Below are 447,669 nucleotides of genomic sequence, written 5' to 3'. Positions count from 1 at the left end.
GCCGAGTTCGGCCAGCAGGCGCGGCGCGTGGTCCTCGGCGCCCACGCTGGAGCCGCCGGAGATGAGCACCACGTCGGCGCCAGGTGCGGCCAGTGCCTGCGCGATGATTTGCGGGTCGTCGCCCAGGCGCTGGTGCGACTCGAGCAGGCCGCCGTCGCGCGCCACGAGGCCGCGCAAGGTCACGGAGTTGGCGTCGTAGATCTCGCTCGGGCCCTTGGGCGTGCCGGGCGCGCGCACCTCGTTGCCGGTGACGAGCAGCCGCACGCGCGGCCGGCGCACCACCTGCAACTGCGCCAGGCCCAGCGACGCCGCCAGCCCCGCGTCCTGCGGGCGCAGGCGGCGGCCCGCGGCCAGCGCGGTGCTGCCGCGCGCGATGTCCTCGCCGACGTGGCCCACGTGCTGGCCCGGCGCGACGGCGCGCGTGATGGCCAGGCGCCCGTCCTGCTCGCTCGCGTACTCGGCGGGCACCACGGCGTCCAGCCCGCGCGGCACCGGGGCGCCGGTCATGATGCGGATGGCGGCGCCTGCGGGCACCTCGCCTTCGAAGGGGCGGCCGGGCCAGGCGTGGCCCGCGATCGGAAATTCGAGCGGGTTGTATTCGCCGGCCCCCGTGGTCTCGCCGCCGCGCAGCGCATAGCCGTCCATGGCCGCGCGGTCGAACTCGGGCACCGCGATGGGCGCGATCACCTCCTGCAGCAGCACCCGCCCCGTGGCCTCGTCGACGGCCACGGATTCACCGGGCAGCAGGGGCGTGTGGGCGTCGATCCAGGCGAGGGCGGTGGGCACCTCGGCGCGCTGCGTGAAGCCGCGCATACGCACATCGGTCGAGGCAGTTCGTTCGGGTGTGGGCATCGGGGCCAGTATAGAAGTTGGAGGTCGCCGGCGTGGTCGGGCATGGCACCCGACAGCCATGCACAAGGCGACCGTGCCGGACCTTGCCGGCGGGCCATTTGCGGTCGTTTTTTCTTCAGCCGCGTCCGCGTACGCGCGGTGCGCCGCCGGCTTACTTCTTGGGTGCGGGATTCGTCTGCGCCGAGGTCTGGTTCGAACTCGGCGGCGACGCGGCCGTGGGGGCCGGGGAGTGGGCGCCCGATGCCTCGATGGGCTTGGTTTCAACCTTGGGGGCGGCGGCGTAAGGCCCCGGGTCCACGCAGGGCGGCGTGGCCACCGCGGCCGGTGCCGGCTTGCCGGCGGCCTGTGCGCTCGCGCGGTACTTGGCGGCGACCTGGTCCTGTGACTTGCACAGCAGGTAGCCGTCGGTCTTGGCGCTCCACGCGGTGCGGGCCGCGGCCTCGGCGGCCTTGGCCTGCGCTTCCGGCGTGGGCGGGGGGAGCTTGGCGACAGCGGAGGTCGCAGCGAGTGCGCACAGGAGAAGGGTCAGCGTGTGCTTCATGCGGAGGTTCCTTGCTGCGCCGTCGCCGGCCGTGCGGGCTCGGGTGCGCCGGCCGGTTGCGAGCGCTGCGCGGGGATCTTGCCGGCCTGGATGTCGTCGTACCAGAGCTTGTGGTGCTCGCGCGCCCAGGCCTCGTCGACATAGCCTTCGCGCATCGCCTTGTAGGCGCCGTCCATGCCGAGCGTGCCGATGTAGATGTGGCCCATGATCATCGCCATCATGAGCAGCGTGGCCACCGCGTGCACCATGTGCGCGACCTGCATCTCGCCGCGCGTGTAGACGAAGCCGGGCAGCAGCTTGTCCAGGAACAGGCCCGAGGCGATGACGATGCTGCCCAGGAACAGCACGCCGCCCCAGAACACCGCCTTCTCGCCGGCGTTGAAGCGGTGCGACGCGGGCTCCTTGCCGCCGAACAGGCCGCCGCCGTGCCGCAGCCAGGTGAAGTCGTCCTTGCTCGGCCAGTTGCTGCGGATGAAGGTGAAGATCATGAACAGCGTGGTCACCACGAACAGCGGCCCCACGAAGTTGTGCACGGTCTTGAGCACGTAGGCGAGCCAGCCGAACAGCGTGCTGCCCAGCACCGGCAGCAGGAAGAACTTGCCGAAGGCCATCACGATGCCCGAGATCGCGAGCGTGACGAAGGCCAGCGCGTTCGACCAGTGCGTGGCGCGCTCGAACGGCGTGAAGCGCTCGATCTTGCGGCCGGTTTCGGTGCCGTGCAGGCGGATCGGCCCGCGCGTGAAATAGAAGATGGCCAGCGCCAGCAGCGTGACGAAGAGCAGCGCTGCGCCGTACGGAATGATCCAGTCGTTGCGCACCTGCCGCCAGGCCTCGCCCGCGTTGGTGAAGCGCGAACCCGGGTACTGCACGAAGCGCTGGATCAGGTTGCCGGCCTCGGGCGCCTGGCTCACCGGCAGGCTGCTGTAGCCGGTGACGCCGCCGCTCACCTGGCGCCACATCGGCGCGTTGTTGCCGGGCTGGACCTTGTTGCGCTCGCCGTTGGTCTGGTTGAGGTAGTTGGGGTCGGCGCTGGCCTCGGGCTTGACGTCGAAGATGTTCTGGCTGCGGATGCCACCCTCGGCCTTCGGTGCTGCAGCCGTGGCTGCGGCAGGCGAAGCAGGGGCGGGCGCCGCGGTCACGGCGCCGCTCGCGGCCGGGGTGGCCTCCTGGGCCGGCGCCACCGCCGCCCAGCCCAGGAGCGCGGTCGCCAGCAGCGCGTGGAACGCGTGCCTGGTGCGAATGGTGACGCTCATGCGGCCTCCGGTTCAGTTTTCTCGGGTGTACTCGTTCTGGCCGTTGGAGCGCGTCTTGATCTGCTGCTCCCACGCCGTCTTGTCGCCCACCTTCCAGCCGGGCGCGGTGAAGGCGGTGCCGGTGTTGGCCTGCGTGCCCGTGCCGCTCCAGGGCACCGCGTCGTGCTTGACGCCCTCGGCGTTCGTCTGCGGCTGCTCGCTGCAGGCCGCCAGCAGCATCGCGCCCGAGGCGAGCGCGACGAGCATCACGACCGCGCGCTTCACTTGGTGCCTCCGGTGGGCGGCGTGCCGGCCTGTTGCGAGCCGTAGGCCGTGCCCCAGCCCCAGACCTCGGCGCCCGTGCCGCGGTGCACGACGCGGGTGCGGAAGATGTCGGCCACCACGTCGCCGTCGCCGGCCAGCAGGGCCTTGGTCGAGCACATCTCGGCGCAGGCCGGCAGCTTGCCTTCGGCCAGGCGGTTGCGGCCGTACTTCTCGAACTCGGCTTCGGAGCCGTTGGCTTCGGGGCCGCCGGCGCAGAAGGTGCACTTGTCCATCTTGCCGCGCGCACCGAAGGTGCCTTGCGACGGGAACTGCGGCGCGCCGAACGGGCAGGCGTACGAGCAGTAGCCGCAGCCGATGCACACGTCCTTGTCGTGCAGCACCACGCCTTCGTCGGTGCGGTAGAAGCATTGCACGGGGCACACCGCCATGCAGGGCGCGTCGGAGCAGTGCATGCAGGCCACCGAGATCGATTTCTCGCCCGGCAGGCCGTCATTGAGCGTGACCACGCGGCGGCGGTTCACGCCCCAGGGCACCTCGTTCTCGTTCTTGCAGGCCGTGACGCAGCCGTTGCACTCGATGCAGCGCTCGGAATCGCAGACGAACTTCATTCTTGCCATGGTGATTCCTTATGCTTTCTCGATGTTGCAGACCGTGGTCTTGGTCTCTTGCATCATGGTGACGCTGTCGTAGCCGTAGGTGGTGGCGGTGTTGATGGCCTCGCCGCGCACGATGGGCGCCGCGCCCTTCGGGTAATAGGCCAGCAGGTCTTCGCCCTGCCAGCGGCCCGAGAAGTGGAAGGGCATGAACACCGTGTCGGGCCCCACGCGCTCGGTCACCAGGGCCTGCACGTTGAGCTTGGCGCCCGTGGGCGTGTGGACCCAGGCGCGCTCGCCGTTGCGGATGTTCTTCTCGGCCGCGACCTTCGGGTTGATCTCGATGAACATCTCCTGCTGCAGCTCGGCCAGCCAGGGGTTGGAGCGGGTTTCCTCGCCGCCGCCCTCGTACTCCACGAGCCGGCCCGAGGTCATGATGTAGGGGAACTTCTCGGCGATCTTGTCGGCGATGTTTTTCTGCTGCACCGTCTTGTAGAGCGTGGGCAGGCGCCAGAAGGCCATCTTGTCGTCGTGCGTCGGGTACTTGGCGACCAGGTCGGGGCGCGTGCCGTAGAGCGGCTCGCGGTGCTGCGGGATCGCGTCGGGAAAGTTCCACACCACCGCGCGCGCCTTGGCGTTGCCGAAGGGGTGGCAGCCGTGGTTCTTCATGAACACGCGGATCATGCCGCCCGAGCTGTCGGTCTTCCAGTTCTTGCCTTCGGCCTTGGGCTTCTCGGCCTCGGTGAGTTCGTCCCACCAGCCGAGCTTCTTGAGCAGCAGGTGGTCGAGCTCGGGGTAGCCGGTGGTGATGTCGGCGCCCAGCGAATGGGAGCCGTCCTCGGCCAGCAGGTTCTTGCCGTTGCGCTCCACGCCGAAGTTCGCGCGGAAGTTGCCGCCGCCGTCCATCACGTGCTTGGACGGGTCGTACAGGTTCGGCGAGCCGGGGTGCTTCAGCTCGGGCGTGCCGTAGCAGGGCCAGGGCAGGCCGTAGTAGTCGCCCGAGATGTCGTAGCCGTTGACCTTGTCCTTGACCGAGCCCTTGGCCCGCAGCGTGCGCACGTCGAAGGCGGCCATGTTGCGCATGTGCGCCTGCAGCCGCTCGGGGCTCTGGCCCGAATAGCCGACGGCCCAGCAGCACTTGTTGATCTCGCGCAGGATGTCGTCGGGCACGGGCTCGTCCATGCCCTTGACCTTCTGCATCTTGTAGTTCTTGCTGAGCTCCTTGCCGAAGCCCAGGCGGTCGGCGAACTGCTGCATGATCATGTGGTCGGTGCGGCTTTCCCACAGCGGCTCGATGACCTTCTCGCGCCACTGGATCGAGCGGTTCGACGCCGTCACCGAGCCGCTGGTCTCGAACTGCGTGCACGCGGGCAGCAGGTACACCGCGCGGTTCGCGTTGGCGTCCTCGGGCCGGCCCGGCATCGCGGCCATGGCGGCCGTGGCCGAGGGGTACGGGTCGACCACGACCAGCAGGTCCAGCTTGTCCATGGCCCGCTTCATCTCGAGGCCGCGCGTCTGCGAGTTGGGCGCATGGCCCCAGTAGAAGACGCCGCGCAGGTTCGAGTCCTGGTCGATGAGCTCGTTCTTCTCGAGCACGCCGTCGATCCAGCGCGACACCGTGATGCCGGGCTTGCTCATCATCGCGGGCGAGGCGAAGCGGCCCTTGATCCATTCGAAGTCCACGCCCCAGGTGGCGGCGAAGTGCTTCCATGAGCCTTCGACCAGGCCGTAGTAGCCCGGCAGCGAATCGGGGTTGGGGCCGACGTCGGTCGCGCCCTGCACGTTGTCGTGGCCGCGGAAGATGTTGGTGCCGCCGCCCGAGGTGCCCACGTTGCCCAGCGCCAGCTGCAGGATGCACGAGGCCCGCACGATGGCGTTGCCGATGCTGTGCTGCGTCTGGCCCATGCACCACACCACGGTGCCGGGGCGGTGCTCGTGCAGCATGGTCGCGACCTTCAGCACCTGCGCCTCGCTCACGCCGCAGGCTTCCTCGACCTTGTCGGGCGTCCACTTGCTCATGACTTCCGCGCGCACTTCTTCCATGCCGTAGACGCGGTCGTTGAGGTAGCGCTTGTCTTCCCAGCCGTTCTTGAAGATGTGGTGCAGGATGCCGAACAGGAACGCGATGTCCGAGCCCGAGCGGATGCGCACGTACTCGTGGGCCTTGGCCGCCGTGCGCGTGAAGCGCGGGTCGACCACGATCATCTTGCAGCCGTTTTCCTTGGCATGCAGCATGTGCAGCATGCTCACGGGGTGCGCCTCGGCCGCGTTCGAGCCGATGTACATCGCGATCTTCGCGTTGCGCATGTCGTTGTACGAATTGGTCATGGCGCCGTAGCCCCATGTGTTCGCCACGCCCGCGACCGTGGTCGAGTGGCAGATGCGCGCCTGGTGGTCGCAGTTGTTGCTGCCGAAGAAGCTCACGAACTTGCGCAGCAGGTAGGCCTGTTCGTTGCTGTGCTTGCTCGAGCCGATCCAGTAGATGGCGTCGGGGCCGCTGGCCTTGGTAAGTTCCTTCAGCTTGGCGGTGATCTCGTCGAGCGCGGTGTCCCAGCTGATGCGCTCGTACTTGCCGTTCACGAGCTTCATCGGGTAGCGCAGGCGGTACTCGCCGTGGCCGTGCTCGCGCAGCGCCGCGCCCTTGGCGCAGTGCGCGCCCAGGTTGATGGGCGAGTCGAACACCGGTTCCTGGCGCACCCACACGCCGTTCTCGACCACTGCGTCGGACGCGCAGCCGACCGAGCAGTGCGAGCACACGGTGCGCTTCACTTCGATCTTGCCGGCGCCGATGGCCGTGGGCCGGCCGTCGGCGGCCTTGGCCTTCTGGATCAGCGTGAGCTGGCTGGCCGCCAGGCCCACGCCGACGCCGAGGCCGGAGCGCCGCAGGAAGGCGCGCCGGTCCATGGTCGGCAAGGCGTTCGCGAGGCCGCGCCGCAGACCGTGAACGAAGGGCGACGCGTCGGAGGCCCGCGGGCTCGCGGTGCCTGGGGATTTTCTGGTCAGAAGCACGGGGTCTCCTCAGGCTGACGTGGTGGCGTAGTAACGCTTGACGTGTTCGCTCAGGGAATAGCCGCCGCCGTTTTCGGGTGGGGGCGGCAAAGAGGGGGCGACGGCGGCGACGGGTGTCTCGGCCATGTTTGGCAGCGACGTGACGGCCACCGCAGCGGCGCCGGCGGTGGCGGCACCGATGAAGAATCCGCGGCGGGAGGCCGGCTTGATGCCGGTGTTTTGGCTGTCCTGCATATTGACTCCAGGAGTGGCTGGGCGCGACGAGAGAGGGGAAACCCGGTCGGCCTTGTGGATACTAGACCAGCAACAAGGTGTGAGCAACCTGAATACCCCTCGCATTCGTTCGCCTCAGAAGGTGTGAATGAATCCGGCGTGGCCGAGGGGGCGCGCCTGGGCGGGATGAGCGGACATGGCGGGTTCGTTCACACCTTCTCAGTCCAGCATGTCGAAGGCCTGCGCCTCGACGTCGCCGAACGCGCGCGTGAAGGCGGCGAGCGCCGCGTAGAACCGCGCCTTCGGATGCTGCAACACAGCATCGCACAGGGCGGGCAGCCACGGCTGGATGTGTCTGGAGAACATCGCCTGCTGCTGCGTGAGGTTGGCCACCGCCACGTCCTCGCCGGCGATCAGGTAGCGCATGACCTCGAACAGGCAGGCGATGTGGTCCTCGGTCTCGTAGGTGGTCTCGGTGCGCGCCAGGCCCAGCTTGTCGAGGTCGTGGCGCAGCTGCACGAGCGGCTTGTCGTTGAGGAAGCCGCTCAGGTAGTGCGAGCCGAAGAGAAAGACCTCGGGCTTGCCGATGCCGCCGAAGAGCGCGTCGTATTCCTCGTGCGCGGCGGCGGCGTCGGTGTCGCGCGCGATGCCGACCAGCTGGCGCCACGGCTCCTCCAGGAAGGCGCCCGCGGCCGGCGCTTCGGTGGGCGCGACCTGGAAGGCTGCCAGCAACTCGGCATCGGGCGCGGCGTACCACAGGCGCGCGAGCAGGCCGTAGAGCTCGGCCCGGGCCACCTCCTCGTCGAGCGCGGAAGTGGCGGGAAAGGTCTGGCTCATAGCGGGGCGATCTTCACTTCGTTGGTGGCGCTGTACAGGTCGATGACGCGGCAGTCGCTGCACATCTTGAGGCGCTCCAGCGCCTCGCCCTGGAACATGGCGTGCCCGGCCAGCTTGCCGAGCATGGCCTCGATGGCTTTTTGCGTGCCGAAGGGCTTGCTGCAGCGGATGCAGGCCCAGGGCTTGGCCTCGTTCAGCAGCACCTGCTGCTTGCGCTCGGGCGCGGCCAGCAGGCGCGGCACGAGCGAGACGGCGTCCTCGGGGCAGGTGGTTTCGCACAGGCCGCACTGCACGCAGTTCTTCTCGATGAAGCGCAGCTGCGGCGCGCTCTGGCTGTCCAGCAGCGCGCCCGACGGGCAGGCGCTGACGCAGGCCAGGCACAGCGTGCACTTGTCCTTGTCGACCGCGACGGCGCCCAGCGGCGATCCCGCCGGCAGCGCGAACGCCAGCGGGGTCTCGGCGGGTGACTGCAGGGCAGGGGCCGCGCCCATCAGGTGGTCCAGCGCCATCTCGAGCCGGTCGCGCTTGTCGGCGCCGACGGCGAAGCGGGCGGCCGTGGCCGGCACGCGCTGCGTGGTCGTGCGCAGGCCGGCCAGCGCGGCGTCCAGCGCGGCGGGCGAGTCGGCCTCGATCACGTGGAAGTGCGTGCCGGTGTAGCCCAGGCCGAGCAGCAGCGCCTGCGCGACGTCCCTCTGTTGCTTGAGCGCCGCGAGGTACTGCGGCGCCTCTTCGCCGGTGCACAGCACCGCGACCTGCGAGGCGCCGAAGGCGACGGCGCTCAGCCACAGGTCGATGCCGGTGCTGGCCGCATGAAAGAGGTCGACCGGTATCACGCGCGCCGGCACGCCCTGTGCCTTGCCCAGTTGCGCCTGCCGGCCGAGCTGTTCGAGCAGCGCCTGGCCGCCTTCCTGGCTGTGCAGCAGCAGCGCGGCATCGCGCCCGCCCGCCGCGGCATAGGTGGAGAGCAGCTTGCGCAGCTTCAGGCCCTGGTCGGGCGCGCGCGGGTAGGTGTAGCCCAGCGCGCCCGTCGGGCACACCGTGGTGCAGGCGCCGCAGCCGACGCACAGGTTCGGGTTGACCACGATGCGCTGGCGCTGCGGATCGCTGCTCACGGCATGGGCCGAGCACACCTCGACGCAGGCGTTGCAGCCGACCACCTCGTTGCGGCTGTGCGCGCACAGCTTCTGCTTGTAGTCGAAGAACTTGGGCTTCTCGAATTCACCCACCAGCTCGCGCAGGCGCAGCAGCGTCTGCAGGCCCTCGGCCTGCGCGACGCCGCCGGGCAGGTGGAAGTAGCCCTGCGGCGGCGCGTGCCAGTCGATCTGCGGCGCGACGCCGAGGTCGAGCACGAGGTCGAAGGCCGCGTCGAGCGCCTGCGGCTCGCGGCTGAAATTGATGGCACCGGCCACGCTGCAGGCGCGCTCGCAGTCGCGGTGCGAGGTGCAGCGCGCGTTGTCGATCTGGTAGTCCAGCCCGATGGCCTGCTCGGGGCAGGCGACCACGCAGGCGTTGCAGCGGGTGCACAGGTCGAGGTCGATCGCGTTGTCGCGCGTCCAGCGCAGCGTGAAGGCGCCGAGCCAGCCGGTGAGCGAATCGATGCGCCCGGCGATCACCGGCCAGCGGCGCGCCTGGGCGCCACCGTCTGCACCGGGGCCCTGCGCGAGCAGGGTGACGTCGAGCGTGTCGCCGACCAGCGCCGCGGCGCGTTCGGCCGCGTCGAGCGGGCCGATGATCAGCAGCCGGCCCTGGCTGGTGTAGCTCACGGTCGAGACGGGGTCGGGCTCGGGCAGGCTGGCGGCGGCCAGCAGCGCCGCGATCTTCGGCATCGCGCTTTTCGCGTCGCGGCTCCAGCCGCCCGTCTCGCGGATGTTGATGAAGCGGATCGGCGAGGTGGCGTTGGGTGTCTGCGTGGCGAGCTCGCCGAACAGCCGTTTTTCCTGGGTGCAGGCGACCACGACGTCGTCGCCGGACTGGATGGCGCGCTGGAAGGAGGTCGCCTCGCGGCGGCACAGCGACGAATGCAGCGGGAGGGTTTCAGCCAGTGCCGCGCCGAGCGTCTTCGGCTCGAGCGGCATCGTCTGGTTGCAGTCGCAAATCAGCGTGGTGGTCATCGGTTTCTTGGCTGGCGGGTTGCATCGCGGCAACCGGCGGGCTGGGAAGCGTTTCGGAACCCTGGGACTGTGCCACGTCCGCCGTCTCGGCGTCGTCGGGGGTTTCCGGGGGAATGTCTTCGGGGGCTTCGTCGAAGAGCTTGAGGAACTTGGCGCTGGCCATCTGGCGCAGCACGCTCTCGGGCACGGGGGTGGACTGGGAGTAGTCGTCGACGTAGGTGTCCAGGCCGTCCATCACATTGAAATGCGGATCGGCAAAGAGCTTGCGGAAGGCCGCGTTCTTGACCTCGGGCGCGACCTCCTTCGTGAGGAAAGGCTTGAAGTCGGACCCGATGTCGAGCGCATCCACGTCCGCGAGCGTCAGCGGCGGCGCGGTGTCCTGCTCGCCGTCGGCGACGGGGGGCTCGGCGAGCGCGGCGGGGGCTGGCACCGGCGCCGGCGCCGCAACGGGTTCCACGGCCGGCAGGGTCTTTTCTTCCACGGCGGCCTCGGCCGCGCGCACCTCCTGCTTGCGGCGCGACCAGCGTCCCAGGAAACCCTCAGACATCGCCCGCACCCCGTCCGCGCTTTTTCTCGGTCGTCACGCTCGCGGCGTTGCCAAAGCGGTCGACCAGCGAGCGGAAGCTCTCGGGCCGGCGGCGGCGCTTGGGCTCGACCACGTAATGTTCGTCGACGAAGGCGCGCACCCAGTCGACCACCTCCGCGGGCGCCGGCACCTGTTCCACGGTTTCCTGCGCATCGAGCCAGCGGCCGGCCTCGTAGTAGCTGAGCGTGACCACCACCGGGCGCGGGATGGGCAGCGGCGCGAGCGTGGGCTCTTCGTCCATGCGCCACAGCACGAACCAGCACGGCGTCGGCGTGATCGCGTTGAGGTGGTAGCCCTCGGCCTCGTCGCGGTACAGCTCGACCTGGAAGCCGGGGTGCAGCCAGTGCTGCTCGCCGTCGTCGTCGCGCAGGAGGCGCGGCTCGGTGCCGAAGCCGGGCTCGTCGGGCAGCACGCTGTCGAGCGTCCAGCGCCAGGGCTGCCAGTGGCTCGAGGGGCCGTGCAGGCGTTCGCGGCGCATGACCACCGCGACGTCGAGCGTCGGGCGGCCTGTGAGCGCGGTCGCGGGAGTGTCCGAAGAAGGCATGAACGAACCATAGCCGATGGCGCGCCCGTTCGCGAGCAGTACCCCTTCGAGCTCCGCTCGCAGCGGTGGCGTAGGATTCCGCATGGCCCCACGTGAAGACGACGCAGAAGACGAGACACCGCTGGCTTTCGAGGCGGTCCCGCTGCCCCGGCGCGCCGGCGCGCCGCGCCTGAACCCGGCGCGCGGCCCGCTGCTGCGCCGCATCGAGATCGTCGACCAGCACGGCGAACGCCGCGACATCGACATCCCGGCGGAGCGGCCGTTGACCGTCTTCGTCGACAAGCGCGAACTCGTGACGCTGATGACCCTGGGCGCCGCGCCCGAGCTGCTGGTGCTGGGCTACCTGCTCAACCAGGACCTGGTGCGGCGCGCCGACGAGGTCGAGAGCATCGACGTCGACTGGAGCGTGGAGGCGGCCGCCGTGAAGACCCACCGCGGCATCGCGAACCTCGCCGAGAAAACCGCGCACCGGGTCGTGACCACGGGCTGCGGACAAGGCACTGTCTTCGGCGACGCCATGGCGCAGATCGGCGCCGTGCGGCTGCCGGCGGCACAGTCGGCGCGCATCGCGCAAGGCACGCTGGCGCGCATCCTCGAGCAGATGAAATCGCGCAACAGCGTGCACCGGCACGCCGGGTCGGTGCACGGATGCGCGCTGTTCCGTGGCACCGAGATGCTGGTGTTCGCGGAAGACGTCGGCCGGCACAACGCCATCGACACCATCGCCGGATGGATGGCGGTGCATGGCGTCGACGGCGGCGACAAGGTCTTCTACACCACGGGCCGCCTGACGAGCGAGATGGTGATGAAGTCGGCCCACATGGGCGTGCCGATCGTCGTCTCGCGCAACGGCGTCACCGCGATGGGGCACGAGCTGGCCACCCAGCTCGGCATGACCTTGTTCGGCCGCGCGGCCAACCGCCACTTCCTGTGCTACTGCGGGTTCGAGCGCTTCGACGCCGAGCCGCTGGCGCAGGCGCTCGTCGCCGATTGAGGGCCTGCGCGCCTTACCCGCGCGCCACGTCGATCACCGCCTTCGCGAACGCCTCGGGCGCCTCCTGCGGCAGGTTGTGGCCGATGCCGCCGCTGACCAGCCGGTGCTCGTAGCGGCCCGAGAACTTCCTCGCATATGCGCCGGGTTCCGGATGCGGTGCGCCGTTGGCGTCGCCTTCGAGCGTGATGGTCGGCACGCCGATCACCGGCGCCTGGGCGAGCCGGTTCTCCAGCGCCTGGTACTTCGCCTCGCCCTCGGCCAGGCCGAGGCGCCAGCGGTAGTTGTGCACCGTGATCGCCACGTGGTCGGGGTTCTCGAAGGCGACGGCGCTGCGTTCGAAGGTGGCGGCATCGAAGTTCCACTTCGGCGAGGCGAGCTGCCAGATGAGCCTGGCGAAGTCGTGGCGGTTCTTCTCGTAGCCCGCGCGGCCGCGCTCGGTCGCGAAGTAGTACTGGTACCACCACTGCAGCTCGGCCTGCGGCGGCAGCGGCGCCTTGCCGGCCTCCTGGCTGCCGATGAGGTAGCCGCTGACCGACACCAGCGCCTTCACGCGCTCGGGCCACAGCGCGGCCATGATGCACGCGGTGCGCGCGCCCCAGTCGCAGCCGGCCACGGTGGCGACGGGGATCTTCAGCGCGTCCATCAGCGCAATGATGTCGACGGCCACCGCCGACTGCTGCCCGTTGCGCGGCGTGTCGGCCGACAGGAAGCGGGTGGTGCCGTAGCCGCGCAGGTACGGCGCGATCACGCGAAAGCCCGCGGCGGCCAGCTGCGGTGCGACGTCGACGAACATGTGGATGTCGTAGGGCCAGCCGTGCAGAAGGATCACCGGCGCGCCGTCGGCCGGGCCGGCTTCGTAGTAGCCGATGCGCAGGCTGCCGGCGTCGATGTTCTTGAGGGGTTCGAGGCGACGGGTGCTGCCTGTGGCGGCGGATTGGGCGAAGGCAGGAACGATCGACGTCAGCTGCGTGGCGGCGAGGCCGAGCGCGGCCTTGCCGAGGAAGGTGCGGCGTGGCAGCGAGGGGGAGGCGGTCATGGAAATCTCCTGGGATTCGAAGGGGGACGGCGCGATTGTTCGGGGCGAAACCCACCTGCAGATCGGCTTGTGTATGCCTCTGTATCCGCGCCGGCTCCGGCCACACTAAATTTCAATCGCAGGCGTGCGAAGCTGCCTCAACGAAACGTGGTGTGTCGATGTCGGGCCGGGATACACAGGCATACGCAATGCCCGTTGCGTGGTGAGAAGGCGGCCAACAATCCGCTCGTCATCCACTCATCGCCCGAAGGAAATCCCCATGACGCGCCCTCGCGGATTCAAGAAGCTCTGGTTCGCGCTGCTGTTCTTCGCGGGCGGCCTGGCGCACGAGGTGCGCCACCCGACCCAGTGCCAGAGCGTGGCGTCGGTCAGTCTTTCGCTTCGACCGCCGAAGCGAGCACGTAGCCTTCGCTGCGCACGGTCTTGATGTAGCGCGGCTCGCGCGCATCGTCGCGCAGGCGCTGGCGCAGCCGGCTCACGAGCAGGTCGATGGAGCGCTCGAAAAGCTCGGCCTCGCGGCCCTGCGTCAGGCTCAGCAGCTGGTCGCGGCTGAGCACCTTCTGCGGGTGGTCCAGGAACACGCGCAGCAGCCGATACTCGGCGCCGCTGAGCGCCACCATCACGCCGGCCTCGTCGATCAGGTGGCGCGCCACCGTGTCGACCTGCCATTCGCCGAACCCCAGCTTCTGCGAGGGTTCGACGGTGCCCATGTTGGGCGGCAGCATGCGCGTGCGCCGCATCACGGCGCGGATGCGCGCCAGCAGCTCGCGCGCGGAAAAGGGCTTGGCCAGGTAGTCGTCGGCGCCCATCTCCAGGCCCAGGATGCGGTCGGCTTCCTCGCTGCGCGCGGTCAGCATGAGGATGGGCGTGGCCTTGTACTTGCCGGTGCGCAGGTCGCGGCACAGCGTGAGCCCGTCTTCGCCGGGCAGCATCAGGTCCAGGATGATGAGGTCGAAGGGCCCCGACGCCTCGAGCGCGGCGCGCATGTGGCGCCCCGTGGGCACCGCGACCACGCGCAGGCCGTTCTTCACCAGGTAGGTGGTGAGCAGTTCGCGGATGTCCCGGTCGTCGTCGACGATGAGGATGTGGTCGGAGGTCTTGGGCGTCATGGCAAGGGAGGCATTGGCGGCACGGCGCCGCAGCCGCAATGTAGCGTTCCGGCGGCGCGCGAGCCACGGTCGTGGAAACGTAGTGTGTGGATGTGCGGGCCAGATACACAGGCATACAGAAGGCGATCCGGCAGGCGGCGGGCGGCCCAACAATCCGTGCGTTTTCCAACCACCCTGCATCCAAGGAACCTTCATGACCCGCATCGACAAAGTCCTCTACACCGGCAAGACCCGCACCTCCTCGGGAGGCCGCGACGGCGAGGCGCGCAGCTCCGATGGCCGCCTGGACATCAAGCTTTCGTCGCCCGGCAGCGCCGGCGCCGGCACCAACCCCGAGCAGCTGTTCGCGGCCGGCTGGTCGGCCTGCTTCATCGGCGCGATGGGCAAGGCGGCCGGCAAGATGAAGGTCGCGCTGCCGCCCGACCTGGCCGTCGATGCCGAGGTCGACCTGGGCACCGCCGGCGGCGAATACTTCCTGCAGGCGCGCCTGAACGTGAGCCTGCCGGGCCTGGACCGCGAGGTGGCGCAGGCCCTCACCGAGGCCGCGCACCAGACCTGTCCCTATTCCAAGGCGACCCGAGGCAACATCGACGTTGCCATCCACCTGGTGTGAGCCCGCTGCGCCGATGACGCATCGCCACGCCGCCTGACGAAGAAGCTGTCCATGTCCACTTCCGCGAACCCCGTTGCGAATCCGACCGGTACGGCGCCGCGCTGGCGCCGGCTGCTGCCCGGCTCGCTGTTCTCCCGCGTGACGCTGATCATCGTGGTGGGCCTGGCGATCGCGCAGCTGCTCACCTTCGCGGCGATCCGCTACGAACGGAACATGGCGCTTCGCGAGCTGATGATGATCGGCATCGAGCGCGACATTGCGAGCTCGGTCGCCATCCTCGACCGGCTCCCCGCGGCGGAACGCGCCGGCTGGCTCGACCGGCTGGAACGGCGCAACTACCGCTTCGTGCTGGGCGGCAGCGCGCAGGGCGGCGCGCCCCGCTCGGAGGCTTCGCAGCAGTTTGCCGCGGCCATCGTCGATGCGATGCGCCCGTTCCCGGTCGTCAAGGTCGGCGAGGTGGCCTGGCCGCCCGAGGGCCTGCAGATCGAGGTGCGGCTGGGCGACGGCTCGTCCGTGGTCGTGCACGCCATGCGCGTGGGCATGCCGGTGTCGGGCTGGGTGATGTGGCTGCTGGCGGGCCAACTGCTGGTGCTGGCCGTGTGCGCCTGGGTCGCGGTGCGGCTGGTGACGCGGCCGCTCGCGCAGCTGTCCGCGGCGGCCGACCAGCTCGGGCCCGACCTGAAAGGCCGCACGCTGGTGGAAGAGGGCCCGACCGAAGTGGCGCACGCGGCGCGCGCCTTCAACGCGATGCAGCAGCGCATCGCCGGCTACATGGCGGAGCGCGTCGAAATCCTCGCGGCCATCTCGCACGACCTGCAGACGCCCATCACGCGGATGCGCCTGCGCACCGACCTGATGGACGACACGCACGACCGCGAGAAATTCCGCCAGGACCTGGACGCCATGAACGCACTGGTGCGCGAAGGCGTGACCTATGCGCGCACGCTGCACGGCGCCACCGAGCCGCCGCTGCGCATCGATGCCGACGCGCTGTTCGAGAGCATGGTGGCCGACTACGAAGACGTGGGCCAGCAGGTGCGGCTCGACGGCCGGGCCGGCGCGCCGATCGTGAGCCGCCCCAACGCGCTGCGCCGCATCCTGATGAACCTGATCGACAACGCGCTGAAGTTCGGCAACGACGTGACGCTGCGCGTGCAAACCGAAGGCGAGGGCGAAGGCGAGGGCGGCCGCCTCGTGGTGAGCGTGCTCGACAACGGCCCGGGCATTCCCCCCGACGAGCTCGATGCGGTGCTCAAGCCCTTCTACCGCGTCGAAAGCTCGCGCAACCGCAGCACCGGCGGCACCGGCCTGGGCCTGGCCATTGCGCACCAGCTGGCCATGGCCATGGGCGCCGAGCTCACGCTGCACAACCGCCCCGAAGGCGGGCTCGAGGCGCGGCTGGCGTTGGCCGCTGCGCCGGCCCGCTGAACCCCACCCGACATCTTCCACATCACCATGCTCATCCTCTTCATCGCCTACCTGGGCGGGGTGCTCACGATCCTGAGCCCCTGCATCCTGCCGGTGCTGCCCTTCGTGTTCGCGCGCGCCGACCGGCCTTTCCGCTCGCACGGCCTGCCGATGCTCGTGGGCATGGCGCTGGCCTTCGCCGTGGCCGCCACGCTGGCCGCGGTGGGCGGCGGCTGGATCGTCACGCTCAACGAATACGGGCGCTATGCCGCGATGGCCTTGCTCGCGCTGTTCGGCGCGACGCTGCTGTTCCCGCGCGTGGCCGAGCGCCTGAGCCGGCCGCTGGTGGCGCTGGGCCTGCGCATCTCCGATGCGCCGCAGGCCTCGGTGTTTTCTCCGCTGTGGCTGGGCGTGGGCACGGGCCTGCTCTGGGCGCCGTGCGCGGGGCCGATCCTCGGGCTGATCCTGACGGGCGCGGCGCTCAACGGCGCGAGCGTCGGCACCTCGCTGCTGCTGCTCGCCTATGCGGCCGGCGCATGCACGTCGCTTGCGGTGGCGCTGCTGTCCGGCGGCCGGCTGCTTTCGATGCTGAAGCGCACGCTGCCGACCGGCGACGGGGTGCGGCGCATCGCCGGTGCCGCGGTGCTGGCCGGCGTGGGCGCCATCGCGCTGGGGCTGGACACCGGCTGGCTCGCGCGCCTGTCGCTGGGCACCACGTCGGCGCTGGAGCAGGCGCTGGTGGACACGCTGCGCAAAGACGCGCCGCAGGCACAGCGCGCAGACGCCGGCTTCGTGCGCGTCGCGGACACCCGCCCGGCGCCGGTGCCCGCGCGCGAGCTCCGCGTCGAAGGTCGCCTGCCTTCGCTGGCCGGCGCGACCGAGTGGATCAACTCGGCGCCGCTCACGCCCGAGGCCTTGCGCGGCAAGGTGGTGCTGGTCGACTTCTGGACTTACTCGTGCATCAACTGCCTGCGCACGCTGCCCTATGTTCGTGCCTGGGCCGAGAAGTACAAGGATGCGGGCCTGGTCGTCCTGGGCGTGCATGCGCCGGAGTTCGCGTTCGAGAAGAACCCGGCCAATGTGCGCAAGGCCGTGAAAGACCTGGGAATCGGGTTCCCGGTGGCGCTGGACAACGACTTTTCGATCTGGCGCGGCTTCGACAACCAGGCCTGGCCCGCGTTCTATTTCGTCGACGCGCAGGGGCGCATCCGCCATCACCAGTTCGGCGAGAACCGCTACGACAAAGCCGAGCAGGTGATCCAGCAACTGCTGGCCGAGGCCGGGCAGGCGCAGGTCGCAGACGGGCTGGTGGCGCCGCTGGGGCAGGGCACCCAGGCCGCGCCCGGCGCCGAGCCGGCGCAGTCCGGCGAAACCTATCTGGGCCACGCGCGGGCGCACGGCTTCGCATCGCCCGGCGGCATCGCGCGCGACCGTGCGAAGGCCTACGAACCCATGGCTTCCTCATTGCGCACCAACCAGTGGTCGCTGGGCGGCGACTGGACGGTGGAGGGTGAGCGGGCCGTGCTGAACCAGGCCCACGGCCGCATCGCCTACCGCTTCAAGGCGCGCGACCTGCACCTGGTGCTCGGGCCGATGGCCGACGGCAAGCCGGTGCGTTTCACGGTGCGGGTGGACGGCCAGCCGCCGCTGGCGGACCACGGCGCCGACACCGATGCCCAGGGCCACGGCGTGGTCGATGCGCAGAAGCTGTACCAGCTGGTGCGGCAGTCGGCGGGCAGCGGCAGGGAGCGGCTGTTCGAGATCGAGTTTCTCGACGCCGGCGCGCAGGCCTACGCGTTCACCTTCGGTTGAGCGGCGCCCCCGTCAGGGCGTGAGGCCCGCCGCGTTGACGGCCCGACAGGTGTCGACCTCCTGTCGCGTGGGCAGCACGAAGCAGCGGGCGTCGGCCTCGCGCGCGACGGCTTCGCGCAGCTGGCGTTCCTGCGCGGTTTCCACCTGCAGTTCGACCAGCCACTTCATGAGCAGCGCCATCACGATCAGCAGCACCACGGAGGCTGCCAGCAGGGTCGTGCGCCAGCTGTGGACGCGGAAGACGGAAGCGTTGGAAGTACTCATCGCGTGCGCCCCTCAGCTCGACAGCTGCGGAAAGATCCAGATGCTCATGCCGAGCACCACGCCCGCGCCCAGCGACATGGCCGCCGCGGTCGCGAACAGGCAGGCCACGAGCAGGCTCGGCACGACCACCGACATGCTCAGGAACGCGATGGCGACGAGCACATAGGCCAGCACGGGCAGCAGGGCGATGTAGGCCGGCCGCGCGGTGCCGGTCGGCAGTTCGTCGGGCGTCATGTCACGCAGGAACGGGTTCAGCATGGCGGGCGATCAGCAGTTGCCCTTCTTGGCCTGGCCCGGCGGGCAGAAGTTGCCGCCCTTGTGGGCCGGCCCGGGCTCCGCACGCGGCGGCGGCGCGTGGTGGTGCACGCAGGCGCTCATGAGAACGGATGCCGCCAGCGCGAGCATCACGGTGATCGTGGATTTGGTCATGGGAACTCCCTGCTTCGATTTCTTGTGCACCCGGGGTGCTTCGGGGCAGGACAATAGTTGCCGTATTAACAATCTCACAGGGAAATGCTCACATTTGTGGGCGAATTGAGAAGGGTGCGGTCAATCTCCGTGCGGGATTGCGCAGTACTTCACACCCGTGCGGCCGACCGGCCGCCGCCGCGCAACCGCTACATTGCATGCCCCATGGACCGCCTCGAGAACATAGAGACCTTCGTGCGGGTCGCACAGACCCAGAGCTTTGCCGAGGCCGCGCGCCAGCTGCGGGTGTCGAAATCGGTGGTGACCAGCCGCGTGAAGCAGCTCGAGGACCACGTCGGCGCGCCGCTGTTCCACCGCAGCACGCGCGTGGTCCGGCTCAGCGACGTGGGGCAGGCCTTCCTGCGCGACTGCGTCGAGCTGGTCGGGCGGGCCAACGACATCATGGACCAGATGCGCGACGCCAAGGACGGGCCCACCGGCACGCTGCGCGTGCATGCGCTCACCGGTTTCGTGCTGGGGCATTTCGCCACGCTGCTGCGCGCTTTCCAGGTGAGCTTTCCGGACATCCACCTGGAACTCATCGTGAGCGACGCGGTGGTCGACCCGGTGAAGGCGGGCGTCGATTGCGCGCTGCAGATCTTTCCGGCGGCGTCGACCGAACTGGTGTCGCGCCCGCTGTTCCCGGTGCGCCGCGTGTTCTGCGCCACACCCGAGTACCTGCGCGCGCACGGCCGGCCCGCGAGCCCGCGCGAGCTGCACAAGCACACGCTCGGCCTGTACTCGGGCTACCCCACGCGCGACCGCTGGACCTTCCATCATGCCGGCGAGCAGGTCACGCTGTACATGAGCGCGGCGCTGCTCACCAACAGCGTTCACCTGCTGCGCGAGTACGCCATGGAGCACGCCGGCATCGTCTGCCTGCCGACGCTGGTGGCCGGCGAGGCGATCCTGCGCGGCGACCTGGAGGTGGTGCTGCCGGCGCACCAGCTGTCGTCGTTCTCGCTGAGCGCGGTGTACGCGGGTACCTCGCGCAATGCCTTCAAGCTGCGCCTGTTCATCGAGCACCTGACCCAGGCGTTCTCGAAGGTGCCGCCGTGGGACGCGGCCATGATCGAACGCGGCCTGCTGCCGCCGGGCCTGATCTGGGACGCCTGACCCGAGCGCGGTCCGTTCCGGGGTAAACCCTGTGCATTGAACGGATTTGCCGAACAATGCGGCCCGCGTTTCGGGCCTACCGCTCGCGCCCCCCGTTTCCTACAGTGCACACATCGCAGTCACCACGCTGCATCGTCCGGCACATCAGGAGACACCCATGACCGTCGCATACCAGACCCGCTTCGGGTCCCTCAAGCACTTCGAGAAAGGCCACGTCGAGCCCATCGACGACGACGTGCGCCACTACGCGTTCTCCAACTGCTTCGAGATCGCCAGCATCAGCCAGCCCTACGAGAAGGTCGTGTTCGGCCAGAACCAGATCTACGTGCTGGAAACGCTGCGCGCCGAAGGCACCTCGCCCTGGTTCACCTGCGCCCACGACGAGTTCGCGCTGGTGATGGACGGCGAGGTCGAAGTGCACCTCGTGCAGCTCGACGCGGCCCAGGCCGTGGCCGACACCGAGAAGAACGGCGCGGTGCGCGTGAAGGGCGAGCCGCAGGGCAAGAAGATGGGCTGGATGAAGCTCTCGCGCGGCCACCAGGGCCTGCTGCCCAAGAACACGGCCTACCAGTTCCGCGCGGCCGGCGACCCCGGCGTGATCGTGCTGCAGACCTGCAAGGGCGACCTCTCTGTCGAGAAGTGGGCCGACATCTGCCAGACGCACTGAACCCGCCATCCAGGAGCCACACCATGAACGCACCCGCAGAACTCGCCAAGGTCATCGCATCGCAGCCCGATGCCACGCTCGGCTACAAGGATTTTTCGCTCGGCAGCTTCGGCTTCCGCCGGGACGAGTACTTCGCCCACATCACCTGGAAGACCCGTGACGGCCGACCCATGAGCCACACCATGGACGCCGGAAGCTACCTGCGTGCGCTGATGCGCGACGTGGCCTGGGGCTTCTTCTACGGCTGGGTCAACTTCGACAACGTGTTCGGCACCATCAACCACTACGACTCGGTCGACCTGTACGCCGGCAGCTTCAACGGCACCATGAAGGACGCGGGCATCGACCTGCTCGAGAACTTCCCCACGGCGCAGATCCGCGCCACCTTCGAGGCCATGCTCGACGACTGGACCAACGAGGCCTTCGACCCCTTCGCCGCGCCGCAGGAAACCGGCTCGCCCTACGGCCGCAAGAGCGGTAACAACACGGCCAAGATCACGCGGGCGCGCGAGCTGGCCAAGCGCTGCGTGGGCCTGAAGGGCGACCTCGACCTGCGCAGCGACGCGCGCGGCGCGCCCGTCAACCGCGCCTTCGCCGACGTGCCGCAGGGCCAGCCCGAGCTGCACCCCGAGCCCGGCTTCGAGAACGAGGTGCATGCCTTCAACCTCTTCGGCTTCTTGAGCCGTTCGCAGGTCACGTGGAACCCGAGCTTCACCTCGGTGGTGAAGCACAGCTACATGTGCCCGACGACCGAAGAGCACATCCTGCCGATCATCCATGGCAACGACCGCGTCGAGTGGTTCTTCCAGATGACCGACGAGATCCACTGGGACTGCGGCGACAAGAACACCGGCAAGCCCATGGCCCGCGTGATCATGAAGGCCGGCGACATGGCCGCCATGCCCGCCTACTGCCGCCACCAGGGCTTCAGCCCCAAGCGCTCGATGCTGCTGGTGTGGGAGAACGGCTCGCCCAGCCTGGTCTACGAGATCCAGAAGGGCGAGTCGCCCGAGATCCCGGTCGAGTTCTGACCGGCCGGCGCGCCGCCGCTTCTTTCTTCCCGCCATTCATCCATCCAGCCCTCCCCGCGCGGGGAGGGCGAGGAGAACCCATGCCTGCTCTTTCCATCCGCCACCAGCTTTTCATCGACGGCCGTTTCGTCGACGCCGAATCCGGCGAGACGCTCGCCACGCTGAACCCGCACGACAACACGCCCATCGCCCAGGTCGCGCTGGCCGGCAAGGCCGACGTCGACAAGGCCGTGGCCGCCGCGAAGCGCGCGTTCCCCAAGTGGAGCCGCATGGCCGCCGCCGATCGCGGGCGCATCCTGCTGAAGCTGGCCGACCTCATCGAGGCCAACGGCGAAGAGCTCGCGCGGCTCGAATCGCTGGACACCGGCCACCCGATCCGCGACTCGCGCCGGCTCGACGTGCCGCGCACCGCCGCGTGCTTTCGCTACTTCGGTGGCATGGCCGACAAGTTCCAGGGCGAGACCATTCCGGTGGAAGAGGGCTTTCTCAACTACACGCTGCGCGAGCCGGTCGGCATCGTCGGCCAGGTGGTGCCGTGGAACTTCCCGCTCATGTTCACGAGCTGGAAGATGGCGCCCGCGCTGGCGGCCGGCAACTGCATTGTGATGAAGCCGGCCGAGATCACGCCGCTCACCTCGCTGCGCATCGCCGAGCTGATGGCCGAGGCCGGCGTGCCGCCCGGCGTGGTCAACATGCTGCCGGGCCTGGGCAGCGTGGCGGGCCAGTACATCGCCGAGCATCCCGAGATCGCCAAGATCGCCTTCACCGGCAGCACCGCCACCGGCCGGCGCATCGTGCAGGCCAGCGCGGGCAACCTGAAGAAGGTGCAGCTCGAGCTCGGCGGGAAGGGCCCCAACATCGTGTTCGAGGACGCCAACCTGCAGGCCGCCGTGAACGGCAGCGCCTGGGCCATCTTCCACAACCAGGGCCAGGCCTGCATCGCGGGCTCGCGGCTGATGCTGCACGAGAAGATCGCCGACGCCTTCCTCGACCAGTTCATTCCGCTGGCCCAATCCATCCGCCTGGGCAACCCGCTCGACGAGGCCACCGAGATGGGCCCGCTCACCAGCGCCCAGCACCGCGACCGCGTGCTGAGCTATGTCGAGGTGGCGCAGGCGCAGGGCGGCGAAGTGCTGGCGGGCGGCGGCGCGCCCGGCGGCGACCTGGCGCAAGGCTGCTATGTGCAGCCGACCGTGGTGCGCGCCCGGTCGTACCAGGACCGCGTGGCGCAGGAAGAGGTGTTCGGCCCCTTCGTCACCGTGCTCACCTTCAAGAGCGACGAAGAGGCGATGCAGATCGCCAACGGCACCGACTACGGCCTGGGCAGCGGCCTGTGGACCCGCGACCTGCAGCGCGCCCACAAGGCGGCGCGCGACCTGCACGCCGGCATGGTCTGGATCAACAGCTACAAGCGCGTGAACCCCGGCTCGCCCTTCGGCGGCGTGGGCCAGAGCGGCTACGGCCGCGAGATGGGCTTCGATGCGATGCGCGAGTACACGCAGGTGAAAAGCGTGTGGGTCAACGTCGACGCGCAGATTCCGCCGCACTTCGTGCGCTGACGTTTTCCTTTTTCTTTCCAACCCGACGGATGCACACGATGTCTTTCTCGATCCTCTCCCGGGCCCTGGTCGCCTGCACGCTGCTGTGGGGCATGGCCGCGCAGGCCCAGGCACCGGCCTGGCCGACCAAGCCGGTGCGGCTGGTCGTCGGCTTTCCGCCGGGCGGCATCGTCGACACCGTCGCGCGCCAGCTGCAGCCGCGCCTGCAGGCCGCGCTCGGCCAGACCGTGATCGTGGACAACCGCAGCGGCGCCGGCGGCACGCTGGCGGGGGCCGAAGTTGCGCGCGCGGCGCCCGACGGCCACACGCTGCTGATGGTGTTCGACAGCTACGCGACCTACCCGCTGGTCTATCCGAAGCTGAGCTTCGACATCGCGAAAGACCTGCAGCCCGTGACACAGGTGGCGAGCAACCCGCTGGTGCTGGTGGTCAACCCGAAGGTCGAGGCCAAGGACTTCGTGCGCTTCGTCGGCCTGCTCAAGGCGCAGCCGGGGCGCCTGAACTACGCCAGCGTCGGGCCGGGCTCGAGCAACCACCTCACGGCCGAGTACTTCAAGGCCGTGAGCGGCACCTTCGTCACGCACATCCCTTATCGCGGTGGTGGTCCCGCCCAGCAGGACCTGCTGGGCGGGCAGGTCGAGATGATGTTCCTCTCGGCCGTGCTGGCCCAGCCGCACGTCAACGCGGGCCGGCTGCGCGCCCTGGCCCAGACCGGCGCGCAGCGCGTGGCCGCCTATGCCGACGTGCCGACCGTGGCCGAGAGCGGCTACCCCGGCTTCGAGGTGAACTCCTGGGTCGGCCTGCTGGCCCCGGCCGGCACGCCGCGCGCCGTGATCGACCGGCTGCAGGCCGAGGTGCGCAAGGTCGTGACCGAGCCCGCGTTCCAGCAGCGGCTGCGCGAACAGGGCCTGACGGGCATCGCCAACACGCCCGAGCAGTTCGCCGCCGTGCTGCGCACCGAGCAGGACAAGTGGGCCCGGCTGGTGCGCGAGCGCCGCCTGAGCCTCGAATAGCCAGACAGAAAGGAGCGCGCCATGCACGACTTCATCCACACCACCCATCCGCAGCGCGTGGTGTTCGGCGCCGGTTCGCTGCGCCACCTGGCGCGCGAGATCGATGCGCTGGGCGCGAAGAAGGCGCTGGTGCTCTGCACGCCCGAGCAGCGCCCGCAGGCCGAGCGCGTGGCGGCCTTGCTCGGTGCGCAGGCGGCCGGCCTGTTCGACCGCGCCGTGATGCACGTGCCCGTGGAAACGGCGCGCGAGGCGCGCGACCTGGCGCGCCGGCTCGGCGCCGACTGCGCCGTGGCGCTGGGCGGCGGTTCCACCACGGGGCTGGGCAAGGCCATCGCGCTGGAGTCGGGGTTGCCGATCGTCGCCATTCCCACCACCTACGCGGGCAGCGAGATGACGCCGATCTACGGCCTCACCGAGAACGGCCTGAAGAAGACCGGCAAGGACCCGCGCGTGCTGCCGCGCACCGTGATCTACGACCCCGAGCTGTCGCGCACGCTGCCCGTGGGCCTGAGCGTGACGAGCGGCATCAACGCCATCGCGCACGCGGCCGAAGGCCTGTACGCGCAGGACAGCAACCCGGTGATGGACCTGATGGCCGAGGAGGGCATCGCGGCGCTCGCCCGCGCGCTGCCGGCGATCCGCCTGCAGCCCGACGACCTGGCCGCGCGCTCCGACGCGCTCTACGGCGCCTGGCTCTGCGGCGGCGTGCTCGGCGCGGTGGGCATGGCCCTGCACCACAAGCTGTGCCACACGCTGGGCGGCAGCTTCAACCTGCCGCACGCCGAGGTGCACACGGTGGTGCTGCCGCATGCGCTCGCGTTCAACGCGCAGGCCGCGCCGCGTGCCATGGCGCGCATCGCGCGCGCGCTCGGCGGCGTGTCGGCGCCGGCGGCGGTCTTTGCGCTGGCGCGCGACAACGGCGCGCCGGTGGCGCTGAAGGACATCGGCATGCGCGCCGCCGACCTCGACCGCGCGGCCGACATCGCGGTCGCCAACCCGTACTGGAACCCGCGGCCCTTCGGCCCGGCCGAGCGCGACGCGATCCGTGCGCTGCTGCAACGCGCCTTCGACGGCGAGCCGCCGGGCTAGGCGCAGCGCGGGTATCGAAGACACACACGAACAACGAAGGAGACAGCCATGACATTCAACCGCAGACAGTTCACGCAGGCCGCCGCCGCGCTCGCCGCCACCGGCGCCGCGCCGCTGGTGTTCGCCGCCGACACGCTCAAGATCGGCTATGTGTCGCCGCAGACCGGGCCGCTCGCGCCCTTCGGCGAGGCCGACAAGTGGGTGATCGAGCAGATGAAGGCCGCCTTCAAGGACGGCCTCAGCGTGGGCGGCAAGAAGTACGCCGTGCAGATCGTGCTCAAGGACAGCCAGTCGAACCCCAACCGTGCGGGCGAGGTGGCCAACGACCTGATCCTGAAGGACAAGGTCGCGCTGGTGCTCACGGCCGGCACGCCCGAGACCGCCAACCCGGTGAGCGACGCCTGCGAGCTCAACGAGGTGCCCTGCATCTCCAGCGTGGTGCCGTGGCAGCCCTGGTTCTTCGGCCGCAAGGGCGACCCGGCCAAGGGCTTCAACTGGACCTACCACCTGTTCTGGGGGCTCGAAGACGTCATCGCCACCTTCACCAACGGATGGAAGACCGTGGCCACCAACAAGAAGGTCGGTGGCCTGTTTCCCAACGACGGCGACGGCAACGCCTGGGGCGACAAGGAACTGGGCTTTCCCAAGCCGCTCGCGCAGATGGGCTTCACGCTCACCGACCCCGGCCGCTTCCAGAACGGCACGCAGGACTTCAGCGCGCAGATCGCGGCCTTCAAGCGCGACAACGTCGAGATCGTCACCGGCGTGGTGATCCCGCCCGACGCCAAGACCTTTCTCACGCAGGCGCGCCAGCAGGGCTTCAAGCCGAAGGTGATCACGCTCGGCAAGGCGCTGCTGTTCCCCGGTGCCATCGAGGCCCTGGGCGACCTGGGCGAGGGCCTGTCGACCGAGGTGTGGTGGAGCCCGTCGCACCCGTTCAGTTCCAGCCTCACGCAGCAAAGCGCCAAGGCGCTGGCCGAGGCCTACGAGGCCGGCACGAAGAAGCAGTGGACGCAGCCCATCGGCTTTGCGCATGCGCTGTTCGAGGTGGCGGCGAACGCGCTGTCGCGATCGAAGTCGCTCAAGGCCGGCGACGTGCGCGACGCCGTGGCCGCGACCTCGATCAACTCCGTGGTCGGCCCCGTGAAGTGGGGCGGGCAGGGCCCGTTCAAGAACGTCAGCAAGACGCCGCTGGTGCTCGGCCAGTGGGGCAAGGGCAAGCAGCGCAAGGTGGAGCTGACGCTGGTGAACAACGAGGCCGCGAAGGCGATCCCCACCGGCGGCGCGCTGCGCCTGCTCTGAGTGACGGCTGTCATGACGCTGCTGGCCTTGCACGGCGTGAGCAAGTCCTACGGGGCGCTCAAGGTCACCGACGGCATCACGCTGGCGGTGGCCGAGGGCGAGACGCTGGGCATCCTCGGGCCCAACGGCGCGGGCAAGACCACGCTGTTCAACCTGATCTCGGGCGACGCGCGCGTCGACGCCGGCCGCGTGGAATACGCGGGCCGCGACGTGACGCGGCTGCGCCCGCACCAGCGCTGCCGCGCCGGCATCGGCCGCAGCTACCAGGTGCCGCAGCCCTTTGGCCACATGAGCGTGTTCGAGAACCTCGTCACTGCCGCCTGCTTCGGCGGCCAGCAGGCCGAGCGCGAGGCCTGGGAGACGGCGCACGAGGTGCTGGCCCAGACCGGCCTGGCGCCGCACGCCAACAAGCCGGCCGGCGGGCTCACGCTGCTCGACCGCAAGCGGCTGGAGCTGGCGCGCGCGCTCGCGACCAAGCCGCGCCTGCTGCTGCTCGACGAGATCGCGGGCGGGCTCACCGAGCCCGAGGCGGCGGTGCTGGTGGCGGAGCTGAAGCGCATCAAGGCGCGCGGCGTGACCATGATCTGGATCGAGCACGTGGTGCATGCGCTGCTGTCGCTGGCCGACCGGCTGTTCGTCATCAACTTCGGGCAGCAGCTGGCGGAAGGCGCGCCGCGTGCGGTGATGAACGACCCGGAGGTGCGGCGCGTGTACATGGGGATCGAGGCATGAGCGCGCTGCTCGACACCCACGGCCTGCAGGCCTTCTACGGCGATGCGCAGGCGCTGTTCGGCATCGACTTCACGCTGTCGGCGGGCGAGCTGGTGGCGGTCATCGGCGCCAACGGCGCGGGCAAGTCGACCTTTCTGAAAAGCCTCACGGGGCTGCTGCGCGCGCCCTCCGACGCGATTCGCTTCAAGGGCGAACCCATCGGCGGCCTGCCGCCCGGCGAGATCGTGCGGCGTGGCCTGGCGATGGTGCCGGAAGGTCGGCGCTTGTTCCCGAGCCTCAGCGTGGAAGAGAACCTGCTGATGGGCGCCACGCCGCGCCGCGCGGGGCCGTGGAACCTGCAGCGCCTGTACGGCCTGTTCCCGATCCTGGCCGAGAAGCGGCGCCAGCCCGCCACTTCGCTGTCGGGCGGGCAGCAGCAGATGGTGGCGCTGGGCCGCGCGCTCATGAGCAACCCCGAGCTGCTGCTGTGCGACGAGCTCTCGCTCGGCCTGGCGCCGGTCGTCATCCGCGAGATCTATGCGGCCATGCCGGCCATCACGGGGGAGGGCATGACGGTCGTGATCGTGGAGCAGGACGTGCGCATGGCGCGGCAGGTGTCGCAACGCGTGTACTGCTTCCAGGACGGGCGGGTATCGCTCACGGGGCGCTCGGACGAACTCACGCCGGAGCAGATCTCGCAAGCCTACTTCGGCATCGAGGAGCACCATGCTTGAAACCCTGCTCCAGGGCGTGCTGCTCGGCGGCCTCTACACGCTGTTCGCGCTCGGCCAGTCGCTGATGTTCGGCGTCATGCGGCTGACCAACACCGCGCAGGGCGACTTCATCATCCTGGGCGCCTTCGCGGTGATCGCCGGCGTCTCGATGACCGGCGCATCTGTGCCATGGGGGGTGGTGCTCGCGGTGCTGCCACTGGCCTTCGGCTTCGGCTACCTGCTGCAGCGCCATGTGCTCAACGGCACGCTGGGCAAGGACCCGCTGCCTTCGCTGGTCGTGACCTTCGGCCTGTCGATCGTGATCCAGAACCTGCTGCTGGAGCTGTTCTCGGCCGACCCGCGCGCCATCGAGGTCGGCGCGCTGGCCACCGCGTCGGTGCCGCTGGGCGACACGCTGGCGCTGGGGGCGTTGCCGCTGGTGATCCTGGCGGTCGCGGTGGCGGCCACGGGCGCGATGCAGTGGATGTTCACGCGCACGCCGCTGGGCCGCACCTTCCGCGCGGTGTCCGACGACCGCGAGATCGCCGAGCTGATGGGCCTGAAGGCCAAGCAGGTGTATGCGCTGGCCACGGGCATCGCCTTCGTGCTGATCGCCATCGCCGGCGCGCTGCAGGGCATGCGCACCACGGTGTCGCCGTCGGACGGCCCGCTGCTGCTGCTGTTCGCCTTCGAGGCCGTGATCATCGGCGGCATGGGCTCGTTCTGGGGCACGCTGGCCGGCGCCATGATCCTGGGCATCGCGCAGCAGATCGGCTTTCGCATCGATCCGGGCTGGGGCATCTGGTTCGGCCATCTCGTGTTCCTCGCGGTGCTGGTGCTGCGGCCGCAGGGACTGTTCCCCAAGACACGCTGACCTGCTGACATGACCGACAAGACCTCCCCCGCGCCGCTCAGGCACGTGCTGTTCATCATGTGCGACCAGCTGCGCGCCGACCACCTCTCGTGCTACGGTCATCCGCGCCTGCAGACCCCGCACATCGATGCGCTGGCCGCGCGCGGCGTGCGCTTCAGCCATGCCTATGCGCAGGGCGCGGTCTGCGGCGCCTCGCGCATGTCGACCTACACCGGCCGCTATGTCAGCAGCCACGGGACGATGTGGAACTTCGTGCCGCTGTCGGTGGGGCAGAAGACGCTGGGCGACCACCTGCGCCCGCATGGTGTGCGCTGCGCGCTGGTCGGCAAGACGCACGTCGAGGCCGACACCGAGGGCGCCCACCGCCTGGGCATCGACCCGACGCAGGGCGCGGGCCGGCTCGCGATGGAAGGCGGCTTCGAGCCCTATGCGCGCGACGACGGCATCTGGCCGCCGGGCTTCAAGGTCACGGGCAATGCGTACTGCGACTGGCTGCGCGCGCAGGGCTACGACTCCGACAACCCCTGGCACGACTTCGCCAACTCGGGGCGCGGCCCCGACGGCGAGATCCTCAGCGGCTGGCAGATGCGCTGGGCCGACCGGCCCGCGCACATCGCCGGCGCGCACAGCGAGACGCCCTACACGACCGAGCGCGCCATCGACTTCATGCGCGAGGCCGGCGACGCGCCCTGGGTGCTGCACCTGTCGTACATCAAGCCGCACTGGCCCTACGTGGCGCCCGCGCCGTACCACGCGATGTACGGGCCCGACGACATGTTGCCCGTGGTGCGCAGCGAGGCCGAACGCGTCGACGCCCACCCCGTGGTCGAGGGCTTCCGGCGCGAAACCGTGAGCCGCAACTTCAGCCGCGACGAGGTGCGCAATACCGTGGTGCCGACCTACATGGGGCTCGTGAAGCAGGTCGACGACGAGCTCGGCCGGCTCTTCGCCTTCATGGCCGAACAGGGGCTGGACCGCGACACGCTGGTGGTCTTCACCAGCGACCACGGCGACTACCTGGGCGACCACTGGCTGGGCGAGAAGGAGCTGTTCCACGACCCGATCGTGAAGGTGCCGCTGATCGTGGTCGATCCGCGCGCCGAGGCCGATGCGCGCCGCGGCACGGTGAGCGACGCGCTGGTCGAATGCATCGACCTCGTGCCGACGATGCTTGATGCGCTGGGCCTGCCGCAGCCGGCCGAATGGCTCGAAGGCCAGTCGCTGCGCCCGCTGCTGCACGGCCACGCCGGCGCGACCGGCAAGGACCTGGTGGTGTGCGAGAACAGCTTTGCCTTTCGCGACGAGGTGCGCCTGCCGCTGGCCCAACCCGTCGAGCGCTGCCACATGACGATGCTGCGCACGCGCCGCTGGAAGTTCGTGCACTTCGAAGACCTGCCGCCGCAGCTGTTCGACATGCAGGCCGACCCGGACGAGCTGGTCGACCTGGGCCGCGACCCGGCCTTGGCCGCGGTGCGCGAGCAGATGCTGGGCCTGCTGTTCGACTGGCTGCGCCAGCGACGGCGCTTTCCCACGGTGGCGCCCGAGGACATCGCGCGCTGGAACGAGCGCGAGCTGGCGGCCGGCATCCTCATCGGCGCCTGGTAGGCGAGCGCGCACCCCATTTCAAAAAAAGGAGACATCCCATGAACGCTTTTCGCCGACCTCTCGCGGCCTGCATGGGGGCAGCCGCCGTGCTCGCCACCATCGCCGCGCCCGGCCACGCCGCCGACACCTGGCCCACCAAGCCCGTGCGGCTGGTGGTGGCCTTTCCGGCGGGTGCGCCGGGCGACATCGTGTCGCGGCTGATGCAGCCCGCCCTGCAGAAAGCGCTGGGCCAGCCCGTGGTGGTCGACAACAAGCCGGGGGCGGGCGGCAACATCGGCATGCAGGAGGTGGCGCGCGCCACCGACGGCCACACGGTGCTGGTCGGCCCCGACACCATGCTGACCATCAACCCGCACCTGTACCGCAAGCTCGCCATCCGCCCGATGGAAGACCTGGTGCCCGTGACCCAGCTCGCGGCGTTCAGCCAGGAGCTGGTGTGCTTTCCCGGCGCCGGCATCAAGACCCTGCCCGAGCTGCTGGCCGCGGCCAAAGCCAAGCCCATGAGCTACGCCTCGGGCGGCCCCGGCGTGCCCGGCCACATGGCCATGGAGATGCTGCTGGCCGACGCCGGCGTGCAGATGCAGCACGTGCCCTACCGCGGCCCGAGCCCGGCCATGCAGGACGTGATGGGCGGCATGGTGCCCTGCGGCTTCCTGGCCTCGCCGACGGTCGGCCCGATCATCCGCGACGGCAAGCTGGTGGCCATCGCCGTGTCGGGCAGCAAGCGCCTGGGCAGCCAGCCCACGGTGCCGACCGTGGCGCAGGCGGGCGTGAAGGGCTACGACGCCAGCTTCGCCGAGATGATGGCCATGCCGCGCGCCACGCCGCCGGCCGTGGTGGCGCGCCTGCAGGCCGAGGTGGCGAAGGCGCTGGCCGCGCCCGAGCTGCGCGAGCGCCTGGCCTCCATGGACCTCGAGGTGGTGGCCAACACGCCCGAAGAAGCGGCGCGCCGCCTGCGCGCCGAGCACCAGCGCTGGGGCCAGGTGGCCGCGCGCGTGCAGCTGCAGCTGGACTGAGCGCCATGGCCTCCGTCGTCGTCACCATCGACACCGGCAGCAGCCGCCGCGCGGGCTGGACCGCCGCCGCGCTGGTGGCGGTGGCCGCCACGCTGCCCTTCTGGGGCGAGCCCAGCTGGATGCGCGAGTTCGTCGAGATCGCCTGCTACTTCATCTTCGCGATGATGTGGAACCTGCTGGCCGGCTACGGCGGCATGGTCAGCATCGGGCAGCAGGCCTTCTTCGGCTTCGGCGGCTACGTGATGCTGATGCTGGGCAACTTCGCGGGCGTGAATCCGTTCGTGGCGATTCCGCTCGGGGCACTGGCCGCCGCGCTGATCGCGGTGCCGGTGTCCTTCGTGGCGTTCCGGCTGTCGGGCGGCTACTTCGCCATCGGCACCTGGGTGATCGCCGAGGTGTTCCGGCTCAGCTTCGCCAACGTGTCGGCGGTGGGCGGCGGCTCGGGCACCACGCTCACGGCGCTGCGCGGCATCGAGCGCGCCACGCGCGAGAGCGTCACCTACTGGATGGCGCTGGGCTGCGTGGTGGCGGCGGTGTCGCTGGTCTACCTGTTCTTGCGCAGCCGCTTCGGGCTGGCGCTGCTGGCGATCCGCGACAACGAGATGGCCGCCGAATCGCAGGGCATCCCGGTGGCGCGCATGAAGCTCGCGGTGTACGTGGTGGCGGCCTTCGGCGCCGGGCTGGCGGGCGCGCTGTACTTCGTGGGCAACCTGCGTATCAGCCCCGACGCGGCCTTCGCGCCGAACTGGACCGCCTTCGCGATCTTCATGGTCGTGATCGGCGGCATCGGCCGCATCGAGGGGCCGCTGGTGGGCGCGCTGGTGTTCTGGGCGCTGAACAAGTTCCTGAGCGACTACGGCACCTGGTACCTGCTCGGGCTCGGGCTGCTGGCCATCGTGGCCACGATCTTCTTCAAGCAGGGGCTGTGGGGCTGGGCGCAGCAGCGCTGGGCCTGGTCCCTGTTCCCGACGCAGCGGCGCCTGGCGGCGGCGCACGCGCCTTCTTCCCCCCTGGAGCCCGACGCCCATGCGCAACATCGATGAACACACCATCACCGCCGCCGTGCTCGAGCGCATGGCCGGCTGCGAGGACGCGCGGCTGAAGGAAGTGCTGTCGGCGCTGGTGCGCCACCTGCACGACTTCGCGCGCGAGGTGCGGCTCACCGAGGCCGAATGGGCCGCGGGCATCGACTTCCTCACCGCCACGGGCCAGAAGTGCGACGCGCAGCGCCAGGAATTCATCCTGCTGTCGGACACCCTGGGCCTGTCGATGCTCACCGTGGCCATGAACCACGCCAAGAGCCCGCAGGCCACCGAGGCCACCGTGTTCGGCCCCTTCCACGTGGCCGGCGCGCCGCAGCTGCCGCTGGGCAGCGACATCGCGGCCGGCGCCGTGGGCGAGCCGCTGTTCGTGCAGGCCACCGTGCGCGGGCGCGACGGCGAGCCCGTGGCCGGTGCGGTGGTCGATGTGTGGGAGGCCGATGCCGAAGGCTTCTACGACGTGCAGCGGCCCGGCGGCCCCATGCTGGGGCGGGCGGTGCTGCGCACCGACGCGCAAGGGCGGTTGTGGTTTCGCGGCGTGGCGCCGGTGGCCTATCCGATTCCCACCGACGGGCCGGTGGGCGCCATGCTGCGCGCGACCCGGCGCCATCCGTGGCGGCCCGCGCATGTGCACTTCATGGTGCAGGCGCCGGGCTACGAAACGCTGATCACGCACGTCTTTCGCGAGGGCGATCCGTACCTCGACAGTGACGCGGTGTTCGGCGTGCGCAGCTCGCTCATCGGCGACTTCGCGGCGCATGCGCCGGGCCGCGCGCCCGACGGCAGCGTGCAGGCCGGGCCGTTCCACACGCTGGACTTCGCGTTCGTGCTCGAGCCGGCCGGGGGGTGAGGAGGGGGGCCGCGAACCGTTTCGGCGTTTCGCCGCCTCTCTTGCAGGTGTCCCTCTTCAAGGAGCCCTGCATATGTGTCCCGTTTCCATCACCTGGCATCTGCTTCGCGGCGCGGGTGCCCTGGCGCTCATCGTTCTGGCGGTGCTGCTGTCGTCCGCCCATCCCTGGATCGCGCCGCCCGCCGTCATCGGCGCCTTGCTGCTGCTGCGCGGCTGCCCGATGTGCTGGCTCGTCGGGCTGCTCGAAAGGCTGTCCGCGCGCAAGGCGGCCCCTGCGTCCGAGGCCACTTCCCAGAGGGGTTCATGAGCGATCGGCCTTCGCGGAATGGAAGGCTGATCCGGGATTCCATCCGCCCGTGTCGAGGGGGTGACGCCCCATTAGTGTGAGTTTGTTTGCACACGATGACAAAAGAACAGGGCTACCTGTTTCCGTTGGTCAATATCGGCACTTTTCCCTATCGACTGTACATAAACGTTAATACATTCCACTCCATTGTGAGAGGCATGCGGGGAGCGATGAAAAGGGAAGCGATGGTGGACAGGGTGGAACAGAAAAACGGTCGTGTGGTGGTGCTGACGGACTCCGGCGAAGAGATCGACTGGCTGCGAGGCCGGTTGAAGGACGCCGGCTTCAGCCCCTTGTGCGTGGTCAACGAGGAAGACCTGCTGGAGGCCGCCTCGATGCCCGGCGTCGGGCTCTTCCTGCTGATGGGCGAGACGATGGAGGGCGCGCTGCCGGAAATCCTGTTCGGCATCGGCGCCAGCCGTGCGGCCACGGCGCCGGTGGTCGTGCTGACCCGGTCGCGCGGCGTGCTGGAAACGCCCCGCGTGTCGGTGTTCGACGTCGATGATTTCCTGGTGAGCCCCTGGAACGCGGAAGAGGTCGTGGCGCGCGTGTCGACGCTGTGCGGCAGGAAATCGCTGCGCCGGAACGCGAAGCCGCACGGCCTGTACGGTTTCCAGCTCGTGCGCAGCCGCCTCGCGGTCGAGTACGCGAGCCGCGAAGCCATCATGACGCCGAGCGAGTTCGAGATCGCCCGGGTGCTGGTGCGCCACCTCGACACGCCCGTGTCGCGGCAGCAACTGCCCCAGGGGCCCCGTTGCAATGGCGAGATGGGCGCCAGCCGCTCGCTCGATGCGCTGGTGTCGCGCGTGCGCAAGAAGCTGGCATCGATCGTGGCGGGCGAGTTCCGCGTGCGCTCGCTCTACGGCGTGGGGTACACGCTGGAGCGCGCGCACAACCGGCACGGCAAGTGAGTTTTCGCGGGCAGCGCCCGCGGCGTCCGAAGGGGTGACGCAAGGTCGCCTTGAAAAAAGACGCCCGCCCATTCGCCTCCGAATTGAGGCCGGGCGTCGACAGATCAATGAATGAATTCCGGTGAAGTGAGCCGGCCGGGATTGGCTTGAATTGAATTCATGCCAATGGCGCAGCCGTGCCTGTTTGAATGGAATTGGATTTTGAAAAATCTATCAAGCCGTATTTCACGAAGCCCGTGATTGAAACCATTGGGGGACAGGTCGCGCATGCAGGATCTGAAATTCACGGCGCCTGATTACACAGTCTGTGAATTTGTAAATTTAGTTTCGAAGTGGCCCCGAGGGCCAGTCCGAAGCCGCTCGAAGGGCCTCGTTTCTCCCTTGAAACACTGGGTGATCGTGAGGCGGCGGGCTGATGTGGAAGTGAAATTATTCAAACACATCAACAACTTGGAGGCGATCCGCTTGTGAAATTGATCACACTCCAATTGCAGGTTTATTCACAATCTAAGCAGACGTCCAGATTACATCTGTATTCACAGTTGTTAACTTTGGAGGGCCTCTCGTGACATTTTCACGGAACCCTCGGCCATTGCAGGTGGCGGATCGCGGACGTTCGATTGTTTTTGTAAACATTCAGAAAATAATATGAACGTGGTAAATGGCTCATGGAAGCGGCTCGAAAAGGGTGTGCTGGCGTGAGGCCGAGAGTGGGCATCGGAGGCGGTCGCCGCCGATGCCGGTGTGTCAGTGGTGTGCTGCAAGTGGCTGGGAAATGGCTTCGACGCCAATTCGCGAGGCCACAGGTCAAGTCGGTTTGATCTTCGTGTTGCCTCGGTCTGGCTTTGAAGTTGTTTTTTAGGAGTTGTCTATGTCTATCGGAAGTTCGTCTCAAGTGAATTCATTCATGTCGCCGGTGGTCCGGCTGACCGTTCGCCTCGGCCTGGGGCTCGGCGTGGCCATGACCCTGGGGCTGGGCGGCATGGCCGCCGCGCAGGGCACGAAGGCCGCGCCCGCGCCCACCGAGGCCGCGCAGAAGAAGGCCGTCGCGGTCGTGCTGACGCAGGCCAAGGTGGTCAAGGACGCGCAGGGCAAGGAGCAGTTGGTGGCGGCCGATTCGGTCAAGCCGGGCGACGTGCTCGAGTACACGGCCACCTACACCAACCACACGGGCAAGGCCGTCACCGGCCTGGTGGCCAACCTGCCGATCCCCGAAGGCCTGGAGTACCTGCCCAAGACCGCCAAGCCCGGCGCGACGCTGGTCAAGGCCGCGACCAAGGACGGCGCCTTTGCCGCCGAGCCGCTGGCGCGCGTCGTCAACGGCAAGTCGGAGCCGGTTCCCTACAACGAGTACCGCTCGCTGCGCTGGACGCTGGGCCAGCTGCCCGCCAACGGCTCGGCCGCGGTGACCGCGCGCGCCAAGGTCGAAGTGGTGGTGCCGCCCGCGCCGGTGGCCGCCGGTGCCGACGCGCAGAAGGTTGCGCGCAGCACGCCCTGAGCTTCCCGCGCTGACGACGACCGTCGGCGGTGCTGAGTCGCCCTGACGGTCGGTTCTCTCTTTTTCAAAACCCCGCTGGTTTTTCCATTGCCGGTTTCCGTTCGCGGAAATCCCCGGCCGGGGTGAGTTCGTCCTTTTTTTGACCTTTTTTGACCCCAACCCCCGAGGAGAAACCCAAGTGATCCCTACCTTGTCTGCCCGTCGCACCGGCCCCGCGCCGCGCGCGCTCTGGGCGGGCGCAGCAGCCCTGACGCTGAGCTTCCTTTTTGGAAGTTCCGGCGCACTCGCTGCGGCTCCACCCGCCAACACCATCATCGGTAACCAGGCTTCGGCCACCTACCTGGACCCGAACGGCGCCAGCCAACTGGCCACCTCCAACCTCGTGCAGACGACGGTGCAGCAGGTCGGCTCGTTCAACCTGGACACCTACACCACCGTGACGACCAACGTGGTCAACACGAAGACCGGCGCCGCGGGCACGACCGTGTACGCGCCTCACGTGCTGACCAACACGGGTAACGGCTCCGACACCTTCACGTTCACCGTGACCGCGCCGGCCAGCCCGAACGGCTTCACCAAGGTCGAAGTGTTCGCCGATGCGAATGCCGACGGCGTGCCCGACAGCACGACCGCGCTGTGCTCGGTGGTTCCGGGTGCTGTCTGTAATGTCCCGGCCCAGACCGTGGCAGGCAACAACGGCACGTTCCCGTTCGTCGTCGCGTACTCGATCCCGAGCACCGCTTCATCGGGCACGTTCACCTCGCCGGTGGCCGCGACCATCACGGCCACCGCAGGTACGCCGGCGCTGTACGCGCCTGCCAACCTGACGGCAGCCGACGTCGACAACGTGAACCTCACGGACAAGGCGGCCTTCAACGCCACCAAGAGCCTGAGCGTTCCGTCGGTCGCCTGGTCCGCCAACGGCGGCACCTGGCCCGCGGCATCGACCAGCGGTCCGCGCTCGGTCGCCGGTTGCGCTGCCACCGTGGCGGGCGCGACCACGCCGGCCACAGGCTGCGTCTACACCACCTACACGTTGAAGTTCAACAACACGGGTGGTGCGGCTGGCCGGTTCGCCTTGACGGACACGCTGCCTGCTGGCTTCACGTACGTCCCCGGTTCCGCGGTCTGGAGCAACGCCCCTGGCGTCGCGCTCACGGATGCGGCAGCGGGCGACGCGGCCGGGATCGATTTCAGCGCCGCTGGAAACGACCTGACCGTCGTCGTGAACACGCTGCAGCCGAACGTCACGCAGACGGTGAGCTTCGTGGTGATGGTCAACGATACGGCGGCCATCGGCACGTCGACCACGACCAACACGGCCAAGTACAACCCTGTCGACGCACCGGGTGCGACCTCCACGACCCCTGGCACGACGGGTTCGCCGACCAACCCGGCGAGCTACAACGTCATCGGCACCTTCAGCATCATCCTGGGTTCGGCTGACGCCATCGCCAGCCCGACGGCCTCGAAGGACACCGGTGCGGGCAACCCCAACACGAGCGTGGCCGACACCACGACCGTCGCCAGTGCAGGGGCCGGCACCACGGTGAAGTTCAAGCAGACCGCGTTCAACACCGGCAATGCCACGGACGTCGTGAACCTCACGGTGGCTGCGGGCAGCACGTTCCCGGCCGGCACGACCTTCAAGTTCTTTGCCGCCGACGGCGTCACGCCGTTGATCGACAACAACAGCGACGGCGTGCCCGACACCGGTCCGATCGCGGCCAATGGCAGCGTTCAGTTCGTGCTGGCGGCCACGCTGCCGGCCTCGGCAGCGCCGGGCACGGGCGGCACGGCGATCGTCACCGGTACCTCGACGGGCGACAACACGAAGACGGAATCGACGCGCGACACGCTGACGAACGTGACGGGTGTGCTGGTCGACCTGACCAACACCACCGGCGGTAGCAACGACGCGCTCAAGGGTGACCTGGGCACCGGTCCGAGCGCACAGCCGACGACCGTGAACTCGACGCCTGCGGGCACGGGTACGATCTTCACGCTGTTCGTGAAGAACAACGACTCGACGGCCAACACCTACAGCCTGGCGGCCAGCCAGAGCAACAGCTTCCCGGGCAGCCTGCCTGCGGGCTGGACCGTCAAGTTCGTGGCGGCAGGTACGACCTGCACGGGCGCAGCGGTCACCACCTTGGCTGTCGCCGGCAACGCGCAAGCGCCGGTCGATGCCTGCGTGACGCCGCCTGCCTCGCAGACGCCGGTCACCGGCCAGGCGATCTACTTCCAGGTGCGTTCCACCATCGCGACCTCCACGGGCGTGGTGGCGATCGACACCAAGATGGACGCAGTGACCGTGACCACGGCCAACACCTTCGGCGCGACCCTCACGCCGAACAACAACGGCCAGGTCGCTCCCGGCGGCTCGGTGGTGTATGCCCACACGGTGACCATCACCGGCGCGCAAAGCTGCGGTACCAAGTACAACGTCACGGCCACGCTGCCCGCAGCCGACGTGACGGCGGGCTGGACCACGGCGCTGTACGTCGACGTGAACGGCGACGGCCAGATCGACGGCGGCGACACGCTGGTGACGAACGGCACGGTCACGCCGACCGCACCGGCCACCGGCACCGCGCTGGACAGCGGAAAGACCCAGAAGCTGCTCGTCAAGGTGTTCGCACCTGGCGGCGCCACGGCAGGCGCCACCGACACCGCCACGGTGACGGTGACCTTCCCTGACGTCGCAGCCTGCGGCTCGCCGACGGCCACCGACATCACCACGGTCATCACGGGCCAGATGCGCCTCGTGAAGACGCAGGCGCTGGACGTGAACTGCGATGGCACCGAGGTCCCGTCCTCGTCGGCCCCGCTGGTCGCCAAGCCGGGTGAGTGCCTCGTGTACCGCGTCGTCGCGACCAATGAAGGCTCCGCTCCGGTGACCAACATGTCGATCAACGACGCCGTGCCGGCCTACACCACCTTCACGGGTGCGACGCAGCCGCCGGTGCTCACGCGGTGCACGTCGACCGGTGTGACGCCCGCCTTCGTGGCAGCGAACTACACCTCGACCGCGACGACGGTGGCTTGCGGCAGCGCAGCCAACACCGTGGCACCTGGCGGCACCGCCACGTTGCTGTTCTCCGTGAAGGTCAACAACTGAGCTTCACCTGAGTGAAGCGGAGCCGACGAGCGCAAGCCCGTCGGCTCCCTCGCACAGGGCATGCGAAAGCCTGTGCGTTTTTCCTTTGCGCCTTCTCTTCCTCTGTCGAGGCGAGGGCGCAAACGAAAAAGTTCTTTCGTTTCTTCTGATCCCCACGCGGTGATCGATCAAGGGTTCGCGGCATGCTGTTCACTTTCAATCCCAGGAGCACACACCGGCCATCGTGGCGCGGATGGGCTGCCGCGCTCGCCGCTGGCGCGGCGCTGCTGCTGGGTGGTGCCGTGCAGGAAGCGAACGCCGCACCGGCCCCGGCCGGCATCGTGATCCGCAGCATCGCCACGGGCACCTACGTGCCCAACGGCCTGGCGCAGACCGAGACCATCTCGTCCAACGAAGTGATCGCCACGGTGCTGCCCGTGGAAGCGCTGGTGCTCACGCAGGACCAGTCGCTGTCGCGCCCGCCCGCGAGCATCGTCACGCTGAGCCACCTGCTCACCAACACCGGCAACGTCGCCTCCACCTACACGCTGGCACTGGCCAACAACGCCGGCGGCTGCGCGGCCGACACGCTCGATCTGTCCGCCTTGCGCGTGGTGCGCGATACCAACAACAACGGCGTGGTCGATGCGGCCGACCCGGTGGTGCAACTCAACGCGGCGGGTGCCATTGCTTTGAAGCCCGGCGAGACCGCTGCACTGCTGGTGCAGGGCACGATCCCCACGGCCGCGACGGGCGTGGCCTGCGTGGGCCTGACGGCCACCACCGCGCTGCAAGGCCTCACCGCGATCAACCGCGACACCGTCACCGTCGGCAACGCCGCCGCGCTGCAGCTGGTCAAGTCGGCCAGCTACCCCGGCAACGTCATCCCCGGCCAGACGCGCATCGACTTCTCGGTCTCGGGCACCAACATCGGCGCGCAGGACGCGCAGCCGTCCAACGTCATCGCGCCCACCAACACGCCGCTGCTCGTGAACGGCGCGCCCTCCGCATTGGTCCTCGTGCGCGACCCCGTGCCCGCCGGCACCCAGTACGTGCCCGGCACCTTGCGCACCACCGCCGCCAACGCCGTCAAGCTGTACCGCCTGGCCAACGATCCGGCGTTCAGCTACCGCACCGCCGAAGACGCCTCGGCCGTCGAAGTGGCCATCGGCATCTCCACGCCCGTGGCGCGCAACGTGTCCATCGCGATGCAGTTCGCCGTCAAGGTCAACGCCGACCAGGTGGGCGAGATCCGCAACACCGCGCACAGCCAGTACAACGACGGCACGGGCCCGGCCACCGTGCCCTCGAACACCATCGTCATCAGTTCCACCCAGGCGCGCATCGGCGTGGCCAAGGCCGCGTCCACCCCGCGTGTGAACCGCGGCACCGACGGCAAGACCGACGGCACCGCCACCGTGCGCTTCAGCGTCAACGTGCGCAACTACGGCACGTCATGGCTGTATGGCGTGCAGGCCGCCGACGTGATGGAAGGCGCGGGCGCCACGCAGTTCGGCAGCTACACGGCAGCCGCCGTGCCCGGCGCGAACCAGTACACCATCGTGCCCGGCTCGATCGTGATCGCGCCCGCACCCAGCGGCGGTACCGTCGCCGCGCCGAACCCCGCCTTCAAGGGCACCGCCGCCGCCTCGAACCTGCTGGCCGACGGCGCCGTGCTGCCCGTGGGCGCACAACTGACGGTGCAGTTCGATGCCCGCATCAACTTCACCGGTCGCACCGGCACCTTGTTCAACACCGTCAAGGCTTCGGGTGCCCTCAATGCCGGCGGCCCCGCGGTGGCCCTGGACGACTCCGTCAACGGCGACAACCCCGACGCCGACGGCGACGGCAACCCCAACAACGACACCTCGCCCACGCCGGTGTCGACCCAGCTGCCCACGCTCACGCTGACCAAGCAGGCCTCCATGGCGCGGCGCGTGTCGCCCGGCGTCTACGAGCTGGACTACACCTTCAAGGTCACCAACACCGGCGCCGTCGCCGCGCCCAACGTGCGCGTGATCGACAACCTGAACTGCACCTTCGACATGGACAAGTCGAGCGGTCAGGTCGCCTCGTGGGAACTGCTGGGCCCGCCCAAGGCCGCCAACGGCAACCTCAACGCCGCCACCGGCTTCACCGGCCGCGCCACCTGCAACCGCAGCACGCAAGACAGCGCCGACCCCTTCCAGCTGCCCACCGAAGTGGCGCTGAGCCTGACCGATGGCGCCCGCGCGCTGGCCCCGGGCCAGAGCGAGCAGATCCGCCTGAGCGTGCGCATCACCGAGAAGGCATCGGCCATCGGCGGGCGCGTGTCGCTCACCAACAAGGCCTGGGCCGCCGCCTTCGAGCAGAACACCGTCAACGTCACGCCCACCATGCTGCTGGCGGCCACCGCCACCTCGGTGCAGGCACTGCTGGTCGATCCGCAGGGCACGGTCTACAACGCATTGACCCGTCAACCTGTGGCCGGCGCGCTGGTCACCTACACGCGCCAGTCGTGCAGCAGCGGCACGGCCGGCCCGATCACCGCGGCCGAGATCTACGGCGCCGACTCGGGCACCTACACGCTCAACCCCAACGGCAGCATCTCGATGACCACGGGCGCCGACGGCGCCTACCAGTTCTACCTGCAGACGCCGCCGGTGACGGGCCTGTGCACGTACGCGCTGTCCGTGACCCCGCCGGCCGGCAGCGGCTACGTGTATCCCTCGCAGCTCATCCCCGTCACCGGTGGCTCCTTCACCAGCTGCGGCGCCGTCGTGCCCAGCGCCGTGCCCCCGAAGGACGCGGACCCGACCAGCTATTACTTCCAGGTGCAGGCCGGAGCCAAGCCCGATGGCACGCCGTGCGACGCCGTGCACAACCACATCCCGCTCGATCCGGGCAACATCCTGGGCCTGGTGCTGCGCAAGGACGGCAGCAAGCGCCAGGTCGAGTTCGGCGACTTCATCGACTACGCGCTCACCGTCACCAACAAGACCGGCTTCCCCGTCACCGGCGTCACCTTCAACGACACGCTGCCCCCGGGCTTCGCGTACGTGGCCAACAGCGTGCGCCTGAACGGGCAAGTGGTGCCCAACCCCGCCGGCGGCGCCGGCCCGGGATTGATCTTCAACTACCCCACGCTGGTGGTGGCCCCCGACCAGTCGGCCATGGTGCGCTACCGCGTGCGCATCGGCGTGGGCGCGCCCACCAACGGCGACGCCATCAACCGCGCGCGCGCCACCTCGGGCCCGATCCAGTCGAACCTGGCCAACTGGACCGTGCGCGTGACAGGCGGCGTGTTCTCCGACGACGCCTTCGCCTTCGGCAAGGTGTACCTCGATTGCAAGCGCGATGGTCAACGCGACGGCAGGCAAGAGGGCGCCGACGAGATCGGCGTGCCCGGCGTGCGGCTGTACATGGAAGACGGAACCCACGTCGTCACCGACATCGAAGGCAAGTGGAGCCTGTACGGCCTCAAGCCCGTGACCCACGTGCTGCGCCTGGACCAGACCACGCTGCCGCTGGGCGCCAAGCTCGAGGTGCTCGACAACCGCAACTCGGGCACCCCCGAGAGCCGCTTCGTCGATCTGAAGAAGGGCGAGTTCCACAAGGCCAACTTCATCATCACCAACTGCGACGAGAAGAGTGTCATTGCCGACGTGGCCGCACGCCGCGCCGCCATTGCCGCGCGCCCCGACACCGAGGCCGAAGCGCAGGTGCGCCTGCGCCTGGACCCCGAAGGCAAGGTCGTTCCCGTGGGCGACGTGCGCGGCCTGCCGGCCACCGGCCAGGCGCTGGCCAGCGGCAGCACCGGCGCCGTGCAGCCCACCTCGGCGCCGCTGATCGCGCTGCCCGTGGCACCGGCCAACGCCAGCAGCTTCGTCGGCGGCGGTGGCGGCAGCATGGGCGGCACGCTGGGCGTGCAGCCCGCGATCCCGACCGGCAGCCTGTTCTCGCCGCTGAACGGCGTGCCCACCTCGGGCCTGCCGTCGTCGCCCACCAGCGGCTCGGCCACCGGCGTCGGCGCGCAGGCCATGCGCCCCATCGGCACCGGCGGCGCGATGCTCGAGCCGCGCGCCAACCCGCTGCTGCCCCAGGCAGTTCCGAGTCCCATCGAACTCGAGACCCTGCTGCCCCAGCTGGAGAACAACACCCTGGCCTTCATCGGCTTGAAGGACCGCGACACCGTCGCCGGCCAGTCGATCAACGTGCGCGTCAAGGGCACGGCCGGCACCTCGTTGCGCCTGAGCGTGAACGGCGCCGCGCTGGAAGAACGCCGCGTCGGCAAGAAGACGCAGCTGGCATCGAAGAACATCGCCGCCTGGGAATACATCGGCGTGGCCCTGCGCCCCGGCACCAACACCCTCAAGCTCGAAGCCGTCGACGGCTTCGGCAACGTGCGCGGCAGCGCCGACGAGATCACCGTCGTCGCCCCCGACAAGCTCGGCGCCATCGAGGTCGACCTGCCCGAAGTGGCCCGCGCCGACCTGCGCACGCCCGTGGTCGTCAAGGTGCGCCTGATCGACGCGGCCGGCGTGCCCGTGACCGCCCGCACGCAGCTCACGCTGGAGACCGACCGCGGCCGCTGGCCGACCGAAGACCTGAACCCGACCGAACCCGGTACGCAGGTCTTCATGGACGGCGGCGCCGCCGAGTTCCAGTTGATGCCCCGGGCGAACCGGGCGATGCGCGCCTGCGCGTGAGCGCCGGCACCTTCGTCAAGGAAGTGCGCCTGGCGCTGTTGCCCGAGATGCGCCCCATGATCGGCGTGGGCATCGTCGAAGGCGTGCTCGACTTCACCAAGCGCGGCAAGCTGCCTCTGGGCGCCATGCCCGCCGGCGCCGCCTTCGAAGCGGAACTCTCGGGCCTGAAGGACGAAGGCACCCACAGCCGCGCCAGCGGGCGCGCCGCCTTCTTCTTCAAGGGCACCGTCAAGGGCGAGTACCTGCTCACGGCCGCCTACGACTCCGACAAGACGCGCAAGGACCGCCTGTTCCGCGACATCCGTCCCGACGAGTTCTATCCCATCTACGGCGACTCCGCGGTCAAGGGCTTCGACGCCCAGAGCACGCAAAAACTCTACGTGCGCATCGACAAGAACCGCTCCTACCTGCTGTACGGCGACTTCACCACCGCCAGCAGCACCGAGGTGCGCAACCTCAGCCAGAGCAACCGTTCGCTCACGGGCCTGAAGCACGTGTACGAGGACGAGAACGTGCGCGCCACCAGCTATGTCTCGCGCACCGCGCAGACGCAGCAAGTGGAGGAGTTCCGCGCGCTGGGCACCTCGGGCCCGTACTACCTGAGCGCCAGCAACGGCGAGTTCGTGGACAACAGCGAGCAGATCGAGATCGTGGTGCGCGACCGCAACCAGCCCAACATCGTGCTGCAGCGCACGGCCGTGGCGCGCTTCGTGGACTACACGGTGGAGCCGCTCACGCGCCGCATCCTGTTCACGCATGCCATCGCCTCCATCGACGCGAACCTGAACCCGCAGTCGATCCGCGTCACCTACGAAGTGGACAGCGGCGGCCCCAAGTTCACCGTGGCCGGCACCGACGTGCAGGTGAAGGTCAGCGAGAACCTGCAGTTGGGCGTGGTGGCCTCCACCGACCAGAACCCGCAGAACAAGCGCAACCTGCAGGCGCTCACGGGCGTGGCACGCATCGGCCAGAACACCAGCGTGGCGGCCGAGCTGGTCAAGACCGACTCCGACGACAAGGGCAACGGCCACGGCGCGCGCGTGGAAGCGCGCTACCAGGACGAGAAGCTGGCCGTGGTGGCCCTGGCGGCCAAGACCAGCAAGGGCTTCGACAACCCCGGCGCGAGCTTCTCGGCCGGCCACACCGAAGCCTCGGCGCGCGCCGAGTACCGCGTCGACCCGACCCTGGCCGTGCGCGGCGAGGTGCTCTACAGCAAGGACGCAGCGCAGGTCGACGAGCGCAAGGGCGCCACGGTGAGCGTGCAGAAGAAGCTCAGCGACAAGACCGTCGCCGAGGTGGGCCTGCGCCACGGCCAGAGCAACAACGCATTGGGTTCGAGCTCGGGCTTCGACTACGGCCAGATCTCCACCTACAACGGCCAGATGGGCAGCAGCATCGGCGCCAACAGCGTGACCACGCTGGGCGCGGCCGCCGCCGCAGCCGGCGTGGACACGCAGAGCCAGACGACCGTGCGCGGGCGCCTGTCGACCGAGGTGCCCGGCGTGGCCGGTGCGCAGGTGTTCGTGGAAGGCGAGCAGGACCTGAAGGACGGCAAGCGCCACGTGCTGGCCGTCGGCGGCAACTACGCCATCACCGACAAGACGCGCGTGTACGGCCGCTACGAGCTGATCTCCACGCTCAACGGCCCCTACGAGCTGGACAGCACGCAGCGCAACAACACCGGCATCGTCGGCATCGAGAGCAACTACATGGAAGGCGGTCGCGTGTACAACGAGTACCGCATCGCCGACGGCGCCGAAGGGCGCGGCGTGCAGGCGGCCATTGGGGTGCGCAACACCTTCAAGGTCAACGAGCAGATCCGCGTGACCGGGGGCATCGAGCACACGCGCGACATGAGCGGCTACAGCAACAGCAAGAACACCGGCACGGGTTATGCCGGTGGGCTGGGCGAATCGACCGCCATCACCAGCGGCATCGAATACATCACCGACCGGATCAAGGCCAGCGGCGTGTATGAAGCGCGCCGCGGCGACGACGCGAACACGCGCCTGTTCAGTGCCGGCTTCGGCTTCAAGCTCGATCCGTCCTGGAGCCTGCTGGCGCGCAGCATCGTGAGCGACAGCGAAGGCCAGGGCGCCAACGCGGGCAACGAGCGCCACTTGCAGCGCCACCAGATCGGCATCGCCTACCGGCCGGTGGACGACGACACCTGGAACGCGCTGGCGCGCTATGAGCGCCGCTCCGAGCGCGTGGTGGGCGCGGGCAATGCGGCCGGCGCGCTGCAGGGCAGCAGCGTCTTCGGCGCCGACAACGGCGCCAGCCTGCCGGGCAAGACCAGCGCGGACATCGTCTCGGCGCACGTCAACTACAACCCCGAGCCGGGCAAGGCGGTGATGGCGCGCTACGCCTTCAAGCTCAGCCGCGCTGACGACGGCACGCTGGCCAGCAAGTACTGGGCGCACCTGGTGCAGGCGCGCTACACGCAGGACATCAATCAGGACTGGGACTTCGGCGTGCAGGCCGGCCTGCTGTACGGCAAGGGCGGCGCGCTGCAGAAGACCTTCGGCGTCGAGGTGGGCTACCAGGTGCAGAAGAACATGTGGGTGTCGGCGGGCTACAACTTCGTGGGCCTGAACGACCGCGACCTGACGGCCAACGAGTACACGAGCAAGGGCGCTTATGTGCGGCTGCGCTTCAAGTTCGATGAGACGCATCTGGGCTTCGCTTCGACGGGGGAGACGAACACGGCCAAGGCTGCCAAGGCAGAGAAGGTGGCTGCGGATGCGCCGGAAGTGGCGCCGCTGCCGATGCGCACCGTGCTGCAGGCCGAGGCGCTGTTCGAGCCCGCCAAGTCCTTCATCAAGCCGCAGGCACACGACACGCTGAACACGCTGGCCGCGCAGATCAAGGCGACCGAGGCGCAGGTGGTGATCCACATCAGCCACTCGGACGCGCAAGGCAGCGCTGACGACCGCATGCAGCTGGTCGCGCAGCGGACCAACGCGGTGCGCAGCTACCTGATCGGGCGCGGCGTGGATGTGCTGCGCCTGCGCACCGACACCAAAGAAGACACGCAGCCTGTCGCAGGCGATGACAGCAGCGCCAAGAACCGCTGGGTCGTGATCGCCGCGGCCGCGCAAGAAACCCGCTGAACGAGACCATGATGCAAAGCAGAACGAGAAACGAAGCGGGCGGGATGGCGCGGCTCGGCGGGGTGTTGAAGGGCGTGCTTGCCGCGACGGCCTTGTGGCTCATTGCCATGCCGGGTGCGCAGGCTGCAGTCGCTACGTGCACGCCGCAGTCGGGCTACAACAGCTGCGTGACCTTCACCCATTCGGGCTCGGCGCAGACCTTCACGGTGCCTGCGGGCGTGTCGTCGGTGCGCGTCACGATGTGGGGCGCCGGCGGCGGCGGCTCCACGGCGGCCGGCGGCAACTCGGCCAACGGTGGCGCCGGCGGCTTCGCCGACGGCACCGTGTCGGTCACGCCCGGCACCGCCATGGCGGTGACGGTGGGGCAGGGCGGGCAGAACGGGGGCACCGGCGCGACCTACGGCCGCGGGGGCGGCGGCGGCAATGGCGCGAACGCGGGCGTTGCCGGTTCGTCGGGCGGCGGCATGAGTGCGCTGTGGAACGGCGGCACGGAGTTTTCGGCGGCCGCCGCACGACTGATCGCAGGCGGTGGCGGCGGCAGCGCCTTCTGGACCGACGTCGGCAGCCCGGTGCCGGGCGGCGGCGGTGGCCCCAACGGCGGCTCGTCCACCGGCACGGGCGGACGAGGCGGTACCCAGGCCGCCGGCGGCGCGCGCGGCACCCCGAGCGCGGGGACCGTCGCGGCCACCTGCCCGGCTGGCACTGACGGCAGCGCCTTGCAGGGCGGCACCGGGTGCTCGGCGGTCGGTGGCACCCCCGTCCAGTACGAGGGCGGCGGCGGTGGTGGCGGCGGCTGGTTCGGCGGCGGCGGCGGCATGGCCCAGTGCAGCAACACGCCCAATCCCGTCTCGGTCAACTGTTCCTACAACGGACCGGGCGGCGGCGGCTCGGGCTTCATCGGCACGGGCGTGACCGGCGGCGTGATCACCGCGGGAGCGGACGGCAGCTACTCGGCGGCTTCCAACCCGGCCAACCAGGGCAACACGCTCTACCAGGGCGGCGTCGGCGTGGGCGGCGCGCGCGCTTCACTGACCGGCTCCACCGGCGGCAACGGCCTCGTCGTCATCCAGTTCAACGTGGTCAGGCTGCAGCTCGCGAAGGCCTGGTCGGCCGGCAGCAACACCGGCGACGTGGCGAGCATTGGCGCCTCCACGGGCGGGACCAACTTCTTCGGCGCCAGCAACACCTCGGCCTTCACCTCGACGGCGTCCACGGCCGCCTCCAGCTCCGTCGTGGGCGTGAACATCGGCAACGTCATCACGCTGCCCGCTGAAACACTGACCACCGGCACGCTGGCGAACTACAACACCGTGCTGTCATGCACCGTGAACAGCGGCACGATGGCCAGCACGTTGAGCGGCACCAACGGACAGGTATCGAACACGCTGACGATCGCCCTCGGCGACATCGGCAAGGACATCGTCTGTACCTACACCAACACGCGCAAGACCGCGACCCTGCAACTGGCCAAGTCGTGGAACCCCATCAGCGTGACGGGCAACGTGGCGAACATCGGCGCCACCACGGGCGGCGCGGCCAACACCGCGGCGTTCTCGTCGACGGCACCGACGGCCAACACCAGCGCGACCGTGACCGTCGCGGCCGGCAACACGATCACCTTCCCCGCGGAAACCATGAACGGCGGCGTGCTGCCGAACTACACGACCGTGCTGTCGTGTACCGCCGGTGGCGGCGCGACGGCCAACAGCCTGAGCGGTACCAACGGCCAGGCGACCAACACGCTGCAGATCGGCGCGGGCGACGCGGGCAAGGCCATCGTCTGTACCTACACCAACACGCCGAAGACCTCCACGCTGCAGCTGGTCAAGTCGTGGGGCGCCAACAGCCTCACGGGCAACGTGGCGAGCATTCCAGCCTCCACGGGCGGCACCAACAACACCACGGCCTTCACGGCCACGGCCCCCACGGGCGCGAACAGCGGCACCGCCGTGACCGTGGCCACGGGCAACACGATCACGCTGCCGGCCGAGACGATGTCGCCGGGCACGCTGGCGAACTACAACACGGTGCTGGCGTGTACGGCCGGCGGCGGTGCCACGGCCAACGCACTCAGTGGCACCAACGGACAGAACAGCAACACGCTGCTGGTCGGCGCGGGCGACGCGGGCAAGGCCATCGTCTGTACCTATACCAATACGCCGAAGACGGCGACGCTGCAGATCGCCAAGGCCTGGGGCGCGAACAGCATCGCCGGCAACGTGGCGAGCCTGGGCGCGAGCACGGGTGGCGCGAACAACACCACGGCCTTCACGGCGACGGCGCCCACGGGCGCCAACAGCGGCACGGCCGTGACCGTGGTCGCCGGCAACACCATCACCCTCCCCGCGGAAACGATGCCGACGGGGACGCTGGCGAACTACAACACCGTGCTGGCCTGTACGGCCGGCGGCGGCGCCACGGCCAATGCGCTCAGCGGCACCAACGGGCAGGTCACCAACACCTTGCTGATCGGCCCGGCCGATGCGGGCAAGGCGATCCTGTGTACCTACACCAACACGCCGAAGACGGCCACGCTGCAGATCACCAAGTCCTGGGGCGCCGGCACCATCAGCGGCAACGTGGCGAGCATCGGCGCGAGCACGGGCGGCGCGAGCAACACCACGGCGTTCACGGCGACCGCACCCACGGCGGGCAACAGCAGCACGGTGAACGTGGTGGCGGGCAACACCATCACGCTGCCGGCCGAGACGATGCCCACGGGCTCGCTCGCGAGCTACAACACGGTGCTGTCGTGTACGGCAGGGGGCGGCGCCACGGCCAACGCGCTGAGTGGCACCAACGGGCAGAACAGCAACACGCTGCTGATCGGCGCGACCGACGCGGGCAAGGCCATCGTCTGTACCTACACCAACACCGGCAAACCTGCGACCCTGACCCTCGCCAAGCGTTCACTCGGCGGCGTGGCCGGCTTCGACTTCACGGGCACCAACGGCGTGGCGGCGCACACCATCACCACCACCGTGGCCGGCACGGCCGTCAACGGGCCGGTGCAGACGCTGACCGCGACGGGCACGGCGACCACCTTCACCGAAACCTACACGCCGGCCGCGGGCGTGCCCGACTACGTGATCACCGACGTCAGCTGCACGGGCATGGGCAGCGGCGGCACGGTGACGCGCGGCACCGCGCAGAACACGAACCAGTTCACGCTGAATGCAGCGGCGACGGTGGCGGGCTCGAACATCGTCTGTACCGTCACCAACGCCAAGGCGCCGACGGTGCAGCTGCGCAAGAAGTGGGTCAACGCGCTGGTCAACGACGCCTTCACGCTGACCGCCTCGGGCACGGTGCACCCGAACCACAACATCGGCTACGCCTTCAACCTGCAGGCCACGGCCAACACGCCCAACGAGACCGACACCGGCGGCGCGCAGCGCGTGGCGGTGGGCGACACCGTGACCCTGTCGGAGACACCGTTCGGCACCAACGCCGGCTCGTACACCGCCAGCGCCTGGAGCTGCACCGGCGGCGGCTCGCTCAGCGGCAACCTGCTGACCCTGGGCAACGCCGATGCGGGCCTGCCGATCATTTGCGAGATCACCAACACCGCGAAGACGGCGACCGTCACGCTGGCCAAGACCTGGTCGGGCGCGATCGTCAATGACGCCGTGAGCGTCACAGGCACGGGCCTCACCACGCTGGCCTCGGTGGCCAACACGGCCGCCGAGACCGACACCGGCGCCGCGCAGGCCGTGCCCGTGGGCAGCGTCATCACGCTGGCCGAGAGCTTCACCACCGGCAGCGCCGCCAACTACACCAGCGCGCTGAGCTGCACCGGCACCAGCGGGCTGTCGGGCAACACGCTGACGGTGGGCGCGGCCGACACGGCCATCGTCTGTACCTACGCCAACACGCGCAAGACGGCGGCGGTGACCTTGTCCAAGAGCTGGAGCGGCGCCATCGCCGGCGACAAGGTCAACCTGACGGTCAGCGGCAGCGCCGCCGAAGTGACGGGCGCGACCGCCGGCACGTCGACCGCGCCGGCCACCACCACCAACGCCACGGCCACCGCGGCCAGCGGCGCCACGGTGACGCTGGCCGAGGCCTTCACCACCGGCAACGCCGCCAACTACACCACGACGCTGGCCTGTACCAAGGTGTCGGACGGCAGCACGGTGACGGTGAGCGGCAGCGGCCTGAGCCGCAGCTTCACCATGCCGTCGGACAGCGCGGTGAACTGCGCCTACACCAACACGCGCAGGACCGCGACGCTGCAACTGTCCAAGGCCTGGAGCGCCGGCAGCACCACGGGCAACGTGGCGAGCATCGGCGCGACCACGGGCGGCGCGAACAACACCGCCGCGTTCACGGCGACGGCGCCGACGGCGGGCACCAGCGGCACCGCGGTGTCGGTGGCCGCGGGCGACACGCTCACCTTCCCGGCCGAGACGATGACCACGGGCACGCTGGCGAACTACACCACCGTGCTGTCGTGTACCGCCGATGCCGGCGCCACGGCCAACACGCTCAGCGGCACCAACGGCCAGGCCAGCAACACGCTGGTGGTCGGCGCGGGCGACGCGGGCAAGGCCATCGTCTGTACCTACACCAACACGCCGAAGACGGCCACGCTGCAGATCGCCAAGGCCTGGGGTGCGAACAGCATCGCCGGCAACGTGGCGAGCATCGGCGCGAGCGCGGGCGGATCGAGCAACACCACGGCCTTCACCGCGACGGCGCCCACGGGCGCCAACAGCGGCACGGCCGTGACCGTGCAGGCCGGCAACACGATCACGCTGCCGGCCGAGACGATGTCGCCGGGCACGTTGGCGAACTACACCACGGTGCTGGCCTGTACGGCCGGCGGCGGTGCCACGGCCAACGCGCTCAGCGGCACCAACGGGCAGAACAGCAACACGCTGCTGGTCGGCGCGGGCGACGCCGGCAAGGCCATCGTCTGTACCTACACCAACACGCCCAAGACCGTCACCGTGCAGCTGCGCAAGGCCTGGAGCGCGGACAGCACGAACGGCGACGTGGCCAGCATCGGCGCCACCTCGGGCGGCAGCAGCAACACGTCGGCGTTCACCGCGACCGCACCCACCGCCGGCAACAGCGGCGCGGCGGTGTCGATGGTCGTCGGCGGCACGCTCACGCTGCCGGCCGAGACGATGACCACCGGCTCGCTCGCGAACTACAGCACCGTGCTCGCGTGTACCGCCGACGGCGGTGCGACGACCAACCCGCTGAGCGGCACCAACGGCCAGGCGAGCAACACGCTGGCGATTGCCGCGGCCGACGCTGGCAAGGCCATCGTCTGTACCTACACCAACGCGAAGAAGACCGTCACCCTGCAGGTGCGCAAGGCCTGGGGCGCGAACAGCGAAGCGGGCAACGTCGCCAGCATCGGCGCGACCACGGGTGCGACCAACAACACGGCCGCGTTCACCGCGACCGCACCCACGGCCGGCAACAGCGGTGCGGCGGTGGTGGCGGCCGTGGGCAACACCATCACCTTCCCTGCGGAAACGATGACGACGGGCACGCTGGCCAACTACACGACCGTGCTGTCGTGTACCGCCGACGGCGGCGCCACGGCCAACGCCTTGAGCGGCACCAACGGCCAGGCCAGCAACACGCTGGTGATCGGCGCGGGCGACGCCGGCAAAGCCATCGTCTGTACCTACAGCAACAACCGCCTGCCGACCGTGCAGATCCGCAAGCAGGCGCTGGGCGGCACGGGCACCTTCGCATTCAGCGGCACCAACGGCTTCGGCTCGGACAGCATCAACGTCTCGGTGGCGGGCTCGACGGTGGTGGGCACGATCAAGACGCTCACCACGGCCAACACGCAGACGGTGCTGACCGAAGTCGCGGCCTCGATGCCCGGCGGCTTCGCGTTCTCGGGCGCGACCTGCACGGGCCTGGCGGGCGGAGCGACGGCGGCCGTCGACCTGGTGGCGGGCACGGTCACGCTGCCCGCGGCCGGGCTGACGAACGGCACGGCGGTGGTCTGTACCTTCACCAACACGCTCGCGGCGATCGTGAGCGGCCGCGTGTTCCTGGACAACGGCGTGGGCGGCGGCACGGCCAACGACGGCATCGTCAATGGCGGCGAAGGCCCGCTGTCGGGCGTGAGCGTGCGGCTGACCAACTGCGGCGCCGCCGTGTACGCGAGCGTGCTCACGGACGCGTCGGGTGCCTACAGCCTCAGCGTGCCGGCCGGCACGGCCACGGGCTCGGCGATGTGCGTGGAAGAAACCAACCCGGGCACGCGCGTGTCGACCGGTGCCTCGGTGGGCAACGTTGCGCTGCCCTCGGGCTCCGCGGTGGCCGCGGCCGGTGGCACCTACACCTACACGCGCACCGGCACGCCCGACCGCATCGCCTTCAGCTGGAACGGCACGGGCCACGCCAACCTGAACTTCGGCGACGTCGACAACAGCGCCTTCGCGACCGACGGCGCCAAGACCGGCCTGCCGGGCAGCACCGTGACCTACGCCCACACCTTCACGGCGGGCACGGCAGGGCAGGTGCGCTTCAGCGTGGCGAGCGAGACGGCCACGCCCGCCATCACCGGCTGGACGACGAAGGTCTTCGCGGATGTGGGTTGCACCGGCAGCCTGCAGCCCGGCGCGGCGCAGCTGTACCCGCCGAGCGCGGCGGCCACGCCCGTGGCCTTCGCGGGCAAGGTCTGCGTGATCGTGCAGGAGTTCATTCCCGCCACGGCGCCGCTGGGCTCGAACAACAGGGCGACGATCCGCGCCGACTTCACCTACACCAACGCGAGCCCGTCGCTCAGCGGCAGCTTCACGCTGGACGACCTCACGACGGTGTCGGGCGTGGCGCTCGAGCTGAAGAAGGAAGTGCGCAACATCACGCAAAGCGGCACCTTCGGCGTGAACAACCAGGCCAAGTCGGGCGAGACGCTCGAGTACCGCATCACCTACACGAACAACGGCGACGCGCCGATCCGCAGCATGGTCGTGAACGACATGACGCCGGGTTACACGACCTTCGTGAGCGCGACGACGGGCACCACGCCGGCGTCGCTCACGGGCTGCGTCAAGACCACACCGGCGAACGCGCCGCCGGCGGGCGCGGTGGCCTGCACCACCGTTCAACCCGCTGGGGGCACGGGCGCGATCGACTGGCGCTTCACGGGCACGGTCGAGCCGGGCGGCACGGGCTTCGTGCTGTTCCAGGTGAAGGTCGACTAAGGACCTGGCAGGGCCTTCAGGCCCGGCGCTTGAACAGTGCGGACGCGCCGCTGGCCCGCGCCACGTCGTCCGCCGCGGCCAGCAGCTGCGGGCCCAGCGCGAGCATGCGTTCTTCCGTGAGCCGCACCAGCGGCCCCGCGATGGTGATGACGCCGATCACGCCGCCGTGCGCACCGCGCACCGGCGCGGCCATGGCGGTCATCGCGGGGGCGAACACCTCGTTGATCATCGAGAAACCGCGCTTGCGTGTGGCGCGCAGGAAAACGAGCAGCGCCTTCACGGTGGTCGGCGCCTTGGGGCCGAAGTCTTCCGGCTGGCCGAAGCCCTGCTTCGCGACGAGCTGCAGCGCCTGTTCGTCCGTCATGGTCGAGAGCCATGCGTGGCCCGCGGAGCTGCATGAGAGGTTCACCGACAGGCCCATGTCCGGGTCGTAACGCAGCCCGCGCGTGGCGCCTTGCGCCTTCGCGACGAAGGTGAGCTCGTCGCCGTCGACCACCGCCAGCCGCACCAGTTCGCCCGATGCGACCGCGAGCCGGTCGAGCAGCGGCTGTGCCACGTCGACGATGCCGCTGTTGCTCAAGAAGCTCAGGCCCAGCGACACCAGCTTGATGGTCAGCATGTAGTCGCCATGGCTCTGGTCTTGCCGCACATAGCCGTAGCGCACCAGCTCGCTCAGCAGGCGGTGGGTGGCGCTCAACGGCATTTCCAGCTCGGCAGAAAGCGCGGAAAGCGCACGGCCCTCGGGGTGGCCGGAGAGGTGTTCGAGCACCTTGAAGCTGCGTTCGAGTATGGCTGTCATGAGACGACTCTAGCATTTTGCCAAGTGTTTTCACTAGTAGAAAGATTTTCCACTAAATCGATAAGATCGCGCCGCCAGGAGTCGGAGCGCGTGTGAAGCGCCCCGGCATGGACCGCTCACATCGCACGCTGGAGAACAACTTTGAGAACGCTTTACCGCTCGCTGGCCACCGCCGGCCTTGCCCTCGCCCTGGTCGTTCCTGCTGTTGCGCAAGCGCAGCAGGAGCGCGTGATCCGCTTCGGCCACCTGAACAACGCCGACCACCCCGTGAGCTTCGGCGTCAAGCGCTTTGCCGAACTCCTGTCGGCCAAGAGCGGCGGCAAGATGAAGGTCCAGGAGTTCCCCGCCTCGCAACTGGGCAACGAGATGCAGCAGCAGTCGGCCCTGCAGGGCGGCGTGCAGCAGATGTCGGCGCCGGCCACCACGTCGCTCGCAGGCATCGTCAAGGAGTTCGGCCTGGTCGACTTCCCCTTCTCGGTGAACAACTTCGCACAGGCCGATGCGCTGCTCGATGGGCCTCTGGGACAAGCCCTCATCGCCAAGCTCCCCGAGAAGGGCCTCGTCGCCCTGGGCTACTGGGACCTCGGGTTTCGCAACGTCACCAACAGCAAGCGCCCGATCACCAAGCCCGAAGACCTCGAGGGCTTGAAGATCCGTGTGATCCCCAACCCCGTGTTCCTCGAAACCTTCAAGGCCTTCAAGGCCAACCCGGTGCCGATGCCTTTCGCCGAGCTGTACGGTGCGCTGGAAGCCAAGGCTGTCGATGGCCAGGAGAACCCCTATGCGGTGATCCTGTCGAACAAGTTCTACGAAGTGCAGAAGTTCGTCAGCGCCACCAACCACGTGTACGCCGCCAACATCGTGCTGGTGAGCAAGAAGTTCTGGGACTCGCTCACGCCCGCCGAGCAGAAGATGATGAACGACGCGGCCAACGAGGCGCGCGGCTACCAGCGCCAGGTCAGCCGCGCCGCCGCGCAGAAGGCCGTGGGCGACCTGCAGGCCAAGGGCGCGCAGTTCAACGAACTCAGTGCGCCCGAGCAGAAGCGCATGCGCGACATCGCCAAGCCCGTCGTCGACAAGTTCGCCGCCCAGTACGACCCCGCCATCGTCAAGCTCTACAACGACGAGCTCGTGCGCATCCGCAAGTAGCGCGCCCTCACGGCTGGCGACGAATTCCTTCTTCGTTCCCGCCGGCAATTTCCGTCACTCCCACGTCTGCGCCTGCCGCCACCCGCGGCGCAGCGATACGTGCTGGGCGCGTGCGCCCGTCCGATTCCGCCATTGACCACCAAGAGGAGACTCCGTTGACACATCCCAGATCCATTCCCTTCGGACTTGCATCGGCCGCCGCGCTCGCGCTGGCATTGACTGCCTGCGGTGGAGGCGACGGCGGCGGCGGCGCGGCCTTGCCGTTCCTGCCCGTGGCGCCTGCGCCCGCTGCATCGGCGCCGCCGCCCGCGCCGACCGACGAAGTGCCGGCAACGCCCACCGAGCCGGTGGCCGAGGTCGACGACAGCTTCGACGAGTACTACAACGTCTGCCGCGGCACCAACCCCAAGTGCTACAACGACTGGGGCGCCTTCGCCACCACGCCCGACCGCGTGCTGATCTACTCGCGCACTGCCGGCCCGCGCCATGCCGTGCTGGGCACGCCGATGGCGGCCGGCCTGAACCCGACGATGAACACCGACAACGTGATGCAGGCAGGCCTCGTGCGCATGCTGTCGGCCGAGGGCATCACGGTCGACTGGACCGAGGACGTGGCCGTGCTGGGCAGCCGCATCAACAACTACAAGGCGATCATCTTCGCGAGCTCGAACCGCGACACCTTGTGGAACGGCGCCGTGAGCACCAGCCAGGATGCCGCGCGCACCGCGCTGCGCAACTACATGCGCCGCGGCGGCGGCTTCGTCGGCCTGCACAACGCCTTCGGCGCGGAATACAACTGGCCCTACTACGAAGGCCTGCTGGGCAACGCGAACTTCTACAACCACGGACCGAACCGCGCGGGCGATGTCGAGATCGTCTCGGACGACCCTTCGACGAAGGACGTGCCCAAGCGCTTCTCCTTCCAGGACGAGTGGTACAACCTGATGCCCTTCCCGACGAAGGTGAAGTTCCTGGCCAAGGTCGACACCTCGACGCTGAAGCCGCTCACCTCCGCGCCGCATCCCGGCCACGCCGACTTCCATCCGGTCGCCTGGTGCCAGTACTACGACGGCGGTCGCGCATGGCTCACGACCCTCGGGCACAACGCGCACTCGTTCACCGCCGACCTGTCGGGCGTGGGCGCGATCGAGTTCCAGAAGCTCGTCGTGCAAGGCGTGAAGTCGGCGATGGGGCTGACACCTTTCTGCACCACTGAGTAACCACGACCTCCCGGGGCCGGTGCGGCGCCGTGTGCGCGCCACCGGTCGTTTCGAACATCCCTGTTCCAACGTTCACCGAGTAGAGACATCCATGAAGAAAAAATCATTGGTCACGCTGCTGATCTCGTGCGGCGTGCTTGCATCGCCGTTGCTGATCACCGCCTGCGGCGGCTCCAGCGGCGGTGGCGGCACGCCCGTGCTGCCCGTGGTGCCGGCCCCCCCGCCGCCGCCGTCTGCCGGCACACCGCCGCCCGCATCGCCACCGGCCGCCGCCGCACCCGCGGCCGACCTGTCGGACTGCTGCACCGCCGGCGACAAGGACTTTCCGAAGGTCGGCGGCAACCTGGGCAACCAGAACTATTCGAGCCTGCGCAAGATCAACAAGGGCCTGGTCACGCAACTGGGCGGCGCCTGGGTCAACCAGATCGAAGGCGGCATGACCACCGGCAACAACCAGAGCACCACCGTCGTCGTCGACGGCGTGCTCTACATCGAATCCGCACTCGGCAACGTGGTCGCGGTGGACGGCAAGACCGGCGTGACGAAGTGGAAGTGGACCACGCCCTACGGCAGCATCACCCGCCGCGGCGTGGCCGTCGCCAAGGACCTGGGCCTGGTGTTCACCGTGGCCACCGGCAACCGCCTCGTGGCGCTGCGCACCGACACCGGCGCTGTCGAGTGGATCAAGCAGTACCCGACCAGCAGCACCGATCCCGACTACAAGGGCGCGCTGCAGAAGGTCGCGCTGGTCTACCACGACAAGCGCCTGTACCTGGGCACCAACGATGGCAACCGCGGCGCCGCGTTCTCGGCCGACGCACTCACCGGCAAGGTGCTGACCACCTTCTGGGGCGTGCCCCGCGCGGGCGAACTCGGCTACGACACCTGGGGCGGCGCCCCCGACACGGCACGCACCGGCGCCACGCCGTGGATTCATCCCGCGGTCGATCCCGAGCTGGGCCTGGTGTACTGGACCTTCGGCAACGTGCGCGGCGGCTCGTCGCAGGACGGTTCCTCGCGCCCGGGCCAGAACCTGTTCGCCAATTCCATCGTCGCGCTCGACCTGAAGAGCGGCGAATACAAGTGGCACTTCCAGTCGGTGCACCACGACATCTGGGACATGGACAACGTGATGTCGCCCGTGCTCGCCGATGTGAAGATCGACGGCAAGGACCGCAAGGTCGTCATCTACGGCAGCAAGACGGGCATGTACTACATCCTCGATCGCAAGGACGGCAGCGCGCCGCTGGGCATCGACGAAGTGCCCGTGAAGCAGGACGCCCGCCAGGCCAGCTGGCCCACGCAGCCCCTGCCGCGCCAGGGCGCCTGGACCGAGACCTGCATCGTCGACCAGCCGCTGGGCACGGCCATTCCGGGCGACCCGAACCGCGCGGTGCCCAACTACACGAAGGGCTGCCTGTACGACGCGCACTGGGACGTGCCGATTCTTTCCATTCCAGGCCATGGCGGCGGTGCCAACTGGAACCACCAGTCCTTCAGCCAGCGCACGGGCCTGGTCTACACGGGCATGGGCTACGTGTCGGCAGCGCACTCGCTCAGCGAGTCGAGCAACGGCCTGCGCCCGCCGGGCACCTACATGACCGGCGCGGTCGTGGCGGTCGACCCGAGCACCAACCTCGTCAAGTGGAAGAAGCCGCTGCCGTACTCGGTGGCGCACGGCAACGGCATCCTGAGCACGGCCTCCGACCTGCTGTTCATCGGGCAGCCCGACGGCAACCTGCTGGCGCTCGATGCGCAGGACGGCACCGAGCTGTGGCGCTTCCAGACCGGCGCGGCGATCAGCGCGAGCCCGGTCTCCTACGAGATCGACGGCGAGCAGTACATCGCGGTGTTCTCGGGCGGCACCAGCATTCCGTACGGCGACTCGGCCCCGCGCGGCGACCGGCTGTGGGCCTTCAAGGTCGGCGGCGCGGTGACCGCGGCCGCCACGCCGACACCGCCCGTGGTGCGTCGGCCCGTGTCGGGCGCGGCGGTGGAGGGCGCGGCACTGCCGACGCCGAACACCGTGTTCCTGGCGCGCGTGCAGACGCCGACGAACGAACCGGGCGCGACCGAATCGACGGCCGTCAACGCCATGACGCCGACCTTCATGCGCGTGCCCGTCAACACCGCCGTGACCTTCACCAACCCCGCAGCCAACGCCAACACCCACTGCGCCACGCAGTTCTTCGAAGGGCGGTTCAATTTCAGGCTGAACCCGGGCCAGTCGCAGACCCACACCTTTGACACGCCGGGCGAATACTTTTACAACGACTGCCATAGCCCGCGTCCGACGGGAAAGATCGTCGTCTATTGAAATGTCCCTCAACCCCAACCCTGAAGGAGCAATGCGATGAAGTGGTGCAAGCCTGAGTTTGAAGAAATGCGTTTCGGTTTCGAAATCACGATGTACATCTCCGCTCGTTGAGCGCGCAGACCCACGGCACCGGCCTTGCGCCGGTGCCGTGTTTTTTTGTTGGGCCCCCATGAAGATTCTGGTGCTGGGTTCGGGAGCGGGCGGTGGCTTCCCTCAATGGAATTGCAATTGCCGCCTGTGCGCCGGCCAGCGAAGCGGGCAGGTGCGGGCCACGCCCCGCACGCAGAGTTCGATCGCCGTGTCGGCCGATGGCGAACGCTGGATTCTGCTGAATGCCTCCCCCGACCTCGGCGCGCAACTGCGCGCCTCGCCGGCCCTGTGGCCGCGCCACGGACTGCGCCATTCGCCGATCGAGGCGGTGGTGCTGATGGACTCTCAAATCGACCACGTCGCAGGCCTGCTGAGCCTGCGCGAAGGGCAGCGGCTGCAGCTGTACTGCACGCCCGAGGCCCATGACGACCTCACCGGCAGCCTGCCGCTGCTGCGCACGCTCGACAGCTACTGCGGCGTGACCTGGCACCCGTTGTCGCTCGAGCCCGGCGGCGGCGCCTGGCACGACATCGCCGGGCTGCGGCTGCAGGCCGTGCCGGTGCCCGGCAAGGCGCCGCCGTATTCGCCGCGCCGCCAGACCGAGGCGCGCAGCGAGAACGCCGCGGTGCTCATCGAAGACCCCGCCAGCGGCAAGCGCGTGCTCTACGCGCCGGGCCTGGCGCAGGTCGGCGAGGCCGAGCGCCGCAGCCTCGATGCCTGCGATTGCGTGCTCGTCGACGGCACCTTCTGGACCGAGGACGAGATGGTCGCGGCCGGGCTCGGCAAGAAGCACGCGGCCGACATGGGCCACCTGCCGCAGTGCGACGGGCCGCACGGCCCCGGCATGCTGAAAGCACTCGACGCCTGCGCTGCAAAACGCAAGGTGCTCATCCACATCAACAACAGCAACCCCATCCTGGACGAAGACGGGCCACAGCGTGCGCAGCTCGTGCGCCGCGGCATCGAGGTCGCGTTCGACGGCATGGCCCTGGAGATCTGAACACGTGACACAAGAGACACAAGGCCCATGGTCCCCGCAGGCGTTCGAAGCGAGGTTGCGCGCCATGGAGTCGCGCTACCACAGCCATCATCCGTTCAATCGCCGGCTCAACGCGGGCGAACTGCAGCCCTTCCAGGTGCGCGGCTGGGTGGCGAACCGCTTCTACTACCAGTGCCGCATCCCGGTGAAGGACGCCGCCGTTCTGTCCAACTGCGACGACCGCGCCACGCGCCGGCGCTGGGTGGTGCGCATGCTCGACCACGACGGGCACGGCGACCATGAAGGCGCCAACGCGGGCGGCATCGAGATCTGGACCCGCCTGGGCATCGCCACCGGCCTGGCGCGCGAGGTGCTCGAGTCCCATGCGCTCGTGGTGCCCGGCGTGCGCTTCGCGGTCGATGCGTACGTGAACTTCGCGCGCACGGCGCCGTGGCAGGAGGCGGTGATCTCCTCGCTCACCGAGATGTTCGCGCCGCGCATCCACAAGGACCGGCTCGCGGGCTGGCCCACGCACTACCCGTGGATCGACACCTCGGGCCTGGACTACTTTCGCAGCCGTATTCCGTTGGCCGACCGCGACGTCGAGCACGGCCTCGAGGTGGCGATGCGGTGGTGCACCACGCGCGAGCGGCAGCAGCGCGCGCTGCACATCCTGGGCTTCAAGCTCGACATCCTCTGGGCCATGCTCGACGCGATCGAGAAGGCTTATCCCGACGACCTTCCGAAAGACCAGCAGCCATGACCGCATGGACCGACGATGCCCAGCCGGCGCTCACCTCGATCTACCGCATGCAGTGGGAAGAGGCGCAGCAGTGCCACGTGCTGCTGTTCCCCGAGGGCATGATCAAGCTGAACGGGCCGGCGGCCGAGATCCTCCAGCGCTGCGACGGCAAGACCTCGGTGGCCGCGCTCGTGGCCGACCTGGAGCGCACCTTCGGCGAGAGCGATCTGCATGCCGACGTGCTCGAATTTCTGGAGCAGGCCCGTGGACGCCACTGGATTCGCTGAGGTGCAACCCCGCGCCGTGGCCAAGCCGCCCCTGTGGCTGCTGGCCGAGCTGACCTACCGCTGTCCGCTGCACTGCGCCTTCTGCTCCAACCCGGTCGACTACACGCGCTACCGCGAGGAGCTGGACACGGCCGAATGGATTCGCGTGTTCCGCGAGGCACGCGCGATGGGGGCGGTGCAGCTGGGCTTCTCGGGCGGCGAGCCGCTGCTGCGCGACGACCTGCCCGAGCTGGTCGCGGCGGCGCACGAGCTCGGCTTCTATACCAACCTGATCACCTCGGGCGTGGGCCTCACGCCGCAGCGGGCCGAGACGTTGAAGCGCGCGGGGCTGGACCACATCCAGCTGTCGTTCCAGGATTCGAGCCGCGAGCTCAACGACTTCCTCAGCTCCACGAAGACCTTCGATCTCAAGCAGCGCGTGGCCCGCACCATCAAGGACCTCGGCTACCCGATGGTGCTGAACTGCGTGATGCACCGCTACAACCTGCCGCACGTGGGCCGGATCATCGAGATGGCCGAGGCGATGGAAGCCGACTTTCTCGAACTCGCCAACGTGCAGTACTACGGCTGGGCCTGGCGCAACCGCGAGATGCTGATGCCCTCGCGCGACATGCTGGCAACGGCCGAGGCGGTGGTGGAAACCCATCGCCCGCGCCTGGACGGCCGCATGAAGATCCTCTGGGTGGTGCCCGACTACGCCGAGGGCAAGCCCAAGCCCTGCATGGCGGGGTGGGGCAGCGTGTTCCTCGTGGTCGCGCCCGACGGCGTGGCGCTGCCGTGCCACAGCGCGCGCATGCTGCCCGGGCTCGACTTTCCCAATGTGCGCGAGCACAGCATCCGCAGCATCTGGCAGGAGAACCCGGCCTTCGGCGCGTACCGTGGCACGGGCTGGATGAGCAGCACCTGCCAGAGCTGCGACGAGAAGGAGAAGGATCATGGGGGCTGTCGCTGCCAGGCTTTTCTGCTGACCGGCGACGCGGCGGCCACGGACCCGGTGTGCCCGAAGAGTCCGCGGCATGAGGAGGTGGAGGCGATGGTCAAGGCGGCGGGTGATCCGCGCGACCATGGCACGCCGATCCGCTTCGTGCCGGGCGCGCGGCGTGCGGGCGACCTCGTCTTTCGCACCGACGCGAACGCGCTGAGCTGAGAACACGCGCCGATGACGATCACCCATCGCCTGCCGCTGGATGGCGGGCATGTGATGCACGTCGAGGAGCATGGCAACCCGGCGGGCCTGCCCGTGGTGGTGTTGCACGGCGGGCCGGGCTCGGGCTGCTCGCCGCTGTTGCGCCGGGACTTCGATCCGGCGCACTACCGCATCGTCTGCCCCGATCAGCGCGGTTCGGGCCTCAGCACACCTGCAGGATCGATCGAACACAACACGCTCGCCGATCTGCTGGCCGACCTGCGTCTGCTGCGCGCGCATCTGCGCATCGATCGATGGCTGGTGGTGGGCGGCTCGTGGGGCGCCACGCTGGCGCTGATGCATGCGCTCGACGCCCCGGAGGCCGTCGCGGGCCTGCTGCTGCGCAACGTGTTCCTCGCGCGCCCGGGCGACATCCACGCGCTCTTCGCCGGTGCCCTGCAGCACGACGGCCCCGCATGGCGCGCACTGTGGGACGAGGCCGGGCGCCGGCAATGCCCGGTGACGGTGCCGATCGCCGAGGTCTTCGCACACGGCACCTGGGCGCGGCAATGCGAGCTGACGCGCTGCTGGTTCGATTGGGAGCAGCGCCTCGCCACGGGAGGCACAGCGCCGCCGATCGACGAAGCGATGCTGCCGCGGCTCGTGGCGCGCTACCGCGTGCAGAGCCACTATCTGCGGCACAGCTGCTGGCTCGATGCGCCCTCGTTGTTGCAGCGCTGCGCCGCGTTGCCTGCCGTGCCCACGTTGATCGTGCACGGCACGCAGGACGCGCTGTGTCCGCCCGAGGGCGCGCAGGCACTGGCGCAGGTGTTGGGTGCGCCGCTGCAGTGGGCGCAGGGCGCAGGCCACGACCCGACGCACCCCGCCATTGCCGCGGCCATGCAGCAGGCCTTGCGCGACTACGCGGCCACGCAGGCCTTCGGTGTCAGCGCAGCCGCTCCTTGAGCGGATCGCCGATCAATGTCACCTTGCCGTCCCTGCGGTGCGACCACAGGCGGTCGTTGCCATGGCCGTCGTCGGCCACGAAGAGCACGGCGTCGCCCAGCGTGCGAAAGCCCAGCGGCATGGCGTGACGTTCGCCGGCGGCGAGGTCGGCCACGGCGCGCGTGCCGGCCGGCGTTCCGTCGCTGGTCCACGGCTCGACGCCCCGGCCACCGCCGCCGTTCGCCGCGAACCACAGGCGCGCGCCGATGACGGCGAAGCGCGCTGGCGAGCCATTCTCCGCGCCCGGTGCGATGTCCTTCACGCGCACCGTGCCCGCCGCCGTGCCGTCGCTGCGCCATAGCTCCGCGCCCGACACGCCGTCGGTCGCGGCGAAGTAGAGCTTGCCGCCCATCACGGCGATCGCGCTCGACATGGAGCCGCTCGGGCCGGGGCGGATGTCCTTCACCAGCACTGTGCCCTTCGCGGTGCCGTCAGTCTTCCACAGCTCGATGCCGTGCACGCCGTCGTCGGCCGAGAAGTACAGCGTGCGGCCCAGCACTGCCAGGTGCGTCGGCCGCGAGGGCGCGGCGCCGGGGCGCAGGTCTTTCACCAGCTGCGTGCCATGTTCGGTGCCGTCGCTCTTCCACAGTTCGGCGCCGTGCTCGCCGTCGTGCGCGGTGAAGTAAATGTCATTGCCCACGGCCGTGAGGTTCTGGATGCCCGCGTCCTCGATGCCCGGGCGGATGTCCTTCACCAGGCGCGTGTGCTCGGGCGAGCCGTCGGTCACCCAGAGCTCGTGGCCGTGCGTGCGCGTGGTCGCCGTGAAGAACAGGCGCGGCCCGGCGACGGTGAGCTGGCGGGTGAGGGCGCGCGGCCCGGCATCGACGGCGGACACGCGCGTGGTGCCCTTCGCATCGCCCGTGGTCTTCCACACCTGGAAGCCGGTCTGGCCGTCGTCGGCCACGAAGTAGAGCGCGTCGCGGAACACGGTCAGCTCGTTGGGCATCGCGCCTTCCTCGCCGGGGCGCAGGTCGATCACCTGCGTCGTGCCGGCGGCGGTGCCGTCGGTGCGCCAGAGCTCGAGCCCGCTCGCGCCGTCGGTGGCCGTGGTGTAGACGTGGCCCTTGAACGCGACCTGACCGGCAGGGAACGACCCCCGGAAGCCCGGCCGGATGTCTTTCAACAGGGTGGTGCCGGCATTGCTGCCGTCGGTGATCCACAGCTCCTGGCCCGTCGTGACATGGAAGGCGCTGAAGACCATCTTGCCGCTGCCCAGCGGCGCGAGGCCGGAGGGCGCGATGAAGGCCAGCCGCTGGCGCTGCTCGGGCAGCACTTCGCGTTCGGGGTCTTGTGCAGCGGCGGGCAGGGCGGTGAGCAGGGCGAGCGCGGTGAGGAAAACGGCGCGCATCGGCTCAGCCCCCGAACCACCGCGCCGGCACGATCACCAGCTGCGGAAACGCCACCATCACGAACAGGATCGCGAACTCGGCCAGCATGAACGGCACCACGCCGCGCGTGACGTCGTCCATCGAGATCTTGCCGACGCCGGCCACCACGTTGAGCACCGTGCCCACAGGCGGCGTGACGAGGCCGATCGAGTTGTTGATGATGAACAGCACGCCGAAGTACACGGGGTCGATGCCGGCCGCCTTCACCACGGGCATGAGCACCGGCGTGAGGATGAGGATGGTCGGCGTCATGTCCATCGCCGTGCCCACCACCATCACGAGCACCATGATCGCGATCATGAGAAGCATCTGGTTGCCCATGAACGGCTGCAGCATGCCCACGATCTTGGAGGGCAGGTCGGCCACCGTGATGAGCCAGGCGCTCACCATCGCCGCGGCGATCAGGAACATCACGATGGCGCTGGTCTTGGCCGCGCTCACGAAGATGGCGTACAGGTCCTTCCAGGTGATCTCGCGGTACACCACCGTCGACACGAAGAGCGCATACACGGCGGCCACCACCGCGGCCTCGGTGGGCGTGAACACGCCCATGCGCAGGCCCACGAGGATGATCACCGGCAGCATCAGCGCCCACAGCGCGTTGCGGAAGGCGGCAGCAATCTCGGCCGACGACTTGCGCGGCGGCGGCACGATCTTTTCGCGCCGCACCAGCCAGGCCCAGGTGATCCACAGCGCGCCGCCGATCAGCAGCCCCGGCACGATGGCCGCGAGAAACAGCTTGGAGATCGACACGTTGGCCGCCACGCCGAAGATCACCAGGCCGATGCTCGGCGGAATCACGGGGCCGATCACGCCGGTGGCCGCAATGAGGCCGGCCGCGCGCGGCTTGTCGTGGCCCGCGCGCACCATCATCGGCAGCAGCAGTGCGGTGAGGGCGGCGGCGTCGGCCACGGCCGAGCCCGAGAGCGCCGACAGCAGGCAGCCGGCCATGATGGTCACGTAGCCCAGGCCGCCCTTCACGTGGCCCACGAGCGCGAGTGCGAAGTCGACGATGCGCTTGGACAGCCCGCCCACGTTCATGATCTCGCCCGCGAGCATGAAGAAGGGCACGGCCAGAAGAGGAAAGCTGTCGGCGCCGCCGATCACGTTCTGCGTGAGGATCTGCGCGTCGAACAGGTCGAGGTGCCACATCAGCGCGACGCCGCTGGCCAGCAGCGAGAAGGCGATGGGAATGCCCATCGCCATGGCGAGCAGCAGCGAGCCGACGAAAACAGCGATGGTCATGGCCGTGCTCCCGGTTCCTTGGCGTCTTGCGAACCCAGGATCTGCTGCAGCTGCACCGCTTCTTCCGACTCCTGCACCATCACCAGTTCATGGTCGGCGATGCGGCCCGTGAGCAGGCGCAGCAGGTCGAGCGCCAGGATGAGCCCGGCCAGCACCGAGAACACGATGCCCGCGGCGTAGACGATGGCCATCGAGGCGCCGGTGACGGGCGCCGTCACGTCCCAGTTGATGCGCGCCTGCGCGATGCTGCCCTGCAGCAGCAGCCAGACGATGTAGAGCATGACCACATGGCCGACGGCCAGGCAGATCTTCTTGCCGATGGGGGGCAGCTTCTGCACCACCATGTCCACACCCAGGTGCCCGTGCTCCTTCAGCGCCACCACGGCGCCCAGGAAGGTCATCCAGATGAAGAGCCAGCGCGAGATTTCCTCGGACACCGTGATGCCCGAGTTGAAGCCATAGCGCAGCACCACGTTGCCGAACACGAGCACGACCATGACCGCGAGCGCGGCCGCGATCAGCGCCTCGATGCCGCTGCAGCACCGGTCGAGCCAGCGGGTCATGCGGAGGCCTGTGCTTGCGCTTGCGCCTGGCGCTGCATGTCGACCAGCGCGCGCAACGCCGCCAGGTACGACAGCGGGCCCAGGCCCTGGACCGTGCCCTTCACCGCCGGCGAGATGATCGAATGCGCGCGCCATGCCTCGCGCGCGGCGATGTTGGACATGTGGACCTCGATGGTCGGGAACGGCATGGCCTTGATCGCGTCGTGCAGCGGCACGCCGTGCTGCGTGAGGCCGGCGGGGTTCACCAGCGCGCCCTGCGCATCGTCGATGTGGGTGTGCAGGAAGTCGATCAGGTCGCCTTCGTGGTTCGACTGGATGGTGTCCAGCGTCACGCCGAGTTCGACGGCGAGCGCCTGCAACTGCGCGTTGATTTCGGCGAGCGTGGTCTTGCCGTAGATGTGCGGTTCGCGGCGACCGAACAGGTTGAGGTTGGGGCCGTGGAGAACGAGGATCTTCATGGGGAGCTTCGGTGAGGGACGGGCTGGCTTGCTGACTTACTTGCGGATGCGTGCGAGCTCGTCGTTGTAGAGCTTGACGATGGCGGGGTCGTACTGTGCGGCGAACTTGTCGACGACGGGCTTGGCGATGTCGCGCATGCGCTTTTGTTCGGCGGCGCTGAGTTCGTTGAACTGCGCGCCCTTGGCCTGCAGGTCGCCCACAGCCTTCTGCGCGGCAGCGCGGCTGACCTGGCGCTGGTAGCCGCGTGCCTCGTTGGCCGCGTCGTTCATCATCTTCTGCTCGGCGGGCGTGAGCGAGTCCCAGAACTTCTTGCTCACCAACACGATGTTGGCGGCGTACACATGGTTGGTGGCGCTCACGAACTTCTGCACTTCGTAGAACTTGTTCGACAGGATCACCGCATAGGGGTTCTCCTGGCCATCGACTGCCTTGGCTTCGAGGGCGCCGTACAGCTCGGCGAAGGGCATCGGCACCGGGTTGGCCTTGAAGGCCTTGAAGGTCTCGAGGAACACAGGGTTGGGGATCACACGGATCTTCAGACCTTCGAGATCTTCAGGCTTGGCGATGGGACGCTTGCTGTTGGTGACGTTGCGAAAGCCCAGGTCCCAGTAGCCGAGCGCGACGAGGCCCTTCTCGGGGAGCTTGGCGATGAGGGCTTGTCCCAGAGGCCCGTCGAGCAGTGCATCGGCCTGCGCGAAGTTGTTCACCGAGAAGGGGAAGTCGACGAGGCCGAACTCCTTGACGATGCCTGCGAGCGACGTGGTGGCCGGTGCCGACATCTGCTGCACGCCGCCCTGCAGGGCCGACTGCTGCTGCATCTCGTTGCCCAGTTGGGAGGCGGGGAACTCCTGGACCTTCATCTTGCCGCCGCTCTTGGCCGAGAGCAGTTCGGCAAAGCGCTTGACGCCGAAGCTCACGGGGTGGTCGGCGTTGTTCAGGTGGCCGAAGCGGATCACGCGCTCCTGCTGCGCCCACGACGGGGCGGTGAGGCCGGCGCACAGGCCGGCCACGGCAAGCATACGAAGAAGTTTCACGAAGGGTCCTCAGGCGGGAAGGAAGAAAGGGGGAAGGAAAAAATGCCGGACGGAGGCGATCGTATTTTTGTTGGAAAGAATTTCCATAATGGAAATCCCTTCCCTGAGTTCTGCTACGCTGGCGGACCCTGAGTGGCGGGCCGCATCGCCCGCGTTGACGAGACGACATCTGGAGGACGAAATGAGCGGAATACTGGAACGCAGCTTCAAGGTGCTGGAACATCTGGCGGAGCATCCCGAGGGGTGCGCGCTGTCGGCGTTGGCCAGCGAATTGCAGATTCCATTGAGTGCATCGCACCGATTGCTCGCGGAGCTCATCCGCTGCGGCTACGTGCGACAAGAGGCGCGCGACGGCCACTACGTGCTGACCATCAAGCTGGTCTCGATCAGCCTGTCGTTCCTCAGCCGATCGGGCATCGTCGACATCGCGCAGCCGCTGCTCGACCAGCTGGCCTCGACCTCGGGCGAGCTCGTGCGCCTGGCGGTGGTCGACGGCGAAGACCTGACCTTTGTCGCGAAGGCCCAAGGCGCCACGCACGGCCTTCGCTACGACCCCGACATGGGCCTGTCGGTCGCGCTCTCGTGCAGCGCAGCCGGGCACGCGTGGCTGTCCACCATGGGCGAGGACGACGCGATGGCGCTCGTCGCCAAGAAGGGGCTGGGCAAGCCCGAGGACTACGGCCCCAAGGCCCCCACGTCGCTCAAGGCCGTGATGGCTTTCGTGAAGGCGGCGCGCCAGCGCGGTTTCAGCATGATCAACGAGGTGTTCGCCCCCGCGATGACCGCCATGGCCGCGCCCGTGTTCGGCGCGGACGGCACGGCGATCGGGGTCGTCACCATCGCGGGCCCGTCGGTGCGGCTCACGCCGCAGCGGATGGAGGCGCTGGGACCGGCGCTGTGCCAGGCCGCCGAAGAGGTGGCGCGCGCCAGCGGGGCCTCGGCGTTGTTCAAGAAGAGGGCGTAGGCCCAGCCGTTTGCACCAACCCCAACAAAGAGAAGGAGACATCACCATGAAGACGAAGCATTCGAAGCGCACCCTGCTGCTGGCCGCCATGGCGGCGGCCCTCGCGTTCGCCGCCCCAGGTGCGTTCGCGCAGCTCAAGGAGCGCACGATCAAGTTCGCGTTCCAGAACCAGGCCGGCCATCCGCAGGCGCAGGGCGCGCAGAAGTTCGCCGACCTCGTGGCCGCGAAGTCGGGCGGCAAGATCACCGTGAAGCTGTTCCCGGGCGGCACGCTGGGCGGCGACCTGCAGACGGTGTCGGCACTGCAGGGCGGCACGGTGGAGATGACCGTGCTCAACGCCGGCATCCTGTCGGCGCAGGTGAAGGAGTTCGCGGCCTACGACTTCCCGTTCCTCTTCAACAGCGGCAAGGAAGCCGACGTCGTCACCGACGGCCCCTTCGGCCAGAAGCTGATGGCCAAGCTGGAAGACAAGGCGCTGCACGGCCTGGGCTACTGGGACCTGGGCTTTCGCAACCTGACGAACAGCAAGCGCCCGATCGTCAAGGCCGACGACATCGCGGGGTTGAAGATCCGCGTGATCCAGTCGCCGATCTACATCGACATGTTCAGCGCGCTGGGCGCCAACGCCACGCCGCTGCCGTTCCCCGAGCTGTATCCCGCGCTCGACCAGAAGGCGGTCGACGGCCAGGAGAACCCGAACACGACCATCCTGTCGTCCAAGTTCGCGGAAGTGCAGAAGTACATCACCCAGACCCGCCACATCTACAACCCGCAGGCGCTGCTGATCAGCCGCAAGACCTGGGACGGCATGAGTGCCGACGAAAAGAAGATCATCAACGAGGCCGCCGCGGAGGCGACCACGTTCCAGCGCCAGGCCTCGCGCGGCGCCGCCGACAGCGCGCTCGACGCGCTCAAGAAGGCCGGCATGACGGTTTCGGAGCTGCCACCCGAAGAGATGGCGAAGCTGCGCGCCAAGGTGAAGCCGGTGATCGACAAGTACACGGCCTCGGTCGGCGAGGCCACCGTCAAGGAACTGATGGCCGAGATCGAGAAGGCGCGCAAGTAGCAGGCGGGCGTGCCCTTGATCCGGGGCGCCTTGCCTTCATCGTCCCCGCTTCCCGGTCAGAGCTCGCGATAGTCCCGGATGCGCGCGCGTGCCAGCTGCTGCGCCGCTGCAATGGCCGCCGGATCGGCCGCGGCCGCATCGGGCAACCAGTGGAATGCGTCCGGGCCGTGACACAGCAGCAGGCCGTCCTTGAAGCGGCGGGCCTTGGTGTAGGCCTCCCAGCCGTGGCGCACCTCGCTGTGGCGGCCCCGTGCGTGGGAGCCGCTCTCCGACAGCGAGAAGTCGATTTCGTCGTTGTAGAAGGGGCTCTTCCTGAAGCGATGGAGGGCCAGCCGGGCGATGGCCGGCGCGCTCAGCAGCAGCGCGATGCCGACCGCGAAAACGACCGCCAGGACGGGCAACCCTTCGAAGACGCACACGGCCAGGGCCAGGGCGAACAGGAGTGCCAACGGCCACTTGAACCGGACCCACCAGACCTGCTGCAGGTTGCGCAGGAAGCCGGTGAGCACATGCGCCTGCGAGAACTGGAAGCGGTAGCTGATCTGCATCTTTGAATTCCGAGACGGGCCGTGCGGGAGGGCGCGCGGGGCGGGATTCTGACCGCTTTTCCGGGCGCCGGTGCGCTCCGGCGATGTTCCAAGTTGGGGCCTCTCCACGCCACTCGCCCCAAACAACGCACCTTGTTAGGGCTTTGTGCCTCAATCTGGTTCTCTGATCCGGCAAAATGCAGGATTCGCATAAGGTTATGCACCGTTTTGGAAAACAGAGGATTGATTGGAATGAAGCACGCATCCGTCGGGGGGTTCCTCGCACACGTCGCACAACGCAACCCCGGACAGCCCGAGTACCTGCAGGCCGTGACCGAAGTGATGGAGAGCCTGTGGCCCTACATCGAGAAGCACCCCAAGTACACGAGCCACAGCCTGCTGGAGCGGCTGGTGGAGCCCGAGCGCGTGATCATGTTCCGCGTGTCCTGGGTGGACGATCACGGCGAGGTGCAGGTCAACCGCGGTTTCCGCATCCAGCACAGCCTGGCCATCGGCCCCTACAAGGGCGGCATGCGCTTCCACCCCTCGGTGAACCTGTCGATCCTCAAGTTCCTGGCCTTCGAGCAGACCTTCAAGAACGCGCTGACCACGCTGCCCATGGGCGGCGGCAAGGGCGGTGCCGACTTCGATCCCAAGGGCAAGAGCCAGGGCGAGGTGATGCGCTTCTGCCAGGCCCTGGTGACCGAGCTGTTCCGCCACGTGGGCTCCGACACCGACGTACCGGCCGGCGACGTGGGCGTGGGCGGGCGCGAGGTCGGCTTCATGGCCGGCATGGTCAAGAAGCTCACCAACCGCGCCGACTGCGTGTTCACCGGCAAGGGCCTGAGCTTCGGCGGTTCGCTGATCCGCCCCGAGGCCACGGGCTACGGCAACGTCTACTTCGCGCAGGAAATGCTCAAGCGCAAGGGCCGCAGCTTCGACGGCCTGCGCGTGAGCGTCTCGGGCGCGGGCAACGTGGCGCAGTACACCATCGAGAAGGCCATGGCGCTGGGCGCCAAGGTGGTCACCGTGTCCGACTCGAGCGGCACCGTGGTCGACGAGGAAGGCTTCACGCCCGAGAAGCTGGCCGTGCTGATGGACGTGAAGAACCACCTCTACGGCCGCGTGAGCGACTACGCCGAGCGCACCGGCACCCGCTTCGTGGCCGGCGCCACGCCGTGGCACGTGCCGGTCGACGTGGCATTGCCCAGCGCCACGCAGAACGAGCTCAACGAGGAAGACGCGCGCACGCTGGTGAAGAACGGCGTGGTGTGCGTGGCCGAAGGCGCCAACATGCCCTCGACCATGGAGGCCGTGAAGGTGCTCGAAGGCCACGGTGTGCTGTACGCGCCGGGCAAGGCCAGCAACGCGGGCGGCGTGGCCACGTCGGGCCTGGAGATGAGCCAGAACGCGGCCCGGTTGTCATGGACGCGCGACGAGGTCGATGCGCGCCTGCTGCAGATCATGCAGGGCATCCACGAGTCGTGCCTGCACTACGGTTCGCGCGCCGACGGCAGCGTGAGCTACGTGGATGGCGCGAACATCGCCGGCTTCGTGCGCGTGGCCGATGCGATGCTGGCGCAGGGCGTGGTCTGAACGTTGCCTGAGCGTGCGGGCGCACCTCAGAGTTCGATGAACGAAGAGGTCGCCTTGTTCAGGGCCAGGCGGCCCTTCGCGGTGATCGATTCCACCTGGGCCAGCTGATGGATCGCGCGCTCGTCGGGCGCGTGCTCCGACGGCGGAATGAAGGCAGTCACGAGGTCGGCGGCACGCAGCACGCGCAGCCTGTCGATGTCTGCGGGCGTGTGGAGGACGTATGGCAATTTCTGCTCGGCGAGGGTCCGAAGAAATTCCATGGACATGGGTCGTCTCCTTGTGTTGAGGGGAGGGCGGTCCGGACATTGTGCGCACAAACAATTAGCGCTGTCTAAACCCTGCGCCGCGCATGCCTTTCGAGGCGTGTACCGAAGTTTCCAGTTCTTTCTGCGGGCGCGAGGGACGTGCCACTTTGTTTCTGGTCGTAGCCATGCTTTCGGCCAGCGTGGCGGGGTCCATGCATTCGCCGGCGGCCCAGGTCTGGCGCAAGGTGGCGCGCAGGTCGGTCAGGTCGCGCCGCTGCGCGCGCAGGCCGGCCATGAGCTGGTCGATTTCGCGCACGCGGCCGTCGAGACGTTCGAGCAGGTCGTCGGCCGAGAAGACCTCGCAGCCTGCGAAGGCGCTGCGCAGGCTGTCCAGCGAGAAGCCGAGGTTCTGCGCGATCTGGATCAGCTGCAACCGCTTGAGCGCGGCCTCGTTGTAGACGCGGTACCCATTGGCGCCGCGCTCGGGCGCGGGCAGCAGGCCGCTTTGCTCATAGAAGCGGATGGCCGAGGGCGCCATGCCGGTCTTGTCTGCCAGTTCACCGATCTTCATATCGCTTGACCTTCAAGTTGGCTTGAATCTTAGCATCGGGTTTTTCCACTCCACCACCCGGTCCTCATCGTGAACTCCTCGCCGCTTTTCCTGCCGCTGACCCTGCCCAACGGGAGCGTCCTGCCCAACCGCCTGGCCAAGGCCGCCATGGAGGAAAACATGGCCGATGCCGGACAGTTGCCGGGCGCGGCGTTGCACGACCTGTACCGCGTCTGGGCACAGGGCGGGGCGGGCCTGATCCTCACGGGCAACGTGATGATCGACGGCCGCGCGCTCACCGGCCCGGGCGGCGTCGTGCTCGAAGCCGATACGCCGTTGGAGCGCTTCACCGAATGGGCCACGGCCGCGCGCAGCGGCGGCGCGCAGGTGTGGATGCAGATCAACCATCCGGGCCGGCAGGTGCAGATCAGCATGGGCGGCACGGCCTGGGCGCCGTCGTCGGTGGCGCTCGATCTGGGCAAGCACAGCAAGCTTTTCGTGCAGCCCCGGGCCATGAGCGAGGCGGAGATCGCCGAGACCGTCGACCGCTTCGCCGCCACGGCGCAGGCGGCCGAGCGCGCGGGCTTCACCGGCGTGCAGGTGCATGCCGCGCACGGCTACCTGCTCTCGCAGTTCTTGTCGCCGCTGACCAACCAGCGCACCGACGCCTGGGGCGGCAGCCTGGAGAACCGCGCGCGCTTTCTGCTCGACGTGGTGCGTGCCGTGCGGGCCCGCGTGGCGCGCGGCTTCGCCGTGGCCGTGAAGCTCAACTCCGCCGACTTCCAGCGCGGCGGCTTCTCGGAGAACGATGCCAAGCAGGTCATCCGCTGGCTCAACGACGAGGCGGTGGACCTGGTCGAGCTGTCGGGCGGCAGCTACGAGAGCCCGGCGATGCAGGGACGCACCGCCGACGGCCGCACGCTGGCGCGCGAGGCCTACTTCCTGGAGTTCGCCCGGGAGCTGGCCGCCGAGGCGCGCATGCCGGTCATGACCACGGGTGGCATCGTGCGCCGCGCCGTCGCCGAACGGGTGCTGGGAGAAGGCGTCGCCGTGGTTGGCATGGCCACCGCATTGGCCGTCGCGCCCGACCTGCCCGCACGCTGGCGCGCGGGCGAAGACGCGGCGGCGCAGAGCCCGCAGGTCGACTGGAAGGACCAGGTCATGGCCGCGCTGGCGCGCATGGCGCTGGTGAAGCGCCGGCTGCGCACGCTGCGCCCGGGCCGCAACAGCGCGCCTGCGCATTCGCCGTTCCTGACCTTGGTGCTCGACCAGCTGCGCACGAAGCGGCTGACGAAGCGCTACCGGCGCTGGCTGGGTGCGCGCACGGCGTGAGCCGTCGTCGGTGCCGCTATCGATTGGCCGGTTGAATGGGCCAGGCGGTGGTGTCGGGCCGCAGCAGGTGCCAGACCACGGGCGCGATGCCTTCGAAGGTGGCGCGGTAGCGGTCGGACAGCCGGTTCTCGTCGGTCACGTCGCGGATCACGATGCCGTCGATGCGCTGCGGATGCGCGCGGAACACCTGCGCATAGATCTCGGGATCGGCCTCGCCCGAATCGCCCACGAGCAGGAAGCGGCGCTGCGGAAATTCGGCCAGCAACCGCTCGATCACGCCGAGCTTGTGCGCGCGCGAGTCTTCGGCGCTCGGGATCAGTGTGCGCCAGGTCGTGCTCTCGCGCAGGTGCATGCTGCCGGCGGGAAAGTCGGCGTCGCGAATGAAGTCGGTGAGCGCGGGGTACAGCTGGATCGGGCTGCCCGAGAGGTAGTGAAAGCGCGTGCCGGGCGCCTGCGCCAGCGCGCGGTAGTGCGCCGCCATGCCGGGCGCGGCCTCGAAGCGGCGCGCGAAGGTGTTCAGCAGCATCTCGCGCCGGTCGCGCACCTGCGTGCGCTTGATGGTGTCATCGATGTCCGAGATGACCGACACGCCCTGCGCCGGCACGATCTGCGCACGGCCGCGAAAGCGCGGCAGCAGCTCGCCCGGGCCGGTCACGCCATGGAAGGGCAGCCACTCCTGCGACGCCGGGATGTGCGAGGCCTCGACGACCGCGCGCAGGTTGCTGCGGCCGTCGGCGCCCGTGGGCGGCATCGTGAGGCGCGTGGCCGAGCCGTCGAAGACGACGTCGATCACCTTGTCTTCTTCCGACTCGGCATGGAACAGCGCGGTGCGCTGGCTGAAGCGCAGCCGCGCGGCCGGCGTGAGCTTCTTCAGGTTCATGCCGAGGTAGCGCGCGAGCGCGGCGTCGAGGCCCCAGCGGTGCTCGCGCTCGAACACCCAGGCATGCACGTCGACCTCGAGCCGGCCGTCGGCCGTGGGGCGCGCGGTGCCGGGCATGAAGAGCGCCTCTTCGTCCGACTCCAGCGGCCCGGCGGCCTGCAGGGCCTGCAGCGGCGCGAGGCCGGCGAGCAGGGCGGCACCGGCCAGCACGGTGCGACGCGACAGTTGTGGCGAGGTACCGGGCGCGCGGTGCTTGATCGTCATGCCGCGATGCGTTCGTAGGTCACGAAGCTGAAGGGCAGGCCGTCCTTGGCCGAGACGTGCGACTCGCGCTGCGTCTCGCGCCACACGGCGGCGTCGAGCACGGGGGCGTGCGCGTCGCCTTCGTAGTCGCGTGCGATCTCGGTGACCACGGCGCGTTGGGCCAGTGGTTCGGCTTCGGCGTAGATCTGTGCGCCGCCGATCACCCAGACTTCGGGCGAGTCCGACGGCGTGCACAGCGACAGCGCATCGGGCAGGCTGCCGACCGCTTGCGCGCCTTCGGCTTGCCAGTCGGCTTGTCGCGTGACCACGATGTTCCGGCGGCCCGGCAGCGGGCGAAAGCGCGGGGGCAGCGAGTCCCAGGTCTTGCGGCCCATCACCACGGGCGCGCCCGCGGTCTGCTGCTTGAAGTGCGCCATGTCCTCGGGCAGGTGCCAGGGAATGGTGTTGTTCACGCCGATCACGCCGTTGGCGGCGCGCGCGAAGATCAGGTTGATGCGGGGCGTGGCGGCGCTCATCGCGTTCACACCGCCACCGGCGCCTTGATCGGGTCGCCGTGCTTGTAGTCCAGCACCTCGAAGTCTTCATACTGGTAGTCGAAGATCGAGTCGGGCTTGCGCTTGATGTTCAGCGTGGGGTAGGGGAAGGGCGTGCGGCTGAGCTGCAGCTTCACCTGCTCGGCGTGGTTGCTGTAGATGTGGCAGTCGCCGCCGGTCCAGATGAAATCGCCCACGTCGAGGTCGCACTGCTGCGCCACCATGTGCGTGAGCAGCGCGTAGCTGGCGATGTTGAAGGGCACGCCCAGGAAGATGTCGGCGCTGCGCTGGTAGAGCTGGCAGCTGAGCTTGCCGCGCTCGCCCTCGGCTTGCGGCGGTGCCACGTAGAACTGGAAGAAGGCGTGGCAGGGCATGAGCGCCATCTTCGACAGCTCGGCCACGTTCCAGGCGCTCACGATGATGCGGCGCGAGTCGGGGTTGCTCTTCAGCGTCTTGATGACGTCGGAAATCTGGTCGATGTGGCCGCCGTCGGGCGTGGGCCAGCTGCGCCACTGCACGCCGTACACGGGGCCCAGGTCGCCGTCTTCGCGCGCCCATTCGTCCCAGATGGTGACGCCGCGCTCCTTGAGCCAGTTGTTGTTGCTCGAGCCGGTCAGGAACCACAGCAGTTCCTGGATGATGGACTTCAGGTGCACCTTCTTCGTGGTCACCAGCGGAAAGCCCTCGTTCAGGTCGAAGCGCATCTGGTGGCCGAACACGCTCTTGGTGCCCGTGCCCGTGCGGTCGCTCTTGAACACGCCGTGCGTGTCGACGTGGCGCATGAAATCTTCGTACTGGGAGCGGACGGGGCGGGCAGGGAGGGTCATGTTGGGAATTTTACGGGGCGGCGCTAGCATCGGCCGATGACCGGCCATGACCACTCCCACGACCATTCCCACGACCACAGCAGCGAACTCGGCGAGATGGACCTGCGCGTGCGCGCCCTCGAAAGCGTGCTCACGCAAAAAGGCTACATCGACCCCGCCGCGCTCGACGCGCTGATCGACACCTACCAGACCCGCATCGGCCCGCGCAACGGCGCGCGGGTGGTGGCGCGGTCCTGGGTCGACCGAAAGTTTCATGAGTGGCTGATGGCCGACGCCACGGCGGCCATCGCCTCGCTGGGCTACACCGGCCGCCAGGGCGAACACATGGTCGCGGTGGCCAACACCGACGACCAGCACCACATGGTGGTCTGCACCCTGTGCAGCTGCTACCCCTGGCCCGTGCTCGGCCTGCCGCCCACCTGGTACAAGAGCGCGCCCTACCGCTCGCGCGCCGTGAAAGACCCGCGCGGCGTGCTGGCCGACTTCGGCACCACCTTGCCCGAGACCACGCGCATCCGCGTCTGGGACTCGACCGCCGAGGTGCGCTACCTCGTGATCCCGCAGCGCCCGGCCGGCACCGAGGGCTGGAGCGAAGACGAACTCGCCGCGCTGGTCTCGCGCGATTCGATGATCGGCACGCGCGTGGTCGAGGCGCCGTCGGCAAGGAGCGCCGCATGACCTACACGACCCACGCCGACCTCGGCGGACAACCCGGCTTCGGCCCCGTCACGCCCGAGCCCGAAGGCGAGCTGTTCCACGGCGCCTGGGAGCCGCGCGCACTGGCGCTCACGCTGGCCATGGGCGCCACCGGCTCCTGGAACATCGACACCAGCCGCGCCGCGCGCGAGACGCTGCCCGATTACCGCGACCTGAGCTACTACCAGATCTGGCTGGGCGCGCTGGAGCAGCTGATGCTGCAACGCGGACAGGTCTTCGCGGACGAGATCGCGTCCGGGCAGATGCACCATCCGGCCACGCCGGTCGCCCGCGTGCTGCAGGCCGCGAACGTGCCCGCCGTGCTCGCCAGGGGCTCCGGCACCGAGCGCCCCGCATCGGCGCCCGCGCGCTTTGCGGTCGGGCAGGCCGTGCGCATGCACCTCGGGCGCGTCGACCACCACACGCGCCTGCCGGGCTACGTGCAGGGCAAGCGCGGCACGATCGAACACATCCACGGCGCGCACGTGTTCGCCGATGCGAATGCGCAGGGCCTGGGCGAGCAGCCGCAATGGCTCTACACCGTGGTCTTCGACGAAGCCGAGCTGTGGGGCGACGCCGCGCCGCGCCAGAACCTCGCGGTATCGGTCGATGCGTGGGAAAGCTACCTGGAGCCCGCGGCATGAAGGCGAACGACATGCCGCCGCTCGCCCTCGCCCCGGGCATGCCGCGCGACGCCGACGGGCCGGTGTTCAGGGAACCGTGGGAGGCGCAAGCTTTCGCAATGACGCTGGCGCTGCACGAGCGCGGGCTGTTCAGCTGGGTCGAGTGGGCCGAGGCGCTGGCCACGCAGATCAGCGCCGCGCAGGCCGCGGGCGACCCGGACACGGGCGACACCTACTACCGCCACTGGCTCGCCGCGCTCGAAGGCCTCGTGGCGCGCAAGGGCGCGAGTTCCGGCGACGAGCTGGCCCGCTACCGCCACGCGTGGGACCACGCGGCGGAGCGCACGCCGCACGGGCAGCCTATCGAGCTGCGCGGCGAGGATTTTTCTGGCTAGACGCGGATCACGCGCCCCGGGTTGAGGATGTTCTTCGGATCGAGCCCGCGCTTGATCGCCCGCATCATCTCCAGCGCCACCGGCGACTTGTGCTTCTCGAGCTTGTCGACCTTGAGCGAGCCCACGCCATGCTCGGCCGAGAACGAGCCGCCGAACTGCTCGACCGCGTCGTAGACCAGCGTGTTGATGCGCTCTTCCTCGTTCTTCAGGAAGGCCTTGGTGTCGATGTTCTCGGGCGCCTGCACGTTGTAGTGCAGGTTGCCGTCGCCCAGGTGGCCGAAGTTCACGAGCCGCACGCCGGCGATCTCGCGTTTCAGCAGGGCGTCGGTGGCTTCCACGAAGGCCGGAATGCGCGACACGGGGATCGAGATGTCGTGCTTGATGTTCAGCCCCTCTTCGGCCTGCGCGAGCGGAATGCTCTCGCGGATGTGCCAGAGCTGGTGCGCCTGCGTGAGGTTCTCGGCCACCACCGCGTCGGTCACGCAGCCGTCTTCGAAGGCGGTTTCGAGCAGCGCCTCGAAGCGCGCGCGGGCGTGGTCCTCGGACTCGCTGTCGGAGTTCTCGAGCAGCACGCAGTAGGGCACGGCCTCGTCATTGATGAAGGGCACACGCAGCTGCGGCATGTGCTTGTCGACCAGGCTCAGCGCGAACTTGCCCATCACCTCGAAGCCCGTGAGCCCCGAGCCCAGGTGCTTGTGTGCCAGGCCCAGCAGCGTGACCGCATGGTCGAGCGAAGGCACTGCCGCCCAGGCCGTGAGCTGCGCGGCGGGCAGCGGGTACAGCTTCATGGTGGCGGCGGTGATGACGCCCAGCGTGCCTTCGCTGCCGACGATCAGGTCGCGCAGGTCGTAGCCCGTGTTGTCCTTGCGCAGGCCGCTCGTGCCTTCCCAGATCTCGCCCTGCGGCGTGACCACTTCCAGGCCCAGGCACAGGTCGCGCGTGTTGCCGTAGCGCACGACCTGCGTGCCGCCCGCGTTGGTCGCGAGGTTGCCGCCGATGGTGCAGCTGCCCTCGGCCGCCAGGCTCAGCGGGAACAGGTAGCCGGCTTTCTCGGCCGTCTCCTGCAGGGTCTGCAGGATGCAGCCCGCCTCGACGGTCATCGTGAGGTTGGCGGCGTCGATGTTGCGGATGGCGTTCAGGCGCTGCAGGCTCAGCACCACCTGCGTGCCGCTGTCGTCGGGAATGGAGCCGACCGCCAGGCCAGTGTTGCCGCCCTGCGGAATGACGGCCGTGCCGGCCGCGGCGCAGGCCTTGACCACGTCGGCCACCTGCTGCGCATTGGCCGGGCGCACCACGGCGAGCGACTTGCCGCGCGCGCGCTTGCGCCAGTCCTGTTCGTAGGCCGCGAGGTCGCCCTCGGTCAGCACGTGCGTGGCGCCGACGATGGCGCGCAGTTGATCGAGGAGGGAGGAAGAAGAGGTGGTCATTGGGCGGAAGCCTCCAGGGGACGGGCAGCAGCAGCGGCGGCAGCGGCCTTGGCGTGGCGCAGGCGAAGGCGCACATGCCACGCGCAGGCCGCGAAGAGCACGAGGCACAGCAGCACCTCGACGAGCGCGAGGACCTGCCCCACGCCGTTGGTGTCGCTCCAGGCGCGCACCACGCCTTCGGTGAAGTAGAGCCAGATCATCAGGCTGACCCAGCGGTAGGTGTACATGCGGTTCTTGTAGAGCCCCGCGAGCGGAATGACCAGCGGCAGCACCTTCAGCGCCAGCAGCGAGCCGCCCGGGCGCAGCGGCGCCAGCCACAGCTCCCAGGCCAGGCCCAGCACGATCAGGCCGACGAGGCTGCCCACGGCGGCCCATCGGGTGGCGCGGACGGAAGAGGGCGGGAGTGGGGTGTCGGACACGGTGGCGGCGAAAGAGAGAGGGGGAGACGCACTGGGTGTGGCGCGTCTCGGGAAAGAGCGGATGGCATGATACCGGCCATGAATCGCAGGCAGCTTTGGAGGGATCTTTCGCGCTTTCCTTGGCGCAACACCGCAGCGGTCTTGGGGGAGCGTTTTCGCGAAGACCGCCTCGGCCTCACGGCCAGCAGCCTGACCTTCACCACGACCATCGCCATGGTGCCGTTCTTCACGGTGGCGCTCGCGCTGTTCACCGTGTTCCCGATGTTCGCCACCATGCAGGGCCGCCTGCAGCGCTGGCTGATCGAGAGCCTGATTCCCGACAACATCGCGCGCCAGGTGCTGGGCTACCTGAACCAGTTCGCGAGCAAGGCCAGCGGGCTGGGCATCGCGGGCCTGGTGGTGCTGCTGATCACCGCCATCGCGCTGATCCTCACCATCGACAAGACGCTCAACAACATCTGGCGCGTGCGAACGCCGCGGCCGCTCGCGCAGCGGGTGCTGATCTACTGGGCCACCATCACGCTCGGGCCGCTGATTCTTGCGGTGAGCCTGTCGACCACCTCGTACGTGTTCGCCGCCTCGCGCGACGTGGTGGGCGGAGGCATCGTCAAGCTGGCCTTCGACACCCTGGAATTCCTGCTGCTCGCGGCCGGCATGGCCGGGCTGTACCACTACGTGCCGAACACCACGGTGCGCTGGTCGCACGCCTGGGCCGGCGGCCTCTTCGTGGCGGCCGCCATCGAGATCGCCAAGCGCGTGCTGGGCTACTACCTGAGCCTGGTGCCGACCTATTCGGTGCTGTACGGCGCCTTCGCCACTTTCCCGATCCTGCTGGTGTGGATCTATGTGGCCTGGGTGATCGTGCTGCTGGGCGCCGTCATCGCGGCCTACCTGCCGAGTTTGCTGACGGGCGTGGCGCGTCGCGGCGGCGCGGCGGGCTGGCCGATGCAGCTCGCGATGGAAGTGCTGCAGCACCTGGCGCGCGCGCAGGCCACGCCGGCCAAGGGCATGGGCGCGAGCGAACTGCTGACGCGCATGCGGGTCGACGGGCTGCAACTGGCGCCGGTGCTCGACACGCTGGTGCGGCTCGACTGGATCGCGCCGCTGGCCGAGGAGCCCGCCAACCAGGACCCGCGCTACGTGCTGCTGGCCGACCCGTCGACGCCCATCGAGCCGCTGCTGCGCGAGCTGCTGATGCCGCGCGCCGAGCCGCTCGAAGACCTGTGGCAGAAGGGCCCGCTGCGCACGCTGCGGCTGGGCGACGTGCTATTGATCTAGGAGCGCCCTGGCGTTCGGGTCGTCAGATCTTGACGCGGCCGGCCCAGATGTCCCGGTACATCGTCCAGTCGCCCATGAAGGAGTACAGCGGGCGCTTGAACGAGGCCGGCTTGTTCTTCTCGAAGCCGAAGTGCCCGACCCAGGCGAAGCCGTAGCCCGCCACCAGCCCGGCCAGCAGCCACCACGGATTGAGCGTGACCACCAGGGCCACGAGGCACAGCAGCGAAATCGTCGAGCCCGCGAAATGCAGCCGTCGGCAGGTGACGTTGGCGTGCTCGGTCAGATAGAAGGGATAGAACTCGGCAAAGCTCGTGAAGCGGCGCGGATCGACCGTGGCCGGCGTGTCCGGCGCGGCAGGGGTGGAGGTGTTCATCGTGGGTCTCCTGCGCCCCGCAGGGGCTTTGTTGATAATAGCCACGACCCCGCGGCCGCACCACCCGGGTTCGCCATCCCACCTTCGCCGTATCCACCTTGAGCGCTGTTCCCGTCGTCCCCGTCGATTCTTCCGCCGATGCCAACGCGCTGTGGGTCGTCTGCCTGTGCGCCGAATGGTGCGGCACCTGCCGCGACTACCGGCCGCTGCTGGTCGAGCTGGCAAAGGCGCACCCGCAGTTCCGCTTCGCCTGGGTCGACATCGAGGACCACGCCGAGATCGCCGACGCCTTCGACGTCGAGACCTTCCCGACCCTGCTGGTGGCGGGCGCCGACGGCACGCGCTTTCTCGGTCCGCTGCTGCCGCACATCGAAACGCTGTCGCGCCTGCTCGGCGCGCTGCAGCCGCCGCAGCCTTCCAGCCTCGACGTCGACCTGCTGCTGGCCGTGCTCGAGAAAAAGCCCGCGGCCTTCGCGGTCTGACCGCTTCGGAGCTTCCCTCCCATGAACATCCTGATCTTTGGCGCCACCGGCATGGTGGGGCAAGGCGTGCTGCGCGAGTGCCTGCTGGCGCCCGACGTGGAACGCGTGGTGGCCGTGGGACGCAGTGCCACCGGGCAGCAGCATCCCAAGCTGCAGGACCTGGTGCACAAAGACATGTTCGACTACCGCGCCATCGAGTCGCAGCTGACGGGCTTCGACGCCTGCTTCTTCTGCCTGGGCGTGTCGTCGGTCGGCATGAAGGAGCCGGAGTACAAGCGCATCACCTACGACCTGACGATCGCAGCCGCCACCGTGCTGGCGCGGCTCAACCCGGGCATGACCTTCACCTATGTGACGGGCGCGGGCACCGACAGCAGCGAGCGCGGCGAACGCATGTGGGCGCGCGTGAAGGGCGCGACCGAGAACGCGCTGATGCGCCTGCCGTTTCGCGCGTCCTACATGTTCCGGCCCGGGATGATCCAGCCGCTGCACGGCGTGCGCTCGAAGACGCCGCTGTACGACGCCGCGATCGTGGTGCTCAAGCCCGTGCTCGGGCTGGCCCACCGCTGGTGGCCCGACCGCGTGACCACCACCGAGAAGGTGGGCCGCGCGATGCTCGCGGTGGCGCGCCGGGGCGCACGCAAGGTGCTGCTCGATCCGGCGGACATCAACGCGCTGGGCAGCTAGGCCGCCCGGCGTTCGTCGCAGTTTTCAGCCCGCGACGAAGTCGCGCAGCGCGAACAGCACCTCGTCCGGCGCCTCGCTCATCAGCGCGTGGCCGGCATGCACCGTCACCACCTTGGCGTTGCGCGCCTTGCCCACCAGCGCCTTGGTGGCGCGCGGCGGCGTCATCTGGTCGGCGTCGCCCAAAAGGAACAGCACCGGGCACTGCACCTTCTCCATCGCGGCCTCGCCGTTCGCATAGTCGTTGCAGGCCTTGAAGCCGATGTGGAACACATTGGCTTCGCGGTTGCTTGCGAGCACGCGGCGCATCAGCGCGCGCGAGCTGCCGTACAGCCAGGTGCCCGGGCCGAGCGACGAAGGCGGCGGCGCCAGCAGCGAGTGCGAGAAGGTGTTGACCATCGCGATGGCGCGCTGCGGATCGCTCACCGAGCTTTCGAGCAGCGCGGGCGACACCACCATCGGGTAAGCGGTGCCGACCATCGCGAGCTGCGTGATGCGCGCGGGTGCGCGTGCCGCGGCCTCGAGCGCGATCAGCGAGCCGAAGCTGTGGCCGACCAGCGCGGCCTTCTGTACGCCCGCTGCGTCGAGCAGCGCGATGACGAACTGCGCGGCCTCTTCCACGCTGGCCGGCGGTGCGCCGGCGCTCTTGCAGTGGCCCGGCAGGTCGACCGCCAGCACGTTCCAGCCGTGGTTGGCGAACCAGCGGCTTTGCAAAATCCACACGCTGTGGTCGTTGAGCACGCCGTGGATGAACACCACCGTGGGCTTGGCCGCATCGAAGGGCTTGCCGGCGGTGTAGCAGTAGGTGTCGTGGCCGTTGACTTGAAGGATGCTCATGGCGTCTCTTTCTGGGGTCTTGTGTGTCTTGTGTTCGTGTGAGGTGGCGGATCAGCGCGTCGACGCGGCCCGGGCGTGCGGGGGCAGCGCCCAGTTGCGGACCGCGCTCGGCAGGATCTCGCCCGTCTCGTGCTTGAAATGCATCAGCGTGCCGTCGAGTTCGAGGTCCGAGCCGTCTCGCAGCAGGAAGCCCAGGTAGTCGCCGCCGTCGTCTTGCGCGACGAGCAGCGCACGCGCGGCTTCGGGGTGGCTGGCCACCCAGTCGCCGTCGTCGCCGATGTCGTCCAGCATGCACAGGCGCTCGCGCGGGAACCAGTGCCACTGGCGAGGGTCTTGCGCGCCGGGATCACTGTCGTCGTGGTCTTCGTCGCTTTCGTCTCCGTCGTCGGGCTCCACATACGTCGGCAGGCCGGTGCGCAGCAACTCGGCGTAGGCCGGGGGCAGCACCAGTTGCGCGACGTTGATCGCCTGCCCGGTCAGCGCCTGCTGCCGGACCTGGAGCGCGGCAAAGATCCGCGCGGAGCGAGCGCCGGGTCGGCGTCCGGTGAGGCCGTGATCCGCGACAGCAGCGCGGCGCGCTGCGCACGGAACGCCTGGCTGTGCATCTCGGCGGGCTGGGCGAAGGCCGAGCGCCATTCCTTGCCGAAGCGCATGCCGGTGAAACCGCCGCTCGCCAGCGCCTGCCGCAGGTCGTCGCTGACCAGCGGGGCGCTTTCATCGGGCAGCCAGAGCAGGTCCAGCGGCTGAAGATGCACGGGCCAATGGGCCGATGCCATGTCGAGCACCGCCCGCCCATGGCGGGACACGCCGGTGGGCTGGAACGCTTCGGCCATGACATGCGCCCCGTGTTCGAGCGCGCGCCCCGGCGCGACGTAGCCGGGCGTGCGGGGCAGCTCTTGCTCGAATTCGGTGGCCGCCTGCGCGAACTGGGCCGCCGTCTCGAAGCTGCCTGCCGCGAAGACGCGGTGATGGCGGGGCCGGTCTTTCTGCAGCCGCACGGTGATGCGCAGCGCGGTGCGCGCCAGGTCCAGGCTGTCGAGCCACTGTCCGTCGCCGAGCCAGTGCATCAGCCGGTACTCGGCGCGCTGGTCACCGAAGCGTGCGTGGTGGTACGCGGGAAAGCGGGCCTGGACGTCGTAGGCGCGGTGGGCCGGCAGCTTGAATTGCGTCAACAGCGCGTGCAGCCTGAGGCTCACGAGCAGGCATCTCGCGTGCGGCGAGCCGTCGCCCGACCAGTCGGCCAGGTCGGGAAATCGCGGCGGATGGCCCCAGCCCTGCGACATCTCGATGCGCTGCGGCGCGGCCCAGAAATGCGCGCGGCCGATCGCAGGCGCGTCGCCGTAGCCGCCGTAGGTCTCGCGGTCGCGCGTGCCGTCAGGGTGCGCGGCGAAGAAATGCGGCGCGACGCCGAGCGCGTCCGGGCCCTTCAGCCATTCGAAGAACGGTGTCGGCTCCATCGGCGCGGTCAGGCTTTTTCCGCCGCCTTCAGCGCGCGCTTCAAGTCGTCGATCAGGTCGGCCGGGTCTTCCAGGCCGATCGACAGGCGGATGGTGCCCTGCGAAATGCCCGCGCCCGCCAGTGCCTCGTCGGTCATGCGGAAGTGCGTGGTGCTGGCCGGGTGGATCACCAGGCTGCGGCAATCGCCCACGTTGGCCAGGTGGCTGAACAGCTTGAGCGCCTCGATGAAGGCCTTGCCCTGCGCGCGGCTGCCCTTGATGTCGAAGCTGAACACCGCGCCGGCACCGCGCGCGCCGTGGCGCAGCAGCTTCTGCGCGAGCGCGTGGCTCGGGTGCGACTCGATCAGCGGATGTCCCACACGGGACACGAACGGATGGCTGGCCAGGAACTCGACCACCTTCTGCGTGTTGTCGATGTGGCGCTCCATGCGCAGTGGCAGCGTCTCGATGCCCTGCAGGATCAGCCACGCCGTGTGCGGGCTCATCGAGGCGCCGAAGTCGCGCAGGCCTTCGCGGCGCGCGCGCAGCAGGAAGGCACCGACGGTGCTTTCCTCGCTGAACACCATGTTGTGGAAGCCGTCGTAGGCCTGCGTGAGCTCGGCGAACTTGCCCGACTTCTCCCAGTCGAAGCTGCCGCCGTCGACCACCACGCCGCCGATGACGGTGCCGTGGCCCGACAGGAACTTGGTGGCCGAGTGGTAGACCAGGTCGGCGCCCCAGTCGAAGGGCTTGATGAGGTAGGGCGATGTGAGCGTGGAGTCGACCAGCAGCGGCACGCCGGCTTCGTGGGCGATGTCGCTCACGGCGGGAATGTCGAGCACATCGAGGCCCGGGTTGCCCACGGTCTCGCCGAAGAAGAGCTTGGTCTCGGGGCGTACCGCGGCGCGCCAGCCGTCGAGGTCGCCGGGCTTCACGAAGGTGGTCTCGATGCCGAAGCGGCGCATCGTGTAGTGCAGCAGGTTCTGCGAACCGCCGTACAGCGCCGTGCTGGCCACGATGTGCGAGCCCGCGCCCATCAGCGTGGCCACCGACAGGTGCAGCGCCGCCTGGCCGCTGGCCGTGGCGATGGCGCCGATGCCGCCTTCGAGCGCCGACACGCGCTGCTCCAGCACCGCGTTGGTCGGGTTGCTGATGCGCGAGTAGACGTGGCCCGCGCGTTCCAGGTTGAACAGCGCGGCCGCGTGGTCGCTGGATTCGAAGACGAAGGAGGTCGTCAGGTGGATGGGAACGGCCCGCGCGCCGGTGGTGGGGTCGGGGGCGGCGCCGGCGTGCAGCGCGAGGGTGTCGAAACCGGGGTCGGAATAACCGGGCATGAAGGCCTTTCTGTTGTCTCTTCGCAATGCCCCGTGATGCCGGCAATGCTTGCACAGGCGACAGGGGCGTTCGGGTCGGCGTCGATTGTGGGCTATATTCAAATCGGCACGACGCCGAGAACGACGAATCCCCGAGAGGAGCACCACCATGAAAGTCAGCGACATTCTTCGCGTCAAGGGCAACACGCTCTTCACCATCACGCCGGACGACCCGCTGGCCGAAGCCGCCCAGACCATGGCGGACAAGGACATTGGTTCACTGGTGGTCATGGAGCACGGCGACCTGGTCGGCATGCTCACCTTCCGTGAAGTGATCGTGGCGGTCGTCAACAACGGCGGCCAGGTCGGGACCACGCTGGTGCGCAAGGCCATGGACGACGCGCCCGTCACCTGCACGCTCGAAACCGACCTCGACGAAATCCGCCGCATCATGCTGGAGCGCCACGCGCGCTACATGCCCGTGATGGACAAGCGCATGCTCATGGGCGTGATCAGCTTCTACGACGTGGCCAAGGCCGTGGTCGACGCGCAGAACTTCGAGAACAAGATGCTCAAGGCCTACATCCGCGACTGGCCGGAAGACGAGAGCAACGAAAAGGCCGGCTGAGCCCGGCCGGCCGATGGTCGGACGGACCGCCTACTCTTTGATGTTGGCGGTTTCGACGATCTTCTTGTTGCGTGCGTACTCCGACTGCACGAACTTCCCGAACGCCTCCGGCGTTCCGCTGCCCGGCAACGCGCCTTGCTCCGCCAGCTTGGCGCGCACGCCTTCTTCCTGCAGCACCGCATTCAGTTCCTGGTTGAGCCGCGCCACCACGGCCGGCGGCGTCTTCGCGGGCGCGAAGATGCCGGTCCAGCTCACCATGTCGTAGCCCTTGAGGCCGGGCATCTCGTTGAAGGTGGGCACCTGCGCGAGCGCCGGTAGGCGCTGGCTGCCGGTGATGCCCAATGCCTTCAGGCGCTTGCCGTTCACGTGCGGGATGGCGCTGGTGCTCACCAGCATCGCGAGGTCGACCTGGTCGCCGATCACGTCGGTGGCGATCTGCGCGCCGCCGCGGTAGGGCACGTGGGTCACGAAGATGCCGCTGCGCTCCTTGAGCAGTTCCATCGCCAGCTGCAGCACAGTGCCCACGCCCGAGGTGGCGTAGTTGTAGTGGCCCGGCTGGGCCTTGGCGAGCTTCACGAAGTCGGCGTAGCTGCGCACGTCCAGGCCGGGGCGCGCCACCAGCACCATCGGCGCGGTGTTGAGCAGGCCGACGGGTGCCAGGTCTTTGAGCGGATCGAAGCGGAAGGCCGAGGGGTTGACCAGCCGGCCGATGGCGATGGCGCTGTCGGGGCCGACCACCAGCGTGTAGCCGTCGGGCGCCGCGCTCACGGCCTTGGCCACGCCGATGGCGCCGCCCGCGCCGCTCACGTTCTCGATCACCACCGACTGCTTGAGCCGCTCGCCCAGGCGCTGCGCCACGAGGCGGGCGTTGACGTCCACGCTGCCGCCGGCCGTGTAGGGCACGATCAGCGTGAGGGGCTTGGCGGCGGGCCAGGCTGGCTGGGCGAGGGCGCCCGTGGGCAGGGCGGCACAGAGTGCGGCGGCAGCGAGGATCAGGCGGCGGTTCGTGGTCATGGCGGGGTTCATCCGGGGAAGGGTGTGGCGGAAGGCGTGGGTTCGCAGGGCAGGCGGGCGCGCAGCGCGTCGAAGGCGGCGCTCCATTCGGCGCGCCACTGGCGGCGCTGCGTGTCGTCGATCCAGGCGCCGTCCAGGCCGTTGTGCATGAAGCCGCGCAAATCGTCCAGGCCGAAACCGAAGTCGCGCACCATCATCAGCCAGGCGCCCGTGGGCGTGACCTGGTGCAGCGTCGGGTCGTCGGTGTTCGGGTGGATGCGCAGGCCCAGGCCGGGCATGCGGCGGATCGGGTGGTCCAGGGCCCAGCGCTCGGGCGGCAGCGTGCGCAGGTAATAGGAGTTGGTCGGCACGACGGTGAAGATCACGCCGCGCTCGGCGCACTGGCGCGCGAAGTCGGGCTGGTCGACCACCGTGTAGCCGTGGTCGATGCGGTCGACCTGCAACAGCTCGACCGCGGTGCGCACATTGGTCCAGGGCATGCCGAACTCGCCGGCGTGCGCGGTGGTCTTCAGGCCGGCCTTCTTCGCATCGGCGTACGCACGGGCGAACAGCTCGGGCGGCCGGTCGTTCTCGCGGTAGTCGATGCCGATGCCGATCACCTCGTCGCAGCGGTGGGCCTTGACCCACTCGACCATCTCCACCGCCGCCTCGGCGCTGGCCTCGCGGTCGATGGCGGCGATGAGCCGGCCGGTGATGCCGAACGCCTGCTGCGCATCGTGGATCGCGCGGACGATGGCGCCCTGCGCGAGTGGGTAGGCAATGCCCGAGCCGTGCACCGTGCCGGTCGGGTTCCAGAAGAACTCGGCGTAGCGCACCTGGTGCGAGGCCGCGTCCTGCAGGTATTCGAGGGTGAGCTGGTACAGGTCGTCGGCGCTGCGCACCAGCTGGGCGTCGAGTGCGCGCAGCACGCGCAGCACGCCCACGGGCTTTTCGCCGCGCGTGTAGAAGCCGTCGATTTCCGCGTTGGCCAGCGGCGCGCCGGCGCGCTGGTTGAGCTGGCGGAAGGTCTCGTGGCGCACGGTGCCGAAGAGGTGGCAGTGCAGTTCCACCTTGGGAATGGCGCGCAGCATCGCTTCGAGCGTGAAAGGAGCGGCGGCGGGCGCAGGCGCGGCAAGGGTCATGCGGCGCAGTCTAGGCAGTGCGTGCTCATAAGGAAAATTTTGAATTTCTATAATTTGATTCATTGAATCGATAACCAGGACGCCCATGGCCGCCTTGCCCCTGCGTGCGCTCACGCTGCGCCAGCTGCAGTGTTTCTCGGTGCTGGTCGAGGAAGAGCACTTCGGCCGCGCGGCGCGCCGCCTCGCCATCACGCAGCCCGCGCTGAGCAACGCGATCAAGCAGATGGAAAAGCTGCTCGGCGCCGAGCTGCTGACCCGCTCCACCCACCGGCTCGAACTCACACCGGTCGGCGCCGAAGTGCTGGCGCGCACCGATTTCCTGGTCCACACCTTCGAGGTGGCGCTGCGCGACATCGAAAGCACGGTGCAGCGCGGCCGGGCCTACGTGCGCGTGGGTGTGATCCCCTCGGCCAGTGCGCGTGTCGCGGCGGCGGCGGCCGGCTTCCTGCAGCAGCGCGCCGAGGTGGAGCTGGCCTGGCGCGACGCGCCCTCCACGGTGCTGCTGGCCGAGTTGCGCAGCGGCCAGCTCGACATGGCCGTGGCCGCCATCACCGAGCCGCCCGGCGGGCTGGCATGCATCGACCTGTTCCGCGACCCGCTGGTGCTGGTGGTGCGCAGCGACCACGCGCTGGCGGCGGCCGGCGAGGCGCGCTGGGAGGCCATCGGCAGCGAGCGCCTCGTGCTGTTCGAAAGCGGCAGCATGCCGGCGCTGGGCGACCCGGCGCGCGCGCAGTTCGCGCAGGGCGCGCAGCCGTACCGCGTGAGCTATTCCGAAACGCTCTACGCGCTGGTGCGCAGCGGGCAGGCGCTGGGGCTGATGCCGCGGCTGTACACCTCGTCGCTGCGCGACCCCGAGCTGGTGGTGGTGCCGCTGTCGGCACCGCGCATCGAGCGGCGCGTGGTGCTGGCCTACCTGCCGGGGCCGATGCGCAACGTGGCGGCGCAGGAGCTCATCGGGTTCCTGCGCGAGCGGTTGCCGCAGGCTTAAGCGGTTTCCAACATCGCCATGCGCGTTTCACTACTGAAACGCTCCAGCGTCCAGCCTTCGCCGAGCATGAACATGCGCGTGTGCAGCTGCGACAGCGTGTCGCCGTCCACCTCGTCGCCGAGATAACTCAAGCGCTTCTCGCGCAGGTCGACAAAGCCCGTCGTGTAGTCACGCCCCAGGCGCAGCCACAGCGCATGCGCGCCCGGCGACTGGCGCGCGCCGCTCATCAGGCACATGCCGCTGCCCAGCGCCCAGCGGTACACGGCCGTGGCCAGGCCGCGCCGCTGGTAGGCCGGGTCGTACTGCGAATGCGGCGCGCGGATGTGGCGGTCGGCGCGGCGGTCGAGTTCGATCAGGCGGTTGAACACGGTGTAGCCGACCAGCCGCTGGTGGCGCACGTCCTCGATGTACACGTAGGTCTCGCCGTCGGCCTCGCGAAAGCGCGCGCGCAGGTCGGGGTCGTCCAGGTGCAGCGCGGGCAGGTCCTGCACGCGCTCGCCCATGGCGCGCATGCGCTCGTACACCGGCGTCAGCGGCTCGCTCGGGCGGCCCTTCTTCGGATCGACGTCGATGCGCAGCTCGGCCGGCCGCAGCAGGCGGCGGCGCAGCGCGTCGAACGACAGCCAGGCGGGCCAGGGCGGCAGGGCAGGCAAAGGCGAAAAAGAGACGGAAGGGGAGCAGGCAAGAGCCACCACGGGGAAATCCTCACGACGAAACACGACGGCGAAGCGGGCGAGGTCCTTCCGCGCGGCACGGGGCCGGAGGCGGGAAGAAGGTCGGACGCTGGGGAAGTGGTGCGTCGCCCGGGCCGAGCGATCAATGGACCAGGGCCAGGACGCGCGACCGCGCGGGGCGGGTGCCCGACGGTCGATGTGCGCTGAAGAAAAAAAGGAGGCTGACCGCCGGGCTCAGGGATGTGCGAGGGTCTGCTGCGACCTCGCCGTCATCGCCGCGGGTGCGCGCACGCGCGCGTCGCCCGGGGCCGCAGAGGCCGCCGCGCGATCGAAACCGGGGATGAAAACCATGACGTTCATAGGGTCGATTGTAGGAAGCCGGGGGTGTTCGGGCAACCAAAGCCCCCGCGGTCTCTGCCAGATTGAATGCGGGTTGCGCTCAGTGCAGTTCGTCGGCCGCGTGGATCGTCTCGCGCACGCGCGGGTAGATCTGCGTGTTCCATTTGCTGCCGCTGAACACGCCGTAGTGCCCCACGCCGGCCTGCAGGTGGTGCGTCTTGAGGTACGGGCGGATGCCGCTGCACAGGTCCTGCGCGGCCACGGTCTGGCCGACCGCGCAGATGTCGTCGCGCTCGCCCTCCACCGTGAGCAGCGCGGTGCGCCGGATCGCCGCGGGGTTCACCGTGCGCCCGGCCACGGTGAGCACGCCGCGCGGCAGGTCATAGGTCTGGAACACGCGCTCGACGGTCTCCAGGTAGAACTCGGCCGGCAGGTCGTTCACGGCCAGGTACTCGTCGTAGAACTCGGCGATGGTGCGGGCCTTGTCGAGCTCGCCTTCGACGAGCAGGCGCTCCATGTCCTCGAACTGCTTCTTGTGGCGCTCGGGGTTCATGCTCATGAAGGCCGTGAGCTGCAGGAAGCCCGGGTACACGCGCCGCATCGCGCCCGCATGCGGCCACGGCACGTGGCTGATGAGGTTGCGGCGGAACCAGTCGATGGGCCGGTCGGTCGCGAGCTTGTTCACGGCGGTCGGGTTGATGCGGCAATCGACCGGCCCCGCCATCAGCGTGAGGCTGCGCGGCGTGGCCGGGTGGTCGTCTTCCGCCATGAGCGCGGTCGCAGCCAGCGCGGCCACGCAGGGCTGGCACACGGCGACCATGTGCGCGCCCGGGCCCACGGCCTCGACGAAGCGCATCAGCTGCAGCGTGTAGTCGTCCAGCCCGAAGCGGCCCTGCCACAGCGGCACGTCGCGCGCGTTGTGCCAGTCGGTCAGGTACACGTCGTGGTCGCGCAGCAAGGTGCGCACGGTTTCGCGCAGCAGCGTGGCGAAATGGCCCGACAGTGGTGCGACCAGCAGCACGCGCGGGTGCACCGCTTCGGTGTGTGCCTTGCGAAAGTGCAACAGCGTCCCGAAAGGCGAGACCAGCGCGACCTCTTCGTGCACGGGCACGTCGGTGCCGTCGACCATGACGCTGTCGATGCCGTAGGCCGGCCGCGTGTGGGTGAGCCGCATGCGCGAGAAGACCTCGCAGCGTGCGGCCATGCGCCGCAGCGCGGTGCGCTCGGTGCCGTCCTGCCAGAGGGCTCGGCCCAGGTACTGCGCGGTGAGCCGCCATGGCGAGAGCAGGTCGGCCTGGTTCTGGTAAGCGCGGTACAGCATGCAGGGGCTGCAGGCAAGTTGCGGGCCAGCAAGCACGGCAACTCGTGGCACGGCGCTTGCACACAGCACGCATCGTCCAAGGAGTGTCGCGATGGCCAAACCCGTTCTCACGATCAGCAGCAAGAACTACGGCGCCTGGGCGCTGCGCGGCTGGCTGATGTGCAGGCTCGCGGGGTTGGACTTCAGTGAGAAGGTCATTCCGCCCGACGACCCGGCCATGAAGGCCGAGATGCTGCTGCTGTCGTCGTCGATGCTGGTGCCCTCGCTGCAGCACGGCGGCATCAAGGTGTGGGACACGCTGGCCATCGGCGAGTACCTGAACGAGATCAAGCCCAAGGCCGGCCTGCTGCCCGCCGATGCCGCGGCGCGCGCGCACTGCCGTGCCATCTGCGGCGAGATGCACTCGGGCTTCGCCTCGATGCGCGGCGCGTTGCCGATGAACATCAAGGCCCGCTTCAAGAACTTCAAGGTGTGGTCGCGCGCGCAGGGCGACATCGACCGCATCGTCGCCATCTGGCGCGAGTGCCTCAAGGCCTACGGTGGCCCGTTCCTCTTCGGCAAGCAGCCCGGCATGGCCGACGCGATGTACGCGCCCGTGGTCACGCGCTTCCTGAGCTACGACGTGGCGCTCGACAGCGTGTGCGCCGCGTACTGCAAGCGCGTGATGGAACTGCCCGCCATGAAGGAGTGGGTGGCCGCCGCGCTGCAGGAGCCCGACGAGATCGACGAGCTCGACGCGGAGTTCTGACGCTTGTTCTTCAGGGACCCGCGGGCGGCAGGCCGAGGCCGTCCTGCCGCAGCCGGCGTTCGATGCTCTGCGCGGCCTGCTGCAGGTCGCCCAGGTGCGCCGTCACGATCTCGCGCTCGCTCTTCACCGCCGGCAGCCACGCGCAACTGAGGCAACCCACCACCTGATCGCCCAACCGCACCGGCACCGACACCGCGCCGAAGCGGTCGGGCGAATCGAGGCTGGTGGACGTGGGGTCGCGCGCCGCATAGCCCTGGTCGCGTGCGTGCGCCACCATGCGGCGGATGCTGTCGGGGCGCCGCGCGCCGCGGTCGAAGTCGTTCGGTGAACGCGCCAGCGCGGCGAGGATTTCTCGCCGCTCATCCTCGGGGCAGAACGCGAGGTAGCAGCGCCCGAGCGACGACAGCAGCATCGGCGGGCGAAAGCCCAGTGCGCGGTAGTTCACCGCGAGGCCGTTGCGCGGCCGGTCGGTGTCGAGGATCAGCATGGCGGTGCCGTCGCGCACGCCGAGGTCGATGGGCCACGGCACCAGCCGCTGCAACGTGGCGCGCGGCGATGCGGCCAACGCCGTGAGCCGCGTTCGCCACGCGGCCGCAGCGCCCGACTGGCCGGTGGCCGAGGTGGGCACGTAGCGTTTCTCCAGCTCGTTGCGCTCCACCCATCCGGCCTGCTGCAGCGTCTTCAGGATGCGCAGCAGCGTGGCCTTCGACAGGCCGGTCTGCCGGTGCAGCTCCTGCAGCGTGACGGCCGACGAACGCTGGATGGCCAGCATCACGTCGAGCCCGCGGCGCAGGGCATCGATCGACTTCACGCTGTGCGCGCCGGTGGTGTCCGACATGTCGCCTCCGAAGAAAAAAGGTTCACTCAGTGAAACTATATCTTCTGGCCGCGCGGCGCCATTCCTACAGTCCGACGACACCCCCACGTCGTCTCACCGAGAAGGAAAACGCAAGATGTTCCACCAACGAAACATGGTCCGTGCCGCTGCAGGAGCCATTCTTTTGCTGTGCGCCGCGACAGCGGCGCTGGCGCAATCGTGGCCTGCGAAGCCGATCACGCTGGTCGTCGCCTACCCGGCCGGCGGCGACACCGACGCCATCGCGCGCACCTACGCCGAGAAGCTCGCGCAGCGCCTGGGTCAGCCGGTGCTGGTCGACAACCGCCCCGGCGCGAGCGGCATGATCGGCAACGCCTGGGTCGCCAAGGCGCCGGCCGACGGCTACACGCTGCTCTTCACGCCCAGCACCTTCCCCATCGCGCAGCACGTGCTCAAGGCCGGCCCCGGCGTGGCGCACGACGTGGTGAAAGACTTCACCCCCATCGTCAAGACCGGCAACATCCCGGTGCTGATGGTCACGGCGCCCACGAGCGGCATCCAGACCGTCGCGCAGCTCGTGGCCGGCGCCAAGGCCGGCAAGGCCTTCACCTACGGCACGCCGGGCGCGGGTTCGCCGATGCACATCGCGGGCGAGCTCTTCAACAAGGACGCCGGCGTGGCCATTGCACACGCGCCGTACCGCGGCGTGGCGCCGGTGGTCAACGACACGCTGGGCGGCCACGTGAGCGTGGGCTGGATCACGCCCGGCGCGGTGGCGGGCCACATCGCCGCCGGCAAGCTGGTGCCGCTGGCCGTGGCCGAGCGCCAGCGCACGAAGCTCATGCCCAACGTGCCCACCTTCCTGGAGCTGGGCTACCGCGACATGGACGTGAGCGCCTGGATGGGCCTGCTCGGCCCGAAGGCGATGCCGGCCGAGGTCGTGCAGACGCTCAATCGCCACGTCAACGAGATCCTGAAGATGCCCGACGTGCAGGCCCGCATGGCCGCGCTGGGCATCGAGCCCGTGGGCGGCGAGCCGGCCGTGCTGGCCCGCCAGATCGCCGACGACGACCAGCGCTTCGGCAAGCTGGTGCGCGAGTTCGGCATCCGCGCCGATTGACCCCCGACCCCGAAGGAGACGATGCATGTTGAGCGAAGAAAAGAACCGCCTGCTGACCGAAGTGGGTCCGGGCAAGCCCATGGGCGACTACCTGCGCCGCTACTGGCACCCGATCGCCGGTGCCAGCGAGTTCGACGACAAGGCCGTGAAGCCGCTGCGCATCCTCGGCGAGGACCTCGTGCTCTACAAGGACCTGAGCGGCAACTACGGCCTCGTCGACCGCCGCTGCCCGCACCGCAACGCCGACATGTCGTACGGCTACGTGGAGAAGTGCGGCCTGCGCTGCAGCTACCACGGCTGGCAGTACGACACCAGCGGCCAGTGCATCCACCAGCCCTTCGAAGAAACGCTGGACCCCGACGCGCGCATGCGCAAGAACACGAAGATCAAGGCCTACCCCGTGCAGGAAAAGGCCGGCCTGCTGTGGGCCTACATGGGCCCGCAGCCCGCGCCGCTGCTGCCCGACTGGGAACTCTTCAACTGCAAGAACGGTTTCGCGCAGGCCGTGTTCGCCGAGATTCCCTGCAACTGGTTCCAGTGCCAGGAGAACTCCATCGACCCCGTGCACTTCGAGTGGACGCACAACAACTGGACCACGCGCCTGCAGGGCGACGAAGGCCCCTACGTGCCCACGCACCTCAAGCTCGCCTTCGAGGAGTTCGAGCACGGCTTCGTCTACAAGCGCCTGCGCGGCGGCGAGCGCGAAGACAACGTGATGTGGACCACCGGCCGCGTCACGCTGTGGCCCAACGGCTTCTTCCTGGGCCACCACTTCGAATGGCGCGTGCCCATCGACGACCACCACACGCTGAGCGTGCTGTGGGTGCTCAGCCGCGTGCCCACCGAGCAGGAGCCCTATGTGCAGGAACGCATTCCCTCGTGGTACGGCCCCATCAAGGACCCGGCCACGGGCCGCTGGATCACCAGCCACGTCGCCAACCAGGACTTCGTGGTCTGGGTCGGGCAGGGCACCGTGACCGACCGCACGCGCGAGAAACTGGGCCAGAGCGACAAGGGCATCGTCATGATGCGCCGGCGCTTTTTCGAAGAACTCGAGTCGATGCAGTCCGACCCGTCGCACGAGCCGAAGGGCCTGATCCGCGACCCCGAGAAGAACCGCGATGTTTTACTGCCCTCGGCCTGCCGCGACGAGATGCTGCACGGCCTGCCGCGCGAGGAACTGGCCGCGCATCCGCTGTTGGGCCCGTACCTGAAGGACTTCTTCGGGCAGGCCGGGCAGCCCGACGATGTGCGCGTTGCCTACGAAGCGGCCATCGGCCAGAAGGTGGAAGGTGCGCGCTTCTTCAAGGTGCACGGCGGTGAGGCGGACACCGAGGTGGAGACACAGGAAGCCGCGTAACGCACGCCGCGATCCGGGTCTTTGCGCCGGGGCTCGCCTCGACGCGAACAGCGTGTGAACATCCCATTTCGGGAGAACACGCCGTGAAGTTTCGTGATCGCGCACACGCCGGCCGCCAGCTCGCTGCCTTGCTGCAGCGGCACGGCGGTTTTGCGGACGCCGTGGTGCTGGCACTGCCGCGCGGCGGCGTGCCGGTGGCCTTCGAGGTGGCCCGCGCGCTGCGCTTGCCGCTCGATGTGCTGGTGGTGCGCAAGCTGGGCCTGCCCGAACAACCCGAGTACGCCTTCGGCGCGCTCGCGGGCGATGGCGTGCCCGAGATCGACGAACACCTGGTGCGCACGCTGGACCTGCGTCCTTCGGAGATCGATGCCGTGGTCCGCACTGAACTCGCCGAGTTGGCACGCCGCACGCAGGTCTATCGTGGCGATCGACCGGCGTGCGAGGTGCAAGGCCGCACGGTGCTCGTGATCGACGACGGGCTTGCCACCGGCGCCACCATGCGCGCCGCGGTTCGCGGGCTGCGGCGGCAGGGCGCCGGCAGCGTCATCGCCGCCGTGCCCGTGGCGTCGCCCGAGGCCTGCGAGGCCTTGCAGCGCGAAACCGACGACGTGCTGTGCGTGCGCTGCCCGACGGTGTTCCGGGCGGTCGGCGCTTGGTATGAAGACTTCTCGCAGACGACGGATGAAGAAGTCTGCGCGCTGCTGGCGCAGACCTAGCGCCTGAACATCCGCAGATCGAGCGCGCTCTCTTCACCCAGCCACATCGCATGGGCCGTGTGGTCCGCGAAGTCGTCGCCGGTCACGCCGTGCACGAAGATGTCCAGGCCGTTGCGGTTGGCGTCGAGCCAGCCGATGACCTCGTCGAACTCGGCGGCGTCGAAGGCCAGCTGGCAGCTCCAGTGCGGGTGCGGACCGACGAGGCGTTCGTGCACCCGGCCCACCACCACCATCAGCTCGCGGCCGGCGCGCTCGCTGAGCTCGCGCGCCTGCGCCAGCGTGGCGGGGGCGAAGTAGATGTGGGCGTGGTACTGGGCGTAGAGGTTTTCAGGGCGGCGCGGCATGGTGGGCTCATTGTGAACCGAGGCGGAAGCGTCCGCTGTAGCGAAACACGTCGCCGAACCAGCGGTGGCGCAGCAGCATCTTCATCGTGAAGTGGTCGGGGTCGGACGGATCGGGCCGCTCCTCGACGTAGGCGGTGCCGAGAAAGAGGCCCAGCGGCAGCGGAATGCGCAGCCCCGCGAGGCGCCAGATGTAGCCCCGGTCGCGGAACACGAGCGCGCCGTCTTCCGCGCTCACCGCCAGGCGCATGCCGATGCCGAAGCGCACGTATTCGATCACCTCGCTGCCTTGCGCCCTGTCGTGTTCCATGTGCGAACGGAAATGGAAAGGCGGCCTGCCCGGGAAGTGGAAGACGCGGTCCCAGTAGAGGTGGGCGTTGTCGGGGTGGCAGCGGTAGTGCACCTCGATCGGCACCTGGGTACCCTGGTGCGGAACCAGCGCGCCGAACAGCCGGCCGAAGGGCATCAGCAGCGCGGCCCAGGGGGCGTGCCAGACCTCGCTCATCGCGCCGCGCACGCAGACGTAGTCGTCGGAGAACGGCGCCATCGTGTAGTGGCGGCGGATGACGTCGCCGAGCTGGTCCCATGCGGGGCCGAGCGCCTGCTGGAAGACGGGTGGCGCGCTCATCCCGCCACCGCCCCGGCGGCTTCGCTGCGCGCCTTGTAAAAGCGCAGGATGTTCTCGGAAGCGTCGCCGAGCAGGAACTGCATGACCGGGTCCGCATACCAGTTGAAGCGCGTGCTCAGCCGCCACGACACCGCGACGCGCAGCTCGGTGCCGCCGTCGCGCGGGGTCAGGGTGTAGGTGGCGTCGCGCAGGTCGAAATACTGGCCGCCGATCATCACGTGGTCGTCGAGCGCGCCGGCGGGGAAGGAGTCGGGCGTGAAGCGGAAGCGCCACTTCAGCAGGCGATCGGGCTGCCACTCGGTGACGACCTCTTCGAAATGCACGTTCTTCTGCCACTGCACCTGGCGCACGCGGCCCTCGGGCGTGTCGACGGTCACGCCCGACACCGGCATCGGCACGCCGACGCGGTAGGCCCACGCGTCGCCGACTTCGCTGGGGCGGATGTCGCGCGCGGCGTTGAGCTCGTGCCACACGCGCTCGGCCGGCGCCGCGATGAAGAGCGTGCGCGAGGTGTTCGAGAACTGGTCGGGGTTGGGCCATTGCGGCTCGATGCCGCCGAGCAGCAGCGGCACCAGGGCGACGCTGTACAGCGCGGGCTTGGGCCAGTTGGTGATGCGGCACACGATGCCCATGGCCAGCCCGCCGACGCTGCCCATCACCGCGAACAGCGGCACGATGAAGGCGGCGCAGATGATGCCCTCGATGAACACCATCAGCGTGCCGCCGACGAACAGCGCGGTGGCCACCCACGGCGCCCAGAGGTAGTAGCCCCAGCTGCGCCGCTCGATGCGCTCGGCCATGTACACCGTGACCGCGCCGCACGCCGCGGGCGCGAAATAGACGAAGGAGCCCAGCATCGCCGAGAAGGGCTCGCCCGGGCCGCCGCTGAAGACGAGGCGCAGCACGAGCGCCAGCGCCGCGCCGGCGAACATGGGCCAGAACCAGCCGAAGGGCATGCCGCGCACGGGCTTGGGGGCCGGCACTTCATCGTTGGCAGGCAGGTCGGCGAGTTTGCTGTCTTCGGGCTCGGTGCGCATGGAAATCTCTTCTCCTCTTTTTGTGATGTCTCAGCTGGCGCTGCGCCGGGCCGTCACCATGGCGTAGTCGAAGTCGCGCCAGAACATGCCCAGCGCGAGTGCGCAGTAGCTGGCCACGATGTGCTTGCGGCGCCAGGGGCTGAGCTTGCCGCGCGCCTTCCACAGTTCGGCCAGCGTGAAGCGGGTGGCCAGCACGGGGATGTGCAGCGCGCTCGGTGCCACGCGCCAGCGCAGCGAGGTGAACTCGATGTCCTCGAAGCCGTGCGCGCGCAGCGCGGCCGTGAAGTCGTCGCACTGGGCCAGCGTGGGCACGGCCCAGCTGTCGGCCCACAGGCGGTGCAGCCAGCCCGCGAGCCGGCCCGGCCGGCGGCGCAGCAGGAAGCCGTCGACCACCACCAGCCGCGCGCCGGGCTTGAGCAGTCGCGCGGCCTCGCGCACGAAGTCGGCCTTGGCGGTGCCTTCGGCGTAGCAGGCGCTTTCGAGCGCCCAGGCACCGTCGGCCTGGGCGGCGGGCAGGCCGGTGCGCGTGTAGTCGGCCTCGACGTGCGCGACGCGGTCGGCCACGCCGGCCCGGGCGTCGAGGCGCGCGGCGATGCCGTTCTGCACCGGCACGTTGGTCACCGTGACCGCATGCAGCGCGGGGTCGTCGCCGACCAGCGTGCGCGAGGTGGCGCCGGCGCCGCAGCCCAGGTCGACCACGCAGCGCGGGTCACGGGTGGCGGTGTCGAGCCGCAGCGCGCGGCCGACGGTGCGGTTCATCTCGATCAGCATGCCCTCGCGCCGCAGCGGGTTCAGGCCCAGGCGCCAGAAGCCGAAGTGCATGTTGTAGCTGGGGCTCCAGGCGCGGTAGTCGTCGGCGACCTCGGTGAAATAGTCCTGCGTGTCCTCGCGGCTCACATGGCCTTCGACCGCGGGCGGCGCAGGCCGCGCAGTGCCGGGCAGGCGGAAGTCGGGCTGGAAGACGTCGGGCATCGAAAACTCCTTCGGACGTGAGCGGGTGGGGTGTGACAGCGTGAGTGGTTTTTTAGAGCTTGCAGTGGTCGTCGGCACAGGTGGCTGGCGCGATCGCACCGTGCCCCGCGAGCCGCAGGACCAGCCAGCGCGGCAGCCGGTAGCGGTTGCGCGCCAGCACCGCGTAGGCGCGGTCGGCCAGCCGGCCGACCACCGGCAGGTCGAGCACCGCGCCGCCGGCCGGCAGGCCCACCGCGGCGCGGCAGGCGCGGATGGCGTCGACGCCCACGCGCAGTTGGCCTGCGGCATCGACCGCGTGCAGCGAACGCATCAGCGCCTCGCGCGGTGCCGGGCCGTGCGCGAAATCGATGGGCGAGCAGTCGACCAGGCGCAGCCGCTTCGCGCTGTCGCGCGCCTGCATGGCGCCCATTTCGGCCGTGCACAGCGGGCAGGTGGCGTCGAAATAGACGGTGAGCGGGTAGGTGGCGGGGGCGAAGCGGGTCATGGTGCTTTTAGTTCTCGATATTTCAGTCAAAACAGAAATAGGAAGGCAAAAAAAGACGCGGCCTTTCTCAGATCATGGGCAGGCTGGCGTGGTGCGCGTCGGGGTCGTCGCCCTTGCCCGCGCCAGGAGGGGCGGGGGGCGGTGCGCTGTCGCCGCGCACGAACTTCTGCACGCTGGCGCCGAGCGTGAGCACCTTGTCGAGCGTGCCGGGCGACAGCCGCAGCATCTCGTCGGCCCAGGTGGCGAGCTTGGTCATGAGGTCCATGGTGGAGCGGATGCGGTCTTGCGCATCGGGCGGCTCCTTCTGGAAATCAGGGCTGGAAACGATCTCGCGCAGCACGCGGATGGTGGGGTCGAACTCGCGCTCCTTGCGCTCGCGCACCACGGTGCGGAACAGCTCCCACACGTCGACGCTGGTCTCGAAGTAGTCGCGCCGGTCGCCCAGCGTGTGGGTGACGCGCACGAGATTCCAGGCCTGCAGTTCCTTCAGGCTGTTGCTGACGTTGGAGCGGGCCACGCCCAGCGTTTCCGACAGCTCTTCGGCGTGCATCGGCTTGCCGTGCGCGAAGAGCAGGGCGTGGATCTGCGAGACCGTGCGGTTCACGCCCCACATGGAGCCCATCTCGCCCCAGTGCAGGACGAACTTGCGTTGAATGTCGGTGAGTTCCATGGCGTCGAGTTTAGGAATTCCTGAATTTCTGTCAAGACAGAAATAAAAAACTCTGCATGGCGGCCGCAAAAGTGAAATACTGTATGAATAAACAGTTGTTCGCCTTGTTTCCTGTTTCCTTCCAAGGACTCGCCATGCCCGCCGCCCAGGTTCCCATCCACATCATCAAGGGCCGAGGCGCGGCCACGCGGCTCGCGCACCGGTTCTCCAAGGACGAACGCGACGCCTTCGACGACGGCTGGGGCACGCTGGAAGACGGCGAGGCCGAAGCCGCCGGGCTGTTGCCACTGGCCACCGAGGTGCGCTTCGAGGACGTGAAGTCGGTGCTCAGCAGCAACGAGTCGCCCGACATCCCCTTCGACCGTTCGCTCAACCCGTACCGCGGCTGCGAGCACGGCTGCATCTACTGCTTTGCGCGGCCCACGCACAGCTACCTGAACCTGTCGCCCGGCCTCGACTTCGAGACCAAGCTGATCGCCAAGCGCAACCTCGTCGAGGTGCTGCGCGCCGAGCTCGGGCGCAAGGGCTACCGCCCCAGCAACCTCGCCATCGGCACCGCCACCGACTGCTACCAGCCCATCGAGCGCGAGCTGCGGCTCACGCGCGGCGTGATCGAGCTGCTGAGCGAGGTGCGGCATCCGTTCGCGCTGGTCACCAAGTCGAGCGCGGTCGAGCGCGACCTCGACCTGATCGCGCCCATGGCCGCCGACCGGCTCGCGGCCGTGTACGTCACGATCACCACGCTCGACGGCGAACTGGCGCGCAAGCTCGAGCCGCGCGCCGCCGCGCCGCACCGGCGGCTGCGCACCATCCGCACCCTGGCCGAGGCCGGTGTGCCGGTGGGCGTGAGCGTGGCGCCGCAGATTCCGTTCATCACCGAGGACATGGAGCAGGTGCTCGAAGCCGCCTGGGAGGCCGGCGCGCGCAGCGCCTTCTACACCGTGGTGCGGCTGCCGTGGGAGGTGGCGCCGCTCTTCAAGGAATGGCTCGAGTTGCACTACCCGCAGCGCGCCGAGCGCGTCATGGCGCGCATCCACGAGATGCGCGGCGGCAAGGACTACGACGCCGACTTCGCCACGCGCATGAAGGGCAGCGGCCTGTGGGCCGACCTGATCCACCAGCGCTTCCAGAAGGCGACGCACCGGCTGGGCTTCAACCGCGAGCGGATCGCGCTGGACACCGGGGCCTTTCGCCCGCCCGGCGCCGTGGGGCAGGGCAGCCTGTTCTGAATACCGCGCCGACGCGGTAGATTCGTGGCCGTGCCGGTCTCGGCACGCATTCGGCATCGGCTGCTTCAAACAAGGTCAAGGGCGCGCATGAACAGGGCTGGCTCGTGGTGATGGGGGTTTCGGGCTGCGGCAAGTCCAGCATGGGCGCGGCGCTGGCCACCGCGTTCGGGCTGCCGCTGATCGAGGGCGACGACCACCATCCGCCCGCCAACGTCGACAAGATGAGCCGCGGCATCGCGCTCACCGACGCCGACCGCGCCGGCTGGCTGGCCACGCTGGGCCGCGCCCTGGCCGACGCGCCGCAGGGCGCCGTCATGACCTGCTCCGCGCTCAAGCGCAGCTACCGCGACCAGTTGCGCGCCGCCGCGCCGGGCCTGCGTTGCGTGTTCATGCAGATCGACCGCGCCGAAGCCGAGCGCCGCGTGGCCGCGCGCGCGGGCGCCGGGCTGCACATGTTCCCGGCCAGCCTCGTGGCCAACCAGTTCGCCACGCTCGAATCGCCGGTGGGCGAGGCCGGCGTGCTGGCGGTGGATGCGACGGCGCCGCTGGCGCAGTCGGTCGGCGTGGTGCGCGACTGGCTGGCCGACGCCGGCTGAGTCGCATCACCTGAAGAGGCGGCGAGCGGGCATTCACCAGAAACACCGCGGAACCGGCTTCGCCGGGCCGCTGGTGTTGCCCCCGGTAGGGGGTTGGCGAAGCGACACGAAGTGCGCGAAGCCTGGGGGCGAGCCCAATTTATTTATTCGATGACTTCGGGCCAGTCCGTGTGGAAGAACTGGCCCTCCGGCTTGTCGACACGCTCGTACGTGTGCGCCCCGAAGAAATCGCGCTGCGCCTGCAGCAGGTTCGCGCTCAGGCGCGCCGTGCGGTAGCTGTCGTAGTAGGCCAGCGAGGCGCTGAAGGCCGGCACCGGAATGCCGTTGCTCACCGCCAGCGCCACCACCTCGCGCCAGTTCTGCTGCGTGCGGTTCAGCAGGTCTTGAAAGAACGGGTCGAGCATCAGGTTGCCCAGCGCCGGGTCGCGGCGGAAGGCGTCGGTGATGCGGTTCAAAAAGCGCGCGCGGATGATGCAGCCGCCGCGCCAGATCGAGGCGATGCCGCCCAGGTCGAGCTGCCAGCCTTTCTTTTCGCCCATCGTCTGGATCAGGTCGAAGCCCTGCGTGTAGCTGATGACCTTCGAGGCGTAGAGCGCGTCGTGCACCTTGGCCACCAGCGCCTTTTTCTCCAGCGACAGTTCGATCTTCGGCCCCTGCAGCAGCTGGCTGGCCGCCACGCGCTGCTTCTTCTGCGACGACAGCACGCGCGCCTCGACGGCGGCGTTGATGGTGCTGATGACCACCGCGTTCTCGGCCGCGTTCAGCAGCGTCCACTGGCCCGTGCCTTTCTGGCCGGCCTTGTCCAGGATGAGGTCGACCACCGGCTGGCCCGTTTCCGGGTCTTTCTGCTCGAGCGCCTTGGCGGTGATCTGGATCAGGTAGCTCTGCAGCTCGCCCTCGTTCCATTCGTTGAAGATCGTGGCCATCTCGTCGGTCGTGAAGCCGGCCGCCTTGAACAGGCTGTAGGCCTCGCAGATCAGCTGCATGTCGCCGTACTCGATGCCGTTGTGCACCATCTTCACGTAGTGACCCGCGCCGCCCGGGCCGATGTGGATCACGCAGGGCTCGCCGTCCACCTTGGCCGCGATGCTCTCGAAGATCGGCTTCATCACCTCCCAGGTCGACGCCGGGCCGCCCGGCATGATCGACGGCCCCTTGCGCGCGCCTTCCTCGCCGCCCGACACGCCCGCGCCGATGAAGCGCAGGCCCTTGGCTGCAAGGTAGGCGTCGCGGCGTTCGGTGTCGGTGTACAGGCTGTTGCCGCCGTCGATGACGATGTCGTCCTTGTCGAGCAGCGGAATGAGCTGCTCGATCACCTGGTCGACCGGCGCGCCGGCCTTCACCATGATCTGGATCTTGCGGGGCTTGGCCAGGCTCTGGACGAACTCCTCGAGCGTCTTCGCGCCCACCAGCTGCTTGCCGGGGTTGGCGGCAATGAAGGCCTCGGTGGTGGCTTCGGTGCGGTTGTAGACGCTGACCTGGAAGCCGCGGCTTTCCACGTTCAGCACCAGGTTCTGTCCCATCACGGCCAGGCCGATCAATCCGAAATCGCTTTGCTTGCTCATGTGTGCCGGGCCCTTCGTGCGTGTGCGGTGGATGAAGCGGGCCATTGTGCCGGGCACCCGCGCGCCGCGGCGTCGGAGGGCGTCTATACCCGCTTGGCAAACGGGTCCGGGCTGGCTATGTTGGCGGGATGACTTCCGCAGCCATGCCCGCAGCCCCTGCTGCGATCCACACCTGGTCGACCGACACCGTGCCGCCGCCGCAGCGGCTGGACTACTGGATCGGCGCGGTCTGCGAAGGCTTTCTCGAAATGGACGTGACCAGCCCGCTGGCCGGCCGCTTCGGCGCCTCGCTCGAATCCGCGCCGCTCGGGCCGCTGCACGTGAACCGCGTGCGCGGCAGCGCGCAGGACGTGTACCGCACGCGCCGCGCCATCGCCCACAGCCGCCACAACTTCTACTACCTGCTGTGCAAGGCCGACTCGCCCTGGGTCGCGGTGCAGGAAGAGCGTTCGGCGCGCCTGCTGCCCGGCGACGCGGTGCTGGTCGATTCACGGCGCTGCTACGCCTTCCACCTGCAGCAGTCGGCCGACACGGTGTCGATCGAGCTGCCGACAGCGTGGGTCGAGTCGTGGCTGCCCGATGCCGGCGACCACGTGGCGCGCCGCATCGACGGGCACAGCGGCTGGGGCGCGGCGCTCAGCGGCTTCGCGCAGGCGCTGTCGCCCGAGGTGGCCCTGCGGCCACCGCTGCCGGCGGCGTTGCTGGCCGATCAGCTCGGCGGCCTGCTGGCCCTGGCGCTCGGCCCGGGCGGCGGCGCAGCGCTGCCCGATCCGTGCGGCCGCGCCGCCTTGCGCCAGCGCGTGCTCGACGCCACCCGCGAGCGCCATGCCGAGCCGGGCCTCACGGCCGCGGCCGTGGCGCAGGGGCTCGGCATCTCGGAGCGCAGCCTGCACCGCTGCCTGGCCGAAGGCGGCGGGGCAGGGCACAGCGCCACCACCTTCGCCAACGCGCTGGCCGCCTGCCGCATGCAGGTGGCACAGCGCATGCTGGCCGATGCGCGCTTCGACCGCCTGAGCGTGGCGCAGATCGGCCTGCGCGTCGGGCTGGCCGACGCCTCGCATTTCGTGCGCCTGTGCCGCCGCCACCTGGGCGGCACGCCGGGGGCGCTGCGGCAGTCGCGCGACTGAACGGCGGCTACGCCTCGAACCAGTCGCGCGCCGAGCGTCCCTGGTCGGGCCCCAGCATCGAGAAGCCGCCGTCGACCGGGATGTCCGCACCGGTCACGAAGCGCGCCGCGTCCGAGCACAGGAACAGCACCACCTGCGCCACGTCGTCGCCGTCGCCCACGCGGCCCAGCGGGTGCATCGGCGCGCCGACGCGGTCGGCGCGTGCGCGGTCGCCGTCCGTCATGCGCGACAGCGCGTCCGACCACGTCCAGCCCGGCGACACCGAGTTCACCCGCACGCCTCGCGGCGCCAGCGTGGCGGCCTGGTTGCGCGTGAGCTGCAGGATGGCCGCCTTGGCCGCGGGGTACAGCGCCCGGCCCGCCGCGCCGAACTTGCCGCCGACGCTGCCCATGTTCACGATGGCGCCGCCGTGCGCGGCCAGCGCGTCGGCAGTCTTCTGCACCAGCATCGCGCCGGAGACCAGGTTGACGTTCAGCGCGGCCAGCCAGTCGGCGCGCGCGGCTTCCAAGCCTGCATCGCCGTAGACCACGGCGTTGTTGATGAGAAAGTCGATGCGGCTCTCGGTGCGCAGCGTGCCGGCCACGAGCGCATCGAGCGCGTCGTCCGAGGCGATGTCGCAGGCGACGAAGCGGCAGCCCGCGCCCACATCGGCCGCCAAGGCGGCGCCGCGCGCCGTGTCGATGTCGACCGCCACCACGCGCGCGCCGGCCTGCACGAAGGCGCGCACGATGGCGCTGCCCAGCAGCGCGGCGGCGCCGGTTACTACGGCGACCTTGCCTTGCAGCGTCGTCATGACCGGCCTCCCATCTGCGCGACCGCGTCGTCCACGTGGATCACGTCCGCGAGCATGGCCAGTGTTTCGAGGCTCGCCGCTTGCAGGTGCGCCTGCGCGGTGCTGCAGGCGTCGGCGACCACTGCCACGTCGTAGCCCAGGTCGCTCGCATGGCGCGCGCCGTGCTCGACCACGTGGTTGGTCGCGATGCCGGCCACGTACAGGCGGCTGGCACCGGTGGCGCGCACGGCGTCTTCGAGCCCGCTGGCCCAGAAGGGGTTGTTGCGCTTGTGGGTGACGACGGCTTCGCCCGGCCGCGGCGCGAGTTCGTCGTAGAACCCGGCTCCCCAGCTGCCTTCCTGCACGGCGCCGCTTTCGGCCACGCGGCGGAACAGCGTGCAGTTGCGCAGGCAGTCCGAGTAATCCGGTGCGAAGGCGATGCGCACGAAGATCACCGGCACGCCGTTCGCGCGCGCCCCGGCGATGAGCCGTGCGGCCGAGGCGATGAGGCGCGGGCGCGCGGGGTCGTCGGCGGCCACGCCCACGCGCACCTTGCCGTCGACGTGCAGCACGTCGTTCTGGTAGTGCATCGCCAGCAGCGCGGCCTTCACAGGAACACCTGCAGGGCTTCGTGCGGCGCGTCGCAGTTCACGAGGTCGATGCGCTTGGTCTGGATGCGCCAGCCGTCGTCGGCGCGGCGCAGCGTGTGCAGCACGCTGCCGCCGAAGGTGCGCTGCTCGGTCTTGCGCCACTCCAGCAGCAGGAAGGTCGAGCGCACGGTGCAGCCCGCGTCGTCGCGTGCTTCGAGCGCGATGTTGCCCAGCACGTGCACGGTGCGCGTGGGCGGCTGCTGCGAGTAGGCGCGGGCCTGCTCGAGCCGCCGCGCGCGCATCGAGCGCAGCAGGGCGTCCTCGCAGAACAGCGAGGCATGGTTGAGGTGGTCGGCCTGGCCGTGCGCCAGCGGCACCCAGTACAGGCCGTCGGGCGTGAAGAGCTTCTGCCATTCGTCCCAGCGGTGCTCGTCGAGCAGGCGTGCCTCGTGGTGCAGGAACTGCGTGAGGTCCTGCTGTTCGTTCCAGTCGCGGAAGTTCATTCGGCGCTCCCGGTCTGTGCGCCCGTGTCGACGCCCATGTACCCGGCCCACGCCGCGAACATGTTGCGCGAGGGCATCTCGCTGTTGCCGTTGGACGCGCGCCCGCCCGGCAGCGGCTGGTCGCGCCCGGCGGCGCGGTGCATGCTCACCCAGTCGCCGCCGTCGGAGCCCAGGCCTTCCTGCACGCGGTTGTAGGCCTCCAGGTCGTCGGGCATCACGTTCGACGAGGGCGAGTTCACGATGTTGGTGTACTTGAGCGTGCGCTGGAAGGTGGCCTCCGGCGCGCCCTTGAGCCGGAAGCTGAAGATCTCGACCAGCGTGCGGTCCACCGACAGCGGCCGTATCACGCGGATCTGCTGGAACGAGGTGTGCGGCGAGCAGCTCGGGTACACGATGGTGTTGTGCCGGTTCACGCGCAGGATCGCGTCGGCCTGTTCGGCGCCCTTCGCGGCTTCGAGCGAGGCCACGTAGGCCAGGCTCACCGGGTCGGTGGGCGGCACGAAGATGCCTTCCATGAAGCCGTGGCCGTGGTCGTAGCCCTTGAGCTCCAGCTTCTCCCAGAACTCCAGCGGCTCGCCGTTGCCGTCGACGATCACCACCTCGAAGGGCTTGGGCGTGCCGGCCGGCATGGCCTCGTGCTCTTCCTTGGCCGCGCGCCACGACGACTCGTGCGTGGCCACGGCGTGGATGGTGTCGTGCAGGTTCTCGAAGAAGATCTTCCAGTTGTTGCGCTGGATCACGCGCTGAACGCCGCCGGCCACTTCCACTTCGCCCTCGGGCGCACGGTCGCAGAAGTTGTCGAGCGACGTGGCCACGCCGCCCAGGAACTCCTTCAGCTCGGGCCCGTCTTCCGACAGGCTGGCGAAGACGAAGCCGCGGTGCGTGGCCACGCGCGCTACCTTGCGCACGCCGTACTGCGGGTCTTTCAGGTCGAGCGCGGTGCATTCGTAGCCGCTGCGCAGCGGCACCGACAGCAGGCTGCCGTCGCACTTGAAGGTCCAGCCGTGGTACAGGCAGCGCAGGAACTTGCCGGCGCTGCCGCTGCCGTCGGGCACGAGCTTGGCGCCCTTGTGCGGGCAGCGGTTGAACATCACGTGCACCTGGCCGTCGGTGTGGCGCACCATCACCACGGGCTCGCGGCCCAGGCGGGTGGTGAAGTAGTCGCCGGGCTTGGGCACCTGGCTTTCGTGGCCGATGTAGATCCAGGCCTGGCCGAACACGCGGTCCATTTCCAGCTCGAAGATGGCGGGGTCGGTGTAGACGCGCTTGTGCACGCGGTCGGGCTGCACGAGCGACTGGATGTCGATCGGGCTTGTCGCCGCTATGGGGATGATGGGGATCACGGAATTCATCGGGTGGGTCTCCTGAAACGTCATCAGATGTCGAGCACCAGGTGCGGCGTCTTCGCGCGCGACACGCAGGTGCACAAGGTCTTGCCGTCCGCCTTCTCGCGCGGACTGAGGTTGTGGTCGCGGTGGTCGGGTACGCCCTCGACCACGTCCACCACGCACACGCCGCAGTCGCCCTGGCGGCAGTCGTAGAGCGGGTCCAGGCCGGCGGCGATGAGCACGTCGAGCAGGCTCTGGTCGGGCGCCACGGTCAGCGTCTTGCCCGAGCGCAGCGTGCGCACCTCGAAGGGCGCATCGCCCGCCTGCTCGATGGCGCCGGCGAAGAGTTCGAAGTGCACGTGGTCGTCGGGCCAGCCGAGCGCGCGGGCGGTGTCGACCACGGCCTGCACCATGCCGCGCGGGCCGCACACATGCAGGTGGCGCCCGGGCATGGGCGCCGCCAGCAGCGCGCGCAGGTCGAGGCCGCGTGCGGGGTCGCCGCCGTCGTGCACCACCGTGCCACCGAGCGCGCGCACCTCGTGCAGGTAGGCCGTGGCTTCTTCGCTACGCGTGGCATAGACGAAGTCGAAGGGGCGGGCTTCGGCCGCGAGCGATCGCGCCATGCACAGCAGCGGCGTGATGCCGATGCCGCCCGCGATGAGCAGCGGCGGCGCGCTGCCCGCGTGCAAGGCGAAGTCGTTGCGCGGTGCGTGCGCAGCCAGCGCGGCGCCGGGTTGCAACGCGTGCATCCAGGCCGAGCCGCCCGCGCCCTGCGGTTCGCACAGCACGGCGATCTCGCAGCGGTCCGAGCCGTCGTGCGGCTTGGCGAGCGAGTAGGCGCGCTGGCCCGGGTGGCCGTTGGCCTGCACCACCTGCAAGCCCAGGTGCGCACCCGGCGTGAACGGCGGCAGCGGCTCGCCGTTGGCCGAGCGCAGCACGAAGGCCTTGATGGCCGGCGTGAGCGGCGTGACCGAGTCCACGACCAGCGCCAGCATGTCGGAAGCGCCGCTCATCCCAAGGGCAGCGCCGGATCGGCGATGGTGAGCCCGGTCGATTTTTCCCAGCGCGGCATCAGCGTGTTCGACGGCTGCGTTTCGTCGACCAGCTTGTGCGCGGTCTCGGCGCCGGCCACGGGCAGGCCCTTCGGATCCAGCAGGCCGATCTGCACCAGCACGCTGGCCTGGTCCCAGTAGATGTGCTCGTGGTAGAGCTTGTCGCCGCGGAACTTCACGATGGCCACGAGCGGAATCTCCACCGGCTTGCCGGTGGGCGCGATGCCCGGGAGCAGCCAGTCGATCTCGACCGTGTGGGTGAAGCAGAACAGCATCTCGTCCACGATCTGCGTCGCGCCCACGGTGCGCGAGATGGGCGTGAGCCGCGTGTCGGGCGGCGTGCTCGGAATGAAGTGGTGCTTGTAGAAGCGCGACAGCTCCTTGGCGCCCACGCCGCCGGTCATGGTCGGGATGTGGTTCACGTAGGGCTCGCTCACCATCGTGGCCATGGTGGCGACCACGTCGCGCGTGGCGAATTCGTACTCGCAGTGCTTGTCCCACAGCGCCGAGAGGTCGTACACCGGGCCGATCGCGTCCTTGAACAGCGCCATCGAGCGCTGGTGCGCCATGAGCGTGGAGGGCTTGTCGAAGTGGTCGCCGCCGGTGCGCGCAAACGCATGGTCGACGCCGGGGTAAACGTACATCTGCGCATCGGGCTTGCCGGCGAAGGCTTCGAGCACCTGGGCGCGGGCCTCGGGCGGGCAGAACTGGTCGAGCTCCGCAAAGTGCAGGGCGATCGGGCAGTCGATTTTCGGCACGAGGTCGAGCGCGCCCTCGATGCCCACGCCGTAGTAGCCCACGGCCGCGTCCACGCCCGAGTGCGCGGCGGCCAGGTAGGCCAGCTTGCCGCCGAGGCAAAAGCCCAGCGCGCCGACCTTGCCGGTGCAGGCCGGGTGCGCGCGCAGCGCCTTCACGCTGGCCGTGACGTCGGCCACGCCGGCGTCGATGTCGAACTTCTGGAAGAAGCCGAAGGCGCGCTGCCAGTCTTCGGGCGAGTAGCCCAGATCGACGCCGGGCTCCATGCGCCAGAACAGGTCGGGCGCGAGCACCACGTAGCCCTCTTCGGCGTAGAGGTCGGCCACCTCGCGCACGTAGGCATTGACGCCGAAGATCTCCTGGCACAGCACGATGCCGGGGCCGCGCCCCGAGGCCGGCAGGGCCAGGTAGCCGCGAAAGGTCTGGGTGCCGTCGCCGGCCGGGATGTCGATGGTGTCGCTCATCGGTTCGTCTCTTGAAGTGGTGGGGGCGGCGGCGATTCTGTGGAGCGCGCCGGGGCGTTGTCTGTCCATTTCGTGCAGCGGTTTGCGCCGCACGAAACGGATAGCGGGGCGCCGCCGCGGCACAGAGACTGCGCCCTGTATTTGCTGCCTCCCACGTTCAACGAACTCACCCCGAGGAGACTTTTCATGTCGCAGGCCACGCCCCGATCCGTCTTGTGCGCGCTCACCGTCCTGGTGGGCGCGCTGGCTTTACCCGCGCAGGCGCAGCCCGTGAAAGTCGGCCTGGCGATGGACCTGTCCGGTCCGTTTGCCGTCGGCGGCGCCGAGGCCAAGGCCGGCTTCGCGGTAGCGATGAAGCAGCTGGGCGGCAAGCTCGGCGGCGTGCCGGTGGAGTTCGTCGAGGCCGACACGGCCGGCAACCCCGAGATGGCGCGCCAGGTGGTCGAGCGCATGCTGCTGCGCGATAAGATCGATTTGTTCACCGGGCCCGTCGGCTCGTCGGTCGCGCTGGCCGTCGGCCCGCCGCTCTTCGCCGCCAAGGTGCCCTACCTGTCGAGCAACACCGGCCCGAGCGACTATTCGGGCGCGCGCTGCAACCCGTACTTCTTCGGCGCCTCGTACCCGAACGACGCGTACTACGAGTCGGCCGGCAAGTTCGCGAGCGACAAGGGCTTCAAGAAGGTCGCGATGATCGCGCCCAGCTACCCCGGCGGCAAGGACGCCATCAACGGCTTCAAGCACACCTTCAAGGGCGCCGTGGGCGACGAGCTGTACACCAAGCTCGGGCAGCTCGACTACTCGGCGGAGCTGGCGCAGATCCGCGCGTCGAAGCCCGATGCGCTGTACTTCTTCCTGCCCGGTGCGATGGGCGTGAGCTTCATCAAGCAGTTCGTCGGCGCGGGGCTCTCGAAGGACGTGGCGCTGATCTCCACCGCCTTCTCGGCCGACGAGGACATGATTCCTGCCGTCGGCGAGCCGATGCTGGGCCTCTTCAACACCGCGCACTGGTCCTTCGACCTCGACAACCCGGCCAACCAGCGCTTCGTGGCCGCGTTCCGCCAGCAGAACAACGGGCGCAACCCGTCGTTCTATGCCGGCCAGGCCTACGACGTGCTCATGGCGATGGATGCGGCCGTGCGCGATGTCGGCGGCAAGGTGGCCGACAAGCCCGCGCTGCTCAAGGCGATCAAGGCGGCCAACTACAAGTCGGTGCGCGGCGATTTCCGCTACGGCCCCAACAACTTCCCGATCCAGAACTACTACCTGCGCGTGGTCGCCAAGGACGGCAGCGGGCGCATCGCCAACAAGGTGATCGGCACCGTGCTGGAGCGCTACCAGGACCGCACCGCGGTGCAGTGCGCGATGAAGTCCTGAGGCGCTCTCAATGCCGCGCGGCCGGGAGCCGCGCGGGGTCGCGCGAGGTGTCGCGCGGCAGCTGCCCGAAGCGCTCGCGGTAGCAGGCGGCAAAGCGGCTCAGGTGCGAGAAGCCGCAGTTCAGCGCCACCTCGGTGACGCTGGCGCCGTCGTGCCGCGTCAGCATTGCGTGCGCGGCATCGAGCCGCATGTTGCGCAGCACCTCGCCGGGCGACAGGTCGCGGTGGCGCCGGAAGAGCAGGGCGAGGCCACGGCGCGTGACGCCCGCGGCCTGCGCCACCTCTTCGAGCGAAAGCAGCGAGTCGAGCCGCTCGCGCATGAACTCTTCGGCGCGGCGCAGCTGCCTCAGGCTGGTTTCCTCGGTGCCGCGCTGCGCGTCGGCATGCCGCTGCAGCACCGAATTGGGCCGGTGGCACAGCAGGTAGAGCATGAGGTTGTCTTCGCAGTGCGCGAGCCAGCGCGGGTCGTAGCGCTCGAACTCGTTCGGTGGCAGCAGCGAAGCCAGGCTCGCCACCATGCGGCACCACTGCGTGCCCGCCGCATCGTCGAGCTGAAGGGGCATGTCGAAATCGATCTCGCCCACGGTGTCGCCGCCGCGCAGCGCGAAGGCATGGCGCGCGACCTCCTGCAGGCGGCTGAGCTCGATCTTCAGCATCAGCTGTTCGCAGTCGGCATGCCAGCGCAGGCGCACCGGCTTGTGGGCGGAAATGATGGCGCCCTGGCCGGGGTGGATCTGCAGCGTCTGCCCGCCGGTGTGGATGTCGGCTCGGCCGCGCAGCGGCATCTGCACCAGAACGAAGTTGCCGAGCGCGTCGGGCTCGATGTCGACGTCGCAGCCGTAGCGCAGGATGCACAGCGACAGTGCGCTCATCTCGGCGCGGCAGAAGATCGCGTCGACATCGCCCGAGCGCCACACGCTGCGGTGCGGCTTCAGCTCATGGGCCACGCGCGCGTGCGTCTCTTCGGCCTCGCGCGAGCGGAAGACCTCGCGCCTGTACAGCGGGGACAGTTGCTGACTCGACCATGCGTCCATGGACACTCCTGCGGGGCCAAAGTGGGGAAAGCGACGGAAACGGACGCTTTTTTCTACGCTGGAATCTACGTGGGTGCGCCGCGCGCCGCCATGGGAGTTGCCCGGGCAACGGGCGTCCCCGTTGCAAGAAGCCTGCCCGGCTTGTGTCTAGATGCTGCGGAGATTCACTCGCTTCGACAGCGCCTCCGCACTCTCGCGCCGCTCGCTGTAGCGGTCGACCAGGTGGTCCGCGCAGTCGCGCGTGAGCAGCGTGAACTTGACCAGCTCTTCCATCACGTCGACCACGCGCTCGTAGTAGGGCGAGGGCTTCATGCGGCCCGCGTCGTCGAACTCGAGGAACGCCTTGGCCACCGACGACTGGTTGGGGATGGTGATCATGCGCATCCAGCGGCCCAGCACGCGCAGCTGGTTCACGGCGTTGAACGACTGCGAGCCGCCCGACACTTCCATCACCGCGAGCGTCTTGCCCTGCGTGGGCCGCACCGAGCCGACGGCCAGCGGAATCCAGTCGATCTGCGCCTTCATGATCCCGGTCATGGCGCCGTGGCGTTCGGGCGAGGTCCACACCATGCCCTCGGCCCACTGCGCGAGATCGCGCAGTTCCTGCACCTTCGGATGGTCTTCGGGTTCGCCGTCGGGCAGCGGCAGGCCGCGCGGGTCGTAGGTGCGGGGCTCGGCGCCCATCGCGCGCAGCAGGCGCGCGGCCTCTTCGGTCAGCAGGCGGCTGTAGGAGCGCTCGCGCAGCGAGCCGTACAGCAGCAGGATGCGCGGCGCATGCGTGGCGCGTGCGGTGGGAAGCAGCTCCTGCAGGCGGGGGACACGGAACGCGTCGGCATCGAGCTGCGGGAGATCAGGGCTTGGCGACACGCTGGCCTTTCGCGTCGATCACGGCTTCGCCGTCTTCCTTGGAGAACGCGCCTTGCTGCGGCTTGGGCAGGATGTCGAGCACGGCCTCCGAAGGCCGGCACAGGCGCGTGCCCAATGGCGTGACGACGATGGGGCGGTTGATGAGGATCGGGTGCTGCAGCATGAAGTCGATGAGCTGTTCATCGTTCCACTTGGGATCGCCCAGGCCCAGTTCGTCGTGCGGCGTGCCTTTCTGGCGCAGCACCTCGCGCACGGGCACGCCCATCGCCGCGATCAGCTGCGTGAGCGTGGCGCGGTCGGGTGGGGTCTTCAGGTACTCGATGACGGTGGGCTCGTCGCCCGTGTTGCGGATCAGCGCGAGCACGTTGCGCGACGTGCCGCAGGCGGGGTTGTGATAGATGGTGATGTCGCTCATGGCAAGCTCGTTGAGAGAAGAAAAAATGGGTCAGCCCAGGCTGAGGCGCAGCGCCAGCGCGGCGAGCGTCGCGGCCAGCACGGGCAGGGTCAGCACGATGCCGATGCGGAAGTAGTGGCCCCAGGTGATGGTCATGCCCTTCCTGGCGAGCACGTGCAGCCACAGAAGCGTGGCGAGGCTGCCGATGGGCGTGATCTTCGGGCCGAGGTCGCAGCCGATCACGTTGGCATAGACCATGGCCTCCTTCACGAGGCCCACCGCGCCCGAGGCCTCGATCGACAGTGCGCCGACCAGCACGGTCGGCATGTTGTTCATGACCGAGGAGAGCACCGCCGCGAGAAAGCCGGTGCCCATGGCCGCGCCCCAGACGCCGCCCTGCGCGAACAGGTTCAGCAGCGTGGCGATATGGCCGGTGAGCCCGGCGTTGCGCAGCCCGTAGACCACGAGGTACATGCCCAGCGAGAAGACGACGATCTGCCAGGGCGCACCGCGCAGCACCTGGCGCGTGCCGATCACCGGGCCGCGCGCCGCCACCGCGAGCAGGATCACCGCACCGAAGGCGGCCACGGCGCTCACCGGCACGCCCAGCGGTTCCAGGCCGAAGAAGCCCACGAGCAGCAGCGCGAGCACGACCCAGCCGGCGCGGAAGGTGTCGCGGTCGCGGATCGCATCGGAGGGTTGCTTGAGGCGGGCCATGTCGTAGTGCGCGGGAATGTCGCGCCGGAAGCACCACAGCAGCACGCCCAGGCTCGCGAGCACGGCCGCGACGTTGACGGGCACCATCACCGAGGCGTACGCGTTGAAGCCGATGCCGAAGAAGTCGGCCGACACGATGTTCACGAGGTTCGACACGATCAGCGGCAGACTGGCCGTGTCGGCGATGAAGCCCGCCGCCATGACGAAGGCCAGGGTGGTGGCCGGCGTGAAGCCGAGCGCCACGAGCATGGCCATCACGATGGGCGTGAGGATCAGCGCCGCGCCGTCGTTGGCAAAGAGGGCCGAGACCGCGGCGCCCAGCAGCACGATGAAGGCGAACAACCGGCGGCCGTTGCCGCGACCCCAGCGGGCCACGTGCAGGGCGGCCCATTCGAAGAAGCCGGCTTCGTCGAGCAGCAGGCTGATGAGGATGACGGCGATGAAGGTCGCGGTGGCGTTCCAGACGATGGCCCAGACGACGGGGATGTCGGTGAGCTGCACCACGCCGAAAAGCAGGGCGATGATGGCGCCCAGCGAGGCGCTCCAGCCGATGCCGAGGCCGCGGGGTTGCCAGATGACGAGCAGCAATGTGCCGGCGAAGATGAGGAGGGCGGTGGTCATGTTCTTCTGTTCAGGGCGTGTGCACAGGCCACCGGGTACTTCCCTCCGCGAATGTCCCCCGGCCTGCGGCCTCCTCCTTGATTTCGCTGCGGGAAGCACCCGGTGTCCTGCGCACGGGACGCGGTGCTGGTGTGCAGCGGATCAACGACCGCTCTGAACACGCTCACGTCGATGGGGTGCCTTGCGCAGCGAAATAAAGGAGGAGGGGCGAAGCCCCGGGGGACATTCGCGGAGCAAGGTGCCCCATCGGCGGGAGCACGCCAGAGCACACGCACTCCGCGTGCAACAGCACAAGCTTTCATGGTCAGCAGTCGCAGGTGGTCGCTGGAAGACAGGGCTCGCCTTGGCAGCAGTTCTCGGTGAGATAGCCGAGCAGGCCGTTCATCCGCTCGAACGACGCGCGGTAGATGAGGTTGCGCCCCTGGCGCTCCTGCGAGACCAGGCTCGCGTTCACCAGCTCCTTGAGGTGAAAGGACAGCCCCGTCGCCGGTACTGCCAGCGCTTCGGTCAGCGCACCCGGCGTCAGCCCGTCGGGCCCCGCCACCACCAAGGCACGGAACACCCGCAGGCGCACGGGTTGCGCGAGTGCGCCCAAGGCGCGGACCACATCGTTTTCTTCCATTATTCAAGTATCTTTGAATTATTGAATCGAGGCAACCCGCGGCACAAAAAGACCGGTGGCGCGAATCGGCCATCGCCCTGGCAGGCAACGGCCATCCACGACGTACCGCTTTTTCTACAGTCGCCCTCGGTTCATTCCCCAACGACGCATCCAACGAAGGAGACACCCATGTCCGACACCTATGTTCTGGTTCACGGCGCCTGGCACACCGGCGCCGAAATGGAGGCCGTGGCCGACGGCCTGCGCGCGGCCGGCCACACCGTGCATTGCCCTACCGTGGCAGGCAACAACCCCGGCGACGACCGCGCGGGCACCGGCCTGGCCGACGCCATCGCCTCGGTGGTCCGCTTCATCGAGGCCAAGGACCTCACGCAGGTGCGGCTCGTGGGCCACAGCTACGGCGGCATGGTGATCTCGGGCGTGGCCGACCGCATCGCGGCGCGGCTGCGGCGGCTGGTCTACATCAACGCCTTCGTGCCGCTCGATGGCGAAGCGCTCAACGACATGGTGCCGCCGCACTACGTGACCATGTTCGACGCGGTGGCGGCGGCCAACAACAACGCCGTGATGCTGCCCTTCGAGATCTGGCGCGAGGACTTCATCAACGACGCCGACCTCGCGCTGGCGCAGTCCGCCTACGACAAGCTCAACCCGCACCCGTACCGCACCTTCACCGACAAGATCCAGCTGAAGCAGCCGCTGGCGGCGCTGGCGCTAGGCAAGTCGTACGTCAACTGCCAGCAGGACACGGCGCTGCCGCACAGCCTGCCGTGGCATCCGCGACTGTCGGAGCGGCTGGGGTTGTTCCGGCTCGTGGAGTGCCCGGGCAGCCACGAGATGTTCTTCTCGAACCCGCAGCGGCTGGCGCAGGCGATTCTCGAAGCGGGGCGCGACTGAGGGCGGAGGTTCAGTCGTTCGGAAAGAGCGCGTCGAACACGCGCAGCGACGCATAGGCGTCGTTGGCCGCGTAGCGGATCTGCGACTCGGTGAGCTGCTTGTGCGCCCAGTTCGAGGTGGTCGCCTTGCGCGACTTGGCGAAGCGGCGGTTGAACATCAGCGCCACCGCCGTCTTCACGCCCACCGAGCGGCGGTAGCCGCGCCGGCGGAACTCGTCGTCGATGTCGAACACGGCCTGCGGCGCAATGGCCAGCCGCAGGCGGATCAGCGACAGGTCGCTTGAGAGGCCGAAGCCGACCTTGCGCAGTTCGGTGGACGCGAGCAGGCCCGCGACCACGGGGTTGCATTCGTCGCGGTGCAGCTGGAACAGCCAGGCCGTGTCGCGCGTGGCGAACTGCACGACGTGCGGGCCGGTCGACACTTCGTTCTTTGCGAAGGTGGGGCGCGACTCGGTGTCGAAGCCCGCTACGCCGGCGTCGAGCAATTCGTCGGCGGCGCGCTCGGCTTCGGCGAGCGAGCTGACGACCACGATGTCTTTCAGGTCGAGGCTGTCGAAGGGGTCGAGCAGCGCGATCTGTTCACGTTCGGGAAGGGGCGGGAGCCGGTGGCTGTTGTTGTGGGGTGCGTTCACCGGGTCTTCGCTTTCGCGGCCTTGGGGGTTGTCTTGGGTTTGGGCTTCTTCGGCTTCGGCGGCTGGCCCGAACGCAGCGCGGCTTCGTAGGCCAGGCGGCCCCAGCGCGCGGCTTCCTCGCGGTCTTCGAACAGGTCGGCCGGCGCGAGGCGGTACGACATCGGCATCTCCTTGCCTTCGCGCACGTAGGTGAAGGGCGGCAGGTTCAGCGCGTCGAAGTGCGCGGCGCTGCCGGCGTCGGACTTGAGGTACAGCGTGTCCTTCGCGACGAGCGCGATCATGCGGCCCTCGTGCCACACGCCGTGGCCGCCGAACATGCGGCGGGTCTCGATGCGGCCGAGGCGTTCGAAGGTCTCGTGCAGGCTCTGGACAAAAACGCTCATGACGTGATCTCGATGCGGTTGCCGTCCGGGTCGAGCACCACGCTCTCGTAGTAGCCGTCGCCGGTGCGGCGCGGGCCGTCGAGCAGCGGATAGCCGTCGGCCTTCAGCCGCTGCGTGAGCGCATCGACCTCGGCGTCGGAGCCGACCGAGATCGCCAGGTGCGTCCAGCCCATGCGCTGCGCGCCGGCCTCGGCGACCACGGGCGAGAGGGTGCTCGTGGTCATGGCCTCGATGCGCGCGCCGTCGCCCAGGCTCAGGAAACACGAGGCGAAGCCCTTGGCCGGGTTGACGTAGCCGGCGCCGGCGGTGGCGCCGAAGTAGTCGACGTAGAAGCGCTTGCAGCGTTCGAGGTCGGTGGTCCAGAGGGCGATGTGGTCGATGCGGATGCGCATGGGGCAGGAAGGAAGTGCGGAGGGTGTCAGCCCGTGCGCCAGGGCGCGCGGGTGGGCGACCAATGGTAGGCGATGCGTTCGCGCCCGCTGCCCGGATGCCGGTCGACCACGCCGCGCACGAGGCCGTAGCGTTCGTAGAAGCGCTGCGCCTCGGTATTGGTGACGGCCACGTGCAGCCGCCAGCCGTGCGGCATGCGCACGCAGGCCTCGTCGAGCAGCGCCTTGCCCAGGCCCTGGCTGCGCAGGTGCGGTTCGACGAACAGCTGGGCCACGTACTCGCGCGCCGTGAGCAGCACCATGAAGGCCAGCACCTGGCCGTCGCGCTCGGCCAGCACCACGTCGGCGGGCGGGATGAATTCGGTCTGCACGCGCCGCAGCCAGTGGCCGATGGGCTCGACGTGGAGGGCGCTGCGGTTGGCCGACACCCAGGCGCGGCGCCAGATGCCCGCGAGCACCATGTTCTCTTCGGCGCCGCCATCGCGCGAGCGCAGCTGGAAGGCAGGAATCTGGGCAGCGGACATGCGGACCATGATAGCCACGCCGGGTGCGGACCGCACCCTTTGTGGTCACCCGATCAGCGTCTGCGCGTGGTGCGCGATGTGGTCCGCCATGAAGCTCTGGATGAAGTAGTAGCCGTGGTCGTAGCCCGCATGGCGGCGCAGCGTGAGCGGCTGGCCGGCGGCGAAGCAGGCGGCCTCGAAGGCCTCGGGGTGCAGTTGCTCGGCGAGGAATTTGTCGGCCAGGCCCTGGTCGATGAGGATGCCCTGCGGATAGGGCGCCACGGTCTGCGACTGCATCAGCGCGCTGGCGTCGTGCGCGAGCCATTGGGCGCGGTCGTCGCCGGGCTCGCCCAGGTAGCCGGCGAAGGCCTTCTGGCCCCACGGGCACTGGGTGGGCGCGGAGATCGGCGCGAAGGCCGAGAGCGACTTGAAGCGCCCCGGGTGCCGCAGCGCCAGCGTGAGCGCGCCGTGGCCGCCCATCGAGTGGCCGAAGATGCCGATGCGCTCGCCGTCGATGGGAAAGTGGCGGGCCACCAGCGGCAGCAGCTCGTGCACGATCCAGCTTTCCATGCGCCAGTGCGTGGCCCAGGGCTCGGCGGTGGCGTCGAGGTAGAAGCCGGCGCCGATGCCGAAGTCCCAGCTGTCTTTGGCGCCCGGCAGGCTTTCGGGTTCCGTGCCGCGCGGGCTGGTGTCGGGTGCGATGAGCGCAACGCCCAGGCTCGCGGCCATGCGCTGTGCGCCGGCCTTCACCGCGAAGGTCTCTTCGTTGCAGGTCAGGCCCGCAAGGTAGAGCAGGGCGGGCACGCGCGTGTGCGCGGCCTGCGGCGGCAGGTAGACCGAGAAGCGCATCGGCAGGCCGATTTCGTGCGAGCGGTGCTCGACGAAGCGCTGCACGCCGCCGAAGGCGTGGTGTTCGGAAAGAAGGGTCGGGGTGGTGTCGGTCATGAAGAAGAGGTCGTCTGGCTTCGCAGCGCGGGCACGAGTTCGAGCACGGCGTCGGCGAAGGTGCGCGGCGCTTCCTGCGGCAGGTTGTGGCCCGCGCCGGGCACGAGGCGGTGCGAACGCGGTCCGCTGAAGCGGTGCGCGTGGGCCGAGGCATCGGCGGGCGGTCGCACGCCGTCGTCGATGCCGTCGAAGGTGATGGCGGGCACGGTGATCGTCGGCTGCGCGGCAAGGCGGCGTTCGATGTCGGCATAGGCCGGGTCGCCGGGCACGAGGCCGAAGCGGTGGCGGTACGAATGGATCACCACGTCCACGAAGTCGGGGTGGTCGAAGGCGGCGGCGCTGCGTTCGAAGGTGGCGTCGTCGAAGCGCCAGGTTGGCGACCACAGCTGCCACAGCAGTTTCGTGAGGGCCTTGCGGTCCTTCGCAAGACCGGCGCGACCGCGCTCGCTGTGAAAGTAGTACTGGTACCAGAGGCTGTGCTCATTGGCGGCCGTGTCCGGCTCCATCGCCTTGGCGATGTTCTGGATGTTGTAGCTGTTGAGCGAGACCAGCCCCGCGCAGCGTTCGGGCCACAGCGCCGCCACCACGCAGGCGGCGCGGCCGCCCCAGTCGTAGCCGGCCAGCACGGCGCGGTCGATCTTCAGCGCGTCGAGCAGCGCGAGCAGGTCGGCGCCGAAGGCGGCTTGTTCGCCCGAGCGCGGCGTGGCGTCGGCGAGGAAGCGCGTGGCGCCGTAGCCGCGCATGTACGGCACGATCACGCGGCAGCCTTGAGCGGCCAGCATCGGCGCGACTTCGGCGTAAGTGTGAATGTCGTACGGAAAGCCGTGCATCAGCAGCACGGGCGGGCCATCGGCCGGGCCGGCTTCGTAATAGGCGACTTCGAGGACGCCCGCTTCTATTCTGCGCAGGGGTTCCATGCGGTTCATGGCGGGCGCCTCCTCGGCCTCAGTACAGGACCACGCCGCGAATGGATTCGCCGCGCTTCATCAGATCGAAGCCCTTGTTGATGTCTTCCAGCGGCATGGTGTGCGTGATCAGGTCGTCGATGTTGATCTTGCCTTCCATGTACCAGTCGACGATCTTCGGCACGTCGGTGCGTCCGCGCGCGCCGCCGAAGGCCGAGCCTTCCCACTTGCGGCCGGTGACCAGCTGGAACGGGCGCGTGCTGATCTCCGCACCGGCCTCGGCCACGCCGATGATGATGCTGCGGCCCCAGCCCTTGTGCGTGCATTCGAGCGCCTGGCGCATCACCTGCGTGTTGCCGATGCACTCGAAGCTGTAGTCGGCGCCGCCGTCGGTCAGCTGCACGATGGCGTCGACCACGTTCTCGGTGGTCTTGGGGTTGATGAAGTGCGTCATGCCGAACTGGCGGGCCATGGCCTCGCGCTCGGGGTTCAGGTCGACGCCGATGATCTTGTCGGCGCCCACCATCTTGGCGCCCTGGATCACGTTCAGGCCGATGCCGCCCAGGCCGAACACCACGACGTTCGCGCCGGCTTCGACCTTGGCCGTGAAGATCACCGCGCCGATGCCGGTGGTGACGCCGCAGCCGATGTAGCAGACCTTGTCGAAGGGCGCGTCTTCGCGGATCTTGGCCAGCGAGATCTCGGGCGCGACCGTGTAGTTGCTGAAGGTGCTCGTGCCCATGTAATGGAAGATGGGCTTGCCGTCGAGGCTGAAGCGGCTGGTGGCGTCGGGCATGAGGCCCTTGCCCTGCGTGCCGCGGATCAGCTGGCACAGGTTGGTCTTGCGGCTCAGGCAGAACTTGCACTGGCGGCATTCGGGCGTGTACAGCGGAATGACGTGGTCGCCCTTTTTCAGGGTGGTGACGCCGGGGCCGACGTCGACCACGATGCCCGCGCCTTCATGGCCCAGGATGGCGGGGAAGATGCCTTCGGGGTCGGCGCCCGAGAGCGTGTAGTAGTCGGTGTGGCAGATGCCGGTGGCCTTGATCTCGACCAGCACTTCACCGAACTTGGGGCCCTGGAGGTCCACGGTTTCGATGGTCAGGGGTTGGCCTGCTTGCCAGGCGACGGCGGCTTTGGTTTTCATGGGATTCGGTTCTTCAGAGAGCGGAAGGGGACAAGGATACTCAGGCGAGCCTTCAGGCGGGGCCAGCCGGGAAGATACCCGACATGCCCACAAAGCCCGGCAGGTGACGAAAGTCCCAGACCCAGCGGCGCAGCGCGGGAAACTCGTCGAGCGAGATGCCGCCTTCGCCCGCCAGCGCCACGTACGGAAAGCAGGCGAGGTCGGCAATGGTCGGCTCGGGCGCGGCCACGAGCCAGCGCAGGCCGGTGGCGGCGTGCTGCTCGGCCAGGTGGTCGTCGAGCACACGGAAGGCCGCGCGCGCGCCGCGCCGGCAGGCCTCGATGTCCAGGTGCGTGTAGCCCAGCGCGTCGTGCAGCCGGGCGGCCGAGGCGGTGCGCGTGATCTCGTCGGCCATGGCGAGCCACATCGCGACCTGGCCGCGCAGCTTCGGGTCGGCGGGGTACCAGCGCTGCCGTGCGTCGTCGTAGCGGCTCGCGAGGTAGACCAGGATGGCCTGCGCGTCGCGCAGCACGAAGCCTTCGTCGTCGATCACGGGGAGCTGGCCGAGCGGGTTGATCTGCGCGAGGAATCTTGCGGACTTGTGTTCGCGACCCGGATGGAAGTCGACCGGCACGCTCGCATGGTCCACGCCGAGCCACAGCAGCATCTGCCGCACCTTGAAGCAGTTGCCCGAGAGCGGGTAGTCGTAGAGCCTGACGGTCATGCGGCGGCCCTCGCGGTGCCGAAGCGCATGCCGCGCTCGCGCAGCCAGCGGCGGTAGGTGACGGAGGTGGTGTCGCCGCGCGTGGGCGTTTCGGCGCGGCCTTCGAGGGGCATGCGCTTGAAGGCGTGGTTCTCCAGGATCGGCTTGTCCTGCCCGAAGATCGTGTGCTGGAAGGCGATGAGCTCGGCGTCGCTCGACACGTCGTCGAAGTAGGCCAGCAGCGTGTGGGCGATGACGTGCTCGTCGTCCACCGGCTGCAAGAAGAGGCCGATGGCGTCGAGCTTGTCGGGCCGGTGGCTCGACTTGTAGAGCATGGCCGAGAAGGGCTGCATCACGCGGTACTTGTAGAACACCTCGCTGCCCGTGTCGTGGGCGGCCGAGGCGCGGGGTTGCCAGAAGCGGCAGTCGGTGGCCCAGATCTCGTCGGTGGCGGCGTCGACCTCGACGTTGTACTTGGCCACTTCGGTGTGCGGCACCTTGCCGAGGTAGTCGGGGTGCACGAAGGGAAAGTGCGCCATGTCCAGGAAGTTCTCGATCACGCGCAGGCCCGACACGGCCACGCCGAGCCCGCCGCAATCGACGATGCGGCGGCCGGGTTCGTCGTATTCGGGGAAGGCGAACAGCGGGCGCGCCGGGCGGCCGCTGGGGCAGACCCAGAGGAAGCCGTAGCGCGACTGCACGGTCAGCGTGTCGGCGCCGAGCCGGGCGTGTGGTGTGCCGTCGGCGTCGGTGTGCAGGTGCAGGGTTTCGCCGAGCAGCCGTACCGTGCGTGGCAAGCCGCCGGCGGGGCCGACGACGAGCCAGTCGTCGAGCATGTTGGGATCGTCGGTGACGAAGGGCATGTTGCTTCTTTCTTCCTGTTCAGTGCGATGCAGCGGCTTCGATGTCGCTGCGCAGCTGGCGCGCCGCGCGGTGCACACGGGCCATCGCGTCGGAGCCGGGGGCAGCGTCGGTCCACAGGTGCAGGAAGCTCAGCTGCGGTTGGGCGTCGAGCAGCAGCGCGGCGACGGGCGATTCGTCCAGCGTGCCTTGCCATGCATCGGGCGTTCCTGTTGGTGCGAAGCCATGCGGCGCCAGGGCAGCGCGCACCTCGGACGCGGTCACGCGCAGCGTCAGCGTGCGGGCGAGGTGCCAGCCGGCGGGCACGACGTCGGCCAGTTCGGGCGGCGCATCTGCGCCGTCGGCCGCGAGGCGCACCCACAGCATGCCCGCGGCATCCGCCGTGGCGAACACCTTCGCGCAGACGTTGCGCGGCGCTTGCATGGCCGGGTGCGCCGGGATGCGCACGCACGCGCCACTGCCGGCCTCGTACTGCCAGCCGTGGTACGCGCAGGCCAGGCGGTCGCCGCCGGTCACCTGGCCGAGCGTGAAGCGCACGCTGCGGTGCGGGCAGCGGTTCTCCCAGGCTTGCGGCGAGCCATCGGCTGCGCGCCACAGCGCGAGCTCCTGGCCTTGCGCAAAGCCGGCGACGATGTTGGCGCCGGCGCGCACCTCGGCGGAGGGCGTGACGGGGTGCCAGGTGGCGGAAGGATTCATGGGTCTTGATCGTGGGGGCAGCGGGAAAGGGCGCCACAAATCGGCATAGCATCGGCCATGCCCTTGTCGGCGGTGCCGCCTACCGTAGCGTGTCCGTCGCACCGATGAAAGCCCCATGCCAAGACGCTCCTTTTCATTCCTGCAACGACGACTTCCACAGCGGTGGCATTCATGAGCGCAGGGCGCATCGACCTCGCACTGGTCGAGGCCTTCGTGCTCGTGATGAAGAGCGGCAGCCTCACCAAGGCCGAGAGCCTGTCGGGCGTGTCGAAGGCCACGCTGAGCCGGCAGCTCACGCGGCTGGAGGAACTGCTGGGCGCTCAGTTGTTGTTGCGCAGTTCGCGCCGCATCGCGCCCACGGAGGCCGGGCGTGCGTTCTTCGCACGCTGCGAGGGGTTGCTCGGCGAGGTGAGCGGTCGGTTGGAAACGGCGCGCACCGAGGTGCAGGAGCTCACGGGCGGGGTGTCGGGGCGGCTCACGCTGCTGTCGGACACGCAGTTCAGCACCTCCTTCGTCTGCCATGTGGTGCGGATCTTTCTCGAATCGCACCCGAACGTGCGCTGCCAGCTCGACGTGGCGAACGGCGCCCAGGCCCCGCAGATCGGCGAGGTCGACTGCTATGTGGGCTCGGCGCCGCCCGACCTGCCGGACCTGGTCGCCAAGCTGCTGGGCCGGCTGGCCTACGGCTTGTACGCCAGCCCGCAGTACCTGGCGCGGCACGGCACGCCGCACACGCCCGAGGCGCTGGCGCAGCACCGGATGATCGCGATGCGCGAGCCCTCGGGCCCGCCGTCGCCGCTGCGGCTGGTGTCGCAGCAGGCCTCGGGGCGCCATGTGGTGCGCTCGGAGCCGGCCTTCGAAACCAACGACCACTGGGTGATGAAGACCTTCTGCATCGACGGCCTGGGCATTGCGCCGCTGCCGGTGTTCTTCGCCGGGCCCGAGGTGGCGCAGGGCGTGCTGGTGCCGGTGCTGCCGCAGTGGCCGCCGGAGGCGCGGCGGCTGTACTGCGCCTACCAGCGGCAGCGCTACATGGGGCAGAAGCTGCGGGCCTTCGTCGACCTGATGGCGCGCTGCGTGGCGGACATCGGCTCGTACAACCACTATGTGGGGTCGACTGCGGCGGTGTCACCTGCACGGCGGGCGCGGTCGGCGGCGCGACCATAATCGGCTTTCTTCTTCCTGCATCCGCCAGCTTCCTTCACCGATCCATCATGAAGAAAATCCTCGTCCTCAACGGCCCCAACCTCAATCTGCTCGGCACGCGCGAGCCCGAACAGTACGGCCGCGACACGCTCGCCGACGTCGAACGCCTGTGCAAGGAGACGGGCGCGAAACTCGGTGTCGAGATCGAGTGCCGCCAGTCGAACCACGAAGGCGTGCTGATCGACTGGGTCCAGGAGGCGGGCCGTGAAGTGGCGGCCGGCAACATGCTGGGCGTGGTGATGAACCCGGGCGCCTACACCCACACGTCGATCGCGCTGCACGACGCCATCAAGGGGGCGAGCGTACCGCTGATCGAGCTGCACATCTCGAACGTGCATGCACGCGAAGAGTTTCGCCACCACTCGTACATCTCGCCTGCGGCGCGCGGGATCATCGTGGGGCTGGGGGTGAAGGGGTACACGCTGGCCATCGCCGCGCTGGTTCCCTGAGGCTGCCTTTCGGGGGCGCGTGCGCAGGGCACCGGGTACTTCCCTCCGCGAATGTCCCCCGCCTTCGGCTCCTCCTTGATTTCGCTGCGGGAAGCACCCAGTGCCCTGCGCACGGGGGCACGCTTCGGGTGGACGGCTGATCAACAGCCGCTCTGAGCAGCAGGTTTCTCAGTAGGTTTGCTTCGGCGCTGCGGCCTTCCAGCTGCGGCTGACCCGGCCTGCGCTGTCGACGCTTTCCAGGTGCACGTCGAAGCCCCAGAGCCTTGCGACGTGCTTCAGCACTTCTTCGGCGTTGTCGTTCAGCGGCAGGTTGTTGCGCTGCGTGTGGCGCAGCGTGAGCGAGCGGTCGCCGCGCGTGGCCACGCTCCAGACCTGGATGTCGGGCTCGCGGTTGCCGATGTCGTACTGGCGTGACAGCGATTCGCGCAGCGCCTGGTAGCCGCTGTCGTCGTGGATGGCCGACACCTCGAGCTCCGATTCGCTCTGGTAGTCGCGGATCGAGAACAGGCGGAAATCGCGCATCGTCTTCGGGCTCAGGAACTGGCCGACGAAGCTCTCGTCCTTGAAGTTGCGCATCGCGTAGTCGAGCGTCTTGACCCAGTCGGTGCCCGCGAAGTCGGGGAACCAGCGGCGGTCTTCGTCGGTCGGCTTTTCGCAGACGCGGCGCAGGTCGGTGAACATCTTGAAGCCCAGCGCATACGGGTTGATGCCGCTGTAGGCGCGGTGGCCCACGGGCGGCTGGAACACCACGCTGGTGTGCGAGCTGAGCCATTCCATCATGAAGCCGTCGTCCAGCTGGCCGCGGTCGTACATGGTGTTGAGCAGCGTGTAGTGCCAGAAGGTGGCCCAGCCTTCGTTCATGACCTGGGTCTGGCGCTGCGGGTAGAAGTACTGCGCGATCTTGCGCACGATGCGCACCACCTCGCGCTGCCACGGCTCGAGCAGGGCGGCGTTCTTCTCGACGAAGTAGAGCAGGTTCTCCTGCGGCTCCGACGGAAAGCGGCGCGCGGATTCCGACTCGGCCGTCTGCTCGCTCTTGCGCGGCAGCGTGCGCCAGAGGTCGTTCACCTGCTGCTGCATGTGGCGCTCGCGCTCGGTGCGCTGTGCGCTCTCTTGTGCCAGCGAGCGCTTCTGCGGGCGGCGGTAGCGGTCGACGCCGTAGTTCATGAGCGCGTGGCAGGAGTCGAGCAGGTCTTCCACCGCATCGAGGCCGTGGCGCTCCTCGCACTCGGCGATGTAGTGCCGCGCGTAGACGAGGTAGTCGATGATCGACGACGCATCGGTCCACATGCGGAACAGGTAGTTGCCCTTGAAGAAGCTGTTGTGGCCGTAGGCCGCATGGGCGATCACCAGGGCCTGCATGGCCATGGTGTTTTCTTCCATGAGGTAGGCAATGCACGGATCGGAGTTGATGACGATCTCGTAGGCCAGCCCCATGTGGCCGCGCTTGTAGTTCTTCTCGGTGGCGATGAACTGCTTGCCGTACGACCAGTGCCTGTAGATCATGGGCATGCCCACGCTGGCGTAGGCGTCCATCATCTGCTCGGCCGTGATCACCTCGAGCTGGTTCGGGTAGGTGTCAAGGCCGAAGCTCCTCGCGGTCTTGGCGATCTCGGTGTGGTAGGTCTCGATGAGCTCGAAGGTCCAGTCGGAGGGGCTGGGCAGGCGTTCGAGGCGGGAGGTGGGGAGGTCGGTGCTGCGCGGCAGGACAGGGGCCCCGGGAGGGCGTTCGGTGGTGATCATGTGGGCACCCCTTCCTTCTTGAACAGGTCGCGGAACACCGGGTAGATGTCCTGCGCGTCCGATACCTTGCGCATGGCGAAGTTGGGCGCCACGCCTTCGAGCTGCTGGTATTCCTGCCACAGGTTCTGCTCGGTCTCGGCCACCTGCACGTAGGCGTAGTAGCGCACCACGGGCAGGATGTTGTCGACCAGCAGTTCGCGGCAACGGCCGCTGTCCTGGTGCCAGTTGTCGCCGTCGCTGGCCTGGGCGCCGTACACGTTCCATTCGCCGCTGGCGTAGCGGGCCTTGACGATCTCGTCCATGAGCACCAGCGCGCTCGACACCACGGTGCCGCCGGTCTCGGTGGCGTGGAAGAACTCTTCTTCGGTCACTTCCTGCGCCTGCGTGTGATGGCGCAAAAACACGAGGTCGATGCGCTCGTAGTGCCGCGTGAGGAACAGGTACAGCAGCATGAAGAAGCGCTTGGCCATGTCCTTGCGCGCCTCGTCCATCGAGCCCGACACGTCCATGAGGCAGAACATCACGGCCTTGGCGCTGGGCACGGGCGTCTTCACGCGGTTGCGGTAGCGCAGGTCGATCGGATCGATGTAGGGCACGTGCCGCATGGTGCGGCGCAGCTCGGCGATGAGGTCCTCGGTCTCGCGGATTTCCTTCTGGATCAGCGCGGTCTCGACCTGTGGATGCGCTTTCAGGACCAGGAGGTGCGCCTCCAGGCGCTTCAGCTCCTTGCGCGGTTCGCCGCCCAATGCAATGCGCCGCGCGAGCGCGCCGCGCATCGAGCGCACCACGTGCAGGTTGTTGGGCGAACCGTCGCTGGTGAAGCCGGCGCGGTGGCTCTTCCATTCGGGCACTTCGGCGATCTGGGTGCGCACGAGGTGGGGCAGCGCAAGGTCGTCGAAGAAGACGCGCATGAACTCCTCGCGCGTGAGGCGAAAGACGAAGTCGTCCTCGCCTTCGCCGCTGTCGCTGGCCTCGCCGCTGCCCGAGCCGCCGCCCCCCTGGCCCTCGGGGCGCGCGATGCGGTCGCCCTTGAGGTATTCCTGGTTGCCGGGGTGCACGTATTCGCGGTCGCCGCCGCGCGCATGGCCGAACACCGGCTCGGAGACATCGTGGCGCGGCAGGGTCACGTCTTCGCCTTGCTCCAGCTCGCGGATGTTGCGCCCGCTGACCGCGCGCCGCACCGCCTCCTGGATCTGCCCCTTGTAGCGCCGAAGGAAGCGCTCGCGGTTGCCGATGGACTTGTTCTTGCCCGAGAGCCGGCGATCGATGATCTGCTGCAGGATGGCCACGATGTTTTCAAAGCTCCTTGCAAAACGGTGGACGGTGCGCTGGTTAGGTCCTGCGCACGCGCCCGTTGTTCCCGCTGTCCGCTATGAACTCTTGCGCACCCGCAGGTACCACTCACACAGAAGCCGGACCTGCTTGGCGGTGTAGCCCTTCTCGACCATGCGGGTCACGAAGTCTTCGTGCTTCTTCTGCTCGTCGGCGCTGCTCTTGGTGTTGAAACTGATCACCGGCAGCAGCTCTTCGGTGTTGGAGAACATCTTCTTTTCGATGACTGCGCGCAGCTTCTCGTAGCTGGTCCACGCCGGGTTGCGCCCCGCGTTGCCGGCCCGTGCGCGCAGCACGAAGTTGACGATCTCGTTGCGGAAGTCCTTTGGGTTGCCGATGCCGGCGGGCCGCTCGATCTTCTCGAGTTCGCCGTTGAGCGAAGCCCGGTCGAACACTTCGCCGGTGTCCACGTCGCGGAATTCCTGGTCCTGGATCCAGTAGTCGGCGTAGGTCACGTAGCGGTCGAAGATGTTCTGGCCGTACTCGCTGTAGCTCTCCAGGTAAGCAGTCTGGATTTCCTTGCCGATGAACTCGGCATAGCGCGGCGCCAGCAGCTCCTTGATGTAGCTGATGTACTTCTGCTCGGTTTCCGGCGGAAACTGCTCGCGCTCGATCTGCTGTTCGAGCACGTACATCAGGTGCACCGGGTTGGCGGCCACCTCGGTGCTGTCGAAGTTGAACACCTTGGAGATGATCTTGAAGGCGAAGCGCGTGGAGACGCCGCTCATGCCTTCGTCGACGCCCGCGTAGTCGCGGTACTCCTGGATCGACTTGGCCTTGGGGTCGGTGTCCTTCAGGTTCTCGCCGTCGTACACCTGCATTTTGCTGAAGGTGCTGGAGTTCTCGGGTTCCTTCAGGCGCGTGAGCACCGACAGCTGCGCCATCATGCGCAAGGTGCCGGGCGCGCACGGCGCCTTGGCCAGCGAGGAGTTGCGCACCAGCTTCTCGTAGATCTTGATCTCTTCGGAGGCGCGCAGGCAGTACGGCACCTTCACGATGTAGATCCGGTCGAGGAACGCCTCGTTGTTCTTGTTGTTGCGGAACGCCTTCCACTCGCTCTCGTTGCTGTGGGCCAGCACGATGCCGTCGAAGGGAATGGCGCCGAAGCCTTCGGTGCCCTTGAAGTTGCTTTCCTGCGTGGCCGTGAGCAGCGGGTGCAGCACCTTGATGGGCGCCTTGAACATTTCCACGAACTCGAGCAGGCCCTGGTTCGCGAGGCACAGGCCACCGGAGTAGGCGTACGCGTCGGGGTCGTCCTGGGCGTAGGTCTCGAGCTTGCGGATGTCGACCTTGCCGACGAGCGAAGAGATGTCCTGGTTGTTCTCGTCGCCCGGCTCGGTCTTGGCGACCGCGATCTGGCGCAGCACCGAGGGGTAGCGCTTGACCACCTTGAACTGGCGGATGTCGCCGCCGTACTCCTCGAGCCGCTTCACGGCCCAGGGCGACAGGATGCGGTTCAGGTAGCGCACGGGGATGCCGTACTCTTTTTCGAGGATCTCGCCGTCTTCGAGGGTGTCGAACAGCCCGAGGGGCGATTCGTTCACCGGGGAGCCGTGGATCGCATAGAAGGGCACGTGCTCCATGAGCTGCTTCAGGCGCTCCGCGATCGAGCTCTTGCCGCCGCCGACGGGCCCCAGCAGGTAAAGGATTTGCTTCTTTTCTTCGAGTCCCTGCGCGGCGTGGCGGAAATAGGACACCACCTGCTCGATGGCATCTTCCATGCCATAGAACTCCTTGAACGCCGGATAGATCTTGATGACCTTGTTCGCGAAGATGCGCGAAAGACGGGGGTCATTGCGGGTATCTACCAGTTCCGGCTCGCCAATGGCCTGGAGCATTCGTTCGGAGGCCGTTGCATATGCCGTCGGATCGCGTTTGCAGATATCCAGATATTCCTGCAGCGAGAGAACTTCCTCGCGGGTGCGTTCGTAGCGGGCTGCAAAGTTGCTGATCACGTCCATGGTCGCGCCTCCTTCAGGTCGGCGGGGCTTTTGACCCCGATGCCTACAGCCAGAGACTGCGTCGCTCCTCTTGGAAGAGGGGCCCCGCCCATGGCCGTATGCCGTGGAAAACTCCCTTACACACTATCTACACAATCGGTTCAATCAGCATAAAGCAAAGAATGAACCGGGCAAATGTTTTATTTATTCTGAACCCCTCTGCCGAGTAAAGTTCCTCGGAAAACAAGGAACTTCTATTCGCGTTTCTGTTAAATTGAAAAGCTCGCGCTCGCGTAATTGTCCCCGGATGAAATGACTATGCCGAATGGCTATCGTCCTCATTGAAATTCTGCGGCGAACACCTTTCCTAATTGAACCCGGGTTCAATAAAGCCGATGCCTTTCAGCAATAACGCGCGACCTGTCGTTTGGTTTATTGCATATCCAAAAAAAGATTAAAGCAATCCCCGCGCCACTCCTGTGGCGAGTGGCCGGCGCATGGCAACGTGGGAAGACAACGCGGGCGCCGGTCGGCGGCGTTCCGCAACGGTGCGGGGAGCACCGTTCGCGTGCCTAGCGCGCCGCCACAGGGCGGCAGCGGCCGAAAGAGGGCACGCTTCGGGCCGACAGGGCGTCGGCCCGGCGCTGACGAAGGCCGTCAGCGCGTCAGCATCATCAGCTGAAGAATTCCTTGGCCTTGTCGAACCAGCCCTTGTCGGTCGGGCTGTGCTTCTCGCCACCCTTCTTGAGCGATTCGTCGAGCTCCTTGAGCAGCTTGCGCTGGTGCTCGGTGAGCTTCACGGGCGTTTCCACGCGCACGTGGCAGTACAGGTCGCCCGGGTAGCTCGAACGCACGCCCTTGATGCCCTTGCCACGCAGGCGGAACTGCTTGCCGCTCTGGGTGCCGTCGGGAATGTCGATGGCGGCCGCGCCCTTGAGCGTCGGCACGTTGATCTCGCCGCCCAGCGCCGCGGTGGTGACGCTCACGGGCACCACGCAGTGCAGGTCGTCGCCGTCGCGCTCGAACAGGTCGTGCTTCTTCAGGCGGATCTCGATGTACAGGTCGCCGGGCGGCCCGCCGTTGGTGCCGGGCTCGCCGTTGCCGGTGCTGCGGATGCGCATGCCGTCGTCGATGCCGGCCGGAATCTTCACTTCCAGCGTCTTGTTGTTCTTGATCTTGCCCTGGCCGTGGCACACGGTGCAGGGCTCGGGAACGATCTTGCCGCTGCCGTGGCAGGTCGGGCAGGTCTGCTGCACGCTGAAGAAGCCCTGGCGCATCTGCACGGCGCCCGCGCCGTGGCAGGTGGTACAGGTGATGGGCTTGGTGCCGGGCTTGGCGCCGGAGCCGTGGCAGGTGCCGCAGTCGTCCCAGCTCGGGATGCGGATCTGCGCGTCCTTGCCGTCGGCGGCTTCCTCGAGCGTGACTTCCATCGCGTAGCTCAGGTCGCTGCCGCGGAACACCTGGCGCCCGCCGCTGGTGCGGCCGCGGCCGCCGCCGAACACGTCGCCGAAGATGTCGCCGAAGGCCTCCGCGAAGCCGCCGAAGCCTTCCGCGCCGGGGCCGCCGCGCATGTTGGGGTCGACGCCGGCATGGCCGTACTGGTCGTAGGCCGCGCGTTTCTGGCCGTCCGACAGCATTTCGTACGCTTCCTTCACCTCCTTGAACTTGGCCTCGGCGTCCTTGCTGGTGTCGCCGTGGTTGCGGTCGGGGTGGTGCTTCATCGCAAGCTTGCGATAAGCCTTCTTGATTTCTTCCTCGTTCGCGTTCTTGGGAACGCCGAGGGTTTCGTAGTAGTCGCGTTTGGTGGCCATGGCAGCAGATTCGGTCGGGCGGCGGGAACTCGTCGGGGAACTGGAAGCGAGAAAGGCTGGAGCACCTGTTCAGGTGTTCCAGCCTTGTTAGAAGGGCAGGGGATCAGCCCTTCTTCACTTCCTTGACTTCGGCGTCGACCACGTTGTCGTCAGCCTGGGCATGCGCCGCAGCTTCCGCGCCTGCCGGGCCGCTGGCGGCCGAGGCGTTGGCCGCAGCCTGCGATTCGGCATACATCTTCTCGCCGAGCTTCTGGCTCGCGGTCATCAGCGTGTTGGTCTTTTCCTCGATCACAGCCTTGTCTTCACCCTTGAGGGCTTCTTCCAGGTCCTTGATCGCGGCTTCGATCGCGTCCTTCTCGGCGGCTTCGAGGCTGGCGCCATGCTCGCCGAGCGACTTCTTCACGCTGTGCACCATGGCTTCGCCCTGGTTGCGCGCCTGCACGATCTCGAGCTTCTTCTTGTCTTCGTCGGCGTTGAGCTCGGCGTCCTTGACCATCTTCTGGATCTCGTCTTCGCTCAAGCCCGAGTTCGCCTTGATGGTGATCTTGTTTTCCTTGCCGGTGCCCTTGTCCTTGGCGCCCACGTGCAGGATGCCGTTGGCGTCGATGTCGAAGCTCACCTCGATCTGCGGCGTGCCGCGCGATGCCGGCGGAATGCCTTCCAGGTTGAACTCGCCCAGCAGCTTGTTGCCCGAGGCGATCTCGCGCTCGCCCTGGAACACCTTGATGGTCACGGCCGGCTGGTTGTCCTCGGCGGTCGAGAAGGTCTGCGCGAACTTCGTCGGGATCGTGGTGTTCTTCGTGATCATCTTGGTCATCACGCCACCCATGGTCTCGATGCCCAGCGACAGCGGGGTCACGTCCAGCAGCAGCACGTCCTTGCGGTCGCCCGAGAGCACCTGGCCTTGAATGGCGGCGCCGACAGCCACGGCTTCGTCGGGGTTCACGTCCTTGCGCGGTTCCTTGCCGAAGAAGGCCTTCACCTTTTCCTGCACCTTGGGCATGCGGGTCATGCCGCCGACCAGGATCACGTCGTTGATGTCGCTCACGCTGATGCCGGCGTCCTTGATGGCCAGGCGGCAAGGCGCGATGGTGCGCTCGACCAGCTCGTCGACCAGGCTTTCCAGCTTGGCGCGGGTGAGCTTGATGTTCAGGTGCTTCGGACCGGTGGCATCGGCCGTGATGTACGGCAGGTTGATGTCGGTCTGCGCGCTGTTCGACAGCTCGATCTTGGCCTTTTCAGCGGCTTCCTTCAGGCGCTGCAGGGCCAGCACGTCCTTGCTCAGGTCGACGCCTTGTTCCTTTTTGAACTCGCCGATGATGTAGTCGATGATGCGCTGGTCGAAATCTTCGCCGCCCAGGAAGGTGTCGCCGTTGGTCGACAGCACTTCGAACTGCTTCTCGCCGTCGACGTCGGCGATCTCGATGATCGACACGTCGAAGGTACCGCCGCCCAGGTCATACACGGCGATCTTGCGGTCGGCCTTGTCCTGCTTGTCCAGGCCGAAGGCCAGGGCTGCAGCGGTGGGTTCGTTGATGATGCGCTTGACGTCCAGGCCCGCGATGCGGCCTGCGTCCTTGGTGGCCTGGCGCTGTGCGTCGTTGAAGTACGCCGGCACCGTGATCACGGCTTCGGTCACGGCTTCGCCGAGGTAGTCTTCGGCGGTCTTCTTCATCTTGCGCAGGATGTCGGCGCTGACCTGTTGCGGGGCCATCTTCTTGCCGCGCACTTCCACCCATGCGTCGCCGTTGTCGGCCTTGGCGATGGTGTAGGGCATCAGGTCGATGTCCTTCTGCACTTCCTTTTCCTCGAACTTGCGGCCGATCAGGCGCTTGATCGCGTACAGCGTGTTCTTGGGGTTGGTGACGGCCTGGCGCTTGGCCGAGGCACCGACCAAGACTTCACCGTCTTCCTGGTACGCGACGATCGACGGCGTGGTGCGCGCACCTTCCGAGTTCTCGATCACACGCGTGGTGTTGCCTTCCATGATCGACACGCACGAGTTGGTGGTGCCGAGGTCGATGCCGATGATCTTTGCCATGTTCTTACTCCTGAAATTCGGAAAAATATGTTGTTATGAACTTGTGGATAACCCGGTGCGATTCAAGGGACGACGCGGGGATTTCCTGTGGGAATCTTGTGGGGCAGTGCCGATTTACTTCGGGGCGGCCACGGTGACCAGCGCCGGGCGCAGCACGCGCTCGTTGATGGTGTAGCCCTTTTGCAGCAGGCCGACCACGGTGTTGGCGTCCTGGTCGGCGGGCACCATCGAGATGGCCTGGTGCAGGTGCGGGTCGAACTTGTCGCCGGCAGCGGGGGCCACTTCGATCACCTTGTTGCGTTCGAGCGCGCTCTTGAGCTGGCGCAGCGTGGCTTCGGCGCCTTCACGGATCTGCTCGGGCGTGGCGTCCTTGACGGCCAGGCCGGCTTCGAGGCTGTCGGTCACCGGCAGCAGGCTCTCGGCAAAGGCTTCGACCGCGAATTTGCGGGCCTTGGTGATCTCGTCGTCGGCGCGGCGGCGGGCGTTCTGCACGTCGGCCTGGGCGCGCAGGTACTGGTCGGCCAGCTCGGCATTCTTGGTCTGAAGGGCAGCCAGTTCGCCTTGCGCCACGGCCAGGGCGTCGAGCGCCTCGGCTTCGTTGGCGGCTTGCGCGGCCTCCAGTTCTTCGGGACTGGGCTCGCCTTGCAGCATTTGAGAATTCTGTGCGGATTGTTGCGGGTCAGACATTTTTCAAAGAACCGGCGTGCGCCGGAAAACAAACACAGCCAGCCACTTGGGGCTGGCCTAGGGCTTTTCAAGCGTAAAAATGCGGCCAAAAGGGCCGCAAGAGGGGGCGCGAACTGAATTTCACGTGGGACACCGCGGAACCGGCTTCGCCGGGCCGCAGGTGTCGCCCCCGGTAGGGGGTTGGCGAAGCGACACGAAGTGCGCGTAGCCTGGGGGCGAGCCTCAATGCGCGTCGAGGAGCTCGACGTCGAACTTCAGGGTGGCGTTCGGGGGGATCACGCCGCCGGCGCCGCGGGCACCGTAGCCCAGCGAGGCGGGGATGACCAGCGTGCGCTTGCCGCCGATCTTCATGCCGGCGACGCCTTCGTCCCAGCCCTTGATGACCTGGCCGGCGCCCAGCGAGAACGCGAAGGGGTCGTTGCGGTCGCGGCTGGAGTCGAACTTGGCGCCTTGCACGCCGTCGTTGTAGAGCCAGCCCGTGTAGTGCACGTGCACGTGGTGGCCGGCCTTGGCTTCGGCGCCGGTGCCGACTTCGGTGTCTTCGTATTGCAGGCCGGAGGGGGTGGTGGGCATGGGAAACGCTCCTTGCGTCGATGAAATGGGAGAGGAATCGGAGGCGCGGAGTTTACCGAGGCCCGCGAGGACCCCGCTTCAGCCCTGGCTGTCGGAGCCGGGCGGCGTGGCTGCGGGAGGTGCTGTGTCGGGGGCGGAAGGCGCCGGCGCAGCGGGTGCCGCGGGCGAGGATGCCTCGGCCGATGCGGGCTGCGCGGCGGCCGGCCCCGCGGCCTTCTTGCTCTGCCCGAGCTGCCATTTGGCGGCGAAGGCCTGCAGGTCGGACAGGCGCTTGAGCAGGTCTTGTCCGCTGAGCGTGAGGCAGTAGCCGTCGCTGCCGTGGCTCACGACGCCGGCTTCGCGCAGCTCCTTGATGCGGGTGTTGAGGGTGTTGGGAGTGATGCCGCCGACGCTGTCCTGCAGCAGCCGGAAGGTCTGGGCGTGGCCGTCGCGCAGGGCCCACAGCACACGCAGCGCATAGCGGGCTTCGAGCAGGGCGAGCAACTGGCTGATGGCTGCGTTTTCCTTGGTACTCATCGACATCATCTCCTCGAAGCTGGGCGGACCGTCGGCCGGGGGCAGGCCGGGGCGGCGCACTCTTGTTTGTGATTGGTCGTCATGGACCGTCTGGCTGGCCGACGACTATAGCGCGAAGGATCAGGATGCTACTGGTTTTATAGCTGTACAGGCATGCAGCATGCGGGTTTCGAGACAAAGCTTCACAAATCAGACGTAGTTGGCCATGGCTTCGCCCAGGCGGATCGCGCGGGTGGGCGACCAGTCCGGGTTGAAGGCCAGCGCGGGCGCCGGAAACAGCATGACGACGGTCGAGCCCAGCAAGAACCGGCCCATCTCGTCGCCCTTCTTGATGTCGATCTGCTGGTCGTTGTAGTGCCACTCGCGCAGCTCGCCCACGCGCGGCGGGTTGACCACGCCGTGCCACACGGTGGCCATGCTGCCGACGATGGTGGCGCCCACGAGCACGAGCACGAAGGGGCCGTTGGCCGATTCGAAGACGCACACCACGCGCTCGTTGCGCGCGAACAGGCCGGGCACGCCGCGCGCGGTGGTCGGGTTGACCGAGAAGAGGTCGCCGGGCACATGGATCATGCGCACCAGCCGCCCGTCGCAGGGCATGTGGATGCGGTGGTAGTCCTTGGGGCTCAGGTACAGCGTGGCAAAGCTGCCGTGCGCGAACTTGGCGGCCAGCGCGGCATCGCCGCCGACCAGCGCGGTGGTCGTGTAGTTGTGGCCCTTGGCCTGGAAGATCTGGTCGCCCTCGATGGCGCCGAACTGGCTGATGGCGCCGTCCACGGGGCACACGAGGTCGGCCTGCGCGAGCGGGCGCATGCCGGGCTTGAGGGCGCGCGTGAAGAACTGGTTGAAGCTCTTGTAGTGATGGATGTCGGACTCGAGCGCCTCGCCCATGTCGACGTTGTACTTGGCAACGAAGCGGCGAATGATCCAGGTGGTGACCGCGCCTCGTTCCTTGCCTGCGACCCAGCCGGCGAAATTGGTCAGGGCCTGCTTGGGGAACAGGTATTGGGGCAGAACTGCGGAGCGATCGGACACGTTATGGAAGGCCTGGAATGCGGAATCGGACGGGCATTCTATAAAGCGCTTCTCTCGGGGGACGTAGGAAGCTTCCCTTGGTTCGCGAGGGTGGGCGCTCTTTGCGGGGCACGCGCCCGGTGGGCGGTGCGGCGCGGTCGGCCCCACTGTGCCGGCCGCTTCGCGGCTGCCCTGCGGTGCTCGCGCGTTTCGCGGGGGTCTCGCAGAACTCGCTGCGCTCAAACAGCTGCGAGCCCTGATCCGCGAAACGCTGCGCTCCTCGGCGGCACAGAGGGGCCGCCCGCACCACACCGCCCACCAGGCGCTTGTCGGGGCGTGGAGGCTGTCGGGGGCCGCCGCTGCTGGGGTTGGGTCAGTCGGCCTTGATGCCTGCGGCCTTGATCACCTGCGCCCACTTCTCCACTTCGGTCTTCTGGAAGGCGGCGATCTGCGCGGTCGTGAGGTCGGCGGGCTCCATGCCGAAGCCCTTGAGCTTGTCCTGCATCTCGGGCGTCGCGAGGATCTTGCGGATCTCGGTGTGCAGGCGGTCGACGACGGGCGCCGGCGTGCCCGCGGGCACGAAGATCGCCTGCCATGACACCACCTCGAAGTCCTGCAGGCCGGGCACGCCCGACTCGGCCACCGTGGGCACGTCGGGCATCGAGGCCAGGCGCTTGGCCGAGGTGACGGCAATGGCGCGCAGCTTGCCGCTCTGGATGTGCGGGCCGGCCACCACGGTGGTGTCGAACATCATGTCGACCTGGCCGCCGATCACGTCCTGGATCGCTGGGCCGCTGCCCTTGTACGGGATGTGCGTGAACTTCACGCCCGACTTGTAGCCCAGCAGCTCCAGTGCCAGGTGCTGCGAGGTGCCCGTGCCCGCCGAGGCCGACGAGAGGCCGCCGGCCTTGGCCTTGCTCGCGGCGATCACGTCCTTCAGCGTCTTGTAGGGGCTGGCCTGGTTCACCACCAGCACCACGGGGTTGGTGCCGATGAGCGTCACGGGCGCGAACGACTTCTGCGGGTCGTAGCCGAGCTTGGGGTACAGGCTCACGTTGATGGCGTGCGAGCTGATCGTGCCGCCCACCAGCGTGAAGCCGTCGGGCGCGGCGCGCGCGCCGATCTCGGAGCCCACGCTGCCGCCGGCACCGCCCTTGTTGTCGATGATCACGCTCGTGCCCAGCACGGTGCCGAGCTTCTGGCCGATGAGGCGGCCCAGCACGTCGGTGGTGCCGCCCGCGGGGAAGGGCACGAGGTAGGTGATGGCCTTGCCCGTGGGCCAGGTGTTGCCGCCCTGCGCGAAGGCGGGCAGGGCTGCCGCCAGCGAGGCGGCGAGGGCGGACTGGATGAGTGTGCGACGTTGCATGGCTGTGTCTCCTTGTCGTGTCGCGTTCACGGCTTGATGTTGAGCTTGGTGATCAGCGCCTTGAAGTAGGCGTTGTCCTTGGCCAGCGTTTCCTTGAACACCGCGCCGTCGGTGTAGACGTAGCCCAGGTTCTGCTTGTCCATCACCTCGTGCATGAGCGGCTCGGCGGCGGTCTTGGCGGTGATCTCGCGCAGCTTGGCCATCACCTCGGGCGGTGTGTTCTTCGGCGCGCCCAGGCCGCGCCACGTGCCGATCGACAGGTCGATGCCGCGCTCCTTGGCGGTCGGGATCTTCTCGAAGCCCTTCACGCGCTTGTCGGCCATCACCATCAGCACCTTGAGCTTGCCGCCCTGCACGTGCGTCGTGACTTCGGCGGGGCTCACGGCCACGGCTTCGATGTGGCCGCCCAGCAGCGCCAGCACGGCGGGCGCGGCGCCCTGGAACGGGATGTGGCCGAACTTGGTGCCGGTCTTGTCTTCCAGCGCGGCGGCGGCCAGGTGCCAGATCGAGCCGTTGCCCGAGTTGCCCACGCGGATGCTCTCGGGCGACTTCTTCGCGGCGGCGAGGAATTCTTCGATGGTGTTCCACGGCGCATCGGCCTTCACGGTGATCGCGGCCGGGTCGGCGTTGAGCTGCGCAATGGGCTGGAAGTCGTCGTAGTTGAACTTGGCCAGGCCCAGGTGCGGCAGCGTGAGCAGCTCCACCGTGAGCACCGCGAGCTTGTAGCCGTCGGGCTTGGCGTTGATCACCTCGGTCCAGCCGATGGCGCCGCCCGCGCCGGGACGGTTGACGATCACGATGCTCTGCGAGATGTGCTTGCGACTGGCTTCGGAAAACGCGCGCGCCAGGCCGTCGGTGCCGCCGCCGGGCTGGTAGGGCACGAGCAGCTCGATGGTGCGGTTCGGGAAGTCGTTGGCTTGCGCCGCGGCGGGCGCGGCCAGGCCGAGCGAGAGGGCGGCGGTGGCCGAAAGGGCGGCAAGGCCGCGGACGAACTGGCTTCTTTGCATGGTGTCTCTGTCTCCGTTGTTGATCTGTTGTGCTGAGAAGGCGGGGGAGTGCGTCAGGGCATGTACTGCCCGCCGTTCACTTCGAGCACCTGCCCCGTCACGTAGCCCGAGAGCTGCTCGGAGGCGAGGTAGAGGAACGCGCCTACGCATTCGTCGGCCGTGCCCAGGCGCCCCATCGGGATGGCGGTCCTGAAGGTTTCGAGCATCGCGGGCGTCGAGAAGCGGTCCTGGAACGGCGTCTGGATCACGCCCGGCGCGACCGCGTTCACGCGGATGCGGTCGCCCACGAGTTCCCTTGCCAGGCCGTGCGTGGCGGTGCTCACGAAGCCCTTGGCGCCCGCGTACAGGTAGGCGCCGGGCCCGCCGCCGGTGCGCGCGGCCACCGAGGTCACGTTGATGATGGCGCCGCTGCCTTGCTTGCGCATCTGTGGCACCGTCTCGCGGCAGAAGGCCAGCACCGAGCGCGCGTTGATGTGCATCACCTCGTCGAACAGCGCATCGTCGAACTCGGCGATGGGCATGCGCTTGACCAGGCTGCCGGCGTTGTTCACCAGTACGTCGATGCGGCCGAACTGCGCCGTGGTCTCCTGCACGCAGGCGCGGATCGCGGCGGTGTCGCGCACGTCGGCCTGCAGCGCGAAGGCCGTGCCGCCGGCCGCGCGGATGGTGTCGACCACGCGGGTCGCCGCATCGGCCGAGCTGTTGTAGTGCACCGCCACGCGCATGCCGCGCGCGGCGAACGCGATGGCCACCGCCGCGCCGATGCCGGTGCTGGCGCCGGTGACGAGGGCGGTCTTGTCCTTGAGATCTTCCATGGCTGTGCTCCGTGAGGGTGGTTCGATCAGGTGACCGGTGCCGGGTTGAACAGCACCAGCGCGTTGTGCAGCTTCCAGTGCTCGGCCCAGGTCTTCTTGCGGCCGCTGGCCACGTCGAGCATCAGGCGGAACATCTCCCAGCCGATGTCCTCGATGCTGGCCTCGCCGTCGGCGATGCGGCCCGCGTTCACGTCCATCAGGTCGTGCCAGCGGCGCGCCAGGTCGCTGCGCGTGGCGACCTTGATCACCGGCACCTCGGCCAGCCCGTAGGGCGTGCCGCGGCCGGTGGTGAACACGTGCAGGTTCATGCCGGCCGCCAGCTGCAGCGTGCCGCAGATGAAGTCGCTGGCCGGCGTGGCGGCGTAGATCAGGCCCTTGTGCGTCAGCTTCTCGCCGGGCGCGAGCACGCCGGTGATCGGCGCCGAGCCCGACTTCACGATCGAGCCCATCGCCTTCTCGACGATGTTCGACAGCCCGCCCTTCTTGTTGCCCGGCGTGGTGTTGGCGCTGCGGTCGACGCGTCCCTTGTCGAGGTAGGCGTCGTACCAGGCCATCTCGCGGATCATGGCGTCGGCCACTTCGGGCGTGGACGCGCGCGAGGTGAGCTGGTCGATGCCGTCGCGCACCTCGGTGACTTCCGAGAACATCACGGTGGCGCCCGCGCGCACCAGCAGGTCGGTGCAAAAGCCCACGGCCGGGTTGGCGGTGACGCCCGAGAAAGCGTCGCTGCCGCCGCACTGCACGCCCACGACGAGTTCGCTCGCGGGCACGGTTTCTCGCCGGCGTTTGTTGAGGCGCGTGAGGTGCGTCTCGGCCTGGCGCATCACCGAATCGATCATCGACATGAAGCCGACGTGCGCGTCGTCCTGCAGGCAGACCACGTCGAGGTCGTCGGCGGGCGCACCGCGCTGGTCGGCGATGGGGATGGTGCCGGGCGGCAGCAGCCGCTCGGGCTGCAGCTTCTCGCAACCCAGGCTCACGACCATCACCTCGCCGCCGAAGTTGGGGTTGAGGCTGATGTTGCGCAGGGTGCGGATCGGCACGATGGCATCGGGCGCGTCGATGGCCACGCCGCAGCCGTAGCTGTGCTCGAGCGCCACCACGTCGTCGACATTCGGGTACTTCGGCAGCAGCTCGGCCTTGATGCGCTGCACGGCGAATTCGGTGACGCCCGCCACGCACTGCACGGTCTGCGTGATCGCGAGGATGTTGCGCGTGCCTACCGAGCCGTCGGCGTTGCGGTAGCCCTCGAAGGTGTAGCCCTCGAGCGGCGGCAGGGCAGGGGGCTTGACCGTGGCGATGGGCAGGCCGTCGAGCTCGGGCGCGACCGGCATGCGCATCACGCGCTCGTGCACCCAGCTGCCGCGCGGCAGCGCCTTGAGCGCGTAGCCGATCACCACGTTGTAGCGGCGGATGGCGTCGCCTTCGGCCAGGTCGGCGAGCGCGACCTTGTGGCCCTGGGGCACGGTGTCGACCAGCACCAGGCCGTCGTCGAAGGCCGTGCCGGCCTTCAGGCCGCCATCGTTCGCGACGATGGCGACGTTGTCGGCCGCGTGGATGCGGATGTACAGCGGCGGTCGGGTGTTCGCATCGGCCATCGGGAGGCCCTTTCTCTTTTCTTTACTTCACCACCATGAAGAGGCTCGGCAGCCAGGTGGAAAACGCGGGAACGAAGGTAACTACCCCGAGCGCGAAGATCAACGCGCCGTAGAAGGGCCAGATCGTGCGCATCACCGTGCCCACCGACACCCCGCCGATGGCGCAACCGACGAACTGCGTGGTGCCCACGGGCGGCGTGTTCAGGCCGAGCGCGCAGTTGATGAGCATCACCACGCCGAACTGCACCGAGGTCATGCCGTACTGCTGCGCAATGGGCAGGAAGATCGGCGTGCACAGCAGGATGGTCGCGGCCATGTCCAGGAAGGTGCCCAGCACGAACAGGATGATGTTGATGAGCAGGAAGATCATCCACGGCGTGGTCGTCACCTGCGACAGCATCTGGCCCGTGAGCTCGGCCACGCCGTACAGGCTGATGAGGTAGCCGAAGGTGCTCGAGATGCCGATGAGCAGCAGGATCACGCCCGTGGTGCGCACGGCCTTCGAGGCGGCCTTGATGAAGTGCTCCCACTTCAGCGTGCGGTACACGAAGATCGTGAGCGCAAGCGCATAGAGCACCGCCACCGCCGCCGATTCGGTCGCGGTGAAGATGCCCGACAAAATGCCGCCGAGGATCAGCACCACGATGAACAGGCCCGGCAGCGCTGCTGCGAACGAGCGCGCCACGATGGCCCAGCCCGGGAAGCTGCCGGCCGGGTAGCCGCGCTTCACGGCCACGAGGTAGGCGGCCGCGAGGTTGCTCAGCGTGAGCACGGCCGCCGGCAGCAGCGCCGCCAGGATCAGCGCCGCGATCGACACCTTGCCGCCCGCTGCGAGCGAGTAAATGATGAGGTTGTGGCTGGTCGGCATCAGCGCGCCGACCAGGGCCGCGTGGGTCGTCACGTTGACCGCGTAGTCGGCGTGGTAGCCCTCCTTCTTCATCATCGGGATCATCACGGCGCCCATGGCCGAGACGTCCGCCACGGGCGAGCCCGAGACGCCGCCGAACAGGGTGCAGGCCACCACGTTCGACATGCCCAGGCCGCCACGCACGTGGCCCACGAGGTTGCGCGCGAAGTTGACGATGCGGTCCGCGATGCCGCCGTAGAGCATCAGCTCGCCGGCGAAGATGAAGAAGGGAATGGCCAGGAACGAGAAGATGCCCATGCCCGAGGTCATCTGCTGGAAGCCCACCGCGAGCGGCAGGCCTTCGTACAGCAGGGTGGCCAGGGCCGACAGGCCGATCGAGAACGCCACCGGCACGCCGAGCAGCAGGAACAGCGTGAACGAGACGCAGAGAATGAGAAGAGGGGTCGTCATGATGAGGTTCAGCCCCAGGCGGGTTCGACTTCGCGGCCTTGAGCGAGCGCGATGATGTGTTCGATCGAGAACATCACGATGAGGACGCCCGACACGGCGGCGGGCACGTACTTCCAGCCTTCGGAAATCCACAGCGTGGGCAGGCGGTAGTCCCACACCGATTCGGCGAGCGAGGCGCAGTTCCAGGCCATGGCCAAGCCGAACAGCAGGATCAGCGCGTGGATGAGGTATTCCATCTTCAGGCGCAGCCAGTCGGGCGCGAGCACGAGGAACGATTCGAGTCCGATGTGGCCCGCATCGCGCACGCCCACGGCCACGCCCAGCATGGTCACGTAGAGCACCAGCAGCAGCGCGAGGCTCTCGGCCCAGGTGGGGGTGTTGTTGAGCACGTAGCGGCCGAACACCTGCCAGCTCACGGCGCAGATCACCGCGACGAGACCGAGGATGCCCAACCACATGCAGGCACGGACGAGCGTGCGGCAAAGTTTGGTGTACATATTTCCAGCGCGAAAAATGGAGAGGCTCCGCCTCTTCGTGGCACCCCGGCAGGGGTGCAGGGTCACGAAGTGCGCGAAGCCTGGGGGCGAGCCCTGTTTACTTCGTGTCCTGGACGCGCTTGACCAGGTCCTTGAGCTTCGCGTCCGTGATGAACTTGTCGTACACCGGCTTCATCGCGGCCTGGAACGGGGTCTTGTCGACGTCGATGATCTCGGCGCCGCCGGCCTTCACCGTGGCCAGCGACTTCACTTCACGCTCCTGCCACTGCTTGCGCATGTAGGGCACCGATTCCTTGGCGGCCTGGCGCAGCCAGCCCTGCTCTTCGGCGGAGAGCTTGTCCCACGCGCGCTTGGAGAACAGCAGCATCTCGGGCGCCATCGAGTGCTCGGTCTTGCTGTAGTACTTGGCGACCTCGAAGGCGCGCGCGCTTTCGTAGGTGGGGTAGTTGTTTTCGGCGGCGTCGATGAGGCCGGTCTTCAGGCCCGTGTAGACCTCGCCCATGGGCATCGGCGTGGCGTTGGCGCCCATGGCCTCGAGCATCGACACCCACAGGTCGGACTGCTGCACGCGCACCTTCAGGCCCTTCATGTCGGCGAAGTTGCGCACGGGCTTCTTGGCCGTGAACATCGAGCGCGCGCCGCTGTCGTAGTAGGCCAGGCCTACGAAGCCCTGCTTCTCGCACGACTTCAGGATTTCTTCGCCGACCGGGCCGTCGAGCACCTTGTGCAGGTGCTCCACTGAACGGAACAGGAAGGGCATGGTCGGCACCTGCGTCTCGGGGCAGATGTTGTTCATGGGCGCGATGTTCACGCGCACCATCTGCAGCGCGCCGATCTTGGTCTGCTCGATCGTGTCCTTCTCGTTGCCGAGCGCGCTGTTGTTGAAGACCTTGATGCTGTGCTTGCCCCCGGACAGCGCCTTGAGCCGTTCGCTCATGAACTTCACGGCAGTCACCGTGGGGTAGTCGTCGGGGTGGATGTCGGCCGAGCGGAACTCGGTGGCGCCGGCAGCCAGCGTGGTCAACGCGGCCGCCGCGCCGGCAGCAAGTGCGATGAGTGTCTTGTAGAGCTTCATTTGTCTCGTCCTCTTGGTGGTTGTCGTCAATAAAAAAGAAAAGGGTCAGCCGCCGAAGGCCGGCTCGGGCACGCCCGCCACGCCGGGGCGCAGCGCGAACACGCCGCCGGCCAGCGGCTGGTCCGACAAGTCGATGCCGCCGGGGCGGATCGAGGTGACGAACAGCGTGTCGAGCGTCGCGCCGCCGAAGGCGCACATGGCGGGCTTCTTCACCGGCACGGCGAGCGAACGGTCGAGCCGGCCGTCGGGCGTGAAGCGGTGCACCAGGCCGGCGTCGTTGCCGCAGATCCAGTAGCAGCCGTCGACGTCCATCGCCGCGCCGTCGGGGCGGCCGGGCAGGGGCTTCATGTCGACGAACAGGCGCCGGTTGCTCGGCGTGCCGGTGTCGGTGTCGTAGTCGAAGGCCCAGACGGCCTGCACGCTCGGGTGCGAGTCCGACAAGTACATCGTGCGGCCGTCGGGGCTGAAGGCCAGGCCGTTGGGCACGATCAGGTTGTCCAGCTGCAAGGCCGCGCCGTCGTCGCCGGGGCCGTGGCGGTACAGGCGGCCGACGCGCGCGCCCGCGGCCATGTCCAGCAACATCGTGCCGGCCCAGAAGCGGCCTTGCCGGTCGCAGCGGCCGTCGTTGAAGCGCATGCCCGGCGCGGCGTGCGCCACCGGGGCGAGCGGCGTGGCCGCGAGCGTGCCGTCGGTGCGCTCGCGCAGCGAGAACAGGCCGCTTTCCATACCGGCGATCCATTCGCCGGGCCGGTCGGCGCGCGGTGCGATGCAGGCGATCATTTCGTCGGCGCGCCACTGCGCATGGCCTTCGCTGGCGTGCCAGCGGTTGAGTGTGCGCGCGGGAATGTCGACCCAGTACAGCGCCTGCTGCGCGGCCAGCCACACCGGGCTTTCGCCCGTGCCGTTGCGCGCGTCGAGAACGAGTTCGGCTTGCATGCGGTGCTGCGGCCTGTTCAGTCGCCGAACGGGCCTTGTGCGGTGAAGGCGCCGCCCTGGTAGATGGCGTTCGGATCGGTGGGCGCCACCGGCGGCTGCGCCTCGACCTTGTCGCGGAACACCGCGGAGCTGTCTTGCGGCACGAAGCCCAGGTGCGCGGCGGCGGCGTTGTTCCACCACAGGTCGCGGTTGGCCGACATGCCGTAGACCACCGTGTGCTTCACGTCGGGCGTGAAGAGCGACTTCTGGATCAGCGTCGTGAGGTCGCGGTAGCTGAGCCAGGTGCTCATCATGCGGCGGTTGAGCGGCTCGGGGAACGAGGAGCCGATGCGGATGCTCACCGTCTCGATGCCCCAGCGGTCGAAGTAGAACTGCGCCATGTCCTCGCCGAAGGACTTCGACAGGCCGTAGTAGCCGTCGGGCCGGCGCGCGGCGTGCGCGTCGATGTGTTCGTCTTGTTTGTAGAAGCCGATCACGTGGTTCGAGCTGGCGAACACCACGCGCTTCACGCCGTGGCGGCGCGCGGCCTCGTACAGGTTGAACACGCCCTTGATGTTGGCTTCGAGCACTTCCTCGAAGGGGCGCTCGACCGACACGCCGCCGAAATGGGCGATGGCGTCGCAGCCGGCCACCAGCGTGTCGACCGCGGCCTTGTCGGACAGGTCGCAGGGCACGACTTCTTCATGCGCGCCCGTGGCCGGCGCGATGTCGGCGATGTCGGAAAGGCGGATCACGTTCGCAAAAGGCGCGAGCCGTTCGCGCAGCACGCGGCCCAGGCCGCCGGCGGCGCCGGTCAGCAGCAGGCGGCCGAGCTGGGGGGAGGGGGCTTCAGGCGTCGACATGTCTTCGGGATGTGTGAGGGGAAGCGGAGGAGGTGGACAACGTCGTCACCGCTTTTTAGGTGATAAGTTATCTGTTGTCGTACAACTTTGAGGGGATTATGATCGTCGTCATGGCCTCAACGACTGCGGGTAATCCCGAAGTTCAGACAACGACCGCTGACAACCCGGCGGGCAACGCCGCCTTCGTGGGGCGGCCGCGCCAGCGCGCGCGCGGCCTGGCGAACGGGCTGGTGGAAGACCTGGGCGAGAAGATCCGCAGCCAGTCGCTGCGCCCCGGCGACAAGCTGCCGACCGAGTCGGCCATCATGCAGGCCTACGGCGTGAGCCGCACCGTGGTGCGCGAGGCGCTGTCCAAGCTGCAGGCGGGCGGGCTGGTCGAGACGCTGCACGGCGTGGGCACCTTCGTGCTGCAGCCGCGTCCGGGTGGCATGGGTGGCGTGTTCCGCCTCGATCCCGGCGAGATCGCGACCTCGGTCGACGTGCTCGCCGTGCTCGAGCTGCGCATCAGCCTGGAGACCGAATCCGCCGGGCTGGCCGCGAGCCGGCGCACCGACGAGCAGCTGGTGGCGATGCGCCAGGCGCTCGACACGTTCGAGCAGAACGTCAAGGTGGGCGGCGACACCGTGGGACCCGACTTCGCCTTCCACCTGGAGATCGCGCAGTCGACCGGCAACCCCTACTTCGCCGACATCATGCGGCACCTGGGCACGACGATCATCCCGCGCACGCGCATCAGCGCGATTCGCGTGCAGGACGGCAGCTACCTGAGCCGCGTGAACCGCGAGCACGAGGAAATCTACGCGGCCATCGCGCGCCGCGACCCCGAGTCGGCACGCGCCGCGATGCGCATCCACCTGACCAACAGCCGCGAGCGGCTGCGCATGGCGCAGGAAGCCGCGCAACAACAGAAAGCCAGGGCGGAGGCGGCCGGCCACGGCGCCGCCTCGTCCGACAACACCCCTTCGCGCTGAGTTCTCCCCGGGTTTTCGGGGCTCAAGTCTGGACAAGCTGATCTTCTAGTTGTACGATGACTGATAACATGCGGTGCCATCGCGGCCCCGCATGCCTGCATCGAACTTCAGGAGACAGCCCCCATGACCGTCAACCGACGCGGCGCACTCGGCGCCGCCCTCGCCACCACACTGGCTGCCAGCCTGCCCTTGCACGCGTTCGCGCAAGGGGCGGGCGGCACCTGGCCTTCCAAGCCCATCCGTCTCATCGTGCCGTACCCGCCGGGCGGCTCGTCGGACATCATTGCGCGCGCCATCGGCCAGCCGTTGTCCGAGGCGCTGGGCCAGCCCGTGGTCATCGAGAACCGTGCGGGCGCCAACGGCAACCTCGGCGCGGACATGCTGGCCAAGGCGCCGGCCGACGGCCACACGCTCATGCTGTGCGACCTCGGCGCGCTGGCCATCAGCCCGTCGCTGTACCCCAAGCTGCCGTTCGATCCGTCGAAGGACCTGCGCAGCGTGGCCATGCTGGCGTACTCGCCGCACCTGCTGGTGGTGCACCCGTCGGTGCAGGCCAACACGCTGAAGGAGCTGGTCGAGCTGTCGAAGAAGAGCGACCTCAACTTCGCCGTCACCGCCAGCGGCAGCACCGCGCACCTGGCCGGCGTCGAGCTGCAGCGCAAGAGCGGCGCCAAGTGGGAGTACGTGCCCTACAAGGGCGGCGTGCAGGCCGTGCTCGACACCGTCGCGGGCCAGACGCAGGTGCTCATGAACGGCATGCTGGCCACGTACCCGCATGTGCAAAGCGGCAAGCTCAAGCTCATCGCCGTGTCGAAGTCGACGCGCATGCCGCTGATCGGCAGCGTGCCGACCATCGCGGAGCAGGGCGTTCCCGGCTACGAGTCGGGCACATGGCAGGGCGTGGTCGCGGCGCGCGGCACCCCTGACGCGGTGATCGCCCGGCTCAACAAGGAACTGGTCCGCATCATCCGCACGCCCGACATCCGGGCGCGCCTTGCGGGGCAGGGCGCCGAGGTCGTGACCATGACCGCGCCCGAGCAGGACCAGTTCTTCGCCAAGGAGCGCGCGCGCTGGGCGCAGGTCATCCAGCAGGCCAATCTGAAGCTCGATTGAGCGGCCCCTTTTTCTTCATTTCTCTTTTTCATTTTTCACTGGACGACTTCCGATGAACCCGCAAGAACTCAAGACCATCATGGGCTCCGGCCTGCTCTCGTTCCCGCTGACCGACTTCGACAGCAACGGCGACTTCAACAAGAAGGGCTACATCGAGCGCCTCGAATGGCTGGCCCCGTACGGTGCGAGCGCGCTGTTCGCCGCGGGCGGCACGGGCGAGTTCTTCTCGCTGACGGGTGACGAGTACCCCGGCATCATCCAGACCGCGGTCGACACCTGCCGCGGCGTGGTGCCGATCATTGCCGGCGCCGGCGGCCCGACGCGCTTCGCCATCCAATGCGCACAGGCCGCAGAGAAGGCCGGCGCGCACGGCATCCTGCTGCTGCCGCACTACCTCACCGAAGCCGGCCAGGAAGGCCTGGCCGCGCACGTCGAGGCCGTGTGCAAGAGCGTGAAGTTCGGCGTGATCGTCTACAACCGCGCCAGCAGCCGCCTCAAGCCCGACACGCTGGCCCGTCTGGCCGAGCGCAATCCGAACCTCGTCGGCTTCAAGGACGGCGTGGGCGACATCGAGGCGATGGTCGCGATCTTCCAGAAGATGGGCGACCGCTTCGCCTACCTGGGCGGCCTGCCCACGGCCGAGGTCTATGCCGCGGCCTACAAGGCCATGGGCACGCCCGTGTACTCGTCGGCGGTCTTCAACTTCATCCCGAAGACGGCGATGGACTTCTATCACGCGGTCGCCAACGACGACATGGCCACGCAGCACCGCCTGCTGAAGAACTTCTTCATGCCTTACCTGGAGCTGCGCAACCGCGTGCCCGGCTATGCCGTGAGCATCGTGAAGGCGGGCGCCAAGCTCGTCGGCCACGACGCCGGCCCCGTGCGCGCGCCGCTGACCGACCTGAAGCCCGACGAGATGGACGCACTGAAGGCGCTCATCGACACGCTCGGCCCGCAGTAAGCCGGCACTGATCGCAGTAGTCGCCAGCACCACAGAACAACAGGAGACAACGACATGCTCATCAGGAAATTTCTGCTCGCCGCCGCAGCGACCGCCGTGTTCGCGGGTTGCGCCGCCAGCGGTGGCAGCAGCAGCGGCGCAGCAGCCGAACCCGCAGTTGCGGCGGCCGCCGAGCGGCTGCGCGTCGCCATGGTCGACCCGACGCCGGCCGCGCTGCGCGCGCTGGTGGCCGACGACCTGAGCTACGGCCATTCGGGCGGCAAGGTCGACACGCAGGCCAGCTTCATCGCCGACCTGCTCGACCGCAAGTCGGACTTCGTGACCATCGCGATCACCGACCAGACCATCAAGGTGGTCGACGGAAACACCGCCATCGTGCGCCACACGCTCACGGCCGACACCAACGACTCAGGCAAGCCCGGCAAGGTCGCGCTGAAGATCCTTGGCGTCTGGCAGAAGCAGGGCGGCGAGTGGAAGCTGCTCGCGCGCCAGGCGGTGCGCCTTCCTTCCTGATCGGACGACCGCGCATGAAGAGAACGCAATTCCTGGCGACGGGCCTCGCGCTCGCCGCCACCGCGCTGCTGTCGCCGCTGCACGCCTCGGCGCAGGCCGATGCATGGCCGCAGCAGAAGCCCGTGACGATCATCGTGCCGTTCCCGGCCGGCGGCTCCACCGACATGGTGGCGCGCGCGCTGGCGCAGCAGCTGCAGGCCAAGCTGGGCGGCAGCTTCGTGGTCGACAACCGGCCCGGCGCCACCGGCACCATCGGCACCGGCTTCGTGCGGCGCGCACTGCCCGACGGCTACACGCTGCTGGTGTCGTCGCTCGGCGCCTTCGTCGTCACGCCGCACCTGCAGAAGAGCGTGCCCTACGACGCGACCAAAGACTTCGACTACATCAGCGTGCCCGTGCAGGCGCCCAACGTGCTCGTGGCGAACGTCGCGCGGCCCGAGCGCAGCGTGGCCGACGTGCTCGCGCTCCTGCGCAAGACGCCCGGCAAGGTCTCGTTCGCGAGCTCGGGCAACGGTTCGTCCGACCATCTCTCGGCCGAACTCTTCTGGCAGCAATCGAAGACCGAAGGCGTGCACGTGCCCTACAAGGGCGGCGCGCCGGCGGTGAACGACCTGCTGGGCAACCAGGTCGACTTCTCGTTCCAGAACGTGAACGCCGTGCTGCCGCACATCCGCGCCGGCAAGCTGCGCGCGCTGGCCGTCACCGGCGACAAGCGCTCGCCCGTGCTGCCCGACGTGCCCACGCTCGCCGAGGCCGGCGTGAAGGGCGCCGAGGTCTATTCGTGGCAGGGCATGGCCGCGCCCAAGGGCCTGCCGCCTGCCACGAAGAAGAAGCTGAGCGACGCGGTCATCGCCGCCATGCAAGACCCCGAGACGAAGAAGCGCATGCTCGACCAAGGTTTGGAAATCGTCGCCAGCACGCCCGAGGACTTCACCGCCTTCCAGTTGCGCGAGTGGGCGCGATGGAAGACATTGATCGACACCCGCCACATCACCGCAGACTGAGCCACCGAGCCCGAAGATGACCTCTCCTGAATCCGCTGCCTCCCCTATCGTGTCGGGCGCGCCCGTCGTCACCGCCATGCGCGTCGTGCCCGTTGCGGGCCATGACAGCATGCTGATGAACCTCAGCGGCGCGCACGGTCCGTTCTTCACGCGCAACCTGCTGATCCTCACCGACAGCGCCGGCCACACCGGCGTGGGCGAGGTGCCGGGCGGCGAGAAGATCCGCCAGACGCTCGAAGACGCGCGCGACCTCATCGTGGGCCAGCCCATCGGCAACCACAACGCCGTGCTCAACCGCATGCGCAGCGCCTTTGCCGCGCGCGACAGCGGCGGGCGCGGCCTGCAGACCTTCGACCTGCGCGTGACCATCCATGCCGTGACGGCCGCCGAAGCCGCGCTGCTCGACCTGCTGGGCCAGCACCTGGGCGTGCCCGTGGCCGCGCTGCTCGGCGAAGGCCAGCAGCGCGATGCGGTGCAGATGCTCGGCTACCTCTTCTACGTGGGCGACCGCACCAAGACCGACCTGCCGTACGAGTCCGACCCCGGCGCCGACAACGACTGGTTCCGCCTGCGCCACGAAGAGGCGATGACGCCCGAGGCCATCGTGCGGCTGGCTGAGGCCACGCATGCGCGCTACGGTTTCACCGACTTCAAGCTCAAGGGCGGCGTGCTGCGCGGCGAGGAAGAGGTCGAGGCGATCCGCGCGCTGCACGCGCGCTTTCCGCAGGCGCGTGTCACGCTCGACCCGAACGGCGGCTGGCTGCTGGCCGATGCCATCCGCCTGTGTCGCGACCTGCACGGCGTGATGGCGTACGCCGAAGACCCGTGCGGTGCCGAGGGCGTGTTCTCGGGTCGCGAGGTGATGGCCGAGTTCCGCCGCGCCACGGGCCTGCCCACCGCCACCAACATGGTCGCCACCGATTGGCGCGAGATGGTGCACAGCCTTTCGCTGCAGTCGGTCGACATTCCGCTGGCCGACCCGCACTTCTGGACGATGCAGGGCTCGGTGCGCGTGGCGCAGCTGTGCCAGGCCTGGGGCCTGACCTGGGGCTCGCATTCGAACAACCACTTCGACGTGTCGCTCGCGATGTTCACGCACGTGGCCGCGGCGGCACCCGGCAAGGTCACGGCCATCGACACGCACTGGATCTGGCAGGACGGCCAGCGCCTCACGAAGGCGCCGCTGCAGATCGAGGGCGGCCTCGTGCAGGTGCCCACGCGCGGCGGCCTGGGCATCGAGCTCGACATGGCCGAGGTCGAGAAGGCGCACCAGCTGTACCTGAAGCATGGCCTCGGTGCGCGCAATGACGCGCAGGCGATGCAGTTCCTCATTCCGAACTGGACCTTCGACAACAAGCGCCCCTGCATGGTCCGCTGAGCGCCCGGTGCCTTCGTGCGCTGACGGCTGAAACATCCAAGGAGACTGAATGAACAAGCACATGGATCGCCGTCGCCTGCTGCAAGCGGCTGCCGGCTCGGCACTCGGCGCGGTGGCCGCCGCCGCGGGCGCCCAGTCGTTTCCCTACAAGCCGCAGCAGCGGTATCCCGATCCGTCGGTGCTGATCCTCGACCCCAGCTTTGCGAAGTACCGCATCTACAGCAGCACGCTCGAGCAGGTCGGCACCGGCATGCGCTGGGCCGAGGGCCCGGTGTACCTGCCGCGCGAGGGCTACCTCGTGTGCAGCGACATCCCGAACAACAGGCTGATGCGCTACGAGGAGAAGACCGGCGAGTTCAAGGTCCATAAGGCGAACGCCGGCTACTGCAACGGCAACACGCGCGACCGGCAGGGCCGCCTCATCAGCTGCGAGCACTCGGTGACGCGGCGCGTGGTGCGCACCGAATCCGACGGGCGCGTGACCGTGCTGGCCGACCGCTACCAGGGCAAGCGCATGAACTCGCCGAACGACGTGGTCGTGAAATCGGACGACACCGTGTGGTTCACCGACCCGCTCTTCGGCATCTCGGGCACGTGGGAAGGCGAGAAGGCCGCGTCCGAGCAGGCGACGACCAACGTGTACCGCCTCACGCCCGACGGCCAGCTCTCGGCGGTGATCACCGACCTCGTGAACCCGAACGGCCTGGCCTTCTCGCCGGACGAGAAGAAGCTCTACGTCGTCGAATGGAAGGGCACGCCCAACCGCAGCCTCTGGAGCTACGACGTGGGGGCCGATGGCAGCGTGTCGAACAAGCTGAAGCTCATCGACGGCACGGGCGCCGCGGCGCTCGATGGCTTTCGCGTCGACCGCGACGGCAATCTCTGGATGGGCTGGGGCTGGAACGGCGCCGTCGCTCCCGAACCCATCGATGCCGGCAACGGCATGAAGGTCTATCAGCCGCAGGCGAAATCCGAAGACCTCGATGGCGTCAAGATCTTCAATGCGCAAGGCAAGCCCATCGGTTTCATCCGCCTGCCCGAACGCTGTGCAAACCTCACCTTCGGCGGCCCCAAGAACAACCGCCTCTACATGGCGGCCAGCCATTCGCTGTACGCCCTCTACGTGGAGTCCGAAGGCGCCACCTAGCCTTGGGACTTTTCCAACCTCCTCACCGCAACACGCACACAAGGACATCGACGATGACTGAATTCAACAACCTCATCAACGGCGAATGGCTGGCCGGCCAAAGCTACAGCCCCAACATCAACCCCAGCAACCTGGCCGACGTGCTGGGCCAGTACACGCAGGGCGACAAGGGCCAGGTCGATGCGGCCGTGGCCGCCGCCACCGCCGCTTTCCCCGCCTGGGCGATGGGCAGCATCCAGGCGCGCTCCGATGCGCTCGACAAGATCGGCACCGAGATCCTGGCGCGCAAGGAAGAGCTGGGCACGCTGCTGGCGCGCGAAGAAGGAAAGACCAAGGCCGAAGGCATCGGCGAGGCCACGCGCGCGGGGCAGATCTTCAAGTTCTTCGCGGGCGAGTGCCTGCGCCTGTCGGGCGAGGTGCTGCCGTCAGTGCGGCCGAACATCGGCGTGGAGATCACGCGCGAGCCGGTGGGCGTGGTCGGGCTCATCACGCCGTGGAACTTCCCCATCGCCATTCCCGCCTGGAAGATCGCGCCCGCATTGGCTTTTGGCAACTGCGTGGTGCTCAAGCCCGCCGACCTCGTGCCGGGCTGCGCCTGGGCGCTGGCTGAGATCATCAGCCGCTCGGGCATTCCGGCCGGCGTGTTCAACCTCGTGATGGGGCGCGGCAGCGTGATCGGCGATGCGCTGGTCAACCATCCCGGCATCCACGCGATCAGCTTCACGGGCTCGGTGGGCGTGGGCCGCAACATCGCGATCCAGTGCGTCACCAACCACAAGAAGGTGCAGCTCGAAATGGGCGGCAAGAACCCGCAGGTGGTGCTCGACGACGCCGACCTCGCGCAGGCCGTGGAGCTCAGCGTGCAGAGCGCGTTCTACTCGACCGGCCAGCGCTGCACGGCGTCGAGCCGCCTCATCGTGACCGAAGGCATCTATCCGAAGTTCATCGAGGCGATGAAGGCGCGCATGGCGAAGATCAAGGTCGGCGATGCGCTGGCGCAGGGCACGGACGTGGGGCCGGTCTCGTCGAAGTCACAGCTCGACCAGGACATGGAATACGTCGCCATCGGCAAGGGCGAGGGCGCCACGCTGGCGGCCGGCGGCGAACTGCTGAAGCTGGAGACGGACGGCTACTACATGTCGCCGGCGCTGTTCAGCGAGTCCGCCGCGAACATGCGCATCAACCGCGAGGAGGTATTCGGGCCGGTGGCGAGCGTGATCCGTGTGAAGAACTACGAAGAAGCGCTGGCGACGGCGAACGACACCGAGTTTGGTCTCTCGGCCGGCATTGCGACGACCTCGCTGAAGTACGCGACGCACTTCAAGCGGCACAGCCAGGCGGGCATGGTGATGGTGAACCTGCCGACGGCGGGGGTGGACTATCACGTGCCGTTCGGTGGTCGCAAGGGATCGAGCTATGGACCGAGAGAGCAGGGCAAGTACGCGCAGGAGTTCTTCACGACGGTGAAGACGGCTTACACGTTGGCCTAACGCCTCTTTCTGAATTGTTGGAAGCCCCCAGTCGGGGGCTTTTTTACGCCTGTGTTTTTCGGGGCGCGTGCGCAGGCCACCGGGTACTTCCCTCCGCGAATGTCCCCCGGCCTTCGGCCTCCTCCTTGATTTCGCTGCGGGAAGCACCCAGTGTCCTGCGCACGGGAAGCGGCGGTGGTGCGCAGCCCATCAACGACCGCACTGAACACGCTCACGTCGATGCGGTGCCTTGCGCAGCGAAATCAAGGAGGAGGGCGAAGCCCGGGGGACATTCGCGAAGCAAGGCACCGCGTCGGCGGGAGCGTCGCCCCGAAACAGCTCAGGCCAATGGCGCCCTGCGGCTGCGACGCATCAGGAACTCGATCAGTTCGAAGACCCCTTCACTGATCAGCGCCATCGCGGCAGCCGGCAACGCACCCGCCATCAACAGCTCGCGATCGTTGAGTGCCAGCCCCGTCACGATGCGCTCACCGAAACCACCTGCGCCGATGAAAGCCGCGATGGTGGCCGTGCCGATGGCGATCGCAGTGGCGGTTCGCACGCCCGCCAGCAGCGTGGGCAATGCAAGAGGCAGCAGCACCAACTGAAGGCTCTGCGGCGGCGTCATGCCCAGCGCGGTGCCGGCCAGTCGAAGTCCGTTCGGCACTTCGGCCAGCCCGGTCACGGTGTTGCGCATGATCGGCAGCAGCGAATACAGCGTGAGCGCGATGAGCGCGGGCAGGGCGCCGATGGCGCCAAGCAACGAGATCAGCACCGCGAGCAGCGCCAGCGAGGGCACGGTCTGCATCACGCTCGCAAAGCCCAGCACCACGGCGCGCAGCCGCAGGTGCGGAAACACGAGGATCGCGAGCGGCACGCCGATGAGGATGGCCACGCCGACCGACACCGCCACCAGCAGCAGATGCTGGCGCGCGAGCGGCCAGAGGTCGGGACCGAAGAGCTTGGCCGTGAAGCCGCGCGCAGCGCTCGGCGGCGTCTTGCCGTCTTTCGTGGCGCCGGCGAGGAAGTCGCGCGCGATGGTGTCGAAGCGCACGCCCTGCAGTTCGGCGCGTGCGTTCATCGCGATCATGGCGTGCTCGTCGATCTTGCCTTCGAGCGCCTGCAATGCGGCCCAAGCCTTCGGCAGCCGCGCGGGCAGGTCGAGGCGGTAGAGCACCACGGCGTCATAGCGCGGAAAGTACTGCTTGTCGTCCACCAGCACGCGCAGGCCGAGGTGGTCGATCTTGGCGTCGGTGGTGTAGATGTCGATGGCGTCGATCTGCTTGGCCGTCATCGCTTCGTAGGCCAGGCCGTGGTCGAGCCCGGTGGGCGTCTGCGTGAAGCCGTAGCGCGCGGCCAGGCCCTTCCAGCCGTCGGCGCGGCCGATGAATTCGTTCGACAGCCCGATGCGCAGCTCGGGGTGCTTGGCGAGGTCGCTCAGCGTGCGCAGCCCGAGCTTGTCGGCGTCGGCGGCGCGCACGGCCAGCGCGTAGCCGTCGTTGAAGCCCAGCGGAATCGCCACGCCGAGGCCGAGCGGTGCGAGCGCGGCGTTCATGGCCTCGCGCGTGTCGGCGGGCGAGCCCTTGAGGATCTCGAGCGCGATGGTGCCGGTGTATTCGGCGTACAGGTCGATGGCGCCTGAACGCAGCGCTTCGTAGACGATGGCCGTGTTGCCCAGCCCCTGGCGCACGACGGGCGGCGATGCAGTGTGCGGCGCGGCGGTCTGTGCCAGCACCTCGGCCAGGATGTACGACTCGGTGAAGCGCTTGGAGCCGACGCGCAGCGTCTCGTCGGCGGCCTGCGCGCGGGGTGCGGCGGCGGCCAGCCAGAGCATCGCGAAAAGCCACAGGGCGGGGTGCCAGAAGCTGCGAGGCAGGTGCATCCGGGTCAGTGTATCGGCATCGCCGCGCCCGCTGTACCCGTCCGTCTCCTACACGCCGTGGTGCGCGAAGCCGATGCGCCCGGGCCGTGCGGCGGCCCATAGTGGCCGTCATGAAAAAAACCAGGCACGCGCCCCCCGGTCCCGACATCCACGGCCTGCGCGAGCTGCCCGGCCTGCGCGTGGACGGCTACAGCCTGCAGCTGCGCGACAAGGACGGCTTCGTCGGCGACCAGGCCAGCCAGACGGCGTTTCGCGAACTGCTCGAACGCTGGCGCAAGCGGCGCCGCAAGACCGGGCGCGACCCGCTGGGCGCGGCCCATTCGCGCGACCTGAGCAAGAAGCAGCTCGACCGCGCGCTGCAGGAAAAGACCGCCACGGCCGCCGGCGACGTGATGCATGGCGCCATCGAGGAATTCGCGGAAGAGCTGGCCTTCGTGGTCCAGCGCTTCGTGCGCCAGCCCTCGTGGCGCAAGATGCAGCGCATCGTGGTCGGCGGCGGCTTTCCCGAGAGCGACGTGGGCGAGCGCGCGATCCTGGAGGCGGGCGCGATGCTCGAAGACCTGGGCGTGCATGTGCAGCTGGGCCGGCTGTCGCACAACGTCGACGACGGCGGGCTGATCGGCTGGGCGCACCTGACGCCGCCCGCACTGTTGAAGGGGCACGACGCGATTCTTGCGGTGGACATCGGCGGCACCAACGTGCGCTGCGGCATCGTGAAGACGCGCCACCGCAAGGCGCCGGACTTCTCACGCGCGAAAGTGGTCAAGCGCGAGAAGTGGCGCCACGCCGACGACGGCCCGAACCGCAGCCACATGGTCGAACGCATCGCCGACATGCTCGAGGACATGGTCGTCTACGCCGAGCGCCGCAAGATCCGGCTCGCGCCCTTCATCGGCATCGGCTGCCCGGGGCTGATCCGCTCCGACGGCTCGATCGCGCGCGGCGCGCAGAACCTGCCGGGCGACTGGGAGAGCCGGGCCTTCCACCTGCCGGCCGCGCTGTGGCGGCGGCTGCCGATCATCGGCTCGGGCGCGACGCTGGTGCTCATGCACAACGACGCGGTGGTGCAGGGCCTGAGCGAGCTGCCCTTCATGCGCGACGTGCGCCACTGGGGCGTGCTGACCATCGGCACCGGGCTGGGCAACGCCAGCTTCACGAACCGGCGTTGAGCGCTACCTCTTACAGGTCTTCGGGCCGCCACTCCGCGCCGACGCGCGCAGTGGCCGAGGTGGTGGCGACGTTGCTCGCCGCATCGGTGGCGCGCAGCTCGATGTTGGCCAGGCCCGCGCGCGCGGGCGTCCAGCTGCAGGCGTAGGGCGCGGCGCGCAGCGCGCAGACGGTCTTGCCGTCGACGATGAAGACCAGCTCGGCCACGCCGACATCGTCGGTCGCGCTGCCCGACAGCCGCACCGGCAGGCCGGCGGCCGACGCCGCCATGGGCGGCACGTTCAGCGTCACCGTCGGCGCGGTGGTGTCGGCGGGCGCGCGCACGATCACCTGCGCCGACGCGACCTCGGCATTGCCCGCCGCGTCGATGGCGATCACGCGAATGATCTGCACGCCCGGCGCAGTCGGCGTCCAGTGGCAGGTGTAGGGCGGGGCGGTGAAGGTGCAGATCGGCAGGCTGTCGGTGCCGATCACCTTCACGCCGAAGACGCTGACGTTGTCGACCGCCACGGGCGCCAGCGCCACGGGCTGGCCCACGGTCGCCATCGCGGGCGCGGCCAGGGACACGGCCGGCTTCTGGCTGTCGGGCACGCCCAGCGGCAGGTCGATGGTGAAGGCCGCCTGCCCCTGCACCGCCTTCTGCTCGAAGGCATCGAAGATGGTGAACCAGGTGGCGCCCGGCGCGCGGCCCGGGGCCTGGGCCTTCACGAGCAGCGTGGTCTTGCCGACGGCGAAGCAGCTGAAGCCGCAGCGCCAGTCGAAGACGAAACGGCCGTCGGCGTTGGTCGTGCCCTGCGCGATAGGCTCCAGCGGCTTGCCGGCACCCGGGTCGCGCCACACCGACACCGGCGCGCCGGCCAGCGCGGCGCCGCTCTCGCGCTCGGTCACGCGCACCTGCGTGGCGGTGGTCGCGGCCATGAACTTCGAGCTGCCGAGCTTGGGCCAGTCGCGCCAGTCGGTGTTGATCTGTGCTTTGGTGCCTTCGGTGAAGCGGATCAGGCCGAGCGTGGCGACGCGGTTGGCGGCCGGGTCGTAGCGCTGCTCGAACACGGTGCCCAGCAGCGGATCGAGGCGCCAGTGCTGGCGCGTCCACCAGTAGCGGTCGGTGTGCTTCACGAGGGCGAGGTCGCTGGCGGGCGCGGTCTCGGTGGTGTCGGCGACGGCGATGGCGTTGTAGTACTCGCCGGAGCCGGCGCCGAACACGTGCTCCAGCTCGTGCAGCAGGGTCTTGAGCTGGCGGCCGAGGTAGTCCTTCTCGGTGGACTCGGGCGCGGCCGGCGTGATGGCGCGCGACAGGCGCAGCGGGTCGTGGATGGCGGTCCAGTTCAGGTTCCAGGTCACGCCGGTGGGCGGGAAGGTGGTGCTGGTGGTCAGGCCGCCGTGGCTGTAGCCGCGCTTCGAGGGGCCGACGCACAGCACGATCTCGCCGCCCGCCACGCCGTTGAAGCCGCAGGGCGGCGCCGCGCCGGGCGCGACGACCTGCAGGTCTTTCGCAGGGTCGAAGGTGAAGCTGCGCACGGTCTCGCGCTGGAACACGGTGTTGAGGTCGGCCACGTACTGCGCGAGCCGGCGGCCGGCCTCGGGCGCGCCGATGTCGGCCGCCAGTTGCGGGTCGATGAAGAAGCGCAGGCGGTGCACGCTCGGCGTGGCGCGGCCGACTTCGTTCAGGGCCGCCCAGGTCGGGGCGGCGGACAACGGCAGCAGCAGGGCCCAAACGACAGGCAAGGCTGCGCCCAGCCGGCGCGCGAGCGCCAGCAGCGAATCAATGAAAGGCATCGATTTTTCTCCCCGTGCTCAGGGGAATCCGGCAGTGATCGACAACAAAGGGGACCGCTTCGGGCCGCGCGAAGGTGTCGCCCGGCGCCCAGCGCACAGACCCCGCGGCGACCGCCTTTGCCGGTCACGCTCCTGCATCGCATCGAGGTCGCCGAAGGCGATACGCCCTGACGGACGCCGATGCTTCTGAAGTGCGGGGGGACTACTGGTTGCTCATTCAGTGCAGAGGGCGGGCGGACCGCTCATTCCTCCCCACGATGTGGTAACAATCAGTGAACCTTTATCTTAATTTCTGGGCTCGTAGGAAGGGAACTGGCCTCGCTGTAGTGGTGCCTGTTATTTGGGCACTTTCTCACGACAACGGCGGTACGAATGGCGCTTCGGTGGGCCCCATGAGGCCGGGCCGGAGCGGGCTGCCCCGCAATGCAGGGGGCTCCGGAAGAACGGTCATCCACCGGAACCGGTGGCGATTCTAGTGTGAATGTTCAATTGGTTGCAATTGTGTTGCATTCGTGCATCTTGGGCGATGCACCGCCCACCTACAGCTGGAAGGCGACGGTCAGCAGCAGCCCTTCGGCCACGTCGCGCAGCAGCCCCGGGCGCCGCGCGCGGTAGGGCTCGCCGGCCGAGGCGGTGGTCTCGATCCATTCGGCCAGCCATTCGATGTCGTCGTGGCCGTAGAACACCACCGCCGCCTCGTGGTTCAGCAGCAGGCTGCGCAGGTCGAGGTTGATCGAGCCGCACATCGCCAGTTCGTCGTCGACCACCACGGCCTTGGCGTGGGCCATGAAGGGCAGCATGCGAAAGCTCACGCCCGCGCGCGCCAGGTCGCGCATGGCGCGTGCGCGCACGAAGTCGGCCAGCCGGTGGTTCGACTGCGCGGGCATCGCGATGGTCACCTGCACACCGCGCCGCGCGGCGAGCCGCAGCGCGTCGCGCAGGCCGTCGCCGGGCACGAAGTAGGGCGTGATCGCGAGGATGCGGTGCTCGGCGCGAAAGCAGGCGTCGATGAGCAGCGCGTGCGCCGTGTCCTCGGTCTGGTCGGGGCCGCTCGGCAGGAACTGGGCCATCGCGCAGCCGGGCCCTGCGGGCACGTCGGCGGCGGTGATGGCGCGCGCCTTGCGCCCGCGCACCGAGCTCCAGTCGTGGTCGAACTGGCGCGCGGCGGCGGCGGCCACGCTGCCGTGCAGGTCGAAGGACAGGTCGTGCCAGGCTTCGGGGTGCTTGTCGTTGCCGGAGAAGTACTCGCCCGCGAGGTTGCGCCCGCCCGACCACAGCCAGCGGTCGTCGGCGATGGTGAGCTTGCGGTGGTTGCGCAGGTTGCGCGGCCCGATGCGGCGCAGGCTGAAGAAGGGGCGGAACACCGCCACCTCGCCCCCCGCCGCGCGCAGCCGGTCGAAGTGATGGCGCGGCAGCGAGAGCGCGCCGAAGCCGTCGAGCAGCACGCGCACCTTGACGCCCTCGCGCGCGCGCTGCGCGAGCCGCGCCAGCACGGCGTGGCCGAGCGCGTCGTCGCCGATGATGAAGGTGCACACGTCCAGGCGCTGGCGCGCACCGTCGATCACCTCGAACAGCGCCTCGCGCGCGGCCTCGCCGTCGGCGTGCATGCGGATCGCGCAGCGCCCGGGCGGCGCCAGGCCGAAGCTCTCGATCAGGTCGGCCGCCCAGTGGCCCGGCGGCAGCGAACGCGGCGGCCGGGGCGCGCCGGCCGGGCGCAGCTTGCGCTGGCCGAACAGCAGGTACATCGGCAGGATCACGTACGGCATGAGCACCAGCCCCATGACCCACGCGATGGCGGTGGTGGGGGCGCGCTGCTCGCGGCGCGTGCGCGTGGTCAGCACATAGACCAGCAACGCGAAAGTGACGACAAGAAAATGCTGCGAAGGGGAGGGCAGCCAGTCGAAGAGGGTGTCCGGCATGGGCGGGTGATGCCTCGGTGCCCGCTCAGCGCTGCAAGAAGGCCGGCACGCCGCGCCCTTGCGAAGCCAGGAACCGCATCATCGGATCGACCACCGCGCGCACCGCGGGCCGCGCGCCCACGCGCTCGCGCCAGGCCACGAGGCGCGGCGTGGCATCGGTCATGCCGGCGCCCTTGCGGTCGGCAAACACATGCGCCATGTAGAAGGCGATGTCGGCGAAGGAGTAGGGGCCGGCCAGGTATTCGCGCGTGGCGAGCAGGCCTTCCATCTCTTCGTAGAAGCGCGCGCAGCCGGCACATGCGGCGACGGCCGGCGCGCTCTGCATGGCGTCTTGCAGGCCGAAGAGCTTGATGACGTTGGGGAAGAACACCTCGTCCGACTTCTGCTCCAACTGCCGCGCGCGGGCCCGGTCGGCAATGCCTTCGGGCCACAGCGCGGGCTGCGGGTAGCGATCTTCGAGGTACTCGAAGATCTGCGTCGAATCGAACAGCGCCACCTCGTCGTCGACCAGCACCGGCACCTGCTGCTTCACCGGGTTCACGCGCAGCACCTCGGGGTGCTTGGGCTCGTAGGCGTCGTCGGTGGTGAACGGCACCATGGTGAGCTCGAAAGTGATGCCTTTTTCGTACGCGGCGATCTGCACCTTTGCGCCGAACATGCTGAGGGGGCCGGAGTAAATCTGCGTCGTCGTCATGCCCCCGACTTCAACAGAAACCGCGCGTCAGGTCGAGCCCCAGACTTCCTGCGCGGTTTCGACGACAAGGCGCAGCTTGTTGCGCTGCGCTTCGACGGCGATGTTGTTGCCGTGCACCGTGCTGGAGAAGCCGCACTGCGGCGACAGCGCGAGCTGGTCGAGCGAGGCGTACTTGCTCGCGTCCTCGATGCGGCGCTTGAGTTCGTCCTTGTCTTCCATCTCGCCGAACTTCGTGGTCACGAGGCCGAGCACCACCGTCTTGCCCTTGGGCAGGTAGCGCAGCGGCTTGAAGTCGCCCGAGCGGGCGTCGTCGTACTCCATGAAGTAGGCGTCGAGGTCCATTTCCTTCAGCAGCGCCTCGGCCACCGGCTCGTAGTTGCCGGCCGCGGCGTGCGTGCTCTTGAAGTTGCCGCGGCACAGGTGCATGGCCAGCAGCATGCCCGGCGGCTTCTGCGCCACCACCTTGTTGATGAAGGCTGCATAGCGGTGCGGCAGCTCGTTCGGGTCGTCCCCGCGCTTGCGGGCGGCTTCGCGCATGTGCTCGTCGCACAGGTAGGCGAGGTTGGTGTCGTCCATCTGCACGTAGGTGCAGCCGGCCGCGGCCAGCGAGCGCAGCTCGTCGCCATAGGCCTTGGCCACGTCGTCGTAGAACACGGGGTCGAGCTCGGGGTACGCGTCCTTGCTGATGCCGGCGCGCCCGCCACGGAAGTGCAGCATCGTCGGCGAGGGGATCGTCACCTTCGGCGTGCGGCCGGCCGAGACCTGGCTCTTGAGGTACTGGAAGTCGGCGAGCTGGATGTCCTTCACGTGGCGCACCTTGTCGATCACGCGCATCGCGGGCGGCGCCAGTTCCTCGGTGCCGTCGGGGCGGCGGATGGTGACCGGGATGTCGGTCTTCACGCCGCCGAGCTGGTCGAGGAAATCGATGTGGAAGTAGGTGCGGCGGAACTCGCCGTCGGTGATGCTTTTCAGGCCGATGTCTTCCTGGAAGCGGACGATCTCGGTGATGGCCTTGTCTTCGACCTCGCGCAGTTGCTCGGGCGTGATCTGGCCCTTGGCTTTCTGCTCGCGGGCTTCGAGCAGGTACTGCGGGCGCAGGAAGCTGCCCACGTGGTCGTAGCGGGCGGGCAGGGCGGCATGCTGGGACATGGAATGAACTCCGTCGTGACTGTGAACGAGCGGAATCCTAGCGCCTTCGTGAAAAGCCTGTTTGTATACGTATACGTCAGTATTTACCCTCGAATAAGGGGTTTCATGCTGGAATTTCTCGTTGTTCTGTATACATTGCGTATTCATGAAGACGCCCACGACCGCCTTTCCGTTCAACGCCTGGTATGCCGCCGCCTACGACGTCGAAGTGCGTCACGCGCTGCTGCCACGCACCATCTGCAACCAGAAAGTGGTGCTGTTCCGCCGCACCGACGGCCAGGTGGCCGCGCTCGAAGACGCCTGCTGGCACCGGCTGATGCCGCTGTCGCTGGGCCGCCTCGAGGGTGACGAGCTGGTCTGCGGCTACCACGGCCTGGTCTACAACAGCCAGGGTCGCTGCACCCACATGCCGAGCCAGGAAACGCTCAACCCCTCGGCCTGCGTGCGCAGCTTTCCGGTGGTCGAGAAGCACCGCTTCGTGTGGATCTGGCCCGGCGACCCGGCCAAGGCCGACCCGGCGCTGGTGCCCGACATGCACTGGAACGACGACCCGGCCTGGGCCGGCGACGGCAAGATGATCCGCGTCAACTGCGACTACCGCCTCGTGGTCGACAACCTCATGGACCTCACGCACGAGACCTTCGTGCACGGCTCGTCCATCGGCAACCGCGAGGTGGCCGAGGCGCCCTTCGTGGCCACGCACGGCGACCGCTCGGCCACCGTCACGCGCTGGATGGAGAACATCGACGCGCCGCCGTTCTGGGGCAACCAGATCCGCCACGCGCGCGGCTACACGGGCAAGGTCGACCGCTGGCAGATCATCCGTTTCGAAGGCCCGTGCACGGTGAACATCGACGTCGGCGTGGCCGAGGCGGGCAGCGGCGCGGTGCCGTCGAACGACAACGCCGGCGACCGCAGCAAGGGCGTCAACGGTTATGTGCTCAACACCATCACGCCCGAGACCGACAAGACCTGCCTGTACTTCTGGGCCTTCGCGCGCAACTACTGCCTGGGCGAGCAGCGCCTCACGCACGAGCTGCGCGAGGGCGTCTCGGGCATCTTCCGCGAGGACGAGATCGTGCTCGAGGCGCAGCAGAAAGCCATCGACGAGCACCCCGACCACCAGTTCTACAACCTCAACATCGACGCCGGCTCGATGTGGGCGCGCCGCCTCATCGACCGCATGATCGAGAAGGAGCGGCCCGCGCGCGCCGCGATCCCGATCCGTCCCGCCCCAGAGAGCCAGGCCGCGTGATGAAGGTCGCCACCGTCTCTCCCGCCGAGCCCGGCGACAGCGGCAGCTCGCAGGCCGTGAAGGCGCAGCTGCGGCTGCGCGAAATGATCCTGGCGGGCGAGCTGCCCGGCGGCGCGCGCATCGCCGAGGTCGCCATCTCCGAACAGCTCGGCGTGTCGCGCACCCCGGTGCGCAGCGCGCTCATGCGCCTCGAACAGGAAGGCCTGCTCGAAGCCCTGCCCAATGGCGGCTATGCGGTGCGCACCTTTTCCGAACGCGACGTGGCCGACGCGATCGAACTGCGCGGCACGCTCGAAGGCCTCGTGGCGCGGCTGGCGGCCGAGCGCGGCGCGGCGCCCGTGGTGCTGCGCGAAGCGCGCGCCTGCCTCGCGCGCATCGACGAACTGCTGCGCGAGCCCGCGCTCGACGACGCGGCCTTCTCGCGCTACGTGACGCACAACGAGAAATTCCATGCGCTGCTGTGCGAGATGGCGGGCAGCCCGGTCATCGCGCAGCAGCTGGAGCGCGTGGTCAACCTGCCGTTCGCCTCGCCCTCGGGCTTCGTCATCGTGCAGGCCAATTCGCCGGCCGCGCGCGACATGCTCGTGATCGCGCAAGACCAGCACCTGCAGGTGCTCGACGCCATCGAGTCCGGCGAGGGCTCGCGCGCCGAGGCGCTGATGCGCGAGCACAGCCGCATCGCGCGGCGCAACCTGCGCGAGGCGCTGCACGGCACGCCGAGCGCCGAGCAGCGTCCGCTGCCGGGTGTGCAACTGATCCGCCGTCGCGGCTGATCGACGACTTCTTTTTTCTTTCTTTCCCCGCTGGTGTTCCCCGATGAAAAGCGATCTTCAATGGATGCAGGCGCAGGTGGTGGCGCTGCGCGACGTCACGCCCACCGTGCGCGAGTTCACGCTGCGCCCCGACACCGACTTCGTCGCCGCGCATGAGCCCGGCGCCCACCTGCAGGTGCAGGTGATGACCGAGCAGGGCCGCGTGCAGACGCGCTCGTACTCGCTGGTGGGCGAGGGCGACGGCAGCTGCTGGCGCATCGCCGTCAAGCGGCTGGACGACGGCCGTGGCGGCTCGCGCGCGATGTGGCGGCTGGCCGAGGGCGACCGGCTGCAGGTGAGCGCGCCACAGAACCACTTTCCGCTCGACCTCGCGGCGCCCGGCTACCTGCTGGTGGCCGGCGGCATCGGTATCACGCCGCTGGTGCTGATGGCGCAGCGCCTGGGCGCGCTGGCCCGACGCCGCGGCGTGCCGGTGGCCATGCTGTACGGCGCGCGCCACGCGGGCGAGTTCGGCTACCTCGACACCCTGCGCGACGCGCTGGGCGAGGCCGGCGTGCAGGCGCACGAAGGCGCCGCGCCCATCGACTTCGACGCCGCCATCGCCGCGCTGCCGCCCGGCGGCCAGCTCTACACCTGCGGCCCGGTGCCGATGCTCGAGGCCGTCAAGCGCGCCTGGGCCGCGGCCGGCCGGCCGCTCGCCGACCTGCGTTTCGAAACCTTCGGCAGCAGCGGCCGGCTTGCGACGCAGGCCTTCACCGTGCGCATTCCGCGCCACGACCTGTCGATCACCGTGCCGGCCGACTGCACTTTGCTCGACGCGCTCGATGCGGCCGGCGTGCAGACCCTGTCGGACTGCAAGCGCGGCGAGTGCGGCCTGTGCGCCATGGACGTGCTGGCCGTGGACGGCGAAGTCGATCATCGCGACGTGTTCCTGAGCCCGCACGAGAAGCAGGCGACCACGCGCATCTGCGCCTGCGTGTCACGCGCCGTGGGTACGCTCACGCTCGATTCCGCGTACCGCCCGGACCGTTGAAAACATCGGCTGCGCGATCATCGCGCAACCATTCGACTGATCGCGCAACAAAGACCCGTGCGGCGGGCGGGTAGGTGGTTGCCTGCTCCGTCAATTGTTGCGAATTGTTCAAAATACGCCCGGTTTCGCGTTCCGTCCCTCAAAGGAAAAATTCCATGCAAAGACGCCATCTCATCCAGACCGCCGGCCTTTCGGCGATTGCGCTCGCCACCGCGCTGTCGCTGCCTGTGGCCAGCGCCCAGGACAACAAGTTCAAGATCGGCCTGATCCTGCCGATGACGGGGCAGTCGGCCTCCACCGGCCGCCAGATCGAGGCCGCCGCGCGCCTGTACATGGCACAGAACGGCGACACCGTGGCCGGCAAGAAGGTCGAGCTGATCGTGAAGGACGACACCGGCCTGCCCGATGTGACCAAGCGCCTGGCGCAGGAGCTCATCGTCAACGACAAGGTCAACGTGATCGCCGGCTTCGGCATCACCCCGGCCGCGCTGGCCGCCGCGCCGTTGGCCACGCAGTCGAAGACGCCGCAGGTCGTGATGGCCGCGGCCACCTCGAGCATCACCGAGGCCTCGCCCTACATCGTGCGCAGCAGCTTCACGCTGCCGCAGGTGTCGGTGGTGATGGGCGACTGGGCGCCCAAGAACGGCGTGAAGTCGGTGGTCACGCTGGTCACCGACTACGGCCCCGGCAACGACGCCGAGAAGTTCTTCAGCGAGCGCTTCCAGCTCAACGGCGGCAAGGTGCTCGAGAAGCTGCGCGTGCCACTGCGCAACCCCGACTTCGCGCCGTTCCTGCAGAAGGTGCGCGACGCCAAGCCCGACGCGCTGTTCGTCTTCGTGCCCTCGGGCGCGGGCGCGGCGGTGATGAAGCAGTTCCTGGAGCGCGGCATGGACAAGGCCGGCATCAAGATGATCGCCACCGGCGACGTGACGGATGACGATCAACTGAACGACATGGGCGACGGCGCGCTGGGCGTGGTCACCTCGCATCACTACTCGGCCGCGCACCCCTCGGCGCTGAACAAGAAGTTCGTCGAGGCCTTCCAGAAAGCCAACCCCAAGATGCGCCCCAACTTCATGGCCGTGGGCGGCTATGACGGCATGCGCGTGATCTACGAAGCCCTGAAGACCACCAAGGGCCAGGGCGGCGGCGAAGCGCTGCTGGCGGCCATGAAGGGCCAGGTCTTCGAGAGCCCGCGCGGCCAGGTGCTGATCGACGCGCAGACGCGCGACATCGTGCAGGACGTGTACCTGCGCAAGGTTGAAAAGAAGGACGGGCAGCTCTACAACGTCGAGTTCGACGTGCTCAAGGGCGTGAAGGACCCGGGTAAAGCCAAGTAATTTCGCTTCGCCGGTGGGAACGTTGCCGTTCAGGGCGGCGCTCCCGCCGACGGGGTGCCTTGCTCCGCGAATGTCCCCCGCCCTTCGGGCTCCTCCTTGATTTCGCTGCGCAAGGCACCCCGCCGACGTGAGCGTGTTCAGAGCGGTTGTTGATCGGCCGCGCACCACCGCCGCGTCCCGTGCGCAGGGCACTGGGTGCTTCCCGCAGCGAAATCAAGGAGGAGGGCGAAGCCCGGGGGACATTCGCGGAGGGAAGTACCCAGTGCCCTGTGCACGCACCCCGAATAGCAGCATCCTGAACGACCGCACCAGACCCAGACAACCGACATGCTGACCATTCTTTTCGACGGCATCGCCTACGGCATGCTGCTCTTCGTCCTCGCCGTGGGGCTGGCCGTGACGCTCGGGCTGATGAACTTCATCAACCTCGCGCACGGTGCCTTCGCCATGGCGGGCGGCTATCTCACCGTGTTCGCGATGCAGAAGTTCGGCGTGCCGTTCCTGGCCTGCCTGCCGCTCGCGTTCATCGTCGTCGCGCTGGCCGGCGCGCTGCTGGAGCGCACGCTCTACCGGCCGATGTACGGCAAGCCGCACCTGGACCAGGTGCTGTTTTCCATCGGGCTGGCGTTCATGGCCGTCGCGGCCGTCGACTACTTCGTCGGCTCGTCGCAGCAGAACCTGCAGCTGCCCGAGTGGCTGCGCGGGCGCAGCGAATTCGGCGACGGCGCGTTCCTGCTGGGCATGGGCCACTACCGCATCTTCATCATCGCCGTGTGCGCCGTGCTCACCGTGGTGCTGCAGCTCATCCTCTCGAAGACCCGCTTCGGCAGCCGCCTGCGCGCCGCCGTCGACGACCCGCGCGTGGCCGCCGGCCTGGGCATCAACGTCAACATCGTGTTCCTGCTGACCTTCGCCGTGGGCTCCGGCCTGGCCGGGCTGGGCGGTGCGCTGGGCGCGGAAATCCTCGGGCTCGACCCGACCTTCCCGCTCAAGTACATGATCTATTTCCTCATCGTCGTCTCGGTCGGCGGCACCTCGTCGATCACCGGGCCGCTCGCCGCCGCGCTGCTGCTCGGCATTGCCGACGTGGCCGGCAAGTACTTCATTCCGAAGATGGGCGCCTTCACTGTCTACCTGCTCATGATCCTGATCCTCATGTGGCGGCCCCAGGGCCTGTTCACGCGCAAGGGAGGCCGTTGAGATGAGCGCGCCTGCCTATGAATCGGCCCTGCTGCGCACCGCGCGCTGGCGCCCCTGGGAGTTCGTGGTCTGGGCCGTGGCCTTCGCGCTGCCGCTGGCCATGCCCTCGCATTCGCTGCTGGTCAACGAGATCGCCATCGTCGCGCTGTTCGCGATGTCGCTCGACCTGATCCTCGGCTACACAGGCATCGTGTCGCTCGGCCATGCGGCCTTCTTCGGCTTCGGCGCGTACGCCGCCGCGCTGTTCGCCAAGCTCGTCATGCCCGGCCCGACCGTCGGCCTCGTGTTCGCCACCGTGCTGTCGGCCGTGCTCGGCCTCGTGGCCAGCGTGACCATCCTGCGCGGCAGCGACCTCACGCGGCTCATGGTCACGCTGGGTACCGCGCTGCTGCTGCTCGAACTCGCCAACAAGCTCGACTGGCTCACCGGCGGCGCCGACGGCCTGCAGGGCGTGGTCATGGGGCCGGTGCTCGGCCTCTTCGAGTTCGACCTGTATGGCCGCACCGCCGCCTGGTACTCGCTGGCCGTGATGCTCGTTCTGTTCCTCGTGATGCGCCGTATCGTGCATTCGCCCTTCGGCGCCACGCTCAAGGCCATCCGCGACAACCGGCTGCGCGCCATGGCCATCGGCATCCCGGTGGTGTCGCGCCTCGCCGTGGTCTACACCGTGGCCGCCGGCATCGCGGGCGCCGCGGGCGCGCTGCTGGCGCAGACCACCGGCTTCGCCTCGCTCGACGTGCTGGCCTTCGACCGCTCGGCCGACGTGCTGTTGATGCTGGTCATCGGCGGCGTGGGCTGGCTGTACGGCGGCGTGGCGGGTGCCATCGTCTTCAAGCTGCTGCAGACCTGGCTGTCGTCGGTGACGCCGCAGTACTGGATGTTCTGGATCGGCCTCATCCTCGTGCTGCTGGTGCTCGTGGGGCGCGACCGGTTGCTCAAACCCTGGACCTGGTTCGGCACTGCGAAGAAGAAGGGCGGTGCGGCATGACGACCGACACCGTGCTCTCGACCCAAGGCCTCGTGATGCGCTTCGGCGGCATCACGGCCACGAACAACGTCACGATGGAACTGAAGCGCGGCGCGCGCCATGCGCTCATCGGCCCGAACGGCGCCGGCAAGACCACGCTGATCAACCTGCTGACGGGCGTGCTCACGCCCACCGAAGGCCGCATCTCGCTGCTCGGCGAAGACATCACCACGCTCGCGCCGCACAAGCGCGTTGCGCGTGGGCTGGTGCGCACCTTCCAGATCAACCAGCTCTTCGACTCGATGACGCCGCTGGAAACGCTGGCGCTCGTGGTGTCGCAACACAAGGGCATCGGCGCGCAGTGGTGGCGCCCGCTGGGTGCGGACAAGCGCATCGCCGAGCGGGCAGGGCAACTGCTGGAGCAGTTCCACCTCGCCGACGTCGCCCAGCAGCAGACAAAATTCATGGCTTACGGCAAGCGCCGCCTGCTGGAGATCGCGATCGCGCTGGCTTGCGAGCCGCGCGTGCTGCTGCTCGACGAGCCCGTGGCCGGCGTGCCCGCCGGCGAGCGCGAAGAGCTGCTGCAGACCGTGGCCGCGCTGCCGGCCGACGTGTCGGTGCTGCTCATCGAGCACGACATGGACCTGGTGTTCAGCTTCGCCGACCGCATGACCGTGCTGGTCAATGGCGCGCTGCTGACCGAAGGCGACCCCGAGACGATCGCCAACGACCCGAAGGTCAAAGAGGTCTACCTGGGCCACGGAGAACATGCCCATGTCTGAACTGCTGCGCATCGAGAACCTGAGCGCCGGCTACGGCGAGGCCGTGGTGCTGCACGACGTGGCCTTCACGCTCGGCGAGGGCCAGACGCTCGCGCTGCTGGGCCGCAACGGCACCGGCAAGACCACGCTCATCAACACGCTGGCCGGCGCCACGCGCCAGCACGGCGGCACCATCGCGCTCGGCGGGCAGGCGGCGCTGCACAAGCTGCAGCCGCACCAGCGCGCGGCGGCCGGCATCGGCTGGGTGCCGCAGGAGCGCAACATCTTCAAGTCGCTCACCGTGCATGAGAACCTCACGGCGGTGGAGCGCCCCGGCCAGTGGAACCCGCAGCGCGTCTACGAGATGTTCCCGCGCCTGGCCGAGCGCAAGACCAACCTGGGCACGCAGCTGTCGGGCGGCGAGCAGCAGATGCTGGCCGTGGGCCGTGCGCTGGTGCTCAACCCGAAGCTGCTGCTGCTCGACGAGCCGCTCGAAGGCCTCGCACCCATCATCGTGGAAGAGCTGCTGCGCGCCATCCGCCGCATCACGCAGGGCGAAGGGCTGGCCGCGATCATCGTGGAGCAGCACCCGCAGGCGATCCTCGCGATTTCCGACCAGGCCGTGGTGCTCGACCACGGGACCATCGTGCACGCCGACACCGCGGCGGCGCTGCGTGCGCAGCCGGAAGTACTCGACCGGCTGCTGGGCGTGGCGCGGTAGCCGCCGCAGCGAACAACCAAGGAGACAGACAGATGGCGACCCCGAAGACAGTGTTTTGCGGGGGCGCCATGCTGGCGACCGCCGCCTTGCTCGCCGCATGCGGCACGGCCCCGACCGGCCCCACGCGCCTCGGCCTCGGCGCCGATCCGGCCCCCGCTTGCGCGGCGCTCACCGCGCCGGTGGCGGCCACCGCCATCGGCCTGCCCAGCGGCGCGGCGACGATCGACTCGGCAGCGCTCGTGCCGGCGTCTGCACTGGCCGTGGCCGAGCGCGGCCCCAGCCCCGCGTCGCGCATCACGCCGGCAATGCCCGCGTACTGCAAGGTGCTCGGGCGCATCGCACCGGTCGACGCGAGCGCGCCGCCGATCCTGTTCCAGGTCAACCTGCCGCTTGCATGGAACGGGCGCAGCGTGCAGTACGGCGGCGGGGGCTTCAACGGCACGCTGATCACCGGCCTGGCGCTGGTGCCCGCCGCGCGCTTCGACCTGCCCACGCCGCTGGCGCAGGGCTACGTGACCTACGGCACCGACTCGGGCCACCAGAACGTGCAGGGCCAGCCGCCGCAGGTCTTTGCGCTCAACGACGAGGCGCTCGTGAATTTCGCGCATGCCTCGTACAAGAAGGTGCGCGACGTGGCGGTGGCGCTGACGCAGCGCGCCTACGGCCACGCACCGCAGAAGCTCTACTTCATGGGCAGCTCCGAAGGCGGGCGCGAAGCGCTCACGATGGCGCAGCGCTATCCGCAGGACTTCGACGGCATCTTCAGCCGCGTGCCGGTGATCAACTGGACCGGGCTGCAGCATGCGGGCACGCGCAACGGCATCGCCACCTTCGGCGAAGGCTGGCTGCGGCCCGCGCAGGTGCAGCTGGTGCACAACGCGGTGCTCGCGTCGTGCGATGCGACGGATGGCGTGGCCGACCGCATCGTGTCGAACCCGGTGGCCTGCCTGCAGCGCTTTGATCCGACCACTTTGCGCTGCGCAGCGGGCACGAGCGGCGACAACTGCCTCAACGACGCGCAGGTGCAGGCGGTGCGCACGCTGCGCTCGCCGTGGCGCTCGCCCGTGCCGCTGGCGCATGGCGTCACCGAGTACCCGGGCTGGGGCATCGGCGGTGAAGGCACGCCGGCCTTCGCCTCGATGGGCGGCTGGAACGCGTGGTGGACCGGCTCCGCCGCGCCGACCGTGCCGCCGCAGCCGAGCAACGGCATCGCATGGTTCTACGGCAGCGGGGCGCTGCAGTATTTCTACGCGCGCAATCCGTCGCTCGACGTGCGCAACTACCGCGCCGAAGACTTCGCGGCCCGCATCGCCACCGTGTCGCAATTGATGGACTCGACCAACCCCGACCTGAGCGCCTTCCACGCGCGCGGCGGCAAGCTGCTGATGCTCGAGCACATGGCCGACTACGCGCAGAGCCCGTTCGCCGGCATCCGCTATTACGAGTCGGTGGTGGCACGCATGGGCCGCGAGAACGTGGACCGCTTCATGCGCCTGTACACCGCGCCCGGTGTCGACCATGTGGGCAGCGGCGCACCGGCCAATGTCGACATGCTCGGCGCGCTGGCCGACTGGGTCGAGCGTGGGCGTGCGCCGGCCGGGCTGCAGTTGCTTGAACAGGAAGTGCAGCCGCCGTTCAAGACGACCCGCGCGCGTCCGCTGTGCGAGTGGCCGCTGTGGCCGCGCTACGTGAATGGCGATGCGTCGCAGGCAGCGAGCTTCCAGTGCAGCCGGTAGCGCGCGCTTGAAGCGGCCGCGATCTTCAAGGTGCGATTGAAGGAGTTTCGGGGCGAGGGGGCTTTTTCATGTGCGAGGGTCGCCGCAGACTGCAGGCATCCGAACTCCACAACGCACCGACCCATGAGCACCACGCCCCTCATCAGCATCGCCGTCCTGAAGGCCAAGACCGGCCAGCGCGAGGCGCTGCGCGACGCCCTGAGCGCGCTGGTGGCGCCCACGCGGCAGGAGCCCGGCTGCCTCGACTACACCTTGTTCGAACTGCGCGACGAGCCCGGCAGTTTCTACATGCGCGAGTCGTTCCAGGACCAGGCCGCGCTGGACGCGCATTTCGCCACGCCGTATTTCCAGGCCTTCGAAAAGCGGTTCGACGCGCTGCTGGACGCACCGATCCGGCTGGTGTTCCTGGAGAAGGTCGCCTAGGCGCCGGCCTCAGAACTGGTACTTGGCGCTCGCGACCACCGCGCGGTCGCTGCCGGGGTAGTACTTGCTGTACGCGCGCGATGCGGCGTACTGGCGGTTGGCCAGGTTCGTGGCGCTCAAGGCGAAGCGCCAGGGCCCGCGCTTGTAGTGCACCGTGGCGTCGAGCAGCGCGACGCCGCCTTCGGACGAGGTGTTGCCCACGTCGTTCCAGCGCTTGCCGATGTAGCGCACGCCGCCGCCGAAGCCGAAGCCGTTGCCCATCGTGTAGTCGAGCCAGAGCGAGGCCGTGTTGCGGGGCACCTGGATCGGTGTCTTGCCGCGCTCGGTCTCGTTGGCGCTTTCGCGCACCTTGGTGTCGAGCCAGGTGTAGGAGGCCGTGAGGTTCAGGTCGCGCGCCAGCTCGGCCTTGGCTTCGAGTTCGAGCCCGCGTGAGCGGATGCGGCCGATCTGGCGCGCCTCGAAGGTGTTCTGGTCGTAGGTCACCACGTTGGATTTGCGCAGGTCGAACACGGCCGCGGTGAGCAGCGCGCGCGTGCCCTCGGGCTGGAACTTGACGCCGGCCTCCACCTGCTTGCCACGGCTCGGCCGGAACGGCGTGCTGTTCAGGTCGACGCCGCTGGTCGGCATGAAGGATTCGGCGTAGCTGAGGTACGGTGCCCAGCCGTTGCCGACGAGGTAGCTCAGGGCCGCACGGCCGCTGAACCTGTCGTCGGTCTGTGTCGTGCGCTCGCCCTTCAGCCGGTCGTAGGTGGCGGACTTGACGTGGTCCTGCCGTCCACCGAGCGTGAGCAGCCAGTGGGGACCGAACTTGATCTGGTCCTGTGCGTACACGCCGAGCTGCTCGGTGGTCTGCGTGAAGTTGCTGTCGGGCCGGAACGGTTCCGCCACCGGCAGGCCGTTGACGGGAACGCGCAGATCCAGGCTCGGCGCCGGCCCGGAGAACTGCTTGGCCGTGTACCGGACACGCGACCAGTCGACGCCGAACAGCAGCGTGTGCTCGACGTCGCCGGTGCGCACGCGGCCCTGCAGCTGCGTGTCGGCGGTCCATTGGTTGACCCACTCGGGTGCGAAGCGCGCGGTGCGCCGCAGCGTGTAGCCGTCGGGCGCGAGGTTGACGACCACGTGGTGCTTGTCGGTGTCGAAGCTGAAGTAGCGCGTGTTCTGGCGCACCGTCCAGTCGTCGTTGATGTGGTGTTCGAACAGGTAGCCGAGCGACGATTGCTGCTGCTTGATCCGGCTGTATTTCGGTTCGCCCTGGATGAGCCCGGTGTCGCGCCCCTTCGCGTCGGTCACGTTGAAGGTGTCGTCGCTGGCATCGCTCTTCAGGAATTCGCCGAGCAGGGTGAACGAGGTGGCGGCCGACGGCTGCCAGCGCAGCGAAGGCGCGAGGTAGCTGCGCTTCACTTCGGCGGGGGCGCCGTTGGGGTAGCGCTGCTGGCTGTTGCTGTCCAGCTCGACGCCCACGAGGCGGTAGCTCAGCGTGTCGCTCAGGGCGCCGCCCAGGTCCACGGCCAGTTGCTTGCGCTGGAAGCTGCCGTACTGCACTTCGATCTCGCGCGTGGGCGTGCTGCTCGGCATCTTGCTGACGCGGTTGACGATGCCGCCCGCATCGCCCAGCCCGAACATCACCGACGACGGGCCGCGCAGCACCTCGACGCGCTCGACGCCGTAGGGCTCGGTCAGCGAGTAGGCCGGCAGCAGCAGGCCGTCGCGGTACATGGCGTTGCCTGCGGTGGCGTCGAAGCCGCGCAGCAGCAGCCAGTCGATGCCGCGTGCGTCGTAGCCCCAGTTGCCGGCAACCACGCCCGGTGCGTAGCGCACGGCTTCCATCACGGTCTGCACGCCGCGCGCTTCGAGTTCTTCGCGGCCGATGACGGAGATCGACTGCGGCACTTCGAGGATCGGCGTGTCGGTCTTGGTGGCGCTCTGGCTGCGCCGGGCGACATAGCCCGGCACCGGGCCCAGGCTGGTTTCGAGTTCGGCCGTGGCGCTCACGGTCACGGCCGGCAGGGTGGCGCCTGCGGCGCTTGGCGCTTTCTCGATCACCAGCGTGCTGCCCGCTACGCGGCCGGCCAGCCCGCTGCCCTGGAGCAGTTGCGCGGCAGCGGCCTGCACGCTGAGGCTGGCCTGCACCGGGCGGCCCTGCAGGCCCTGCAGCAGGCCCGGCGCCGCCAGCAGCTGCACGCCGGCCTGGCGCGCAAGCTGGTTCAGCGCCTGGTCCAGCGGCTGGGCGGGGATCGAGAAGGCGATGGCTGCGCCGGCGGCAGGCGGTGTCGCGCTCTGGGCCCAGGTGGTCTGGCTGGCCTGCGTGACCAGGCACAGCACGGCCGCCGCGATCAGGTGGCGCCGGCCGGCGGGGAGAAGAAGGTGGCGGGAGGGCATGCGGTTCTCTCGGTTCAGGTCGGGGTCATGAAAATTCCGGGACGTCCGCAGGGCGGTTGTTCCGGGCTCCATGGACTGATACGACCGAGCGAGCGCAATCCCTCAAGCAGATCGCAAGAAAGACAAGGCAAGGCCAGCGGGCGGATGCCGGCGTCAGGAGATCGGGCGGCGCTCGATGACCAGGGCGCGTTCCGCCCCGTCGTCTTCGCGCACCCGCACCGGCAGGCTGTTGGGCAGCAGGCGCAGCCAGGTGCCCGCCTCGGCGATGCGCACGCGCCCGAACACCGGGAGTTGTGCGGCCTCGGGCGCCACGCGCAGGGGGCGCGGGCTGTAGCGCGCCAGGCGCTCCACCACCTCGCCGAGCGGCTGGTGATGAAAGTCGAGCCAGCCGTCGCGCCACGGGGCCACGGCGCTGTTCACGGCGTTCGCGGCCGGTTGGGCCGCAGACAGCTGCAGCGCCGTGTCGATGAAGGCGCGGTCGCCCGCGCCGAGCACGCGCGCGTCGCCGCTCGCGCTGCGCACCCGCACCTGTCCCGACTCCACCGCGACGCGCACGCCGCCGTCCTGCAGCGCGACTTCGAAGCGCGTGCCCAGCACCGTGATCTCGTGGCCCAGCGCGCTGACGATGAAGGGGCGCGCCTCGTCGCGCGCCACGTCGAAGAACGCGCTGCCGGCCAGCAGCCGCACGGTGCGGCGCGTGGCGAAGTACTGGACCTCGGCGCGGCTTGCGGCGTCGAGCGTGAGGCGGCTGCCGTCGGGCAGCGCCTGTGCCTGGATGCGTCCGATGGCGGTCGCCAGGGTGGCGCTGTAGCCGGGCATCCACTGGCGCCAGGCTTGCCAGAGCGCGGCGCTGCCGACGCTGAGGCCGCCCAAGCCGAGCAGGGCCGACAGCGCGCGGCGCCGCCCGGTGCGCGCCGGCGCCACGTCGCCGCGCCAGCGGTGCAGCGCGGCCTCGACGCTGTCGAGCGCCCGCATCACCTCGCGCTCCACGGTCTTGATCGACACGCCATGGCGGCGCGCCAGCTCGGCATGGCAGGCGCCGTCGAGCCGGTCGGCCAGGAAGATGTCGCGGCTGCGCGGCGGCAGGGCCCGCAACGCGGCATCCACCGCGTCGAGTGCCTGCCGGTGGGCGATGCCGTCGGCCACGTCGCGCGTGCTGTGGTGGTCGTGTCCCGTCGTCAGCCCGGTGTCGAGGTCGACGGGGGCGGGGCTGAAGCGCTCCGCGCTGCGCTGGCGGCGGCGCAGGTGGTCGATGGCGAGGTTCTCGGCCACGGTGTAAACGTAGGCGCGCACGGCGGCCTCGGGCGGGGCGGGGTCGGCGGTGGTGTCGTCCCGCGCTTGCGCACGTTCGGCCAGCCGGACCCAGGTGTCGTGCGCCAACTCCCGCGCTTCGTGCGGGCTGCCGGTGCGGCGCGCGATGAAGCGCACCAGTTCCTGGTAGCTGTCCTGGAAGGCTTTCAGCAGCGGGCTGGAGGAGAGTTGGGCGGACATGGGCTGGGGTGTGGCGCGCGAATCGCAGGAGAATTATTGTCGAGAATAGTTCTCATTTGATGGCGGCATACCCGAATCGGCCCCGTTCTGTGGCGAACGGGGCCACCGCCGGCCCAGACCGGCGATGCGGCTAGATCGCGCAGCCGTCGGGGCCGCAGGCTTCCGGCGCAGTTGCAGAAGGCGCCGGCGCGACGAAGGTGGCGAGCTGCGCTTTCCAGTCGTCCGCACGCCCCAGCCACGGCCCGATGTCGATGCGCCCCGCGTTGCCATCGGCCTGCGCCAGCACGAAGGTCGGAAAGCCCTGGCCGCCTGCGCGCTGCAGCAGGTCGCGGCTCGCGGCGATGTGCCGTGCGGTGGCGTCGCCCGTGTGCTGCGCGAAGGCCGCAGCGAAGGCTTCGGCGTCGAAGCCGAGCTCGACCGCCAGTTCGGCGAGCACGCCGGCCTCCGCAATGCGCCGGCCCTCGACATAGTGGGCCTGCTGCACCCGGTGCGCCATGTCCAGCCCGCCGCCCGCACGCAGCGATTCGGCCGCGAGGATGGCGGTGATCGGCGGTTCGGAGTCCATCACCGCGCCGGTGTCGCGCAGCAGGCCTTCGAAGTAGGCCTCGCCGAAGGGCTGGCCTGTGAGTTCGGCGATGCGCTTGTCGTGCGGGATCACGTAGTCGCGCCACTGCGGCGTGATGGGGCGGCGGTTGGCGCCGGTCATCATGCCGCCGGCGTGCAGCTCGACGCGCAGGCCCGGCACGGTGCGCGCGGCCTCGACCAGCGGCGCGGCGGCGTAGCACCAGCCGCACAGCGGATCGAAGATGCAGTGCAGGGTGGCGGAGTCGCCGTTGTTGTTGGTTACTGCGGCCACTTCATTTCTCCCTTGATGACCTTGGCGCCCAGTTCAAGCGACGAGGCGTCCTCGAGCTTCGGGTAGCGCTGCTTCATGGCGGCGATCAGCGCGGCCGAATCCTTGGCCTTGGTGGCTTCGGTCTCGAAGGCCTTCAGGTAGTCGCGCGTGAACCTCACCGACGCCACGGTGTAGGGCGCCGAGCCGTCGGCGTTCGGCAGGTAGTGGCCGGGCACGACGGTCTTGGGGTGCAGCGCGGCGATGCGGTCGAGGGTCTTGAGCCAGTCGCGGCGCGACTGCACCGTCTGCGTGTCGGCCACCCAGACGTGGATGTTGGCCGACACCGGAATGCCGCCGACCACCGCCTTCAGCGAGGGAATCCACGCGAACGTGCGCGCGGGCGAGGGGCCGTCCAAGCCGACGACCTGGATCTTCTTGCCTTCGAGCACGAGGCTGTCGCCGGCCAGCGGCTCGGGCACGACCAGCGCCTGGGGCGCGTTGTCCTTGAGGATCGGGCCCCAGTGCGCGAGCTTGCCGTCCTTGGAGGCCTGGATGGCGGCCACGGTCTGCGGCGTGGCGACGATCTTCGCGTCGGGGAAGGCGGCGCGGATCACGTCCAGGCCGAAGTAGTAGTCGGGGTCGCTGTGACTGATGTAGACCGTGGTCAGCTTCTTGCCGCTGTCCTTGATCTTCTGCACCAGCGCCTGCGCGTCGTTGCGCTGGAACTGGGCGTCGACCAGCACGGCGTCGGTGGCGCCGGCGACCAGCACCGACGACACGGGGAACATCGACTTCGTGCCGGGGTTGTAGACGTCGATCTTCAGCGGCTGGGCGGCCTGGGCGGCGAGGGGCGCGAGGGCGAATGCGGCGGACAGGGCGGCGGCGGCAACGAGGGTTCTGCGGAACATGGCGGTGTCTTTCGGTCGGTGGAGTTGAGGGTGACAGCGTGAACAGACCGGATGTTAGGTTGCGAGAAACGAAACAAAAACCACCGCCAGCACAATGAATCGTTTCTGATATCGGACGAATCAGGCGTCTTCGGAGCGGTCCGTGGCGCAGCGCTCGAGGTGCGCGACCAGCAACTGCGCCGAGGGCGACAGCGCCGCCTCGCTGCGAAAGCAGATCGCAAAACGCCGGCGCGCCCAGTCGTCCGTGAGCGGCATCAGCCGCAGCCCGAAGGCCTCGGTGAAGGGCCGGGCGACCTCCGCCGGCACCACGCTGATGGCCAGCCCGGCGCGCACCACGCGCAGTGCCGCATCGAAGTTGGACACCAGCACGCGGTACACGAGCGGCTTGCCGGCCACGGCCGCCTCGCGCGCGAGCATCAACTGCACGGCGCTGAGCGCGGGCATGCCGACGAATTCGTGGTCGAGCACCTGCTCGAAGCGCACCGCGTCATGGCGGGCCACGGGGTGCGACGGGTGGGCCACGATGGCCAGGTGGTCGGAGCGGTAGTCGCGCCGCTCCAGCCCGTCGAGGTCGGCCGCGTCCCAACACAGGCCGATGGACGCGATGCCCTCGCGGATGCCGCGCACGATCTCGGGGCTCACGCGCTCTTCCATGTCGACGCGGATGTTGCGGTGCGCCGGGTCCTGCAGGAAGCCGGCCACGTCCTCGGCCAGTGACTCGGCCATGACCGAGGCCGAGGCCAGGATGCGCACATGCCCGCGCGCGCCGCCCGCGTAGGCGGCCATGTCGCGCTCGATGCGGGTGGCGCTGCCGAGCATGGCGCGTGCGTGTTCGAGCAGCGTTTCGCCGGCCGGCGTGGGCACCACGCCGCGGCGCTTGCGCAGCAGCAGCGGCGTGCCGACCGTGTCTTCGAGCTGGGCCAGGCGCTTGCTGATGGCCGAGCCGACGATGTTCGCCTGCTCGCCCGCGCGCGCGATGCTGCGGCTGTCGCAGACGGCGACGAACAGGCGCAAGGTGGTCAGGTCGAGGTCTCTCATGAAGTTCCAATCGGGAAGCAAACGGCTTCCAAAATATACCTTCAGGACTGAATCGGAACTTCTACGATCGACGTCATTCAGTTCCTCACGACGGAGACACGCTCTTGATTCACGCCTTCCTGCCGCCGCGCGCGGTCGTCCGCGAAGTGGGCCTGCGCGACGGCCTGCAAAGCATCGCCCGCGTGCTGCCCACGGCACGCAAGCTCGAATGGATCCGCGACGCGCACGCGGCCGGCCAGCGCGAGATCGAGGTCGGCTCGTTCGTGCCGGCGCACCTGCTGCCGCAGCTGGCCGACACGGCCGAGCTGCTGGCTTTTGCGAAGACGCTGCCGGGGCTTTTCGCCTCGGTGCTGGTGCCCAACCTGAAGGGCGCCGAGCGCGCCATCGCGGGCGAGGCCGACCTGATGATGGTGCCGCTGTCGGCCAGCCACGCGCACAGCCTGGCCAACCTGCGCAAGACGCCGGACGAGGTGGTGGCCGAGGTCGGCCGCATCCGCGCGGCGCGCGACGCGGCGGGCTCGAAGACGCTGATCGACGGCGGCGTGGGCACGGCCTTCGGCTGCACGCTGCAGGGCCATGTCGACCCCGACGAGGTGCTGCGCCTGATGCAGGCGCTGCTCGATGCCGGCGCCGACCGCGTGAGCCTGGCCGACACGGTGGGCTACGCCGATCCGGCCATGGTGCGCAGCCTGTTCGAGCGCGCACTGCGCATCGCGGGCGACCGCCTGTGGTGCGGGCATTTCCACGACACGCGCGGGCTGGGCCTGGCCAATGTCTACGCCGCGCTGGAGGTCGGCATCACGCGCTTCGACGCCTGCCTGGCCGGCATCGGCGGCTGTCCGCATGCGCCGGGCGCGAGCGGCAATGTCGACACCGAAGACCTCGTCTTCATGCTCGAGAGCATGGGCGTGCAGACGGGTGTCGATCTGCCGAAGCTGCTCGATCTGAGGAAGCGCGTGGCCGGCTGGCTCGACGGCGAGACGCTGCAGGGCACGGTGTGGCGCGCGGGCTTTCCGAAGACCTTTGCACCGGCGGAAGGCGTCGCGGCATGAGCACGGAAGAAAAACGCCTGCCGCTCGCGGGCATCCGCGTGGTCGAGTTCACGCACATGGTCATGGGGCCGACCTGCGGCATGGTGCTGGCCGACCTGGGCGCCGAGGTCATCAAGGTCGAGCCCATCGACGGCGACCGCACGCGGCACCTGCTGGGCGCGGGCGCGGGCTTCTTCCCGATGTTCAACCGCAACAAGAAGAGCATCGCGCTCGACCTGCGCCATCCGCAGGGGCTCGAGGCCGCGCTGCGCCTGTGCGCCACGGCCGACGTGGTGGCGCAGAACTTCCGCCCCGGCACGATGGACAAGTACGGCCTGGGCTATGTCGCGCTGGGCAAGCTCAATCCGCGCCTCGTGTACGTGAACCACACGGGCTTCCTGCCCGGCCCCTACGAGCACCGCACCGCGCTCGACGAGGTGGTGCAGATGATGGGCGGGCTCGCGTACATGACGGGGCGCCCCGGCGATCCGCTGCGTGCGGGCAGCAGCGTGAACGACATCATGGGCGGCATGTTCGGCGCCATCGGCGCCATCGCCGCGCTGATGCAGCGCGCCGAAACCGGCAGGGGGCAGGAGGTGCAGTCGGCGCTGTTCGAGAACAACGTGTTCCTGGTCGGCCAGCACATGCTGCAGTACGCGATCACGGGGCAGGCGGCCGCGCCGATGCCCGAGCGCATCTCGGCCTGGGCGCTGTACGACGTGTTCACCGTGAAGGACGGCGAGCAGATCTTCCTGGCGGCCGTGAGCGACGCGCAATGGAAGACCTTCTGCGATGCGCTGGGCTTCGACGACCTGAAGGCCGATGCCACGCTGCAGACCAACAACGACCGCGTGCGCCTGCGCCCGACCTTGCTGGCCGCGTTGCGCACCCGCCTGGCCGACCGTTCGGCCGCGGAGCTGTCGGCGATCTTCGAGGCGCGCGGCCTGCCGTTCGCGCCGATCACGCGGCCCGAAGACCTGTATGCCGATCCGCACCTGCAGGCCACTGGCGGTCTCGCCGACATCCGCCTGCCCGATGGCGAGCGGGCCGGCGAGATGGCGCAGACCACGCTGTTCCCGATCACGCTCGGCGGCGAGCGCCTGGGCGTGCGCCTGCATCCGCCGACGCTGGGCGAGCACACGCGTGCGCTGCTGGCCGAGCTGGGCTATGCGCACGAACAGGTCGAGGCGCTGCACGCCGAAGCGGCCGTGGCCTGATCCTTCAAGCACCGACAAAGACAAAGAGAGACAAGACCCATGAGCCCGATTTCTTTTGCTTCTTCTTCATCATTCAACCGCCGCGCGCTGCTCGGCCTGGGGGCGTCGGCGGTCGTGCTGTCGGTCGCCCGCCCGGTGTTCGCGCAGGGCGGCGACAAGCCCGTGCGCTTCATCCTGCCGATCAGCGCGGGCTCGGGCGTGGACGCCATCGCGCGCGCCGCCTCGGTCGCGCTCGGCAAGGCGCTGGGCCAGCCGGTGGTGATCGAGAACCTGCCGGGCGCCGGCGGCATCACCGGCACCTCGGCCGTGATCAAGGCGCCGCCCGACGGGTTCACGCTCGGCATGGTGTCGAACAACCATGTGATCAACCCGAGCGTGTTCAAGAAGATGCCCTTCGACGCCATCGCGGACATCACGCCCATCAGCGTGGTGGGCGCCACGCCGCTGGTGCTGGCCGTGAACCCGAAGCTGCCGGCGAAGAACGTGAAGGAGCTGGTGGCGCTGCTGCGCGCGAAACCCGAGGGCTACAACTACGCCTCGTCGGGCAACGGCACCATCATCCACCTCGCGGGCGAGATGTTCATGGACGAGGCCGGCGTGAAGGCGCGGCACATTCCGTACAAGGGCACCGGGCCGATGGTGACCGACATGATCGCGGGGCAGGTCGAGATGGGCGTGGTCGCGCTGCCGGCGGTGCAGCCGCATCTGAAGAGCGGCGCACTGCGCGCCATCGGCCTGTGCGGCCCGGCGCGTTCGCCGGCCGCGCCCGAGATTGCGACGATCGCGGAGCAGGGGCTGCCGAACTACGCGGTCGAAGGCTGGTTTGCGGTGATCGGCCCGCCGAAGATGCAGCCGGCGGACGTGAAGCGCGTGCACGAGGCCATCGTGGCCGCCTTTGCCGCGCCCGAGGTGCGCGAGGCGATGGACAAGCAGGGCAACATCGTCAAGCCCACGTCGCCCGAGCAGGCGGCGAGCTATTTCCGCAGCGAGGCCGCGCGCTACGCGGCACTGGTGAAGAAGGCGAACGTGGTGCTGGAGTGAAGCCTTGCGCCTTCCCCTTCGCGAGAAGGGGGAGGCGACGTGCGGGCCCTACGCCGGGCTCACCGCGCGGTACAGCGCCCGCACGAAATCCGACTGCGTGATCATTCCCGTCAGCCGCTTCTCTTCATCGATGATCGGAATGTGGTGGTGCCCGCCTTCGGAGAACAGCGGCACCAGCTCGACCACCGGTCGGTCGGCGCTGGCCACGCGCACCTGGCGCGTCATGATCTGGCCGACCACCTCGGGCTTGTTCGACATCACCGTGCGCGTGGCGCGGATCAGGTCGCGCAGCCGGCCGGCAATGCCGTCGTGGTGCTGCAGATCGAGCTGACGAAAGAAGTCGGCCTGTGTGACGATGCCGACCACGCGGCGCGTGCGGTCGGTGACGGGCAGCGCCTTGATGTGGTGCTGGTGCATCAGCGTCCAGGCTTCCTGCAGCGGCGTGCCGAACTCCACCGAGATCGGCGTGCCCGACATGATGTCGGCGCAGTGCAGCGTGCCCAGCCGGCGCTTGTACGACTCGAGCTCGGTCTGCTGGATCAGCGACTCGAGGTCGTCGCGGCTGATGTCGAGCACCTGGTTGTAGCGCGCCAGCACGGCGTCGATGTCGGCCTGGCTGAAGCGCGCGTCGGGCGAGGGCGGGCGCGCCACCTGCACGTGCGGATAGCGCCGCCCCGTGAGCGTGTTGTAGGCCACGCCGGCCAGCACCAGCAGCAGCGAGTTCACGAGCACCGGGAACAGCGCCGCCGAGAAATCGGTGGTGTGCGTGAGCACCGCCAGCAGCGCCGCCGCGCCGCCGGGCGGGTGCAGGCAGCGCGTGAAGAACATGAGGCCGATGGCCAGCGCCACGGCCACGGCGGCGGCCACGGCGGTGTCGGGAATCCAGCTGGCGCAGGCGATGCCCACCAGCGTCGACAGCGTGTTGCCGCCGATCACCGACCAGGGCTGGGCCAGCGGACTGGCGGGCACGGCGAACACCAGCACGGCGGTGGCGCCCATCGGCGCGACCAGCCACACCGCATGCTCCAGCGGCACGGACAGCCAGCGGCACAGCAGGCCGGTGATCAGCAGCCCGATGCCTGCGCCGCCCACGGCGCGCAGGCGCTCGCGCGCGTTGACGTTGGAAGGGCCCGGGAGCCAGGCGCGCAGATAGGTCCACAGTGCGGCGAATCGCATCCCCCGTCCCCCTCAGGCTTCTTCGTGCGCCACCCGACGCCCGATGTCGGGCCAGCGGTGATGCAGCCAGACCCAGGCGACCAGCCCGATCGTGAGCATCAGCGCGGAGGTGAGGGCCAGTGCCAGCGTGGAGTGCATCACCAGCGGCGCCACCGCGCCGGCCACGACGCCGTTGGCGGTGGAGCCGATCACGGCCTGCAGCGACGAGGCCATGCCGCGGCGCTCGGGGTGCAGGTCGAGCACGAGCAGCGTGACCACCGGCACCATCAGCGCCCAGCCGAAGGCGAACACCGCCAGCGGCCACACGGCCCAGGCCACATGTGCCTGGAAGAAGATGTTGGCCACCACGTTGACCACCGAGGTGACCATCATGATCAGGAAGCCGTCGCGGATCTGCCGCTTGGGCGCGACCTTGCCGGCCATGCGGCCGCTGGCGCGCGCGCCGAGCATGATGCCGCCGATGGTCAGCAGGAAGAACCAGAAGAACTGCTGCGGCTGCAGCGCCAGGTGGTCGCCCAGGAACGCCGGCGCGGCCAGCACGTAGAGGAACATGCCGTTGAAGGGCACGCCGCTCGCGAAGGCCAGCAAGAGAAAGCGCGGGTCGGAGCACAGGTCGCGGTAGCCGCGCATCAGGTGGCGCACCTGGAAGGGCTGGCGGTGGTCCTTGTGCAGCGTCTCGGGCAGCAGCTTGTAGTTGGCGACGAACAGCACCACGCCCACGGCCACGAGGAACCAGAAAATCGAGTGCCAGCCCGCGTGCACGAACAGGAAGCCGCCCACGATGGGCGCGATGGCCGGCGCCACGCCGAAGTAGATCGTGACCTGGCTCATGACCCGCTGCGCCTCGGCCGGCGGGAACATGTCGCGGATGACGGCGCGCGACACCACGATGCCGGCGCCGGTCGACAGGCCCTGCAGGCCGCGGAACAGCACCAGCTGCGTGATGTTCTGCGACAGCGCGCAGCCCAGCGAGGCCAGCGTGAACACCGCCAGCCCCCACAGCACCACCGGCCGGCGGCCGAAGCTGTCCGACAGCGCGCCGTGGAACAGGTTCATGAAGGCAAAGCCGAACAGGTAGGCCGACAGCGTCTGCTGCATCTCGGCCGGCGTGGCGCCGATCGATTTCGCGATGCCCGAGAAGGCCGGGATGTAGGTGTCGATGGAGAAGGGCCCGAGCATGCCCAGCACGGCGAGCAGCACGGCAAGCGCCCAGCGCGGGGCCTGCCAGAGTTTGTCTGCGTCGGGATTCATGGAAAGGCGGCTCCGTTGTACTTGTAGTGTGTCGGTGGAAAAACGAGAACGCCCGCCGCCCGGGTGAGGGGCAAGGCGGGCGCTTGGGCTTCAGCGAACCTGGATTACAGGGTGTCGATGAAGCTGCGCAGCTTGTCGGAACGCGACGGGTGCTTCAGCTTGCGCAGCGCCTTGGCTTCGATCTGGCGGATGCGTTCGCGGGTCACGTCGAATTGCTTGCCGACTTCTTCCAGCGTGTGGTCCGTGCTCATCTCGATGCCGAAGCGCATGCGCAGCACCTTGGCTTCGCGCGGCGTGAGGGAGTCGAGGATGTCCTTGACCACGTCGCGCAGGCCCGCTTGCATGGCGGCTTCGATGGGGGCCGTGTTGCTGCTGTCCTCGATGAAGTCGCCCAGGTGCGAATCGTCGTCGTCGCCGATGGGGGTTTCCATCGAGATCGGCTCTTTCGCGATCTTCATGATCTTGCGGATCTTGTCTTCCGGGATCTCCATCTTCGCGGCCAGGATGCCGGCGTCGGGCTCGAAGCCGAACTCCTGCAGATGCTGGCGCGAGATGCGGTTCATCTTGTTGATCGTCTCGATCATGTGCACCGGGATGCGGATGGTGCGCGCCTGGTCGGCGATCGAGCGGGTGATCGCCTGGCGGATCCACCACGTGGCGTAGGTCGAGAACTTGTAGCCGCGACGGTATTCGAACTTGTCGACCGCCTTCATCAGGCCGATGTTGCCTTCCTGGATCAAGTCGAGGAACTGCAGGCCGCGGTTGGTGTACTTCTTGGCGATGGAGATCACGAGGCGCAGGTTGGCCTCGATCATTTCCTTCTTGGCATCGCGCGAGGACGATTCGCCCTCGTTCATGCGCTTGTTGATGTCCTTGAGCTCGGTCAGCGGCACCACCACGCGCGACTGGATGTCGGTGAGCTTTTGCTGCAGTTCCTGCACCGGCGGGATGTTGCGCGCGAGCACGGCGCTCCAGGGCTTGCCGGCCGCGGCCTGCTTCTCGACCCACTTGAGGTTCAGCAGGTTGGAGGCGATGCGGTTGCCGTTCTTGTCGAAGCCGCTGAAGTCGCGGATGAACTCGTCCTGCGGGAAGCCGCACTTGTCCACGATGATGCGGCGCAGTTCGCGTTCCTTCTTGCGCACGTCGTCCACCTGCGTGCGCACCAGGTCGCACAGCTTCTCGATGGTCTTGGCCGTGAAGCGGATGGTCATCAGCTCGTCGGACACGGCCTGCTGGGCCTTGGTGTACGCGGGCGTGCCGTAGCCTTCCTTCTCGTAGATCTTGTGGATCTTCTCGAACATCTCGGCGATGCGGTCGAAGCGCGAGAGGGCTTCGTTCTTGAGTTCTTCGAGCTTCTTGGTCAGGGCCTTGGAGCCGCCCTTGCCGTCGTCGTCGTCTTCTTCGTCGAATTCGTCGAAGTCTTCTTCGGCCACGTAGTCGTCGGCCTCGTTCGGGTTCGAGAAGCCGTCCACGATGGTCGAGATGACGACCTTGCCTTCACGGATCGTCGCGGCCATTTCGAGGATCGCGGCGATGGTGGCGGGGGAGGCCGAAATGGCTTCCATCATGGCCATCAGGCCGCCTTCGATGCGCTTGGCGATTTCGATTTCGCCTTCGCGCGTCAGCAGCTCGACCGTGCCCATTTCGCGCATGTACATGCGGACCGGGTCGGTGGTGCGGCCGAATTCGCTGTCCACCGTGGACAGGGCCGCTTCGGCTTCTTCCTCGGCTTCTTCCACCGTGGTGGCGGTGGGCGCGGTGTTGTTCAGCAGCAGGGTTTCGGCGTCGGGCGTCTGCTCGTACACCGCCACGCCCATGTCGTTGAGCATGGTGACCACGACTTCCATGGTCTCGGCGTCGACCAGCTTGTCGGGCAGGTGGTCGGAGATTTCGCCGTGCGTGAGGTAGCCGCGGGTCTTGCCCAGCGTGATCAGGGTCTTCAGGCGCGAGCGGCGCTTGGCCAGGTCTTCTTCGGAGAGCACGGTCTCGTCGAGGCCGAACTCCTTCATCAAGGCGCGTTCCTTCGCCTTGCTGATCTTCATGCGCAGCGGCTTGACCTTCTCTTCGGTGGTCGCGACGGCCGCGGGCTCGTCACCGGCCAGGTCTTCCTCGATGTCCGACAGGTCGATGTCGCTCTCGCCGGCTTCCTTGGCGGCCTTGGGCTTGCGCCCGCGCTTGGCGCCGGTGGCGGGCACGGCGGCAGCGCCGGCGGCCTTGGGCGGACGGCCAACTTTCTTGGCGGCGGGGGCAGCCGTGGCAGTGGCCGCGGCTTTCTTGGGATCGTCGAGAGAGGTCGATTTCGTGGGCACGGTTTTCACTTTCGTTGCGGCTGCCGTTTTGGACGCGGCGGCAGCCGTCTTGGTTGCCGGTTTGGCACCGGCTTTCAGCGGTTTCTCTGCTGCGGGCTTGGTGGCGACGCTTTTGACGTTTTTGGCAAGTGAAGGAGCAGGCTTCTTTGAACTGGGCATACGACCTCGTTACGACAAGAAAAGACAAGCGGGATCACAGGCGCGCTGTCACGCGGACAGCACCACCATGCCCGTGCACAGGCACGGACAAAACAATTGGGAAACGAGGAATTAATTCCTCACCAAGCAAGATGTCGGGCGAACATTTGGTGTGCAGTCCTTGCGGTTATTGACCCTTTCCGCCGGAATTTACCGTTGGAGTGCGTTGCGCTAGGGGTCGGCCCGGAGGTGCTGCTGTCGCTCTTGCCTAATTTCGCCAGTTGCGAAGCCCTACATTATAGCCTGTTGCGCAAATTTCAAGCAGTATCTGTCCCCGACGCGCGAATGCGGTCTCGCAATTCGAGCCGGCGGGCTTCCAGTGCCTTGTAGCGTTCCAGGGCTTTCGGGTCTTTTCCGACCGAAGCGATGGCCTCGCTCTGCTGGGCCTTGAGCCGGTCGTCGAGCATGAAGTCGAGCACGCTCCCCAACTCCTTGGCGGCCTCGGCCAGGTGCTGTTCTTCCTCGCCTTCGGGCACCGGCCCGGCCTCGGAAACGCTCATGAGGCGCTCGGCCAGCGGCGCGAAATCGAGCCCGCGCAGGCCTTCGCGCAGCGCCGCCCAGGGCTGCACGCCGTGTTCGTGCAGCTGGCTGTCCAGCCAGGTGAAGAGGGCGCCGTGCTCGCCCGGCAGGTCGCACAGCATCACATGCAACTCGTGCGACAGGGCCTCCCATTGCGCCATGTTCGACAGCACCAGCCGCACTGCCACGTCGGGCCGGCTCGGCGGCTTGCCGCGTCCGCGCAGGGGCTCGATGGGTTCCTCGAACTTGCCGCCCCAGCGCTTGCCCTTGGTGAACTTGCGCGGCTGGAACTTGGGTTTGCTCTCGTTTTCGTAGCGCGGGGGCTCGTAGTCCTGCGTCGGCGGCATGTCCGGGTAGTAGTCGCCGGGGTCGTTGCCGTAGCTGTCGGGTTCGCTGTGGCGTTGCGGGGCCTGCGACGGCGCACCGGCGCCCTTGCGGGGGCCGGGCGCGGCGGTGGCCCACAGGTCGGACAGCGCGGCGGCGTCGAGCTGGACCAGCGTGGCGATCTCGCTGAGCAGCTGTCGCTTGAGCGCGCCGTCGGGCATCGCGCTCCAGAGCGGGCGCACATTGCTCGTCATGTGGGCGCGGCCCTCGGCGGAGCTCAGGTCGCAGCCTTCGCGCGCGGCTTCGAGCATGAAGCGCGACAGCGGCGTGGCCTCGGCCACGAAGCCCGCGAAGGCCTCGGCGCCGTGCGCGCGGATGTAGCTGTCGGGGTCGTGCTCGGCCGGCAGGAACAGGAACTTGATGCTGCGCGTGTCGGTGGCGTAGGGCAGGGCGCCGTCGAGCGCCTTGCGCGCGGCGCGGCGGCCGGCGGCGTCGCCGTCGAAGCTGAACACCACCGATTCGGTGAAGCGGAAGAGCTTTTGCACATGCTCGGTGGTGCAGGCCGTGCCCAGCGTGGCCACCGCGTTCGGAAAGCCGAGCTGGGCCAGCGCCACCACGTCCATGTAGCCCTCGGTGACGAGCGCGTAGCCGCGGTCGCGGAAGGCGGCGCGCGCCTCGTACAGGCCATAGAGCTCGCGGCCCTTGCTGAAGACGGGCGTCTCGGGCGAGTTCAGGTACTTGGGTTTTTCGTCGCCGAGCACGCGCCCGCCGAAGCCGATGCACTCGCCCTTGACGTTGCGGATCGGAAACATCACGCGGTCGCGGAAGCGGTCGTAGCGCTTGGCCTCCTCGTCGCTGAGCTTGCCTTCCTCGTTGTTGACAATCACCAGCCCGCTCTCGGCGAGCAGCGGATCGTCGTAGTCGGGGAACACGCTGGCCAGCGCGCGCCAGCCGGCCGGCGCATAGCCGATGCCGAACTGCTTGGCGATCTCGCCCGACACGCCGCGGCCCTTGAGGTAGTCGATGGCGCCGGGCGCCTGGCGCAGCGCCTTGCGGTAGGCGTCGCCGGCCTTCTCGAGCACGTCGGTCAGCGTGGCCTGCTTCTGGCGCTGGCTGGCGGCGCGGGCGCGCTCGGCCGGCGAGACGTCGTCCTCGGGCACCTGCAGGCCGTACTGGCCGGCCAGGTCGTGCACCGCCTCGACGAAGCCCATGCCTGCATGTTCCATGAGGAAGCCGATGGCGTTGCCGTGCACGCCGCAACCGAAGCAGTGATAGAACTGCTTGGTCGGGCTGACCGAGAACGAGGGCGACTTCTCGCCGTGGAAGGGGCACAGCCCCATGAAATTGGCGCCGGCCTTCTTGAGCTGGACGTAGCGGCCGACGATTTCGACCACATCGGCGCGCGCGATGAGTTCCTGGATGAATGAAGCGGGGATGGTCATGGCTGCGGGGAGCGGCAAATCATACGCAAGCGCACGGGCGGCATACTGAACCCCGCCGCAAATCCACATCACGCATGAAGACGCCACTGCCTTTGCAACACGCCGCGCCGCTGCTGCGCCATCCGCTGCGCTTCGTCTGGGGCGCGCTCAAGGACTTTCGCGCCAACCAGGGCCTGCTGCTGGCGGGGGCGGTGGCGTACTACGCGCTGCTGTCGATCGTGCCGCTCTTGATCGTGAGCGTGATGGCGCTGTCGCACGTGATCGACCAGGCCGAGCTGCTGCGCACCATCGGGCGCTACCTCGAATGGCTGCTGCCGGGGCAGTCGAAAGCGATCGTGGCCGAGCTGTCGAGCTTCCTGGACCACCGCTCGGTGCTCGGGCCGGTGCTGCTGGTGACGATGATCTTCTTCAGTTCGCTGGCGTTCAGCGTGCTCGAAAGCGCGATGGCGGTGATCTTTCACCACCGCAAGGACGATCACAAGCGCCACTTCCTGGTGTCGGTGGCGATGCCGTACCTCTACATCCTGAGCCTGTGCGCGGGGCTGCTGCTGGTCACGCTGGTGTCGGGGGCGCTGCAGCTGGTGGGGCAGGAAAGCGTCGACCTGCTGGGGCGCAGCTGGTCGCTGTCGGGCATTTCGGGCCTGCTGCTGTACCTGCTGGGGCTGGGCGGCGAGATCTTCATGCTGACCTCGCTCTACCTCGTGATGCCGGCGGGGCGCATGTCGCTGCGGCATGCGCTGCTGGGCGGCGTCACGGCCGCGCTGCTGTGGGAGGCCACGCGGCGCGTGCTGATCTGGTATTTCTCGACGCTGTCGCAGGTGAACATCGTCTACGGCTCGCTCACCACGGCGATCGTGGTGTTGCTGAGCCTGGAAATCGCCGCCATGCTGGTGCTGATCGGGGCCCAGGTGATCGCGAACTACGAACGCCTGGACCGCACCGGCAGCACGAAACTGCCGGCGTCGGAGATCAGCGAGGGGCCAATCGAATCGCTCCGTCCAGACGAATCACCTCGCCGTTGAGCATGTCGTTCTCGATGATGTGCTTGGCCAGCTTGGCGTAGTCCTCGGGCGTGCCCAGGCGCGAGGGGAAGGGCACGCTGGCGGCCAGTGCGTCCTGCACTTCCTGCGGCATGCCGAACAGCATGGGCGTGCCGAAGATGCCGGGGGCGATGGTCATGTTGCGGATGCCGCTGCGCGCGAGGTCGCGGGCGATGGGCAGGGTCATGCCGACCACGCCGCCCTTCGAGGCGCTGTAGGCGGCCTGGCCGATCTGGCCGTCGTAGGCCGCGACCGAGGCGGTCGAGATCAGCACGCCGCGTTCGCCGGTGGCTTCGGGCTCGTTCTTGCCCATGGCGTCGGCCGCCAGGCGGATCATGTTGAAGCTGCCGATCAGGTTGACCGTGACGGTCTTGCTGAACACGGCCAGTGCGTGCGGGCCGTTCTTGCCCACGGTCTTTTCGGCCGGTGCGATGCCGGCGCAGTTGACCAGGCCCATCAGCTTGCCGAGCTTGACGGCGGCAGCCACCACGGCTTGGCCGTCGGCTTCCTGGCTCACGTCGCACTTGACGAACACGCCACCGATCTCGCGGGCGACGGCTTCGCCCTTGTCAGCCTGCATGTCGGCGATCACCACCTTGGCGCCGTTGGCGGCCAGCATGCGCGCCGTGCCTTCGCCGAGGCCCGAAGCGCCACCGGTCACGATAAAAACTTTGCCGTCGATCTGCATTGAGAGTCTCCTGAAATGAGATCCGCATTATCGAAGACGGCCGCCGGCCAAAAAAAAGGCCTCATCCGAAGATGAGGCCCTGAATTGGATCCGTGAGGACCCAAGGAGACAACTGGTGGTGGTCGGTGCTCAGCGCTTGCGCGAAGCGGTGGCCGTCTTGGCAGCGGCGACGGCTTGGGTCGACACGGCGTTGAAGTTGGCTTCGGCGACGTCCGACGCTTGCTTGACGGCCTTCTGGACCGATTCGAAAGCGTTGTTGGCGGCAGCCACGGCGCTCTTCAGCACGGCGACGGCGGTTTCCGAACCGGCGGGGGCGTTCTTGGAAGCGCTGTCGACGAGGCCGACGAAGGCTTGCTGGGCTTCAGCGGCCTTGGCTTCGAAAGCCTTCGAGAATTCGGCGCTGGTGCCTTGGGCGATGTCGTACAGGTGACGGCTGTAGGCAGCGGTCTTTTCGGCCAGGGGCTGGAACAGGCTGGCTTGCAGCGTCAGCAGCTCTTGGGCGTCCTTGACGCTCAGGGCAGCCTGGGCGGTGCTCTGGGCTTCGGTCAGGGCGGCCTTGGAAGCGGTCACGTTCAGTTCGACCAGCTTTTCGACGCCTTCGAAAGCCTTGGTGGTCAGGCCGAACAGGGTTTCGAGGTTGGCTTTTTGGGCGGCGAGGATTTGGTCAGCGGTCAGGGCCATTTGAGATCTCCAGAAAGGATGATGGGGTGGTCGATTCACGTTGCGCTGCGCCTCGTCGTCTATGTTGCGGTGCAGCATGGCCTCAAGTATAGGCAGCTGAACGCTGCGATCAAGGGGTTTTTGTTGCTGTGCAGCAATTTAGAAGCGGCCTTCTAAATCCGGCCTGCGCGGCCAGAATGCGGCCATGCGTGCTTTCTATTCCGGGCAGTTCGTCCTGCCCCTGCCGCCGGGCCACCGCTTTCCCATGTCGCGCTACGCGATGCTGCGCGATCGCCTGCAGGAGCAGCTGCCGGCCGTCGAGATGGACCCGGCCCCGCGCGCCACCGACGACGAGCTCGCGCTGGCCCACACCCCCGAATGGATCGCTGCCGTCAGCGAAGGCCGCGTGAGCCCGCAGGCCATGCGCGAGATCGGCTTTCCGTGGAGCGAGGCGATGGTCGAGCGCTCGCGCCGCTCCACCGGCGCCACCATCGCCGCCTGCCGGGCCGCCTTCGCGGGCGGCGTGTCGGCCAACATGGCGGGCGGCACGCACCACGCCTACGCCGACAAGGGCAGCGGCTTCTGCGTCTTCAACGACGCAGCGGTGGCGGCGCGGCTGATGCAGGTCGAGCAGGCCAGTGCGGGCCGGCTGCTCAGGGTGGCCATGATCGACCTCGACGTGCACCAGGGCAACGGCACCGCCCGCATCTTCCAGGGCGACCCGAGCGTGTTCACGCTGTCGGTGCACGGCCAGAAGAACTTCCCGTTCCGCAAGGAGGCGAGCGACCTCGACGTGGAGCTGCCCGACGGCTGCGGCGACACCGACTACCTGGCGGCGCTGGAGCACGCGCTCGACGAGCTCGACCGGCGCTTCTCACCCGGCCTCGTGATCTACCTGGCCGGCGCCGACCCCTTCGAGCGCGACCGGCTGGGCCGCCTCAAGCTGAGCTTCGACGGGCTGGAGGCGCGCGACCGCCGCGTGTTCGACTGGACCTGGCAGCGCCGCATCCCGACGGCCTTCGCGATGGCCGGCGGCTACGCCAGCGACATCGCCGAGACGGTGCAGGTGCAGCTGGGCACCTTCCGGGTGGCGCTCGATTACTGGCGCCGCTGGCAAAATGCCGCGCGATGAGCGCCCCGACCCCCACCCCCAAGCCCACGCCCCACACCCGCAGCGCCTACCGGGCGTTTCGCAGCATCCCGACGCGCTGGGCCGACAACGACATGTACGGCCACGTCAACAACGTCGTCTACTACAGCTGGTTCGACACCGCGGTGAATGCGCTGCTCATCGAGCGCGGCGCGCTCGACATCCATGGCGGCCAGACCATCGGCTTCGTGGTCGAGACGCAGTGCAACTACTTCGCGCCGGTGGCCTTCCCGCAGACGGTGGAGGCGGGCATCCGCGTGGCGCAGGCGGGCCGATCGAGCGTGCGCTACGAGATCGCGCTGTTCGCCGAGGGCGCCGACACCGCGGCCGCGCAGGGGCACTTCGTGCATGTGTACGTCGACCGTACGACGCAGCGGCCGGTGCCGCTGCCCGAGGCGCTGCAGCAGGTGGTCGATTCGCTGCGCGCCTGAGCGCCCGCCCATGAAAAACGGCGCCCGCAGGCGCCGTTCGTGGGTGAGTGGGGTGTGACCCCGCTTACATCGTCTTCTTCATGGCCTTGATGTCGGCCTTGCCCTGGGCTTCATCGGCCTTGGCCTGCTTCACGCAAGCGTCCTTGGCCGCGCCATTCTGGTCGTCGCACTTTTCCTTCGCGACTTCATAGGCAGCCTTCACCTTTTCTTCGGCCACCTTGCGGGCATGGCTGTCGCTCGGCTGGTACTGCTGCTCCAGCTCGGCCTTGGCCACTTCTTCCTTGCCCTTGGCTTCCTTCTGGCAGACGTCCTTGGCGTTGTCCTTCATCGTGTCGCACTGGGCCTTGGCGACCTTGTAGTCGGCCTCGACCTTTTCCTTGGCGACCTTGTATTCGTCCTTGGTCATCGCACCGGCCTGGCCGGCGACGAAGAAGGTGGAGGCGAGGGCGAGCATGACGAGGTGTTGTTTTTTCATGGTGTGTGTCCTTTGCGGTGAATGACAGGGAAAGAGAAGAAAAGGGCGCAGGGCGCTTGCTTCTTTCTCAGTTCTTCTCAAACCAGAGTGCGTCCGGCGAGCGGCCGTCGCGAGATTCCCAGTCCTTGACCTGCTTTTCGGCCTCGTCGCGGCTGATGCCGTGACGTTCCTGGATGCGACCCAGCAGCTGGTCGCGCTTGCCGGCGATGACGTCGAAGTCGTCGTCGGTCAGCTTGCCCCATTGCTCCTTGATCTTGCCCTTGAGCTGCTTCCAGTTGCCTTCGATGGTGTCCTTGTTCATGCGAATCTCCTTGAGAAAGAGTGATGACCCGGCGGAACATGCCGCCGCCGTGAAACCAATGTCGCGTGGGTGATTCCCCCTGCCGGTAGGACGTGCAGGCCGGCCCTCGTAGGCACAGGCCGACGCAGGCCGTGATAATGGAACGGACGCCGACGACAGAGACCCGAGACACCGCGCACCGCACCATGATCATTCACAGCCTGCTCGACACCGACCTCTACAAGTTCACGATGATGCAGGTGGTCCTGCACCACTTTCCGGGGGCGCGGGTCGAGTACCGCTTCAAGTGCCGCAACCCGGGCGTCAACCTCGCGCAGTTCGCGGGACAGATCCGCGACGAGATCCGCAGCCTGTGCTCGCTGCAGTTCCGCGACGCCGAACTCGCCTACCTGCGCTCGATGCGCTTCATCAAGAGCGACTTCGTCGACTTCCTGGGCCTGTTCCGGCTCAACGAGAAGTACATCAACGTCATTCCCCAGCCCTCGGGCGAACTCGAGATCCGCATCAAGGGGCCGTGGCTGCACACCATCCTGTTCGAGATCCCGGTGCTGGCCATCGTGAACGAGGTCTACTTTCGCAACACGCAGAAGAACCCCGACTTCGAGGAAGGCCGCCGCCGCCTCGACCTCAAGATCAGCCAGCTGCAGGAGGCCGGCCTGGGCGACCTCAAGATCGCCGACTACGGCACGCGCCGCCGCTTCTCGAAGGACTGGCACGAGGAAGTGCTGCGCACGCTGACCCAGCGGCTCGGCGCCGTGGCCTCGCCGCCGGCCAAGTCGCCCGCGGGCGAACGGCTGCCGCAGCTGGCGGGCACCAGCAACGTGCTGTACGCCATGAAGCTGGGGCTCATTCCGCTGGGCACCATGGCGCACGAGTACCTGCAGGCCTGCCAGGCGCTGGGCCCGCGCCTGCGCGACAGCCAGATCTTCGGCTTCGAGAGCTGGGCCCGCGAATACCGCGGCGACCTGGGCATCGCGCTGTCCGACGTGTACGGCATGAGCGCCTTCCTGCGCGACTTCGACCTGTACTTCTGCAAGCTCTTCGACGGCGCCCGCCACGACAGCGGCGACCCGTTCCAGTGGGGCGAGCGCATGCTGGCGCACTACCACGCGAACCGGGTCGATCCGCTCACCAAGACGCTGATCTTCAGCGACGGCCTCACGGTGCCGCGCACCATCGAGCTGTACCAGCAGTTCCGCGGGCGCTGCCTGCTGGCCTTCGGCATCGGCACCAACCTCACCAACGACCTGGGCTACGAGCCGCTGCAGATCGTCATCAAGATGATCCAGTGCAACGACCAGCCGGTGGCCAAGCTGTCGGACACGCCGTCCAAGAACATGTGCGAGGACGAGAAGTACCTGGCCTACCTGCGCCAGGTGTTCGAGATCGAACAACCCCCCGTTTGAAGGCTGTACTGACCTGTCTGGTACGGTACAGCCCCCATGAAGAAAACGATCCGACTGACGGCAGCCGCGGCGCTGCCGATGCTCTTTCCCGCCCTGGCCTTCGCCGCCGATTTCGACGGTGCCGCGCTCTCGCCGCTGTGGGGCGTGCCGTTCGCCGGCATCCTGCTGTCGATCGCGTTGCTGCCGCTGGCCACGCCCTCGTTCTGGCACCACCACTACGGCAAGATTTCCGCCGTCTGGGCGCTGGCCTTCCTGCTGCCCTTTGCCGCGACCTACGGCGCGGGGCTGGCGGGCGTGCAGCTGGTGCATGCGCTGGTGGCCGAGTACATCCCGTTCATCATCCTGCTCACGGCGCTGTTCACCGTGGCGGGGGGCATCCACATCCGCGGCAACCTGCACGGCACGCCGGGGCTCAACACGGCGATCCTGGCCATCGGCGCGGTGCTCGCGAGCTTCATGGGGACCACGGGCGCCTCGATGCTGCTGATCCGGCCGCTGATCCGGGCCAACGACAACCGGCAGCGCAAGGTGCACGTGATCGTGTTCTTCATCTTCATCGTGTCGAACGCGGGCGGCTCGCTCACGCCGCTGGGCGATCCGCCGCTGTTCCTCGGCTTCCTCAAGGGCGTGGGCTTCTTCTGGACCGCGCAGCACATCCTGCCCGAGACGATCTTCATCCTGGCCGTGCTGCTGGCGCTGTTCTATGCCATCGACCGCCACTTCTATCGCAAGGACGGCGTGCTGCCCGTCGACCCGACGCCCGACACCCCGCGCCTGGGCTTCGACGGCGCGGCCAACTTCTGGCTCTTGGGCGGCATCGTCGCGCTGGTGCTGCTGAGCGGCTTCTGGAAATCGCCCGTCGTGTTCGACGTGTTCGGCACCGAGGTCGGCCTGCCGGGCCTGGTGCGCGACGTGGGGCTGGCGCTGATCGCCATCGTCTCGTACAAGCTCACGGCGCCCAAGGTGCACGCCGACAACCAGTTCGAGTGGGGTCCGATGGCCGAGGTGGCCAAGCTCTTCGCCGGCATCTTCCTGACCATCATCCCGGTGATCGCCATGCTCAAGGCCGGCACGCAGGGCCCGTTCGGCGCCATCGTGGCGGCCGTGACGCGCGCCGACGGTCAGCCCGACCCGGCCATGTACTTCTGGGCCACCGGCATCCTGAGCTCGTTCCTGGACAACGCGCCGACCTACCTCGTGTTCTTCAACACGGCGGGCGGCGACCCGGCGGCGCTCATGACCACCTATGCCAGCACGCTGGCCGCCATCTCGGCGGGCGCCGTGTTCATGGGCGCCAACACCTACATCGGCAACGCGCCGAACCTGATGGTCAAGGCCATCGCCGAAAGCCGCGGCGTGCGCATGCCCAGCTTCTTCGGCTACATGGCGTGGTCGGGGGCGATCCTGGTCCCGCTGTTCGTCCTGTGCACCTTCATCTTCTTCCGTTGATCCTTCCAGCCCTTCAAAGAAAGAGACACGTTCCATGAGCAGCAAGCCCAAGATCCTGGTCGCGCGCGCGGTGTTCCCCGAAACCCTCGCGCGCCTGGCGCAGCATTTCGAGGTCGAGTCGAACCAGGCCGACGAGACCTGGAGCAAGGACCAGCTGATCGCGAAGCTGCAAGGCAAGCAGGGCGCCTTCACCACCGGCAGCGAGCGCATCGATGCCGCCGTGCTCGACGCCTGCCCCGAGCTGAAGATCTGCGCCAACATGGCCGTGGGCTACAACAACTTCGACGTCGACGCCATGGCCGCGCGCGGCGTGCTGGGCACCAACGCGCCCGACGTGCTGACCGAGACCACGGCCGACTTCGGCTTCGCGCTGCTCATGGCCACCGCGCGCCGCATCACCGAGAGCGAACACTTCCTGCGCGCCGGCAAGTGGGAAAAGTGGAGCTACGACATGTTCGCCGGCTCCGACATCCACGGCTCGACGCTGGGCATCATCGGCATGGGCCGCATCGGGCAGGGCATTGCCAGGCGCGGTGCGCACGGCTTCGGCATGAACGTGATCTATCACAACCGTTCGCGCCTCGATGCCGCGCTCGAAGCCGAGTGCAAGGCCCGCTACGTCGGCAAGGACGAGCTGCTCAAGACCGCCGACCACGTCGTGCTGGTCGTGCCGTACTCGCCGGCCTCGCACCACACCATCGGCGCGGCCGAGATCGCGCTCATGAAGCCGACCGCCACGCTGGTCAACATCGCGCGCGGCGGCATCGTCGACGACGCGGCGCTGGCCGTGGCGCTGCGCGAGAAGCGCATCGCCGCCGCCGGCCTCGACGTGTTCGAGGGTGAGCCCAAGGTCCACCCCGACCTGCTCACCGTGCCCAACGTGGTGCTCACGCCGCACATCGCGAGCGCCACCGTGCCCACGCGCCGCGCCATGGCCGACCTGGCGGCCGACAACCTCATTGCCTGGGGCAGTGGCAAGGGTCCGCTGACACCGGTCACGCCGGTGCCATCGGCCACGAAATAGTCCAACCTGACAGCGAGCGCGACACGCCCCCCACCTTGGAACTGACGGATCTGATTCTTCTCGCACTGGCCGCATTCGCCGTGGTGCAGCTGGTGCTGGTCATCTGGCTGCTGGCCCGCCGGCCACCCCCACCTGATCACAGCGAAATGCTGGGCGTGCTCGCCGCCATGGGCCGCGCCAACGAACGCACCGAGCGCGAGCTGCGCCACGAGATCGGCGAAAGCTCGCGCGGTGCACGCCAGGAAACCGCGCAGGCCTTCGCCACCTTCCAGCAGTCGCTGGTGCAGCAGGGCGCAGAGGCCACGCGCACGCAGAACGCGCAGCTCGACGCCTTCGCGCTGCAGCTCGCGTCGCTGCAGAAGACCCTGGCTGACACGCTGAACACCCAGCTGCAGGGTCTGAGCGAATCGAACGCGCGCCGCCTTTCCGAGGTGCGCACGACCATGGAAACCCAGCTGGCCCAGCTGCAGCAGAGCAACACCGCCAAGCTCGACGAGATGCGCAAGACCGTCGACGAGAAACTGCAGAGCACGCTCGAGGCGCGCCTGGGCGAAAGCTTCAAGCAGGTGGCCGACCGGCTCGAGCAGGTGCACAAGGGCCTGGGCGAGATGCAGACGCTGGCCGTCGGCGTCGGCAGCCTGCAGCGCGTGCTGACCAACGTGAAGACGCGCGGCGTGTTCGGCGAGGTGCAGCTCGAGGCGCTGCTCGAGCAGGTGCTCACGCCCGAGCAGTACGCGCGCCAGGTCGAGACCAAGCCGCGCAGCGGCCAGCGTGTCGACTTCGCGATCCGCTTTCCGGGGCGCGGCGACGACGGCGCGCCGGTGTGGCTGCCGATCGACGCCAAGTTTCCGCGCGACGACTACGAGCGCCTCATCGACGCCCACGAGCGCGCCGATGCCGCCGGTGCCGAGGCCGCGGCCAAGGCGCTCGAGACGCGCATCCGTGTCGAGGCCAAGTCGATCGCCGAGAACTACCTGGCGGCGCCGCACACCACCGACTTCGCGATCCTGTTCCTGCCGGTCGAAAGCCTCTACGCCGAGGTGCTGCGCCGCCCCGGCCTGATGGACGCGATCCAGCGCCAGCACCGCGTGACGCTGGCCGGCCCGACCACCTTGCTCGCCATGCTCAACAGCCTGCACATGGGCTTTCGCACGCTGGCGCTGGAGCGCCAGGCCTCCGAGGTCTGGAAGGTGCTGGGCGCGGTCAAGACCGAGTTCGAGCGCTACGGCGAATGGGTGGCGCGCATCAAGGAGCAGGTGGCCAAGGCCTCCGACACCATCGACAAGGCCGACACGCGTGCCAAGCAGATGCGTCTGGCGCTGCGCAAGGTCGAGGCCTTGCCCGAGGCGCAATCGCAGGCGCTGCTGCCGCCCACGGCCGACACTGACAGCGAGGCCGACGACACCCCGTGAAAGGTTCTGAACTGCTGCGCGTCATCGTGGCGCAGGTCTGTTTGCACGCCACGATGGCGGGCATGCGGCTCGCCACACCGCTGCTCGCGCTGCAGCAAGGCTACAGCGCAGCGGCCGTCGGCTTGCTGATCGCGCTGTTCGCGCTGACCCAGGTGTTTCTGGCGTTGCCGGCCGGGCGCTTCGCCGACCGGCACGGGCTCAAGCGGCCGCTGTGGCTGTCGGTGATCGCGGCGTCGGGCGGGGCAGGGCTGGCGCTGATTTTTCCGGTGTTTCCGGTCATGTGCATCGCCGCGCTGCTGACCGGCGGCGCCACCGGCGCGACCGTCATCGCGCTGCAGCGGCACGTGGGGCGCTCGGCCACCGACCCGACGCAGCTCAAGCGCGTGTTCAGCTGGCTGGCCATCGCGCCCGCCGCGGCGAACTTCGTCGGGCCCTTCCTGGCCGGCATGCTGATCGACCACGCCGGCCGCGCGCCGGCCGACCTGCTGGCCTTTCGCATCTGCTTCGCCGTGATGGCCTTTTTGCCGCTGCTGTGCTGGTTGCTGGCACGCGGCGCGCACGAGCCGCCGCGGGTGGCGCCGGTGCCGGGCGCCGCGCCCACGCGGGCCTGGGACCTGCTGCGCGAGCCGATGTTCCGCCGCCTGCTGTTCGTGAACTGGCTGCAGTCGTCGAGCTGGGACGTGCACGCCTTCGTGCTGCCGGTGCTGGGCCACGACCGGGGCATCAGCGCCTCGGTGATCGGCTCCATCCTCGGCGCCTTCGCGATCGCCGCGGCGGTCATCCGCGTGGTGCTGCCGCTGATCGCGTCGCGTGCGTCGGAGCGCAGCGTGATCCTGAGCTCGACCGTCGTCACTGCGGCCGTGTTCGCCATCTACCCGCTGCTGAATTCACCGTGGACCATGGGCATCTGCTCCGTGGTGCTGGGCTTCGCGCTCGGCGCGGTGCAACCGATGGTGATGAGCATGCTGCACCAGATCACGCCGCACGCGCGGCATGGCGAGGCACTCGGGCTGCGGCTCATGACCATCAACGCATCGAGCGTCGCGATGCCGATGCTGTTCGGCTCGCTCGGCGCGCTGATCGGCATTGCCGGCGTGTTCTGGGTGGTGGGCGGGGTGCTGGCGCTGGGCGCCAAGGCGACCTGGGGATTGAAGCTGTGACGGCGGTTTGAATTCCACGTTGCAAATAACAGTAATTCTCATTTGATTGACAGAATACTGACTCGAAGTCAGTATCGGCGCCTTCTTTCTTCCTGACCCGAAGGCGTCCATGGACTCCCATTCCCCGTCGGCCGCGGCCGACCCGCGCCGCCGCCTGGCCCTGGTGGCGGCGGTCTACCTCGGCAGCTTCATCGCCACGCTCGACGTGAGCATCGTCAACGTGGCGCTGCCCACGCTGCAGCGCGCGCTCGCCACCGACCTGGCCGGGCTGCAGTGGGTGATCGACATCTATGTGCTGTGCCTGTCGGCCTTCATGCTGTCGGCCGGCCCGATCGGCGACCGCTACGGCCGCAAGCGCGCTTGGCTCGCCGGCGTGGTGGTCTTCACCGTGGGCTCGGCGATGTGCGCGATGGCGTCGGGCCTGCCGATGCTGCTCGCGGGCCGCGCGGTGCAGGGCGTGGCGGGCGCGCTGATGATTCCGGGCGCGCTGTCGCTGCTGGCGCATGCCTTTCCCGAGCCGGCCAGCCGCGCGCGGGTGATCGGCGGCTGGTCGTCGTTCACGGCGCTGTCGCTGATCCTCGGGCCGATGCTCGGCGGCCTGCTGGTGGACCACGCGGGCTGGCAGAGCATCTTCCTCATCAACCTGCCGATCGGCGTGCTGACCGTGGCGCTGGGCATGTGGGGCCTGCGCGAGTCCTCGCACCCCGAGCATGCGGCGCTCGACCCGGCGGGGCAGGTGCTCAGCGTGCTCTGGCTGGGCGCGTTGACCTACGGGCTGATCGCTGCGGGCGAACACGGCTGGGGCTCGCGCCACGCGGTGATCGCACTCGTCGCGGCGGGTGTCGGGCTGGCGCTGTTCCTGGCCGTGGAGGCGCGCGTGGAACGGCCGCTGCTGCCGCTCGCGCTGTTCCGCGACGCGCGCTTTTCGGTCACCAACTTCGCCTCGTTCGTGCTGGGCTTTTCGACCTACGCCAGCCTGTTCTTCTTCTCGCTGTTCCTGCAGCAGGTGCAGGGCTGGTCGGCCAGCGAGACCGGCTGGCGGCTGGTGCCGCAGTTCGTGGCGACCGGCCTCGTGGCCTCGCAGTTCGGCCGGCTGGCGCGCCGCTTCGAGGTGCACACGCTGATGGTCGCGGGCTACGGACTGATCGGCGTGGCGATGCTGCTGCTGACGCTGTTCTCGGCCGACACGCCCTACCTGCCGCTGGCGCTGCTCTTCGTGGCATTGGGTGCGGGCGCGGGCCTGGCCGTGCCGGCCACGAGCACGGCGGTGATGGCCTCGGTGCCCGCGCAGCGCTCGGGCATGGCCTCGGCCACCATGAATGCGCTGCGCCAGGGCGGCATGCTGATCGGCATCGCGCTGCTCGGCACGCTGATGCGCACGCGTGCCACCGCGCTGATGACCGAGTCGCTCGCGCGTGCCGGCGTGGCCGATGCACCGCAGGCCGCCGTGGCGGCGGTGTCCCGCCACGACCTCGGCGCGCTGGCCGTGCTCGACGCCGGTGTGGCGCAGCGGCTCCTGAGCGATGCGCTCGCGGGCGGCTTCCACGCCGCGATGGCCTGTGCCGGCGTGGCCGGCCTGGTGGCGGCGGGGCTGCTGCTGCGCGTCAGGCCGCGGGCCGCCGCGCTTGCAGCCGCCACGCGCGCCTGAGCCGTTCGCCATGCCCGCCGTCCGCATTCCTTTCCTGCGCCGCAGTGCCCGGCGCCTTCCGGTTGTCTACAAGGAGTCTTTCATGATCCGTCACGAACTCAGTCAATGGCCGCTGGTCATCAGCGTGTCCGCAGGCCTGCAGACGCTGGAAAGCCTGCAGGCCTTCACCGAGGACTGGAACCGCTGGCTCGACCGCGGCGAGCCCTTTGTCTCGCTGCGCGTGTTCGCGGACGCCGACGCGCTGGTGCATCCCGAGGGCAGCGCCCAGAGTGCGAAGCAGTGGCTGCAGGCGCGCGGCGCCGACATCCGCCGCCATATGATGGGCATGGCGAGCGTGGTGCCCGCCGACCAGTTCGAGAAGATCAGCAAGATGAACGTCGAAAAACTCTTCGGCATTCCCGCGAGCACCTTCGCCCGCACCGACGAGGCCCTGGCCTGGCTGCGCGAGCGCGTGCTGGCCCCGCGCGGCCTGCGTCTGGATGCCGCGGCGGTGCACGCCGCCATCGACACGGCACGCGCCGGTACCTGAGCATGACAAGCAGCAGCCCCGACGATGCTCCCGCCACCGCCACCGCCACCGCCACCGCCACCGCCACCGCCACCGCCACCGCCACCGCCACCGCCACCGCCACCGCCACCGCCGCGCGCCGTCGCACCAAGGCGCCGCAGACCCGCGCCGTCGCGCTGATGGACGCCGCCGAGCAGCTGTTCATCGCCAAGGGCATTGCCGCCACCAGCATCGACGACATCGCCGCCGGCGCGCAGGTGGCCAAGGGCACCTTCTACCTGTACTTTCCGTCGAAGGAGGCGCTGCTCGGCGCGCTGCAGCAACGCTTCGTCGACACCTTCTGCGCCCGCCTGCAGGAGGCGATGGACCGCCACGCGCCGGGCAAGTACCGGGCGCGGCTCAAGGCCTGGGTGGAAGCGGGGCTGGAGACCTACCTGGACAACGTCGCGTTGCACGACGTGGTGTTCCACGAGTACCGGCCCGAGGACCGCCGCATGCGCAACGACAACGTCGTCATCACGCAGCTGGTCACCCTGCTGAAGCAGGGCGACGCCGCGGGCGTGTGGGAAGTCGAGGACGCAACGCTGACGGCCGTGATCCTCTTCAATGCGCTGCACGGCGTGGCCGACGATGCCGTGGCCATGGGGCCACACGCGAACCCCGTGGCCGACCGCCGCCGCCGCGCCCGCGCGCTCACGCGCTTCTTCGAGCAGGCCCTGCGGCCCGACGACAGCGACGACGCCTGAAAGGGGTTTGCGGTTTTTTCGTGGAACACCGCGGAACCGGCTTTGCCGGGCCGCAGGTGTTGCCCCCGGTAGGGGGTTGGAGAAGCGACACGAAGTGCGCGTAGCCTGGGGGCGAGCTCTACAGCTTGTAGAAACGCTTGATGGCGTCCCACGCGTCTTCGGGCGCGTCGACGTATTCGAAGAGCTTCACGTCGCCGGGCGAGATCACGCCTTCGTCGACCAGGAAGTCGAAGTCGATCAGCTTCTTCCAGTAGTCCGAGCCGAAGAGCACGATCGGCACCGGCTTCGACTTCTTGGTCTGCACCAGCGTGATCACCTCGAACAGCTCGTCGAGCGTGCCGAAGCCGCCCGGGAACGCCACCAGCGCTTTCGCACGCATCATGAAATGCATCTTGCGGATCGCGAAGTAGTGGAACTTGAAGCTCAGCGCCGGCGTGACGTAGGGGTTGGCTTCTTCTTCCATCGGCAGCGCGATGGCCAGGCCGACCGAGAGGCCGCCGGCTTCGTGCGCGCCGCGGTTGGCCGCCTGCATGATGCCCGGGCCGCCGCCGGTGCACACGAAGAGCTTGTCCTGCGGCTCCTTCTTCTCGCTGTACTGGGCGACCAGCTTGCCGAAGGTGCGCGCCTTCTCGTAGTAGTGCGAGTTGCGCGAGAGTCGGCGCCAGCGCTCGGCCAGGGCCGTGTCGCCGGCCGCCTCGGCCTGCGCGACCAGCGCGGCGGCTTCGTCTTCGCTGCGGAAACGCGCGCTGCCGAAGACCACCACCGTGTTCTCGATGCCGTGGGCGCGCTGCTCCAGGTCGGGCTTCATCAGCTCGAGCTGCATGCGGATGCCGCGCGTTTCGCGGCGCAGCAGGAATTCGGGGTCGGCAAAGGCCAGGCGCGAAGGATCGGGATCGAGGGGCAGGCCCCGGTCGGAATGGGACTGCAGCGTGGCCCAGGCATCGGCCAGGCGCTTGTCGTGAATGTTGTGCGTGTTGTTCATGAAACGGTCGTCGAACGGAATTGGCTTGGCATTGTGCGCCGATGCAACCCGCGTGCCCGCCAACGAAAAAGGCTCCTTGCGGAGCCTTCGTCGTGGTGGTGGTCAGCCGGGTGCAGACGCGCTCAGACGCGCTTGCGGTATTCGCCGGTGCGGGTGTCGATTTCGATCTTGTCGCCTTGCGACACGAACAGCGGCACGCCGACTTCGAAGCCGGTGGCGATCTTGGCGGGCTTCATGACCTTGCCCGAGGTGTCGCCCTTGACGGCCGGCTCGGTCCAGGTGATTTCGCGCTCGACGCTGGTGGGCAGTTCGACCGAGATGGCCTTGCCGTCGTAGAACACCACTTCGACGGCCATGCCGTCTTCGAGGTAGTTCAGGGCGTCACCCATGTTCTCGGCTTCGACTTCGTACTGGTTGTACTCGGCGTCCATGCAGACGTACATCGGATCGGCGAAGTAGGAGTAGGTGCACTCCTTCTTGTCCAGCACGATCTGGTCGATCTTGTCGTCGGCCTTGAAGACCACTTCGGTGTTGAAGTTGGCGATCAGGCTCTTCATCTTCATGCGCACGGTGGCGCTGTTGCGGCCGCCGCGGCTGTATTCGGTCTTGAGGACGACCATCGGGTCCTTGCCGTGCATGATGACGTTGCCGGCGCGGATTTCTTGAGCGATTTTCATATCAGGTTCTCTGGATGTTGGCCGCTCGGTGCGCGGGGCCCTCGGCGCTGCATGCCGTCGTATCTGGCCCCGCCGTACATGTCCCGCGGCAGGTTTGGCGAAAGGCCTCCCCGACCGTGGCGGCCAGGGCTGAATTCCGCAAAGCCCGCTATTTTAGCTTTTTCCGGCGACCAGCTGCCGCAACTGGGCCAGCAGATCGTCCTGCGCCAGCAGCCTGCCGCGCGCCGCATGGGCGGTTTCGCGCCAGGCGTCCAGCGGGCCGGGCGCGGGCAGGGGCGCGTCGCCGAAACCGTTCCAGGCGTGGTGAAAAAGCCGCAGCTCCGGCGGGGCGCCGAGCCAGTCGAGCCAGGCGTTGAGCTTGACGTGGTGCGCGTCGTCGTCCTGCGGGTAGATCTGCCAGACCAGCGGCGCGCCGGCCCAGAGGGCACGCACCAGCGAGTCCTCGCCGCGCACGAAATTGAGGTCGCAGGCCCACAGCAGGTGGTCGAAATCCGCCTGGCTGAGGTAGGGGAGGTATGAAATTGATAGCGAACTCCGGCCGCCCGGTGGGCGATCGGGCGCGTCGGTGTTCGCAAGGCGGGCCTGCACCGCATGCGCGGCCCGGCCCGCGGTGACGAGCAGCCGCGTGGGCACCGGGTCGGCGGCCAGTTGGGCGAGCAGGGCGGCCAGCGCGGGCGGCTCATAACAGAAGAGCGACACCAGGCGCTCGCCTTCCTGCCAGGGAATCTGCTGCGCCTGCAGCCAGCGGGCGCGGTCGAAGCGCGCCTGGCGCGCCATCAGGTCGGGCTCGCGCAGCAGGCCGCCGGTCGCGGGCGTGAAGCCCGGGTAGAAGAAACGTTTCGTCAGCCCGGCGCCCGGGCCCTTGAACACGGGCGAGGGCAGTCGGTGCAATTTCTCGACATAGGGTTCGGCCGACAGGTACTCGAGGTTGATCCAGGCTTGCGCAGGGCTCGGGGCCTGGGCGAAACGCGCGATGAGCTCGGGCTCCGGGTCGCAGCCGAAGGCCTCGACCAACACGTTTGGCGCCGGGTCGGCAACCGCGCGGCGCACGGCTTCGGCGTCGGACCAGTCGATCACCTGCACGCCGTCGCAGCCCGCTGGCGCCATCCAGTTCAGTGCCGTCGGGTCGTCGACCCACAGCCGCGCGCGTTCGCCCGCCGCCGCCAGCTGGCAGGCCAGGCGCCAGCAGACGCCCAGGTCGCCGTGGTTGTCGATGACCTTGCAGAAGATGTCCCATTGCATGCGCGTGCCCATGGCCGCGAGTGTGCCTGCGTTCGCGGTCGCTCAGGCGCGGGCGAAAACGGGGGCCGCTTGCTATGCTGCCCCTCGCCACAACAACCATCGGAGAGAGCCAGACCATGAGGATGCAGACCCGTCGCCGTTCGTCGTTTTCTTCTTCTTCGCCCTTGAGCAGTGCCAAACGCGGCGTGCTCGCGCTCTCGCTGGCCCTGGCCGGCATCGCCGGCGCCCAGGCCCAGACCGCGCCGCTCACCGCGCAGCAGCAGCGCTTTCGCGAGATCTACAAGGAACTGATCGAGATCAACACCACCCACTCGGTGGGTGACAACACGGTCGCGGCGCGGGCCATGGAAAAACGGCTGGTCGACGCGGGCTTCGCGCCCGGCGACATCCAGATCTTCGAGCCCTTCCCGAAGAAGGGGAACCTGGTGCTGCGCTTCAAGGGCGACGGCAGCAAGAAGCCGCTGCTGCTGCTGGCCCACATCGACGTGGTCGAGGCCCGCCGCGAAGACTGGAAGACCGACCCCTTCAAGCTGCAGGAAACCGGCGGCTACTTCACGGCGCGCGGCGCCATCGACGACAAGGCCATGGCCGCGGCGCTGGTCTCCGTGCTGGGGCAGCTCAAGCAGGAAGGCTTCAAGCCCAAACGCGACATCATCCTGGCGCTCACCGCCGACGAGGAGCGCGGCGACGCGCTGAGCAACGGCGCCTTCTGGCTCATCAACAACAAGCCCGAGCTGCTGCAGGCCGAGTTCGGCATCAACGAGGGCGGCGGCGGCGAACTGCGCGGCGGCAAGCCGAACCTGCACCGCATGCAGGTGGCCGAGAAGATGTACACCACCTACATGCTCGAGGCGCGCGACGTGGGCGGCCACAGCTCGGTGCCGACCAAGACCAACCCGATCTACGCGCTCTCGGCCGGCCTGGAGCGCCTGGGCAACTACGCCTTCCCGATCAAGCTCGCGGACGTCACCAAGACCTACTTCGCGCGCAGCGCCCCGTTTGCCACCGGCCAGCTGGCCGACGACATGCGCGCCATCGGCAGCGGCAACCCCGACGCCGGCGTGCTCGAGCGCATGACGGCCAACCCGGCCTACAACGCGCAGCTGCGCACCACCTGCGTGGCGACGATGGTGCAGGCCGGCCATGCCGAGAACGCGCTGCCGCAATCGGCCAAGGCCACGGTCAACTGCCGCATCCTGCCGCACGACGATCCGGAAGAGGTCGAACGCCTGCTGACCCAGGCCGTGGGCAACGACAAGATCGTGGTACGCAACATGGGCAAGCCGCTGCGCAGCCCGGCCTCGCCGCTCAACGGCGACCTCGTGAAGACGGTCGAGACGCTCACGCAGCAGATGTGGCCCGGCGTGCCCGTGGTGCCCGCCATGAGCACCGGCGCCACCGACAGCCGCTTCCTGCGCAACGCTGGTATCCCGATGTACGGCGTGACCGGCATGTTCCTGGAGCCGGCCGATGCGCGTGCGCACGGGCTGGACGAGCGCATCGAGATCCAGCGCCTGTACGACGGGCGCGAGTTCCTGTACCGGCTGGTGTCGGAAGTCGCGAAGTAAATCAACAGGTGATCAGGCAAGGGGGCTGGCGCAGCGAAGGCGGCGCCAGCCCCCTTGTCGTTCAGGGCGTGAAGGTGTCGCCCAGCACGATGCCTTCGCGGCGCGGGTCTGCGCCGCCGGTCAACGCGGGCTTGCCGCCGACGTTCGTGCGGATGATGGTGCTCACGCCGCTGGACTGCGGTGTCACCGACACCTTGTGACCCAGCCCGATCAATCCGGCGACCAGCGGGTCGTTGAGGCCCGAGTTGGTCTCGTCGACATTCGGGTGCTCGCCGCCGACGTTGGTGGTCACGGAGTTGGGCGCCCCGAAGTCGACCAGCGACGTGGCTTGTTGCGCATCCAGCCCCCAGTCGAGCGCGCCGACCAGCGTCTTCACCACGTACTGGATGATGTTGCTGCCGCCGGGCGAGCCGGTGCCCATCACGAACTCGCCCATGCTGCCGTCGGCGTTCTTCTTGAACACCAGCGTTGGCGCCATCGAGCTGCGCGGACGCTTGCCTGGGGCGACGCGGTTGGCAACCTTGTAGGTCTGCGTGGGCCTGCCGTACGGTTCGTCCGAGAAATCGGTCAGCTGATTGTTCAGCAGGAAGCCCTGCGTCATGTGGGCCGACCCCATGCCGCCTTCCACCGTGGTGGTCATCACGACCACGTTGCCCTGCTTGTCGACGATGGTGAAATGCGTGGTGCCGTGCTCTTCGGTCTTGTCGATGCCGAGCGGAACGTCGCCAAGATCGCCGGGCTGGGCGGTGCCCATGCTCTTCGCCAGACTGATGAGGCTGGCACGGCCCTGCAGGTAGGGCTTATTGATCAGGGAATCGATCGAGCCGTACGGCAGCGGGACGAAGTCGGTGTCGGCCACGTACTTTTCGCGGTCGGCGTAGGCCAGGCGCTCGGCCTCGCTCACCAGGTGCACGCCCATCACGCTCGGCTTGCCGCCTTCGAGGTCGATGGCGGTCGGCTTATGCAGGCCGAGATTGAAGGTCTCAAGGATGCCGAGCGTCTGCATCACCGCAATGCCGCCCGAGGACGGCGGCGACATGCCGCACACGTAGTAATCGCGGTAGGTGCCGCAGACCGGGTCGCGGCGCTTGGCCTTGTAGCTGGCCAGGTCGGCCAGCGTGGTCTTGCCGGGCGTGATGGCCGAGCCATCGACGGCGGCGCTGACCCCGATCTTGTCGACGATGCCCTTGGCGATGTCGCCTGCGTAGAAGACGTTGGCGCCTTGCGTGGCGATGGCGTTCAGCGTCTTGGCGTAGGCCGGGTTCGTGAGCTTGGTGCCCAGCGCCTTCGGCGTGCCGTCGGCGTTGAAGAAGTAGGCCGTGGCGTCGGCGTCGCGCTTCAGGTGTGTCGCGGAGCCCGCGATGGCGGTCGCCATGCGTCCGCCGATCAGGAAGCCGTCGGACGCGAGCGTGATGCCGTAGCCGAACAGGTCTTTCCAGGGCAGTTTGCCGTGGTCTTGATAAGCGATGTCGAGCATGCGTACGGCACCGGGCGTACCGATGGAACGGCCGCTCCAGCGGGCGCTGGGCACGGGCGCGCTGGTGTCGGTGGCATCGTCCACATAGCGCAGGTAGTTCTCGGTGGCAGCCGCAGGCGCCGTCTCGCGCCCGTCGTACGCCTGCACCTTCTTCGTCGCCGCGTCGTAATGGAGCATGAAGGCGCCGCCGCCCAGCCCGCTCGACTGCGGCTCGACCAGGCCGAGCACGGCCTGCACCGCCACCGCCGCATCGACCGCGCTGCCGCCGGCCTTGAGCACGTCGCAGCCAGCGCGCGTGGCCAGCGGGTGGTTCGCGACCACCATGTAGTTCTTGGCGTACACCAGCTTGTGGCCGGGCACGTAGCCCGACGCCGGCTCCGGCGCGGCCGGATCGCCCGGGTCGCCCGAGCCGACGACCACGGAGGTGCCGCTGCTCGGAATCTGGCAGCCGTTGTCGGCGGCGGGCGGGGCCGTGGGCGTGGGCTGGTTGGCCGCGTTGATCGCGGCGATGGCCGCGACCAGTGCGGCGTTGTTCTGCGCGTTGTTGTTGCTGTTGCCGCCGCAGCCGGCCAGGGTCAGGGAGAGCGCGAGGGGCGTCAGGGCCCACCACGCGCGCGTGGAATTCTTGTTCATGGAGAGTGCTTCCCGAGTGGTGTTATTCGAAGGACAACGGGCGCTTCTCGCGCCCGCGTCCATGATGAGCACATTTCATTCCCGTGCGTGTCGCGTTCGTGCCGGGGGCGCCGCAGGACCCCGCGCCGCGCGCCACAATAGCCGTCATGTCCGACGTGCATTCCGATCAATTGCTCAGCGAAGTCGCGGCCCTGCCGCAGTTGCCGGGCGTCTACCGCTATTTCGACGCGGCCGGCGCCGTGCTGTATGTGGGCAAGGCGCGCAACCTCAAGAAGCGGGTTGCCAACTACTTCCAGAAGAGCCACGGGGGCACCCGCATCGGCCACATGATCTCGAAGATCGTGCGCATGGAGACCACGGTCGTGCGCTCCGAGGCCGAGGCGCTGCTGCTCGAGAACAACCTGATCAAGACGCTCAAGCCGCGCTACAACATCCTGTTTCGCGACGACAAGAGCTACCCCTACCTGAAGATCGCCTCGCACGCGTTTCCGCGGCTGGCCTACTACCGCGGCGCGGTCGACAAGAAGCACCGCTACTTCGGTCCGTACCCGAGCGCGTGGGCGGTGAAGGAATCGATCCAGCTGCTGCAGAAGGTGTTCCGCCTGCGCACCTGCGAGGACACGGTGTACGCCAACCGCACGCGGCCCTGCCTGCTGTACCAGATCAAGCGCTGCAGCGGCCCCTGCGTGGGCCTCATTTCGCCCGAGGCGTACGCGCAGGACGTGGCCAGCGCCGAGGCCTTCCTGCTCGGCGACACGCAGGGCGTGCTCTCCACGCTCGAACAGCGCATGACGGCGCACGCCGAGAAGCTCGAGTTCGAGCAGGCGGCCGAGCTGCGCAACCAGATGTCGGCGATCTCGCGCGTGCTGCACCAGCAGTCGATCGAGGTGGTGTCCGACAAGGACGTCGACATCCTCGCGGTCAAGGTGCAGGGCGGCAAGGCCTGCGTCAACCTCGCCATGGTGCGCGGCGGGCGCCACCTGGGCGACCGCGCGTACTTTCCGGTGCACGTGGACGACGCGGCGCAGATCCACCACGGCGAGCTCGACGCCGACGAGGGCGTCGACCCGGTGGCTGCCGACCCGATCGAGGTGCAGGTGCTCGAGGCCTTCATCGCCCAGCACTACATCGACGTGCCGGTGCCCGCCACGCTGGTGCTGGGCCGGCAGGTGAGCCGCGCGCTCATCGAGGCGATTTCGCAGCAGGCCGGCGCGCGCGTCACGGCCGTGTTCCAGCCGCACGAACAACGCCGCCACTGGCTCGAGATGGCCGAGACCAACGCAGGCCTGCAGCTCGCGCGGCTGCTGGCCGAAGAGGGCTCGCAGCAGGCGCGCACCCGCGCGCTGGCCGATGCGCTCGAGTTGGCGTCGGACGACCTGGACAACTTCCGCGTCGAGTGCTTCGACATCTCGCACACGGCGGGCGAGGCCACGCAGGCCTCGTGCGTGGTGTTCGCGCACCACACGATGCAGAACCGCGAGTACCGCCGCTACAACATCGAGGGCATCACGCCCGGCGACGACTACGCCGCCATGCGCCAGGTGCTGCACCGCCGCTACGGCAAGCTGGCCGAGGCGCTCGCGGCCGAGACGCAGGCGCTGGCCCCGGGCGACGCGGAAAGCGAAGGGGCCGAGGGCGTCGAGGCGCCGCCGCCCAGGACGCCGGCCGCGCGCATGCCCGACCTGGTGCTGGTCGACGGCGGCAAGGGCCAGGTGTCGATGGCGCGCGAGGTGTTCAGCGAGCTGGGCCTGCCGCTGTCGCTGATCGTCGGCGTCGAGAAGGGCGAGGGCCGCAAGGTCGGGCTCGAAGAACTGGTGTTCGCCGACGGCCGCGAGAAGGTCTACCTCGGCAAGGATTCGGCGGCCCTGATGCTGGTGGCCCAGATCCGCGACGAGGCGCACCGCTTCGCCATCACCGGCATGCGGGCCAAGCGCGCCAAGGTGCGCGTGGGCGGCAGCCAGCTCGAAGACATTCCGGGCATCGGCCCGAAGCGCCGGGCGCGCCTGCTGCAGCGTTTCGGCGGCATCCGCGGCGTGGCGGCGGCGAGCGTCGAAGACCTCGCCTCGGTCGAGGGCATCGCCACCGAACTGGCCGAGGAAATCTATCGCGCGCTGCGTTGAAGCCGGGATTGCCCCCGTCCTTCCGGCGCTTCACGCGTGCATGACACAATCGCCCGCATGTTCTGGACCCTACCGACCATCATGACCTGGACGCGCATCGTCGCGATTCCGTTGATCGTCGGCGTTTTCTACCTGCCGATCAGCGAACCGACGCGCAACCTGATCGCCACGGTCATGTTCATCGTGTTCGCCGCCACCGACTGGCTCGACGGCTACCTGGCGCGCAAGCTCAACCAGACCTCTTCCTTCGGCGCCTTCCTCGATCCGGTGGCCGACAAGTTTCTCGTCTGCGCCGCGCTGCTGGTGCTGGTGCACCTGCAGCGTGCCGACGTGTTCGTGGCGCTCATCATCATCGGCCGCGAGATCGCCATTTCGGCGCTGCGCGAATGGATGGCGCGCATCGGTGCCGGCAAGAGCGTGGCGGTCCACATGATCGGCAAGGTCAAGACGACCGTGCAGATGGTCGCGATTCCCTTCCTGCTCTATGACGGGCACCTCTTCAAGGTGATCGACACCGGCCTGTGGGGCCAGTGGCTGATCTGGATCTCGGCGGTGCTCACTGTCTGGTCGATGGTCTATTACCTGCAAAAGGCCATTCCCGAGATCCGGGCCCACTCCAAATGACCGCGGCCGTCTCGGTCCGCAACGCAGGCTGGCTGCGGGCGATGCCGGCGGTCTTCGTGCTGATCTGGAGCACGGGTTTCATCGTTGCGCGCTATGGCATGCCCTATGCGCCGCCCCTCAAGTTCCTCGCCGTGCGCTATGCGCTGTCGCTCGCCTGCTTCGGCGTGTGGGTCATGCTCGCGCGCGTCGCGTGGCCGGCGAAGCGCGCGCAATGGGGGCACCTGGCGGTCACGGGCGTGCTGATGCAGGCCGGCTACCTGGGCGGCGTCTGGGCGGCCGTGCATGCGGGCATGGGCGCGGGGCTCGTGGCGCTGCTGGTCGGCATCCAGCCGGTGCTCACGGCGGTGTGGCTGTCTTTCAACGGCGGGCGCATTTCGGGACGGCAATGGACCGGGCTGGCCCTGGGTTTCGCCGGGCTGGTCTTGGTGGTGTCGCGCAAGCTGGGGCAGGGCACCGAGGTCAACGCGCTGACGATGGGGCTGGCCGTGATGGCGCTGCTGTCGATCACGGCGGGCACGCTGTACCAGAAGCGCTTCGTCGCGCCTTGCGACGTGCGCAGCGCCAGCGCGGTGCAGATGGCCGCCGCGCTGCTCGTGACCCTGCCTTTCGCCGCGCTCGAGGCGCAGGCCATCGAATGGAACACGCATTCGATCGGCGCCATGGCGTGGTCGGTGCTGGCGCTGTCGCTGGGCGGCAGCTCGCTGCTCTATATGTTGATCCAGCGCGGCACGGCCACCGCCGTGACCAGCCTGCTGTACCTCGTGCCGCCGTGCACGGCGCTGATGGCGTGGCTGCTGTTTGCCGAACCGATCACCTGGACCACGGTGCTGGGCATCGGGCTGACGGCCGTCGGCGTGAGCCTCGTGGTGCGCGCGGAGCGCTGACGGCGCTTTCTCTTTTTCAGCGCCCGGCCGGCTTGGCCGGCTTCCAGGGCTCCGAACGGAACTGCTCGACGAGGTGATCGACCAGCAGGCGCACGCGGCGCGGCGTCTTCGGTCGCCACGGCGCGACCCAGTGGATGTCGGCGTCGGGCATGCTGTACAGCGGCAGCACGCGCACCAGTTCGCCGCTTGCGAGCTGCGGTGCGATGTCCCAGAGGCTGCGCAGCATGACGCCGTGGCCCGCGAGGCACCAGTCGCGCACCATCTCTCCTGAGTTGCTCGTGAGCGGGCCTTGCACCCGCACGCGCGCCGTGCTGCTGTCGCGCGCGTGGCGCAGCGTCCAGAGCGCGAACTGGCGCGACTGCGCGGCGTCGCCGTTCTCGCGCGCGATCAGGCAGTCGTGCGTGGCCAGCGCTTCCACCGTGGCCGGAGTGCCGCGCCGTGCCAGGTAGTCGGGCGAGGCGGCCAGCACGCGCTGGTTGCGCGCGATGCGGCGCGTGGTCCAGTCGGCGGCGCGGTGCTGCTGCACCGCCCACAGCCAGACCGCACCGTCGTAGCCTTCGGCGCCGAGGTCGGGCAGTTGCTCGGTCAGCAGCAGCTCGACCTGCAGGCCGGGGTGCTGCGCCTGGAAGTCCGCGAGTGCCGGGCCGAGCCAGTGCCGGCCAAAGCCGAAGGTGGCCGCGAGGCGGACCGTGCCGATCAGCGCGTTCTGCCGCTCGCCGAGTTCGCTTTCGAGCGCCGCGAAGCCTTCGAGCAGCGTGCGCGCATGCAGGCACACGGCCTCGCCTTCGGCCGTGACGCTGAGCCGCCGCGTCGTGCGGTCGAACAGCCGCTGCCCGAGCCGGGCCTCCAGCGCGCCGAGCCGCTTGGTGATGACCGAGGGCACCACGTCGAGCGTGGCGGCCGCGCCGGCCAGGCTGCCCTGGTCGCGGATGGCCAGCACCAGTTCGAGATCGCCGCGTTCCATCGCGTGAGGATTCATGCCAAAGTGGAAAGTATGAATTGGCTGATTGTTGCTTGATGGCCGCCGGGGTGCAACGCACAATCGCGGCGTGACGGCTTCCTTCCTCGACTTTCCCCGCTTCGACATCGCCCGCGATGGCGTGCGCATCCACGGTCGCATCGGCGGGCAGGGCGCTCCCTTGCTGCTGTTGCACGGCCATCCGCAGACGCATGCGATCTGGCACCGCGTGGCGCCCGCGCTGGCCGAGCGCTTCACGGTGGTGGCCGTGGACCTGCGCGGCTACGGCGACTCGGGCCGACCGGCGGCCGACGCCGAACATGCGGTCTACAGCAAGCGGGAGATGGCGCACGACGCGCTGGCCGCCATGCGCCACCATGGTTTCGAACGCTTCGCCGTGCTCGCGCACGACCGCGGCGCGCGCGTGGCGCACCGGCTCGCGGCCGACCATCCCGGCGCGGTCGAGCGCATGCTGCTGCTCGACATCGCGCCGACGCTGGCCATGTATGAACACACCTCCGAAGCATTTGCCAAGGCCTACTGGCACTGGTTCTTCCTGATCCAGCCGCCGCCGCTGCCCGAGGCGCTGATTGCCTCCGACCCGGTGCGCTACGTGCGCAGCGTGATGGGCGGGCGGCATGCGGGGCTCGCGCCGTTCGCGCCCGAGGTGCTGGCCGAGTACGAACGCTGCATTGCCATCCCGGGCACGGCCGAATCCATCTGCGAGGACTACCGCGCCTCCGCCACCATCGACCTCGTGCACGACCGTGCCGACATCGCCGCCGGCCGCCGCCTCGCGCAGCCGCTGCGCGTGCTGTGGGGCGAGCACGGGACGGTGGGGCGCGCGTTTGATGTGCTCTCGCTGTGGCGCGAACGGGCCGACGACGTGTCGGGCCGCGCCTTGCCTTGCGGCCACTACATCCCCGAAGAAGCCCCCGATGCCTTGCTGGGCGAGGCGCTCAATTTTTTCGTTTCCCCCGAACACCCAGGAGCCACTTCATGAGCACCCACAGAATCGCAGTCATCGCCGGCGACGGCATCGGCAAGGAAGTCATGCCCGAGGGGCTGCGCGTGCTCGATGCGGCGGCGCGCAAATTCGGCATCGACCTGAAGTTCGACCACTTCGACTTCTCGAGCTGGGACTATTACGAGAAGCACGGCCAGATGCTGCCCGACAACTGGAAGGACCAGATCGGCGGCCACGACGCCATCTTCTTCGGCGCGGTCGGCTGGCCCGAGAAGATTCCCGACCACGTGTCGCTGTGGGGTTCGCTGCTCATGTTCCGCCGCGAGTTCGACCAGTACATCAACCTGCGTCCCGCGCGCCTGATGCCCGGCATCGTCGCGCCCGTGGTGCGCCGCGACGGCACGCCGCGCGCGCCTGGCGAGATCGACATGTACATCGTGCGCGAGAACACCGAGGGCGAGTACTCGAGCATCGGTGGGCGCATGTACCAGGGCACGCCGCGCGAGATCGTGGTGCAGGAAACCGTGATGTCGCGCGTGGGCGTCGACCGCGTGCTGAAGTTCGCCTTCGAGCTCGCGCAGTCGCGGCCGAAGAAGCACCTGACCAGCGCCACCAAGTCGAACGGCATCTCGATCACCATGCCGTACTGGGACGAGCGCGTGGTGGAAATGGCCAAGGGCTACCCGGGCATCACGCTGGACAAGTTCCACATCGACATCCTCACGGCGCACTTCGTGCAGCGGCCCGACTTCTTCGACGTGGTGGTGGCGAGCAACCTGTTCGGCGACATCCTGTCCGACCTGGGCCCGGCCTGCACCGGCACCATCGGCATCGCGCCCAGCGCCAACCTCAACCCCGAGCGCACCACGCCCTCGTTGTTCGAGCCGGTGCACGGCTCGGCGCCGGACATCGCCGGCCAGGGCATCGCCAACCCGATCGGGCAGATCTGGTGCGGCGCGATGATGCTGGAGTTCCTCGGCCACAAGGACGCGCACGACGCGATCCTGGCGACCATCGAGAAGGTGCTCGCGCCCCAAAGCGGCGCACCGCGCACGCCGGACATCGGCGGTCGGGCGGGCACGGCCGACCTCGGAAAGGCAATTGCCGAGGCCCTTTGAAAAGTACGTCGCGAAACGCCCCTAAAATCGCGCGCTCCGCTGGGCTGCAGTGCGCTGTGTCTTATTGACACCCCGCAGACCAGTGGTTGTAATCCTCGCTGGCAGTGAGCTGCCGAGGCGTCAGGCCTGCCATGTTCTTGAGTCGCTCCCGTCGCGGCCAGGTCGCAGCTGACGAAAGCCGACCAACTTTTTTTCGACAAGGGGCCCTTGTGAACAAGACCGAACTGATTGAGCACATCGCAAAGAACGCCGATATTTCCAAAGCCGCAGCGACCCGTGCGCTCGAATCCACCATTGGCGCCATTCGTACCACGCTCAAGAAGGGCGGTTCCGTGTCGCTCGTCGGTTTCGGCACTTTCGCAGTCGGCAAACGCGCAGCCCGCACCGGCCGGAATCCCCGCACCGGCGACGCGATTAAAATCAAGGCAGCCAAGATCCCGAAGTTCCGTCCCGGCAAGGCGCTCAAAGACGCGCTGAACTGAGGCTGTAGACTCGGAGAGTATTCAAGGTGGGGTGCTTAGCTCAGTTGGTAGAGCGGCGCCCTTACAAGGCGTAGGTCGGGGGTTCGAGCCCCTCAGCACCCACCACCACCCGATGCAAAGGCGAACACCGGTTCGCCTTTTTTATTGCCGTCCGGCGCCCGTCGAAAAAGAGTGTTCAAGCATGTTTGATACCTTCCGCAAGTACAACAAAGTCGTGATGATTTTCTTGTTCTTGCTGATCATTCCCTCGTTCGTCTTCTTTGGTGTCGAGCGCTACCAGGGCATGGGCGGCGACGAGAAGGTGGCCCGCATCCAGGGCCATGACATCACCAAGCCCGAGTGGGACCAGCAGCACCGCGTCGAGACCGACCGCATCCGCCAGCAGTCGCCCAACGTCGATCCGACGCTGCTCGACTCCGACGCGCTGCGCTACGCCACGCTGGAACGCATGGTGCGCGATCGCGTGCTGGCGGCTGCGGCGGTCAAGACCAACATGTCGGTGTCCGAAGACCGCCTTACACGCATGTTCGCGCAGGACGCCGGCCTGGCTGCGTTCCGCACGGCCGACGGCAAGTTCGACCGCGAAGCCTTCCTGCGCGCCACCGGCCGCACGCCCGAGCAGTACGAAGCATCGGTGCGCGCCGACATGGCCTCGCAGCAGGTGCTGCTGGGCGTGACGGGCACGAGTTTCGCACCGGCGGCACTGACCGCGGCCACGGTGAATGCCTTCTACGACCGCCGTGAAATCCAGGTCGCGCGCTTCGCGCCCGAGAGCTTCGCGTCGAAGGTCACGGTCAGCGATGCCGACATCGAGACCTACTACAAGGACCACACGTCGCAGTTCCAGGCGCCGGAGCAGGCCAGCATCGAGTACCTCGTGCTCGACCTCGAAGCCGCGAAGAAGAACATCGTCGCGAACGAAGCCGACCTCAAGACCTACTACGAACAGAACACCGCGCGCTTCGGCACCAAGGAAGAACGCCGTGCAAGCCACATCCTGATCACGGCGCCGGCCAGCATGTCCAGCGGCGACCGCGCCAAGGCGAAGGCCAAGGCCGAGCAGTTGCTGGCCGACGTGAAGAAGGCGCCGAACACCTTCGCCGACGTGGCACGCAAGAACTCGCAGGACCCCGGCTCGGCCGAGAAGGGCGGCGACCTCGACTTCGTCACGCGCGGCGCGATGGTCAAGCCTTTCGAAGACGCGATGTTCGCGCTCAAGAAGGGCGACATCAGCGACCTCGTCGAGACCGAGTTCGGCTATCACATCATCCAGCTGACCGACATCAAGCCGGCCGTGGTGCCGCCGTTCGAGAAGGTGCGCGCGACCATCGAGAACGACGTGCGCGCCCAACAGGCCACGCAGGAATTCGCGAAGGCTGCGGAAATTTTCACGGACACCGTCTATCAGCAACCCGAGAGCCTGAAGCCGGCCGCCGAGAAGCTGAAGCTCACGATCCAGACCGCCACCAACGTGCCGCGCACGCCCGCGCCGGGCGCCACCGGCGCGCTCGCCAGCCGCAACTTCCTGCAGGCGCTGTATGCCTCCGACTCGCTGGACCGCAAGCAGAACACCGAAGCCATCGAAGTCGGTCCGAACCAGCTCGCATCGGGCCGCGTGACGCAGTACACGGCCGCGCATCCGATTCCGCTGGCCGAGGTGAAGGACAAGATCCGCGCACAGCTCATCACCGAGCGCGCCGCAGCATTGGCCAAGACCGAGGGCGAAGCCAAGCTCGCCGCCTGGAAGGTGAAGGCCGACGGCGCCACCTTCGGCGCGCCGGTCACGGTGTCGCGCATCGATGCGCAGTCGCAGCCCGCACCGGTGATCGACGCCGCACTGCGTGCCGACGGCGCCAAGCTGCCCGCGCTGCTCGGCGTGGACCTCGGCACGCAAGGCTATGCCGTGGTCCGCGTGACCAAGGTCGTGCCGCGCACGCCGCCGACGGTCGAACAGGCGCAGCAGGAAAGCATGCAGATCGCCCAGTCGGTGACTGCTGCCGAAGCCGCTGCCTACTACGAGTTGCTGAAGCAACGCTTCAAGGTGGAGATCCTCGTGCCGAAGCCGGCCGACACGCTGCCCACCGCTGCAGCGGCGCGCTGATCAGACGGGCAACCGCTGCTCGCCACAAGCCCGGGTTCGACGACCCGGGCTTTTTTTTTGGTCGCACGAGGGACAAGCGCGTGTCGCGCTTCTTGCCAGAATCCGGCGCATGGGAACCCTTTACCTCGTGCGCCACGGGCAGGCCAGTTTCGGTGCTGCCGACTATGACAACCTGAGCGAACTCGGACACCGGCAGTCCGTGCGCCTGGGTGAATACTGGCGCGAGCGCGGCATGCGTTTCGATGCCGTCATCACCGGCACGCTGAAGCGCCACAAGCAGACCTGGGAGGGCATCGCGCAGGGGCTCGGGCTGTCGCGTGACGACGTGCTCCCATGGCCGGGGCTCAACGAGTACGACAGCGAAGCCGTCATTGCCACGGTGCACCAGGGCAAGCTCGAGAAGCCCGATTCGCCCGAGATGTACCGCCATCATTTCCGCCTGCTGCGCGATGGGCTCGGCGCGTGGATGCAGGGGCGCACGGCGCCGGTCGGCATGCCGAGCTACGTCGACTTCCTGGCCGGCGTGACCACGGCGCTCGACCATGTGCGCGAGCGGCACCACGGCGCGAAGGTGCTGGTGGTGTCGAGTGGCGGGCCGATCAGCACCGCGGTCGGCCACGTGCTGGGCACGAGCGCCGAGACGACCATCGAACTCAACCTGCGCATCCGCAACAGCTCGGTGACCGAGTTCGCCTTCACGCCGAAGCGGCACATGCTCGTGACCTACAACACCTTGCCGCACCTCGACGGCCCGGCGTATGCGGACTGGGTCACCTACTCCTGAACCGCGTCAGGCCTGCCAGACGCCGTAGCCGGCGCGGCGCAGGGCGATGCCCAGGTCGACCTCCATCAGCCGCGCATCGTCGTACGGCATCGGGTTGTAGCGTTCGTAGAGCGCGGGCAACAGCCGTAGGCCGAATTCCTGCACGAAGCGATTGGCCTGGATGCCGGCCTTGTGCTTGTCGAAACGGATGTCGGGGTCCAGGCCGGTCATTCCGACATAGACGAAGGGCTTGCCGAGCTGGTAGTCGGGGTTGGCGCGCCGGAAGCGGCCGTTGTTCCAGACGCGGTCGTCGAGTTCGACCACATAGACGTGATGACGGGCGCGTGGTTTGCGGGGCATTGGCGGGAAGCCTCGCGAGGCTGGCTGAAGAAGTGTGAGGCCCAGGCAGCCGGAAGAATCGCCGGCCGCGTTGCGCGGTACGGCGTCAGGGGGGTCAGCTCTTGCGCTTGATGAGGCCGTAGAGAATCAGCAGCACGATCGCGCCCAGCACGGATGCGATGAAGCCGGCGCCCTGGCCGGCGGTGTACCAGCCCATTGCCTGGCCGAGGTAGGTCACGCCCAGCGAACCTGCAATGCCGATCAGCGTGGTCACGATGAAGCCGGCGGAATCGTTGCCCGGCTTGACGGCGCGCGCCACGAGACCCACGACGAACCCGATCAGGATAGTCCAGACGATGCTCATGAAGAAGTTCCTTTGATGAAGTGAAGTGGCGAAAGCCGGGCCCGGTCGGGCCGCTCGCATTCATGATAGCGGAGCCATTCGCGCGTCGGCGTCGGCCTGCCACATCGAACGGGTGACTGCGAAGTTATGCCCATGGGGCAGGACGCATGTGTGGCGGCAGGCCATCGCGGACGGCCTCTGAAGGCGTTGGGCCGCATGTCGATGTGGCATTTCAGCGTCTTTGGTGATCGCGGGAGCGAAAGCCGCGATTTTTAACGCTACAATCAGAGGCTCTACGGTGGCTGTAGCTCAGTTGGTAGAGTCCCAGATTGTGATTCTGGTCGTCGTGGGTTCGAGTCCCATCAGCCACCCCAAAAAATTCAGTCCCAGCGCTATTTCTCAATAGCACCCAAGGGATTCCAACGCCGGGCTTGCCCGGCGTTGTCATTTCTGGCTTCGCCGTCGCTTCAAGCGCCAGGTTGCACGCCGCATTCTTTCCTCCTCCGCCCCGATTTTGAAAGTACCCAAAATGGTGCGCGTGTGTTGCGGGTTGTTGCATTCCGCCAATGCGCCTGCATTTTTCTGCTGAAAAGGCGCTTGTGGCAAAAGTGGTTTGAATTAGAATTCAGCCGTTTTCAATTCACAACAGGAGTCCAACAATGGCTTCGTCACTCGCCGATATCAATTCCCAGATCCAGAAGCACGACGAGCAGATTGCGCAATTGCGCAAGCAGGCCGAAGACCTGCGTAACCAGGAACGGGCCGGCGTGATCGAAGAAGTGCGCAGGAAGATTGCGGAATACGGTTTGACCGCTTCCGATCTGAAGCTGGGTGGTGGTCGCGCCGCCGCAACCAAGCGCAGCGCAGGTCCTGCAGCCGCCAAGGCCGCCGCCAAATACCGCGGCCCGACGGGCGAAACCTGGTCCGGTGGCCGTGGCCGCAAGCCGCGCTGGGTCACGGAAGCCCTGGCAGCCGGCAAGTCGCTCTCCGATTACGAGATCAAGTGATTGCCTGCAGAAGCAGTTGGACATTCGCCCAATAAAAAAGCCCGCTTCGGCGGGCTTTTTTATTGGATGGCGCGCACGGCGATGCGCGCTCGTCCGATCAGTTCACCATCACGAGTTTTCCCTTGACGCCGCGCGATCCCATGTGCGCATAGGCGGCCTTCAATTCGGCCATCGGCATCGTGCTGTCGATCACCGGCTTGATTTTTCCCTGGCCGTACCACTGGGCCAATTCGGCCATCATCTGCGCATTGGCCTTGGGTTCGCGCTTGGCGAAATCGCCCCAGAACACGCCTACCAGCGACGCGCCTTTGAGCAGCGTGAGATTCAATGGCAGCGACGGGATCGGGCCCGATGCAAAACCGACCACCAAATAGCGACCGCGCCAGCCAATCGAGCGGAATGCGGGTTCTGCGAAATCGCCGCCCACGGGGTCGTAAATCACATCCGGGCCTTTGCCGTCGGTCGCGGCTTTGATGGCATCGCGGAAACCATTGGGCAGTGCGTGCGTCGTGTAATTGATCGTCGCGTCGGCGCCGATCGAGCGGCAGAGCTCGCACTTCTCGTCGGTCGATGCCGCTGCAATCACCTTGGCGCCTGCCGCCTTGGCGATCTGGATGGCCGCGGTGCCCACGCCGCCGGCCGCGCCGAGCACCAGCACCGTTTCGCCGGCCTTGAGTTGCGCGCGGTCCATCAGTGCGTGCCACGAGGTGGCGTAGATCATGATGAAAGCGGCCGCGTCGACATGGCCAAAGCCTTCGGGCAGCGGCATGCACAGCGCGGCGGGTGCCAGCGTGTGGGTGCCGAAGCCGCCCGTGCCCGACAGGCACGCCACGTTCTGGCCGACCTTGAGGTGCGTCACGCCTTCGCCCACCGCCTGGATCACGCCCGCATATTCCGATCCGGGAACGAAGGGCAGCGGCGGCTTCATCTGGTACTTGTTCTGCACGATCAGCAGATCGGGGAAATTCAGGCTGGCGGCCTTGATCTCGATCAGCACCTGGCCCGGGCCCGGCGTGGGGGTGGGCAGTTCTTTCCAGGTCAGCGCGTCGACGCCGGTGGGGTTTTCGCAAAGCCATGCGTGCATGCTCGGGGTCTCCTTCGAATGAGTCGTGTGGGCAATGAATTCGGGGCGATGATAGGCGGCGCTGTGGTGTGGCGTTGTCCCTGCTGCGACGCACCCCGCACCTACAATCCGCTGCACCCAGAAGCACCATGAAGATACTTATTTCCAATGACGATGGCTTTCAGGCGCCGGGCATCGTCGCGTTGCACGACGCACTCAAGGACATCGCCGACGTCGAGGTGGTGGCACCCGAGCACAACAACAGCGCCAAGTCGAACGCACTCACGCTGGCCGCGCCGCTGTATGTGCACAAGGCGCACAACGGTTTCCGCTACGTGACGGGCACGCCGGCCGATTGCGTGCACATCGCGCTCAAGGGCCTGCTCGACTACCGGCCCGACCTGGTGGTCTCGGGCATCAACAACGGCGCCAACATGGGCGACGACACCATCTATTCAGGCACCGTGGGCGCGGCGATGGAGGCCTACCTGTTCGGCATCCCGGCCATCGCCTTCTCGCAGATTGAAAAAGGCTGGGCACACGTGGATGCGGCGGCCCAGGTGGCGCGACGGCTGGTGCAGCAGATCGAGCGCGAGAAGATGCTCGGTGGCCCCGCCTTCCTGCTCAACGTGAACGTGCCGAACCGCCCGTTCGACGAGCTGAAGCCGATCAAGGTCTGCCGCCTTGGCCGTCGCCACGCCGCCGAAAAGGTGATTACGCAGGACAGCCCGCGCGGCGAAACCATGTACTGGATCGCCGGTGCAGGCAGCGCCAAGGACAGCGGGGAGGGCACCGACTTCCATGCGACCGCGGCCGGCCACATCGCGCTGACGCCCTTGCAGATCGACCTGACCGACCACGCCAACCTGGGCCAATGGCGCGAGACGGTCGCCCGTCTCGGCAATTGACGACATGGCGACCCCTCCACGGCCCAGTTTCCCGGTTCGACTGACCCCCACCGCCTCGGCCGCCACGCGCGGGCGCATGCCCGCCGTGCCGGTCAAGCCGATGGTCCCGTCCACGCCCTCCATGGCGTCCGACGCCGTGCGGGCGCGCATGGTGCAAAAGCTCGCGGCGCAGGGCATCACCGATGCGCGCGTGCTGCGCGCCATGGGCACCGTCGAGCGGCATCGCTTCGTCGACAGCGCGCTGGTCAACCAGGCCTATGAAGACACCAGCCTGCCGATCGGGCTGGGGCAGACCATTTCGAAGCCCAACGTGGTGGCCCGCATGATCGAGCTGCTGCTGGGCGCGCCGGCGCTGGTCGGCAAGCCGCAGGAACGGCTGGGCCGCGTGCTCGAGATCGGCACCGGCTGCGGCTACCAGGCCGCGGTGCTGAACGAAGTGGCGACCGAGGTCTACAGCATCGAACGCCTGCGCGGACTGCACGAGCGCGCGCGCACCAATCTGCGGCACTTCCGCCTGGCCACCGTCCACCTGATGTTGGGCGACGGCATGATCGGCTACGCGAAGGGCGCGCCGTACGCGGGCATCATCGCTGCGGCAGGCGGCGAGGCCGTGCCCGAGGCCTGGATCGCGCAGCTCGCGGTGGGCGGGCGCATCGTCGCGCCGACCCATTCCGCCACCGGTGGACAAGCCCTTGTCGTGATCGACAAGACCCCCCGTGGGCTCGAGCGGCGCATTCTTGAGGCGGTTCACTTTGTCCCCCTAAAATCGGGCATCGCTTGAAGGAATAACAAATGCAGGGTTTTGGCAATCGGAGTTTGTTCGCAGGCATCACGTTGGCTGTTGTGCTCGTGATCGCGGGCTGCTCCGCACCGCGCGGTCCCGCACCGGTCGAAGACCGGGGCACCATGACGCGCGCACCCGGGGCAACGACGCCCGGCGGTCCTCCCATCACGACCGACGCGTCCGGCAAACCGCTCCCCGGTATCGAGAACTACGGCAAGCCCGGCTACTACGCCGTGCGCCCCGGTGACTCCATCCGCCGCATCGGCAGCGAAACGGGCCAGCGCTGGCAGGACATTGTGCGTTGGAACAACCTCGACAACCCCGACCTGATCGAGGTCGGTCAGGTGTTGCGCGTGATTCCGCCGACCGGTGGCAGCACCGCGGTCGCCACGGCACCGTCCACCTCTGCGCCTGCTGCGTCCACCGAGGCGACGACCAAACCTGTGGCCCCGCAGGCGTCTGTCACGCCGGCCGTGCCGGCCAGCGGCGCGAGCGGCACCACCAAGCCGCCTGTCACGGCCTCGCCTTCGGGCCCGAGCAGCTCGGGCGACGACGACCTGGGCTGGATCTGGCCTGCCAGCGGTTCGCTGATCGCCGGTTTCGACGAAGCCAAAAACAAGGGCTACGACATCAGCGGCAAGGCCGGCGACCCCGTGCTGGCCGCGGCCGACGGCCGTGTGGTCTACGCCGGTGCCGGCCTGCGCGGCTACGGCAACCTGATCATCCTGAAGCACAACAACACCTACCTCACGGCATATGCGCACAACCAGACGCTGCTCGTGAAGGAAGACCAGTCGGTTCAGAAGGGCCAGAAGATCGCCGAAATGGGCAACAGCGATGCCGATCGCGTGAAGCTGCATTTCGAGATCCGCCGCCAGGGCAAGCCCGTCGACCCGTCGCGCTACCTGCCCAATCGGTGATGCCATGGCTGCCTCCCGCCCTCTTCGCACACTGCCCGTGCGTGGGCTGGCGGGGCAGGGCAGCCCTTCACCTCGAAGCAACGGTGGCCGCAATGGCCATCAGGACAGCGGCGACGAGCCGCTGAACGCAGACTCCCTTCCCGAAGACTCCGACCACAGCCTGCCGATCGCTTCTGCAGCGTCGGCTTCGGTTCACGGTGCCAGCACCGAAGTCATGGGCGGCGAGGGCGCCGATGCCCTGACCATCTACCTGCGCCAGGTCCGGCGCACCGGGCTCTTCACTCCCGCCGAGGAATACACCACCGCCTGCGCCGCACGCGCCGGCGACTTCGCGGCGCGGCAATCGATGATCGAGCACAACCTGCGGCTCGTGGTCAACATCGCCAAGAACTACCTGGGGCGTGGCATGCCGCTGTCCGATCTCATCGAGGAAGGCAACCTCGGGTTGATGCATGCCATCACCAAGTTCGAGCCCGAACGCGGGTTTCGCTTCTCCACGTATGCGACCTGGTGGATCCGCCAGTCGGTCGAGCGCGCCGTCATCACGCAGTCGCGGGCGATCCGCCTGCCGGTGCATGTCGTGCGCGAACTGCAGCAGGTCCTGCGCGCGCGTCGCACGCTCGAGGGCGATGCGGAGTTCCTCGCGAGCCGGCCGGACGGCGTGCGCGTCGAGGACGTGGCCGCGCTGCTCGGTCGCGAGGTGCAGGCGGTGGCCGACCTGCTGGCGCTGGCCGAGGCGCCGCGTTCGCTCGATGCGGGCGACGCGCGCGGCGAAGAAGGCTTCACGCTGGCCGACACCGTGGCCTCCGACGACGAGCAGGGCAACCCCGCCGGCGTGACGCACACGCACGAGGTGGAACGCCTGCTCGACCAGTGGGTGCAGGCCCTCAATGCGCGGGAGCGCGAGGTGCTCGAAGGCCGCTACGGCCTGCACGACCGGGAGCCCGAGACGCTCGAGGTGCTGAGCGTGCGGCTGGGCCTGACGCGCGAGCGCGTGCGGCAGATCCAGAACGAGGCCCTGGCCAAGATGCGCAAGCAGCTGGCGCGCTCCGGCGTCGGCCGTGACGCGCTGTTCTAGCGGTGTAAAGAAAAGAAGGTAACCCGTCGCGCCGGGACCGCCCCGGCCACGCTGAGACAATCGGGGGATGACGGAATCCATCGAAGAAAAGAAAGTCCCCGCGAGCCCCGCCGATGAATGGCTCCAGGTCGAGTCGCTCGACCTGGACGCGCAAGGCGTCTCCCACAAGTCCGACGGCATGGTCGTGTTCATCGAAGGCGCATTGCCCTTCGAGGAGGTGCAGTTCAACGTCCACCGCCGCAAGAACAACTGGGAGCAGGGCACGGTCACGCAGATCCGCCGCGAGTCCTCGCAGCGCGTGCGACCGGGTTGCCCGCACTTCGGCCTGCACACGGGCGCGTGCGGCGGCTGCAAGATGCAGCACCTGGACGCCGCCGCCCAGGTGGCGGTGAAGCAGCGTGCGCTGGAAGACAACCTCTGGCACCTGGGCAAGGTCAAGCCCGAGAACCTGCTGCGCCCGCTCGAAGGCCCGGCCTGGCACTACCGCTACCGCGCGCGCCTGTCGGTGCGCCACGTGGTCAAGAAGGGCACGGTGCTGATCGGCTTTCACGAGCGCAAGAGCCGCTACCTGGCCGACATGCAGGTCTGCCCCGTGCTGCCCAAGCAGGTCAGCGCCATGCTGATGCCGCTGCGCGCGCTGATCGGCTCCATGGACGCGCGCGACACCTGCCCGCAGATCGAGCTGGCCTGCGGCGACGCGCCGGACTCGACCGCGCTGGGCACCATCGCCCTGGTGCTGCGGCACCTGGAGCCGCTGTCGGGCGCCGACATCGGGCGGCTCAAGGCGTTCGCCGCCGAGAACGAGGGCGTTCAATGGTGGCTGCAGGCCAAGGGCCCGGACACCGTGAAGCTGCTGGAAGAGGGCGGCACGCCACTGGCCTACCGCCTGCCCGCGTTCGGCGTGACGATGCCGTTCAAGCCCACCGATTTCACCCAGGTCAACCCGCACATCAACCGTGCGCTGGTCGGCAAGGCGCTGCGCCTGCTCGACGTGCAGCCCGAGGAGCGCGTGATCGACTGGTTCTGCGGCCTGGGCAACTTCACGCTGCCGCTGGCGAGCCAGGCGCGCGAAGTGCTCGGCATCGAGGGCAGCGACACGCTGGTGGCACGCGCCACCGACAACTTCCAGAGAAACCAGCCTGCAACGCCCGAGCGGCGTGCGCTGTCGGCCACCCGGTTCGTGGCGCGCAACCTGTTCGACATGACGCCCGAGATGCTGGTGGCCGACGGCAGTGCCGACAAGTGGCTGGTCGATCCGCCGCGCGAAGGTGCCTTCGCGCTGGCCAAGGCCATGGCCGACCTGCACCAGCAGCCTGAACTGCGCACCGGTGGCTGGACGCCGCCCAAGCGCATCGTGTACGTGAGCTGCAACCCGTCGACGCTGGCGCGCGACGCCGGCCTGCTCGTGCACCAGGCGGGCTACCGCTGCACCTTCGCGGGCGTGGTGAACATGTTCCCGCACACCGCGCACGTCGAGTCGATCGCGGTTTTCGAGCTGGAATGAAAAAAGGCCCCGCGGGGCCTTTTTTATTGGGGTCGGAGCAAGCCGCTCAGTCGCGCTCGCCGCCGAAGATGCCCAGCAGGGCCAGCAGGCTCTGGAACACGTTGAACATGTCCAGGTACAGGGCCAGCGTGGCGCTGATGTAGTTGGTTTCGCCGCCGTCCATGATCTGCTTCAGGTCATAGAGCATGTAGGCCGAGAAGATGCCAATGGCTGCCACCGAGATCACCAGCATGCCGGTGCTCGAGCCCACGAAGACGTTGATGACAGCGCCGAGCATCAGCACCAGGGCGCCGACGAACAGGAACTTGCCCATGCCCGACAGGTCGCGCTTGATGACCGTGGCCAGCGAGGCCATCACGAAGAACACGCCAGCGGTGCCGCCGAAGGCCGTCATGATCAGCTCGGGGCCGTTCTTGAAGCCCAGCACCATCGCGAGCAGGCGCGACAGCATCAGGCCCATGAAGAAGGTGAAACCCAGCAGCACCGGCACGCCGGCGGCGGAGTTCTTGGTCTTCTCGATCGCGAACATGAAGCCGAAGGCGCCGCCCAGGAAGACGATCAGGCCGAGTCCGCCGGTGAGCGAGCGGGTGATGCCGGTGCTCACGCCGATCCAGGCGCCCAGCACGGTGGGCAGCAGGCTCAGCGCCAGCAGCCAATAGGTATTGCGCAGCACGCGCTGGCGTTCGGCCTGCGGCAGTGTCTGGCCGTAGCCGGTGGAAGTGTCGAGGGTGGTCACACGGTCGTTCATGGCCGAAGCTCCTGAGGTTGCTGCATGCAATGACACGCAGTTGGGCGCATTCTAGGGGGCTGCAAGAGGGGGCCTTGCAAAGACCGTATGCCCGTTGTTCTTAAGCCCCGGTGGGACGCTGCGGCGCCCCGCCGTTATGCTGTCGGGTTTCGACGCAACCTGAGCCTATCCATGAAGACCAAATCATTCCTCGAACTCGCCGACGTCAAGGCCATCGCCGCTGCAGCGGAAGCCGAGGCCCTGAAGAACAACTGGGCCGTGACCATCGCCATCTCCGACGACGCCGGCAACCTGCTCTGGCTGCAGCGCCTGGACGGTGCCGCCGCGCTGTCCTCGCACATCGCTCCGGCCAAGGCACACACCGCCGCCATGGGCCGTCGCGAGAGCAAGGTCTATGAAGACATCATCAACGGCGGCCGCACCGCGTTCCTGACGGCGCCCCTGGTGGAAGGCCTGCTCGAAGGCGGCGTGCCGATCGTGAAGGACGGCCACGTCATCGGCGCTGTGGGCGTGAGCGGCGTGAAGTCGAACGAAGATGCGCAGATCGCCAAGGCCGGCATCGCCGCGCTCGGCCTGTAAGCCTTTTCATTCGCCCAAAGCAAAACGCCGACCAGATGGTCGGCGTTTTCTTTTTCGGGGCTTCAGCGTGAAAAAAAGCTTGGCTAGTCGGCGAACCGTTGGCTAGCAAAAAACGACCCTTCGGAGATGAATCTCCTCGAGTCGCCCCACGATGAAACTTGCGCGAGGGGCGGGCTGAACGACCTACTTGGTCAGGATCAGCTTGCCGAGTTTGGTGGCTTGAAGCCGGTAGAGCGAGCCGTTGTGCATGATGCCCACGGTCTTGCTTCCTTTCAGGAGCTCCGTGCTTTCGACCATCGGCGCCGGACGCGCAGCCTGGATCGACACATGACCGCCACCCGATTGGTCGAGCGAAGGGTGGTTCAGGACAGAAAAGGCATTCGGGGTGGCTGGCATCTGGAGTTCCCTTTTATGGAAGCGATGAGTGAATGATAATGATTCTCAATATAAAGTCAATCGTCGCGATCAACTTTTTTTCGATCCGTCATTCACCCGTTCAGATCACTTCGTGTCGGGCTCGGTGATGAAGCCGATCTTGCGCACGCCGGCTTCGCGCGCCTCGGCCATGGCCTTGGCCACGCGCTCGTAGCGCACAGCCTTGTCGCCGCGGATGTGCAGCTCGGGCTGCGGTTCCTTGGCCGCTTCGGCGGCCAGGCGGTTCGGCAGCTCGCTGTCGTCGATCTTCTGCTCGTTCCAGTAGTAGGCGCCGTCGGCCGTGACGCTGAACAGGATGTTCTGCGGCTTGGGCTGCTCAGGTTCGCTGCTGGCGCGGGGCAGGTCAATGTTGACCGCGTGCTTCATGACCGGCACGGTGATGATGAAGATGATCAGGAGCACCAGCATGACGTCGACCAGCGGCGTCATGTTGATCTCGTTCATCACCTCATCGGGTTCGTCTTGCGTTCCGAAAGCCATGATGCTGCTCAGCCCTTCTTGAGGGGAACCACGATCGCTTCATTGCCGCCGCTTTGCACGCGGGCGCCGGTCACGAAGTAGGCGTGCAGGTCGTGGGCGAAGCTGTTGAGCTTGGTCAGCACGAATTTGTTGCCGCGCACCAGGGCGTTGTAGCCCAGCACGGCGGGGATGGCGACCGCCAGGCCCAGGGCCGTCATGATCAGCGCTTCGCCGATCGGGCCGGCCACCTTGTCGATGGTCGCCTGGCCGGCCGAGCCGATGCTCATCAGCGCGTGGTAGATGCCCCAGACGGTGCCGAACAGGCCGATGAACGGCGCCGTCGAACCCACCGAAGCGAGGATGGCGAGGCCGGTCTGCAGGCGCGCCGTGAAGGCGTCGATGCCGTTGCGCAGGGCGCGCGTGATCCAGTCGCTCACGTCGAGCGCGTCATGCAGGTGCGCCTTGGTGTTGCGGTGGTGGGCGGCGGCTTCGCGGCCTTCGAGTGCCAGGGCGCGGAAGGGGTTGCTGTCGTCGGTGCCCAGCTTGTTCAGGGCGGTGGCGAAGTCTTCGCTGTGCCAGAAGTCCTGCGAGTGCTTGGCCAGGCGCTTGTATTTGATGACGTCGAGCGCCTTCACGATGATCACGATCCACGATGCGAGGGACATGCCGATCAACAGAACCGCGACAGCCTTGGTGACGAAGTCGCCCTGATTCCAGACGTTCATCAAGCCAAATTGGGAATCCATACGAAGTTGCTCCAGAGAAAAATTAGTTCAGGACGTAGTTGACGGGGGCGTCGTAAGACATGGCCTGCACCACGCCGTTGACCTTGCCGGGCACGAACCGGCATTTCATGATGTATTCGACGGCGGCCTCGTCGAGGCGGTCGAAGCCGCTGGACTTCTTGACCTCGGCGCTCTTGGGCAGGCCGTCGGCGCCCACGAGCACGCGCACGATCACCTTGCCCTGCTCGCCGAGCCGCTTGCTCATGGCGGGGTAGACCGCCTTCGGGTTCTGCAGGTAGTCGGCATTGCTCGACGGCAGCTGCACGGCGGGCGGCGCCGGGGGCGACGGCGGCGGTGCGGGAGGGGCCGGCGGCGCGGGCGGTGCCGGTGGCGCAGGCGGGGGGGCGGCGGCTCGGTGGTGCCCGCGGGCGCGTTCGGCGCGGGCGTCGGCTTGGGTTCGCGGATGGCCTGCGGGCGCGGCGGCGGCGGTGCCTTGCTCACCTTGGGTTGCGGCGGCGGAGGCGGTGGGGGTGGCGGATCGGCCTTGGGTTTCGGCGGTTCGACGAACTGGCTCAGGATCTCGACGGGAATCACCACTTCGGCGGCCCGGCGCAGCAGGCCGCTTTGCAGCGCCCACAGCGCGGCGCCGTGAAACAGGATCACGCCGCCGGCAATGACGACAGTGCGCGACAGGCCAAGAAAGGAGGGAGGGGGGGCAAAGCGGTCAGACACGATCAACCATTCGAATGCGGGCACTACAAATCGTGCCCCGATTGCAGCAAAACCGCTACAGAGACGCTACTTGCGAAAAATCCACCAGACAGAGCCGGCGACGAGGATCAGGCTGCCGCCGAGAGCCGAGACGAGTTCCATGCTTTGCTTTCCTTGATGGAGTTGGCAAGCTGGATCGCTCTCGGCGCCGATTCGCAGTTCAGGGCGGCGACCGGGTGAGAGACACTGCACTGCGCCACGATGTCGCGGGCACAACCTTCACACTGGCCACACTGGGTGGCCACGCCGAGTTCGAACTGGACTTCGTCGAAAGTCATGCCCGCGCGCACATGACGTGCGATTTCACGGTCAGAGACTCGGCGGCAGACGCAAACGATCATGGCGGTGAAAGCGGCAGTTGGCTGGCTGTTAGATGTGACTCATTATAAATAAGAATCCATCGCATTTGCAATCACTATGACTGACATGCCACCGGACTTTGCAAGCCGGTGTTACACCTCGGCCCAGAGCCGCAAGAGGTTGTGATAGTGGCCGGTGAGCGCCACGGTTTCCTCGCATTCGCCCAGGCGGGCGCGCAGTTTTTGGATGGTCTGGTCGAGTTCGAACAGCATGCCGCGCTGGGCATCGCTGCGCACCATGCTCTGCAGCCAGAAGAAGGAGCACACCCGCGCCCCGCGCGTGACCGGGTGCACGCGGTGCAGGCTGCTCGCCGGGTAGAGGATGAGGTCGCCGGCCGGCAGCTTGACCTCGTGCGAGCCGTAGGTGTCGATCACTTCCAGCTCGCCGCCGTCGTAATCCTCCGGATCGCTCAGGAAGAGGGTGCACGACAGGTCGGTGCGCAGCTGCTGGCTGCTGCCCGGCACCGCGCGCACCGAGCCGTCGACGTGCACGCCGTAGTGCTCGCCGCCCTCGTAGCGGTTGAACAGCGGCGGCACGAAACGCGCGGGCAGCGCGGCCGAGAAGAACAGCGCGTGGCGCGAGAGTGCGGCCAGGATGGTCGCGCCGAGCTCGCGCGAGACGGGCGAAGACTCCGGCAACTGGCGATTGCGCTTCACCTGCGCGCCTTGGTCTCCCACGGTTTCGCGGCCGTCGACCCAGTGGGTGGCGTCGAGTGCGGCGCGCATCTCGCGCACCTGGTCCGGGCTCAGCACGTCGGGCACATGCAGCATCATTTCGGTGAACTCCACAAGAAAAAAGCCCCGGCGCAGGCCGGGGCTCGAGTGTCGCACCGCGCCTGCCGCAGGGGCCGGCACGGAGGCGACGCGGTCGTCGGGATCAGAACGCGAAGTTCGCGGTGATCTTGGCCGAGCGAGGGATGCCCGGCGTGTAGCGGTAGCCGCTCTTGTTGATGGCAGCCGCGTACTGCTTGTCGAACACATTGGCGATGTTCAGCTGGATGTCGACGTTCTTGTTGATGCGGTACGACGCCATGGCATCGAACACCCAGTAGGAATCGATGTAGGCCGGCGTGCCCACGGCGCCGTCGGTGCCGCGGTGCAGCTTGCCGTTGTAGCGCGCGCCACCGCCGACCGTCAGGCCGAACGGGAACTGGTAGGTGGTCCAGGCCGTGAACGAGTTCTTCGGCGTGTAGGTCAGCACGTTGGTGCCGTCGGCCGTGACGTTGGGGCCGCTTTGCACCTTGGTGTCCATCGTGGTGAAGCCGGCACTCATGCCCCAGCGTTCGGTGATGGTGCCCGCCACGCCCAGTTCGATGCCCTGCACGCGCTTCTTGCCGCTCTGGTAGTACAGCGCGGTGTTGGTCGGGTCCTGCACCACTTCATTGGTCACGTCGGTGCGGTAGACCGCGCCGGTCAGCGACAGCTTGTCGTCCAGCACGTCCCACTTCGTGCCCACTTCGAAGGTCTTGGCCTTTTGCGGCAGGAAGTCGGTGCGCGCCGCGCTGTTGCCCGTGCCGGCGGCCGACAGCGAGAAGTTCGCGCCGCCCGGGGGCTGGGCCGAGGTGCCGTAGGCCGCGTAGATGCTGCCGTTCTTCGCGGGCTTGTAGACCACGCCGATCTTGCCGGTGAACAGGTTGTCGGAGAGCTTGAGCGACGAGGGCACCAGCGTGCCGACCGGCAGGCCGGGGTTGGTCGTTGCGGTCGACAGCGTCGCGCTCTGGAACGAGGTGCTGTAGTGGTCGAAGCGCAGGCCGCCGGTGATCTGCCATTGCTCGTTGAGCTTGATGGTGTCGAAGGCGTACAGGCCGACCGTGTTGGTCACGCCCTTGCTGTCGGCGCCGCTGAGCATGCGGTTGTAGCCGTTCACGTACGGGTTCGGCGCGTACAGGTTGGCCACCGGCCAGGCGCCGTTCTGCACGACCTTGCCGTTGAACGTGGCGCCGGGGCTGAAGTAGCCCAGGCTCGACTGCTCTTCACGGATCAGCTCGACGCCCGCGCTGAGCGAGTGGCTCAGGCTGCCGGTGTTGAACTTGGCGGTCACGTTCGTCTGGTTGACGAAGATCGTGTTTTCCTGGTTCTTGTTGGTCGGCAGGTTGCGCGTGGTCGTCCAGGTGGACGGCAGGCCCGGGATCGGCGTACTGAGGAACGCGGTGTTGCCCGAGGGCGGCGGGTTGCCGTTGGTGCCCAGGCCGCCGAGCATGAACGCCGTCAGCATGTAGTCCTGCTTCGTCTTGCCGTAGCGGGTGGTGTTGCGCAGCGTGACGTCGGGCGTGAAGTCGTGCTCCACGCGCGCGGTGAACATGTCGGCCGTCACCTTGTTGAAGTCGTAGGCGGTGCCGTAGAAATTCTTCGGATCAACCGGCGCTGCGTAGTTCAGGAAGCTGCGGCGACGTGCGCCGAGAGCGACCGGATCGGGGTTCGAATAGCTGGGCAGGCCGATGGTCGGCACGCCGCCATCGGGCACGTTGTCCTGGTCGACGTGCAGGTAGTCGAAGTAGAAGCGCGTGGGCGAATTCAGGCCGAGGGCGATCGACGGTGCAATGGCGGTGCGCTTGTTCTTGACGAAGTCGCGGCCGGGCACGCCCGAGTCTTCCATCGCCGCATTCAGGCGGAAGGCCGCGCCGATGCCGTTGGCGCTGCTGAGCGACTTGTTCCAGTCGATGCTGCCGCGCTTGTAGTCGGCGCTGCCGAAACCGAGCGAGCCCAGGAAGCTGTCTTCGAGCTTCGGCTTCTTGGTGACCAGGTTGATGTAGCCGGTGGGCGAGGTGCGGCCCACGTCGGTGCCCGACGGGCCCTTCACGACTTCGACCTGCTCGATGTTGAACATGTCGCGCGAGACCGAGCCCAGGTCGCGGATGCCGTCCACGAAGATGCTGCTGGAGCTGTCGAAGCCGCGCATGAAGACGGCGTCGCCGGTGTTCGTGTTGCCGTTCTCGCCCAGGAAGAAGGTGCCGACGCCGGCGGTGTTGCGCAGCGCTTCGGTGAGCGTGGTCGCGCCCTGTTCGCGAATGATCTGTTCCTTGATCACCTGGATGGTCTGCGGCGTGTTCACCAGCGGGGCCGTGAACTTCGGGTTGGCCGAGGTGTCGGTCTTGTAGTCGGCGGCGCTCGAATCCTGCACGCGGACTTCAGGCAGGGCCCGCCCGGTCTGGGCAAAGGCGGCGGGGGCTGCGATGGCCAGCAGCGTGGCTGCGGCGGCGCCCGAAAGGTGAGGAACGGCGCGTGCGACGGCGTGTTTGCGGCTCTTGATATAGGCCATGTTGTTTTCTCCAGAAAGGGCGGGCGGGCAGAGCTCGACTGGCTGGGTCCGGGCGGCGCACTCTCGGGGAGAAAAAGGGCGGCAAGACTGGCTGGGTGAGCTGATTTGCGAAGGGTTTTTGCAAATCGATGCAAATGATATTGCTTCTCAATACCAAGGTGCTCAACTGGCCGCTTTTAACCAGAAAGTTTCGCCCGCTCCGTTGCCGGCGCGCAACTGACGAGGCCGCGCGGGCCGTTCAATAGACGTCGCGGCGGTAGTGTCCGCTGGCCGACAGCTCGGCCCAGAGGTCGTCGCCGGCGATCTGCCGCAGCGCCGCGTCCACGCCCGACGCCATGCCCTGCAGGCTGCCGCAGACATAGACGGCGGCGCCGTCGCGCAGCCAGGCTTGCAGCGTGTCGGCCACCTGCAGCAGGCGGTGCTGCACGTAGAAGCGCTCGGCCTGGTCGCGCGAGAACACCATGTCGAGCCGGGCGAGCGTGCCATCGGCCTGCCAGGCTTCGATTTCCTGGCGGCAGAGGAAGTCGTGGGCGGACTGGCGCTCGCCGAACACGAGCCAGTTGTCCTTGCGGCCGGCCGCGGCGCGCGCGCGCAGGTGGGCGCGCAGGCCGGCCAGGCCGGTGCCGTTGCCGATCAGGATCAGCGGACGGCTCTCGTTGCCCTCCAGCCGGAAGCCGCGATGCGGCCGCAGGCGCAGCGCCACGGAGTCGCCGACCGAAAGCGTCGAGGTGAGCAGGCCCGACGCGGCGCCCATCGAGCCGTCGGGGTGCTGTTCCTGCCGCACGAGCAGTTGCAGTTCGCCATCGGCGGGCAGGGAGGCGATCGAGTAGTCGCGTGGCCGCGCCGGATCGCTTGCGATTGCGACCTGCGCCAGGTCGCCCGAAGCCCAGTGCGGCAGGGCGCCGGCTTGTGGCGTGAGGCCGAGATGGAAGACCGGGCCGCCCGTGCTGCCGGCGTTGAGCAGTTCGCGCCGCGTGAGCCGCCAGGGCGCAAAGCTCGCCGGGGCGTCGTCGCCGCCCTCCGGCGCATCGCCCCAGCGGGCGTGCCAATCGGCGAGCGCGGCGGGATCGCTGTTGTCGACCTCGATGGGTTCGAAGTCGCGCACGGCGCCGGCCGTGTGAAGCCACGCGTCGAGCGCGCGGCCGAAGCCGCAGAAGTGGGTGTACTGGCGGTCTCCCAGCGCCAGCACGGCGTAGCGCAGCGATGGCAGCGCCAGCGGCGCGCCCATCACGCGCTCGGCGAACACGCTGGCGCCGTCGGGTGCATCGCCTTCGCCGTAGGTGCTGGCCACGAAGAGGGCGCGGCGGGCCGAGGCCAGCGTGGCGCTGTCGAGGGCATTGAGGGCCATCACGCGTACGGCCGTGCCCGCCGCGCGCAGCCGCCGCGCGGTCTGCCACGCGATGGTTTCCGCCTGGCCGGTCTGGCTGGCGAACAGCACGAGGGTGGGCGAGGCCTGCGCGCCGTCACCGGCCGACAGCGCCGCGGCTTCGCGGGCGGCCGTGGCGTGCAGCCGCCGCTGGCGTGCGTAGATGCCCAGGCACAGCGCGGCATAGGCCGCGACCGTCGCGCTGGCGGCCAGCGCGCGCCACAGGGTCTCGGTCATGCGCCCGCCTGCGCGAGCCACGCGCGCGTGGCCTGCTCGGTGAGCGATCCGTCGTCGGCGCGGGCGATGAACAGGGCCGCGATGTCGCGCTGCTGCGCGAAGGCCAGACCCTCGTCGGGTCCGAGCACGGTCAGCACGGTGGCGAGCGCGTCCGCCTGCATGCACTGCGGGTGCAGCACGGTGACGCTGGCCAGCGCATGCGCCACCGGCTCGCCGTCACGCGGATCGATGGTGTGCGACCAGCTGCGGCCTTCGACCGCGCGCCGGTGCCAGCGGTCGCCCGAGGTGGCCACGGCCATGTCGGCCAGGGCGATGCGTTGCGGCGTCGGCATCTCGGTGTCGACCTGCACCTGCCACGGCGCGCCGCCGGGTCGCCGGCCGATGCCGCGCAGCTCGCCGCCGACCTCGAACAGCAGGTCGGTGAGGCCGAGCGCGCGCAGCGCGTCGACGCCGTGGTCCACCGCGAAGCCCTTGGCGATGCCCGACAGGTCGAGCTGCACGCCGCCGGGTTGCATCAGCGTGTGGTTGACCTCATCGAAGGTCAGCCGTTGCCAGCCAACGTTCGAGTGGATCGCGGCCAGCGCGTCGCGTGAGGGCAGGGCGTTGTCCTGTGACGCTGCGGGGCCGAAGCCCCAGCGCGCCACCAGCGCACCGACCGTCGGATCGATCGCGCCGCCGCTGGCCTGCGCCCACGCGAGGGCGCACTGCATCACCTGTGCGAACTCCGCCGGCAGCGCATGGCGCGAACCGGCGGGCGCGGTGTTGAAGCGGCTGATGAGGGAGTCGGGTTCCCAATGGCTCATCTGCGTGATGACGCGCGCGAGCGCCGCCTCGACCGCCTCGCGCACCTGCGCGAGCGGCAGCATCCGCGGGTTGTCGAAGCGCAGCGACCAGGTCGTGCCCATCGTCTGCCCGCCGAGCTGCTGGAGGCTGGTGGGATCGGCGGGACGGGGAACGGCCGCGTTGGCGTAGCCGCCCGCGCGCCAGGTGCTGAAGGAAAGGCCCAAGGAAAAACGCAGGGTCAGGGCATCACTTCCAGGGTGGCCGCGTAGCTCAGGCGGCGTTCCTTGGCTTGCGGCACGGTGGTCTTGCTGTCCTTGGTGCTGGCGTCGAGCCAGTACATGCCGGCGGCCGGCCAGGTCACGCTGAACTGGCCCTTGTCGTCGGTCTTGAGCTTGAGTTCGTCGAGCTTGTCGCGGTACTGGGTGTTGCCGGCGGTCACGGTCACTTCGAGGTCCTTGGCGGGCTTGCCGTCCAGGTGCAGCGTGAAGGTGGCCTTCTCGCCCTTGGCCAGGTCGGTCGGGCTGCCGGCCGAGATCAGTTCCAGGCCCTGGCCGATGGGCTTGAGCGCCGAGGGCTTGCCGACGGTCACGAAGGTCTCGATGCGGCCGGCCGATTGGGTGATGGTCACGTCCTGCGCATCGGCCGGGATTTCCTTGGTGATGGTTTCGGCCGTGCCGCGGGCGCGCTTGTTCTGGCCCGTGGCCTTGTCCTTCCAGGCGGCGAACGCGCCGTTGTTGACCACCGCGATGCGGTAGGTACCCGGCTGCGCGACGTTCACGTCGAACACGTTGCGCAGCTTGAGCTTGGCTTCGGATTCCGGCTTGACCGAGCTGCCGTCGGGGGCGGTGATCTGCAGGCCGTCCAGGCGCAGCGGCGCATGGTTGGCAACGAACAGGTCGTTCGACACGGCGGCGTCGACGCTCACGGTGTCGGCCTTCGACAGCACGGTGGTCGAGGGCAGCAGCCAGGCGTTGTGCGCCTGGGTCACGGAGGCAACGGCCGAGAGGGCGAGGGCGAGGCCGGCGGCGCGCAGGGTGAAGCGGGTCATGGTGGTCCTTGGAATGAGAGAGGGGGCGGAGTGGGTGACGGCGGCGTTCAGGGCTTGAGTTCGAGCTTGATCTCGCCGAGCTCTTCCTTGCCGGCCGCGACCGGTTGTGCGGCGGCGGTGGGCGGCCACTGGAACGGGATGGTCACGACCTCGCGGCCGCCGACTTCACGGGCGGCTTCCACCACCAGCTTGTAGGCGCCGGGAGCGAGCTTGGGCATGGCGCCCGTGCCTTCGGTAAAGCTCAGCTGGTGCTTGCCCGCGGGCTTGGAGGCGCCGGTGACGCCATCGACCGGCACCGCCAGTTCACGGCCGCCGCGGCGCCACCACTGGCGCATGTCCTTGAGCCACTTGGTGCCTTCGCCCTCGGGGTTGTTGGTCTTGGTGCGCACGTCGTACCAGACGGCCAGCGTGCCGGCCATCGTGCTGTCGGCGCGTTCGATCCAGGTCGCCACGTAGGGGCGGTGGTACTCCGACACGTTGAGCCGGGGAATCTCGATGTTGACCGACAGGCCGGCGGCAATGGCCGGGGCCGCGAACAGCGCCGACATGGCGATCGGTGCGAGCGAGTAGCGAAGGTGCACGGGAAAACCTCTTTCTTCGTGAATCAGCAAAGACAACGCACGGGCCGATCCGTCGATCGGATCGGTCAGTGAATGAACAGCAACGCGAGCAGCACCGGCACCACCAGCCCCATGCCCACCATGGGCCAGGTGAAGGGGCGGTTGCCCGCGTGCATCTTGAGAATGAACAGCCCGGTGACCGAGAAGACCAGCGTGGCGGCCGCGAAGATGTCGATGAACCAGCTCCAGGCGGTGCCGGTGTTGCGGCCCTTGTGCAGGTCGTTGAAGTAGGAGAGCCAGCCGCGGTCGGTGCGCTCGTATTCGACCTCGCCCTCGGGCAGGCTCAGGCGCAGCCAGGCGTCGCCGCCGGGGCGGGGGAGCGAGAGATAGATTTCGTCGTCGGACCACTCGGCCTCGCGGCCGGCGGTGTCGATGTCCCATTGCTTGCGCAGCCAGGCTTGCAGTTCGGCGGGAAGCGGCGCCTTGCCCTGCTGGGCCTTGGCGGCCGGCAGTTGCTGTTCGAGGCGGGCGCGCAATGTGTCGTCGACCGTGCCGTTGTGCGTGGTGACCACCGGCTTGGCCTCGATCTGGCCCGCGTGGTTGAGCGTGAAGCCCGTGACGCTGAACAGGATCATCCCGACGAGACAGATGGCGGAACTGACCCAATGCCACTCGTGGAGGGTCTTGAGCCAATAGGCGCGGCGGCGGTTGTCGGAACGGGCGGGGGCAGTCATCGAAAGCGCGAATTGTAGTCGCGCGAATGAGAATGACTGCTATTCAGTGGCTATGAAGTTAAGTAAAGAGCAATAAAAAACGGGGCCGAAGCCCCGTTTGTTTGCAATGCCGTGGCGGCGTTGCGTTGTGCTTACTCGAGCTCGCCCACTTGCAACTGCAGGTAGTTCTGCAGGCCGACGCGGTCGATCAGGTCGATCTGCGTCTCGAGGAAGTCGATGTGCTCCTCGGTGTCGTCCAGGATCTCTTGCAGCAGGTCGCGCGAGACATAGTCGCGCACCGATTCGCAATGCGCGATGCCGTCCTTGATGGTCGCTTGCGCGCCGGTTTCGGCGCCGAGGTCGCAGCGCAGCAGCTCGGGCACGTCTTCGCCGATGTTCAGCTTGCCCAGGTCCTGCAGGTTGGGCAGGCCGTCGAGCATGAAGATGCGGTCCATAAGCTTGTCGGCGTGCTTCATCTCGCCGATGGATTCCTCGTATTCCTTCTTCGCCAGCTTGTCCAGGCCCCAGTGCTTGAGCATGCGGTAGTGGAGGAAGTACTGGTTGATCGCGGTCAGCTCGTTCTTGAGCTGCGCCTGCAGGTGTTCGATGACTTTGGGGTCGCCCTTCATGATTATTTTCCTTGTTCTGAAAGCGGTGATTGTCGGAGGGGCGAACACACGCTTGCAAGCAAACCCATGCTGCGCCGGTCTGCATGCGTGTGATGGTGATACACGTTCGTATTGACCTGGCGCAAGGCGACGCGCGAGGCGATGGCAAACATAGCGGGTTCCAATACTTTCAATAGTTGATATCTATCAAAAATGATATATTGGTAGTTATACTCATGGCTCACGCTTATTTTTCCAACCGCAGCATCCAAGGAATCACATGTCCCTGATCAACACCGCAGTCCAACCTTTCAAGACCCAGGCTTACCTCAACGGCAAGTTCATCGATGTGTCCGACGAGACGCTCAAGGGCAAGTGGTCTGTGCTGATCTTCATGCCGGCGGCCTTCACCTTCAACTGCCCGACCGAAGTCGAAGACGCGGCCGACCACTACCCCGAGTTCCAGAAGCTGGGTGCCGAGGTCTACATCGTGACCACCGACACGCACTTCTCGCACAAGGTCTGGCACGACACGTCGCCGGCCGTCGGCAAGGCCAAGTTCCCCCTGGTGGGCGACCCGACCCACACGCTGACCAACGCGTTCGGCGTGCACATCCCCGAAGAAGGCCTGGCACTGCGCGGCACCTTCGTGATCAACCCCGACGGCATCATCAAGACCGCCGAAGTGCACTCCAACGAAATCGCCCGCGACGTGAAGGAAACCCTGCGCAAGCTCAAGGCCGCGGTCTACACCGCCGAGCACCCGAACGAAGTCTGCCCGGCCAAGTGGAATGACGGCGACAAGACCATCGCTCCGTCGTTCGACCTCGTCGGCAAGATCTAAGCGCCCCGCGCAAAGCCCGGGCGCTCACGAGGCCCCGGGCTTTTTTGTCCCCAGTTGATAGTTTCCAGTTATCGAAAGAGAGTCCGCCATGCTTGACGCCAGCACCAAAGCCCAATTGAAGAGTTACCTCGAACGCGCCACGCAGCCGATCGAGATCGTTGCCTCGCTCGACGACAGCAAGGCTTCGGGCGAAATGCTGTCGCTGCTGAAGGACGTTGCCGAAGTCTCACCGCTGGTCACGCTGACCGAAAGCCGCGACGACAGCCACCGCAAGCCCTCGTTCTCGGTCAACCGCCCGAGCGAAAACCACGGCCCGCGCTTTGCCGGCCTGCCGATGGGCCATGAATTCACGTCGCTGATCCTTGCGCTGCTGCAGATCGGCGGCTACCCCCCGAAGGTCGAGCAAGCCGTGCTTGACCAGATCAAGGCGCTCGACGGCGATTTCGAGTTCGAAATCTACGTCTCGCTCACCTGCCACAACTGCCCCGACGTGGTCCAGGCGCTGAACCTGATGGCCATCCAGAACCCCCGCATCCGCACCACGATGATCGAGGGCGGCACCTTCCAGGACGAAGTGAAGGAACGCCAGATCATGGCTGTGCCGACCGTGTTCCTGAACGGCACCGAGTTCGGCCAGGGCCGCATGAGCCTGGAAGAAATCCTCGCCAAGATCGACACCAGCGGCGTCGAGCGCGAAGCCGCGAAGATCGCCGCCAAGGACGCCTTCGACGTGCTGATCGTCGGCGGTGGCCCCGCCGGTGCCGCTGCCGCGGTGTACGCCGCACGCAAGGGCATCCGCACGGGCGTTGCCTCGGAGCGCTTCGGCGGCCAGGTGCTCGACACGCTGGGCATCGAGAACTTCATCTCGATCAAGGAAACCGAAGGACCGAAGTTCGCCCACGCCCTCGAAGAGCATGTGCGCGACTACGACGTCGACATCATGAACCTGCAGCGCGCCAAGGCACTGGTGCCGGGCAAGGAGCTGATCGAGGTGCAGCTCGAAAGCGGCGCGTCGCTCAAGAGCAAGACCGTCATCATCTCGACCGGTGCCCGCTGGCGCAACATCAACGTGCCGGGCGAGCACGAGTTCAAGAACAAGGGCGTGGCCTACTGCCCGCACTGTGACGGCCCGCTGTTCAAGGGCAAGCGCGTGGCGGTGATCGGCGGCGGCAACTCGGGCGTCGAGGCGGCCATCGATCTGGCCGGCATCGTCGGCCACGTGACGCTGATCGAGTTCGACACGCAACTGCGCGCCGACGCCGTGCTGCAGCGCAAGCTCAAGAGCCTGAAGAACGTCGACATCTTCACCAACGCGCAGACCACCGAGATCACCGGCGACCAGAAGGTCAACGGGCTGGTCTACAAGGATCGCGCATCGGGCGAGCTGAAGAAGGTCGAGCTCGAAGGCGTGTTCATCCAGATCGGCCTGGTGCCCAACACCGACTGGCTCAAGGGCACGGTCGAGCTGACGAAGCACGGCGAGATCGTTGTCGACGCGCGCGGCCAGACCTCGGTGCCCGGCGTGTTCGCGGCGGGTGACGTCACCACGGTGCCGTTCAAGCAGATCATCATCGCGGCCGGCGACGGCGCGAAGGCGGCGCTCGGTGCGTTCGACCACCTGATCCGCACGACGGCCCCTGCGTGAGTAAGTCTTAAGTGCCTGAAGTTGTGAAGATGAGAATTATTCTCATACAATAAAAACACGGGCACACCGCTGCCCCTCATTGCCAGCCAGGTCACTCGCGCAACCCTTTGCGCCTCAAGGTCCAGCAAGCAGTTCTTCAACTGTTTTCTGGACCTTTTTCGTGGCCGCTCATTTCCCTCGACCGTCTTCCCATCGACCTGCGCTGCTGCCCTGGCTGATCGCCTCTGCCTTCGGCATGGCCGCCGCGCCCGCGTGGTCCCAGCAACTCGCGGCGCTCGGCGAAGTGGTGGTGAGCGGATCGCGCTCGGAGCAGGCCAAGGACGACCTGCCGCTGAGCATCGAGGTCATCAACCGCCAGGACATCGAGAGCAAGCAGATCCACGACATCCGCGATGCCGTGCGCGACCTGCCCAACGTGTCGGTCAAGCGTTCGCCTGCGCGCTTCGGGTTGGCGCAGGGCAATACCGGCCGCGACAGCAACGCGGGCTTCAACATCCGCGGCCTGGACGGCAACCGCGTGCTGCTGCTGACCGACGGCATCCGCACGCCGCGCAGCTACGTGTTCAGCGCCAATGCGTTCGGCCGCGACTACTTCGACATCAGCCTCGTCGAGCGCATCGAGATCATCAAGGGCCCGGCCTCGGCGCTCTACGGCTCGGACGGCCTGGCCGGGCTGGTCAACTTCATCACCCGCGAGCCCTCGTCCTTCCTGCGCGAGGGCAAGACCTTCGGCGGCAGCGCGAACATCGGCTACAGCGGTGAAGACAACGGCGTGCGCGGCGGCGTCACGCTCGCGGGCAAGGCGAACGACGTGCTCGAGTGGCTCGTGTCCGCCAACCTGGGGCACGCCAGCGAACTCGAGAACCGGGGCTCGCTCAACGTGCCCAACCTCGACCGCACCACGCCCAATCCGCAGCGCGACCAGACCCGTTCGCTGCTGGCCAAGGCCATCCTCACGCCCAACGCCGACCAGCGCCACGCCTTCACCTTCGAACACGTCGAGAAGAGCAGCCGCTACAACCTGCTGTCGGGCGTGGCCAAGCCGCCGTATGCGTCCACCTCGGTGATCGGCCTCAATGCCAAGACCGACCTCGACCGCGATCGCCTGACCTACGAAGGCCGGTTGCGCCTGAACAGTGTGATGGCCGACAACCTGCTCGCTGTCGTGAGCTACCAGAAGGCCGGCTCGCGCGAGTACATCTACGAAGACCGCTTCACCGCGGCCGACCGCACGCGCGACGTCACCTACGACGAGAACACCTGGCAGTTCGGCCTGCAGGCCGACAAGACGATCCGCATGGGCAACTGGGCCCAGAAGATCACCTACGGCCTGGACTACACGCGCACGAACGTCGAGAACCTGCAGACCGGCCTCGTGCCGCCGGCCGGCGAGAGCTACCCGCTCAAGCGCTTTCCCGACACGCGCGAAACCTCGACCGCCTTCTACGTGCAGGACGAGTTCATTCACGACCGCTGGAGCATCACGCCCGGCATCCGCTTCGACCGCTTCTCGCTCGATGCGAAGCAGGCCGGCTTCAACGCGCAGGCCGTGTCGCTGTCGGGCTCGGCCGTGTCGCCCAAGCTGGGCGTGCTGTTCCGCGCCACGCCGCAGTTCAGCGTGTATGGCAACTACGCCTCGGGTTTCAAGGCGCCCAACGCATTCCAGGTGAACAACTTCTTCGAGAACGTGATTTCGGGCTACAAGACGATCCCGAACCCGAACCTCAAGCCCGAGAAGAGCCAGAACATCGAGCTGGGCGTGCGCGGTCGCACCGGCCTCCTGAGCTTCGACGTGGCCGCCTTCACCGGCGACTACAAGGACCTCATCGAGAACGACAAGCTCGTGGGCGGGCGCGGCATTCCGCGCATCGACCCGCTGATCTACCAGACCGTCAACGTCGGGCGCGCGCGCATCAGCGGCTTCGAGATCAAGGGCGAGCTCGATTTCACCGAGAACGGCAACGGCTTCTCCGTGCCCTTCGCCTACGGCCGCACGCAAGGCCGCGACCGCACCAACAACCGGCCGCTTAATTCGATTGATCCGCAGAAGTTCAGCGCCGGACTCAAGTACCAGGCACCGGCCTGGAGCGTGCGCCTCGATGCGGTTCATCATGGCGCCAAAGAGTGGGAAGACGTCGATCGCAGCGAAGTGACCACGGGCCTGCAGTTCCGCACGCCGGCGGCCACCACGCTGGACATCAGCGCGCAGTGGCGCATCCGCAAGGACCTGCGCCTGAACGCGTCGGTGACCAACCTCACCAACAAGCGCTACTGGATGTGGAGCGATGTGCGCGGCGTAACGACCACCTCGGCCATCCGCGACGCCTACACCCAGCCGGGCCGCAGCTTCAACGTCTCGCTTGTGGCGGACTTCTGAGCCGCACCGCCACTTCTCTCCAAACAAAGGACACCCGATGAATGCCGAAGACATCCGCACCCGTTTCGCCGAACTGCGCGCCAAGGGCATGCGCCACAAGGACGCGGCCGCGGCCATGGGCCTGAGCGAAGGCGCCGCCATTGCGGCACACACGGGCGCGCACGACAAGGCGCTGCGCGCCACGCGGCTGAAGGGCTCGTGGGTCGAGCTGCTGCAAGCCTTGGAGCTGTGTGGCCCCGTGCTGGCGCTCACGCGCAACGAGACCACGGTGCACGAGAAGACCGGCGTCTACGAGAAGGTGTCCGGCACTGACGCGATGGGGCTCGCGGTGGGCGAGGTCATCGACCTGCGCCTGTTCTTCAGCCGCTGGCACGCAGGGTTCGCGGTCAGCGAGGCCGCGGCCAATGCCGGCGTGCCGCCGTCGCTGAGCCTGCAGTTCTTCAGCCCGCAGGGCGTGGCAGTGCACAAGATCTTCGTGCGCGATGCGACCGACCGCGATGCGTTCCAGTCGGTCATCGACACCTACACCGCGCTCGACGCGCCAGTGCAGTTCGTGCCCGCCGAGAAGAAGGCGTTGCCGCGCGACGACGCTGCCATCGATGCGGCCGCACTGGCCGATGCCTGGCGCGGCATGCAGGACTCGCACGAGTTCTTCGGCCTGCTCAACAAGTTCGACGTGGAGCGCCAGCAGAGCTTTCGCCTCACCGAAGGCGAGTTCACGCAGCGCGCCGAAACCGGCGCGCTGCGCGAGCTGCTGCTCGAGGCTTCGTTCGACGGCACGCCGATCATGGTGTTCGTCGGCAGCCCCGGCTGCATCCAGATCCACTCGGGGCCGGTCGTGCGCATCGAGCCGATGGAGATGCACGGCATGCAGTGGCTCAACGTGCTCGACTCCGGCTTCAACCTGCACCTGCGCGAAGACCGCATCGCGAGCGTGTGGATCGTCCAGAAGCCGACCAGCGACGGCATCGTGACCTCGGTCGAGGCCTTCGACGGCGAGGGCGAGCTGATGGCGATGTTCTTCGGCGCGCGCAAGCCGGGCGTGCCCGAGCGCACGGAGTGGCGCCAGATCGTGGCCAAGCTCTCGCGCCTGACCACCTCGGAAGCGCCAGCGCGATGAGTGCTGACACCTTTCCGGGCGTGGTCGAGATCAAGGCCTTCGTGCCGGCGAAGGACTTCGCGCTCTCCATTGCCTTCTACCAGGACCTGGGCTTCACGCTGGCCTCGAACGAGGACGGCATTGCTTACTTCTTCTGTGGCGAGAGCAGCTTCCTGCTGCAGGACTTCTACGCCCAGACCCATGCAGAGAATTTCATGATGCATCTGCTCGTCGATGACGCGCTGGCCTGGTGGGACCGCGTGCAGGCGCAGCGGCTGACCGAACGCTACGCCGTGCAGACCACGCCGCCCGCCGAGCGCCCGTGGGGCATGGTCGATTTCACGTTGACCGACCCGACCGGTGTGCTCTGGCGCATCGCGCACAACATTCCCCGGCGCGGCTGACGCGCATCTTTCTCTTTCGCTGTCCGTGACCCCATGACTGAACAACGAGATTCCTCTTTTCTTTCTTCTTCCGTGCCGCATCGTCGTGATGCGCTGCGCCTGCTGTCTGCTGCAGCGCTCGGTGCGGGCGCATGGCCCGCGTTCGCGCAAGAGAGCAAGCGCCTGCCACGGCTGGTCACGGTCAGCGGCGCGATCACCGAGGTGGTCTATGCGCTCGGCGCCGAAGGCCAGCTGGTCGGCACCGACACGACCAGCCTGTTTCCCGCTGCGGCGCGTGCCACGCCCAAGGTGGGCTACATGCGTCAGCTGTCGGCCGAGGGCCTGCTCTCGCTGAAGCCCGACGCGATCATCGCGACCAACGAATCGGGCCCGACCGTCGTGCTCGACCAGATTCGCACGGCCGGCGTCAAGGTCGAGATCATCGAGGCCGATCACACCTGGGCCGAAGTGCAGCGCAAGGTGCAGGCCGTGGGCCGCGCCGCTGCGAAGGAGGCGCAGGCGCGCGAACTGCAGGCCCGGCTCGATGCCGAATGGGCGCAGGTGCTGCAGCGCATCGGCGGCGCGAAGGGGCGCAAGCCGAAGGTGCTGTTCGTGCTGTCGCACAGCGCGAACCCGCAGGTGTCCGGCGAGAAGACCGCGGCGCATGCGGTGATCGGCTTCGCGGGCGGCGTGAATGCGCTGGGCGGCTTCCACGGCTACCGACCGATGACGGCCGAGGCCATGGCCAGCGCGGCGCCCGACATCATCCTCACGAGCACGCAGAGCATCGAGGCGCACGGCGGCGTCGAGCGCTTCTGGCAGCGGCCCGAGCTGGCGCTCACGCCTGCGTACAAGAAGCGCGCGCTGATCACGCAGGACGCCTTGCTGCTGCTGGGCTTTGGCCCGCGCCTGCCGGCCGCCATCGGCGAGTTGCACGACAAGTTCCGGGCCGCATTGGCATGAGCCAGCGCTTCGGGGCGCGTGCCGTGCTTTGCGGCAGCGCGGTGCTGCTCGTCGCGGCCTTCGCGGTGGGCGCCGTGTCGGGTGCCTACGCCATCAGTCTTTCGCAGCTCTGGAATGTGTTGACCTCGCTGGGGCAGGGTGCAGGCGGCCAGTCGCCCGAGCACCTCGTGTTCCTCAACATCCGCTTGCCGCGCCTGGTTCTCGGCGTGGCGGCGGGTGCGGGGCTCGGCATGGCGGGCACGCTGATGCAGGGGCTGTTCCGCAATCCGCTGGCCGACCCGGGGCTGATCGGCATCAGCAGCGGCGCGGCGCTGGCGGCCGGCGTCACCATCGTGCTGGGCGCCTCGTTCTGGCCGATGCTGCCGCGCACGCTCGGCAGCTGGACGCTGGTGCTCATGGCTTTCGGCGGTGGCTTCGTCGTGACCTTGCTGATCTACGGCCTGTCGCGCAGCGAAGGCGGCACGCGCATGGCGCTGATGTTGCTGGCGGGCATCGCCATCAACGCGCTGGCCGGCGCCGGCCTCGGCCTGCTGAGCGTGATGGCGACCGACGAGCAACTGCGCAGCCTGCAGTTCTGGCTGCTGGGCAGCCTGGGCGGCGCGCGCTGGAGCGCGGTCATCCTCGTGGGTGTGGCGGTGTTGCTGTCGTGCTGGGCTGCGGCATCGCTCGCTTCGCCCCTGAACGCCATCGCACTCGGCGAGGCGCAGGCGGCGCTGTTGGGTGTGGACGTGGAGCGCACCAAACGGCGCGCCGTGGTCATCACCGCGGTGGCGGTGGGCGCGGTGACGGCCACGACCGGGATCATCGGTTTCATCGGCCTGATCGCGCCGCATTGGGTGCGCATGGTGGCCGGGCCCGACCACCGCGTCGTGCTGCCGGCCTCGGCGCTGCTGGGCGCGGCGCTGGTGCTCGCGGCCGACACGGTGGCGCGCACCGTGATGGCGCCGGCCGAACTGCCGCTGGGCGTGCTCACGGCTTTCATCGGCGTGCCGATGTTCCTTCTGATGCTGCGGCATTTCAGGGGGCGCGTATGACGGCGGCGGGACACGGGGCGCTGGCGTGTGCCAGTGTCGAGGTGCGCATCGGCGCCAAGACGTTGCTGGCGAATGCATCGGTCGAACTGGCGCCGGGCCGCGTGACTGCGATCCTCGGCCCGAACGGCGCCGGCAAGTCGACGCTGCTGTCGGTGCTGGCCGGCCAGCGCGAGCCGACGCAGGGCAGGGCGACGCTCGACGGCCGGCCGCTGTCAGGCCACGGCATGCCCGTGCTGGCATTGCGCCGGGCCCTGATGCCGCAGGAAAGCGCGGTCGCCTTCGACTTCACGGCGCAGGACATCGTCGCGCTCGGCCGCTACCCGCACCGCCGCGCGCCGACCCGCGACGAGGACGCGATCATGGCCGAGGCGATGGCCCTGACCGACGTCACGGCGCTGGCGCCGCGCATCCTCAACACGCTGTCGGGCGGCGAGAAGGCGCGGGTCCATCTGGCGCGGGCGCTGGCCCAGCTCTGGCATCCGCGTCCCAACGGCGCGAGCCGCTGGCTGCTGCTTGACGAGCCGACCGCCGCGCTCGACCTTGCGCACCAGCATTCGGCGATGCGCCTGCTGCGCGCCTGGGCGGCGCGGGGCGTGGGCGTGGTGGCCGTGCTGCACGACCTGAATCTGGCGCGGCGCTATGCCGATGAGGTCGTGGTGCTGGGGGCGCCCGGCGGCCTGCGCCAGGGGGCGACCGCCGAGGTGCTGCAGCCCGCGCTGATCGAGGCCGTGTGGCGCATGCCCTGCCAGCCGGTAACCGGCGCGGACGGCGTCACGCAGTATCTGTTCGGATAGTCCGTCGGACGGGCGGTGATTGCTACTGAAAAGATAGCAAATCAGTAGACCAACCGCTCCGGCCGCAGCTCCTGCAGGATCGTCGTCGCGATTTCCTCGATCGACTTGGTGGTCGTCGAGAGCCAGCGGATGCCGGCGCGCCGCATCATGGCCTCGGCCTCGCTGATTTCGTGGCGGCAGTTCTCGAGGCTGGCGTAGCGCGAGTTGGGCCGGCGTTCGTTGCGGATCTCGCTCAGCCGCTCGGGCTGGATCGTCAGGCCGAAGATCTTCTTGCGGTGCGGGCTCAGCGCCGGCGGGAGCTGGCGGCGGTCGAAGTCTTCGGGAATCAGCGGGTAATTGGCCGCCTTCAGGCCGTGCTGCATCGCCAGGTAGAGCGAAGTGGGCGTCTTGCCGCTGCGGCTCACGCCGACTAGGATCACGTCGGCGCCTTCCAGGTCGCGGTGGCTCTGGCCGTCGTCGTGCTGCAGGCTGAAGTCGATGGCCGCGATGCGGTCGTTGTAGGCCTTGCTCTTGCTGACGTCGCTGAAGCGGCCGATGCGGTGGTTCGACTTCATGGCCAGCTCGATCTCGAGCGGCCGCACGAAGGTGCCGAACATGTCCAGCAGCATGCCCTTGCAGCCGGTTTCGATCACGCCCAGCACGTCCATGTTGGCCAGCGTGGTGAACACGATGGGCCGAACGCCCTCGACTTCGGCCGTGTGGTTGATCTGCCGCACCGCCTGGTGCGCCTTGTCGACCGTGTCGGTGAAGGGCAGCCGCACGTGGCGCGGCTTCATCTCGAACTGGGCCAGAACGGCATTGCCGAAGGTTTCGGCGGTGATGCCGGTGCCGTCGGAGACGAAGAAAACGGTGCGTGTATGCATGGTGTTGCTTTTGCGGCGGGGTCCTGCGGCGCGCGCGACCTGCCACGCCTACAATCCGGGCCATTATCGGGAATCCGCTTTCCCCACCCCCTCGAATTCTTTCCATGCACACCGCGACCGCACCCAAAGCAACGACAACGATCGTGCTGCGCCGTCTGCATGCAGCGCCGGTTTCAACTTCTGGAGCTTCCCCATGTCTGCACTTTTCGAGGCGACCGCACTGGTCGTGCCATTTGAAAACCTGAGGATGACCGACGTCGAGTCGGTTGGCGGCAAAAACGCCAGCCTCGGCGAAATGATCTCGCAGCTGCCACAGGGCGTGCGCGTGCCGACCGGTTTTGCGACCACGGCCCACGCGTTCCGCCAGTTCCTGGCGCACGACGGCCTGGCCGACAAGATCAGCAAGCGCTTGGCCGCGCTGGACACCGAAGACGTGCGCGCCCTGGCCACGGCCGGCGCCGAAATCCGTGCCATGGTCGAGGCCCAGCCGTTCCCGGCCGACCTGCAGAAAGCCATCGGCGAGGCCTTTGCCACGCTGAGCGCCGGCAACCCCGCCGCCTCGTTTGCCGTGCGCTCGTCCGCCACCGCCGAAGACCTGCCCGACGCCTCGTTCGCCGGTCAGCAGGAAACCTTCCTGAACGTGGTCGGCATCGACGACGTGCTGCACAAGATGAAGGAGGTGTTCGCCTCCCTCTACAACGACCGCGCCATCAGCTACCGCGTGCACAAGGGCTTCGAGCACGACGTGGTCGCGCTGTCGGCCGGCGTGCAGCGCATGGTGCGCTCCGACCTCGGCGCCGCCGGCGTGATGTTCACCATCGACACCGAGTCGGGCTTCGACCAGGTGGTGTTCATCACCTCGAGCTACGGCCTGGGCGAGACGGTGGTGCAGGGCTCGGTGAACCCCGACGAGTTCTACGTCCACAAGCCGACCCTCAAGGCCGGCAAGAAGGCCGTGATCCGCCGCAACCTCGGCTCCAAGCTGATCCAGATGGAGTTCGCCACGCCCGAAGAGAAGAAGGCGAGCGGCAAGCTGGTCAAGACCACCGACGTCAAGGCCGAGCAACGCAACCGCTACTCGCTGAGCGACGCCGACGTCGAGCAACTGGCCCGCTACGCGCTGGTGATCGAAGAGCACTACGGCCGCCCGATGGACATCGAGTGGGGCAAGGACGGCACCGACGGCCACCTCTACATCCTGCAGGCGCGTCCCGAAACGGTGAAGAGCCAGCAGCAGGGCAAGGCCGAGCAGCGCTACAAGCTGCTGGGCAAGGGCGCCGTGCTGGCCGAAGGCCGTGCCATCGGCCAGAAGATCGGCACGGGTGCCGTGCGCATCGTGCACAACATCAGCGAGATGGACCAGGTGCAGGCCGGCGACGTGCTCGTCACCGACATGACCGACCCCAACTGGGAACCGGTGATGAAGCGCGCCGCCGCCATCGTCACCAACCGCGGTGGTCGCACCTGCCACGCCGCCATCATCGCGCGCGAACTCGGCATTCCGGCCGTGGTCGGCTGCGGCGACGCCACCGACCTGCTCAAGGACGGCACGCTCGTCACCGTGAGCTGCGCCGAGGGCGACACCGGCTTCATCTACGACGGCCTGCTCGAGACCGAAGTGACCGAAGTGCAGCGCGGCGTGATGCCCGAGATCGATCTGAAGATCATGATGAACGTGGGCAACCCCCAGCTCGCCTTCGACTTCGCGCAGCTGCCGAACCACGGCGTGGGCCTGGCCCGTCTCGAGTTCATCATCAACAACAACATCGGCGTGCACCCGAAGGCGATCCTCGACTACCCGAACGTCGACAACGACCTGAAGAAGGCTGTCGAGTCGGTGGCCCGCGGGCATGCCTCGCCGCGCGCGTTCTACGTCGACAAGGTGACCGAGGGCGTCGCGACCATTGCCGCCGCGTTCTGGCCCAAGCCCGTCATCGTGCGCCTGTCGGACTTCAAGTCGAACGAGTACCGCAAGCTGATCGGCGGCAGCCGCTACGAGCCCGAAGAAGAGAACCCGATGCTGGGCTTCCGCGGTGCCGCGCGCTACCTGAGCGCCGACTTCGGCGAGGCCTTTGCCATGGAGTGCGAGGCGCTCAAGCGCGTGCGCAACGACATGGGCCTGACCAACGTGCAGATCATGGTGCCCTTCGTGCGCACGCTGGGCCAGGCCGAGCGCGTGACCACGCTGCTGGGCGAGCATGGCCTCAAGCGCGGCGAGAACGCGCTCAAGCTGATCATGATGTGCGAGGTGCCGAGCAATGCGGTGCTGCCGGAAGAGTTCCTGAAGTTCTTCGACGGCTTCTCGATCGGTTCGAACGACCTGACCCAGCTCACGCTGGGCCTGGACCGCGACTCCGGCCTGGAGCTGCTGGCGGCCGACTTCGACGAACGCGACCCGGCCATCAAGGCGCTGCTGAGCCGCGTCATCAAGGCCTGCAAGGCCGAAGGCAAGTACGTCGGCATCTGCGGTCAGGGCCCCAGCGACCACCCGGACTTCGCGCTGTGGCTGGCGGAGCAGGGCATCGAATCGATCTCGCTGAACCCGGACAGCGTGATCGACACCTGGCAGCAACTGGCCCAGAGAGGCTGAGCCAGCGCGCGGCGGGCATGCCCCGCCGCGTGGTGCAGCGCGACGGATGGCGGAAATCCCCATGGGGGATTCCCCCGTGCCCGCCCGTGCAAGTGAAACAAAGTGCGTTTCCGGTGTCAGACTCGTGACATTCGCAGGCGGTGCAATCCGGCTGCCTGCCTGAGGTGATGTGGGCCCGTCAGGGCCTGTGTCAGCACTTCGCCGGAGACCCCCATGATTCTTGTCAAGACGGAAGCCGGACAGCAGGTCCTCAAGGACCGCTCGGTGCCGTTGACGCCGCGCCAGCGCTCGGCCTTCATCCAGTTCGACGGCAAGCGCTCGATCGACGACGTGCTGGGCTCAGGGCTGGGCATCGGGCGCGAGGAGGTCGATCAGATGGTCGCGCTGGGCCTGCTGGCGCCTCTGGCCGGCCAGCCGCCAGCCGTGGCGCCCGCGGTTTCGACGGCCCCGGCGCCTTCTGCACCTTCCGGCCGCAGCCGGCAGCAGCGCTACAAGGACGCGTACCCGATCGCCACCCAGCTGACCGGCAGCCTGGGCCTGATGGGCTTCCGGCTCAACCTCCAGGTCGAAGGCACGACCAGCTACGAAGACCTCCTGGCACTGGCACCCAAGATCCGCGCCGCCGTTGGCGCGGAGAAGGCCGCCGCCCTCGACAAGGCCCTCAACGACTGAGGTGCCTTGCCGGATCGCGCAACACAGGGCTATAATCGCCGGCTTTGCCTTGCCATACCGCGCCCGACGCTGCGGGTGGCTTTTCCTCTTCCACGGAAGAATCCACAAGGAGTGCCATGCGTCACTACGAAATCATCTTGCTCATCCACCCGGATCAGAGCGAACAAGTTCCGGCCATGCTGGAGCGTTACAAGGGCCTGATCACGGCCGGCGGCGGCAAGGTCCACCGCGTTGAAGACTGGGGCCGCCGTCAGCTGGCTTACCAGATCAACAAGCTCAACAAGGCCCACTACCTGTGCGTCAACATCGAAGCTGAACAAGCCGTGATGGGTGAACTGGAACACGCGTTCAAGTTCAACGATGCCGTGCTGCGTCACCTGACCGTTCAGAAGAAGAAGGCCGACACCGGTCCTTCGTCGATGATGAAGACGGTCGAGCGCGAAGAGGCCCGCAAGGCCCAGCAGGCCGAATACGCCGCCAACAACAACTGATGGCGTGACGGCTGCCGCTGCGGCGACCGGGGTCAACCAGCTTCTGCTGACCGCCTCTGTCGCCGAACTCGGAACCCTGCGATACACGCCAGCCGGCCTGCCCGCCCTCGATCTGAAGCTCGACCATGAGTCGACACTCCAGGAGGCGGGAAAGCCCCGGCAGGTGAAGACGGCCCTCAAGGCTGTTGCGTTCGGCGCCATCGCCGAGCGGCTCGCAGCGCAGTCGATGGGAAGTCTCTGGCGATTCCAGGGGTTTCTCGCGACGCCGGGCAACGGCAAGCATCCGGTCCTGCACATCCAGGATTTTCAGCAAGATTAATTTTCGACAAGAGGTCCCCCAATGGCCACGTTCAAGAAATTCAACAAAGACAAGCGCCCGAAGCGCAACACCCAGTCGCTGCTGTTCAAGCGCAAGCGCTTCTGCCGTTTCACCGTCGCTGGCGTCGAAGAAATCGACTACAAGGACATCGACACGCTGCGTGACTTCATCAGCGAAAACGGCAAGATCATCCCCGCACGCCTGACCGGCACGCGCGCGATCTACCAGCGTCAGCTGAACACCGCCATCAAGCGCGCGCGCTTCCTGGCCATGGTGCCGTACAGCGACCAGCACCGCGTCTAAGAAGGAGCACACACCATGCAAATCATTCTTCTGGACAAGGTTCTGAACGTCGGCGGCCTGGGCGACATCGTCAAGGTCAAGGACGGCTACGCACGCAACTTCCTGATCCCCTCGGGCCGCGCCCGTCGCGCCACCGCTGCCAACAAGGCCGAATTCGAAGCCAAGCGCGTCGAACTCGAAAAGGCTGCGGCCGCCAAGCTGGCCGAATCGCAAGCCCAGGGCGAGAAGCTCGCCGGCTCGACCGTCAAGCTGACCCAAAAGGCTGGCGTGGACGGCCGTCTGTTCGGTTCGGTCACCAACGGCGACATCGCCGAAGAGCTGAACAAGCAAGGCTACAAGGTTGCCAAGTCGCAAGTGCGTCTGCCCAACGGCCCGATCAAGGTCGTCGGCGACAACACCGTGAGCGTCTCGCTGCACACCGACGTGGTCGTCGAGATCACCGTCACGGTCTACGGCGAAACCGCCTGATCGTTCGCAGCGCCCGGTGCGCTGACGCAAGAAAGCCGCCTTCGGGCGGCTTTTTCTTTTCTGCGCGCGAGTTGTCCACCTCGCCGCACCGGAAGTTCACTGTTTATTAACAACCTTGTCCACACACACCGCGCCCTGCGCGGCTTAGCATGCAGGGTTGCAAGGGAAGTCCATGTCCGCCGTTTTCTCCTATGCCGACAATGATTCGTCGGCCGACCGCCAGATCGCGCAATTGCGCATTCCGCCTCATTCGATCGAGGCCGAATCCAGCGTGCTGGGGGGCTTGCTGCTGGACAACGGCGCCTGGGACCGCATGGGCGACCTGCTGGTCGACGGCGACTTCTACCGCCATGAGCACAAGCTGATCTACGCGGCCATCGGCGGACTGATCAATGCCAGCAAGCCGGCCGACGTGATCACGGTCTTCGAGCAGCTGCAGAACCTGGGCAAGGCCGACGACATCGGCGGGCTGGTCTACCTGAACTCGCTCGCGCAGTACGTGCCGAGCGCGAGCAACATCCGGCGCTACGCCGAGATCGTGCGCGAGCGCTCCATCCTGCGCAAGCTCGTGACCGCCGCCGACGAGATCGCGACCAACGCCTTCAATCCGCAGGGCAAGCCGGTCGACAAGATCCTGGACGAAGCCGAGCAGAAGATCTTCAACATCGGCGAAGAAGGCACGCGGATGAAGCAGGGCTTCCAGAGCATGGATTCCCTGGTGGTCGAGCTGCTCGACCGCGTGACCGAGATGGCCGAGAACCCGAACGACATCACGGGGGTGCGCACGGGCTTCAACGACTTCGACAAGATGACCTCGGGCCTGCAGCCGGGCGACATGATCGTGCTGGCCGCGCGTCCCTCGATGGGCAAGACCTCGCTGGCGATCAACATCGCCGAGCACGTGGCGCTCGAAGAGGGGCTGCCGGTGGCGGTGTTCTCGATGGAAATGGGCGCCGCCCAGCTGGCGGTGCGTATCGTGGGCTCCATCGGCCGCATCGACCAGGGCCACCTGCGCACCGGCAAGCTCAGCGACGAGGAGTGGCCGCGCCTGACCGAGGCCATCGAGAAGCTGCGCACGGTGTCGCTGCACATCGACGAGACGCCGGGCCTTTCGTCCAGCGAACTGCGCGCCAATGCGCGCCGGCTGGCGCGCCAGTACGGGCGCCTGGGGCTGATCGTGGTCGACTACCTGCAGCTCATGTCCACCAGCAGCTCGGGCGACGAGAACCGCGCCACGGCCGTGGGCGAAATCTCGCGCGGCCTGAAGATGCTGGCCAAGGAACTGAAGTGCCCGGTGATCGCGCTGTCGCAGCTCAGCCGCGGCGTGGAAGCGCGTACCGACAAGCGTCCCATGATGAGCGACTTGCGTGAATCCGGCGCCATCGAGCAGGACGCGGACATCATCATGTTCATCTACCGCGACGACTACTACAACAAGGAGTCGAAGGAGCCGGGCGTGGCCGAGGTGATCATCAGCAAGCACCGGAACGGCCCGACCGGCACGGTGAAGCTGGCCTTCCTGAAGCCGATCACCAAGTTCGAGAACCTCGTCGGCTACAGCAACAACGACGAGTACTGACCGCAGGGCAGCTCGTCAGCCGGCATCGCTGCCGGGTTCGGATGTCGAGGCGGGCGGCTTCTGCTCCCACACCTTGTGGCGCTGCGCCTCGGCCTTCACCTGCCGCAGCAGGTCGGCCAGTGTCTTGCCCGGCTCGTCCTGGAAGCGCGTGGTGAGCACCTCCACCGCCTCCATGCGGTCGACCCGGAAGCCGCGGAAATCGTTGCGCAGTTCGCACCACGTCGAGAGCGTCCAGACCTTGCCCCAATAGAAGCAGCCCAGCGGCCGCACGGTGCGCTCGCTGGCGTCGCCCGAGACGTCGCGGTAGTGCAGGCGCAGCTTCTGATGTGCCTGCACGGCCTCGCGCAGCGTCTGCAGCCGCGTGCGCAGGGCGTCGTCGAGACCGAGTGCGGGCGCATACAGCGCCAGCGCCTCGGCCGACACGCGCGCCGCCGGTGGCAGCACCGACAGGATCTTGCCCAGGCCGGTTTCGATGTTGCGCGCCATCGCCGGATCGACCCAGCTCTGGGTCATGCGCGCGGCGGCCACGAGCGCCGACGCTTCGTCCTGCGTGAACATCAGCGGCGGCAGCTCGAAGCCCGCGCCGAGCCGATAGCCGACGCCGGCCTCGCCCTCGATCGGCACGCCCTGGTGCTGCAGGTCGGCCACGTCGCGGTACACCGTGCGCTCGGACACCTCCAGGCGCTGCGCCAGGAAGGCGGCCGTGGTGAGCCGACGGCCGCGGATGAGCTGCACGAGCTGGAAGAGGCGGTCGGCGCGGCGCATCAACGCGTTCCGACGAGCTTCCTGGCGAAGTCCTCGACAAAGTAGCGCTTGCCGCGCTGGACCACCGTGTGGCCTTCGGCCTCGAGCCGCGACATCTGGGCCTCGATGCCGCCCGGGTACTTCGGGTTGAGCTCGCCGCCGATCTTGAGCGTGCGCCAGTACGGCGTGCCCGGCGCGCGACCGGCGCCCGTCGTCATGGCTTCCTCGGTGGCGTGGGCCACCATGTGGGCGAAGATGGCCGTGGTCACGGTGCAGCCGATGGTGGCCTGGTGGCGCGCCGCGATGTCTTCGCCGATGCCGAGCACGGTCGCGAGCCGACCTTCGGGCACGCCGCGCATGGCCTCCTCGACCTCGGCGGGCGAGGGTGTGGCGATGGTGCCCTCGCCATGCCGCGCGCGCATGGCCGGGGGAATGGCCTTCACGTTCGGCAGGTTCGGGTAGCCGGCCAGCCTGTCGCGCCAGCCCTTGCGTGTGCTCATGAGACTCCGATGTGGATCGCCACGGCGTCCGGCCCCTCGTAGGCTTCGAAATCGCTGCGGTAGCGGCGCACGATTTCCGGGTGCGCCTCGAAATACTGCCAGATGCGCTGCCAGGTGGCGATCACCATCTGCGGCATCTCGCCGCGGCCGGTGAACACGAGGTAGTCGCCGGCTTCGATGGCGACGCTGTTGGCACCATCCGAGACGGCGACGCCGGCCGTCATGTCGAAGGCGCCGTGCGCGTCCGATTCGTAGGCGGAGTAGACGCTGAAGATGCGCGTGTCGCTGGTGCGGTGCGGCGTCGACTCGTAGGTCTGTTCGCCGAAGAAGCGGTTCCACAGCGCGCCGATGCGTGCGGTGGCGGGGTCGATCTCTTCGCGGTTGGTGGTGCGTACCGTGAGGCCGCAGACGCGGAAGGCGTCGTGGTGTTGGCGGATGGGGTCCATGCGGTTTTTCTCCGGAAGTGGCGGATGAGGAGGGCGAAAGCGCTCAAAACAGGAGCGCCTTCGGTTCGGCCTTCATCGTCTGCGCGATCAGTTTCATGTCGATGTCGGTGATGTCGAACAGGCCGAAGCGGAACTTGTAGCCCCATTGCTTCGGGGTTTCGATGAAGGCGAGGCGTTCGATCAGCGGGGCGATGGGCGCCTCGTGTGCGGCGACGTAGGCCACGTCGCGACGCCACGGGACGAAGCCGTTGCCCATGTCGAACTCGTACGGATCGCCGGGCTGCACGATGCCCAGCGCCACGAAGCTCTGCAGCTTGTCCGTGCCGCCGAACACCGTGGCCGGCGCATAGTAGGCCACGCGGTCGCCCGCCGCCACGCGCTTGAGCGGCGCGAGCTTGCCGTGGCCCACCTGCATGAACCCGAGCGGCCGATGGTCCCGGCCGCGCCGGGCGTGCTCGGCGCTGGCGACCGCAATCCAGTTGCGTTGTGCCATGGCGTCTCAGGCCGGGGCGTGCAGGCCGACTTCGTTGCCTTCGGTGTCGCGCAGGTGGGCGATGAAGCCCATGCCCGGTGGCAGCGCCGACTTGGGCGCCACGATCTGCCCGCCGGCCGCTTCGACGCGCGAGAGCACGGCGTCGATGCTGGGCATGCAGTCGAGGTAGACGCGGATGCCGCTGCCGGCCTGCGCACTGGTGTTGGCGCCGGGCTTCAGCGCGCCGCCGGTGGCGGGGTCGTCGTAGGGAAACACGGCCAGGGGGTTGCCGCCGAAGTCTTCACGGCGCAGCTTGCGTGCGAGCACGTTTTCGTAGAAGGCCTGGGCGCGGTCCAGGTTGGCGACCGGAATCTCGAACCAGGTGATGGCATGGGTGGTCATGAAGAGCTCTCTTTCGTTCGTTGCGTTGGAAGGAGCCTGGATGGTGCGAGCCGCCTCCTGACAACGTCTTGTCAGGAGCCTGTCATGGCGGGCGAAAAAAAGCCCGCGATGCCCCGGGAGCATGCGCGGGCCGGTGTCGGCCAGAGCCGATGAATCTAGAGCACGTCGCTTGCGAAGTCGGCCAGTCGCGAGCGTTCGCCACGCGCCAGCGTGATGTGCCCGCCGTGCGGCCAGCCTTTGAACTTGTCGACCGCGAAGGTCAGGCCCGACGAGCCTTCGGTGAGGTAGGGCGTGTCGATCTGCGCGAGGTTGCCCATGCAGATGATCTTCGTGCCGGGGCCGGCGCGGGTGATCAGCGTCTTCATCTGCTTGGGCGTGAGGTTCTGTGCCTCGTCGATGATCACGTACTTGTTCAGGAACGTGCGCCCGCGCATGAAGTTCATGCTCTTGACCTTGATGCGGCTGCGGATCAGCTCATTGGTGGCCGCGCGGCCCCACTCGCCGGCGCCGCCGCCGTCGCCCTTGGCCAGGAACTCGAGGTTGTCGTCGAGTGCGCCCATCCAGGGGCCCATCTTTTCTTCCTCGGTGCCGGGCAGGAAGCCGATGTCTTCACCCACGCTCACGGTGGCGCGGGTCATGATGATCTCGGTGTAGCGGCGGTCGTCGAGCACCTGCGTGAGGCCGGAGGCCAGTGCCATGAGTGTCTTGCCGGTGCCGGCGGTGCCGGTCAGCGTGACGAAGTCGATCTCGGGGTCCATCAGCAGGTTCATCGCGAAGTTCTGCTCGCGGTTGCGCGTGTTCACGCCCCACACTGCGTTCTTGCCCGAGCTGTAGTCCTTGAGCGTCTTGAGCACCGCGGTCTTGTCGCGGATTTCGGTGACGCGCGCATACATGCTCGGCTCGCCGGGCGCCTCGAAGAAGACGAACTGGTTGATGTACAGGTTGGGCACCAGCGGGCCGCTGATCCGGTAGAAGGTGTTGCTGCCGCTCTGCCAGCTTTCGACCGTCTTGCTCTGGCGGGTCCAGAAGTCGGGCGGGAGCGCGAGCGAGCCGGCGTAGAGCAGGTCGCCGTCTTCCAGCGTCTTGTCGTTCTGGTAGTCGTCGGCGGCCAGGCCCAGCGCGCGCGCCTTGACGCGCATGTTGATGTCCTTGGACACCAGCACCACCTCCTGCTTCGGCTTGCCCGGGCGGTCCTTGGCGTACTCGTCGCGCAGCGCGTGCACGACGCCGAGGATCTGGTTGTCGGCCTTGCCCTGGGGCAGGCTGATCGGCAGCGAGTAGTCGAGCGGGGCGGTCTGGAAGAAGAGGCGCCCGCCGGCTTCACGGTGGCCGGTGGTGTCCAGCTTCAGGCCCTTGTCGATGTCGGCGTCCTGCGCGGCGGCCAGCGCATCGAGCGTGCGGCTCGTCTGGCGGCCGTTGCGCGCGACTTCGGTCGTGCCCTTCTTGTGGCCGTCGAGCTCTTCCAGCACGATCATCGGCAGGAAGATGTCGTGTTCCTCGAAGCGGAACAGGCACATCGGGTCGTGCAGCAGCACGTTCGTGTCGAGCACGAACAGCTTGGCGGGGCCGGAGGACTTGCGCTTGGGGCGTGCCGGGGCCTGCTGGGGCGCCGCGATAGGCGTGGCGGCTGCCGGGGCGGGCGTGGGCACGCGCGTCTCGACCTGCACCATCGCGGGTTGTTGTTGCTGCTGCGGTGCGCTCACCGGTGCCGACGTGGGTGCCGGGGCGGGTGCAGCCTTGGTTTTCGCGCGGCGTGCCGGGCGGGCGACAGGCGCATCGCCGCCGCCTTCCGTGCCGAGGTTGTCGAACAGCTCCAGCGGCTGCGGTCCGCTCTTGGCGGGGGCGTCGTCGCGTGAATCGCCGGAACGGCGCGAGTTTCTGTGCGAGGGACGGGCGGGTGCGTCGATGGCATCCGGCGAGAGCAATGCGGCGCGTTTCGTGGGGGCGGGAGGCAATGGCATGGGTCAGGTCGCTCGCAAGGAAGAAAGAGGAGGGCCGGAAAACGAAAAAGCCGCCTGTAGACCCAGGCGGCTTCGTTCGGAGGATGCGGTCGTGGAGCTCAACGGCATGAGGCCATTATGCACACCGCAAAAGACGCACCAGAGGCTCTTTGCACACCGCGTGGGGCAATTCCCACGACTTGACGCAAAAGCGCACGCCCGGTGCCTTGCGGCGCGATCAGGCGGCCTTCTTGAGTGCCTTGACGGCCTTGAGGACGTCTTCGACATGGCCCGGAACCTTGAGCCCGCGCCATTCGGCCTTCAGGATGCCGTCGGCGCCGATCAGGAAGGTGCTGCGCTCGATGCCCTTGACCTTCTTGCCGTACATGATCTTGTTCTTGACCACGCCGAACATGTGGCACATTTTTTCTTCGGTGTCGGCAATCAGTTCGAAGGGGAGTTCGAGCTTGGCCTTGAATTCGTCGTGCGACTTCATGTTGTCGCGCGACACGCCGAAGACCGTGGCACCGGCTTTTTCGAAGTCTTTGTAGTGGTCGCGGAACTGCATCGCTTCGGTCGTGCAACCCGGAGTGTTATCTTTCGGGTAAAAATACATGACCATGACGTGGCCGAGGTGCGAGGTGTTCGAAACCTTGATGCCGCCCGTGGCGTTGGCGTCGAATTCAGGAATGGGTTTGTTGACAACGATCGCCATGAAACTTGTTTTCTCCGTTAGATTCCGTTCTCCGAGCCCTCTCAGCCTTTTTCGGGCTTGCTCGATGAACGGAGGATTGGTCGTTGCTAACTTGGGGTAGCTGGCCGGTTCGCAACCCGGTATTTTACCTCGAAAACCCCTCTCTCAGCCACCCGCCGGGCTCTCGACGAGCAGGGCGGCGATGACGTGCCGGCCTTCGCCGGCCAGGATGTTGTAGGTGCGGCAGGCCGCCGGGGTGTCCATGGTCTCCACGCCGGTGCGTTGCGCCATCAGGGGCTGCAGCCATGCGGGCTGGGGAAATCGGATGCGGTTGCCGCTGCCGAAAATGACCAATTCGGCGCCCAACGACGCCAATTGCGCGAATTGTTCGGGGCCCAGCTGGTCGAAACGCGTGCAATCCCAGGCAAAGCGTTCGCCACGCGAACCCACGACCACGCTGCCCTCCACCTTTTCGTTGTTGATCGCGACCCAGCCGGGGCCGTGTGCGGTGAGGGTCTGGACGTCGGATTTGTCGGGCTGGAGCTTCATCGGGGCACTGGGAACTGTGGTCAAATTATAGGTTTTCCCTAGTGACACGAGGCCCGCAGGGGCCTTTGACCTTCGAGTAAACCCGCCCGGGAGGGCCCCTTTGAAGCAGCTCAAGAAATCGGCCAAGCTGGCCAACGTCCTCTATGACATCCGCGGTCCCATCATGGACGCCGCCAAGCAGATGGAGGAAGAAGGCCAGAAGATCATCAAGCTCAACATCGGCAACCTGGCCGTGTTCGGCTTCGATGCGCCCGAGGAGATCCAGCAGGACATGATCCGCAACCTGCCGACCTCGGCGGGTTACTCGGACAGCAAGGGCGTTTTCGCAGCGCGCAAGGCCGTGATGCACGAGACCCAGAAGCAGGGCATCGCGGGCGTCACGCTCGACGACATCTACCTGGGCAACGGCGCCAGCGAGCTGATCGCCATGTCCACCAACGCGCTGCTCAACGACGGCGACGAGCTGCTGCTGCCGGCCCCCGACTACCCGCTGTGGACCGCCTCCACGAGCCTGTCGGGCGGCACGCCAGTGCACTACCTGTGCGACGAGGACAACGGCTGGATGCCGAACCTGGCCGACATCCGCGCCAAGATCACACCCCGCACCAAGGGCATCGTGGTCATCAACCCGAACAACCCGACCGGTGCGCTGTATTCCGACGAGCTGCTCAAGAGCCTCGTCGAGATCGCCCGCGAGCACGGCCTCGTGATCTTCGCCGACGAGGTCTACGACAAGGTGCTGTACGACGGCGTCAAGCACACGGCCATCGCCAGCCTGTCGACCGACGTGCTCACGCTGACCTTCAATTCGCTGTCCAAGAGCTACCGCTCGTGCGGCTACCGCGCCGGCTGGCTCGTGGTGTCGGGCGACAAGCGCAGCGCACGCGACTACATCGAGGGCCTGAACATGCTCTCGAACATGCGCCTGTGCGCCAACGTGCCGGGCCAATGGGCGATCCAGACGGCGCTCGGCGGCTACCAGAGCATCAACGACCTCGTGTGCGAAGGCGGGCGCCTGCGCCGCCAGCGCGACCTGGCCTACGAGCTGATCACCGCCATTCCCGGCGTGAGCTGCGTCAAGCCCAGCGCCGCGCTCTACATGTTTCCCAAGCTCGACCCCGAGGTCTATCCGATCGCGGACGACCGCCAGTTCTTCCTCGAGCTGCTGAAGGAAACCCGTGTGATGCTGGTGCAGGGCACCGGCTTCAACTGGGCCACGCCGGACCACTTCCGCATCGTGTTCCTGCCCCACGAAGACGACTTGCGCGAGGCCATCAACCGCATCGCCAAGTTCCTGGAGCAGTACCGGTTGCGTCGCAAGACGGGACCATGAAATCCGCCTGCGTCGCTGCCGCGCTGTTGCTGGGCGCACTGTCTGTCGGCGCGACCGGGAAGAAAGAGCCGGTCTCGTTCTCGCACAACGACTGGGAACTGGTCTGCGACAACACGCTGACCTGCCGCGCCGCCGGCTACCAGGCGGACGGCGGGGAGCACCAGCAGGTGTCGATGCTGATCACCCGCGCGGCCGGGCCGAACACGGCCCTGGACATCCAGCTGCAGATCGGCGATGACGGCAGTGCCAAGGGGCCGCTGCGCTTCAAGGTCGGCAAGGCCGCCTTGTCCGGCCTCGACGCGGGAACCGCCAGCTTCGACCAGGGCCAGATCCGCGCCGTGCTGCCCGAACTGCTCAAGAGCGACGACGCCACCGTCACGGCCAACGGCGGCAAGAAGTGGACGCTGTCGCTCGCCGGCCTCAACGCCGTGCTGCTGAAAATGGACGAAGCGCAGGGCCGCGTCGGCACCCCGGGTGCGCTGGTGCGCAAGGGTGCCAAGCCCGAATCCTCCGTGCTGCCGCCGGTGCCCATGCCCGTCGTCCATGTGGTCAAGCCGCCGAAGGCGCGGCCAGGCGACGACGCGCTGGCCGCGCGCATCTTTCCGTCGCTCGACCTGAAAGACGCGCGCGAGCGATGCAACAACCAGGACCAGGTCAACGCCAGGTCGGTGGAGGTTCACCGCCTGAGCGACCGCAAGGTGCTCCTGGCGCTGGGCTGCGGCGTGGGCGCGTACAACTACACCACGCTGCTCTGGACCGCCAACGACAAGTCGCCCTATGCGCCCGTGTCGCTCGAAGCGAGCGGCGAGTTCGACGAGAAAGACGCCAGCGTCACCTCTTCCATGAAGGGCCGCGGCATCGGCGACTGCTGGTCGAGCGAAACCTGGCACTTCAACGGCACGACCTTCGTGCGCACCGGTGCGAACGGCGACGGCATGTGCCGCGGCTTCGCGGGCGGCGCCTGGAGCCTGCCGCGCTACGTCAGCCGCCTCGTGGACGCCGCAGCACCGTCTCTCACCCCATCCAAACCATGAACGCGACCCCTCCCATGAAATCCATCCAAGTAGGCCTGCTCGGCGCAGGCACGGTCGGCAGCGGCACCTTCAAGGTGCTCCAGCGCAACCAGGAAGAAATCAAGCGCCGCGCCGGCCGCGGCATCGAGATCACCATGGTGGCCGACCTCGACACCGCCCGTGCCCGCGAAGTGGCCGGCGAAGGCGTGAAGGTGGTCGCCGATGCGCGCGAAGTCATCGCCAACCCCGACATCGACATCGTCATCGAACTCATCGGCGGCTACGGCATTGCCAAGCAGCTCGTGCTCGAAGCCATCGCGGCCGGCAAGCACGTGGTCACGGCCAACAAGGCACTGCTCGCCGTGCACGGCACCGAAATCTTCGCGGCCGCGCATGCCAAGGGCGTGATGGTGGCCTTCGAGGCCGCGGTGGCTGGCGGCATTCCGATCATCAAGGCGCTGCGCGAAGGCCTCACGGCCAACAGCATCCAGTGGCTGGCCGGCATCATCAACGGCACGACCAACTTCATCCTGTCCGAGATGCGCGACAAGGGCCTGGACTTCGCCACCGTGCTGAAGGAGGCCCAGCGCCTGGGCTACGCCGAAGCCGACCCCACCTTCGACATCGAAGGCGTCGACGCCGCGCACAAGGTCACGCTGATGAGCGCCATCGCCTTCGGCATTCCCGTGCAGTTCGACAAGGCCCACGTCGAAGGCATCACCAAGCTCGCCGCGCAGGACATCAAGTACGCCGAGCAGCTCGGCTACCGCATCAAGCTGCTGGGCGTGACCAAGCGCACCGCCCAGGGCATCGAGCTGCGCGTGCACCCGTCGCTCGTGCCGTCCAAGCGCCTGCTGGCGAACGTCGAAGGCGCCATGAACGCCGTGGTCGTGCACGGCGACGCCGTCGGCACCACGCTGTACTACGGCAAGGGCGCCGGCAGCGAGCCGACCGCCAGCGCCGTGATTGCCGACCTCGTCGACATCACCCGCCTGCACACCGCCGACGCCGCACACCGCGTGCCGCACCTGGCCTTCCACCCCGACGCCATGAGCGACCTGAAGGTGCTGCCGATGGCCGAGGTCGTCACCAGCTACTACCTGCGCCTGCGCGTGGCCGACCAGGCCGGCGTGCTCGCCAAGGTGACGGGCCTGCTGGCCACCGCCGGCATCAGCATCGACGCCGTGCTGCAGCGCGAGGCCGACGAAGTGGGCGGCGAAGGCTCGACGCAGACCGACCTCATCATCCTCACGCACGACGCGCGCGAAGGCACCGTCAATGACGTCATGGCCGAGCTGCAGGCGCTGCCGACCGTGCTCGAGCCCATCGTGCGCATCCGCAAGGAAGAGTTGAAGTGAACTACCTGAGCACCCGCGGCCACGCCGACCGCAAGCGCTTCTGCGAAATCCTCCTCGAAGGCCTGGCGCCCGATGGCGGCCTGTACCTGCCCGAGACGTACCCGCAGGTCGACACCGCCACGCTCGCCAAGTGGCGCACGCTGCCCTACGCCGAGCTGGCCTTCGAAATCCTCTCGCTGTACATCGACGACATTCCCGCGGCCGACCTGAAGGCGATTTGCGCGAAGACCTACACGGCCGAGGTGTTCGGCACCGACGAGATCGTGCCGCTGCGCGAGCTCGAAGATGGCGTGTACCTCGAAGCCCTGTCCAACGGCCCCACGCTGGCCTTCAAGGACATGGCGATGCAGCTCTTGGGCAACCTGTTCGAGTACGAACTGGCCCGCCGCGGCGCCGAGCTCAACATCCTGGGCGCCACCAGCGGCGACACCGGCAGCGCGGCCGAGTACGCCATGCGCGGCAAGAAGGGCGTGCGCGTCTTCATGACCTCGCCGGACGGCCGCATGAGCCCGTTCCAGCAGGCGCAGATGTTCAGCCTGCAGGACGCCAACATCCACAACATCGCCATCACCGGCGTGTTCGACGACTGCCAGGACATCGTCAAGGCGGTGTCGAACGACCTGGGCTTCAAGCGCAAGTACCGCATCGGCACGGTCAACTCGATCAACTGGGCGCGCCTGCTGGCGCAGGTCGTCTACTACTTCGCGGGCTACTTCCAGGCCACGGCGAGCAACGACAAGCCGGTGAGCTTCACGGTGCCCTCGGGCAACTTCGGCAACGTCTGCGCGGGCCATGTGGCGCGCATGATGGGCCTGCCGATCCAGACGCTGGTGGTCGCCACCAACGAGAACGACGTGCTCGACGAGTTCTTCCGCACCGGCGTGTACCGCGTGCGCGCGGCGATCGACACGCACGAAACCTCCAGCCCGTCGATGGACATCAGCAAGGCTAGCAACTTCGAGCGCTTCGTGTTCGACCTGGTCGGCCGCGATCCCGCGAAGCTGCGCCAGCTGTTCGTGGACGATCTGGGCCTGACGGGCAGTTTCGACCTGAGCGCCGATCCGGCGTTCAGGCAGGCCGCCGAGCGCTTCGGCTTTCGCAGCGGTCGCAGCACGCACGCCGACCGGCTCTCGATGATCCGCGACACCGAGAAGCGCTTCGCCACGCTGATCGACCCGCACACCGCCGACGGCCTCAAGGCCGCGCGCGAGCAGCTCACGCCGGGCGTGCCGATGGTGGTGCTCGAGACCGCGCTGCCGATCAAGTTCGCGGCCACGGTGGTCGAGGCGCTGGGCGAGGAGCCCGCGCGCCCGAAGAAGTTCGAAGGCATCGAAGCCTTGCCCAAGCGCGTGGTCCAGCTGCCGGCCGATGCCGAGGCCGTCAAGGCCTACATCGCCCAGCACTGCGACTGACCGGGGCGCCCGCGGCATGAAGGTCGTCGGCTTCGCCGGGTATTCCGGCGCAGGCAAGACCACGCTGGTGGAGCGCCTGATTCCCGTGCTCAAGCAGCGCGGGCTGCGCGTGTCGGTGGTCAAGCATGCGCACCACCGCTTCGACATCGACCACGTCGGCAAGGACACCTGGCGCCATCGGCAGGCCGGGGCCTTCGAGGTGGTCGTCGCGTCCGACCAGCGGCTGGCGCTGATGCGCGAATTCGAGGTGCCGGTCGAGCTCACGGTGCACCAGCTGCTCGCCGAGCTGCATCCGGCGGTCGACTGGGCGCTGGTCGAGGGCTTCCGGCACAGCGACGTGCTCAAGATCGAGGTCTGGCGACCGAGCGGCGACGGCGAGGCGCCGCGCCCCGCGCTGTACGTCGATGACCCCTTTGTCACCGCCATCGCCACCGATGCGCCAGACGGCCTGCCCGAGGCCACCGCGCGCCCGGTGCTCGACCTCAACGACGCCGAGGCCATTGCCACGTGGTTGATCGACAGCGGCGAGCGCTTCGACTACAACCCCGGACATCATGGCTGATTCCTCTCCCGTTCCCTTCGCCGCCTCGTCCTTGCGCCCGCCGCTGATGCCGCTCGATGAAGCGATCGCGGTGCTGCTCGCCAAGGCCCGGCCGCTGCTGCCGGCCGAAAGCGTCGGCACCTTCGACGCCGACGGACGCGTGCTGGCGCAGGACCTCGTCTCAGGCCTCACCGTGCCGCCGCGCGACAACAGCGCGATGGACGGCTACGCTGTGCGCGCGGCCGATTGCGCCACGCCCGGCACCGAGCTGGCGGTGACGCAGCGCATTCCCGCCGGCACCGTCGGCACGTCGCTCGCGGCCGGCACGGCGGCGCGCATCTTCACGGGGGCGCAGATTCCTGAAGGCGCCGACGCGGTCGTCATGCAGGAAGACACGGCCGCCACGTCGCAAGAGGGCGGACTGGGGGCGGTGCGCATCGCCATCGCGCCCGTGGCCGGCCAGTGGGTGCGCCGCGCAGGCGAGGACGTGGCCTTGGGCGACGTGGTCCTCCAGCGCGGCGAACGCCTCACGCCCGCCGCGCTCGGCCTGGCCGCCAGCGTCGGCTTCGACAAGCTGCAGGTCGCGCGCAAGCCGCGCGTGGCCATGCTCTCGACCGGCGACGAGCTGGTGATGCCCGGCGAGGTCGCGCCCGACGCGATGAAGCCCGGCGCGATCTACAACTCGAACCGCTTCTTCATGCGCGCGCTGCTGCACCGCCTGGGCTGCGAAGTGAACGACCTGGGCATCGTGCCCGACAACCGCGAAGCCACCATCGCCGCGCTGCGCGAGGCGGCCGAGGCGAGCGACCTGATCATCACTACCGGTGGGGTCTCGGTCGGCGAAGAAGACCACATCCGCGCCGCGCTGCAATCGCTGGGCGAGCTGCAGCTGTGGTCGCTGTCGATGAAGCCCGGTAAGCCTTTCGCCTACGGTTCCATCGCGCGCAGCAACGGGCAGGGCGCCTGCCACGTCACGGGGCTGCCCGGCAACCCGGTGTCGAGCTTCCTGACCTTCCTGATGCTGGTGCGGCCCTTCCTGCTCGCGCTGCAGGGCGCCACGCGCGTGGCGCCCGTGGCCGTGCCGCTGCGCGCCGATTTCGACTGGCCGCGTGCCGACAAGCGCCGCGAGTTCCTGCGTGTGCGGCGCAACGCGGCGGGCGGGCTCGACCTGTTCGCCAACCAGAGTTCGGGCGTGCTCACCTCGATGGTCTGGGGCGACGGCCTGGTCGACAACCCGGCGGGCCGGACCATCCAGGCCGGCGACACCGTGAACTTCATTCCCCTCGCATCGCTGCTCGGCTGAACCACCCCATGAAGGTCCGCATCCGTTATTTCGCCTCCGTGCGCGAGGCGCTGTCCAGCAGCGGTGAAACCGTCGACACAGCCGCCGGCACGCTCGCAGCCCTGCGCGACGAGCTCATCGCCCGCGGCGGGGCCTACGCCAGCGCGCTCGCACGCGGCAAGGCCGTGCGCATGGCGCTCGACCAGGCCATGAGCGACGAAGCCGCCGCCCTGCGCGACGACTGCGAAGTCGCGTTCTTCCCGCCCGTCACGGGCGGCTGAGCCGCGCGTCCAGCGCCACGAGGCGCTCGCGCAGGCCGTCCGACGCGCGCGTCATCGGCGAGCGCAGCTCGTCCCGCAGTTCGCCCGCATGCGCCAGCAGCGCCTTCAGCGGGCCCGGGTTGGGTTCGGCGAACAGCATCTCCAGCAGCGGTTGCAGCGGTTGCCATTCGGCGCGCGCCTCGGCCAGCCGGTTCTCGGCCAGCAGGCGCACCAGCCGCACGAGGCGCTTCGTCTGCACATGGCCGCTGGCCGCGATGGCGCCCACGCCGCCTTCGGCCATGGTGGCGAAGATCTGGTGGTCTTCGCCCGTGAGCACCTGCAGCCGGCCGTCGGCGATCACCGCGCGTGTCTTGGCCATGTCGCCGCCGCAGTCCTTGATGCCGCGGATGCGCGGGTGCTCGGCCAGCGCCAGCATCGTCTCGCGCGCAATGGTCACGCCGGTGCGGTAGGGAATGTCGTAGACCAGCACGGGCACCGTGCTGGCATCGGCGATGGCGTGAAACCACTCGAGCACGCCGGCCTGCGACGGGCGGATGTAGTGCGGCGCGGCCACCAGCAGGCCCGCCAGCGGGCGTTCCGAGAGCTTGCGGGCCCAGGCCGTGGCCTTGCCCAGGTGGTAGCCCGACACACCCATGACGACCGGCAGGCCGCCCGCGGCGGTCAGCACGGTATCGAGCACGGCCAGCTGTTCGGCCTCGTCGAGCGCGGCGGCTTCGCCGGTCGAGCCGCAGGGCACGAAGCCGGTCACGCCGTCGTTGGCGAGCCGGCGCACGAGCGCCGCCAGGGCGGTGTGGTCGACCGCGCCGTCGCGGAACGGGGTGACGAGGGCGACCCACAGGCCCGAGAAATCGGTCACGGTGTCGGCGGTTGGTTGTTGATGTGGCACGCAGGCTTCCTTTCAGGAATCGACCGATGGAAAGAACCACCGTCCGATGCGCGCGCAACCCAAGAGGGGCCAAAGCCTTGGCAGGTTCCGTCGCTCATCCGACGACGGAACCTCGGCTCCGGTCAGACGAGCTTTGGTTTTTTGGCTTTGTGGCCCTGGCGCGCGCAGCGGCTCTCGGGCTGCGACAGCAGCAGGGAGAACGTGGCGAGGCAAGGCATTGCCGCAGTCTAGCGCGATGCCACAATTCGGACATGAGCGTTGCACGTGTTTCGATCCAGACGGCCGATTTCGATCTCGCGACCGAGGTTGCCGCGTTGCGCGCGGGCGACAAACGCGTGGGCGCCGTCTGCAGTTTCGTGGGCACGGTCAGGGACCGCAACGACGGCAGCACCATCGCCTCGATGGAGCTGGAGCACTACCCCGGCATGACCGAGAAGGCCATCGAGGCCATGATCGACGAGGCTCACAAGCGCTTCGACATCCTCGGTGCGCGCGTGATCCACCGCGTGGGACTGTTGCAGCCGCTGGACCAGATCATGATGGTGGCGGTCGTGTCCGCCCACCGCGGCCAGAGCTTCCAGGCCTGCGAGTTCCTGATGGACTACCTGAAGACGCAGGCCCCGTTCTGGAAGAAGGAGCAGACGCCCGAAGGCGCCCGCTGGGTCGATGCCCGCGTGACCGACGACGAAGCGCTGGCGCGCTGGGGCATCGCGGCCTCGAACAGCGCCACCTGAGCGGCGCGTTCGAGACTCAGGGCGCGATCAGCGCCGAGGTCGCCAGCGCCTTGGCTTCCGCGCCGCAATCCTGAGCGGGCACCGCACCCGCCGCGCGTGCCTTCGCCATCTCCGACCGGGCACCCGCCATCTGCGCTTGGAACACCGGATTCGTGTGCAGCCTGGCCACCGTCGCCGCGCCGACCAGCCGGCCGTTCTCGATGTCGCTCTGCCAGTGCACGCCGCAGATCGCGCGGCTCTGCGAGAAGGCCCGGCCGCGCTGCAGCAGCGCGTCGGCGCGCTCGGGTGCGAGTTCCGTCAGCACCAGTGCCCAGGCCCAGCCCACGGCCGAATGGCCCGAGGGGTAGGAGCCGTCCTTGGCCAGCGAGGCTTCTTCGGCGGGCGTGCAACTGCCGGTCTTGAACGCCACGAAGGGGCGCGTGCGGTTGTAGGTGTTCTTGGCCTTGTAGGTGGCCGAGCCGGCATCGGCGAGCGTGCGGCGCAGCAGCATGTTCAGGTTCGGCGTGGCTTGCTCGGAGATGGGCATGCCCAGCGCGCACGAGAACACCTCAGCGGCCTTCGGAAACTTGAGGTTGGCGTCCTGCACTGCGAGCGCGCCGCGCGGCGTGCCCTGTAGGGCCGTGAGCGCGCGGAAGGTGGCGCCATCGGCCGCCAGCGCGGCCGAGCCCTCAGCCGGGGGCGCCGGCAGCAGGGCGAGGCTGTCGGGCAGCTCGACCGCGGGCAGGTAGCCCTTGAGGTAGCCCGAACCCGGGCGCAATTCGCCGACTTCGGCGGGGGAGATCGGCGCGGTGCTGCCGCAGGCGCCGAGCAGCAGCGCGGCCGCCAGCGAGGCGGCGGGGGTCGTGAATCGCATGAGGGATGTGTCTCCGGCTTTGTTGTTGGAAGGCGAGGGCCCATCGTAGGGGGACCTCGCCGGGCCGGAAGATCACCCAGGTGACGGCCATCTCAGGCCGTGCCAGGCCGTGCAGCTCAGGGCTTGAAGCCGCTCGCCTGGATGATCTTTTCCCAGGTCTGCGTGTAGGTCCGCACGCGGCCCGCGAACTGGCCCTGGGGCTCGTAGCCGACCGTCAGGCCCATGGTGGTGAGCTTCTGCTTCACGTCGGGCATGGAGAGCACCTTCTGTAGCGCGTCGCCGTACCTGTCGATGATCGGCTGCGGCGTGCCCACCGGCGCGAAGATGCCGTAGTAGGGCAGGTCTTCCAGGTTCGCAAAGCCCAGCTCGGTGAAGGTCGGCACGTTCGGCAGCAGGGCCTGGCGCTTGGCGCCGATGGACGCCACGATGCGCACCTTGCCCGCGCGGTGGTTCTCGATGAAGTCTGGCACCGAGGCGATGCCCGCCGTGATCTGGTTGCCCAGCATGTCGGCCGTCATGGGCGCGCTGCCGCGGTAGGGCGCGGGCTGCACGTCGATCTTGTACTTGTCCGAGATCATCTTCACCAGGAACTCGGGGATCGACGCGGGTGCGGGCACGCCGATGGTCTCCTTGCCGCCCTTTTGCGTGCGGATCCACTTCACGTACTCGTCGATGCTCTTGGCCGGCGTGCCGCCCGACACCGCCAGCACGTTGGCGAAGGTGGCGAAGCCGGCCACGGGCACGAAGTCGGTCGCGGGGTTGAAGCCCGGGTTCTTCACCACCTGCGGCAGGATCGAGATCGAGTGGTCATGCGACAGGAACAGCGTGTGGCCGTCGGCCGGCGCGGCCTTCAGCGCCTGCGCCGCGATCTGGCCGCCCGCGCCCGCACGGTTCTCGACCACCACGGGCACGCCCAGCACGTCCTTGAGCTTTTCGCCCAGGGTGCGCGCAATGGCGTCCGTGCCCGCGCCGGCGGGAAAACCCACCAAGAGGCGCACCGGCGTGCCGCTCTGGGCCTGCGCCAGGCCGGCCATGCCCATGGCCGCTGCCAGGAGACCCACGCTGAACGCGCGGCGCATCGGTTGGACGCGCTGCATTGAAAAAACCATGATCGACTCCATTCGAAGAAAGAGAGAAATGCCTACGGCAGGACGGTGCGGGGCCCGGTGCAATACCCGTGCCCAGGGTGCAAATCCGATTCGCAACCTTGAATCGTGCCCGAACAGCCCTATTTTGGATGCAGGAATACCACCATGCGACAAGACAAACTCACCACCAAATTTCAGGAAGCACTGAGCGACGCCCAGTCGCTCGCCCTTGGCAGCGACAACGCCTACATCGAACCGGCCCACCTGCTGGTCGCGATGCTGCGCCAGGACGACGGCCCGCGCGCCCTGCTGGAGCGTGCCGGCGTCAACGTGCCCGGGCTGCTGCAGGCCGCCGAAGGCGCCATCAAGAAACTGCCCCAGGTGCAGGGCCACGACATCGTGCAGGTCGGCCCCGAGCTGGGCAAGCTGCTGCAGGCGACCGAGAAGGAAGCCATCAAGCGCAATGACCAGTTCATTGCGGGCGAACTCTTTCTGCTCGCCGTGGCCGACAGCAAGGCCGACATCGGCAAGATCGCCAAGGACAACGGCCTGAGCCGCAAGTCGCTCGAGGCCGCCATCGAGGCCGTGCGCGGCGGGCAGGGCGTGAACAGCGCCGACGCCGAAGGCCAGCGCGAAGCCCTCAAGAAATACTGCCTGGACCTCACCGAGCGCGCCCGCCTGGGCAAGCTCGACCCGGTCATCGGCCGCGACGAGGAAATCCGCCGCGCCATCCAGGTGCTGCAACGCCGCACCAAGAACAACCCCGTGCTCATCGGCGAACCCGGCGTGGGCAAGACCGCCATCGTCGAAGGTCTGGCCCAGCGCATCGTCGCGGGCGAGGTGCCCGAGTCGCTCAAGGGCAAACGCGTGCTGTCGCTCGACATGGCCGCGCTGCTGGCCGGTGCCAAGTTCCGCGGCGAGTTCGAAGAGCGCCTGAAGACCGTGCTCAACGAACTCGCGAAGGACGAAGGCCAGACCATCGTCTTCATCGACGAGCTGCACACCATGGTCGGCGCCGGCAAGGCCGAGGGCGCGATGGACGCAGGCAACATGCTCAAGCCCGCGCTCGCGCGCGGCGAGCTGCACTGCGTGGGCGCCACCACGCTGGACGAATACCGCAAGTACATCGAGAAAGACGCTGCGCTGGAGCGCCGCTTCCAGAAGATCATCGTGGGCGAGCCCAGCGTCGAGGCCACCATCGCCATCCTGCGCGGCTTGCAGGAGAAGTACGAAGTGCACCACGGCGTGCAGATCACCGACCCGGCCATCGTGGCCGCGGCCGAGCTGTCTGACCGCTACATCACCGACCGCTTCCTGCCCGACAAGGCCATCGACCTGATCGACGAGGCCGCGGCCAAGATCAAGATCGAGATGGACTCCAAGCCCGAGGTCATGGACCGCCTCGACCGCCGCCTGATCCAGCTGCAGATCGAGCGCGAAGCCGTGCGCCGCGAAAAGGACGAAGCCTCGCAGAAGCGCTTCGGCCTCATCGAGGACGAGATCACCAAGCTGCAAAAGGAAATCGCCGACTACGACGAGATCTGGCAGGCCGAGAAGGCCCAGGCCCAGGGCAGCGCGCACGTGCGCGAAGACATCGACAAGATCAAGTTCCAGATCGAGGAGTGGAAGCGCAAGGGCGACTTCAACAAGGTCGCCGAGCTGCAATACGGCCAGCTGCCGGCGCTCGAAAAGCGCCTGAAGGAAGCCGAAGAGAGCGAGGCGAGCAAGGGCAAGTCCAGTGCGCCCACGCTGCTGCGCACGCAGGTCGGCTCGGAAGAAATCGCCGAGGTCGTGGCGCGCGCCACCGGCATCCCGGTCGCCAAGCTCATGCAAGGCGAGCGCGACAAGCTGCTCGTCATGGAAGACAAGCTGCACGAGCGCGTGGTCGGCCAGGACGAGGCCATCGGTGCGGTCGCCAATGCGATCCGCCGCTCGCGCTCGGGCCTGAGCGATCCGAACCGTCCCACGGGCTCGTTCCTGTTCCTCGGCCCCACGGGCGTGGGCAAGACCGAGCTGTGCAAGGCGCTCGCGGGCTTCCTGTTCGACAGCGAAGACCACCTGATCCGCATCGACATGAGCGAGTTCATGGAGAAGCATTCGGTCGCCCGCCTCATCGGCGCGCCGCCGGGCTACGTGGGCTACGAAGAGGGCGGCTACCTCACGGAAGCCGTGCGCCGCAAGCCCTACAGCGTGGTGCTGCTCGACGAGGTCGAGAAGGCCCACCCCGACGTGTTCAACGTGCTGCTGCAGGTGCTCGACGACGGCCGCCTCACGGACGGCCAGGGCCGCACCGTGGACTTCAAGAACACCGTCATCGTGATGACCAGCAACATCGGCTCGCCGATCATCCAGTCGATGGTGGGCCAGCCGAGCGAAGAGATCAAAGAGGCGGTGTGGGACGAGCTGAAGAACTACTTCCGCCCCGAGTTCCTGAACCGCATCGACGAGACGGTGGTGTTCCACGCGCTCGACGCGAAGAACATCGAATCGATCGCCGCGATCCAGCTCAAGGTGCTGCAGGCGCGCCTGGCAAAGATGGACCTGGGCCTGCAGGTGTCGCCCGCGGCGCTGGCCGAAATCGCCAAGGTCGGCTTCGACCCGGTGTTCGGTGCGCGGCCGTTGAAGCGTGCGATCCAGCAGCGCATCGAGAACCCGCTCTCGAAGCTGCTGCTGGACGGCAGCTTCGGGCCGAAGGACACGATCGAGGTCGAAACCGACCCGATCCAGTCGCCGGGCCAGTTCTCGTTCCGAAAGGGCGGGGAACCAACGGCGGCTGCATCGGCCTAAAGTCGGATGATGAACTTCATTCTTCGCGTCATTCTTCTGCTCCTGGGGCTGGTCTTCGCGGCCAGCCTGGCCGTGGCGGCCCTGCTGCTGGCGGCGGTGTGGGGTGTGCGCTACGCCTGGGGGCGCCTCACGGGCAAGCCCGTGACGCCCTGGGTCATGCGTTTCAACCCGCGCTCGGGTTTCGATCGATTTCGCCATGCGGCACAACAGCCGGCCGAGCCGACGGCGGCCGACGTGGTCAGCGCCCGTGCGCGCGGCGAATCGGTGCGCAGCCCGGTCGTGCTGGGCCCGGCCGACGACGTGACCGACGTGCGGGCCCGTCCCGTGCGCGGCGACTGAGCCTTTTTCTTCCCGATCAGGCGCTGTACAGCGCCTCGATCTCGTTGGCGTAGGCCTTGTAGATGCTGGAGCGCCGCACCTTCATGGTGGCGGTGACTTCACCGTCGTCATGGTCCAACTCTTTGGTGAGCAGATGAAAACGTCTGATCTGCGACACCTGCGCCAGCTTCCCATTGCCGCGCGCCACTTCGGCCTCGATCAGCGCGCGCACCTTGGGTTCTTCCACCAGCGAGCGGAAATGCGTGAAGGGCAGGCGCTGCGCCTCGGCCCATTTGCCGACCGTCTCGTAGTCGATCTGCAGCAGCGCGCCGACGAACTTGCGGCCGTCCGCCACCACGATGCATTCCTTGATGAAGGGGCTGCCCTTCATGGTGTTCTCGATCTCCGAGGGCGTGAGGTTCTTGCCGCCGGCGGTGATCATGATGTCCTTCAGCCGGTCGACGATGCGCAGCTGCCCGCCGGCTTCCTCGCGCACCACGTCGCCCGTGTGCAGCCAGCCATCGCGGATCGATGAGGCCGTGGCCTCGGGGTTCTTGTAGTAGCCCTCGAACACCATGTCCCCGCGCACCAGCAACTCGCCGGCTTCACCCACGCGGTGCTCGGTGCCCAGCGTGGGCGGGCCGACGGTGCCGATGGTCACGGCGTCCGCGCGGTGGCCCGAGACCATGCCGGTCGATTCGGTGAGTCCGTACACCTCGACCAGCGGCACGCCCAGCGTGCGAAAGAAGCGCACCACGTCCGCCGGAATCGGCGCCGCGCCCGTGAGCGCGATGCGCGCGCGGCGCAGGCCGATGAAGTTCTGCAGCGCGCGCAGCACGGTCCAGTAGGCGAGGGCGAAGCGGCCGCGCTCGGCCAGCGTCCAGGCGCTGCGCGGCTTCTCGGCCAGCGGCGCGCAGGCCTCGATGGCCTTGCGGAACAGCGCGCGCTGCAGCCGACTGGTTTCCTGCATCTTGATGCTGATGCCCGCGTGCAGCTTTTCCCAGATGCGCGGCACGCCGAGGAACATGGTGGGCGCCACTTCGCGCAGGTCTTCCTGCACGGTGCGGATCGATTCGCCGAAGTTGACCTGCGAGCCCAGGTACAGCGGCACGAAGGCCGTGAGCATCTGCTCGGCCACGTGGCACAGCGGCAGGTACGACAGGTGCGTGGTGCTGCCGTCGAGCCCGAGCCGATCGACGATGCCGGGCACGACGCCGCGGATGTTGCGGTACGAAATCATCGCGCCCTTGGGCTTGCCGGTGGAGCCCGAGGTGTAGATCATCAAACCGATGTCGGCGAGCGTCTGGCGCTGCAGCGCGGCGTCGATGAGCGCGGTGCCATCGCGTGCCAACACCTCGGTGCCGGCCTGCTCGACCTCCGCAAAGGTCGCGATGCGCTCGCGCACCTCGGGCGGGTAGCTCGCGAGGCCCTTGGTCTCGATCACGACGATCTTGCGCAGGCGCGGCAGCTGGTCGAGGGCGTCGAGCACCTTGTCGGTCTGCTCCTGGTCTTCGCAGACGATCACCTCGATGTCCGCATGGCCGACCACGTAGGCGACCTCGTTGCTCGGGCTGGTGGGGTACACGCCCACGGTCACGGCGCCGATGAGCCCCGCGCCCATCTGCGCGAGCAGCCACTCGACGCGGTTCTCCGAGATCACGCCCAGGTGCCCGCCGGGCGCGAGGCCCATCGCGTGCAGGCCCAGGCCGAAGCGGCTCGCGCGCTGCAGGTAGCCGGCCCAGTCCAGCGGATGCCAGATGCCGAAGTCCTTCTGCCGGATCGCGATGCGCTGCGGCTGCAGGCGTGCCTGCTCGCGCAGCATCTGCGGCAGCGTGAGCGAAGGGAGCGCGTTCATTGTCGGGGTCGTCATGACAGCCAGCGCTTGCGGCGCTTGTAGTGCTTCAGCTCGCGGAAGCTGCGCGATTCGCCGCTGCCGCCCACACCCAGGTAGAACTCGCGCACGTCGGGGTCGGCCGCGAGGCGCTCGGCGCTGCCGTCGATCACGACCTTGCCGCTTTCCATGATGTAGCCCGTGTGGGCAATGGCCAGTGCCACGCTGGCGTTCTGTTCCACCAGCAGCATCGAGGTGCCGCGCTCGGCGTTGATGCGCGCGATGATCGTGAAGATGTCCTCGACCAGCTTGGGCGACAGGCCCAGCGAGGGCTCGTCGAGCAGGATCAATTGAGGCTGCGCCACCAGCGCACGCCCGATGGCGAGCATCTGCTGCTCGCCACCCGAGAGGTAGCCCGCGAGGCCCTTGCGGCGTTCGTGCAGGCGAGGGAAGTAGGCATAGACGTCGTCGAAGTTGCGCGACGTGGGCGCGACGCCCGTGCGGCCGGTCAGCGCGTAGGTCGCGGCCACCAGGTTCTCTTCGACCGTGAGGTCCTCGAACACGCGGCGGCCTTCCATCACATGGCTCAGGCCGCGCCGCACCAGCTGCTGCGGCGCGAGCCGCTCGGTCGGTGCGCCGTCGAACACGATGCGACCGGCCTCGACCTCGCCGTCTTCCAGCGCGAGCAGGCCCGACACCGCCTTCAGCGTGGTCGACTTGCCCGCGCCGTTGCTGCCCAGCAGCGCCACGATCTGTCCGCGCGGCACGGCCAGCGACAGGCCGCGCAAGACTTGCACGACCTTGTTGTAGACCACCTCGATGTTGTTGACCTCGAGCACGAGGTCGGGCGGTGCCGCGCGCGCGTCCATGGTGTCGGTCAGTTCAGTGCGATCCAGTCCGACGCCGGCACCATCTTCTGCGCCTTCATGTCGGCCTTGTAGACGCGGCCCACGGGAATCGAATTGCCCTTGATGGTGATCGGCGTGCCGATGATCCCGCCGGTGTCGAAGTCCTTGATGGTGTTGAGCGCGGCCTTCAGGTTCTTGCCGTCCAGCGGCTTGCCGGCGTCGAGCGTGCGCTTGGCGGCTTCGGTGAACAGCATCGCCGTGAGGAAGCCCTGCGTGTAGGCCGTGCTCTGGTACTCGGGGCGCAGCGCGCGGATCTTGTCGAGCATCGGCGCCTTGGCCGAGGTGTCGTAGTAGTAGCGGTAGGGCATGACGCCCATGAAGCCGTCGCCGCCTTCGCCCATCTTCATGACGGTGGAGCTGTCCATGGTCCAGAAGGTACCCATCCACTTGCTGGTCATGCCCATCTGCTTGCCCTGCTGCACGAACTCGGGAATGGGCGCCAGGATGTAGCCGTGGAAGATCGTGTAGTCGGGCGCGGCGCGGCGCAGCTTGATGACCTCGGTCGACACGTCGACGCTGCCCGCGGGCGTCATGAGCTTCACGGGCACGCTCAGGCCCAGCTTCTTGGCAGCGGCTTCGCTGGCCTCGATGGGGTCGCGGCCGAACTCGGAGTCGGAGTACACGAAGGCCACCTTCGCGCCCGGCTTTTCCTTGGCGATGTGGCGTAGCAGGATGCCGATCTGCTCGGTGTAGTCGGGGCCCACGAGGAACTGGTTCGGGTACTTGGCCGGGTCGTTGAGCTCGGTGGCGAACGAGGCGCCCGCCATCAGGATCTGGCCGCCGCGGTCCAGCTCGGGGTTGATGGTCTTGGAGAAACCGGTGGAGTCGCCGTAGTAGAGGTTGACCTTGTTCTGGCTCGTGATCTTCTTGAAGGCCGCCACCGACACGTCGACCTTGTAGCCCGTGTCTTCCGGCACGTAGCGCAGCTTGCGGCCCTTGATGCCGCCCGCGTCGTTGACCATCTTCACGTAGTCGGCAATGCCGGCGTTGATGCCCACGCCCGCGAAGGCGAACACGCCGGTCATGGGGATCGAGCCGCCGATGACGATGTCTTCGGTGCCTTGCGCGTTCGCGAACGGCACGGCGGCCGCGAGACCCGCGGCGATCAGCAGGGCACGGCGGTGGGGGGAAAGCTTCTTCGGTGTCTTGGGCATGCTTGTCTCCTGTTGGAATGGGCTCAGTTGCGGAACGGCCATAGATGGAAAAAGCGGCGTATGCGCCGCCACACTTCTGCGAGCCCGTGCGGCTCGAACACCAGAAATCCGACGATCAGCAGGCCGAAGACGACGGTGCGCACCGGCGAGAGGAACACGGTCATCTCGACGCCGCCCGGCAGCAGGTCGACCACCAGCTTGAGCAGCTCGGGCACCATGGTCATGAACACGGCGCCGAAGATGCCGCCCAGGATCGTGCCCATGCCGCCGACGATGATGGCGGCCAGGAAGAAGATCGACATCAAGAGCGGAAAGCTCTCGGGCGTGACCACGCGGAAGAAGTAGGCCCACAGGCCACCGGCCACACCTGCGTAGAACGACGACAGCCCGAACGACAGCAGCTTGTAGCGCAAGAGCGGAATGCCCAGCACCTCGGCCGAGATGTCGCGGTCGCGGATGGCGATGAAGGCACGCCCCACGCGCGTGCGGAACAGGTTGGCCGCGCCGAGCACCATGAGCACCATCACCGGCACGATCACCCAGTACAGCCGGAACGAGGTGTCCAGCGGCAGGCCGAAGAGCTGCGCGGGCGGCAGCGAGATGCCGGTGGTGCCGCCCGTGAGCTTGAGGTTGGCGAACAGGAAGTGCGTGATGAACGACGCGGCGATGGTCGCGATGGCCAGGTACAGGCCCTTCACGCGCAGCGACGGGATGCCGACGACCAGCCCGCCGAGCATGGCGACCACGCCGCCCGCGAGGATGTTCAGCAGGAAGGGCGTGCCCAGCCGCGTCTGCATGATCGCGACGGTGTAGGCGCCCAGCCCCATGAACGCGGCCTGCCCGAGGCTCACGAGGCCCGTGTAGCCCGTGAGGATGTTCAGGCCCGTGGCGCTCGCGACGTTGATGGCGACGAGACACGCGAGGTACAGCCAGTAGTCGCTGGCCATGAAGGGGAACAGCACGAGCAGCGCCGCGCCGATCGCGAGCCACACCTTCTGCGTGCGCGAATCGAACAGCGCCGCGTCGGCGGTGTAGCTTTGCTTGAGGGTGCCGATGCGCATGGCTAGAGCCTCTCGATCTCGTGCGTGCCGAAGAGCCCGTACGGCCGCACCATCAGCACGAACACCAGCACGATGAAGGTGGCGAGCAGCTTGTACTCGCCGCCCAGGTAGGAGCCGGCCAGTGCTTCGATCAGGCCGATGAGCACGCCGCCCACCAGCGCGCCCAGCACGCTGTCGAGCCCGCCGACGATCACCACCACCAGCACCGACAGCCCGAACACGCCCATCGACGACGAGATGCCGCCGATGGCGCCGACGATGATGCCGGCCACCGCCGCGATCATGGCCGAGGCCACCCAGGCCAGCGAGAACACGCGCGGCACGTGGATGCCCATCGAGTACGCAGCGGCCTGGTCCGAGGCCGTGGCCCGCAGCGCCACGCCGCCACGCCAGAAGCGGAACAGCAGCAGCACCAGCCCGATCAGTACCACCGCGATCAGCGCGCCATAGGCGATCTTGGGCGCCAGGAAGGCCTCGCCGATCATCACGGGCGTGTTGGGCAAAAACTCGGGCAGGCGGCGCTGGTCGGCGGTCCAGATGATCTCGACCAGCCCGACGAGGATCGACGCCAGCCCCACCGTCACCATGAACACCGAGATCGGCGGCTCGCCCAGCAGCGGGCGGATCATGGTGCGCTCGATCACCGCGCCCAGCAGGCCGGTGCCGATCACCGAGCCCAGCACCGCCATCCAGATCGGCAGCGAGAAGCTCGCGGCGAAGGTGAAGAACAGGTAGGCGCCGACCATCAGCATCTCGCCGATGGCGATGTTGACCACGCGCGTCGCCTTGTAGACCAGCACGAAGGCCAGCGCCGCCAGCGCATACAGGCCGCCGCCGGCGATGCCGGTGAGCGCGATCTCGAAGAGGTAGGCCCAATCCATCAGGCGGCTCCCACGGCAGCTTCGCCGCGCAGCCGGCGACGCAACTCGCCCACGTCGCCCGCGCCGAGGTAGGCGCGGATCACTTCCGGGTCGGCCTGCACCTGCGCCGGCGTGCCTTGCGCAATCACCTGGCCGAAGTTGAGCACCACCACGTGGTCCGACAGGTCCATCACCATGCCCATGTCGTGCTCCACCATCAGCACCGTGATGCCCCACTCGCGCCGCACGTCGAGGATGAAGCGCGCCATGTCTTCGGTTTCTTCGCGGTTCATGCCAGCCACGGGTTCGTCGAGCATCAGCACCTTGGGCTGCATGGCCAGCGCACGCGCCATTTCCACTCGCTTCTGCAGGCCGTAGGGCAGGGCGGCGACGGAGGCGTGGCGGATGTGGTCGATCTCGAGGAAATCGATGATGCGTTCTTCGACGTCGCGGCGCAGCTCGGCCTCTTCGCGGCGCGCGCGGCCCAGGTAGAAGAGGGCGTCGAACACGTTGGTCTTCAGGTGGGTATGGCGGCCGAGCTTGATGTTGTCGAGCACGGTCATGCCGCGGAACAGCGCGATGTTCTGGAAGCTGCGCGCCAGCCCGAGCGCGGCGCGCTTGGGGGCGGGCAGGCGGGTGATGTCGGCGCCCTCGAACAGCACGCGGCCCTGCGAGGGCTTGTAGAAGCCCGAGATGGTGTTGAACAGCGAGGTCTTGCCCGCGCCGTTGGGCCCGATCACCGCGGTGATGGAGCCGGGCGCGACGCTGAAGCCGACGTTGGTCAAGGCCTTCACCCCGCCGAATGCCAGCGTCAACGCCTCGGCCTGCAGCACCGGGGCCGTGGCGGAAGGTGCGGACATGGGGGTATCCCGTCGAGTCTCGTCAGGCATGGCTAAGGGGCGCGCCGCAAGGTCAGGGTTTGTGTCCAGCAGCGAAATGCTACTGGCCCGTAAAATTCCTACTGGCCGGTAATGTCCGTGTTCGCCGCAGTTCGCGGCATCGGGACTTTCCCCGCCCGCACAAACCCCATGCCCCGTTCCACCGCCGTTCCTGCTTCAGCCTCCCCGTGGGCGCCTGCCGACCGCCGTGCGCAGCAGCGCGAGGTCAAGCGCATGGCCGTGTTGCGCACGGCCGCCCAGCTCTTCAACGAGCGCGGCTTCCACGCGACCTCGCTCGACGACATTGCCGAGCGGCTCAACGTGAGCAAGCCCACGCTGTACTACTACATCGAGAACAAGGACCAGATCCTGCTCGAGTGCGTGAAGATGGCGCTGGACCTCATGCAGACCGGCATCGGCGAGGTGCGCGCCGCAGGCGGCAGCGCCATCGACCAGCTCAAGGCCTGCATGCGCATCTACTCGGGCGTGGTCACGCAGGACTTCGGCATGTGCGTGATCCGCATCGGCGAAGACCCGCTGCCCGATCCGCTCAAGAAGGAACTGCGCCGCCTCAAAGCCGGCATCGACGGGCATTTCCGCCGCCTGATCGAAGAGGGCGTGGCCGAGGGCGCGCTCGCGCCCTGCGACCCGAAGATGGCGGCCTTCATGCTGGCCGGCGCCCTGAGCTGGATCGGCCGCTGGTACCGCCCCGACGGCGACCTCACGCCCGACCAGATCGCCGACCAGGGCATCGAACTGCTGCTCAACGGCGTGCTGCAGCGCGCCCCTACCCGAGTGAACCCATGACTTCAGAGACTTCTTCTTCGCCCCTGCTGGTGGGCCGCGAAGGCGCGGTGGCCACGCTGCGCTTCAACCGGCCGGCCGCGCTCAACGCCATCGACGTGCCGATGGCCACCGCCTTCCTCGCCGCCGCGCGCACCCTGGCTGCCGACAAGAGCGTGCGTGCCGTGCTGCTGAGCGGTGCGGGCAAGGGCTTCATGGCCGGCGGCGACCTCGGCGTGCTGAGCGCCGACCCGAAGCAGGGCGCGGCCGACCTCATCGGCCCGCTGCACGAGGCGCTGACCGTGCTCGACGCCATGGACGCGCCGCTGGTCGCGCAGGTGCACGGCGTGGCGGCCGGTGCGGGCCTGAGCCTGATGCTGCAGGCCGACTTCGTGCTCGCGGCCGAGGGCACGCGCTTCAACCTGGCCTACGTGAACGTCGGCACCAGCTGCGACGTCGGCGCCTCGTGGGCGCTGCCGCGCCTGGTCGGCATGCGCCGCGCGCTGGAGATCGCGATGCTCGGCGACACCTACGACACCGCCGCCGCCGAACGCCTGGGCCTCATCAACCGCGTGGTGCCCGCGGCCGAGCTCGAAGCCGAGGCCATGGCGCTCGCGCAGCGGCTGGCCAAGGGGCCGACCGTGGCGCTGGGCCACTTGCGCCGGCTGATGCGCGGCTCGCTCGACCGCGACCTCGCGAGCCAGCTCGACGCCGAGTCGGCCGCGTTCCAGTCCTGCGCGGCCACTGCCGATTTCCGCATCGGCCTCGATGCCTTTTTTCGGCAAGAAGCCCGCGGCCTTCACCGGCCGCTGAAGAATTCGCTGTTTTCGTTTTTCAATCCAGGAGATCCATCCCATGACTTCACGCGACATCTTCGTGGTCGGCACCGCCCGCACCGCCATCGGCACCTTCGGCGGCGCGCTCAAGGACGTGCCCAACACGCAACTGGCCACCACCGCCGTCAAGGCCGCCATCGAGCGCAGCGGCGTGGCCGCCGACGCCATCGGCCATGTGGTCATGGGCAACGTGATTCCCACCGACGTGAAGGACGCGTACCTGAGCCGCGTGGCCGCCATCGATGCGGGCTGCCCCATCGAGACGCCGGCCTTCAACGTGAACCGCCTGTGCGGCTCGGGCCTGCAGGCCATCGTGTCGGCGGCGCAGGCCATTGCGCTGGGCGACTGCGACATCGCCATCGGCGGCGGCTCCGAATCGATGAGCCGCGGCCCGTACTTCGACACCTCGGCGCGCTATGGCGCACGCATGGGCGACGCGGTGCTGGTCGACTACATGCTGGGCATCCTGCACGACCCGTGGGAGAAGATCCACATGGGCATCACGGCCGAGAACGTGGCCGCGCGCTACGGCATCACGCGCGAGCAGATGGACGAGCTGGCCGTGACCAGCCAGCAGCGCGCCGCCGCCGCCATTGCCGCGGGCCGCTTCAAGGAGCAGATCGTTCCGGTCGAGGTGAAGACGCGCAAGGGCGTCGTGCTGTTCGACACCGACGAGCACGTGCGCGCCGACACCACCGTCGACACGCTGTCGAAGATGAAGCCTGCGTTCAAGAAGGACGGCCTCGTGACCGCCGGCAATGCCTCGGGCATCAACGACGGCGCCGCCGCCGTGGTGCTGGCCGAAGGCGGCCGCGTGAAGGCGCTGGGCCTGAAGCCGCTGGCTCGCCTTGTCGGCTACGCGCACGCAGGCGTCGAACCCGCGTACATGGGCATCGGCCCCGTGCCGGCCACGCGCAAGGTGCTGGAGCGCACGGGCCTGAAGGTCAGCGACTTCGACGTGATCGAGTCGAACGAAGCGTTTGCCGCGCAGGCTTGCGCGGTCATCAAGGAGCTGGGCTTCGACCCCGCCAAGGTGAACCCGAACGGCTCGGGCATTTCGCTCGGCCACCCGGTGGGCGCGACCGGCGCGATCATCACGACGAAGGCGATCGCCGAGCTGCACCGCACGGGCGGCCGCTATGCACTCGTCACGATGTGCATCGGCGGCGGACAAGGCATTGCCGCCGTCTTCGAGCGCGTTTGAGGGCACACTCGCGGGCATGCTCCGCCCCCCACTCCTGATCGACCCCGACGAGGTCGAGATCAGCGCCATCCGCGCGCAGGGGGCGGGCGGGCAGAACGTCAACAAGGTGTCGAGCGCGGTGCACCTGCGCTACGACATCCATGCCAGCTCGCTGCCGGCCGATGTAAAGGAGCGGCTGCTCGCCCTGCGCGACAGCCGCATCACGCAGGAAGGCGTGTTCGTGCTCAAGGCGCAGCAGCACCGCACACAGGAGATGAACCGTGCCGACGCACTCGCGCGGCTGCAGGCGGTGATCGACAGCGTGGCCACGCCGCCGCGCGTGCGGCGCGCCACCAAGCCCACCTACGGTTCGAAGCAGCGCCGGCTCGAAGGCAAGAGCCAGCGCTCGCAGATCAAGAGCCTGCGCGGGCGGGTGCAGGACTGACGGGCTTGTCGCCGCGCAGCCGCTTGATCTGCAGCGTCACGCCGACCACGTACAGCGCGCCGAGCACCGCGGTGATCGCCTTCAGTTCGGGCGCCTCGGCGTTCGGCAGCAGCGGCGCGCCCAGCGGAAAGCGCGTCAGCGTTTCGGTGAACGCCGGAATCCAGTGGAAGAGAAAGCTCGCCGAATAGGCGACCGCCTCGATGTAGCGCGATTTCGGCCCGAGCCGCCCATACCCCGCCAGCGCACCGACGGCCAGCGCCACCAAAGTGATGATGCCCAGCGCATGCGGCTTGCCGAAACCGCCGTGCTGGAAGATGCCGAAGCCCGTGAGGCAGGTCAGCACCGTGGTCCAGACGAAGACCTGGCCCAGGCCGGTGCGCAGGGTGATTTCCTTGTAGCGCAGCAGGGCCCAGATGCCTGCGAACACGGCGATCAGGCTGATCGCGGTGTGAACCGTGCCGAGTGACGTCAATCCAAGCCATCCTGTGGGTGCCATGCGGATCTCCTCGTGGTCGTGGTGCGGCATTCTGGCGCGGCGCCCGCCTTTTTGCCATGTGTGCCCATTCGTTTCAGGGCAGGTCTTCTGGCCCGCCCCGAGCGCTGTGTCACCTTCGGCAAGCACAATCGGGGCCATGAGTGTTTTTGTTCGTCGCACGGGAATGGTGCTGCTGATGGCGGTCGCGGGCAGCCTGCTGTCCGCCTGCAGCCCGGACGCGGCCCAGGGGCAGGGCGCGGCCAGCGCGCCGGCCGCGCAGGAGATGGCCTGGGACGCGCTGGTGCCCAAGGAGTGGGACCCGACCCAGCGCTACCGCAACATCAGCCTCGAAGCGCTGCGCGACAACGACCCGCGCGCGATCCAGATGCTCGATGAGATGCGCGCCGTCTGGGACAACGCGCCGGTCAACGTCGCGCTCGACGGCAAGCCCGCCAGGCTCTCGGGTTTCGTCGTGCCGCTCGATGCCACGCAAGACGGCATCCGCGAGTTTTTGCTGGTGCCGTATTTCGGCGCCTGCATCCACACCCCGCCACCGCCCGCCAACCAGATCGTCCACGTGATCGCGCCCGCGCCCGTGAAGGGGCTGCACGCGATGGACACGGTGCGCGTGAGCGGCACGCTGAAGGCGGCGCGCTACGCATCGGCCGACATGGGGGTGAGCGGCTACGAGATCGCGTCGGCGGCGGTGGAGCGGGTGGCGGTCACGCAGGGACCGTGAAGGCCGCCAGCTCCCCCAGGGCCGGCTGCAGCAGCCGGTAGCTCAGCCGCTCGGCCACCCGGAACGCGCCGAGCCCTTCGTAGAACGCAATGCCCCGCGCATTCGTCGCCTTCACGGGCCAGTCGATGCGGTGGCACCCCTGCGCGACGGCGCGCGCGGCCACCCAGGCCATGAGGGCGCGACCCGCCCCGGCGCTGCGGTGGCCCGACTTCACGTAGAGCTCCTTGAGCTGGCAGTGCCTGCGTTGCTCCGGCGCGAAGTCGACCAGCGAGAAGACCCAGGTGATCGCGGCCAGCCCGACCACGGTGTGCGCGTCTGTCGATGCCACCACGAGCTGGTGCGGCGAACCGGGCGCGAGGAGATTGCCCAGCAGGTGTTCGCGCACCAGCTCGCGCGGCACGCGCGCGCCTTCGTTGTAGAAGCCGTGCAGTTCGGTCAGCAGCTCGATGAGCGAATCGTGTTGGGCTTCGGACACCAGGTCGACGTGCATGGCATTTCCTTGGGGATGTGTCTTCGTGACTGCCGGATTCTGGCCCGCCCCGGATTCACGACGATCTTGTTACTCCCCGCTCCAGCCCTCGCGCGACTAGATTGCCCGTCACCACTTCGAAAAGGACAAGAACCATGAACCCGGCCTACACCGGCGGTTGCGCATGCGGCGCCATCCGCTACGAGATCTCAGGGGAACCCGTGTTCCAGAACGACTGCCAGTGCCTCGACTGCCAGCGCAAGAGCGGCACGGGCCACGGCTCGTACCTCAGCTTCGCGGGCGCCGAGGTGAAGCAGACGGGCGCGGCCACGCTGTGGAGCCTCAAGGGCGACAGCGGCAACATGAAGACGCGCGCGTTCTGCCCGACCTGCGGCTCGCCCGTGTACATGACCTTCGCGGCGATGCCCGGCGTCTTCACCGTGCATGCCGCCAGCCTGGACGACCCGGGGCGCTACCGGCCGCAGGCGGTCACGTACGCGGTGCGCGGGCACGCCTGGGACTTCCTCGACCCGGCGCTGCCGAAGTTCGAACGGATGCCGCCGGGCTGAACTCAGCCCATGCGTTGCGACAGGAAATCGAGGAACGAGGTGATGCGCGCCGACAGCTGCGTGTTGCGGTAGTACACGGCATTGACGGGCTGGCGCACGTCGACCGTGTCCTTGGGCAGCACCTGCACCAGCGCACCGCTGGCGCGGTCGGCGGCGGTCATGAAGTCCGACAGGCAGACGATGCCCACGCCGGCCAGCGCCAGCTGGCGCAGCGTCTCGCCGCTGGACGCGACCACGGAGGGCGCGATGGTCCATTCGTCGCCGTGCACACCGCGCAGCGGCCAGCGGTTGAGCGACTCGGGCTGCGTGAAGCCCAGCAGCGCGTGCCCGGCCAGCTCGTCGACCTTGCGCGGCTTGCCGTGGGCCTCGAGGTAGGCGGGGCTCGCGAGCACGCGCAGCCGGTGCGTGCCGAGCGGGCGCGCATGCAGCGTGGAGTCGCGCAGCGGGCCGATGCGGATCGCCACGTCGGTGCGCCGCTCCAGCAGGTCGATGGGCAGGTCGTCGGTGTCGAGTTCGAGGCTGATCTGCGGATAGAGCCGGCGGAACTCCGGCACCAGCGGCACGATGGCGTGCAGCATGAAAGGCGAGGCGGCGTTCACGCGCAGCCGGCCGGCCGGCTGCTGGCGGCGCGCGGCCATGTGCTCCTCGGCATCGTCGATCGCATCGAGGATGGCGCGCGTGCGCTGCAAAAAGGCGGCGCCTTCCTCGGTGAGTTCGAGCCGCCGCGTGGTGCGACGCATCAGCGTGGTGCCGAGCTTCTGTTCGAGCCGGCTCAGCGCGCGGCTGATGCCCGACACGGTCTGGCCCAGCTGGTCGGCCGCGGCGGTGATCGAGCCGGTGTCCACCACGGCGCGGAAGGCGACCAGTTCTTCGATGGTGGTTTTCATGGCGCCCGTGTGGGGGAAGAGGCGCGCGCGGTCAGGCCGCGGCTTCGGCTTCTTCGGGCATGTCGATGCGCGGCATCAGCGCGGCCAGCGCCTCGGCGTCGGTGCGGTAGCTGAAGAGCATCGGCCCCGGCGCGAGCAGGCCGGCGCGTTCCAGCACCTGCATGGCCGGCAGCTTCATGCCGCTCAGGTGCAGGCGCACGCCCTTGGATTCCATCATCCGGCGGATCGAGCCGAACACCTCGGCGCCGGTGATGTCGATGCGGTTGATCGGCTGCGCAAACAGGCACACGTCGGTCAGGTCGGGGCGCTCGGCCAGCGCGACCGTGAGCGCGCGCTCCAGTGTGGAGGCGGAGGCGAAGTCGAGTTCGGCGTCCATGCGCACCGCATACAGCTGCGGCGCGAGCGGCGGCAGCTTCCAGAGGTGGCGGTCGCGCAGGCTGCCGTCGGGATGCAGGCCCACTTCGATGATGCGCGGGTGCAGGTGGCGGTACATGTAGTGCGCCAGGCTGGCGAGCAGGCCGCCCAGCACGCCCCAGTAGATGCTCGGCGCGGTGGCGATGGTGAGCACGAAGGTGCCGAAGGCGATGCCGGCTTCCAGCCGCGAAACGCGCCACAGCGCCGTGAAGCTCGACGGCTTCACCAGCCCGAGGATGGCCGTGACCACCACCGCCGCCAGCACCGCCTGCGGCACGTGGTACAGCAGCGGCATCAGCCACAGCAGCGCGCCGGCCACCACCGCCACGCTGAACAGCGTCGCCCAGCCGGTCTGCGCACCCGCGTAGAGCGTGATGGCCGAGCGCGAGAACGACGAGCTGGTGGGGAACGATCCCGTGAAGCCCGAGGCCAGCTTGGCCAGACCTTGGCCGATCAGGTCCTGGTTTTCGTTCCACAGCGTACCGGCGCGGCCGTTGTCGACCTTGGCGCTCGACGCGGTCTCCAGAAAGCTCACCAGCGTGATCATCAGCGCGGGCAGCACCAGCGCGCTGAAGGTGTGCGCCGGCAGCAGGCCGGGCCAGTAGAACGAAGGCAGGCCCGAGGGCAGGGCGCCCACCACGGCGCCGCCGCGCAGCGCGTAGTTGATGCTCCAGCTGATGGCGGCCGCGCCGGCCACCAGCGCCATCGTGGTCGGGAAGCGCGGCACCCAGCGCTTGCCCAGCCACAGCACGGCGATGCTGCCCAGGCCGAAGGCGATGGCCGTGAGGTCGGGCAGCGGCCCACCCTGCAGCACCTGCGGGATGGTGCGCCCCGTGAAGCCCAGCAGCGCGGGCAGCTGCGAGATCGCGATCAGCACCGCCGCGCCCTGCGTGAAGCCGATCAGCACCGGCGAATTGACCAGCCGCAGCAGCCAGCCGAAGCGCCCCGCGCCGAGCACGATCTGGATCGCGCCCGACATCAGCGTGAGCCACACCGCCATCGCCACCCATTCGTCGCTGCCCGCCACCGCCAGCGGCGCGAGCGACGCGCCCACCAGCAGGCTGGTGAGCGCGGTCGGCCCCACCGACAGCCGCTGCGACGAGCTGAACATCACGGCGATGAGCGCCGGGAACAGCGCCGCGTACACGCCCGTGACCAGCGGCATGCCGGCCAGCGCCGCATAGGCCACGCCCTGCGGCAGCACCATCAGCGCGACGGTGATGCCGGCCATGGCCTCGTTGCGCAGCAGCGCGGCGGAAGGTCGGGGCCAGCCGAGGCCGGGAACCCAGCGTGCAAGGCGCTGGCGAAGAGACGGTGCGGGGGAAGAGGAGGGAGAAGCCGGATTCATGAAGCGGGGCGCGCGCACGGCGGGCACGCCGCGCGCGGAGAGCGGGAGAGAGAGAAAGAGCCTAGATCAGTGAGGTCGCGTTTTTCAGGACGTAGTCGCAGGCCTTTTCCTTGACCTTCGACGACAGCCCCTTGAGGTTGAGCGACTTGCCGTCGCCGCCCTTGAGCAGGCCCTTGGCGCCGCTCGCGAAGTCGTTTTCCTGTTTCTTCTGGCCGGTGATCTTGGCGAGCAGCTTGTCCTTGACGGAGGCGGCATCGCCGCCGAGGTAGTTGTTCTTGACGCAGTACTCGAGCACGCCGGCCGCGCTGCCGATGGTGCTGGAGCCGATGGCGGGCATCTTGAAGCCGCCGAGGCTGAGGTTGCTGAGCGCCGAGCCGCCACCGCTGCTGCTGCTGCTGCTGCTGCCTTGCGAGTTGACCGCCGCGCTGGCCTGTTCTTTCAGCTGGTCGAGCAGGTTGTTGGCCTGCACCGAAGCGCCTACGGCGAGCAGGGCAAGGGCGACGAATGTGGAGCGAACGTGCATGGTGGCCTCCTTGGACGGACATGGGGGGAGAAGCGCCCACCAGCATACCGGAGAGCCCGGAATGTCTCTATCGCGCGGGGCACAGCGCCGCGGGGTGCGCACGGCCCGCAAAAGCACGCAGCTCAGCCCCGGCGGAACAGCAGCACGGAGTTCGTGCCGCCGAAGGCGAAAGAGTTGCTGATGGCGGCCTCGAGCGCGGGTGCGGCGCTGTCGCCGGGGGCGACGAGGTTCATCCGGCAGTCGGGGTCGATGTCGCGGCAGTTCGCGTTGGGCGGCAGCTCGCGCCGGTGCAGTGCCAGCACGGTGATGAGCGCCTCGATGGCCCCGGCCGCGCCCAGCATGTGGCCGTGCAGCGCCTTGGTCGAGCTGACGCGCAGGGCGTCGAAGTCGGCGCCCCAGACCTCGGCCAGCGCGTTGCGCTCGACCACGTCGCCGATGCGCGTGGCCGTGCCGTGGGCATTGCAGTAGCCCACGTCGCGCGGCTGCAGGCCGGCCTGGCGCAGCGCGGCGCGCAGGGCGCGGGCCTGGCCCGGTGCATCGGGCTTGGTGAGGTGGGTGGCGTCGCTGCTCAGGCCCCAGCCGGCCAGCGTGGCGTAGCGGCGGGCGCCGCGCGCGCGGGCGCGTTCGGCCGATTCGAGAATGAGGAAGGCCGAGCCTTCGCCCAGTGCGAAGCCGCTGCGGTCGGTGGCAAAGGGGCGCACCGCGCCGGCCGCTTCGCCGGGCTGGAAGCCGGCCAACGTCTGCATGGCCTGCCAGGCCAGCACCACGCCCGGGACGATCAGCGCTTCGCTGCCGCCCGCGATGGCGATGTCGACCTCGCCGCGCTGCACTGCCTTGGCCGCCTCGGCGATGGCCACCGACGACGAGGCGCAGGCGACCGAGTACGTGAGCACCGGGCCCAGCACGCCGTTGCGCATGGCCACATGGGCGGCCGGCGCGTTGGGCATGAAGGCGGGAATGGTGAGCGGCGAGACGCGCCCGTTGCCGCGGTAGGCGGCCTCGAGCGCGGCGGCGCCGCCCATGCCGCAACCGGCGTAGACACCGACGCGCTCGGCATCGATGCCGGCATCGCTCAGGGTCAGCCCCGCATCGCGCAGGGCGAGGTCGGCGGCGGCCACGGCCAGCTGGCTCACGCGGTCGACGCCCGCGAGCTGCAGCTTGGTGAACCAGCGCGTTTCGTCGAAGGCGACCGTGGCGGCGGCGGCGGGTTTGGGGAGTTCGGGAAAGACCGGTGCGATGGCCGAGCGGCCCTGCAAGAGCGCATCGAACAGTGCGTCGGGCGCGTCGCCATGCGGCGCCATGACGCCCAGCCCGGTGACGGCGACTTCGTGCGTGCTCACGCTGTCTTGGCGGCCCGGACCTTGTCGACCAGCTGCGCGAGCTCGGCCAGGGTGTCGATGCTCGCGTCGTCGTCGGGCATGGTGATGCCGAAATGGTCTTCGATGGCGAACAGGAATTCGGCCAGTGCCAGCGAATCGAGTCCGCCGGTTTCACGCATCGAGGCGTGGGGGTCGAGCTTGGACGGTTCGATGCCGTACTTCTCGTGGATCAGGTCCTGCAATTCCTTCAGCGAACTCATCTGCGATGCCTGTCGTCTTGTGCCGCCGTTGATCGATGGGCTGCCTGTCCCTTGCGGGTGGCGGGCCACGGGGTCGATCCCTTCCTCGTTCGGCCTGTGTTGATGATCAATGGTGATTGATGATATCCGCTTCGACCTTAGGGAAATCCTCGGGGCGGCCCCGGATCAACGGGGGCCGGGGCGCCAGCGCAACGAGGGCAGCGCAAAGGCCAGCCCGAGCAGCGCGCCGGCCACCGCGTCGAGCACCACATGCTGCTTGACCGCCAGCGTGGAATAGGCAATGGCGGCAAACCAGGCCCAGTTGATCGCCTGCAGCAGCCACGGCGTGCGCGCCGCGCGCAGCACGTCGGCCAGGCGCACGGCGGTGAAGATGGCGACCGCCACGTGCATCGACGGGCAGGCGTTGCCCGCCGCGTCCACGCCCTGCAGCATCGCGAAGCCGGGGTAGCCCGAGACGTCGATGTCCAGCGGCGGGATCTGCGTCGGCCAGAAGTAGAAAAGGCCCAGGCCGCTCAGGCACAGCGCGCCGATCCACAGCCCGTAGACCACCAGCTCGCGAAAGGTGAGCTGCAGCCCCGGCGCAAAGCCCACGTACACCCACAGCGACAGGTAGGCGCCGAGCGTGTAGGGCTGGAACGGAATCAGGTGGTCCAGCGGCGTCAGTGGCATCACCGTGACCGGAAAGGCCGGGTTGCGCAGCAGGTGGAAGTAGCCGATGAAGAACAGCCAGGTGAAGGCCGTGGTGCCGACCGCCTTCAGCAGGAAATGGCGGCGGATGCGCAGCCAGATGTCGGCGGTCCACGTTGCAGGCCTGGCCTCGGCCGCGATGTGCAGGGGGATCGGTGAGTGCATGGTGTCGGTGTCGGTCGCCGATCTTGCCAGAGCACCATGGCGTGCCCGCTCCATGCCCTGCGGCATCAAAGGGTGGCCGGCCGCTTGCGGTGCTGGAACGAGGTGGGCGAGCGCCCCGTGGCCGCCTTGAACATGGCGCAGAAGGCGCTGTCGGTGGCGTAACCGCTGGCCGACGCCACCTGGCTCACGGCCATGCCGCGCGCCAGCAGCGGCAGTGCGTGCGCCATCACGGCCTGCTGGCGCCATTGCTGCCAGCTCATGCCGAGCTGGTCGCGGAACAGCCGCGCCACCGTGCGCTCGCTGGCGCCGATGGCGGCGGCGCGTTCGGCCAGCGTGGCGCGGTCGGCCGGGTTGCGCAGCAGCGTCTCGCACAGCTGGCGCAGGCGCTTGTCGGAGGGCAGCGGCACGTCGATGCGGATCTGCGTGGCGCGCTCGACCTCGTCGACCAGGAGTGGCGCGATCATCCGTTCGCGCTGCGGCGCGTGCGGGTCGGCCGGGGGCAGGCCGTCGGGCGTGGTGTCGAGCGCAAGCATCAGGGCGCGCAGCAGCGGGCTGATCTCGAGCACCTCGCACTTCTCCCAGGTGGGCGCGATCCAGGCGTGCAGGTAGACGGTGCGCAGCTCGGCGTCTTCGATCAGCGTGATGCTGTGCGGCATGTTGGCCGGCACCCACAGCGCGCGCGACGGCGGCACGATGTAGCTGCCGTCCTGCGTGCTCAGGCGGATCACGCCGCGCGTCGAGAACGTGAGCTGCGGCCACGGGTGCTCGTGCAACTCGACCAGCGTGTCGGCGCTCAGGAAGTGTTCCTTGGCGCGCAGCGGGCGCACCGCGTCGGGGGCGTACAGGTGCGGTGTGAGCGGGCCCACGCTGTTGGTCGGCGCGGTGGGGGTTCCGCGCGCCTTGGCGGGGGAGGCTGGCTCGGGAGCGGGCGGAGCGTGGGGGGGAACGGCGCTTGGCATGGTTTCGACAAATGTTGTCGCTGTATCGCCATTCTGCCGCGTCGGTGCCGCATAGCATCGGTGCCCGCACCGGTTTTTTGTAGCAATCCATGTCATCCACTTCCTCGACAGCCGTTCCCGCCACCACTTTGCGCACCGACGCCCAACTGATCGGGCTGGTCGGCCTGGCGCATGCGGTGAGCCATTTCAGCCAGCTGATCCTGGCGCCGCTGTTTCCCTGGCTGAAGGACGCGTTCAACGTGAGCTACACCGAGCTGGGCGCGGTGCTCACGGTGTTCTTCGTGGTCTCGTGCATCGTGCAGGCGGCCTCGGGCTTCATCGTCGACAAGCTGGGCCCGCGCCCGGTGCTGTTCGTCGGGCTGGGCGCGCTGGGGCTCGCGGCCTTCGGCTATGCCATGGCGCAGAGCTACTGGATGCTGCTGGCGTGCGCGGTGGTCGGCGGCATCGGCAACGGCGTGTTCCACCCGGTCGACTACACGCTGTTCAACCGCAAGGTCGCGCCCACGCGGCTGGGCCATGCCTACAGCGTGCATGGCATCACCGGCAGCCTGGGCTGGGCGTTGGCGCCGGCCTTCGTGGTGCCGATCGCCATCGCCTTCTCGTGGCGCGTGGCGCTGGCCTCCGCCGGCGTGGTGGCGATCGTGGTGTTGCTGATCCTGTGGATCTACCGCAGCGTGCTGGCGCTCGATGCTGCGGCCGTGCACAAGGCCACGGGGCAGGGCGAGCCCGCACCGGTGGGCGGCGAGTTCGACTTCCTGCGCATCCCGGCCGTGTGGATGTGCTTCGGCTTCTTCTTTTTCTACGCCGCCGTGATCAGCGTGGTGCAGACCTTCGCGCCGGTGGCCGCGGGCCATCTGCATGCGGTGCCGGTGGCGCTGGTGGCGGTGTGCCTCACGGTCTACATGGTGGCGAGCGCGGCGGGCATGGTGGTGGGCGGTTTCCTGGCCTCCGACCCCTCGCGCTGCGAGCGCATCGTGGGCGCGGGCTTCGGCGTGGCGGCGGCGCTGGCGTTGGTGCTGGCCTTTGCGCAGTTTCCGCCGGTGATGGTGCCGGTGCTGTTCGGCGCGATGGGTTTCGTCTCGGGCGTTGCCGGGCCGTCGCGCGACCTGCTGGTGAAGAAGTCGACGCCGCCCAATGCGACCGGGCGTGTCTATGGCGTGGTGTACGCGGGCCTGGACATCGGGCAGGCCGTGGCGCCGCTGGTGTTCGGCCGGCTGATGGACCACGGCCAGTACACGAGCGTGATCGTCGGGTTGGCGCTGGTGCAGGGCGTGCTCATCGCCAGTGCCTTCAATGTGCGGCGCGTGCGTCGCACGGCGCTGGTGCCTGCGTCGGCGTAAGCCACTTGGGCGCGGGGGGCGGCCCCCTATCATCGGCCGCATGCAAGCCTTGTATGTCTATGTGATCGTGGGTGCTGTGCTCGCGGGGTTCGTGCAGGGCCTGTCGGGCTTTGCCTTCGGCATGGTCGCGATGTCCGTGTGGGCCTGGACGTTGGAGCCGCAACTGGCCGCCGTGCTCGCGCTGTTCGGCGCCCTCACGGGGCAGGTGATTGCGGCGCTCACGATGCGGCGGTCTTTAGACAAGCGCATCCTCTGGCCCTTCGTGCTCGGCGGACTGGTCGGCGTGCCCTTCGGTGTCTGGCTGCTGCCGCACCTGGACATCGTGCTGTTCAAGGTGTGCCTGGGTACGCTGCTGGTGCTGTGGTGCCCGGCCATGCTGATGTCGCAGCACCTGCCGAAGATCACATTCGGTGGCCGCGCGGCGGACGGCATTGCGGGCGCCATCGGCGGTGTGATGGCGGGCATCGGCGGCTTCTCGGGCGTCGTGCCGACGTTGTGGTGCACGCTGCGCGGCTTTCAGCGCGACACGCAACGTGCTGTGATCCAGAACTTCAACCTCTCGATGCTGGCTGTGGCATTTGCTGTGCATGTGGCGAGCGGGAGCATCGGGCGGTCGGTTTTGCCGTTGCTGGTGTTGGTCGCTGCGGCTGTTGCGGTGCCGGTGTTGTTGGGGGCTCGGTTGTATATCGGGATCAGTGAAGCGGCGTTTCGCAAGATCGTGTTGAGCTTGTTGACGTTGTCTGGGGTTGCTATGTTGGCTTCGGCTTTGCCTGCCTTGCTGGCTCGTTGAACTTGGCGCGTGGGTTTGCTTTCCGGGGCCGGGAGTTCCGCCCGGCGGCGGACTCACTTTCTTTTGCTTCGCCAAAAGAAAGTAAGCAAAGAAAAGGCGACCCCACTGTCTGCGACCCTTCGCTTCGCTACGGGCAACCTGCGGTGCTCGCGTTTCGCGGGGTCTCGCAGAACTCGCTTCGCTCAAACAGCTGCGAGCCCTGATCCGCGAAACGCTGCGCTCCTCGGCGCAGCCAGAGGGGCTTTGACACCGGGCGGGCCGTCGCTTTGCTCGGCCCGGGAACTTCCAACAGCCGAATCCCGTGCTCGCGTTTGCGCTTATATCCACGCGCGCCGCGCACATGCCGCTACCAATTCCAGCCGCCGCAGGCGCGAAGCGCCTGCGGCGGCCTACTGGCCGAGCGAAGCGATGGCCCGAGGGGTTCCCCAACCCCTTCTGTATGCGCCGAGGAGCGCAGCGTTTCGCGGATCAGGGCTCGCCCTTGTTTGAGCGAAGCGAGTTCGGCGAGACCCCGCGAAACGTGAGCACCGCAGGTTGCCCGTAGCGAAGCGGAGGGACGCAGACAGTAGGGTCGCCTTTCTTTTGCCTACGTTTCTTTGGCGAAGCAAAGAAAAGTAGGTCGCCTGCCGGGGCGAGACCCGGCCTCGGGAAGCAAATCCCTGAAGACGTCCAACTACCGAGGTAGCGCCAATGCAAACGGCAAACTAACCACCCCAAGGATGGTCGACAGCGTCACCAGCCCCGCGACGTACGGTCCGTTGTATCCCATCCGCGCCGCCAACACATAAGCACTGGAAGCAGTAGGAACAGCAGAAAAAGCCATCAATACCGAAGCCTGCGTAACGTCCAGCCTCAAGGCAAGCGACAACCCCCAAGCCACCAGCGGCAAGAAGAAGTGCCGTATCGCCAGCACAGACACCGCCAACACCTTCCCCCGCCCCAACGTCGCAAACTGCATCCCCGCCCCCGCCGCCAGCAGCCCCAACGCCAGCGACGCAGCCCCGATCCGCGTGAGCGTAGGCGTCAACCAGCCAGGCACCGTAAGCCCCAGCACATTGGCCAGCAGCCCCGCCAGCGTCGCCACGATCAGCGGATTGCGCACCAGCTGCCGCACGAAGCCCGTCTGCGCATGCCGCGTCATCGGCCATACAGCGGCGATGTTGAACATCGGCACGCACACGCCGATCAGCACCGCGATCAGCAGCAGGCCTTCGGGCCCGGCCAGCCGCTCGGCCAGCGCCAGGCAGATGAAGGAGTTGAAGCGGAACGCGATCTGCGCGCTCGCGGCATGGTCGTGCCGGTCGATGTGCGAGCGCAGGCCCGGCACGAAGGGCAGGGCGTAGGCCATCGCGATGCCGGCCAGCCCGACGCCCACGCCCGCGGTCAGCAGGCTCGAGGTCGCGCCGAAGTCGAGCGGGCTGCGCACGATCGAATGGAACAGCAGGACGGGAAATAGAAAGTAATACACCAGGCTCTCGACCTGGTCCCACACGCGGCGGTCGAGCGCGGTGTAGCGGCACAGGAGCCAGCCGATGGCGATGAGGGAGAAATCGGGGAAGAGCAGCTGCGCGTAGTTCACCGCTTCGAGCATAAACCGGCACAACCGTGGGTATTCCACAGCATGACGGAAAGCCCCGACCCGCTAGCATCCGGGCTTCGCTTTTTTCCGGCCGCCCCGGCCGGTCCCGTCAAGTCAAGGAGTTATCGATGCAACGTCGTCAATGGAGCGCGTTCGTGGGCGCTGCCGCGCTGATCACAGTGGCAGGCCAGAGTTTCGCGCAGGGCTATCCCACCAAGCCGGTCGAACTGAGCGTGCCGTTCGCACCCGGCGGCACGACGGACATCGTGGCGCGCGTGATCGCCGACCCGCTGGGCAAGGTGCTGGGCCAGCCGGTGGTGGTGATCAACCGCGCCGGTGGCGGCGGCATCGTGGGCGCGGCCGAAACGGCGCGCGCACCGGCCGACGGCTACAAGCTGGGCGTGGCCACGGTGTCGAGCACGGCCGCCAACCCGGCCATCAACCCGAAGACGCCGTACGACCCGATCACCGACTTCACGCCGATCATCAACATCGCGGCCACGCCGAACGTGATCGCCGTGAACCCGAGCTTCCCGGCCAAGAACTACGCCGAGTTCGTGGCCGAGCTGAAGAAGAATCCGGGCAAGTATTCGTACGCCTCGTCGGGCACGGGCGGCATCGGCCACCTGCTGATGGAGCTGTACAAGAGCCTGACCACCACCTTCGTCACGCACATCCCGTACCGCGGCGCGGGCCCGGCGCTGAACGACGTGGTGGCCGGCCAGGTGCCGATCATCTTCGACAACCTGCCCTCGGCGATGCCCTTCATCCAGAGCGGCCGCCTGGTGCCGATCGTGGTGTCGGCGCCGACGCGCGTGGCCGGCCTGCCGAACGTGCCGACCTTCAAGGAAGTCGGCCTGGAGCCGGTGAACCGCATGGCCTACTACGGCATCCTCGGCCCCAAGGGCCTGCCGAAGGAAGTGGTCGACAAGATCAACGCCGGCGTGAAGAAGGCGGTGGAAGATCCGGCCGTGAAGAAGCGCATCGAAGACACCGGTTCGCTGATCGTGGCCAACACGCCCGACCAGTTCGCCGCGCAGATCAAGGCCGAGTTCGACGTGTACAAGCAGGTCGTGAAGAAGCAGAACCTCAAGCTCGACTGACCGGCTTCGCTCCCAATAAAGCCGCCCGCGTTCCGGGCGGCTTTTTCTTTTGTTATCTTGCACCGCATGACCGAGGCCGCCGCCGCTCCCCCCCACCGCCGACATCGACACCTTCATCGACGCCCTCTGGCTCGAGGACGGGCTGTCGAAGAACACGCTGGCCGCCTACCGCCGCGACCTCGCGCTGTTCGCGCAGTGGCTGCGCGAACAGCGCGGCGGCATGGGGCTGGACGCCGCGCGCGAGACCGACCTGCAGGCCTACATGGGCGTGCGCCTGTCCACCAAGGGCAAGGCGACGTCGGCGAACCGCCGGCTCACGGTGTTCAAGCGCTACTACCGCTGGGCGCTGCGCGAGCGGCGCATCACGGCCGACCCGAGCATCCGCCTCATGCCGGCGCGCCAGATGCCGCGCGCGATCAAGACGCTGTCCGAGAAGCAGGTCGACGACCTGCTGGCCGCACCCGATGTCGAGAGCCCGCTCGGCCTGCGCGACCGCGCCATGCTGGAGCTGATGTACGCGAGCGGCCTGCGCGTGAGCGAGCTGGTCGCCCTGAAGGCCATCGACATGAGCCTCAACGACGGCGTGCTGCGCGTGCTCGGCAAGGGCAACAAGGAGCGCCTCGTGCCCTTCGGCGGCGAGGCGCGGCGCTGGATCGAACGCTACCTCGACGAGTCGCGACCCGTGATCCTCGACGGCCAGCAGACGCCCGACCTGTTCGTGACCGCGCGCGGCGCGGGCATGACGCGCGTGATGTTCTGGGTCATCGTGAAGAAGCAAGCCGCGGCTGCCGGCATCCACGTGCCGCTGTCGCCGCACACGCTGCGCCATGCGTTTGCCACGCACCTGTTGAACCACGGCGTCGACTTGCGCGCGGTGCAGCTGCTGCTGGGCCATGCCGACATCTCGACCACCACCATCTACACGCACGTGGCGCGCGAGCGCCTGAAGCAGCTGCACGCGGCGCACCATCCGCGCGGCTGACGCGGCCTTCGTTCTCAGCTCTTGCGCTTGCGCGCTTCGATGGCGGGCACCAGCGTGTCGTAGAAGGCACTCACCATGCGCATCTCACGCCGCTCGGCCAGGCACAGCACGTGGGCGTAGGTAAAAATTTCGGTGTCGCTGAAGCCGACCATGTGCAGGTTCGGCCCCGGCACGAACTCCACACCCGACACGGCTGCGATGCCCAGGCCTTGCGCCACGGCTTCGCGGATCACTTCGCGGCTGCTGATCTCCATCACCACGTCGACCTCGACCTTGGCTTTGGCCAGTGCGAGTTCGAGCGCCTTGCGCGTGGTCGAGCCTTGCTCGCGCAGGATGAGCCGTTCGCCCTGCAGCTCCGCGAGCCGGATGTTGCGCCGCTTCGCGAAGCGGTGCGTGGAGGGCACGAACATCACGACCGGGTGCTGGCTGAAGGGCACCGACAGAAAGCGGTCGTCGCGCACCAGCTGTGCGAGCACGCCGACGTCGGCGCTGTAGTCGAGAAGGCGGTCGAGCACGTCCTGTGAATTGCCGGTGCTCACCGTGACCTTCACGTCGGGGTAGCGCAGGCTGAAGTCGACCAGCATCTTGGTCACGTGGTACGGGCCCACGGCCGCCACGCGCAGGTGGCCGGTGCGCAGCTTGCCGGCGTCGCCGAGCAGCGCCACCGCATCGCCTTCGAGGCTGAAGATCTGCTGCGCCAGCTGCATGAGCTGCTCGCCGATCTCGGTGAGCTGCACGCGCCGGCCGCGCCGGTGAAAGAGCTCGACCTGGTAGGCCTCTTCGAGAAAGCGCACCTGCGTGGTGATGGTGGGCTGGCTCACATGCAGGTGCTCGGCGGCCCGCGTGAAGCTGCCTTCGCGGGCCACGGCATAGAAGGAACGCAGCTGGGTGAGGCGCATCGCGGGAGCCTTTCTGATCTATAGGTTCAGTATATAGATCATCGAAAAAATTTGAATTTGATCGATATGAGTACTAGTGATGTACTCGCGCTCAAGACGGACCAGGCCTCGACAGAAACACGCCGGACGTCCCGAATCCTCACGTTGTCATGACCATGACACGCACGACTGGAAGACTCGAGACGGGTACTTTTGCCCTTCGAAACGACCTGAGGATTCCATGCAACGCAGACCACTGGAGACAACCATGATGAAGCGTAGAAAGCTGCTGCTCGGCACTGCCGCCGTGACAGCGTCCGCCTTCGTGCCGATGGCACGGGCACAGCAGGTTCTCACTGTCGGGCTGATTCCTTCCGAGGACTCGCGCGCCATGATTGCCAACAGCCAGGCCATGATGGACATGCTGTCCAAGGCCCTCGGTTTCGCGGTCAAGCCCTTCGTGGCGGCCGACTACAACGGCGTGATCGAAGCGCTGCGTTCCAAGCGGCTCGACGTGGCCTACCTCGGCCCGTTCTCCTATGTGCTGGGCACCACGGTGGCCGACATCGAGGCCTTCGCGGTGGCCGAGACCAAGAAGGCCGGGCGCACCTCCTATCACAGCCAGATCGTGACCCACAAGGACACCGGCATCAAGACGGTGGCCGACCTCAAGGGCAAGACCTTCGCCTTCGTCGATCCGAGTTCCACCTCGGGCCATCTGTTCCCGAAGGCCGGCCTGCTGAAGGCGGGCTTCAACCCCGACAAGGATTTCGGCCGCGTGATCTTCTCGGGCTCGCACGACTCGAGCGCGATCGCGGTGCAGAACAAGAAGGTCGATGCCGCGGCCATCGCCGACCGCATCCTCGATGCCGCCGTGTCCAAGGGCCTGGTCAAGCGCGAAGACCTGGTCGAGGTCTGGAAGTCGGAACCCATTCCCGAGTCGCCCACCGTGTGGCGCAAGGACCTGCCCGCCGACCTCAAGACGCGCGTGCAGGCCGCCTTCCTGCAGGTGAAGGACATCCCCTGGTCCGACCAGGGCCTGCTCAACGGTTTCCACCCGACCAACGACGCGGCCTACAACATCATCCGCGACACGGCCAAGGTGTTGAACCTCGACCTGAGGAAGATGAAATGATCGAGATCCGCGGGCTGTGCAAGCGCTACGGCGACTTCACTGCGCTCCACCGTGTGGACCTCACGGTGGCCAAGGGCGAGTTCGTCGTCATCCTCGGCGCGTCGGGCGCGGGCAAGTCGACGCTGCTGCGTTGCATCAACCACCTGGCCGAGCCGAGCGAAGGCGAGATCCACGTGGACGGCGAGCGCTCGCGCGGTGACCGCGCCGGCCTGCGCAAGGTGCGCCGTGACGTCGCGATGATCTTCCAGCACTACAACGTGGTGCCGCGCCTGTCGGTGCTCAAGAACGTGCTGACGGGGCGGCTGGGTTCGATGCCCGCGCTCTTGTCGTGGTTCCAGGTGTTCCCCGCGAAGGACATCGCCATCGCCCGCGAATGCCTGCGCCGCGTCGAGCTCGACCCCAAGGCCGACCTGCGCACCGACACGCTCTCGGGCGGGCAGAAGCAGCGCGTGGGCATTGCGCGCGCGCTGGCGCAAAAGCCCAAGGTGATCCTGGCCGACGAGCCCGTGGCCAGCCTCGACCCGAAGACCTCGCGCAAGGTGCTCAACTACCTGAAGCAGGCCAGCCGGCAGGACGGCATCACGGTGATCTGCAACCTGCACCAGGTCGACTACGCCCGCGAGTTCGCGCAGCGCGTGATCGGCGTGGCGGCCGGGCGCATCGTGTTCGAAGGCCGGCCCGACGAGCTGACCGACGAGGTGCTGCACCTCATCTATCCGGGCGGCGTGGAAGAGGGCACCGAGGCCGCCGTTGCAGGCGCAGAGCCTGACACCGCAACGCCGAGCGTGCCCGCCGCGGCCCTTCATGCGGCGCCGGTGCGCACCGCCCCGCAACTCGCCATGGAGCAATCATGATCGCCCTCGGACGCTACAACCTGCTGATCGCCAAGAGCGCCGGCAACCCCGGCTGGTGGAAATACGCCGTGGCCGTGCTCGCCGGCATCGGCGTGCTCTGGTGGGCGGCCATCGGCAGCCAGGTGAGCTTCAGCGAACTCGGCAAGGGCATGCCCTGGATCGCCGACTTCCTCGGGCGCATGCTGCCGCCCAACTGGGAGTTCATGGGCAAGCTCGTGAAGCCGGCCATCGAGACCGTGCAGATCGCGCTGTGGGGCACGCTGCTGGCGGTGATTCTTGCGGTGCCGCTGTGCTTCTTCGCGGCGCGCAACATCTCGCCGAACGTCGCCGTGTTCCACGCGATGCGGCAGGTGCTGAACATCACGCGCGGCATCAACGAGATCATCCTGGCGCTGATCTTCGTGGCGGCCGTCGGCCTCGGTCCGTTCCCCGGCGTGCTGGCCCTGGCGCTGCATGGCGCGGGCATGCTCGGCAAGTTCTTCGCCGAGTCGATCGAGGAGATCGACCAGGGCCCGATCGAGGCGCTGCGCGCCACCGGCGCGGGGCCGATCCAGACCATCATCTTCGGCGTCATTCCGCAGGTGGTCACCGCGTGGATCGGCGTGATCGTCTACCGCTTCGAGACCAACCTGCGCCAGGCTACCGTGCTGGGCATGGTGGGCGCGGGCGGCATCGGCTTCGAGCTCGTGGGCAGCATGAAGCTGTTCCAGTACCAGGACACGGCGACCTGCATCCTGGTGATCGTCGTGATGGTCATGACGGCCGACTACCTCTCGACCCGGCTGCGCGGCTGGATCCAGCAGGGCGCGCGCTGATGGCCCGCTCCCTCCCCGCGGCTCTTGCCGTCTCCTGAAGCCACTTTCCCATGAGCGCCAACTACCACAACCCCGTGCACAGCGTGTACGGGGCAGGGGCCCTACTGTCCCTGCCGAAGCTGCTCGAAGGCCGGCGCGCCGCGCTGGTGACCTTTCCCGAGGCGCGCGCGCTGGGCCTGCTGGATCGGCTGGCGTCGGTGCTCGGCGACGCGCTGGCCTGCACCCTCGACCAGACGCGGCCCAACCCCGACGTGGCGGAACTGGCCGAAACCTACGAATGGTTCTGGCGCACGCATGCCGACGTGGAAGTGATCGTCGCGGTCGGCGGCGGCAGCGCCATCGACACCGCGAAGGCGCTGATGGTGGCCGACGACCACGGGCGCTTCGCGGACCTGGTGGCGGGGCTCGCGGGCGAGCGGCCCTTCGTGGCCACTCGCCACAAGACGCTCATCGCCGTGCCCACCACGGCCGGCACCGGCAGCGAGGTCACGCCCTGGGCCACCATCTGGGACCGCGAGCGCCAGAAGAAGTACTCGCTGCACCTGCCGCAGACCTGGCCGACCTATGCGGTCATCGACCCCGAGCTGATGCTGTCGCTGCCGGCGGCGGTCACGCTGCAGAGCGGGCTCGATGCGCTGTCGCACGCGCTCGAAGCGATCTGGAACGTCAACGCCAACCCGCTGTCCGACACCTTCGCCGTGGCGGCCGTGCAGGACACGCTGGAGGTGCTGCCGCAGCTCATGGTGCGGCTCGACGACGTCGACCTGCGCGGGCGCATGGCACTCGCGGCACTGAAGGCGGGCATGGCGTTCTCCAACACCAAGACCGCGCTCGCGCATTCCATCTCCTACGAGATGACGTTGCGATACGGCCTGCCGCACGGCATCGCCTGTTCGTTCCCGCTGCCGATGGTGCTGGCCCGTGCGATCGGCCGCCGGCCCGACCGCGACGCGGTGCTGGCGCAGGCGCTGCGCATGCCGCTGGCCGACGCACCGGCACAGCTCGCGGCCTTCATCGAATCGCTGGGCGTGAAGACGCGCTTCGCCGACTACGGCGTGGGCGAGGACGAGGCGCGCGAGATGCTGCGCCATGCGCAGGGCGGGGCGCGCGGGCGCAACTTCATCGGCAACGATGTGGAGGCGCAGGAGGCCTGAGCAGGTGCGAGCCGGAGGTCCGGCGATGTTTCAAAATGGATGCTCTTATTCAAGGGACATCGAGAGACATCCATGAACCTTCGCAGACTCTGCACCGGCCTCGCACTGGCCACGACCGCCGGCCTTGCCATCGCCCAGGGCTTTCCCACCGCCAAGCCCATCCGCCTGATCGTCGGCTACCCGCCCGGCGGCGGCATCGACTTCGCAGCGCGCACGGTGCAGGTGCCGCTGCAGGAAGCGCTCAAGCAGCAGCTGGTGGTCGACTACAAGCCGGGCGCGAGCGGCATGATCGCGGCGACGGAGCTCACGCGCCAGCCAGCCGACGGCTACACGCTGCTGCTGGCCAACACCGGCCCCTTCGCCATCGCGCCGTACCTGCAGAGCAAGCCGCCGTACGACCCGATCAAGCAGTTCACCTACATCGGCCAGATCAGCCAGGGCAGCTACATCGCCGTGACGCGGCCCGACCATCCGGCGAAGAACCTCAAGGAGTTCGTGGCGTGGGCCAAGGGCCAGCCCGGCAAGGTCAACTTCGCCTCGGGCGGCAACGGCACCTCGACGCACCTGAACGGCGAGCTCATGAACCAGGTGACGGGCCTGGACATGACGCACGTGCCCTACAAGGGCAGCGCGCCTGCGGTGCAGGACCTGCTCGGCGGGCAGACGCAGATCCTCATCGACGCGGGCAGCGTGCTGCTGCCGCAGGTGAAGGGCGGCAAGCTCAAGGCGTTGGCCGTGACCGGCCCGGTGCGTGACCCGCAACTGCCCGACGTGCCGACGGTGAAGGAGCTGGGCCTCGCAGGCATGGAAGCAGTCGGCTTCCAGGGGCTGGTCGGCCCGGCCAACATGCCCAAGGAGGTGGTCGATCGCCTGTCGGGTGAACTTGCGAAAGCACTGGCGACGCCCGAGATCAAGGCCAAGTTCGCGACGGCCGGCGCCGAGGTGCACCCGCTCGGCCCGGCGGCCTTTGCGGCTTTCGTCAAGGCGGACAATGAGAAGTGGTCCAAGCTGATCCGCGAGCGCAAGCTGCAGCTGGACTGACCGATCCGTCTTCTTCTCCTCGACGCATGCCTTTCATCGACACCATGAACTTCCTCGCCGCCTCCAAGCCTTCGCGCCGCACCACGACCCGGCTGCTCGCCGCCGCGGCGCTGTGCGCGGCCAGCGGTGCGCACGCGCAGGCCGTGCCGCGCACGGTGCGGCTCATCGTGGCCTATCCGGCGGGGGGCGTGAGCGACGTGGTCGCCCGCGCGCTCGGCGACCGGCTCGCCGCGCAGCTGGGCACCACGGTGATCGTCGACAACCGCGCGGGCGCGAGCGGCGCCATCGGCATGGACGCCGTGGCCAAGGCCGCGCCCGACGGTGCGACGCTGGGCTTCTCGGCCATCAGCCCGCTGGTGCTGAGCCCGCACCTGGGCAAGTTGCCGTTCGATCCGCTGAAGGACATCGTGCCGGTGGCCAGCGTGATGTATTCGCCCGTGTTGCTGGTGGCCACGCCGGCCAGCAAGGCGAAGGACTTCCGTGCGCTGATTGCCGAGGCGAAGGCGCAGCCCGGCGCGGTGCGCTGGGCCACGTCGGGGCCGGCCTCGCTCGGGCACATCGTGCTCGAACAGGTGCGCGCGACGGCCGGCGTGGACATCACGCACGTGCCGTACAAGGGCGGCGGCCAGCAGCTCAACGATGCGCTGAGCGGGCAGTTCGAAATTTTGTCGACCAACGCCAGCCCGACGCTGTCGGCGCACATCCAGTCGGGCAAGCTGCGCCCGCTGGCGGCCGGCGCGCCCGCGCGGCTCGAGAGCCTGCCGCAGGTGCCCACGTTGGCCGAGCTGGGCTACAGCGCGGCCAACATCCATTCGCTGTTCGGTGTGTTCGCGCCCGCGGGCACGCCGGCGGCGCTGGTCGCGAAGTACAACGCCGAGATCAACAAGGCGCTCGCCAGCCCCGAGCTGCGCGCCAAGCTCACGGCCACCGACAACGTGCCCGCCCCGGGCACGCCGGCCGCCTTCGCCAAGGAAATCGCCACCGAGTTCGAGAGCAACGGCCGCATCGTGAAGGCCGCAGGCATCAAGGCCGATTGACCCCGGCGCTTGCAGGGGCGGGTTTCCCTACCTTATAGTAGGTAGATGCACGACGCTTCCACCCTGGCCCCCGGCGGCACCCGCGATCAGATCCTCGCGGTGGCGCGCGGGCTCATCGAAACCCGTTCGTACCTGGGCTTCAGCTTCCAGGACGTGGCCAACGCGGTGGGCGTGCGCAAGGCGAGCCTGTACCACCACTTTCCCACCAAGGAAGCGCTGGGCATCGCGGTGATCCAGGGCGCCACGCAGGGCTTCAAGGACTGGGTGGCGGCGCGCGCGCGCGAGCCCAAGGACGCGCTCGAATCCTATTTCCGCATGTACCGCAACACGCTGAAGGCGGGCTCGGGCTTGTGCCCGGCGGGCGCGCTGGCGCCGGGCTGGGACTGCATCAACGAAGACCTGCGCCAGGCCGTGCAGGCCCTGCGCAACACGCAGGTGATGTGGCTCACCGGCGTGCTCGGCGCGCTGGTGCCGGCGCAGGCGCAGAAAGACAACCCCGTGGCCTCGCTCGCGGCCTTCGTGTTCTCGTCGTGCCAGGGCGCGCTGCTCGCATCGCGCATGACGGGGCGCGTCGAAGACTTCGACGACGCCATCGCGCAACTGCGGCGCGCGCTGCCGCTGGACTGACCGATCCGTTTCACCACGGGCACGCCGGGCGTGCCTTTTTTTGAACCCCGAAGCCTACCGATTGGAAGGTAGTTTTTCTCCAAGGAGTGTTCCCATGAAAGCCGTGATTTCCGCCTACGCCCGTTCCCCATTCCACTTCGCGAAGAAGGGCGCGCTGGCCGAGGTGCGCCCCGACACGCTCGCCGCCGGCGTGGTGCAGGGCCTGCTGCAGCGCACCGACCTCGACCCCGCGCTGCTCGAAGACATCATCCTGGGCTGCGCCTACCCCGAGGCGTCGCAGGGCAACAACCTGGCGCGCATCGTCGGCCTGCTGGCCGGGCTGCCGCATGAAGTGGGCGGCATGACGGTGAACCGCTTCTGCGGCTCGTCGATGCAGGCCGTGCACATCGCCGCTGCGCAGATCGAGGCGGGCATGGGCGACGCCTTCCTGTGCGTGGGCGTGGAGTCGATGACGATGGTGCCGCAGGGCGGCTTCAACTTCTCGCCCAGCCCCGAGCTGCTGGCCAGCACCGATGCCTACATCTCGATGGGCGAGACCGCCGAGAACGTCGCGCAGCGCTGGAACGTGAGCCGCGCCGACCAGGAGGCGCTGGCCGTCGAGTCGCACCGCAAGGCGGCCGAGGCGCGTGCGCAGGGCCGGCTGGCCGGCGAGATCGTGCCGGTGCGCCTGGCCTCCGGCGAGGTGGTCGATGCCGACGGCTGCATCCGCCCCTCGACCTCGGCCGAGGCGCTGGCCAACCTCAAGCCCGCGTTCCGTCCCGACGGCGTGGTCACGGCGGGCACCTCGTCTCCGCTGACCGACGGTGCGGCGGCCGTGCTGCTCACCAGCGACGCCTTCGCCGCGAAGCACGGTCTGAAGCCGCTGGCGCGCATCCGTTCGTTCGCGACCGTGGGCGTCGACCCGGCCGTCATGGGCATCGGCCCGATTCCCGCCACGCGCAAGGCGCTGGCACGCGCTGGGCTGAACGTGGCCGACCTCGACGTGGTCGAGATCAACGAGGCCTTCTCGTCGCAGGCGCTGGCCTGCATCCGCGACCTCGGGCTCGACCCGGCAAAGGTGAACCTAGACGGCGGCGGCCTGGCCATCGGCCACCCGCTGGGTGCGACCGGCGCGCGCATCACGGGCAAGGCGGCGGCGCTGCTGGCGCGCGAGAACGGCCGCTACGCGCTGGCCACGCAATGCATCGGCGGCGGGCAGGGCATCGCCACCATCCTCGAGCGCGTCTGATCGCCCGAGAATGACGGGCAACGCAACAAGGAGACTCCCATGGACAAGCTGTATCTCGAAGACCTGAAGGTCGGCGACCGTTTTCAGAGCGGCGAACACCTGCTCGACGCGGCGCAGATCAAGGCCTTCGCGCAGCAGTTCGACCCGCAGCCCTTCCACATCGACGAAGAGGCCGCCAAGAACACCTTCTTCGGCGGGCTGGCCGCGAGCGGCTGGCACACGGCGGCGCTCACCATGAAGCTGCTGGTCGACAGCGGCATTCCGCTGGCCGACGGCATCATCGGTTCGGGCGGCGAGCTGCAGTGGCCCAAGCCCACGCGGCCCGGCGACGTGCTGCATGTGGTGAGCGAGGTGGTCGACATCACGCCCTCGCGCTCCAAGCCCGGCCGCGCGATGGTCTCGATGCGCTGCCAGACGCGCAACCAGCGCGGCGAGGTGCTGCAGTACTTCACGCCCAAGCTGGTGGTGCACAGCCGCACCGCGACGGCCTGAATCTCAGACGACGCGCAGGCCCAGTTCCTCGACCAGCGCGGCGGCCTGGCGGTGGGAGATGGTCGCGCCCTTGAACGGCGCGGCGTTGGCCAGCCGCAGGCCGCCCAGGTCCACGTCGCGCAGGTCGGCGCCTTCGAAGCGCGCGAGCTTCAGGTGCGCGTTGCGCAGGCTGCCGCCTTCGAAGATGGTCTCGCGGAAATCGCAGCCCGAGAGGTCGGCCTCCGACAGGTCGAGCTGCGCGAGCGTCTGCTTGCGGAACGACAGGCCGCGCAGGTGCGCGTCGACCAGCAGCGAATCCTTGAACACCACGCCCAGCGCCGACACCTCGCCGAAGTGCGCGCCCGTGAGCTTCACGCCCGTGAAGAGCGCCGAGGCCAGCTTGGCGCGCGCCCACTGCGTGTTGTTCAGGTCGCAGTCCTGGAAGCGCGCGTTCGTGAGGTCGGCCAGGCCGAAGTCGGCCTGGCGCGCACGGCAGCCGACCCAGCGCGTGTCCGCCAGCTGCGCGCGCTCGAACGAGGTTTCGGCGAAGCTGCACAGGGTGAACTGCGCGCCGCGCAGATCGAGGCGCGACAGGTCGGCCTCGTCGAAATGGCAGCGTTCGAAATGCGGCGGCGTGTCGCGGCCCTGCAGGCAGGCTTGCAGCTCGGCGCGTGACCAGGTCTGGTCGGAAATCACATCGGTCATTCGGGGCGGGACTCGGTCAGCGCGCGCAGCTCTGCGGGGCTGAAGCCCGCCCGGCCGCGTGCTTCGAGGTTGAAAGGCGGCTTGTGGCGCGGCGCGTCGTAGCGCGCGACCAGGGCCGGGTAGTTGGCTTCGGCGTCGAGCCCGGCGCGCTCGCACAGCCAGCGGTACCAGTGGTTGCCGATGGCCACGTGGCCCACTTCGTCGCGCAGGATGATGTCGAGGATCTCGACCGCACGCAGCGCATCGGGCGTGTTCACGCGTTTCAGCTTGGACTGGATCAGCGGCGTGGCGTCGAGCCCGCGCGCCTCGAGCGTGCGCGGCACCAGCGCCATGCGCGCGAGCACGTCGTCCTTGGTCTTCTCGCACATGTTCCACAGGCCGTCGTGGCCCGGAAAGTCGCCATAGCGCCAGCCCATGGCCTGCAGGTGCGTGTGCAGCAGCGTGAAGTGCTGCGCCTCCTCGTCGGCCACGCGCAGCCAGTCGCGGTAGTAGGCCTCGGGCATGCCGTCGTAGCGCCACACGGCGTCCAGCGCGAGGTTGATCGCGTTGAACTCGATGTGGCAGATCGAATGGATCAGCGCGGCGCGGCCTTCGGGCGTGAAGGGCGAGCGCTTCTGCACGGCCGTGGCGGCCACGCGCAGCGGGCGTTCGGGGCGGCCCGGCACGCCGCCGTCGTCGCCGGGCGTGCGCAGGGGCTCGAGTGCTATGGAAACAGTAGCTGCCTGTGCAGCCGTGGCGCGCGTGGCGGCCACCTTGTCGTCGGGGTCTGTCAGGCGCAGCGCGGCCAGCGCGCTCAATCGGGGGTGCATCCCTACAATTCTAGTTTTGCCCCTCCGGAGACAACCACGATGGCGATTTACGAATTGGATGGCATTGCCCCGCGCCTTGGCGAAGGCGCATGGGTCGCGGACAGCGCCCAGGTCATGGGCAATGTCGAACTGGCAGAGAACGCGAGCGTCTGGTTCGGCGCCGTGCTGCGCGGCGACACCGAGGTGCTGACCATCGGGCGCAACAGCAACATCCAGGACCTGTCGGTGCTGCACGCCGACATCGGCTGCCCGCTGACCATCGGCGACAACGTGACGGTGGGGCACCAGGTGATGCTGCACGGCTGCACCATCGGCGACAACTCGCTGATCGGCATCCAGGCGGTGGTCTTGAATAACGCCAAGATCGGCCGCAATTCGATCGTTGGCGCCGGCAGCGTCGTGACCGAGGGCAAGGAGTTTCCCGACAACTCCCTCATCATCGGCTCGCCCGCCAAGGTGGTGCGCACGCTCGACGATGCCGCCGCCGCCAAGCTGCGCCAGAGTGCGGAGCACTACGTAGAAAACGCCCATCGCTTCGCGAAGGGCCTGAAAAAAATCGCCTGACCCGCGCAGGCACACAGAGAAAGATTCCGTTTTGAGCGAGCTGCACAAATTCCTGTTCGATGGCCTGCCGGTGCGCGGCATGATCGTGCGCCTGACGGATGCGTGGCAGGAGATCCTTGCGCGGCGCGCCTCCAACACCGCCACCGGCGCCTACCCGCCGCCGGTGGCCGAGCTGCTGGGCGAGATGACGGCCGCGGCCACGCTGATGCAGGCCAACATCAAGTTCAACGGCGCGCTCATCCTGCAGATCTTCGGCGACGGCCCCGTGAAGGTGGCCGTGGCCGAGGCCAAGCCCGACCTGAGCCTGCGCGCCACCGCCAAAGTGATCGGCGACCTGCCGGCCGACGCGCGCCTGCCCGACATGGTCAACGTGAACAACAAGGGCCGCTGCGCCATCACGCTCGACCCGAAAGACAAGCTGCCCGGCACCACGCCGTACCAGGGCGTCGTGCCGCTGTTCGGCGACGACGGCCAGAAGCTGGGCAAGCTCAGCGACGTGCTGCAGCACTACATGCTGCAAAGCGAACAGCTCGACACCACGCTGGTGCTCGCCGCCGACGACAAGGTGGCGGCCGGCCTGCTGATCCAGCGCCTGCCCATCAAGGGCGAGGGCAACCTCGAAGGCACCTCGCAGCAGGTGCACGACGAGGCGCACCAAGACCAGATCGGCCGCAACGAGGAATACAACCGCATCTCGATCCTGGCGTCGAGCCTCACGCGCGACGAGCTGCTCACGCTCGACGTCGAGACCATCCTGCGCCGCCTGTTCTGGGAAGAAAAGCTGCTGCGCTTCGAACCGCAGGCCGGCCTGCTGGGCCCGCACTTCGCGTGCACCTGCGGCCGCGAGCGCGTGGCGCAGATGATCCGCGGGCTCGGCGTGGAAGAGGCCGAGGAAATCCTCGCCGAGCGCGGCGACATCGAGGTCGGCTGCGACTTCTGCGGCAAGCAGTACCGCTTCGACGCGGTCGATACCGCGCAGCTGTTCAAGCCGCTGGGCGACCAGCTGCCGGGCAGCCCGGTCGTCCAGTAAGCGCGACGCGGTTCAAGCGGGCTGCGGCGGTTGCCGCAGCACCTTGACCATCGCGGCCAGGCGCTCGTTGCCCAGGCCCGCGCGCAGCGCGCGCTCGAACTGACCCATCAGGAAATCCGGAAAGCCCGCGTCGAGCTGCGCCTCACGCGCCTGCTTCACGAAGAGCCGACCCGAGCCCGCGCAGGTGGCCATCGAGCTCTCGGGCTCGCTGTACCGGCCGGCGTGGATCGCCTCGCCCTCGGCCTGGATCATTTCGCCGAGCACCGGCGAGATCGCGCCGATCATCTGAGAGAACCCGTCCACCGGCAGTCCTTCGGCTTCGCAGATGCGCACGCCGTGGAAGAAGCCGCTCATCGCACCGAACATGCACGACAGCGTGGCCAGGTCCCAGGCCGCCGCGTTGCCGATCGGCTCGCCCATGTGCTGGATGTTGCCGGCGATGGCTTCGAGCAGCGGCCGGCAGGGGGCGAGGGCGCGTGCTTCGCCGGAGATGAAGAGCGGCGTGTCGGGCCGGCCGATCTGGCCCGGCGTGGCGAGCAGGGCGCCGTCGAGGTACGCCACGCCGCTGAGCGCGGCCCAGTCGTCGCGTGCGTCCTGGGGCGTGCCGGTGCTCAGCTGCACCAGCACCTTGCCGCGCAGCGCGTCGTGAACGCCGGGCGCGGCGAGGATGGCGCGCGACGCCGGGTAGTCGGCCACGCAGACCAGCACCACGGGGCTGGCCTGCACGGCGGCCAGGGCCGTCGGTGCGAGCACCGTGCCCTGGTTCAGGAGGGGCTTTGCGCGCTCGGCGGTGCGGTTCCACACCGTCAGCGTGAACTTCGATGCTTGAAGGGCGCGCGCGAGGGCGATGCCCATGGGGCCGAGGCCGATGAGGGAAACGTCGGTCATGTTGTGAGGTCCTTGGTGAGAGATCGGATCAGGCGGCCGCCGGCGTCAGGCCCTGGCCCAGCCCGCCGTCGACGGTGAGCCGGGCCCCCGTCGTGAAGGTCGCCTCGAAGGCGAAGAAGAGCACCGCGCGCGCCACTTCGGCCGAGGTGCCGTGGCGCCGCATCGGCGTGATCTGGTCGCCCAGGCGCATGAACTCGGCGCGCTCCTCGGCGCTCGCATCGGTCACGCCGAGCGTGGGCGTGTCGATGAAGCCGGGGCTCACCACGTTCACGCGGATGCCACGCGTCACCAGCTCCGCCGCGAAGCCCGAGGCCATCGAGCGCAGCGCGGCCTTGGTGGCGCTGTACACGCTCATGCCATGCATGCCGCCTTCGTCCGCGATGGACGAGGTGAAGACGATCGCACTGCCCGCCGGCATCAGCGGCGCCAGGCGCTGCACGGTGAAGAACGGGCCCTTGGTGTTGACGGCGAAGGCGCGGTCGTAGCCGGCCTCGGTCACCTGCTCGAAGGGCTCGAGCGACGAGATGCCCGCGTTGATGTGCAGCAGGTCGATGCGGCCGAAGCGCTCGCGCACCGTGGCGGCGAGGGCGTCGATGTCGGCCAGCGAGGCCGCGTCGGACGCGAGCACATGGGCGCGCGCGCCGAAGGGGCTGAGCACGCGGCGCGCGGCCTCCAGGTTCTGCGGGTTGCGTCCGGTCACGAGCACGTCGGCGCCGCCGTCGAGCAGCGCCTGCGCGGTGGCCAGGCCCATGCCGAGGGTGCCGCCGGTGATGACGGCTTTCTTGCCTGCGTAAGGAGTGTGGGGTGTGGTGTTCATGGCCGTCGATGATCCGGATCGCGCGGCTCGCGGTCGCGCACGTTCAGCCGTGGGGGAGCACAAACGGCCGACGGCATGCACGCCGCGCGCGGCCCATAATGTTTCGATGAGCGATACCGATCTGGACACCGATCTGCACGGGCACGGTGGTGCGGCGTCCGAGGTGGCGCTGTCGGCCGACAGCTTCGTCGCGCCGCCCGCCACCGACAGCCTGCGCGTCGACGTGCGCCAGACCCCCGGCGGCGTGGTCGGCTACGAGGCGCTGCCCGACCACCGCCTCAAGCTGCACGCGGGCGCGCCGGTGGCGGGCGCCTGCCAGTTCCATCGCTTTCTCTACACGCGCGGCGACCTCGACATCCTGCCGGCCGGCAGCACCGACATCTGGCATGAAGAGTCGCCGAGCACCTCGGTCGTGGTGCGCATGGCGCCCGCACTGCTCGTGCGCACGGCCGACGAGATGGGTCTGCCGGCCGAGCGCGCGGTGCTCGGCGAACGCCACCAGTTCCGCGACCCGCAGATCGAGCACATCGCCTGGGCGCTCGACGCCGAACGGCGCGCGGGCTTTCCTAACGGCCGGCTCTACACCGACAGCCTGGGCACCGCGCTCGCGGTGCAGCTGATCGCGGCGGGCCCGCAGGTGGCGCCGTCACCCGCACAGGGGCTGACGCGGCTGCAGCTGAAGCGTGTCACGGAGTTCATCGAGGCGCACCTGGACGGCGACCTGTCGCTGGCCGCGCTGGCCGAGGTCGCGGGCCTGAGCGCTTCGCATCTGAAGACGCAGTTCAAGCGCTCCACCGGCCAGGCGGTGCATGCCTACGTGGTGCACCGCCGCGTCGACCGCGCGCGCAGCCTGCTGCTGAACAGCGAGATGCCCGCGAGCCTCGTGGCGCTCGAGAGCGGCTTCTCGCACCAGAGCCACATGGCGCGCTGCATGCGCCGCGTGCTGGGCCTCACGCCCGGCGAGGTGCGGCGCGCAGCGTAGGGTTCAGCGCGCTTCGTCATCGAAGCCGCTGAATGCGATGTCGGGCGCGCTCGTGTTGTGCTTGGAGGGCAGGGTGCGGCCGAAGCGCACTTGCGTAGCGTTCAGCGCCTTCACTTCGGGCAGCGGCAATACCTGTTCGGCCGCCTGCGGCGAGGCCTGCCAGCGCACCTCGCTCATGTCGGCGTTGTCGGGCGTCACGTACATCGAACGCAGCACCGCGAAGGGTTGCTTCGCGCTCGATGTGGGTTGGGAGAGCGTCACGTCGAGCGCGGTGCGGGTGCGGCTGATCTCGGTCACGCGCGCCACGGCGCTGCCGCCGTCGGCGAAGCGCAGGTGGATGGCCAGCGGTTTCGGTACGACGCGGATCGACGCGATGTTCACCACCGGCCGCCCGGCCTGCACGACCGGGCCGAGCAGGAACGACGAGCCGTACACACCGTCGCCGAAGCGCGCCTCGGGCAGCGGCTTGAGGCGCCAGTAGCCGTCGGAGGGGTAGAGCACGATGGCCTCGAGCGCCTTGCCGTTTTCCTTCTTGAACACCTGCAGCAGGTGAAAGCCACGGTCGTGGCGCGCGCCGACCTGCACCGGCACGCGCGCCGGACGCCAGAAGGTCGGCAGCGTCATGCCGACGATGCGCCACTGCGCGTTGTCGAGCAGCACGACGGTGCGCTTCTTGAAACGGTGCGCCGGGTCGGTGGGGTGGGCGCCGCCGTCGAAGTTGCAGCCCGAGAAGTCGGGCGCGGTGACGTCGTTGCCGATGGTGCCGAGGTAGCTCGGCTGCAGCGCTTCGATGCGCATTTTGCGGATGCCGTCGCCGCGCAGCACCATCGACACGTTGTCTTCCTCGGCGCAGGCCGTGGAGGTGGTGGCGTTCTCGACGGTGGCGGCAACGGGCACCGCAGAAGCGGCACCGGCGGTCAGCAGCAGGGCGAGGAAAGCGGCGGCGGGAGTGCGCGAGGCAGAGCGCACAGCAATCGAAACGGGCATCGGGTCTCCGGTGAAGGGGAGAGGGCGCGCGAACGCGCAGGAGCCGGAAGGCTCAGGGCGGGTCGCGGCGCGCCATCAGGTCGCTGAAGAGCTTATGTTCGCATTCCGGGTCGGAACACTTCTCGCAAGGCCATGTCCACGAGGCGGGCTTGGCATCGCGGCGGGTGCGCGTGCGGGCGCGGCCTTCGTTGCCGGCGATGGTGTTGATCGCGTTCCATGCGTTCGCCAGCCGTTCTCCACCGCTGCCATGCACCACGGCGTACGAGAGTCCGGCGCGCGTGAGCGCGGCGCGCACCAGCGTGTCGGTCGGCTGGCGCGCATGCGGGCCGTCGCGCATGTCGTCGGCCACCCAGGGCAGGTCGAGCGCGGTGAGCAGCGTGATGGCGTAGCGCCGCTGCGCGGCCAGCGCGCTGTCGTACAGCGAGGTGTCGGCGAACAGCTGCTCGCTGTAGACCGCTGTCATGAGTGCCGTGGTGTCGGCCACCACCACGCTCGTGGCCGCAGCGGCGTCGATGCGGCGCATCTGTTCGTCAGCGATGGCCTGCTGCTCGTCGGGGCGGGGCGTGCGGCCCTCGCGCTCGCACCATTCGCGCAGGTACTCGCCCACCAGCGTGACGGGCGTGCCGCGGTCCTGCAGGCGCTGTGCGATGGCGCGCGAGAGCTCGGTCTTGCCCGTGCTCTCGGCGCCCACGAGCGCGATGACGCAGCCGGTCGGCAGGTTCGGCGTCATGCCGGCACCGCCTTCGTCGTGGCCTTCGGCAGGCGTCGCTGCCATGCCAGGAAGCCGGCCACGCTGAGCACGGCGAACACCGCGTACAGCGCTGTCGTGAGCCACAGGCCCTTGTGGATGAACAGGCCCACGCTGACCACGTTCACGGCCAGCCAGATGAGCCAGTTCTCGATGAACTTACGCCCGAGCAGGAACTGCCCGACCAGGCTCAGGCCGGTGACAAAGCCGTCCCACCAGGGCACGTCGGTGTTGGTGAAGCGACGCAGGAAGAGTGCGACCACGGGCCACGCAATGGCGCAGGCCAGGAGGGCGTACGCGGTGCCGCGCGGCGACAGCCGGCTGACTCGCAAGGCGCTGCCGTCGGCGCGAAAGCCGCGCAGCCATTGCGCCCAGCCCCAGAGGGCGACGAAGGCAAAGAAGACTTGAAGGGAGGCGTCGCCGTAGATGCGTGCGTTGGCGAACACCACCACGTAGAGCAGCGAGCTGACGATGGCCAGCGGCCAGCCCCAGTGGATCTCGCGCATGTTGCAGCCGACCATCGCGAGCGCGAGCACGGCGGCGACGAGTTCGAGCCAGGTGACAGGAGAACCCCACAGCGCAAAGGCGGAGGCCGAGAGAAGCTCTGGCATCGAGAAGCGGTGGCGAAGGAAAGGGTCAGTGCGCGATCTGCACGAAGACTTCGTTCGGTTTGACCATGCCGAGTTCCGCGCGCGCGCGTTCCTCGACCATCTCGAGGCCGTCTTTCAGGTCATTGACTTCGGACGCGAGCCGCTCGTTGTTGAGGGCGGCCTTGGCGTTGGCGTCCTTCTGGTCGGCCAGCTGGGTCCTCAGCTGGGCGACCTCACGCACGCTGCCGCGCCCGTTCCACAGCTGCCACTGCAGGATGACCAGCAGCAGCACCAGGATGAGAGGAGGGACGAAGCGCGCGCGCATGCAGGCTGCGAGGCGCTACTTGAGGTTGTAGAACGCGCCGCGGCCCGGGTAGACGGCGATGTCGCCGAGGTCTTCTTCGATGCGCAGCAGCTGGTTGTACTTGGCGATGCGGTCCGAACGCGACAGCGAGCCGGTCTTGATCTGGCCGGCGTTGGTGCCCACGGCGATGTCGGCGATGGTGCTGTCTTCGGTTTCGCCCGAACGGTGCGAAATGACGGCCGTGTAGCCCGCGCGCTTGGCCATCTCGATGGCGGCGAAGGTTTCGGTCAGCGTGCCGATCTGGTTGATCTTGATCAGGATCGAGTTGGCGATGCCCTTGTCGATGCCTTCCTGCAGGATCTTGGTGTTGGTGACGAACAGGTCGTCGCCCACCAGCTGCACGCGCTTGCCCAGGCGTTCGGTCAGGTGCTTCCAGCCGTCCCAGTCGCCTTCGTGCATGCCGTCTTCGATGCTGATGATCGGGTACTTGTCGACCCAGGTCGCGAGCATGTCGGTCCAGCTCTCGGCCGTGAGCGACAGGTTTTCGCCCGACAGCACGTACTTGCCGTCCTTGTAGAACTCGCTGGCCGCGCAGTCCAGGCCCAGGGCGATCTGTTCGCCGGCGGTGTAGCCGGCCTTGTCGATGGCTTCCAGGATCAGCTGGATGGCTGCTTCGTGGCTTTCGACGCTGGGGGCAAAGCCGCCTTCGTCGCCCACGGCCGTGCTGATGCCGCGGTCGCCCAGGATCTTCTTCAGGGCGTGGAACACTTCGGCGCCGTAGCGCACGGCCTCGCGGAAGCTCTTGGCGCCCACGGGGATGATCATGAACTCTTGCAGGTCCAGGCTGTTGTTGGCGTGCGCGCCGCCGTTGATGACGTTCATCATCGGCACCGGCAGCTGCATGCCGCCCATGCCGCCGAAGTAGCGGTACAGGGGCAGGCCCGACTCTTCGGCCGCGGCGCGGGCCACGGCCATCGAGACGGCGAGGGTGGCGTTGGCGCCCAGGCGGGCCTTGTTGTCGGTGCCGTCCAGGTCGATCATCGTGCGATCGAGGAAGGCCTGTTCGCTGGCGTCCAGGCCCAGCACGGCTTCCGAGATCTCGGTGTTGATGTTCTCGACGGCCTTCAGCACGCCCTTGCCGAGGTAGCGGCTCTTGTCGCCGTCGCGCAGCTCGATGGCCTCGCGCGAACCGGTCGAAGCGCCCGAGGGCACGGCTGCACGGCCCATGGTGCCCGACTCGAGCAGCACGTCGCACTCGACGGTGGGGTTGCCTCGGCTGTCGAGAATTTCGCGGCCGACGATGTCAACGATTGCACTCATCTCTATCTCTTTCTCTGGGTCTCTTGGTGGAGTGGACTGGCAAAAAACGGAATCAAAGGCCTTCGACCGCGATCATGTTCATGATGGCGGCGCCGGCACGCGCTTCACGCGCCTTCAGGTATTCGGGCGTCTCGTAGAAGGCCTTGGCCTTCTCGAAGCTGGGGAATTTGAGCACGACGACACGGGTGGGTTTCCAGTCGCCTTCGAGCGGCTGCACCTGGCCGCCGCGCACGCAGACTTCGGCGCCGTGCGCCTGCATCGCGACGCTCGACCACTTCTTGTATTCCTCGTACTGCGTCGGGTTGGTGACTTCGACGTGGGCAATGACGTAACCGCTGCTCATGCTTGAAAACTGTCCTCGAGGAAAGCGTTTTTCTTGGTGACCCGGTCGAGCGCGACCAGCGTCTCGAGCAGGGCCTTCATGTGCTTGAGCGGCACGGCGTTGGGGCCGTCGCTCAGGGCTTTGTTCGGGTCGGGGTGCGTCTCCATGAAGAGACCGGCCACGCCCACGGCCACGGCCGCGCGCGAGAGCACCGGCACCATCTCGCGCTGGCCGCCTGAGCTGGTGCCCTGGCCGCCGGGCAGCTGCACCGAGTGGGTGGCGTCGAACACCACGGGCGCCTTCGTCTCGCGCATGATCGCGAGCGAGCGCATGTCCGACACGAGATTGTTGTAGCCGAAGCTGGCGCCGCGCTCGCAGGCCATGAAGCTGTCTTCGTTCAGGCCGGCTTCCTTGGCGGCAGCGCGGGCCTTGTCGATCACGTTCTTCATGTCGTGCGGTGCGAGGAACTGGCCCTTCTTGATGTTCACCGGCTTGCCCGACTGCGCCGCGGCGTGGATGAAGTCGGTCTGGCGGCACAGGAAGGCGGGCGTCTGCAGCACGTCGACCACCTTGGCGGCCTCGGTGATGTCTTCATGGGTGTGCACGTCGGTCAGCACCGGCAGGCCGAGTTCGCGCTTCACCTTGGCCAGGATCTCGAGGCCCTTGTCACGCCCCGGGCCGCGAAAGCTCGTGCCCGAGGAGCGGTTGGCCTTGTCGAAGCTGCTCTTGAAGATGAACGGGATGCCCAGCGACGCCGTGATTTCCTTCAACGTGCCGGCCGTGTCCATCTGCAGCTGCTCGGATTCGACCACGCACGGGCCGGCGATCAGGAAGAAAGGCTGGTCCAGCCCGATGTCGAATCCGCAAAGCTTCATGCCACTGCCTTGAGCGTCTTGTTGGTGCTGCCCGCGCCCTTGTCCTTGTGGTCGAGCGCCGCCTTGATGAAGGCGTTGAACAACGGATGGCCGCCCCACGGCGTTGACTTGAACTCGGGGTGGAACTGCACGCCCATGAACCACGGGTGCACGTTCTGCGGCAGCTCGACGATTTCGGTCAGGTGCTCGCGCTGCGTGAGCGCCGAGATCACGAGGCCGGCATTGCGCAGCTCGTCCAGGTAGTTGACGTTGGCTTCGTAGCGGTGGCGATGGCGCTCGGTGACCACGTCGCCGTAGATGCTGTGCGCCAGCGTGCCGGGCGTCACGTCGGAGCTTTGCGCGCCCAGGCGCATGGTGCCGCCGAGATCGGATTTTTCGTCGCGCGTCTTCACGGTGCCGTCGCGGTCCTTCCACTCGGTGATCAGCGCGATCACGGGGGTGGGCGTTTCCGGGTCGAACTCGGTGCTGTTGGCGTTCTTCAGGCCGGCCACGTGGCGGGCGTACTCGATGGTGGCGACCTGCATGCCCAGGCAGATGCCCAGGTAGGGCACCTTCGATTCGCGGGCGAAGCGGGCGGCCGAGATCTTGCCTTCGACGCCGCGCTGGCCGAAGCCGCCGGGCACCAGGATGGCGTCGTACTTGGCCAGGCGCGACACGTCTTGCGCCGAGATGGTCTCGGAGTCGATGTAGTCGATCTTCACGCGCGCATGGTTCTTCATGCCGGCGTGGCGCAGCGCCTCGTTGAGCGACTTGTAGCTGTCCGACAGGTCGACGTACTTGCCGACCATGGCGATCGACACTTCCTGTTGCGGATGCTCGACCTCGTACACCAGCTCGTCCCAGCGCGTGAGCTTGGCGGGCGGGGTGTTGATGCGCAGCTTGTCGCAGATCAGGCCGTCCAGGCCCTGTTCGTGCAGCATGCGGGGCACCTTGTAGATGGTGTCCACGTCCCACATCGAAATGACGCCCCATTCGGGCACGTTCGAGAACAGCGAGATCTTGGCGCGCTCGTCGTCGGGAATCGGGCGGTCGGCGCGGCACAGCAGGGCGTCGGCCTGGATGCCGATGGCGCGCAGTTCCTTGGCGGTGTGCTGCGTGGGCTTGGTCTTGAGCTCGCCGGCGGCGGCGATCCAGGGCACGTAGCTCAGGTGCACGAAGGCCGAGTTGTTCGGGCCCATGCGCAGGCTCATCTGGCGCACGGCTTCCAGGAAGGGCAGCGACTCGATGTCGCCCACGGTGCCGCCGATTTCGACGATGGCCACGTCCACCTCGTGCGCCGTGCCGATGCCGGCGCCGCGCTTGATGTATTCCTGGATCTCGTTGGTGATGTGCGGAATGACCTGGACGGTCTTGCCGAGGTAGTCGCCGCGGCGTTCCTTCTCGAGCACGGTCTTGTAGATCTGACCGGTCGTGAAGTTGTTGGCCTTGCGCATCCGCGTGTTGATGAAGCGCTCGTAGTGGCCGAGGTCGAGGTCGGTCTCGGCGCCGTCATCGGTGACGAACACTTCGCCATGCTGGAACGGTGACATCGTGCCGGGGTCGACATTGATGTACGGATCGAGCTTGATGAGGGTGACTTGGAGGCCGCGCGATTCGAGGATCGCGGCGAGCGAGGCGGAGGCGATTCCCTTGCCAAGGGAAGATACGACACCACCGGTGACGAAGACAAATTTGGTCATGCCAGTTCCGGACGCGTGAATCCGGGCAGTGGGAAATTGCGATTATAGGTGTCCCCTTTGTGCCTCCACGGCCGAAGGCCATCCGGTTCCTGATCTTGTCGGTATGTGAGCAACAATATGTCCCATGCAAGATCTCGCCGGCAAACACATCGTCCTCGGACTCACAGGGGGCATCGCCTGCTACAAATCGGCCGAGCTGTGCCGCCTGCTCGTGAAGGCGGGCGCCACCGTCCAGGTCGTGATGACCGAGGCGGCCGAGCAGTTCATGACGCCGGTCACCATGCAGGCGCTCTCGGGGCGCACCGTCTACACCTCGCAGTGGGACGCCCGCGAGCCCAACAACATGCCGCACATCAACCTGAGCCGCGAGGCCGACGCGATCGTGCTGGCGCCCTGCAGCGCCGACTTCATCGCGCGGCTGGTGCAGGGCCGTTCCGACGAGCTGCTGAGCCTGCTGTGCCTGGCGCGTCCGACCGACCGCGTGCCGCTGTTGATCGCCCCCGCCATGAACCGCGAGATGTGGGCCCATCCGGCCACGCAGCGCAACCTGATGCAGGTGTCGGCCGACGGTGCGACCGTGCTGGGCGTGGGCAGCGGCTGGCAGGCCTGCGGCGAAACCGGCGACGGGCGCATGCTCGAACCGGCGCAACTGCTCGAGGACATCACGGCCTTCTTCCAGCCCAAGCTGCTGGCGGGGCAGAAGGTGCTGGTCACGGCCGGCCCGACCTTCGAGGCGCTGGACCCGATCCGCGGCATCACCAACCATTCGTCCGGCAAGATGGGGTTTGCCATCGCCCGCGCGGCGCGCGAGGCCGGTGCCGAGGTCACGCTGGTGGCCGGCCCGGTGCACCTGCCGACCCCGCGCGGCGTGAGCCGCATCGACGTGCTGTCGGCGCAGGAGATGCTCGAAGCGACGACCCGCGCTGCGCAGGTAGCTAGCATTTTTGTAGCAACGGCCGCCGTGGCCGACTGGCGCCCGGCGACGCACAGCGACCAGAAAATCAAGAAGGACGGCAGCGGCCAGACGCCGGTGCTGCACTTCGTCGAGAACCCCGACATCCTGCTCACGGTGGCCAAGAGCGAACGCGCGCAGGCCAGGAAGCTGTTCTGCGTGGGCTTCGCGGCCGAGAGCGAGAACCTCGCCGAGCACGCCAAGGCCAAGCGCGAACGCAAGGGCATTCCGCTGCTGGTGGGCAACATCGGCCCGCTGACCTTCGGGCAGGACGACAACGCCTTGCTGCTGGTGGATGCGAAGGGCGTGCGCGAGCTGCCCCGCGCGCCCAAGCTCCGGCTGGCGCGCGAGTTGATGACGGAAATTGCCGCGCGACTTCCGGATTGGAGGGCCTGATGAACACCGAATCCAACACACCACCCAACGGCGACTTCGCCCGCTACGTGGAGCAACTGTCGGCACGGGCCGGCCAGTCTGCCCGCGTCCCGGGCAAGGAATCCGAGCACGGGTTGGACGTCGGCATGACGCCTTCGCCCGGTGCGCAGGGGACCACCGTCGCACGTCGTGAATCGCCGGCTGGCGAGGCCGCGAAGGCAGACGGCACCAAGGCCATCCCCCTGGGCACGCTCAAGGTGCTGGCCGGCATGGGGGCGATGGTGTTCCTGGTGCTGTGGGCCATCGGCGTGCCGCTCTCCGTGCTGGTCCTGGGCGCCGCCGCGGCGGCCTGGTTCGGCAAGCGTTTTCTCAAGGGACTCAGCCTGAGGCCCGGGGTCGCCAAATGGCAGCAGGTGCTCGAAGAGGCCGCCCGCAAGCAAAAAGAACAGCAACAGAAGTAACCAAGGCAGCAAGTCAGTGAACGTAGACGTCCGAATCCTCGATCCGCGCATGGTGGATCAATTGCCCGCGTATGCCACCCCCGGAAGCGCCGGCCTCGACCTGCGGGCCTGCCTCGATGCCCCGGTCACGCTCGAGCCCAATGCCTGGCAACTGGTGGGCACCGGCATCGCGATCCACCTGGCCGATCCGGCCTATGCCGCGTTGATCCTGCCGCGCTCGGGCCTGGGTCACAAGCACGGCATCGTGCTGGGCAATCTCGTCGGCCTGATCGACAGCGACTACCAGGGCGAGCTGAAGGTCAGCGCCTGGAACCGCAGCAACACGCCCTTCGTGCTGCAGCCGATGGAGCGGCTTGCGCAGCTGGTGATCGTGCCGGTGGTGCAGGCGCAGTTCCGCGTGGTCGCCGAGTTCGAGGCCTCGCAACGCGGCGAGGGCGGCTACGGTTCGACCGGCAAGCACTGAGCTTTTGCCCCTCGGCAAAGCTGAAGGGCACCTGAGTATCCAAGGCGTAAAGAACGGAACCGCCGGCGCGTGGTTCGTCTCGAAGGTTTCAGCGTGTGTCTTTCGTCATCGCGGCTTCGGCTGAAACGTTAGACACAGGCAGGCATGCAGCCCGTCCGGGCGCGTGCTGTTTTCTTCGAGGAGCCTCTTTCATGAACATCTCAATGCGCTTCATTTCCGTCACGGCGTCCGTGCTCGCACTGGCCACGCTCACGGCCTGTGTCGCGCCGGCCCCGGTCTACCAGACCTCGCGCTACCCCTATCAGGCCCCGCCACGGGCGATCCAGTACCAGGAAGCGGCCTACGTCGAGTACGGCCACGTCGCGAACATCGAGGTACTGCGCAGCGAATCCGCGGGCGTGGGCACCACGGGTGGCGGTGCCATCGCGGGCGGCCTCATCGGCGGCGTGGTGGGCAACCAGTTCGGACGCGGCAACGGCCGTGCCGCAGCCACTGCGCTCGGCCTCGTGGGCGGCGCCTTGCTGGGCAACACCATCGAGGCCCAGCAGAACGGCCCGCGTGCCTACGAGAGCTACCGCGTCTCGGTTCAGACCGACCGCGGCGGCTATCGCGCCTTCGACGTGCAAAACCCGGGCGACCTGCGCATCGGCGACCGCGTGCGCATCGACAACGGGCACATCTCGCGCATGTAAGCGGTCGGCCGCGCGCGCAAAGAAAAAAGCCGGGCACTGCCCGGCTTTTTGCTTTGTGAAGTGGCGTGGTCTCAGTGCAGCATCTGGCCGCCCGGCGCCATCGGCGGCACCTTGAAGAAGGCCGTGCCGGCCGAGCCGCGGCCGACTTCTTCTTCGGTGGCTTCGCGCACCGAACGCACCGTGATGTCCAGTCGGATCGCGATGCCCGCCAGCGGGTGGTTGCCGTCGAGCACGAGGTGGTCGGGGTAGATCTCAGCCACGGTGTAGATCGCGTCCTTGGGCATGGCCTCGCTCACGCCCTTGGGCAGGGCGGAGCCGTCGAAGGTCATGCCTTCCTCGGTGCCCTCGGGGAACAGCGCGCGCGGCTCCAGGAAGAGCAGCTGGTCGTTGAAGTCGCCGAAGCCCTGTTCGGGTTCGATCTGCAGTTGCACGCGCGCGCCGGGCTCATGGCCCTGCAGGGCGGCCTCGATCACGTCGAAGAGGTCGTCGCCGCCCACCATGAATTCCACCGGCTCGTCGAGCACGTCCAGCACATCGCCGAGCGTGTCTTTCATGGTCCAGGTCAGGCCGACCACGCATTGTTCAGAGATTTCCATTGCAGAATTCTCCCATGGAGATCAATCAACCGCTGCCCTTGCTTGGCGGCCTGAGTCCCGCGCAGTTCATGCGCCGGTACTGGCAAAAGAAACCCCTGCTGATCCGGCAGGCCGTTCCCTCGATGGTGCCACCGATCGACCGCCAAGCGCTGTTCGCGCTGGCGGAGCGCGAGGGGGTCGAGTCGCGCCTGATCCGGCATGGGAAGGCCGGCTGGTCGCTCAAGCACGGCCCGCTGCCCCGGCGCGCGCTGCCGCCGCTGAAGCAGCCGGGCTGGACGATGCTGGTGCAGGGCGTAGACCTGCACCACGACGGCGTGCACGAGCTGCTGCGGCAGTTCCGTTTCCTGCCCGATGCGCGCCTGGACGACCTGATGATCAGCTACGCGAGCGACACGGGCGGCGTCGGCCCGCATTTCGACAGCTACGACGTGTTCCTGCTGCAGGCGCAGGGCCAGCGCCGCTGGTCCATCGGCAAGCAGTCCGACCTGCGGCTGCAGCCCGACGTGCCGCTCAAGGTGCTCGAGCACTTCGAGCCCGAGCAGACCTTCGTGCTCGAGCCCGGCGACATGCTGTACCTGCCGCCCAAGTACGCCCACGACGGTGTGGCGGTGGGCGACGACTGCATGACGTATTCCATCGGGCTGCGGTCGTCCGCCGTGGGCGAGCTGGGTGCGGACCTGCTGGCGCGCGTGGCGCAGGCCTATGCGGAAGACCTGGAAGACGCGGGCCCGTCCGAGCTCGCGCGTTACCGCGATCCGTCGCAACCTGCCGTCGAGGCCCCGGCCGCGATGCCGGCTGCGCTGCAGGACTTCGCGCGCAAAGCCGTCGAGGCCGCGCTGCGCGACCCCGACGCGATCGACCGCGCGCTGGGCGAATCACTCACCGAGCCGAAGGCCAACGTCTGGTTCGGCGAGGGCAATGAAGTGCCCGAGGTGCTGCGCGAGGTCGCACTGGATCGCCGCACGCGCATGCTCTACGACGCGCGGCACGTTTACATCAACGGCGAGAGCTTCCGCGCCGGCGGGGCCGACGCCACGCTGATGCGGCGGCTGGCCGACCAGCGCGCGCTCGGTGCGCGCGAGCTGGCCCGCGCCAGCGAGGGCGCGCGGGCGCTGCTGGGCGAGTGGTGCGAGGCGGGCTGGCTGCATGCCGAATGAAGGCGCCGTACCGGCCCTGAACGAGGGCCGTTTCGACGGCCGGGAGGTCTTCGCCGACCTCGTCCGCGGGGCGTTGTCCGCCGCCGCGCACCAGGGCTGGAACGAGATCGTCTTCAGCGACCCCGACTTCGCCGACTGGCCGCTGGGCGAGCGCGCCAGCATCGAGGCGCTGCAGGCCTGGTCGGCCAGCGGGCGTCGCCTGCTGCTGCTGGCAGGGCGCTTCGACCTGATCGAGCGCGGTCATGCGCGCTTCGTGACGTGGCGCCGCACCTGGGACCACATCGTCGAATGCCGCGCGGCAGGCCGCTCAGGCACGGCAGAAGAGGTGCCCAGCGCCTTCTGGACGCCCACCTGGTGCCTGCACCGCATCGACCCCGAACGCAGCCGCGGCGTCTGCAGCAGCGAGCCGCGTGCGCGGCGCGACCTGCGCGAAAGCCTCGACGAGCGCTGGCGCCAGGGCCGACCGGCCTTTCCGGCCTCCACGCTCGGCTTGTAAGCCAATGCCGCAAATACACCCCCGCGACATATCCGGGCGGGGTTGGCGGTCTAGAATTTTTTGGTTCCAGACCTTCATTGCCAAAGGAGTCCTCATGAAGAAGTCGTCGTCCGTCCTGATTGCCTCGCTGATCGCCGCTGCCGCCCTGGTGGCCTGCGGAAAGAAAGAGGACGCCGCCCCCGCGGTCGTGACCCCGCCGCCCGCTCCCGTGACAGAACCCGCACCCGCCGCTCCGCCGGCCGCCGCACCTGCATCGGCACCGTCGGCCGCCGCCTCGTCGGCCCTGGACGCCGCCAACGCCGCGACCGAAGCCGCCAAGAAGGGCGAGGCACCGAAGCAGTAATTTCGCTGCAGGTCCGCACCATGCAAAAAGCCGCCCTCGGGCGGCTTTTTTCATTGGGGAGGGCGATGCCCGCCCGCTCAGACGTCGAGCCAGGGCGAGCCCTCGGCGGCGGTCGCCGTGAGCATCTCGGCTTCATCGCCGCCCAGCGCCTCGGCCATCAGGCGCCGCACGATCTCGGGCCGGTTGTTCTGTTCGCTCAGGTGCGCCGCGACCACGTGGCGCAGCCCGTCGTGGAGCACGGCGCGCGCGATCTCGGCGGCCGCGGTGTTCGACAGGTGGCCGTAGTTGCCGCCCACGCGCTGCTTCAGGAACGACGGGTAGGCCGAGCCGGCGAGCAGGTCGCTGTCGTGGTTGAACTCCAGCAGCAGCGCATGCGCGCCGCGCAGCCGGGCCAGCACGTGGCTGGTGGCGTGGCCCAGGTCGGTCAGCACGCCCAGCGTGCGGTTGCCGTCGGTGCAGCGCAGCTGCAGCGGCTCGCGGGCGTCGTGGGGCACGGTGAAGGGCTGCAGGCAGAGGTCGCCGACCGTGAACTCGGCGTCGTCGCGCGCCAGGTGCAGGCGGCCTTCGTAGTCGCGGCCGCCGGTTGCGAGCCAGGTGCCTTCGCTCATCCAGACCGGGATGCGGTCGCGCAGCGACAGGGCATGGGCGCAACCGATGTGGTCGCCATGCTCGTGGGTGATGAAGACGGCGTCGAGGTCTGCGGCAGCCAGGCCCGCCTGGGCCAGGCGCCGGTCGAGCTGGCGGATGCCGAAGCCGCAGTCGACGAGGAGGCGGGTGGTGCGGCCGGCGCTGGTCGTTGCTTCGACCAGCGCGGCGTTGCCCGTGCTGCCGCTGCCGAGGCTTCGGAAGCGGAGCATGGGGCTTACTTCAGGTCGTCGGCGATGACCTTGACGATGCGCTGCGCGTTGGCCGAGGTTTCGGGCGCGCCGGCGTCGTTCAGGACCGAGACCGTGGTGGCTTCGCCCTGGCTCTTGACCGAGATGCGGAACTTGATCGGCGCTTCGTCCTTCTTGGAGCTGCTGAACAGCTTGCCGAAGAAGCCGTCGTCCTTCTTGTCGGGGTTCGGCGTCACGTAGCGCACGTAGTAGATGCCGGCGCTGCGGTCGCGGTCTTCGACGGTGAAGCCGGTGCGGTCCAGGGCCAGGCCGACGCGGCGCCATGCGCGGTCGAAGCCTTCGCTGATCTGCACGACCGGCTGGTTGCCGACGGTGGCCACGGTGGCGGTCTTGGGCGCTGCGGTGGTCGCGGCAAGGATCTTCGACTGCTCTTGCGACACGCCGAGCTTGACCATCAGGCGGCGCAGGAATTCGGTCTCGAGCTCAGGATCGCTCGGGCGGGGCTGCCACACGGTCTGGTCCTGGCGGGAGTTGTTGTAGACCTCCTGCATGCCGCGGTGGCTGACGAAGATCTCGGTGCCGTTGGTGCTGCGCTCCAGGCGGGTGCGGAAGCGGTCGAGTTCGCCGGTCGAGTAGACCGAGTCGACCAGCTTGCCCAGCGTGCCGCGGATGATGTCCTGCGGCAGCTTGGCGCGGTTCTCGGCCCAGTCGGTTTCCATGATGCCCAGGTTGCGCTGGTCGGTGGTCAGCAGGAAGCCGCTTTCCTGCCAGAAGTCTTTCACAGGCTCCCACAGCTGGTCGGGCGTGCGGTTGATGACGATCCAACGCTGCGTGCCCGAGCGTTCCATGCGCACGTCGCCGATGTTGGCCACGGCGGTGGGGATGCCCGGTGCGTTCGCGATGCCGGCCTGGTAGGCGTTGGCGGTGACGGCGCCGCCCGGCACTGCGTAGCGGTTGTCGCGCGAGAGCTGGGAGAGATCGGGTGGGACTTCGAGCGTCGGGGCCTTGCCGGCGCTCTTGTAGTCGATCTTGTCGCTCTCGAGGACGGAGCAGGCGGCGAGGCTGGCAACGAGGGCCAGCAGTGCAAGTCGCGAAATGTTCTTCAACGTCGTCTTCCTTGGTGGAATGGTTCGGTCAATCGATGGGCCCCAGCGCCCCGCCCTCTCTGAGCACCGTTGCGGCAAAAGGTTGCTTGACCTTGCTGCGGACAGGGGGAAAGGGCAGGCGGGAACCGGTGTGATCGGTGGGAAGCTCGGTCAGTCCTTGAGCAGGCCGGTGGCGCGCAGGGCGCCCTCGACCGCCGGGCGGCTCGCTTCGCCGAGTTCCGTGAGCGGCAGCCGCAGGGCGCCGCCGCACAGACCCAGGCGGGCCATGGCCCACTTGAGCGGGATCGGGTTGGGTTCGACGAACAGGTTGCGGTGCAGCGGCATCAGTTCGAACTGCAGCTGCATCGCTCGCTTGACGTCGCCGGCCAGCGCGGCCACGCACAGCTCGTGCATCTTGCGCGGCGCCACGTTGGCCGTGACGCTGATGTTGCCCTGGCCGCCGCACAGCATGAGCGCGACCGCGGTCGGGTCGTCGCCGGAGTAGACGGCAAAGCTCTTCGGCAGGTCGCGGATGAGCCACTGGGCACGTTCGATGTTGCCGGTGGCTTCCTTGATGCCGATGATGCCGGGCACCTGCGCCAGGCGCAGCACGGTGTCGTGCGCCATATCGGCGACGGTGCGGCCGGGCACGTTGTACAGCACGACGGGCAGGTCGCCGACGGCTTCGGCGATGGCCTTGAAGTGCTGGTACTGGCCCTCTTGCGTGGGCTTGTTGTAGTAGGGAACGACCTGCAGCTGCGAGTCGGCGCCCACGCCCTTGGCGAACTTGGCGAGCTCGATGGCTTCCTTGGTCGAGTTCGCGCCGCAGCCGGCCATCACGGGCACGCGGCCCCGGGCCTGCTCGACGGATACGCGGATGATTTCGCAGTGCTCTTCCACATCGACCGTCGGCGATTCGCCGGTGGTGCCGACCACGCCAAGGCAGTCGGTGCCTTCGTCAATGTGCCAGTCGATGAGCCGCCGCAGGGCGGGGTAGTCGACACTGCCGTCGTCGTGCATCGGCGTGACGAGCGCGACGATGCTGCCTGTCAGTTGCTCCAAGGGAATCTCTTTGTCGGTGGACGAAAGCGGCCATTCTACTGACTCCGGCCGGGCCGGAGACAGTTGTGTCGGCCAGCTCAGCTGGCCTTCAGGAAGTGGCGCGGCGGGGCGCCCGCGGCCGCTTCGCCGGGCCGCACGGCGGCGATGCGCTGGACGAAGCGCGCCGGCTCCGGCAGGAAGCCGTCTTCATAGGCGATCACCTGCAGGCTGGCGCAGGCCCCGAGCAGTTCGCCCGGCTGCAGCAGGAAGTCGGGCCGCGAGGGCTTTCCGACGGTCTCGTTGCCGGCCGCGAAGGTCTCGTACAGCAGTACGCCGCCGGGCGCCACCGCGGCCACGATGTCGGCCATGCGCGGGCGCCAGAGGTAGTGGGTGACGACCACCGCGCCGAAACGCTGGGCCGTGAAGGGCCAGGGGCCCGACTCGATGTCGGCCGCCACCACGCGACCGAAGGCGCCGGCCGCCTCGACGGCCTCGGGCGACCGGTCGACGCCGGTCGCCGCATGCCCGCGCCCGGCGAACCACTGCATGTGCCGCCCGGACCCGCAGGCCACGTCGAGCACCGTGGCGTTCGGGGCAAGCAGGTGCGACCAGCGCACGATCCATTCAGAGGGCGCCGTGCTCGCATGCACGGGAATTGCTACATCTTTCATAGCTGCCTGGGCCCGGCAAGCGGGCGTTTCGGGGCGAAGTCGTTCAGAAACAGGACCATACCTGGTCGACCAGCGTGACCAGGAACGTCGGATGCACGTACAGCGCGAACACGCCGCCCAGCGCCGCCAGCACGGCGGCGAGCCAGGCGGCCTGGGCCAGGTAGTGGTTGCGTGTGCGGGGCGTCATGGCGATGGCTCCTTGCAAACAAAGAAAGGAAAAGCGCGGGCCGTCAGCTCGCCACGGCGACCGGCCGGACCCCGCGCGCAATGGCGCTTTCCTTGACCGGCAGGTTGATCAGCGCCGCGAACACGCCCAGCGCGATCGAGATGTACCAGACGATGCTGTAGCTGCCCGTCGTGTCATACAGGAAGCCGCCCAGCCACACGCCCAGGAACGAGCCCACCTGGTGGCTCAGGAACACGAAGCCGCTGAGCATCGACAGGTGCGCCACGCCGAAGATGCCCGCCACGATGGCGTTGGTGGCCGGCACCGTCGACAGCCACAGGAAGCCCATCGCCGCCGAGAACACGTACACGCTGAGCGGCGAGATCGGCGCCAGCAGGAAGAGCGCGATCGACACCGCCCGCGCAAAGTAGATGGCCGCCAGGATCTTGGGCTTGGACAGCTTCTGCCCCAGCAGGCCGACCGTGTAGGTGCCGAACACGTTGAACAGCCCGATCAGTGCCAGCGCGTAGCCGGCCACTTCGGGCGACAGGTTCTTGTCGCGCAGGTAGGTCGGCATGTGGATGCCGATGAAGGCCAGCTGGAAGCCGCAGACGAAGTAGCCCGCCATCAGCAAGCCGAAGCTCGGGTAGCGGAAGGCCTCGCCCACGGCCTGCAGCACCGATTGGTCACGGTGGCCGGCCAGGGCCGCGGTCTTGGGTTCGCGCAGGCCGAAGGCCAGCGGCACGATCACCAGCACCAGCACCGCCACCACGGCCAGCGCCGTCTGCCAGCCGAAGGCCCCGATCAGGCGGCCTTCGATGGGCGCCATCAGGAACTGCCCGAACGAGCCGGCCGCCGCGGCCACGCCCATCGCCCACGAGCGGCGCTCGGCCGGGATCTGCCGGCCGATCACGCCGTAGATCACCGCGTAGGTCGAGCCCGCCTGCGCCGCGCCGATCAGCACGCCCGCGCTCAGGGTGAACAGCAGCGGCGTCGGCGAATGTGCCATGCCGAAGAGGCCTGCCGCGTACAGCAGCGAGCCGCCGATCAGCACGCGGAACGCGCCGAAGCGGTCGGCCAGCATGCCCGCGAACACGCCGAAGATGCCCCACGACAGGTTCTGTACCGCCAGCGCGAACGAGAAGGTCTGTCGGTTCCAGTCCTGCGCCTGCGTGATGGGCTGCAGCCAGAGGCCGAAGCCGTGGCGGATGCCCATCGAGAGCGTGACGATCATGGCGCCGCAGAACAGCACCTGCTTGATCGAAAGGGTGGGAGCGGGGGAGGCTTGCATCCTTCGAATGTAGCGAAATGGATGCTGCGGCAGGTGGCGTGACGGCCAAGGCCATTGATGATTTGTGGGCGCGGTTTCGATGCGCGGACGGCATCAAAGAAAGAAGGCAGGCACGCGGCCTGCCTTCGGGGTCAGCGCGCCGGCGCCGCCGCCGCGCCGCGCGCGTCCGGAAAGCCGTGCTCGCAGGCCCGCCACGCCAGCACCAGCCCGGGCACCAGCAATGCCAGCAGCGACCAGGGCAGGCTGCCCGCGCCGCCGCCCTGCAGCAGCAGGCCGCCCGCCAGCCCGCCGCCCGCGATGGCGAGGTTCCAGGTGGTCACGACCATCGACTGCGCCACGTCCGCCGCATCGCCGGCCGCCTGGGCCGAGGCGGTCTGGAACAGCGTTGCCGCGCCGCCGAAAGCCAGGCCCCAGACCGCGACCGCGAGGTACACGCCCATCGTCGATCCGCCCGCCGCGGCGAGCATCAGCGCCGCCAGCGCGAAGGCCGCCGTGCCGGCCAGCACCAGCGTGCGCAGCCAGCGGTCGATCAGCACGCCCGTGAGCCAGATGCCGCCCAGCGACGCCGCGCCGAACATCAGCAGCACCCGCCCGACCTGCGCGCCGAGCCCGGCGTGCGCCAGGAAGGGCGCGATGTAGGTGTAGAGGATGTTGTGCGCGAGCACGAAGGCGAACATCACCATCAGCACCGGCCGCACGCCCGGCAGCAGGAACACGCGGCGCACGCTTTGCTGGCGCCCGGCCTCCTGGCCCGGGAAGTCGGGCACCTGCCAGCGCACCCAGCCGAGCAGCAGCACCGACAAAGCCGACATGATCAGAAAGGCCGGCCGCCAACCGACGCTCGCGCCCAGCAGCGTGCCGGCCGGAATGCCCAGCGACAGCGCCAGCGGCGCGCCCAGCATCGCCACGGCGATGGCCCGGCCCTGCTGCGACGGCGCCACCATGCGCGCCGCGTGCCCGGCCAGCAGCGCCCACAGCAGGCCCGCGAACACGCCGGCGAAGAAGCGCGCGACCAGCGTCAGCGTGTAGTCGTGCGACAGCGCCGTGACCGTGTTGACCACCGCGAAGCCGCCGATCGCGCCCATCAGCAGCGGCCGGCGCCGCCAGCCGCGCGTGAAGGCCACCAGCGGAATGGCCGCCACCAGCGAGCCCAGCGCATACACCGTGACGAGCTGGCCGACCAGCGCGGGCGCCACGCCCAGGTCGGCGCCGATCTGCGGCAGCAGGCCGGCCGGCATCGCCTCGGTGAGGATGGTGATGAAGCCGCCGGCTGCCAGTGCCAGCAGGCCGGAAAGGGGCAGCCGCGCGGAAGACGAGTTCGTGTCACGCATAGACGGCATCCCTCAGTTCGGTGACGAAGCGGCCCGACATGCCTTCGTAGAGCGTGTTCGTGAAGGCCACCACGCTGAGCCCGCGCGCCCGGTCCACGAACCAGGCGTGGCCGTAGGCGCCGCCCCAGCGCCAGGTGCCGGGCGATTCGGGCGTCTGCGTGGGTTGCGGGTCGTGCAGCACCGAGAAGCCCAGGCCGAAGCCCCAGCCCGGCGCATCCGCCGGCCCCCGGTCACCCGTGTGGTTGCGGCCCATCGTGTCGACGGTGGCGGCGCCCAGCAGCGGGGCGCCGCCGGTGCGCAGCGTGTCGAGCAGGCGCAGGAAGTCGTCCGCGCTGCCGACCATGCCGGCACCGGCCGAGGGCCAGGCGTTGGCGTCGAAGGCGCGCGCCGGGTCGAAGTGGATGCCGACGGCGCCCTCGAACGGCGTGGCCACCACGGGGCCGTCCATGCGCTGCGGCGGCGTGGCGGCGGGGCCGTTCACGTAGGGCGTGGCCAGCCGCGGGTCGCCGGGGACGGCGGCGAAGCCCGTGTCGTGCATCTGCAGCGGCCCGGTCACCAGCGTGCGCACCGCCTCGGGCAGCGGCAGGCCGCTGGCCGCCTCGACCACCGCGCCGAGCACGTCGATGGCCAGTGAATAGAGCCAGCCCGTGCTGGGCGGGTACAGCAGCGGCACGCCGGCCAGACGCTGCAGGTTGGCGGCGAGCGTGAGGCCGTCGTCGCGGTCCATGCCGTCCGACACGCCGGCGCGCGCGTACGGGCCGTCGTCCGAACTTTCGAGGAAGCGGTAGCCCAGGCCGGCCCTGTGGGTCAGTAGCTGCCGCAGCGTGATGACGGCTTCGCCGCCGCCTTCAGGCAAGCGCGGGCGGAAGTCCGGCAGCCAGCGCGTCACAGGGTCGTCCAGGTCGAGCCGGCCCTGGTCCACGAGGACCATCGCGGCGGTCGAGACGATGGGCTTGGACACCGAGGCCAGCCGGAACAGCGCGTCCTCGCGCATCGGCCGGCCGGCCTCGCGGTCGGCCAGCCCGGCGGCGCGCCGGTGGACGAGGCGCCCGTCGTGGTGCACCAGCACCACGGCGCCAACCAGCCGCTGCTCAGCCAGCGCGCGGTCGATGGCCGCGTCAATGCGCGACGGGTCTGGGCCCTGCCACGCAGGGGTGAAAGTGAGGGAAATGTCGGGGAGAAAGGTCATGCGGCCAACGATAGGAAGAAGCCGACTTCGGATAAAGACGGCTACAGTTCCGCTCAATGCGGATGTTGAAGTCCGCAATGGAGATTCCCCATGGACAGCCTCAGCGGCTTTGCCGTCTTCGTTCAGGTCGCCGAAACCCGCAGCTTCGTGGCGGCCGGGCGCGCGCTCGGCGTGTCGGCCTCGGCAGTGGGCAAGCGCGTGGCGCGGCTCGAGGAGCGGCTGGGCGTGCGCCTGTTCCACCGCAGCACGCGCAGCATCACGCTCACCGCCGAGGGCGCGCTGTTCCTGGCGCGCAGCCGCCGCGTGCTGGCCGAGATCGAGGCCGCCGAGCAGGAGCTGTCGCACGCCGCCGAGGCGCCGCGCGGACGGCTGCGCGTGAGCCTGCCGCTGGTCAGCTCGCTGGTGCTGCCGGTGCTGGCCGACTTCATGGCCGCCTATCCGGCGATCGAGCTCGACCTCGACTTCAGCGACCGCCTCGTGGACGTCATCGAGGAGGGCTTCGACGCCGTGGTGCGCACCGGCGAGCCGGCGGATTCACGGCTGTCGTCGCGCCAGTTGGGCGAGTTCTCGCAGCTGCTGGTGGCCTCGCCCGCCTACCTGGCGCGCCACGGCACGCCCGCCTCGCCGGACGATCTGGCCCGCCACGCCTGCCTGCACTACCGCTACCCGGCGACCGGCAAGGTGGAGGTCTGGCCGCTCGCGCCCGGGCCCGACGGCAGCGAGGTGCGCCCGCCGGTCTCGATGATCTGCAACAACATCGAGACCCGGCTGTGCTTCGCCCTGCGCGGGCGCGGCATCGCCTGCCTGCCCGACTTCAGCGTGCGCGCCGCGCTGGCCGAGGGCGCGCTGCAGCCCGTGCTGGCCGACCACCTGCGCCGGCCCCGTACCATCGCGTTCCGCGTGCTGTGGCCGTCGGGGCGCCATCCGTCGCCCAAGCTGCGGGCGTTCATCGATTTCCTGGGCGCGCGGATGTTCGGTCCGCCCGCAGAAACTCCCGCCTGATGTGCGAAAAGACCGAAGCCGGTGCCTGTATGGGTATCCAGTCATTTCAACCCAACTGACTACAATCCGCCCCCATGGCGACTTCCCCCAAGACATCTTCAGACTCCGCTTCCGGCTATTCGGAAGGCTCCATCCGCGTGCTCAAGGGCCTCGAGCCCGTGAAGCAGCGCCCGGGCATGTACACCCGGACCGACAACCCCCTGCACATCATCCAGGAAGTGCTCGACAACGCCGCCGACGAAGCGCTGGCGGGCTACGGCAAGAAGATCAAGGTCACGCTGCACACCGACGGCTCGGTCAGCGTCGAGGACGACGGCCGCGGCATTCCCTTCGGCCTGCACCCCGAAGAGAAGGCCCCCGTGATCGAGCTGGTCTACACCCGGCTGCACGCCGGCGGCAAGTTCGACAAGGGCTCGGGCGGCGCCTACAGCTTCTCGGGCGGCCTGCACGGCGTGGGCGTGTCGGTGACCAACGCGCTGTCCAAGCGCCTCGAAGTCAGCTCGCACCGTGAAGGCTCGGTCGCGAAGCTGGCCTTCAGCGCCGGCGACGTGATCGAGGCGCTCGAAATCCGCAAGCTCGAAGCCGGCGAGCGCAAGCAGGGCACCACCGTGCGCGCCTGGCCCGATGCCAAGTACTTCGAGACCGCCGCGCTGCCCATGGGCGAACTCACCCACCTGCTGCGCAGCAAGGCCGTGCTGATGCCCGGCGTGAGCGTCACGCTGGCCGTCGAGAAGACCGGCGAAAGCCAGCAGTGGCTCTACAAGGGCGGCCTGAGCGACTACCTCATGCAGACGCTCAACGGCGATCCGGTCATTCCGCTGTTCGAAGGCAGCGGCCATGCCGACAAGAACGCCGACAACTTCGCCGAAGGCGAGGGCGCCGACTGGTGCGTGGCCTTCACCGAAGACGGCCAGCCGGTGCGCGAAAGCTACGTCAACCTGATTCCCACCAGCGCCGGCGGCACGCACGAAAGCGGCCTGCGCGACGGCCTGTTCAACGCGGTGAAGAGCTTCATCGAGCTGCACTCGCTGCTGCCCAAGGGCGTGAAGCTCCTGCCCGAGGACGTGTTCGCGCGCGCCTCGTACGTGCTCAGCGCCAAGGTGCTCGACCCGCAGTTCCAGGGCCAGATCAAGGAGCGCCTGAATTCGCGCGACGCGGTGCGCCTGGTGTCCAGCTTCGTGCGCCCCACGCTCGAGCTGTGGCTCAACCAGCACGTCGACTACGGCAAGAAGCTCGCCGAACTGGCCATCAAGGCCGCCCAGACGCGCCAGCGCGCCGGCCAGAAGGTCGAGAAGCGCAAGGGCTCCGGCGTGGCCGTGCTGCCCGGCAAGCTGACCGACTGCGAGAGCAAGGACATCAGCCACAACGAAGTCTTCCTGGTCGAGGGCGACTCCGCCGGCGGCAGCGCCAAGATGGGCCGCGACAAGGAAAGCCAGGCCATCCTGCCGCTGCGCGGCAAGGTGCTCAACACCTGGGAGGTCGAGCGTGACCGCCTGTTCGCCAACACCGAAATCCACGACATCTCGGTGGCTGTGGGCGTCGATCCGCACGGCCCCGCCGACACGCCCGACATGAGCGGGCTGCGCTACGGCAAGATCTGCATCCTGTCCGATGCCGACGTGGACGGCTCGCACATCCAGGTGCTGCTGCTCACGCTGTTCTTCCGGCACTTTCCCAAGCTCATCGAAGCCGGCCATGTGTATGTCGCAAAGCCGCCATTGTTCCGGGTCGATGCGCCCGCGCGCGGCAAGAAGCCGGCCTCCAAGGTCTATGCGCTGGACGAGGGCGAACTCACCGCCACGCTCGACAAATTGCGCAAAGATGGCGTGCGCGAAGGCGCCTGGAGCATCAGCCGCTTCAAGGGCCTGGGCGAAATGAGCGCGGAACAATTGTGGGAAACCACGCTCAATCCGGACACCCGTCGCCTGATGAAGGTCCAATTGGGGCGGTTCGATTTTTCGTCCACCCAGGGCGAGATCACCAAGCTGATGGGCAAGGGCGAAGCGGCGGCGCGGCGCGAGCTCATGGAATTGCGCGCAGACGACGTCGATATCGACGTCTGACAGTTTCCTTTTTCTTTCCTTCTTCTCACACGCATGTCGGTTTTCAAGCGTTCGCTGTGGTTGGCCCTTCTGCTGTGCATGCAGCAGGGGCTCGCGCACGCGACCGACATCTACGGCTACATCGACAGCAACGGCGTGGCGCACTTCGCGGCCGAGAAGGTCGACGAGCGCTACAAGCTCTTCTTCCAGGGCGGCCAGAGCTTCGACACCGCCAAGGGCCTGTCGCCGATGGGCCGCGGCAACATCAACCGCCGGCTCGACGGCAAGGTGTCGCCGGCGTCGCAGAACCTGCTCGCCATGTTCGAGGCCTCGCCCGGCTACAAGACCGCCAAGGCGGCGCTGCGCGACGCGTCGAGCAAGCACGCGATCGACTACGAGTTGCTGCAGGCGCTGGTCGCCACCGAGTCGGGCTTCGACGCCAAGGCCGTCTCGCCCAAGGGCGCGATGGGGCTCATGCAGCTCATGCCGGCCACCGCGCAGCGCTACGGCGTGGCGACGGACAAGCGCGGCACGATCGAGAAGAAGCTGTTCGACCCGCACATCAACATCGCCGCCGGCTCGCGTTACCTGCGCGACCTGATCGCGATGTTCCCGGGCCAGATCGAGCTCGCGCTGGCCGCCTACAACGCGGGCGAGGGCGCGGTGCAGCGTGCGGGCAACAAGATCCCGAACTACAAGGAAACGCAGAACTACGTGCAGACCGTGCTGCAGCTGTATGCGTACCTCAAGCCCTCGGCCGTGACCGTGGGCGGCAACCTGCGCAGCGGAAGCGGCAGCAGTGGTGGCAAGACACCGGGGCGCATCCGCATGGAAATGTCGGTGCCCAAGGGCGGCGCGATCGGGCGCGGCAACATGCCGTCCGAGTCGCCGCGCAACGTGCCCACCATGCCCGAGATTCCCGAGCCGTCCGATGTGCCCACCAGCGCGGCGGAGCCGGGCGACGCCTCGCCGCCGTCGCCGCTGTCGTGATCCCGCAGGCCGCCATGCACCCCACTTTCATTTTGGGCTGAGCGCGAACGCACGCCGCCCGTCACTGTTTTTCTTTCTCTCTTCTTCATGGACGACTCTCAACCTCCGCTCGACCTTGCAGGCCCCACCGACGGCGACACCACCCTCACGCTGGCCGACTACGCGCAGACCGCCTACCTCGAATACGCCCTGAGCGTGGTCAAGGGCCGCGCGCTGCCCGATGTGTCCGACGGCCAGAAGCCGGTGCAGCGGCGCATCCTGTACTCGATGTCGCGCATGGGCCTGGGCTTCGGCGGCACCAACGGCACCGTGGGCGCCAAGCCCGTGAAGAGCGCGCGCGTGGTCGGCGACGTGCTCGGCCGCTTCCACCCGCACAGCGACCAGGCCGCGTACGACGCGCTGGTGCGCATGGCGCAAGACTTCTCGCAGCGCTATCCGCTGGTCGACGGCCAGGGCAACTTCGGCAGCCGCGACGGCGACGGTGCCGCGGCCATGCGCTACACCGAAGCGCGCCTGGCACGCATCACCAGCCTGCTGCTCGACGAGATCGACGAAGGCACGGTCGACTTCATTCCCAACTACGACGGCAGCACCGAAGAGCCGCGCCTCTTGCCCGCGCGGCTACCGTTCACGCTGCTCAACGGCGCCAGCGGCATCGCCGTGGGCCTGGCCACCGAGATCCCGAGCCACAACCTGCGCGAGATCGCCGACGCCTGCGTGGCGCTGATCAAGTCGAACGGCAAGCTCAGCGAAGAAGAACTCTTCGCCCTCGTGCCCGGCCCCGACTACCCGGGCGGCGCGCAGATCATCAGCAGCGCGAGCGACATCGCCGACGCCTACCGCACCGGCCGCGGCTCGCTCAAGGTGCGCGCGCGCTGGAAGATCGAAGACCTCGCGCGCGGCCAGTGGCAGCTCGTGGTCAACGAACTGCCGCCGGGCGTGAGCACGCAGAAGGTGCTCGAGGAAATCGAGGAAATCACCAACCCGAAGGTCAAGGCCGGCAAGAAGGCCCTGAGCGCCGACCAGACGCAGCTCAAGGCCGCGATGCTGTCGGTGCTCGACGTGGTGCGCGACGAGTCGAGCAAGGACGCCGCCGTGCGCCTGGTGTTCGAGCCCAAGACCTCGCGCATCAGCCAGGACGAGTTCGTGACCACGCTGCTGGCGCAGACCTCGCTCGAGACCTCGTCGTCGATCAACCTCACGATGGTCGGCATCGACGGCAAGCCCACGCAGAAGTCGCTGCGCCAGATGCTCAACGAGTGGATCGCGTTCCGCGAGATCACCGTCGAGCGGCGCTCGCGCCATCGCCTGGACAAGGTGCAGGACCGCATCCACATCCTCGAAGGCCGGCAGCTGGTGCTGCTGAACATCGACGAGGTGATCGCCATCATCCGCGCGGCGGAAGACCCGAAGGCGGCGCTCATCGCGCGCTTCAACCTCAGCGAGCGCCAGGCCGAGGACATCCTTGAAATCCGGCTGCGCCAACTCGCGCGGCTCGAGGCCATCAAGATCGAGCAGGAGCTGGCCGGCCTGCGCGAAGAGCAAAAGAAGCTCGAAGACATCCTCTCCAGCCCGGCCACGCTGCGCCGCCTGCTGGTCAAGGAAATCGAGGCCGACGCCAAGACCTTCGAAGACCCGCGTCGCACGCTCATTCAGGCCGAGAAGCGCGCCGTGGCCGAGGTGAAGGTGGTCGACGAGCCCGTCACCGTGATCGTGTCGCAGAAGGGCTGGGTGCGCGCGCAGAAGGGGTGGGCCAGCGAGAAGGCCGCCGGCAACGGCGGCACCGCGCCCGAGTACAGCTTCAAGTCGGGCGACACGCTCTACGGCGCCTTCGAGTGCCGCAGCGTCGACACGCTGCTGGTCTTCGGCAGCGCCAAGGACAAGAGCGTGCGCGTCTACACCGTGCCCGTGGCGTCGCTGCCCGGCGCGCGCGGCGACGGCCAGCCCGTCACCACGCTCATCGAGCTCGATGCCGGCACGCACGTCACGCATTTCTTCGCGGGCCCGGTGGGCGCCTGCCTGCTGCTGGCCAACACGGGCGGCTACGGCTTCATGGCCACCATCGAGAACATGATGTCGCGCCAGCGCGGCGGCAAGGCCTTCATCGACGTGGGCGAGGGCGAGCAGCTGTGCCGGCCGTCGCTGGTGGGTGGCGCGAGCGGCGCCGAGCCGATGCCGGCCGCGACGCACGTGGCCTGCGCCTCGACGGGCGGCCGCATCCTGACCTTCGACATCGCCGAGCTCAAGAGCCTGCCCAAGGGCGGTCGCGGCCTGACGCTGATCGACCTCGAGGCCAAGGACACGCTGGCCGGTGCCGCCGCCTACACGCGCAGCGTGCGCATCGACGGCATCGGCCGCGGTGCCAAGGAGCGCGACGAGACGCTGGAGATCCGCACGCTCAACAACGCACGCGACGGTCGCGCGCGCAAGGGCAAGGCGGCCGACCTGGGCTTCAAGCCGGCGAGCATCGTGCGGGTGCTCTGATGCTGGGCGGCATCGACATCAGCATCCTCGGCGTGGTCCTCGCCGTGGTCACGGGCTTCGGCAGCTACATCCTGGGGCGCCGCATGCGCGAGAAGCGCCAGGGCAAGCGGCGCGCGAAAGACCGCGCCGCCGCGCAGGCCAACGAGACGCGCCAGGTGCGGCGCGCGCGCGAGCGGCGCGAGCAGGAAGGCAAGTAGGCAGGCAGGCCGAGGGCTGGCTCACCAGCCCCCGTAGCCGTCGACGTTCTCGCGCGTCACGAGCTTCGACGGCAACAGCAGCACGCGCTGCTGGGGGGGCTGGCCCTTCAGGAGCGTCAGCCCGATCTGGGCCGCCCGCTGGCCCATCAACGTGGGCGACTGCGTGGCGCTGCCTGCGATCAAGGTGGCGGGGTCTTGCAGCCGCTGTGCCACCTCCGGCGAACCGTCCATCGCCGTGATGACGATGTCGCGCCGGCCCGCGACCTGGGCCGCCAGTTCCGCGCCGATGCCGCACAGGTCGTTGATCGCGAACACGCCCGACAGCTTCGGATGGCGCGCGAGCAGCCGCGTCATCTGTTCCACGCCGCCGTCCTTGGTGGCGCCGCCATTGAGCGCCATCGACACGACGCGCACGCCGGGTGCGGCGTTCAACGCCTCGCGGCAGCCGTTGACGCGGCCCACTGCGGCCGTGTTCGGCGGGCCGTCGATGATCGCCACTTCGCCCTTGCCGCCGAGCGTGCGCACCAGGTGTTCGCAAGAGAGCTTGCCGGCCGCGCGGCTGTCGGTCACCACGGCCGCGTCCGCGCCTTGCACGAGCGCATCGACCGCCACCACCTTGATGCCGGCCGCGCGCGCCTCCGTGACGCGCGCGTGCAGGGTGGTCGAATCGACCGGCGTCACGATCACCAGCTGCACGCGCTGGCGGATCATTTCCTTGAGCTGCTCGTCCTGCCGCTGCGGATCGAACCCGCTCGACACGACCGTGATGTGCGCCGCGTTGCGACTGTCTGTGGCCAGCGTGCTTTCTACTGCGCGCGCGATGTAGGCAAAGAAGGGGTTGCGCAGGTCGCTCACGAGCACGCCGACGCGCGGGCCCTTGCCATGGTTGGCATGTGTCGCGAGCGCGCTGCCCACGGGGCCCACGGCGAGGAGGAGGGCCAGCAGCCAGGTGCGCCAGGGACGTTTCATGGGCATGGGTGCGAGGGCCTCGTTGCGAGAGGGGGCCGGTGAAGGGGTGGGGATGATGACATGTTCCGCAGCGCCTCGCATCCGCGATCTGCGGGGGGCAAGCGTGGGGGAATGGACGAACCTGCCGACCCCGGTCGGTGCCGATGTTGTCGCGGGTCGGCAGCGTAGGCGGCGGCAGTGTCAGACCTGGAGGAAGAAGAGGTTGCCCGGGTCGCTGACGATCAGGCCGATGTGCGGCGCATCGGGGGTGCGACGGCCCCTGCGCCCGCGATCGATGCCAGCACGCGCCCCGCGGCGAAACCCCTGGCGATGCGCGCCAGGCGGCGCCTCGGGGCGCGCGTCGAGATGGCGGGAATGCCGCCTCCTTTCTTGCCGGTTCTTCTTGTGATCACCTTGCTCCCTGTGGCTGCTGCCTTGCAGATGACGGTGTCGTCCGCGATCGGCGTCCGGTGAGGGATTCGTCGCGGCGACACGGCGATTGAACCGGCCGCTGGTTAACTGTCTGTAAACCTTCCAAAAGTGGCGAGCAACATTTGAAATACACACCGCCGCGTGGACGGTGCGCTCCTTACTTCAGCCCGGCCCACCAACGCACGTTGGTGCGCGCCTGGCCCACCGTGAGCACTTCGCCGATCACCGGCGTGGCCAGGTCGATCTTCTTCGCCTGCGCCAGGTCGGCGATGCGGTCCAGCGGGTCGTGCCAGGTGTGGAAGGCCAGGTCGAAGGTGCTGTTGTGCACCGAATAGAGCACCTTGCCGCGCAGGTCTTCGAAGGCCTGCACGCTCTGCTCGGGCGTCATGTGCACGCCGGGCCAGTAGGCGTCGTAGGCACCGTTTTCCATCAGCGCCAGGTCGAAGCCGCCGAAGCGTTCGCCGATCTGCTTGAAGCCGGGGAAGTAGCCCGAGTCGCCGCTGTAGAAGATGCGCTGGTCGCCGCTTTGCACCACCCACGAGGCCCACAGCGTGCGGTCGCGGTCGGTCAGCGTGACCGCGCGGCCCGAGAAATGCTGCGCGGGCGTGGCGGTGAGCTTCACGCCCGCATGCTCGCCGCCCTGCCACCAGTCGAGCTCGGTCACGCGCTCGGCGGGCACGCCCATCTCGACGAGCCGGGCGCGCACGCCCAGCGGCACGAAGTAGCGCTGCACGCGCGTGGCGAGGTACTCGATGGTGGCCACATCGAGGTGGTCGTAGTGGTCGTGCGAAAGGATCACGGCCTCGATCGGCGGCAGCTGCTCCAGCTGGATCGGCGGCTTGTGAAAACGCTTCGGCCCGACCCAGGTGAAGGGCGAGACGCGCTCGCTGAACACGGGGTCGATGAGCCAGTACTTGCCCTTGAGCTTGAGCAGGTGCGACGAGTGGCCCAGGCGCACCACGTGGTTGGCGTCGGCCGCGAGCGCGTCGAGCGCCCGGGGCGTCAGGGCGCGCACCGGAATGGGGTCGACCGGCACGGTGTCGACCTTGCTGCCGACGATGAAGCGCGACCAGATGCGCCAGGTGCTGGCGGCGGGCTGCAGCTCGGGGTTGGGCATGTTCTGGAACACGCCGCCCTTGAACTGCGGCGAGTTGTCGTAGCGCGTTTCCCCGCCGCCGGCGCTGCTGCAGCCGGCCACGAACGCGCAGCCCGCCGTGGCGAGCACCGCGCTGCGGCGCAGCAGCCGGGGTAAATAAGCGCCTTGCGAATCCGATTCGTCAGCCATGGGAAAGCCCTCTGCGTGTGTGTTGGTCTTGAGGCGCGAGACTAGCGGGAGTTGGCTTTTCAATGGTTTCAGCGACAGAAACATTCGGCGAGCGGGGGCAATCCGCGGGCCGGCGGCATACTGCGGCGATCCACGGCTTCCGCCCTTCATCGCCATGAAAACTGCCATCCTCGTCATCGACATGCAGCGCGGCCTTTGCGACGATCCGCCCCGGCCGTACGAGGCCGAAGCGGTCATCGGCCGCATCAACGCGCTCACGGCGCGGGCCCGCGCGGCCGGCGTGCCGGTGGCCTTCGTCCAGCACGAGAACGCCATCGACCTGGAGTTCGATTCCGAGCGCTGGCAGCTGGCCGATGCCTTGCAGGTGACACCGGCGGACGCGCGCCTGCGCAAGACCACGCCCGACTCGTTCCTGCGCACGCCGCTCGAGGCCTGGCTGTCGGGGCAGGGCGTGCGGCGCGTGGTGGTCTGCGGCTACTCGTCGGAGTTCTGCGTGGACACCACCGTGCGCCGCGCCGCCGCACTGGGCTACGAGGTGGTGCTGGCGGCCGACGCCCACACCTCGCACGACAAGCCGCATGCCAAGGGCGCCTTCATCCGCGCGCACCACAACGCGACGCTGTCGGACATCACGAGCTTCGGCGTGCCGATCCGCGCGGTCGACAGCGCGGACATCGCTTTCGGCGATTGATCTGGCGCTAGGGCATGCGTCCGGTGGCCAGTGCGTGGGCCCAGTCCGCACGCCCATTGGCAGCAGCCAGTGCCGCCATGGCCGTGTGATCGTAGGGCACGGTGACCAGCGTGCAGGTCCACTGCCCGTGGTCGTGCCGTTCGACCAGCGCGTAGCGCGCATCGGGTGAACCGGTCTCCACGTGGTGCGGATGCGGATGCGCGTCGCCATAGGCCTGCAGGCCGACGCTGCCCGGGTTGACGATGAAGATGCCGTTGGATGCGTGCATCACGCGCGGCAGGTGCGTGTGGCCGCAGGCGACCAGTTCCGTGCCGGCTTCCACTGTGCCGAGGCGCGCATCGATCTCCGCCGCAGTGGCCATGCGCAGTTGCGTGGGCTCGACCGTTTCGAGGAAGTAGGTGAGGTCGCTGTCGGGCGTGCCGTGGCACAGCAGCACTTCAGGGCTGAAACGCAGGCACGGCGTGAGCGAGGCGATCCATGCGAACTCTGCCTCGCCGAGTCGGGCGTGTGCGAAGGCGTCGGACTCGCCGCGCTGGCCGGAGGTCGGCAACGTGAGCAGTTGCCGTTCGTGGTTGCCGGCGAGTTGGGCCCAGTCCTGCGCCATCAGGAACTGCGCAGTCTCCAGCGGCATCAGCGGGCCTGAGAGGCTGTCGCCGAGGTTGACGGTGGCATCCACGTTGCGGCGTGCGATGTCTTCGACGACGGCTTTCAGTGCGGGGAGGTTTCCGTGGATGTCGGAGACGAGGGCGATGCGCATGCGTGGCTTCTTTGTGAGGGCGGTGATCTTAGTTCGGGGTGCGTGCACAGGCCACCGGGTACTTCCCTCCGCGAATGTCCCCCGGCCTGCGGCCTCCTCCTTGATTTCGCTGCGGGAAGCACCCAGTGTCCTGCGCACTGGACGCGCTGCTGGTGCTGGCCGATCAACGACCGCACTGATGACGATCACGTCGATGCGGTGCCTTGCGCAGCGAAATCAAGGAGGAGCCCGAAGGGCGGGGGACATTCGCGGAGCAAGGTACCGCGTCGGCGGGAGCGTCGCCCTGATCAGTCCGCCCCCGCCCGCCACACCCGCGCCAGCGCAGCCAGCTTGCCGCGAAAACTCAGCCGGTCGTTCGACAGCGCATCGATGAAGTCCGACAGCCGCTGCGACTTCACCATCGTGTAGATCGTGAGCCAGGTGGTGAACACGAACACCACGCCGAACCAGATCGCCTTGCGCCACAGCGGCGCGTCGGCTTCGGCCAGCAGGTTCATCCCGAGGAAGCCGGTGGTGACGGTGCCGATGAGGCCGAACAGCGTGACCACCGTGAGCCGCACCACGGTGCTGGCCTGCCGGCGCAGGCTGTCGGCATCGAGGTAGGTGTTCATGTCGGCGATGCGCGACTTGACCTCGTCGTACAGCGGATCGAGCCCGAGGTGCGCGGCGCACATGTGCGAGAGCGCGCGCACCTGCGCCTGCTCCGAAATCTCGTGGAACCAGTAGCGGTGCGTGAAGCGAAGAAAGCGCTCGAAGCTCGCGCGGATGGCGCGCTTGAACTGCTTCACGCTCGGCGTGCTGCGGATGTCGAGCTTCTTGAGCGCCTCGACCAGCTGGTCCGAGAACATCAGCAGCGAGGCCTTCTGGAAGTGCGCGATGAGGAACAGCAGGAAGTGCTGGTGCCTGAACTGCGCGAGCACGCCGCGGTCGCGGCAGCAGAAGAACTCGGAGCGCGCGTCGCCCACCACGACGAGGGCGTGGCCGTTGCACAGGTAACGCGTGTTGGGCGCCGCGCCCGTGTTCACCCAGAAGCGGTCGTAGCAGTACTTGTGCTCGAAGTCGGCCAGGTGGTGCTCGGCGTAGGGCAGGTGGGCATCGGCCCCGCCCGCGCCGGTGACCAGCGCGAGCCGCACGAAGTCGTCGCGCGTGAGGCGGCGCGGATCGTCCATCGACAGGTAGGCCATCACCGGCATGCGGTAGTACTCGATCTGGCGGTAGCGCAGCACGCCGGGGTCGTCCGAATGGTCGCTCACCAGCGGCTGCATCAGGTAGGCCCAGTGCGCTGCGATGCGCGGCGCGCGGTGTTGGGCCACGTGCGACAGGAAGGCGTCGCGCTGCTGCGCGTCGGAGGCGGCGAGCACGCGACCGTCGGCGTCCAGCCACTCGACGCTGGCCATGCAGTGCAGGGCGGCGCCGTCGGGCTCCCAGCCCGAAGGGTAGGCGCGGCCGAAGCGGTAGAGGATGTCCTGCGCCTGCGCCAGGCTCAGGTGGTCGGTGCCGACCTCGAGGTTGAGCAGCACCACATCGATGTCGAAGAAGAAGTACAGGTCGCAGTGAATCACGTCGAGCGTGATCGGCGCCTCGTCGGGGTGCGCCACCAGCCGCACGGACGCGATGTCGCGGCGGCGGAACACGCGCATCGGCGAATCGCCGTCGCTGCCTGTGCCGTCGGTGCTGCCGCGCGATCGGCCTTCGCCGTACAAAAAGCGTTGCACGTAGGGCAGGAAGCTCACGAACTCGTTGTAGTGGCGCTCGTGGAAGCGGCCGCTGTCGCCGGTGTATTCGTCGACCTCTTCGCGCCAGGGCGAGGCCTCGCCCATGTCGCGCAGCACGTGCCAGGGGCCGTGGTGCGTGGGCGCCGCGCCGGGCGCCGGCACGAGGCGCAAGGGCCAGAGCAGCGCCTGCCGGAAATGCTGCACGACGGGGCCGGTGGCCGGGGTGCCTGCCGGGGAAGAAGTGGGGTCCGCGTGGGGGGTCGGCATCGCGCCAGTGTAGGCAGGCGGGTAGGGCAAAACGCCCACCTAGGGGAATCCCTAGCTAGGCCTGAAACCGGTTTCATTTAAGCTGCAAGCATTCCTTTCAGGGTCTGTGCACGGCCTGGCCGTGCACGCTCCGCCATGAACTACCAGTTCCAATTCGACGCCGTCTTTGCCGCCTGGCCGCTGCTGCTCAAGGGCACGTGGATCACGGTGCAGCTCTCGCTCACCGCCACCTTGCTGGGGCTGGTGGTGGCCATCTTCTGTGCCTGGGGCAAGACCTCGGGGCCGGGCTGGCTGCGCTTCCTCGTCAATGCCTACATCGAGGTGATCCGCAACACGCCGTTCCTCGTGCAGCTGTTTTTCTTCTTCTTCGCACTGCCGGCCATCGGCCTGCGCTGGTCGCCGCAGACGGCTGCGCTGGTGGCGATGGTGGTGAACCTGGGCGCCTACGCCACGGAAATCATCCGCGCGGGCATCGAGTCGATTCCCAAGGGCCAGATCGAGGCGGGCCGCGCGCTCAACCTCAAGCCCTGGGAGATCTTCCGCTTCGTGATCATCAAGCCCGCGTTGAAGGCCATCTACCCGGCGCTCACGAGCCAGTTCATTTTGCTGATGCTGAGCTCGGCCGTGGTCTCGGTCATCTCCGCCGACGACCTGACCTCGGTGGCCGCCAACCTGCAGTCGCAGACCTTCCGCAGCTTCGAGATCTACATCGTGGTCGCGGCCATCTACCTCGCGCTGGCACTGGCTTTTTCGGCCATGTTCAAGCTGATCTACAAGCGCACGCTCAACTACCCGGACCGCCGGTAACTGACCACGACGGACGGAGCACACACCATGCGCACCTTCGGTTTCCCCGAATTCCTTTTCATCCTCGAAGCGGCCCAGTGGACGCTGGCGCTGTCGGCCATTGCCTTCGTCGGCGGCGCGATCCTGGGGCTGCTCATCGCGCTGATGCGCACGTCGGAATCGACGTGGGCGCGCGCCGTGTCGACCACCTTCATCCAGATCTTCCAGGGCACGCCGCTGCTGCTGCAGCTGTTCCTGGTGTTCTTTGGCGCGCCGGTGCTCGGGCTGGACATCAACCCGTGGGTCGCCGCGGGCGTGGCGCTGGTCCTGAACAGCGCGGCCTTCCTGGGCGAAATCTGGCGCGGCTGCATCCAGGCCATTCCGCGCGGCCAGTGGGAGGCGGCGCAGGCGCTGAACCTGCACTACGTGGCGCGCATGCGCGACGTGGTGCTGCCGCAGGCCTTCAAGATCGCGCTGGCGCCCACGGTGGGCTACCTGGTGCAGATCATCAAGGGCACGTCGCTCGCGGCCATCATCGGTTTCGTCGAGGTCACGCGCGCCGGACAGATCGTCAACAACGCCACCTTCCAGCCGCTCATCGTGTTCTCGGTGGTGGCCGCCATCTACTTCGTGATCTGCTGGCCGCTGTCGCTGCTCGCGGCGCGCATGGAGCGCAAGCGCGCCCAGGCGCTCGCACGTTGACCCTTTTCGCTTTTCCTTTCTCGTCGCTTCCTTTCTTTATTCAGGAGACACATCCAATGACCGTTACCACCACCCGCCGCGCTGCCATCGCAGCCCTGGGCCTCGGCGCCGCGCTGACCGTGTTCGCTCCCTTCGCTTCGGCGCAAAGCGTGGCCGACATCAAGAAGAAGGGCGAGATCACCATCGGCATGCTGGTCGACTTCCCGCCCTACGGCACCACCGACGCCAGGAACCAGCCCGACGGCTACGACGCCGACGTGGCCAAGCTGCTGGCGAAAGACTGGGGCGTCAAGGCCAACATCGTGCCGGTCACTGGCCCGAACCGCATTCCGTTCCTGCTGACCAACAAGGTCGACCTGCTGGTGGCTTCGCTGGCCGTGACGCCCGAGCGCGCCAAGCAGGTGCAGTTCTCGCAGCCCTACGCGGCCGCGACCATCGTGCTGTACGGCGCGACCAAGACCTCCATCAAGGCCGCAGGCGACCTGAAGGGCCTGCGCGTGGGCGTGGCCCGCGCGTCGACGCAAGACGTGGCCGTGACCAAGGCCGCGCCCGAAGGCACGGAAATCCGCCGCTTCGACGACGACGCCTCGGCCATGCAGGCGCTGATCTCGGGGCAGGTCGATGCGATCGGCTGCTCGGTCACCGTCGCGGCGCAGATCGCCAAGCGCGTGCCGGCCAACACCTTCGAAAACAAGTTCACGCTGGTGCAGCAGTCGATGGGCATCGCGATGCGTCCGGGCCAGGAAGAGCTGCATAAGGCCGTGAACGAATTCGTGCAGAAGAACACCGCCAACGGCGAGCTGAACAAGCTCTACCAGAAGTGGCTGCAGGCCGACCTGCCCAAGATGCAGTGAGCTCCCGCGGCTGAAGAAGAAGGAATCCTGGCATGACGACGGAATCGATCATCCGCATGGAAGCGGTCAACAAGTGGTACGGTGAATTCCAGGTGTTGACCGGCATCGACCTGTCGGTGCGCCAGGGCGAGCGCATCGTGATCTGCGGGCCCTCGGGCTCGGGCAAGTCGACGCTCATCCGCTGCATCAACCGGCTCGAGACGGTGCAAAAGGGCCGCATCGTGGTCGACGGCATCGACCTCACCGCGGGCGGCAAGAACGTCGACGCGGTGCGTGCCGAAGTCGGCATGGTGTTCCAGCAGTTCAACCTGTTCCCGCACCTCACCATCCTCGAGAACTGCACGCTGGCGCCGATGCGCTCGCGCGGCATGACCAAGGCGCAGGCGGAAGAGGTGGCCATGAAGTACCTCACGCGCGTGCGCATTCCCGAGCAGGCCAAGAAGTACCCGAGCCAGCTCTCGGGCGGCCAGCAGCAGCGCGTGGCGATTGCGCGCGCGCTGTGCATGTCGCCCAAGATCATGCTGTTCGACGAGCCCACCTCCGCGCTCGACCCCGAGATGGTCAAGGAAGTGCTCGACACCATGATCGGCCTGGCCGAAGACGGCATGACCATGCTGTGCGTGACGCACGAAATGGGCTTTGCCCGCAGCGTGGCCGACCGCGTGATCTTCATGGCCGACGGCAAGATCGTCGAGCAGGCACCGCCGCAGGAGTTCTTCGGCAACCCCAAGGACGAGCGCACGCGCCAGTTCCTCGGGCAAATTCTCAGCTCGCACCAAGCCCACTGATGGCCTTCGAAGTCCTGATTTCTCTGTCGTCCTTCGGTGCGGCCGAGGTGGGGCGGCACGGCCAGCTCTGGTGCTCGCAACTCTCGCGCGCGGCGGGGGCCGATTCGGTGGAAGTGCGCGGCGAGATGCTGCGCGACGCCGAGGCCGAACTGCCTGCGCTCGACGGCCTGGCTTCGGTGTATTCCAGCCCCGAGGGCCTGTGGGCCGAAGGCGGCTGGCTCGACAGCGCCGCGCTGCAACGCGGCATCGCCGCCGCCACGCGCGTGGGCGCGAAGCGGCTCAAGATGGCCATCGGCGATTTCCAGCCCTCGTCGCACGGTTCGCTCTGGGGCCTGAAGGTCGCGCTGGCCGAAACGCGCGTCGAGCTGCTCATCGAGAACGACCAGACCGTGCGCGCCGGCACGCTGGCCGCGCTGCAGACCTTCTTCGACGTGGCCGACCGCGCCGGCGTGCCGCTGGGCATGACCTTCGACATGGGCAACTGGCACTGGCTGGGCGAGTGTCCGCTGCAGGCCGCGCAGGCGCTCGGCCACCGCGTGCGCTACGTGCATTGCAAGGGCGCGCAGCGCCTGCCGCACAAGTGGGTGGCGGTGCCGCTGGGCGATTCCGTCGCGCCATGGCGCGCGGTGCTGCGCGCACTGCCGGCCGACGTGCCGCACGCCATCGAATACCCTCTGGTGGGCGACGACCTGCTGGCCGTCACCCGCACGCAGATCGACTTCATCCGCGCCGCACGGGCGTAGGGATTCACACATGACGGAACCCACCGCTTTCGATGTCGCCTTGTTCGGCGAAGCCATGCTGCTGCTCGTGGCCGACCGGCCCGGTCCGCTGGAAGACGCCCAGTCGTTCCACAAGCGCACCGCCGGCGCCGAGACCAACGTGGCCATCGGCCTGTCGCGCCTGGGCCTGAAGGTCGGCTGGGCCAGCCGCCTGGGCACCGACTCCATGGGCCGCGCACTGCTGGCCGCGATGCGCGCCGAAGGCATCGACTGCTCGCACGTGATCACCGACGCGACGCAACGCACCGGCTTCCAGTTCAAGGGCCGCGTCACCGACGGCAGCGACCCGCCGATCGAATACCACCGCAAGGGCTCGGCCGCCAGCCACATGGGCCCGGCCGATGTCGACGAAGCCTGGCTGCGCTCGGCGCGCCACCTGCACGCCACCGGCGTGTTCGCCGCCATCTCCGAGACCAGCCTGCAGGCCGCGCTCAAGTCGATGGACGTGATGCGCGCGGCCGGCCGCACCATCTCGTTCGACACCAACCTGCGGCCCACGCTGTGGTCGTCCACCGAAACGATGCGCCACTGGGTGAACGAACTCGCGTCGCGCGCCGACTGGGTGCTGCCCGGCATCGAAGAAGGCCTGCTGCTCACGGGCCACGACAAGCCCGAAGACGTGGCGAAGTTCTACCGCGAGCGCGGCGCGAAGCTGGTCGTCGTCAAGCTCGGCGCGGCCGGCGCCTACTACGACAGCGACGTGGCCGGCACCGGCCATGTCGACGGCTTCCCGGTGAAGGAAGTGATCGACACCGTGGGCGCGGGCGACGGCTTTGCGGCCGGCGTGGTGAGCGCATTGCTCGAAGGTCGCAGCGTGCCCGACGCGGTGCGCCGCGGCGCCTGGATCGGCGCGCGCGCCGTGCAGGTGCTCGGTGACACCGAAGGCCTGCCGACGCGGGCGCAACTCGAAGAAGCGGGACTGTGATGACGACGAAGAACGTGCTGGTGTTCCGGCCGCTGCCCGAGGATCAGCTCGCGCGCCTGCAGTCGGTGCACCACGTCACCGTGGCCGATCCGCGCAAGGAGCCCGAGGCCTTTGCCGCTGCGCTCGCCACCGCGCACGGCCTGATCGGCTCCAGCCACCCGGTCGATGCCGCGCTGCTCGATGCGGCGCCGCAGCTCGAAGTGATTTCGAGCGTGTCGGTCGGCGTCGACAACTACCCGCTGGCCGAACTGCACAAGCGCGGCATCCTGCTGTGCCACACGCCCGACGTGCTCACCGAGACGGTGGCCGACACGGTGTTCGCGATCCTCATGGCCACGCAGCGGCGCGTGGTCGAGCTGTCGACGATGGTGCGCGAAGGCCGCTGGACCAAGAACATCGGCGAGGAGTTCTTCGGCACCGACGTGCACGGCAAGACGCTGGGCATCCTCGGGTTCGGCCGCATCGGCCAGGCCGTGGCGCGCCGCGCCGCGCTGGGCTTCGGCATGCCGGTGCTGTACCACGCGCGCCGCCCGGTCGACCTGGCCGCGCAGGCGCCCGAGCTGCAGGGCCGCGCCACGCACACGCCGCTGGACCAGCTGCTCGCGCGCGCCGACATCGTGCTCGCGATGCTGCCGCTGACCGACGCCACGCGCGGCATGATCGACGCCGCTTTCTTCGCGCGCATGAAGCCGGGCGCGTCGTTCATCAACGGCGGCCGTGGTGCCACCGTGAACGAAGCCGCGCTGCTCGACGCGCTCGACCATGGCACCTTGCGTGCCGCCGGCCTCGACGTGTTCGCGAAGGAGCCGCTGCCGGCCGATTCGCCGCTGCGCACGCACCCGCGCGTGACGCCGCTGCCGCACATCGGCTCGGCCACGCACGAGACGCGCCACGCGATGGCCGCGCTGGCCACGACCAACCTGCTGCAGGTGCTGGCCGGGCAGAAGCCCACGGCGCCCTACGACACCGCCGCCGCCTGACATGAAGCCCACAGGCCGCGCCACCATCGCCGACGTCGCCGAAGCCGCGGGCGTCTCCAAGGCCACCGTCTCGCGCTTTTTGAACCACCGCGAGCGCCTGCTGAGCCCCGACATCGCCGCGCGCGTCGAGGCCGCCATCGCCAAGCTGGCGTACTCGCCCAGCCCGATGGCGCAGGCGCTGAGCCACGGCCGCTCGCGGCTCATCGGCCTGATCGTGGCCGACATCACCAACCCGTACTCGGTGGCCGTGCTGCGCGGCGCCGAGAAGGCCTGCCAGGACGCCGGCTACCTCGTGATGCTGTTCAACCTCGGCAACGAGAGCGAGCGCGAGCGCGAGGCCATCAATGCGCTGGCGGGCTACCAGGTCGACGGCTTCATCCTCAACACGCTGGGGCGCGGCAGCAACGTGGTCGATGCGGTCACGCTGCACGGCAAGCCGGCGGTGCTGGTCGACCGCCGGCACACGGGCATGCACACCGATTTCGTCTCGCTCGACAACCACGCCGCCATGCGCGACACCTGCGGCCATCTGGTCGAAGGCGGCTATCGCGAGCTGCTGTACGTCACCGAGCCGCAGAAGGGCGTGAGCTCGCGGCGCGAGCGCACGGCCGCCTTCGGGGCCTGCGTGGCCGCGCACGAGCCGCGCGTGGCGGGCGAGGTCTTCGAATCGGTCGAGGGCGAGAACGATGCGCTCGACGAGGCCCTGCGCGCGCTGCGCCAGCGCGCCAAACGGGGCCGTCGCGCCGCGGTGGTCGCGGGCAATGCCGTGGTCACGCTGCGCGTGGCGCAGGCCATGGCGCGGCTCGACTGGCGCTTCGGCGCCGACCTGGGCTTCGTGGGCTTCGACGATCCCGAATGGGCCTCGCTCATCGGACCGGGCCTGAGCACCGTGGCGCAGCCGACCGACGAGATCGGCCGCGCCGCCGCCACCTGCCTCATCGAGCGCCTGCGCGGGCTCGACGCGGCGCCGCGTCAGCTGCTGCTGCCCGGTGAACTCATGGTGCGAGGCTCATCGACGGCACTGCCGTAGCGGGTTCCGCGAAGGAGGCCGGCCCGCGCATCCAGCCGGCCGCGCGCTCCGCGATCATGATCGTCGGCGCGTTGGTGTTGCCGCCGATCAGCGTCGGCATCACCGAGGCATCGACCACGCGCAGGCCCGCGATGCCGTGCACGCGCAGCTGCGGGTCGACCACCGCCATCGCATCCACGCCCATCTTGCAGGTGCCCACCGGGTGGTAGATGGTGTCGGCGCGCGCGCGGATGTGCGCTTCGAGCTGCGCGTCGGTGTGGGCGTCGGCGGTGTAGACCTCGCGGTGGCGGTATTTTTTTCGAGCGCGGGCGCGCGCATGATCTCGCGCGTCTTCTTCACGCCCTGCAGCAGCAGCGCCATGTCTTCCGGGTCGGCCAGGAAGCGCGGGTCGATGCGCGGCGCCGAGTCGGGGCTGGGGTCGTTCAGCCGCACGTCGCCCCGGCCCTTGGGGCGCAGCACGCACACATGGCACGAGAAGCCGAAGCCCGCGTGCAGCTTGCGCGCATGGTCGTCGGTGATCGCGATCACGAAGTGCAGCTGCAGGTCGGGCCGGCGCAGCTCGGGCGACGACTTGATGAAGGCGCCGCCTTCCGCGAACGGCGTGGCGACCAGGCCCGTGCCGTCGCGGCGCCACTGGTTGATGGCCTTGAGCAGGTGCAGCCCGCCGACCGGGCCGATGCCGAACATGTCGGTCTGCTTGGACTTGTAGGCGACGATGAAGTCGCAGTGGTCCTGCAGGTTCTGCCCCACGCCGCGCAGCGCGTGCCGCACGGCGATGCCGTGGCGCGCGAGCTCGTCGGGGTCGCCGATGCCCGAGAGCATCAGCAGCTGCGGCGAGTTGAAGGCGCCGCCGCACAGCGCCACCTCGCGGCGCGCGCGAATGGTTTCGACGTTGCCGCCGCGCCGCACCTCGACGCCCACCGCGCGCCGGTCTTCGAGCACCACGCGCAGGGCCTGCGTGCCGGTCATTACCGAGAGGTTGGGGCGCTGGTCCATCACCGGGTGCAGGTAGGCCGCGGCGGCCGAGCAGCGCTCGCCGTTCTTCGCGCCGCCGTGGAACTGCGTCACCTGGTAGAGCCCCGCGCCTTCCTGCTCGGAGCCGTTGAAGTCGTCGTTGCGCGCGATGCCGCACTCGGCGGCGGCGCGCACGAAGGCCTCGCTGATGGCGCGCGGGCTTTGCTGCTCCGACACCTGCAGCGGGCCGTCGGCGCCGTGCAACGCGCTGGCGCCGCGCTGGTTGCCTTCGGCGCGCAGGAAGTGCGGCAGCACCTCGTCGAAGCTCCAGCCGGCGCAGCCCGCGTGTGCCCAGTCGTCGTAGTCCTCGCGGTGGCCGCGCACGTAGAGCATGGCGTTGATCGCGCTGGAACCGCCCAGGCAGCGCCCGCGCGGCTGGTAGCCGCGCCGCCCGTTGAGGCCGGGCTGCGGCACGGTCTGGTAGGCGTAGTTGTTGATGCGCGGACGGCCCGGCAGCATCGCGACCACGGCGGCCGGCGCCCGCACGAGGATGCCGCGGCCGTCGCCGCCGGCCTCGATGAGGCAGACCGTCACCGACGGGTCCTCGCTCAAGCGCGAGGCCAGCGTGGCGCCGCCCGAGCCGCCGCCCACGATCACGTAGTCGAATTCCGCCATGGCTTCTGGTCCTTCTTGTCGTTGGATGTTGGGGCGCCCTGCGCCGATGCGCGCACCGGTATTGTGGCCAGCGTCCCCGGGGTCGGGCCCCACGGGTTTCCCCTGCCGTGAGCGCCCCCCAAGTGGCTTTACCGATGCTTCACCCAGCGGACAAATTGCAACGCGCCGCCCGTGGCCCAATGCGCCTTCGGAGCGGCCGACCCGCTGCCCACCCTCAACGCTCTGCCCATGCACCTGCTTTCAGACGCGACGATATTCACCGAGGTCCGCTTCTGGGGGCTGGTGCTGTGCTCGCTGGTGCTGCCCGCCGCGATCTTCGTCACGCTGTTCGTGCGGCGCGAGTTCTCCAAGACCACCGTGCTGGCCTTCGGCCTGCTGCTGATCGCGCTGGCGGGCGCGGACATCTTCCTGCTGCGCGCACTGGCGCGGCTGGCACAGGCCACGCCCTCGCTGGCGGACGACCTCGTCTTCTCGTCGGAGCTGTCGATCGCGCTGTACATCTTTCCGGCGGCGTTCGGCACCATCGGGCTGAACATGGTGTCGCACGTGCTCATGCACTACCTGAAGCAGAAGGAAGCGCGCTTCGAGGCCCACCGGCAGGCACCGCCGTCGGCACTGCAAGGGCGCCGAGGGTCGCGCGTGCTGCGCCACCGTCGCGCGGCATCGCGCATGTCGCCCCGGCCGGGCTCGCGCACGGCGGCGGCGCGCCGTCCGCCTGCCGACCGCTGAGGGCGATACCCGGCGGGTTTCCTCCGGCACCCACGGGGAACCGTGGGGTTCGACGCCGGTTGCCGCCAGAATCGAAGGATGCCCGCCACCATCCTGTTGATCGACGACCACGCGATGTTTCGCGAAGGCCTGTTCCTCGCGCTGCGCGAAGCCGAGCCGACGATGACCGTCGCCACGGCCCGCAACGGCGCCGAAGCGCTCGAGGCGCTCGCCACCTTGCCCCGGCTCGACGCGGTGATGACCGACTACTACCTGCCCGACCTCGGCGGTGCGGCCCTGCTGGCCGAGCTGCACCGGCGGCGCGGCGGCCTGCGCATCCTGGTGCTGTCGGCCTCCGAAGACCCGCAGGACATCGACACCGCGCTCGACGCCGGCGCGCAGGGCTTCGTGCACAAGTCGGCCGACAGCCAGCAGCTCATGGACGCGCTGCGCCGCGTCATGGCGGGCGAGCAGAACGTGGTGCAGGCCTCGCCGGCGGGCGGTGCGTCGCTACCCGTGCTGTCGACGCCCACCGACGTGCTGAGCACGCTCACGGCGCGGCAGGCCGAGGTGCTGCAGCTGCTGTGCGAAGGGCTGCGCAACGCCGAGATCGCGCTGCGCCTGGCCACCAGCGAGAAGACGATCAAGGCGCACATCTCGGCGATCTTCGGCGCGCTCGGCGTGACCAGCCGCACGCAGGCCGTGATCGCGGCGCGGCGCGCGGGCATGCTCGGGCGGCCGCGCTAGTCAGCGCCGCAACGCATCAGCGCGGCTGCTGCTGCGTCGTGCAGTGGATGCCGCCGCCGCCGGCGGCAATGCCATCGATGTCGAGCTGCACCACCTCACGCTTGGGAAACAGCTCGCGCAGCAGCGCGCGGGCGTTGCCGTCGGCGCGCGCATCGCCGAACTGCGGCGCAATGACGGCGCCGTTGCAGACATAGAAGTTGATGTAGCCCGCCGCGAACTCGTCCGACTCGTAGGTGCTGCGCACCGTCTCCGGGCCGCGCAGCACTTCCACGCGCAGGCGCTGGCCGCGCGCATCGGTGGCCTGGCGCAGGATCTCCAGGTGGCGCCGGGTCACGGCGTGGTCGTAGGAGTCGGGGTCGTCGTCCAGGCCCGCGACCACCACGCCCGGCGCGGCAAAGCGCGCATAGAAATCGGTGTGGCCGTCGGTGATGTCGCGGCCCGCGATGCCGGGCAGCCAGATGATCTTGCGCAGGCCCAGCAGGCGCTTGAGTTCGGCCTCGCAGGCTTCCTTGCGCAGGCCGGGGTTGCGGTTGGGGTTGAGCACGCAGCTCTCGGTGATGATCGCCGTGCCCGCGCCGTCGACCTCGATGCCGCCGCCTTCGAGCACGAGCCGCGTGCGCAGGCGCTGCACCTCGGCGGCGTCGGTCACGTACTCGGCCACTTCGGCATCGCGCGCATGCGACTGCTTGTTGCCCCAGCCGTTGAAGTTGAAATCGATGCCCGCCCATTCGCCCGCGCCGTTGCGCACGAACACGGGGCCGGTGTCGCGCATCCAGAGGTCGTCTACCGGCTGCACCTCGAGCGTCACGCGGTTGCCGCACAGCCGCGCGGCCAGGTCGTGCTCCTGCTCGCGCACCAGCAGGTGCACGGGCTCGAAGGCGGCGATGGTGCGGGCGATCTGCGCCAGGTGCTCACGCGCCGGCTTCAGCAGGCGCCGCCCCCAGACGCGTTCGCTGGGGCCGAAGGACATCCAGGTGGCGCGGTGCGCGTCGCCCTCGTCGGGCATGTGCCAGGTGTCGGGTGCTGCGGCCGTGGCCGTGGCGACCAGGCCCAACGAGGCCAGGGGCGCCAGGCCCATGCCGTGCAGCAGGCGGCGGCGGGTCAGGGGAAGGTGCATGTCGGTCTCCGGAGTCAGGGGAGGGGGCGCGGCATCACGCCGGTTCCTGTTGCGTCGTGCAGTGGATGCCGCCGCCGCCCGCGGCGATGGCGTCGATGTCCAGCTGCACGATCTGATGGCTGGGCAGGTGCGCGGCCAGCGCCGCGCGGGCCGCGCTGTCGGCCACGGCGTCGCCGAACTCGGGCAGGAACACCGCCTTGTCGGTGAGGAAGAAGTTGACGTAGCCGGCCGCGAACTCCTTGCGCGCAAAGGTGGGGCGCACCTGGCTCGGCGTCTTCAGCGTGACGATCTGCAGGGGGCGCCCGCGCGCGTCGGTGGCGCCGGTCAGCAGTTCCAGGTGGCGGTGTGTCACGGCGTGGTCGTACGATTTCGGGTCGGTGTCCAGCGCCGCCACGACCACGCCGGGCTTGAGAAAGCGTGCGTAGAAGTCGGTGTGGCCGTCGGTGATGTCGCGGCCCGCGATGCCTGGCAGCCAGATGATCTTGTCCAGCCCCAGCATGCGCTTGAGCTCGGCCTCCGCGTCGGCCTTGCTGACGCCCGGGTTGCGGTTCTTGTTGAGCACGCAGCTCTCCGTGATGATCGCCGTGCCCTGGCCATCGACCTCGATGCCGCCGCCTTCCATCACGAGGCTGCTGCGCAGCAGCGGCACGCCCGTGAGTTCGGCCATGCGCGCGGCCACCGTGGCGTCGCGTGCATGGGCCTGCTGGTTGCCCCAGCCGTTGAAGTTGAAGCTCACGGCGGCGCGCTCGCCACGGGCGTTGCGCACGAAGACGCAGCCGGTGTCGCGCATCCAGAGGTCGTCGATGGCGTGTTCGATCAGGTGCACGTTGGAGCCGCACAGTTGGCGGGCCGTGGAAGCATCCGCGGGGCTCACCAGCATCTTGACCGGTTCGTAGACGCTGATGGCATTGGCGATGCGCGCCAGCGCCTGGAACACCGGCTGGCGCATCTCGGCCGTCCAGATGGATTCGCGCGCCGCGAAGGCCATCCACACGGCGCGGTGGGCGTCGCCTTCGTCGGGCATGCGCCAGCCGGACGCAGGTGCCGGGGCCGGTGCAGGCGAAGGGGTTGGCATGGGCACGGGGAAGGGCGGCAGCATGCCGCTGCCGCTCCCACCACCGCCGCCGCCACAGGCGGTCACGAGTCCACCGAAAAGGCCCAGGCCGCCCAGGCCCAGAAGAGTGCGTCGCGTTGTCATTGGAATCAGGGTTATTACTAAGTTCTAGGAAGCCCCGAATTCTGTCGACGCCTATCCATCTACACAATTGATGTCTTTTAAAGGGATTGATCGATCTGGCTCATATCGCCAGCGTCTTCCTGCGCAAACCGCCGCAGGCTGTCGAACACCTCCCGCACCAGCGGCAGGCGTGACGGGCCCTCGGCGCACGCGATCCAGAGGGTGCCCAACGGCAGGCTCGGGCTGTCCGGCAACTGCCGCAATTGCCCCGTGCGCAAGGCGTCGTCGGCCAGCAGCCGCGACACCAGCGCGATGCCCCGGCCGCGCAAGGCCGCGTCGAGCACCAGGCGCGGGTCGTCGTAGATCGCGGCCTTGCGCAGGCCGCCGAAATGCGCGCGGATGAAGGGGCCGATGCGGTCGCTCGTGAGGTCTTCTTCGAGGCACAGCAGGCCGAGGTTGTCTTCCTCTTTCTGCGTGGGCGGGCCGACGGCCACGAGTTCGTCGGTGAGCAGCGGCACCTCGAACACGCCCTCTTGCCGCAGCGGCGCGCGGGTGATGGCGATGTCCACGTCGAGCTCGTCGATGAAGCGCGCGCTCTCGTCGACCGAGATGATCGGGCACAGGTCGGGGTGCGCCTGCAGCAGCCGGTCGACCCGCGGCTGCAGCCAGCCGGTGGCCACGGGCGCGGGACACACCAGCGTGACGAGCCGGTCGTCCATGTAGGTCTCGATGCGGGCCAGCCCGTTGCGGATGTGCTCGAGCGACTTGCCCACGCTGTCCAGCAGCAGGCTGCCCGCCACCGTCAGCTCCACGCCGCGCCCCTTGCGCCGGAACAGCGGCTGGCCGACCTGCTGCTCCAGCTGCGAGATCTGGTGGCTGACGGCGGACTGCGAGACGAACAGCTCTTCCGCCGCGCGCGAGTAGTTGCCCAGGCGCGCCGCCGCCTCGAAGCCGATGAGGAACTTGAAAGAGGGCAGCCGGGTGTTGGACATATGAATGGGGTCGATGAATTCAGCCAAGAAATGTCGCTTTTTCATCGAAGGAATTCAAGTCAGAGTGGGCGTCTCTGCAATTTCTTCTGAAGGACCCTTTGATTTCCAACGATTTCGACGCCCGCCGCGCCGGCCTGCACATGCCCGCCGAATGGGAGCCGATGGCCGCCACCTGGCTGGGCTGGCCGGTGCTCGACCACCGCGAAACCTTGTGGGGCGCGCACTACGACGCGGTCTGCCGCGCGTTCGGCCTGCTGGCGCGCACCATCGCGCGCTACCAGCGCTGCATCGTGGCCGCGCACGCACCGCTGGCCGACGCGGCCCGCGCGGTCTGCGGCCCGCAGGTGCGCGTGGTGCCCATCGCGGCCGAAGACAACTGGCTGCGCGACTGCGGTCCGATCTTCCTCGTCGACCAACAACAGGCGAGCCAGACCGCGGTGGGTTTCCGCTTCAACGCATGGGGCGAGAAGTACCACCCGCACGACGGCTGCCAGCGCGCCGCCGCGGACATCGCCGCGCTGGCCGGCGTGCCGCTGGTGCGTTCGGATATGGTGCTCGAAGGCGGCGCCTTCTACGTGGACGGGCAGGGCACGCTGCTCACCACCGAGAGCTGCCTGCTGCACCCCAACCGCAACCCGGGCCTGCGCAAGACGGAGATCGAGGCCGAGCTGCGGCGCATGCTGGGCGTGCAGAAAATCGTCTGGCTGCCGGGCCACGCGGCCGAGGTGGAGACCGACGGCCACATCGACGGCATTGCGTCGTTCATTGCGCCGGCCCGCATTCTTTTCAATGCGGCCGACCCCGACCAGGGCGACTACTTTCGCGCGATGCAGGAGAACCGCCGCGCGCTCGAGCTGGCGACCGACGCGTGCGGCCGTCGCTTCGAGATCCTCGATCTGCCCGTGCCGCGCGACGTGCACAGCTACGGCAGCGCGCGCTTCTGCGACCTCTATTCGAACTACATCCTCGTCAACGGCGCGGTGATCTCGACCGCCTTCGGTGTGCCGCGCGATGCGCAGGCGCGCGAGGTGTTCGCGCGTGCGTTCCCAGGCCGCCGCGTCGAGCTGCTGCCCATCGATGCGATCTCGCTGGGCGGCGGCGCCGTGCACTGCTCGACGCAGCAGCAGCCGATGCAGGGGAATCGCCTGGCCGCGCGCGGCCTCTAGGGCGCGATCAGCTGCGACACCGTCGCCTGCAGCTGCGCCGGGTCCACCGGCTTGTGCAGCATCTGCCAGCCGCGCGCCGCCACGTCGCTCAGGCGGCGCGGATCGGTGTCGCCGCTCACGATCAGCGCGGGAATCGCGTCGTCGTTGTATTCCTCGTGCAGGCGGTCGACCACGTCGATGCCGGTCTCGCCCGCGCGCAGGCGGTAGTCGCTGACGATCAGCGCCGGCTTGCCGGGCTGGCGCGCAGCGAGCGCCAGCAGCTCGTCGCCGCCTTCGGCCGCAATCACCCGCAGGCCCCAGCTTTCGAGCAGCAGCTGCAGGCCCAGGCGGCTTTCGCCGTCGTCCTCAGCCACGAGCACGAGGCGGCCGGTGTCGGCCGGCAGCGGCGCGGGCGGCGCCTCGGGCGCGGGCAGCGCCTGGCGCGCCAGCGGCACCGTCATCGAGAACACCGTGCCCCGGCCAACGCGCGAGCGCAGCGCCAGCGGATGGCCCAGCAGCGCGGCCGTGCGCCGCACGATCGCCAGGCCCAGGCCCAGCCCCTTGGTGCGGTCGCGCTCGGGGTTGCCGAGCTGGTGGAACTCCCAGAACACCTGCTCCTGCTCGGTGGGCGGAATGCCGGGGCCGGTGTCCCACACCTCGATGCGCAGCGCGTCGGCGCCCGCGCGGCGGCAGCCGATGAGCACGCCGCCGCGCGCCGTGTAGCGGATCGCGTTCTCCACCAGGTTGCGCAGCACGCGGTCGAGCAGCGCGGGGTCGGAATGCACCACCGCGTCGCCCGCGCGCAAGCGCAGCGACAGCGCCTTGCCCGCCGCCTGCGGCGCGAACTCCAGCTGGATCTGGTCGAGCAGGCGCGCCAGCGCAAACGGCCGCGCTTTCACGCGCACCACGCCCCCGTCGAGCCGCGAGATGTTGAGCAGGCCTTCGAACAGCAGCCCCATCGCCGCGGCGGCGCGGCCGATGCTGTCGACCACGTGCCGGCTCGCCGCCGGCAGCGCCTGCCCGCGCAGCACGCCCACGAACAGGCTCAGCGCATGCACCGGCTGGCGCAGGTCGTGGCTGGCCGCGGCAAGGAAGCGCGACTTGGCGAGGTCGCTGCGCTCGGCCGCGTCTTTCTCCAGGCGCAGCTGGCGCAGCAGGTAGAGGTTTTCGAAACGCAGCTCGAGCGAGTCGACCTGCGTGCGGTACATGCGCTGCGCGAAGGCCAGCGTGACGAACAGGTAGAGCACGCCGGCCGCCGACATCACGCGCAGCAGCACGTCGTCGAGCGTGGCCATCGCGAGGATCGCGGGCGCGAAGTACGTCACCTGGAAGCCGTAGAGCAGCCCCAGGTCGATGCAGTAGGCGTAGATCGCGCCCGTGCCCATGGTGAGCATCGCCACCACGATGAACATCTGCTGCGGCAGCGACACCTGCAGCATCCACCCCGCCAGCGGCAGCCCCCACAGCAAGCCGCCGAGGACCGCGCCGACCATCGCGCCGCGCCGCCAGCGCCGTAGCGCGTCCGGGTCGTGCTCGGCCTGCTGGTAGCGCGCCACCTGCCAGGCGCGCGCCGCCGTCAGCACCGCGTTGGCGGCTACCCAGGCCAGCAGCTGCTCGTGCGGAACGGCGCCCCACAGCGCCGCGACCACCAGCCCCGCCGTGAGCATCACGCCGAGCAGCGAGAACGGAAAGTTGCGTCGCAAGGCAGCCATGCGCGCGGCAAAGACGGGGTCGGCGGGCGTCGTGGGTGGGGTGGCGCTCATCGGTGTGTGGCGGGTGGGGGGGGATCGCCGAAGGTGGCGATCTCAAGGTAACGCGTGGCGTGGGGGGCGTCATGGGACTTTAGTCCAATGCGCGCGTTTGCCCGGGGTGCCGCAGGCGCATGGCATCATCGTGCGCCGCTTCCCATCGCCCACCCATGTCCGCCGATTCCTTCGTCCGCCGCGTTCGCAGCCAGCTCGACCAGTTGTCCGCAACCGAACGCCAGCTTGCCGATTTCGTCCTGGAGTTTCCCGGCGAGCTGGCCAGTTACGCGGGCAACGAACTGGCGGAGTTGGCGGGCGTGTCGCCCTCCACGGTGAGCCGCTTCATCCGGCGCATCGGCTACGAGAACTACGAAGAGGCGCGGCGGCAGGTGCGCGAAGAAAAGCAGACGGGCTCGCCGCTGTTCCAGAACGCGACCGAAGCCTCGAAGCGCGGCCACCTCGTGGCCACGCACTTCCAGCAGTCGCAGGCCAACCTCGCGAGCACCTTCGAGCGCCTGAGCGACAAGCAGATGGCCGAGATCGTGAAGGCGATCATCGGCGCGGGGCAGGTGCTGATCTTCGGCACGCGCAGCAGCCACGCGTTCGCGCTGTACCTGCGCTGGCAGATCATCCAGGTGGTGCCGCGCGTCACGGCCATTCCGGGGCCCGGCGAAACGCTGGCCGAGCACCTGGCGGGGCTGGGCGAGCGCGACTGCGTGATCGTGTTCGGCACGCGCCGCCAGACCCGCCAGCTCGACACCCTGCTGGCGGGCGCGCAGCGCGTCGGCGCGAAGATCGTCTACATCAGCGACCGCGCCTCGCCCGATTTCGCGGGCGCCACCTGGTCGCTGCAATGCGACTGCCGCGGCCCGGGGCTGCTCGACAACCACGCGGCCGTGATGGGCGTGTGCGACCTGATCGCCACGATGGTGATTGAGGCCGCCGGCTCGGCCGGGCGCAAACGGCTGGCGGCGATCGAGCTGGGGCACGAGGAAAACGACGAGCTCTGAGAGATCGCGCGGTCTCCGCGCCGGTTACTTCGCCGCTTCGCTGCGCGGCAACTGCGCCTTCAACAACTGCGCCATCTCCTTCTTGCGCGCCGGCGGCAGCCGCGGCGTGATCGCGCCGAAGCTGATCGCCGCCAACGTGGTGGCCGACGCCGCAAACGTGCGCCCCACGCCCGACACCCCTTCGGTGAGCGTGTCCACGATGTCCGCATGGCCCGCCGCGCGCGTGCGCTTCACGGCCTGCTTCATGCGCTCGCGGGTGAAGCCGGCCTGCGCGTACTCGGCGGTGTGGCGTTCGAGGATGCGGTCGATCTCGGCGTCGGTGAGCGCGGCCATCAGCGCCAGCCCGCCCGCGCCCAGGCCGAGCAGGCGGCGTCCGCCGACGTCGGTGGTGAACACCTTCACCGGAAAGTGCCCCTCTTCGCGGTGCAGGCACACGCAGTAGTCGCCCTGGCGGATCACGAGGAACACGGTGTCGCCCGACATGCGCGCGAGCTTTTGCATGAGGGCGCGGCACGAGTCCACCAGCGGCACGCGGCGCATCGAGGCAAAGCCCAGCTGCATGGCGTCGATGCCCAGGCGGTAGGCCTTGCCGTCGGGGTCGCGTTCGGCGAACTGCTCCTCGGCCAGGCACGACAGCAGGCGGTGCACGGTGGAGCGCTCCAGCCCCGAGGCGGCGATCACCTCGGTGAGCTTGATGCCTTCCTCGTGGTGCTCGGCCAGCAGGCGCAGCAGCTGCAGGGCGCGCCGCAGGCTCTGGGCGCCGGCGGTCTCTCTGGGTTCGTCCATATAGTGGGAAAAATCGGAATTAGTGTTTGGAATGCAGGAATTTCGAAGTCTAAACTGCCCCCGCCCCAGACACAGACCCGGAGACACACGATGGCGTACGGCACCCTCGAAATCGAACACCACGGCGCCGTGCGCCGCATCCTGCTGGCCCGCGACGCCCAGCGCAACGCCCAGAGCCAGCAGATGCTGGACGAGCTCATGGCCGCCTTCGACGACGCCGCGCGCGACGACACGGTGAACGCCGTGGTGCTCGGTGGCAAGGGCGCGCACTTCTCGGCCGGCCATGACCTCAAGCAGGCGCAGGCCGAGCGCGCGAACTTCACGGTGGAAGAGCGCTGGGCCTACGAAGAGCTGCGCTACTTCGACTACTCGATGCGCATCTGGGACTTTCCCAAGCCCACCATCGCGCAGGTGCAGGGCGCCTGCGTGGCGGGCGGCTTCATGATCGCCAACATGTGCGACCTGGTGGTCGCGGGCGAGTCGGCCTTCTTCAGCGACCCCGTGGGCCACACGCTGGGCGCGGCGGCCACCGAGGTGCTGATCCACCCCTGGGTGATGGGCGCGCGCAAGGCCAAGGAAATGCTCTACACCGGCGGCAAGCTGTCGGCGCAGGAGGCGCACGCCATCGGCATGGTCAACCGCGTCGTGCCCGATGCGGAACTGGCCGACGCCGCGCTGGCGCTCGCGCAGCAGATCGCCAAGGCGCCGCCGTTCGGGCTGCGCCTGATCAAGCGCTCGATCAACCGCACGCTCGACGCGCAGGGCCTGCGCACCGCATTGGCCGCGCACTTCGACACGCACCAGCTCTCGCACCTGAGCGAGGGCTTTCTCACGGCCCGCGACCGCGGCCTGGCTTCGGCCATCCAGAAGAACCCCGCCTCCGCCTGAACGATGACCTTGCACCGCCTTGAACCCCTGCTGAACCCGGCCTCGATCGCCGTGGTCGGCGCCAGCGGCAATGCCGCGCGCATCGGTGGCATGCCGCTCGCGCACCTCACGACATTCGGCTATCAGGGCGCGATCTATCCGATCAACCCGAAGTACGAAGAAGTCTTCGGCCTGCGCTGCTGGCCCGACCTCGAAGCGCTGCCCGCCGCGCCCGACCTGGTGGTGCTGGCGCTGGCCGCGGCCGAGGTCACGCCGATGCTCAGGCGCTGCCAGGCGCGCGGTGTGCGTGCGGTCATCGTCTATGCCGCGGGCTTTGCCGAAGCCGGTGACGCGGGCGCTGCATTGCAGGCCGAGCTGGAGGCTTTCGTGGCCACCACCGACATGGTGGTGGCGGGCCCGAACGCCATGGGCTTCGCCAACCTCAACACGCAGGCCCACACCAACTTCGCCTCCGTGTTCAACACCGCGCCGATGCAGCAGGGCCCGGGCCGCGTGAGCCTGCTCACGCAAAGCGGCAACGTGTGCGCCGCGGTGTACGCCATTGCGCGCCGGCTGGGCGTGGATTTCAGCCACTTCATCAACACCGGCAACGAAGCCTGCGTGGACTTCGCGCAGTACCTGGAGTACCTGGCGCAGGACGACGCCACCGAAGTGGGCATCGGCTACATCGAGGAGCTGCGCGATGGCCCGCGCTTCATGGAGGCCGCGGCCGAGTTCGTGCGGCGCGACAAGCTGCTCATCCTCTACAAGGCCGGCGAAACCGAGAAGGGCTCCGAGGCCGTGCGCTCGCACACCTCGGCGCTGGCGGGCGACCAGCAGATCTACCAGGCGGCGTTTCGCCAGCTCAACATCATCCAGAGCCACGACTTCGCGCAGATGGCGCAGCTCGCGCACCTGGCCGGCTACCGGCAGCGCAGCGCGGGCAAGCGCGTGGCGATCATCACCATCTCGGGCGCGCTGGGCGCGATCCTGGCCGACAAGTTCATCGGCCAGGGGCTCGACGTGCCCACGCTGCCGCAGCCGCTGCAGGACCAGCTGCGCGCCGGCATTCCCGACTACGGCATGGTCTCCAACCCGGTCGACGTGACGGGCAACGTGGTGAACGACCCCGGCTTCGTGCGCACCGCGATGGAAGCGCTGGCCGTGTCCGACGCCATCGACGCCATCGTGGTCTACGCGCCGGGCTACATGCTCGACCGCATGGCCGACGACCTGTGCGCCGTGGCCGAGAAGCACCCGCGCCTGATCGTTGCCATCGACACCGGTGCGGCCAAGACGCGCGACCAACTGCGCGCGGGCGGCGTGCCGGTGTTCGAGGACATCGGCGTGGCCGTGTCGGCGCTGTCGCCCTTCCTGCTGTGGCAGGAGCGGCGCAAGCACAACCCCTGGCTGCAGGTGCGCAGCCAGCCCGCGCCCGCGCGCGCCACGCTGGCAGGCCGGGCCGACGAGCACACCACCAAGCGCTACCTGGCGGAGTTCGGCGTGCAGCCGGTCGACGAGGCCGTGGCGCGCACGGCCGACGAAGCCGCGGCCGTGGCCGAGCGGCTGGGCTTTCCGGTCGTGCTGAAGGTGCTCAGTGCCGACATCGCGCACAAGACCGAGGCCGGCGGCGTGCGCCTGCGCCTGGGCAATGCGCAAGAGGTGCGCAAGGCCTTCGACGAAGTGATGGCCTCGGCGCGCGCCTACGCGCCTACGGCGCAGATCGACGGCGCGCTGCTGCAGAAGATGGAAGCAGGGCAGGCCGAACTTATCCTCGGCGCCACGCGCGACCCGGTGTTCGGCATGACGCTGACCGTGGGCCTGGGCGGCGTGCTCACCGAGCTGTACAAGGACGTGAGCCACCGTGTGCTGCCCGTCGACGAGGCCATGGCGCGCGACATGCTGGGCGAGCTCAAGGCCTTTCCGCTGCTCACGGGCTACCGCGGCCGGCCGCTGGGCGACGTCGAGGCCGCGTGCCGCGCCATCGCCGGATTTTCACGCGCCGTGCTGGCGCTGCAGGAACAGGCAGACGAGGTCGAGGTCAACCCGCTGCTCGTGAAGGAACAGGGCCAGGGCGTGCGCGCGCTCGACGCGCTGGTCCTGGCTTCGTAGACACAACCACAACCATCGACAGAGACAGGAGACATCCCATGTTCAAGAAAGCACTGGCCTGCGTGGCCCTGGCCGCCGCCGCTCTGGCGGCTGGCGCCGCCGTGGCGCAGACCTACCCGACCAAGCCGGTCACGCTCGTCGTGCCGTTCTCGCCCGGCGGCGCGGCCGACATCATGTCGCGCCTGCTGGCCGAGCGCCTGCACAAGCGCCTGGGCCAGCCCGTGCTGGTGGAGAACAAGCCCGGCGCCGGCACCATGATCGCGTCGGAGTACGTCGCCAAGGCCGCGCCCGACGGCCACACGCTGCTGCTCGCGGCCTCGTCGCTGGGCATCGCGCCCAGCCTGTACAGCAAGGTCAACTACGACCCGGTGAAAGACTTCGCACCAGTCTCGCAGGTGGCCTCGGTGGTGCACGTGCTGGTGGTGCACCCGAGCATTCCGGCGAAGAACGTGGGCGAGCTGGTGAGCTGGCTCAAGGCCAACCCCAACAAGGCCAACTACGGTTCGGTGGGCGCGGGCACGTCCACGCACCTGGAGGCCGAACTCTTCAACAGCGTGGCCGGCGTGAAGATGCAGCACATCCCCTACAAGGGCAGCGCGCCCGCGCTCACCGACATGATCGGCGGCCAGCTGCAGGTGATGTTCGACGCGTACGCGTCCTCGGGCCCCTTCATCAAGGACGGCAAGGTGCGCCTGCTGGCCGTGACCACTGCGCAGCGCTCGCAGTCGCTGCCCGACACGCCCACCGTCGCCGAGTCGGGCCTGCCCGGCTACGAAGCCATGCCATGGCTGGGCGTGGTCGCGCCGGCGAAGACGCCCGCAGCGGTCGTGAACAAGCTGCACGACGAGCTGCAGGAAGTGCTCAAGGAGCCCGAGGTGAAGGACAAGTTCCGCAGCCTGGGCCTGGACATCATCGGCAACAAGCCCGAAGAGTTCGCGGCGTTCCTGCGCAAGGACATCGTGAAGTGGGCCAAAGTCATCAAAGACTCGGGCGCAAAGGCCGACTGACCTGCGCGATTCATCAGCAAGAACGAGAAAGCAGACAAGCATGCAAGTGGGTTACTCGGCGCAAGACGAAGCCTTCCGCCTCACGTTGCGCGACTGGTTCGAGACGCACTATCCGCGCTTCGTCGCGGCATGGCCCGGCGGTGCGCCCGACGCCAACGAGCTGACCTGGCGCCGCGCCTGGGAAGACCACGTGTGCCAGGCCGGCTGGTCGGGCCTGGGCTGGCCCGAGGCCCACGGCGGCAAGGCCTGGCCGCTCACGCGGCAGGCCATCTTCCACGAGGAGCAGGCCCGCATCGGCGCGCCGCTGGGCGTGAACATCATCGGCCACGGCATCCTGGCGCCCACGCTGATCCACTTCGCGAGCGAGGCGCAGAAGGCCCGCTACCTGCCCGGCATCCTGAGCAACCGCGAGATCTGGTGCCAGGGCTATTCCGAGCCCGGCGCGGGCTCCGACCTCGCGGCGTTGTCCACGCGCGCCGAGCGGCGCGGCGACCACTACGTGCTCAACGGCCACAAGGTGTGGACCTCGTTCGCACACATTGCCGACCACTGCTTCGTGCTCGCGCGCACCGACGTCACGGCCGCGCGCCACAAGGGCATCAGCTTCCTGCTGGTCGACATGAAGAGCCCCGGCGTGCGCGTGGAACCCATCCGCCAGATCACGGGCGAGTCGGACTTCAACGAAGTCTTCTTCGAGGACGTGAAGGTGCCGCTCGATGCGCTCGTGGGCGAGGAGAACGGCGGCTGGCGCCTGGCGATGGCGGCCGCGAGCTTCGAGCGCGGCACCTACTTCATTCCGCGCCAGGTGCGCTTCACGCAGGAGCTGGGTGCGCTCACGCGGCTGGCGGCCAGCGTGCAAAGGGGCGGACGCCCCGCGCTCGACTGCCCGCACCTGCGGCGCGACCTCGCGCGGCTGGCGGTCGACAGCCATGTGCTCAAGCTCAAGTCGTACCGCGCGCTCACGCACGCGATGCGCGGCGGGCCGCCGGGGCCCGAGGGCTCGTCGACCAAGCTGCACTGGAGCGAGTCGCACCAGAAGCTGCTCGCCACCGCCATGGAAGTGCTGGACGAGCGCGCGCTGGCCGGCCCCGAGCCGACGGGCGCTGACCCGCAGGCCGCGGCCTGGGTGCGCGACTACCTGTGGACGCGCGCCGAAACCATCCTGGCGGGCACCTCCGAAGTGCAGCGCAACATCCTGGCCGAGCAGATGCTGGGCCTGCCGAAGAACTGATTGAAGACGACGACACGACCCGCCATGGATTTCGCATTGAACGACGAGCAGCAGATGCTGCACGCGTCGGCCCACCGTTTCTTCGCCGACCACCACCCGCTCGTGCGCGCACGGCACGCCTTGCCCTGGACCGATGCCACGCAGCAGTCGCTGTGGGCCGACATGGCCGGCATGGGTTGGATGGCGCTGTTGGTGCCCGAGGCGCACGACGGTTTGGGGCTCGGCATGAGCGAGCTCTGCATCGTGGCCGAGGCCGCAGGTCAGCAGTTGCTGAACCTGCCGCTGGCCGGCAGCGCTGTGCTGCTGCCGTTGTGGCTGCAGGCGTGTGGCGATGCACCGCCCGAGTCGCTGCGAGACTGGGTGCGTGCGGCAATGGCGGGCGAGGGCGCCTTCCATTGCATCGCGGACGGTGACGGCTGGATCGACCATGCGGGGCAGGCTTCGGATCTCGTGGTGGTGCAGGGCTGGCACGACGACGCGGTGCCGCTGCGCGTGGCGCTGCGGCCGATGCCCGAGGGCGCTGTGTCCGACGCGCTCGATCCCACGTTGCGGCAAGCACCGGCGGCTCCCGCGCCATCGCTCACGTGGGAGACGCTGCCCATCGCCCCCGAAGCACGTGCCCGCGTGCGCGCTGCCCACCGCGTCGCGCTGTCGGCGGAACTCGTCGGCGTCGCGCAGGCCGCGCTCGACCTCGCCAGCGCCTACGCCCGCGAACGCGTGCAGTTCGGCAAGCCCATCGGCAGCTACCAGGCCATCAAGCACCAGCTCGCCAACGCCTGGATGGGCGTGGACAACGCGCGCCTGGCCGTGCGCTATGCCGCCGCCGCACTCGACGGCGGCCTGCCCGACTGGCGCTTCGCCTGCGCCGCGGCCGAGTTCACGGCCATCGAAGGCGCACTGCAGGCCACGCGCACGGCGATCCAGGTGCATGGCGGCATGGGCTTCACCTGGGAGCACGACGCGCACCTGTACCTGAAGCGCGCGCAGCACCTGGCGACGCGCCTGGGCGGTGCCTCGCGCGCGCTGGACCAGGTCGAGGCGCTGGCCCTGGTCTGAGCGGCGTCAGGCCTGCGGCGCAGCATCTGCGCGCAGGCCATCGATCAGCAGCGACAGGCTCGCCCGGAACTCGGTCTCCGCATCGCTGGCCGTGGCGGCGGTCGCGATCTCGATCAGGTGCGGAAACCGGTCCGGTGGCAGCGCCTGGAAGCGCGCGATGGTGTCATCGGGCGATTCGTCGGCCTGCAGCGTGAGCGGCCCGGCGAGTTCCGCCTGCGCGGCGCCCATGATGAGCGCGGACACCGCGCGAAAACCCACGAGCAGGCGGGCGCCGCTGCGGCCGCTCTGGGCCAGCGTGCGCAGCAGGGCTTCGGTCACTTCGAACACCGCGGGCGAGCGGCTGCGCCTCGTGAGGATCAGGGGAATCACATGGGGATGGTCGCGGATCACGCGCCACAGCGCGATCGCGATGTCCTCCAGCGCTTCATGCCAGGGCAGATGGTCGTCGGTCTCCCGGCGCACCTTGCCCAGCACCGCCTCGACCACCAGCATCTCCAGCTCTTCGCGCTGCGAGACGTAGTTGTAGAGCGTCATGGCGCCGGTCTCCAGCCGGCTCGCGAGCGCGCGCATGGTCAGGCCGGAGAGGCCGTCCGCATCGACCAGCGCCAGCGCGGCCTGCTGGAGCTGTTCACGGGTGAATTTGGCGGGACGTCCCACGCTTGACTCCGTTCTCTAAGGGGTTGTAAAGTAATAAACGTACAGTGTACTTAAAAATCGGAAGACGCTTTCCAGCCGCCCGGCCCGGCGTTTTCGCAACCCTTCCTGAAGGATCATCGATGAAGTTCTCGCCCGGCGATGTGGTGCCCGCCACGGCCCTGGAAACGATCCACGGAAAGCCCTTGCAGCTGCCGGACGCCGGTTCGCGCTGGGTCCACCTGCAGTTTCGCCGCTTCGCGGGCTGCCCGGTCTGCAACTTCCATCTGCTGACCTTCGCCCGAAGGCAGGGCGAGCTGGCGGCGGCGGGCATCCGCGAGGTCGTGCTCTTTCACTCGTCCGCGCAGGAGATGCGCAAGTACCAGGCGCAGCTGCCGTTCGACTGCGTGGCCGACCCCGCCAAGGCGCACTACCGGCGCTTCGGCGTGGAAACCTCGCGGCTGGCGTTCCTGCATCCGCGCGTCTTCTGGAGCGGCCTGCGCTGGGTGCTCGCGACGGGCCGCTTCTACAGGAAGGCGGAGAACGGCATCACGGGTTTGCCAGCCGACGTGCTCATCGACGCGCGGGGCACCGTGGTCGCCGTCAAGTACGGCGGGCACGCGGACGACCATTGGGAGGTCGACGAACTGCTGGCGCTGGCCGGCGCCGCGAGTTCCTAGACAGCAGCGGCGCACGCCCTCGGTGCGCCAGCGCACGCTGCAGGTGCGCTCGGGCGCCACTTTCCAGCCCAACCCCGGAGAACCCGTCTTCCAGGCCCGAAAACCGCCCGGCATGAAGCTTGCAAACGCTCGCAACTGAATGAAATTTGAATTTCAACTATTTGAAGTAGGTGAAATCCATATGCCATTCAGGCGCGATGCGGCCTACGATGCGATCCGCGACACCGGGCTGCACCGCGCAAGCAAGCACTTCATTCCTTCTCAAGGGGTTTTTCCATGGCTGGACCTGCACTCTCCTCCGGGCCCGACTCGCCCCGAGTCGCGGAGCTCGATCGCGCGCTCGACACCATCGGCGTCACGCGCTCGCACCACACGATCATTTTTCTGATCCTCATCGGCTGCCTGTTCGATGCCTTCGAGCAGAACGCGGTCGGCATCGTCGGCCCGATGCTGCGCGAGCAGTGGGGGCTGAGCGCCTCCGACATCGGCTTCCTGAACACCGTCACCTTTGCCTGCGCGGCCATCGGACGGATCATTTCGGGCTTCATCGCCGACCGCTACGGCCGGCGCGTGATGCTGTCGATCGACCTGCTCTTGTTCACGCTCGGCGCGGGCATCTGCGCGATGGCGCCCAACTTCACGGTGATGGCGCTGGGCCGCGCGGTGGTGGGCTTCGGGCTGGGCGGCGAGATTGCCATTGCCGTGACCATGCTGGCCGAGTTCTGCTCGACCAAGTTCCGCGGCACAGCCGTGGGGATGGTGAATGTGGGCGCCGGCGGGCTCGGCAACTTCCTCGCACCGGGCTTTGGCCTGCTGGTGTTCTGGATGTTCCCGGGCGACAACGCCTGGCGCTGGCTGTTCGCCTGCCTCATGGTGCCGGCGCTGCTCGGCGCTTTCTACCGCCGCTACATCCCCGAGACGCCGCGTTTCCTGCTGTCGCAGGGCCGCGTGAAAGAAACGAATGCCGTGCTGTCGCGCCTCGCCTCGGGACGGCTGTCAGGCAAGCCGGCGGCGCCGCACCCCTACATCACCGACGACGGCACGCTCGCGCAGGCCGCCCGGCCGAAGGTGCGTGTGACCGAGATCTTCCGCGGCGCGCTGGCGCGGCGCACCGTGCCGCTGTGCATCACGATCTGGATGACCTACGGCGCGCAGATCTCGGTGCTCACGCTGATGCCGACCATCCTCGTGACGCTGGGCTACAGCATGTCCAAGAGCCTGCTGTTCACGATGGTGATGCAGGGCGGCAGCCTGCTGGGCGCCATCGCGGCCTCGCTGCTGGGCTTTCACTTTCCGCGCAAGCGCGTGCTGACGGCCGGCGCGGTGTGCGCCTGCCTCGCGGCGCTGACCATCGGCTTCGTCGCCAAGAGCATCGTCGTGATCCTCATCGCGGGCGCGGTGTTCCAGTTCTTCGTGCTGCTGCTCAACACCACCATCTGGATCTTCGCACCCGAGCTGTACCCGACGCGCGTGCGCGCCTTCGGCACCGCCTTCATCCTCGCCACGGGCACGGCGGCCGGCGCGCTGATGCCGCTGGTGGCGGGCCGCCTGTTCGACAGCTTCGGGCTGGTCGGCGTGTTCGGCCTGGCCGCAGCGATGTACGCGGTGTTCGTCGCCAGCGTGCAGTGCGTGCCCGAGACCTACGGCCAGTCCCCCGATGCACTGCCGCTGCCCGGCGAAGCCGAGGCCGAAGACCGCGCACCGGGCGCGACACTGGCCCGCTCGAACTGAGCCGCGCACCGAACGATCTCCAAAGAAAGCGTTTTTCCGCATGCCCGACATCCTGCTCATCAACCCCAACGCGTCCGTCGCCACCACCGACATGATGGTCGGCATCGCGTCCGCCGAAGCGCCCACCGGTTGCCGCGTGACCGGCCGCACGGCGGTGCAGGGCCCGCCGATGATCGTCAACGAGGACGAGCTGAATGCAGCCGCGCACGAGGTGCTGAAGGTGTGGCGCGCGGCGGCGGGCGAGGGCTGGGACGGCGTGATCGTCAGCGCCTTCGGCGACCCCGGCGTGGCGTTGCTGCGGCGCGAGGCCGGCGTGCCCGTGGTCGGCATCGCCGAAGCCTCGATGCTCGCGGCGGGCGAGGGTGGGCGACGCTTCGGCATCGCCACCGTCACGCCCGATCTGGTGGCGCCCATCGAAGCGCGCGCCACCGCGCTCTGGCTGCGCGCGCAGTTCAGTGGCATCCGCCTCACGCAGGGCGATCCGCGTGCGCTCGCGGCCGATGCGAAGGCGCTCGAAGAGGCGCTGGCGCAGGCCGTGCAACGCTGCATCGACGACGACGGCGCGCAGGCCGTGATCATCGGCGGCGGTCCGCTCGGGCAGGCCGCGCTCGCGCTCGCACCGCGCTTCGAGGTGCCGGTGATCGCGCCGATCGGAGCGGCGATGCGGCTGCTGTGTTCGAAGCTCGCGGTCACGCCGTGAGCTGATCGTCGCGGCGATGAGAGGCGAGGCGTTTTGGCAATGAACGCCTTCTAGAATGAAACGACACACTTGTCCGCAAACCTCGGGCAAGCCGCATCGTTCGTTTTCCTTTTTGCATGCCTCACCTTCGACCGCGTTCCGCTTTCCTCGCTTTTCTTCTTCTCTCTTCCTTCGGCGCCGTCGCACAAACCGCGACACCCCAGCTGGTCCTCGTGCCGCATCACGAGCGCGCCCCGGAAACATCCCAGGCCCCCGCACTCGACCTTGCCGTGACGCGCTTCGCGGGCATGGCGTCGGGCTCGTACTACTGGCCCGAAGGCCTGCTGGCCGAGCAACTGATCTCGGGCCTGGCCTCGCGCCCCGACCGCAAGCAGCAGGCGCTGCCTGACGGCCAACGACTGCTTTCGTCGTATCGCCGGCCCTACGACGGCGGCGAGCGCGCGGCCGTGCTGGTCGACGACCGCAGCGGTGACGTGCTGGCTGCCGCACTGGTGCATCGCAGCTGCGGCAAGGACTCGTCGTCGAGCGGTTGCCTCGACGACCAGCATGCCGTGCTCTCGATCTTCTTGCGTCCCGGCCTCGACCGCACCAAGGCGCAACCGCTGGTCGCATGGAGCCAGCAGGTTCCCGACCGCATGCAGGGCGGTGAGGGCGTGGGCGAGAAGATCGCCACGACCGAGTACGTCACGATGGACGCCGCGCGCACCACGGCACGGCCCATCGTGCGGCCCAACAAGGCCTTCTCCGCGCAGGTGCCTCTGTACCCCAAGGCGCTGATCTACGGCACCGCGCAGGACGCGCTGAGCGACGCCAAGGCCAAGCGCGTGCTGCGCCTGCAGACCGTCGACACGCCACAGCAGGTGCTGGCGTTCTACAAGCAGCTGTCGCCGCCGCTGAAGGACATCGAGTCCAGCGACGGCTTCATCGCCGGCAGCCGCAACGGCCTGAGCTTCTCCGTCAGCACGACGGTCCCGCGCGACATGCCCGCGATCACGAACATCGAAGTGGAAATTTCCGAATGAAGAAGACATTGATTCAGTCGGCGCTGGCGTCGCTGGTGTTCGCCTGCGCGTTCGCAGCCCATGCACAAGACACGGCCGGCCCCGTCACGACCGAACTGCCGCCGCCCACGCTGCGCCTCAGCGAGCAGACGCGCATCCGCAGCGCCGTGATCGGCCTGGTCGGCTACGCGCGCGGCAGCTACACCGAGCCCGACACGCTGATCGCGCAGCAGCTGCTCGAAGGCATGCGCTCGAAGTTCGACGTCACGCGCACCGTGTGGCCCGACGGCCGCCAGGTCATCGCGTCGGTCAGCGGCGGCGGCCACGGCGAAGAGCGCGCGGCGATGCTGATCGACGCCGACGGCCGCGTGCAGGCGGTGGGGCTGGTCAACGGCCACTGCCGCGCGGCTGCCAAGCGCGACGACCCCAAGGTGTGCAACCCCTTGCCGCAGACCGTGCTGTCGGTCTTCCAGCGCGCCGGTGCCAGCCAGGCCGACGCCGCGCCGCTGGTGGCCTGGAGCAAGCAGCTGCCGTCGTTCCTCGCGGCCATGGCCGACAGCGACGATCCGGCGGATGTGGCCGCCGCGCAGAAGATCGCCAGCGTCGAATACATCACCGGCCAGCCGGGCGTGCCGGGCTGGCGCGCCGAGCAGCTGCCGCCGGGCTTCCCTGCGTCGCTGCATCCGCTGCTGGTGCAGACGGCCGAGGTGAACAGCACCGCCAGCGCCGGCAAGATCGTGCTGCCCAAGGGGCTGGCCGGCCTGCCGATGCGCACGGCCTACCAGAGCGCCCAGCGCCCCGAGGCGCGGTTGCCCGACGCCGAGGTCACGCTGCGCAGCTACGAGCCGATCGCCAAGCTGGTCGACGCCTACCGCGAACTCGCCAAGGGCGCGACGCTGGACGAGGAGGGCCGCGAGGTCGTCTTCAACGGCACCGACGGCGCGGGCCGCTACAGCGTGCGCCTGCGCGACGCGAAGGAAACCGGCGTGTACATCACCGTGGCGAGCTGGAAGCGCAAGTAGCAGCCGCCAAGCGTTGCATGGCCCTTTGCGGGCCGGATGTCAATCGGAGGATTCTTGCCGCCCCCCTGCGATGACACCGAGGCGGGCGGGGCAGGGTGCTCACGAGAATCGATGCATGACCGAGGCCGTCAGAGCCCGCCGCATCCACCTCGAGGAGACAACCACCATGCACCGCTCCCGTTCTCTTGCAGGCCTCATCCGCCTGCTGCTTCGCACCACGGTCCTGTGGGCGCTCGCGATGCTCGCGGCGCCCGCGCTGGCCGCCTACAACCAGAGCCTCACGCGCACGCTGGACGCCGGCCAGATCTACGGCAAGGTCGCGGCCAACAACACGCACGCCTTCCTGGGCATTCCCTTCGCGCAGCCGCCCGTCGGCAGCCTGCGCTGGCGCGCCCCGCAGCCGCCGCAGCCGTGGAGCGGCGCGCGCGCCGCGACCACGCTGGCCGGTATGTGCGCGCAGGTCGGCAACCCCTTCGGCGAGCCTGACCCGGCCACCTTCGGCCAGCCCGTGGGTACGGAAGACTGCCTGTACCTGAACGTGTGGCGGCCGAACTCCAGCGCCGAGAACCTGCCGGTGTTCTTCTGGATCCACGGCGGCAGCAACACCAAGGGCTCGGCGCGCGAGCCGGCCTACGACGGCGCCTACCTGGCGCAGAAGGCCAACATGGTGGTGGTCACCGTGCAGTACCGCATGGGCATGCTGGGCTGGCTGAACCACCCGGCCATGAAGACCGGCAACGCGCTGGACGACTCGGGCAACTTCACCACGCTGGACCTCGTGCGCGCGCTCGACTGGGTGAAGGCCAACGCGCGCGCCTTCGGCGGCAACCCGGGGCAGGTGACGGTGGCGGGCCAGTCGGCCGGCTGCATCAACACCTGGGGCCTGCTGCAGTCGCCGCTGGCCGACGGCAAGTTCCACCGCGCGCTGTGCATGTCGGGCGTGCCCAACGCCTACCCGCTGGTGGTGGGCACGCTGGCGGCCGACTCGCTGATCGACAACCTGCTGGTCGACACCGGCCGCGCCTCGACCACGCTGCAGGCCGCGGCGCAGCGCGTGACCATGAGCGCCGCCGACATCGCCGCCTTGCTGCGCGGTGCGAGCGCGGCGCAGATCATGAAGTTCACGCCCAGCCCCGTGGTGCCCGGCCACTTCACCGACGGCACCGTGATCCGCGCGAGCGGGCTGCCCGGCCTGCTCGCGGGCAATTACAACAAGATGCCGCTCATGATCGGCTCCACGCACGACGAGGGCTCGTACTTCGCCTTCCTGTTCGGCATGGGCCAGCCCTCGCAGCAGGAGCTGTGGAACCTGACCAACTACGCGGCGCCCGGCAGCGTCACCTTCAACCAGCTGATCAAGCCCGAGTTCCGGCCGATCTATACGCAGACGCATGAAGTGATCAGCTACGCGCTGGACAACGTGATCGACAACGTGATCCGCGTGCTGCGCCTGCAGAACGGCGACATCTACCGCTACAACTACAACTGGGACGACACGCCGCAGCCCTGGAAGGACACCTTCGGCGCGTTCCACGGCATCGACGTGGCGGCGCTGTTTGGCAACTTCGTGACCGACGAGCCGAACTTCATGCGCTTTGCCTGGAGCAGCGCGAACGCAAGCAGCCGCAAGGCGCTGTCGGACAAGTTCATCGGCCACGCGGCGAGCTTTGCCCGCTACGGCGCACCGAGCCGCATGTTCGACGGCCAGACGACTTGGAACAACTGGACCAACTTCGTGTGCCTGCTGTGCAGCAAGCGCATGGTCTTCGACAACCAGCCGCGCATGTCGGCCGACGACTACCTGTTCTTCTGGCCGCGTTATTCGCTGCTGTCGCCGCAGCAGCGCGAGTTCCTGTTCCAGCAGATCGATTTCAACGCGCTGCCCGATTCGGTCGACCCACTGCGCAACGGTACTCGCTGAGTTCCTGAAAAAGCCAGCTACTGGATGATCCCGTGGCGCACGGCATAGAGCACCAGCTCCGCCGTGCTGGCCACGCCCAGCTTGTCGAGGATGTTGCTGCGGTGCGTGCTCACGGTCTTCACGCTGATGAGCATCTCGTCGCCGATGGCCGTGAGCGACAGGCCCTTGAGCATCATCAACATGATCTGGTGCTCGCGCACCGTGAGCCGCTGGTGTGCGGGGCGGTCGTCGCGGCCTTCGAGCTGGCCGCTGACCTGCGAGGCGGCGCGCGCGCTCAGGTACTGGCCGCCGGCCGCCACGCAACGGATCGCGCGCACCAGCTCGGCGGGCTCCGCGTCTTTCGCGATGTAGCCGCGCGCGCCGGCCTGGATGGCGACCAGCGCGTACTGTTCCTCGGCGTACATCGACAGCATGAGCACCGGCAGCGCGGGCTGCAGCGCGCGGATCGAGGCCAGCACCTCCAGGCCGTTGCGGCCTTCCATGTTGATGTCCAGCAGCACCACGTCGAAGCGGCGCTGACGCACCAGCTCGAGCGCCTCGGCACCGTTGCCGGCCTCGGCCGTGGTGCGCAGGTCGGTCTCGTCGAGCAGCAGCCGCTGCAGGCCCGAGCGGAAGATCGTGTGGTCGTCGACCATCAGGATGTCGATCATGCGGGGCCGCTCTCCGGCTGCAGCAGCGGCACGCTCAGCGCCAGCCGCGTGCCCGCGTCGGGCGCCGCGTGGATGTGCAGCTCGCCGCCGATCTCGCGCGCGCGCTCGCGCATGCTCAACAGGCCCAGTGCGCTGCCCTCGGGCGCGTCGGGATCGAAGCCGCAGCCGTCGTCGTGCAGCGCGAGCCGCAGGCGCTCGCCGTCCACGCGCAGCCGCACGTCCACGCGCTGCGCCTTCGCGTGGCGCAGGACGTTCGTCAGGCCTTCCTGGAAGATGCGGTAGACCGCGGTGGCCTGCTTGGGCGCGAGCCGCAGCGCGGGCGCGTCGGTGTCCAGCGAATGCAGCACGCCCGAGCGGCGCGTGAAGGCCTGCAGCTCATGGGCCAGCGCCACCGACAGGTCCAGGTGGTCGAGTGCGCTGGGGCGCAGCGCCTCCGAGATCTGCTTGACCGTGTCGATGGTCTGCTGCGTGAGCGCGATCAGGTCCTGCGTGAGTGCCTGCACCTCGGGGTTGTCGGCGCGGCGCTGGATGCGCGTGACGTCCATCTTGATCGAGGTCAGCATGCCGCCGAGCACGTCGTGCACATCGCGCGAGAGTGCCAGCCGCTGCTCCTCGAGCTTGTTGGCGGTGTAGGCCGCCAGGGCCTGCAGCTGCTCGCGCGAGCGCTGGCGTTCTTCCTCGTTGCGCACGCGGTCGGTCACGTCCACGCCCACGCCCATCACGGCCGGGCGGCCCCGATGCTCGATGCGCGAACCGTGGACTTCGACGAAGCGCACGCGCCCGTCGCGGTGCAGGCCGCGCGTGATGAAGTGCATGCTCGGCGGATTGCCCGCCAGCCGGATGCGGATGCGCGAGCGCACGACTTCCACGAAGTCGGGCGGCACGATCTCGGCCAGCGACATGCCGGTCATTTCTTCTGCGGTGTAGCCCACGATGGCGGCCCAGGTCGCGTTGCAGTAGACGAAGCGGTCGTCCTGGATCACGTAGATGCCCGCCACCGCCTGTTCGACGATGGTGTCGAAGGGCATGTCCTGCAGGCTCTCGCGGGCGGGTGCTGTCATGGGGGCGGGCGGTGGCGCGCTGCATGATAGGTCGCGGGCCGCGCCGCACGGCCGCCCCCGAGGGTTTGCGAGCAGCAGGGTTCCCCGTAGCGCCGGCCGGAAATGTCCGATGGCCGCCGCGTGCGGTGCGCCGCCAAGATCGGGGCCCGCCTGCTTCAGGCTGCCCCACGGCCGGCGACGCCGGCAAGGACAACACCACAATGGTCTACCGCTGGCTCGCGCCTTTGCTCCTCCTGTGCCTGGGCCTGCCGGGCCGCGCCGACGAGATCGTGGTGGGGCAGTCGCTGCCGCTGAGCGGGCCGCTCGGCGAGGCCGGGCGCAACGTGAAGGACGGCATCGACGCCTACCTGGCGCGCGTGCAGCGCGAGGGCCTGCTCGGGCGCCACAAGCTGGTGTGGCGCGCGCTGGACGACGGCTACTCGGTGGAGCGCCACACGCAGAACATTCGCCAGCTCGTGGTGCAGGACAAGGTCGATGCGCTGGGCCTGTCGGCCGGCACCTCGCACATCGACGCGGCCTACCCGACGATGCGCGAGGCGGGCACGCCGCTGATCGGCGCGATGACCGGTGCCTCGGCGCTGCACGGCGCGCAGCGCGCGCTCATCTACCACCTGCGCGCGAGCTACGCCGACGAGGTGCGCCAGCTGGTCGCGCAGGCGGTGTCGGTGCGGCAGCGGCGCGTGTTCGCGGTCTGGCAGGACGACGGGTTGGGGCGCGATGCGTTTGCCGCGCTGGAGACCGCGCTGCGCGGCGCGGGCATCGAGCTGGTGGGACAGCAGGGCGTGGCGCTGGCGCAGATGGACGGCGCCGCGCTGGCCGCGAGCGTGCGCGCGGCCAAGCCCGATGCGCTCTTCGCGCTGTGCGTGACGCCGTGCGGGGTGAAGCTGCTGTCGGGGCTGGCGTCGGAGAGCGGCGTGGCACGGCCGACGCCGTACATGCTCTCGATCGTCAACGGCGAAGTGCTCGCCAAGAGCGTGGGGCCGGCGGCGCGCGGCACGGTGATCTCGCAGGTTATGCCCAACCCGCGGCTGGCGACCTCGCCGCTGGTGCAGCGCTACCAGCAGGACATGCGCAGCCACATGGGCCGCGACGAGTTCAGCTACTTTTCGCTGGAAGGGTACGTGGTGGCGATGGTGACGGTGGAGGCGGCGCGCTCGGCGCTGGCCGCGTCACCACGCCGCTCGATGCAGGACGCCATGAAGCTGATGCTGCGGCGTGAGATCGAGGGGATTCCGGTGTCGAGTGGCGACGATCCCGGGGTGCGTCCGCATCCCGTGACGCTCTCGATGATCGGAAATGGAGGGCGGCTCATTCACTAAGAACGGAGCCGCCCAGGAGAAAGATCAGCCGATCTCTGCGATCAGCTCGATCTCGACGCAGGCGCCCATCGGGATCTGCGCCACGCCGAAGGCGCTGCGTGCATGCGCGCCCTTTTCGGGGCCGAACACTTCGGCGAAGAACTCGCTGGCGCCGTTGGTCACCAGGTGCTGCTCGGTGAAGGTGCCGACCGAGTTCACGAGGCTCATCACCTTGACGATGCGCTTGACCTTGTTGAGGTCGCCCACGGCCGCGTGCAGCGTGCCGAGCAGGTCGATGGCGATGGCGCGTGCGGCCTGCTTGCCTTCGTCGGTGCCGATGTTGGCGCCGAGCTGGCCGACCCAGACCTTGCCGTCCTTCTTGGCGATGTGGCCCGACAGGAACACGAGGTTGCCGGTCTGCACGAAGGGCACGTAGGCGGCGGCAGGTGCGGACACCGGGGGCAGGGAAATGCCGAGGCTGGAAAGCTTGTCGTAAACGCTCATGGAGACTCCTGATCTGAGGATGGTGATGACGATGACGGGGGTGATTGTGTCTGTGTTTGCGCTGGCGGCTGCGGCAGCTGCACCACTTCCCCCACGGGTTGCACGGTCACGCCGACATGCAGCGTGTGGCGCGCGCCGCCATGCAGCACGCCGCGCATCGGCGAGACGTCGGAGTAGTCGCGCCCGATGGCGAGCGTGACGTAGTCCTCGCCGGGCTGGCGGCCGTTGGTGGGGTCGAAGTCGGCCCAGTCACCCACGCTCTCGGGGCCTTCGCCCTCGCCAGGCAAATACACCGACACCCACGCGTGCGAGGCGTCGGCGCCCACCAGGCGCGGCTGGCCCGGTGGGGGCTGCGTGAGCAGGTAGCCGCTCACGTAGCGCGCCGGCAGGCCCATGGCGCGAAAGCACGCGATGAGGATGTGGGCGAAGTCCTGGCACACGCCCTTGCGCTGCGCCAGGGCCTCGACGGCGGGGGTGTTGATCTCGGTGCTGTCGGCGTCGTAGGCGAAGTCGCGGTACATGCGCTCGGTGAGGTCCATCGCCACGTCGAAGGTGGGACGTTCGGACACGAAGCTGGCGCGCGCGTAGGCGACGAAGTCGTCATGGCGCGGCACGTACGGCGAGGGAAACACGAACTCCGAGGCGGGGTCGAAGGGCGCGTCCTTGCGAAAGCGGAAGCGCTCGCGCACGGCCTCCCAGGGCAGCTCGCGCGCCACGGCGGGAGAGAGCACGGGCTCTGAGGTTTTCACGACGCTTTCGGCCGTGACGATGAGGTGGTCGTGCGTGGACTCGAGCGCGAAGAAGGCACGCGTGTTGCCGTACAGGTCGGGCACCTCGTTGCGTTGCGCGGGCGCGGGATCGATCGTGAGCTGGTGGCTCACGAGCTCCTGCGAGGCGGTGGCCAGCGGGCGCAGGTGGGCCAGGTGCTGCGCCGTCTCGACCGCCGGCGCGTACGCGTAGCGCGTTTCGTGGGTGACGTGCAGCAGCATCGCGCGGCTCGCTGTTTACTTGGACTCGGCGCCGAAGTGCGAGGCGTAGATCTTCGCGTAGGTGCCGTCGGCCTTGATGTCGGTCAGGCCCTTGTCGATCTTCGCCAGCAGCTCGGCGTTGCCCTTCTTCACGGCGATGCCGTACTGCTCGGTCGAGAAGCCGGCATCGCTCACGGTCTTGAAGCCGCCGCCCGGGTTGTTGGCCAGGTAGTGGGCCACCACGCCGTTGTCGGCCACCACGGCCTGCACGCCGCCGGCCTCGAGTTCCTTGAGCGCCAGCGGCGTCGATTCGAAGCGCTTGATGTCGGTGCTCGACTTGCCCAGCAGCTTGCCCACCACCTCGTCGCCGGTGGTGCCGTTCTGCACGCCGACCTTGAGCTTCTTGATGTCGTCGAACTTCGCGACCGTCGAATCGCTCTTCACCGCGATGAGCTGGCGGGCCTCGAAGTAGGGCTGCGAAAAGTCCATCGTCTGGCGACGCTCGGGCGTGATCGTGATGGCCGACACCAGCAGGTCGCGGTCGCCCAGCTCGAGCGTGTTGAAGATGCCTTCCCACGGCGTGTTGACGAACTTCACTTCGATGCCGGCCTTCTGCGCGATGGCCTTCACCACGTCGATGTCGAAGCCCACGACCTCGCCCTTTTCGTTCTGCGATTCGAAGGGCGTGTAGGCCGCGTCGGTGCCCACGACCAGCACGCGCGGTGCGGCGGCGGGCGGCGGCGCCGAAGCGGCCGCGGGCGCGGCGGGTTCCTGCTTGCCGCAGCCGGCGAGCGCGAGGCCGACCAGGAGGCTGGCGGCGGTCAGTGTGAGACGGCGGTTGAGGGCGATGCCGGACATGGAAATGCCTCCTTCGAAATATCGTTGTGTGTGTCTGTGGAATCAGGCGCCGACGGAGCGCAGCGATTCCGAGGTGAGCGTGAAGTAGCGCGTGCCGATGGCGTCCGACACGTGGTACGCCGCCGTCTCGCAGGTGGCGAGCAGTTCGACCAGCGCGGGGTAGTCGGCGCCGGGGCCGGCCGCGCACAGGTGTTCGAGCGTCCAGGTGGCCGGGTCGGGCAGCTCGTACGACAGGGCCGTGAGCTTGCCCGGCGCGCTGCCCGCGAGCCGCGCGATGCGACCGCGCAGCGTCTGCGTGACCCAGGCCAGCGAACGCGGGTTCTCGGCGTCGAGCACCAGCAGGTCGACCAGCGTGGCGACGTCGCGGCGCTGCTGGTAGCGGGCATGGAAGGTGATGGTGCTGTCGAACAGCGCCACCATCGCCTCGAAGCCGCTCACCTCGTGCACCGCGCCGTTGGCGAAGCCGGCCTCGAGCGCGCTCGACAGGAAGCCCAGCCGCTCGATGTGGCGGCCGATCGACAGCAGCCGCCACGCGTCGTCGCGCGTCATGCGGTCGGTCTGCGCGCCGGTCATGGCGGCCAGCGCGGTGCTGGCGGATTCGAGTGCGCGCAGGGCGGCGCTGGCGGCAAAGCTGCCTTCGCCGGCCTGCTCGGCCGCGCGTCGCAGGAAGTCGCTTTCGGCGCGCACGATCTGGTTCCAGTTGTCCTGCGACAGCCGTTCGCGCACGGCCGCCGCGGCCTGCCGGATGCTGCGCAGGCTGTAGCCGACGCTGCCACCGTTGTCGACGTCGCCCAACTCGGCGATCAACGCGCGTTCGAACACGCGGCGTGACTGCGGCGCGCTCGGCGCTTCGGCGGGCACGAGCGCATTGCGCACCGCCATGCGGTGCAGCCATTCGAGCAGCGGACGCGAGGACTGGTCTTCGCTGCCCAGCAGGTTGAGCGTGAGCCGCGCCAGGCGCACCGCGTTCTCGGCGCGCTCGGTGTAGCGGCCGAGCCAGAACATGTTCTCCGCCGCGCGGCTGGTGACCGGCGCGCGGTGCCGCGCCAGCGAGGCCGGCGTGGCGTGCGGCTGCAGCAGCGTGGTGCGGTCGACCTCGCCGTGCGTCTGCACCCAGACGTCGGCACTGCTGCCGCCGCGCTGCATCGAGGCGATCTGCGCATCGGGGCCCGCCAGGCGCGCCAGTCCGCCGGGCAGCACGCGCCACGACTGCGGGCCGTCGCTCACCGCGAACACGCGCAGCATCAGCGCACGCGGCGCGATGTGGCCGGGGCCGAGGTCGCTGGCCCAGGTCGGCATCTGCGACAGCGGCAGGTAGCCCTGCACCGTGTGGACGTCGCCCTCGCGCACGATGCGGCCGGCCCATTCGTCGATTTCACGGCGGCTGAGCTGGCTGCCGAACACGGCGTCGAAACTGGAGCGCCCCTGGAAGCCGGGGTAGGTCGGCTTGATGGCGCTCTCGCCCAGCTGCGGCAGCACGGCCTCGAGCGAGGCGCGTTCGCCGCACCACCAGGTCGGCAGCGCCGGCAGCTTGAGCTTCTCGCCGATGAGCCGCAGCGCCAGCCCGGGCAGGAAGCCCAGCAGCGCCGGCGATTCGAGGAAGGCCGAGCCCGGCATGTTGGCCACCAGCAGGTTGCCCGCGCGGATCGCCTGCAGCAGGCCGGGCACGCCAAGCGTGGAGTCGGGGCGCAGCTCCAGCGGATCGAGGAACTGGTCGTCGAGCCGCTTGATGAGGCCGTGCACCGGGCGCAGGCCCTGCAGCGTCTTGAGGTACAGGCGCTGGTCGCGCACCGTGAGGTCGCTGCCCTCGACCAGCGTCAGGCCCAGATACCGCGCCAGGTAGGCGTGCTCGAAGTAGGTCTCGTTGTACGGGCCCGGCGTGAGCAGCGCGATGTGCGGCGGCGAGCCCGAGGGGCACATGCGCTGCAGGCCTTCCATCATGGCGCTGTAGGTGGCGGCCAGCCGCTGCACCTGCAGCGCCTCGAAGGCCTGCGGAAACTGCCGCGTGATCGCGAGGCGGTTCTCCAGCAGGTAGCCCAGGCCCGAAGGCGCCTGCGTGCGCTGCGAGACCACCCACCAGTTGCCGTCGGGGCCGCGTGCGAGGTCGAAGGCGGCGATGTGCAGCCAGGTGTCGCCTGCCGGCTTCACGCCGTGCAGCGCGCGCAGGTAGCCGGGGTGGCCGCGCACCAGCGCCGGCGGCAGCAGGCCTTCGGCCAGCAGCTGTTGCGGGCCGTAGGCGTCGGCCATCACGCGGTCGAGCACGCGCACGCGCTGCTGCACGCCGGCCTCGATCTGGGCCCAGCTCTCGGGCGAGACGATCAGCGGGAACAGGTCGAGCGACCACGGCCGCTGCGGGCCGTTGGCGTCGGCGTACACGTTGTAGGTGACGCCGTTGTCACGGATCTGCCGCTCCAGGCTGACCGCACGCCGCGGCAGGTCGTTGATGCCGCCGGGGCCGAGCTGTTCGAAGAAGGCGTTCCAGGCGGGGGTGAGCGGAGGCTGCTCGCTGGAGGGTGAGGGTTCCTGTGCCTGCGATTGCGAGGACGACTGTGACTGGGATTGCGATTGCGACGGAGCCGGTCGCTCCTCGGCGGCGTCGTACAGCAGCGGGGCCGCGGCGGGCGCCGGGGCCGCGCCCGACACCGGCCGCGAGGGCGCCGCGGGCGTCGCCTGTCCCCGCAATTCGTCGAAATGCCCAGGCAGGGCCGCCGGCGCGAGCGAAGACGCCAGCGCCGCCGGATGCTCCGGGGCCTGGGCGTCGAACAGGGATTCGTTCAGGGGTTCCACAGGGGGGAGATTGTCACATCACCGTCACCGGGGCCGATCCGGCGGTGCGACAGGGTTCCCCCTGAGTCCTCGGGCCGGTCAGCGCCGCAGGTCCAGCGTGAACGGAAACTCCCGGCTGCCCGGCAGCTCGATGGTGGCCGGCGGCGTGCGCAGCAGGCCCGGCGTGTGGCCGGTGCGCGTGAAGCGCGAGTGGCGGCGGCTCTCGGCCTCGTAGGCGTTGACCGGGAAGGTGTCGTAGTTGCGACCGCCCGGGTGGGCGACGAAGTACTGGCAACCGCCCAGCGAGCGCTTCATCCAGGTGTCGACGAGGTCGAAGGTCAGCGGTGCGTGGGCCGGAATGCTGGGGTGCAGCGCCGAGGGCGGGTTCCACGCCTTGTAGCGCACGCCGGCCACGAACTCGCCGGTGACGCCCGTGGGCTGCAGCGGCAGCACCTTGCCGTTGACGGTGACGACGTGGCGGCTTTCGTTCAGGCCGGTCACGCGCACCTCGATGCGCTCCAGCGACGAGTCGACATAGCGCACCGTGCCGCCGGCCGAGCCTTCCTCGCCCATCACGTGCCAGGGCTCCAGCGCGTTGCGCAGCGACAGCTCCACGCCCATCGACTGCATCTGGCCCACGAGCGGGAAGCGGAACTCGAAGTGCGGTGCGAACCAGTCGGCATCGAAGGCGAAGCCGGCCTGGCGCATCTCGCTGATGACGTCGTCGAAGTCCATCTTGACGAAGGTCGGCAGCAGGAAGCGGTCGTGCAGCTCGGTGCCCCAGCGGGTGACGGGCGCCTGGTAGGGCGCGTCCCAGAAGCGCGCCACGAGGGCGCGAATGAGCAATTGCTGCGCGATGCTCATGCGGGCATGCGGCGGCATTTCAAACGCGCGCAGTTCCAGGAGGCCGAGGCGGCCGGTGCTGGAGTCGGGCGAGTAGAGCTTGTCGATGCAGAACTCGCTGCGGTGCGTGTTGCCCGACACGTCGATCAGGATATTGCGCAGCGTGCGGTCGACCAGCCATGCGGGCATGTTCTGGCCGTAGATCTCGCGGTTCTTGGCGATCTCCTTCAGCGCGATCTCGAGCTCGTAGACCTGGTCGTTGCGGGCCTCGTCCACGCGCGGCGCCTGGCTGGTCGGGCCGATGAACATGCCCGAGAACAGGTAGCTCAGCGACGGGTGGTTGTGCCAGTACAGCAGCAGGCTGGCCAGCAGCTCGGGCCGGCGCAGGAAGGGGCTGTCGGCGGGCGTGGCGCCGCCCATCACGAAGTGGTTGCCGCCGCCGGTGCCGGTGTGGCGGCCGTCGGTCATGAACTTCTCGGCCGACAGGCGCGTCTCGAACGCGGCGTTGTAGAGGAACTCGGTGTGGTCGACCAGTTCCTTCCAGTTGTGGGCCGGGTGGATGTTGACTTCGATCACGCCCGGGTCGGGCGTCACGGCCAGCATCTTCAGGCGCGGATCGCGCGGCGGCGGATAGCCTTCCATCACGATGCGCACGCCCAGCTGCTGCGCGGTGGCTTCGACGGCGGCGACGAGGTCGAGGTAGTCCTCCAGGCGCGCCAGCGGCGGCATGAAGACGTAGAGCACGCCCGAGGCGCTGCCCTTTTTCTCGGCCGCCGGGCCGTTGGCGCGGCGCGGGTCGCGCACCTCGACGCACAGCGCGGTGCGCGTGACCCAGTGGGCCGATTCGCCGCGCAGCGGCTGGCGCGTGGCGGGCGTGGCGGCATCAGCCGCAGCTGCTGCATCGCCCTTCGCTGCATCGCCGGGGCTCTGCATGCGCAGCGACGCGGGCACCACGGGCGGCGCGCCGAAGGTGTAGGGCACCTCGCCCAGGTCGGCGCCGGCCACCGGGGTGGCGGTGGCATAGCGCGCGCGGTAGTCGGACGCGCTGGGCAACGCGGCGCGCGGCGCGGTCGGGTCGCGCTCGATGAGATACGGGTAGTCGCCCTTGCTGGCCCACGGCTGCGAGTCGAGCGGCAGGCGGTAGCCCATGGGCGAATCGCCCGGGATCAGGAACAGGCGGTCGTCGCGCAGGAACCAGGGGCCGGTCTTCCAGCCGGGGCCGGCGAGCGCGGGCGCGTCGCCGTTGGCGTTGCCGGGCTCGATGGGCAGCATGTAGCCGATCACCGCGTCGAGCTTCTGCGTGAACACGCGGCGCAGGCGCACGCGTTCGAGTTCGTCGTCGAGCTTGGAGTCGAAGGGGTCGACGTTCACCGGCAGGCGGCGTTCGCGCCACAGGTAGTAGTAGGTGTCCTCGTAGCCGGGCTGGATGTAGCGCTCGGTGAGGCCCAACTTGTGCGCCAGCACGGTGGTGAAGCGGCGCGCGTCTTCGCTCGTGTAGTGGGTGGGAAAGCGTTCGTCGGCGAACAGCTCGGGGTCGTGCCACAGCGTCTGGCCGTCGGCGCGCCAGAAGATCGACAGCGCCCAGCGCGGCAGCTGCTCGCCCGGGTACCACTTGCCCTGGCCGAAATGCAGGAAGCCGCCCTGGCCGTACTCGGCGCGCAGCTTGTGCACGAGCTCGGTGGCGTAGCCGCGCTTGGTGGGGCCGAGCGCGTCGGTGTTCCATTCGGGCGCGTCGCGGTCGCCGGTGGCCACGTAGGTCGGCTCGCCGCCCATCGTGAGGCGCACGTCGCCGGCCACGAGGCGCGCATCGACGGCGTCGCCGAGTGCGAGCACCTCGGCCCATTGCTCTTCGGTGTAGGGCTTGGTGACGCGCGGCGATTCGTAGATGCGCGTGACCGTCATCTCGTGGCTGAACTCGACCTCGGACTCGTCGACGCCGCCTTCGATGGGCGCGGCGCTCGACGGCGTGGGCGTGCAGGCCAACGGAATGTGGCCTTCGCCGGCCATGAGGCCCGAGGTGGCGTCCAGGCCGATCCAGCCGGCGCCCGGCAGGAACACCTCGCACCAGGCGTGCAGGTCGGTGAAGTCGACCGTGGTGCCGCTCGGGCCGTCGAGGGCCTTCACGTCGGGCGTGAGCTGGATCAGGTAGCCCGACACGAAGCGTGCGGCCAGGCCCATGTGGCGCAGCAGCTGCACCAGCAGCCAGCCTGAGTCGCGGCACGAGCCGCTGCCGTTGGTGAGCGTTTCTTCCGGCGTCTGCACGCCGGGCTCCATGCGGATGAGGTAGTTGACGTCCTGCTGCACCTGCTGGTTCAGGCCGACCAGGAAGTCGATGGTGCGTTGCTCCTTGCGGTCGACCTTGTCGAGGTAGGCCTCCAAGAGCGGCGTGACCGGATCGGCCACGAGGTAGGGCGCCAGCTCTTCGGCCTGCGAGGCCGTGTACTTGAACGGGAAGTTCTCGGCCTGCGGCTCGAGAAAGAAGTCGAAGGGGTTGTAGACCGCCATCTCGACCACGAGGTCGACCGTGACCTTGAACTCACGCGTTTTTTCGGGGAACACGAGCCGCGCCTGGTAGTTGGCGAACGGGTCCTGCATCCAGTTGACGAAGTGCTCGGCCGGTTCGACCCGCAGCGAATACGAGATCACATTGCTGCGGCAATGGGGCGCGGGGCGCAGTCGCACGACTTGCGGGCCCAACTGCACCAGGCGGTCGTATGTGTAGTGGGTGACGTGGTGGAGTGCGGCGTGGATGGACATGCGTAGGGGCGTGCAGTGCAGCGAGGTTGCATCGAAAAGATGTCTCTGGTGAGACGCATACTAGCCCAGTTGCCAAGCAATTAACGCGCCATCGAGCGTGGGTTGGGGGAGGGTTTGCATCATGGATTCCGGGGTGTGTGGGGAGGGCAGTCGCGGCGTGCGTCCGAGGCCGTCGCGGGTGGGACGGGGGCCTTCGTTGCGCTGGGCGGCACGCTGCTCGGCGCGGCGGTGCAGCTGCGCCAGCCGCTGTTGTGGGCGGCGGGTGTCTACGTCGCGTTGCTGCTGGCGGGGCTCGGTGGCGGATGGCTGCTGTGGCGGTGGCGTGGGCCTCGGCTGCTCGTTCTGATGCTGTCGCTTGTCTGCGGCGCGATGGCCGGCGCGGGGCTCGCCGGATGGCGCGCGACGGCCTACGCGCAGGGGGCGCTGAGCCCGCAACTGGAAGGGCGCGACCTGCGCCTCACGGGCGTGGTCTCGCAGATGCCGCAACCCGGCGAGATCGGAACGCGCTTCCGTTTCGACGTGGAGGCGGCGCAGTGGGCCGAGGCCTCCGATGAGGCGCCACCGACGGTGCCGCCGCGCATCGCACTCGCCTGGTACGGCGAGTACAGCGGGATGTGGGAGCAGCCCGCCGAGCGGCGTGCCTCCGTCGCACGCACCGTGGGCGAGGTGCATGCCGGCCAGCGCTGGCAACTGACCGTGCGCCTGCGCGCGCCGCACGGCAACCTCAATCCGCATGGCTTCGACAGCGAGCTGTGGGCGTGGGAGCAGGGCGTGCATGCGCAGGGCCATGTGCGGGCCGGTGCGCGCGACCCCGCGCCGCGCCTGCTGGGCACGACGTGGCGGCACCCGATCGAGCGGGCGCGCGAGGCCGTGCGCGATGCCGTCTTCGCCCGCGTGGACGATCGGCGTCAGGCCGGCGTGATCGCCGCGCTCGTCACCGGCGACCAGGGCGCCATCGACCGTGCCGACTGGGACGTGTTCCGCGCCACCGGCGTGGCGCACCTGATGTCGATCTCGGGCCTGCACATCACCTTGTTCGCATGGTTCGCGGCGCATGTCGTGGGCGCGCTCTGGCGGCGCAGCAGCCGGCTCATGCTGCGGCTGCCCGCGCAACAGGCCGCGCTCGCGGGCGGCGTGCTGCTGGCCGCGCTCTATGCGCTCTTCAGCGGCTGGGGCGTGCCTTCGCAGCGCACGGTCTGGATGCTCGCGGCCGTGGCGCTGCTGCGCCTGACCGGTCGGCGCTGGCCGTGGCCGCATGTCTGGCTGCTGACGGCGGCGGTCGTGGTGGCCGCCGACCCGTGGGCGCTGCTGCAGGCCGGCTTCTGGCTCAGCTTCGTGGCCGTGGCGGTGCTGTTCGCCTCCGCGACGGCGGTGCCGGGCGGGGGGCGGGTGGGCGCGCTCACGCGCCTGGGTCGCTTCTTTCGCGAGCAATGGATGATCACGCTGGCGCTCACGCCGCTGAGCCTGCTGCTGTTCCAGCAGGTGTCGGCGGTCGGGCTGGTGGCCAACGCGCTCGCGATCCCGTGGGTGACGCTGGTGATCACGCCGCTGGCGATGCTCGGCGTGGCGGTGCCGCCGCTGTGGGACGTGGCGGCTGGCGCCGTGAAGCTGTTCGCGCTGCTGCTGCAGGCGCTCGCCGGCCTGCCGTTCGCCACGCTGTCGATGGCTGCGCCGCCTCCGTGGCTGGCCGCAAGCGGCGTGGCAGGCGGCGTGCTGTTGGCGATGCGCCTGCCGTGGTCGATGCGCGCGCTCGGCCTGCCGCTGCTGTTGCCGGTGCTCCTGTGGCAGCCAGTGCGGCCTGCAGTGGGCGAATTCGACCTGCTCGCCGCCGACATCGGGCAGGGCAACGCGGTGCTCGTGCGCACCGCCACGCACAGCCTGCTGTACGACGCCGGCCCGCGCTACGGGCTCGACAGCGACGCGGGCCACCGCGTGCTCGTGCCGCTGCTGCGCGCACGCGGCGAACGGCTCGACCTGCTGTTGCTGAGCCACCGCGACATCGACCACACCGGCGGCGCCCCCGCCGTGCTCGCCATGCAGCCGCAGGCGGCACTGCTGAGCTCCATCGAGGCCGGGCACCCGCTGCAGGCGCTGCGCCCCGCGCGCCGCTGCGAGGCCGGGCAGCGCTGGACCTGGGACGGGGTGGATTTCGAGGTGCTGTTTCCCTTCGACAGCGACTACCTCGGCTTCACGCGGCCCAATGCCGTGTCGTGCGTGCTGCGCATCGGCAACGGCCGCGCCACGGTTCTATTGGCGGGCGATATCGAACGGCTGCAGGAGGCCGCGCTGGTGTCGCGAACGCCCGGGCTGTCGGCCGACGTGCTGCTGGTGCCGCACCACGGCAGCAAGACCTCGTCGAGCGAGGTTTTCCTGGATGCCGTGCGCCCGCGCATTGCGCTCGTGCAGGCCGGCTACCGCAGCCGCTTCGGTCACCCGGCGCCCGAGGTGGTGGCGCGCTATGTCGAACGTGGCGTGCGGGTGGTCGGCAGCCCGCGCTGCGGCGCCGCCCATTGGGCGAGCCCGACGCCGGACGAGCTGAAGTGTGAACGCGCGCACGACCTGCGCTACTGGCGCCACCGCATGCCCTGAAGGTCCGAAACGCCAAATGCCCTCGCATCGGGCCCAAACCTAGGGCTTCTACTGGCCTCGAACTTGCTAAGCTATGGCTCAAGGAGATTGGTCGTTCCATGCACAAATTCGACGAGATGTATGAGCAGCTCCCCTATGCGGGCGCTGCAATCCGACAGCACTACAAGCGCTACGACCAATGGCTTGCGAAGCAACCCGGTGAGGTGATGCGATCGCGGCGTGAAGAGGCGGAAATGATTTTCCGCCGGGTCGGCATCACCTTCGCGGTGTACGGCGCCAAGGACGAGGACGGCTCCGGCACCGAGCGGCTGATCCCGTTCGACCTGCTGCCCCGGATCATTCCCTCCCACGAGTGGGAGAGCATGGAAAAGGGGCTGGTGCAGCGTGTCACGGCGCTCAACCGCTTCCTGTACGACGTGTACCACGACCAGGAAATCATCAAGGCCGGCATCATCCCGGCCGAGCAGATCCTGAACAACGCCCAGTTCCGCCCCGAGATGATGGGCGTGAACGTGCCGCACAACGTCTACTCGAACATCTCGGGCATCGACATCGTGCGCGCCCCCGATGCCCAGGGCAACGGCGAGTACTACGTGCTCGAAGACAACCTGCGCGTGCCCAGCGGCGTGAGCTACATGCTCGAGAACCGCAAGATGATGATGCGGCTCTTCCCGGAGCTCTTCAACCAGAACCGCATCGCGCCGGTCGCCCACTATCCCGACCTGCTGCTCGAAACGCTGCGCGCCAGCGCGCCGCCGGCCACGGCCGAGCCCACGGTGGTGGTGCTCACGCCCGGCATGTACAACAGCGCCTACTTCGAGCATGCCTTCCTGGCCCAGCAGATGGGCGTGGAGCTGGTCGAGGGGCAAGACCTGTTCGTGAAGGACGACTTCGTCTACATGCGCACCACGCGCGGCCCGGTGCGGGTCGACGTGATCTACCGCCGCGTCGACGACGACTTCCTCGACCCCGAGGTGTTCCGCCCGACCTCCACCCTCGGCTGCGCGGGCCTCATGCGTGCCTACCGCCAGGGCAACGTCGTGATCTGCAATGCCGTGGGCACCGGCGTGGCCGACGACAAGTCGATCTACCCCTACGTGCCGAAGATGGTCGAGTTCTACCTCGGCGAGAAGCCGATCCTGAAGAACGTGCCCACCTACATGTGCCGCAACAAGGACGAGCTGCAGTACACGCTCGACAACATGAAGGACCTGGTCGTCAAGGAGGTGCACGGCGCCGGCGGCTACGGCATGCTCATCGGCCCGGCCGCCACGCAGGCCGAGATCGAAGACTTCAAGAAGGCCGTCATCGCCAAGCCCGACGGCTACATCGCCCAGCCCACGCTGAGCCTGTCGACCTCGCCGACCTTCGTCGACGCCGGCATCGCGCCGCGCCACATCGACCTGCGCCCCTTCGTGCTCTCGGGCAGCGAGGTGCAGATGGTGCCCGGCGGCCTCACGCGCGTGGCGCTCAAGGAAGGGTCGCTGGTGGTCAACTCGTCGCAGGGCGGCGGCACCAAGGACACCTGGATTCTCGAAGCGGACCGCACGGCCAAGCCGAAGGCGGCCACGCAGTCGCAAAGCCAATCGCAGTAGGAGCACCCACGATGCTGTCCCGCACCGCAGACCACCTCTACTGGATGTCGCGCTACACCGAGCGCGCCGAGAACACGGCGCGCATGCTCGACGTCAACTACCAGACCTCGCTGCTGCCGCAGTCGGCCGAGGTTGCCAAGTACGGCTGGCAGGGCGTGCTCTCGATCAGCGAATTGCTGCCCTGGTACAGCAAGAAGTACGACCAGATCACGCCCAACGAAGTCATGGAGTTCATGGTCAAGGACGAGAGCAATCCGTCGTCGATCGTCTCCTGCCTGAAGGCGGCGCGCGAGAACGCGCGTGCCGTGCGCGGCGCGCTCACCACCGAAGCCTGGGAAACGCAGAACACCACCTGGCTCGAAGTGAACCGCATGCTGCGCGCCGGCGATTTCGAGCGCGACCCGGGCCAGTTTTTCGAGTGGGTCAAGTTCCGCTCGCACCTGTCGCGCGGCGTCACGCTGGGCACCATGCTCCAGGATGAGGCGTTCTACTTCTCGCGCCTTGGCACCTTTTTGGAGCGTGCCGACAACACGGCGCGCCTGGTCGACGTGAAGTTCCACGCGCTCAACAGCGAGTTCTTCGGCGCCGCCACCGAGGAAGACCAAGAGTACGACTTCTATCACTGGAGCGCGATCCTGCGCAGCGTCTCGGCCTTCGAGGTCTACCGCAAGGTGTATCGCGACGTGATCAAGCCCGAGCGCGTGGCCGAGCTGCTCATTCTTCGCGCCGACATGCCGCGCTCGCTGCACGCGAGCCTGGTCGAGGTGGTCAACAACCTCGCGAAGGTGCAGAACGAGCAGAGCGCCGAAACCCAACGCCGCGCCGGCAAGCTGCTGGCCGACCTGCAGTACGCGCGGGTCGACGAGATCCTGGCGACGGGCCTGCATGCCTACCTCACGCAGTTCCTCGACCGGGTGAACGAGCTGGGCGGGCGGATCAGCCAGGACTTCCTGGTGCCGGCGCACTGACGGTGCATTGAATCGACGTCCTGCGGGCCCAAGCCGGCCCCGGGACCTCGCACCCCCGGCGGTAGCATTCGAGTTCGATCTCGATCCAAGTTGCTGACCGCAGGGAGTTCTCATGAAGAAATCAATGCTTGCCCGTGATGGCAAGTGGATGGCTGCCGCCTTGGCGGCAGTCGCGTTGCTCGCCGGCTGCGACCAGTCCGCCTCACCGAAAGAACAAGCCTCCGCGCAGGTATCGACGGCCGTCGTCGTCGATGCCGCCACCGGATTGCGCTGGCTGCGCTGCGCCTTGGGGCAGACCTGGCAGGGTGGCCGTTGCATCGGCGAGGCCGAAGCCCTGAGCCTGATGGACGCGCAGGAACGCGTGCAGGCGCTCAACATCAAGGGCCATGAAGGCATCTCGCAATGGCGGCTGCCGACCATCGTGGAGCTGGCGGCGCTGCGGCGTTGTGACCATGGCCTGGTCGACGAGACCTTCACGCTCGAATTGAGCCCCGAACGGGAGCCCGTCACCGTGCCCCGGTGGTGCGCCCGCGAAACCTCCGTTCCCACCATCGACAGCGCACGCTTTCCCGACACGCCGCTGCGCAAGTTCTGGTCGGGCTCGGGCAGCGAGGCCGCGCAGCACTTCTATGCCGTGGACTTCAGCAATGCGTGGATCGGCCAGAACGAGGAGGCCGAGGCCACCCACGCCGTGCGGCCGGTGGCCGATCGCTGACCTCCCGCTACTTCGAGAACGACTCCACCACCACCGGAATCTCCGGCGCCTGCCACTGGTAGGCATCGCCCAGCACATTGCGCTCGGCCTTCTGCCCGCTCCAGCGGATGCCCAGCAGGTCCATCAGGCTCCAGCCGGCCCAGTCCGCGCGGAAGGGCTGCTGCGTAGCGGCACCGGTGGGCAGCGGCTCGCGGTTGCGCCAGACGACGGCGGGGATGCGGTAGCCCGAGGCGGTCGCGGGGCTGTGGCCCGCGCGGTCGCTGCCGTGGCCGACTTCCTGGCCGTGGTCCGACAGGTACATCCAGGCGCGATAGTCGTCCGGTTTGCCGGTGCTGCGGGTCTGCTGCAGCAGTTCCGACACCACGAAGTCGTGGTACAGCAGGGCCGCGTCGTACTCCTGGCGGAAGTGGCGCACCCAGGCCGAGCGGCCGTCCTTCACGAGGCCGTTCTCGACCGCGTCGACGCTGTCGTCGAAGGGATTGGCGTTCTCGGGAAAGCGCAGGCTGTAGTGCGGGTGCGCGCCCATCAGGTGGACCACGATGAGCTTGCGCTCGGTGCTGGTGTCGGCAAAGGCCTCCTGCACGCAGTCGAGGATCTCGCCGTCGAGCGAGGCGCTGGCGCGGCCCGGCGTGCGGTTCACCATGTCGACGACGTCGGCGTAGCGCGCGTGCTGCTGCTCGATGGCGAGGTCGTCGTGGTTGCTGATCCACCAGACCTTGTAGCCGGCGGCGCGCGCCAGGGCCAGCAGGTGGGGCGGGCTGTCGCCGTTCCCGTTGTTTCCGTCGTTTCCATTCGCGGGCTGGCCGAAATGGAACATGTTGCGCAGCGCGGGCAGGGTGCTCGCGTCCACCGACCACGCATTGCGCAGCACGGCCATGCGATCGCCTTCCTGCGCCTTGTGCGCCTGCAGGCGCGGCGTGGTCGGGCGGCCGTAACCGTACAGGCCCATGTTGTCGCGGTTGATGCTGTCGGTGATCACCAGCACGACGGTGGACGGTCCCTCGCGCGTGATCACCGGTGCGATCTGCCGGGCCTGGGCCATCTGCGCATCGCGGGTTTTTTCCTGGTCGGCCCAGGCGGCGCGCTGGTCGTGCAGCGACTGCGACCACTGGGTCCAGAAGACGACCGGGTGCAGCCGGCGCCAGGGCTTGCTCACGTAGGCGACGCAGGCGGCCAGCAGGATGAGCAGCAGCAGCGAGCGCGCCCAGAACGGCCGACGCGCACGCGGCGCCGTGGCACCGCGTCGCGCGAACAGGCCCGCCAGCAGGCCCGCCGCCACGAGCGCGGCCGACCAGACGACGGCGGAGCGCCAGTGCATGCGCAGGTACTCGGCGCTTTCCCGCGCGTTGGTGTTGGCCGCGGCGCCCAGCACCATGGCGCTGTCGGGCGCGGCCTGGTAGGTGTCGAGCAGGTAGGCGCGGACCACGGCGTCCAGGCCGAAGCCCATGACCCAGAGCCACACGAGCGCCGTGCGCCAGCGCCGCAGGCGCGCGCTGTGCAGCGGCCACAGCAGCCAGAGCACGGGCGGCGCGGCGAGCACCGCGAGCTGGGCAATGCGGCGGCCGTCGTGGCCCAGGGCGATCAGCGCCAGCAGCGTCGCGCCGACCACGCCACAGGCCAGCAGGGCGCTGGAGGGAGGACGCGGGGCGTCGGTGGCGGGATGTGTCAAGCGCGGCGCGGGGAGTCGAGGGGCGGCCGAATTCTGCCCCGCACCCTGCCGCGACACGGCCAGTGTCCCGACCCTCGCGGGGTCTTTGGAGTGCGGCTCAGGGATATCCCCGCGGAACTTATCGGCGCTCAGCGTCCCAGAGGGGGCTTCGACCGGCATTTGCCGGACCTCCCGTGTCTTCTCGAAAGGAACCCTCGCCCCATGGCCCGATTCAGTCGCCGACTGCCCGCGCTCCTGCTCGCATTCTTCTTCTCGTGGATGCTGCTGCCGTCCGCCTTTGCCGCGCAGCCGCAGATGGTCAGTGTCGCGGTCAAGACCCTGAACATGCGCACCGCCCCCAGCCAGCGCGCAGAGGCGCACTGGACAGTGAGCCGGGGTTATCCGCTGCGCGTGATCGGCCGCAAGGGCGACTGGCTGCGCGTCACCGATTTCGAGAACGACAAGGCCTGGGTCTTCCGTTCGATGACGAGCAAGACGCCGCACCACGTCGTGAAGGCGAAGACGGCGCAGTTGCGCCGCGCACCCGGCGCGCGCAGCCCGGTGGTGAAGAAGGCCGTGTACGGCGACGTGCTGCGCACCCTCGAGCGCCGCGGCGACTGGGTGAAGGTGCGCCACGAAGGCGGCACCACCGGCTGGGTGCTGAAGCGCTCCCTCTGGGGTTGGTAAGCCCGCGCCCGCTCAGGTCGCGGTGGCCTGGCGCACCGCGCGCTCCCAGCGCGCCATCGATTCCTCGGCCTGCGCACGGCCCATGGTCGGCATGAAGCGGCGCTCCACCTTCCACAGCTTCGAGAGCTGGCGCGCGTCGGTGTAGACGCCGGTCGACAGTCCCGCGAGGTAGGCCGCGCCCAGCGCGGTGGTCTCGACCACCTCGGGCCGCACCACCGGAATGCCCAGCAGGTCGGCCTGGAACTGCATCAGCAGGTCGTTCACGCTCGCGCCGCCGTCCACGCGCAGCTCGGCCACGGGCTTGCCGCCCGCGGCCACGGCGTCGCGGCTCATGGCTTGCAGCAGCGCGGCGCTTTGGTACGCGATGCTTTCCAGCGCGGCGCGCGCGATGTGCGCGACCGTGGTGCCGCGCGTGAGGCCGGTGATCGTGCCGCGCGCGTCCGCGTCCCAGTAGGGCGCGCCCAGGCCGGTGAAGGCCGGCACCATCATCACGCCGCCCGCATCGGGCACGCTCTCGGCGAGCGATTGCACCTCGGCGCTGCCCTTGATGGCCTTGAGGCCGTCGCGCAGCCACTGCACCACGGCGCCGCCGACGAACACGCTGCCTTCCATCGCGTACTGCGGGGTGGCGTCGGCCTGCGCGGCGCTGGTCACGAGCAGGCCGTTGTGCGAGGGCTGGAACGCGCCGCCCGTGTGCATCAGCAAAAAGCAGCCGGTGCCGTAGGTGTTCTTGGCCATGCCGGCCTCGAAGCAGGCCTGGCCGAAGAGGGCGCTCTGCTGGTCGCCGGCCACGCCGCCGATGGGCAGCGCATGGCCCAGCAGTGCGGCGTCGGTGTCGGCGAAGTGCGAGCTCGAGGGCTGCACCTTCGGCATCAGCGCGGCGGGGATGTCGAGCGCCTTCAGCAGGTCGGCGTCCCAGTCGTTCGTGTGCACGTTGAAGAGCATGGTGCGCGAGGCGTTGCTCACGTCGGTCACGTGCACCTTGCCGCCGGTGAGCTGCCACATGAGCCAGCTGTCGACTGTGCCGAAAGCGAGTTCGCCGCGTTCGGCCTGGGCGCGCGCGCCGGGCACGTTGTCGAGCAGCCAGCGCAGCTTGGTGCCCGAGAAATACGCGTCGATCACCAGGCCGGTCTTCTCGCGGATGGTGTCGCTCAGGCCCTGTTCGCGCAGCTGCGCACACAGCGGTTCGGCGCGGCGGTCCTGCCAGACGATGGCGTGGTGCACCGGCTGGCCGGTGGTGCGATTCCACAGCACGGTGGTCTCGCGCTGGTTGGTGATGCCGATGGCGTGGATGTCGGCGGGCTGCAGCTTCGCCTTGGCCAGCACCTCGCGCGCGGTGGCCAGCTGGCTGCGCCAGATTTCCATCGGGTCGTGCTCGACCCAACCGGGCTGCGGGTAGATCTGCGTGAGCTCTTTCTGCGCGATGGCGACGATGCGGCCTTCGCGGTCGAACACGATGCTGCGCGAGCTGGAGGTGCCCTGGTCCAGGGCAAGCAGGTAGGTGGTCATTCGATGAGTCTGATGGGGTTCAGTTGTCGCGCGCGATCTCCAGGCGCACCTGCGCGGCGTGCAGCAGGTCGGGGAAGGGCGGCGGCGGCGCGGCGTCGGTGAACAGGCGGTCGATCTGCGAGAGCGTGCCCAGCTGGATCATGGCCGGCCGGTTGAACTTGCTCGCGTCGGCCGCCAGCCACACCTCGCGCGCCTGGGCAATGATGGTCTGTGCGACCTTCACCTCGCGCAGGTCGAAGTCGCGCAGCGAGCCGTCGGCCTCGATGCTCGACACGCCGATGAGCGCGATGTCGACCTTGAACTGGCGGATGAAGTCGATGGTGGCCTCGCCCACCACGGCGCGGTCGCGCGGGCGCACCGAGCCGCCGGCCACGATCACCTCGCAGGCCGTGTTGCCGCTGAGGATGGTCGCCACGTTCAGGTTGTTGGTGATCACGCGCAGGCCCGTGTGGCGCATCAGCGCCTTGGCGATGGCCTCGGTGGTGGTGCCGATGTTCAGGATGAGCGAACAGTCGTTGGGCACCAGCTCGGCCACGCGGCGCGCAATGCGCGCTTTTCCGTCAGCGTTGAGCGTTTCGCGCTGCTGGTAGCCGATGTTCTCGGTGGTCGAACTCGGCACGCGCACGCCGCCGTGGAAGCGCGTGAGCAAACCCGCATCGGCCAGCCGCTGCACGTCGCGCCGCACGGTCTGCAGCGTGACGCCCAGCATGTCGGCGAGCTGTTCGACGGTGACCGAACCGCGCGCGCGCACGGTGTCGAGGAGGTTGATCTGGCGCGGGTTGGAGTTCACAGAGGCGTCGTGGAAAGCGGAAAGACTGGGGTCGAGGGTACAGGCCGCGTCACTTTAAAACGAAAGAAAACGAAGCCGAGTAAGGGAAAACTCGGAGGAAAATCGCGCCAAAAGGAATCCAAATGAAAAAACGCGAAAATACAATCTCGGCCTTTGCTGACAAAAGTCACGAACCTACGGACCTCCAGCCTGTGACCGATTTCTCCTCTCCAGCGGCCGAACCCGCCACCGATTGCGATGTGCTGATCGTCGGCGGTGGCATCAACGGCTGCGGCATTGCGCGCGACCTCGCCGGCCGGGGCTGGCGCGTGGTCCTGTGCGAGAAGGACGACCTGGCCTCGCACACCTCGTCGTCGTCCACCAAGCTGATCCACGGCGGGCTGCGCTACCTCGAGTACTACGAGTTCTCGCTGGTGCGCAAGGCGCTGCAGGAGCGCGAGGTGCTGCTCAAGAGCGCGCCGCACATCATGTGGCCGCTGCGCTTCGTGATGCCGCACGACCCCTCGATGCGCCCGGCCTGGATGATCCGCATCGGCCTGTTCATGTACGACCACCTCGCCAAGCGCGAGGTGCTGCCGCCGTCGCGCGGCATCGACCTGCGCCAGCATCCGGCCGGCGCGCCGCTCAAGGCGCAGTACAAGCGCGGCTTCGTGTACTCCGACGGCTGGGTCGACGATGCGCGGCTTGTGGTGCTCAACGCCATCGACGCGCGCTCGAAGGGCGCCGAAGTGCTCACGCGCACGCGCTGCATCCATGCGCAGCGCGGCGCCGAGGGCTGGGTCGCCACGCTCGAAGGCCCCGACGGCGCGCACCGCACCGTGCGCGCACGCGCCGTGGTGAACGCGGCCGGCCCGTGGGCCGAATCCTTCCTGCGCGGCGTGGCCCAGTCGGCGCGCGGCGAGGCGCTGGCCACCAAGAGCCTGCGGCTCGTGAAGGGCAGCCACATCATCGTGCCGCGCCTGTTCGACCACGACCACGCCTACATCTTCCAGAACCCCGACAAGCGGATCATCTTCGCCATTCCCTACCAGGGCGCGTTCACGCTGATCGGCACCACCGACATCGAGATCAGCGGCGACGACCCCGGCGCCGCGCGCATCGCGCAGGAAGAAATCGACTACCTGTGCACCCAGGCCAGCCGCTACTTCGACAAGGCCATCGTGCCGGCCGACGTGGTCTGGACCTACTCGGGCGTGCGCCCGCTGCTGGACGACGCCTCGGGCGACCCCTCGGCCGTCACGCGCGACTACCTGCTCGAGTCGAACACCACCGCCGCGCCGCTGCTGTCGGTGTGGGGCGGCAAGATCACCACCTTCCGCAAGCTGGCCGAGGACGCGGCCGACGAGGTCGGCAAGATGCTCGGCCAGTCGAATGCCCAGCGCCCGGCCTGGACCGACGGCGCCTTCCTGGCCGGCGGCGACCTGTCGGCCTGGATCGGCGCGCCCAAGCGCCCCGACGACGACTTCGGCCGCTTCGTCGCCGCCGTGCAGGCCAAGTACCCCTGGCTCGACGCCCAGGTCGCTGCGACTGGCGCGCGGCTACGGCGCGCGCGTGGCCGAACTGATCGGCGAGGCGCAGTCGCTGGCCGACATGGGCGCCGAGGTGGCGCCCGGCCTGTACGAGCGCGAGCTGCGCTTTTTGCAGGCGCGCGAGTGGGCCGTGAGCTCGGACGACGTGCTCTGGCGCCGCACCAAGCTCGGCCTGCACTACACGCCCGCCGAGCGCGAGCAGGTGGCGATCTGGCTGCAGGCCCATGCAAAGAACAACAACGCAGTGGAAGTGGAGGTGAGCTGATGCAGCTGACTCTGGAGCGCGTCACCAAGAAGGTCGGCGCGCAAACCTGGCTCTACGAGCAGAGCATTGCGCCCAAAAGCGGCGCGGTGACCGTGCTGCTCGGCGCCACGCAGGCCGGCAAGACCAGCCTGATGCGCCTCATGGCCGGGCTCGACACGCCGAGCACCGGGCGTGTGCTGGTCGACGGCAAGGACGTCACCGGCACGCCGGTGCGCGAGCGCAATGTCGCGATGGTCTACCAGCAGTTCATCAACTACCCCTCGCTCAAGGTGGCCGACAACATCGCCTCGCCGCTGAAGCTGCGCGGCGAGTCGAACATCGATGCGCGCGTGAGGGCGCTGGCCGACAAGCTGCACATCGGCATGTTCCTGGACCGCCTGCCGGCCGAGCTGTCGGGCGGCCAGCAGCAGCGTGTGGCGCTGGCGCGCGCGCTCGCCAAGAACGCACCGCTGATGCTGCTCGACGAGCCGCTGGTCAACCTCGACTACAAGCTGCGCGAAGGCTTGCGCGAAGAACTCACGCAGCTCTTCGCCACCGGCGACTCGACCGTGATCTACGCCACCACCGAGCCCGGCGAAGCACTGCTGCTGGGCGGCTACACGGCCGTGATGGACGCCGGCGAGCTGCTGCAGTACGGCCCGACCGCCGAGGTGTTCCACGCGCCGCAGTCGCTGCGCGTGGCGCGCGCCTTCAGCGATCCGCCGATGAACCTGCTGGCGGGCACGGCGGCGGCCGGCCGCGTGCAACTGGCGGGCGGCCCGGCGCTGGCGCTGGCACTGCCCGAGAGCACCTCGGGCACGGTCACGGTCGGTCTGCGTGCGAGCGCATTGAATGTCGACGCAGGGGAGGGCGACATCGCCTTGCCCGGCAAGGTGGAGCTGGCCGAAATTTCGGGCTCCGACACCTTCGTGCACGTCGATACCGCGGTGGGCGAACTGGTGGCGCAGCTCACCGGTGTGCACCGCTTCGAGCTGGGCGCTTCGATCACGCTGTACTTCAGCGCATCGCAAGCCTATGTGTTCGATGCCAGCGAAAAGCTGGCGCTGGCGCCCGCATGGCGCAAAGGAGCTTGAGATGGCACGCATCGATCTCGACCTGGCCCACGCCTACCGCGCCAACCCCACGCAGGACAGCGACTACGCGCTGCTCCCGCTCAAGATGAGCTTCCGCGACGGTGGCGCGTACGCCTTGCTCGGCCCCTCGGGCTGCGGCAAGACGACCATGCTCAACATCATCTCGGGCCTGCTCGTGCCGTCGCAGGGCAGTGTGAGCTTCGACGGCCGCGACATGACGCGCGCCACGCCGCAGGAACGCAACATCGCGCAGGTGTTCCAGTTCCCGGTGATCTACGACACCATGACCGTGGCCGAGAACCTGGCGTTCCCGCTGCGCAACCGCAAGGTGCCTGAAGACCAGATCAAGAAGCGCGTCGGCGAGATCGCCGAAATGCTCGACATGAGCGGCCAGCTCAACCAGCGTGCTGCGGGCCTGGCGGCCGATGCCAAGCAGAAGATTTCGCTGGGCCGCGGCCTGGTGCGCAGCGACGTGTCGGCGGTGCTGTTCGACGAACCGCTCACCGTGATCGACCCGCACCTGAAGTGGCAGCTGCGCCGCAAGCTCAAGCAGATCCACCGCGAGCTCAAGCTCACGCTGATCTACGTGACGCACGACCAGGTCGAGGCGCTCACCTTCGCCGAAGAGGTGGTGGTCATGACGCGCGGCAAGGCCGTGCAGGTGGGCAGCGCCGAGGCGCTGTTCGAGCGGCCGGCCCACACCTTCGTGGGGCATTTCATCGGCTCGCCGGGCATGAACTTCCTGTCGGCCCACAGCGCCAACGGTGCGCTTGAAGTGGCGGGCACGCCGCTGGTGCCCACGCGCGAGCTGCCGCCCGGCGCGCTCAAGATCGGCATCCGGCCCGAGTACCTGCGCCTGTCGAACGCGGGCGCCGCCGGCGCCGTGCCGGCGGTGGTGAAGCAGGTGCAGGACGTCGGCACGCACGCGATGCTCAGCGCCGAGGTCGACGGCGGCGTGGTCAAGGTGCGCATGCATTCGGACGAACAGCCGCCCTCGGTGGGCGACACGGTGTGGCTGCGGGTGCTCGACACCCACACCTGCTACTACAAGGACGAGGAACTGGTCGCATGAACCCCACCAACAAGCCGATCAACCAGAAGGCATGGTGGCTGGTGCTGCCGGTGCTGATCTGCGTGGCCTTCTCGGCCATCGTGCCGCTGATGACGGTGGTCAACTACTCGGTGCAGGACATCATCTCGCCCGACCGGCGCGTGTTCGTCGGCACCGAATGGTTCGCCGCCGTGATGCGCGACGACGAGCTGCACCAGGCGCTGTGGCGCCAGCTGGGCTTCTCGCTGTCGGTGCTGCTGGTGGAGATTCCGCTGGGCATCGCGCTCGCGCTGTCGATGCCGGCCACGGGCTGGAAGTCGTCGGCGGTGCTGGTGGTGGTGGCGCTGTCGCTGCTCATTCCGTGGAACGTGGTGGGCACCATCTGGCAGATCTACGGCCGCGCCGACATCGGCCTGCTGGGCCATGCGCTGCAGGTCATGGGCATCGAATACAACTACACGGGCAGCGCGACCGACGCGTGGCTCACGGTGCTGGTGATGGACGTGTGGCACTGGACGCCGCTGGTCGCCTTGCTCTGCTACGCCGGCCTGCGCTCGATTCCCGACGCCTACTACCAGGCCGCGCGCATCGACGGCGCCAGCAAGTTCGCGGTGTTCCGCTACATCCAGCTGCCCAAGATGCGCGGCGTGCTGATGATCGCGGTGCTGCTGCGCTTCATGGACAGCTTCATGATCTACACCGAGCCCTTCGTGTTGACGGGCGGCGGGCCAGGCAATGCGACCACCTTCCTGAGCCAGTACCTCACGCAGAAGGCCGTGGGGCAGTTCGACCTCGGGCCGGCGGCTGCCTTCTCGCTGATCTATTTCCTGATCATTCTGTTGTTCTGCTTCGTGCTCTACAACTGGATGCAGCGGGTCGGTACGCAGGAAGTGGAGAAAGAACAATGAACGAAAAACGCTTCCACAAGCGCAGCATCTTCTTGCTGCTGTACATCCTGTTCGCGCTGTTGCCCATCTACTGGATGGTCAACATGAGCTTCAAGACGAACGAGGAGATCCTGTCGAGCTTCTCGTTCTTCCCGAACGAGCTCACCTGGGCCAACTACGCGCGCATCTTCACCGACGAGTCGTGGTACTCGGGCTACATCAACAGCCTGATCTACGTGGCTATCAACACGGTGATCTCGCTCACTGTGGCGCTGCCGGCGGCCTATGCGTTCTCGCGCTATTCGTTCCTCGGCGACAAGCACGTGTTCTTCTGGCTGCTCACGAACCGCATGACGCCGCCCGCGGTGTTCCTGCTGCCGTTCTTCCAGCTGTACAGCACGGTGGGCCTCATGGACACGCACCTGGGCGTGGCGCTGGCGCACCTGCTGTTCAACGTGCCGCTGGCGGTGTGGATCCTTGAAGGCTTCATGAGCGGCATCCCGCGCGAGATCGACGAGACGGCGTACATCGACGGCTACTCGTTCCCGCGCTTCTTCCTCACCATCTTCCTGCCGCTCATCAAGGCCGGCGTGGGCGTGGCGGCGTTCTTCTGCTTCATGTTCAGCTGGGTCGAGCTGCTGCTGGCGCGCACGCTCACGAGCGTGAACGCCAAGCCCATCGTGGCGACGATGACGCGCACGGTGAGCGCCTCGGGCATGGACTGGGCGACGCTGGCCGCGGCCGGTGTGCTCACCATCGTGCCGGGCGCGATCGTGATCTGGTTTGTCCGCCACTACATCGCAAAAGGCTTTGCGATGGGCCGCGTCTAAGGAGACCGAGACATGTTCGACTGGATGGTCTGGACCACCCCGGTGGCCGTTTTCTTCAGCTGCATCGCGCTCATGCTGGTCGGCATGACCGTGTGGGAGATCAAGTCGCCCACCGTCATGCGGCGCGGCTGGCTGCCCATTGCCACCACGCGCGGCGACCGGCTGTTCATCGGCCTACTGTCTGCTGCGTATGTGAACCTGGTCTTCGTCGGCCTGGCCGGCAAGGTGCAGGAGTGGATGAGCCTGGAGGCCGAACCCTCGATCTGGATCGGCTTCGTGCTGTCGATGTTCGTGCTGGCGCTCGTGATGCGCAAAGGCTAGCCCACCGATTTCGTCAACGCGTCCGGCTCTCCGCCTCCCCGGAGCCGCGATGAAAAAACCGGGGAAGCACAACCGAGGAGACACATTCATGAAGATGCGCTACACGGCATTGGCAATGGCGGCGGCGATGGTCGCCGCGCACGGCGCATGGGCCGCAGAGCCCGAAGCCAAGAAATGGATCGACAGCGAGTTCCAGCCGTCGACCCTGAGCAAGGACCAGCAGGCGGCCGAGATGAAGTGGTTCATCGACGCGGCCAAGAAGCTGCAGGCCAAGGGCGTCAAGGAAATCTCGGTGGTGTCGGAGACCATCACGACGCATGAATACGAATCGAAGACGCTGGCCAAGGCCTTCGAGGAAATCACCGGCATCAAGGTCAAGCACGACCTGATCCAGGAAGGCGACGTGGTCGAGAAGCTGCAGACCTCGATGCAGTCGGGCAAGTCGATCTACGACGGCTGGATTTCCGACTCCGACCTGATCGGCACGCACTACCGCTACGGCAAGATGATGAACCTCACCGACTACATGGCCGGTGCGGGCAAGGAGTACACCAACCCCGGGCTCGACCTCAAGGACTTCATCGGCACCAAGTTCACCACCGCGCCCGACGGCAAGCTCTACCAGCTGCCCGACCAGCAGTTCGCCAACCTGTACTGGTTCCGCGCCGACCTGTTCGACCGCAAGGACCTGAAGGACAAGTTCAAGGCCAAGTACGGCTACGACCTGGGCGTGCCGCTGAACTGGAGCGCCTACGAGGACATCGCCGAGTTCTTCAGCGTCGACGTGAAGACCATCGACGGCAAGCCGATCTACGGCCACATGGACTACGGCAAGAAGGACCCGTCGCTGGGCTGGCGCTTCACCGATGCGTGGCTCTCGATGGCCGGCACCGCCGACATCGGCACCCCCAACGGCATGCCGATCGACGAGTGGGGCATTCGCGTGGCCGACGACAAGTGCACGCCCGTGGGCGCGGCCGTGTCGCGCGGCGGTGCGACCAACTCGCCGGCCGCCGTGTACGCGCTCACCAAGTACATCGACTGGATGAAGAAGTACGCGCCCAAGGAAGCCATGGGCATGACCTTCGGCGAAGCCGGCCCGGTGCCCGCGCAGGGCCAGATCGCCCAGCAGATCTTCTGGTACACGGCCTTCACGGCCGACATGACCAAGAAGGGCCTGCCCGTGGTGAACGAGGACGGCACGCCCAAGTGGCGCATGGCGCCCGGCCCGAACGGCCCGTACTGGAAGCAGGGCATGCAGAACGGCTACCAGGACGTGGGTTCGTGGTCGTTCTTCAACGGCCATGACGCCAACAAGACCGCCGCCGCCTGGCTCTACGCCCAGTTCGTGACCTCCAAGAGCGTCTCGCTCAAGAAGACCATCGTGGGCCTGACCCCGATCCGCGAATCGGACATTCAGAGCAAGGCCATGACCGACATGGCGCCCAAGCTGGGCGGCCTGGTCGAGTTCTACCGCAGCCCGGCCCGCGTGGCATGGACGCCCACCGGCACCAACGTGCCCGACTACCCCAAGCTGGCGCAGCTGTGGTGGAAGAACGTGGCCGAGGCCGTCACGGGCGAGAAGACCCCGCAGAAGGCCATGGACAACCTGGCCGACGAGATGGACAACGTGATGGGCCGCCTGCAACGCGCCGGCATGGCCCACTGCGCGCCCAAGCTCAATGCCAAGGGCGACCCGAACAAGTGGCTCAGCGACCAGCACGCCCCGTGGAAGAAGCTGGCCAACGAGAAGCCCAAGGGCGAGACCATCGACTACAACAAGCTGCTGAGCGCCTGGAAGGCCGGCAAGGTGCGCTGACCGGCGCTTCGCCAGCAGCAATTGCAAACAAGGGCCGCGCCGCGAGGTGAGGCCCTTTTTCGCTTTCTGGCGGCCTGGTTCGTCGGATTCACGCGACGCCATGACCTATGGCAGATGCACCTTTGAAAAGGTTCGCTTACATTCGACGGCCCCCGCCACGGCCCGCCAGTGAATCCAAGTTCTTCCAGCCCCACCGCCAGCCCTCCTGCCACCCCGAGCGCGCGTGTCAAACGCGTCCTGCTGATCCAGTACTCGCAGACCGGGCAACTCGACCGCGTGGCCGGGCAGATCGCCGCGCCGCTGCGCGCCGATCCGGGCATCGAACTGCGCGTGGAGACGCTGCGGCCGCTGCAGCGCTTTCCCTTTCCCTGGCCATTCCTGACCTTCTTCGACGCGTTCCCCGAGTCGGCCCACCTGAAGCCGGGCCCGCTGGCGCCGCTGACGCTCACGGGCGATGAAGACTTCGACCTCGTCATCCTGCCGTACCAGGTCTGGTTCCTGGCCCCCGCGCAGCCGGTCGTGGCCTTCCTGCAGCACCCCGTGGCGGCGCGGCTGCTCAAGGGAAAACCCGTGGTCACGGTCATTGCCTGCCGCAACATGTGGCTGCTGGCCCATGAAAAGCTCAAGGGCCTGCTCGCCGCCACCGGCGCGCGCCTGATCGACAACGTGGTGCTCACCGACCCCGGCCCCACGCTCGCCACCTTCTTCACCACGCCGGCCTGGCTCATCTGGGGCCGCAAGCGCGGCTTCTGGGGCATGCCCGACGCGGGCCTGAGCGAGGAACAGATCCGCGGCTGCGGCCGCTTCGGCCGGGCCCTGCGCGACGCACTGCACGCAGGCCGCGAGCAGGGCGATGCGCCCCTGCTGGCCGGGCTGGGCGCGGTGCGCGCCCAGGCGCGGCTGCTCATCAGCGAGAAGGCCGGCACGCGCAGCTTCTACCTCTGGGGCAAGCTGATCATGGCGGCCGGCGGGCCGGGCGCGGCGGTGCGTAAACCGCTGCTCTTGCTGTACGTGCTGTTTCTGCTGGCACTGATCGTCACCGTCGTGCCGGTGAGCCTGACGCTGCAGGCCCTGCTGCGGCCGTTGTTCCGAGGGTGGCTGACTAAAATGACGGCTCAATTCGAGCGCCCGTCGGGCTCTGCCACGGACCGGCTCCCTCTCTATGACGACTGATGTTTTCCTGACCCGCACCGCTGCCTTCCTGCCTTTTTCTCCGGTCAGCAACGAAGACATCGAAGAAGTGTTGGGCCGCATCGGCGGCAAGGTGTCGCGTGCGCGACGCCTCATCCTGCGCAGCAACGGCATCCAGTCGCGCCACTACGCCATCGACCGCGCCACCGGCCAGCTGGCCATGACCAATGCACAGCTCACCGCCGCGGCCATCCGCGCGCTGGGCGACGACATCGGCCCGGTCGACTGCCTGGCCACCGGCACCTCGCTGCCCGACCAGCTCATGCCCAACCACGCGGTGATGGTGCACGGCGAACTGGGCTGGCCCCGGCTCGAGGTGGTGGCCTGTGCCGGCATCTGCCTGGCCGGCGCGGCGGCGCTCAAGCATGCGTGGCTGTCGGTGCGCGCGGGCGACGCGCGGCGCGCGGTCGCCACGGGCTCCGAGCTGGCCTCGGCCGTGATGCGCGGCATCAACTTCGAGGCCGAGCTCGAGCACAAGCTCGAAGCGCTCGAAGCGCGCCCGGAGATCGCCTTCGAGAAAGACTTCCTGCGCTGGATGCTGTCCGACGGCGCCGGCGCGGTGCTGCTGGAGCGCGAGCCGCGCGGGCCGCTGTCGCTGCGCGTCGAATGGATCGAGCTGTCGTCGGCGGCGCACGAGTTGCCGGTGTGCATGTACGCCGGCGCCGACAAGAACGCGCAGGGCGGCCTCGACGGCTGGGCCCGCACCTCGCCGGCCGACTGGCAGCGCGACTCGACCTTCGCCGTCAAGCAGGACGTGCGCCTGCTCAACGACAACATCGTGCGCGCCACGCTGGCCGAGCCGCTGGCGGCCATCATCGAGCGGCGCGGGCTCAAGACCGACGACATCGACTGGTTCCTGCCGCACCTGTCGTCGCACTATTTCGTCGAGCCCGTGGCCGCGAGCCTGGCGTCGCTGGGCCTGCCGATTCCGCGCGAGCGCTGGTTCAGCAACCTCGCGACCAAGGGCAACACGGGCTCGGCCTCGCCGTACATCATGCTGGACGAGCTGTTCCGCTCGGGCCGCATCAAGCCGGGCCAGAAGCTCTTGATGTTCGTACCGGAAAGCGGCCGCTTCTCCAGCGGCTTCATCTACCTGGAGGCGGTATGACCTTACCCCCACGCTCATCGCGTCGCGTATCGCTGCCCCCCGAGGGGGCGCAGGCCTCCCTTGGGGCGGCCCGGCGGGAGGCCTGACATGGACCTCGATGCCGTGCCACAGGAGGGCAACGCGACCCTCGCCGGCCATTCCAAGCTGATGTACGCCCGCGACGCGCAGGGCCGCGTCGTCACCACCACCTCGAAGGGTTGGGAGGCGGAAGAGATCGTCACCAGCCACGCGGTCGATGTGCTCATCGAGCAGGCGCAGGAGGCCAAGGCGCGCGTGAAGGCCGGGCTGGCTTCGCCGCTCGAGTACTGGATGTACGAGCGCCGCATGGACGTGGCGCTGCTCTCGCAGACCAGCGGCTTCTGGCAATGGCGCGTGCGCCGCCACCTGCAGCCGCGCCATTTCGCCGCGCTGTCGCCGGCCCAGCTCGCCCGCTACGGCCAGGCGCTGGGGCTGCCCGTTTCCACCCTGCAAGGCCTGCCGTGAACTTCCAACACCAACAGGCGGCGCACTGCGAAAGCGGCGTCATCTCCAGCCTCATGCGCCACCACGGCGCGCCGATGAGCGAGGCGATGGCGCTCGGGTTGTCGTCGGCGCTCTCGTTCGCCTACCTGCCGTTCATCAAGCTGTCGGGCCTGCCGCTCATCTCGTATCGCATGCCGCCCAAGGCCATCATCAAGGGCCTTTTGGCACCGATGGCCGCGCGCTTTCGCTTCGAGACCTTCCGCAGCCCGCAGGCCGGGCAGCGGCGGCTGGACGCGCTGCTGGCCGACGGCCAGCTCGTGGGCCTGCAGACCTCGGTCTACTGGCTGCCGTACTTTCCGCCGAACATGCGCTTTCACTTCAACGCGCACAACCTGCTGGTCTACGGCAAGGACGGCGACGACTACCTGATCAGCGACCCGGTGTTCGAGGAGCCCGTGCGCTGCGCGAGCGAAGACCTGTCGCGCGCGCGCTTCGCCAAGGGCGTGCTGGCGCCCAAGGGCCTCATGTACTACCCGCAGGCCATCGAGCGCAAGGCGGTCGATGCCGCCTCGGTCACCAAGGCCATCCGCAAGACGGTGCGCAACATGCTCGCGCCCGTGCCCATCGTGGGCGTGCGCGGCATGCGCACGTTGGCCAAGCGCATGCAGAAGCTGTCGCCCAGCGATCCGCGCAGCGTCGACTTCATCGGCCACCTGGTGCGCATGCAGGAAGAGATCGGCACGGGCGGGGCGGGCTTTCGCTTCATCTACGCGGGCTTCCTGCAGGAGGCCGCGCAGCTGCTCGACAAGCCGCAGCTCACGCAGATGTCCGAACGCCTGATCGCCATCGGCGACGGCTGGCGCGCGTTCGCGCTCAAGGCGGCGCGCATGGTCAAGGGTCGCGAGCCGGTCGATCCGGTCGCACTCGCGGGCAAGCTGCGCGAGCAGGCGCAGCAGGAAGAAACCTTCTTTCGCGACCTCAAGGCCGCCGTCGCCTGATGCTCGAGCTTCACCAGCTCGGCTACCGCTACCCGCACGCTGACAAGGCCGCGCTGGCCGACGTGTCGCTCGCCGTGCCGCGCGGTTGCGTGCTGGGTTTGCTGGGCCCGAACGGCGCCGGCAAGACCACGCTGATCTCGCACCTGTCGGGCGCGCTTGCGGTGCAGTCGGGCGACATCCGCATCGACGGCCAGCTGCTGCAGCAGGTGCGCGCCCAGGCGCCCACGCGCATCGCCGTCGCGCCGCAGGACCAGGCCTTCTACCCGATGCTCACCGTGGCCGAGAACCTGGCCTGCTTCGCCGCGGCCGGCAAACTTTCGGGTGCGCGCAAGAAGGCGCGCATCGACACCTGCACGCAGTTCGCACAGCTGGAGCAGTTCTCGGGCGTGCGCGCCGAGCGGCTCTCGGGTGGCCTGAAGCGCCGGCTCAACCTCGCGATCGCCTTGCTGCCCGAACCCGAGCTGATGCTGTTCGACGAGCCGACCGTGGGCGTCGATCCGCAGTCGCGCGCCTTCATCCTCGATGCGATCAAGAGCCTGGCGCAGGCCGGCGCGGCGGTGATCTACGCCTCGCACTACATGGAAGAGATCGAGGCCATCGCCGACCGCGTCGCCATCCTCGACCAGGGCCGCGTGCTGCGCGAAGGCCCGCTCGACGCGCTGCTGTCGCAAAGCGCGATGCTGCTGACCCTGGCCGCCGACGGGCTCGACGCACAGATGCTGTCGCGCTTCGGCACGGTGGAGCAGGGCGCGGCGCACTGGCGCATCCACCTGAACGCAGGCACCGGCCCCGGCCCCGTGCTGGCCGCGCTCGAAGCCGAAGGCATCGAGGTGCGCCAGGCCGAGTTCGGCCGGCACGACCTCGAGCAGCTGTTCATGGCGCTCACACACCGTTCGCTGCGCGACTGACCGCACGCCATGCTCCTAGCGCTCATCAAGAAGGAACTGCTGGCCCTCGTGCGCGACATGCACGGGCTGGCCGTGTTGTTCGTGATGCCGATGGTCTTCATCGTGCTGATGTCGCTCACGCTGAAGGACATCTACCGCCCGCCGCTGGCCGAGCTGAGCTACGCGGTCGATGCGCGCGACAGCGGCACGCCCGCCAGATGGCTGCTGCAGATCTGGCAGCGCAGCCACGGCGCGCCGCAGCCGTTGGGCAGCGACTGGCAGGCGCGGTTGCGCAGCGGCACGCTCAAGTACGTGATCGTGCTGGAGCCCGGCCTGTCGGACGAGCTGGAATCGGCCGCGCTCTCCACGCGCGCCCACATCCGCCTGCTGGCCGAGCCCGGCATCGACGCCAACCTGTTCAACGCGCTGCGCGCCGAGCTGATCGGCGCCTCGGGCGAACTCAAGGCGCGGCTCGCGCTGGCGGTGCCCGGCACGGCCAGCCCCGCGCCCGATGCGTCCATCCAGGCGATGGTGCAGGCCGAGCGCTTCGCCACCGCCGGCCCGCGGCCCACGTCGGTGCAGCAGAACGTGCCGGCCTGGCTGGTCTTCGGCATGTTCTTCGTGGTCGCCTCGCTGTCCAGCCTGTTCGTGCAGGAGCGCGGCTCGGGCGCGCTCGGCCGGCTGCAGAGCCTGGGCGTGTCGCGCTCGATGCTGCTGGCCTCCAAGGCCTTGCCCTACCTCGGCGTGAACGCGCTGCAGGCGCTGCTGATGCTGGCGGCGGGCATCTGGTTCATGCCGCTGATCGGTGGCGACGCGCTCTCGCTCGCGGGCATCCACTGGGGCGGCCTGCTGCTGTCGCTCGCGGCCGTGAGCCTGGCGGCGGTGAGCCTGTCGCTGGCGGTGGCCTGCCTCGTCAAGAGCCATGCGCAGGCCGCCACGCTCGGGCCGATGGTGAATGTGCTGATGGCGGCGGCGGGCGGCATCATGGTGCCCAAGTTCGTCATGCCGGGCTTCATGCAGCGCATGGTCGAAATCTCTCCCATGAACTGGGGGCTCGAAGCGCTGCTCACCGTGCTGCTGCGCGGCGGCGGCGTGGCCGAGGTGCTGCCGCAGGTCGGCCGGCTGGTGGCGTTCGCGGCCCTCATGTTTTTCGTGGCTGTCTTTCTGTTTCGCAGGCGCGCACCGTGACGAGCACCGTTTCTTCTCCTGAATTCATCGCCCGCCTCAAGGCCCTCGTGCTCGAGGCTGTCGAAAAAGACGCGCCGCCCGGCGGCCTCGGCGACGACGAGCCGCTGTTCGGCCCCGAGGCGCGGCTGGACCTCGACTCGCTCGACGCGCTGCAGGTGTCGATGGCGATCCAGCAGCACTTCGGCCTGCGCATGCCCGACAGCAAGGACACGCGGCGCGCGATGACGTCGATCGCGCACCTGGCGGAACACCTGGTGCAAGCGGGCAAGGCATGAGTCCGGTGTACCTGGCCGGCATGGGCCTGGCCTGCGTGCTCGGCGACGATGTGCCGTCGGCGCTGGCGGCACTGCGGCGCGGCGGCGTGCCGCCCACGCCGGTGACCGTGGCCGAGGGCCTGCAGTGGCCGGTCTACACGCTGGCGGTGCCGCCCGGCGACTGGGCGCAGCGCGTGCAGCACACGGTGCGCCGCGTGGTCGCGCAGACCGGCGAGGGGCTGGACCGGCAGGGGCCGCTGTTCGTGGCCTCGTCGTCGCTCGACATCGGGGCCATGGAGCACGCGCAGCAAGACGCACGGCTGAGCGGCGACCTGCAGGATTTCGCCGACATCGCCGCCGCCGCGCTCGACTGGCAAGGCCCGGTCTTCACCGTCTCGACCGCCTGCACCTCGGCGCTCAACGCGATGCTGGCGGCCGCAGACATGGTGCGGGCAGGCGAGGCCCGCGAGGCACTGGTGATCGGCGCCGAACTCGACAACCGCTTCACCGTGGCCGGCTTCGGCGCGATGCAGCTGCTGGCGCCCGACAGCGCACGGCCCTTCGGCGCGGGGCGCCAGGGGCTGGTGCTCGGCGAAGCGGTGGCGGCGCTGCGGCTCGGGTCGCAACCTGCCCGCTGGGCGCTGCTGGGCGGCGCCAACGTGGTCGACGGCCGCAACCCGTCGGGTACCGAGGCGAGCGCGGTGCGCGCGATGTGCCGTGACACGCTGGCGCGCAGCGGCCTGCAGGCCGCGGACATCGACCTCATCAAGGTGCAGGCCGCCGGCAGCCTGGTCAACGACGCGATCGAGGTCGAGGCGTTGCGGGAGGTGTTCGCGCCGCTGCCGCCGCTGGTGTCGCTCAAGTCGGCGATCGGCCACACGCTCGGCGCGGCCGGGGCGGCGGAGCTGGCTCTGCTGGTCGGCTGCATCGAAGGCGGCGCCTGGCCGTCGGTCGGCTATGCGCTGGACGAGACGCTGGGCATCGCGCTGAGCGACGGGCCGCCGGCGCAGCTGCGCCACATCCTGCTCAACGTGGTGGGCTTCGGCGGCGGGCATGCGTCGCTGGTGCTCAAGGATTGCAGCGTCGCATGAGCAACTCGACAACCCCTTGGCGCACCGTCGCGCACGTCGTGGCGCATCCGCCGCCCGACGACTGGCGCGACGCGCTCGCGACCCGCCTGGGCCGCCGGCCGCGCCGCGTCGGTCTGTGGACCGAGCTGGCGATGTACGGCGCGCTGCGCTGCCTCGACGCGGCCGGCGAAGCCGCGCTGCCGGCGGGCGCGCGCCTGCGCGTGACCAGCCGGCGCGGTGCCTGGGAGGCCACGCGCGCGGGGCTGGCGCAGCTCGACGCGGGCTTGCCGATGCCCTTCACCTTCATGCAGGGCCAGCCCGCACTGATGCTGGCCGAGGTCGGCCGCAGCCTCGACTGGCAGGGCGACGCGAGCTTCATGCTGTGCCGCGATCTCGCGCGGCCGTTGGCGCTGTCGCAGCTGGGCGCGGGGCGCGACGGGCTGCTGTTCGGCGTGGTGGAGGAGACGTTTGGCGACGTGCCGCCGCGCTCCGAATGGTGGCGGCTGGTGCCGGCCGATCAGGCGGCGATCGAGCGCTGAAGGTTCTCGCGCGCCCGCGCTTCGAGCAGCGCGTGCATGCGCGGCGTGGCGTAGATCGCCGGGCGGTCGAGAAAGCGCTGGAGGATCGCGCGCCGGCGCGGCAGGCGAATCTCCTCGGGGACGAAACCGTATTCCGCGTGCACCTGGCGCTCGTACTCGTCGAAGCGTGCACGCTCGGCGCCGAGGATCGACAGGTCGGTGTCGATCAGCAGCTCGGCGTCGCGGCCTTCGGGCACGGCGTCGTGGCGCGTGGCCATGACGAGTGCGTGGACGCGCTCGGCCGACGCATCGCTCGCACCGGCGGCCTGCAGCGCCTGCCGCGCCCAGTCGGCGCTGCGGGCTTCGTTGTCGTGCGCATGCACGTCGTAGATCGCGTCGTGGAACCACAGCGCCAGCGCCACTTCGCCGGGGTGTTCGGCGAGCGCCTGTTCCCGGTCGAACCACGCGAGGCATTCGCCGAGGTGCTGCATCGTGTGGTAGTGGCGCTGCGGCTCGCCGTAGCGGCGCTGCAGTTGCTGCCGCAGCACATCGTCGGGCGCGGCCACGCCGAGCGCCTGCCAGGCGGCGGTCCAGTTCGCGTGCAGCGCTTGCGGTGTCATCGCGGTTACTGCTCCATCGCGGCCTTGACCTCCTGGCCGAGGTCGAGCACCGACATCGCGTAGTAGCTGCTCCAGTTGTAGCGCGTGATCACGTAGAAGTTGCGCGTGCCGGCGACGTAGGTCGGCGGTGCGTCGAGGCCGTTCTGCAGCTCGATGAGCGCCAGCAGGCCTTTGTGCTTCAGGCCTTCACCCTCGGGCACGGCGCCCGCGGCCACGAAGCTGTCGGCGCTGAAGGTCGGCAGGATGTCGGGCGCCAGCAGCAGCGCCTTCTTCAGGCGCGCTTCCTCGAAATGCACCGGATAGATCGACGGCATGCCCGGCGTCCAGCCGAAGCCCTTGAAGTAGCTCGCCACCGAGCCGATCACGTCGACCGGGTTGTTCACGAGGTCGATGCGGCCGTCGCCGTCGAAGTCGACCGCGTACTTGGCGATGCTGCTGGGCATGAACTGCGGCATGCCCATGGCGCCGGCGTAGCTGCCTACGGGCGTGAGCGGGTCGTCGGCGGTGCGGCTTTCGGTGCTCAAAAAGCTTTCGAGTTCGCCGCGGAAGAAGGCGATGCGCTCGGCCGCGCGCGGGTGGCCCTGCGGGAAGTCGAAGGACAGCGTGGCCAGTGCATCGATCACGCGGAAGTTGCCCATGTTGCGGCCGTAGATGGTCTCGACGCCGACGATGCCGACGATGATTTCCGGCGGCACGCCGTAGGTGGCCTCGGCGCGCGCGAGCGTCTCGGCGTTGGCGCGCCAGAAGCGCACGCCGGCCGCGATGCGCACCGGGTCGATGAAGCGGCTGCGGTAGGTCTGCCAGTTCTTCACCGTGCCGACCGGGCCCGGCAGCATCAGGCGCGGCACGTTGGGCAGAAAGCGCGCGGCGCCGATGGTGGCGCGCACCCAGTCGCGGTCGAGGTTGCGGCGCTGGGCGACGTCGTCGGCGAACGCCATGGCGTCGTCGCGCGTGGCGTACGGGGTGCTGCCGCGCACCGGTGTGACGGCGGGGCGGCCATTGGCCTGGGGCTTCTGGGCCAGGGCGCCCGTGGGCCAGGCGACGCAGGCGGCGAGGAGGGCGGTGGCGGCCACTGCGGCGCGCAAGGGCGTGGGGAAGGCGTGTGACATGGGCACGATTGTGCCGCCCGTGCGCATGCGCACTTTCGGGGGGACACATGTGGTTGCAGCCGCGCGTCAGGCGCGCGGCGGCGTGGGCGGCCAGGGCAGCCGGCGGAACTCGGCGCGCAGCGCGGCGAGCGAGGCCGATGGGCCGGACGCGGCGGGCGCGTAGCGCTGGGCTTCGAGCCTCAGCAGCCAGTCGCGCACGGCCTGCGCGGCGGGCCCGAAGCGGGCGTCGGCGGCCTGGGCCATCTGGCGCGGCGGCGCTGTCTCGGGCAGCGGCAGGCCGGCCTTGGCCAGGCGCGCGCGGGCCCGGCCCAGCAGGCGCAGCCACGGATCGTGCCGGCTGCGCTCCCACAGCGTCCAGCCGGCGCCGGCCAGGCTCGCGGCCACCAGCAGGTACAGCAGCACGTAGCCCAGGTCTTCCAGGCTCGGGGCGTTGAAGCCCAGGGTCTTGAGCAGGTCGAGCTGGCGGCTCTGCGTGTAGTTGAGCACCCACTGGTTCCAGCCGTTGTTCACGGCCTCCCAGGCGGCGCGCAGGTTCTGCACCAGCGTCGGGCTCATGACGCCGATGGCGCCGGCCAGCAGGCCGGGCTGCGGCGTGAGGCGCTGGAACTGCCCGATGCGCCCCGGCGCGACCGAGCCGGTCGGGTCGACGCGCACCCAGCCCGCGCCCTCTTGCCACACCTCGGCCCAGGCGTGCGCGTCGCTCTGGCGCACCACCCAGTAGTTGTCGACGTTGTTGAGCTCGCCGCCCTGGTAGCCGGTGACGATGCGCGCCGGGATCTGCAGGTTGCGCATCAGCACCACGAAGGCCGAGGCGATGTGCTCGCAGAAGCCTTCCTTGCGGTCGAACCAGAATTCGTCGGCGGTCTCGTTGCCGTACACGCCGGGCTCCAGCGTGTAGGTGTAGCCGCCGGTGCGCAGGCGTTGCAGCGCGGCCTGCACGAAGGCCTGTGCATCGGCGCCGGCCAGCGTGGGGTCGGCGCGCATCTGGGCGGCGAGTGCGGCGGTGCGCGGGTTGCTGCCGGCCGGCAACGCCAGGTAGGGCTGGAGCCGGCCGCCGGTGCGCACGATCGGGCCGCTCTGGAACTGTGGATGGCTCTCGGCGCGGTAGCGCACGAGGTCGGTGATCGGGCGGTTCACGAACCACTGCAGGTCGGGTGTGCCGGTGACCTCGTAGCCGGGCACCTCGGGCGCACGTGGCGCAGCGTCGAGCGTGAGCAGCCACGGGCGCTGGCTGGCTTCGAGCGTGACCTCGTAGCGCACCGGCTCACCGCGCGTGCGCAGGTTCGACACCGACTGCCCGCTGCGCGCCCAGGTCGGCAGCGCGGTCCATTCGCGGCCGTCGAACTGCGCCAGCACGGGGCCGCGGAAGTACAGCTGGCTCTGCGGCGGCGCGCGGTTGTCGTCGAACTTGATGCGCGCCGCGATGCTCCCGTCGAGCGCCAGCTCGGCGATGGTGCCGACCCGCATCGTGTTCGACAGGCCGGTGCGCCCGGCCATGGCGTCGCCGGGCGTGCCCCACAGCGGCGCGAAGCGCGGGAACAGCAGGAACAGCGCGAGCATCACCGGCGCGCCCGCCAGTGCCATCCAGCCGGCCATGCGCGCGGCCTGCATCAGCGGCGGCCGGCCCACGGGCATGTGGGCGTTGACCAGCGCCGTCAGCAGGCCCAGCAGCGCCAGCAGCATGGTGAAGGCGGTGAGCAGCGACTGCGAATAGAAGAAGTTCGTGAGCATCGCGAAGAAGCCCAGGAAGAAGACCACGAAGGCGTCGCGCCGCGCGCGCAGCTCCAGCGTCTTGAGCGCCAGCAGGCACACGACCAGCGTGACGCCCGCGTCGCGGCCCAGCAGCGTGCGGTGGGTGGCGTAGGTGCCGGCCAGCGCCAGCGCCAGCAGCGCGAGGCGCCACCACTTGCTGGGCAGCGGGCGCGCCTGCACCGCCAGCGAGGCGCGCCACAGCAGCACCATGGCGGTGATGGCCGAGCACCACCAGGGCAGCTCGTCCACCTGCGGCAGCAGGATGAGGCCGATGACGCACAGCAGGAACAGCGTGTCCCGTGCGTCCCTCGGCAGCGCGGTGAGTTCGCGTACGACCCGGTTCATGCGGCGGCCCCGTTCATGCGCACAGCGCCAGCGCCTCGAGGCAGGCGCGCCGGTGCGCCTCGCCCTGCGACGGCTTCACCGTGCGGCCGGCGACGCGCACGCCGTAGTCCACGCCGAGCCGGTCGGCCATCAGCACCCAGGCGCACAGGCGCGACAGGCGGGCCTCGATGTCAGGCAGCGCGGCGGCGTGCGCGTCGAGCCAGAGTTCTTCGCGCTGCGTGTGCTGCGTGTCGCGGCTCACCAGGTCTTCGGAGCCGGTGGCCTGCGCGCGGGCCGCCTTCTTCCAGACCACGAGCTTGAGCGGATCGCCGCGCCGGTAGGCTCGCACGCCGTCGTACTCGCCGGCGTTCTGCGCCCGCACCGCGGCCGACGCGGCGGCGGGCCCCGAGAGCGGCTCGCCCGCCGGCAGCGGCGGTGGATGGGCTTCGGGCGTCGGGTACACGAGCAGCTGCGCGGCCGGCCGCCAGACGGTCCAGACGCGGAAGGTGCCGAGCGGAAAGCGCGTCTCGGCGGTCAGCGGCGGCACCGGGTGCAGGCCGCGCCGCTCGGGCTGGAAGGCGATCTCCACCGTGGCCGTGCCTTGGGCGGGCACGTCGGTCCAGGCCCACTGGCCGCTGCCGCGCACCGCCATGCCGATGCCGTAGCGCACGCTGCGCCGTTCGTTGTGCAGCACCACGCGCAGCACCGCCGCGGCGCCCGCGAACTGCGCCTCGGGCGGCACCATGCGCAGCGCCAGCCCGCGCAGCGTGGCGTGGCACACATGCATGCCCACCGCGACGCTGCCGGCCAGCAGGAAGGTCAGCAGGTAGCCCAGGTTGAGCTGGTAGTTGATCGATGCCACCAGCAGCACCAGCAGCGTGGCCGCCAGCGTCCAGCCGGCGCGCGTGGGCACGATGTAGACGTTGCGCTGGGTGAGTTCGAGCGTGTCTGACGGGGCCCGGCGCGAGAGGAACCAGCCGTCGATGCGCGAACGCAGGACGCCGACAGGGTTCACGGCAGCGGCACCGCGGCGATCATGGCGCGCACCTGTTCGACGGCGCCACGGCCCGCGTCGCCCACGGGCGTGAGGCGGTGCGCGATGGTCTGCGGCAGCACGGCCTGCACGTCGTCGGGCGCCACGTAGTTCCGGTTGGCCAGCAGCGCCTGTGCCTTGGCGGCGCGCAGCACGGCGATGCCCGCGCGCGGCGACAGGCCCTGCAAAAACCAGCGGCCCGAGCGGGTCGCGGCGATCAGGTCCTGCAGGTAGTTCAGCAGCGGCTCGGCCGCATGCACCTGCTGCACGCGCTGCTGCAGGGCGGTGAGTTCGCCGGCGGTCAGCATCGCGGGCAGGCCGGCGAGCATCTCGCGGCGGTCGGCGCCGGCCAGCAGCTGGCGCTCGGCCGCGCGGTCGGGGTAGCCCAGCGAGATGCGCATCAGGAAGCGGTCGAGCTGCGATTCGGGCAGCGCGAAGGTGCCGAGCTGGTCCTGCGGGTTCTGCGTGGCGATCACGAAGAAGGGCGAGGGCAGGGGGCGGGTCTCGCCCTCGACCGTGACCTGCTTTTCTTCCATCGCCTCGAGCAGCGCGCTCTGGGTCTTGGGGCTGGCGCGGTTGATCTCGTCGGCCAGCAGCACCTGCGCGAAGATCGGCCCGGGGTGGAACACGAAGGCCTGCTGGCCCCGGTCGTAGATTGCCACGCCCGACAGGTCGCCCGGCATCAGGTCGGCCGTGAACTGCACGCGCGAGAACTGCAGGCCGAAGGTGTGCGAGAGCGCATGGGCGAGGGTGGTCTTGCCGACCCCCGGCACGTCCTCGATCAGCAGGTGCCCGCCCGCCAGCAGACAGGCCACGCAGTCGCGCACCTGGGCCTCTTTGCCAACAATCACCGTGTTAAGCTGACTCAGCAAAGTGGCTAGCTTCGCAGCAACGTCCATATTTGTATCCATATGCAAACGATACCGTAAGACCTTGCGGCCCCATGCTGCGTGAGGTCTAGACGCGACGACACGAGACACGGCGAGAGATGGGCAAGACAGGCTACTTCACGCATCGCGACTTCTGGAAGCACGACATGGGCAACGGGCATCCCGAATGCCCCGAGCGGCTGGATGCCATCGAAGACCGGCTGCTGTTGACCGGCGTCGGCGACGCGCTGGCGCGGGGCGAGGTGCCCCTGGCCACGCTGGAACAGATCACCCGGGCCCACAGCCACGCGCATGTCGAACACCTCGAGGAGTTGCAGCAGCGCCTCGTGGCCGACGCGCCCGCCGGCGGCCCCGACCATGCGCAGGTCGATCCCGACACCGTGCTGACCCGCTTCACCCTGCTGGCCGCGCGCCGCGCCGCGGGTGCCGCCGTGGCGGCCACCGATGCCGTGATGGCCGGCGAGATCGAGAACGCCTTCTGCCCCGTGCGCCCGCCGGGCCACCATGCCTGCCGCGAGCAGGCCATGGGTTTCTGCTTTTTCAACAACGTGGCCATTGCCGCGCGGCATGCGCTCGAGGTGCACGGGCTGGACCGCGTGGCCATCGTCGATTTCGACGTGCACCACGGCAACGGCACCGAGAACATCCTGTCGAACGATCCGCGCGTGCTGATGGTCGGGTTCTTCCAGCACCCGTTCTATCCGTACAGCGGCACCGAGCACCCGGCCTCGAACATGCTCAACCTGCCGATCCCGGCCTACACCAAGGGCATGGACGTGCGCGAGCTGGTCGAGGCGATCTGGATGCCCCGGCTCGAAGCCTTCAAGCCGCAGATGGTGTTCATCAGCGCCGGCTTCGACGCCCACCGCGAGGACGAGCTGGGCCAGCTCGGCCTCAACGAAAACGACTTCGCCTGGATCACTGGCCGCGTGCGCGATGTCGCCAAGCGCCATGCGCGCGGGCGCATCGTCTCGCTGCTCGAGGGCGGCTATCACCTCGACGCCCTGGCGCGCAGCGTGGAAGCGCACATCCGCGTGCTGGCGGACCTGTAACCCGGTTGGCGCCCGCGGGGCGTCCTGTTTCTTTCACCGATGAATTTCAATTTCGACGACTTCCTCCAGCGCCTGCGACAGGTCGACGCGCACGGCCTGGGCATCGAACTCACCGTGCTCGTGACCTGCGTGGCCGTGGCATGGGCGGTGTGCAAATGGTTCGGGCGCGACCAGCCCAAGGATTCGATCTGGTTCGGCGAGCGCACCTTCGACGGCCTGCTGTTCCCGCTGCTCGCGCTGGTGCTCACCGGCATTGCGCGCCGCCTGGCGCTCGACCTGCTGCCCGTGGTGCTGGTGCTGCGCATCGCCGTGCCGGTGTTCCTGTCGCTGGCGGTCATCCGGCTGTTCGCGCGGGTGCTGCGGGCCGTGTTCCCCACTTCCAGCCTGGTGCGGCTGATCGAGCGCACCATCTCGTGGCTGGCCTGGATCGCCGCCGTGCTGTGGATCGTCGGGCTGCTGCCGCCGGTGCTGGCCGAACTGGACGACATCACGCTGGCCTTCGGCAAGACCCGCGTGAGCCTGCAGACCATCATCCAGGGCGCGTTGTCGGCCGGGCTGGTGCTGATGATCGCGCTGTGGATCTCCAGCACCATCGAGAAGCGCATCCTGCGCGAGGCCGTGAGCGACCTGTCGATGCGCAAGGTGGCGTCGAACGCAGTGCGCGCCTTCCTGCTGCTGATCGGCCTGCTGTTCGCGCTGTCGGCGGTGGGGGTCGACCTCACGGCGCTGTCGGTGCTGGGCGGCGCGCTCGGCGTGGGCCTGGGCTTCGGCCTGCAGAAGCTGGCGGCCAACTACGTGAGCGGCTTCGTGATCCTGCTGGAGCGCTCGATCCGCATCGGCGACAACGTGAAGGTCGACACCTTCGAAGGCCGCATCACCGACATCAAGACGCGCTACACGCTCATCCGCGCGGGCAACGGGCGCGAGGCCATCGTGCCGAACGAATCGCTCATCACCGGCCGTGTCGAAAACCTGTCGCTGGCCGACCGCAAGTTCAACATCACGACCAACATCGTGGTCGGCTACGAGAGCGACGTGGCGCAGGTGCAGGGCATCCTGTGCGACGCCGCCAAGGCCCAGCCGCGCGTCATGACCGACCCCGCGCCCATCGCCTACCTCGTCACCTTCGCACCCGACGGGCTGGAGTTCAGCCTGAACTTCTGGGTCGCCGACCCTGACAAGGGCAAGGACAACGTGCGCTCGGCCATCAACATCGCCATCCTCGAAGGACTGCGGGCCGCCCGCATTGACATTCCCTATCCGCAGCGGGTGCTGCGAGTGGAATCTTTGCCGGCGGGAGTGGCCGCAGCGCCTCCCGCTGTTTTATAATCACGGAAAAGCACGATCGTTCTTTTTTATGGCCCTCGAGGCCGACAAGAAGAATGGAGAGGCAGCCAAGGCCGGCGTCCTAAAATGGCAGGCTGCTCTCGAAGCCCCCCTTTTTGCAATCCAATGGAGTCAAGTCAATGAAGGTTCTTGTGCCTGTCAAACGGGTCGTCGATTACAACGTGAAGGTGCGCGTCAAGAGCGATGGCACCGGGGTGGACATTGCCAACGTCAAGATGAGCATGAACCCCTTCGACGAGATCGCTGTCGAAGAAGCGGTTCGGCTGAAGGAAAAGGGCATCGTGACCGAAGTCATCGCCGTCTCGTGCGGCGATGCCAAGTGCCAGGAAACCCTGCGCACCGCGATGGCCATCGGCGCAGACCGGGGCATCCTGGTCGAGACCGCTGAAGAACTGCAACCGCTGGCCGTGGCCAAGCTGCTGAAGGCGCTGGTCGACAAGGAACAGCCCCAGCTGATCATCCTGGGCAAGCAAGCCATCGACGACGACGCCAACCAGACCGGCCAGATGCTGGCTGCGCTGGCCGACCTGCCCCAAGCCACCTTCGCCTCGAAGGTCGACCTCGCAGCCGACAAGGTCACCGTCGCACGCGAAGTCGACGGCGGCATGGAAACGCTGACGCTCACGCTGCCCGCGGTCATCACGACCGACCTGCGCCTGAACGAGCCGCGCTACGTCACCTTGCCCAACATCATGAAGGCCAAGAAGAAGCAGCTGGACACCTTCAAGCCCGAAGACCTGGGCGTGGACGTGAAGCCCCGCCTGAAGACCCTCAAGGTCAGCGAGCCCCCGAAGCGTGGCGCCGGCATCAAGGTGCCCGACGTCGCCACCCTGGTGGACAAGCTCAAGAACGAAGCCAAAGTGATCTGAGGAAGAAACGAACATGACCGCACTCGTCATTGCCGAACACGACCACGCCAGCATCAAGCCGGCCACCCTCAACACCGTGACCGCAGCCCTGGCTTGCGGTGGCGACGTCCACATCCTCGTGGCCGGTGCCAACGCAGCGGAAGCCGCCAAGGCCGCCGCGCAGATCGTCGGCGTTTCCAAGGTGATCGCCGCTGATAGCGCATCGCTGGCCGAAAACCTCGCCGAGAACGTCGCAGCGCAAGTGCTGGCGATCGCCGGTAACTACAGCCACATCCTGTTCCCCTCGACCGCCAACGGCAAGAACGTCGCACCGCGCGTGGCTGCCAAGCTCGACGTGGCGCAGATCAGCGACATCACCAAGGTCGAGAGCCCCGACACCTTCGAGCGCCCGATCTACGCCGGCAACGCCATCGCCACCGTGCAGAGCACCGACGCCACCAAGGTGATCACCGTGCGCACGACCGGCTTCGACGCCGCAGCCGCCACCGGTGGCAGCGCCACCGTTGAAACGGCTGAAGGCGTCGCCGACAGCGGCAAGAGCGCCTTCGTGGGCCGTGAAGTCACGAAGAGCGACCGGCCCGAACTGACGGCAGCCAAGATCATCGTCTCGGGTGGCCGTGCCCTGGGCAGCGCCGAGAAGTTCACCGAAGTGATGACGCCGCTGGCCGACAAGCTGAACGCGGGCCTCGGTGCCAGCCGCGCTGCAGTGGACGCGGGCTACGCACCGAACGACTGGCAAGTGGGCCAGACCGGCAAGATCGTCGCGCCGCAGCTGTACATCGCCGCGGGCATCTCGGGCGCGATCCAGCACTTGGCCGGCATGAAGGACTCGAAGGTCATCGTCGCGATCAACAAGGACGAAGAGGCGCCGATCTTCTCGGTGGCCGACTACGGTCTCGTGGCCGACCTGTTCACGGCCGTGCCGGAACTCGTGAAGGCGCTCTGATCGCTTCAACGCATTGAGCCAGAAGGCATCGTTCGCGATGCCTTTTTTACATCTGCCGCTCCCACCGCGGCCCCTGGAGAGAAGACATGAGCTACACCGCCCCCCTCAAGGACATGCTGTTCGACATCGAACACCTGGCCAACATCGGCGAGATCGCCAAGCTGCCCGGCTTCGAAGACGCCGGCCTCGAAACCGCACAGGCCGTGCTCGAAGAGTGCGCGCGCTTCAACCAGGACGTGGTGGCGCCGCTGAACGTCGAAGGCGACCGCAACCCCTCGTCGTTCAAGGACGGCGAAGTCACCACCAGCAAGGGCTTCAAGGACGCCTTCGCGCAGTACGTGTCGGGCGGCTGGCAGGGCCTGCAGCATCCGGCGGACTTCGGCGGCCAGGGCCTGCCCAAGACCATCGGCGCGGCCTGCGGCGAAATGCTCAACTCGGCCAACATGAGCTTCGCGCTGTGCCCACTCTTGAGCGATGGTGCCATCGAGGCGCTGCTCACCGCCGGCTCCGACGAGCTCAAGGCCGTGTACCTCGAGAAGCTCGTGAGCGGCCAGTGGACCGGCACGATGAACCTCACCGAGCCGCAGGCCGGCAGCGACCTGGCCATGGTGCGCAGCCGCGCCGAGCCGCAGCCCGACGGCACCTACAAGGTGTTCGGCACCAAGATCTTCATCACCTACGGTGAGCACGACATGGCCGAGAACATCGTGCACCTCGTGCTGGCCCGCGTGAGTGGCGCGCCCGAGGGCGTGAAGGGCATCAGCCTGTTCGTGGTGCCGAAGTTCATGGTCAACGCCGACGGTTCGCTGGGCGCACGCAACGACGTGCATTGCGTGAGCATCGAGCACAAGATGGGCATCAAGGCCTCGCCGACCGCCGTGCTGCAGTACGGCGACCACGGCGGCGCCGTCGGTTACCTCGTGGGCCAGGAGAACCGTGGCCTCGAGTACATGTTCATCATGATGAACTCGGCCCGCTACGCCGTGGGCATGCAGGGCATCGCGATCGCCGAGCGTGCCTACCAGCACGCCGTCGCTTACGCCAAGGATCGCGTGCAGAGCCGCCCGGTCGATGGTTCGATCAACGCCAGCGCGCCCATCATTCACCATCCGGACGTGAAGCGCATGCTGATGACGATGCGCGCCTACACCGAAGGCTGCCGCGCGATGGCCTCGGTGGCCGCCGCCGCCTACGACGCCGCGCACCACCATCCCGATGCCGACGCGCGCAAGCAGAACCAGGCCTTCTACGAATTCATGGTGCCGCTGGTGAAGGGCTACAGCACCGAGATGAGCCTCGAAGTGACCTCGCTGGGCGTGCAGGTGCACGGCGGCATGGGCTTCATCGAGGAGACCGGCGCGGCGCAGTACTACCGCGACGCGAAGATCCTCACGATCTACGAAGGCACCACCGCGATCCAGGCCAACGACCTCGTGGGCCGCAAGACCGCGCGCGACGGCGGCCAGACCGCCAAGGCGATCGCCGCGCAGATCGAGAAGACCGAGGCCGAGCTCGCCAAGAGCGACAGCGCCGCGGCCGCAGCCGTCCTCAAGCGCCTGACCGCCGCGCGCCTGGCCTTCATCGACGTGGTCGACTTCGTCGCCGGCCAGACCAAGGCTTCGCCCAACGCTGTGTTCTCGGGCAGCGTGCCGTACCTCATGCTGGCGGGCAACCTCGTGGCCGGCTGGCAGCTCGCGCGTTCGCTGATCGTGGCGCAGGACCAGGCCTCGCACAACGTGGACGTCGCCTTCATGCAGGCCAAGATCGCCACCGCGCGCTTCTACGCCGAGCACATCCTGAACAAGGTGCCGGGCATCCGCGACAGCATCGTCGAAGGCGCCGAGAGCGTCACGGCGCTGGCGCTCGAAGCGTTCTGACGCACCTGCCGCTGTCGCCCACCTGACGGGCGGCAGCGGCCCCTTGCTCTTATAAAACCGAACCCCTTCCCGGAGACGACATGTCCAAGCTGCCTTCTGTTCTCGCGAACCTCCCGCTGCCGATCATCGGCTCGCCGCTGTTCATCATCAGCAACCCCAAGCTCGTGATCGCGCAATGCAAGGCCGGCGTGGTCGGCTCGATGCCGGCGCTCAACGCCCGCCCGGCCGCCCAGCTCGAAGAGTGGCTGATCGAGATCACGGAGGAGCTGGCGGCCTACAACAAGGCCAACCCGGACAAGCCGGCCGCGCCCTTCGCCATCAACCAGATCGTGCACAAGAGCAACGACCGCCTGGAGCACGACATGGAGATGGTCGTGAAGTACAAGGTGCCGATCGTGATCACCTCGCTGGGCGCGCGCACCGACGTGAACGACGCGGTGCACAGCTACGGCGGCGTGACCTTGCATGACATCATCAACAACAAGTTCGCGCAGAAGGCGATCGAGAAGGGCGCCGACGGCATCATCGCCGTGGCGGCCGGTGCCGGCGGCCATGCGGGCGTGAAGAGCCCGTTCGCACTGGTGCAGGAAATCCGCCAGTGGTTCGACGGCCCGATCGCGCTGTCGGGCTCCATCGCCTCCGGCGGCGCGGTGCTCGCGGCGCAGGCCATGGGCGCCGACTTCGCCTACATCGGCACCGCCTTCATCGCGACCGAAGAAGCGCGCGCGAGCGAGGAGTACAAGCAGGCCATCGTGGACGGCAACTCGGACGACATCGTCTACTCGAGCCTGTTCACCGGCGTGCACGGCAACTACCTGGCGCCCAGCATCGTCAAGGCCGGCATGGACCCGGCCAACCTGCCCGAAGGCGACGTGACGACCATGAACTTCGGCGGCGGCGAAGGCAGCAAGGCCAAGGCCTGGAAAGACATCTGGGGCTCGGGCCAGGGCATCGGCGCGATCACCGAAGTGGCGAGCGCGGGCGCCTTCATCGAGAAGCTCAAGCGCGAATACCAGGAAGCACGACAGCGATTGGCACTTTGAACGGTTCGCACGCACCGGCATCGACCTCCGCCGCGAGCGGTGGCGGCGGGGCTGTGCCTGCGCGGCAGGGGCGCATGCCGCTGCTGGACGTGGTCAAGGGCCTGGCCTGTGCGCTGATCGTGGGGCACCACCTGGCGCGCTACGGCCCGATGCCGGCCGGCGCGCAGGTGCTGGCGCCCGATTTCTTCGGCTGGCTCGCGAACGACGGCCGGCTCGCGGTGCAGGTCTTTCTCGTGATCGCCGGCTTTCTCGCCACGGCGAGCCTGGCGCCCGACGGCGTGCTGCGCGTGGACCGGCCGCTCTCGCGGATCTTCCAGCGCTATGGCCGGCTGGTCATGCCGTACCTGGCGGCGCTCACGGTCTGCGTGCTGGTGGCCGAGGTGGCGCGGCCATGGCTGGGTGAAGAGGTGGTGCCGGCCGAGCCGAGCCTCGGTCAGCTGCTGGCGCACGGCCTGCTGCTGCAGGATCTGCTGAACTACGAGTCGCTGTCGACCGGTGTCTGGTACGTGGCGATCGACTTCCAGCTCTTCGCGCTGGCGCTCGCACTGGTCGGGCTGCCCGCCGTGCTGCGACAACCCACTTCGGCCGCGCGCTGGGCGCCGGTGGCGCTGGTGTTCATCGTGGCCGTGGCGTCGCTCGCGCTCTTCAACCGGCAGGCGCGGCTGGACGAAACGGCGTTCTATTTCTTCGGCGCCTACGGGCTCGGCATGCTGGCCTTCTGGGTCGGCCGCGCCACGCGCACCAGCACCTGGTGCAGCGCCGTCGCGCTGCTGGCGCTGGTGGGGGCGGGCGCGCTCGCCATCGACTGGCGCAGCCGCATCGCCATCGCGCTGGTGACCGCGCTGCTGATCGCGGTGGCGCAGCGCCGGCAGTGGCTGTCGCCCGCGCACTGGCCCGCGGCGGCCGTGCCGCTGCAGCAGCTGGGGCGCATTTCGTATTCGCTGTTCCTGATCCACTTTCCGGTGCTGCTCGCCGTGAACGCGCTGGTGGCGGGCCTGGGGCCGCACGGGCCGTGGGTCGACCTGCTGGGCATGGTCGCGACCTTCGGGCTGTCGGTGGGCGCGGCGGTGCTGCTGTACCGCGGGGTCGAAGCCCGGCCGGCCTCGCTGCGCAGCGTCTGCACACTTTTTGCCGCATTGCTCGTCAGCGGCCTCATCGTGTCGTACTGAAGCGCGCCGCACCCACTGCGGTGCGGCCCTTTTTCTTCCCATTCCTTTGCAAATCTGTTGCCTTCGGGCTTCAGAGCGGGCAGTCTGCGCGAACTGCCCCTGTTGTGTATGATTGTGAATCTTTCAGTAAATACTGAAAATACACAAACTCAAGGAATGACAGAACCATCGCCGCCACGATCGCCGTTGAAGGCTTTCACGTCGCCCGACATCGGCAGCGTGGTGCAAGGCGTCGCGGCGCTCGCGTGGCTGCCGCAGGCGGCGCTGTTGGCGATGGCGGTCCAGGGACTGGCCAGCGGTGAAGGCATGGCGGCCGTGCTGTGGCCGGCGGTGGGCATCCTCTTGCTCGGCCTGCTGCGCGCGGGCTGCGAAGCCTGGGGCGTGCGCCGCACCTTCGGGCGCGCGCGGGCGCAATTGACGGCCTTGCGCGCGCAGACCGCAGCCGCATTGGCGGCCGGTTCGCCGCTGGACCGCGAACGCGCGCCCTCGGGCCTTGCGGCCAGCGTGCTCGCCGAACAGGCCGAGGCGCTGGTGCCGTACCTCGTGCGCTACCAGCCCGCACGCTGGCGCGCGACGGTGGTGCCGCTCTTCCTGCTCGCGGCAGTGGCCTGGTTCTCGTGGGCGGCAGCGTTGGTGCTGCTGGTGGCGGCGCCGCTGATCCCGATCTTCATGGCCATCGTCGGTTGGCGCGCCAAGGCGGCCAGCGAGGCGCAGATGGTCGAGATGGGCGGCATGAACGCCTTCCTGCTCGACCGCCTGCGCGGCCTGGCCACGCTGCGCGCGCTCGATGCGGTCGATGCCACGGCCGACCGGCTCGGCGCCTCCGCCCAGTCGCTGCGCCAGCGCACGATGGCGGTGCTGCGCATCGCGTTCCTGTCGTCCGCCGTGCTGGAGCTGTTCTCCGCGCTGGGCGTGGCGCTGGTCGCGGTCTACATCGGCTTTCACCTGCTGGGCTCGCTCGGCTTCGGTGCCTGGGGCCAGCAGCTCAGCCTGGGCGAAGGCCTGTTAGTGCTGTTGCTGGCGCCGGCCTTCTTCGAGCCGCTGCGCGAGCTGTCGGCGGTCTGGCACGACCGCGCGGCCGGCGAAGTGGCGCTGCAGGCGCTCGATGACCTGCAAGGCGGCGCGCTGCCGTTGCCCGGCGCGGGCGTCGCGGTCACGCGCGCGGCGACCGGTGCCGCCGGGGCAGGGGCCGCGCCGGCGGTGACGGTCCACGGGCTGCATTTCTCCTGGCCCGGCGAGTCGACGCCGCTCTTCGACGGATATGAACTGCGCATCGGCGCCGGCGAACATGTCGCGCTGGCCGGCCCCAGTGGCTCGGGCAAGACCGCGCTGCTCTCGCTGCTGGCCGGGCTGATGCCCGCCACGCGCGGCGAGATCGCCATCGGCGGCGTGCCGCTGACCGAACACACGGCCGCCGCATTGCGCCAGCGCACGGCGTGGATGGGGCAGAAGCCCCACGTCTTCGCCGGATCGGTCGAAGCCAACGTGGCGCTGGGCCGTGCCGACATCGGCGCGCCCGAGGTCGCCGAGGCGATGCGTTTCGCGGCGCTCGAGGACGTGGCGCAGGCCCATCCCGGCACCGCGCTGGGCGAGGGCGGAAGCGGCCTGTCGGGCGGCGAGGCCGTGCGGCTGGCGCTGGCGCGCGTCGCGGTGCACCCGCATGCCGACCTGATCCTGGCCGACGAGCCCACGGCCCACCTCGACACCGCCACCGCCGCACGCGTGGCCGACGCACTGGTGGCGCTCGCCTGCGGCCGGACGCTGATCGTCTCGACCCACGACCCGGTGCTGGCCGCGCGCATGGACCGTACCGTGAGCCTCGGCCCCGAGCCGCTGGTGGAGAAGGCCGCATGAGCCGCCACGCCGCCCGTTCCCCTCGCTGGCGCGACCTGCGCCTCGTGCTGCGTCCCTTCCTCGCGACCCAGCCGCGCGCCTTGCTGCTGGGCTGCCTGCTGGCCGCTGTCACCGTGCTCGCGGGCATGGCGCTGCTGGGCCTGTCGGGCTGGTTCATCACCGCGACCGCGCTCGCCGGCCTGCATGCGGCCACGGCCTTCACCTTCGATGTCTTCATGCCCTCGGCCGGCATCCGGCTGCTGGCACTCGGGCGCACGGGGTCGCGCTACGGCGAGCGGCTGGTCACGCACGACGCCACCTTCGCCGTGCTTGCCGAACTGCGCGTGCGGCTGTTTCGCGGCTGGGCGCGCCCCGAGGCCGCGCGCGACCTGCTGATGCGGCCGGCGCGGCTGCTGTTCCGCCTCACGTCCGACATCGACGCACTCGAGTCGCTCTACCTGCGCCTGTTCGTGCCCGCCGCCGCGGCGTTGGGCGCGGCGCTGCTGGCGGGCATCGTGCTCGGCTTCATGCATGTGGGGATGGGCGTGGCGATCGCGCTCTGGCTCTGTGCCATCGGCTGGGGGCTGGCGTTCCTCATCGCGCGGCGTGCGCGGCAGCCGGCGCGGCAGCGCGCCCATGCCGTGGAGGCGCTGCGCGCGCGGGCTGTCGACCTGGTCGCGGGCCAGGCGGATCTCGCGATGGCGGGCCGGCTCGACGCCCAGCACGCCGCGCTGATGAATGCCGACGCGCACCTCGCGCAGGCCGACCTGGCGCTGAACAAGCTCGAAGCCGCTGCTGGTTTCGCCTACGGCAGCGCGGGCACCCTGACGTTGGTCGGCGTGCTGCTGGCTGTCGGCGCGCTGGTGAGCGAAGGCGTCATCGGCGCCCCCGGCGCGGCGCTCGCGTTGCTGATCGCGCTCACTGCCACCGAGCCGTTCGCGGCGCTGCGGCGTGGCGCGCTCGATGCAGGACGCACGTGGCTGGCCGTACGCCGGCTGGCACCGCGACTGGACCCGTCGGTGGAAGAGGGCGCGCGCCCCGCTCGCACCGCGCAGACGGCGGCGGTGCGGGTCGACCACCTCACCGTCATGCACCCCGGCAGCCTTGTCGAAGTGCTCAGCGGCGTGTCGCTGCACCTGAACGCCGGCGAACGCGTCGCGCTGGTCGGCGCCAGCGGCGCGGGAAAGTCCACGCTGCTCTCCGTGATTGCCGGCGACCTCACGCCGCGCGCCGGCCAGGTGCAGGCGCAACCGGCCTGCCTGCTGACCCAGCGCACCGAACTCTTCCAGGACAGCCTGCGCGACAACCTGCGCCTGGCCGATCCGCAAGCGAGCGACGAGCGCCTCTGGTCCGTGCTGCACGCCGCCGGCCTCGATGCCGACGTGCGCGCGCTGGCCTCCGGCCTCGACACGCGCCTGGGCGAAGGCGGCCTCGGCCTCTCGGGCGGGCAGTCGCGCCGGCTCGCGCTCGCGCGGCTGTTGCTGCGGCCCGTGCCGCTGTGGCTGCTCGACGAACCGACCGAGGCGCTCGACGCCGCCACCGCGCACGACGTGCTGCAGCGCCTGGCGCAAGAGGCCGGCCCGCGCACGCTGCTGATCGCCACGCACCTGCGCCGCGAAGCCGCGCTGGCCGACCGCCTCGTGTGCATGGCGCAGGGCCGCATCGTCGCCGACCTGCGCCGTGGCACGGAGGCCTTCGAGGCCGCGCTGCGCGGCCTGCGCCCCGATTGACCCGAGCCCGTACCGACCGAACGAACGAACGAACGAACGAACAGAACACATAAAGGAAGCCCCATGGACCTTGACATCGTCGCGCTCTCGCGCCTGCAGTTCGCCGTGACGGCGCTGTACCACTTCCTGTTCGTGCCGCTCACGCTCGGACTGTCGATCATCCTGGCCATCATGGAGACGGTCTACGTGATGACCGGGCGCGTCATCTGGCGCGACATGACCAAGTTCTGGGGCGTGCTGTTCGGCATCAACTTCGCGATGGGCGTGGCCACCGGCATCGTGATGGAGTTCCAGTTCGGCATGAACTGGAGCTACTACAGCCACTACGTCGGCGACATCTTCGGTGCGCCGCTGGCCATCGAAGGGCTCATGGCTTTCTTCATGGAGGCGACCTTCGTGGGCCTGTTCTTCTTCGGCTGGGACAAGCTCTCCAAGGTGGGCCACCTCACGGCCACCTGGGCCGTGGCCATCGGCTCCAACTTCTCGGCGCTGTGGATCCTCATCGCCAACGGCTGGATGCAGAACCCCGTGGGCGCGGCCTTCAACCCCGCGACCATGCGCATGGAGGTGACCGACTTCGCCGCCGTGCTGACCAACCCGGTGGCGCAGGCCAAGTTCGTGCACACCGTGTCGGCCGGCTATGTGTGCGCCGCGGTGTTCGTGCTCGGCGTGTCGGCGTGGTACCTGCTCAAGGGCCGCCACATCGAGCTGGCCAAGCGTTCGATGACCGTGGCCGCGTCGTTCGGCCTGGCCGCCGCGCTGTCGGTGGCGGTGCTCGGCGACGAGAGCGGCTACCTCTCGGGCGAACACCAGAAGATGAAGCTGGCCGCCATCGAAGGCATGTGGGAGACGCAGCCCGCGCCTGCCGCCTTCACCGTGATCGGCTTCCCCGACCAGAAGGCGCGCGAGACGCACTATGCGATCCACATCCCGGCGGTGATGGGCCTCATCGGCACGCGCTCGCTCAACACCGTGATGCCCGGCATCGACGAGCTCGTGAAGCGCGCCGAGGCCCGCATCCGCGAGGGCCTGAAGGCCTACGACGCGCTGCAGAAGATCCGCGAGGCCGGCGGTGCCGACAAGGTGACGCAGGGCGTGCGCGGCGACTTCGAGGACAACGGCATCAACATGGGCTACGCGCTGCTGCTCAAGCGCTACGTGGACGACCCGCGCCAGGCCACCGACGAGCAGATCGCCAAGGCCGCATGGGACACCGTGCCGCAGGTGGCACCGCTGTTCTGGCTGTTCCGCGTGATGGTGGGCATCGGCATGCTGCTGATCCTGCTGACCGGCACCTTCTTCGTGCTGTCGGCGCGCCGCGCGCTCGACCGCCACCGCTGGCTGCTGAAGGTCGCGGTGTGGGCGATTCCGCTGCCGTGGATCGCCATCGAATCCGGCTGGCTGGTGGCGGAGTTCGGCCGCCAGCCCTGGGTGATCGAGGGCGTGCTGCCGACCGCGGTGGCCGTGTCGAACCTGGGCGTGACGACGCTGCTGATCACGCTCGCTGGCTTCATCGCGATCTACACCACGCTGCTCATCATCGAGATGAAGCTGATGCTCAAGGCCATCCGTAAAGGCCCCGAGGTCGAGCATACGCCCACCGAGGGCGATGCGCGCTCGCACATTCCACCGGCGCGTGCCGCCACGTCTTCCTCTTCTGCCTCGACCGGGAGCGCCGCATGATCCTCCACACACTTCTCGACTACGACACCCTTCGCTTCATCTGGTGGCTGCTGATCGGCGTGCTGCTGGTCGGCTTCGCGGTGACCGACGGCTTCGACCTGGGCGCCGGCATGCTGCTGCCCTTTGCCGCGCGCAACGACATCGAGCGGCGCGTGGTCATCAACAGCGTGGGCCCGGTGTGGGAGGGCAACCAGGTGTGGCTCATCCTGGGCGGCGGCGCCGTCTTCGCGGCCTGGCCGCAGCTGTACGCCGTGTCGTTCTCGGGCTTCTACCTGGCGATGTTCGTGATCCTGTCGGCGCTCATCCTGCGGCCGGTGGCCTTCAAGTTCCGCAGCAAGCGCGAGTCGCCGCAGTGGCGCGCGCGCTGGGATGGCGTGCTGTTCTTCAGCGGCTTCGTGCCCGCGCTGATCTGCGGCGTGGCCGTGGGCAACGTGCTGCAGGGCGTGCCGTTCCGCTTCGGCGCCGACATGCACATCTTCTACGACGGCAGTTTCTTCGGCCTGCTGAACCCCTTCGCCATCCTCTGCGGACTGGTGTCGGTGGCCATGCTGGTGATGCACGGCGCGGCCTGGCTGCTGCTCAAGACCGCCGGGCCGGTGGCCGAGCGGGCGCGCAGCTACGGCATGGTCGCGGCGGTGCTCACGCTCGTGTTCTACGCGCTGGCCGGCGTGTGGCTGGCCATGGGCATCGGAGGCTTTCGCATCAGCAGCGTGGTCGACGCGGTGGGCCCGTCGAACCCGATGCTCAAGACCGTCGAGTTGCATGCCGGCGCCTGGATGGGCAACTACGCGGCGCACCCCTGGACCATCGCCGCGCCGGCGGCGGGCTTCGTCGGCACGCTGGGCGCATTGCTCGGGCTGGTGCTGCGCCGGCCGGGATTCGCGCTGCTCACGGCGGCGCTGGGCATCGCCGGCATCATCCTGAGCGTGGGCGCGTCGATGTTCCCGTTCATCCTGCCCTCGTCGATCGACCCGCGCGCCAGCCTCACGGTGTGGGATTCGTCCTCGAGCCACCTGACGCTGTTCATCATGCTGGTGGTCACCGCGATCTTCATCCCGATCATCGTGGCCTACACCACCTGGGTCTACCACGTGCTGTGGGGCAAGGTCGACGAACAAGCCATCCGCGACGAGAGCGGACACGCCTACTGAAACGGGAAGGAAAAAGACATGTGGTACTTCGCCTGGATCCTCGGCCTGCCGCTGGCCGCCGCCTTCGCCGTGCTCAACGCCATGTGGTACGAGCTGATGGACGACGAGGCCATCCGCAAGGAAAAGCTCGGCACGCCGGAAACCCCGCAGGGGCAGGAACGGCTGTGAGGGCGTAGCGCCCCGTCCGTTCCCTCTGCCTCGCGGCGCGACTCAGGTTTCGCCCGCGGGGCCTTTGCTCTTCTTCGACGCACCGCCCGTGAGGCGGTCCTTGAGCGTCAGCACCTTCGTCACCGTCGCGCCCATGCCCATGAGCTGCATCGCAGTCTCGGGCGCCAGGCGCTGCACGTCGTCGAACCACTTCATCAGCCGGTCGATCAGGTCGTGCATCTCGCGCATGCGGGCCTGCGCGTGGCGTTCGGCGTCGCTGGTGGGCGATTCGAGCAGCGCGTTGCGCAGCATCGAGAGCGTGGGCTCGATCTCGCGGCGCCGGCGTTCCTCGGCCAGCACGCGGAAGATTTCCCACACGTCTTTCGGCGCCTCGAAATACTCGCGTCGGTCGCCCGCGTGGTGGCGCAGGTGCACGAGGCGCCAGGCCTGCAGCTCCTTCAAACCCATGCTCACGTTGGAGCGCGAGAACTCCAGCATCTCGGCGATCTCGTCGGCATTGAGCGCGCGCTCCGACAGGAAGATCAGCGCGTAGATCTGGCCGACGGTGCGGTTGATGCCCCACTTGCTGCCCATCTCGCCGAAGTGGGCGACGAACTGGCGGTTGAGGGGAGGGAGGTCGGGTGCGGAAGCCATGCGGCGGATTGTCGCGCCGGATTGCTGGACCTTCGGAAGTTTCCGAAAACCCAGCAAGGCGGCGGGGTGCATGAATAACTAGTTTCGGTGATGGGTGAGAAACAAATTATTTACAAAAATAAACGTTTACTGACGGTTTGCCCATTTCTGGTGCATCCGGCCTCTCATTTCAAGGTTTTTCTCCCCATGAACAAAGCACATCGCAGCCTCTGGAACTCGTCGTTGGGGGCCTGGGTGGCTGTTTCCGAGAACACCCACGCCCGCGGCAAGAAGAGCCGCCGGGCGGTGGCGCGGGCGGCGGGCGCGGCGCCTCTGCTGATGCTGGCCGCGGCGTCGTTCGCGGGGGGCGATGGGGGCGGAGGGAGTTTCCTTGTCAACGGCAGCTATGGCGCAGGCTACGCGGCGGGCAGCAGCACGACCGGTGAAGGCGGTCATGGGGGGCAGGGCGATCAGTCCGCCGCGGGTGCCGCCGGGGGCGCCCTCGGTGCCAACGGAACGAACGGGGCTGCGGCGTCGAGCGGCAACAACCCGGACAGGCTCGACGGCAGTGGCGGCGGCGGCGGCGGTTCCGCCCGGACCGGCGCCGCGCCTGTCACCACCTTGATCAAGGCCGGTAGCGGCGGCAACGGGGGGACTGGCGGCTACGCCGGCTCAATAGACCCTGGCGGTGCAGGCGGCGGCGGCGGTGGTGGCAGTGTGCTCGCCACCCAATCGTTCGAAGTCAAGACGACGGGGGCGCTCCTCGGCGGCGATGGCGGCAACGGCGGCGATGCGTTCACAGGCACTTCGTCCCTGAAGGGGACTGGCGGCGGCGGCGGCGCGGGGGTGCTGGTGGTGCCTGTGGGCGGCGTGACGATCACCAACGCCGGCTCGATCGCGGGCGGCAACGGCGGCAAGGGCTTGGCCGCCCGAGGGACCCATCCGATTGCGAACGTGACGGTCTATGGCGGTGCCGGCGGCAACGGTGAAGGCGGCGCGCAGGGCGGAACGCAACTGGGTGCGTATGCGCAGGGCGGCGCGGGCATCGTCGGCAGCAATCTCACCATCGTCAACAGCGGCATCATTTCCGGTGGACTCGCAGGCGACGGGGTGACCCGCGCCAATTCGCTCCAGCTGGGCGGCAGCAACAACTCGCTCACGCTCCAGGCAGGCTCCGTGCTCAACGGCGGCGTGGTCGCCCAGGGCACGGGCAACACGCTGCGCCTAGAGGGGACGAACATCGAGGACGACGCGTTCCAGGGCTTCTCGCGCATCCACGCCGCCAGCGGCAGCAACTGGAGGCTGGCCGGCACATTCCTGCCCGCGGGCAATCTCGCGATCACCGTCGACGGCAGCGGCGCGACGCCCGCGCAGTTGGCGATGAACGGCTTCATCTCCGGCGTCGGCAGCCTCACGGTCGACGGCGGCGGCACGCTGGCGCTGGGCGGTCCCAACGCGTACGCCGGCGGAACCACGATCAAGACAGGTACCACGGTGCAGATCGGCACGGCCGGTGCGCTCGGCGCCGGTACGGTCACGCTCGACGGCGGCAAGCTGGCCGTCACCTCGAGCCTGCGCCTGACCAATCGCCTGAGCTTCGCCGGCGGTGAGCGCAGTACAGTGGCCGCCGCCAGTGGCCAGGTCTTCGGCATCGGCGGCGACCTGCACCTGGACGGCGGGGCGACAGCCGTCTTTGGCAGCGTCACTGAAAACGGCACCATCCGCGTGGGCGGCGGCGCCGGCGGCAGCCTCTCTTCGGATGCCGCGATCGTCGTGGCCGGCGGCACGCTGCAGGCGGCAGACGTCATTTTCCTTGGTTTCTTCTTGTCCAACGTGGCTTCCACCACGGTGGACACCGGCGCCACGCTCGACCTGAACGGCTCTAATGTCACCCTCCGCAACCTGCAGGGCGCCGGAACGCTGAACACCCGGACCGGTAACGGCCCGACCCAGACCACGACGGTAGAGTCCGGCGCGTTCTCCGGTGCGATCACCGGCACGGGCCAACTCGTGAAGACGACGGCGGGCACGCTGACCCTGACGGGCGCCAGCACCTACACCGGCGGCACGACCATCAGCGCGGGGACACTGCAGATCGGCGACGGCGGCAGCCTCATGGGCAACGTGGTCAACAACGGCACGCTGGCTTTCGACCGCACCGACAGCAGCACCTTCTCCGGCGCCATCAGCGGCTCGGGCGACGTGACGAAATGGGGCACCGGCGCGGTCACGCTCTCGGGCAACAACACCTACCAGGGCGGCACCACCGTTCGCGGCGGCACGCTGCGGTCCGGCGCCGCATCGGCCCTGTCGCAGAACACGGCGTACACCGTGCTTGGCGGCGTGCTGGATCTGGGCAGCTTCAACCTGCGTGCCTCGAGCCTGTCGGGCACCGCAGGCACCGTTCAGCTGGGCAGCGCCACCCTGACTGTCGGGTCGGCCAACGCCAGCACCACCTTTGCAGGCAGCATCGACGGTACGGGCTCGCTGGTCAAGGAAGGCTCCGGCACCTTGACGCTCTCGGGTTCGAACACCTACACCGGCGGCACGACGGTCAGCGCGGGCACCTTGCAGATCGGCAGCGGCGGCAACAACGGCAGCATCACCGGCGACGTCACCAACCACGCGGCGCTGGTCTTCAACCGCGCCAACGGCATCGCTTTCGCGGGCAACATCAGCGGCGTCGGCAACGTGACGAAGACCGGCGCGGGCACGCTGGTCTACACCGGCAATGCCTCGCACACCGGCGGCACGACCATCGACAGCGGCACCCTGGAGATCCGCGACAGCGGCAGCATCGTCGGCAACATCGCCAACAACGCCGCGCTGGTGTTCAACCGCAGTGCCGACACCACCTTCGCCGGCAACATCAGCGGCACCGGCAGCCTCCTGCAGAAGGGAGCACGCAAGCTGACCCTGACCGGCGACAACACCTTCACGGGCACCACCACCGTCGTGGTCGGCAACATCCTGCAGATCGGCGCGGGTGGCACCACCGGCGGCATCGCGGGGAACATCGTCAACGACGGCGACCTGGTCTTCGACCGTGCAGACAGCCTGAGCTATGCAGGCGTCATCAGCGGCACCGGCACCCTGTCCAAGAACGGCGCGGGCGTGCTGGAACTGACGGGCGCCAGCATCTACACCGGCGCGACCGAGGTCAACGCCGGCACGCTGCGCGTGAACAACACCACCGGCAGCGCCACGGGCACGAGCACCGTGCAGGTCAAGAGCGGCGCCACGCTCAGCGGCGGCGGCAGCATCGCGGGCCAGGTCACCATCGCCAACGGCGCGACGCTCGCACCGGGCAGCAACCTCGGCACGCTGACCACCGGCATGCTGCGCTTCGACCCCGGCGCCCTCCTGAGCTACGAACTGGGCCAGGCGGGCGTGGCGGGTGGCCCACTCAATGACCTGGTCAAGGTCAACGGCGGCCTCGTGCTCGACGGCACGCTCAACGTGGCGCAATCGGCCGGCGGCACCTTCGGGCCCGGCCTGTACCGCCTGATCAGCTACTCCGGCTCGCTGATCGACAACGGCCTGAACATCGGCAGCACGCCCGCAGGCACGGCGGCCGGCGACCTGCACGTGCAGTCGTCGGTGCTCGGCGAGATCAACCTGATCAACAGCAAGGGCGTGTCGCTCGGCTTCTGGGACGGGTCGGGCGGTGACGCGACCCAGTACAACGACGGCAAGATCGGCGGCGGCTCCGGCACCTGGCGCCTCGGCAATTCCACCCTCAACGACCCGTCCGACAGCTGGACCGGCGCCAACGGCAAGACCAACACCGGCTGGCAGCAGAACCAGTTCGCGCTGTTCGGCGGCGCGGCCGGCACGGTCCGGGTGGACAACACGGGCGGCGCGATCAGCATCGATGGCGCGCAGTTCTCCACCAGCGGCTATGTCGTCACCGGCGACGCGCTGACGCTGGGCAACGCCAACACCGTCATCAAGGTCGGCGACGGCACGGCCTCGGGGGCGCAGATGCAGGCCACCATCGCGTCGGTGCTGAGCGGCGCGGGCGGCCTCACGAAGGACGACCTGGGCACGCTGGTCCTCCAGGGCGCCAACACCTACGCCGGCGGAACGCTCGTGCGCGCCGGCACGCTGCAGGGCGACACCACCAGCCTGCGCGGCCCCATCGTCAATGACGCCCGGGTGGCCTTCGACCAGGTGGCCAGCGGCAGCTTCGCGGGCACGATGAGCGGCACGGGCAGCCTGCGCAAGATCGGCAGCGGCGAG

424 protein-coding genes, 2 tRNA genes and 6 pseudogenes (2 of these 432 running past the window's edge) are annotated in these 447,669 nt (G+C 68.5%); 229 read left to right on the top strand and 203 right to left on the bottom strand.

Going from position 1 to position 447,669, the window contains the following annotated elements:
* The 11 genes from glp (FFI97_RS13055) to FFI97_RS13005 all read right to left on the bottom strand — a co-directional run.
* Positions 1–852, bottom strand: partial view of a gephyrin-like molybdotransferase Glp gene (gene glp / locus FFI97_RS13055; RefSeq protein ID WP_139703618.1) — the 5' portion only. The gene continues 402 nt to the left of window position 1, outside the view; 852 of the gene's 1,254 nt are visible here — the first part of the coding sequence; the start codon lies at positions 850–852; its stop codon lies beyond the left edge, outside the window.
* Between the two features lie 151 nt (positions 853–1,003).
* Positions 1,004–1,393, bottom strand: coding sequence for a hypothetical protein (locus tag FFI97_RS13050; protein WP_095744480.1), 390 nt, complete (start codon positions 1,391–1,393; stop codon positions 1,004–1,006).
* Positions 1,390–2,646 carry a formate dehydrogenase subunit gamma gene (locus tag FFI97_RS13045; RefSeq protein ID WP_139703620.1) on the bottom strand — a complete coding sequence of 419 codons (1,257 nt, stop codon included), beginning with the start codon at positions 2,644–2,646 and terminating at the stop codon, positions 1,390–1,392. Before FFI97_RS13045 ends, FFI97_RS13050 begins: the two co-directional genes overlap by 4 nt.
* 12 nt (positions 2,647–2,658) lie before the next feature.
* A complete protein-coding gene (locus tag FFI97_RS13040; RefSeq protein WP_260684989.1) occupies positions 2,659–2,910 on the bottom strand; it encodes a hypothetical protein in 252 nt (83 codons plus the stop codon).
* Positions 2,907–3,527: a formate dehydrogenase FDH3 subunit beta gene (fdh3B, locus tag FFI97_RS13035; protein WP_062470938.1), complete on the bottom strand. Its 621-nt coding sequence runs from the start codon at positions 3,525–3,527 to the stop codon at positions 2,907–2,909. Before fdh3B ends, FFI97_RS13040 begins: the two co-directional genes overlap by 4 nt.
* Positions 3,528–3,536: 9 nt before the next feature.
* Positions 3,537–6,512 carry a formate dehydrogenase subunit alpha gene (locus FFI97_RS13030; RefSeq protein WP_139703622.1) on the bottom strand — a complete coding sequence of 992 codons (2,976 nt, stop codon included), beginning with the start codon at positions 6,510–6,512 and terminating at the stop codon, positions 3,537–3,539.
* Between the two features lie 9 nt (positions 6,513–6,521).
* On the bottom strand, positions 6,522–6,746 hold the full coding sequence (locus FFI97_RS13025; protein WP_070059792.1) for a formate dehydrogenase: 225 nt from the start codon (positions 6,744–6,746) through the stop codon (positions 6,522–6,524).
* Positions 6,747–6,944: 198 nt separating this feature from the next.
* Complete coding sequence (locus FFI97_RS13020; protein ID WP_062470946.1) at positions 6,945–7,562, bottom strand: molecular chaperone; 618 nt, start codon at positions 7,560–7,562, stop codon at positions 6,945–6,947.
* On the bottom strand, positions 7,559–9,637 hold the full coding sequence (locus FFI97_RS13015; RefSeq protein WP_139703672.1) for a 4Fe-4S dicluster domain-containing protein: 2,079 nt from the start codon (positions 9,635–9,637) through the stop codon (positions 7,559–7,561). The genes FFI97_RS13020 and FFI97_RS13015 overlap by 4 nt, the downstream gene beginning before the upstream one ends.
* Entirely contained in the window at positions 9,597–10,220 is a 624-nt protein-coding gene (locus FFI97_RS13010) for a DUF3306 domain-containing protein (protein WP_139703624.1), read from the bottom strand. Before FFI97_RS13010 ends, FFI97_RS13015 begins: the two co-directional genes overlap by 41 nt.
* Positions 10,213–10,803, bottom strand: a complete 591-nt coding sequence (locus tag FFI97_RS13005; RefSeq protein ID WP_139703627.1) for a DUF3305 domain-containing protein — start codon at positions 10,801–10,803, stop codon at positions 10,213–10,215. Before FFI97_RS13005 ends, FFI97_RS13010 begins: the two co-directional genes overlap by 8 nt.
* An 82-nt stretch (positions 10,804–10,885) precedes the next feature.
* Between FFI97_RS13005 and FFI97_RS13000 the strand changes: the two genes are divergently transcribed.
* Entirely contained in the window at positions 10,886–11,797 is a 912-nt protein-coding gene (locus FFI97_RS13000; protein WP_139703628.1) for a formate dehydrogenase accessory sulfurtransferase FdhD, read from the top strand.
* 13 nt (positions 11,798–11,810) lie between these two features.
* Here the strand turns inward: FFI97_RS13000 and FFI97_RS12995 are convergent, their stop codons facing one another.
* Together FFI97_RS12995 and FFI97_RS12990 are read right to left on the bottom strand one after the other, a co-directional pair.
* Positions 11,811–12,833 (bottom strand): alpha/beta fold hydrolase, encoded by a 1,023-nt coding sequence (locus FFI97_RS12995; protein WP_139703630.1) that lies wholly within the window; start codon positions 12,831–12,833, stop codon positions 11,811–11,813.
* 368 nt (positions 12,834–13,201) lie between these two features.
* The gene (locus tag FFI97_RS12990; protein WP_139703633.1) at positions 13,202–13,942 is read right to left on the bottom strand and encodes a response regulator; all 741 of its coding nucleotides are present in this window, start codon (positions 13,940–13,942) and stop codon (positions 13,202–13,204) included.
* A 193-nt stretch (positions 13,943–14,135) separates the two neighbouring features.
* Here FFI97_RS12990 and FFI97_RS12985 point away from each other — a divergent pair, with 193 nt between their 5' ends.
* The 3 genes from FFI97_RS12985 to FFI97_RS12975 are packed head-to-tail and all read left to right on the top strand — an operon-like array spanning position 14,136 to position 17,774.
* Positions 14,136–14,555, top strand: coding sequence for an organic hydroperoxide resistance protein (locus FFI97_RS12985; RefSeq protein WP_095744488.1), 420 nt, complete (start codon positions 14,136–14,138; stop codon positions 14,553–14,555).
* A 51-nt stretch (positions 14,556–14,606) separates the two neighbouring features.
* Complete coding sequence (locus FFI97_RS12980) at positions 14,607–15,983, top strand: ATP-binding protein (protein WP_139703635.1); 1,377 nt, start codon at positions 14,607–14,609, stop codon at positions 15,981–15,983.
* A 27-nt stretch (positions 15,984–16,010) separates the two neighbouring features.
* On the top strand, positions 16,011–17,774 hold the full coding sequence (locus tag FFI97_RS12975) for a cytochrome c biogenesis protein DipZ (protein ID WP_139703637.1): 1,764 nt from the start codon (positions 16,011–16,013) through the stop codon (positions 17,772–17,774).
* A 12-nt stretch (positions 17,775–17,786) separates the two neighbouring features.
* On the opposite strand, the gene FFI97_RS12970 is transcribed toward FFI97_RS12975, so the two are convergent.
* Genes FFI97_RS12970 through FFI97_RS33610 form a run of 3 tightly spaced genes read right to left on the bottom strand, consistent with a single transcriptional unit; the run spans position 17,787 to position 18,467 of the window.
* Positions 17,787–18,038, bottom strand: coding sequence for a general secretion pathway protein GspL (locus FFI97_RS12970; RefSeq protein WP_095744491.1), 252 nt, complete (start codon positions 18,036–18,038; stop codon positions 17,787–17,789).
* Between the two features lie 12 nt (positions 18,039–18,050).
* The gene (locus tag FFI97_RS12965; protein WP_062479607.1) at positions 18,051–18,296 is read right to left on the bottom strand and encodes a hypothetical protein; all 246 of its coding nucleotides are present in this window, start codon (positions 18,294–18,296) and stop codon (positions 18,051–18,053) included.
* A 9-nt stretch (positions 18,297–18,305) separates the two neighbouring features.
* Complete coding sequence (locus tag FFI97_RS33610) at positions 18,306–18,467, bottom strand: hypothetical protein (RefSeq protein WP_169805078.1); 162 nt, start codon at positions 18,465–18,467, stop codon at positions 18,306–18,308.
* 204 nt (positions 18,468–18,671) lie between these two features.
* Here FFI97_RS33610 and FFI97_RS12960 point away from each other — a divergent pair, with 204 nt between their 5' ends.
* From FFI97_RS12960 to FFI97_RS12865, 21 genes are all read left to right on the top strand, one after another.
* Positions 18,672–19,622: a LysR family transcriptional regulator gene (locus FFI97_RS12960; protein WP_062479604.1), complete on the top strand. Its 951-nt coding sequence runs from the start codon at positions 18,672–18,674 to the stop codon at positions 19,620–19,622.
* 157 nt (positions 19,623–19,779) lie between these two features.
* Positions 19,780–20,289: a hydroxyquinol 1,2-dioxygenase gene (locus tag FFI97_RS12955; protein WP_139703639.1), complete on the top strand. Its 510-nt coding sequence runs from the start codon at positions 19,780–19,782 to the stop codon at positions 20,287–20,289.
* Positions 20,290–20,312: 23 nt separating this feature from the next.
* Complete coding sequence (locus FFI97_RS12950) at positions 20,313–21,320, top strand: hypothetical protein (protein WP_062479601.1); 1,008 nt, start codon at positions 20,313–20,315, stop codon at positions 21,318–21,320.
* Between the two features lie 95 nt (positions 21,321–21,415).
* On the top strand, positions 21,416–22,879 hold the full coding sequence (locus FFI97_RS12945; protein WP_139703675.1) for an aldehyde dehydrogenase family protein: 1,464 nt from the start codon (positions 21,416–21,418) through the stop codon (positions 22,877–22,879).
* Positions 22,880–22,917: 38 nt separating this feature from the next.
* Positions 22,918–23,892 carry a tripartite tricarboxylate transporter substrate binding protein gene (locus FFI97_RS12940; protein WP_139703641.1) on the top strand — a complete coding sequence of 325 codons (975 nt, stop codon included), beginning with the start codon at positions 22,918–22,920 and terminating at the stop codon, positions 23,890–23,892.
* A 21-nt stretch (positions 23,893–23,913) separates the two neighbouring features.
* Positions 23,914–24,981, top strand: coding sequence for a maleylacetate reductase (locus FFI97_RS12935; RefSeq protein WP_139703643.1), 1,068 nt, complete (start codon positions 23,914–23,916; stop codon positions 24,979–24,981).
* A gap of 48 nt (positions 24,982–25,029) precedes the next feature.
* Positions 25,030–26,283, top strand: coding sequence for an ABC transporter substrate-binding protein (locus FFI97_RS12930; RefSeq protein WP_139703645.1), 1,254 nt, complete (start codon positions 25,030–25,032; stop codon positions 26,281–26,283).
* A gap of 12 nt (positions 26,284–26,295) precedes the next feature.
* The gene (locus tag FFI97_RS12925; RefSeq protein ID WP_062479592.1) at positions 26,296–27,015 is read left to right on the top strand and encodes an ABC transporter ATP-binding protein; all 720 of its coding nucleotides are present in this window, start codon (positions 26,296–26,298) and stop codon (positions 27,013–27,015) included.
* A complete protein-coding gene (locus tag FFI97_RS12920; protein ID WP_139703647.1) occupies positions 27,012–27,728 on the top strand; it encodes an ABC transporter ATP-binding protein in 717 nt (238 codons plus the stop codon). The genes FFI97_RS12925 and FFI97_RS12920 overlap by 4 nt, the downstream gene beginning before the upstream one ends.
* Positions 27,721–28,581, top strand: coding sequence for a branched-chain amino acid ABC transporter permease (locus FFI97_RS12915; RefSeq protein ID WP_095949975.1), 861 nt, complete (start codon positions 27,721–27,723; stop codon positions 28,579–28,581). Before FFI97_RS12920 ends, FFI97_RS12915 begins: the two co-directional genes overlap by 8 nt.
* Positions 28,582–28,590: 9 nt before the next feature.
* The gene (locus FFI97_RS12910) at positions 28,591–30,186 is read left to right on the top strand and encodes a sulfatase-like hydrolase/transferase (protein WP_139703649.1); all 1,596 of its coding nucleotides are present in this window, start codon (positions 28,591–28,593) and stop codon (positions 30,184–30,186) included.
* 38 nt (positions 30,187–30,224) lie between these two features.
* Complete coding sequence (locus FFI97_RS12905; RefSeq protein WP_139703651.1) at positions 30,225–31,202, top strand: Bug family tripartite tricarboxylate transporter substrate binding protein; 978 nt, start codon at positions 30,225–30,227, stop codon at positions 31,200–31,202.
* A 5-nt stretch (positions 31,203–31,207) separates the two neighbouring features.
* A complete protein-coding gene (locus FFI97_RS12900) occupies positions 31,208–32,245 on the top strand; it encodes a branched-chain amino acid ABC transporter permease (protein WP_139703653.1) in 1,038 nt (345 codons plus the stop codon).
* Complete coding sequence (locus tag FFI97_RS12895; RefSeq protein WP_139703656.1) at positions 32,229–33,092, top strand: intradiol ring-cleavage dioxygenase; 864 nt, start codon at positions 32,229–32,231, stop codon at positions 33,090–33,092. Before FFI97_RS12900 ends, FFI97_RS12895 begins: the two co-directional genes overlap by 17 nt.
* 73 nt (positions 33,093–33,165) lie before the next feature.
* Positions 33,166–33,399 carry a hypothetical protein gene (locus FFI97_RS12890; protein ID WP_139703658.1) on the top strand — a complete coding sequence of 78 codons (234 nt, stop codon included), beginning with the start codon at positions 33,166–33,168 and terminating at the stop codon, positions 33,397–33,399.
* A 236-nt stretch (positions 33,400–33,635) separates the two neighbouring features.
* Positions 33,636–34,349: a response regulator transcription factor gene (locus tag FFI97_RS12885; protein ID WP_139703660.1), complete on the top strand. Its 714-nt coding sequence runs from the start codon at positions 33,636–33,638 to the stop codon at positions 34,347–34,349.
* Between the two features lie 907 nt (positions 34,350–35,256).
* Positions 35,257–35,847: a DUF11 domain-containing protein gene (locus FFI97_RS12880; RefSeq protein ID WP_139703662.1), complete on the top strand. Its 591-nt coding sequence runs from the start codon at positions 35,257–35,259 to the stop codon at positions 35,845–35,847.
* Positions 35,848–36,037: 190 nt separating this feature from the next.
* Positions 36,038–38,968, top strand: a complete 2,931-nt coding sequence (locus FFI97_RS12875) for a hypothetical protein (RefSeq protein WP_260684988.1) — start codon at positions 36,038–36,040, stop codon at positions 38,966–38,968.
* A gap of 182 nt (positions 38,969–39,150) precedes the next feature.
* Positions 39,151–43,635, top strand: coding sequence for a DUF11 domain-containing protein (locus FFI97_RS33945; RefSeq protein ID WP_260684987.1), 4,485 nt, complete (start codon positions 39,151–39,153; stop codon positions 43,633–43,635).
* Positions 43,632–46,748, top strand: a complete 3,117-nt coding sequence (locus FFI97_RS33940; protein WP_260684986.1) for an OmpA family protein — start codon at positions 43,632–43,634, stop codon at positions 46,746–46,748. Before FFI97_RS33945 ends, FFI97_RS33940 begins: the two co-directional genes overlap by 4 nt.
* 8 nt (positions 46,749–46,756) lie before the next feature.
* Positions 46,757–53,929 (top strand): hypothetical protein, encoded by a 7,173-nt coding sequence (locus tag FFI97_RS12865; protein ID WP_185993606.1) that lies wholly within the window; start codon positions 46,757–46,759, stop codon positions 53,927–53,929.
* A gap of 16 nt (positions 53,930–53,945) precedes the next feature.
* On the opposite strand, the gene FFI97_RS12860 is transcribed toward FFI97_RS12865, so the two are convergent.
* Positions 53,946–54,728 carry an IclR family transcriptional regulator gene (locus tag FFI97_RS12860; RefSeq protein ID WP_062481672.1) on the bottom strand — a complete coding sequence of 261 codons (783 nt, stop codon included), beginning with the start codon at positions 54,726–54,728 and terminating at the stop codon, positions 53,946–53,948.
* A 141-nt stretch (positions 54,729–54,869) separates the two neighbouring features.
* Here FFI97_RS12860 and FFI97_RS12855 point away from each other — a divergent pair, with 141 nt between their 5' ends.
* From FFI97_RS12855 to FFI97_RS12815, 9 genes are all read left to right on the top strand, one after another.
* A complete protein-coding gene (locus FFI97_RS12855) occupies positions 54,870–55,877 on the top strand; it encodes a TRAP transporter substrate-binding protein (RefSeq protein ID WP_139705735.1) in 1,008 nt (335 codons plus the stop codon).
* A 155-nt stretch (positions 55,878–56,032) separates the two neighbouring features.
* The gene (locus FFI97_RS12850; RefSeq protein ID WP_139705737.1) at positions 56,033–57,097 is read left to right on the top strand and encodes a ThuA domain-containing protein; all 1,065 of its coding nucleotides are present in this window, start codon (positions 56,033–56,035) and stop codon (positions 57,095–57,097) included.
* A gap of 91 nt (positions 57,098–57,188) precedes the next feature.
* Positions 57,189–59,414, top strand: coding sequence for a PQQ-binding-like beta-propeller repeat protein (locus FFI97_RS12845; RefSeq protein WP_139705739.1), 2,226 nt, complete (start codon positions 57,189–57,191; stop codon positions 59,412–59,414).
* 36 nt (positions 59,415–59,450) lie between these two features.
* Positions 59,451–59,525, top strand: a complete 75-nt coding sequence (gene pqqA, locus FFI97_RS34415) for a pyrroloquinoline quinone precursor peptide PqqA (RefSeq protein ID WP_013539171.1) — start codon at positions 59,451–59,453, stop codon at positions 59,523–59,525.
* Positions 59,526–59,583: 58 nt separating this feature from the next.
* The gene (gene pqqB / locus FFI97_RS12835; protein ID WP_139705741.1) at positions 59,584–60,504 is read left to right on the top strand and encodes a pyrroloquinoline quinone biosynthesis protein PqqB; all 921 of its coding nucleotides are present in this window, start codon (positions 59,584–59,586) and stop codon (positions 60,502–60,504) included.
* 4 nt (positions 60,505–60,508) lie between these two features.
* A complete protein-coding gene (gene pqqC, locus FFI97_RS12830; protein ID WP_139705743.1) occupies positions 60,509–61,246 on the top strand; it encodes a pyrroloquinoline-quinone synthase PqqC in 738 nt (245 codons plus the stop codon).
* Positions 61,243–61,512: a pyrroloquinoline quinone biosynthesis peptide chaperone PqqD gene (gene pqqD, locus FFI97_RS12825; RefSeq protein WP_062481654.1), complete on the top strand. Its 270-nt coding sequence runs from the start codon at positions 61,243–61,245 to the stop codon at positions 61,510–61,512. The genes pqqC and pqqD overlap by 4 nt, the downstream gene beginning before the upstream one ends.
* On the top strand, positions 61,457–62,659 hold the full coding sequence (pqqE, locus tag FFI97_RS12820; RefSeq protein WP_255221229.1) for a pyrroloquinoline quinone biosynthesis protein PqqE: 1,203 nt from the start codon (positions 61,457–61,459) through the stop codon (positions 62,657–62,659). Before pqqD ends, pqqE begins: the two co-directional genes overlap by 56 nt.
* A gap of 12 nt (positions 62,660–62,671) precedes the next feature.
* On the top strand, positions 62,672–63,604 hold the full coding sequence (locus tag FFI97_RS12815; RefSeq protein ID WP_139705745.1) for an alpha/beta fold hydrolase: 933 nt from the start codon (positions 62,672–62,674) through the stop codon (positions 63,602–63,604).
* On the opposite strand, the gene FFI97_RS12810 is transcribed toward FFI97_RS12815, so the two are convergent.
* From FFI97_RS12810 to FFI97_RS12790, 5 genes are read right to left on the bottom strand one after another with little or no spacing between them, the layout of a single operon-like run.
* Positions 63,585–64,991, bottom strand: coding sequence for an ELWxxDGT repeat protein (locus tag FFI97_RS12810; RefSeq protein WP_139705751.1), 1,407 nt, complete (start codon positions 64,989–64,991; stop codon positions 63,585–63,587). The genes FFI97_RS12815 and FFI97_RS12810 overlap by 20 nt on opposite strands.
* A gap of 4 nt (positions 64,992–64,995) precedes the next feature.
* The gene (locus FFI97_RS12805) at positions 64,996–66,276 is read right to left on the bottom strand and encodes a TRAP transporter large permease (protein WP_062476564.1); all 1,281 of its coding nucleotides are present in this window, start codon (positions 66,274–66,276) and stop codon (positions 64,996–64,998) included.
* The gene (locus tag FFI97_RS12800; RefSeq protein ID WP_095744516.1) at positions 66,273–66,839 is read right to left on the bottom strand and encodes a TRAP transporter small permease; all 567 of its coding nucleotides are present in this window, start codon (positions 66,837–66,839) and stop codon (positions 66,273–66,275) included. Before FFI97_RS12800 ends, FFI97_RS12805 begins: the two co-directional genes overlap by 4 nt.
* Positions 66,836–67,297: a type II 3-dehydroquinate dehydratase gene (locus FFI97_RS12795; protein ID WP_070059760.1), complete on the bottom strand. Its 462-nt coding sequence runs from the start codon at positions 67,295–67,297 to the stop codon at positions 66,836–66,838. Before FFI97_RS12795 ends, FFI97_RS12800 begins: the two co-directional genes overlap by 4 nt.
* Positions 67,298–67,333: 36 nt before the next feature.
* Complete coding sequence (locus FFI97_RS12790) at positions 67,334–68,317, bottom strand: TRAP transporter substrate-binding protein (protein WP_139705810.1); 984 nt, start codon at positions 68,315–68,317, stop codon at positions 67,334–67,336.
* Between the two features lie 196 nt (positions 68,318–68,513).
* Between FFI97_RS12790 and FFI97_RS12785 the strand changes: the two genes are divergently transcribed.
* Both FFI97_RS12785 and FFI97_RS12780 read left to right on the top strand, forming a co-directional pair.
* Complete coding sequence (locus FFI97_RS12785) at positions 68,514–69,296, top strand: IclR family transcriptional regulator (RefSeq protein ID WP_062476577.1); 783 nt, start codon at positions 68,514–68,516, stop codon at positions 69,294–69,296.
* Positions 69,297–69,342: 46 nt separating this feature from the next.
* On the top strand, positions 69,343–70,362 hold the full coding sequence (locus tag FFI97_RS12780; RefSeq protein WP_139705753.1) for a TRAP transporter substrate-binding protein: 1,020 nt from the start codon (positions 69,343–69,345) through the stop codon (positions 70,360–70,362).
* 56 nt (positions 70,363–70,418) lie between these two features.
* Here the strand turns inward: FFI97_RS12780 and FFI97_RS12775 are convergent, their stop codons facing one another.
* Positions 70,419–70,910 carry a hypothetical protein gene (locus tag FFI97_RS12775; RefSeq protein ID WP_139705755.1) on the bottom strand — a complete coding sequence of 164 codons (492 nt, stop codon included), beginning with the start codon at positions 70,908–70,910 and terminating at the stop codon, positions 70,419–70,421.
* A 231-nt stretch (positions 70,911–71,141) separates the two neighbouring features.
* Between FFI97_RS12775 and gdhA the strand changes: the two genes are divergently transcribed.
* Complete coding sequence (gene gdhA / locus FFI97_RS12770; RefSeq protein ID WP_095744520.1) at positions 71,142–72,485, top strand: NADP-specific glutamate dehydrogenase; 1,344 nt, start codon at positions 71,142–71,144, stop codon at positions 72,483–72,485.
* Between the two features lie 26 nt (positions 72,486–72,511).
* On the opposite strand, the gene FFI97_RS12765 is transcribed toward gdhA, so the two are convergent.
* Both FFI97_RS12765 and FFI97_RS12760 read right to left on the bottom strand, forming a co-directional pair.
* Complete coding sequence (locus FFI97_RS12765) at positions 72,512–72,751, bottom strand: hypothetical protein (protein WP_095951069.1); 240 nt, start codon at positions 72,749–72,751, stop codon at positions 72,512–72,514.
* A 55-nt stretch (positions 72,752–72,806) separates the two neighbouring features.
* The gene (locus tag FFI97_RS12760) at positions 72,807–73,301 is read right to left on the bottom strand and encodes a MerR family transcriptional regulator (protein ID WP_139705757.1); all 495 of its coding nucleotides are present in this window, start codon (positions 73,299–73,301) and stop codon (positions 72,807–72,809) included.
* Between the two features lie 69 nt (positions 73,302–73,370).
* Between FFI97_RS12760 and FFI97_RS12755 the strand changes: the two genes are divergently transcribed.
* Positions 73,371–74,612, top strand: coding sequence for an NADH:flavin oxidoreductase/NADH oxidase family protein (locus FFI97_RS12755; RefSeq protein WP_139705759.1), 1,242 nt, complete (start codon positions 73,371–73,373; stop codon positions 74,610–74,612).
* 16 nt (positions 74,613–74,628) lie between these two features.
* On the opposite strand, the gene FFI97_RS12750 is transcribed toward FFI97_RS12755, so the two are convergent.
* The 3 genes from FFI97_RS12750 to FFI97_RS12740 are packed head-to-tail and all read right to left on the bottom strand — an operon-like array spanning position 74,629 to position 77,116.
* Positions 74,629–75,756, bottom strand: a complete 1,128-nt coding sequence (locus tag FFI97_RS12750) for a phosphatidate phosphatase App1 family protein (protein ID WP_139705761.1) — start codon at positions 75,754–75,756, stop codon at positions 74,629–74,631.
* The gene (locus tag FFI97_RS12745) at positions 75,753–76,271 is read right to left on the bottom strand and encodes a dihydrofolate reductase (protein ID WP_139705763.1); all 519 of its coding nucleotides are present in this window, start codon (positions 76,269–76,271) and stop codon (positions 75,753–75,755) included. The genes FFI97_RS12750 and FFI97_RS12745 overlap by 4 nt, the downstream gene beginning before the upstream one ends.
* A 5-nt stretch (positions 76,272–76,276) precedes the next feature.
* On the bottom strand, positions 76,277–77,116 hold the full coding sequence (locus FFI97_RS12740) for a thymidylate synthase (RefSeq protein ID WP_095744526.1): 840 nt from the start codon (positions 77,114–77,116) through the stop codon (positions 76,277–76,279).
* A 36-nt stretch (positions 77,117–77,152) separates the two neighbouring features.
* Here FFI97_RS12740 and nthA point away from each other — a divergent pair, with 36 nt between their 5' ends.
* Genes nthA through FFI97_RS12725 form a run of 3 tightly spaced genes read left to right on the top strand, consistent with a single transcriptional unit; the run spans position 77,153 to position 78,830 of the window.
* Complete coding sequence (nthA, locus tag FFI97_RS12735; RefSeq protein ID WP_139705765.1) at positions 77,153–77,794, top strand: nitrile hydratase subunit alpha; 642 nt, start codon at positions 77,153–77,155, stop codon at positions 77,792–77,794.
* Positions 77,791–78,456, top strand: a complete 666-nt coding sequence (gene nthB, locus FFI97_RS12730) for a nitrile hydratase subunit beta (RefSeq protein WP_062476610.1) — start codon at positions 77,791–77,793, stop codon at positions 78,454–78,456. Before nthA ends, nthB begins: the two co-directional genes overlap by 4 nt.
* Positions 78,453–78,830, top strand: coding sequence for a nitrile hydratase accessory protein (locus tag FFI97_RS12725; protein ID WP_139705767.1), 378 nt, complete (start codon positions 78,453–78,455; stop codon positions 78,828–78,830). Before nthB ends, FFI97_RS12725 begins: the two co-directional genes overlap by 4 nt.
* Here the strand turns inward: FFI97_RS12725 and FFI97_RS12720 are convergent.
* Both FFI97_RS12720 and FFI97_RS12715 read right to left on the bottom strand, forming a co-directional pair.
* Complete coding sequence (locus FFI97_RS12720) at positions 78,827–80,257, bottom strand: FAD-binding oxidoreductase (RefSeq protein ID WP_139705769.1); 1,431 nt, start codon at positions 80,255–80,257, stop codon at positions 78,827–78,829. The genes FFI97_RS12725 and FFI97_RS12720 overlap by 4 nt on opposite strands.
* Positions 80,254–80,676 carry a DUF2069 domain-containing protein gene (locus tag FFI97_RS12715; RefSeq protein ID WP_139705770.1) on the bottom strand — a complete coding sequence of 141 codons (423 nt, stop codon included), beginning with the start codon at positions 80,674–80,676 and terminating at the stop codon, positions 80,254–80,256. The genes FFI97_RS12720 and FFI97_RS12715 overlap by 4 nt, the downstream gene beginning before the upstream one ends.
* A 66-nt stretch (positions 80,677–80,742) precedes the next feature.
* On the opposite strand from FFI97_RS12715, the gene FFI97_RS12710 reads away from it, so the two are divergent.
* The gene (locus FFI97_RS12710; RefSeq protein WP_139705771.1) at positions 80,743–81,954 is read left to right on the top strand and encodes a YihY family inner membrane protein; all 1,212 of its coding nucleotides are present in this window, start codon (positions 80,743–80,745) and stop codon (positions 81,952–81,954) included.
* 22 nt (positions 81,955–81,976) lie between these two features.
* Here the strand turns inward: FFI97_RS12710 and FFI97_RS12705 are convergent, their stop codons facing one another.
* Positions 81,977–82,327 carry an Mpo1-like protein gene (locus FFI97_RS12705; protein WP_062476696.1) on the bottom strand — a complete coding sequence of 117 codons (351 nt, stop codon included), beginning with the start codon at positions 82,325–82,327 and terminating at the stop codon, positions 81,977–81,979.
* Positions 82,328–82,425: 98 nt separating this feature from the next.
* On the opposite strand from FFI97_RS12705, the gene FFI97_RS12700 reads away from it, so the two are divergent.
* Entirely contained in the window at positions 82,426–82,809 is a 384-nt protein-coding gene (locus FFI97_RS12700; protein WP_139705773.1) for a thioredoxin family protein, read from the top strand.
* A gap of 21 nt (positions 82,810–82,830) precedes the next feature.
* The gene (locus FFI97_RS12695; RefSeq protein ID WP_070059721.1) at positions 82,831–83,496 is read left to right on the top strand and encodes an NAD-dependent epimerase/dehydratase family protein; all 666 of its coding nucleotides are present in this window, start codon (positions 82,831–82,833) and stop codon (positions 83,494–83,496) included.
* Between the two features lie 24 nt (positions 83,497–83,520).
* On the opposite strand, the gene FFI97_RS12690 is transcribed toward FFI97_RS12695, so the two are convergent.
* Genes FFI97_RS12690 through FFI97_RS12675 form a run of 4 tightly spaced genes read right to left on the bottom strand, consistent with a single transcriptional unit; the run spans position 83,521 to position 87,100 of the window.
* Positions 83,521–84,330: an alpha/beta fold hydrolase gene (locus FFI97_RS12690; RefSeq protein WP_139705775.1), complete on the bottom strand. Its 810-nt coding sequence runs from the start codon at positions 84,328–84,330 to the stop codon at positions 83,521–83,523.
* A 51-nt stretch (positions 84,331–84,381) separates the two neighbouring features.
* Positions 84,382–84,777 (bottom strand): hypothetical protein, encoded by a 396-nt coding sequence (locus FFI97_RS12685; protein WP_144004445.1) that lies wholly within the window; start codon positions 84,775–84,777, stop codon positions 84,382–84,384.
* A 29-nt stretch (positions 84,778–84,806) separates the two neighbouring features.
* Entirely contained in the window at positions 84,807–85,787 is a 981-nt protein-coding gene (locus tag FFI97_RS12680; RefSeq protein WP_144004444.1) for a hypothetical protein, read from the bottom strand.
* 8 nt (positions 85,788–85,795) lie between these two features.
* On the bottom strand, positions 85,796–87,100 hold the full coding sequence (locus FFI97_RS12675) for an O-acetylhomoserine aminocarboxypropyltransferase (protein ID WP_139705779.1): 1,305 nt from the start codon (positions 87,098–87,100) through the stop codon (positions 85,796–85,798).
* Between the two features lie 148 nt (positions 87,101–87,248).
* On the opposite strand from FFI97_RS12675, the gene FFI97_RS12670 reads away from it, so the two are divergent.
* Positions 87,249–87,707: a CBS domain-containing protein gene (locus tag FFI97_RS12670; RefSeq protein ID WP_095744536.1), complete on the top strand. Its 459-nt coding sequence runs from the start codon at positions 87,249–87,251 to the stop codon at positions 87,705–87,707.
* Positions 87,708–87,737: 30 nt separating this feature from the next.
* On the opposite strand, the gene FFI97_RS12665 is transcribed toward FFI97_RS12670, so the two are convergent.
* Together FFI97_RS12665 and FFI97_RS12660 are read right to left on the bottom strand one after the other, a co-directional pair.
* Positions 87,738–88,721, bottom strand: a complete 984-nt coding sequence (locus FFI97_RS12665; protein ID WP_139705781.1) for a Bug family tripartite tricarboxylate transporter substrate binding protein — start codon at positions 88,719–88,721, stop codon at positions 87,738–87,740.
* A gap of 8 nt (positions 88,722–88,729) precedes the next feature.
* Positions 88,730–89,842 carry an adenosine deaminase gene (locus FFI97_RS12660; RefSeq protein WP_260684985.1) on the bottom strand — a complete coding sequence of 371 codons (1,113 nt, stop codon included), beginning with the start codon at positions 89,840–89,842 and terminating at the stop codon, positions 88,730–88,732.
* Positions 89,843–89,927: 85 nt separating this feature from the next.
* On the opposite strand from FFI97_RS12660, the gene FFI97_RS12655 reads away from it, so the two are divergent.
* Complete coding sequence (locus tag FFI97_RS12655) at positions 89,928–90,830, top strand: LysR family transcriptional regulator (protein WP_139705783.1); 903 nt, start codon at positions 89,928–89,930, stop codon at positions 90,828–90,830.
* Here FFI97_RS12655 and FFI97_RS12650 read toward each other — a convergent pair.
* Both FFI97_RS12650 and FFI97_RS12645 read right to left on the bottom strand, forming a co-directional pair.
* Complete coding sequence (locus FFI97_RS12650; protein WP_260684984.1) at positions 90,827–91,483, bottom strand: GNAT family N-acetyltransferase; 657 nt, start codon at positions 91,481–91,483, stop codon at positions 90,827–90,829. The two genes, FFI97_RS12655 and FFI97_RS12650, sit on opposite strands and share 4 nt — an antisense overlap.
* A gap of 460 nt (positions 91,484–91,943) precedes the next feature.
* Positions 91,944–93,164: a polyhydroxyalkanoate depolymerase gene (locus tag FFI97_RS12645; RefSeq protein ID WP_139705785.1), complete on the bottom strand. Its 1,221-nt coding sequence runs from the start codon at positions 93,162–93,164 to the stop codon at positions 91,944–91,946.
* A gap of 91 nt (positions 93,165–93,255) precedes the next feature.
* On the opposite strand from FFI97_RS12645, the gene FFI97_RS12640 reads away from it, so the two are divergent.
* A complete protein-coding gene (locus FFI97_RS12640; RefSeq protein ID WP_062476661.1) occupies positions 93,256–93,912 on the top strand; it encodes a glutathione S-transferase in 657 nt (218 codons plus the stop codon).
* 10 nt (positions 93,913–93,922) lie between these two features.
* On the opposite strand, the gene FFI97_RS12635 is transcribed toward FFI97_RS12640, so the two are convergent.
* Complete coding sequence (locus tag FFI97_RS12635; RefSeq protein WP_139705787.1) at positions 93,923–94,750, bottom strand: helix-turn-helix domain-containing protein; 828 nt, start codon at positions 94,748–94,750, stop codon at positions 93,923–93,925.
* Positions 94,751–94,865: 115 nt separating this feature from the next.
* Here FFI97_RS12635 and FFI97_RS12630 point away from each other — a divergent pair, with 115 nt between their 5' ends.
* The 3 genes from FFI97_RS12630 (at position 94,866) to FFI97_RS12620 (ending at position 97,925) form a co-directional block, all read left to right on the top strand.
* Complete coding sequence (locus FFI97_RS12630) at positions 94,866–95,849, top strand: tripartite tricarboxylate transporter substrate binding protein (protein ID WP_095744541.1); 984 nt, start codon at positions 94,866–94,868, stop codon at positions 95,847–95,849.
* Between the two features lie 25 nt (positions 95,850–95,874).
* A complete protein-coding gene (locus FFI97_RS12625) occupies positions 95,875–97,209 on the top strand; it encodes an aromatic ring-hydroxylating dioxygenase subunit alpha (protein WP_139705789.1) in 1,335 nt (444 codons plus the stop codon).
* A gap of 83 nt (positions 97,210–97,292) precedes the next feature.
* A complete protein-coding gene (locus FFI97_RS12620; RefSeq protein WP_139705791.1) occupies positions 97,293–97,925 on the top strand; it encodes a phosphoribosyltransferase in 633 nt (210 codons plus the stop codon).
* On the opposite strand, the gene FFI97_RS12615 is transcribed toward FFI97_RS12620, so the two are convergent.
* From FFI97_RS12615 to FFI97_RS12590, 6 genes are all read right to left on the bottom strand, one after another.
* Positions 97,922–98,269 (bottom strand): DOPA 4,5-dioxygenase family protein, encoded by a 348-nt coding sequence (locus tag FFI97_RS12615; RefSeq protein ID WP_070059711.1) that lies wholly within the window; start codon positions 98,267–98,269, stop codon positions 97,922–97,924. The two genes, FFI97_RS12620 and FFI97_RS12615, sit on opposite strands and share 4 nt — an antisense overlap.
* Positions 98,270–98,276: 7 nt before the next feature.
* Positions 98,277–98,894 (bottom strand): DUF4166 domain-containing protein, encoded by a 618-nt coding sequence (locus FFI97_RS12610; RefSeq protein WP_139705793.1) that lies wholly within the window; start codon positions 98,892–98,894, stop codon positions 98,277–98,279.
* Entirely contained in the window at positions 98,891–99,931 is a 1,041-nt protein-coding gene (locus tag FFI97_RS12605) for an SRPBCC domain-containing protein (RefSeq protein WP_139705795.1), read from the bottom strand. The genes FFI97_RS12610 and FFI97_RS12605 overlap by 4 nt, the downstream gene beginning before the upstream one ends.
* A gap of 30 nt (positions 99,932–99,961) precedes the next feature.
* The gene (locus FFI97_RS12600) at positions 99,962–100,903 is read right to left on the bottom strand and encodes an SAM-dependent methyltransferase (RefSeq protein WP_139705797.1); all 942 of its coding nucleotides are present in this window, start codon (positions 100,901–100,903) and stop codon (positions 99,962–99,964) included.
* Positions 100,904–100,955: 52 nt separating this feature from the next.
* Positions 100,956–101,387 (bottom strand): thiol-disulfide oxidoreductase DCC family protein, encoded by a 432-nt coding sequence (locus FFI97_RS12595; RefSeq protein ID WP_139705799.1) that lies wholly within the window; start codon positions 101,385–101,387, stop codon positions 100,956–100,958.
* A 67-nt stretch (positions 101,388–101,454) separates the two neighbouring features.
* Complete coding sequence (locus FFI97_RS12590) at positions 101,455–102,057, bottom strand: GbsR/MarR family transcriptional regulator (protein WP_139705802.1); 603 nt, start codon at positions 102,055–102,057, stop codon at positions 101,455–101,457.
* Between the two features lie 134 nt (positions 102,058–102,191).
* Between FFI97_RS12590 and FFI97_RS12585 the strand changes: the two genes are divergently transcribed.
* On the top strand, positions 102,192–103,286 hold the full coding sequence (locus FFI97_RS12585; RefSeq protein WP_139705804.1) for a PA0069 family radical SAM protein: 1,095 nt from the start codon (positions 102,192–102,194) through the stop codon (positions 103,284–103,286).
* 110 nt (positions 103,287–103,396) lie between these two features.
* Entirely contained in the window at positions 103,397–103,882 is a 486-nt protein-coding gene (locus FFI97_RS12580; protein ID WP_139705816.1) for a gluconokinase, read from the top strand.
* Positions 103,883–104,025: 143 nt separating this feature from the next.
* On the opposite strand, the gene gnd is transcribed toward FFI97_RS12580, so the two are convergent.
* Positions 104,026–105,447: a decarboxylating NADP(+)-dependent phosphogluconate dehydrogenase gene (gene gnd, locus FFI97_RS12575; protein ID WP_139705806.1), complete on the bottom strand. Its 1,422-nt coding sequence runs from the start codon at positions 105,445–105,447 to the stop codon at positions 104,026–104,028.
* A 143-nt stretch (positions 105,448–105,590) separates the two neighbouring features.
* On the opposite strand from gnd, the gene FFI97_RS12570 reads away from it, so the two are divergent.
* Positions 105,591–106,574, top strand: coding sequence for a helix-turn-helix domain-containing protein (locus FFI97_RS12570; RefSeq protein WP_144004473.1), 984 nt, complete (start codon positions 105,591–105,593; stop codon positions 106,572–106,574).
* A 7-nt stretch (positions 106,575–106,581) separates the two neighbouring features.
* Here the strand turns inward: FFI97_RS12570 and FFI97_RS12565 are convergent, their stop codons facing one another.
* From FFI97_RS12565 to FFI97_RS12540, 6 genes are read right to left on the bottom strand one after another with little or no spacing between them, the layout of a single operon-like run.
* Positions 106,582–107,367 carry an SDR family oxidoreductase gene (locus tag FFI97_RS12565; RefSeq protein ID WP_144004443.1) on the bottom strand — a complete coding sequence of 262 codons (786 nt, stop codon included), beginning with the start codon at positions 107,365–107,367 and terminating at the stop codon, positions 106,582–106,584.
* Positions 107,364–107,957, bottom strand: coding sequence for a cysteine hydrolase family protein (locus tag FFI97_RS12560; protein ID WP_139706844.1), 594 nt, complete (start codon positions 107,955–107,957; stop codon positions 107,364–107,366). Before FFI97_RS12560 ends, FFI97_RS12565 begins: the two co-directional genes overlap by 4 nt.
* Positions 107,954–108,439 carry an aromatic-ring-hydroxylating dioxygenase subunit beta gene (locus tag FFI97_RS12555; RefSeq protein WP_139706842.1) on the bottom strand — a complete coding sequence of 162 codons (486 nt, stop codon included), beginning with the start codon at positions 108,437–108,439 and terminating at the stop codon, positions 107,954–107,956. Before FFI97_RS12555 ends, FFI97_RS12560 begins: the two co-directional genes overlap by 4 nt.
* A complete protein-coding gene (locus tag FFI97_RS12550) occupies positions 108,436–109,791 on the bottom strand; it encodes an aromatic ring-hydroxylating dioxygenase subunit alpha (protein ID WP_139706840.1) in 1,356 nt (451 codons plus the stop codon). The genes FFI97_RS12555 and FFI97_RS12550 overlap by 4 nt, the downstream gene beginning before the upstream one ends.
* Positions 109,792–109,814: 23 nt before the next feature.
* Positions 109,815–110,780 carry a PDR/VanB family oxidoreductase gene (locus FFI97_RS12545; protein WP_139706838.1) on the bottom strand — a complete coding sequence of 322 codons (966 nt, stop codon included), beginning with the start codon at positions 110,778–110,780 and terminating at the stop codon, positions 109,815–109,817.
* Entirely contained in the window at positions 110,777–112,039 is a 1,263-nt protein-coding gene (locus FFI97_RS12540; protein WP_139706836.1) for a dienelactone hydrolase family protein, read from the bottom strand. Before FFI97_RS12540 ends, FFI97_RS12545 begins: the two co-directional genes overlap by 4 nt.
* A 186-nt stretch (positions 112,040–112,225) precedes the next feature.
* Here FFI97_RS12540 and FFI97_RS12535 point away from each other — a divergent pair, with 186 nt between their 5' ends.
* Positions 112,226–113,413, top strand: a complete 1,188-nt coding sequence (locus tag FFI97_RS12535; protein WP_139706834.1) for an ABC transporter substrate-binding protein — start codon at positions 112,226–112,228, stop codon at positions 113,411–113,413.
* 7 nt (positions 113,414–113,420) lie between these two features.
* On the opposite strand, the gene FFI97_RS12530 is transcribed toward FFI97_RS12535, so the two are convergent.
* From FFI97_RS12530 to FFI97_RS12510, 5 genes are all read right to left on the bottom strand, one after another.
* Entirely contained in the window at positions 113,421–114,446 is a 1,026-nt protein-coding gene (locus tag FFI97_RS12530) for an AraC family transcriptional regulator (protein ID WP_139706832.1), read from the bottom strand.
* Between the two features lie 147 nt (positions 114,447–114,593).
* On the bottom strand, positions 114,594–115,313 hold the full coding sequence (arsH, locus tag FFI97_RS12525) for an arsenical resistance protein ArsH (RefSeq protein ID WP_139706830.1): 720 nt from the start codon (positions 115,311–115,313) through the stop codon (positions 114,594–114,596).
* Positions 115,297–115,728, bottom strand: coding sequence for an arsenate reductase (glutaredoxin) (gene arsC / locus FFI97_RS12520; protein WP_139706828.1), 432 nt, complete (start codon positions 115,726–115,728; stop codon positions 115,297–115,299). The genes arsH and arsC overlap by 17 nt, the downstream gene beginning before the upstream one ends.
* A 30-nt stretch (positions 115,729–115,758) precedes the next feature.
* Positions 115,759–117,045, bottom strand: a complete 1,287-nt coding sequence (locus tag FFI97_RS12515; RefSeq protein WP_139706826.1) for an arsenic transporter — start codon at positions 117,043–117,045, stop codon at positions 115,759–115,761.
* Positions 117,046–117,349: 304 nt separating this feature from the next.
* A complete protein-coding gene (locus tag FFI97_RS12510; RefSeq protein ID WP_139706479.1) occupies positions 117,350–117,667 on the bottom strand; it encodes an ArsR/SmtB family transcription factor in 318 nt (105 codons plus the stop codon).
* 168 nt (positions 117,668–117,835) lie between these two features.
* Here FFI97_RS12510 and FFI97_RS12505 point away from each other — a divergent pair, with 168 nt between their 5' ends.
* A complete protein-coding gene (locus tag FFI97_RS12505) occupies positions 117,836–118,564 on the top strand; it encodes an alpha/beta fold hydrolase (RefSeq protein WP_139706477.1) in 729 nt (242 codons plus the stop codon).
* A 10-nt stretch (positions 118,565–118,574) separates the two neighbouring features.
* Here FFI97_RS12505 and FFI97_RS12500 read toward each other — a convergent pair whose 3' ends face one another.
* Genes FFI97_RS12500 through FFI97_RS12455 form a run of 10 tightly spaced genes read right to left on the bottom strand, consistent with a single transcriptional unit; the run spans position 118,575 to position 125,706 of the window.
* On the bottom strand, positions 118,575–119,195 hold the full coding sequence (locus FFI97_RS12500) for a 3'-5' exonuclease (RefSeq protein ID WP_139706475.1): 621 nt from the start codon (positions 119,193–119,195) through the stop codon (positions 118,575–118,577).
* Positions 119,192–119,578, bottom strand: a complete 387-nt coding sequence (locus tag FFI97_RS12495) for a TfoX/Sxy family protein (RefSeq protein ID WP_139706473.1) — start codon at positions 119,576–119,578, stop codon at positions 119,192–119,194. Before FFI97_RS12495 ends, FFI97_RS12500 begins: the two co-directional genes overlap by 4 nt.
* Complete coding sequence (locus FFI97_RS12490) at positions 119,575–119,970, bottom strand: VOC family protein (protein WP_235926677.1); 396 nt, start codon at positions 119,968–119,970, stop codon at positions 119,575–119,577. The genes FFI97_RS12495 and FFI97_RS12490 overlap by 4 nt, the downstream gene beginning before the upstream one ends.
* 26 nt (positions 119,971–119,996) lie before the next feature.
* Positions 119,997–120,491, bottom strand: a complete 495-nt coding sequence (locus tag FFI97_RS12485) for a GNAT family N-acetyltransferase (protein ID WP_260684983.1) — start codon at positions 120,489–120,491, stop codon at positions 119,997–119,999.
* Positions 120,492–120,536: 45 nt separating this feature from the next.
* Positions 120,537–121,415 carry an S-formylglutathione hydrolase gene (fghA, locus tag FFI97_RS12480; protein WP_139706470.1) on the bottom strand — a complete coding sequence of 293 codons (879 nt, stop codon included), beginning with the start codon at positions 121,413–121,415 and terminating at the stop codon, positions 120,537–120,539.
* Entirely contained in the window at positions 121,412–122,341 is a 930-nt protein-coding gene (locus FFI97_RS12475; RefSeq protein WP_139706468.1) for an alpha/beta fold hydrolase, read from the bottom strand. The genes fghA and FFI97_RS12475 overlap by 4 nt, the downstream gene beginning before the upstream one ends.
* 19 nt (positions 122,342–122,360) lie before the next feature.
* The gene (locus tag FFI97_RS12470) at positions 122,361–123,467 is read right to left on the bottom strand and encodes an S-(hydroxymethyl)glutathione dehydrogenase/class III alcohol dehydrogenase (protein ID WP_070059685.1); all 1,107 of its coding nucleotides are present in this window, start codon (positions 123,465–123,467) and stop codon (positions 122,361–122,363) included.
* Positions 123,468–123,519: 52 nt separating this feature from the next.
* Positions 123,520–124,170, bottom strand: a complete 651-nt coding sequence (locus FFI97_RS12465; protein WP_139706466.1) for a glutathione S-transferase family protein — start codon at positions 124,168–124,170, stop codon at positions 123,520–123,522.
* Positions 124,167–125,012 carry an aromatic ring-hydroxylating oxygenase subunit alpha gene (locus FFI97_RS12460; RefSeq protein WP_139706464.1) on the bottom strand — a complete coding sequence of 282 codons (846 nt, stop codon included), beginning with the start codon at positions 125,010–125,012 and terminating at the stop codon, positions 124,167–124,169. Before FFI97_RS12460 ends, FFI97_RS12465 begins: the two co-directional genes overlap by 4 nt.
* Before the next feature lie 19 nt (positions 125,013–125,031).
* The gene (locus tag FFI97_RS12455) at positions 125,032–125,706 is read right to left on the bottom strand and encodes a Rieske (2Fe-2S) protein (protein ID WP_139706462.1); all 675 of its coding nucleotides are present in this window, start codon (positions 125,704–125,706) and stop codon (positions 125,032–125,034) included.
* Between the two features lie 171 nt (positions 125,707–125,877).
* Between FFI97_RS12455 and FFI97_RS12450 the strand changes: the two genes are divergently transcribed.
* Together FFI97_RS12450 and aroQ are read left to right on the top strand one after the other, a co-directional pair.
* Positions 125,878–126,873, top strand: a complete 996-nt coding sequence (locus FFI97_RS12450; RefSeq protein WP_139706460.1) for a LysR family transcriptional regulator — start codon at positions 125,878–125,880, stop codon at positions 126,871–126,873.
* Positions 126,874–126,920: 47 nt separating this feature from the next.
* Positions 126,921–127,361: a type II 3-dehydroquinate dehydratase gene (gene aroQ / locus FFI97_RS12445; protein WP_062470706.1), complete on the top strand. Its 441-nt coding sequence runs from the start codon at positions 126,921–126,923 to the stop codon at positions 127,359–127,361.
* Positions 127,362–127,529: 168 nt separating this feature from the next.
* Here aroQ and FFI97_RS12440 read toward each other — a convergent pair whose 3' ends face one another.
* The 18 genes and pseudogenes from FFI97_RS12440 to FFI97_RS12350 all read right to left on the bottom strand — a co-directional run bounded on the left by FFI97_RS12440 (position 127,530) and on the right by FFI97_RS12350 (position 148,472).
* On the bottom strand, positions 127,530–129,104 hold the full coding sequence (locus tag FFI97_RS12440) for a SpoVR family protein (RefSeq protein ID WP_185993605.1): 1,575 nt from the start codon (positions 129,102–129,104) through the stop codon (positions 127,530–127,532).
* Positions 129,101–130,393, bottom strand: coding sequence for a YeaH/YhbH family protein (locus FFI97_RS12435; RefSeq protein ID WP_139706458.1), 1,293 nt, complete (start codon positions 130,391–130,393; stop codon positions 129,101–129,103). Before FFI97_RS12435 ends, FFI97_RS12440 begins: the two co-directional genes overlap by 4 nt.
* A gap of 81 nt (positions 130,394–130,474) precedes the next feature.
* Positions 130,475–132,397 (bottom strand): PrkA family serine protein kinase, encoded by a 1,923-nt coding sequence (locus FFI97_RS12430; protein ID WP_062470701.1) that lies wholly within the window; start codon positions 132,395–132,397, stop codon positions 130,475–130,477.
* A gap of 653 nt (positions 132,398–133,050) precedes the next feature.
* Positions 133,051–134,187, bottom strand: coding sequence for a molecular chaperone DnaJ (gene dnaJ / locus FFI97_RS12425; protein WP_139706456.1), 1,137 nt, complete (start codon positions 134,185–134,187; stop codon positions 133,051–133,053).
* 103 nt (positions 134,188–134,290) lie between these two features.
* On the bottom strand, positions 134,291–136,228 hold the full coding sequence (dnaK, locus tag FFI97_RS12420) for a molecular chaperone DnaK (RefSeq protein WP_062470696.1): 1,938 nt from the start codon (positions 136,226–136,228) through the stop codon (positions 134,291–134,293).
* 114 nt (positions 136,229–136,342) lie between these two features.
* Positions 136,343–136,915, bottom strand: a complete 573-nt coding sequence (gene grpE, locus FFI97_RS12415; RefSeq protein WP_082817966.1) for a nucleotide exchange factor GrpE — start codon at positions 136,913–136,915, stop codon at positions 136,343–136,345.
* Between the two features lie 222 nt (positions 136,916–137,137).
* Positions 137,138–137,488 carry an FKBP-type peptidyl-prolyl cis-trans isomerase gene (locus FFI97_RS12410; protein WP_139706455.1) on the bottom strand — a complete coding sequence of 117 codons (351 nt, stop codon included), beginning with the start codon at positions 137,486–137,488 and terminating at the stop codon, positions 137,138–137,140.
* A gap of 213 nt (positions 137,489–137,701) precedes the next feature.
* Positions 137,702–138,004: pseudogene (locus tag FFI97_RS12405) on the bottom strand (winged helix-turn-helix transcriptional regulator); the annotation flags it as partial.
* Positions 138,005–138,193: 189 nt separating this feature from the next.
* A complete protein-coding gene (asd, locus tag FFI97_RS12400; RefSeq protein ID WP_139706451.1) occupies positions 138,194–139,039 on the bottom strand; it encodes an archaetidylserine decarboxylase in 846 nt (281 codons plus the stop codon).
* Positions 139,040–139,391: 352 nt separating this feature from the next.
* Positions 139,392–140,384, bottom strand: coding sequence for a Bug family tripartite tricarboxylate transporter substrate binding protein (locus FFI97_RS12390; RefSeq protein WP_139706644.1), 993 nt, complete (start codon positions 140,382–140,384; stop codon positions 139,392–139,394).
* Positions 140,385–140,410: 26 nt separating this feature from the next.
* Entirely contained in the window at positions 140,411–141,391 is a 981-nt protein-coding gene (locus FFI97_RS12385; RefSeq protein ID WP_139706642.1) for a tripartite tricarboxylate transporter substrate binding protein, read from the bottom strand.
* Between the two features lie 53 nt (positions 141,392–141,444).
* The gene (locus tag FFI97_RS12380; RefSeq protein WP_139706641.1) at positions 141,445–142,206 is read right to left on the bottom strand and encodes an SDR family NAD(P)-dependent oxidoreductase; all 762 of its coding nucleotides are present in this window, start codon (positions 142,204–142,206) and stop codon (positions 141,445–141,447) included.
* 26 nt (positions 142,207–142,232) lie between these two features.
* On the bottom strand, positions 142,233–143,804 hold the full coding sequence (gene garD, locus FFI97_RS12375) for a galactarate dehydratase (RefSeq protein ID WP_139706639.1): 1,572 nt from the start codon (positions 143,802–143,804) through the stop codon (positions 142,233–142,235).
* A 22-nt stretch (positions 143,805–143,826) separates the two neighbouring features.
* Positions 143,827–145,122: a TRAP transporter large permease gene (locus FFI97_RS12370; RefSeq protein ID WP_139706637.1), complete on the bottom strand. Its 1,296-nt coding sequence runs from the start codon at positions 145,120–145,122 to the stop codon at positions 143,827–143,829.
* Positions 145,123–145,130: 8 nt separating this feature from the next.
* A complete protein-coding gene (locus tag FFI97_RS12365) occupies positions 145,131–145,619 on the bottom strand; it encodes a TRAP transporter small permease (RefSeq protein WP_139706636.1) in 489 nt (162 codons plus the stop codon).
* Between the two features lie 97 nt (positions 145,620–145,716).
* Complete coding sequence (locus FFI97_RS12360; RefSeq protein ID WP_139706634.1) at positions 145,717–146,694, bottom strand: TRAP transporter substrate-binding protein; 978 nt, start codon at positions 146,692–146,694, stop codon at positions 145,717–145,719.
* A gap of 45 nt (positions 146,695–146,739) precedes the next feature.
* Entirely contained in the window at positions 146,740–147,630 is an 891-nt protein-coding gene (locus tag FFI97_RS12355; protein ID WP_139706632.1) for an SMP-30/gluconolactonase/LRE family protein, read from the bottom strand.
* Between the two features lie 17 nt (positions 147,631–147,647).
* Positions 147,648–148,472 (bottom strand): NAD-dependent epimerase/dehydratase family protein, encoded by an 825-nt coding sequence (locus FFI97_RS12350; RefSeq protein ID WP_139706630.1) that lies wholly within the window; start codon positions 148,470–148,472, stop codon positions 147,648–147,650.
* 110 nt (positions 148,473–148,582) lie between these two features.
* Between FFI97_RS12350 and FFI97_RS12345 the strand changes: the two genes are divergently transcribed.
* The 8 genes from FFI97_RS12345 (at position 148,583) to FFI97_RS12310 (ending at position 157,052) form a co-directional block, all read left to right on the top strand.
* On the top strand, positions 148,583–149,443 hold the full coding sequence (locus FFI97_RS12345; protein WP_139706628.1) for a FadR/GntR family transcriptional regulator: 861 nt from the start codon (positions 148,583–148,585) through the stop codon (positions 149,441–149,443).
* Between the two features lie 123 nt (positions 149,444–149,566).
* Positions 149,567–150,556, top strand: coding sequence for a Bug family tripartite tricarboxylate transporter substrate binding protein (locus FFI97_RS12340; protein WP_062470659.1), 990 nt, complete (start codon positions 149,567–149,569; stop codon positions 150,554–150,556).
* Positions 150,557–150,608: 52 nt separating this feature from the next.
* Positions 150,609–151,520, top strand: coding sequence for a 5-dehydro-4-deoxyglucarate dehydratase (gene kdgD, locus FFI97_RS12335; protein WP_062470656.1), 912 nt, complete (start codon positions 150,609–150,611; stop codon positions 151,518–151,520).
* A gap of 54 nt (positions 151,521–151,574) precedes the next feature.
* Positions 151,575–152,033, top strand: coding sequence for a nuclear transport factor 2 family protein (locus FFI97_RS12330; RefSeq protein WP_139706626.1), 459 nt, complete (start codon positions 151,575–151,577; stop codon positions 152,031–152,033).
* 14 nt (positions 152,034–152,047) lie between these two features.
* The gene (locus tag FFI97_RS12325) at positions 152,048–153,037 is read left to right on the top strand and encodes a tripartite tricarboxylate transporter substrate binding protein (protein WP_185993603.1); all 990 of its coding nucleotides are present in this window, start codon (positions 152,048–152,050) and stop codon (positions 153,035–153,037) included.
* A 16-nt stretch (positions 153,038–153,053) separates the two neighbouring features.
* Positions 153,054–154,415, top strand: coding sequence for a glucarate dehydratase (gene gudD / locus FFI97_RS12320; protein WP_139706624.1), 1,362 nt, complete (start codon positions 153,054–153,056; stop codon positions 154,413–154,415).
* 49 nt (positions 154,416–154,464) lie between these two features.
* On the top strand, positions 154,465–155,562 hold the full coding sequence (locus FFI97_RS12315) for an SMP-30/gluconolactonase/LRE family protein (RefSeq protein ID WP_139706622.1): 1,098 nt from the start codon (positions 154,465–154,467) through the stop codon (positions 155,560–155,562).
* A 53-nt stretch (positions 155,563–155,615) separates the two neighbouring features.
* Positions 155,616–157,052: an aldehyde dehydrogenase family protein gene (locus FFI97_RS12310; protein WP_139706619.1), complete on the top strand. Its 1,437-nt coding sequence runs from the start codon at positions 155,616–155,618 to the stop codon at positions 157,050–157,052.
* A 319-nt stretch (positions 157,053–157,371) separates the two neighbouring features.
* On the opposite strand, the gene FFI97_RS12305 is transcribed toward FFI97_RS12310, so the two are convergent.
* On the bottom strand, positions 157,372–158,913 hold the full coding sequence (locus FFI97_RS12305; protein WP_139705386.1) for a glycine betaine ABC transporter substrate-binding protein: 1,542 nt from the start codon (positions 158,911–158,913) through the stop codon (positions 157,372–157,374).
* Between the two features lie 110 nt (positions 158,914–159,023).
* Between FFI97_RS12305 and FFI97_RS12300 the strand changes: the two genes are divergently transcribed.
* Complete coding sequence (locus FFI97_RS12300; RefSeq protein ID WP_139705389.1) at positions 159,024–160,082, top strand: ROK family protein; 1,059 nt, start codon at positions 159,024–159,026, stop codon at positions 160,080–160,082.
* Positions 160,083–160,092: 10 nt separating this feature from the next.
* On the opposite strand, the gene FFI97_RS12295 is transcribed toward FFI97_RS12300, so the two are convergent.
* From FFI97_RS12295 to FFI97_RS12280, 4 genes are all read right to left on the bottom strand, one after another.
* On the bottom strand, positions 160,093–161,856 hold the full coding sequence (locus tag FFI97_RS12295) for an Ig-like domain-containing protein (RefSeq protein WP_185993602.1): 1,764 nt from the start codon (positions 161,854–161,856) through the stop codon (positions 160,093–160,095).
* Positions 161,857–162,395: 539 nt separating this feature from the next.
* Complete coding sequence (locus FFI97_RS12290; RefSeq protein ID WP_139705391.1) at positions 162,396–163,775, bottom strand: phospholipase D-like domain-containing protein; 1,380 nt, start codon at positions 163,773–163,775, stop codon at positions 162,396–162,398.
* Between the two features lie 25 nt (positions 163,776–163,800).
* The gene (locus FFI97_RS12285; protein WP_139705393.1) at positions 163,801–164,469 is read right to left on the bottom strand and encodes a glutathione S-transferase family protein; all 669 of its coding nucleotides are present in this window, start codon (positions 164,467–164,469) and stop codon (positions 163,801–163,803) included.
* A gap of 27 nt (positions 164,470–164,496) precedes the next feature.
* Positions 164,497–165,618 (bottom strand): 5-methyltetrahydropteroyltriglutamate--homocysteine S-methyltransferase, encoded by a 1,122-nt coding sequence (locus FFI97_RS12280; RefSeq protein WP_062470629.1) that lies wholly within the window; start codon positions 165,616–165,618, stop codon positions 164,497–164,499.
* 145 nt (positions 165,619–165,763) lie between these two features.
* Between FFI97_RS12280 and FFI97_RS12275 the strand changes: the two genes are divergently transcribed.
* The 10 genes from FFI97_RS12275 (at position 165,764) to FFI97_RS12230 (ending at position 175,827) form a co-directional block, all read left to right on the top strand.
* A complete protein-coding gene (locus FFI97_RS12275) occupies positions 165,764–166,873 on the top strand; it encodes an aromatic ring-hydroxylating dioxygenase subunit alpha (protein ID WP_139705396.1) in 1,110 nt (369 codons plus the stop codon).
* A complete protein-coding gene (locus tag FFI97_RS12270; RefSeq protein ID WP_095950656.1) occupies positions 166,873–167,646 on the top strand; it encodes a GntR family transcriptional regulator in 774 nt (257 codons plus the stop codon). The genes FFI97_RS12275 and FFI97_RS12270 overlap by 1 nt, the downstream gene beginning before the upstream one ends.
* Before the next feature lie 43 nt (positions 167,647–167,689).
* On the top strand, positions 167,690–168,679 hold the full coding sequence (locus FFI97_RS12265; RefSeq protein WP_062470620.1) for a PDR/VanB family oxidoreductase: 990 nt from the start codon (positions 167,690–167,692) through the stop codon (positions 168,677–168,679).
* A gap of 155 nt (positions 168,680–168,834) precedes the next feature.
* Positions 168,835–170,019, top strand: coding sequence for an ABC transporter substrate-binding protein (locus tag FFI97_RS12260; protein WP_139705399.1), 1,185 nt, complete (start codon positions 168,835–168,837; stop codon positions 170,017–170,019).
* 327 nt (positions 170,020–170,346) lie between these two features.
* Positions 170,347–171,219, top strand: a complete 873-nt coding sequence (locus FFI97_RS12255) for a branched-chain amino acid ABC transporter permease (protein WP_056582994.1) — start codon at positions 170,347–170,349, stop codon at positions 171,217–171,219.
* Position 171,220: 1 nt separating this feature from the next.
* The gene (locus FFI97_RS12250) at positions 171,221–172,207 is read left to right on the top strand and encodes a branched-chain amino acid ABC transporter permease (RefSeq protein ID WP_139705400.1); all 987 of its coding nucleotides are present in this window, start codon (positions 171,221–171,223) and stop codon (positions 172,205–172,207) included.
* Positions 172,204–172,968, top strand: coding sequence for an ABC transporter ATP-binding protein (locus FFI97_RS12245; RefSeq protein WP_062470612.1), 765 nt, complete (start codon positions 172,204–172,206; stop codon positions 172,966–172,968). The genes FFI97_RS12250 and FFI97_RS12245 overlap by 4 nt, the downstream gene beginning before the upstream one ends.
* Positions 172,961–173,668: an ABC transporter ATP-binding protein gene (locus FFI97_RS12240; RefSeq protein WP_095950659.1), complete on the top strand. Its 708-nt coding sequence runs from the start codon at positions 172,961–172,963 to the stop codon at positions 173,666–173,668. Before FFI97_RS12245 ends, FFI97_RS12240 begins: the two co-directional genes overlap by 8 nt.
* Before the next feature lie 32 nt (positions 173,669–173,700).
* Entirely contained in the window at positions 173,701–175,404 is a 1,704-nt protein-coding gene (locus FFI97_RS12235; protein WP_139705402.1) for a tannase/feruloyl esterase family alpha/beta hydrolase, read from the top strand.
* 123 nt (positions 175,405–175,527) lie between these two features.
* Complete coding sequence (locus FFI97_RS12230) at positions 175,528–175,827, top strand: putative quinol monooxygenase (protein ID WP_070059654.1); 300 nt, start codon at positions 175,528–175,530, stop codon at positions 175,825–175,827.
* A gap of 9 nt (positions 175,828–175,836) precedes the next feature.
* Here the strand turns inward: FFI97_RS12230 and FFI97_RS12225 are convergent, their stop codons facing one another.
* The 5 genes and pseudogenes from FFI97_RS12225 to FFI97_RS12205 form a co-directional block, all read right to left on the bottom strand.
* Positions 175,837–178,209, bottom strand: a complete 2,373-nt coding sequence (locus FFI97_RS12225) for a TonB-dependent siderophore receptor (protein WP_139705404.1) — start codon at positions 178,207–178,209, stop codon at positions 175,837–175,839.
* 153 nt (positions 178,210–178,362) lie between these two features.
* On the bottom strand, positions 178,363–179,700 hold the full coding sequence (locus FFI97_RS12220; RefSeq protein WP_144004441.1) for a sigma-70 family RNA polymerase sigma factor: 1,338 nt from the start codon (positions 179,698–179,700) through the stop codon (positions 178,363–178,365).
* Between the two features lie 130 nt (positions 179,701–179,830).
* Positions 179,831–180,556, bottom strand: coding sequence for a DsbA family protein (locus FFI97_RS12215; RefSeq protein WP_139705405.1), 726 nt, complete (start codon positions 180,554–180,556; stop codon positions 179,831–179,833).
* Positions 180,550–181,443: pseudogene (locus FFI97_RS12210) on the bottom strand (MBL fold metallo-hydrolase); the annotation flags it as partial. The gene FFI97_RS12215 and the pseudogene FFI97_RS12210, both read right to left, overlap by 7 nt.
* A gap of 120 nt (positions 181,444–181,563) precedes the next feature.
* Entirely contained in the window at positions 181,564–182,481 is a 918-nt protein-coding gene (locus FFI97_RS12205) for a LysR family transcriptional regulator (RefSeq protein ID WP_139705410.1), read from the bottom strand.
* A 104-nt stretch (positions 182,482–182,585) separates the two neighbouring features.
* On the opposite strand from FFI97_RS12205, the gene FFI97_RS12200 reads away from it, so the two are divergent.
* From FFI97_RS12200 to FFI97_RS12190, 3 genes are read left to right on the top strand one after another with little or no spacing between them, the layout of a single operon-like run.
* Positions 182,586–183,533, top strand: a complete 948-nt coding sequence (locus tag FFI97_RS12200; RefSeq protein WP_139705412.1) for a hydroxymethylglutaryl-CoA lyase — start codon at positions 182,586–182,588, stop codon at positions 183,531–183,533.
* Positions 183,530–184,729, top strand: a complete 1,200-nt coding sequence (locus FFI97_RS12195; RefSeq protein ID WP_139705414.1) for a CaiB/BaiF CoA transferase family protein — start codon at positions 183,530–183,532, stop codon at positions 184,727–184,729. The genes FFI97_RS12200 and FFI97_RS12195 overlap by 4 nt, the downstream gene beginning before the upstream one ends.
* A 39-nt stretch (positions 184,730–184,768) precedes the next feature.
* A complete protein-coding gene (locus FFI97_RS12190) occupies positions 184,769–185,770 on the top strand; it encodes a Bug family tripartite tricarboxylate transporter substrate binding protein (protein WP_139705415.1) in 1,002 nt (333 codons plus the stop codon).
* A gap of 48 nt (positions 185,771–185,818) precedes the next feature.
* Here FFI97_RS12190 and FFI97_RS12185 read toward each other — a convergent pair whose 3' ends face one another.
* From FFI97_RS12185 to rpoD, 3 genes are all read right to left on the bottom strand, one after another.
* Positions 185,819–186,946, bottom strand: coding sequence for an HPP family protein (locus FFI97_RS12185; protein WP_139705417.1), 1,128 nt, complete (start codon positions 186,944–186,946; stop codon positions 185,819–185,821).
* A 12-nt stretch (positions 186,947–186,958) separates the two neighbouring features.
* On the bottom strand, positions 186,959–188,197 hold the full coding sequence (locus tag FFI97_RS12180) for a multidrug effflux MFS transporter (protein WP_062470580.1): 1,239 nt from the start codon (positions 188,195–188,197) through the stop codon (positions 186,959–186,961).
* 104 nt (positions 188,198–188,301) lie between these two features.
* A complete protein-coding gene (gene rpoD / locus FFI97_RS12175) occupies positions 188,302–190,506 on the bottom strand; it encodes an RNA polymerase sigma factor RpoD (RefSeq protein ID WP_260684982.1) in 2,205 nt (734 codons plus the stop codon).
* Here rpoD and FFI97_RS33935 point away from each other — a divergent pair.
* Complete coding sequence (locus tag FFI97_RS33935; protein ID WP_260684981.1) at positions 190,499–190,780, top strand: hypothetical protein; 282 nt, start codon at positions 190,499–190,501, stop codon at positions 190,778–190,780. The two genes, rpoD and FFI97_RS33935, sit on opposite strands and share 8 nt — an antisense overlap.
* Before the next feature lie 181 nt (positions 190,781–190,961).
* Here FFI97_RS33935 and dnaG read toward each other — a convergent pair whose 3' ends face one another.
* Entirely contained in the window at positions 190,962–192,989 is a 2,028-nt protein-coding gene (gene dnaG / locus FFI97_RS12170) for a DNA primase (RefSeq protein ID WP_139705421.1), read from the bottom strand.
* A 74-nt stretch (positions 192,990–193,063) separates the two neighbouring features.
* Between dnaG and FFI97_RS12165 the strand changes: the two genes are divergently transcribed.
* Positions 193,064–194,011 carry a YihY/virulence factor BrkB family protein gene (locus FFI97_RS12165; protein WP_139705423.1) on the top strand — a complete coding sequence of 316 codons (948 nt, stop codon included), beginning with the start codon at positions 193,064–193,066 and terminating at the stop codon, positions 194,009–194,011.
* Here the strand turns inward: FFI97_RS12165 and FFI97_RS12160 are convergent.
* Together FFI97_RS12160 and FFI97_RS12155 are read right to left on the bottom strand one after the other, a co-directional pair.
* Positions 193,959–194,717 carry a 3-hydroxyacyl-CoA dehydrogenase gene (locus tag FFI97_RS12160; protein WP_095950672.1) on the bottom strand — a complete coding sequence of 253 codons (759 nt, stop codon included), beginning with the start codon at positions 194,715–194,717 and terminating at the stop codon, positions 193,959–193,961. The two genes, FFI97_RS12165 and FFI97_RS12160, sit on opposite strands and share 53 nt — an antisense overlap.
* Positions 194,718–194,846: 129 nt before the next feature.
* The gene (locus FFI97_RS12155; protein WP_062470565.1) at positions 194,847–195,398 is read right to left on the bottom strand and encodes a phasin family protein; all 552 of its coding nucleotides are present in this window, start codon (positions 195,396–195,398) and stop codon (positions 194,847–194,849) included.
* 184 nt (positions 195,399–195,582) lie between these two features.
* Between FFI97_RS12155 and FFI97_RS12150 the strand changes: the two genes are divergently transcribed.
* Together FFI97_RS12150 and FFI97_RS12145 are read left to right on the top strand one after the other, a co-directional pair.
* Positions 195,583–196,509, top strand: a complete 927-nt coding sequence (locus FFI97_RS12150; protein ID WP_139705425.1) for a histone deacetylase — start codon at positions 195,583–195,585, stop codon at positions 196,507–196,509.
* Positions 196,506–196,958: an acyl-CoA thioesterase gene (locus FFI97_RS12145; protein ID WP_139705427.1), complete on the top strand. Its 453-nt coding sequence runs from the start codon at positions 196,506–196,508 to the stop codon at positions 196,956–196,958. The genes FFI97_RS12150 and FFI97_RS12145 overlap by 4 nt, the downstream gene beginning before the upstream one ends.
* Positions 196,959–197,022: 64 nt before the next feature.
* On the opposite strand, the gene FFI97_RS12140 is transcribed toward FFI97_RS12145, so the two are convergent.
* Positions 197,023–197,433, bottom strand: coding sequence for a hypothetical protein (locus tag FFI97_RS12140; protein ID WP_095950978.1), 411 nt, complete (start codon positions 197,431–197,433; stop codon positions 197,023–197,025).
* A gap of 67 nt (positions 197,434–197,500) precedes the next feature.
* Positions 197,501–197,734: a CsbD family protein gene (locus FFI97_RS12135; RefSeq protein WP_095950977.1), complete on the bottom strand. Its 234-nt coding sequence runs from the start codon at positions 197,732–197,734 to the stop codon at positions 197,501–197,503.
* A 185-nt stretch (positions 197,735–197,919) separates the two neighbouring features.
* Here FFI97_RS12135 and pncB point away from each other — a divergent pair, with 185 nt between their 5' ends.
* The 8 genes from pncB (at position 197,920) to FFI97_RS12095 (ending at position 207,087) form a co-directional block, all read left to right on the top strand.
* A complete protein-coding gene (gene pncB, locus FFI97_RS12130; RefSeq protein WP_070059637.1) occupies positions 197,920–199,140 on the top strand; it encodes a nicotinate phosphoribosyltransferase in 1,221 nt (406 codons plus the stop codon).
* A gap of 36 nt (positions 199,141–199,176) precedes the next feature.
* Entirely contained in the window at positions 199,177–200,589 is a 1,413-nt protein-coding gene (locus FFI97_RS12125) for a sodium:proton antiporter (protein ID WP_139705429.1), read from the top strand.
* Positions 200,590–200,623: 34 nt separating this feature from the next.
* Positions 200,624–201,613 (top strand): 2-hydroxyacid dehydrogenase, encoded by a 990-nt coding sequence (locus FFI97_RS12120; protein WP_139705431.1) that lies wholly within the window; start codon positions 200,624–200,626, stop codon positions 201,611–201,613.
* A gap of 41 nt (positions 201,614–201,654) precedes the next feature.
* Positions 201,655–203,025 carry a DNA recombination protein RmuC gene (locus FFI97_RS12115; protein WP_139705444.1) on the top strand — a complete coding sequence of 457 codons (1,371 nt, stop codon included), beginning with the start codon at positions 201,655–201,657 and terminating at the stop codon, positions 203,023–203,025.
* Positions 203,022–204,185: an MFS transporter gene (locus tag FFI97_RS12110; protein WP_062470542.1), complete on the top strand. Its 1,164-nt coding sequence runs from the start codon at positions 203,022–203,024 to the stop codon at positions 204,183–204,185. Before FFI97_RS12115 ends, FFI97_RS12110 begins: the two co-directional genes overlap by 4 nt.
* Before the next feature lie 109 nt (positions 204,186–204,294).
* A complete protein-coding gene (locus tag FFI97_RS12105) occupies positions 204,295–205,833 on the top strand; it encodes a DHA2 family efflux MFS transporter permease subunit (RefSeq protein WP_144004439.1) in 1,539 nt (512 codons plus the stop codon).
* A gap of 82 nt (positions 205,834–205,915) precedes the next feature.
* Complete coding sequence (locus FFI97_RS12100) at positions 205,916–206,362, top strand: hypothetical protein (RefSeq protein ID WP_139705435.1); 447 nt, start codon at positions 205,916–205,918, stop codon at positions 206,360–206,362.
* Positions 206,363–206,364: 2 nt separating this feature from the next.
* A complete protein-coding gene (locus tag FFI97_RS12095; protein WP_144004438.1) occupies positions 206,365–207,087 on the top strand; it encodes a TetR/AcrR family transcriptional regulator in 723 nt (240 codons plus the stop codon).
* Between the two features lie 118 nt (positions 207,088–207,205).
* Here the strand turns inward: FFI97_RS12095 and FFI97_RS12090 are convergent, their stop codons facing one another.
* The 3 genes from FFI97_RS12090 to earP form a co-directional block, all read right to left on the bottom strand.
* Complete coding sequence (locus FFI97_RS12090; RefSeq protein WP_070059745.1) at positions 207,206–208,069, bottom strand: TIGR00730 family Rossman fold protein; 864 nt, start codon at positions 208,067–208,069, stop codon at positions 207,206–207,208.
* A gap of 122 nt (positions 208,070–208,191) precedes the next feature.
* Entirely contained in the window at positions 208,192–208,746 is a 555-nt protein-coding gene (gene efp, locus FFI97_RS12085; protein WP_062479082.1) for an elongation factor P, read from the bottom strand.
* 153 nt (positions 208,747–208,899) lie between these two features.
* Positions 208,900–210,000, bottom strand: a complete 1,101-nt coding sequence (gene earP, locus FFI97_RS12080) for an elongation factor P maturation arginine rhamnosyltransferase EarP (RefSeq protein WP_139705439.1) — start codon at positions 209,998–210,000, stop codon at positions 208,900–208,902.
* Between the two features lie 104 nt (positions 210,001–210,104).
* Between earP and FFI97_RS12075 the strand changes: the two genes are divergently transcribed.
* Positions 210,105–211,556 carry a M20/M25/M40 family metallo-hydrolase gene (locus tag FFI97_RS12075; protein WP_139705441.1) on the top strand — a complete coding sequence of 484 codons (1,452 nt, stop codon included), beginning with the start codon at positions 210,105–210,107 and terminating at the stop codon, positions 211,554–211,556.
* 61 nt (positions 211,557–211,617) lie between these two features.
* On the opposite strand, the gene ggt is transcribed toward FFI97_RS12075, so the two are convergent.
* Positions 211,618–213,666: a gamma-glutamyltransferase gene (ggt, locus tag FFI97_RS12070; RefSeq protein ID WP_144004437.1), complete on the bottom strand. Its 2,049-nt coding sequence runs from the start codon at positions 213,664–213,666 to the stop codon at positions 211,618–211,620.
* A gap of 146 nt (positions 213,667–213,812) precedes the next feature.
* On the opposite strand from ggt, the gene uvrC reads away from it, so the two are divergent.
* From uvrC to FFI97_RS12055, 3 genes are read left to right on the top strand one after another with little or no spacing between them, the layout of a single operon-like run.
* Positions 213,813–215,786: an excinuclease ABC subunit UvrC gene (gene uvrC, locus FFI97_RS12065; protein ID WP_139706109.1), complete on the top strand. Its 1,974-nt coding sequence runs from the start codon at positions 213,813–213,815 to the stop codon at positions 215,784–215,786.
* 57 nt (positions 215,787–215,843) lie between these two features.
* The gene (gene pgsA / locus FFI97_RS12060) at positions 215,844–216,410 is read left to right on the top strand and encodes a CDP-diacylglycerol--glycerol-3-phosphate 3-phosphatidyltransferase (protein ID WP_062479069.1); all 567 of its coding nucleotides are present in this window, start codon (positions 215,844–215,846) and stop codon (positions 216,408–216,410) included.
* The gene (locus FFI97_RS12055; protein ID WP_062479066.1) at positions 216,407–217,294 is read left to right on the top strand and encodes a DMT family transporter; all 888 of its coding nucleotides are present in this window, start codon (positions 216,407–216,409) and stop codon (positions 217,292–217,294) included. The genes pgsA and FFI97_RS12055 overlap by 4 nt, the downstream gene beginning before the upstream one ends.
* A gap of 16 nt (positions 217,295–217,310) precedes the next feature.
* Here the strand turns inward: FFI97_RS12055 and FFI97_RS12050 are convergent, their stop codons facing one another.
* Entirely contained in the window at positions 217,311–218,273 is a 963-nt protein-coding gene (locus FFI97_RS12050; RefSeq protein ID WP_139706107.1) for a LysR family transcriptional regulator, read from the bottom strand.
* Between the two features lie 70 nt (positions 218,274–218,343).
* Between FFI97_RS12050 and FFI97_RS12045 the strand changes: the two genes are divergently transcribed.
* From FFI97_RS12045 to FFI97_RS12020, 6 genes are all read left to right on the top strand, one after another.
* Positions 218,344–219,255 (top strand): alpha/beta fold hydrolase, encoded by a 912-nt coding sequence (locus tag FFI97_RS12045; RefSeq protein WP_139706105.1) that lies wholly within the window; start codon positions 218,344–218,346, stop codon positions 219,253–219,255.
* The gene (locus tag FFI97_RS12040) at positions 219,252–220,337 is read left to right on the top strand and encodes a tartrate dehydrogenase (RefSeq protein WP_062479058.1); all 1,086 of its coding nucleotides are present in this window, start codon (positions 219,252–219,254) and stop codon (positions 220,335–220,337) included. Before FFI97_RS12045 ends, FFI97_RS12040 begins: the two co-directional genes overlap by 4 nt.
* A 209-nt stretch (positions 220,338–220,546) precedes the next feature.
* Positions 220,547–220,819, top strand: a complete 273-nt coding sequence (locus tag FFI97_RS12035) for an HU family DNA-binding protein (protein ID WP_007830705.1) — start codon at positions 220,547–220,549, stop codon at positions 220,817–220,819.
* A gap of 29 nt (positions 220,820–220,848) precedes the next feature.
* Positions 220,849–220,924, top strand: a tRNA-Val gene (locus tag FFI97_RS12030).
* Between the two features lie 76 nt (positions 220,925–221,000).
* Positions 221,001–222,920: a SurA N-terminal domain-containing protein gene (locus FFI97_RS12025; RefSeq protein WP_139706103.1), complete on the top strand. Its 1,920-nt coding sequence runs from the start codon at positions 221,001–221,003 to the stop codon at positions 222,918–222,920.
* Positions 222,921–223,029: 109 nt separating this feature from the next.
* On the top strand, positions 223,030–223,704 hold the full coding sequence (locus FFI97_RS12020; protein ID WP_139706101.1) for a histidine phosphatase family protein: 675 nt from the start codon (positions 223,030–223,032) through the stop codon (positions 223,702–223,704).
* A 6-nt stretch (positions 223,705–223,710) separates the two neighbouring features.
* On the opposite strand, the gene FFI97_RS12015 is transcribed toward FFI97_RS12020, so the two are convergent.
* Both FFI97_RS12015 and FFI97_RS12010 read right to left on the bottom strand, forming a co-directional pair.
* Positions 223,711–224,043 (bottom strand): hypothetical protein, encoded by a 333-nt coding sequence (locus tag FFI97_RS12015; protein ID WP_095744681.1) that lies wholly within the window; start codon positions 224,041–224,043, stop codon positions 223,711–223,713.
* Positions 224,044–224,137: 94 nt separating this feature from the next.
* On the bottom strand, positions 224,138–224,386 hold the full coding sequence (locus tag FFI97_RS12010; RefSeq protein WP_062479046.1) for a GlsB/YeaQ/YmgE family stress response membrane protein: 249 nt from the start codon (positions 224,384–224,386) through the stop codon (positions 224,138–224,140).
* Between the two features lie 277 nt (positions 224,387–224,663).
* Here FFI97_RS12010 and FFI97_RS12005 point away from each other — a divergent pair.
* A tRNA-His gene (locus FFI97_RS12005) sits at positions 224,664–224,739 on the top strand.
* Positions 224,740–225,024: 285 nt separating this feature from the next.
* Positions 225,025–225,372: an H-NS family nucleoid-associated regulatory protein gene (locus FFI97_RS12000; protein ID WP_056583066.1), complete on the top strand. Its 348-nt coding sequence runs from the start codon at positions 225,025–225,027 to the stop codon at positions 225,370–225,372.
* 97 nt (positions 225,373–225,469) lie between these two features.
* Here the strand turns inward: FFI97_RS12000 and FFI97_RS11995 are convergent, their stop codons facing one another.
* The gene (locus tag FFI97_RS11995) at positions 225,470–226,456 is read right to left on the bottom strand and encodes an NADPH:quinone oxidoreductase family protein (protein WP_095744683.1); all 987 of its coding nucleotides are present in this window, start codon (positions 226,454–226,456) and stop codon (positions 225,470–225,472) included.
* 128 nt (positions 226,457–226,584) lie between these two features.
* Between FFI97_RS11995 and surE the strand changes: the two genes are divergently transcribed.
* From surE to rlmD, 5 genes are all read left to right on the top strand, one after another.
* Positions 226,585–227,343, top strand: a complete 759-nt coding sequence (gene surE, locus FFI97_RS11990; RefSeq protein ID WP_139706100.1) for a 5'/3'-nucleotidase SurE — start codon at positions 226,585–226,587, stop codon at positions 227,341–227,343.
* Positions 227,344–227,347: 4 nt separating this feature from the next.
* The gene (locus FFI97_RS11985) at positions 227,348–228,124 is read left to right on the top strand and encodes a protein-L-isoaspartate(D-aspartate) O-methyltransferase (protein WP_062479039.1); all 777 of its coding nucleotides are present in this window, start codon (positions 227,348–227,350) and stop codon (positions 228,122–228,124) included.
* Between the two features lie 11 nt (positions 228,125–228,135).
* The gene (locus FFI97_RS11980; protein ID WP_139706098.1) at positions 228,136–229,047 is read left to right on the top strand and encodes a peptidoglycan DD-metalloendopeptidase family protein; all 912 of its coding nucleotides are present in this window, start codon (positions 228,136–228,138) and stop codon (positions 229,045–229,047) included.
* A 4-nt stretch (positions 229,048–229,051) separates the two neighbouring features.
* Complete coding sequence (locus FFI97_RS11975) at positions 229,052–230,125, top strand: sigma-70 family RNA polymerase sigma factor (RefSeq protein WP_139706096.1); 1,074 nt, start codon at positions 229,052–229,054, stop codon at positions 230,123–230,125.
* A gap of 67 nt (positions 230,126–230,192) precedes the next feature.
* The gene (gene rlmD, locus FFI97_RS11970; protein WP_139706094.1) at positions 230,193–231,629 is read left to right on the top strand and encodes a 23S rRNA (uracil(1939)-C(5))-methyltransferase RlmD; all 1,437 of its coding nucleotides are present in this window, start codon (positions 230,193–230,195) and stop codon (positions 231,627–231,629) included.
* A gap of 46 nt (positions 231,630–231,675) precedes the next feature.
* Here rlmD and FFI97_RS11965 read toward each other — a convergent pair whose 3' ends face one another.
* On the bottom strand, positions 231,676–232,377 hold the full coding sequence (locus FFI97_RS11965; RefSeq protein ID WP_062479032.1) for a Bax inhibitor-1/YccA family protein: 702 nt from the start codon (positions 232,375–232,377) through the stop codon (positions 231,676–231,678).
* Between the two features lie 171 nt (positions 232,378–232,548).
* Here FFI97_RS11965 and FFI97_RS11960 point away from each other — a divergent pair, with 171 nt between their 5' ends.
* Positions 232,549–232,956 (top strand): GlcG/HbpS family heme-binding protein, encoded by a 408-nt coding sequence (locus FFI97_RS11960; protein ID WP_056583078.1) that lies wholly within the window; start codon positions 232,549–232,551, stop codon positions 232,954–232,956.
* Positions 232,957–233,139: 183 nt separating this feature from the next.
* Here FFI97_RS11960 and hemP read toward each other — a convergent pair whose 3' ends face one another.
* The 7 genes and pseudogenes from hemP to FFI97_RS11925 form a co-directional block, all read right to left on the bottom strand.
* Positions 233,140–233,352 carry a hemin uptake protein HemP gene (gene hemP / locus FFI97_RS11955; protein WP_056583081.1) on the bottom strand — a complete coding sequence of 71 codons (213 nt, stop codon included), beginning with the start codon at positions 233,350–233,352 and terminating at the stop codon, positions 233,140–233,142.
* 105 nt (positions 233,353–233,457) lie between these two features.
* Positions 233,458–233,871, bottom strand: a complete 414-nt coding sequence (locus FFI97_RS11950) for an ExbD/TolR family protein (protein ID WP_062479026.1) — start codon at positions 233,869–233,871, stop codon at positions 233,458–233,460.
* An 8-nt stretch (positions 233,872–233,879) separates the two neighbouring features.
* Complete coding sequence (locus FFI97_RS11945) at positions 233,880–234,596, bottom strand: MotA/TolQ/ExbB proton channel family protein (RefSeq protein ID WP_139706092.1); 717 nt, start codon at positions 234,594–234,596, stop codon at positions 233,880–233,882.
* Between the two features lie 22 nt (positions 234,597–234,618).
* Positions 234,619–235,313 (bottom strand): annotated as a pseudogene (locus FFI97_RS11940) (energy transducer TonB).
* Positions 235,314–235,414: 101 nt separating this feature from the next.
* The gene (locus tag FFI97_RS11935; protein ID WP_062473051.1) at positions 235,415–235,687 is read right to left on the bottom strand and encodes a bacterioferritin-associated ferredoxin; all 273 of its coding nucleotides are present in this window, start codon (positions 235,685–235,687) and stop codon (positions 235,415–235,417) included.
* 111 nt (positions 235,688–235,798) lie between these two features.
* Positions 235,799–236,479 carry a Fe2+-dependent dioxygenase gene (locus tag FFI97_RS11930; protein ID WP_070059743.1) on the bottom strand — a complete coding sequence of 227 codons (681 nt, stop codon included), beginning with the start codon at positions 236,477–236,479 and terminating at the stop codon, positions 235,799–235,801.
* Between the two features lie 103 nt (positions 236,480–236,582).
* Positions 236,583–238,964, bottom strand: a complete 2,382-nt coding sequence (locus FFI97_RS11925) for a catecholate siderophore receptor Fiu (protein ID WP_062473049.1) — start codon at positions 238,962–238,964, stop codon at positions 236,583–236,585.
* On the opposite strand from FFI97_RS11925, the gene FFI97_RS11920 reads away from it, so the two are divergent.
* A complete protein-coding gene (locus FFI97_RS11920; protein ID WP_139140281.1) occupies positions 238,963–239,184 on the top strand; it encodes a hypothetical protein in 222 nt (73 codons plus the stop codon). The genes FFI97_RS11925 and FFI97_RS11920 overlap by 2 nt on opposite strands.
* A gap of 18 nt (positions 239,185–239,202) precedes the next feature.
* Here the strand turns inward: FFI97_RS11920 and FFI97_RS11915 are convergent, their stop codons facing one another.
* The 6 genes from FFI97_RS11915 to bfr all read right to left on the bottom strand — a co-directional run bounded on the left by FFI97_RS11915 (position 239,203) and on the right by bfr (position 244,300).
* Entirely contained in the window at positions 239,203–240,567 is a 1,365-nt protein-coding gene (locus FFI97_RS11915; protein ID WP_139706090.1) for a sulfite reductase subunit alpha, read from the bottom strand.
* Positions 240,564–241,574 (bottom strand): FAD:protein FMN transferase, encoded by a 1,011-nt coding sequence (locus FFI97_RS11910; protein WP_139706088.1) that lies wholly within the window; start codon positions 241,572–241,574, stop codon positions 240,564–240,566. The genes FFI97_RS11915 and FFI97_RS11910 overlap by 4 nt, the downstream gene beginning before the upstream one ends.
* Positions 241,575–241,588: 14 nt before the next feature.
* Positions 241,589–242,398, bottom strand: coding sequence for a DUF4198 domain-containing protein (locus FFI97_RS11905; RefSeq protein WP_139706086.1), 810 nt, complete (start codon positions 242,396–242,398; stop codon positions 241,589–241,591).
* A 47-nt stretch (positions 242,399–242,445) separates the two neighbouring features.
* The gene (locus FFI97_RS11900; protein WP_185993643.1) at positions 242,446–242,946 is read right to left on the bottom strand and encodes a DUF2271 domain-containing protein; all 501 of its coding nucleotides are present in this window, start codon (positions 242,944–242,946) and stop codon (positions 242,446–242,448) included.
* Between the two features lie 98 nt (positions 242,947–243,044).
* Positions 243,045–243,692, bottom strand: a complete 648-nt coding sequence (locus FFI97_RS11895; RefSeq protein WP_139706082.1) for a PepSY-associated TM helix domain-containing protein — start codon at positions 243,690–243,692, stop codon at positions 243,045–243,047.
* Between the two features lie 131 nt (positions 243,693–243,823).
* On the bottom strand, positions 243,824–244,300 hold the full coding sequence (gene bfr, locus FFI97_RS11890) for a bacterioferritin (protein WP_062473038.1): 477 nt from the start codon (positions 244,298–244,300) through the stop codon (positions 243,824–243,826).
* Positions 244,301–244,559: 259 nt separating this feature from the next.
* Between bfr and ahpC the strand changes: the two genes are divergently transcribed.
* From ahpC to FFI97_RS11850, 8 genes are all read left to right on the top strand, one after another.
* Positions 244,560–245,123, top strand: coding sequence for an alkyl hydroperoxide reductase subunit C (ahpC, locus tag FFI97_RS11885; protein WP_062473036.1), 564 nt, complete (start codon positions 244,560–244,562; stop codon positions 245,121–245,123).
* An 88-nt stretch (positions 245,124–245,211) separates the two neighbouring features.
* Positions 245,212–246,768, top strand: a complete 1,557-nt coding sequence (gene ahpF / locus FFI97_RS11880) for an alkyl hydroperoxide reductase subunit F (RefSeq protein ID WP_139706080.1) — start codon at positions 245,212–245,214, stop codon at positions 246,766–246,768.
* A 160-nt stretch (positions 246,769–246,928) separates the two neighbouring features.
* On the top strand, positions 246,929–249,145 hold the full coding sequence (locus FFI97_RS11875; RefSeq protein WP_139706078.1) for a TonB-dependent hemoglobin/transferrin/lactoferrin family receptor: 2,217 nt from the start codon (positions 246,929–246,931) through the stop codon (positions 249,143–249,145).
* Positions 249,146–249,182: 37 nt separating this feature from the next.
* Positions 249,183–250,265 carry a hemin-degrading factor gene (locus FFI97_RS11870; RefSeq protein ID WP_139706076.1) on the top strand — a complete coding sequence of 361 codons (1,083 nt, stop codon included), beginning with the start codon at positions 249,183–249,185 and terminating at the stop codon, positions 250,263–250,265.
* On the top strand, positions 250,262–250,648 hold the full coding sequence (locus FFI97_RS11865) for a VOC family protein (protein ID WP_139706074.1): 387 nt from the start codon (positions 250,262–250,264) through the stop codon (positions 250,646–250,648). Before FFI97_RS11870 ends, FFI97_RS11865 begins: the two co-directional genes overlap by 4 nt.
* A 33-nt stretch (positions 250,649–250,681) precedes the next feature.
* Positions 250,682–251,590, top strand: coding sequence for a hemin ABC transporter substrate-binding protein (locus tag FFI97_RS11860; RefSeq protein ID WP_139706072.1), 909 nt, complete (start codon positions 250,682–250,684; stop codon positions 251,588–251,590).
* Positions 251,587–252,624, top strand: coding sequence for a FecCD family ABC transporter permease (locus tag FFI97_RS11855; protein WP_260684978.1), 1,038 nt, complete (start codon positions 251,587–251,589; stop codon positions 252,622–252,624). Before FFI97_RS11860 ends, FFI97_RS11855 begins: the two co-directional genes overlap by 4 nt.
* A complete protein-coding gene (locus FFI97_RS11850; RefSeq protein ID WP_144004436.1) occupies positions 252,621–253,418 on the top strand; it encodes a heme ABC transporter ATP-binding protein in 798 nt (265 codons plus the stop codon). Before FFI97_RS11855 ends, FFI97_RS11850 begins: the two co-directional genes overlap by 4 nt.
* 41 nt (positions 253,419–253,459) lie before the next feature.
* Here the strand turns inward: FFI97_RS11850 and FFI97_RS11845 are convergent, their stop codons facing one another.
* Positions 253,460–254,281: a pyruvate, water dikinase regulatory protein gene (locus FFI97_RS11845; protein ID WP_062473023.1), complete on the bottom strand. Its 822-nt coding sequence runs from the start codon at positions 254,279–254,281 to the stop codon at positions 253,460–253,462.
* Between the two features lie 193 nt (positions 254,282–254,474).
* Here FFI97_RS11845 and ppsA point away from each other — a divergent pair, with 193 nt between their 5' ends.
* The 7 genes from ppsA (at position 254,475) to dnaB (ending at position 260,703) form a co-directional block, all read left to right on the top strand.
* Positions 254,475–256,871: a phosphoenolpyruvate synthase gene (ppsA, locus tag FFI97_RS11840; RefSeq protein ID WP_139706146.1), complete on the top strand. Its 2,397-nt coding sequence runs from the start codon at positions 254,475–254,477 to the stop codon at positions 256,869–256,871.
* A 213-nt stretch (positions 256,872–257,084) separates the two neighbouring features.
* Entirely contained in the window at positions 257,085–257,543 is a 459-nt protein-coding gene (locus FFI97_RS11835; RefSeq protein WP_139706144.1) for a hypothetical protein, read from the top strand.
* Positions 257,544–257,659: 116 nt separating this feature from the next.
* Complete coding sequence (gene rpsF / locus FFI97_RS11830; protein WP_062473016.1) at positions 257,660–258,034, top strand: 30S ribosomal protein S6; 375 nt, start codon at positions 257,660–257,662, stop codon at positions 258,032–258,034.
* A 4-nt stretch (positions 258,035–258,038) separates the two neighbouring features.
* Positions 258,039–258,353, top strand: a complete 315-nt coding sequence (gene priB, locus FFI97_RS11825) for a primosomal replication protein N (RefSeq protein WP_062473014.1) — start codon at positions 258,039–258,041, stop codon at positions 258,351–258,353.
* A gap of 21 nt (positions 258,354–258,374) precedes the next feature.
* Positions 258,375–258,656: a 30S ribosomal protein S18 gene (gene rpsR, locus FFI97_RS11820; protein ID WP_007830781.1), complete on the top strand. Its 282-nt coding sequence runs from the start codon at positions 258,375–258,377 to the stop codon at positions 258,654–258,656.
* 15 nt (positions 258,657–258,671) lie between these two features.
* Positions 258,672–259,124, top strand: a complete 453-nt coding sequence (rplI, locus tag FFI97_RS11815; protein ID WP_056583114.1) for a 50S ribosomal protein L9 — start codon at positions 258,672–258,674, stop codon at positions 259,122–259,124.
* A 172-nt stretch (positions 259,125–259,296) separates the two neighbouring features.
* The gene (dnaB, locus tag FFI97_RS11810) at positions 259,297–260,703 is read left to right on the top strand and encodes a replicative DNA helicase (protein ID WP_062473012.1); all 1,407 of its coding nucleotides are present in this window, start codon (positions 259,297–259,299) and stop codon (positions 260,701–260,703) included.
* A 15-nt stretch (positions 260,704–260,718) separates the two neighbouring features.
* Here the strand turns inward: dnaB and FFI97_RS11805 are convergent, their stop codons facing one another.
* From FFI97_RS11805 to FFI97_RS11770, 8 genes are all read right to left on the bottom strand, one after another.
* Positions 260,719–261,468: a helix-turn-helix transcriptional regulator gene (locus tag FFI97_RS11805; protein ID WP_070059603.1), complete on the bottom strand. Its 750-nt coding sequence runs from the start codon at positions 261,466–261,468 to the stop codon at positions 260,719–260,721.
* Positions 261,468–261,947, bottom strand: coding sequence for an MGMT family protein (locus tag FFI97_RS11800; RefSeq protein ID WP_139706141.1), 480 nt, complete (start codon positions 261,945–261,947; stop codon positions 261,468–261,470). The genes FFI97_RS11805 and FFI97_RS11800 overlap by 1 nt, the downstream gene beginning before the upstream one ends.
* A complete protein-coding gene (locus tag FFI97_RS11795; protein WP_139706139.1) occupies positions 261,944–262,393 on the bottom strand; it encodes a GyrI-like domain-containing protein in 450 nt (149 codons plus the stop codon). The genes FFI97_RS11800 and FFI97_RS11795 overlap by 4 nt, the downstream gene beginning before the upstream one ends.
* A 43-nt stretch (positions 262,394–262,436) precedes the next feature.
* Complete coding sequence (locus tag FFI97_RS11790; protein ID WP_070059600.1) at positions 262,437–262,886, bottom strand: EVE domain-containing protein; 450 nt, start codon at positions 262,884–262,886, stop codon at positions 262,437–262,439.
* A gap of 6 nt (positions 262,887–262,892) precedes the next feature.
* Positions 262,893–263,267: a VOC family protein gene (locus FFI97_RS11785; RefSeq protein WP_139706137.1), complete on the bottom strand. Its 375-nt coding sequence runs from the start codon at positions 263,265–263,267 to the stop codon at positions 262,893–262,895.
* Positions 263,268–263,422: 155 nt separating this feature from the next.
* Positions 263,423–265,228 (bottom strand): PhoH family protein, encoded by a 1,806-nt coding sequence (locus FFI97_RS11780; RefSeq protein WP_139706136.1) that lies wholly within the window; start codon positions 265,226–265,228, stop codon positions 263,423–263,425.
* A 217-nt stretch (positions 265,229–265,445) separates the two neighbouring features.
* On the bottom strand, positions 265,446–265,922 hold the full coding sequence (locus FFI97_RS11775) for a peroxiredoxin (RefSeq protein ID WP_062472998.1): 477 nt from the start codon (positions 265,920–265,922) through the stop codon (positions 265,446–265,448).
* 144 nt (positions 265,923–266,066) lie between these two features.
* Positions 266,067–266,450, bottom strand: a complete 384-nt coding sequence (locus FFI97_RS11770) for an Mth938-like domain-containing protein (RefSeq protein ID WP_062472996.1) — start codon at positions 266,448–266,450, stop codon at positions 266,067–266,069.
* A gap of 100 nt (positions 266,451–266,550) precedes the next feature.
* Between FFI97_RS11770 and FFI97_RS11765 the strand changes: the two genes are divergently transcribed.
* The 7 genes from FFI97_RS11765 to FFI97_RS11735 are packed head-to-tail and all read left to right on the top strand — an operon-like array spanning position 266,551 to position 273,670.
* The gene (locus FFI97_RS11765; RefSeq protein WP_095950778.1) at positions 266,551–267,783 is read left to right on the top strand and encodes a pyridoxal phosphate-dependent aminotransferase; all 1,233 of its coding nucleotides are present in this window, start codon (positions 266,551–266,553) and stop codon (positions 267,781–267,783) included.
* Complete coding sequence (locus FFI97_RS11760) at positions 267,780–268,817, top strand: DUF1176 domain-containing protein (protein WP_139706134.1); 1,038 nt, start codon at positions 267,780–267,782, stop codon at positions 268,815–268,817. The genes FFI97_RS11765 and FFI97_RS11760 overlap by 4 nt, the downstream gene beginning before the upstream one ends.
* 14 nt (positions 268,818–268,831) lie before the next feature.
* Positions 268,832–270,154, top strand: coding sequence for a homoserine dehydrogenase (locus FFI97_RS11755; RefSeq protein ID WP_062472989.1), 1,323 nt, complete (start codon positions 268,832–268,834; stop codon positions 270,152–270,154).
* A complete protein-coding gene (gene thrC / locus FFI97_RS11750) occupies positions 270,151–271,566 on the top strand; it encodes a threonine synthase (RefSeq protein WP_139706132.1) in 1,416 nt (471 codons plus the stop codon). Before FFI97_RS11755 ends, thrC begins: the two co-directional genes overlap by 4 nt.
* Positions 271,567–271,582: 16 nt before the next feature.
* Positions 271,583–272,128 carry a molybdopterin-guanine dinucleotide biosynthesis protein B gene (gene mobB / locus FFI97_RS11745; protein ID WP_070059594.1) on the top strand — a complete coding sequence of 182 codons (546 nt, stop codon included), beginning with the start codon at positions 271,583–271,585 and terminating at the stop codon, positions 272,126–272,128.
* Positions 272,121–273,410 (top strand): gephyrin-like molybdotransferase Glp, encoded by a 1,290-nt coding sequence (gene glp, locus FFI97_RS11740; protein ID WP_139706130.1) that lies wholly within the window; start codon positions 272,121–272,123, stop codon positions 273,408–273,410. Before mobB ends, glp (FFI97_RS11740) begins: the two co-directional genes overlap by 8 nt.
* An 8-nt stretch (positions 273,411–273,418) precedes the next feature.
* Complete coding sequence (locus FFI97_RS11735; protein ID WP_070059592.1) at positions 273,419–273,670, top strand: MoaD/ThiS family protein; 252 nt, start codon at positions 273,419–273,421, stop codon at positions 273,668–273,670.
* On the opposite strand, the gene dapA (FFI97_RS11730) is transcribed toward FFI97_RS11735, so the two are convergent.
* Positions 273,657–274,556, bottom strand: coding sequence for a 4-hydroxy-tetrahydrodipicolinate synthase (gene dapA, locus FFI97_RS11730; RefSeq protein WP_139706128.1), 900 nt, complete (start codon positions 274,554–274,556; stop codon positions 273,657–273,659). The genes FFI97_RS11735 and dapA (FFI97_RS11730) overlap by 14 nt on opposite strands.
* 251 nt (positions 274,557–274,807) lie before the next feature.
* On the opposite strand from dapA (FFI97_RS11730), the gene FFI97_RS11725 reads away from it, so the two are divergent.
* A complete protein-coding gene (locus tag FFI97_RS11725; protein ID WP_139706126.1) occupies positions 274,808–275,290 on the top strand; it encodes a molybdenum cofactor biosynthesis protein MoaE in 483 nt (160 codons plus the stop codon).
* Positions 275,291–275,306: 16 nt separating this feature from the next.
* On the opposite strand, the gene FFI97_RS11720 is transcribed toward FFI97_RS11725, so the two are convergent.
* Both FFI97_RS11720 and FFI97_RS11715 read right to left on the bottom strand, forming a co-directional pair.
* Positions 275,307–276,143, bottom strand: a complete 837-nt coding sequence (locus tag FFI97_RS11720) for an acid phosphatase (RefSeq protein ID WP_139706125.1) — start codon at positions 276,141–276,143, stop codon at positions 275,307–275,309.
* A 116-nt stretch (positions 276,144–276,259) separates the two neighbouring features.
* Positions 276,260–277,240: a Bug family tripartite tricarboxylate transporter substrate binding protein gene (locus FFI97_RS11715; RefSeq protein ID WP_185993601.1), complete on the bottom strand. Its 981-nt coding sequence runs from the start codon at positions 277,238–277,240 to the stop codon at positions 276,260–276,262.
* 156 nt (positions 277,241–277,396) lie between these two features.
* Here FFI97_RS11715 and clpB point away from each other — a divergent pair, with 156 nt between their 5' ends.
* On the top strand, positions 277,397–280,018 hold the full coding sequence (gene clpB, locus FFI97_RS11710) for an ATP-dependent chaperone ClpB (RefSeq protein ID WP_139706121.1): 2,622 nt from the start codon (positions 277,397–277,399) through the stop codon (positions 280,016–280,018).
* 9 nt (positions 280,019–280,027) lie between these two features.
* Positions 280,028–280,357, top strand: coding sequence for a hypothetical protein (locus tag FFI97_RS11705; RefSeq protein WP_223301262.1), 330 nt, complete (start codon positions 280,028–280,030; stop codon positions 280,355–280,357).
* Between the two features lie 16 nt (positions 280,358–280,373).
* Here the strand turns inward: FFI97_RS11705 and FFI97_RS11700 are convergent, their stop codons facing one another.
* Genes FFI97_RS11700 through FFI97_RS11675 form a run of 6 tightly spaced genes read right to left on the bottom strand, consistent with a single transcriptional unit; the run spans position 280,374 to position 287,010 of the window.
* Positions 280,374–282,191: an AMP-dependent synthetase/ligase gene (locus FFI97_RS11700; protein WP_139706148.1), complete on the bottom strand. Its 1,818-nt coding sequence runs from the start codon at positions 282,189–282,191 to the stop codon at positions 280,374–280,376.
* An 11-nt stretch (positions 282,192–282,202) separates the two neighbouring features.
* Complete coding sequence (locus FFI97_RS11695) at positions 282,203–283,036, bottom strand: ABC transporter ATP-binding protein (protein WP_139706119.1); 834 nt, start codon at positions 283,034–283,036, stop codon at positions 282,203–282,205.
* Between the two features lie 8 nt (positions 283,037–283,044).
* Positions 283,045–284,229 carry an ABC transporter substrate-binding protein gene (locus FFI97_RS11690; RefSeq protein ID WP_139706117.1) on the bottom strand — a complete coding sequence of 395 codons (1,185 nt, stop codon included), beginning with the start codon at positions 284,227–284,229 and terminating at the stop codon, positions 283,045–283,047.
* Positions 284,230–284,252: 23 nt separating this feature from the next.
* The gene (locus FFI97_RS11685; RefSeq protein ID WP_139706115.1) at positions 284,253–285,290 is read right to left on the bottom strand and encodes a branched-chain amino acid ABC transporter permease; all 1,038 of its coding nucleotides are present in this window, start codon (positions 285,288–285,290) and stop codon (positions 284,253–284,255) included.
* A gap of 2 nt (positions 285,291–285,292) precedes the next feature.
* Positions 285,293–286,171, bottom strand: a complete 879-nt coding sequence (locus FFI97_RS11680; RefSeq protein WP_062472963.1) for a branched-chain amino acid ABC transporter permease — start codon at positions 286,169–286,171, stop codon at positions 285,293–285,295.
* Positions 286,171–287,010, bottom strand: coding sequence for an ABC transporter ATP-binding protein (locus tag FFI97_RS11675; RefSeq protein ID WP_139140279.1), 840 nt, complete (start codon positions 287,008–287,010; stop codon positions 286,171–286,173). Before FFI97_RS11675 ends, FFI97_RS11680 begins: the two co-directional genes overlap by 1 nt.
* Positions 287,011–287,178: 168 nt before the next feature.
* On the opposite strand from FFI97_RS11675, the gene FFI97_RS11670 reads away from it, so the two are divergent.
* From FFI97_RS11670 to arfB, 4 genes and pseudogenes are all read left to right on the top strand, one after another.
* A complete protein-coding gene (locus FFI97_RS11670; protein WP_260684972.1) occupies positions 287,179–287,835 on the top strand; it encodes a TetR/AcrR family transcriptional regulator in 657 nt (218 codons plus the stop codon).
* A pseudogene (locus FFI97_RS11665) lies at positions 287,832–288,530 on the top strand (enoyl-CoA hydratase/isomerase family protein); the annotation flags it as partial. The gene FFI97_RS11670 and the pseudogene FFI97_RS11665, both read left to right, overlap by 4 nt.
* A gap of 136 nt (positions 288,531–288,666) precedes the next feature.
* Positions 288,667–289,851 carry an acetyl-CoA C-acyltransferase family protein gene (locus tag FFI97_RS11660; RefSeq protein WP_056583174.1) on the top strand — a complete coding sequence of 395 codons (1,185 nt, stop codon included), beginning with the start codon at positions 288,667–288,669 and terminating at the stop codon, positions 289,849–289,851.
* A gap of 16 nt (positions 289,852–289,867) precedes the next feature.
* The gene (arfB, locus tag FFI97_RS11655) at positions 289,868–290,275 is read left to right on the top strand and encodes an alternative ribosome rescue aminoacyl-tRNA hydrolase ArfB (protein ID WP_062472954.1); all 408 of its coding nucleotides are present in this window, start codon (positions 289,868–289,870) and stop codon (positions 290,273–290,275) included.
* Here the strand turns inward: arfB and FFI97_RS11650 are convergent.
* Positions 290,244–290,771, bottom strand: coding sequence for a hypothetical protein (locus FFI97_RS11650; protein ID WP_070059738.1), 528 nt, complete (start codon positions 290,769–290,771; stop codon positions 290,244–290,246). The genes arfB and FFI97_RS11650 overlap by 32 nt on opposite strands.
* Positions 290,772–290,907: 136 nt before the next feature.
* Between FFI97_RS11650 and FFI97_RS11645 the strand changes: the two genes are divergently transcribed.
* Positions 290,908–291,489, top strand: coding sequence for a DUF3299 domain-containing protein (locus FFI97_RS11645; protein ID WP_139706795.1), 582 nt, complete (start codon positions 290,908–290,910; stop codon positions 291,487–291,489).
* Here FFI97_RS11645 and FFI97_RS11640 read toward each other — a convergent pair.
* Complete coding sequence (locus FFI97_RS11640) at positions 291,473–291,979, bottom strand: GNAT family N-acetyltransferase (RefSeq protein WP_139706797.1); 507 nt, start codon at positions 291,977–291,979, stop codon at positions 291,473–291,475. The two genes, FFI97_RS11645 and FFI97_RS11640, sit on opposite strands and share 17 nt — an antisense overlap.
* A gap of 134 nt (positions 291,980–292,113) precedes the next feature.
* On the opposite strand from FFI97_RS11640, the gene FFI97_RS11635 reads away from it, so the two are divergent.
* On the top strand, positions 292,114–292,527 hold the full coding sequence (locus tag FFI97_RS11635; protein WP_139706799.1) for a GFA family protein: 414 nt from the start codon (positions 292,114–292,116) through the stop codon (positions 292,525–292,527).
* A gap of 2 nt (positions 292,528–292,529) precedes the next feature.
* Here the strand turns inward: FFI97_RS11635 and FFI97_RS11630 are convergent, their stop codons facing one another.
* The 7 genes from FFI97_RS11630 to FFI97_RS11600 all read right to left on the bottom strand — a co-directional run bounded on the left by FFI97_RS11630 (position 292,530) and on the right by FFI97_RS11600 (position 299,089).
* A complete protein-coding gene (locus FFI97_RS11630) occupies positions 292,530–293,414 on the bottom strand; it encodes a LysR family transcriptional regulator (protein ID WP_139706801.1) in 885 nt (294 codons plus the stop codon).
* A 31-nt stretch (positions 293,415–293,445) separates the two neighbouring features.
* Positions 293,446–295,176: a SulP family inorganic anion transporter gene (locus FFI97_RS11625; RefSeq protein ID WP_139706803.1), complete on the bottom strand. Its 1,731-nt coding sequence runs from the start codon at positions 295,174–295,176 to the stop codon at positions 293,446–293,448.
* Between the two features lie 61 nt (positions 295,177–295,237).
* A complete protein-coding gene (locus FFI97_RS11620) occupies positions 295,238–295,699 on the bottom strand; it encodes a DUF2501 domain-containing protein (RefSeq protein WP_139706805.1) in 462 nt (153 codons plus the stop codon).
* A gap of 122 nt (positions 295,700–295,821) precedes the next feature.
* Positions 295,822–297,039 (bottom strand): beta-ketoacyl-[acyl-carrier-protein] synthase family protein, encoded by a 1,218-nt coding sequence (locus FFI97_RS11615; RefSeq protein WP_139706808.1) that lies wholly within the window; start codon positions 297,037–297,039, stop codon positions 295,822–295,824.
* A complete protein-coding gene (locus FFI97_RS11610; RefSeq protein WP_062472943.1) occupies positions 297,036–297,278 on the bottom strand; it encodes an acyl carrier protein in 243 nt (80 codons plus the stop codon). The genes FFI97_RS11615 and FFI97_RS11610 overlap by 4 nt, the downstream gene beginning before the upstream one ends.
* 165 nt (positions 297,279–297,443) lie before the next feature.
* Positions 297,444–298,130, bottom strand: coding sequence for a phosphatase PAP2 family protein (locus FFI97_RS11605; protein WP_095950754.1), 687 nt, complete (start codon positions 298,128–298,130; stop codon positions 297,444–297,446).
* A gap of 65 nt (positions 298,131–298,195) precedes the next feature.
* Complete coding sequence (locus FFI97_RS11600; protein ID WP_070059575.1) at positions 298,196–299,089, bottom strand: AraC family transcriptional regulator; 894 nt, start codon at positions 299,087–299,089, stop codon at positions 298,196–298,198.
* 89 nt (positions 299,090–299,178) lie between these two features.
* Between FFI97_RS11600 and FFI97_RS11595 the strand changes: the two genes are divergently transcribed.
* Together FFI97_RS11595 and FFI97_RS11590 are read left to right on the top strand one after the other, a co-directional pair.
* Positions 299,179–300,429, top strand: a complete 1,251-nt coding sequence (locus FFI97_RS11595) for an MFS transporter (RefSeq protein ID WP_139706810.1) — start codon at positions 299,179–299,181, stop codon at positions 300,427–300,429.
* Between the two features lie 40 nt (positions 300,430–300,469).
* The gene (locus FFI97_RS11590) at positions 300,470–301,219 is read left to right on the top strand and encodes a sulfite exporter TauE/SafE family protein (RefSeq protein WP_139706812.1); all 750 of its coding nucleotides are present in this window, start codon (positions 300,470–300,472) and stop codon (positions 301,217–301,219) included.
* Positions 301,220–301,892: 673 nt separating this feature from the next.
* On the opposite strand, the gene FFI97_RS11580 is transcribed toward FFI97_RS11590, so the two are convergent.
* The gene (locus tag FFI97_RS11580; RefSeq protein ID WP_139705641.1) at positions 301,893–302,810 is read right to left on the bottom strand and encodes an AEC family transporter; all 918 of its coding nucleotides are present in this window, start codon (positions 302,808–302,810) and stop codon (positions 301,893–301,895) included.
* 116 nt (positions 302,811–302,926) lie between these two features.
* On the opposite strand from FFI97_RS11580, the gene FFI97_RS11575 reads away from it, so the two are divergent.
* Together FFI97_RS11575 and xerD are read left to right on the top strand one after the other, a co-directional pair.
* Entirely contained in the window at positions 302,927–303,901 is a 975-nt protein-coding gene (locus FFI97_RS11575) for a tripartite tricarboxylate transporter substrate binding protein BugE (RefSeq protein WP_139705639.1), read from the top strand.
* Positions 303,902–304,004: 103 nt separating this feature from the next.
* Positions 304,005–304,883: a site-specific tyrosine recombinase XerD gene (xerD, locus tag FFI97_RS11570; RefSeq protein ID WP_144004435.1), complete on the top strand. Its 879-nt coding sequence runs from the start codon at positions 304,005–304,007 to the stop codon at positions 304,881–304,883.
* 14 nt (positions 304,884–304,897) lie between these two features.
* Here the strand turns inward: xerD and FFI97_RS11565 are convergent, their stop codons facing one another.
* The gene (locus FFI97_RS11565; protein WP_062482221.1) at positions 304,898–305,782 is read right to left on the bottom strand and encodes a LysR substrate-binding domain-containing protein; all 885 of its coding nucleotides are present in this window, start codon (positions 305,780–305,782) and stop codon (positions 304,898–304,900) included.
* Between the two features lie 250 nt (positions 305,783–306,032).
* Here FFI97_RS11565 and phnD point away from each other — a divergent pair, with 250 nt between their 5' ends.
* The 9 genes from phnD (at position 306,033) to FFI97_RS11520 (ending at position 314,144) form a co-directional block, all read left to right on the top strand.
* Complete coding sequence (gene phnD / locus FFI97_RS11560) at positions 306,033–306,896, top strand: phosphonate ABC transporter substrate-binding protein (protein ID WP_139705648.1); 864 nt, start codon at positions 306,033–306,035, stop codon at positions 306,894–306,896.
* Entirely contained in the window at positions 306,893–307,750 is an 858-nt protein-coding gene (gene phnC / locus FFI97_RS11555; protein WP_139705637.1) for a phosphonate ABC transporter ATP-binding protein, read from the top strand. The genes phnD and phnC overlap by 4 nt, the downstream gene beginning before the upstream one ends.
* On the top strand, positions 307,747–308,565 hold the full coding sequence (gene phnE / locus FFI97_RS11550) for a phosphonate ABC transporter, permease protein PhnE (protein WP_139705634.1): 819 nt from the start codon (positions 307,747–307,749) through the stop codon (positions 308,563–308,565). The genes phnC and phnE overlap by 4 nt, the downstream gene beginning before the upstream one ends.
* Positions 308,566–308,615: 50 nt before the next feature.
* Positions 308,616–309,719 carry an iron-containing alcohol dehydrogenase PsrA gene (gene psrA / locus FFI97_RS11545; RefSeq protein WP_144004434.1) on the top strand — a complete coding sequence of 368 codons (1,104 nt, stop codon included), beginning with the start codon at positions 308,616–308,618 and terminating at the stop codon, positions 309,717–309,719.
* Positions 309,720–309,791: 72 nt separating this feature from the next.
* Positions 309,792–310,760, top strand: a complete 969-nt coding sequence (locus FFI97_RS11540; protein WP_062482231.1) for a Bug family tripartite tricarboxylate transporter substrate binding protein — start codon at positions 309,792–309,794, stop codon at positions 310,758–310,760.
* Between the two features lie 44 nt (positions 310,761–310,804).
* The gene (locus FFI97_RS11535) at positions 310,805–311,797 is read left to right on the top strand and encodes a Bug family tripartite tricarboxylate transporter substrate binding protein (RefSeq protein WP_139705645.1); all 993 of its coding nucleotides are present in this window, start codon (positions 310,805–310,807) and stop codon (positions 311,795–311,797) included.
* Positions 311,798–311,842: 45 nt separating this feature from the next.
* Positions 311,843–312,424, top strand: coding sequence for a TetR/AcrR family transcriptional regulator (locus tag FFI97_RS11530; RefSeq protein WP_095947288.1), 582 nt, complete (start codon positions 311,843–311,845; stop codon positions 312,422–312,424).
* Between the two features lie 94 nt (positions 312,425–312,518).
* On the top strand, positions 312,519–313,652 hold the full coding sequence (locus tag FFI97_RS11525; RefSeq protein ID WP_139705632.1) for a thiolase family protein: 1,134 nt from the start codon (positions 312,519–312,521) through the stop codon (positions 313,650–313,652).
* A 39-nt stretch (positions 313,653–313,691) separates the two neighbouring features.
* Positions 313,692–314,144, top strand: coding sequence for a MaoC family dehydratase (locus tag FFI97_RS11520; RefSeq protein ID WP_139705630.1), 453 nt, complete (start codon positions 313,692–313,694; stop codon positions 314,142–314,144).
* 3 nt (positions 314,145–314,147) lie between these two features.
* Here the strand turns inward: FFI97_RS11520 and FFI97_RS11515 are convergent, their stop codons facing one another.
* Together FFI97_RS11515 and FFI97_RS11510 are read right to left on the bottom strand one after the other, a co-directional pair.
* Positions 314,148–314,828: a pentapeptide repeat-containing protein gene (locus FFI97_RS11515; RefSeq protein ID WP_139705628.1), complete on the bottom strand. Its 681-nt coding sequence runs from the start codon at positions 314,826–314,828 to the stop codon at positions 314,148–314,150.
* Complete coding sequence (locus FFI97_RS11510; RefSeq protein ID WP_139705625.1) at positions 314,825–315,637, bottom strand: ferritin-like domain-containing protein; 813 nt, start codon at positions 315,635–315,637, stop codon at positions 314,825–314,827. The genes FFI97_RS11515 and FFI97_RS11510 overlap by 4 nt, the downstream gene beginning before the upstream one ends.
* A gap of 39 nt (positions 315,638–315,676) precedes the next feature.
* On the opposite strand from FFI97_RS11510, the gene FFI97_RS11505 reads away from it, so the two are divergent.
* Both FFI97_RS11505 and FFI97_RS11500 read left to right on the top strand, forming a co-directional pair.
* Positions 315,677–316,201, top strand: a complete 525-nt coding sequence (locus FFI97_RS11505) for a gamma carbonic anhydrase family protein (RefSeq protein ID WP_070059531.1) — start codon at positions 315,677–315,679, stop codon at positions 316,199–316,201.
* Positions 316,202–316,232: 31 nt separating this feature from the next.
* The gene (locus tag FFI97_RS11500; RefSeq protein WP_070059530.1) at positions 316,233–317,231 is read left to right on the top strand and encodes an Hsp33 family molecular chaperone HslO; all 999 of its coding nucleotides are present in this window, start codon (positions 316,233–316,235) and stop codon (positions 317,229–317,231) included.
* A gap of 12 nt (positions 317,232–317,243) precedes the next feature.
* Here FFI97_RS11500 and FFI97_RS11495 read toward each other — a convergent pair whose 3' ends face one another.
* Together FFI97_RS11495 and FFI97_RS11490 are read right to left on the bottom strand one after the other, a co-directional pair.
* Positions 317,244–318,119, bottom strand: coding sequence for an NAD(P)-dependent oxidoreductase (locus tag FFI97_RS11495; RefSeq protein WP_139705623.1), 876 nt, complete (start codon positions 318,117–318,119; stop codon positions 317,244–317,246).
* Positions 318,120–318,147: 28 nt separating this feature from the next.
* Positions 318,148–318,936: an SDR family oxidoreductase gene (locus FFI97_RS11490; protein WP_139705621.1), complete on the bottom strand. Its 789-nt coding sequence runs from the start codon at positions 318,934–318,936 to the stop codon at positions 318,148–318,150.
* A 106-nt stretch (positions 318,937–319,042) separates the two neighbouring features.
* On the opposite strand from FFI97_RS11490, the gene FFI97_RS11485 reads away from it, so the two are divergent.
* The gene (locus FFI97_RS11485; RefSeq protein WP_095947296.1) at positions 319,043–319,918 is read left to right on the top strand and encodes a helix-turn-helix domain-containing protein; all 876 of its coding nucleotides are present in this window, start codon (positions 319,043–319,045) and stop codon (positions 319,916–319,918) included.
* Between the two features lie 3 nt (positions 319,919–319,921).
* On the opposite strand, the gene FFI97_RS11480 is transcribed toward FFI97_RS11485, so the two are convergent.
* Genes FFI97_RS11480 through FFI97_RS11445 form a run of 8 tightly spaced genes read right to left on the bottom strand, consistent with a single transcriptional unit; the run spans position 319,922 to position 326,743 of the window.
* Positions 319,922–320,905 carry a hypothetical protein gene (locus FFI97_RS11480; RefSeq protein ID WP_144004433.1) on the bottom strand — a complete coding sequence of 328 codons (984 nt, stop codon included), beginning with the start codon at positions 320,903–320,905 and terminating at the stop codon, positions 319,922–319,924.
* Between the two features lie 52 nt (positions 320,906–320,957).
* Positions 320,958–321,635, bottom strand: a complete 678-nt coding sequence (locus FFI97_RS11475) for an AAA family ATPase (RefSeq protein ID WP_139705643.1) — start codon at positions 321,633–321,635, stop codon at positions 320,958–320,960.
* Entirely contained in the window at positions 321,632–322,264 is a 633-nt protein-coding gene (gene pnuC, locus FFI97_RS11470; protein ID WP_139705619.1) for a nicotinamide riboside transporter PnuC, read from the bottom strand. The genes FFI97_RS11475 and pnuC overlap by 4 nt, the downstream gene beginning before the upstream one ends.
* Positions 322,265–322,289: 25 nt before the next feature.
* Positions 322,290–322,568: a cell division protein FtsB gene (ftsB, locus tag FFI97_RS11465; protein WP_070059525.1), complete on the bottom strand. Its 279-nt coding sequence runs from the start codon at positions 322,566–322,568 to the stop codon at positions 322,290–322,292.
* A 15-nt stretch (positions 322,569–322,583) separates the two neighbouring features.
* Positions 322,584–323,867 carry a phosphopyruvate hydratase gene (gene eno, locus FFI97_RS11460; protein WP_062474653.1) on the bottom strand — a complete coding sequence of 428 codons (1,284 nt, stop codon included), beginning with the start codon at positions 323,865–323,867 and terminating at the stop codon, positions 322,584–322,586.
* A 52-nt stretch (positions 323,868–323,919) separates the two neighbouring features.
* Positions 323,920–324,210: a DUF1330 domain-containing protein gene (locus FFI97_RS11455; RefSeq protein ID WP_062474654.1), complete on the bottom strand. Its 291-nt coding sequence runs from the start codon at positions 324,208–324,210 to the stop codon at positions 323,920–323,922.
* A complete protein-coding gene (kdsA, locus tag FFI97_RS11450) occupies positions 324,207–325,064 on the bottom strand; it encodes a 3-deoxy-8-phosphooctulonate synthase (protein ID WP_139705617.1) in 858 nt (285 codons plus the stop codon). The genes FFI97_RS11455 and kdsA overlap by 4 nt, the downstream gene beginning before the upstream one ends.
* Positions 325,061–326,743, bottom strand: a complete 1,683-nt coding sequence (locus FFI97_RS11445) for a CTP synthase (protein ID WP_139705616.1) — start codon at positions 326,741–326,743, stop codon at positions 325,061–325,063. Before FFI97_RS11445 ends, kdsA begins: the two co-directional genes overlap by 4 nt.
* 124 nt (positions 326,744–326,867) lie before the next feature.
* Between FFI97_RS11445 and coaBC the strand changes: the two genes are divergently transcribed.
* The 4 genes from coaBC (at position 326,868) to FFI97_RS11425 (ending at position 329,686) form a co-directional block, all read left to right on the top strand.
* Positions 326,868–328,091, top strand: a complete 1,224-nt coding sequence (gene coaBC, locus FFI97_RS11440) for a bifunctional phosphopantothenoylcysteine decarboxylase/phosphopantothenate--cysteine ligase CoaBC (RefSeq protein WP_139705614.1) — start codon at positions 326,868–326,870, stop codon at positions 328,089–328,091.
* The gene (locus tag FFI97_RS11435; protein ID WP_139705612.1) at positions 328,091–328,531 is read left to right on the top strand and encodes a hypothetical protein; all 441 of its coding nucleotides are present in this window, start codon (positions 328,091–328,093) and stop codon (positions 328,529–328,531) included. The genes coaBC and FFI97_RS11435 overlap by 1 nt, the downstream gene beginning before the upstream one ends.
* Before the next feature lie 16 nt (positions 328,532–328,547).
* On the top strand, positions 328,548–328,994 hold the full coding sequence (gene dut, locus FFI97_RS11430; RefSeq protein WP_070059522.1) for a dUTP diphosphatase: 447 nt from the start codon (positions 328,548–328,550) through the stop codon (positions 328,992–328,994).
* A 191-nt stretch (positions 328,995–329,185) separates the two neighbouring features.
* On the top strand, positions 329,186–329,686 hold the full coding sequence (locus FFI97_RS11425; RefSeq protein WP_139705610.1) for a glycine zipper 2TM domain-containing protein: 501 nt from the start codon (positions 329,186–329,188) through the stop codon (positions 329,684–329,686).
* Positions 329,687–329,757: 71 nt separating this feature from the next.
* On the opposite strand, the gene FFI97_RS11420 is transcribed toward FFI97_RS11425, so the two are convergent.
* On the bottom strand, positions 329,758–330,282 hold the full coding sequence (locus FFI97_RS11420; protein WP_095947302.1) for a peptidylprolyl isomerase: 525 nt from the start codon (positions 330,280–330,282) through the stop codon (positions 329,758–329,760).
* A 14-nt stretch (positions 330,283–330,296) separates the two neighbouring features.
* Between FFI97_RS11420 and FFI97_RS11415 the strand changes: the two genes are divergently transcribed.
* From FFI97_RS11415 to FFI97_RS11405, 3 genes are all read left to right on the top strand, one after another.
* Positions 330,297–331,439, top strand: a complete 1,143-nt coding sequence (locus FFI97_RS11415) for a JmjC domain-containing protein (protein WP_139705608.1) — start codon at positions 330,297–330,299, stop codon at positions 331,437–331,439.
* On the top strand, positions 331,429–331,935 hold the full coding sequence (locus tag FFI97_RS11410; protein WP_139705607.1) for a hypothetical protein: 507 nt from the start codon (positions 331,429–331,431) through the stop codon (positions 331,933–331,935). Before FFI97_RS11415 ends, FFI97_RS11410 begins: the two co-directional genes overlap by 11 nt.
* A gap of 94 nt (positions 331,936–332,029) precedes the next feature.
* On the top strand, positions 332,030–332,278 hold the full coding sequence (locus FFI97_RS11405; RefSeq protein ID WP_056583267.1) for a hypothetical protein: 249 nt from the start codon (positions 332,030–332,032) through the stop codon (positions 332,276–332,278).
* A gap of 77 nt (positions 332,279–332,355) precedes the next feature.
* Here the strand turns inward: FFI97_RS11405 and FFI97_RS11400 are convergent, their stop codons facing one another.
* The 8 genes from FFI97_RS11400 to FFI97_RS11370 all read right to left on the bottom strand — a co-directional run bounded on the left by FFI97_RS11400 (position 332,356) and on the right by FFI97_RS11370 (position 339,888).
* Positions 332,356–333,135: an MBL fold metallo-hydrolase gene (locus tag FFI97_RS11400; RefSeq protein WP_062474678.1), complete on the bottom strand. Its 780-nt coding sequence runs from the start codon at positions 333,133–333,135 to the stop codon at positions 332,356–332,358.
* 5 nt (positions 333,136–333,140) lie between these two features.
* Complete coding sequence (gene bamC / locus FFI97_RS11395; RefSeq protein WP_139705605.1) at positions 333,141–334,220, bottom strand: outer membrane protein assembly factor BamC; 1,080 nt, start codon at positions 334,218–334,220, stop codon at positions 333,141–333,143.
* A gap of 150 nt (positions 334,221–334,370) precedes the next feature.
* The gene (gene dapA, locus FFI97_RS11390) at positions 334,371–335,267 is read right to left on the bottom strand and encodes a 4-hydroxy-tetrahydrodipicolinate synthase (protein WP_409574630.1); all 897 of its coding nucleotides are present in this window, start codon (positions 335,265–335,267) and stop codon (positions 334,371–334,373) included.
* 71 nt (positions 335,268–335,338) lie between these two features.
* The gene (locus FFI97_RS11385) at positions 335,339–335,911 is read right to left on the bottom strand and encodes a class I SAM-dependent methyltransferase (protein ID WP_139705601.1); all 573 of its coding nucleotides are present in this window, start codon (positions 335,909–335,911) and stop codon (positions 335,339–335,341) included.
* A gap of 43 nt (positions 335,912–335,954) precedes the next feature.
* Complete coding sequence (locus FFI97_RS33605; RefSeq protein ID WP_167395003.1) at positions 335,955–336,098, bottom strand: hypothetical protein; 144 nt, start codon at positions 336,096–336,098, stop codon at positions 335,955–335,957.
* 43 nt (positions 336,099–336,141) lie between these two features.
* Positions 336,142–337,368 (bottom strand): MFS transporter, encoded by a 1,227-nt coding sequence (locus tag FFI97_RS11380; protein ID WP_139705600.1) that lies wholly within the window; start codon positions 337,366–337,368, stop codon positions 336,142–336,144.
* A 131-nt stretch (positions 337,369–337,499) separates the two neighbouring features.
* Positions 337,500–338,699, bottom strand: a complete 1,200-nt coding sequence (locus FFI97_RS11375) for an MFS transporter (RefSeq protein ID WP_260684969.1) — start codon at positions 338,697–338,699, stop codon at positions 337,500–337,502.
* Complete coding sequence (locus FFI97_RS11370) at positions 338,692–339,888, bottom strand: serine hydrolase domain-containing protein (protein ID WP_139705596.1); 1,197 nt, start codon at positions 339,886–339,888, stop codon at positions 338,692–338,694. The genes FFI97_RS11375 and FFI97_RS11370 overlap by 8 nt, the downstream gene beginning before the upstream one ends.
* 90 nt (positions 339,889–339,978) lie before the next feature.
* Here FFI97_RS11370 and FFI97_RS11365 point away from each other — a divergent pair, with 90 nt between their 5' ends.
* From FFI97_RS11365 to FFI97_RS11345, 5 genes are all read left to right on the top strand, one after another.
* Positions 339,979–340,890: a LysR family transcriptional regulator gene (locus tag FFI97_RS11365; RefSeq protein WP_144004432.1), complete on the top strand. Its 912-nt coding sequence runs from the start codon at positions 339,979–339,981 to the stop codon at positions 340,888–340,890.
* A gap of 74 nt (positions 340,891–340,964) precedes the next feature.
* Positions 340,965–342,953: a DNA topoisomerase IV subunit B gene (locus FFI97_RS11360; RefSeq protein ID WP_062474697.1), complete on the top strand. Its 1,989-nt coding sequence runs from the start codon at positions 340,965–340,967 to the stop codon at positions 342,951–342,953.
* A 33-nt stretch (positions 342,954–342,986) separates the two neighbouring features.
* Positions 342,987–343,922, top strand: coding sequence for a lytic transglycosylase domain-containing protein (locus FFI97_RS11355; protein ID WP_139705592.1), 936 nt, complete (start codon positions 342,987–342,989; stop codon positions 343,920–343,922).
* An 87-nt stretch (positions 343,923–344,009) separates the two neighbouring features.
* Positions 344,010–346,406, top strand: a complete 2,397-nt coding sequence (gene parC, locus FFI97_RS11350) for a DNA topoisomerase IV subunit A (RefSeq protein ID WP_139705590.1) — start codon at positions 344,010–344,012, stop codon at positions 346,404–346,406.
* Entirely contained in the window at positions 346,406–346,603 is a 198-nt protein-coding gene (locus tag FFI97_RS11345; RefSeq protein ID WP_223301260.1) for a hypothetical protein, read from the top strand. The genes parC and FFI97_RS11345 overlap by 1 nt, the downstream gene beginning before the upstream one ends.
* A gap of 21 nt (positions 346,604–346,624) precedes the next feature.
* Here FFI97_RS11345 and FFI97_RS11340 read toward each other — a convergent pair whose 3' ends face one another.
* A complete protein-coding gene (locus FFI97_RS11340; RefSeq protein WP_185993599.1) occupies positions 346,625–347,578 on the bottom strand; it encodes an ABC transporter substrate-binding protein in 954 nt (317 codons plus the stop codon).
* Between the two features lie 171 nt (positions 347,579–347,749).
* On the opposite strand from FFI97_RS11340, the gene FFI97_RS11335 reads away from it, so the two are divergent.
* The gene (locus FFI97_RS11335; RefSeq protein WP_139705586.1) at positions 347,750–348,025 is read left to right on the top strand and encodes a hypothetical protein; all 276 of its coding nucleotides are present in this window, start codon (positions 347,750–347,752) and stop codon (positions 348,023–348,025) included.
* A gap of 115 nt (positions 348,026–348,140) precedes the next feature.
* On the opposite strand, the gene FFI97_RS11330 is transcribed toward FFI97_RS11335, so the two are convergent.
* Positions 348,141–349,268, bottom strand: a complete 1,128-nt coding sequence (locus tag FFI97_RS11330) for an MBL fold metallo-hydrolase (RefSeq protein WP_139705584.1) — start codon at positions 349,266–349,268, stop codon at positions 348,141–348,143.
* A gap of 154 nt (positions 349,269–349,422) precedes the next feature.
* Here FFI97_RS11330 and FFI97_RS11325 point away from each other — a divergent pair, with 154 nt between their 5' ends.
* Positions 349,423–349,959, top strand: a complete 537-nt coding sequence (locus FFI97_RS11325) for a cysteine hydrolase family protein (protein ID WP_070059506.1) — start codon at positions 349,423–349,425, stop codon at positions 349,957–349,959.
* Positions 349,960–349,966: 7 nt separating this feature from the next.
* Here FFI97_RS11325 and FFI97_RS11320 read toward each other — a convergent pair whose 3' ends face one another.
* Both FFI97_RS11320 and FFI97_RS11315 read right to left on the bottom strand, forming a co-directional pair.
* The gene (locus FFI97_RS11320) at positions 349,967–350,716 is read right to left on the bottom strand and encodes a metallophosphoesterase family protein (protein ID WP_139705582.1); all 750 of its coding nucleotides are present in this window, start codon (positions 350,714–350,716) and stop codon (positions 349,967–349,969) included.
* Positions 350,717–351,003: 287 nt separating this feature from the next.
* Positions 351,004–352,698: a hypothetical protein gene (locus tag FFI97_RS11315; protein WP_139705580.1), complete on the bottom strand. Its 1,695-nt coding sequence runs from the start codon at positions 352,696–352,698 to the stop codon at positions 351,004–351,006.
* A gap of 135 nt (positions 352,699–352,833) precedes the next feature.
* Between FFI97_RS11315 and FFI97_RS11310 the strand changes: the two genes are divergently transcribed.
* Genes FFI97_RS11310 through FFI97_RS11275 form a run of 8 tightly spaced genes read left to right on the top strand, consistent with a single transcriptional unit; the run spans position 352,834 to position 359,545 of the window.
* Entirely contained in the window at positions 352,834–353,505 is a 672-nt protein-coding gene (locus FFI97_RS11310; protein WP_139705579.1) for an amino acid ABC transporter permease, read from the top strand.
* A 27-nt stretch (positions 353,506–353,532) separates the two neighbouring features.
* Positions 353,533–354,186, top strand: a complete 654-nt coding sequence (locus FFI97_RS11305) for an amino acid ABC transporter permease (RefSeq protein WP_062474720.1) — start codon at positions 353,533–353,535, stop codon at positions 354,184–354,186.
* Between the two features lie 56 nt (positions 354,187–354,242).
* Positions 354,243–355,040: a transporter substrate-binding domain-containing protein gene (locus FFI97_RS11300; RefSeq protein WP_139705577.1), complete on the top strand. Its 798-nt coding sequence runs from the start codon at positions 354,243–354,245 to the stop codon at positions 355,038–355,040.
* 32 nt (positions 355,041–355,072) lie between these two features.
* Positions 355,073–355,828 carry an amino acid ABC transporter ATP-binding protein gene (locus FFI97_RS11295; RefSeq protein WP_056583293.1) on the top strand — a complete coding sequence of 252 codons (756 nt, stop codon included), beginning with the start codon at positions 355,073–355,075 and terminating at the stop codon, positions 355,826–355,828.
* Entirely contained in the window at positions 355,828–356,571 is a 744-nt protein-coding gene (locus tag FFI97_RS11290) for a sugar phosphate isomerase/epimerase family protein (protein ID WP_139705575.1), read from the top strand. The genes FFI97_RS11295 and FFI97_RS11290 overlap by 1 nt, the downstream gene beginning before the upstream one ends.
* Positions 356,572–356,581: 10 nt before the next feature.
* Positions 356,582–357,535: a sugar kinase gene (locus FFI97_RS11285; protein ID WP_095744765.1), complete on the top strand. Its 954-nt coding sequence runs from the start codon at positions 356,582–356,584 to the stop codon at positions 357,533–357,535.
* Positions 357,535–358,515 (top strand): 2-hydroxyacid dehydrogenase, encoded by a 981-nt coding sequence (locus FFI97_RS11280; RefSeq protein WP_139706986.1) that lies wholly within the window; start codon positions 357,535–357,537, stop codon positions 358,513–358,515. Before FFI97_RS11285 ends, FFI97_RS11280 begins: the two co-directional genes overlap by 1 nt.
* A 1-nt stretch (position 358,516) precedes the next feature.
* Positions 358,517–359,545: a LacI family DNA-binding transcriptional regulator gene (locus FFI97_RS11275; RefSeq protein ID WP_062474737.1), complete on the top strand. Its 1,029-nt coding sequence runs from the start codon at positions 358,517–358,519 to the stop codon at positions 359,543–359,545.
* On the opposite strand, the pseudogene FFI97_RS11270 reads toward FFI97_RS11275, so the two are convergent.
* Positions 359,511–361,174 (bottom strand): annotated as a pseudogene (locus FFI97_RS11270) (GMC family oxidoreductase). The gene FFI97_RS11275 and the pseudogene FFI97_RS11270 sit on opposite strands and share 35 nt — an antisense overlap.
* Positions 361,175–361,402: 228 nt before the next feature.
* Between FFI97_RS11270 and FFI97_RS11265 the strand changes: the two are divergent.
* Complete coding sequence (locus FFI97_RS11265) at positions 361,403–361,903, top strand: hypothetical protein (RefSeq protein WP_260684967.1); 501 nt, start codon at positions 361,403–361,405, stop codon at positions 361,901–361,903.
* A gap of 78 nt (positions 361,904–361,981) precedes the next feature.
* On the top strand, positions 361,982–362,629 hold the full coding sequence (locus FFI97_RS11260) for a response regulator transcription factor (RefSeq protein ID WP_139703137.1): 648 nt from the start codon (positions 361,982–361,984) through the stop codon (positions 362,627–362,629).
* Positions 362,630–362,645: 16 nt separating this feature from the next.
* On the opposite strand, the gene FFI97_RS11255 is transcribed toward FFI97_RS11260, so the two are convergent.
* The 3 genes from FFI97_RS11255 to FFI97_RS11245 form a co-directional block, all read right to left on the bottom strand.
* Entirely contained in the window at positions 362,646–363,746 is a 1,101-nt protein-coding gene (locus FFI97_RS11255) for an agmatine/peptidylarginine deiminase (RefSeq protein WP_139703136.1), read from the bottom strand.
* A 34-nt stretch (positions 363,747–363,780) separates the two neighbouring features.
* On the bottom strand, positions 363,781–364,944 hold the full coding sequence (locus FFI97_RS11250; RefSeq protein ID WP_313906271.1) for an agmatine deiminase family protein: 1,164 nt from the start codon (positions 364,942–364,944) through the stop codon (positions 363,781–363,783).
* Positions 364,945–365,021: 77 nt separating this feature from the next.
* Positions 365,022–365,915: a LysR family transcriptional regulator gene (locus tag FFI97_RS11245; RefSeq protein WP_139703133.1), complete on the bottom strand. Its 894-nt coding sequence runs from the start codon at positions 365,913–365,915 to the stop codon at positions 365,022–365,024.
* A 98-nt stretch (positions 365,916–366,013) separates the two neighbouring features.
* Here FFI97_RS11245 and FFI97_RS11240 point away from each other — a divergent pair, with 98 nt between their 5' ends.
* Positions 366,014–367,081: an agmatine/peptidylarginine deiminase gene (locus tag FFI97_RS11240; protein WP_260684966.1), complete on the top strand. Its 1,068-nt coding sequence runs from the start codon at positions 366,014–366,016 to the stop codon at positions 367,079–367,081.
* Here the strand turns inward: FFI97_RS11240 and FFI97_RS11235 are convergent.
* Positions 367,078–368,823 carry a hybrid sensor histidine kinase/response regulator gene (locus FFI97_RS11235; protein ID WP_144004431.1) on the bottom strand — a complete coding sequence of 582 codons (1,746 nt, stop codon included), beginning with the start codon at positions 368,821–368,823 and terminating at the stop codon, positions 367,078–367,080. The two genes, FFI97_RS11240 and FFI97_RS11235, sit on opposite strands and share 4 nt — an antisense overlap.
* Before the next feature lie 155 nt (positions 368,824–368,978).
* Here FFI97_RS11235 and FFI97_RS11230 point away from each other — a divergent pair, with 155 nt between their 5' ends.
* Positions 368,979–369,815: a MurR/RpiR family transcriptional regulator gene (locus FFI97_RS11230; RefSeq protein ID WP_101492418.1), complete on the top strand. Its 837-nt coding sequence runs from the start codon at positions 368,979–368,981 to the stop codon at positions 369,813–369,815.
* Between the two features lie 24 nt (positions 369,816–369,839).
* Here FFI97_RS11230 and FFI97_RS11225 read toward each other — a convergent pair whose 3' ends face one another.
* Complete coding sequence (locus tag FFI97_RS11225; RefSeq protein ID WP_139703130.1) at positions 369,840–370,601, bottom strand: IclR family transcriptional regulator; 762 nt, start codon at positions 370,599–370,601, stop codon at positions 369,840–369,842.
* A 90-nt stretch (positions 370,602–370,691) separates the two neighbouring features.
* Here FFI97_RS11225 and FFI97_RS11220 point away from each other — a divergent pair, with 90 nt between their 5' ends.
* From FFI97_RS11220 to FFI97_RS11200, 5 genes are read left to right on the top strand one after another with little or no spacing between them, the layout of a single operon-like run.
* Positions 370,692–371,489, top strand: a complete 798-nt coding sequence (locus FFI97_RS11220; protein ID WP_139703129.1) for an enoyl-CoA hydratase — start codon at positions 370,692–370,694, stop codon at positions 371,487–371,489.
* A gap of 3 nt (positions 371,490–371,492) precedes the next feature.
* Positions 371,493–373,580: an acetate--CoA ligase family protein gene (locus FFI97_RS11215; protein ID WP_139703128.1), complete on the top strand. Its 2,088-nt coding sequence runs from the start codon at positions 371,493–371,495 to the stop codon at positions 373,578–373,580.
* A 38-nt stretch (positions 373,581–373,618) separates the two neighbouring features.
* Positions 373,619–374,587, top strand: coding sequence for a tripartite tricarboxylate transporter substrate binding protein (locus FFI97_RS11210; protein ID WP_139703127.1), 969 nt, complete (start codon positions 373,619–373,621; stop codon positions 374,585–374,587).
* A 40-nt stretch (positions 374,588–374,627) separates the two neighbouring features.
* The gene (locus FFI97_RS11205) at positions 374,628–375,818 is read left to right on the top strand and encodes an acyl-CoA dehydrogenase family protein (RefSeq protein WP_139703126.1); all 1,191 of its coding nucleotides are present in this window, start codon (positions 374,628–374,630) and stop codon (positions 375,816–375,818) included.
* 24 nt (positions 375,819–375,842) lie between these two features.
* Entirely contained in the window at positions 375,843–376,874 is a 1,032-nt protein-coding gene (locus tag FFI97_RS11200) for an acyl-CoA dehydrogenase family protein (RefSeq protein ID WP_139703125.1), read from the top strand.
* Positions 376,875–376,880: 6 nt separating this feature from the next.
* On the opposite strand, the gene FFI97_RS11195 is transcribed toward FFI97_RS11200, so the two are convergent.
* Positions 376,881–377,531, bottom strand: a complete 651-nt coding sequence (locus tag FFI97_RS11195; RefSeq protein WP_139703124.1) for a TetR/AcrR family transcriptional regulator — start codon at positions 377,529–377,531, stop codon at positions 376,881–376,883.
* 119 nt (positions 377,532–377,650) lie between these two features.
* On the opposite strand from FFI97_RS11195, the gene FFI97_RS11190 reads away from it, so the two are divergent.
* The 6 genes from FFI97_RS11190 to FFI97_RS11165 all read left to right on the top strand — a co-directional run bounded on the left by FFI97_RS11190 (position 377,651) and on the right by FFI97_RS11165 (position 384,562).
* Entirely contained in the window at positions 377,651–378,187 is a 537-nt protein-coding gene (locus FFI97_RS11190; RefSeq protein WP_062480509.1) for a peroxiredoxin-like family protein, read from the top strand.
* 276 nt (positions 378,188–378,463) lie between these two features.
* Complete coding sequence (locus FFI97_RS11185) at positions 378,464–379,918, top strand: MFS transporter (RefSeq protein ID WP_139703123.1); 1,455 nt, start codon at positions 378,464–378,466, stop codon at positions 379,916–379,918.
* Between the two features lie 40 nt (positions 379,919–379,958).
* Complete coding sequence (locus FFI97_RS11180) at positions 379,959–380,618, top strand: aspartate/glutamate racemase family protein (protein ID WP_144004430.1); 660 nt, start codon at positions 379,959–379,961, stop codon at positions 380,616–380,618.
* Between the two features lie 269 nt (positions 380,619–380,887).
* A complete protein-coding gene (locus tag FFI97_RS11175; protein WP_070059483.1) occupies positions 380,888–381,640 on the top strand; it encodes a hypothetical protein in 753 nt (250 codons plus the stop codon).
* Positions 381,637–382,641, top strand: a complete 1,005-nt coding sequence (locus FFI97_RS11170; RefSeq protein WP_139703121.1) for a hypothetical protein — start codon at positions 381,637–381,639, stop codon at positions 382,639–382,641. The genes FFI97_RS11175 and FFI97_RS11170 overlap by 4 nt, the downstream gene beginning before the upstream one ends.
* Positions 382,642–382,807: 166 nt before the next feature.
* A complete protein-coding gene (locus FFI97_RS11165) occupies positions 382,808–384,562 on the top strand; it encodes a carboxylesterase/lipase family protein (RefSeq protein ID WP_185993598.1) in 1,755 nt (584 codons plus the stop codon).
* A 17-nt stretch (positions 384,563–384,579) separates the two neighbouring features.
* Here the strand turns inward: FFI97_RS11165 and FFI97_RS11160 are convergent, their stop codons facing one another.
* Entirely contained in the window at positions 384,580–385,212 is a 633-nt protein-coding gene (locus tag FFI97_RS11160) for a response regulator transcription factor (protein ID WP_062476788.1), read from the bottom strand.
* Complete coding sequence (locus FFI97_RS11155; RefSeq protein ID WP_139703119.1) at positions 385,209–386,273, bottom strand: PAS domain S-box protein; 1,065 nt, start codon at positions 386,271–386,273, stop codon at positions 385,209–385,211. The genes FFI97_RS11160 and FFI97_RS11155 overlap by 4 nt, the downstream gene beginning before the upstream one ends.
* 200 nt (positions 386,274–386,473) lie before the next feature.
* Between FFI97_RS11155 and FFI97_RS11150 the strand changes: the two genes are divergently transcribed.
* Complete coding sequence (locus tag FFI97_RS11150) at positions 386,474–387,592, top strand: ABC transporter substrate-binding protein (RefSeq protein WP_185993597.1); 1,119 nt, start codon at positions 386,474–386,476, stop codon at positions 387,590–387,592.
* 24 nt (positions 387,593–387,616) lie between these two features.
* Here FFI97_RS11150 and FFI97_RS11145 read toward each other — a convergent pair whose 3' ends face one another.
* The 5 genes from FFI97_RS11145 to FFI97_RS11125 form a co-directional block, all read right to left on the bottom strand.
* Complete coding sequence (locus FFI97_RS11145) at positions 387,617–388,075, bottom strand: RidA family protein (protein WP_062476784.1); 459 nt, start codon at positions 388,073–388,075, stop codon at positions 387,617–387,619.
* Positions 388,072–389,064, bottom strand: a complete 993-nt coding sequence (locus tag FFI97_RS11140; RefSeq protein WP_139703117.1) for a transglutaminase N-terminal domain-containing protein — start codon at positions 389,062–389,064, stop codon at positions 388,072–388,074. Before FFI97_RS11140 ends, FFI97_RS11145 begins: the two co-directional genes overlap by 4 nt.
* Before the next feature lie 15 nt (positions 389,065–389,079).
* A complete protein-coding gene (locus FFI97_RS11135; RefSeq protein ID WP_139703116.1) occupies positions 389,080–389,901 on the bottom strand; it encodes a basic amino acid ABC transporter substrate-binding protein in 822 nt (273 codons plus the stop codon).
* Between the two features lie 42 nt (positions 389,902–389,943).
* Positions 389,944–392,688 carry a circularly permuted type 2 ATP-grasp protein gene (locus tag FFI97_RS11130; protein ID WP_139703115.1) on the bottom strand — a complete coding sequence of 915 codons (2,745 nt, stop codon included), beginning with the start codon at positions 392,686–392,688 and terminating at the stop codon, positions 389,944–389,946.
* Between the two features lie 78 nt (positions 392,689–392,766).
* Positions 392,767–396,267 (bottom strand): DUF2126 domain-containing protein, encoded by a 3,501-nt coding sequence (locus tag FFI97_RS11125; protein WP_139703114.1) that lies wholly within the window; start codon positions 396,265–396,267, stop codon positions 392,767–392,769.
* Positions 396,268–396,402: 135 nt separating this feature from the next.
* Here FFI97_RS11125 and FFI97_RS11120 point away from each other — a divergent pair, with 135 nt between their 5' ends.
* The 4 genes from FFI97_RS11120 to FFI97_RS11105 all read left to right on the top strand — a co-directional run bounded on the left by FFI97_RS11120 (position 396,403) and on the right by FFI97_RS11105 (position 402,134).
* Positions 396,403–398,856, top strand: a complete 2,454-nt coding sequence (locus FFI97_RS11120; RefSeq protein WP_409574624.1) for a DNA internalization-related competence protein ComEC/Rec2 — start codon at positions 396,403–396,405, stop codon at positions 398,854–398,856.
* A gap of 98 nt (positions 398,857–398,954) precedes the next feature.
* Positions 398,955–400,451 (top strand): circularly permuted type 2 ATP-grasp protein, encoded by a 1,497-nt coding sequence (locus FFI97_RS11115; protein WP_062476766.1) that lies wholly within the window; start codon positions 398,955–398,957, stop codon positions 400,449–400,451.
* A gap of 11 nt (positions 400,452–400,462) precedes the next feature.
* Complete coding sequence (locus tag FFI97_RS11110) at positions 400,463–401,419, top strand: alpha-E domain-containing protein (protein WP_062476763.1); 957 nt, start codon at positions 400,463–400,465, stop codon at positions 401,417–401,419.
* Positions 401,420–401,543: 124 nt separating this feature from the next.
* A complete protein-coding gene (locus FFI97_RS11105; RefSeq protein WP_185993596.1) occupies positions 401,544–402,134 on the top strand; it encodes a DUF1566 domain-containing protein in 591 nt (196 codons plus the stop codon).
* Between the two features lie 7 nt (positions 402,135–402,141).
* On the opposite strand, the gene FFI97_RS11100 is transcribed toward FFI97_RS11105, so the two are convergent.
* On the bottom strand, positions 402,142–403,962 hold the full coding sequence (locus FFI97_RS11100; protein ID WP_139706308.1) for a sulfatase-like hydrolase/transferase: 1,821 nt from the start codon (positions 403,960–403,962) through the stop codon (positions 402,142–402,144).
* 42 nt (positions 403,963–404,004) lie between these two features.
* On the opposite strand from FFI97_RS11100, the gene FFI97_RS11095 reads away from it, so the two are divergent.
* Positions 404,005–404,469 carry an SH3 domain-containing protein gene (locus FFI97_RS11095; protein WP_062476754.1) on the top strand — a complete coding sequence of 155 codons (465 nt, stop codon included), beginning with the start codon at positions 404,005–404,007 and terminating at the stop codon, positions 404,467–404,469.
* 12 nt (positions 404,470–404,481) lie between these two features.
* Here the strand turns inward: FFI97_RS11095 and glpK are convergent, their stop codons facing one another.
* On the bottom strand, positions 404,482–405,978 hold the full coding sequence (glpK, locus tag FFI97_RS11090; RefSeq protein WP_139706310.1) for a glycerol kinase GlpK: 1,497 nt from the start codon (positions 405,976–405,978) through the stop codon (positions 404,482–404,484).
* 19 nt (positions 405,979–405,997) lie between these two features.
* On the bottom strand, positions 405,998–406,768 hold the full coding sequence (locus tag FFI97_RS11085; protein WP_062476748.1) for a DeoR/GlpR family DNA-binding transcription regulator: 771 nt from the start codon (positions 406,766–406,768) through the stop codon (positions 405,998–406,000).
* A 122-nt stretch (positions 406,769–406,890) separates the two neighbouring features.
* On the opposite strand from FFI97_RS11085, the pseudogene glpD reads away from it, so the two are divergent.
* From glpD to FFI97_RS11005, 16 genes and pseudogenes are all read left to right on the top strand, one after another.
* Positions 406,891–408,562: pseudogene (glpD, locus tag FFI97_RS11080) on the top strand (glycerol-3-phosphate dehydrogenase).
* Positions 408,562–409,635 (top strand): ABC transporter ATP-binding protein, encoded by a 1,074-nt coding sequence (locus tag FFI97_RS11075; protein WP_139706313.1) that lies wholly within the window; start codon positions 408,562–408,564, stop codon positions 409,633–409,635. The pseudogene glpD and the gene FFI97_RS11075 overlap by 1 nt, the downstream one beginning before the upstream one ends.
* Position 409,636: 1 nt before the next feature.
* Positions 409,637–410,707, top strand: coding sequence for an ABC transporter ATP-binding protein (locus FFI97_RS11070; protein WP_062476739.1), 1,071 nt, complete (start codon positions 409,637–409,639; stop codon positions 410,705–410,707).
* Complete coding sequence (locus FFI97_RS11065) at positions 410,704–411,594, top strand: carbohydrate ABC transporter permease (RefSeq protein WP_062476737.1); 891 nt, start codon at positions 410,704–410,706, stop codon at positions 411,592–411,594. The genes FFI97_RS11070 and FFI97_RS11065 overlap by 4 nt, the downstream gene beginning before the upstream one ends.
* The gene (locus tag FFI97_RS11060) at positions 411,591–412,403 is read left to right on the top strand and encodes a carbohydrate ABC transporter permease (protein WP_139706315.1); all 813 of its coding nucleotides are present in this window, start codon (positions 411,591–411,593) and stop codon (positions 412,401–412,403) included. Before FFI97_RS11065 ends, FFI97_RS11060 begins: the two co-directional genes overlap by 4 nt.
* Positions 412,404–412,415: 12 nt before the next feature.
* Positions 412,416–412,724, top strand: a complete 309-nt coding sequence (locus FFI97_RS11055) for a DUF2160 domain-containing protein (protein WP_139706317.1) — start codon at positions 412,416–412,418, stop codon at positions 412,722–412,724.
* A gap of 88 nt (positions 412,725–412,812) precedes the next feature.
* Complete coding sequence (locus FFI97_RS11050) at positions 412,813–414,543, top strand: ABC transporter substrate-binding protein (protein WP_070059465.1); 1,731 nt, start codon at positions 412,813–412,815, stop codon at positions 414,541–414,543.
* A 168-nt stretch (positions 414,544–414,711) separates the two neighbouring features.
* The gene (locus tag FFI97_RS11045) at positions 414,712–415,716 is read left to right on the top strand and encodes a dialkylrecorsinol condensing enzyme (protein WP_260684963.1); all 1,005 of its coding nucleotides are present in this window, start codon (positions 414,712–414,714) and stop codon (positions 415,714–415,716) included.
* Positions 415,706–416,842: a beta-ketoacyl-ACP synthase III gene (locus FFI97_RS11040; RefSeq protein ID WP_139706319.1), complete on the top strand. Its 1,137-nt coding sequence runs from the start codon at positions 415,706–415,708 to the stop codon at positions 416,840–416,842. The genes FFI97_RS11045 and FFI97_RS11040 overlap by 11 nt, the downstream gene beginning before the upstream one ends.
* Before the next feature lie 87 nt (positions 416,843–416,929).
* Entirely contained in the window at positions 416,930–417,325 is a 396-nt protein-coding gene (locus tag FFI97_RS11035) for a hypothetical protein (RefSeq protein WP_095947356.1), read from the top strand.
* Positions 417,322–418,302: a BtrH N-terminal domain-containing protein gene (locus tag FFI97_RS11030; RefSeq protein ID WP_139706321.1), complete on the top strand. Its 981-nt coding sequence runs from the start codon at positions 417,322–417,324 to the stop codon at positions 418,300–418,302. Before FFI97_RS11035 ends, FFI97_RS11030 begins: the two co-directional genes overlap by 4 nt.
* Complete coding sequence (locus FFI97_RS11025; protein ID WP_139706322.1) at positions 418,302–419,210, top strand: ABC transporter ATP-binding protein; 909 nt, start codon at positions 418,302–418,304, stop codon at positions 419,208–419,210. Before FFI97_RS11030 ends, FFI97_RS11025 begins: the two co-directional genes overlap by 1 nt.
* A gap of 9 nt (positions 419,211–419,219) precedes the next feature.
* A complete protein-coding gene (locus tag FFI97_RS11020) occupies positions 419,220–420,377 on the top strand; it encodes an ABC transporter permease (RefSeq protein ID WP_139706324.1) in 1,158 nt (385 codons plus the stop codon).
* Entirely contained in the window at positions 420,374–420,652 is a 279-nt protein-coding gene (locus tag FFI97_RS11015) for an acyl carrier protein (protein WP_139706326.1), read from the top strand. The genes FFI97_RS11020 and FFI97_RS11015 overlap by 4 nt, the downstream gene beginning before the upstream one ends.
* On the top strand, positions 420,649–421,722 hold the full coding sequence (locus tag FFI97_RS11010) for a beta-ketoacyl synthase N-terminal-like domain-containing protein (RefSeq protein WP_139706328.1): 1,074 nt from the start codon (positions 420,649–420,651) through the stop codon (positions 421,720–421,722). Before FFI97_RS11015 ends, FFI97_RS11010 begins: the two co-directional genes overlap by 4 nt.
* Complete coding sequence (locus FFI97_RS11005; RefSeq protein ID WP_139706330.1) at positions 421,719–422,240, top strand: hypothetical protein; 522 nt, start codon at positions 421,719–421,721, stop codon at positions 422,238–422,240. Before FFI97_RS11010 ends, FFI97_RS11005 begins: the two co-directional genes overlap by 4 nt.
* Here FFI97_RS11005 and FFI97_RS11000 read toward each other — a convergent pair.
* The 5 genes from FFI97_RS11000 to FFI97_RS10980 form a co-directional block, all read right to left on the bottom strand.
* Positions 422,219–422,839 (bottom strand): N-methyl-D-aspartate receptor NMDAR2C subunit, encoded by a 621-nt coding sequence (locus FFI97_RS11000; RefSeq protein ID WP_139706332.1) that lies wholly within the window; start codon positions 422,837–422,839, stop codon positions 422,219–422,221. The genes FFI97_RS11005 and FFI97_RS11000 overlap by 22 nt on opposite strands.
* Positions 422,840–422,844: 5 nt before the next feature.
* Positions 422,845–423,948: a lytic murein transglycosylase B gene (gene mltB / locus FFI97_RS10995; RefSeq protein WP_062482271.1), complete on the bottom strand. Its 1,104-nt coding sequence runs from the start codon at positions 423,946–423,948 to the stop codon at positions 422,845–422,847.
* Positions 423,949–424,014: 66 nt separating this feature from the next.
* Positions 424,015–426,045 carry a transglutaminaseTgpA domain-containing protein gene (locus tag FFI97_RS10990; protein WP_144004429.1) on the bottom strand — a complete coding sequence of 677 codons (2,031 nt, stop codon included), beginning with the start codon at positions 426,043–426,045 and terminating at the stop codon, positions 424,015–424,017.
* Between the two features lie 13 nt (positions 426,046–426,058).
* The gene (locus FFI97_RS10985; RefSeq protein ID WP_139706766.1) at positions 426,059–427,039 is read right to left on the bottom strand and encodes a DUF58 domain-containing protein; all 981 of its coding nucleotides are present in this window, start codon (positions 427,037–427,039) and stop codon (positions 426,059–426,061) included.
* A complete protein-coding gene (locus FFI97_RS10980) occupies positions 427,036–427,956 on the bottom strand; it encodes an AAA family ATPase (RefSeq protein WP_070059454.1) in 921 nt (306 codons plus the stop codon). Before FFI97_RS10980 ends, FFI97_RS10985 begins: the two co-directional genes overlap by 4 nt.
* Before the next feature lie 89 nt (positions 427,957–428,045).
* On the opposite strand from FFI97_RS10980, the gene FFI97_RS10975 reads away from it, so the two are divergent.
* The 12 genes from FFI97_RS10975 (at position 428,046) to cydX (ending at position 442,815) form a co-directional block, all read left to right on the top strand.
* A complete protein-coding gene (locus FFI97_RS10975) occupies positions 428,046–428,999 on the top strand; it encodes a histone deacetylase family protein (RefSeq protein ID WP_062482261.1) in 954 nt (317 codons plus the stop codon).
* A gap of 39 nt (positions 429,000–429,038) precedes the next feature.
* A complete protein-coding gene (locus FFI97_RS10970; protein ID WP_139706768.1) occupies positions 429,039–430,328 on the top strand; it encodes a mechanosensitive ion channel family protein in 1,290 nt (429 codons plus the stop codon).
* Between the two features lie 137 nt (positions 430,329–430,465).
* The gene (locus FFI97_RS10965) at positions 430,466–431,215 is read left to right on the top strand and encodes an electron transfer flavoprotein subunit beta/FixA family protein (protein WP_070060185.1); all 750 of its coding nucleotides are present in this window, start codon (positions 430,466–430,468) and stop codon (positions 431,213–431,215) included.
* 13 nt (positions 431,216–431,228) lie between these two features.
* Positions 431,229–432,161 carry an electron transfer flavoprotein subunit alpha/FixB family protein gene (locus FFI97_RS10960; RefSeq protein ID WP_139706770.1) on the top strand — a complete coding sequence of 311 codons (933 nt, stop codon included), beginning with the start codon at positions 431,229–431,231 and terminating at the stop codon, positions 432,159–432,161.
* An 86-nt stretch (positions 432,162–432,247) separates the two neighbouring features.
* Positions 432,248–434,038, top strand: coding sequence for an acyl-CoA dehydrogenase (locus FFI97_RS10955; RefSeq protein ID WP_070059450.1), 1,791 nt, complete (start codon positions 432,248–432,250; stop codon positions 434,036–434,038).
* A gap of 80 nt (positions 434,039–434,118) precedes the next feature.
* Positions 434,119–435,081 (top strand): NAD(P)H-dependent flavin oxidoreductase, encoded by a 963-nt coding sequence (locus tag FFI97_RS10950; protein WP_062482679.1) that lies wholly within the window; start codon positions 434,119–434,121, stop codon positions 435,079–435,081.
* 74 nt (positions 435,082–435,155) lie between these two features.
* On the top strand, positions 435,156–436,250 hold the full coding sequence (locus FFI97_RS10945) for an acyltransferase family protein (RefSeq protein ID WP_062482677.1): 1,095 nt from the start codon (positions 435,156–435,158) through the stop codon (positions 436,248–436,250).
* Between the two features lie 156 nt (positions 436,251–436,406).
* Complete coding sequence (gene cydD, locus FFI97_RS10940) at positions 436,407–438,104, top strand: thiol reductant ABC exporter subunit CydD (RefSeq protein WP_144004428.1); 1,698 nt, start codon at positions 436,407–436,409, stop codon at positions 438,102–438,104.
* Entirely contained in the window at positions 438,101–439,813 is a 1,713-nt protein-coding gene (cydC, locus tag FFI97_RS10935; protein ID WP_144004427.1) for a thiol reductant ABC exporter subunit CydC, read from the top strand. The genes cydD and cydC overlap by 4 nt, the downstream gene beginning before the upstream one ends.
* 63 nt (positions 439,814–439,876) lie before the next feature.
* Complete coding sequence (locus tag FFI97_RS10930; RefSeq protein ID WP_139703800.1) at positions 439,877–441,496, top strand: cytochrome ubiquinol oxidase subunit I; 1,620 nt, start codon at positions 439,877–439,879, stop codon at positions 441,494–441,496.
* A complete protein-coding gene (gene cydB, locus FFI97_RS10925; RefSeq protein WP_062475791.1) occupies positions 441,493–442,647 on the top strand; it encodes a cytochrome d ubiquinol oxidase subunit II in 1,155 nt (384 codons plus the stop codon). The genes FFI97_RS10930 and cydB overlap by 4 nt, the downstream gene beginning before the upstream one ends.
* Positions 442,648–442,665: 18 nt before the next feature.
* Positions 442,666–442,815, top strand: a complete 150-nt coding sequence (cydX, locus tag FFI97_RS10920) for a cytochrome bd-I oxidase subunit CydX (protein ID WP_062475789.1) — start codon at positions 442,666–442,668, stop codon at positions 442,813–442,815.
* A 42-nt stretch (positions 442,816–442,857) separates the two neighbouring features.
* Here cydX and FFI97_RS10915 read toward each other — a convergent pair whose 3' ends face one another.
* Positions 442,858–443,448: a GbsR/MarR family transcriptional regulator gene (locus FFI97_RS10915; RefSeq protein WP_139703802.1), complete on the bottom strand. Its 591-nt coding sequence runs from the start codon at positions 443,446–443,448 to the stop codon at positions 442,858–442,860.
* 186 nt (positions 443,449–443,634) lie between these two features.
* Between FFI97_RS10915 and FFI97_RS33600 the strand changes: the two genes are divergently transcribed.
* Positions 443,635–447,669 carry the 5' portion of an autotransporter-associated beta strand repeat-containing protein gene (locus FFI97_RS33600; protein WP_185993595.1) on the top strand. Its footprint extends 2,520 nt past the window's final position, so the window shows 4,035 of its 6,555 coding nt (coding positions 1–4,035); it begins with the start codon at positions 443,635–443,637; its stop codon lies off the right edge, out of view.

It is taken from the genome of Variovorax sp. KBS0712 (assembly GCF_006323185.2).
Lineage (GTDB): Bacteria > Pseudomonadota > Gammaproteobacteria > Burkholderiales > Burkholderiaceae_C > Variovorax > Variovorax boronicumulans.
Note: the sequence above shows the minus strand (reverse complement) of the source record. Positions and strands in the feature narration are given on the sequence as shown.

Bases quoted from the DNA above. Each gene is read 5' to 3' on its own strand.
- phnC (WP_139705637.1), top strand. From the start codon at position 306,893: ATGATCGAGATCCGCGGGCTGTGCAAGCGCTACGGCGACTTCACTGCG.
- FFI97_RS13015 (WP_139703672.1), bottom strand. From the start codon at position 9,637: ATGCCGCTCGAGCCGAAGACGCTCGGCGCGGCACTGGCTGAAACCCTC.
- FFI97_RS11705 (WP_223301262.1), top strand. From the start codon at position 280,028: ATGAACTTCATTCTTCGCGTCATTCTTCTGCTCCTGGGGCTGGTCTTC.
- FFI97_RS12140 (WP_095950978.1), bottom strand. From the start codon at position 197,433: ATGAAAAAACAACACCTCGTCATGCTCGCCCTCGCCTCCACCTTCTTC.
- FFI97_RS12670 (WP_095744536.1), top strand. From the start codon at position 87,249: ATGAAAGTCAGCGACATTCTTCGCGTCAAGGGCAACACGCTCTTCACC.
- FFI97_RS11525 (WP_139705632.1), top strand. From the start codon at position 312,519: ATGAAAGCCGTGATTTCCGCCTACGCCCGTTCCCCATTCCACTTCGCG.
- FFI97_RS11980 (WP_139706098.1), top strand. From the start codon at position 228,136: ATGCAGGGTTTTGGCAATCGGAGTTTGTTCGCAGGCATCACGTTGGCT.
- FFI97_RS11775 (WP_062472998.1), bottom strand. From the start codon at position 265,922: ATGGCGATCGTTGTCAACAAACCCATTCCTGAATTCGACGCCAACGCC.
- FFI97_RS11870 (WP_139706076.1), top strand. From the start codon at position 249,183: ATGAATGCCGAAGACATCCGCACCCGTTTCGCCGAACTGCGCGCCAAG.
- FFI97_RS11595 (WP_139706810.1), top strand. From the start codon at position 299,179: ATGTCATCCACTTCCTCGACAGCCGTTCCCGCCACCACTTTGCGCACC.
- arfB (WP_062472954.1), top strand. From the start codon at position 289,868: ATGCTCCGCCCCCCACTCCTGATCGACCCCGACGAGGTCGAGATCAGC.
- phnE (WP_139705634.1), top strand. From the start codon at position 307,747: ATGATCGCCCTCGGACGCTACAACCTGCTGATCGCCAAGAGCGCCGGC.
- psrA (WP_144004434.1), top strand. From the start codon at position 308,616: ATGAGCGCCAACTACCACAACCCCGTGCACAGCGTGTACGGGGCAGGG.
- FFI97_RS11445 (WP_139705616.1), bottom strand. From the start codon at position 326,743: ATGACCAAATTTGTCTTCGTCACCGGTGGTGTCGTATCTTCCCTTGGC.
- rpsR (WP_007830781.1), top strand. From the start codon at position 258,375: ATGGCCACGTTCAAGAAATTCAACAAAGACAAGCGCCCGAAGCGCAAC.
- FFI97_RS11115 (WP_062476766.1), top strand. From the start codon at position 398,955: ATGCACAAATTCGACGAGATGTATGAGCAGCTCCCCTATGCGGGCGCT.
- FFI97_RS11250 (WP_313906271.1), bottom strand. From the start codon at position 364,944: ATGACAACGCGACGCACTCTTCTGGGCCTGGGCGGCCTGGGCCTTTTC.
- FFI97_RS11025 (WP_139706322.1), top strand. From the start codon at position 418,302: ATGCTCGAGCTTCACCAGCTCGGCTACCGCTACCCGCACGCTGACAAG.
- FFI97_RS11070 (WP_062476739.1), top strand. From the start codon at position 409,637: ATGGCACGCATCGATCTCGACCTGGCCCACGCCTACCGCGCCAACCCC.
- FFI97_RS11245 (WP_139703133.1), bottom strand. From the start codon at position 365,915: ATGTCCAACACCCGGCTGCCCTCTTTCAAGTTCCTCATCGGCTTCGAG.
- FFI97_RS11455 (WP_062474654.1), bottom strand. From the start codon at position 324,210: ATGAGCAGCGGTTACGTCATTGCCCACGTCGAAGTCACCAACCCGACG.
- FFI97_RS13010 (WP_139703624.1), bottom strand. From the start codon at position 10,220: ATGTCTGAGGGTTTCCTGGGACGCTGGTCGCGCCGCAAGCAGGAGGTG.
- FFI97_RS11425 (WP_139705610.1), top strand. From the start codon at position 329,186: ATGAACATCTCAATGCGCTTCATTTCCGTCACGGCGTCCGTGCTCGCA.
- FFI97_RS11255 (WP_139703136.1), bottom strand. From the start codon at position 363,746: ATGCACCTTCCCCTGACCCGCCGCCGCCTGCTGCACGGCATGGGCCTG.
- FFI97_RS12970 (WP_095744491.1), bottom strand. From the start codon at position 18,038: ATGAGTACTTCCAACGCTTCCGTCTTCCGCGTCCACAGCTGGCGCACG.
- FFI97_RS12640 (WP_062476661.1), top strand. From the start codon at position 93,256: ATGGCCAAACCCGTTCTCACGATCAGCAGCAAGAACTACGGCGCCTGG.
- FFI97_RS12240 (WP_095950659.1), top strand. From the start codon at position 172,961: ATGTCTGAACTGCTGCGCATCGAGAACCTGAGCGCCGGCTACGGCGAG.
- FFI97_RS11935 (WP_062473051.1), bottom strand. From the start codon at position 235,687: ATGATCGTTTGCGTCTGCCGCCGAGTCTCTGACCGTGAAATCGCACGT.
- FFI97_RS12780 (WP_139705753.1), top strand. From the start codon at position 69,343: ATGAAGACGAAGCATTCGAAGCGCACCCTGCTGCTGGCCGCCATGGCG.
- FFI97_RS11420 (WP_095947302.1), bottom strand. From the start codon at position 330,282: ATGGAAATCTCTGAACAATGCGTGGTCGGCCTGACCTGGACCATGAAA.
- FFI97_RS12300 (WP_139705389.1), top strand. From the start codon at position 159,024: ATGAAAAAAACCAGGCACGCGCCCCCCGGTCCCGACATCCACGGCCTG.
- rlmD (WP_139706094.1), top strand. From the start codon at position 230,193: ATGACGGAATCCATCGAAGAAAAGAAAGTCCCCGCGAGCCCCGCCGAT.
- FFI97_RS11975 (WP_139706096.1), top strand. From the start codon at position 229,052: ATGGCTGCCTCCCGCCCTCTTCGCACACTGCCCGTGCGTGGGCTGGCG.
- FFI97_RS12185 (WP_139705417.1), bottom strand. From the start codon at position 186,946: ATGCGATTCGCCGCACTGTGGACCTATCTGCGCGCCTGGCTCCCGGGC.
- FFI97_RS12645 (WP_139705785.1), bottom strand. From the start codon at position 93,164: ATGCTGTACCGCGCTTACCAGAACCAGGCCGACCTGCTCTCGCCATGG.
- FFI97_RS12340 (WP_062470659.1), top strand. From the start codon at position 149,567: ATGACCGTCAACCGACGCGGCGCACTCGGCGCCGCCCTCGCCACCACA.
- FFI97_RS12295 (WP_185993602.1), bottom strand. From the start codon at position 161,856: ATGCCTTTCATTGATTCGCTGCTGGCGCTCGCGCGCCGGCTGGGCGCA.
- kdsA (WP_139705617.1), bottom strand. From the start codon at position 325,064: ATGAAGCTTTGCGGATTCGACATCGGGCTGGACCAGCCTTTCTTCCTG.
- FFI97_RS11150 (WP_185993597.1), top strand. From the start codon at position 386,474: ATGGTCTACCGCTGGCTCGCGCCTTTGCTCCTCCTGTGCCTGGGCCTG.
- FFI97_RS11405 (WP_056583267.1), top strand. From the start codon at position 332,030: ATGAAGAAGTCGTCGTCCGTCCTGATTGCCTCGCTGATCGCCGCTGCC.
- FFI97_RS11590 (WP_139706812.1), top strand. From the start codon at position 300,470: ATGCAAGCCTTGTATGTCTATGTGATCGTGGGTGCTGTGCTCGCGGGG.
- FFI97_RS12055 (WP_062479066.1), top strand. From the start codon at position 216,407: ATGACCGCGGCCGTCTCGGTCCGCAACGCAGGCTGGCTGCGGGCGATG.
- FFI97_RS12675 (WP_139705779.1), bottom strand. From the start codon at position 87,100: ATGCCCGGTTATTCCGACCCCGGTTTCGACACCCTCGCGCTGCACGCC.
- FFI97_RS11185 (WP_139703123.1), top strand. From the start codon at position 378,464: ATGGCTGGACCTGCACTCTCCTCCGGGCCCGACTCGCCCCGAGTCGCG.
- arsC (WP_139706828.1), bottom strand. From the start codon at position 115,728: ATGAGCGACATCACCATCTATCACAACCCCGCCTGCGGCACGTCGCGC.
- FFI97_RS11605 (WP_095950754.1), bottom strand. From the start codon at position 298,130: ATGCACTCACCGATCCCCCTGCACATCGCGGCCGAGGCCAGGCCTGCA.
- FFI97_RS11065 (WP_062476737.1), top strand. From the start codon at position 410,704: ATGAACCCCACCAACAAGCCGATCAACCAGAAGGCATGGTGGCTGGTG.
- FFI97_RS12960 (WP_062479604.1), top strand. From the start codon at position 18,672: ATGGACCGCCTCGAGAACATAGAGACCTTCGTGCGGGTCGCACAGACC.
- FFI97_RS12205 (WP_139705410.1), bottom strand. From the start codon at position 182,481: ATGAGAGACCTCGACCTGACCACCTTGCGCCTGTTCGTCGCCGTCTGC.
- FFI97_RS11805 (WP_070059603.1), bottom strand. From the start codon at position 261,468: ATGCGCCGCGCCGACCGCCTCTTCCAGCTCGTGCAGCTCATCCGCGGC.
- FFI97_RS12150 (WP_139705425.1), top strand. From the start codon at position 195,583: ATGCGTGCTTTCTATTCCGGGCAGTTCGTCCTGCCCCTGCCGCCGGGC.
- FFI97_RS11220 (WP_139703129.1), top strand. From the start codon at position 370,692: ATGGCGTACGGCACCCTCGAAATCGAACACCACGGCGCCGTGCGCCGC.
- FFI97_RS12235 (WP_139705402.1), top strand. From the start codon at position 173,701: ATGGCGACCCCGAAGACAGTGTTTTGCGGGGGCGCCATGCTGGCGACC.
- FFI97_RS12925 (WP_062479592.1), top strand. From the start codon at position 26,296: ATGACGCTGCTGGCCTTGCACGGCGTGAGCAAGTCCTACGGGGCGCTC.
- FFI97_RS12565 (WP_144004443.1), bottom strand. From the start codon at position 107,367: ATGACGACGCTGCAAGGCAAGGTCGCCGTAGTAACCGGCGCCGCCGCG.
- FFI97_RS12165 (WP_139705423.1), top strand. From the start codon at position 193,064: ATGAAGACGCCACTGCCTTTGCAACACGCCGCGCCGCTGCTGCGCCAT.
- FFI97_RS12370 (WP_139706637.1), bottom strand. From the start codon at position 145,122: ATGACGACCCCTCTTCTCATTCTCTGCGTCTCGTTCACGCTGTTCCTG.
- FFI97_RS11515 (WP_139705628.1), bottom strand. From the start codon at position 314,828: ATGACCGATGTGATTTCCGACCAGACCTGGTCACGCGCCGAGCTGCAA.
- FFI97_RS11100 (WP_139706308.1), bottom strand. From the start codon at position 403,962: ATGCCGGTCGAAGCCCCCTCTGGGACGCTGAGCGCCGATAAGTTCCGC.
- FFI97_RS13000 (WP_139703628.1), top strand. From the start codon at position 10,886: ATGGCCCCACGTGAAGACGACGCAGAAGACGAGACACCGCTGGCTTTC.
- FFI97_RS11110 (WP_062476763.1), top strand. From the start codon at position 400,463: ATGCTGTCCCGCACCGCAGACCACCTCTACTGGATGTCGCGCTACACC.
- FFI97_RS12460 (WP_139706464.1), bottom strand. From the start codon at position 125,012: ATGCCCTTCGTCACCGACGATCCCAACATGCTCGACGACTGGCTCGTC.
- FFI97_RS12910 (WP_139703649.1), top strand. From the start codon at position 28,591: ATGACCGACAAGACCTCCCCCGCGCCGCTCAGGCACGTGCTGTTCATC.
- FFI97_RS12305 (WP_139705386.1), bottom strand. From the start codon at position 158,913: ATGCACCTGCCTCGCAGCTTCTGGCACCCCGCCCTGTGGCTTTTCGCG.
- FFI97_RS12785 (WP_062476577.1), top strand. From the start codon at position 68,514: ATGAGCGGAATACTGGAACGCAGCTTCAAGGTGCTGGAACATCTGGCG.
- FFI97_RS12900 (WP_139703653.1), top strand. From the start codon at position 31,208: ATGGCCTCCGTCGTCGTCACCATCGACACCGGCAGCAGCCGCCGCGCG.
- FFI97_RS12795 (WP_070059760.1), bottom strand. From the start codon at position 67,297: ATGAAGATCCTCGTTCTCCACGGCCCCAACCTCAACCTGTTCGGTCGC.
- dnaB (WP_062473012.1), top strand. From the start codon at position 259,297: ATGTCCGCCGTTTTCTCCTATGCCGACAATGATTCGTCGGCCGACCGC.
- FFI97_RS12805 (WP_062476564.1), bottom strand. From the start codon at position 66,276: ATGACCATCGCTGTTTTCGTCGGCTCGCTGCTGCTCGCCATGGCGATG.
- FFI97_RS12075 (WP_139705441.1), top strand. From the start codon at position 210,105: ATGAGGATGCAGACCCGTCGCCGTTCGTCGTTTTCTTCTTCTTCGCCC.
- FFI97_RS11695 (WP_139706119.1), bottom strand. From the start codon at position 283,036: ATGGACGCGCGCGCGGCACCGCCCGACCTCGTGCTCGAGGTCAACAAC.
- FFI97_RS11965 (WP_062479032.1), bottom strand. From the start codon at position 232,377: ATGAACGACCGTGTGACCACCCTCGACACTTCCACCGGCTACGGCCAG.
- FFI97_RS11950 (WP_062479026.1), bottom strand. From the start codon at position 233,871: ATGGCTTTCGGAACGCAAGACGAACCCGATGAGGTGATGAACGAGATC.
- FFI97_RS11370 (WP_139705596.1), bottom strand. From the start codon at position 339,888: ATGACCTTTCTCCCCGACATTTCCCTCACTTTCACCCCTGCGTGGCAG.
- FFI97_RS11850 (WP_144004436.1), top strand. From the start codon at position 252,621: ATGACGGCGGCGGGACACGGGGCGCTGGCGTGTGCCAGTGTCGAGGTG.
- mobB (WP_070059594.1), top strand. From the start codon at position 271,583: ATGAAGGTCGTCGGCTTCGCCGGGTATTCCGGCGCAGGCAAGACCACG.
- FFI97_RS12255 (WP_056582994.1), top strand. From the start codon at position 170,347: ATGCTGACCATTCTTTTCGACGGCATCGCCTACGGCATGCTGCTCTTC.
- FFI97_RS11345 (WP_223301260.1), top strand. From the start codon at position 346,406: ATGCTGGGCGGCATCGACATCAGCATCCTCGGCGTGGTCCTCGCCGTG.
- FFI97_RS11330 (WP_139705584.1), bottom strand. From the start codon at position 349,268: ATGGCTGACGAATCGGATTCGCAAGGCGCTTATTTACCCCGGCTGCTG.
- FFI97_RS12585 (WP_139705804.1), top strand. From the start codon at position 102,192: ATGCCCGCCGCCCAGGTTCCCATCCACATCATCAAGGGCCGAGGCGCG.
- FFI97_RS12095 (WP_144004438.1), top strand. From the start codon at position 206,365: ATGACAAGCAGCAGCCCCGACGATGCTCCCGCCACCGCCACCGCCACC.
- FFI97_RS11790 (WP_070059600.1), bottom strand. From the start codon at position 262,886: ATGGCACAACGCAACTGGATTGCGGTCGCCAGCGCCGAGCACGCCCGG.
- FFI97_RS12345 (WP_139706628.1), top strand. From the start codon at position 148,583: ATGGCCTCAACGACTGCGGGTAATCCCGAAGTTCAGACAACGACCGCT.
- FFI97_RS12760 (WP_139705757.1), bottom strand. From the start codon at position 73,301: ATGAAGATCGGTGAACTGGCAGACAAGACCGGCATGGCGCCCTCGGCC.
- FFI97_RS11305 (WP_062474720.1), top strand. From the start codon at position 353,533: ATGCGCACCTTCGGTTTCCCCGAATTCCTTTTCATCCTCGAAGCGGCC.
- FFI97_RS11020 (WP_139706324.1), top strand. From the start codon at position 419,220: ATGCTCCTAGCGCTCATCAAGAAGGAACTGCTGGCCCTCGTGCGCGAC.
- FFI97_RS11650 (WP_070059738.1), bottom strand. From the start codon at position 290,771: ATGGCACCCACAGGATGGCTTGGATTGACGTCACTCGGCACGGTTCAC.
- FFI97_RS12440 (WP_185993605.1), bottom strand. From the start codon at position 129,104: ATGATCACCACCGAACGCCCTCCCGGGGCCCCTGTCCTGCCGCGCAGC.
- FFI97_RS10970 (WP_139706768.1), top strand. From the start codon at position 429,039: ATGAATTTCAATTTCGACGACTTCCTCCAGCGCCTGCGACAGGTCGAC.
- FFI97_RS11000 (WP_139706332.1), bottom strand. From the start codon at position 422,839: ATGACACCGCAAGCGCTGCACGCGAACTGGACCGCCGCCTGGCAGGCG.
- FFI97_RS13045 (WP_139703620.1), bottom strand. From the start codon at position 2,646: ATGAGCGTCACCATTCGCACCAGGCACGCGTTCCACGCGCTGCTGGCG.
- FFI97_RS11720 (WP_139706125.1), bottom strand. From the start codon at position 276,143: ATGCGATTCACGACCCCCGCCGCCTCGCTGGCGGCCGCGCTGCTGCTC.
- FFI97_RS11055 (WP_139706317.1), top strand. From the start codon at position 412,416: ATGTTCGACTGGATGGTCTGGACCACCCCGGTGGCCGTTTTCTTCAGC.
- grpE (WP_082817966.1), bottom strand. From the start codon at position 136,915: ATGTCTGACCCGCAACAATCCGCACAGAATTCTCAAATGCTGCAAGGC.
- FFI97_RS12635 (WP_139705787.1), bottom strand. From the start codon at position 94,750: ATGTCGGACACCACCGGCGCGCACAGCGTGAAGTCGATCGATGCCCTG.
- FFI97_RS11400 (WP_062474678.1), bottom strand. From the start codon at position 333,135: ATGCTCCGCTTCCGAAGCCTCGGCAGCGGCAGCACGGGCAACGCCGCG.
- FFI97_RS12290 (WP_139705391.1), bottom strand. From the start codon at position 163,775: ATGCCGGACACCCTCTTCGACTGGCTGCCCTCCCCTTCGCAGCATTTT.
- FFI97_RS12010 (WP_062479046.1), bottom strand. From the start codon at position 224,386: ATGAGCATCGTCTGGACTATCCTGATCGGGTTCGTCGTGGGTCTCGTG.
- cydC (WP_144004427.1), top strand. From the start codon at position 438,101: ATGAGCCGCCACGCCGCCCGTTCCCCTCGCTGGCGCGACCTGCGCCTC.
- FFI97_RS12895 (WP_139703656.1), top strand. From the start codon at position 32,229: ATGCGCAACATCGATGAACACACCATCACCGCCGCCGTGCTCGAGCGC.
- FFI97_RS11010 (WP_139706328.1), top strand. From the start codon at position 420,649: ATGAGTCCGGTGTACCTGGCCGGCATGGGCCTGGCCTGCGTGCTCGGC.
- FFI97_RS12765 (WP_095951069.1), bottom strand. From the start codon at position 72,751: ATGTCCATGGAATTTCTTCGGACCCTCGCCGAGCAGAAATTGCCATAC.
- mltB (WP_062482271.1), bottom strand. From the start codon at position 423,948: ATGTCACACGCCTTCCCCACGCCCTTGCGCGCCGCAGTGGCCGCCACC.
- FFI97_RS10955 (WP_070059450.1), top strand. From the start codon at position 432,248: ATGAGCTACACCGCCCCCCTCAAGGACATGCTGTTCGACATCGAACAC.
- FFI97_RS12275 (WP_139705396.1), top strand. From the start codon at position 165,764: ATGAAGACGCCCACGACCGCCTTTCCGTTCAACGCCTGGTATGCCGCC.
- FFI97_RS11495 (WP_139705623.1), bottom strand. From the start codon at position 318,119: ATGACCGACGTTTCCCTCATCGGCCTCGGCCCCATGGGCATCGCCCTC.
- FFI97_RS11035 (WP_095947356.1), top strand. From the start codon at position 416,930: ATGGACCTCGATGCCGTGCCACAGGAGGGCAACGCGACCCTCGCCGGC.
- FFI97_RS11165 (WP_185993598.1), top strand. From the start codon at position 382,808: ATGCACCGCTCCCGTTCTCTTGCAGGCCTCATCCGCCTGCTGCTTCGC.
- FFI97_RS11075 (WP_139706313.1), top strand. From the start codon at position 408,562: ATGCAGCTGACTCTGGAGCGCGTCACCAAGAAGGTCGGCGCGCAAACC.
- FFI97_RS11610 (WP_062472943.1), bottom strand. From the start codon at position 297,278: ATGAGTTCGCTGAAGGAATTGCAGGACCTGATCCACGAGAAGTACGGC.
- FFI97_RS12180 (WP_062470580.1), bottom strand. From the start codon at position 188,197: ATGAATCCCGACGCAGACAAACTCTGGCAGGCCCCGCGCTGGGCGCTT.
- FFI97_RS12505 (WP_139706477.1), top strand. From the start codon at position 117,836: ATGTCCGACACCTATGTTCTGGTTCACGGCGCCTGGCACACCGGCGCC.
- FFI97_RS11410 (WP_139705607.1), top strand. From the start codon at position 331,429: ATGCCGAATGAAGGCGCCGTACCGGCCCTGAACGAGGGCCGTTTCGAC.
- FFI97_RS12810 (WP_139705751.1), bottom strand. From the start codon at position 64,991: ATGCGCGCCGTTTTCCTCACCGCGCTCGCCCTGCTCACCGCCCTGCCC.
- FFI97_RS12040 (WP_062479058.1), top strand. From the start codon at position 219,252: ATGAGCACCCACAGAATCGCAGTCATCGCCGGCGACGGCATCGGCAAG.
- FFI97_RS13025 (WP_070059792.1), bottom strand. From the start codon at position 6,746: ATGCAGGACAGCCAAAACACCGGCATCAAGCCGGCCTCCCGCCGCGGA.
- eno (WP_062474653.1), bottom strand. From the start codon at position 323,867: ATGAGTGCAATCGTTGACATCGTCGGCCGCGAAATTCTCGACAGCCGA.
- FFI97_RS12710 (WP_139705771.1), top strand. From the start codon at position 80,743: ATGATACCGGCCATGAATCGCAGGCAGCTTTGGAGGGATCTTTCGCGC.
- FFI97_RS11800 (WP_139706141.1), bottom strand. From the start codon at position 261,947: ATGAGCACACGCAAGGGCTGGCGCGACAGGCTGGCCGGCTACCCGAAC.
- FFI97_RS12515 (WP_139706826.1), bottom strand. From the start codon at position 117,045: ATGACCACCGCCCTCCTCATCTTCGCCGGCACATTGCTGCTCGTCATC.
- FFI97_RS12725 (WP_139705767.1), top strand. From the start codon at position 78,453: ATGAAGGCGAACGACATGCCGCCGCTCGCCCTCGCCCCGGGCATGCCG.
- FFI97_RS12510 (WP_139706479.1), bottom strand. From the start codon at position 117,667: ATGGAAGAAAACGATGTGGTCCGCGCCTTGGGCGCACTCGCGCAACCC.
- FFI97_RS12615 (WP_070059711.1), bottom strand. From the start codon at position 98,269: ATGCCGCGCCGCCCTGAAAACCTCTACGCCCAGTACCACGCCCACATC.
- pnuC (WP_139705619.1), bottom strand. From the start codon at position 322,264: ATGCCAGAGCTTCTCTCGGCCTCCGCCTTTGCGCTGTGGGGTTCTCCT.
- FFI97_RS11915 (WP_139706090.1), bottom strand. From the start codon at position 240,567: ATGACCGAGACCCTGTGGCGCGCGCTGGCCGCCAGCGCGACGGTCGCG.
- FFI97_RS11845 (WP_062473023.1), bottom strand. From the start codon at position 254,281: ATGCATACACGCACCGTTTTCTTCGTCTCCGACGGCACCGGCATCACC.
- cydB (WP_062475791.1), top strand. From the start codon at position 441,493: ATGATCCTCCACACACTTCTCGACTACGACACCCTTCGCTTCATCTGG.
- FFI97_RS12355 (WP_139706632.1), bottom strand. From the start codon at position 147,630: ATGCAAGCCGAACTCGTTCTCGACGCGCGCAACGGCACGGGCGAAAGC.
- phnD (WP_139705648.1), top strand. From the start codon at position 306,033: ATGAAGCGTAGAAAGCTGCTGCTCGGCACTGCCGCCGTGACAGCGTCC.
- FFI97_RS12580 (WP_139705816.1), top strand. From the start codon at position 103,397: ATGGGGGTTTCGGGCTGCGGCAAGTCCAGCATGGGCGCGGCGCTGGCC.
- FFI97_RS11930 (WP_070059743.1), bottom strand. From the start codon at position 236,479: ATGATGCTGCATGTGCCCGACGTGCTGAGCCCGGACCAGGTGCGCGAG.
- FFI97_RS11520 (WP_139705630.1), top strand. From the start codon at position 313,692: ATGGACAAGCTGTATCTCGAAGACCTGAAGGTCGGCGACCGTTTTCAG.
- dnaK (WP_062470696.1), bottom strand. From the start codon at position 136,228: ATGGCAAAGATCATCGGCATCGACCTCGGCACCACCAACTCGTGCGTG.
- FFI97_RS11260 (WP_139703137.1), top strand. From the start codon at position 361,982: ATGCCCGCCACCATCCTGTTGATCGACGACCACGCGATGTTTCGCGAA.
- FFI97_RS11415 (WP_139705608.1), top strand. From the start codon at position 330,297: ATGGAGATCAATCAACCGCTGCCCTTGCTTGGCGGCCTGAGTCCCGCG.
- FFI97_RS12450 (WP_139706460.1), top strand. From the start codon at position 125,878: ATGAGCGCAGGGCGCATCGACCTCGCACTGGTCGAGGCCTTCGTGCTC.
- FFI97_RS11645 (WP_139706795.1), top strand. From the start codon at position 290,908: ATGAGTGTTTTTGTTCGTCGCACGGGAATGGTGCTGCTGATGGCGGTC.
- FFI97_RS11105 (WP_185993596.1), top strand. From the start codon at position 401,544: ATGCTTGCCCGTGATGGCAAGTGGATGGCTGCCGCCTTGGCGGCAGTC.
- FFI97_RS12555 (WP_139706842.1), bottom strand. From the start codon at position 108,439: ATGAACTTCCGCGACTGGAACGAACAGCAGGACCTCACGCAGTTCCTG.
- FFI97_RS11565 (WP_062482221.1), bottom strand. From the start codon at position 305,782: ATGCGCCTCACCCAGCTGCGTTCCTTCTATGCCGTGGCCCGCGAAGGC.
- FFI97_RS11160 (WP_062476788.1), bottom strand. From the start codon at position 385,212: ATGATCGACATCCTGATGGTCGACGACCACACGATCTTCCGCTCGGGC.
- FFI97_RS12915 (WP_095949975.1), top strand. From the start codon at position 27,721: ATGCTTGAAACCCTGCTCCAGGGCGTGCTGCTCGGCGGCCTCTACACG.
- FFI97_RS33610 (WP_169805078.1), bottom strand. From the start codon at position 18,467: ATGACCAAATCCACGATCACCGTGATGCTCGCGCTGGCGGCATCCGTT.
- hemP (WP_056583081.1), bottom strand. From the start codon at position 233,352: ATGCCAGCCACCCCGAATGCCTTTTCTGTCCTGAACCACCCTTCGCTC.
- FFI97_RS12630 (WP_095744541.1), top strand. From the start codon at position 94,866: ATGTTCCACCAACGAAACATGGTCCGTGCCGCTGCAGGAGCCATTCTT.
- fghA (WP_139706470.1), bottom strand. From the start codon at position 121,415: ATGACCGACACCACCCCGACCCTTCTTTCCGAACACCACGCCTTCGGC.
- FFI97_RS12975 (WP_139703637.1), top strand. From the start codon at position 16,011: ATGCTCATCCTCTTCATCGCCTACCTGGGCGGGGTGCTCACGATCCTG.
- FFI97_RS11855 (WP_260684978.1), top strand. From the start codon at position 251,587: ATGAGCCAGCGCTTCGGGGCGCGTGCCGTGCTTTGCGGCAGCGCGGTG.
- FFI97_RS12720 (WP_139705769.1), bottom strand. From the start codon at position 80,257: ATGACCACCTCTTCTTCCTCCCTCCTCGATCAACTGCGCGCCATCGTC.
- FFI97_RS12135 (WP_095950977.1), bottom strand. From the start codon at position 197,734: ATGAACAAGGACACCATCGAAGGCAACTGGAAGCAGCTCAAGGGCAAG.
- FFI97_RS11170 (WP_139703121.1), top strand. From the start codon at position 381,637: ATGAAGAAGACATTGATTCAGTCGGCGCTGGCGTCGCTGGTGTTCGCC.
- FFI97_RS13050 (WP_095744480.1), bottom strand. From the start codon at position 1,393: ATGAAGCACACGCTGACCCTTCTCCTGTGCGCACTCGCTGCGACCTCC.
- FFI97_RS11290 (WP_139705575.1), top strand. From the start codon at position 355,828: ATGGCCTTCGAAGTCCTGATTTCTCTGTCGTCCTTCGGTGCGGCCGAG.
- FFI97_RS12610 (WP_139705793.1), bottom strand. From the start codon at position 98,894: ATGAGCGCGCCACCCGTCTTCCAGCAGGCGCTCGGCCCCGCATGGGAC.
- FFI97_RS12265 (WP_062470620.1), top strand. From the start codon at position 167,690: ATGAAAAGCGATCTTCAATGGATGCAGGCGCAGGTGGTGGCGCTGCGC.
- FFI97_RS11685 (WP_139706115.1), bottom strand. From the start codon at position 285,290: ATGCGCATCGGCACCCTCAAGCAAAGCTACACCGCCGACGCGGCGCTG.
- FFI97_RS11945 (WP_139706092.1), bottom strand. From the start codon at position 234,596: ATGGATTCCCAATTTGGCTTGATGAACGTCTGGAATCAGGGCGACTTC.
- garD (WP_139706639.1), bottom strand. From the start codon at position 143,804: ATGGCCGATGCGAACACCCGACCGCCGCTGTACATCCGCATCCACGCG.
- FFI97_RS12950 (WP_062479601.1), top strand. From the start codon at position 20,313: ATGAACGCACCCGCAGAACTCGCCAAGGTCATCGCATCGCAGCCCGAT.
- FFI97_RS12105 (WP_144004439.1), top strand. From the start codon at position 204,295: ATGGACTCCCATTCCCCGTCGGCCGCGGCCGACCCGCGCCGCCGCCTG.
- dnaG (WP_139705421.1), bottom strand. From the start codon at position 192,989: ATGACCATCCCCGCTTCATTCATCCAGGAACTCATCGCGCGCGCCGAT.
- FFI97_RS11600 (WP_070059575.1), bottom strand. From the start codon at position 299,089: ATGCCAAGCGCCGTTCCCCCCCACGCTCCGCCCGCTCCCGAGCCAGCC.
- dnaJ (WP_139706456.1), bottom strand. From the start codon at position 134,187: ATGGCCACCAAACGCGACTACTACGAAACCCTCGGCGTTCCCAAGAAC.
- FFI97_RS12020 (WP_139706101.1), top strand. From the start codon at position 223,030: ATGGGAACCCTTTACCTCGTGCGCCACGGGCAGGCCAGTTTCGGTGCT.
- FFI97_RS12190 (WP_139705415.1), top strand. From the start codon at position 184,769: ATGAGCCCGATTTCTTTTGCTTCTTCTTCATCATTCAACCGCCGCGCG.
- FFI97_RS11985 (WP_062479039.1), top strand. From the start codon at position 227,348: ATGGCGACCCCTCCACGGCCCAGTTTCCCGGTTCGACTGACCCCCACC.
- FFI97_RS10945 (WP_062482677.1), top strand. From the start codon at position 435,156: ATGCCGCTGCTGGACGTGGTCAAGGGCCTGGCCTGTGCGCTGATCGTG.
- FFI97_RS12315 (WP_139706622.1), top strand. From the start codon at position 154,465: ATGAACAAGCACATGGATCGCCGTCGCCTGCTGCAAGCGGCTGCCGGC.
- FFI97_RS11620 (WP_139706805.1), bottom strand. From the start codon at position 295,699: ATGCACGTTCGCTCCACATTCGTCGCCCTTGCCCTGCTCGCCGTAGGC.
- FFI97_RS12195 (WP_139705414.1), top strand. From the start codon at position 183,530: ATGAGCACGGAAGAAAAACGCCTGCCGCTCGCGGGCATCCGCGTGGTC.
- FFI97_RS11580 (WP_139705641.1), bottom strand. From the start codon at position 302,810: ATGCTCGAAGCGGTGAACTACGCGCAGCTGCTCTTCCCCGATTTCTCC.
- FFI97_RS12980 (WP_139703635.1), top strand. From the start codon at position 14,607: ATGTCCACTTCCGCGAACCCCGTTGCGAATCCGACCGGTACGGCGCCG.
- FFI97_RS11920 (WP_139140281.1), top strand. From the start codon at position 238,963: ATGTTGTTTTCTCCAGAAAGGGCGGGCGGGCAGAGCTCGACTGGCTGG.
- FFI97_RS11670 (WP_260684972.1), top strand. From the start codon at position 287,179: ATGCCCCGTTCCACCGCCGTTCCTGCTTCAGCCTCCCCGTGGGCGCCT.
- FFI97_RS12860 (WP_062481672.1), bottom strand. From the start codon at position 54,728: ATGACAGCCATACTCGAACGCAGCTTCAAGGTGCTCGAACACCTCTCC.
- cydD (WP_144004428.1), top strand. From the start codon at position 436,407: ATGACAGAACCATCGCCGCCACGATCGCCGTTGAAGGCTTTCACGTCG.
- FFI97_RS12550 (WP_139706840.1), bottom strand. From the start codon at position 109,791: ATGAATTCCGTGATCCCCATCATCCCCATAGCGGCGACAAGCCCGATC.
- nthA (WP_139705765.1), top strand. From the start codon at position 77,153: ATGACCGGCCATGACCACTCCCACGACCATTCCCACGACCACAGCAGC.
- FFI97_RS12325 (WP_185993603.1), top strand. From the start codon at position 152,048: ATGAAGAGAACGCAATTCCTGGCGACGGGCCTCGCGCTCGCCGCCACC.
- FFI97_RS12015 (WP_095744681.1), bottom strand. From the start codon at position 224,043: ATGCCCCGCAAACCACGCGCCCGTCATCACGTCTATGTGGTCGAACTC.
- FFI97_RS11385 (WP_139705601.1), bottom strand. From the start codon at position 335,911: ATGAAAGATGTAGCAATTCCCGTGCATGCGAGCACGGCGCCCTCTGAA.
- FFI97_RS11635 (WP_139706799.1), top strand. From the start codon at position 292,114: ATGAACCCGGCCTACACCGGCGGTTGCGCATGCGGCGCCATCCGCTAC.
- aroQ (WP_062470706.1), top strand. From the start codon at position 126,921: ATGAAGAAAATCCTCGTCCTCAACGGCCCCAACCTCAATCTGCTCGGC.
- FFI97_RS12535 (WP_139706834.1), top strand. From the start codon at position 112,226: ATGTCGCAGGCCACGCCCCGATCCGTCTTGTGCGCGCTCACCGTCCTG.
- FFI97_RS12955 (WP_139703639.1), top strand. From the start codon at position 19,780: ATGACCGTCGCATACCAGACCCGCTTCGGGTCCCTCAAGCACTTCGAG.
- FFI97_RS12365 (WP_139706636.1), bottom strand. From the start codon at position 145,619: ATGTACACCAAACTTTGCCGCACGCTCGTCCGTGCCTGCATGTGGTTG.
- FFI97_RS11320 (WP_139705582.1), bottom strand. From the start codon at position 350,716: ATGCGCATCGCCCTCGTCTCCGACATCCACGGAAACCTCCCCGCACTG.
- FFI97_RS11860 (WP_139706072.1), top strand. From the start codon at position 250,682: ATGACTGAACAACGAGATTCCTCTTTTCTTTCTTCTTCCGTGCCGCAT.
- FFI97_RS11715 (WP_185993601.1), bottom strand. From the start codon at position 277,240: ATGCAGCGCGTCCAACCGATGCGCCGCGCGTTCAGCGTGGGTCTCCTG.
- FFI97_RS11725 (WP_139706126.1), top strand. From the start codon at position 274,808: ATGAGCGTTGCACGTGTTTCGATCCAGACGGCCGATTTCGATCTCGCG.
- FFI97_RS11675 (WP_139140279.1), bottom strand. From the start codon at position 287,010: ATGTCCGCACCTTCCGCCACGGCCCCGGTGCTGCAGGCCGAGGCGTTG.
- FFI97_RS11530 (WP_095947288.1), top strand. From the start codon at position 311,843: ATGCACGACGCTTCCACCCTGGCCCCCGGCGGCACCCGCGATCAGATC.
- FFI97_RS11835 (WP_139706144.1), top strand. From the start codon at position 257,085: ATGATTCTTGTCAAGACGGAAGCCGGACAGCAGGTCCTCAAGGACCGC.
- FFI97_RS12000 (WP_056583066.1), top strand. From the start codon at position 225,025: ATGGCTTCGTCACTCGCCGATATCAATTCCCAGATCCAGAAGCACGAC.
- FFI97_RS12930 (WP_139703645.1), top strand. From the start codon at position 25,030: ATGACATTCAACCGCAGACAGTTCACGCAGGCCGCCGCCGCGCTCGCC.
- FFI97_RS11375 (WP_260684969.1), bottom strand. From the start codon at position 338,699: ATGCGTGACACGAACTCGTCTTCCGCGCGGCTGCCCCTTTCCGGCCTG.
- FFI97_RS10975 (WP_062482261.1), top strand. From the start codon at position 428,046: ATGGGCAAGACAGGCTACTTCACGCATCGCGACTTCTGGAAGCACGAC.
- FFI97_RS11200 (WP_139703125.1), top strand. From the start codon at position 375,843: ATGGATTTCGCATTGAACGACGAGCAGCAGATGCTGCACGCGTCGGCC.
- FFI97_RS12485 (WP_260684983.1), bottom strand. From the start codon at position 120,491: ATGTCCGCTGCCCAGATTCCTGCCTTCCAGCTGCGCTCGCGCGATGGC.
- FFI97_RS11215 (WP_139703128.1), top strand. From the start codon at position 371,493: ATGACCTTGCACCGCCTTGAACCCCTGCTGAACCCGGCCTCGATCGCC.
- FFI97_RS11005 (WP_139706330.1), top strand. From the start codon at position 421,719: ATGAGCAACTCGACAACCCCTTGGCGCACCGTCGCGCACGTCGTGGCG.
- FFI97_RS12245 (WP_062470612.1), top strand. From the start codon at position 172,204: ATGACGACCGACACCGTGCTCTCGACCCAAGGCCTCGTGATGCGCTTC.
- FFI97_RS12225 (WP_139705404.1), bottom strand. From the start codon at position 178,209: ATGCCCTCCCGCCACCTTCTTCTCCCCGCCGGCCGGCGCCACCTGATC.
- FFI97_RS12750 (WP_139705761.1), bottom strand. From the start codon at position 75,756: ATGACGATCAAGCACCGCGCGCCCGGTACCTCGCCACAACTGTCGCGT.
- ftsB (WP_070059525.1), bottom strand. From the start codon at position 322,568: ATGCGCGCGCGCTTCGTCCCTCCTCTCATCCTGGTGCTGCTGCTGGTC.
- FFI97_RS11690 (WP_139706117.1), bottom strand. From the start codon at position 284,229: ATGCCCAAGACACCGAAGAAGCTTTCCCCCCACCGCCGTGCCCTGCTG.
- FFI97_RS11040 (WP_139706319.1), top strand. From the start codon at position 415,706: ATGACGACTGATGTTTTCCTGACCCGCACCGCTGCCTTCCTGCCTTTT.
- FFI97_RS11485 (WP_095947296.1), top strand. From the start codon at position 319,043: ATGAGCGATACCGATCTGGACACCGATCTGCACGGGCACGGTGGTGCG.
- FFI97_RS11505 (WP_070059531.1), top strand. From the start codon at position 315,677: ATGGCGATTTACGAATTGGATGGCATTGCCCCGCGCCTTGGCGAAGGC.
- FFI97_RS12995 (WP_139703630.1), bottom strand. From the start codon at position 12,833: ATGACCGCCTCCCCCTCGCTGCCACGCCGCACCTTCCTCGGCAAGGCC.
- FFI97_RS12230 (WP_070059654.1), top strand. From the start codon at position 175,528: ATGAGCACCACGCCCCTCATCAGCATCGCCGTCCTGAAGGCCAAGACC.
- efp (WP_062479082.1), bottom strand. From the start codon at position 208,746: ATGAAAATCGCTCAAGAAATCCGCGCCGGCAACGTCATCATGCACGGC.
- FFI97_RS12495 (WP_139706473.1), bottom strand. From the start codon at position 119,578: ATGAGCGTTTTTGTCCAGAGCCTGCACGAGACCTTCGAACGCCTCGGC.
- FFI97_RS11780 (WP_139706136.1), bottom strand. From the start codon at position 265,228: ATGCCATTGCCTCCCGCCCCCACGAAACGCGCCGCATTGCTCTCGCCG.
- ggt (WP_144004437.1), bottom strand. From the start codon at position 213,666: ATGAACAAGAATTCCACGCGCGCGTGGTGGGCCCTGACGCCCCTCGCG.
- FFI97_RS11355 (WP_139705592.1), top strand. From the start codon at position 342,987: ATGTCGGTTTTCAAGCGTTCGCTGTGGTTGGCCCTTCTGCTGTGCATG.
- FFI97_RS11480 (WP_144004433.1), bottom strand. From the start codon at position 320,905: ATGCCCGTTTCGATTGCTGTGCGCTCTGCCTCGCGCACTCCCGCCGCC.
- FFI97_RS12025 (WP_139706103.1), top strand. From the start codon at position 221,001: ATGTTTGATACCTTCCGCAAGTACAACAAAGTCGTGATGATTTTCTTG.
- FFI97_RS12590 (WP_139705802.1), bottom strand. From the start codon at position 102,057: ATGGAACTCACCGACATTCAACGCAAGTTCGTCCTGCACTGGGGCGAG.
- clpB (WP_139706121.1), top strand. From the start codon at position 277,397: ATGCGACAAGACAAACTCACCACCAAATTTCAGGAAGCACTGAGCGAC.
- bfr (WP_062473038.1), bottom strand. From the start codon at position 244,300: ATGAAGGGCGACCCCAAAGTCATCGAACACCTGCAGGCGCAGCTCAAG.
- FFI97_RS11625 (WP_139706803.1), bottom strand. From the start codon at position 295,176: ATGAATCCGGCTTCTCCCTCCTCTTCCCCCGCACCGTCTCTTCGCCAG.
- glpK (WP_139706310.1), bottom strand. From the start codon at position 405,978: ATGACCACCTACCTGCTTGCCCTGGACCAGGGCACCTCCAGCTCGCGC.
- FFI97_RS10990 (WP_144004429.1), bottom strand. From the start codon at position 426,045: ATGAACCGGGTCGTACGCGAACTCACCGCGCTGCCGAGGGACGCACGG.
- FFI97_RS11735 (WP_070059592.1), top strand. From the start codon at position 273,419: ATGAAGGTCCGCATCCGTTATTTCGCCTCCGTGCGCGAGGCGCTGTCC.
- FFI97_RS12285 (WP_139705393.1), bottom strand. From the start codon at position 164,469: ATGACGACGACGCAGATTTACTCCGGCCCCCTCAGCATGTTCGGCGCA.
- FFI97_RS12695 (WP_070059721.1), top strand. From the start codon at position 82,831: ATGAACATCCTGATCTTTGGCGCCACCGGCATGGTGGGGCAAGGCGTG.
- FFI97_RS11510 (WP_139705625.1), bottom strand. From the start codon at position 315,637: ATGCACCCCCGATTGAGCGCGCTGGCCGCGCTGCGCCTGACAGACCCC.
- parC (WP_139705590.1), top strand. From the start codon at position 344,010: ATGGACGACTCTCAACCTCCGCTCGACCTTGCAGGCCCCACCGACGGC.
- FFI97_RS12280 (WP_062470629.1), bottom strand. From the start codon at position 165,618: ATGTCCCAGCATGCCGCCCTGCCCGCCCGCTACGACCACGTGGGCAGC.
- FFI97_RS11380 (WP_139705600.1), bottom strand. From the start codon at position 337,368: ATGCAAGCCTCCCCCGCTCCCACCCTTTCGATCAAGCAGGTGCTGTTC.
- FFI97_RS11785 (WP_139706137.1), bottom strand. From the start codon at position 263,267: ATGACCACCCATGCCATCACCTGGTTCGAGATTCCGGTCGCCAACCTG.
- FFI97_RS11925 (WP_062473049.1), bottom strand. From the start codon at position 238,964: ATGGCCTATATCAAGAGCCGCAAACACGCCGTCGCACGCGCCGTTCCT.
- FFI97_RS11760 (WP_139706134.1), top strand. From the start codon at position 267,780: ATGAAATCCGCCTGCGTCGCTGCCGCGCTGTTGCTGGGCGCACTGTCT.
- FFI97_RS11285 (WP_095744765.1), top strand. From the start codon at position 356,582: ATGACGGAACCCACCGCTTTCGATGTCGCCTTGTTCGGCGAAGCCATG.
- FFI97_RS11575 (WP_139705639.1), top strand. From the start codon at position 302,927: ATGCAACGTCGTCAATGGAGCGCGTTCGTGGGCGCTGCCGCGCTGATC.
- FFI97_RS10915 (WP_139703802.1), bottom strand. From the start codon at position 443,448: ATGGCTTCCGCACCCGACCTCCCTCCCCTCAACCGCCAGTTCGTCGCC.
- FFI97_RS10965 (WP_070060185.1), top strand. From the start codon at position 430,466: ATGAAGGTTCTTGTGCCTGTCAAACGGGTCGTCGATTACAACGTGAAG.
- pncB (WP_070059637.1), top strand. From the start codon at position 197,920: ATGATCATTCACAGCCTGCTCGACACCGACCTCTACAAGTTCACGATG.
- FFI97_RS12655 (WP_139705783.1), top strand. From the start codon at position 89,928: ATGGCCGCCTTGCCCCTGCGTGCGCTCACGCTGCGCCAGCTGCAGTGT.
- FFI97_RS12775 (WP_139705755.1), bottom strand. From the start codon at position 70,910: ATGCAGATCAGCTACCGCTTCCAGTTCTCGCAGGCGCATGTGCTCACC.
- FFI97_RS12260 (WP_139705399.1), top strand. From the start codon at position 168,835: ATGCAAAGACGCCATCTCATCCAGACCGCCGGCCTTTCGGCGATTGCG.
- FFI97_RS11630 (WP_139706801.1), bottom strand. From the start codon at position 293,414: ATGAAAACCACCATCGAAGAACTGGTCGCCTTCCGCGCCGTGGTGGAC.
- FFI97_RS11095 (WP_062476754.1), top strand. From the start codon at position 404,005: ATGGCCCGATTCAGTCGCCGACTGCCCGCGCTCCTGCTCGCATTCTTC.
- FFI97_RS11435 (WP_139705612.1), top strand. From the start codon at position 328,091: ATGAACACCGAATCCAACACACCACCCAACGGCGACTTCGCCCGCTAC.
- cydX (WP_062475789.1), top strand. From the start codon at position 442,666: ATGTGGTACTTCGCCTGGATCCTCGGCCTGCCGCTGGCCGCCGCCTTC.
- rplI (WP_056583114.1), top strand. From the start codon at position 258,672: ATGCAAATCATTCTTCTGGACAAGGTTCTGAACGTCGGCGGCCTGGGC.
- FFI97_RS12410 (WP_139706455.1), bottom strand. From the start codon at position 137,488: ATGCCCACCACCCCCTCCGGCCTGCAATACGAAGACACCGAAGTCGGC.
- FFI97_RS12360 (WP_139706634.1), bottom strand. From the start codon at position 146,694: ATGAAGCTCTACAAGACACTCATCGCACTTGCTGCCGGCGCGGCGGCC.
- FFI97_RS11770 (WP_062472996.1), bottom strand. From the start codon at position 266,450: ATGAAGCTCCAGCCCGACAAATCCGACGTCCAGACCCTCACCGCACAC.
- FFI97_RS12920 (WP_139703647.1), top strand. From the start codon at position 27,012: ATGAGCGCGCTGCTCGACACCCACGGCCTGCAGGCCTTCTACGGCGAT.
- fdh3B (WP_062470938.1), bottom strand. From the start codon at position 3,527: ATGGCAAGAATGAAGTTCGTCTGCGATTCCGAGCGCTGCATCGAGTGC.
- glp (WP_139706130.1), top strand. From the start codon at position 272,121: ATGGCTGATTCCTCTCCCGTTCCCTTCGCCGCCTCGTCCTTGCGCCCG.
- FFI97_RS12905 (WP_139703651.1), top strand. From the start codon at position 30,225: ATGAACGCTTTTCGCCGACCTCTCGCGGCCTGCATGGGGGCAGCCGCC.
- FFI97_RS11540 (WP_062482231.1), top strand. From the start codon at position 309,792: ATGAACCTTCGCAGACTCTGCACCGGCCTCGCACTGGCCACGACCGCC.
- FFI97_RS33605 (WP_167395003.1), bottom strand. From the start codon at position 336,098: ATGACGCCCCGCACACGCAACCACTACCTGGCCCAGGCCGCCTGGCTC.
- ahpF (WP_139706080.1), top strand. From the start codon at position 245,212: ATGCTTGACGCCAGCACCAAAGCCCAATTGAAGAGTTACCTCGAACGC.
- FFI97_RS12125 (WP_139705429.1), top strand. From the start codon at position 199,177: ATGAAGAAAACGATCCGACTGACGGCAGCCGCGGCGCTGCCGATGCTC.
- FFI97_RS11905 (WP_139706086.1), bottom strand. From the start codon at position 242,398: ATGACCCGCTTCACCCTGCGCGCCGCCGGCCTCGCCCTCGCCCTCTCG.
- FFI97_RS12490 (WP_235926677.1), bottom strand. From the start codon at position 119,970: ATGCGCATCCGCATCGACCACATCGCCCTCTGGACCACCGACCTCGAA.
- FFI97_RS12160 (WP_095950672.1), bottom strand. From the start codon at position 194,717: ATGCAGATCGACGGCAAAGTTTTTATCGTGACCGGTGGCGCTTCGGGC.
- FFI97_RS11960 (WP_056583078.1), top strand. From the start codon at position 232,549: ATGAAGACCAAATCATTCCTCGAACTCGCCGACGTCAAGGCCATCGCC.
- FFI97_RS11475 (WP_139705643.1), bottom strand. From the start codon at position 321,635: ATGACGCCGAACCTGCCGACCGGCTGCGTCATCGCGCTCGTGGGCGCC.
- FFI97_RS12310 (WP_139706619.1), top strand. From the start codon at position 155,616: ATGACTGAATTCAACAACCTCATCAACGGCGAATGGCTGGCCGGCCAA.
- FFI97_RS12815 (WP_139705745.1), top strand. From the start codon at position 62,672: ATGACGATCACCCATCGCCTGCCGCTGGATGGCGGGCATGTGATGCAC.
- FFI97_RS11145 (WP_062476784.1), bottom strand. From the start codon at position 388,075: ATGAGCGTTTACGACAAGCTTTCCAGCCTCGGCATTTCCCTGCCCCCG.
- FFI97_RS13020 (WP_062470946.1), bottom strand. From the start codon at position 7,562: ATGAGCCAGACCTTTCCCGCCACTTCCGCGCTCGACGAGGAGGTGGCC.
- FFI97_RS11225 (WP_139703130.1), bottom strand. From the start codon at position 370,601: ATGGACGAACCCAGAGAGACCGCCGGCGCCCAGAGCCTGCGGCGCGCC.
- FFI97_RS12890 (WP_139703658.1), top strand. From the start codon at position 33,166: ATGTGTCCCGTTTCCATCACCTGGCATCTGCTTCGCGGCGCGGGTGCC.
- FFI97_RS11235 (WP_144004431.1), bottom strand. From the start codon at position 368,823: ATGAGCGCCACCCCACCCACGACGCCCGCCGACCCCGTCTTTGCCGCG.
- FFI97_RS10980 (WP_070059454.1), bottom strand. From the start codon at position 427,956: ATGGACGTTGCTGCGAAGCTAGCCACTTTGCTGAGTCAGCTTAACACG.
- FFI97_RS12985 (WP_095744488.1), top strand. From the start codon at position 14,136: ATGACCCGCATCGACAAAGTCCTCTACACCGGCAAGACCCGCACCTCC.
- FFI97_RS11680 (WP_062472963.1), bottom strand. From the start codon at position 286,171: ATGGATTGGGCCTACCTCTTCGAGATCGCGCTCACCGGCATCGCCGGC.
- FFI97_RS12570 (WP_144004473.1), top strand. From the start codon at position 105,591: ATGCCCGCAGCCCCTGCTGCGATCCACACCTGGTCGACCGACACCGTG.
- FFI97_RS12385 (WP_139706642.1), bottom strand. From the start codon at position 141,391: ATGCAAAGAAGCCAGTTCGTCCGCGGCCTTGCCGCCCTTTCGGCCACC.
- FFI97_RS12545 (WP_139706838.1), bottom strand. From the start codon at position 110,780: ATGAGCGGCGCTTCCGACATGCTGGCGCTGGTCGTGGACTCGGTCACG.
- FFI97_RS12270 (WP_095950656.1), top strand. From the start codon at position 166,873: ATGAAGGTCGCCACCGTCTCTCCCGCCGAGCCCGGCGACAGCGGCAGC.
- FFI97_RS12250 (WP_139705400.1), top strand. From the start codon at position 171,221: ATGAGCGCGCCTGCCTATGAATCGGCCCTGCTGCGCACCGCGCGCTGG.
- FFI97_RS11535 (WP_139705645.1), top strand. From the start codon at position 310,805: ATGAACTTCCTCGCCGCCTCCAAGCCTTCGCGCCGCACCACGACCCGG.
- FFI97_RS33945 (WP_260684987.1), top strand. From the start codon at position 39,151: ATGCTGTTCACTTTCAATCCCAGGAGCACACACCGGCCATCGTGGCGC.
- FFI97_RS11295 (WP_056583293.1), top strand. From the start codon at position 355,073: ATGACGACGGAATCGATCATCCGCATGGAAGCGGTCAACAAGTGGTAC.
- FFI97_RS12680 (WP_144004444.1), bottom strand. From the start codon at position 85,787: ATGGAGCCGACACCGTTCTTCGAATGGCTGAAGGGCCCGGACGCGCTC.
- FFI97_RS12330 (WP_139706626.1), top strand. From the start codon at position 151,575: ATGCTCATCAGGAAATTTCTGCTCGCCGCCGCAGCGACCGCCGTGTTC.
- FFI97_RS12660 (WP_260684985.1), bottom strand. From the start codon at position 89,842: ATGACCCTTGCCGCGCCTGCGCCCGCCGCCGCTCCTTTCACGCTCGAA.
- FFI97_RS11310 (WP_139705579.1), top strand. From the start codon at position 352,834: ATGAACTACCAGTTCCAATTCGACGCCGTCTTTGCCGCCTGGCCGCTG.
- FFI97_RS12145 (WP_139705427.1), top strand. From the start codon at position 196,506: ATGAGCGCCCCGACCCCCACCCCCAAGCCCACGCCCCACACCCGCAGC.
- kdgD (WP_062470656.1), top strand. From the start codon at position 150,609: ATGAACCCGCAAGAACTCAAGACCATCATGGGCTCCGGCCTGCTCTCG.
- FFI97_RS12745 (WP_139705763.1), bottom strand. From the start codon at position 76,271: ATGAGCGCCGCCACGCCCCGCATCAACCTGATCTTCGCGCGCGCCGCC.
- FFI97_RS12940 (WP_139703641.1), top strand. From the start codon at position 22,918: ATGTCTTTCTCGATCCTCTCCCGGGCCCTGGTCGCCTGCACGCTGCTG.
- FFI97_RS12865 (WP_185993606.1), top strand. From the start codon at position 46,757: ATGATGCAAAGCAGAACGAGAAACGAAGCGGGCGGGATGGCGCGGCTC.
- FFI97_RS11300 (WP_139705577.1), top strand. From the start codon at position 354,243: ATGACCGTTACCACCACCCGCCGCGCTGCCATCGCAGCCCTGGGCCTC.
- FFI97_RS12090 (WP_070059745.1), bottom strand. From the start codon at position 208,069: ATGAACAACACGCACAACATTCACGACAAGCGCCTGGCCGATGCCTGG.
- FFI97_RS12455 (WP_139706462.1), bottom strand. From the start codon at position 125,706: ATGAATCCTTCCGCCACCTGGCACCCCGTCACGCCCTCCGCCGAGGTG.
- FFI97_RS10950 (WP_062482679.1), top strand. From the start codon at position 434,119: ATGTCCAAGCTGCCTTCTGTTCTCGCGAACCTCCCGCTGCCGATCATC.
- FFI97_RS11325 (WP_070059506.1), top strand. From the start codon at position 349,423: ATGAAAACTGCCATCCTCGTCATCGACATGCAGCGCGGCCTTTGCGAC.
- FFI97_RS12350 (WP_139706630.1), bottom strand. From the start codon at position 148,472: ATGTCGACGCCTGAAGCCCCCTCCCCCCAGCTCGGCCGCCTGCTGCTG.
- FFI97_RS11755 (WP_062472989.1), top strand. From the start codon at position 268,832: ATGAAATCCATCCAAGTAGGCCTGCTCGGCGCAGGCACGGTCGGCAGC.
- FFI97_RS10930 (WP_139703800.1), top strand. From the start codon at position 439,877: ATGGACCTTGACATCGTCGCGCTCTCGCGCCTGCAGTTCGCCGTGACG.
- FFI97_RS11190 (WP_062480509.1), top strand. From the start codon at position 377,651: ATGAAGTTCTCGCCCGGCGATGTGGTGCCCGCCACGGCCCTGGAAACG.
- FFI97_RS11050 (WP_070059465.1), top strand. From the start codon at position 412,813: ATGAAGATGCGCTACACGGCATTGGCAATGGCGGCGGCGATGGTCGCC.
- FFI97_RS12790 (WP_139705810.1), bottom strand. From the start codon at position 68,317: ATGCTTGCCGTGGCCGGCCTGTGCGCCGGCCTCACCGCCCCGTCGTGG.
- FFI97_RS12390 (WP_139706644.1), bottom strand. From the start codon at position 140,384: ATGCAACGTCGCACACTCATCCAGTCCGCCCTCGCCGCCTCGCTGGCG.
- FFI97_RS12935 (WP_139703643.1), top strand. From the start codon at position 23,914: ATGCACGACTTCATCCACACCACCCATCCGCAGCGCGTGGTGTTCGGC.
- FFI97_RS11315 (WP_139705580.1), bottom strand. From the start codon at position 352,698: ATGCCGACCCCCCACGCGGACCCCACTTCTTCCCCGGCAGGCACCCCG.
- FFI97_RS11155 (WP_139703119.1), bottom strand. From the start codon at position 386,273: ATGACAGCACCCGCCCGCGAGAGCCTGCAGGACATGCCCTTCGACACC.
- FFI97_RS13005 (WP_139703627.1), bottom strand. From the start codon at position 10,803: ATGCCTTCTTCGGACACTCCCGCGACCGCGCTCACAGGCCGCCCGACG.
- FFI97_RS11700 (WP_139706148.1), bottom strand. From the start codon at position 282,191: ATGAACGCGCTCCCTTCGCTCACGCTGCCGCAGATGCTGCGCGAGCAG.
- FFI97_RS10960 (WP_139706770.1), top strand. From the start codon at position 431,229: ATGACCGCACTCGTCATTGCCGAACACGACCACGCCAGCATCAAGCCG.
- FFI97_RS12880 (WP_139703662.1), top strand. From the start codon at position 35,257: ATGTCGCCGGTGGTCCGGCTGACCGTTCGCCTCGGCCTGGGGCTCGGC.
- FFI97_RS11125 (WP_139703114.1), bottom strand. From the start codon at position 396,267: ATGTCCATCCACGCCGCACTCCACCACGTCACCCACTACACATACGAC.
- FFI97_RS12665 (WP_139705781.1), bottom strand. From the start codon at position 88,721: ATGACCACGAACCGCCGCCTGATCCTCGCTGCCGCCGCACTCTGTGCC.
- FFI97_RS12690 (WP_139705775.1), bottom strand. From the start codon at position 84,330: ATGAGCATCCTTCAAGTCAACGGCCACGACACCTACTGCTACACCGCC.
- FFI97_RS11895 (WP_139706082.1), bottom strand. From the start codon at position 243,692: ATGACTGCCCCCGCCCGTTCCGACAACCGCCGCCGCGCCTATTGGCTC.
- gnd (WP_139705806.1), bottom strand. From the start codon at position 105,447: ATGAGCAAGCAAAGCGATTTCGGATTGATCGGCCTGGCCGTGATGGGA.
- FFI97_RS11795 (WP_139706139.1), bottom strand. From the start codon at position 262,393: ATGGACCCCATCCGCCAACACCACGACGCCTTCCGCGTCTGCGGCCTC.
- FFI97_RS12990 (WP_139703633.1), bottom strand. From the start codon at position 13,942: ATGACGCCCAAGACCTCCGACCACATCCTCATCGTCGACGACGACCGG.
- FFI97_RS12155 (WP_062470565.1), bottom strand. From the start codon at position 195,398: ATGGCCCTGACCGCTGACCAAATCCTCGCCGCCCAAAAAGCCAACCTC.
- FFI97_RS11365 (WP_144004432.1), top strand. From the start codon at position 339,979: ATGGACAGCCTCAGCGGCTTTGCCGTCTTCGTTCAGGTCGCCGAAACC.
- FFI97_RS12220 (WP_144004441.1), bottom strand. From the start codon at position 179,700: ATGTCCGCCCAACTCTCCTCCAGCCCGCTGCTGAAAGCCTTCCAGGAC.
- ppsA (WP_139706146.1), top strand. From the start codon at position 254,475: ATGTCTGCACTTTTCGAGGCGACCGCACTGGTCGTGCCATTTGAAAAC.
- FFI97_RS11995 (WP_095744683.1), bottom strand. From the start codon at position 226,456: ATGCACGCATGGCTTTGCGAAAACCCCACCGGCGTCGACGCGCTGACC.
- FFI97_RS11135 (WP_139703116.1), bottom strand. From the start codon at position 389,901: ATGTCCGGCATCGCCCTCAACCGCCGTCTCACACTGACCGCCGCCAGC.
- FFI97_RS12475 (WP_139706468.1), bottom strand. From the start codon at position 122,341: ATGAACCGCATGGAACCCCTGCGCAGAATAGAAGCGGGCGTCCTCGAA.
- FFI97_RS12600 (WP_139705797.1), bottom strand. From the start codon at position 100,903: ATGCCCGACGTCTTCCAGCCCGACTTCCGCCTGCCCGGCACTGCGCGG.
- FFI97_RS11340 (WP_185993599.1), bottom strand. From the start codon at position 347,578: ATGCCCATGAAACGTCCCTGGCGCACCTGGCTGCTGGCCCTCCTCCTC.
- pqqD (WP_062481654.1), top strand. From the start codon at position 61,243: ATGACCGCATGGACCGACGATGCCCAGCCGGCGCTCACCTCGATCTAC.
- FFI97_RS11900 (WP_185993643.1), bottom strand. From the start codon at position 242,946: ATGTCGGCGCTGTTCGCGGCCCCGGCCATTGCCGCCGGCCTGTCGGTC.
- FFI97_RS11275 (WP_062474737.1), top strand. From the start codon at position 358,517: ATGAAGCCCACAGGCCGCGCCACCATCGCCGACGTCGCCGAAGCCGCG.
- FFI97_RS11060 (WP_139706315.1), top strand. From the start codon at position 411,591: ATGAACGAAAAACGCTTCCACAAGCGCAGCATCTTCTTGCTGCTGTAC.
- gdhA (WP_095744520.1), top strand. From the start codon at position 71,142: ATGAAGCACGCATCCGTCGGGGGGTTCCTCGCACACGTCGCACAACGC.
- FFI97_RS12740 (WP_095744526.1), bottom strand. From the start codon at position 77,116: ATGACCCTCCCTGCCCGCCCCGTCCGCTCCCAGTACGAAGATTTCATG.
- FFI97_RS11660 (WP_056583174.1), top strand. From the start codon at position 288,667: ATGACTTCACGCGACATCTTCGTGGTCGGCACCGCCCGCACCGCCATC.
- pqqB (WP_139705741.1), top strand. From the start codon at position 59,584: ATGAAGATTCTGGTGCTGGGTTCGGGAGCGGGCGGTGGCTTCCCTCAA.
- FFI97_RS12050 (WP_139706107.1), bottom strand. From the start codon at position 218,273: ATGAATCCTCACGCGATGGAACGCGGCGATCTCGAACTGGTGCTGGCC.
- gudD (WP_139706624.1), top strand. From the start codon at position 153,054: ATGACCTCTCCTGAATCCGCTGCCTCCCCTATCGTGTCGGGCGCGCCC.
- FFI97_RS11180 (WP_144004430.1), top strand. From the start codon at position 379,959: ATGCCCGACATCCTGCTCATCAACCCCAACGCGTCCGTCGCCACCACC.
- FFI97_RS12540 (WP_139706836.1), bottom strand. From the start codon at position 112,039: ATGAGCGACACCATCGACATCCCGGCCGGCGACGGCACCCAGACCTTT.
- FFI97_RS11865 (WP_139706074.1), top strand. From the start codon at position 250,262: ATGAGTGCTGACACCTTTCCGGGCGTGGTCGAGATCAAGGCCTTCGTG.
- FFI97_RS12965 (WP_062479607.1), bottom strand. From the start codon at position 18,296: ATGCTGAACCCGTTCCTGCGTGACATGACGCCCGACGAACTGCCGACC.
- FFI97_RS12605 (WP_139705795.1), bottom strand. From the start codon at position 99,931: ATGCGCACCGAGCCCGAAGACAGCAAACTCGCCGACCTGCCTGCCAAC.
- FFI97_RS12625 (WP_139705789.1), top strand. From the start codon at position 95,875: ATGTTGAGCGAAGAAAAGAACCGCCTGCTGACCGAAGTGGGTCCGGGC.
- FFI97_RS12705 (WP_062476696.1), bottom strand. From the start codon at position 82,327: ATGAACACCTCCACCCCTGCCGCGCCGGACACGCCGGCCACGGTCGAT.
- FFI97_RS12430 (WP_062470701.1), bottom strand. From the start codon at position 132,397: ATGGACGTGATCAGCAACTTTGCAGCCCGCTACGAACGCACCCGCGAG.
- FFI97_RS11280 (WP_139706986.1), top strand. From the start codon at position 357,535: ATGACGACGAAGAACGTGCTGGTGTTCCGGCCGCTGCCCGAGGATCAG.
- FFI97_RS11360 (WP_062474697.1), top strand. From the start codon at position 340,965: ATGGCGACTTCCCCCAAGACATCTTCAGACTCCGCTTCCGGCTATTCG.
- surE (WP_139706100.1), top strand. From the start codon at position 226,585: ATGAAGATACTTATTTCCAATGACGATGGCTTTCAGGCGCCGGGCATC.
- FFI97_RS12470 (WP_070059685.1), bottom strand. From the start codon at position 123,467: ATGAAAACCAAAGCCGCCGTCGCCTGGCAAGCAGGCCAACCCCTGACC.
- uvrC (WP_139706109.1), top strand. From the start codon at position 213,813: ATGTCCGACGTGCATTCCGATCAATTGCTCAGCGAAGTCGCGGCCCTG.
- nthB (WP_062476610.1), top strand. From the start codon at position 77,791: ATGACCTACACGACCCACGCCGACCTCGGCGGACAACCCGGCTTCGGC.
- FFI97_RS11140 (WP_139703117.1), bottom strand. From the start codon at position 389,064: ATGCTGCTGCACGTCACCCACGAAACGCGCTACGCGTACGCGCCGGCG.
- ahpC (WP_062473036.1), top strand. From the start codon at position 244,560: ATGTCCCTGATCAACACCGCAGTCCAACCTTTCAAGACCCAGGCTTAC.
- rpsF (WP_062473016.1), top strand. From the start codon at position 257,660: ATGCGTCACTACGAAATCATCTTGCTCATCCACCCGGATCAGAGCGAA.
- earP (WP_139705439.1), bottom strand. From the start codon at position 210,000: ATGGGCACGCGCATGCAATGGGACATCTTCTGCAAGGTCATCGACAAC.
- FFI97_RS12380 (WP_139706641.1), bottom strand. From the start codon at position 142,206: ATGGAAGATCTCAAGGACAAGACCGCCCTCGTCACCGGCGCCAGCACC.
- FFI97_RS12465 (WP_139706466.1), bottom strand. From the start codon at position 124,170: ATGACCGTCAGGCTCTACGACTACCCGCTCTCGGGCAACTGCTTCAAG.
- pgsA (WP_062479069.1), top strand. From the start codon at position 215,844: ATGTTCTGGACCCTACCGACCATCATGACCTGGACGCGCATCGTCGCG.
- FFI97_RS11205 (WP_139703126.1), top strand. From the start codon at position 374,628: ATGCAAGTGGGTTACTCGGCGCAAGACGAAGCCTTCCGCCTCACGTTG.
- pqqE (WP_255221229.1), top strand. From the start codon at position 61,457: ATGCCGACGTGCTCGAATTTCTGGAGCAGGCCCGTGGACGCCACTGGA.
- FFI97_RS11640 (WP_139706797.1), bottom strand. From the start codon at position 291,979: ATGCACGTCGACCTGGTGTCCGAAGCCCAACACGATTCGCTCATCGAG.
- FFI97_RS12595 (WP_139705799.1), bottom strand. From the start codon at position 101,387: ATGACCCGCTTCGCCCCCGCCACCTACCCGCTCACCGTCTATTTCGAC.
- FFI97_RS11230 (WP_101492418.1), top strand. From the start codon at position 368,979: ATGTCCGCCGATTCCTTCGTCCGCCGCGTTCGCAGCCAGCTCGACCAG.
- FFI97_RS12845 (WP_139705739.1), top strand. From the start codon at position 57,189: ATGAAGAAAAAATCATTGGTCACGCTGCTGATCTCGTGCGGCGTGCTT.
- FFI97_RS12530 (WP_139706832.1), bottom strand. From the start codon at position 114,446: ATGGACGCATGGTCGAGTCAGCAACTGTCCCCGCTGTACAGGCGCGAG.
- FFI97_RS11265 (WP_260684967.1), top strand. From the start codon at position 361,403: ATGCACCTGCTTTCAGACGCGACGATATTCACCGAGGTCCGCTTCTGG.
- FFI97_RS12120 (WP_139705431.1), top strand. From the start codon at position 200,624: ATGAGCAGCAAGCCCAAGATCCTGGTCGCGCGCGCGGTGTTCCCCGAA.
- coaBC (WP_139705614.1), top strand. From the start codon at position 326,868: ATGCAAGATCTCGCCGGCAAACACATCGTCCTCGGACTCACAGGGGGC.
- FFI97_RS11490 (WP_139705621.1), bottom strand. From the start codon at position 318,936: ATGAACACCACACCCCACACTCCTTACGCAGGCAAGAAAGCCGTCATC.
- FFI97_RS11210 (WP_139703127.1), top strand. From the start codon at position 373,619: ATGTTCAAGAAAGCACTGGCCTGCGTGGCCCTGGCCGCCGCCGCTCTG.
- FFI97_RS12100 (WP_139705435.1), top strand. From the start codon at position 205,916: ATGATCCGTCACGAACTCAGTCAATGGCCGCTGGTCATCAGCGTGTCC.
- FFI97_RS12800 (WP_095744516.1), bottom strand. From the start codon at position 66,839: ATGACCCGCTGGCTCGACCGGTGCTGCAGCGGCATCGAGGCGCTGATC.